The sequence below is a fragment of the Rufibacter soli genome, from assembly GCF_054781795.1.
Genome location: NZ_BAAGTS010000002.1, coordinates 631,528 through 1,092,900 on the forward strand (window position 1 = coordinate 631,528; position 461,373 = coordinate 1,092,900).

The 461,373-nt window shown below is 50.7% G+C and carries 375 protein-coding genes and 2 tRNA genes (2 of these 377 cut by a window edge); 216 read left to right on the forward strand and 161 right to left on the reverse strand.

All coding sequences use genetic code 11. The annotated features are described in order from the left end of the window. A protein-coding gene (locus tag ACYVJQ_RS04635) for a GNAT family N-acetyltransferase (RefSeq protein ID WP_460891891.1) crosses the window boundary here: on the reverse strand, positions 1–127 show its 5' end (the start). 383 nt of this gene lie to the left of the window's left edge; the window shows 127 of its 510 coding nt (coding positions 1–127); its start codon is at positions 125–127; its stop codon lies beyond the left edge, outside the window. 513 nt (positions 128–640) lie between these two features. Between ACYVJQ_RS04635 and ACYVJQ_RS04640 the strand changes: the two genes are divergently transcribed. The 41 genes from ACYVJQ_RS04640 (at position 641) to ACYVJQ_RS04840 (ending at position 45,696) form a co-directional block, all read left to right on the forward strand. After that, positions 641–1,075, forward strand: a complete 435-nt coding sequence (locus tag ACYVJQ_RS04640; RefSeq protein WP_460891892.1) for a sugar 3,4-ketoisomerase — start codon at positions 641–643, stop codon at positions 1,073–1,075. Beyond that, positions 1,060–2,004 carry a GNAT family protein gene (locus tag ACYVJQ_RS04645; RefSeq protein WP_460891893.1) on the forward strand — a complete coding sequence of 315 codons (945 nt, stop codon included), beginning with the start codon at positions 1,060–1,062 and terminating at the stop codon, positions 2,002–2,004. The genes ACYVJQ_RS04640 and ACYVJQ_RS04645 overlap by 16 nt, the downstream gene beginning before the upstream one ends. 160 nt (positions 2,005–2,164) lie before the next feature. Beyond that, positions 2,165–3,091 carry a glycosyltransferase family 2 protein gene (locus ACYVJQ_RS04650; protein WP_460891894.1) on the forward strand — a complete coding sequence of 309 codons (927 nt, stop codon included), beginning with the start codon at positions 2,165–2,167 and terminating at the stop codon, positions 3,089–3,091. Between the two features lie 42 nt (positions 3,092–3,133). Then, positions 3,134–4,936 carry a hypothetical protein gene (locus tag ACYVJQ_RS04655; RefSeq protein ID WP_460891895.1) on the forward strand — a complete coding sequence of 601 codons (1,803 nt, stop codon included), beginning with the start codon at positions 3,134–3,136 and terminating at the stop codon, positions 4,934–4,936. A gap of 329 nt (positions 4,937–5,265) precedes the next feature. Next, positions 5,266–7,173: an asparagine synthase (glutamine-hydrolyzing) gene (gene asnB / locus ACYVJQ_RS04660; RefSeq protein ID WP_460891896.1), complete on the forward strand. Its 1,908-nt coding sequence runs from the start codon at positions 5,266–5,268 to the stop codon at positions 7,171–7,173. Between the two features lie 356 nt (positions 7,174–7,529). Continuing rightward, complete coding sequence (locus ACYVJQ_RS04665; protein ID WP_460891897.1) at positions 7,530–8,705, forward strand: LegC family aminotransferase; 1,176 nt, start codon at positions 7,530–7,532, stop codon at positions 8,703–8,705. A 31-nt stretch (positions 8,706–8,736) separates the two neighbouring features. After that, positions 8,737–9,756: an N-acetylneuraminate synthase gene (neuB, locus tag ACYVJQ_RS04670; RefSeq protein ID WP_460891898.1), complete on the forward strand. Its 1,020-nt coding sequence runs from the start codon at positions 8,737–8,739 to the stop codon at positions 9,754–9,756. Then, complete coding sequence (gene neuC / locus ACYVJQ_RS04675) at positions 9,738–10,853, forward strand: UDP-N-acetylglucosamine 2-epimerase (RefSeq protein WP_460891899.1); 1,116 nt, start codon at positions 9,738–9,740, stop codon at positions 10,851–10,853. Before neuB ends, neuC begins: the two co-directional genes overlap by 19 nt. Next, positions 10,850–11,476, forward strand: coding sequence for an acetyltransferase (locus ACYVJQ_RS04680; protein ID WP_460891900.1), 627 nt, complete (start codon positions 10,850–10,852; stop codon positions 11,474–11,476). Before neuC ends, ACYVJQ_RS04680 begins: the two co-directional genes overlap by 4 nt. Continuing rightward, complete coding sequence (locus tag ACYVJQ_RS04685) at positions 11,473–12,519, forward strand: nucleotidyltransferase family protein (protein ID WP_460891901.1); 1,047 nt, start codon at positions 11,473–11,475, stop codon at positions 12,517–12,519. Before ACYVJQ_RS04680 ends, ACYVJQ_RS04685 begins: the two co-directional genes overlap by 4 nt. 9 nt (positions 12,520–12,528) lie before the next feature. Continuing rightward, complete coding sequence (locus ACYVJQ_RS04690) at positions 12,529–13,230, forward strand: acylneuraminate cytidylyltransferase family protein (RefSeq protein WP_460891902.1); 702 nt, start codon at positions 12,529–12,531, stop codon at positions 13,228–13,230. A gap of 6 nt (positions 13,231–13,236) precedes the next feature. Then, positions 13,237–14,223 (forward strand): NAD-dependent 4,6-dehydratase LegB, encoded by a 987-nt coding sequence (locus tag ACYVJQ_RS04695; RefSeq protein WP_460891903.1) that lies wholly within the window; start codon positions 13,237–13,239, stop codon positions 14,221–14,223. Between the two features lie 68 nt (positions 14,224–14,291). Further along, positions 14,292–15,161, forward strand: coding sequence for an imidazole glycerol phosphate synthase subunit HisF (hisF, locus tag ACYVJQ_RS04700; RefSeq protein WP_460891904.1), 870 nt, complete (start codon positions 14,292–14,294; stop codon positions 15,159–15,161). 2 nt (positions 15,162–15,163) lie between these two features. Next, complete coding sequence (gene hisH, locus ACYVJQ_RS04705) at positions 15,164–15,814, forward strand: imidazole glycerol phosphate synthase subunit HisH (RefSeq protein WP_460891905.1); 651 nt, start codon at positions 15,164–15,166, stop codon at positions 15,812–15,814. 10 nt (positions 15,815–15,824) lie between these two features. Beyond that, positions 15,825–17,051: an N-acetyl sugar amidotransferase gene (locus tag ACYVJQ_RS04710; RefSeq protein WP_460891906.1), complete on the forward strand. Its 1,227-nt coding sequence runs from the start codon at positions 15,825–15,827 to the stop codon at positions 17,049–17,051. A gap of 103 nt (positions 17,052–17,154) precedes the next feature. Continuing rightward, positions 17,155–18,405: a polysialyltransferase family glycosyltransferase gene (locus tag ACYVJQ_RS04715; protein WP_460891907.1), complete on the forward strand. Its 1,251-nt coding sequence runs from the start codon at positions 17,155–17,157 to the stop codon at positions 18,403–18,405. Then, a complete protein-coding gene (locus tag ACYVJQ_RS04720) occupies positions 18,402–19,706 on the forward strand; it encodes a lipopolysaccharide biosynthesis protein (RefSeq protein ID WP_460891908.1) in 1,305 nt (434 codons plus the stop codon). The genes ACYVJQ_RS04715 and ACYVJQ_RS04720 overlap by 4 nt, the downstream gene beginning before the upstream one ends. Beyond that, on the forward strand, positions 19,696–20,196 hold the full coding sequence (locus ACYVJQ_RS04725; protein ID WP_460891909.1) for an acyltransferase: 501 nt from the start codon (positions 19,696–19,698) through the stop codon (positions 20,194–20,196). Before ACYVJQ_RS04720 ends, ACYVJQ_RS04725 begins: the two co-directional genes overlap by 11 nt. Positions 20,197–20,380: 184 nt before the next feature. Continuing rightward, positions 20,381–21,439 carry a glycosyltransferase gene (locus ACYVJQ_RS04730; RefSeq protein WP_460891910.1) on the forward strand — a complete coding sequence of 353 codons (1,059 nt, stop codon included), beginning with the start codon at positions 20,381–20,383 and terminating at the stop codon, positions 21,437–21,439. A 550-nt stretch (positions 21,440–21,989) separates the two neighbouring features. Continuing rightward, entirely contained in the window at positions 21,990–23,342 is a 1,353-nt protein-coding gene (locus ACYVJQ_RS04735) for a UDP-glucose dehydrogenase family protein (RefSeq protein ID WP_460891911.1), read from the forward strand. Positions 23,343–23,346: 4 nt separating this feature from the next. Next, positions 23,347–24,312, forward strand: coding sequence for a UDP-glucuronic acid decarboxylase family protein (locus ACYVJQ_RS04740; RefSeq protein WP_460891912.1), 966 nt, complete (start codon positions 23,347–23,349; stop codon positions 24,310–24,312). Between the two features lie 93 nt (positions 24,313–24,405). Next, complete coding sequence (locus tag ACYVJQ_RS04745; protein WP_460891913.1) at positions 24,406–25,488, forward strand: DegT/DnrJ/EryC1/StrS family aminotransferase; 1,083 nt, start codon at positions 24,406–24,408, stop codon at positions 25,486–25,488. A gap of 2 nt (positions 25,489–25,490) precedes the next feature. Next, entirely contained in the window at positions 25,491–26,201 is a 711-nt protein-coding gene (locus ACYVJQ_RS04750) for a WbqC family protein (protein ID WP_460891914.1), read from the forward strand. Between the two features lie 374 nt (positions 26,202–26,575). Continuing rightward, complete coding sequence (locus ACYVJQ_RS04755; protein ID WP_460891915.1) at positions 26,576–27,286, forward strand: acetyltransferase; 711 nt, start codon at positions 26,576–26,578, stop codon at positions 27,284–27,286. Between the two features lie 2 nt (positions 27,287–27,288). Then, positions 27,289–28,212 (forward strand): glycoside hydrolase family protein, encoded by a 924-nt coding sequence (locus ACYVJQ_RS04760; RefSeq protein ID WP_460891916.1) that lies wholly within the window; start codon positions 27,289–27,291, stop codon positions 28,210–28,212. Positions 28,213–28,232: 20 nt separating this feature from the next. Beyond that, positions 28,233–29,156, forward strand: coding sequence for a glycosyltransferase family 2 protein (locus ACYVJQ_RS04765; protein WP_460891917.1), 924 nt, complete (start codon positions 28,233–28,235; stop codon positions 29,154–29,156). Positions 29,157–29,293: 137 nt separating this feature from the next. Beyond that, positions 29,294–30,718: a lipopolysaccharide biosynthesis protein gene (locus ACYVJQ_RS04770; RefSeq protein ID WP_460891918.1), complete on the forward strand. Its 1,425-nt coding sequence runs from the start codon at positions 29,294–29,296 to the stop codon at positions 30,716–30,718. Between the two features lie 27 nt (positions 30,719–30,745). Continuing rightward, positions 30,746–31,984: a glycosyltransferase family 4 protein gene (locus ACYVJQ_RS04775; protein ID WP_460891919.1), complete on the forward strand. Its 1,239-nt coding sequence runs from the start codon at positions 30,746–30,748 to the stop codon at positions 31,982–31,984. Positions 31,985–31,996: 12 nt separating this feature from the next. Next, positions 31,997–32,929: a glycosyltransferase family 2 protein gene (locus tag ACYVJQ_RS04780; protein WP_460891920.1), complete on the forward strand. Its 933-nt coding sequence runs from the start codon at positions 31,997–31,999 to the stop codon at positions 32,927–32,929. A gap of 38 nt (positions 32,930–32,967) precedes the next feature. Continuing rightward, positions 32,968–34,686, forward strand: coding sequence for an HAD-IIIC family phosphatase (locus tag ACYVJQ_RS04785; protein ID WP_460891921.1), 1,719 nt, complete (start codon positions 32,968–32,970; stop codon positions 34,684–34,686). Between the two features lie 4 nt (positions 34,687–34,690). After that, positions 34,691–34,936, forward strand: a complete 246-nt coding sequence (locus ACYVJQ_RS04790) for an acyl carrier protein (RefSeq protein WP_460891922.1) — start codon at positions 34,691–34,693, stop codon at positions 34,934–34,936. Beyond that, positions 34,936–35,328, forward strand: coding sequence for a MaoC/PaaZ C-terminal domain-containing protein (locus ACYVJQ_RS04795; RefSeq protein WP_460891923.1), 393 nt, complete (start codon positions 34,936–34,938; stop codon positions 35,326–35,328). The genes ACYVJQ_RS04790 and ACYVJQ_RS04795 overlap by 1 nt, the downstream gene beginning before the upstream one ends. After that, positions 35,325–36,044: an SDR family NAD(P)-dependent oxidoreductase gene (locus tag ACYVJQ_RS04800; protein WP_460891924.1), complete on the forward strand. Its 720-nt coding sequence runs from the start codon at positions 35,325–35,327 to the stop codon at positions 36,042–36,044. Before ACYVJQ_RS04795 ends, ACYVJQ_RS04800 begins: the two co-directional genes overlap by 4 nt. A gap of 14 nt (positions 36,045–36,058) precedes the next feature. Then, a complete protein-coding gene (locus ACYVJQ_RS04805) occupies positions 36,059–36,967 on the forward strand; it encodes a hypothetical protein (protein WP_460891925.1) in 909 nt (302 codons plus the stop codon). A gap of 68 nt (positions 36,968–37,035) precedes the next feature. Beyond that, on the forward strand, positions 37,036–38,031 hold the full coding sequence (locus tag ACYVJQ_RS04810) for a polysaccharide deacetylase family protein (RefSeq protein WP_460891926.1): 996 nt from the start codon (positions 37,036–37,038) through the stop codon (positions 38,029–38,031). Positions 38,032–38,033: 2 nt separating this feature from the next. Further along, on the forward strand, positions 38,034–39,029 hold the full coding sequence (locus ACYVJQ_RS04815) for a glycosyltransferase family 2 protein (protein WP_460891927.1): 996 nt from the start codon (positions 38,034–38,036) through the stop codon (positions 39,027–39,029). A gap of 38 nt (positions 39,030–39,067) precedes the next feature. After that, on the forward strand, positions 39,068–40,171 hold the full coding sequence (locus ACYVJQ_RS04820) for a glycosyltransferase family 4 protein (protein ID WP_460891928.1): 1,104 nt from the start codon (positions 39,068–39,070) through the stop codon (positions 40,169–40,171). Positions 40,172–40,203: 32 nt separating this feature from the next. Continuing rightward, positions 40,204–41,274 (forward strand): glycosyltransferase family 4 protein, encoded by a 1,071-nt coding sequence (locus ACYVJQ_RS04825; RefSeq protein ID WP_460891929.1) that lies wholly within the window; start codon positions 40,204–40,206, stop codon positions 41,272–41,274. A gap of 178 nt (positions 41,275–41,452) precedes the next feature. Continuing rightward, positions 41,453–43,303 carry an asparagine synthase (glutamine-hydrolyzing) gene (gene asnB, locus ACYVJQ_RS04830; RefSeq protein ID WP_460891930.1) on the forward strand — a complete coding sequence of 617 codons (1,851 nt, stop codon included), beginning with the start codon at positions 41,453–41,455 and terminating at the stop codon, positions 43,301–43,303. Positions 43,304–43,341: 38 nt separating this feature from the next. Further along, the gene (locus ACYVJQ_RS04835) at positions 43,342–44,526 is read left to right on the forward strand and encodes a glycosyltransferase (RefSeq protein WP_460891931.1); all 1,185 of its coding nucleotides are present in this window, start codon (positions 43,342–43,344) and stop codon (positions 44,524–44,526) included. 105 nt (positions 44,527–44,631) lie between these two features. Continuing rightward, positions 44,632–45,696: a glycosyltransferase family 4 protein gene (locus ACYVJQ_RS04840; protein ID WP_460891932.1), complete on the forward strand. Its 1,065-nt coding sequence runs from the start codon at positions 44,632–44,634 to the stop codon at positions 45,694–45,696. On the opposite strand, the gene ACYVJQ_RS04845 is transcribed toward ACYVJQ_RS04840, so the two are convergent. Together ACYVJQ_RS04845 and ACYVJQ_RS04850 are read right to left on the reverse strand one after the other, a co-directional pair. Next, positions 45,648–46,994 carry a hypothetical protein gene (locus tag ACYVJQ_RS04845; RefSeq protein ID WP_460891933.1) on the reverse strand — a complete coding sequence of 449 codons (1,347 nt, stop codon included), beginning with the start codon at positions 46,992–46,994 and terminating at the stop codon, positions 45,648–45,650. The two genes, ACYVJQ_RS04840 and ACYVJQ_RS04845, sit on opposite strands and share 49 nt — an antisense overlap. A 135-nt stretch (positions 46,995–47,129) precedes the next feature. Beyond that, the gene (locus tag ACYVJQ_RS04850; protein WP_460891934.1) at positions 47,130–48,404 is read right to left on the reverse strand and encodes a tol-pal system protein YbgF; all 1,275 of its coding nucleotides are present in this window, start codon (positions 48,402–48,404) and stop codon (positions 47,130–47,132) included. A 448-nt stretch (positions 48,405–48,852) separates the two neighbouring features. On the opposite strand from ACYVJQ_RS04850, the gene ACYVJQ_RS04855 reads away from it, so the two are divergent. The 10 genes from ACYVJQ_RS04855 to ACYVJQ_RS04900 all read left to right on the forward strand — a co-directional run bounded on the left by ACYVJQ_RS04855 (position 48,853) and on the right by ACYVJQ_RS04900 (position 60,412). After that, positions 48,853–49,767, forward strand: a complete 915-nt coding sequence (locus ACYVJQ_RS04855; protein ID WP_460891935.1) for a M20/M25/M40 family metallo-hydrolase — start codon at positions 48,853–48,855, stop codon at positions 49,765–49,767. A 266-nt stretch (positions 49,768–50,033) separates the two neighbouring features. Continuing rightward, the gene (locus tag ACYVJQ_RS04860; protein WP_460891936.1) at positions 50,034–52,274 is read left to right on the forward strand and encodes a sodium-translocating pyrophosphatase; all 2,241 of its coding nucleotides are present in this window, start codon (positions 50,034–50,036) and stop codon (positions 52,272–52,274) included. A 111-nt stretch (positions 52,275–52,385) separates the two neighbouring features. After that, a complete protein-coding gene (hpt, locus tag ACYVJQ_RS04865; protein ID WP_460891937.1) occupies positions 52,386–52,925 on the forward strand; it encodes a hypoxanthine phosphoribosyltransferase in 540 nt (179 codons plus the stop codon). A 137-nt stretch (positions 52,926–53,062) separates the two neighbouring features. Beyond that, a complete protein-coding gene (locus ACYVJQ_RS04870) occupies positions 53,063–53,644 on the forward strand; it encodes an adenylate kinase (RefSeq protein ID WP_460891938.1) in 582 nt (193 codons plus the stop codon). A gap of 259 nt (positions 53,645–53,903) precedes the next feature. Further along, positions 53,904–54,899 (forward strand): GTPase ObgE, encoded by a 996-nt coding sequence (gene obgE / locus ACYVJQ_RS04875; RefSeq protein WP_460891939.1) that lies wholly within the window; start codon positions 53,904–53,906, stop codon positions 54,897–54,899. A 150-nt stretch (positions 54,900–55,049) separates the two neighbouring features. Continuing rightward, positions 55,050–55,610, forward strand: a complete 561-nt coding sequence (locus ACYVJQ_RS04880; protein ID WP_460891940.1) for a nucleotide exchange factor GrpE — start codon at positions 55,050–55,052, stop codon at positions 55,608–55,610. Positions 55,611–55,617: 7 nt separating this feature from the next. Beyond that, on the forward strand, positions 55,618–56,775 hold the full coding sequence (gene dnaJ, locus ACYVJQ_RS04885; RefSeq protein ID WP_460891941.1) for a molecular chaperone DnaJ: 1,158 nt from the start codon (positions 55,618–55,620) through the stop codon (positions 56,773–56,775). A gap of 442 nt (positions 56,776–57,217) precedes the next feature. Then, positions 57,218–58,135, forward strand: a complete 918-nt coding sequence (locus tag ACYVJQ_RS04890) for an ABC transporter ATP-binding protein (protein WP_460891942.1) — start codon at positions 57,218–57,220, stop codon at positions 58,133–58,135. Further along, on the forward strand, positions 58,128–59,438 hold the full coding sequence (locus ACYVJQ_RS04895; protein WP_460891943.1) for an ABC transporter permease: 1,311 nt from the start codon (positions 58,128–58,130) through the stop codon (positions 59,436–59,438). Before ACYVJQ_RS04890 ends, ACYVJQ_RS04895 begins: the two co-directional genes overlap by 8 nt. A gap of 101 nt (positions 59,439–59,539) precedes the next feature. After that, entirely contained in the window at positions 59,540–60,412 is an 873-nt protein-coding gene (locus ACYVJQ_RS04900) for a ChaN family lipoprotein (RefSeq protein WP_460891944.1), read from the forward strand. A gap of 735 nt (positions 60,413–61,147) precedes the next feature. On the opposite strand, the gene ACYVJQ_RS04905 is transcribed toward ACYVJQ_RS04900, so the two are convergent. Beyond that, on the reverse strand, positions 61,148–61,498 hold the full coding sequence (locus ACYVJQ_RS04905; RefSeq protein WP_460891945.1) for a HesB/IscA family protein: 351 nt from the start codon (positions 61,496–61,498) through the stop codon (positions 61,148–61,150). 216 nt (positions 61,499–61,714) lie between these two features. On the opposite strand from ACYVJQ_RS04905, the gene ACYVJQ_RS04910 reads away from it, so the two are divergent. Next, positions 61,715–62,251 carry a DUF7935 family protein gene (locus ACYVJQ_RS04910; RefSeq protein WP_460891946.1) on the forward strand — a complete coding sequence of 179 codons (537 nt, stop codon included), beginning with the start codon at positions 61,715–61,717 and terminating at the stop codon, positions 62,249–62,251. A gap of 212 nt (positions 62,252–62,463) precedes the next feature. On the opposite strand, the gene dinB is transcribed toward ACYVJQ_RS04910, so the two are convergent. Next, entirely contained in the window at positions 62,464–63,525 is a 1,062-nt protein-coding gene (gene dinB / locus ACYVJQ_RS04915; RefSeq protein WP_460891947.1) for a DNA polymerase IV, read from the reverse strand. 264 nt (positions 63,526–63,789) lie between these two features. Between dinB and ACYVJQ_RS04920 the strand changes: the two genes are divergently transcribed. Next, complete coding sequence (locus tag ACYVJQ_RS04920) at positions 63,790–64,398, forward strand: hypothetical protein (protein WP_460891948.1); 609 nt, start codon at positions 63,790–63,792, stop codon at positions 64,396–64,398. Positions 64,399–64,515: 117 nt separating this feature from the next. On the opposite strand, the gene ACYVJQ_RS04925 is transcribed toward ACYVJQ_RS04920, so the two are convergent. Beyond that, positions 64,516–64,701 carry a hypothetical protein gene (locus tag ACYVJQ_RS04925; RefSeq protein WP_460891949.1) on the reverse strand — a complete coding sequence of 62 codons (186 nt, stop codon included), beginning with the start codon at positions 64,699–64,701 and terminating at the stop codon, positions 64,516–64,518. A gap of 194 nt (positions 64,702–64,895) precedes the next feature. Continuing rightward, on the reverse strand, positions 64,896–65,276 hold the full coding sequence (locus ACYVJQ_RS04930; protein WP_460891950.1) for a hypothetical protein: 381 nt from the start codon (positions 65,274–65,276) through the stop codon (positions 64,896–64,898). Positions 65,277–65,535: 259 nt separating this feature from the next. Between ACYVJQ_RS04930 and ACYVJQ_RS04935 the strand changes: the two genes are divergently transcribed. From ACYVJQ_RS04935 to ACYVJQ_RS04980, 10 genes are all read left to right on the forward strand, one after another. Then, entirely contained in the window at positions 65,536–67,806 is a 2,271-nt protein-coding gene (locus ACYVJQ_RS04935) for a Tex family protein (RefSeq protein WP_460891951.1), read from the forward strand. 295 nt (positions 67,807–68,101) lie between these two features. Continuing rightward, on the forward strand, positions 68,102–68,533 hold the full coding sequence (locus ACYVJQ_RS04940; RefSeq protein ID WP_460891952.1) for a hypothetical protein: 432 nt from the start codon (positions 68,102–68,104) through the stop codon (positions 68,531–68,533). Positions 68,534–68,555: 22 nt separating this feature from the next. Continuing rightward, positions 68,556–68,747, forward strand: coding sequence for a hypothetical protein (locus ACYVJQ_RS04945; RefSeq protein ID WP_460891953.1), 192 nt, complete (start codon positions 68,556–68,558; stop codon positions 68,745–68,747). A 14-nt stretch (positions 68,748–68,761) separates the two neighbouring features. Next, complete coding sequence (locus ACYVJQ_RS04950) at positions 68,762–69,022, forward strand: hypothetical protein (protein ID WP_460891954.1); 261 nt, start codon at positions 68,762–68,764, stop codon at positions 69,020–69,022. Positions 69,023–69,188: 166 nt separating this feature from the next. Continuing rightward, a complete protein-coding gene (locus ACYVJQ_RS04955; protein ID WP_460891955.1) occupies positions 69,189–69,866 on the forward strand; it encodes a response regulator transcription factor in 678 nt (225 codons plus the stop codon). Then, positions 69,863–71,128, forward strand: coding sequence for a sensor histidine kinase (locus tag ACYVJQ_RS04960; protein ID WP_460891956.1), 1,266 nt, complete (start codon positions 69,863–69,865; stop codon positions 71,126–71,128). Before ACYVJQ_RS04955 ends, ACYVJQ_RS04960 begins: the two co-directional genes overlap by 4 nt. Before the next feature lie 120 nt (positions 71,129–71,248). Then, positions 71,249–71,689 (forward strand): PepSY-like domain-containing protein, encoded by a 441-nt coding sequence (locus ACYVJQ_RS04965; RefSeq protein ID WP_460891957.1) that lies wholly within the window; start codon positions 71,249–71,251, stop codon positions 71,687–71,689. Between the two features lie 125 nt (positions 71,690–71,814). Continuing rightward, positions 71,815–72,711, forward strand: coding sequence for an SdiA-regulated domain-containing protein (locus tag ACYVJQ_RS04970; RefSeq protein ID WP_460891958.1), 897 nt, complete (start codon positions 71,815–71,817; stop codon positions 72,709–72,711). Positions 72,712–72,910: 199 nt separating this feature from the next. Beyond that, on the forward strand, positions 72,911–73,762 hold the full coding sequence (locus ACYVJQ_RS04975; protein ID WP_460891959.1) for an SPFH domain-containing protein: 852 nt from the start codon (positions 72,911–72,913) through the stop codon (positions 73,760–73,762). Between the two features lie 3 nt (positions 73,763–73,765). Further along, the gene (locus ACYVJQ_RS04980) at positions 73,766–73,954 is read left to right on the forward strand and encodes a type II toxin-antitoxin system antitoxin (RefSeq protein WP_460891960.1); all 189 of its coding nucleotides are present in this window, start codon (positions 73,766–73,768) and stop codon (positions 73,952–73,954) included. A 292-nt stretch (positions 73,955–74,246) separates the two neighbouring features. Here the strand turns inward: ACYVJQ_RS04980 and ACYVJQ_RS04985 are convergent, their stop codons facing one another. The 6 genes from ACYVJQ_RS04985 to ACYVJQ_RS05010 form a co-directional block, all read right to left on the reverse strand. Continuing rightward, complete coding sequence (locus ACYVJQ_RS04985; protein ID WP_460891961.1) at positions 74,247–75,218, reverse strand: sulfatase-like hydrolase/transferase; 972 nt, start codon at positions 75,216–75,218, stop codon at positions 74,247–74,249. Between the two features lie 12 nt (positions 75,219–75,230). Beyond that, positions 75,231–76,517 carry an exo-beta-N-acetylmuramidase NamZ family protein gene (locus ACYVJQ_RS04990; RefSeq protein WP_460891962.1) on the reverse strand — a complete coding sequence of 429 codons (1,287 nt, stop codon included), beginning with the start codon at positions 76,515–76,517 and terminating at the stop codon, positions 75,231–75,233. A gap of 96 nt (positions 76,518–76,613) precedes the next feature. Further along, entirely contained in the window at positions 76,614–78,419 is a 1,806-nt protein-coding gene (locus ACYVJQ_RS04995; protein ID WP_460891963.1) for a glycoside hydrolase family 3 protein, read from the reverse strand. Positions 78,420–78,596: 177 nt separating this feature from the next. Then, on the reverse strand, positions 78,597–79,343 hold the full coding sequence (locus tag ACYVJQ_RS05000; RefSeq protein WP_460891964.1) for a dienelactone hydrolase family protein: 747 nt from the start codon (positions 79,341–79,343) through the stop codon (positions 78,597–78,599). A 217-nt stretch (positions 79,344–79,560) separates the two neighbouring features. Further along, positions 79,561–80,382: a phosphatase PAP2 family protein gene (locus ACYVJQ_RS05005; RefSeq protein ID WP_460891965.1), complete on the reverse strand. Its 822-nt coding sequence runs from the start codon at positions 80,380–80,382 to the stop codon at positions 79,561–79,563. 243 nt (positions 80,383–80,625) lie between these two features. Then, positions 80,626–81,081 carry a DUF2059 domain-containing protein gene (locus tag ACYVJQ_RS05010; RefSeq protein ID WP_460891966.1) on the reverse strand — a complete coding sequence of 152 codons (456 nt, stop codon included), beginning with the start codon at positions 81,079–81,081 and terminating at the stop codon, positions 80,626–80,628. Positions 81,082–81,244: 163 nt separating this feature from the next. Here ACYVJQ_RS05010 and ACYVJQ_RS05015 point away from each other — a divergent pair, with 163 nt between their 5' ends. The 20 genes from ACYVJQ_RS05015 to ACYVJQ_RS05110 all read left to right on the forward strand — a co-directional run bounded on the left by ACYVJQ_RS05015 (position 81,245) and on the right by ACYVJQ_RS05110 (position 102,646). After that, positions 81,245–81,799, forward strand: coding sequence for an NUDIX domain-containing protein (locus ACYVJQ_RS05015; RefSeq protein WP_460891967.1), 555 nt, complete (start codon positions 81,245–81,247; stop codon positions 81,797–81,799). Between the two features lie 79 nt (positions 81,800–81,878). Next, on the forward strand, positions 81,879–82,403 hold the full coding sequence (locus tag ACYVJQ_RS05020) for a hypothetical protein (RefSeq protein ID WP_460891968.1): 525 nt from the start codon (positions 81,879–81,881) through the stop codon (positions 82,401–82,403). A gap of 305 nt (positions 82,404–82,708) precedes the next feature. Further along, positions 82,709–83,620 (forward strand): glycosyltransferase, encoded by a 912-nt coding sequence (locus tag ACYVJQ_RS05025; protein ID WP_460891969.1) that lies wholly within the window; start codon positions 82,709–82,711, stop codon positions 83,618–83,620. A gap of 91 nt (positions 83,621–83,711) precedes the next feature. Continuing rightward, positions 83,712–84,629, forward strand: a complete 918-nt coding sequence (locus tag ACYVJQ_RS05030; RefSeq protein ID WP_460891970.1) for an ABC transporter permease — start codon at positions 83,712–83,714, stop codon at positions 84,627–84,629. Positions 84,630–84,645: 16 nt separating this feature from the next. Then, positions 84,646–85,923 (forward strand): ABC transporter ATP-binding protein, encoded by a 1,278-nt coding sequence (locus ACYVJQ_RS05035; RefSeq protein ID WP_460891971.1) that lies wholly within the window; start codon positions 84,646–84,648, stop codon positions 85,921–85,923. A gap of 23 nt (positions 85,924–85,946) precedes the next feature. After that, positions 85,947–87,218: a glycosyltransferase family 2 protein gene (locus ACYVJQ_RS05040; protein ID WP_460891972.1), complete on the forward strand. Its 1,272-nt coding sequence runs from the start codon at positions 85,947–85,949 to the stop codon at positions 87,216–87,218. A gap of 1 nt (position 87,219) precedes the next feature. After that, positions 87,220–88,848 (forward strand): glycosyltransferase, encoded by a 1,629-nt coding sequence (locus ACYVJQ_RS05045; RefSeq protein ID WP_460891973.1) that lies wholly within the window; start codon positions 87,220–87,222, stop codon positions 88,846–88,848. Beyond that, on the forward strand, positions 88,845–89,858 hold the full coding sequence (locus ACYVJQ_RS05050; protein WP_460891974.1) for a polysaccharide deacetylase family protein: 1,014 nt from the start codon (positions 88,845–88,847) through the stop codon (positions 89,856–89,858). Before ACYVJQ_RS05045 ends, ACYVJQ_RS05050 begins: the two co-directional genes overlap by 4 nt. 16 nt (positions 89,859–89,874) lie before the next feature. Continuing rightward, a complete protein-coding gene (locus ACYVJQ_RS05055; protein WP_460891975.1) occupies positions 89,875–90,804 on the forward strand; it encodes a glycosyltransferase in 930 nt (309 codons plus the stop codon). A 20-nt stretch (positions 90,805–90,824) separates the two neighbouring features. Next, entirely contained in the window at positions 90,825–91,907 is a 1,083-nt protein-coding gene (locus ACYVJQ_RS05060; RefSeq protein WP_460893583.1) for a glycosyltransferase family 2 protein, read from the forward strand. 15 nt (positions 91,908–91,922) lie between these two features. Then, positions 91,923–92,921 carry a glycosyltransferase family 2 protein gene (locus ACYVJQ_RS05065; protein ID WP_460891976.1) on the forward strand — a complete coding sequence of 333 codons (999 nt, stop codon included), beginning with the start codon at positions 91,923–91,925 and terminating at the stop codon, positions 92,919–92,921. Further along, positions 92,900–93,964, forward strand: coding sequence for a glycosyltransferase (locus ACYVJQ_RS05070; RefSeq protein WP_460891977.1), 1,065 nt, complete (start codon positions 92,900–92,902; stop codon positions 93,962–93,964). Before ACYVJQ_RS05065 ends, ACYVJQ_RS05070 begins: the two co-directional genes overlap by 22 nt. A 242-nt stretch (positions 93,965–94,206) precedes the next feature. After that, on the forward strand, positions 94,207–96,783 hold the full coding sequence (ligD, locus tag ACYVJQ_RS05075) for a DNA ligase D (protein WP_460891978.1): 2,577 nt from the start codon (positions 94,207–94,209) through the stop codon (positions 96,781–96,783). After that, a complete protein-coding gene (locus ACYVJQ_RS05080) occupies positions 96,770–97,789 on the forward strand; it encodes an SDR family NAD(P)-dependent oxidoreductase (protein ID WP_460891979.1) in 1,020 nt (339 codons plus the stop codon). The genes ligD and ACYVJQ_RS05080 overlap by 14 nt, the downstream gene beginning before the upstream one ends. A gap of 189 nt (positions 97,790–97,978) precedes the next feature. Beyond that, positions 97,979–98,365 carry a CZB domain-containing protein gene (locus ACYVJQ_RS05085; RefSeq protein ID WP_460891980.1) on the forward strand — a complete coding sequence of 129 codons (387 nt, stop codon included), beginning with the start codon at positions 97,979–97,981 and terminating at the stop codon, positions 98,363–98,365. Between the two features lie 163 nt (positions 98,366–98,528). After that, positions 98,529–98,750, forward strand: coding sequence for a hypothetical protein (locus tag ACYVJQ_RS05090; protein ID WP_460891981.1), 222 nt, complete (start codon positions 98,529–98,531; stop codon positions 98,748–98,750). Positions 98,751–98,984: 234 nt separating this feature from the next. Next, complete coding sequence (locus ACYVJQ_RS05095) at positions 98,985–99,917, forward strand: M48 family metalloprotease (protein ID WP_460891982.1); 933 nt, start codon at positions 98,985–98,987, stop codon at positions 99,915–99,917. Positions 99,918–100,081: 164 nt separating this feature from the next. Next, positions 100,082–100,990 carry a M20/M25/M40 family metallo-hydrolase gene (locus ACYVJQ_RS05100; protein ID WP_460891983.1) on the forward strand — a complete coding sequence of 303 codons (909 nt, stop codon included), beginning with the start codon at positions 100,082–100,084 and terminating at the stop codon, positions 100,988–100,990. A 258-nt stretch (positions 100,991–101,248) separates the two neighbouring features. Next, positions 101,249–101,734: a hypothetical protein gene (locus tag ACYVJQ_RS05105; RefSeq protein ID WP_460891984.1), complete on the forward strand. Its 486-nt coding sequence runs from the start codon at positions 101,249–101,251 to the stop codon at positions 101,732–101,734. Positions 101,735–101,968: 234 nt separating this feature from the next. Continuing rightward, the gene (locus ACYVJQ_RS05110; RefSeq protein ID WP_460891985.1) at positions 101,969–102,646 is read left to right on the forward strand and encodes a porin family protein; all 678 of its coding nucleotides are present in this window, start codon (positions 101,969–101,971) and stop codon (positions 102,644–102,646) included. Between the two features lie 71 nt (positions 102,647–102,717). Here ACYVJQ_RS05110 and ACYVJQ_RS05115 read toward each other — a convergent pair whose 3' ends face one another. The 6 genes from ACYVJQ_RS05115 to ACYVJQ_RS05140 all read right to left on the reverse strand — a co-directional run bounded on the left by ACYVJQ_RS05115 (position 102,718) and on the right by ACYVJQ_RS05140 (position 114,957). Then, positions 102,718–103,449, reverse strand: coding sequence for a ferritin-like domain-containing protein (locus ACYVJQ_RS05115; protein WP_460891986.1), 732 nt, complete (start codon positions 103,447–103,449; stop codon positions 102,718–102,720). Between the two features lie 171 nt (positions 103,450–103,620). Next, positions 103,621–104,703 carry a patatin-like phospholipase family protein gene (locus tag ACYVJQ_RS05120; protein ID WP_460891987.1) on the reverse strand — a complete coding sequence of 361 codons (1,083 nt, stop codon included), beginning with the start codon at positions 104,701–104,703 and terminating at the stop codon, positions 103,621–103,623. Positions 104,704–104,734: 31 nt separating this feature from the next. Then, positions 104,735–105,286, reverse strand: coding sequence for a hypothetical protein (locus ACYVJQ_RS05125; RefSeq protein WP_460891988.1), 552 nt, complete (start codon positions 105,284–105,286; stop codon positions 104,735–104,737). Between the two features lie 208 nt (positions 105,287–105,494). Further along, positions 105,495–110,231, reverse strand: a complete 4,737-nt coding sequence (locus tag ACYVJQ_RS05130) for a CARDB domain-containing protein (protein WP_460891989.1) — start codon at positions 110,229–110,231, stop codon at positions 105,495–105,497. Positions 110,232–110,664: 433 nt separating this feature from the next. Then, positions 110,665–112,350 carry a M28 family metallopeptidase gene (locus ACYVJQ_RS05135; RefSeq protein WP_460891990.1) on the reverse strand — a complete coding sequence of 562 codons (1,686 nt, stop codon included), beginning with the start codon at positions 112,348–112,350 and terminating at the stop codon, positions 110,665–110,667. Positions 112,351–112,797: 447 nt separating this feature from the next. After that, complete coding sequence (locus ACYVJQ_RS05140) at positions 112,798–114,957, reverse strand: S9 family peptidase (protein ID WP_460891991.1); 2,160 nt, start codon at positions 114,955–114,957, stop codon at positions 112,798–112,800. 201 nt (positions 114,958–115,158) lie between these two features. Between ACYVJQ_RS05140 and ACYVJQ_RS05145 the strand changes: the two genes are divergently transcribed. From ACYVJQ_RS05145 to ACYVJQ_RS05165, 5 genes are all read left to right on the forward strand, one after another. Further along, positions 115,159–115,440, forward strand: a complete 282-nt coding sequence (locus ACYVJQ_RS05145; RefSeq protein ID WP_048919653.1) for an ATP-dependent Clp protease adaptor ClpS — start codon at positions 115,159–115,161, stop codon at positions 115,438–115,440. A gap of 15 nt (positions 115,441–115,455) precedes the next feature. Beyond that, entirely contained in the window at positions 115,456–116,064 is a 609-nt protein-coding gene (gene recR, locus ACYVJQ_RS05150; protein WP_460891992.1) for a recombination mediator RecR, read from the forward strand. Between the two features lie 137 nt (positions 116,065–116,201). After that, positions 116,202–118,109 (forward strand): glycosyltransferase family 2 protein, encoded by a 1,908-nt coding sequence (locus tag ACYVJQ_RS05155; RefSeq protein WP_460891993.1) that lies wholly within the window; start codon positions 116,202–116,204, stop codon positions 118,107–118,109. Between the two features lie 384 nt (positions 118,110–118,493). Continuing rightward, positions 118,494–119,702 carry a pyridoxal phosphate-dependent aminotransferase gene (locus ACYVJQ_RS05160; protein WP_460891994.1) on the forward strand — a complete coding sequence of 403 codons (1,209 nt, stop codon included), beginning with the start codon at positions 118,494–118,496 and terminating at the stop codon, positions 119,700–119,702. Between the two features lie 108 nt (positions 119,703–119,810). After that, entirely contained in the window at positions 119,811–120,845 is a 1,035-nt protein-coding gene (locus tag ACYVJQ_RS05165) for a bifunctional heptose 7-phosphate kinase/heptose 1-phosphate adenyltransferase (protein ID WP_460891995.1), read from the forward strand. A gap of 122 nt (positions 120,846–120,967) precedes the next feature. Here the strand turns inward: ACYVJQ_RS05165 and hemE are convergent, their stop codons facing one another. The 3 genes from hemE to ACYVJQ_RS05180 all read right to left on the reverse strand — a co-directional run bounded on the left by hemE (position 120,968) and on the right by ACYVJQ_RS05180 (position 123,339). Beyond that, positions 120,968–121,999, reverse strand: coding sequence for a uroporphyrinogen decarboxylase (gene hemE / locus ACYVJQ_RS05170; protein ID WP_460891996.1), 1,032 nt, complete (start codon positions 121,997–121,999; stop codon positions 120,968–120,970). Between the two features lie 117 nt (positions 122,000–122,116). Then, a complete protein-coding gene (locus ACYVJQ_RS05175; RefSeq protein ID WP_460891997.1) occupies positions 122,117–122,734 on the reverse strand; it encodes a MarC family protein in 618 nt (205 codons plus the stop codon). Between the two features lie 110 nt (positions 122,735–122,844). Further along, positions 122,845–123,339, reverse strand: a complete 495-nt coding sequence (locus tag ACYVJQ_RS05180) for a hypothetical protein (RefSeq protein WP_460891998.1) — start codon at positions 123,337–123,339, stop codon at positions 122,845–122,847. Positions 123,340–123,607: 268 nt separating this feature from the next. Here ACYVJQ_RS05180 and ACYVJQ_RS05185 point away from each other — a divergent pair, with 268 nt between their 5' ends. The 3 genes from ACYVJQ_RS05185 to ACYVJQ_RS05195 are packed head-to-tail and all read left to right on the forward strand — an operon-like array spanning position 123,608 to position 125,803. Continuing rightward, positions 123,608–124,735, forward strand: coding sequence for a 5-(carboxyamino)imidazole ribonucleotide synthase (locus ACYVJQ_RS05185; RefSeq protein WP_460891999.1), 1,128 nt, complete (start codon positions 123,608–123,610; stop codon positions 124,733–124,735). After that, positions 124,732–125,259: a 5-(carboxyamino)imidazole ribonucleotide mutase gene (gene purE / locus ACYVJQ_RS05190; protein WP_460892000.1), complete on the forward strand. Its 528-nt coding sequence runs from the start codon at positions 124,732–124,734 to the stop codon at positions 125,257–125,259. Before ACYVJQ_RS05185 ends, purE begins: the two co-directional genes overlap by 4 nt. Before the next feature lie 4 nt (positions 125,260–125,263). Beyond that, a complete protein-coding gene (locus ACYVJQ_RS05195) occupies positions 125,264–125,803 on the forward strand; it encodes a GNAT family N-acetyltransferase (protein ID WP_460892001.1) in 540 nt (179 codons plus the stop codon). A 14-nt stretch (positions 125,804–125,817) separates the two neighbouring features. On the opposite strand, the gene ACYVJQ_RS05200 is transcribed toward ACYVJQ_RS05195, so the two are convergent. Then, a complete protein-coding gene (locus tag ACYVJQ_RS05200) occupies positions 125,818–126,915 on the reverse strand; it encodes a BamA/TamA family outer membrane protein (RefSeq protein WP_460892002.1) in 1,098 nt (365 codons plus the stop codon). Positions 126,916–127,074: 159 nt separating this feature from the next. Here ACYVJQ_RS05200 and ACYVJQ_RS05205 point away from each other — a divergent pair, with 159 nt between their 5' ends. The 4 genes from ACYVJQ_RS05205 (at position 127,075) to ACYVJQ_RS05220 (ending at position 130,184) form a co-directional block, all read left to right on the forward strand. Beyond that, positions 127,075–128,508, forward strand: coding sequence for a PQQ-dependent sugar dehydrogenase (locus ACYVJQ_RS05205; protein ID WP_460892003.1), 1,434 nt, complete (start codon positions 127,075–127,077; stop codon positions 128,506–128,508). Further along, entirely contained in the window at positions 128,505–128,906 is a 402-nt protein-coding gene (locus tag ACYVJQ_RS05210) for a c-type cytochrome (protein WP_460892004.1), read from the forward strand. Before ACYVJQ_RS05205 ends, ACYVJQ_RS05210 begins: the two co-directional genes overlap by 4 nt. A gap of 285 nt (positions 128,907–129,191) precedes the next feature. Beyond that, positions 129,192–129,764 (forward strand): histidine phosphatase family protein, encoded by a 573-nt coding sequence (locus ACYVJQ_RS05215; protein WP_460892005.1) that lies wholly within the window; start codon positions 129,192–129,194, stop codon positions 129,762–129,764. Positions 129,765–129,929: 165 nt separating this feature from the next. Further along, positions 129,930–130,184: a hypothetical protein gene (locus tag ACYVJQ_RS05220; RefSeq protein WP_460892006.1), complete on the forward strand. Its 255-nt coding sequence runs from the start codon at positions 129,930–129,932 to the stop codon at positions 130,182–130,184. A gap of 123 nt (positions 130,185–130,307) precedes the next feature. Here ACYVJQ_RS05220 and ACYVJQ_RS05225 read toward each other — a convergent pair whose 3' ends face one another. After that, positions 130,308–132,815: a TonB-dependent receptor gene (locus tag ACYVJQ_RS05225; protein WP_460892007.1), complete on the reverse strand. Its 2,508-nt coding sequence runs from the start codon at positions 132,813–132,815 to the stop codon at positions 130,308–130,310. Positions 132,816–133,082: 267 nt separating this feature from the next. Beyond that, positions 133,083–133,703 (reverse strand): 3'-5' exonuclease, encoded by a 621-nt coding sequence (locus ACYVJQ_RS05230; RefSeq protein ID WP_460892008.1) that lies wholly within the window; start codon positions 133,701–133,703, stop codon positions 133,083–133,085. Between the two features lie 101 nt (positions 133,704–133,804). Between ACYVJQ_RS05230 and ACYVJQ_RS05235 the strand changes: the two genes are divergently transcribed. Beyond that, positions 133,805–134,098, forward strand: coding sequence for a hypothetical protein (locus ACYVJQ_RS05235; protein ID WP_460892009.1), 294 nt, complete (start codon positions 133,805–133,807; stop codon positions 134,096–134,098). 127 nt (positions 134,099–134,225) lie between these two features. Here ACYVJQ_RS05235 and dnaK read toward each other — a convergent pair whose 3' ends face one another. From dnaK to ACYVJQ_RS05265, 6 genes are all read right to left on the reverse strand, one after another. Next, entirely contained in the window at positions 134,226–136,160 is a 1,935-nt protein-coding gene (gene dnaK, locus ACYVJQ_RS05240) for a molecular chaperone DnaK (RefSeq protein WP_460892010.1), read from the reverse strand. 817 nt (positions 136,161–136,977) lie between these two features. Further along, the gene (locus ACYVJQ_RS05245; protein ID WP_460892011.1) at positions 136,978–137,583 is read right to left on the reverse strand and encodes a pseudouridine synthase; all 606 of its coding nucleotides are present in this window, start codon (positions 137,581–137,583) and stop codon (positions 136,978–136,980) included. A gap of 104 nt (positions 137,584–137,687) precedes the next feature. Continuing rightward, a complete protein-coding gene (locus tag ACYVJQ_RS05250) occupies positions 137,688–138,116 on the reverse strand; it encodes a putative signal transducing protein (protein ID WP_460892012.1) in 429 nt (142 codons plus the stop codon). An 18-nt stretch (positions 138,117–138,134) separates the two neighbouring features. Continuing rightward, positions 138,135–140,222, reverse strand: a complete 2,088-nt coding sequence (locus ACYVJQ_RS05255) for a vWA domain-containing protein (protein ID WP_460892013.1) — start codon at positions 140,220–140,222, stop codon at positions 138,135–138,137. Between the two features lie 393 nt (positions 140,223–140,615). Continuing rightward, positions 140,616–141,362 (reverse strand): 3-oxoacyl-[acyl-carrier-protein] reductase, encoded by a 747-nt coding sequence (gene fabG / locus ACYVJQ_RS05260; protein ID WP_460892014.1) that lies wholly within the window; start codon positions 141,360–141,362, stop codon positions 140,616–140,618. A 201-nt stretch (positions 141,363–141,563) separates the two neighbouring features. Further along, complete coding sequence (locus tag ACYVJQ_RS05265; protein ID WP_460892015.1) at positions 141,564–142,295, reverse strand: tetratricopeptide repeat protein; 732 nt, start codon at positions 142,293–142,295, stop codon at positions 141,564–141,566. 196 nt (positions 142,296–142,491) lie between these two features. Here ACYVJQ_RS05265 and ACYVJQ_RS05270 point away from each other — a divergent pair, with 196 nt between their 5' ends. From ACYVJQ_RS05270 to ACYVJQ_RS05295, 6 genes are all read left to right on the forward strand, one after another. Then, positions 142,492–143,070 (forward strand): SixA phosphatase family protein, encoded by a 579-nt coding sequence (locus ACYVJQ_RS05270; protein ID WP_460892016.1) that lies wholly within the window; start codon positions 142,492–142,494, stop codon positions 143,068–143,070. Between the two features lie 208 nt (positions 143,071–143,278). Continuing rightward, a complete protein-coding gene (locus ACYVJQ_RS05275; RefSeq protein ID WP_460892017.1) occupies positions 143,279–143,776 on the forward strand; it encodes a hypothetical protein in 498 nt (165 codons plus the stop codon). Positions 143,777–144,158: 382 nt separating this feature from the next. Beyond that, positions 144,159–146,534, forward strand: coding sequence for a TonB-dependent receptor (locus tag ACYVJQ_RS05280; protein ID WP_460892018.1), 2,376 nt, complete (start codon positions 144,159–144,161; stop codon positions 146,532–146,534). Positions 146,535–147,067: 533 nt separating this feature from the next. Next, positions 147,068–147,955, forward strand: a complete 888-nt coding sequence (locus tag ACYVJQ_RS05285) for a heme/hemin ABC transporter substrate-binding protein (RefSeq protein ID WP_460892019.1) — start codon at positions 147,068–147,070, stop codon at positions 147,953–147,955. Continuing rightward, positions 147,939–148,973 carry a FecCD family ABC transporter permease gene (locus ACYVJQ_RS05290; RefSeq protein WP_460892020.1) on the forward strand — a complete coding sequence of 345 codons (1,035 nt, stop codon included), beginning with the start codon at positions 147,939–147,941 and terminating at the stop codon, positions 148,971–148,973. Before ACYVJQ_RS05285 ends, ACYVJQ_RS05290 begins: the two co-directional genes overlap by 17 nt. Next, complete coding sequence (locus ACYVJQ_RS05295; protein ID WP_460892021.1) at positions 148,973–149,758, forward strand: heme ABC transporter ATP-binding protein; 786 nt, start codon at positions 148,973–148,975, stop codon at positions 149,756–149,758. Before ACYVJQ_RS05290 ends, ACYVJQ_RS05295 begins: the two co-directional genes overlap by 1 nt. Positions 149,759–149,860: 102 nt before the next feature. Here the strand turns inward: ACYVJQ_RS05295 and ACYVJQ_RS05300 are convergent, their stop codons facing one another. The 11 genes from ACYVJQ_RS05300 to ACYVJQ_RS05350 all read right to left on the reverse strand — a co-directional run bounded on the left by ACYVJQ_RS05300 (position 149,861) and on the right by ACYVJQ_RS05350 (position 156,792). After that, entirely contained in the window at positions 149,861–150,454 is a 594-nt protein-coding gene (locus ACYVJQ_RS05300) for a dihydrofolate reductase family protein (protein ID WP_460892022.1), read from the reverse strand. Positions 150,455–150,546: 92 nt separating this feature from the next. Next, entirely contained in the window at positions 150,547–150,918 is a 372-nt protein-coding gene (locus ACYVJQ_RS05305) for a hypothetical protein (protein ID WP_460892023.1), read from the reverse strand. Between the two features lie 145 nt (positions 150,919–151,063). Next, complete coding sequence (locus ACYVJQ_RS05310) at positions 151,064–151,414, reverse strand: nuclear transport factor 2 family protein (RefSeq protein ID WP_460892024.1); 351 nt, start codon at positions 151,412–151,414, stop codon at positions 151,064–151,066. 184 nt (positions 151,415–151,598) lie between these two features. Continuing rightward, complete coding sequence (locus ACYVJQ_RS05315) at positions 151,599–151,898, reverse strand: HigA family addiction module antitoxin (protein ID WP_460892025.1); 300 nt, start codon at positions 151,896–151,898, stop codon at positions 151,599–151,601. A 5-nt stretch (positions 151,899–151,903) separates the two neighbouring features. Then, positions 151,904–152,185 (reverse strand): type II toxin-antitoxin system RelE/ParE family toxin, encoded by a 282-nt coding sequence (locus ACYVJQ_RS05320; RefSeq protein ID WP_460892026.1) that lies wholly within the window; start codon positions 152,183–152,185, stop codon positions 151,904–151,906. Between the two features lie 159 nt (positions 152,186–152,344). Then, on the reverse strand, positions 152,345–152,881 hold the full coding sequence (locus ACYVJQ_RS05325) for a hypothetical protein (RefSeq protein WP_460892027.1): 537 nt from the start codon (positions 152,879–152,881) through the stop codon (positions 152,345–152,347). A gap of 98 nt (positions 152,882–152,979) precedes the next feature. Next, positions 152,980–153,495 (reverse strand): hypothetical protein, encoded by a 516-nt coding sequence (locus ACYVJQ_RS05330; RefSeq protein ID WP_460892028.1) that lies wholly within the window; start codon positions 153,493–153,495, stop codon positions 152,980–152,982. A 90-nt stretch (positions 153,496–153,585) separates the two neighbouring features. Further along, entirely contained in the window at positions 153,586–154,164 is a 579-nt protein-coding gene (locus ACYVJQ_RS05335) for an immunity 53 family protein (RefSeq protein WP_460892029.1), read from the reverse strand. 99 nt (positions 154,165–154,263) lie between these two features. Further along, complete coding sequence (locus ACYVJQ_RS05340) at positions 154,264–154,743, reverse strand: hypothetical protein (RefSeq protein ID WP_460892030.1); 480 nt, start codon at positions 154,741–154,743, stop codon at positions 154,264–154,266. 243 nt (positions 154,744–154,986) lie between these two features. Continuing rightward, positions 154,987–155,268 (reverse strand): hypothetical protein, encoded by a 282-nt coding sequence (locus tag ACYVJQ_RS05345; RefSeq protein ID WP_460892031.1) that lies wholly within the window; start codon positions 155,266–155,268, stop codon positions 154,987–154,989. Positions 155,269–155,430: 162 nt separating this feature from the next. Further along, positions 155,431–156,792, reverse strand: coding sequence for a tyrosine-type recombinase/integrase (locus ACYVJQ_RS05350; RefSeq protein ID WP_460892032.1), 1,362 nt, complete (start codon positions 156,790–156,792; stop codon positions 155,431–155,433). Positions 156,793–156,989: 197 nt separating this feature from the next. Here ACYVJQ_RS05350 and ACYVJQ_RS05355 point away from each other — a divergent pair, with 197 nt between their 5' ends. The 3 genes from ACYVJQ_RS05355 (at position 156,990) to ACYVJQ_RS05365 (ending at position 161,655) form a co-directional block, all read left to right on the forward strand. Further along, positions 156,990–157,382: a hypothetical protein gene (locus ACYVJQ_RS05355; RefSeq protein ID WP_460892033.1), complete on the forward strand. Its 393-nt coding sequence runs from the start codon at positions 156,990–156,992 to the stop codon at positions 157,380–157,382. A gap of 179 nt (positions 157,383–157,561) precedes the next feature. Continuing rightward, on the forward strand, positions 157,562–158,956 hold the full coding sequence (gene lpdA, locus ACYVJQ_RS05360) for a dihydrolipoyl dehydrogenase (protein WP_460892034.1): 1,395 nt from the start codon (positions 157,562–157,564) through the stop codon (positions 158,954–158,956). A gap of 236 nt (positions 158,957–159,192) precedes the next feature. Beyond that, complete coding sequence (locus ACYVJQ_RS05365) at positions 159,193–161,655, forward strand: TonB-dependent receptor domain-containing protein (RefSeq protein ID WP_460892035.1); 2,463 nt, start codon at positions 159,193–159,195, stop codon at positions 161,653–161,655. A gap of 163 nt (positions 161,656–161,818) precedes the next feature. On the opposite strand, the gene ACYVJQ_RS05370 is transcribed toward ACYVJQ_RS05365, so the two are convergent. The 3 genes from ACYVJQ_RS05370 to ACYVJQ_RS05380 form a co-directional block, all read right to left on the reverse strand. After that, positions 161,819–162,124 (reverse strand): YMGG-like glycine zipper-containing protein, encoded by a 306-nt coding sequence (locus ACYVJQ_RS05370; RefSeq protein WP_460892036.1) that lies wholly within the window; start codon positions 162,122–162,124, stop codon positions 161,819–161,821. A gap of 229 nt (positions 162,125–162,353) precedes the next feature. Then, positions 162,354–162,617 carry a hypothetical protein gene (locus tag ACYVJQ_RS05375; protein ID WP_460892037.1) on the reverse strand — a complete coding sequence of 88 codons (264 nt, stop codon included), beginning with the start codon at positions 162,615–162,617 and terminating at the stop codon, positions 162,354–162,356. A gap of 73 nt (positions 162,618–162,690) precedes the next feature. Beyond that, a complete protein-coding gene (locus tag ACYVJQ_RS05380; protein ID WP_460892038.1) occupies positions 162,691–163,587 on the reverse strand; it encodes a DMT family transporter in 897 nt (298 codons plus the stop codon). Positions 163,588–163,746: 159 nt separating this feature from the next. Between ACYVJQ_RS05380 and ACYVJQ_RS05385 the strand changes: the two genes are divergently transcribed. Genes ACYVJQ_RS05385 through ACYVJQ_RS05410 form a run of 6 tightly spaced genes read left to right on the forward strand, consistent with a single transcriptional unit; the run spans position 163,747 to position 171,842 of the window. Next, a complete protein-coding gene (locus ACYVJQ_RS05385) occupies positions 163,747–164,283 on the forward strand; it encodes an NADH-quinone oxidoreductase subunit J family protein (protein WP_460892039.1) in 537 nt (178 codons plus the stop codon). Beyond that, positions 164,283–164,591, forward strand: a complete 309-nt coding sequence (gene nuoK, locus ACYVJQ_RS05390) for an NADH-quinone oxidoreductase subunit NuoK (protein ID WP_460892040.1) — start codon at positions 164,283–164,285, stop codon at positions 164,589–164,591. Before ACYVJQ_RS05385 ends, nuoK begins: the two co-directional genes overlap by 1 nt. A gap of 2 nt (positions 164,592–164,593) precedes the next feature. Continuing rightward, the gene (locus tag ACYVJQ_RS05395; protein WP_460892041.1) at positions 164,594–166,678 is read left to right on the forward strand and encodes an NADH-quinone oxidoreductase subunit 5 family protein; all 2,085 of its coding nucleotides are present in this window, start codon (positions 164,594–164,596) and stop codon (positions 166,676–166,678) included. An 18-nt stretch (positions 166,679–166,696) separates the two neighbouring features. Next, positions 166,697–168,406: a complex I subunit 4 family protein gene (locus tag ACYVJQ_RS05400; RefSeq protein ID WP_460892042.1), complete on the forward strand. Its 1,710-nt coding sequence runs from the start codon at positions 166,697–166,699 to the stop codon at positions 168,404–168,406. Further along, complete coding sequence (locus ACYVJQ_RS05405) at positions 168,403–169,938, forward strand: NADH-quinone oxidoreductase subunit N (RefSeq protein ID WP_460892043.1); 1,536 nt, start codon at positions 168,403–168,405, stop codon at positions 169,936–169,938. The genes ACYVJQ_RS05400 and ACYVJQ_RS05405 overlap by 4 nt, the downstream gene beginning before the upstream one ends. A gap of 11 nt (positions 169,939–169,949) precedes the next feature. Beyond that, positions 169,950–171,842: an amidophosphoribosyltransferase gene (locus ACYVJQ_RS05410; protein ID WP_460892044.1), complete on the forward strand. Its 1,893-nt coding sequence runs from the start codon at positions 169,950–169,952 to the stop codon at positions 171,840–171,842. 113 nt (positions 171,843–171,955) lie between these two features. Here ACYVJQ_RS05410 and ACYVJQ_RS05415 read toward each other — a convergent pair whose 3' ends face one another. Both ACYVJQ_RS05415 and ACYVJQ_RS05420 read right to left on the reverse strand, forming a co-directional pair. After that, positions 171,956–175,492 carry a T9SS type A sorting domain-containing protein gene (locus ACYVJQ_RS05415; protein ID WP_460892045.1) on the reverse strand — a complete coding sequence of 1,179 codons (3,537 nt, stop codon included), beginning with the start codon at positions 175,490–175,492 and terminating at the stop codon, positions 171,956–171,958. A 461-nt stretch (positions 175,493–175,953) separates the two neighbouring features. Next, entirely contained in the window at positions 175,954–176,700 is a 747-nt protein-coding gene (locus ACYVJQ_RS05420; RefSeq protein ID WP_460892046.1) for a thermonuclease family protein, read from the reverse strand. A gap of 360 nt (positions 176,701–177,060) precedes the next feature. Between ACYVJQ_RS05420 and ACYVJQ_RS05425 the strand changes: the two genes are divergently transcribed. Next, positions 177,061–178,368 carry an ammonium transporter gene (locus ACYVJQ_RS05425; protein WP_460892047.1) on the forward strand — a complete coding sequence of 436 codons (1,308 nt, stop codon included), beginning with the start codon at positions 177,061–177,063 and terminating at the stop codon, positions 178,366–178,368. A 163-nt stretch (positions 178,369–178,531) separates the two neighbouring features. Here the strand turns inward: ACYVJQ_RS05425 and ACYVJQ_RS05430 are convergent, their stop codons facing one another. Then, on the reverse strand, positions 178,532–182,200 hold the full coding sequence (locus tag ACYVJQ_RS05430) for an AAA family ATPase (RefSeq protein ID WP_460892048.1): 3,669 nt from the start codon (positions 182,198–182,200) through the stop codon (positions 178,532–178,534). A 539-nt stretch (positions 182,201–182,739) separates the two neighbouring features. On the opposite strand from ACYVJQ_RS05430, the gene ACYVJQ_RS05435 reads away from it, so the two are divergent. Then, positions 182,740–183,306 (forward strand): YMGG-like glycine zipper-containing protein, encoded by a 567-nt coding sequence (locus tag ACYVJQ_RS05435; protein WP_460892049.1) that lies wholly within the window; start codon positions 182,740–182,742, stop codon positions 183,304–183,306. Positions 183,307–183,442: 136 nt separating this feature from the next. Further along, positions 183,443–183,907: a YybH family protein gene (locus ACYVJQ_RS05440; protein ID WP_460892050.1), complete on the forward strand. Its 465-nt coding sequence runs from the start codon at positions 183,443–183,445 to the stop codon at positions 183,905–183,907. 401 nt (positions 183,908–184,308) lie between these two features. Here the strand turns inward: ACYVJQ_RS05440 and ACYVJQ_RS05445 are convergent, their stop codons facing one another. The 4 genes from ACYVJQ_RS05445 to ACYVJQ_RS05460 all read right to left on the reverse strand — a co-directional run bounded on the left by ACYVJQ_RS05445 (position 184,309) and on the right by ACYVJQ_RS05460 (position 186,833). Next, on the reverse strand, positions 184,309–184,635 hold the full coding sequence (locus ACYVJQ_RS05445) for a HesB/IscA family protein (RefSeq protein ID WP_460892051.1): 327 nt from the start codon (positions 184,633–184,635) through the stop codon (positions 184,309–184,311). Positions 184,636–184,658: 23 nt separating this feature from the next. After that, positions 184,659–185,066 carry a hypothetical protein gene (locus ACYVJQ_RS05450; protein WP_460892052.1) on the reverse strand — a complete coding sequence of 136 codons (408 nt, stop codon included), beginning with the start codon at positions 185,064–185,066 and terminating at the stop codon, positions 184,659–184,661. A 16-nt stretch (positions 185,067–185,082) separates the two neighbouring features. Continuing rightward, a complete protein-coding gene (gene iscU / locus ACYVJQ_RS05455; RefSeq protein WP_460892053.1) occupies positions 185,083–185,496 on the reverse strand; it encodes a Fe-S cluster assembly scaffold IscU in 414 nt (137 codons plus the stop codon). Positions 185,497–185,618: 122 nt separating this feature from the next. Continuing rightward, complete coding sequence (locus tag ACYVJQ_RS05460) at positions 185,619–186,833, reverse strand: IscS subfamily cysteine desulfurase (protein ID WP_460892054.1); 1,215 nt, start codon at positions 186,831–186,833, stop codon at positions 185,619–185,621. 120 nt (positions 186,834–186,953) lie between these two features. On the opposite strand from ACYVJQ_RS05460, the gene mce reads away from it, so the two are divergent. Together mce and ACYVJQ_RS05470 are read left to right on the forward strand one after the other, a co-directional pair. Further along, positions 186,954–187,355, forward strand: a complete 402-nt coding sequence (gene mce, locus ACYVJQ_RS05465; protein WP_460892055.1) for a methylmalonyl-CoA epimerase — start codon at positions 186,954–186,956, stop codon at positions 187,353–187,355. A gap of 538 nt (positions 187,356–187,893) precedes the next feature. Continuing rightward, complete coding sequence (locus ACYVJQ_RS05470) at positions 187,894–189,318, forward strand: CCA tRNA nucleotidyltransferase (protein WP_460892056.1); 1,425 nt, start codon at positions 187,894–187,896, stop codon at positions 189,316–189,318. A 95-nt stretch (positions 189,319–189,413) separates the two neighbouring features. Here the strand turns inward: ACYVJQ_RS05470 and ACYVJQ_RS05475 are convergent, their stop codons facing one another. The 3 genes from ACYVJQ_RS05475 to ACYVJQ_RS05485 all read right to left on the reverse strand — a co-directional run bounded on the left by ACYVJQ_RS05475 (position 189,414) and on the right by ACYVJQ_RS05485 (position 193,525). Further along, on the reverse strand, positions 189,414–190,286 hold the full coding sequence (locus ACYVJQ_RS05475) for a hypothetical protein (RefSeq protein ID WP_460892057.1): 873 nt from the start codon (positions 190,284–190,286) through the stop codon (positions 189,414–189,416). A 417-nt stretch (positions 190,287–190,703) separates the two neighbouring features. Further along, positions 190,704–193,184, reverse strand: a complete 2,481-nt coding sequence (locus ACYVJQ_RS05480) for a PspC domain-containing protein (protein WP_460892058.1) — start codon at positions 193,182–193,184, stop codon at positions 190,704–190,706. 2 nt (positions 193,185–193,186) lie between these two features. Further along, positions 193,187–193,525, reverse strand: a complete 339-nt coding sequence (locus ACYVJQ_RS05485) for a PadR family transcriptional regulator (RefSeq protein ID WP_123132124.1) — start codon at positions 193,523–193,525, stop codon at positions 193,187–193,189. Positions 193,526–193,811: 286 nt separating this feature from the next. Here ACYVJQ_RS05485 and ACYVJQ_RS05490 point away from each other — a divergent pair, with 286 nt between their 5' ends. Both ACYVJQ_RS05490 and porU2 read left to right on the forward strand, forming a co-directional pair. Then, on the forward strand, positions 193,812–194,891 hold the full coding sequence (locus ACYVJQ_RS05490; RefSeq protein WP_460892059.1) for a putative type IX sorting system protein PorV2: 1,080 nt from the start codon (positions 193,812–193,814) through the stop codon (positions 194,889–194,891). 22 nt (positions 194,892–194,913) lie between these two features. Beyond that, a complete protein-coding gene (porU2, locus tag ACYVJQ_RS05495; protein ID WP_460892060.1) occupies positions 194,914–199,905 on the forward strand; it encodes a putative type IX secretion system sortase PorU2 in 4,992 nt (1,663 codons plus the stop codon). A 185-nt stretch (positions 199,906–200,090) separates the two neighbouring features. Here porU2 and ACYVJQ_RS05500 read toward each other — a convergent pair whose 3' ends face one another. Genes ACYVJQ_RS05500 through ACYVJQ_RS05510 form a run of 3 tightly spaced genes read right to left on the reverse strand, consistent with a single transcriptional unit; the run spans position 200,091 to position 202,781 of the window. Next, entirely contained in the window at positions 200,091–200,597 is a 507-nt protein-coding gene (locus ACYVJQ_RS05500) for a dihydrofolate reductase (RefSeq protein WP_460892061.1), read from the reverse strand. After that, positions 200,594–201,535, reverse strand: a complete 942-nt coding sequence (gene fmt, locus ACYVJQ_RS05505) for a methionyl-tRNA formyltransferase (protein WP_460892062.1) — start codon at positions 201,533–201,535, stop codon at positions 200,594–200,596. Before fmt ends, ACYVJQ_RS05500 begins: the two co-directional genes overlap by 4 nt. Positions 201,536–201,539: 4 nt before the next feature. Beyond that, the gene (locus ACYVJQ_RS05510) at positions 201,540–202,781 is read right to left on the reverse strand and encodes an exo-beta-N-acetylmuramidase NamZ family protein (protein WP_460892063.1); all 1,242 of its coding nucleotides are present in this window, start codon (positions 202,779–202,781) and stop codon (positions 201,540–201,542) included. A 47-nt stretch (positions 202,782–202,828) separates the two neighbouring features. On the opposite strand from ACYVJQ_RS05510, the gene ACYVJQ_RS05515 reads away from it, so the two are divergent. Further along, entirely contained in the window at positions 202,829–204,043 is a 1,215-nt protein-coding gene (locus tag ACYVJQ_RS05515; RefSeq protein ID WP_460892064.1) for an ABC transporter permease, read from the forward strand. A 281-nt stretch (positions 204,044–204,324) separates the two neighbouring features. On the opposite strand, the gene ACYVJQ_RS05520 is transcribed toward ACYVJQ_RS05515, so the two are convergent. Continuing rightward, on the reverse strand, positions 204,325–205,113 hold the full coding sequence (locus tag ACYVJQ_RS05520; protein ID WP_460892065.1) for a mechanosensitive ion channel family protein: 789 nt from the start codon (positions 205,111–205,113) through the stop codon (positions 204,325–204,327). A 51-nt stretch (positions 205,114–205,164) separates the two neighbouring features. Next, positions 205,165–205,863: a peptidoglycan DD-metalloendopeptidase family protein gene (locus tag ACYVJQ_RS05525; protein ID WP_460892066.1), complete on the reverse strand. Its 699-nt coding sequence runs from the start codon at positions 205,861–205,863 to the stop codon at positions 205,165–205,167. Between the two features lie 172 nt (positions 205,864–206,035). Here ACYVJQ_RS05525 and ACYVJQ_RS05530 point away from each other — a divergent pair, with 172 nt between their 5' ends. Together ACYVJQ_RS05530 and ACYVJQ_RS05535 are read left to right on the forward strand one after the other, a co-directional pair. Continuing rightward, complete coding sequence (locus ACYVJQ_RS05530; RefSeq protein WP_460892067.1) at positions 206,036–207,118, forward strand: 2Fe-2S iron-sulfur cluster-binding protein; 1,083 nt, start codon at positions 206,036–206,038, stop codon at positions 207,116–207,118. Positions 207,119–207,136: 18 nt separating this feature from the next. Beyond that, positions 207,137–208,873: a M3 family oligoendopeptidase gene (locus tag ACYVJQ_RS05535; RefSeq protein ID WP_460892068.1), complete on the forward strand. Its 1,737-nt coding sequence runs from the start codon at positions 207,137–207,139 to the stop codon at positions 208,871–208,873. A gap of 133 nt (positions 208,874–209,006) precedes the next feature. On the opposite strand, the gene ACYVJQ_RS05540 is transcribed toward ACYVJQ_RS05535, so the two are convergent. Next, positions 209,007–209,642 (reverse strand): hypothetical protein, encoded by a 636-nt coding sequence (locus ACYVJQ_RS05540; RefSeq protein ID WP_460892069.1) that lies wholly within the window; start codon positions 209,640–209,642, stop codon positions 209,007–209,009. 227 nt (positions 209,643–209,869) lie between these two features. Further along, positions 209,870–210,451 (reverse strand): TetR/AcrR family transcriptional regulator, encoded by a 582-nt coding sequence (locus tag ACYVJQ_RS05545; protein WP_460892070.1) that lies wholly within the window; start codon positions 210,449–210,451, stop codon positions 209,870–209,872. A 208-nt stretch (positions 210,452–210,659) separates the two neighbouring features. On the opposite strand from ACYVJQ_RS05545, the gene thiL reads away from it, so the two are divergent. Then, a complete protein-coding gene (thiL, locus tag ACYVJQ_RS05550; protein WP_460892071.1) occupies positions 210,660–211,688 on the forward strand; it encodes a thiamine-phosphate kinase in 1,029 nt (342 codons plus the stop codon). 109 nt (positions 211,689–211,797) lie between these two features. Here thiL and ACYVJQ_RS05555 read toward each other — a convergent pair whose 3' ends face one another. The 3 genes from ACYVJQ_RS05555 to rlmD form a co-directional block, all read right to left on the reverse strand. Continuing rightward, complete coding sequence (locus tag ACYVJQ_RS05555) at positions 211,798–212,121, reverse strand: low molecular weight protein tyrosine phosphatase family protein (RefSeq protein ID WP_460892072.1); 324 nt, start codon at positions 212,119–212,121, stop codon at positions 211,798–211,800. Between the two features lie 19 nt (positions 212,122–212,140). Beyond that, the gene (locus ACYVJQ_RS05560; RefSeq protein WP_460892073.1) at positions 212,141–212,509 is read right to left on the reverse strand and encodes a hypothetical protein; all 369 of its coding nucleotides are present in this window, start codon (positions 212,507–212,509) and stop codon (positions 212,141–212,143) included. 101 nt (positions 212,510–212,610) lie between these two features. Further along, positions 212,611–214,065 (reverse strand): 23S rRNA (uracil(1939)-C(5))-methyltransferase RlmD, encoded by a 1,455-nt coding sequence (rlmD, locus tag ACYVJQ_RS05565; protein ID WP_460892074.1) that lies wholly within the window; start codon positions 214,063–214,065, stop codon positions 212,611–212,613. An 894-nt stretch (positions 214,066–214,959) separates the two neighbouring features. Here rlmD and ACYVJQ_RS05570 point away from each other — a divergent pair. Next, positions 214,960–215,766 carry an SDR family oxidoreductase gene (locus tag ACYVJQ_RS05570; protein ID WP_460892075.1) on the forward strand — a complete coding sequence of 269 codons (807 nt, stop codon included), beginning with the start codon at positions 214,960–214,962 and terminating at the stop codon, positions 215,764–215,766. Between the two features lie 50 nt (positions 215,767–215,816). Here ACYVJQ_RS05570 and ACYVJQ_RS05575 read toward each other — a convergent pair whose 3' ends face one another. Beyond that, a complete protein-coding gene (locus ACYVJQ_RS05575) occupies positions 215,817–216,581 on the reverse strand; it encodes an SH3 domain-containing protein (RefSeq protein WP_460892076.1) in 765 nt (254 codons plus the stop codon). Between the two features lie 68 nt (positions 216,582–216,649). On the opposite strand from ACYVJQ_RS05575, the gene ACYVJQ_RS05580 reads away from it, so the two are divergent. The 3 genes from ACYVJQ_RS05580 to ACYVJQ_RS05590 all read left to right on the forward strand — a co-directional run bounded on the left by ACYVJQ_RS05580 (position 216,650) and on the right by ACYVJQ_RS05590 (position 217,828). After that, positions 216,650–216,722 (forward strand) — tRNA-Lys (locus ACYVJQ_RS05580). A gap of 66 nt (positions 216,723–216,788) precedes the next feature. Continuing rightward, positions 216,789–216,861: transfer RNA gene (locus ACYVJQ_RS05585), tRNA-Lys, on the forward strand. Between the two features lie 463 nt (positions 216,862–217,324). Continuing rightward, positions 217,325–217,828: a hypothetical protein gene (locus ACYVJQ_RS05590; protein ID WP_460892077.1), complete on the forward strand. Its 504-nt coding sequence runs from the start codon at positions 217,325–217,327 to the stop codon at positions 217,826–217,828. A gap of 177 nt (positions 217,829–218,005) precedes the next feature. On the opposite strand, the gene ACYVJQ_RS05595 is transcribed toward ACYVJQ_RS05590, so the two are convergent. Then, entirely contained in the window at positions 218,006–218,641 is a 636-nt protein-coding gene (locus ACYVJQ_RS05595; RefSeq protein ID WP_460892078.1) for a hypothetical protein, read from the reverse strand. Between the two features lie 248 nt (positions 218,642–218,889). Between ACYVJQ_RS05595 and ACYVJQ_RS05600 the strand changes: the two genes are divergently transcribed. Then, positions 218,890–219,810 (forward strand): serine hydrolase, encoded by a 921-nt coding sequence (locus ACYVJQ_RS05600; protein ID WP_460892079.1) that lies wholly within the window; start codon positions 218,890–218,892, stop codon positions 219,808–219,810. Next, the gene (locus tag ACYVJQ_RS05605; RefSeq protein ID WP_460892080.1) at positions 219,810–220,820 is read left to right on the forward strand and encodes an N-acetylmuramoyl-L-alanine amidase family protein; all 1,011 of its coding nucleotides are present in this window, start codon (positions 219,810–219,812) and stop codon (positions 220,818–220,820) included. The genes ACYVJQ_RS05600 and ACYVJQ_RS05605 overlap by 1 nt, the downstream gene beginning before the upstream one ends. 212 nt (positions 220,821–221,032) lie before the next feature. On the opposite strand, the gene ACYVJQ_RS05610 is transcribed toward ACYVJQ_RS05605, so the two are convergent. After that, the gene (locus ACYVJQ_RS05610; protein ID WP_460892081.1) at positions 221,033–222,700 is read right to left on the reverse strand and encodes a S41 family peptidase; all 1,668 of its coding nucleotides are present in this window, start codon (positions 222,698–222,700) and stop codon (positions 221,033–221,035) included. Positions 222,701–222,794: 94 nt separating this feature from the next. After that, positions 222,795–222,977, reverse strand: a complete 183-nt coding sequence (locus tag ACYVJQ_RS05615; protein WP_460892082.1) for a hypothetical protein — start codon at positions 222,975–222,977, stop codon at positions 222,795–222,797. Positions 222,978–223,096: 119 nt separating this feature from the next. Here ACYVJQ_RS05615 and ACYVJQ_RS05620 point away from each other — a divergent pair, with 119 nt between their 5' ends. Further along, positions 223,097–226,540, forward strand: coding sequence for a pyruvate carboxylase (locus ACYVJQ_RS05620; RefSeq protein ID WP_460892083.1), 3,444 nt, complete (start codon positions 223,097–223,099; stop codon positions 226,538–226,540). Between the two features lie 224 nt (positions 226,541–226,764). Here ACYVJQ_RS05620 and ACYVJQ_RS05625 read toward each other — a convergent pair whose 3' ends face one another. The 9 genes from ACYVJQ_RS05625 to ACYVJQ_RS05665 form a co-directional block, all read right to left on the reverse strand. Continuing rightward, complete coding sequence (locus ACYVJQ_RS05625) at positions 226,765–227,217, reverse strand: DUF305 domain-containing protein (RefSeq protein ID WP_460892084.1); 453 nt, start codon at positions 227,215–227,217, stop codon at positions 226,765–226,767. A gap of 354 nt (positions 227,218–227,571) precedes the next feature. Continuing rightward, the gene (locus tag ACYVJQ_RS05630; RefSeq protein ID WP_460892085.1) at positions 227,572–228,891 is read right to left on the reverse strand and encodes an ABC1 kinase family protein; all 1,320 of its coding nucleotides are present in this window, start codon (positions 228,889–228,891) and stop codon (positions 227,572–227,574) included. Between the two features lie 6 nt (positions 228,892–228,897). Then, a complete protein-coding gene (locus ACYVJQ_RS05635) occupies positions 228,898–229,563 on the reverse strand; it encodes a TetR/AcrR family transcriptional regulator (protein WP_460892086.1) in 666 nt (221 codons plus the stop codon). 189 nt (positions 229,564–229,752) lie between these two features. Continuing rightward, on the reverse strand, positions 229,753–230,622 hold the full coding sequence (locus tag ACYVJQ_RS05640) for a hypothetical protein (protein ID WP_460892087.1): 870 nt from the start codon (positions 230,620–230,622) through the stop codon (positions 229,753–229,755). 386 nt (positions 230,623–231,008) lie between these two features. Next, positions 231,009–231,527, reverse strand: a complete 519-nt coding sequence (locus ACYVJQ_RS05645) for an SgcJ/EcaC family oxidoreductase (protein ID WP_460892088.1) — start codon at positions 231,525–231,527, stop codon at positions 231,009–231,011. 82 nt (positions 231,528–231,609) lie between these two features. Continuing rightward, complete coding sequence (locus ACYVJQ_RS05650; RefSeq protein WP_460892089.1) at positions 231,610–232,437, reverse strand: helix-turn-helix domain-containing protein; 828 nt, start codon at positions 232,435–232,437, stop codon at positions 231,610–231,612. 119 nt (positions 232,438–232,556) lie between these two features. After that, positions 232,557–233,189, reverse strand: coding sequence for a class I SAM-dependent DNA methyltransferase (locus ACYVJQ_RS05655; RefSeq protein WP_460892090.1), 633 nt, complete (start codon positions 233,187–233,189; stop codon positions 232,557–232,559). Positions 233,190–233,231: 42 nt separating this feature from the next. Beyond that, positions 233,232–234,308, reverse strand: coding sequence for a calcium:cation antiporter (locus tag ACYVJQ_RS05660; RefSeq protein ID WP_460892091.1), 1,077 nt, complete (start codon positions 234,306–234,308; stop codon positions 233,232–233,234). A gap of 215 nt (positions 234,309–234,523) precedes the next feature. After that, a complete protein-coding gene (locus ACYVJQ_RS05665; protein WP_460892092.1) occupies positions 234,524–235,021 on the reverse strand; it encodes a VOC family protein in 498 nt (165 codons plus the stop codon). 459 nt (positions 235,022–235,480) lie between these two features. Here ACYVJQ_RS05665 and ACYVJQ_RS05670 point away from each other — a divergent pair, with 459 nt between their 5' ends. After that, positions 235,481–237,037 carry a glycoside hydrolase family 10 protein gene (locus ACYVJQ_RS05670; RefSeq protein ID WP_460892093.1) on the forward strand — a complete coding sequence of 519 codons (1,557 nt, stop codon included), beginning with the start codon at positions 235,481–235,483 and terminating at the stop codon, positions 237,035–237,037. A 96-nt stretch (positions 237,038–237,133) separates the two neighbouring features. On the opposite strand, the gene arr is transcribed toward ACYVJQ_RS05670, so the two are convergent. Together arr and ACYVJQ_RS05680 are read right to left on the reverse strand one after the other, a co-directional pair. After that, positions 237,134–237,583 carry an NAD(+)--rifampin ADP-ribosyltransferase gene (gene arr / locus ACYVJQ_RS05675; protein WP_460892094.1) on the reverse strand — a complete coding sequence of 150 codons (450 nt, stop codon included), beginning with the start codon at positions 237,581–237,583 and terminating at the stop codon, positions 237,134–237,136. A 123-nt stretch (positions 237,584–237,706) separates the two neighbouring features. Beyond that, complete coding sequence (locus ACYVJQ_RS05680) at positions 237,707–238,114, reverse strand: hypothetical protein (protein WP_460892095.1); 408 nt, start codon at positions 238,112–238,114, stop codon at positions 237,707–237,709. Positions 238,115–238,658: 544 nt separating this feature from the next. Between ACYVJQ_RS05680 and ACYVJQ_RS05685 the strand changes: the two genes are divergently transcribed. The 5 genes from ACYVJQ_RS05685 (at position 238,659) to ACYVJQ_RS05705 (ending at position 245,385) form a co-directional block, all read left to right on the forward strand. Beyond that, positions 238,659–239,906, forward strand: coding sequence for a DEAD/DEAH box helicase (locus ACYVJQ_RS05685; protein ID WP_460892096.1), 1,248 nt, complete (start codon positions 238,659–238,661; stop codon positions 239,904–239,906). Positions 239,907–239,945: 39 nt separating this feature from the next. Next, positions 239,946–240,734, forward strand: a complete 789-nt coding sequence (locus ACYVJQ_RS05690; RefSeq protein WP_460892097.1) for an SDR family NAD(P)-dependent oxidoreductase — start codon at positions 239,946–239,948, stop codon at positions 240,732–240,734. 138 nt (positions 240,735–240,872) lie between these two features. After that, on the forward strand, positions 240,873–241,514 hold the full coding sequence (locus ACYVJQ_RS05695; protein WP_460892098.1) for a DsbA family protein: 642 nt from the start codon (positions 240,873–240,875) through the stop codon (positions 241,512–241,514). A 303-nt stretch (positions 241,515–241,817) separates the two neighbouring features. Further along, positions 241,818–242,726, forward strand: a complete 909-nt coding sequence (locus tag ACYVJQ_RS05700; RefSeq protein ID WP_460892099.1) for a universal stress protein — start codon at positions 241,818–241,820, stop codon at positions 242,724–242,726. A 256-nt stretch (positions 242,727–242,982) separates the two neighbouring features. Beyond that, the gene (locus tag ACYVJQ_RS05705; protein WP_460892100.1) at positions 242,983–245,385 is read left to right on the forward strand and encodes a heavy metal translocating P-type ATPase; all 2,403 of its coding nucleotides are present in this window, start codon (positions 242,983–242,985) and stop codon (positions 245,383–245,385) included. A gap of 960 nt (positions 245,386–246,345) precedes the next feature. Here the strand turns inward: ACYVJQ_RS05705 and ACYVJQ_RS05710 are convergent. Beyond that, complete coding sequence (locus tag ACYVJQ_RS05710; RefSeq protein ID WP_460892101.1) at positions 246,346–246,948, reverse strand: hypothetical protein; 603 nt, start codon at positions 246,946–246,948, stop codon at positions 246,346–246,348. Positions 246,949–247,177: 229 nt separating this feature from the next. On the opposite strand from ACYVJQ_RS05710, the gene ACYVJQ_RS05715 reads away from it, so the two are divergent. Then, positions 247,178–247,654, forward strand: coding sequence for a transporter substrate-binding domain-containing protein (locus tag ACYVJQ_RS05715; RefSeq protein ID WP_460892102.1), 477 nt, complete (start codon positions 247,178–247,180; stop codon positions 247,652–247,654). Next, the gene (locus tag ACYVJQ_RS05720; RefSeq protein ID WP_460892103.1) at positions 247,651–248,613 is read left to right on the forward strand and encodes a cation diffusion facilitator family transporter; all 963 of its coding nucleotides are present in this window, start codon (positions 247,651–247,653) and stop codon (positions 248,611–248,613) included. The genes ACYVJQ_RS05715 and ACYVJQ_RS05720 overlap by 4 nt, the downstream gene beginning before the upstream one ends. Before the next feature lie 167 nt (positions 248,614–248,780). On the opposite strand, the gene ACYVJQ_RS05725 is transcribed toward ACYVJQ_RS05720, so the two are convergent. Next, positions 248,781–249,107 (reverse strand): hypothetical protein, encoded by a 327-nt coding sequence (locus ACYVJQ_RS05725; RefSeq protein WP_460892104.1) that lies wholly within the window; start codon positions 249,105–249,107, stop codon positions 248,781–248,783. Between the two features lie 406 nt (positions 249,108–249,513). Here ACYVJQ_RS05725 and ACYVJQ_RS05730 point away from each other — a divergent pair, with 406 nt between their 5' ends. After that, on the forward strand, positions 249,514–250,056 hold the full coding sequence (locus ACYVJQ_RS05730; RefSeq protein WP_460892105.1) for a glutathione peroxidase: 543 nt from the start codon (positions 249,514–249,516) through the stop codon (positions 250,054–250,056). Between the two features lie 107 nt (positions 250,057–250,163). On the opposite strand, the gene ACYVJQ_RS05735 is transcribed toward ACYVJQ_RS05730, so the two are convergent. From ACYVJQ_RS05735 to ACYVJQ_RS05745, 3 genes are all read right to left on the reverse strand, one after another. Further along, the gene (locus tag ACYVJQ_RS05735) at positions 250,164–250,574 is read right to left on the reverse strand and encodes a DoxX family protein (protein WP_460892106.1); all 411 of its coding nucleotides are present in this window, start codon (positions 250,572–250,574) and stop codon (positions 250,164–250,166) included. Between the two features lie 290 nt (positions 250,575–250,864). Next, on the reverse strand, positions 250,865–251,212 hold the full coding sequence (locus tag ACYVJQ_RS05740; RefSeq protein WP_460892107.1) for a histidine kinase: 348 nt from the start codon (positions 251,210–251,212) through the stop codon (positions 250,865–250,867). Positions 251,213–251,238: 26 nt separating this feature from the next. Further along, positions 251,239–252,516, reverse strand: a complete 1,278-nt coding sequence (locus tag ACYVJQ_RS05745; RefSeq protein WP_460892108.1) for a PAS domain-containing protein — start codon at positions 252,514–252,516, stop codon at positions 251,239–251,241. A 196-nt stretch (positions 252,517–252,712) separates the two neighbouring features. On the opposite strand from ACYVJQ_RS05745, the gene ACYVJQ_RS05750 reads away from it, so the two are divergent. Then, the gene (locus ACYVJQ_RS05750; protein WP_460892109.1) at positions 252,713–252,961 is read left to right on the forward strand and encodes a hypothetical protein; all 249 of its coding nucleotides are present in this window, start codon (positions 252,713–252,715) and stop codon (positions 252,959–252,961) included. Positions 252,962–253,020: 59 nt separating this feature from the next. Here the strand turns inward: ACYVJQ_RS05750 and ACYVJQ_RS05755 are convergent, their stop codons facing one another. From ACYVJQ_RS05755 to ACYVJQ_RS05770, 4 genes are all read right to left on the reverse strand, one after another. Next, on the reverse strand, positions 253,021–253,659 hold the full coding sequence (locus ACYVJQ_RS05755) for a hypothetical protein (protein ID WP_460892110.1): 639 nt from the start codon (positions 253,657–253,659) through the stop codon (positions 253,021–253,023). A gap of 263 nt (positions 253,660–253,922) precedes the next feature. Next, entirely contained in the window at positions 253,923–254,798 is an 876-nt protein-coding gene (locus tag ACYVJQ_RS05760) for an outer membrane protein (RefSeq protein ID WP_460892111.1), read from the reverse strand. A gap of 354 nt (positions 254,799–255,152) precedes the next feature. Continuing rightward, positions 255,153–255,542, reverse strand: a complete 390-nt coding sequence (locus tag ACYVJQ_RS05765) for a YybH family protein (protein ID WP_460892112.1) — start codon at positions 255,540–255,542, stop codon at positions 255,153–255,155. Between the two features lie 447 nt (positions 255,543–255,989). Next, positions 255,990–256,844, reverse strand: a complete 855-nt coding sequence (locus tag ACYVJQ_RS05770) for an SDR family oxidoreductase (RefSeq protein ID WP_460892113.1) — start codon at positions 256,842–256,844, stop codon at positions 255,990–255,992. Between the two features lie 160 nt (positions 256,845–257,004). Between ACYVJQ_RS05770 and ACYVJQ_RS05775 the strand changes: the two genes are divergently transcribed. Together ACYVJQ_RS05775 and ACYVJQ_RS05780 are read left to right on the forward strand one after the other, a co-directional pair. Then, on the forward strand, positions 257,005–258,462 hold the full coding sequence (locus tag ACYVJQ_RS05775) for a potassium/proton antiporter (RefSeq protein ID WP_460892114.1): 1,458 nt from the start codon (positions 257,005–257,007) through the stop codon (positions 258,460–258,462). Positions 258,463–258,761: 299 nt separating this feature from the next. Beyond that, entirely contained in the window at positions 258,762–259,859 is a 1,098-nt protein-coding gene (locus ACYVJQ_RS05780; RefSeq protein WP_460892115.1) for a type I restriction endonuclease, read from the forward strand. 99 nt (positions 259,860–259,958) lie between these two features. On the opposite strand, the gene ACYVJQ_RS05785 is transcribed toward ACYVJQ_RS05780, so the two are convergent. Continuing rightward, positions 259,959–260,669, reverse strand: coding sequence for a DUF2927 domain-containing protein (locus ACYVJQ_RS05785; protein ID WP_460892116.1), 711 nt, complete (start codon positions 260,667–260,669; stop codon positions 259,959–259,961). Between the two features lie 540 nt (positions 260,670–261,209). On the opposite strand from ACYVJQ_RS05785, the gene ccoS reads away from it, so the two are divergent. From ccoS to ACYVJQ_RS05825, 8 genes are all read left to right on the forward strand, one after another. Beyond that, positions 261,210–261,416, forward strand: a complete 207-nt coding sequence (ccoS, locus tag ACYVJQ_RS05790) for a cbb3-type cytochrome oxidase assembly protein CcoS (protein WP_460892117.1) — start codon at positions 261,210–261,212, stop codon at positions 261,414–261,416. Further along, positions 261,406–263,592: a cytochrome-c oxidase, cbb3-type subunit I gene (ccoN, locus tag ACYVJQ_RS05795; RefSeq protein WP_460892118.1), complete on the forward strand. Its 2,187-nt coding sequence runs from the start codon at positions 261,406–261,408 to the stop codon at positions 263,590–263,592. Before ccoS ends, ccoN begins: the two co-directional genes overlap by 11 nt. Positions 263,593–263,657: 65 nt before the next feature. After that, the gene (locus tag ACYVJQ_RS05800) at positions 263,658–263,852 is read left to right on the forward strand and encodes a hypothetical protein (RefSeq protein ID WP_460892119.1); all 195 of its coding nucleotides are present in this window, start codon (positions 263,658–263,660) and stop codon (positions 263,850–263,852) included. After that, positions 263,849–265,066 (forward strand): c-type cytochrome, encoded by a 1,218-nt coding sequence (locus ACYVJQ_RS05805; RefSeq protein ID WP_460892120.1) that lies wholly within the window; start codon positions 263,849–263,851, stop codon positions 265,064–265,066. Before ACYVJQ_RS05800 ends, ACYVJQ_RS05805 begins: the two co-directional genes overlap by 4 nt. A 953-nt stretch (positions 265,067–266,019) precedes the next feature. Then, positions 266,020–267,420, forward strand: a complete 1,401-nt coding sequence (ccoG, locus tag ACYVJQ_RS05810; RefSeq protein ID WP_460892121.1) for a cytochrome c oxidase accessory protein CcoG — start codon at positions 266,020–266,022, stop codon at positions 267,418–267,420. A 94-nt stretch (positions 267,421–267,514) separates the two neighbouring features. Further along, a complete protein-coding gene (locus ACYVJQ_RS05815; protein ID WP_460892122.1) occupies positions 267,515–267,991 on the forward strand; it encodes a FixH family protein in 477 nt (158 codons plus the stop codon). 4 nt (positions 267,992–267,995) lie between these two features. Continuing rightward, positions 267,996–268,700: a sulfite exporter TauE/SafE family protein gene (locus tag ACYVJQ_RS05820; protein ID WP_460892123.1), complete on the forward strand. Its 705-nt coding sequence runs from the start codon at positions 267,996–267,998 to the stop codon at positions 268,698–268,700. A gap of 40 nt (positions 268,701–268,740) precedes the next feature. Beyond that, the gene (locus ACYVJQ_RS05825) at positions 268,741–269,640 is read left to right on the forward strand and encodes a universal stress protein (RefSeq protein ID WP_460892124.1); all 900 of its coding nucleotides are present in this window, start codon (positions 268,741–268,743) and stop codon (positions 269,638–269,640) included. A 286-nt stretch (positions 269,641–269,926) separates the two neighbouring features. Here the strand turns inward: ACYVJQ_RS05825 and ACYVJQ_RS05830 are convergent, their stop codons facing one another. From ACYVJQ_RS05830 to ACYVJQ_RS05840, 3 genes are all read right to left on the reverse strand, one after another. Beyond that, entirely contained in the window at positions 269,927–270,214 is a 288-nt protein-coding gene (locus tag ACYVJQ_RS05830; protein WP_460892125.1) for a DUF1456 family protein, read from the reverse strand. A gap of 183 nt (positions 270,215–270,397) precedes the next feature. After that, positions 270,398–272,905: a TonB-dependent receptor gene (locus ACYVJQ_RS05835; protein ID WP_460892126.1), complete on the reverse strand. Its 2,508-nt coding sequence runs from the start codon at positions 272,903–272,905 to the stop codon at positions 270,398–270,400. 337 nt (positions 272,906–273,242) lie between these two features. Then, positions 273,243–275,087, reverse strand: a complete 1,845-nt coding sequence (locus ACYVJQ_RS05840; RefSeq protein WP_460892127.1) for an outer membrane protein assembly factor BamB family protein — start codon at positions 275,085–275,087, stop codon at positions 273,243–273,245. Between the two features lie 260 nt (positions 275,088–275,347). Here ACYVJQ_RS05840 and ACYVJQ_RS05845 point away from each other — a divergent pair, with 260 nt between their 5' ends. Further along, entirely contained in the window at positions 275,348–275,638 is a 291-nt protein-coding gene (locus tag ACYVJQ_RS05845) for a YciI family protein (protein ID WP_460892128.1), read from the forward strand. 100 nt (positions 275,639–275,738) lie between these two features. On the opposite strand, the gene ACYVJQ_RS05850 is transcribed toward ACYVJQ_RS05845, so the two are convergent. From ACYVJQ_RS05850 to ACYVJQ_RS05885, 8 genes are all read right to left on the reverse strand, one after another. Continuing rightward, positions 275,739–277,112 (reverse strand): mechanosensitive ion channel family protein, encoded by a 1,374-nt coding sequence (locus tag ACYVJQ_RS05850; protein ID WP_460892129.1) that lies wholly within the window; start codon positions 277,110–277,112, stop codon positions 275,739–275,741. A 31-nt stretch (positions 277,113–277,143) separates the two neighbouring features. Continuing rightward, positions 277,144–277,707, reverse strand: coding sequence for an HD domain-containing protein (locus ACYVJQ_RS05855; protein ID WP_460892130.1), 564 nt, complete (start codon positions 277,705–277,707; stop codon positions 277,144–277,146). 118 nt (positions 277,708–277,825) lie between these two features. Next, positions 277,826–279,166, reverse strand: coding sequence for a 4Fe-4S binding protein (locus ACYVJQ_RS05860; protein WP_460892131.1), 1,341 nt, complete (start codon positions 279,164–279,166; stop codon positions 277,826–277,828). 297 nt (positions 279,167–279,463) lie between these two features. Then, the gene (locus ACYVJQ_RS05865) at positions 279,464–279,712 is read right to left on the reverse strand and encodes a hypothetical protein (RefSeq protein WP_460892132.1); all 249 of its coding nucleotides are present in this window, start codon (positions 279,710–279,712) and stop codon (positions 279,464–279,466) included. 26 nt (positions 279,713–279,738) lie between these two features. Then, positions 279,739–281,037, reverse strand: coding sequence for an NAD(P)/FAD-dependent oxidoreductase (locus tag ACYVJQ_RS05870; protein WP_460892133.1), 1,299 nt, complete (start codon positions 281,035–281,037; stop codon positions 279,739–279,741). 214 nt (positions 281,038–281,251) lie between these two features. Next, the gene (locus tag ACYVJQ_RS05875) at positions 281,252–281,641 is read right to left on the reverse strand and encodes a hypothetical protein (RefSeq protein WP_460892134.1); all 390 of its coding nucleotides are present in this window, start codon (positions 281,639–281,641) and stop codon (positions 281,252–281,254) included. Positions 281,642–282,173: 532 nt separating this feature from the next. Next, complete coding sequence (locus tag ACYVJQ_RS05880; RefSeq protein WP_460892135.1) at positions 282,174–283,193, reverse strand: PorP/SprF family type IX secretion system membrane protein; 1,020 nt, start codon at positions 283,191–283,193, stop codon at positions 282,174–282,176. A gap of 6 nt (positions 283,194–283,199) precedes the next feature. Then, complete coding sequence (locus ACYVJQ_RS05885) at positions 283,200–288,377, reverse strand: Ig-like domain-containing protein (RefSeq protein WP_460892136.1); 5,178 nt, start codon at positions 288,375–288,377, stop codon at positions 283,200–283,202. Positions 288,378–289,818: 1,441 nt separating this feature from the next. On the opposite strand from ACYVJQ_RS05885, the gene ACYVJQ_RS05890 reads away from it, so the two are divergent. From ACYVJQ_RS05890 to ACYVJQ_RS05915, 6 genes are all read left to right on the forward strand, one after another. Further along, on the forward strand, positions 289,819–290,451 hold the full coding sequence (locus tag ACYVJQ_RS05890; protein ID WP_460892137.1) for a hypothetical protein: 633 nt from the start codon (positions 289,819–289,821) through the stop codon (positions 290,449–290,451). Between the two features lie 164 nt (positions 290,452–290,615). After that, a complete protein-coding gene (locus ACYVJQ_RS05895) occupies positions 290,616–290,882 on the forward strand; it encodes a hypothetical protein (protein WP_460892138.1) in 267 nt (88 codons plus the stop codon). A 225-nt stretch (positions 290,883–291,107) separates the two neighbouring features. Continuing rightward, positions 291,108–292,106 (forward strand): hypothetical protein, encoded by a 999-nt coding sequence (locus tag ACYVJQ_RS05900; protein ID WP_460892139.1) that lies wholly within the window; start codon positions 291,108–291,110, stop codon positions 292,104–292,106. Positions 292,107–292,324: 218 nt separating this feature from the next. Next, positions 292,325–292,744, forward strand: a complete 420-nt coding sequence (locus tag ACYVJQ_RS05905; RefSeq protein WP_460892140.1) for a hypothetical protein — start codon at positions 292,325–292,327, stop codon at positions 292,742–292,744. Beyond that, the gene (locus ACYVJQ_RS05910; RefSeq protein WP_460892141.1) at positions 292,741–293,388 is read left to right on the forward strand and encodes an SCO family protein; all 648 of its coding nucleotides are present in this window, start codon (positions 292,741–292,743) and stop codon (positions 293,386–293,388) included. The genes ACYVJQ_RS05905 and ACYVJQ_RS05910 overlap by 4 nt, the downstream gene beginning before the upstream one ends. Before the next feature lie 4 nt (positions 293,389–293,392). Continuing rightward, entirely contained in the window at positions 293,393–293,794 is a 402-nt protein-coding gene (locus ACYVJQ_RS05915) for a c-type cytochrome (RefSeq protein WP_460892142.1), read from the forward strand. 102 nt (positions 293,795–293,896) lie between these two features. Here the strand turns inward: ACYVJQ_RS05915 and ACYVJQ_RS05920 are convergent, their stop codons facing one another. Beyond that, positions 293,897–294,313, reverse strand: coding sequence for a hypothetical protein (locus ACYVJQ_RS05920; protein ID WP_460892143.1), 417 nt, complete (start codon positions 294,311–294,313; stop codon positions 293,897–293,899). Positions 294,314–294,610: 297 nt separating this feature from the next. On the opposite strand from ACYVJQ_RS05920, the gene ACYVJQ_RS05925 reads away from it, so the two are divergent. Continuing rightward, entirely contained in the window at positions 294,611–295,717 is a 1,107-nt protein-coding gene (locus ACYVJQ_RS05925; RefSeq protein ID WP_460892144.1) for a PA0069 family radical SAM protein, read from the forward strand. Positions 295,718–296,352: 635 nt separating this feature from the next. Next, on the forward strand, positions 296,353–297,456 hold the full coding sequence (locus ACYVJQ_RS05930; RefSeq protein ID WP_460892145.1) for an endonuclease/exonuclease/phosphatase family protein: 1,104 nt from the start codon (positions 296,353–296,355) through the stop codon (positions 297,454–297,456). 66 nt (positions 297,457–297,522) lie between these two features. On the opposite strand, the gene ACYVJQ_RS05935 is transcribed toward ACYVJQ_RS05930, so the two are convergent. Next, positions 297,523–298,530 carry a cation diffusion facilitator family transporter gene (locus tag ACYVJQ_RS05935; RefSeq protein WP_460892146.1) on the reverse strand — a complete coding sequence of 336 codons (1,008 nt, stop codon included), beginning with the start codon at positions 298,528–298,530 and terminating at the stop codon, positions 297,523–297,525. Positions 298,531–298,955: 425 nt separating this feature from the next. Here ACYVJQ_RS05935 and ACYVJQ_RS05940 point away from each other — a divergent pair, with 425 nt between their 5' ends. Then, positions 298,956–299,150, forward strand: a complete 195-nt coding sequence (locus tag ACYVJQ_RS05940; protein WP_460892147.1) for a hypothetical protein — start codon at positions 298,956–298,958, stop codon at positions 299,148–299,150. A gap of 140 nt (positions 299,151–299,290) precedes the next feature. Here the strand turns inward: ACYVJQ_RS05940 and ACYVJQ_RS05945 are convergent, their stop codons facing one another. Beyond that, a complete protein-coding gene (locus ACYVJQ_RS05945; protein WP_460892148.1) occupies positions 299,291–299,932 on the reverse strand; it encodes a response regulator in 642 nt (213 codons plus the stop codon). A 266-nt stretch (positions 299,933–300,198) separates the two neighbouring features. On the opposite strand from ACYVJQ_RS05945, the gene ACYVJQ_RS05950 reads away from it, so the two are divergent. Both ACYVJQ_RS05950 and ACYVJQ_RS05955 read left to right on the forward strand, forming a co-directional pair. Further along, on the forward strand, positions 300,199–300,543 hold the full coding sequence (locus ACYVJQ_RS05950; protein ID WP_460892149.1) for an STAS domain-containing protein: 345 nt from the start codon (positions 300,199–300,201) through the stop codon (positions 300,541–300,543). Between the two features lie 179 nt (positions 300,544–300,722). Then, complete coding sequence (locus ACYVJQ_RS05955; protein ID WP_460892150.1) at positions 300,723–301,064, forward strand: STAS domain-containing protein; 342 nt, start codon at positions 300,723–300,725, stop codon at positions 301,062–301,064. Positions 301,065–301,683: 619 nt separating this feature from the next. On the opposite strand, the gene ACYVJQ_RS05960 is transcribed toward ACYVJQ_RS05955, so the two are convergent. Then, positions 301,684–304,764: a PAS domain-containing sensor histidine kinase gene (locus tag ACYVJQ_RS05960; protein ID WP_460892151.1), complete on the reverse strand. Its 3,081-nt coding sequence runs from the start codon at positions 304,762–304,764 to the stop codon at positions 301,684–301,686. 218 nt (positions 304,765–304,982) lie between these two features. Then, a complete protein-coding gene (locus ACYVJQ_RS05965) occupies positions 304,983–307,970 on the reverse strand; it encodes a CheR family methyltransferase (RefSeq protein ID WP_460892152.1) in 2,988 nt (995 codons plus the stop codon). A gap of 323 nt (positions 307,971–308,293) precedes the next feature. Here ACYVJQ_RS05965 and ACYVJQ_RS05970 point away from each other — a divergent pair, with 323 nt between their 5' ends. Both ACYVJQ_RS05970 and ACYVJQ_RS05975 read left to right on the forward strand, forming a co-directional pair. After that, positions 308,294–309,343, forward strand: coding sequence for a chemotaxis protein CheB (locus ACYVJQ_RS05970; RefSeq protein WP_460892153.1), 1,050 nt, complete (start codon positions 308,294–308,296; stop codon positions 309,341–309,343). Between the two features lie 278 nt (positions 309,344–309,621). After that, positions 309,622–309,918 carry a hypothetical protein gene (locus ACYVJQ_RS05975; RefSeq protein ID WP_460892154.1) on the forward strand — a complete coding sequence of 99 codons (297 nt, stop codon included), beginning with the start codon at positions 309,622–309,624 and terminating at the stop codon, positions 309,916–309,918. Between the two features lie 97 nt (positions 309,919–310,015). Here the strand turns inward: ACYVJQ_RS05975 and ACYVJQ_RS05980 are convergent, their stop codons facing one another. Together ACYVJQ_RS05980 and ACYVJQ_RS05985 are read right to left on the reverse strand one after the other, a co-directional pair. After that, entirely contained in the window at positions 310,016–310,198 is a 183-nt protein-coding gene (locus ACYVJQ_RS05980; RefSeq protein WP_460892155.1) for a hypothetical protein, read from the reverse strand. Between the two features lie 27 nt (positions 310,199–310,225). After that, positions 310,226–311,164: an isoaspartyl peptidase/L-asparaginase family protein gene (locus ACYVJQ_RS05985; RefSeq protein ID WP_460892156.1), complete on the reverse strand. Its 939-nt coding sequence runs from the start codon at positions 311,162–311,164 to the stop codon at positions 310,226–310,228. Between the two features lie 532 nt (positions 311,165–311,696). On the opposite strand from ACYVJQ_RS05985, the gene ACYVJQ_RS05990 reads away from it, so the two are divergent. Next, positions 311,697–312,041, forward strand: coding sequence for an STAS domain-containing protein (locus tag ACYVJQ_RS05990; protein ID WP_460892157.1), 345 nt, complete (start codon positions 311,697–311,699; stop codon positions 312,039–312,041). A 170-nt stretch (positions 312,042–312,211) separates the two neighbouring features. Here ACYVJQ_RS05990 and ACYVJQ_RS05995 read toward each other — a convergent pair whose 3' ends face one another. Beyond that, entirely contained in the window at positions 312,212–312,694 is a 483-nt protein-coding gene (locus ACYVJQ_RS05995; RefSeq protein ID WP_460892158.1) for a phospholipase D-like domain-containing protein, read from the reverse strand. Between the two features lie 501 nt (positions 312,695–313,195). Between ACYVJQ_RS05995 and ACYVJQ_RS06000 the strand changes: the two genes are divergently transcribed. From ACYVJQ_RS06000 to ACYVJQ_RS06020, 5 genes are all read left to right on the forward strand, one after another. Then, complete coding sequence (locus tag ACYVJQ_RS06000; protein ID WP_460892159.1) at positions 313,196–313,876, forward strand: hypothetical protein; 681 nt, start codon at positions 313,196–313,198, stop codon at positions 313,874–313,876. Between the two features lie 914 nt (positions 313,877–314,790). Continuing rightward, positions 314,791–316,284 (forward strand): peptide MFS transporter, encoded by a 1,494-nt coding sequence (locus ACYVJQ_RS06005; protein ID WP_460892160.1) that lies wholly within the window; start codon positions 314,791–314,793, stop codon positions 316,282–316,284. Positions 316,285–316,381: 97 nt separating this feature from the next. Beyond that, entirely contained in the window at positions 316,382–316,888 is a 507-nt protein-coding gene (locus ACYVJQ_RS06010; RefSeq protein ID WP_460892161.1) for a DinB family protein, read from the forward strand. A gap of 179 nt (positions 316,889–317,067) precedes the next feature. Next, the gene (locus tag ACYVJQ_RS06015; RefSeq protein ID WP_460892162.1) at positions 317,068–317,988 is read left to right on the forward strand and encodes an alpha/beta hydrolase; all 921 of its coding nucleotides are present in this window, start codon (positions 317,068–317,070) and stop codon (positions 317,986–317,988) included. A gap of 234 nt (positions 317,989–318,222) precedes the next feature. Continuing rightward, entirely contained in the window at positions 318,223–319,308 is a 1,086-nt protein-coding gene (locus ACYVJQ_RS06020) for a fatty acid desaturase family protein (protein WP_460892163.1), read from the forward strand. Between the two features lie 186 nt (positions 319,309–319,494). On the opposite strand, the gene ACYVJQ_RS06025 is transcribed toward ACYVJQ_RS06020, so the two are convergent. The 4 genes from ACYVJQ_RS06025 to ACYVJQ_RS06040 all read right to left on the reverse strand — a co-directional run bounded on the left by ACYVJQ_RS06025 (position 319,495) and on the right by ACYVJQ_RS06040 (position 325,292). Further along, positions 319,495–321,675: a S9 family peptidase gene (locus tag ACYVJQ_RS06025; protein WP_460892164.1), complete on the reverse strand. Its 2,181-nt coding sequence runs from the start codon at positions 321,673–321,675 to the stop codon at positions 319,495–319,497. A gap of 579 nt (positions 321,676–322,254) precedes the next feature. Continuing rightward, positions 322,255–322,506 carry a hypothetical protein gene (locus ACYVJQ_RS06030; RefSeq protein ID WP_460892165.1) on the reverse strand — a complete coding sequence of 84 codons (252 nt, stop codon included), beginning with the start codon at positions 322,504–322,506 and terminating at the stop codon, positions 322,255–322,257. Positions 322,507–322,763: 257 nt separating this feature from the next. Beyond that, a complete protein-coding gene (locus ACYVJQ_RS06035) occupies positions 322,764–323,420 on the reverse strand; it encodes a CatA-like O-acetyltransferase (RefSeq protein WP_460892166.1) in 657 nt (218 codons plus the stop codon). 210 nt (positions 323,421–323,630) lie between these two features. Further along, on the reverse strand, positions 323,631–325,292 hold the full coding sequence (locus ACYVJQ_RS06040; protein WP_460892167.1) for a M1 family metallopeptidase: 1,662 nt from the start codon (positions 325,290–325,292) through the stop codon (positions 323,631–323,633). 683 nt (positions 325,293–325,975) lie between these two features. Here ACYVJQ_RS06040 and ACYVJQ_RS06045 point away from each other — a divergent pair. Then, positions 325,976–329,740 (forward strand): DUF7149 domain-containing protein, encoded by a 3,765-nt coding sequence (locus ACYVJQ_RS06045; RefSeq protein ID WP_460892168.1) that lies wholly within the window; start codon positions 325,976–325,978, stop codon positions 329,738–329,740. Positions 329,741–329,978: 238 nt separating this feature from the next. Next, the gene (locus ACYVJQ_RS06050) at positions 329,979–331,568 is read left to right on the forward strand and encodes a M20/M25/M40 family metallo-hydrolase (protein WP_460892169.1); all 1,590 of its coding nucleotides are present in this window, start codon (positions 329,979–329,981) and stop codon (positions 331,566–331,568) included. Positions 331,569–331,654: 86 nt separating this feature from the next. Here ACYVJQ_RS06050 and ACYVJQ_RS06055 read toward each other — a convergent pair whose 3' ends face one another. From ACYVJQ_RS06055 to ACYVJQ_RS06065, 3 genes are all read right to left on the reverse strand, one after another. Continuing rightward, complete coding sequence (locus ACYVJQ_RS06055) at positions 331,655–332,236, reverse strand: hypothetical protein (RefSeq protein ID WP_460892170.1); 582 nt, start codon at positions 332,234–332,236, stop codon at positions 331,655–331,657. Next, positions 332,230–332,742 carry an RNA polymerase sigma factor gene (locus ACYVJQ_RS06060; protein ID WP_460892171.1) on the reverse strand — a complete coding sequence of 171 codons (513 nt, stop codon included), beginning with the start codon at positions 332,740–332,742 and terminating at the stop codon, positions 332,230–332,232. The genes ACYVJQ_RS06055 and ACYVJQ_RS06060 overlap by 7 nt, the downstream gene beginning before the upstream one ends. A gap of 548 nt (positions 332,743–333,290) precedes the next feature. Further along, a complete protein-coding gene (locus ACYVJQ_RS06065; protein WP_460892172.1) occupies positions 333,291–333,713 on the reverse strand; it encodes a hypothetical protein in 423 nt (140 codons plus the stop codon). A 251-nt stretch (positions 333,714–333,964) separates the two neighbouring features. On the opposite strand from ACYVJQ_RS06065, the gene arsC reads away from it, so the two are divergent. After that, on the forward strand, positions 333,965–334,348 hold the full coding sequence (arsC, locus tag ACYVJQ_RS06070; protein ID WP_460892173.1) for an arsenate reductase (glutaredoxin): 384 nt from the start codon (positions 333,965–333,967) through the stop codon (positions 334,346–334,348). Positions 334,349–334,475: 127 nt separating this feature from the next. On the opposite strand, the gene ACYVJQ_RS06075 is transcribed toward arsC, so the two are convergent. From ACYVJQ_RS06075 to ACYVJQ_RS06085, 3 genes are all read right to left on the reverse strand, one after another. Then, a complete protein-coding gene (locus ACYVJQ_RS06075; protein ID WP_460892174.1) occupies positions 334,476–334,673 on the reverse strand; it encodes a CsbD family protein in 198 nt (65 codons plus the stop codon). 183 nt (positions 334,674–334,856) lie between these two features. Further along, positions 334,857–335,915 carry a J domain-containing protein gene (locus ACYVJQ_RS06080; protein ID WP_460892175.1) on the reverse strand — a complete coding sequence of 353 codons (1,059 nt, stop codon included), beginning with the start codon at positions 335,913–335,915 and terminating at the stop codon, positions 334,857–334,859. Positions 335,916–336,794: 879 nt separating this feature from the next. Then, positions 336,795–338,255: an aminoacyl-histidine dipeptidase gene (locus ACYVJQ_RS06085; protein ID WP_460892176.1), complete on the reverse strand. Its 1,461-nt coding sequence runs from the start codon at positions 338,253–338,255 to the stop codon at positions 336,795–336,797. Positions 338,256–338,552: 297 nt separating this feature from the next. On the opposite strand from ACYVJQ_RS06085, the gene ACYVJQ_RS06090 reads away from it, so the two are divergent. Next, positions 338,553–339,491 carry an NADP-dependent oxidoreductase gene (locus ACYVJQ_RS06090; RefSeq protein ID WP_460892177.1) on the forward strand — a complete coding sequence of 313 codons (939 nt, stop codon included), beginning with the start codon at positions 338,553–338,555 and terminating at the stop codon, positions 339,489–339,491. A gap of 267 nt (positions 339,492–339,758) precedes the next feature. Here ACYVJQ_RS06090 and ACYVJQ_RS06095 read toward each other — a convergent pair whose 3' ends face one another. Further along, on the reverse strand, positions 339,759–340,436 hold the full coding sequence (locus ACYVJQ_RS06095) for a type 1 glutamine amidotransferase domain-containing protein (protein WP_460892178.1): 678 nt from the start codon (positions 340,434–340,436) through the stop codon (positions 339,759–339,761). A gap of 382 nt (positions 340,437–340,818) precedes the next feature. Between ACYVJQ_RS06095 and ACYVJQ_RS06100 the strand changes: the two genes are divergently transcribed. From ACYVJQ_RS06100 to ACYVJQ_RS06115, 4 genes are all read left to right on the forward strand, one after another. Continuing rightward, the gene (locus ACYVJQ_RS06100; RefSeq protein ID WP_460892179.1) at positions 340,819–341,670 is read left to right on the forward strand and encodes a dienelactone hydrolase family protein; all 852 of its coding nucleotides are present in this window, start codon (positions 340,819–340,821) and stop codon (positions 341,668–341,670) included. Positions 341,671–341,894: 224 nt separating this feature from the next. Further along, entirely contained in the window at positions 341,895–344,189 is a 2,295-nt protein-coding gene (locus ACYVJQ_RS06105; RefSeq protein WP_460892180.1) for a GH92 family glycosyl hydrolase, read from the forward strand. Positions 344,190–344,221: 32 nt separating this feature from the next. Then, positions 344,222–345,217: an L-glyceraldehyde 3-phosphate reductase gene (gene mgrA / locus ACYVJQ_RS06110; RefSeq protein WP_460892181.1), complete on the forward strand. Its 996-nt coding sequence runs from the start codon at positions 344,222–344,224 to the stop codon at positions 345,215–345,217. Positions 345,218–345,507: 290 nt separating this feature from the next. Next, entirely contained in the window at positions 345,508–346,212 is a 705-nt protein-coding gene (locus ACYVJQ_RS06115; RefSeq protein WP_460892182.1) for an endonuclease/exonuclease/phosphatase family protein, read from the forward strand. 117 nt (positions 346,213–346,329) lie between these two features. Here ACYVJQ_RS06115 and ACYVJQ_RS06120 read toward each other — a convergent pair whose 3' ends face one another. The 7 genes from ACYVJQ_RS06120 to ACYVJQ_RS06150 form a co-directional block, all read right to left on the reverse strand. Next, on the reverse strand, positions 346,330–348,633 hold the full coding sequence (locus ACYVJQ_RS06120; RefSeq protein ID WP_460892183.1) for a GH92 family glycosyl hydrolase: 2,304 nt from the start codon (positions 348,631–348,633) through the stop codon (positions 346,330–346,332). Positions 348,634–349,032: 399 nt separating this feature from the next. Beyond that, positions 349,033–349,281, reverse strand: coding sequence for an acyl carrier protein (locus ACYVJQ_RS06125; RefSeq protein WP_460892184.1), 249 nt, complete (start codon positions 349,279–349,281; stop codon positions 349,033–349,035). A 127-nt stretch (positions 349,282–349,408) separates the two neighbouring features. Then, positions 349,409–352,594, reverse strand: coding sequence for an efflux RND transporter permease subunit (locus tag ACYVJQ_RS06130; RefSeq protein WP_460892185.1), 3,186 nt, complete (start codon positions 352,592–352,594; stop codon positions 349,409–349,411). A gap of 35 nt (positions 352,595–352,629) precedes the next feature. After that, complete coding sequence (locus ACYVJQ_RS06135; RefSeq protein WP_460892186.1) at positions 352,630–353,691, reverse strand: efflux RND transporter periplasmic adaptor subunit; 1,062 nt, start codon at positions 353,689–353,691, stop codon at positions 352,630–352,632. A gap of 27 nt (positions 353,692–353,718) precedes the next feature. Further along, positions 353,719–355,074, reverse strand: a complete 1,356-nt coding sequence (locus ACYVJQ_RS06140; RefSeq protein ID WP_460892187.1) for a TolC family protein — start codon at positions 355,072–355,074, stop codon at positions 353,719–353,721. Positions 355,075–355,146: 72 nt separating this feature from the next. Next, on the reverse strand, positions 355,147–355,614 hold the full coding sequence (locus ACYVJQ_RS06145; protein WP_460892188.1) for a GbsR/MarR family transcriptional regulator: 468 nt from the start codon (positions 355,612–355,614) through the stop codon (positions 355,147–355,149). Between the two features lie 464 nt (positions 355,615–356,078). Further along, entirely contained in the window at positions 356,079–357,719 is a 1,641-nt protein-coding gene (locus ACYVJQ_RS06150; RefSeq protein WP_460892189.1) for a M28 family peptidase, read from the reverse strand. Between the two features lie 1,030 nt (positions 357,720–358,749). Here ACYVJQ_RS06150 and ACYVJQ_RS06155 point away from each other — a divergent pair. Beyond that, positions 358,750–360,069: a DUF6600 domain-containing protein gene (locus tag ACYVJQ_RS06155; protein WP_460892190.1), complete on the forward strand. Its 1,320-nt coding sequence runs from the start codon at positions 358,750–358,752 to the stop codon at positions 360,067–360,069. Between the two features lie 64 nt (positions 360,070–360,133). Here the strand turns inward: ACYVJQ_RS06155 and ACYVJQ_RS06160 are convergent, their stop codons facing one another. From ACYVJQ_RS06160 to ACYVJQ_RS06200, 9 genes are all read right to left on the reverse strand, one after another. Then, positions 360,134–360,988 (reverse strand): alpha/beta fold hydrolase, encoded by an 855-nt coding sequence (locus ACYVJQ_RS06160; RefSeq protein ID WP_460892191.1) that lies wholly within the window; start codon positions 360,986–360,988, stop codon positions 360,134–360,136. Between the two features lie 380 nt (positions 360,989–361,368). Then, positions 361,369–362,823 (reverse strand): glutamate synthase subunit beta, encoded by a 1,455-nt coding sequence (locus ACYVJQ_RS06165; RefSeq protein ID WP_460892192.1) that lies wholly within the window; start codon positions 362,821–362,823, stop codon positions 361,369–361,371. Continuing rightward, entirely contained in the window at positions 362,823–367,328 is a 4,506-nt protein-coding gene (gltB, locus tag ACYVJQ_RS06170; protein ID WP_460892193.1) for a glutamate synthase large subunit, read from the reverse strand. Before gltB ends, ACYVJQ_RS06165 begins: the two co-directional genes overlap by 1 nt. Before the next feature lie 382 nt (positions 367,329–367,710). Next, entirely contained in the window at positions 367,711–368,196 is a 486-nt protein-coding gene (locus tag ACYVJQ_RS06175; RefSeq protein ID WP_460892194.1) for a hypothetical protein, read from the reverse strand. Positions 368,197–368,270: 74 nt separating this feature from the next. Beyond that, on the reverse strand, positions 368,271–371,441 hold the full coding sequence (locus tag ACYVJQ_RS06180; protein ID WP_460892195.1) for an efflux RND transporter permease subunit: 3,171 nt from the start codon (positions 371,439–371,441) through the stop codon (positions 368,271–368,273). 33 nt (positions 371,442–371,474) lie between these two features. Then, on the reverse strand, positions 371,475–372,620 hold the full coding sequence (locus tag ACYVJQ_RS06185; RefSeq protein WP_460892196.1) for an efflux RND transporter periplasmic adaptor subunit: 1,146 nt from the start codon (positions 372,618–372,620) through the stop codon (positions 371,475–371,477). Between the two features lie 16 nt (positions 372,621–372,636). Beyond that, complete coding sequence (locus ACYVJQ_RS06190) at positions 372,637–373,968, reverse strand: TolC family protein (protein WP_460892197.1); 1,332 nt, start codon at positions 373,966–373,968, stop codon at positions 372,637–372,639. Positions 373,969–374,013: 45 nt separating this feature from the next. Further along, positions 374,014–374,583 (reverse strand): TetR/AcrR family transcriptional regulator, encoded by a 570-nt coding sequence (locus ACYVJQ_RS06195; protein ID WP_460892198.1) that lies wholly within the window; start codon positions 374,581–374,583, stop codon positions 374,014–374,016. A gap of 247 nt (positions 374,584–374,830) precedes the next feature. After that, positions 374,831–375,811 carry a YpdA family putative bacillithiol disulfide reductase gene (locus tag ACYVJQ_RS06200; protein ID WP_460892199.1) on the reverse strand — a complete coding sequence of 327 codons (981 nt, stop codon included), beginning with the start codon at positions 375,809–375,811 and terminating at the stop codon, positions 374,831–374,833. A gap of 946 nt (positions 375,812–376,757) precedes the next feature. Here ACYVJQ_RS06200 and ACYVJQ_RS06205 point away from each other — a divergent pair. The 3 genes from ACYVJQ_RS06205 (at position 376,758) to ACYVJQ_RS06215 (ending at position 380,475) form a co-directional block, all read left to right on the forward strand. Next, positions 376,758–378,914: an FUSC family membrane protein gene (locus ACYVJQ_RS06205; RefSeq protein ID WP_460892200.1), complete on the forward strand. Its 2,157-nt coding sequence runs from the start codon at positions 376,758–376,760 to the stop codon at positions 378,912–378,914. Between the two features lie 242 nt (positions 378,915–379,156). Next, on the forward strand, positions 379,157–379,693 hold the full coding sequence (locus ACYVJQ_RS06210) for a YceI family protein (protein ID WP_460892201.1): 537 nt from the start codon (positions 379,157–379,159) through the stop codon (positions 379,691–379,693). A 248-nt stretch (positions 379,694–379,941) separates the two neighbouring features. Further along, positions 379,942–380,475: a GAF domain-containing protein gene (locus ACYVJQ_RS06215; RefSeq protein WP_460892202.1), complete on the forward strand. Its 534-nt coding sequence runs from the start codon at positions 379,942–379,944 to the stop codon at positions 380,473–380,475. 190 nt (positions 380,476–380,665) lie between these two features. Here the strand turns inward: ACYVJQ_RS06215 and ACYVJQ_RS06220 are convergent, their stop codons facing one another. Beyond that, entirely contained in the window at positions 380,666–381,361 is a 696-nt protein-coding gene (locus ACYVJQ_RS06220; protein ID WP_460892203.1) for a hypothetical protein, read from the reverse strand. Positions 381,362–381,646: 285 nt separating this feature from the next. On the opposite strand from ACYVJQ_RS06220, the gene nadA reads away from it, so the two are divergent. Together nadA and nadB are read left to right on the forward strand one after the other, a co-directional pair. Continuing rightward, a complete protein-coding gene (gene nadA, locus ACYVJQ_RS06225) occupies positions 381,647–382,633 on the forward strand; it encodes a quinolinate synthase NadA (RefSeq protein ID WP_460892204.1) in 987 nt (328 codons plus the stop codon). Positions 382,634–382,696: 63 nt separating this feature from the next. After that, a complete protein-coding gene (nadB, locus tag ACYVJQ_RS06230) occupies positions 382,697–384,271 on the forward strand; it encodes an L-aspartate oxidase (protein WP_460892205.1) in 1,575 nt (524 codons plus the stop codon). Between the two features lie 249 nt (positions 384,272–384,520). On the opposite strand, the gene ACYVJQ_RS06235 is transcribed toward nadB, so the two are convergent. From ACYVJQ_RS06235 to ACYVJQ_RS06250, 4 genes are all read right to left on the reverse strand, one after another. Beyond that, on the reverse strand, positions 384,521–384,868 hold the full coding sequence (locus tag ACYVJQ_RS06235; RefSeq protein WP_460892206.1) for a hypothetical protein: 348 nt from the start codon (positions 384,866–384,868) through the stop codon (positions 384,521–384,523). A 215-nt stretch (positions 384,869–385,083) separates the two neighbouring features. Next, positions 385,084–385,530: an SRPBCC family protein gene (locus tag ACYVJQ_RS06240; protein ID WP_460892207.1), complete on the reverse strand. Its 447-nt coding sequence runs from the start codon at positions 385,528–385,530 to the stop codon at positions 385,084–385,086. Between the two features lie 244 nt (positions 385,531–385,774). Next, complete coding sequence (locus ACYVJQ_RS06245; protein WP_460892208.1) at positions 385,775–386,578, reverse strand: hypothetical protein; 804 nt, start codon at positions 386,576–386,578, stop codon at positions 385,775–385,777. Positions 386,579–386,727: 149 nt separating this feature from the next. After that, complete coding sequence (locus ACYVJQ_RS06250) at positions 386,728–388,272, reverse strand: hypothetical protein (RefSeq protein WP_460892209.1); 1,545 nt, start codon at positions 388,270–388,272, stop codon at positions 386,728–386,730. Positions 388,273–388,419: 147 nt separating this feature from the next. On the opposite strand from ACYVJQ_RS06250, the gene ACYVJQ_RS06255 reads away from it, so the two are divergent. The 10 genes from ACYVJQ_RS06255 to ACYVJQ_RS06300 all read left to right on the forward strand — a co-directional run bounded on the left by ACYVJQ_RS06255 (position 388,420) and on the right by ACYVJQ_RS06300 (position 401,140). Next, positions 388,420–389,586, forward strand: a complete 1,167-nt coding sequence (locus tag ACYVJQ_RS06255; protein WP_460892210.1) for a 2-isopropylmalate synthase — start codon at positions 388,420–388,422, stop codon at positions 389,584–389,586. A gap of 126 nt (positions 389,587–389,712) precedes the next feature. Next, positions 389,713–391,110, forward strand: coding sequence for a 3-isopropylmalate dehydratase large subunit (leuC, locus tag ACYVJQ_RS06260; RefSeq protein ID WP_460892211.1), 1,398 nt, complete (start codon positions 389,713–389,715; stop codon positions 391,108–391,110). Further along, the gene (gene leuD, locus ACYVJQ_RS06265; RefSeq protein WP_460892212.1) at positions 391,110–391,706 is read left to right on the forward strand and encodes a 3-isopropylmalate dehydratase small subunit; all 597 of its coding nucleotides are present in this window, start codon (positions 391,110–391,112) and stop codon (positions 391,704–391,706) included. The genes leuC and leuD overlap by 1 nt, the downstream gene beginning before the upstream one ends. Next, the gene (gene leuB / locus ACYVJQ_RS06270) at positions 391,694–392,821 is read left to right on the forward strand and encodes a 3-isopropylmalate dehydrogenase (protein ID WP_460892213.1); all 1,128 of its coding nucleotides are present in this window, start codon (positions 391,694–391,696) and stop codon (positions 392,819–392,821) included. Before leuD ends, leuB begins: the two co-directional genes overlap by 13 nt. Before the next feature lie 255 nt (positions 392,822–393,076). After that, a complete protein-coding gene (gene ilvD, locus ACYVJQ_RS06275; RefSeq protein WP_460892214.1) occupies positions 393,077–394,798 on the forward strand; it encodes a dihydroxy-acid dehydratase in 1,722 nt (573 codons plus the stop codon). 10 nt (positions 394,799–394,808) lie between these two features. After that, positions 394,809–396,494 carry a biosynthetic-type acetolactate synthase large subunit gene (gene ilvB, locus ACYVJQ_RS06280; protein WP_460893584.1) on the forward strand — a complete coding sequence of 562 codons (1,686 nt, stop codon included), beginning with the start codon at positions 394,809–394,811 and terminating at the stop codon, positions 396,492–396,494. A gap of 25 nt (positions 396,495–396,519) precedes the next feature. After that, the gene (gene ilvN, locus ACYVJQ_RS06285) at positions 396,520–397,128 is read left to right on the forward strand and encodes an acetolactate synthase small subunit (RefSeq protein ID WP_460892215.1); all 609 of its coding nucleotides are present in this window, start codon (positions 396,520–396,522) and stop codon (positions 397,126–397,128) included. 283 nt (positions 397,129–397,411) lie between these two features. Beyond that, positions 397,412–398,473: a ketol-acid reductoisomerase gene (ilvC, locus tag ACYVJQ_RS06290; protein ID WP_460892216.1), complete on the forward strand. Its 1,062-nt coding sequence runs from the start codon at positions 397,412–397,414 to the stop codon at positions 398,471–398,473. 159 nt (positions 398,474–398,632) lie between these two features. After that, on the forward strand, positions 398,633–399,904 hold the full coding sequence (gene ilvA, locus ACYVJQ_RS06295) for a threonine ammonia-lyase IlvA (protein ID WP_460892217.1): 1,272 nt from the start codon (positions 398,633–398,635) through the stop codon (positions 399,902–399,904). A gap of 198 nt (positions 399,905–400,102) precedes the next feature. Then, positions 400,103–401,140 carry a glycerophosphodiester phosphodiesterase gene (locus ACYVJQ_RS06300; RefSeq protein ID WP_460892218.1) on the forward strand — a complete coding sequence of 346 codons (1,038 nt, stop codon included), beginning with the start codon at positions 400,103–400,105 and terminating at the stop codon, positions 401,138–401,140. Between the two features lie 142 nt (positions 401,141–401,282). Here ACYVJQ_RS06300 and ACYVJQ_RS06305 read toward each other — a convergent pair whose 3' ends face one another. The 5 genes from ACYVJQ_RS06305 to ACYVJQ_RS06325 all read right to left on the reverse strand — a co-directional run bounded on the left by ACYVJQ_RS06305 (position 401,283) and on the right by ACYVJQ_RS06325 (position 406,103). Further along, the gene (locus ACYVJQ_RS06305) at positions 401,283–402,026 is read right to left on the reverse strand and encodes a hypothetical protein (protein WP_460892219.1); all 744 of its coding nucleotides are present in this window, start codon (positions 402,024–402,026) and stop codon (positions 401,283–401,285) included. A 74-nt stretch (positions 402,027–402,100) separates the two neighbouring features. After that, positions 402,101–402,973 carry a prephenate dehydrogenase gene (locus tag ACYVJQ_RS06310; RefSeq protein WP_460892220.1) on the reverse strand — a complete coding sequence of 291 codons (873 nt, stop codon included), beginning with the start codon at positions 402,971–402,973 and terminating at the stop codon, positions 402,101–402,103. A 180-nt stretch (positions 402,974–403,153) separates the two neighbouring features. Beyond that, positions 403,154–403,441 (reverse strand): GNAT family N-acetyltransferase, encoded by a 288-nt coding sequence (locus ACYVJQ_RS06315; RefSeq protein ID WP_460892221.1) that lies wholly within the window; start codon positions 403,439–403,441, stop codon positions 403,154–403,156. A 205-nt stretch (positions 403,442–403,646) separates the two neighbouring features. Continuing rightward, the gene (locus ACYVJQ_RS06320; RefSeq protein ID WP_460892222.1) at positions 403,647–405,119 is read right to left on the reverse strand and encodes a M48 family metalloprotease; all 1,473 of its coding nucleotides are present in this window, start codon (positions 405,117–405,119) and stop codon (positions 403,647–403,649) included. Positions 405,120–405,332: 213 nt separating this feature from the next. Then, a complete protein-coding gene (locus tag ACYVJQ_RS06325; protein ID WP_460892223.1) occupies positions 405,333–406,103 on the reverse strand; it encodes an EcsC family protein in 771 nt (256 codons plus the stop codon). A 282-nt stretch (positions 406,104–406,385) separates the two neighbouring features. Between ACYVJQ_RS06325 and ACYVJQ_RS06330 the strand changes: the two genes are divergently transcribed. Genes ACYVJQ_RS06330 through ACYVJQ_RS06340 form a run of 3 tightly spaced genes read left to right on the forward strand, consistent with a single transcriptional unit; the run spans position 406,386 to position 411,993 of the window. Beyond that, complete coding sequence (locus ACYVJQ_RS06330) at positions 406,386–407,588, forward strand: anhydro-N-acetylmuramic acid kinase (protein WP_460892224.1); 1,203 nt, start codon at positions 406,386–406,388, stop codon at positions 407,586–407,588. 49 nt (positions 407,589–407,637) lie between these two features. Further along, complete coding sequence (locus tag ACYVJQ_RS06335) at positions 407,638–410,649, forward strand: SusC/RagA family TonB-linked outer membrane protein (protein ID WP_460892225.1); 3,012 nt, start codon at positions 407,638–407,640, stop codon at positions 410,647–410,649. 27 nt (positions 410,650–410,676) lie between these two features. Further along, positions 410,677–411,993 carry a RagB/SusD family nutrient uptake outer membrane protein gene (locus ACYVJQ_RS06340; RefSeq protein WP_460892226.1) on the forward strand — a complete coding sequence of 439 codons (1,317 nt, stop codon included), beginning with the start codon at positions 410,677–410,679 and terminating at the stop codon, positions 411,991–411,993. A 154-nt stretch (positions 411,994–412,147) separates the two neighbouring features. Here the strand turns inward: ACYVJQ_RS06340 and rluF are convergent, their stop codons facing one another. Both rluF and ACYVJQ_RS06350 read right to left on the reverse strand, forming a co-directional pair. Then, a complete protein-coding gene (gene rluF / locus ACYVJQ_RS06345; protein ID WP_460892227.1) occupies positions 412,148–413,341 on the reverse strand; it encodes a 23S rRNA pseudouridine(2604) synthase RluF in 1,194 nt (397 codons plus the stop codon). Between the two features lie 171 nt (positions 413,342–413,512). After that, positions 413,513–413,731: a VF530 family protein gene (locus ACYVJQ_RS06350; RefSeq protein WP_460892228.1), complete on the reverse strand. Its 219-nt coding sequence runs from the start codon at positions 413,729–413,731 to the stop codon at positions 413,513–413,515. Between the two features lie 256 nt (positions 413,732–413,987). Here ACYVJQ_RS06350 and hutU point away from each other — a divergent pair, with 256 nt between their 5' ends. From hutU to hutG, 3 genes are all read left to right on the forward strand, one after another. Further along, on the forward strand, positions 413,988–415,700 hold the full coding sequence (gene hutU, locus ACYVJQ_RS06355) for a urocanate hydratase (RefSeq protein ID WP_460892229.1): 1,713 nt from the start codon (positions 413,988–413,990) through the stop codon (positions 415,698–415,700). Between the two features lie 228 nt (positions 415,701–415,928). Next, the gene (gene hutI, locus ACYVJQ_RS06360) at positions 415,929–417,212 is read left to right on the forward strand and encodes an imidazolonepropionase (RefSeq protein ID WP_460892230.1); all 1,284 of its coding nucleotides are present in this window, start codon (positions 415,929–415,931) and stop codon (positions 417,210–417,212) included. Beyond that, positions 417,193–418,155 (forward strand): formimidoylglutamase, encoded by a 963-nt coding sequence (hutG, locus tag ACYVJQ_RS06365; protein ID WP_460892231.1) that lies wholly within the window; start codon positions 417,193–417,195, stop codon positions 418,153–418,155. Before hutI ends, hutG begins: the two co-directional genes overlap by 20 nt. A gap of 684 nt (positions 418,156–418,839) precedes the next feature. On the opposite strand, the gene ACYVJQ_RS06370 is transcribed toward hutG, so the two are convergent. The 11 genes from ACYVJQ_RS06370 to kduI all read right to left on the reverse strand — a co-directional run bounded on the left by ACYVJQ_RS06370 (position 418,840) and on the right by kduI (position 433,823). Then, positions 418,840–421,416: a phosphoenolpyruvate carboxylase gene (locus ACYVJQ_RS06370; RefSeq protein WP_460892232.1), complete on the reverse strand. Its 2,577-nt coding sequence runs from the start codon at positions 421,414–421,416 to the stop codon at positions 418,840–418,842. A 256-nt stretch (positions 421,417–421,672) separates the two neighbouring features. After that, positions 421,673–422,839: an MFS transporter gene (locus ACYVJQ_RS06375; protein ID WP_460892233.1), complete on the reverse strand. Its 1,167-nt coding sequence runs from the start codon at positions 422,837–422,839 to the stop codon at positions 421,673–421,675. A gap of 459 nt (positions 422,840–423,298) precedes the next feature. Beyond that, positions 423,299–424,486, reverse strand: coding sequence for a mannonate dehydratase (gene uxuA / locus ACYVJQ_RS06380; protein WP_460892234.1), 1,188 nt, complete (start codon positions 424,484–424,486; stop codon positions 423,299–423,301). 416 nt (positions 424,487–424,902) lie between these two features. Further along, the gene (locus ACYVJQ_RS06385; protein WP_460892235.1) at positions 424,903–426,297 is read right to left on the reverse strand and encodes an MFS transporter; all 1,395 of its coding nucleotides are present in this window, start codon (positions 426,295–426,297) and stop codon (positions 424,903–424,905) included. A gap of 14 nt (positions 426,298–426,311) precedes the next feature. After that, complete coding sequence (locus ACYVJQ_RS06390) at positions 426,312–426,971, reverse strand: bifunctional 4-hydroxy-2-oxoglutarate aldolase/2-dehydro-3-deoxy-phosphogluconate aldolase (RefSeq protein WP_460892236.1); 660 nt, start codon at positions 426,969–426,971, stop codon at positions 426,312–426,314. Further along, a complete protein-coding gene (locus ACYVJQ_RS06395; RefSeq protein ID WP_460892237.1) occupies positions 426,961–427,983 on the reverse strand; it encodes a PfkB family carbohydrate kinase in 1,023 nt (340 codons plus the stop codon). Before ACYVJQ_RS06395 ends, ACYVJQ_RS06390 begins: the two co-directional genes overlap by 11 nt. A gap of 11 nt (positions 427,984–427,994) precedes the next feature. Next, positions 427,995–429,392 (reverse strand): glucuronate isomerase, encoded by a 1,398-nt coding sequence (uxaC, locus tag ACYVJQ_RS06400; protein ID WP_460892238.1) that lies wholly within the window; start codon positions 429,390–429,392, stop codon positions 427,995–427,997. Positions 429,393–429,545: 153 nt separating this feature from the next. Continuing rightward, positions 429,546–430,970 (reverse strand): tagaturonate reductase, encoded by a 1,425-nt coding sequence (locus tag ACYVJQ_RS06405; RefSeq protein WP_460892239.1) that lies wholly within the window; start codon positions 430,968–430,970, stop codon positions 429,546–429,548. Positions 430,971–431,054: 84 nt separating this feature from the next. Next, complete coding sequence (locus ACYVJQ_RS06410) at positions 431,055–432,125, reverse strand: LacI family DNA-binding transcriptional regulator (RefSeq protein ID WP_460892240.1); 1,071 nt, start codon at positions 432,123–432,125, stop codon at positions 431,055–431,057. A gap of 62 nt (positions 432,126–432,187) precedes the next feature. Further along, on the reverse strand, positions 432,188–432,976 hold the full coding sequence (locus ACYVJQ_RS06415) for a gluconate 5-dehydrogenase (protein WP_460892241.1): 789 nt from the start codon (positions 432,974–432,976) through the stop codon (positions 432,188–432,190). A 7-nt stretch (positions 432,977–432,983) separates the two neighbouring features. Then, the gene (gene kduI / locus ACYVJQ_RS06420) at positions 432,984–433,823 is read right to left on the reverse strand and encodes a 5-dehydro-4-deoxy-D-glucuronate isomerase (protein ID WP_460892242.1); all 840 of its coding nucleotides are present in this window, start codon (positions 433,821–433,823) and stop codon (positions 432,984–432,986) included. A 311-nt stretch (positions 433,824–434,134) separates the two neighbouring features. On the opposite strand from kduI, the gene ACYVJQ_RS06425 reads away from it, so the two are divergent. From ACYVJQ_RS06425 to ACYVJQ_RS06505, 17 genes are all read left to right on the forward strand, one after another. After that, entirely contained in the window at positions 434,135–437,398 is a 3,264-nt protein-coding gene (locus ACYVJQ_RS06425; RefSeq protein WP_460892243.1) for a SusC/RagA family TonB-linked outer membrane protein, read from the forward strand. An 18-nt stretch (positions 437,399–437,416) separates the two neighbouring features. After that, positions 437,417–439,255 (forward strand): RagB/SusD family nutrient uptake outer membrane protein, encoded by a 1,839-nt coding sequence (locus tag ACYVJQ_RS06430; RefSeq protein WP_460892244.1) that lies wholly within the window; start codon positions 437,417–437,419, stop codon positions 439,253–439,255. 32 nt (positions 439,256–439,287) lie between these two features. Next, on the forward strand, positions 439,288–440,895 hold the full coding sequence (locus ACYVJQ_RS06435) for a DUF5123 domain-containing protein (protein ID WP_460892245.1): 1,608 nt from the start codon (positions 439,288–439,290) through the stop codon (positions 440,893–440,895). A 52-nt stretch (positions 440,896–440,947) separates the two neighbouring features. Further along, positions 440,948–442,435 (forward strand): pectate lyase family protein, encoded by a 1,488-nt coding sequence (locus ACYVJQ_RS06440; protein WP_460892246.1) that lies wholly within the window; start codon positions 440,948–440,950, stop codon positions 442,433–442,435. A gap of 167 nt (positions 442,436–442,602) precedes the next feature. Further along, on the forward strand, positions 442,603–443,892 hold the full coding sequence (locus tag ACYVJQ_RS06445; RefSeq protein ID WP_460892247.1) for a DUF4861 domain-containing protein: 1,290 nt from the start codon (positions 442,603–442,605) through the stop codon (positions 443,890–443,892). A gap of 141 nt (positions 443,893–444,033) precedes the next feature. Further along, the gene (locus ACYVJQ_RS06450; RefSeq protein ID WP_460892248.1) at positions 444,034–445,434 is read left to right on the forward strand and encodes a pectate lyase family protein; all 1,401 of its coding nucleotides are present in this window, start codon (positions 444,034–444,036) and stop codon (positions 445,432–445,434) included. 7 nt (positions 445,435–445,441) lie between these two features. Continuing rightward, entirely contained in the window at positions 445,442–446,386 is a 945-nt protein-coding gene (locus ACYVJQ_RS06455) for a pectinesterase family protein (protein ID WP_460892249.1), read from the forward strand. A gap of 79 nt (positions 446,387–446,465) precedes the next feature. Then, positions 446,466–447,698 (forward strand): glycoside hydrolase family 88/105 protein, encoded by a 1,233-nt coding sequence (locus tag ACYVJQ_RS06460; RefSeq protein WP_460892250.1) that lies wholly within the window; start codon positions 446,466–446,468, stop codon positions 447,696–447,698. Positions 447,699–447,705: 7 nt separating this feature from the next. Next, a complete protein-coding gene (locus ACYVJQ_RS06465; protein WP_460892251.1) occupies positions 447,706–448,695 on the forward strand; it encodes a pectinesterase family protein in 990 nt (329 codons plus the stop codon). Positions 448,696–448,982: 287 nt separating this feature from the next. Further along, the gene (locus ACYVJQ_RS06470) at positions 448,983–450,686 is read left to right on the forward strand and encodes a FlgD immunoglobulin-like domain containing protein (RefSeq protein ID WP_460892252.1); all 1,704 of its coding nucleotides are present in this window, start codon (positions 448,983–448,985) and stop codon (positions 450,684–450,686) included. Between the two features lie 129 nt (positions 450,687–450,815). Next, entirely contained in the window at positions 450,816–452,471 is a 1,656-nt protein-coding gene (locus ACYVJQ_RS06475) for a glycoside hydrolase family 43 protein (RefSeq protein ID WP_460892253.1), read from the forward strand. 130 nt (positions 452,472–452,601) lie between these two features. Further along, complete coding sequence (locus ACYVJQ_RS06480) at positions 452,602–454,362, forward strand: glycoside hydrolase family 28 protein (RefSeq protein ID WP_460892254.1); 1,761 nt, start codon at positions 452,602–452,604, stop codon at positions 454,360–454,362. Positions 454,363–454,423: 61 nt separating this feature from the next. Next, positions 454,424–455,221 carry a rhamnogalacturonan acetylesterase gene (locus ACYVJQ_RS06485; RefSeq protein WP_460892255.1) on the forward strand — a complete coding sequence of 266 codons (798 nt, stop codon included), beginning with the start codon at positions 454,424–454,426 and terminating at the stop codon, positions 455,219–455,221. A gap of 227 nt (positions 455,222–455,448) precedes the next feature. Beyond that, positions 455,449–457,407, forward strand: a complete 1,959-nt coding sequence (locus tag ACYVJQ_RS06490) for an alpha/beta hydrolase family protein (protein ID WP_460892256.1) — start codon at positions 455,449–455,451, stop codon at positions 457,405–457,407. After that, a complete protein-coding gene (locus ACYVJQ_RS06495; protein ID WP_460892257.1) occupies positions 457,382–457,780 on the forward strand; it encodes a VOC family protein in 399 nt (132 codons plus the stop codon). Before ACYVJQ_RS06490 ends, ACYVJQ_RS06495 begins: the two co-directional genes overlap by 26 nt. 106 nt (positions 457,781–457,886) lie before the next feature. Further along, positions 457,887–458,633 (forward strand): rhamnogalacturonan acetylesterase, encoded by a 747-nt coding sequence (locus ACYVJQ_RS06500; RefSeq protein WP_460892258.1) that lies wholly within the window; start codon positions 457,887–457,889, stop codon positions 458,631–458,633. Positions 458,634–458,775: 142 nt separating this feature from the next. Continuing rightward, positions 458,776–459,432, forward strand: coding sequence for a LamG-like jellyroll fold domain-containing protein (locus tag ACYVJQ_RS06505; RefSeq protein ID WP_460892259.1), 657 nt, complete (start codon positions 458,776–458,778; stop codon positions 459,430–459,432). 249 nt (positions 459,433–459,681) lie between these two features. Here the strand turns inward: ACYVJQ_RS06505 and fbp are convergent, their stop codons facing one another. Both fbp and ACYVJQ_RS06515 read right to left on the reverse strand, forming a co-directional pair. Further along, complete coding sequence (gene fbp / locus ACYVJQ_RS06510; protein ID WP_460892260.1) at positions 459,682–460,671, reverse strand: class 1 fructose-bisphosphatase; 990 nt, start codon at positions 460,669–460,671, stop codon at positions 459,682–459,684. A 180-nt stretch (positions 460,672–460,851) separates the two neighbouring features. After that, positions 460,852–461,373, reverse strand: partial view of a UxaA family hydrolase gene (locus ACYVJQ_RS06515; RefSeq protein WP_460892261.1) — the final stretch only. 1,125 nt of this gene lie beyond the right edge of the window; only the last 522 of its 1,647 coding nucleotides appear in the window; its start codon lies beyond the right edge, outside the window; it ends in the stop codon at positions 460,852–460,854.

Sequence of the window (461,373 nt, forward strand, 5' to 3'; positions counted from 1 at the left end):
GCCAAGCCGGCGCGGATGTTTCCAGAGTGGCATTCTTCGTGGCAATTCCCTGCTCATAAATTGACTTTACCTGCGGGTAATGCGAAGGCAAAAAAGGGGCTACCATAACGGAAGAGAGCGTGTCCATAGAAGTTTGATGTAAGATGATAGTGGGCCACAAAAAAAGAGGGATGATAAATTGGTTCTTCTTCATTTACCATACCCTATTTGTACTTTTCCAAATGTATAAAATCTTGGCCTTATAACGTGATTCAGGCCAGGTTATAGGATACTATAGGGGTGCATTATCTCCTTGTAGGAGGATTGTGCTTTCGGTTTGTTCTGGACACTGGGTTACTACAATTAATTTTTTTGCTGGCATGGGGTAAATTCCAAATGTATCAGGGCTTAAAAAAATTTACTTGAAAAGGATGCAAGTATTAGAGTAGGCCTAAATGCCTGAGAATTCTTATGCCTGTATTTCTGGTATTGGTTAATGCTCTGATAACAAGGAGGCACTACAAAGGGCATTAAGCGTCGGTTTTAATAGAATTAATATGCCTTGAGCGTTCCTCAAACCACTGGCCAGATTTCAGCATCACCTTTTTTTGGTACCTTGCTTTCTCTTTGCCAGTAAAGAAGCAAAAGCGAACTCAGCAAAATGACGGTTGGTAACCAAGAGCCTAATGTAGATACTCCCTACCTGATCCAATTCCCTGGCATTGGCGGGCCTGAGGTAGGCTATATTTCAGTGGCGGAGAATAAAAGGCAGGTTCCGTTTGTGGTGAAGAGGGTATTTTGGACCTACGGTACGCCTGAGAGTATAGTAAGGGGCCGCCACGCGCATTTTGCCACCCACCAAATCATTATCGCTGTGACTGGTCGCATTCTGGTCACCACAGAGATGGCCAACGGCGAATTGAAGCTATTTGTGCTGGAAGAACCAAATAAGGGGGTATACATACCACCAAATGTCTGGCATACCATGCAATATTCTGCCTCTGCCGTGCAGTTAGTGTTGGCTTCCACTGAGTACGACGCAACTGACTATATAAGAGACTATACTCAATTCAGAACTACATGGAGCCGGGAATAGAGCAGTTTTTGGCTTGCCGCAAAAACCAGCTTGCCTATTATAGCCCCTTTGGGTTCATGAAGGTGGCAGACCTTTTGGCCCAATTTGAGGCGGTTATTCAACCAAAAACGGCACAATATGGGGCAGAAGAAAATAAATTGAAGCAGGTCATTTCAATTAAGGGGCAAGATTTTGTCTTTCTTTATGAATACCTGCCCTGGGACAGTCAATTCTTTAACAGGAGATGTTACCGATTATTTACGGTTTTATACTCCCAGGAAAATGCTCCTGCGCTAGTTGAGGCAGTTCAGGTTTTTAAAAGCAGTTTGCAAAAGACACCTAATTGCTATTGTACAGCAGAAATACCAGCCGAAGATATTTTTCTGATTCAGTGTCTGAATGAAGCCGGCCTTAGATTAGTAGAAACCAGGGCCCACTACTATAGAGCCGATCTTCAGAATTTTACAGAGAAGAGAGAGTTGGTGCGGACAGCCACTTTAGAAGACATTCCCATTCTTTCAAGGGTGGCTGCTACCTGCCCTAATGCTTATGACCGTTTACATGCAGATTACACATTCGCAGAAAAAGAGGCTGATCAATACCTAGCTACTTATGCTGCTTCCGCAGTGAGAGGTTTCTGTGACCAGGTTTTGGTGCCCAATCAAAAAGACATTCAGGTAGCTTCCTTTATAGCTTTTAATCTTTCTGCCACCGTTTTCCCTAATGAAACAGTAACTTTTGTGAAAATTGCGCTAGCCGCGGTGGGTATTGAAAACAGGGGTTGGCTGGTGAAGCTTCTTTCAGAAGCCGTATGGTTCGCAAAGGAAAATAAGGCTGCCTATGTAATTTACCCTACCCAGATCACAAACAAGGCAGCTATTAGAACATGCGAGAAATTAGGCTTCCGTTATGGACAATCTTATCATCTGCTGGCCTTCAGCTCCAACTAAATGAAACAACCTTTGGTTTTGCCACAATTTCTAAGCGGTAAACTGAAATAAGCACTACCGGGCGATAGAACCCCAAGCAATTGAATTTAACCAGGCTCTACTTTTAGAATTAGGTTTACAGGCTGGGTGGGGGTTATATTGCTAAAAACCTTTTGAAAAAATGCCAACCCTTTCCGTCATAATTCCTTGTTATTATAATGAGCAGAATATTCCTGTAACCGTCAAGGATCTGGTAGCAAATGAAAAATTGTTTTCCCCTGATGTGCAGTTTGAGTATGTATTCGTAGATGATGGCTCCAAAGACAATACCTATCAGGAACTTGTAAAAGCAAAGGAATCATTCCCTGACAAAATAAAAGTGATCAAGCTGGCTGGTAACGTTGGCTCTTACAACGCTATTATTGCAGGGATGGAATATGCCACCGGCGATTGTTCGGTGATTATCTCTGCGGACTTGCAGGACCCCCCTGAGTTGATGGTGAAAATGCTTGGGTACTGGCAACAAGGCTTTAAATTGGTCATTGGTACCAGAAAGGAAAGAGACGAGCCAGTTATGAAAAAGTTTTTTTCTGGGGTCTTCCATACAGTCATGAGAAAAGTAGCCTTTACAAACCTGCCTAAAGGTGGTTTTGACTATGTTCTGTTTGATAGGACCGTGCGGGAAGAAGTTGTGAAACTGAAGGAAGGGAATAGCAATGTCATGTATTTGATGGCTTGGCTAGGTTATGAATTTGTTACCATTCCTTACAGCAGAAGACGAAGAACTATTGGCACCTCTAAATGGACCTTCTGGAAAAATGTAAAGTTGTTCCTTGATTCTGTTTTGTCGTTTTCTTATTTCCCTATAAGATTTATCACTGTTACGGGTTTAATATTAGGAATTGCTGCTTTTTTGTATGGATTGTTTGTCATAGTAGCCAAAATAAGTGGGGCTGTGCCGGTAGAAGGGTGGTCTGCCTTAATGGTAGTGATCCTATTTGTTTCTTCCTTCCAAATGATCGCCTTAGGTGTTATAGGGGAATATGTGTGGCGCGCTCTGGACGTGTCTAGAAAAAGGCCGCTTTATATAGTGGAAGAGGTTATATAAAAGCAAGAGTTAGTGCCTTGCCTTACTAAATAGGTGAATATAATGATGATGATTGCAGTATTGTTTCTTGGTGTTGCCTTATTTGTATTCTTCTATCTGGTTGGATCTTTGTTTTTGCATTTAAAAGTTTCAAAGCAAGCAGGGGTTCTGCAGCATGTGTTAAACTTTTGGGTGGGGTTACTTTTGGTTGTATCTGTGTTTGCCCTTGTCAAGGCCTCCTTTGTATCCATTCTGATCCTGCTTCCATTTATACTCCTCTCGTTTAAAAAATACCTTGTGGTAGATTCTGATAGCGCAGACATTTCAATTGTAAGGTTTTTAAGCTATTCAGTTGGCTTATATGTATTCTTGTTCTTTCTGCAGGTCAATTTCAATTTTGGCTTTCTGCATGATCCTTTTGCTTACATCTCCTATATCCATCCGCCAGAAGATGAAAGATACATATACAGCACTATTATAAGCCTTTTGCATTATAGTGGGGTAGAAACAATTAGCCCAGAATCGGTTTTAAAAGGTTCTTCTGGGGTTTCCCTGTACCATTTTGTGGAGTTTTGGCTAGCAAGTTTATTTAAAACCGTTTACAACGTAAAAAGCGACCTGGTCTTGTTTTACTTTATTTACCCTGTTTTTAAAGTATTTACAGTGCTGGCTGCCTGTTCTGTCTTTGCTTCTTTTTTCAAAAGAGAAACAAGTAAAGCCAAATGGTTTATAATAGGAGGCGTTTTATTCTGCTTTGTGGTGCTTGGAATAAAGTTTGTTTTCCCTCCAGTCTACAAAATGGCTCTAAGGGATATCCTGTTTTTGCCTATGTTGGTGTTGGTTTGCAAAGCAATACAGGGGAAAAGGTATGAACTGGCTATAGCGCTCTTAATGATAGCTTCGGTTGAGAATGTGCTATTTATGCCGGCGCTGGCTCTTTTTTATATAAGCTTCTATTCAACATATAGCCGTAACTCCCTGTTGAAAGGAGTGGGTTTCTTTCTTTTGTATCTGGGATTCTTCTATGTTTTCAAGGAGAAGACGCAAGATAAATATTTCTCATTAGGTTTAAGTGAGGCATTCTTCTCAGTCTTTACGGTAGATAAAGTACGCTTCACTTATAGAGTTTTGTTGCTTGGGGCCTTATCTGTTTCTATGAGGTTATTATTAGGTTACCTATTTGTGAGCAATTACCCAACGCTAAAATTAAAAGGCTTTGTGTTTAGTCTAGGGTATTGGTTTTTGTTGATACTAATAGCCTATCTGTTAGCTTTCGGCTTGATACATGATTTGTCAATTGACGCAAACCAGTTAGAAATTTTAGCCTATATTCTAGTAAACGTATCTTTCTTCTTTTTGCTTTATTATTTTCTAGAGAGGAAGCAAATAGTTGTGTGCATTGTATTGCTTTTGCTATTGAGTGATTATTCATCCCCGTTAGCCAGAGTCAATGTTGCTACCAATTATGACCATGAGCTGCAAAGAAAAATTGAAGAAGTAGGAGAGGGGCGGGTCCTTAGAGGACTGTATGTTGATGAAAGCCTTGTGCTGAAAGACCAATGGTATTTAAAGTTTTACCCTACGTATGTGAATGGATACGCACGGGCAAATGATTATAGAATGTTCTTGTTTAACTATGACGTAACTACTTTTAAAAACTCAATAGCCCAGGTGCCGCTCATATACCAACCTGTTTTAAATAAGATAGTCCAGCCTCTGTTTCCTGTAGATAAACCAATTATTGAAAATATAAAAGAGTATAGAATTTCAATTGTCTGGGTAAAAAAGGATTCAAAGTATTTGAGTGATTTTAAAGATGAAAAGCCAATGCATGAACTGGCCGATTTCTATGTTTATTCTTTTTAGTTGATATTCTGGTGTTAAGGTTCTAAGATTTTTTTGGTTAAGAGACTATCTTATAAAAGCCATTCTATTTCTTCTTACTAATTACAGACGCGTCTTTTAATTTTTAGGAGGGGTCAATCTATGTTTACTTAGTAAGGTTTTATTATGAAACGAATGAAATATTTTCCAATGGAATAGTATAACTATTACTTCTATAGGAAAGAGTAGTAATAGTTATACTATTTAAAATTAATTATTACCAAAATTCAGAATCGAGCTTTACGGCTCCTTACGAGTAGATTTAACCTATTCTAAACCTTATCAGGTATAAATCGTATCTTTGCGGCAATATGTGCGGAATATCAGGAATCTACGCTTTTAGTCAGGAAGGACGAGAGTCTATCCATAACTTACCTAAATCTACAGAGGCTCTTCAGTTACGCGGACCGGATTCAGGAGGACATTTTACCCACGGCTCAGTAGGGCTGGGGCATCGCAGGCTGTCTATTATTGATGTCAGCACTGTAGCCTGCCAGCCCATGCATGATGAGGTGCAGCGATATACTATTGTCTTTAACGGTGAAATCTTTAACTACCAGGAGCTAAAGAAACAGCTGCTGGACAAGGGCTATACCTTTTTCTCTACCTCTGATACAGAGGTTCTGTTAAAGCTTTACATAGAAGAAGGGCCCTCTTTTTTGAAGAAGCTGAACGGGTTCTTTGCGTTTGCTATCTATGATAAAGAAGAAGAGACTCTTTTTGTGGCCCGAGATCGTTTCGGGGTAAAGCCACTACTAGTTTTCCAGGATGAGGATAAACTGGTGTTTGCCTCAGAGATGAAATCCCTATTGGCTTTTGGTATTCCGCGCAAGCTGGATTATGCCTCGCTCTATGAGTATCTGCAACTGAACTACATTCCCGGACCAGCTTCTATTTTTAAAGGCGTAAAGAAATTAATGCCTGGTCATTACCTCTTAATTACAAAAAAAGGGAAAGTAGACAATAAACGCTGGTATAGGATTCCTTATGATGAGAAAAAGGTAAAGCATAATCCTCTTTCTTATGAGGCTCAGCAGAAAAAGCTGGTAGACCTGCTGGATGGGGCCGTGCAGCGCCGCATGATCGCGGATGTGCCGTTAGGGTCTTTCCTGAGTGGCGGTATTGACTCCTCGGCCATTGTGGCCCTGGCCTCGCGACATACGGACCAGCTTAACACCTTCTCCATAGGGTACAAAGACGAGCCCTTCTTTGACGAGACCAAATACGCCAAGCTGGTAGCCGAGAAATACAAGACTAACCACACGGTCTTCTCCCTTACCAACAATGATTTATACGAGCACCTGTTCCGGGCGCTTGACTATATAGACGAACCGTTTGCCGATTCCTCGGCCTTGGCTGTAAACATCCTTAGCCATTACACTCGCCAGAAAGTAACCGTGGCCCTATCAGGCGACGGGGCAGACGAGCTCTTTGCTGGCTACAACAAGCACATGGCTGAGTATAAAGTGAGGCAGGGAGGTTTCGTGGCAGAAACGGTGGCCGCTCTGTTGCCGCTATGGGAGATGATGCCCAAATCGCGTAATTCAGCCCTAGGTAACCGGGTCAGGCAGTTCCAGCGGTTCGGGGAGGGCATGAACCTCTCGGCCAAAGACCGGTACTGGCGCTGGGCCTCCTTCGCTACCGAGGAGGATGCCCGATCCCTGCTAAGCGGAAAATCCAAACGTAATCTTTCCAAAGACGTTTACAAGAAACGCCGTCAGAAAATTCTGAGTCACCTATCACAGAAAGGTGACATCAACGAGGTGCTCCTGACAGACATGCAACTGGTGTTGCCTAATGACATGCTCACCAAAGTGGATCTTATGTCTATGGCGAACAGCCTGGAAGTACGCACCCCGTTCCTGGATTATAAAGTGGTGAACTTCGCCTTCTCTTTACCCCAGTCTTCCAAGATTGACGGCACCATGAAGAAGAAGATCGTGCAGGACGCTTTCCGGGGAATGCTCCCTCCAGAACTTTACAAACGCCCCAAGCATGGCTTCGAGGTCCCGCTCCTGAAGTGGTTCCAGAACGAACTGCAGCCTATGATCATGGATGATTTGCTGTCTGATGCCTTTGTAGAAGCCCAAGGAATATTCAGTGTGAAGGCAATACAGCAGTTAAAAACGCAGTTATTCTCTAAAAATCCCGGCGACGTGCATGCCCGTATCTGGGCGCTAGTGGTTTTCCAGCACTGGTGGAAGAAGTGGATGATGTAATTGGGGATAGCAAGATAACCTTAAAAGCTTAATAAGTGCTTGCCTGCTGCAAACTTCCTAATTGTAGATTTGAAAAACAGGTTGGTATAGGAGTAATAATATTTTTTTTACTGATAATAGCTCTGTAATTCTCTTTTGAATTTTTTGTAATATAATTAATAAAGAGGTGATAATTGCCGTTTAGGTACAACCTCCCTTTAAAAGCTTTGTAATAGGTTTCTAAATTATATTTTGGTTATTAAAGTAGAAGAATGTAAAATAGATACTTGAAATATTATAGGCTTTTAAGTGAGTTGTTTCAATGAGTAAGAGTTAAATTGCTATTTAGTATTTGCTAAAATACAAGTCATTATTTTATGAATCCCCTAACTCCAGAATTAAATAAAAAAGGAATTCTAGATGCCCTTAGAAACAGTTTGAAGATTGATTCTGAATTTGTGGGTTTACATATTCCCACATTTGCAGGAAATGAATGGAAATATGTCAAAGAATGTTTAGATACAGGTTGGGTTTCTTCGGTAGGAAAATTTGTAGACGATTTTGAGGTTAAGCTAACAGAATACACGGGTGTGAAGCATGCTGTTGCTGTTGTGAATGGAACGGCAGCCTTACATATATGCCTTTTGCTTTGTGGTGTGCAGCAAAACGATGAAGTCTTAATGCCTGCCTTAACATTTATAGCTACTGCGAATGCGGTCAGTTATTGTGGTGCCACTCCGCATTTTGTAGATATCGAGGAAAAAACTCTGGGGCTAGATGCTCAAAAATTGGATGATTACTTATCGCAAATTACAGAGCAGCGTAATGGAAATTGTTTTAATAAAAAAACAAACCGTCGCATTAAAGCCGTAGTGCCCATGCATACATTCGGCCATCCGGTGAATCTGGAAAAGCTGGCGAAAGTTTGCGAAAAGTACAATATAGACCTTGTTGAAGATGCGGCAGAATCGCTTGGCTCTTTTTATAAAGGCAAGCACACTGGCAATTACGGGAAAATCGCCGCAGTAAGCTTCAACGGAAATAAAATTATAACTACTGGCGGCGGAGGCGCTATCCTTACCAATAACGAGGAACTAGCTAAAATAGCAAAGCACCTGACCACGCAAGCCAAGGTGCCACATCGGTGGGAGTTCAACCACGATCAAATTGGCTATAATTACCGTTTACCCAACATAAATGCCGCTTTAGGCGTAGCCCAACTTGAGCAATTGCCCAGATTCCGTGAGGAAAAAAGACAATTGGCAAAACGCTATGCAGAATCCTTTGGAGACTTACCTGGTATTAGATTTATGATTGAACCAGAAGATTCTGAAAGCAATTATTGGCTAAATACAATTATCCTAGATGAGGAGTTTGCTTCTGAACGCGATGCACTGTTGGCTCTTACTAACGATAATGGTATTATGACGCGTCCTGCCTGGACTCTGATGAATAAATTGCCAATGTTTATTGATTGTCCTAAAATGGGCCTAAGCGTATCTGAAAGCCTTGAGAGGCGCATGATCAATATTCCGAGCAGCGTAGGAATCTAATTTTACTTGGTGTGTCAGTATTTGTTTTAAAATGAATAAAATTCTAATTATTGCCGAAGCAGGAGTGAACCATAACGGTGACCTTGAGTTGGCTAAAAGAATGATTGATGTTGCCGCCGAAGCAGGAGTGGATGTAGTAAAGTTCCAAACCTTTCAGACCGAGAAACTGGTAAGTAAAAATGCCCAAAAGGCAGATTATCAAGCCAAAAATATTCAGGCCGAAGACACTTCTCAATTTTCGATGCTTAAAAAATTGGAACTAGATGTAGTTTCACACAGAATTCTGATAGACTATTGCCACCAAAAAGGAATTCAATTCAATTCTACCGCTTTCGACCTGGAAAGTATTGAACTGTTGCTGGATCTAGGCGTTTCATTTTTCAAGATTCCTTCAGGAGAAATTACCAACCTGCCATACCTTAAAAAAATTGGTGCTTTAGGTAAAAAAGTAATTCTCTCCACTGGTATGGCTGATCTGGGCGAAATCGAAGATGCTCTAGATATTTTGATGGCTGCAGGCACACCCCGCGAACAGATTATGGTTTTGCATTGCAGTACCGAATACCCAACCCCAATGGAGGATGTAAATCTGAAAGCCATGCAAACCATTGGAGAGGCCCTCAAGGTTGCTGTAGGTTATTCTGATCATACCTTAGGCATAGAAATTCCAATTGCGGCAGCAGCTTTGGGAGCCAAATGTATCGAAAAGCATTTTACGTTGGATCGTAATATGGAAGGACCGGATCATTTGGCTTCGCTGGAACCGTTTGAACTGAAAGCAATGGTAAAAGCAATCCGCAACATAGAAACGGCGCTTGGGAACGGGATTAAAAAGCCTTCCGAAACAGAACTAAAAAATAAAACGGCTGCCCGCAAAAGCATTCACCTAGTAAAAGATATTGCTCCTGGTACAATGTTAAAGGAAGAACACCTGATTATGAAACGACCAGGTGATGGTATTTCGCCGTTAGCTTTAAACGAAATTATTGGCCGTACCACAAAGCAAGCTCTTGAAGCAGATGCGAAACTTAGATGGGAGGATCTTGCGTGAAGGTATTGGTACTAACTAGTTCGCGCGCCGACTATGGCATTTACCTTCCTTTGCTTAAAAAGCTGGTAGATGATCCTTTTTTCGAACTGAAAATTATAGCTTTCGGGACACATCTTTCGCACTTTCACGGCTATACCTTAAAGCAAATCCACCAGGACGGATTCGAAGTTTTTAAAACTATAGAATCTTTGGTGCTCGGAGATTCACCGGAAGCGATCAGTTCTGCAATTGGGTTAACTCAACTGAAGTTTGCAGGCATTTGGGCGGATGAAAAGGATAAACTTGATCTGATCATATCCCTTGGTGACCGATATGAGATGTTTGCAGCGGTAATGGCAGCGGTGCCCTTTAACATTCCCATAGCGCATATCCATGGCGGAGAAACCACGTTAGGAGCTATTGATAATACGTTTCGCCATGCAATCACTTTGGCATCAAAGTTACATTTTACCTCCACAGAAATCCATGCGGCGCGGGTAAAAGAACTTACCGGTCAAACTGAAAAAATTTACAATGTAGGAGCTTTAAGTTTAGATAATATTCATAACATGGAATTGTTTACGATTCCTGAGTTCCAGAAACGATTCGGGATCGATATCAGAATTCCTACCGTATTGGTTACGTTTCACCCAGAAACTGTTTCATTTGAAGCTAACCTTAAGCATACCAATGAATTGATCGCTGCCTTAAAGGAATTGCCTTACCAGATCATCATTACGATGCCAAATGCCGATACTATGGGTTCTGCGGTAAGGGAGAAACTAGTAGCTTTTGCAAAACAGAATCCAAAAGTAAAGAGTATTGAAAGCTTTGGTACACTGGGGTATTTCTCATGTATTCAGCATTGTGCTTTCTTAATTGGTAATACATCAAGCGGAATTATAGAAGCAGCTTCCTTTGGCAAATACGTTGTCAATATTGGAAACCGACAATTAGGCCGTGAGGGAAGCGCTAATGTTTTCCACTGTCCGGTGGAAAAAAACGCAATTCTCTCCGTAATTCATCAGGTTGAAAGCTTGACACCCTATAGAGGCGAAAATATTTATGGATCAGGTAAGGCTGCCGATAAAATCATTGCAGTTTTAAAACAAAAATGAAACTAGAAAGAAGAATCGCTTTGATTGGGTATTCTGGCCATGCTTTTGTAGTGGCTGATATTTTCGCTTCTGCCAAAAAAAAGGTAGCCGCCTATTGCGATTTTTCCGAAAAGTATATTAATCCATATGGCTTAAAGTACTTAGGTTGGGAAGAGAATGAATCAACTATTGAGAAACTGGACAATTTTGATTATTTTATTGCTCTGGGCAATAACTTTTTAAGGGAAAAAGTATATGGCTTTTTGCAATCGCGCATTGGGGAACCAATAAACGCTATTCATTCGTCTGCAATTATTTCAGAATCAGTTTCTCTGGCAAAAGGCATAATGGTGGGCCCGGGGGCAATTATCAATGCACAGACAAAAATTGGGAATGGAGTAATATGTAATTCGGGATCTATCATTGAACATGAATGCGAAATTGGGGATTTCGCCCATGTTGCACCTGGGACAGTTTTGGGGGGGAGTGTTAAAATTGGGAAGAATTCATTTATTGGTGCCGGGGCAGTTATTTTGCCAGGCACAGTTATAGGTGATAATGTAATCGTGGGAGCCGGATGCGTAGTAATCCGAAACCTTCCTGATAACAGTAAAGTAGTAGGTAATCCGCAGCGATTTATATGATTACAACAGAAGAGAATTTGATATCTCCAGAAGCTTCTGGGCGGCAGGCATTAGCTAAACTAGAACTGACAGCCGGCGGAAAAACTTTATTTGTGGTTTCTGGAGATGGGTTTCTTTTAGGTACCCTAACTGATGGCGATATCCGGAGAGGCTTAATCAAAGGCCTGGATATTGATGGCAGCGTTACTACCTTTATGTATCGCGGCTTTAAGTACCTGATAAAAGATGAGTACACAATAAAAGATATTGAGTTTCTTCGGCTTGAAGAAATTGCTTTAGTACCGCTCTTAACGCAAGATAAGCGCTTAATTAAAATAATTGACCTTTCTCACCGTCGATCCTATATTCCATGCGAAGCCGTAATTATGGCCGGGGGAAGGGGTGAACGTTTGAGGCCCATGACCGATTTGGTGCCTAAGCCACTGCTTAAAGTGGGTGGTAGGCCCATTATTGAATATAATATCGACCAACTTATAAATTATGGAGTTGAACATATTCATATTTCAGTGCATTACTTAGGTGACCTGCTTAAAGATTATTTTAAAGACGGCAGTTCTAAAGGGATTAGAATAGATTACATAGATGAAGATAAGCCAATAGGAACCTTTGGCGCCGTTGGTTTAGTACCCGAGTTTAGCAAAGACTATGTTCTGGTTATGAATTCAGATCTGCTCACAAATATAGATTTTGAAGACTTTTTTAGAACGTTTGTGCAATCTGGAGCAGATATGACCTTGGCCTCCATTCCGTACCACGTAAACATTCCATATGCAGTATTAGAACTTGAGAATGAAACTATCCGGTCATTTAAAGAAAAACCAACATACACTTATTATTCCAACGGTGGCATTTATCTTATAAAAAAGGAATTGCTTAAATACATTCCAAAAGAGGAGGTCTTTAATGCTACAGACCTTATGGAATTGCTTATTGCAAAAGGCCGTAAAGTAAGTTCCTACCCACATTTAGGGTATTGGCTTGATATTGGGCAACCGGCAGATTTTGCCAAAGCTCAAGAAGATATTAAGCATATTAAGTTTTAATAAGCCATTATGTTATATTTTAACACCCTTGTGGTAATTCCTGCCCGGGGCGGTTCAAAAGGTATTCCTGGAAAGAATATCAAACCTCTCGCTGGTAAACCACTTATTTGTTATGCCATAGATGCCGCCCGAACCTTGGTACCTGACGCCCAGATTTGTGTTTCCACAGATGATGCGGAAATAATAAAAACGGTGGAAGGTTATGGCTTGAGGGTACCATTTAAAAGGCCAGATAATTTAGCAACTGATACCGCAGGTAGCTATGAAGTTTTGATCCATGCATTAGAATTTTATGAAAAGGCGGACACTCCAATAAATACTATTGTTTTATTACAGCCAACGTCACCTTTCAGAAGGCCCGAACACGTGAAAGAAGCGGTTGCAGCCTTTACCTCGGAAGTTGAAATGGTGGTTTCTGTTAAAGAGTCTCCGGCAAACCCATATTATTCCCTTTTCGAGGAAAATAAGGAAGGATTTTTAATACGCTCTAAAAGCGGTAAATTTACGCGGCGGCAGGATTGCCCTAAAGTATTTGAATACAATGGGGCCGTTTATGTAATTAATACACAAGCCCTAAAAAGTAGAAAGCTGCACGAATTCCAGAAGGTTAAGAAATACGTTATGGATGAGTTGAGTTCCATTGATGTAGACACGCCGCTTGATTGGAAATATTGCGAGTTTCTGTTAAAAGAAGGATTAGTAACCCTATAAGATAGAATGAAAAAAGTATTAGTTACAGGCGCAGATGGTTTTATCGGGAGTCATTTAACCGAATATTTGGTAAAACAAGGCTTCGACGTAAAGGCATTTGTTTATTATAATTCATTTAATTCTTATGGCTGGCTTGACGGGATCGACCCGAAAGTCCAAAAAGAAATTGAATTCTTTTCAGGTGATGTGCGCGATCCGAACGGTGTTCGCGTAGCCATGGAAGGAATTGACACTGTCTACCACCTTGCTGCCCTTATTGCTATTCCATACAGCTATCATTCTCCAGATAGTTATGTAGATACCAATATCAAAGGCACCTTAAATGTACTTCAGGCTGCGCGCTTGCTTAATACGCCACGGGTTTTGGTTACTTCCACTTCAGAAGTTTATGGCACGGCCCAATATATACCTATTGACGAAAAGCATCCTTTCCAAGGGCAATCGCCTTATAGCGCATCCAAAATTGGCGCCGACCGCATGGCAGAATCTTTTTTCCGTTCATTCCAAATGCCGGTTACCATTGTTCGTCCCTTCAATACATTTGGCCCCCGTCAATCAGCCAGGGCGGTTATTCCAACTATTATTACTCAGTTGCTGAATGGTGAAACTGAGATCAAGCTCGGCGACCTCAAACCAACCCGCGATTTATTATTTGTGGAAGATACAGTTCGCGGCTTCGAAACCATTGCCCGCCATGAGAACACAATAGGCGAAGAGATTAATATTGCCACCCAGAGCGAGATTTCGGTAGGAGATCTTGCTCAAAAGCTGATCGATAAGATTAACCCGGCCGCAAAAATAATCCAGGAAGAGCAGCGGCTTCGCCCAGATAGGAGTGAGGTTTGGCAGTTGTATGGCTCAAACCAGAAAATAAAAACGCTGACTGATTGGGAACAAAAAGTAACGTTAGATGAGGGGTTAAGTCGCACCATTGAGTGGTTCAGCGAAAAGCACAACCTGAGAAAATACAAGCACGAGTTTTATAATATCTAATTTCGAGAGGTATCTTTCTCTTTAGAAAGGAGCAAAAAAATAAGTGCAGCATTTAGAATAAGATTAGCATGTCAAACATAAGAATTATTCCCCGACTCGATATAAAAGGACCGAATCTTGTAAAAGGAATTCACTTGGAAGGATTACGGGTTCTAGGCAAGCCGGAAGAATTTGCCAAATATTATTATGAGACTGGCGCTGATGAGTTAATGTATATGGATGTGGTGGCCAGTTTGTATGAACGCAATAGTTTGCATGACATCGTAAGCCGTACGGCAAAGGAAATCTTTATTCCATTAACTGTTGGGGGCGGCATCCGTACCATTGAAGATATCCGAAATGTTTTGCGCGCTGGTGCTGATAAAGTTGCCTTAAATACAGGAGCAATTAAGAACCCCAATATAATTAGGGAGGCATCTTTAAAGTTTGGTTCTTCTACTATTGTGGTAGCAATAGAAGCTATAAAGCAGCCTCATGGCGAGTACCAAGCCTTTGTAGATAATGCCCGTGAGCATACCGGGAAAGAGGTTGTTGCCTGGGCAAAAGAAGTGGAAGAACTAGGCGCAGGTGAATTGGTGATTACTTCTGTAGACCGCGAAGGTACCGGTTCTGGATTCGATATTGAACTAGTAAATAAAATAGCCAATGCGGTTTCTATTCCTGTTATTGCCCACGGTGGGCCCGGCAAATTGTCAGATATTTCAGAAGTAATTACTAAAGGTAATGCCAGCGCCGTGGCAGTAGCTTCTATGCTTCACTATAATTTCGCCCAAAATAACGCCACCTCCGGCGATAAATCAGAGGGCAACACTGAGTTTTTGCGTAGTGGGCGGTCTTTCAATAAAATGAGCTATACCACACTACCAGAAATTAAGGAGTATTTAATAAGTGCAGGTATTCCGTGCCGGCACAATTCAGAAATAAAGACTTTAAGCTGATTATGGCAAAAGTAACTATTATAGATTATGGTCTAGGCAACTTGTTTAGTGTTGAACAGGCGTGTAAGAATGTTGGCCTGGAAACTGAAATAACTAATGATAATACCATGATTGCAAAGGCTGAAGCGCTAATTCTCCCAGGCGTAGGCGCTTTTGGTGATGCTATGGAAAGTTTACATAAGCAGGATTTGGTGCAGCCGATCAAAGATTTTGCCGACAGCGGAAAACCATTCTTTGGCGTTTGCCTGGGTATGCAGTTACTTTTTACGGAAAGTGAAGAGTTCGGCAGCCACAAAGGGTTAGATATCATTCCGGGGGTAATCGCTAAATTTCCGAATGCAACCTCTTCTCACCCCAAAATAAAAGTACCGCAAATTGCCTGGAATCAAATCATGAAACCGGCAGGAAGGGATTGGTTAAGAACACCATACCAAGAACTGAACGATGGTGAATATATGTATTTTGTGCATTCGTACTATGCCCGGCCAGAACAGTCCGAACACTCCCTATCACTTACTACGTACGAAGATATTGAGTATAGCTCCAGTGTATTAAGAAATAATGTCTTTGCCACGCAATTTCATCCGGAAAAAAGTGCAGACTCCGGTCTTTCAATTTATAAAAACTGGGCTAAAACCATACTGAAAAATTAACGACTCCCCAATGAACCAGATACTCGAAACGAAATATGGCCTTCCGTCTGAAGTTACCTTCTGCAAAAGGTGCGTAATGTCCAACCAGCGCCCAGCCTCTACCTCAGAATTTAAACATACTATAAACAGCAAGAAAACAACCCTTGCTATAGACGAGGAAGGAATCTGCGATGCCTGCCGTACTGCTGAGCAGAAAAACAGCATTGACTGGAACAAACGTGAGGAAGAATTATTGCAATTATTGGATAAGCACCGAAGCAAAGATGGTAGCTATGATTGTTTGGTGCCAGGAAGCGGAGGTAAAGACAGCGCTTACCAGGCCCATGTTCTGAAATACAAATACGGTATGAACCCACTTACCGTAACTTGGCCGCCTATATTATATACAGAGTACGGATACAAAAACTTTAAAAATTGGATTGATAGCGGATTCGATAACATGAGCTTTTACCGTAATGGAAAAGTTATGAAGTTGCTTACGAAGCTTTCTATTGAAAACTTGCTGCACCCATTCCAGACCTTCATATTAGGGCAAAAAAATCTTGCACCTAAAATTGCCGCTAAATATGGCATTCCATTGATCTTTTACGGAGAGAATGAAGCGGAATATGGTAATCCGATTGCTGATAACGCCTCTTCTTTGCGTGACAAATCCTACTACAGCATGACCCACATGGATGATATTTATCTAGGCGGGGTTTCCATAGCAGAATTAAAAGAAAAATATAATGTACCCATTGCGGACCTTATGTCCTTCTTGCCGGCCAGTTCCGAGGAGATGGAAAAATCCAAAATAGAAGTCCATTACCTGGGTTATTACCTGAAATGGACGCCACAGGAGGTTTATTATTATGCGGTGGAAAATACAGGTTTTCAGGCGCGGCCATTTCGTACTCAGGGTACATTTAGTAAATATAATAGCATTGATGATAAGATCGATGATCTGCATTATTACACAACGTACATTAAATTTGGAATAGGGCGGGCAACTTATGATGCCTCCCAAGAGATCAGGAATAATCACCTTACCCGAGAGGAAGGCGTTGCTTTAGTAAAAAAATTCGATGGTGAATTCCCAGATCGTTATTTTAATGAGATAGTAGATTACTTAGAGCTCACACCTGAATATTTCATGGAGCTTTGTGATAAATTTCGTTCTCCGCACCTTTGGGGTAAAGACGAACGGGGAAACTGGAAATTGCGCCACAACGTATGGGGTGGTGGGCTGAACGATTAATTTCAGTTTTATTTTTTTATACAAAACTAATGTCTAAAACTAGCCTTAATACTCCCTTTAAGTGAAAATATGGGAGTGTTAAGGCTATGGTGATTTTTAATAAATGGAAAACAAAAGACGATTATTAATAGTTGGTGATTATAATCGGAGAGATTTTGTTGAAGCCTTTGGTAAATGCAAAAATGAATTTGAATTCTATTTTATCGAATATGCATTAAGTTCTGAAATAAAAACCGATTTCCACAAAGAATACGGACAGGCCCTTTTTTGGAAAGATTTTAGCGATGCTTTTAGCCTATTGAAGAAAATAAAGCCCGAAAAGGTTATTTTCTTTTTTATTGAATCCTTTAACCACGTGGCCCTTAATGTTGCCTGTAAAAACCTCCAGATTCCTACATATCATCTGGAGCATGGATTTAGGGAGTATAAATTAGAAACAGCACTGATCAGCAATTATGCTCCCCCCAGTTTAGCCAAAAATAGCCTGAAGGGAATATTGTTGAAAGCCTTAGCCATTAAAGATGCTTTTGCCAAGGTCAAAACAAAACTATTCTTTTTCAGAACAGTATTCAAAACCTCTGGAAAGGAAAAGGAATTTTTGCGATTGTTCTACAATATCAGACAGGCAAACAACGTCTTTCACACGTTCAAAAAAATTAAATCACCATACCGCACCGCCGATATCTATCTTTCCTATAGCCCAGCTATTTTTCAGGCGCATGTGAAAGAAGATCATTTACTGCCCGGGCACCCGGTTAGGTATATTGGGATGAGTGAATTCGATGATTGGATAAATATAAAGCCATCGGAAATAGAGGAAAAGAATATTATCTTTATTCATCAACCCTTATCGGGGCAAGGATTTTTAGGGTGGACCCAAGCATTTGAAAGTACTTTTATTGCTGAATTTACCCGTTTTTGCGAAGAGAATGGTTATAAGCTACTTATTAAAAAGCATCCTTATGACTATTCCTCCATTTGGAACCAAGCCTTGGAAGAAGGAAAAGCAGAACTGATCGCAAGTGAAGATTTTTTAAAAAAGGTAACAAAAACTAAAATTTTTGTTGGCTTTTTTTCCACCATGTTAATTCCAGTTGCTGCCTTACCCCACACGGTATTATTCACTTTTGAAGGCCACCCCCAGAATGATTTACTACCTTCTGAATTTTTAGTGGCTAGTGGGGTTAGCGAACCTTTCTATGATTTTAGAGAATTGGAAGCAAAGCTTAAGGAAATCGCTACTATTGAAAAGGTTCAAAAGGCAAATAAAGCAGGCTTTATTAATAGTTGGATGTATAAGTTTGATGGTGACGCAGGCAAGAGATTACGTAATATTTTGGTAGAGCGGAAATGAATTTAAGTTTACTTCGGTCATTTTCCGCCTATTCTTTCGCTGGCTTTTTTGGGGCTGCCGCAAATTTTTTTGTACTACCAATCCTTTCACATTATTTATCGGTAGAGGATTATGGGATTCTATCAATTTTTAATGCCTATGTGACCATTGCCATTCCTATTGTGGGTTTGGTAGCTGCTGGCGTGATTACGATCGAATATTATAAAATAAAAGATAAAACGGAATTTGCTTCGTTTTTCTCTTCAGTACAGTTAATCCCCGTCATTCCATTTGCTTTGCTTTCAGTTATTGCAGTACTCTTTAGAGGCAGCATAAGCGAATTACTTGAGATACCAACTGAATTTGCACGCTACATTTTCTTAATTCCTTTATTAGCCATTCTCACGATTTACCTGGAAACGTATCTGGCCTATTTAGTGGTGAAAAAGGAGGCAAAACACTATCTGGTTATCAATGTGGCTAAGTCAACATTTGAAATAGGATTAACCTTATTATTTATTATTTATTTTGATATGGGTTGGATGGGGCGAATTCTATCCTGGCTTCTAGTTACTAGTATTTTTACCGTTGTTGCCTTGGTTTATTTTCAGCGGCAAAGACTTCTTACGTTTAACATTAATTTTAAATATTATAAGGCTGGTGTCTTTTTTGGTTTGCCACTGATCTTACATACCATTGGTAAATTTGTTATCAGCCAATCGGACAGGATTTTTATTGCAAAGATGGTAGGTGTGGGTGATGTTGGGGTTTACAATATCGCCAACCAACTTGCCAGCATAATGCTTATTTTTATTACTGCTTTTAGTAATTTATATATTCCTTACCTGTATGAACGTTTATCCAATTTTAACCATAAAGCAGAAACTGAAATATTGCAAATTAGTTATTTTTATGGCTTTGCCCTATTATTAGGTTGTACAGGCATCACCGTGGTAAGCCAGTATCTTTTTGGTTGGTTTATTGATATTAAGTTCATCGGCGCTATTCCTTATATTTTCTGGATCACGCTGAGTTATTTTCTTTGGGGAATTTATATGCTTTTTGCAGCCTATATTTATTATTTCAACAAAAATATATATTTGGCTTATTTGGCGGTTATAAATGTTGTGACAAATTTGGGCTTTAACTATATTTTTATTATTAAATATGGGGCTTTGGGGGCAGCCTATGCAACTTGCTTGTCTTATTTAATTACATTGATTCTGGTAATTATTATTGCTAATAAATTAATTCGTATTTCTTGGTTAAATTTTTCAAAGATTATTAATGCTTTATTTAAAAATAAAACCAATGTTCAATAAGATTTTAGGTTTTATATTTGGTAAATGCCAGGAAGCTTATTATGCTGAACGGTATAAATACTTTAGGTGTCACTATAATATAGATACCAACTTCGGGTTCAATGGTACGGATATTAGGCTTTATGGGGATGGTGAAATCGAATTGGGGCAGAATTCTTATATTGGATCTTATTCCACTATGCAGTTAACAACAGGTTGTATACTTAAAATAGGAGAAAATTGCCAAATAAGCCATAATGTAAGAATGTACACGGGTTCAGCTGATCCTGATCAGGATTTTAGAATACCCAAAGTAAAAGCAGATAAAAGGGGTTCAATTATTATTGGCAATGGGGTATGGATCGGGGCGAACGTTTTTATAAATCCGGGAATTAATATAGGTAGTAATGCCGTGGTGGGGGCTAATAGCGTGGTCGTGAGGGATATTCCTGAAAATGCTATCTTTGGTGGAGTTCCTGCTCGGTTGATTAAATTTAAATCTTTTGATTAATATTCGGTGATTAAACAATAGCCTTATATTTTCATTTTGGAAAAAAAACCTTGTGTGTTGTTTAATAAATTAGAAGTATTAGCAATAAAAATGTTATTAAAATGTTTGAAATGAAATTATTAGTAAAATTTCAATAGGTCGTACTACTTCAAGGCAATTGGCAAAATTTGGTTATTGAAACGTAATGATTAAGAAGAACATCTTACATGTAATAGATAATTTAGCGGTGGGTGGCGCAGAGACATTGCTTGTTAATACGGTGAATTCTCTTAGTGAAAACTATAATAATATAATTGTCTATTTAAATGAGCCTAGTCAATTAAAAGAAAAGATTAATAATGCGAAAATAATTTGTTTAGGGCACACAGGTGTACTTTCTATCCTTCCCTCCATTATAAAATTAAGGAAAATTATTGTTATGCACCAAATTGACATAGTTCATGCTCATTTATTATGGTCCTCTGTCATTAGTCGTTTAGCTTGCCCTCCTAATTTGAGGTTAGTTTTCAGTGTGCACAGTATTTTAAGCGAAGATGCTTTTATTCCTTATCCTAAGAGCCTGTATCTTGAAAAATTTACATACAAAGCTTGGCAGGAAGCAATTTTTGTTTCAGAAGCGGTAAAAGAGGATTATGATGTACATGTAGGCTTAAAGGGTAAAACTTACGTGCTTCATAATTTTATTTCAGATGATTTTTTTAAGAAGGCAAACCATGATGGTAAGAGCTACTCTAAGCCACTTAGGTTAGTTTCTGTAGGAACTTTAAAAGAGGCAAAAAATTATGCTTTCCTTATTTCTGAAATGAGTAAGGTAAATCCTGACGAAGTTACTCTTGATATTTTTGGTAATGGACCCCTGCAGGAGCAATTGCAAAGCTTAATTGGTTCCTATGGTATGAAAAATGTTACTTTGAAAGGTATGGGAGAAAATATTTCTCAGCTTTTGACTAAGTATGATGTTTTTGTTTCCGCCTCTAAGCATGAAGGTTTCGGGCTTGCCCCAATTGAAGGGATGGCAAGTGGCTTGCCATGTTTACTTTCTGATATTCCTGCTTTCCGTGAAGTAGCAAACGGAAATGCACTATTCTTTGACTTAAGCAAAGAGAATGATTTTTTTGTTAAAATTTCAGAATTGTTAAAGTCGCCTATCCTTCTTCAAGAATTAGCTACTAAAGGGGAAAAGCATGCCAAAGGATTTAATAAAGAGAATTATTTAATACAGTTAATGAATATATATGGGTAGGGATATTCTTTTAATAGAAAAGCTTTAAGGTTTGTTTCATGATTTATATTTTTAAAGTTATAATTTTTATCTTCCCCTTCTCTTATTTCTTATAAAACATTCACTTTTTATCTGAGATTAGAATTGTCACGTGTTCGTTTGGATTTGTGTCTATTGGATAAATCTCACCTCAGTCGATTCCCACCGGTTAATTCTTACAAAAGATAGTACCTTTGCTTGCATGAACAAGTGTGTCATTTGATCAAATTCTACAAGGAAGACTAAAAACTTTTGGAAACCTTCTGTTTTTAAAAGTTATATGACCTTTTTTATTAAATTTCTCTATTACAGGCATCTGCCAAAATTTTATGTGTTTGCCTCGCCTGTATTTTTTTACAACTTGGTTTTAGAAAACTTCATCTTAACAATGAGGTAAAAAGTTTAGCTCCTCTTCCCTCAGAATCAATGTTTTCTTTTTTCTAGAAATTTTTTTTATGATGGGCTTCCTGGAGATATTAACGTAAAAATTTATTTAAGATAAATTTATTTTTCATCTAAAATTAAGGAATATATGAAAATTGCTGTAATTGGTACGGGATACGTAGGTCTAGTGACTGGTACTTGCTTTGCAGAAGTTGGGATAGATGTTACTTGTATAGATGTTAATGAAAGGAAGATTCATGATTTAGCGAATGGTATCCTTCCTATTTATGAACCAGGCTTAGAGGAGATGGTACAAAGGAATGCAGAAAAAGGACGGCTTTCCTTTTCTACAGACTTAGGCAGCGTTATCAAAGACTGTGATGTTGCCTTTATTGCAGTAGGTACTCCACCTGAGGAGGACGGAAGTGCTGATCTTAAATATGTGTTAGGAGTAGCTAGAGAGATTGGCAAACAAATGACTGACTATTTAGTAGTTGTTACTAAAAGTACAGTGCCAGTTGGTACAGCCAAAAAGGTGAAGCAAGTAATTAAAACCGAATTGGAAAGCCGGCAATCAGATTTAGCCTTTGACATTGCTTCTAATCCGGAATTTTTAAAGGAGGGGGCTGCCATCGAAGACTTTCTTAAACCAGACCGTATTGTGATAGGCGTGGAGTCTGAGCAGGCGGAGGAGGTAATGCGTAAACTTTACAAGCCCTTCTTGTTGAATGGACACCCCATTATCTTTATGGATGTCCCCTCAGCTGAAATGACCAAATATGCCGCTAATTCTATGTTAGCAACAAAAATTAGCTTTATGAACGATATTGCTAACCTGTGTGAAATCATGGGGGCAGATGTGAATATGGTACGGCGGGGTATAGGAAGTGATACAAGGATAGGTAATAAGTTTATTTACCCAGGAATAGGTTATGGAGGATCCTGTTTTCCTAAAGATGTGAAAGCCTTAATTAAGACAGCAGCTGAACGTGGTTATCAAATGCAGATTTTAAAAGCGGTGGAATCAGTGAACGAGAATCAAAAAGAGGTTCTTTTTAATAAAGCCATGAAGCATTTTGCAGGAGAATTGGCCGGCAAGACGTTTGCCATTTGGGGCCTTTCCTTTAAACCTAAAACTGATGACATGCGGGAAGCCCCATCCTTGGTTATCATAAATCGATTGATTTCCCAGGGGGCAAAGGTGAGAACATATGACCCAGTAGCCATTAAAGAAGCCAGGCAAATGATTGGGGAAAACAACAGTGTATTTTATGCTAAAGATGAATACGAAGCCCTTATAGATTCGGATGCCCTTTTAGTGGTGACAGAATGGCCTGAATTTAGGTCGCCAAATTTTAAGGTAGTAGGAAGATTGCTGAAGAATAAGGTAATAATAGACGGACGTAATATTTATGATGCTAAGGAGTTAGGTGAGTTAGGCTTCACCTATTATGGTATTGGTGTCAAAGAAGTGCTGCCGGTAATTGAAACTACTAACTAAAAGGATGAAAGACAGGAAACGCGTCCTTATTACAGGCGGAGCTGGATTTTTGGGGTCACATCTATGTGACAGATTTATTGAAGAGGGTTACCATGTAATGGCCATGGATAATCTCATCACTGGAGATATAAAAAATATTGAACATCTATTTAAATTGAAGCATTTTGAGTTCTATCACCATGATGTCTCAAAATATGTGCACGTACCAGGGACGTTAGATTATATACTACATTTTGCATCTCCTGCCTCACCCATTGATTACCTGAAAATTCCCATTCAGACACTTAAGGTTGGTTCCTTGGGAACTCATAATCTACTAGGATTAGCAAAAAATAAAAAGGCTAGGATGTTAATAGCTTCTACTTCTGAGGTTTATGGGGATCCGGAAGTTCACCCTCAAGTAGAGGAGTATTGGGGACACGTTAATCCAGTAGGTCCAAGAGGCTGCTATGATGAGGCAAAAAGGTTCCAGGAGGCAATTACTATGGCTTATCACCTGCACCATGGCTTAGAAACACGCATTGCTCGTATTTTTAATACCTATGGTCCTCGTATGCGTCTGAATGATGGAAGAGTATTGCCTGCTTTCATGGGACAAGCCTTAAAAGGAGAAGAGCTATCGTTGTTTGGCGATGGTTCCCAAACAAGGTCTTTTTGTTACGTAGATGATTTAGTTGAAGGAATATATAAATTATTATTAAGCGAATATTCCCTTCCTGTTAATATTGGTAATCCTTCTGAGGTAACAATAAAAGAGTTTGCTGAGGAAATTTGTCAATTAACTGGAGCAGAGTTAAAGTTAAGTTATCAACCCCTGCCTGAAAATGATCCTCAAAAACGAAGACCAGACATTACAAAAGCTAAAGAAATATTAGGATGGGAACCAAAAGTGCCACGGGCAGAAGGGTTGAGGAGAACCTTAGAGTATTTTAAAGTATCTAAAGCAATAAATAGTCATTTCAAAGGCTAATAAGTAATTTCTTTAAAGAAGGACTCTGAATAATAATCTGAGTGTCTTAATAGTGGCAAAAAAAATATTAAGTAAAAAAATATTGCGGTTAATATGATTCCAGTGACAAAAGCTTTTCTGCCTTCGCTAACGGAGTATCAAGGTTATATAGAATCAATATTTAAAAGAGGATGGTTGACAAATAATGGTCCCTTGCTTAATGAATTAGAGCTAAAACTGAAAGAGTATTTAAACGTGCCTTATTTGCTTTATGTAAGCAATGGCACCATAGCATTGCAAATTGCTATTAAAGCTTTAGAATTAAAGGGCGAAATAATTACAACTCCTTTTTCATACGTTGCCACGACTTCTTCAATAGTGTGGGAAAATTGTAAGCCTATTTTTGTGGACATTGATCCAAACACATTTAATATTGATCCTGAAAAAATTGAGGAAGCTATAACATCCCATTCTACTGCTATTTTGGCTACACATGTCTTTGGTAACCCTTGTGATATAGATGCAATTCAAAAAATAGCTGAAAAGCATGGATTAAAAGTTATTTATGATGCAGCCCATTGCTTTGGCACTACCTTTAAGGGCAAGTCAATTTTTGAGTATGGAGATATAAGTACAACCAGCTTTCATGCTACAAAACTATTCCATACAAGTGAAGGAGGAGCCGTTTTTACAACGCAACCTGCATTGTTGAAGAAAATGGCTTTATTACGTAATTTTGGACATGAAACTCCTGTTAAGTTTGATGGGGTTGGCATAAATGCCAAAAATTCAGAATTTCATGCTGCCATGGGGTTGTGTGTATTAAAATATATAGATGAGATTAGGGCTAGGAGGAGGGAGCAGTGGGCTAATTATGAAGTAAAGCTTTCTGGTATGAAGGTGAAAATTCTATCTGTTCCTATATCAAAAGATGAATATAATGCCTCTTATTTTCCAATTGTTTTTGAAGATGAGGAAGGGTTATTGAAATCCATAGAAATATTAAATCTTAATAATATTTTTCCTAGAAGATATTTTTATCCCTCTTTAAATACTCTTAATTATCTTGAGCCTTCTTTTTGTCCTTTATCTGAAAATCTGGCTAAAAGAATACTTTGTTTGCCGCTTTACCATGATTTATCTAGTGAAGAGCAGGATATGATAATTAGGTTGCTGTTGAGGGCCCAAAATAACTAAGTATGAGTACTATTGCAATAATGCAGCCCTATTTTTTGCCTTATTTAGGGTATTTTCAATTAATTAAATCAGTTGATAAATTTATATTTTATGATGATGTAAATTATATTAAACAGGGGTGGATAAATCGCAATAATATCTTAATAAACAATAAGGCGAGTCTATTTACTGTTCCATTAGATAGTCCAAGTTCGTTTAATTTGATTAAAGATACCAAGCTAAATTTTAAAATTTATCCAATTTGGGTGATAAAATTTCTAAAAACTATAGAGCAAAATTATAAAAAGGCGCCTTTTTATATAGAAGTTTCAAGGTTATTAACGGTAATATTTGGCTCTGATAGTAAAACCATAGCCAATCTAAATGTTTACAGTGTTATTTTAATTTCTAAATACTTAGGTTTGGATACAAGATTTGTTGAAAGTTCTTGTGTGTATAATAATTCTTATCTTAAAGGCCAAGAGAGGATAATTAATATTTGTAAACAAGAAGGGGCAAAACATTATGTAAACCCTATAGGAGGGGTGAATTTGTATTCAAAAACAGATTTCTTATTTAATGGCATTGAGTTAAGCTTTATTAAAACTGAGTTTCAATTATACAAGCAGTTTTATGAAGAAGGCTTTGTTCCCGGACTTTCAATCCTAGATGTTCTGATGTTTAATTCTAAGGAGGTGGTTCGTGAAATGTTGGATGACTATATTTTGACTTAATGAAGTAATGATTGTTATTCAATAAAGTTAGAGCCGTTTTTTTTATAAAAGTGCAATACATAATGAAGGTTTCTCTATAGTAGGCTAAATAGCGATTAGAATTTATAGATGGTCAGTTCTTAATAGATGATCATATAAATATAATATAAAAAAGCTTGAAAGAAATTCTAAGGGTTAGTTGAGTTTTAGTTGATCCTAAATTTGTAAGAGAAAAAATAGTTTATTATAGCTTAAATATCTTTTGAAACCATAAATATTAAATGGTTAGTAGAGTAGAAACATTTTCTAGAGGGTGTGACCTTTAGTTGGCTGGTAAAAGGCCAGGTTCAGAAGAGATAGTGGTTTTAGTGTTCAAAATATATGTACACTTTGTTATGAAATTTTACAAAACAGGAATTATGGAGGAAAATAAAATATTGATTTTTGGTGTTAGTCAGCTAGCTAGTCTTGCGCATTTTTATTTAAAGCATGATAGTCCACATACAGTCGTTGCTTTTACTGTTGACAAATCCTATAAAGAGCAAGATGAGTATGAAGGATTGCCAGTTATTCCTTTTGAGGAAATTGAAACCCTTTATCCTCCGAGTGAATACAAAATGTTTTTGCCAATCAGTTTTAAGGAGATGAGTCATCTAAGAAGAAGAAAATATGAGGAGGCAAAGGCAAAGGGTTATACATGTATAAGCTATGTGAGTTCCAAAGCTACAACATGGCCTGATTTGAATATAGGTGAAAACTGTTTCATTTTTGAAGACAATACTATCCAGCCTTATGTTAAAATAGGGAATAATTGCGTGCTTTGGAGTGGAAATCATATTGGGCACCATACTGAAATAAAAGATCATGTGTTTATTACCTCGCAGGTGGTTATATCAGGTTGCTGTGTGATAGAAGACCATTCTTTTTTTGGTGTTAATTCAACTATAAGAGATGAAACTATAATCGGGAAGGAAACTTTGGTTGGAATGGGTGCTATTATTACCAAAGACACCCCAGAGCATAGTATATGGATTGGGGCAAAAACTACCATGAGAGAAGCTAAAAGTAATCAAATAGACAGTATTTCTCACAAAACTAATGGATAGGTATGTGGTCAAAGAGAGGACTGATTTTCAATGCCGATAATAACTATGAATGGATGGTGTCACATGCCTGTGTGCCAACAGCAATAGTAATTCCAGATAGTAAAATACGTATTTATTTTGCCCCGAGAAATAGGAAGGGGCAAAGCATTCCAACTTTTATAGATGTCTCTTCTGAAAATCCATCAGAGGTTCTGTACGTCCATGATAAACCCATTTTAGCCCTAGGCGATTTAGGTACATTTGATGATGGAGGAATTATGCCATGCTCTGTAATTGAAGATAATGGTAAATTATATTTATATTATGTAGGTTGGAATCCAAGTGTTTCAGTGCCATATAGGAATTCAGTAGGTGTGGCAATTAGTAATGATGGCGGCTTCACTTTCGAAAGATTGTTTTCAGGGCCAATTGTTGATAGAAATATGCAAGAACCATATTTTACTGCCTCGCCTTGTGTTTTTAAGGAGGGAAATAAATGGCAAATTTGGTATGCTTCCTCTACTGGATTTAAAATCGCAAATAATAAACCAGAGCCCTTATATCTTATTAAATATGGGTTTTCTTCTGACGGTATTCATTGGACCCGAGATAATGTCACTTGTATATATCCTAAAACCCCTGATGAAGCGAACGCACGCCCTTCGGTCATTAAGGAGAACGGTATTTATAAAATGTGGTTTTGTTATAGAGGGAGTTTCGACTATAGAGATGGGGTAGATAGTTATAAAATTGGCTACGCAGAATCTATTGATGGTGTTTCTTGGCAGCGACTAGACCATTTGGCTGGAATAGAATTGTCATCTGAAGGGTGGGATAATAAAATGCAAACGTATCCATGTGTTATAAAAATTGAAAATAAGAAATACTTGTTCTACAATGGAAATGGTTTTGGTAAAACAGGCATTGGATGGGCTGAGTGGGTATAATTTTATATTAGTTTTTAAATATGGAACCTGAAATTCTAGTTAGTGTATCAATAATTACGTATAACCAAGAAAAATTTATTCGTCAAGCTATTGAAGGCGTAGTAAACCAGAAAGTAGATTTTAATTATGAATTAGTGATTGGTGATGATTGTTCAACGGATGGGACTAAGGGGATAATTCTGGAATATTGTAATAAATATCCAAATATAATTAAACCTATATTCCATCCTGAGCGAAATAAAGGAATACCAGGTAAGCTAAACTTCCTTTCTACTTTGGCTGCTGCAAAAGGAAAATATGTAGCTTTGCTTGATGGAGATGATTACTGGATAGATCCATTTAAACTAAAAAAGCAAGTAGAATTTTTAGAGAATAATACAGATTATGTAATGTGTTTTCATAACACATTAGTTCAATATGATGATCTTAGGGAAAGTCATAATTTGCATCCTGCAGATATGAAAAAAGATTTTAATATTGAAGACATAATAGGGGGGTATTTTCTAGGGCCTCTTAGCGTGGTCTATAAAAATAACCTTATAAAAAATATGCCAGAATGGTATTTTAAATTAGAATATGGTGATGCTCCATTATTTTCAATGATAGCCGCACACGGGAAAATTAAATATTTTGATGATGTAATGGGAGTCTATAGAGTTCACCCTGGTGGAGTTATGCAGACTTTAAAAGACGATAAGTTTAAATTGGCAGCAATTGATTATTATAAAAATATTAATAAACACTTTTTTGGAAAATATAAAAGGATATTATATCCCATGATATCTGATTTGTATTATTTTTTGTCTGAATCAAGTGCACTCAAGGGAGAAAGGAAAATGAGCAAAAATGGTATTGTCAATTCAATTCTTTTTAGATTATTGTCTTTCCAATTTCCTCAGAAAAGGCAGTTATATGTGCTTATGAAGTTGATTGCTAATAATTAGTAGTTGTGGTAAAATGGATGTATACCTAAATTTAAATAGATTCATTTTGCTATTTTTTTATAATAGCTATTTACTAATAGTTATTTGAGATGTGTAGCCTTTAGGAAATGCACTTATCTTTCAAGAATTAAGTAGGTATGTTAAAAGGAGTACTGTGGGACTTAGTGGAGAAGTTTTCCAATCAGGGAGTAAGTTTAGGCATTTCAATTATTTTAGCACGCTTGCTTTCCCCAGAAGAGTTTGGGTTGATAGGCATGGTAATGGTCATCATAGGGATGTCCCAAATGTTCCTGGATATGGGATTTGGGTCTGCGTTAGTTCAACGACAAGATGTAACTAATAAGCACTATTCATCAGTATTTTTTATAAATATTCTTGTAGGGGCATTACTAACTATAGCTTTATATTTTAGTTCTCCACTTATCTCTAGCTTTTATGAAAGGCCTGAGCTAGAAGATATTTGTAAAGCTTTATCGTTTCTTTTCCTTATTGACTCCTTTATAATTGTACAATATACAATTTTTGCCAAAGAATTAAATTTTAAGACTCCAGCGATTGTAAGGGTTACCTCCACACTTCTTTCTGGCATGGTAGGAGTTTACCTTGCATATAATGGTTTTGGCGTATGGAGTCTTGTAATTCAAAGTTTAATTGGTGCGGTGCTTTCTGTTTCCGGAATCTGGATAGGATCTTCATGGAAGCCTATTTTGTTTTTTGATTCCAAAATTATAAGAGAGCTATGGTCTTTTGGTTCAAAAATGTTTGCTTCAGGTGTTATAGATAGTGTTTTTAGCAGGTTAGATGTCTTAATTATTGGAAAGATATTTTCTGCTAATACCTTGGGATTTTATACTAGGGCCCAATCATTTAATAATTTAGTTATCCAATACACTTCCGGAAGCTTGGCAAGGGTCTTCTTTCCTACTATTAGTAATATTCAACATGATCTGAAGGAAGTAAAGGAACTTTATATGAATGTAATTTCAATTGTTTCTTTTTTAGTTTTTGGTTTATTAGGCTTTTTCTATTTATCTGCTGAAGATTTATTTGTTTTCTTATTTACTGATAAATGGCTTCCAGCAGTTAAGTACTTCCAAATATTGATGCTTGGAGGGTATGCATTCCCCTTAAATAACATAATGATTAGTATCCTAAGTGGTCGAGGAAAATCTAACAAATTTCTCAAACTAGAATTGTTCAAGAAAGGTTTATTGTGTCTTGCTTTTGGGTCTGGATTATTGTTTGGAATTTATGGCTTTCTTTATTCCTTAGTAATTGTGTATTTCTTTATGTTGTTGTTGAATATATATTTTGTTAAAAATGAAATTGATTTAACAATGAGCTCCCAATTGCGTGAAATTTTTCAGTATTGTTTGATTTCAATAATAATTGTAGCTCCATTAACGTATTATAGTCATTATTTTTCAGATTATAGGTTAATAGCCTTGATACAAGCGGGCATTAGTTTTTTAGTTTTGTATTTGATCTTAAATCTTTTATTTAAAACGAAAGTTATTGTACTTTTAAAGGTGAGGGTTGAAGGTTTTTTGAGTAAAAGATAAATTTATTTTTGTTAACCATTAATTACATTGAAAATAGTTTTCTATCATACAGAGCATAACGCGGCTAATTTAGAAACCATTTATACTAGAGGTACTTCTGGTACTGTTTCTACCCTGCTCTGGGTTGCAAAAGGATTAGCAGAATTAGGCCATGATGTACATGTTTTAAGTTTTAGTGAAGATATTGTAGTTAATGGTGTTAAATTTGTTTCTGTTAATTCCCAGTCTGGGGCTATCTCCTATTTAGAAAACCTGCCAAATATTGATGCCTTCATTGCTATAGCAGGTGCGGGGCAGATTTTTGAAGAGTATAACTGTAATGCCCGAATAAGAATTTATTGGCTGCATGTCTTAGGCATGTGGAATAACACGTTGTTTCTCAAAGCACTTAAAGAAAGCAGGCTTGATAAAATAGTGTGTGTTAGTGCTTTTCATTTATCTTATCTTCTTTTTGGTCTTGAAAAGCACGCTCTTTACCGGTATAAGATGAGTTTAATAAATAAATTGTCTTATATATATAATCCTATTAATTTAAATTATATATCAAAGTTCAGAAAAGGCGTTGAACGCAATAGAACAGAAGGCCACGGCAGTAAGTTTATTATTTGCTTTGCTGGAATGTTAGCCTCCTATAAGGGGTTTCATCATGTTGTTAGGGTATTCTTCAAGTTTAATAAATTATATCCTAACTCTGAACTTCGTGTTTTTGGCTCTTCTGAGCTTTACGGAATAACGGAAACTGTAGGAAGGTCTGGCTACGTTGAAAAGGAATTTGAAGAGGAATTTCTAAGTCCTTACTTATTTCCTGATGGGAAGAATATTCATCCAGATATTAAGTTTTTTGGTACTTTGGCCAGAAAGGAACTTTATAGCGAGATGGCAGGCAGTAGTGTTTTAGTTACAGGGCTTGACGGTGGGGAGACATTTTGTGTAACAGTAGCAGAGGCTCAGGCTTTAGGTGTTCCGGTGGTGACCCGGCAGCGAGGAGGGCAATCTGAGTTAATTGTTAATTCCAAAAGCGGGTATGTAGTTAAGATGGATGACGAAAAGCTAATTGCCGCCTTGGGGTCATTGTATAGTATGGAAGATGACCGCTTTCGTGAAATGCAAAAGACAGCTGTCAAGAATATTGAGCGATTTGATTATAAGGTCGTATCACAGGAATGGGAACTTTTTATTTTTAGTTTATTGAATAATAAAGGATTTGTTGATTTTAATAAACTAATCGGTTCGCTTTCTGTAAAATTGAAATTAATAAAAGACTAATTTTTTGATTAGATGGAAGGCCCGCTGGTTTCTATAATAATGCCTGCTTATAATTGTGAAAAATTTATTAATAAGGCAATAGATAGCATATTAAACCAATCTTTTAAAAATTTTGAATTGTTGATTGCTGATGATGCTTCTAGAGATAGGACTAGAGAATTAATTGACTCTTACCAAGACCAACGAATTAAAGTAAGTCATAATGAAAGCAATTTAGGAAACTTACAAACATGTAATAAACTGTTTTCATTAGCTAAGGGCGAGTTCATTGCTATCCAGGATGCTGATGATTGGTCTGATAGTTTCCGGTTAGAGAAACAGTTGGATGCCTTTGGTAAAGATCCCTTGTTAAGCGGGTGTTGCACGCAGCGTTATTTAACTAATGTATCAGGTGAGATTGAAGACGTATCCTCATTCCCTTTAGATTATCAGCAGATAAAAAAGGGGTTGCCTGATTCTTTTTATTTTCACTGTACTTCCATTATGATTAAAAAGGAAGTTTACCAGGAAGTTGGCGGGTATAACCTTTATTTCGATAAAAAGGGAGGAGCAGATTGGTATTGGATTTCATTAATAATTGATAAATTCAAAATTATTAATTTGCCTTTGCCATTGTATTATTACAGGAAAAATCCGGAATCAATAACCCAATCTGCCAGTACTTCTAGTAAAACCTATACTGATGAAATGATTAGGTTTTTTATAAATCAGAGAAAGTCTGATGGGTGGGATTATTTAACAGTTAATAATTTGTCTGCTGTTTATGAAGTTGAACAAACATTTAAGAATGATAAAGTTTTTCTTCAAAAAAAATATATTTTTGAACTATTAGCAAGAAGAAAATATTTTCGAGCCTTTTTATCTTTTATGGCTATTATTACTTATAATCCTTTTATAGGTTTTAAATTCTATAAAGATATTTTTTATTATATTTTTCTTAAATAGATCTCAGGATTTATTTTTTGCCCTTTGATTTAGTATTTATGGAGTTTAAAGAATTAAAGAAAAACTTAAAAAAGGATTTTTCAGCGTTCAAACATATTAAAGTTGCCATCTTAGGTGACACAGCCACCCAGTTCTTGAAACATGCCTTAAAGGGATATGGCTATGAGGCGCAACTCAATCTTGAGATTTTTGAAGCTGACTATGACCAAATTGACCGTCAGGTATTTGATCCTTCCTCAGAGTACTATGCTTTCAAAGCAGACTTTACCATTATTTATGCTTCCTCACAGAAATTAGTAAAGAAGTTCTACAAAATACCAGTTGACCAACGACATACATTCGCTGAAATTCTTATTGATAATATCCATAGTCAATATGAAAGCATCCAGCAGATTCAACCCTCAAAGGTTGTTTACTTCAACTTTTCAGAGATCAATGACTCGGTTTATGGGAATTTCGCCAACAAAGTGGCTTCTTCTTTCCTGTATCAGGTACGTAAGCTCAATTATGAACTAATGAATTTAAGCCAGGCTAAGAAGAACCTGTTTATTAATGACTTAGTTGACTTAGAACGCCAGTATGGCGTAAATCAGGTAATCAATAATCAACTCTATATCAATTCTTCCGTAACGTTAAGCATTGATTTTCTGCCTGCCGTGGCTAAGAACATTCTTGATATTCTGCTCCCAATTTTAGGTAGATTTAAAAAGTGTCTGGTATTAGATCTGGACAATACAACATGGGGAGGAATTATTGGCGACGATGGGATGGAGAATATTCAAATAGGCGAATTGGGTATTGGAAAAGCTTTTTCAGACCTGCAATTATGGGCCAAGGAGTTGGAACGGAGGGGAATCATCCTGGCGGTATGCAGTAAAAATGACGAGGCCATTGCTCAGGAACCCTTCCAAAAACACCCAGATATGGTGTTGAGGTTAGAGGACATTGCCATTTTTGTGGCAAATTGGGACAATAAGGTAGACAACATACGCCATATTCAATCCGTCCTGAATATTGGGTTTGACTCTATGGTTTTTCTCGATGATAACCCGTTTGAACGGAACATGGTACGTGAGAACGTGCCTGGGATTGAAGTACCTGAATTACCAGAAGATCCGGCAGATTACATCTCTTACTTGCGTACCTTAAACTTATTTGAAACGGCCTCTTTCTCAGAGAATGATGCAGATCGCACCAGGCAGTATCAGGTAGAAGCCAAACGTGCCATAGTACAGCAGAGCTTTGCCAACGAGGCTGACTTTCTGAAAAATCTGGAAATGGTTTCCGAGGTGACCGGCTTTGACAAATTCAATACCCCTCGCGTATCACAGCTTACGCAAAGATCTAACCAGTTCAATCTGCGTACCATGCGATATACAGATGAAGAGATTGTGGCAATCTCACATTCTGAGGAGTATGCCAACTTTGCCTTCTCCCTGAAAGACAAATTCGGAGATTATGGCCTGATTAGTGTCGTAATCATGAAGAAGAAAACAGATCAAACTTTGTTTATTGACACCTGGATCATGAGTTGCCGGGTTTTAAAGCGTGGCATGGAGTTTTTCGCCTTAGACCAATTGGTGAATTATGCCTCAGAGTATGGTTTTGCGAAAATTGTTGGAGAGTATCTTCCCACTCCCAAAAACGAATTGGTAAAGGACCATTACCAGAAGCTAGGATTCATGCAAGAGAATGGCCTATGGGTGTTGCCGGTAGAAATCTACCAAGCAAAAGATTGTTTTATCACAAAAGCTTAGAAAAATGGAAACCACTGAAATACTGAAAAAAGTAAACGATATCTTCAAGTCAGTACTGGAAGATGACACGCTGGTAATTGAAAAGGAAACCACCGCAGATGATGTAGATGACTGGGATTCCTTGAACCACATTGTTTTGGTGGTAGAAATTGAAAAACAGTTCGGAATCAAATTCACGGCTAATGAGATTGTAAGCTTTAAGAACGTGGGTGAGATGAATGAGGCCATTAAAAAGAAACTGGGTTCCTGATGCAGGTTGGTAATGTATTTACGCATACTTTTCAGGTGACTCAAAGCGTGTATGAGGGTTTCCAGAAAACCTTCAATGATTTCAATCCCTTACATACGTATGAAGACGTTGCCAAGCAGAAAGGCTTTGAAGGAAAAGTAATGCACGGCAATATCCTGAATGGGTTCCTCTCTTATTTTATAGGAGAGGGGTTGCCCATGAAAGATGTCATCATTCATTCTCAAAGCATCTCGTTCCATAAACCAGTGTACCTGAATGATAAACTGCACTTTAGAGCTGAAGTAACTGACTACTCTGAATCAGTAAAAGTGGTTGTTTTTAGCTTCTTTTTTGAAAATGAGGCAGGGAAGAAGGTGGCTAAAGGTAAAATTCAAATTGGTTTGACAGCATGAACATATTGGTAACTGGCGGAGCCTCTGGCCTTGGAGAGGCAATTACCCGTAAACTTGCCCAAAACAGCCAAGATAAAATATTTTTCACCTATTTCAGGTCCCAGGCAAAGGCAGAGCAAATTTGCCAAGAGCTTTCTAACACAGAGGCTATTGCCTGTGATTTTACATCTGCAGAATCACTTCTGCGGATGAAGAATTTTCTGCAAACAATTGATTTGGACGTTGTGGTTAATAATGCTGTGACTGGTCTGGAGAAAAAGCATTTCCATAAAATGGATCCTGAAGTTTTCCTTTCCAGTTTCAAGAACAATGTATTGCCCATCATTCAGATTAATCAAACGGCAATTAATATCTTCCGGAAGAAGAAGTTTGGCAAAATCATTACCATACTTTCTTCATATGTCCTTAATAAGCCCCCCACCGGCTTGTCTGAGTATGTAGCCACTAAAGAATATATACATGCTTTGGCCAAATCATGGGCGGCAGAAAATGCCGCCTTCAATATAACCTCTAACTGTATTTCTCCCTCATTCATGCTTACGCAACTTACCCAAGACACAGATGAGCGGGTGATAGAGGAAATGCAGAAAGCTCACCCCTTAAAAACGTTGCTTAAACCAGAGGAAGTAGCAGTTACGGTACAGTTTTTAGTGTCTGCCTCGCAGCAGATTAACGGGACTAATATAATTATGAATGCCGCTGCTGACATTGTTTAATTTTTTTATTTGGAATGGTTGAAGTACGTAAAGCTTACGCAGACGATTTTGAAGGGATTTTACCTCTTCTTATGAATTTCAATAAAGATGTTTCTATTTGGAGAAACTTATTCATTAATCATTGGAACCATAAGGAGAATTACTTTGGGTTTGTGGTAACAGATGAAGAAAAGATAGTTGGGTTCTTAGGTGGGATTTTCAGTAGCAGAATAATCCGTGGCCAACAGGAGAAATTTTGCAATTTGTCAACCTGGATAATTGATGAAAAGTATAAAAAGCATGGCTTATCTCTTTTCCTACCGGTTCTTGAATTGGATGAATATACCATTACCAATTTTAGTTCAGCTGAAAAAACGTATATAATATCCAAAAAACTTGGTTTTGAAGACATAGAGCCTAATCTGCAATATTTTATACCAACTTTTAGATCCAGAACCTTAAAAGGATTGTCCATTGAATTAGATCCCCTAAAAATCGAGAAAGTTCTGAAAGGCGAGGACCTTAAGATTTTCAAGGACCATCTTAATTTTCAATGCCACCATATTTATATTAACCACGGAGATGAATACAGCTATCTGGTAGTAAAGCAAACGCAGGCCTTTTTAAAACCTGTTTATTATGTGAACCGGTTTTTCCAAAAAATCTTTAAAACGAACTTTATCCAGGAGCACGCATTGCTAGGCCAACTCCATTATGTTAGTAATAAAAGCCTCTTTCAGAGCTCACTGGGAAGTATTAGTTGGGAAATCTGCCGGCGCCTGAAGATAATAGGTTTGGTGGCTAATGCCGCTTGGCTGGGAGAGTGTAAAGGAATAAAGGCGTGGCCCTATAAAACATTTTCTTCTCCTTTGTTTAGATCTACTTCCCTTAAAAAGGAGGACATAGATACTATGTACTCTGAAGTTTTTATCATTAATGCTTAGGTTGGGCATAGTATCAGCAGTTGAATAAGATGGAAGCCCGAAAAATATTAAAAAAGGCCTTAACCCTTATGAATGGGTTCCCTATCAAACAGATTTATGGGGGGCAGGGACATATTCTTATGTTTCATAGTGTTGTGCCACAAGATAACCGGTTAAGGATTTCCAATAATTTTCTTGAAGTCAGTCCAGGGCATTTGGAGAAAGTGATTTTGTTTTTTATCAGGCACGGTTTTGATGTCCTTTCCCTGGATCAAATGCACCATAGACTTAGTAGCCAAAACTCAAATGGTAAATTTGTTGTTTTTACGTTTGATGATGGCTACCTGGATAATTTAGAATATGGTTATCCTGTTTTTAAGAAATATAATGTTCCTTTTGCGATCTATATCACAACCAACTTCCCTGATAAAAAAGCCACAATTTGGTGGTATCCTCTAGAGGATATAATCCGGGATCAGGATCATATCCAGTTTAAATTTAAGAGCGAAGAATATACTTTTCCATGTGAAACTGAGCAAGAGAAGAACAAGGCTTTCATACAAATCCGGGCTCTTATTCAACAGTGTAATGAACAAGATACGCCTCTTTTATTGAAGGCTATTTTTGATCCTTTTCAGATTGACCTCAAAGCCCGTACTGCAGCAATGGTCTTAAGTTGGGATCAGATTATTCAACTAAGCAAAGACCCGTTAGTAACAATAGGTGCCCATACAGTGAGCCACTATAGGTTAGGGGCACTAACCCGCCAAGAAGCTAAAAGAGAAATTCAGGAATCCATAGCCATTATTGAAAATCAAATCAAAAAGAAAGTAGAGCACTTCTCCTTTCCTTTTGGGACCAGGAATGATGTAGGTGAAAGGGAGTTCTCCCTTGCTAAAGAATGTAACCTGAAAACAGCTGCCACCACCAGATCTGCAAATGTTTTCATTGGACATAGCAGAAATTTACATGCCTTGCCCAGAATAAATATTGATATGGCTATGAACGAACAAGAACTTAAAGACTTGACTACGGGTTTTACTCATTTTGTGACAAACCGCGGAAAAAGAGTAGTTACCTCGTGAGTATGAAGGAGGCTAAGCCGCTTGTAAGTATTGTTATGGCAGCTTACAATGAGGAAAAGTATATCAAAGAAGCTATTGATAGCATCTTAAGCCAGACCTACCCGCATTTTGAATTCATTATTGTTAATGATGGGTCTACAGATAAAACAGAAGAGATCATTCTTTCTTACCAAGACCCAAGAATACGATACGTGAAAAATGAGACTAACCTGAGGTTAATCGCAAGTCTCAACAAAGGCTTGTCTTTAGCTGAAGGGAAGTATATAGCCCGTATGGATTCAGATGACATTAGTTTACCGAAAAGGCTTGAGATTCAGGTAGCCTTCATGGAGGCTAATCCTTTAATAGGAATTAGCGGGGCGCAGCTAATTGTTTTTGGTTCAGAGGATTCTACCATGAATTATCCTTTACAACATGAGGACCTGCAATTACGGCTATTGATAACTTCCTGCTTTCCAAACAACTTGGTTGTCTTTAGAAATGAGATAATCAAAAAGCATAGCCTTAATTTTACCGAAGGGTATCACCATGGCGAGGACTATAAATTTTGGACGCAATGGTTACAAATCACTAAAGGAGCCAATCTCCCTGACTACTTAGTTAAGTACAGATTTCACCCTTCTTCCGTTTCGCACAAGTTTAAAGATGTGCAAAGGCAAACCAGGAACAGAATTAGAGAGGAGTATGCCGTAGAACTCTTTCAGCTTCAAGGAGAGGAGCCTTCTTATGCCACTGACCTTTTTGGCTTTGATTACGAGAAAAAGATTGAAGCTGTAAAAGCTATATTGCTTAAAAATAAGGAAATCAAGAAGTTTGATCATGAGAAGCTGACAAATACCCTGTTTTACTTGTGGTATATGGATAGCTTAGAGAGGGTTGCAGATGACAGGCAGGTATTTCTGAAGTTCACTAAAATCTTCTCTATTTCTTTTGTTAAGAATATTAGGTACTGGGAATATATTTTCAAACATACCGTTAAATATTTTATTGGGCGTTGACTTACTATTTAACGTATTGTAGCTTAAATACATAATTTATGATTGACAATAAAGTGAAGGTGGCATTTATTCAAGGAAGGCCTCATGCACACCCAGCCCATACCAAATATGCTCAATCTGTAAATTCAGATTTTTACTACGTAGATTATAAAGTGAGGTACCATGACTTGCCAGGCGCAAGTGCTGGACGCAGGTATTTTAGTTGGTTGTGGAGTGCTATTACTTTCCCAAAGAAAAAATATGATGTGATCTTTTCAGAAGAGCCCTACTTTATGGTTGGTTTAATGAAATGGCTAGGGCTATTGAGAAAGGACCAGAAAATTGTTGCCTTACTAAACACCCATACTCTCTATTTCTTAAATCATGACAGGTTCGCGCCATCTACTAAAAAAGCTAATATAAAATTGCTTAATAGTTATGATGCATTTATTTGCGGGAGTTTATTGCAGAAAGAACTACTTTATAATCTTATAGGACGGGAGAATAACATTCCTGTTTATACTACCATAAATGGGGTGGAGCCTGTACGCATGCAGAAATTAGTGGAGTTAGTGCCAAATCTGAACAGCACTAATATTGTTTTTATAGGTGCTGTTACAAACAGTAACAGAGTCTGGTATAAAGGTTTGGATTTAATGCTGGCTGCATTCAACCAAGTGAAGAAACAAATGCCTCAACTAACCTTTACAGTAATAGGGGGCTATGATGAAAAGCTTAAAGAGGAGTTATTGACGCAATATTGTCCTGAGGTTAGGGAGTTTGTATTTTTTGCAGGTAATGTGGCAGATATAGAAAGCTATTTGAAAAAAGCCGCGCTTTATCTTCATATATCAAGGGGTGAAGCCTGGGGAATTAGTATTATTGAAGCTATGGCTGCGGGGGTAGTACCTATTGTCTCAGATTCTACAGGCTCTATGGAGGCTGTAACAAGAGCAGATAATAGGTTAGTGAGTTCTGGAGCAATAACTGACATAACTCATAAGATTATGTGGTACTTCAATCTTCCATTAGAAGAAAAGACGTTATTGTCGCAAAAGTGTAGAGAGATTGTGGTAAATAATTATACGGAGCAAGATGCTTTCAATACATTTAAAAGCAGGTTCAAGTCTGTCTTAGTTGATTTAGGAATAATTAAGAATTAGGGTTTAAAGCAATACTATTTAACTTATTCTTAATGCATATTCTTCATATTAATGATTCTTTAGAGAGAGGGGGAGCAGAAACATTGTTGGTGAATACTGTGCAGGCTATTGCGCACCTACACCCAGAAATTAAGCAGACCGTAATAACTCTCTATGATAAAGGAGAATTAAAGCAACAAATTATTTCCCTTGCTACCTATAAATCCCTAGATTTCAATCTTTTTAATCCCTTACCGGCTATTAAAAAGCTTAAGAAGATAATAAAAGAGGGGAGGGTAAGCGTGGTTCATAGCCATCTTCTGCATTCTACATTAGTTTCTAGGTTGGCTGTACCCAAAAGTGTAGGTCTAGTAACTACCTACCATAGTGTGTTTTATGAACCTACTATGGTTACCTATGCGCGTAAAGAGCGCTACCTTGATAAGTTAACCTATAGGAAGAGGTACTTCTCGCTATTTGTTTCTGGTGCGGTAAGGGAAAACATCATAAAGGCAGTAGGCATAAAAGACCATGAGCAGGTAATGATGAACTTTGCCTCTACTAGCTTTCAGCCCCTGTATACATTCAACCCTGAGGCTACCTTAAAAATAGTGATGGTTGGGAATCTTCATGAAATAAAAAATCATGCGATTGCTATTAAGGCTCTTGGACAGCTTTCGCATTTACCAATACAATTGGATATTTATGGGGAAGGCAGCCTACGAGGTTATTTGCAGGATTTAATCCAAACAAACGGGGCGTCAGTGACCTTGAAGGGGGCAATGGCTATGACATCAGAAGTTTTAAGTCAGTATGACCTTTACATGATGACTTCATTGCATGAAGGAATGCCCATTTCTTTGCTAGAAGTGATGCAAACCGGATTGCCGTCCTTGCTAAATGATGTTTCAATGTTAAGGGAAACGGCAGGCGACGCCGCTGTTTTTTATGAATATAATTCTTTGTCTGATTTGGTGGTAAAGATTGAAAGTGTTTTCAATAATAAGAGCATTTTACGAGAATTTTCCCGGCAGGCTTTAATTCAGTCAAGGAAATACTCGGCGAATAATTTTATTCAAAGACTTTTAGGAATCTACCAGAAACTTATAACAGAGAATAATTGAGATACCAGCTGGAAATTAATGCGTTTATGTTTAACTGGTAATTTTATGGGAGGATACTTTTAAGAAGTACTACAGGTTGAAACGAGTTACTCTTACGTTCTAACCTGATTATTACTCAATTATTAGCTGTCCTAAAATGCTCAAATTACACTAATATTTATTGTTTTTCTGAATAGCTATGTGCGGTATTGCCGGTTTTATCGATTATACAAAAGCCAGTGTAGAGGCTGATTTACACTTGATTACTGATTGCATTGCCCATAGGGGGCCTGATGCAGCCGGCTATTTTTTTGACGGGACGGTAGGGTTAGGGCATAGAAGGTTGAGTATTCTTGACTTGTCAGAAGCGGCTAACCAACCGATGTATGCACAGAATGAGAATCATGTCATTATCTATAATGGGGAGGTATACAATTTCCAGGAGATAGCAAAGAAGCTGAATGTTCCCTTACAGACTACCTCAGACACTGAGGTAATATTGGAAGCCTTTATAAAATGGGGACCTGATTTCGTGCATGAGTTGAATGGCATGTTTGCTTTTGCCATTTTCGACCGCAAGGCTGAAAAGTTTTACCTCTACCGGGATAGAATGGGTATTAAGCCGGTTTACTATTTCTATGATGGTAATCGCTTTGCTTTTTCCTCTGAGTTGAAGTCTCTTGTCCAGCTACCTTTCTTAAAAGGAAAACTTACCCTTAACCAAGAGGCAATCAGTCAGTTCCTGTACCTAGGCTATATACCACGGCCAAACAGTATTTACAATGAAATTAAAAAGATGGACTCCGGTTCCTTTATGGAAATCACAAAGGAGACTATGTCCATTTCAAAATATTGGGATCTTACCAAAAAAGTAAGCAACGAAGTTCTTTCAGATGAGACATCGGCAAAGAAGCAGCTTAAAGATTTGGTTTGTAGCTCTGTGCAGTACCGGATGATTAGTGATGTACCTTTTGGGACGTTCCTGAGCGGTGGCATAGATTCCAGTTTGGTAACGGCAGTTGCCCAATCAGTTTCTGATAAGCCAGTCAACACATTTTCCATTGGTTTTGAATCTGGGAAGCATAATGAATCCAAATTTGCCGCAGATGTAGCTAAGCATCTGGGGACGGACCACCACGCATTCACGGTGACAGAGAAAGAGGCGTTGAACTGGGTGGATGAGTTAACTAGTATCTACGATGAGCCCTTTGCTGATTCCTCCGCTATCCCTACTATATTAGTTTCAGAGTTGGCCCGTAAGCACGTCACCATGACGTTGTCAGGGGATGGGGGAGATGAGCTCTTCCTGGGGTATGGGATGTACCAGTGGGCAGAACGGCTCAGCAACCCTTTTGTCAAGGCTTTCCGCCATACCATTGCTGCTGGTCTGCCCCTTTTGGGAGAGCGGTATGAAAGGGGTGCCCAAGTGTTTAAATATCCTAGTGAGGAAAAGGTGAAGAGTCACATATTCTCGCAGGAACAATACCTGTTTTCAGAAGCAGAAATCCAGCAATTGCTTACCCCGGAATATTCGGCTAAGCCGATTATTCAGGAAGGATGGGAGAATGGTTCCCGGTCACTAACACCTATGGAGGCACAGGCTTTTTTTGACATGCAGTACTATCTGCAGGATGACTTGTTGGTAAAAGTGGACAGGGCTACCATGCGGCACTCCTTGGAGACCAGGGTTCCTCTTTTGGATTACCGGATAGTAGAGTTTGCCCTGAACCTAAGCCCTGAGCTTAAGGTTAAGAACGGTATCAGTAAATACCTGTTGAAAGAGGTGCTGTATGATTTTGTGCCGAAAGAAATCTTTGACCGGCCTAAGTGGGGTTTTTCTGTTCCACTTGGAACCTGGCTGAAAGGCGATTTGCGGTATCTGTTAGAGGATTATCTGAATGAGTCTGTGGTGACAAATTTTGGCGTGGTCCGGTATAGTGAAGTAGAGCGTCTGAAGAAAAACTTTTTAAACGGGAAGGATTACCTCTATAACCGTATTTGGCTGTTAATTGTGCTCCATAAGTGGTTAGTTGAGTTTATGAAGAAGTAATGGGAGCGAAGTCAGTTTTATTTATTTCATATGATGGAATGACTGACCCCTTGGGGCAGTCCCAAGTCTTGCCCTATTTAGCAGGATTGAGCCAAAAGGGGTACGACATTACCTTATTATCCTGTGAAAAAAGGCAACGGTATGCCCAGACCAAAGGCATTATCGAAAAAATTACAAAAGAGCATAATATAGACTGGAGACCCATTTTCTTTACCGCCTCCCCGCCGGTGCTGGCGAAGTATTATGACCTGTTTCAGCTGAGAAAGAAAGCCGAGGAGCTTCAGAAAGAGAAGTCATTCAGTTTAATCCACTGCCGGAGTTATGTTAGTGCCGCAGTAGGGCTATTCCTGAAGAAGAAGTACCACGTAAAGTTGCTCTTTGACATGCGTGGTTTCTGGGTAGACGAAAGGGTGGATGGGGGAGCCTGGAACCTGAAAAACCCTCTCTTTAAATACGCTTACCAGCAATACAAAAAGAAGGAGGCGGATTACATTGCCAATTCTGATGCCATCATCAGCTTGACAGAGGCAGGGAAAAGAGAAATCCAGACGTGGGAAAGTTACCAGCAGGCCAGGATCCAGGTGATTCCCTGCAGTGCTGATTTCCAGCATTTCGCGCTAGCCACCCCTGCCATAAAAGCTCAATCAAGAAGTGTGTTGGGCCTGCCTGAAGGCGCACTGGTCATTAGTTACTTGGGGTCAGTAGGCGCCTGGTACATGCTGGAAGAAATGCTGGAGCTCCTGGCTCTGATCAAGCGCAGATATTCCCAAGCAGTGTTCCTGTTTGTCACCCCAGAACCTGCCGCCCTTATCTTGCAACATGCTGAAAAGCATGGGCTTTCGGCCGAGGATTTTGTCATTCGATCGGCCTCGCGGGCCGAAGTTCCGTTGTTTACGGCTGCGTCTGATGTCAACCTGTTTTTTATCAAGCAGAGTTATTCCAAAATAGCAAGTTCCCCCACAAAGCTAGGAGAAATACTTGCCATGGGGATTCCTGTCATCTGTAATTCCAAGGTGGGGGATGTAGAGGAGATAGTTCACTCCACAGACTCCGGAATTGTCATTGACACCTTTGACAAAGCGAGCTATGAGCGCGTGGTGGCGGACATTCCGGCCCTTCTAACCAAAGAGCCAGAAACCATAAGGGCCAACGCCTTTGAGTACTATACGTTAGACAATGCCATTGGGAAGTATGCGGGAGTCTACAGCCAATTGCTGGGCTAATACTATACCTTCCTCTTTCCCGGGTAATTGTTATAACGGTGCCATGGATTTACCTTGACCGTTTTTAGGAAAGGCTTTGGTCTGTATGGCTTATTTTTACCTTTTATGAAAATTCTTTTTGTAGTGCCTTATCCTTTTGGGAAGGCTCCTTCCCAGCGGTTCAGGTTTGAGCAATATTTAGGGCTTTTGGAAGAGGCCGGGGGGGAGTATGAATTTGCCCCGTTCCTGGATGAGGCTACCTGGAAAATCCTTTACAAGCCGGGGCATGTGGTTCAGAAAGTGGTAGGTATTCTAAAAGGGTTCCTTAAAAGAATACTCCTGCTCTTCTCAGTGGCCAAGTTTGATTACATTTTTATCCACCGGGAAGCCACCCCCATTGGCCCCCCTTTCTTTGAGTGGATAGTAACCAAAGTACTAGGGAAAAAAGTAATCTATGATTTCGATGACGCCATTTGGGTACCCAATACCTCTGAGTCAAATAAGGTCGTGGCCGGTATCAAATGGCACCACAAGGTAGGGGATATCTGCAAATGGGCATATAAGGTAAGTTGCGGAAACAGTTACCTACAGAGCTATGCCCTCCAGTATAACCCCAATGCCATCGTAAATCCCACAACCATTGATACGGTGCACCTGCACAACCAAATAAAGGATCAGCAGACTTCTGACGTGGTGATTGGGTGGACGGGGACCCATTCTACCATGAAGTACCTGGATCCGGTTATACCGGTCCTTAGAAAGCTGGAGGAGCAATATGCCTTCACGTTTAAGGTTATTTCAAATCAGCCTCCCCAATATGACTTGAAATCTCTGGTGTTTACGCCTTGGCAAAAGGAAACGGAAATACAAGACCTATTGGCGTTTAATGTAGGGCTTATGCCCTTGGAGGATGACCAGTGGGCCAAGGGGAAGTGCGCCTTCAAGGCCTTGCAGTACATGTCTTTGGGTATTCCGGCGGTAGTGTCTCCTGTGGGGATGAACACGGAAGTGGTGGATGATGGCTTAAACGGATACATCTGCCAAACCAGCAACGATTGGTATAACAAGCTGGAAAGCGTGATTCAGGATGCCGGGTTGAGACAAGAAATGGGGAGCCAGGCCCGGAGAAAAATCGAAACCAATTATGCGGTGGTGGCCAATCTTGGCAACTTCTTAGGTCTCTTTAAATAGGCTTGCATGATGAAAAGAGCTGCCAGGTAGAAAGGCATGATTGGAATTTTATAGCGTACCAACGTACCGAAATTTCCACTGTTGGTGCCTACGCCAAAGGCTAGTACCAGGGAAAAGATAATACAGAAGGTTAAAATGGGCTTGGTGCTGATAAACTTGACCATCTTAAAGAAGCCTATCTTGAAGATGAACAGCAACGTGAAGTAAATAAAAATGGAGGCTTCTATCGCGGATAAAAGCATAATCGGGTTTCTTACCTCCCACAGGAAAGGCCTGTATAAGGCTACCACTATCGCCTGTGGTCCCACTGTAAGAAAACTCTGAATACTTCCGTCAAATATCCCAATATCATACGCTGAACCAGTATAAACTTGCTTAGCTAAATATTCACTATTGATCTTGCTTTGTTCGCCTAATTTGTCAAGGTCATATTTTGAGTTTTCTTCTGTAAGCCCCGTTGCACTCAAGAATGCCAAGCCAACTCCTAGCAATAATGCTATTGGCTTAGTTATCATTCTTACTGTAGCATTCTTTATTCTTTTGTTGTTCTCATTGAAAATCCATAAAAGTGCAGGAGGAATAAAAGATAGAAGAATATATATTTTTATTGCGAAAAGCGCATAGGCGGCTATCATAATAACTACTAAGGTCTTTGCAATCTGCTTTTTTTCAATAAACAATTTGTAAAAGCCATAAAACATCCATCCTAGTGCCCCAATAGTAAGGGAGTCTTTCAGTAATCCAGAGCCCCAAAAGAAAACAGAGGGCAAAAAGAAAACAGCGATAGCTAGTTTTTTGTGTAGGGAAGGATATAACTTATAAAAAGTAAGGTACATCTGCCACATTCCGCTAAAGCTAATAACAGCGAAAAATAAAGCTATTACAGAATAAGTATGGAAGCTAATGATAGAGAAAACAGATGCAATCTTGATTATGATAAACTCCGTTGGTGAAGCATACCAAATCATGGGTGCAGTGTAGTTAATAGTAAGAGGGTCATACTCTCCGTTAGAAAACATTAACCTCAACCAAATGCCTGGTGAATCCATGAATGCATCATATAACAGGGAGGTTTGATTGAAATAAAGAAAAGTGTCCCCACTGCCACTAGCACTTCCCTGACCGTAATAAAATTGGTAAATGAACCCTAAGGCTAAAGCACCAATTAATTTAACCGTTAAAGCGGGAATAAAATATTTTTTATTTCTTTTAGAAGTAACTTTTGGTCTGAGCCAATAAGCCATTCCATAAATAAGTAGCAAAAATATTGGTGTTAAAAAAAGGTCTTTTATTCCCATTCTGATATTTAAGTTTGCTCATTATAAGGGATGAACAGCTGATTACAAATTGCTTGCATTATAAATTTCCGGATCAAACTATTGTAATAGGAGAGCAATACCTTTACAACTTAAGGCTATTTAATTGTATACCTTCTACACCCTCTTATTCTTCTTCAAATACGCCTTCGCCTCTTTCTCTGCAGAGGACTTTGATTCTGCCCACTTCACTACCGTCTCATAGTACTGCTTGGCCTGCCGTACATTCTTCTCCTGGTCACTGATTCTGGCTAGGTTTACATTGGCGGAGATAAAATACCCAGATTCCCGCTCCCCCGTATGCTCGGCAAATTTAATGCATTGATGGTAATAGGCTTTGGCTTTCCCCAAATCACGGTTACGGTATTGCTGGATATAGCCTAGGTAAAAGGAGGCGTAACGGCCACTAATGGCTTCAAACCCAGTTTGTTTCTTGTTAATCTTGTCCAGAATGGAAAGGGAGATGTTTTCGGCAATGCCTAATTGCCCTTCGGTGAACGCCATGCGGGCATAGAAGCGCTGGAAATAGGGGTTATTGGGGTACGTGTTCGCCAGATATTGAGACAAGGACATGGCCGCGGCGCCGTTCTTGTTGTCATTGGCGTAAATCTTCATCAGGAAGTACTTAGCCTCAGTGCCGGTGTAGAACCCGTTAAAGGCCACCTGTTGCAGTTGCTGTAGTCCCAAGGGCTTGTTCCCCTTCGGGAAGAACATTAGAATGGGGCGCAGCAGCTTGTAGTTTTCATGAATCCAGACGGAGTAGTAGTTGAATAAGGCCTCCCCGAATAGGAATTCATCACTTAAGCCATTGGCTTTTTTGCTCTTTTGGAGGTAATCCAGGGACTCATTGCTCATAATGGCTGCCTTGCGCCAGTTCTTTCGCTCAGCGTGCAGGCGGGCCCCAAAGCCATTGGCCGCCGATAGGAAAAAGGCGGCCTCCAGGTTCTTGTTGTCCTTGTCATACATTGCTTCGGCCAGCGTGATGGTCGTGTCCATGTAGGCCAGGAAAGGCTCGTCAAAGCTGGGATCCTGGATGTTGGACGGGATCATCTTCCACCAGTTACTAAGCCCGATCAGAAAGTAGGGCATGGGGTGTTTGGGGTAACGGCGGCGTAGTGATTTGAACTGCTTCTCTGCGGTGGCAAAGTTGAAGTTGTACATGTTGTCCACGGCACCGCCCAACTCATTCATGATTTCCTCATTGAGCAGGAGCCAGCCCTTGATATCCAGGGCCTGGGGCATTACGTCCACGGAGTCAAGGTTGACGGTGAGCCGTAGTGAGTCAAGAAATTTCTGGTCTAGCTGCTTGGTAGTGTCTGGAATTACCTGGGCCTGGGCGCCAGTAAACCCTGAAACAAGCAACAGAAACAAGAAGAGAGTTTTACGCATCATAATTAATAAACCGCCTGCAATTCTTAAATTCCTGGGCCGGAGCGGCGTAAAGGCGGTTTCCCCTCAACAAGCATCCGGGCGGGTAGGTTTCAATTCTGTTATATTACTGGCTAGCTGCTGATTCCAGATCATATAGGACCGGTAGAGGTAGCAAAGCGAGCAAAGGTACACTGTTGAAATTAGATACCCTTACCTGCTTTGGTGTTTTAAGCCAGTTTTTTGAAAAGTAAGTCCAAAACGCAAACTATTGTAATTTTTTCCTTCGGCCACAGCCTTCCTGGAGGAGGGGCGGGTAGCTTTGCTGCTAAAGAATAGACTCGAAGCTAATTGATGGAAAACCTGTTTTGAGCCTGTTTTTCCAAAAAAGGCCCTGAAACAGAACAGCCTGCTGTAGGAGCTAAGTAGCGACTTTGACCATTTTCTTTACCTTTGACTAAAACGAAAAACCATGGAATTATTGCATCAGCTTTGCCAGATCCAGGCCCCCTCGGGCAACGAGGTTAAAATGAAGGAATTTCTGCTGGACTATGTACTAACCCAACAGAAAAACTGGGCGGTGCAGCCGCAAATCATCCATGGCAAAGGCTTTCAGGATTGCCTGTTGCTGGTGTTTGGGGAGCCGCGGACGGTCATTTTCGCGCACATGGACTCCATTGGCTTTATGGTGCGGTACGGCAAGCAACTGATCAAAATAGGGGGACCGGTCAAGGAAACAGGTATCAAGCTGGTGGGCGAGGACAGTCAGGGCGAGATTGAGTGCACGCTGCAGGTAGATGAGGAAGACCACAGCCTGAGCTATGACTTCCACCGGGAAATTGAGCGCGGCACCGAGCTGGTGTTCAAGTGTGATTTCCGGGAAGCCGAAGAAACCGTGCAAAGCTGCTACCTGGATAACCGGCTAGGGGTATGGAGTGCCCTGCAGGTGGCCCAAACCTTGGAGCATGGCGTGATTGCCTTCGGAGGCTGGGAAGAGACTGGCGGAGGATCGGTGGCCTACCTGGCCAAGTTCATCCATGAAACCTACGGCGTCACACAGGCGCTCATTTCAGACATCACCTGGGTAACAGAAGGAGTGGAGGCCGGCAAAGGCGTGGCCATCTCGCTGCGCGATTCCCTTATTCCCCGCCGCAACTATGTCCAGCGCATTGTAAGCCTGGCCCGGGAAGCGGGCATTGATTTCCAGATAGAAGTAGAGGATGCCGGTGGCTCAGACGGCAAAGAGCTTCATTACGGCAATATTCCCTGGGACTGGTGTTTCATCGGGGCCCCCGAAGACCATGTGCATTCCCCCAATGAGTTGGTGCATAAGAAAGACATTTACGCCATGGTAGAGCTGTATAAGGTGCTGATGCAGAAATTGTAAAATTCAGAGCATAGAGTATAAGATATATTTGTTTTTTAGGGTAGAAACGCTAGCTTGCGGTACAGTCATTAGCTCAGAGTTTATTTGAAAATCTGTTTGTAGGCAAGTATGGTTGAAAAGCTTCGCGGAGGCATTTTCAATACTTCGTGGCGGTTCTGCGGAGGGTGGGAAAGGCAATTGCAGGCTATTTTGCTGGGGATATTCCCGCATCAAAGAGAAAGTCAAATGCGCTCTTTTATCCAATTTAACCAACAAAAACATTTCTTATGCAGACCATTCTCTACGCTATTCCTGCTTTTGGTTTAGTGGCCTTGTTGTTTACCGCCATCAAATCTGCCTGGGTGACCAAGCAAGACGCCGGCGATGAAAAAATGAGTACCATTGCCCGTTACATTGCCGAGGGGGCCATGGCCTTTCTCAAAGCCGAGTACAAAGTGCTCACCTACTTCGCTATTATTGCTTCTATTTTCCTTTTCTATTTAGGGTATGTTGGTGAAAAGTCTTCTACCATCATTGTGCTTGCTTTCCTGATTGGCGCCGTCTTTTCGGCCATGGCCGGATTTATAGGCATGCGCATTGCTACCAAAGCCAACGTGCGTACCGCTCAGGCCGCTAAAACCAGCCTTTCTAAAGCCCTGGAGGTTTCCTTTACCGGTGGGTCGGTGATGGGCATGGGCGTGGCCGGTCTGGCGGTGTTGGGCTTAGGCTCTTTATTCATTGCTTTCTACTATTGGTTTGTGCACCGGGTAGGCGCCAGCGCTAGCTCTGAGGAAATGGAGATTGCCCTGGAAGTATTGACCGGGTTCTCCCTTGGTGCTGAAAGTATTGCCCTTTTTGCCCGCGTGGGCGGAGGTATCTACACCAAGGCCGCCGACGTGGGGGCTGACTTAGTGGGTAAAGTAGAGGCCGGAATCCCCGAAGATGACCCCCGCAACCCCGCCACCATTGCTGATAACGTAGGTGACAACGTGGGCGACGTGGCCGGTATGGGCGCCGACTTGTTCGGGTCTTACGTGGCTACTATTCTGGCTACTATGGTGCTGGGCCGTGAAATCACCGTCCAGGACAATTTTGGGGGCTTGTCGCCTATCATTCTGCCTATGCTTATTGCGGGATTAGGCATTATCTTCTCTATGATTGGTACCCTGTTCGTGCGGGTGAAAGAAGGCGGCAACGTACAGGCTGCCCTGAACATGGGTAACTGGTCATCGGTGGCCTTAACCGCTATTGCCTCATACTTTGTGATTGACTGGCTGATGCCTGAAACCCTGAGCTTGCGCGGTTTTGAATTCACCTCTATGGGAATTTTCTACGCAGTGATTATTGGCTTAGTGGTAGGGACACTTATTTCCATCATCACAGAATATTATACCGCCATGGGCCGCAAGCCCGTGAATTCTATTGTGCAGCAGTCTTCTACCGGGGCCGCCACCAACATTATTGCCGGTTTAAGCGTGGGCATGATGAGTACCGCCCTGCCTATTCTGGTATTAGCTGCCGGTATTGTGTTCTCTTATGCCGTAGCCGGTATTTACGGGGTAGCCATTGCCGCCGCCGGGATGATGGCCACCACCGCCATGCAGCTGGCCATTGACGCTTTCGGACCTATTGCCGACAACGCCGGTGGTATTGCCGAGATGAGTGAATTGCCCAAGCAGGTACGCGAGCGCACCGATATCCTGGATGCCGTGGGGAACACGACCGCTGCCACCGGGAAAGGCTTTGCTATTGCCTCAGCGGCTTTGACGTCTTTGGCTTTGTTCGCCGCCTTCGTGGGTATTTCTGGTATCAGCACCATTGACTTGTACAAGGCTCCGGTTTTGGCTGGTCTTTTCATTGGCGGTATGATTCCGTTTGTGTTCTCGGCGTTGGCTATTAGTGCAGTAGGCCGGGCCGCCATGGCCATGGTACATGAGGTGCGCCGCCAGTTCAGAGAGATCCCAGGCATCATGGAAGGCACGGGCAAGCCCGAGTATGACAAGTGCGTGGCCATCTCTACCAAAGCCGCCCTGCGCGAGATGATGTTGCCGGGCGCCATTGCCTTAATTGTGCCCTTGATCATTGGTTTCGGGTTGAAAGATGTTTTTGACGAAGTATCCAGCGCCGAGATTCTAGGTGGCGTGCTGGCCGGGGTAACCGTTTCTGGTGTGTTGATGGCTATTTTCCAGTCTAACGCTGGTGGCGCCTGGGACAACGCCAAGAAGTCGTTTGAGAAAGGCGTGATGATTAACGGCGTGATGGAATACAAAGGCTCAGACCCACATAAGGCGTCTGTGACCGGAGACACCGTAGGTGACCCTTTCAAAGATACCTCTGGCCCTTCCATGAACATCCTCATCAAGCTGATGTCCATTGTATCATTAGTGATAGCCCCGCACATCTCAGTGCGAGAGGTGCCAGCCCAAGCTCCGGAGAACCGTATTGAGGGAGTGAGCAGCCAGGTAGAGCCGTCCCCTGAAGTAATAACGGACACGGTCCAGTATCCTTCGGCCGCAGGCCAACAGTAACCTTATCTGTTTCTAAAACCTTGCAGGAGAGCCCTTTTCTACGGAAGAGGGCTTTTCTCTTTTTATTTCAGGCAGTTTTCCGCAATTTTGAAGTTAACTACCCACAGACAGATGAATCACCCGCCGGTAACCCTCCACGACAAGACGTTTAAGATTTATATTCAGGAGCGCAAAATCCTGCACAGCATAGAAGTGGTGGCTGCCCGACTGAGCCATGAGTACCGTGACAAGTGTCCTTTGTTCCTGTCCGTCCTAAACGGGTCGTTCATGTTTGCCTCAGATTTAATGAAAGAGATGAGCATTGACTGTGAGATTTCCTTTATCAGGCTCTCTTCCTACTCAGACATGGGCACCACGGGCCAGGTGAAGGAGATCATGGGACTGAAGGAAAGCATCAAAGACCGGCACGTAGTAGTGGTAGAAGATATTGTGGATACGGGGCATACCATTGCGGCGCTATTGCCTCAACTGCAGAGTCAGGGGCCGGCTTCCGTAGAGATAGCGGCCTTGCTGGTAAAGCCTGAGGCACATGAGCATGAGTTGGATATCAAATACCCGGTCATGGAAATTGGGAACGACTTTGTGGTGGGCTATGGCCTGGATTATAATGGCCTGGGTCGCAACCTTAGAGACATCTATAAAGTAATGTAGTTTTTTATTGCACCGTTTTACGCCTGTTTTTAGGAAAATGCCCCTAAAACGAGAGAGCGTATGTCTGGGTACTGCCTGAAAAGCTGTCATTTCCAAGATATTATTCTTACTTTTGTATACTCACAACCTCCATATTCATGCTGAACATTGTTCTCTTTGGTCCTCCAGGGGCAGGTAAAGGCACGCAGAGCCAGAAACTAATTGAAAAATACGGGCTGATTCACCTCTCCACCGGTGATTTGCTGCGTTCAGAGATATCTCAGGGCACAGAACTGGGCCTCAAGGCCAAAGGCCTGATGGATGCTGGTCTTTTGGTGCCAGATGAAGTAGTGATTGGCATGATTGAGTCTAAAATTGCTGACAACCCAACGGCCGCCGGTTTTATCTTTGACGGTTTCCCGCGCACGGTTCCGCAGGCTGAGGCCCTGGACCAACTGTTGCAGAAATATGACCAAGGCATTAGCTGCATGATTGCCCTGCAGGTAAGCGAAGAAGAGTTGGTGAAGCGCCTGTTGCTGCGTGGCCAGACCTCTGGCCGGCCAGATGACGCTGATGAAACCCTCATTCAGAAACGGGTGCAGGAATATAATACCAAGACCCGCCAGGTGGCAGACTATTATGCCCAGCAAGGCAAGTTCTACGCCGTAGACGGCATTGGGGAGATTGATGAGATCTTCGCCAAAAACTGTGAAATTATTGGAGCCTGCCAAATGGCCTAGCTTCCAGAAGATAGCTAATTCTCTAAAAACCATCTGATAAGCTTCTTGTCAGATGGTTTTTAGTTGATGAGGCATTGTAAAAGCAAAGCATCTGAGCGCATTAAAGAGCAGTTTTACCTTTTGCGCGAAAGTCACTTGGAAAGCGTTAAGGAACGGGAAACCTCTTTTGGGCCCACTTTCTGAAAAACAGGCTCAAAACGCAAATTGGTGCAAGCACCAGCCTTTTATTTTTAATTATTCACCATACAATCTATACGCCGTGTCATCATCCAACTTTATTGACTATGTCAAAATCTGCTGCCGCTCTGGGCACGGAGGGGCCGGTTCAGCGCATTTGCACCGCGACAAAAAGACTGCCCATGGTGGTCCGGATGGCGGCGACGGCGGCCGGGGTGGGCATATTATCCTCAAAGGAAACTCCCAACTCTGGACCCTGCTGCACTTGCAGTACCAAAAACACGTGATCGCGGAGAACGGCGGCAACGGCGGACCCAGTCACTCCAGCGGCGCCTTCGGGAAAGACATTGTCCTGGAAGTGCCCATAGGCACCATTGCCCGGGATGTTGAGACCGGTGAGATTAAGGCTGAGATTACCGAAGACGGCCAAACCGCCATCATCACACCCGGTGGCCGCGGCGGCCTGGGAAACTCCCACTTCAAATCACCTACCAACCAAACGCCTACCTACGCCCAACCGGGCGAGGAGGGACGTGAGGAGTGGACCGTCCTGGAACTGAAATTGCTGGCTGATGTGGGTCTGGTGGGTTTCCCCAACGCAGGCAAGTCCACGCTGCTGTCGGTGGTATCGGCGGCTAAGCCGAAGATTGCCAATTACGCCTTTACCACCTTGGTGCCTAACCTGGGCGTGGTGGCTTACCGCGATTACAAGTCTTTTGTGATGGCCGATATCCCGGGTATTATTGAGGGCGCCTCAGAAGGGAAGGGGCTGGGCATTCGGTTCTTGAAGCACATTGAGCGGAACTCAATCCTACTGTTCATGATTTCAGTAGAGAGCCCGGACATTGCCGCCGAATACGAGATTTTGGTCAATGAACTGCGCACGTACAACCCCGAGCTGTTGCATAAGCAGCGGCTGCTGGCCATCACCAAGGCAGATATGATTGATGATGAACTGGAGGCCGAGATGCGGGAAACCCTGCCCAAGGATCTGCCTACCGTTTTTATCTCCAGCCTGGCCAATAAGAACATCACCCAGCTCAAAGACCTGATCTGGAAAGCGCTGAACACGGCGTAGAAATGGACAGGAGACTGTCAGGCATGTCACCTGCCTTGGGTAGATCATGGCTTAAAAATGCCAGAATGACAGCATAACCGGTTTGGCAAAGAAGTTGCCTTGCCTTTGGCACTCACCAGAAGTAGAATTTAATCTGTAAGGATAAACGATATGAGTACATCAGCTGAACAAAATCCCCAGGAAGAAGAACCAAAATTGCCAGAAGCAAACGAGGAAGAGGATGCGGCCGCGGCTGCAGAACTGCCCCAGGAAGAAGAGGCGCCGGGCACCGAAGAAGGCAAAAACGAGGCTGACGAGCTGCGCGATAAGTACCTGCGCCTGCACGCCGAGTTTGATAACTTTAGACGCCGTACCTCTAAAGAGCGCCTGGAGCTGTTTAAAACCGCTAACCAGGAACTGATGATCGCCCTGATTCCGGTACTAGATGATTTGGAGCGTGCCCAGGTGGCCATGAAAGATGCCCAGGACGTGAATGCCGTTCGGGAAGGCGTGGAGTTGATCTTCAATAAGTTTACAGGGCTTCTGCAGCAAAAAGGGCTCAAACCCATGGAGGCTATTGGCCAGCCGTTTGACGCCGATGTGCACGAAGCCATTACGCAGATTCCGGCCCCTTCTGAGGAGATGAAAGGCAAAGTGATTGACCAAGTAGAGAAAGGATATTACCTCAATGACAAAGTGGTTCGCTTTGCCAAGGTGGTAATTGGAGCATAAGAGCAGCATGGCAACCAAAAGAGATTATTATGAAGTGCTGGGCGTGGCCAAAGGGGCACAGCCGGATGAGATAAAGAAGGCGTACCGCAAGATCGCCATCAAATTCCACCCGGATAAAAACCCTGATGACCCTACCGCCGAGGACAAGTTCAAGGAAGCGGCTGAGGCCTACGAGGTATTGAGCGATGAGCAGAAACGCCAGCGCTATGACCAGTTTGGCCATCAGGGCGTGAACGGCGGCGGTTACGGCGGTGGCGGTGGCATGAACATGGAAGACATCTTCTCCCAGTTCGGTGACATCTTCGGCGGCGGTGGTGGCGGCGGTTTCGAGAGCTTCTTCGGCGGCGGCGGGAACCGCGGCGGACGCCGCGTACGCAAAGGCAGCAACCTGCGCATTAAACTAAAACTCAACCTGGAGGAAGTAGCCAAAGGCGTTGAGAAGAAGATAAAAGTAAAACGCTACGAGTCTTGCCAGGCCTGTGAGGGTAACGGTTCTAAGAACGGAACGGCTTTACAGACCTGCGGTACCTGTCAGGGTTCAGGCCAGACCAAGCGCGTGGTGAACACCATGCTGGGCCAGATGGTATCGGCCAGCACTTGCCCCACCTGCCACGGCGAGGGCAAGATCGTGAGCCAGAAGTGTGATGTTTGCCACGGTGAGGGCCGTCAGCTGCGCGAGGAGGTGATTTCCATTAACGTACCCGCCGGCGTGGCCGATGGCATGCAGCTTTCCATGAGCGGCAAAGGGAACGTGCCCGAAAGGGGGGGCATTCCCGGTGATTTGCTGATCCAGATTGAAGAGGAGCACCACCCAACCCTGCGCCGTGATGGCAACAACATCATGTTTGAGCAGTACGTGAGCTTCGTGGATGCTACCCTGGGTGCTTCTGTGGAGGTGCCTACCATTGAGGGCAAGGTGAAGATCAAGATTGACCCGGGCACGCAGTCTGGCAAAATCCTTCGTCTGCGCGGCAAAGGTATTCCAGACATTAATGGCTACGGCAAAGGTGACCAATTGATCCATATCAACGTCTGGACGCCTAAGAACGTGAACGCTGAGGAGCGCCAGATCCTGGAGCGCCTGCGCGAGTCCCAGAATTTTGCGCCAAACCCCGGCAAGAACGAGAAAGGTTTTTTTGAGAAAATGAAGGAGTATTTTCAGTAGAATGAATTCTACTGGGAGTTCTGAGTCTTGAGTTCAGAGTCCTAAGTCAGGAAAATATAGAAAATGCCCGCTTTCTTTTAAAGAACGCGGGCATTTCTGTTTTAGAGGCGTTTTCAGGAAAACAGGCCCAAAACAGCTATCTCTTCCTCTGCCGCAAGTTTAGCGCTAGCGTAACTTGTGGCTTGCCATGAGAGCCAGTTTTCAACTGGCGTGGTGGTTTATCAGGTAATGCATTTCGCCAGTTGAAAACTGGCTGTCATATATAACTCCAAGTTACCGCTGCGCTCAAACTTGAAGTAGGGAAGAGTTGCGTCTGCCTGCTGCCGGTGTTTTCGTTTTGGGCCTGTTTTCCTGAAAACAGGCTCAAAACGCATTTCTGCTGTTCTTGCAAAGCGTGCCACTTTCGCGTAGCTTTATTCGAACCAAACCAACCCTAATTTCCTTGCCACCCATTCTGCAAATACAAGGCGTAAGTAAGCGCTATGAAGCCCACCAGGCGTTAGACAGAGTTTCATTTGACGTGCCCAAAGGAAGCATCTTCGGGCTGCTGGGTCCTAACGGCGCAGGTAAAACGTCGCTCATCAGAATCATAACCCAGATAACGGGCCCAGACGAAGGGCAGATTCTGTTTGAGGGAGAGCCGCTGCAGCCGCACCACGTGAAACAGATTGGCTACCTGCCCGAGGAACGGGGCCTCTACAAGAAAATGAAGGTAGGGGAGCAGCTCCTTTACCTGGCCCGCCTGCGCGGCTTGACCAGGGAAGAGGCGAAAGTGAAAATAAAGGCCTGGGCTCAGCGCCTGGACCTAACCGCCTGGCTCTCCAAGAACGTAGAAGACCTCTCCAAAGGCATGCAGCAAAAGGTGCAATTCATTGCCACCGTGTTGCATGAGCCCAAGCTGTTGATCCTGGACGAACCTTTCTCGGGCTTTGACCCCATCAATGCCAACATCATCCGGGACGAGATCCTGAAACTGCGGGACGAGGGCTGTACCATCATTTTCTCCACCCACCGCATGGAATCTGTGGAGCAGCTCTGTGATGACATCGTGTTAATCCATAAATCCCAGAAAGTGCTGTCTGGACGCGTGCAGGAAGTGAAAGACCGGTTCAGGACCAACACGTTTCTGGTACAGGGCAAAGGCCAACTGCTGGTCATGTCTCCAGATTTTAAGGTGCTCCAGCAGAGCCAGCAGGGCAACAACTTCACCGCCGAGGTGCAGTTGGAGAACAACACCGGCCCCAATGATTTGCTGCGCTACCTCATTGAGCGGGTAGAAGTGAACCTGTTACAGGAGAAAGTGCCCAGCATCCATGATATTTTCATTAAAACCGTCATGCAGACCCCAACCCATGGATAAGATTTGGTTAGTATTTCAGCGCGAGTACCTGGTGCGGGTGCGCAAGAAGAGTTTTATTGTGATGACCATTCTGGGACCGCTGCTCATGGCAATGGTTATGATTGTTCCGGCCGCCCTTATGTTGATGTCTGATGACGCCAAGGTGATTGAGGTGCTGGATGAGAGTGGCCTTTTTGCGGGCAAGTTTGCCTCTGGGGAGAAATTCACCTATGTCTCAGTGCCCGGTCCCGTTGAGGCAGCCAAGGAAAAGTACCTGAAGACCAAAGACGCGGGCTTACTCTATATCCCCCCGCTGGACATCAACAAGCCGCAGGGCATTCAGCTGTTTTCTCAGAAAAGCCTGAGCCTTACCGTGATTACCTCGCTGGAGCGGCAGGTGAAGCAGGAGCTAGAGGCTTTGAAATTCGCCCGCTCGGGCATAGACCAGAAGGTGCTGGACCAGATCAAGACCAAGGTGAGCATCAACACCATCAACCTGAGCGCCGAAGGGGAGAAAAGCAGCAACGTGGGGGTTACCTCCATGGTGGGTTTCCTGGGTGCGTTCCTAATCTACCTGTTCATTTTCATCTATGGGGCCCAGATCATGCGCGGCGTGATAGAAGAGAAGACCAGCCGAATTCTGGAGGTGATGGTGTCTTCGGTGAAGCCTTTCCAGCTCATGGCCGGTAAAATCATGGGCATTGCCGCCGTGGGGCTCACGCAGTTCCTGCTCTGGATTGTTCTGTCCTCGGCTATTTACCTTGGGCTATCCTCGGCACTGGACCTGGACCGGTTCTCCAAGGCGCAGATCTCGCAGACCATGCAAGGCATGGAAAACGAGCGCGATGCCCTTCAGGCCCAGGAGACGGCCCAGATCATTAGCGCCGTGCAGGACCTGAACGTGCCATTGCTAGTAGGCGGCTTCCTGTTTTATTTCCTGGGTGGTTACTTGCTGTACGGTGCCTTGTTTGGCGCGGTAGGGGCCGCCGTAGACAGCGAAACCGACAGCCAGCAGTTCATGCTTCCCATCACGGTGCCGCTCATTTTGTCCTTTATAGTGGCCCAGACCATTATCATGAAAGACCCCAACGGGCCGGTGGCCTTCTGGATGTCCATGGTGCCCTTCACCTCACCGGTGGTCATGATGCTGCGCCTGCCCTTCGGGGTGCCCGACTGGGAATTGGGCCTATCCATGCTTCTGCTTATAGCCGGTTTCATCGGTACCATTTGGGTCGCCTCGCGTATTTATAGGGTGGGAATCTTGATGTACGGCAAGAAAATCACGTACCGTGAACTGTCTAAATGGCTATTCTATAAAGGGTAATGGTTGGGATGTTAGATGATAGACGCTATACATTAGATTCTAATCCTTTTATCAATCTCTAGCATCTAACATCTATCATCCAGCGTCTAACATAAGGGTTTATGAAAAAGCTGCTTCCGCTTTGTTTGGCTGTTCTCTTCTTAAGTTCTTTCACCATGGATAAGCCTGCCTACCGTCTGTTCTCCGGGAAAGGGAAACCGGTTAAATACAAGAAAGTGCTCCAGGATTTGGCTGCCGCTGATGTGGTCTTTTTTGGGGAGCAGCACAATGACCCCATTGCGCATTGGCTGGAGTTGGAGTTGGCCAAAGACCTCTACCACATCCATGGCAAAAACCTGGTGATAGGGATGGAAATGTGGGAAGCAGATACCCAAAGCGAGGTAGATTCTTTTCTGCTGGGGCAACTGGAAGAAGCCGTTTTCATGGAGAGAGGCCGAGCCTGGCCCAACTATACCACCGATTATCGGCCGGTGCTACTCTTCGCGAAGGAGCACGGCCTGAAAGTAATCGCTACCAACGCCCCACGCCGCTATGCCCGAACCGTGGCCCGTGAAAGTCTCAAATCCTTGGATTCTCTCCCGTCCCAGGAAAAAAATTGGTTGGCCCCCTTGCCCATCATGGTAGACATGGAACTGCCGGGCTATAAACGTATGCGCAGTATGTTCGGGGATACCCACGGCGCTTCAGCCGCAGCATCCCAGATGATAGAGGCGCAGGCCATCAAAGACGCCACAATGGCGCATTTTATCCACCAGAACCTTTCCCCTGGGCAGCACCTGTTGCACCTCAACGGCTCGTATCATTCAGATCATTTTGAAGGCATTATCTGGTACCTCCGCCGCCTTCGCCCGGAAGGCAAGTTGAAGACCATTACCACCGTAGTTCAGCCCAGCCTGGAAGACCTGGCAAAAGAGCATGCGCAACGCGCAGATGTGGTGCTGGTGGTGCCTGAGACTATGACCAAGACGTATTAAGGGGTTGAAATGATAAGTTGATAGGATTGTGGTTTGGGCTTGTTATTAGGAAAGTGGGCTTGAAACAGCCCGCAGCACATAGTTCTAAGTCTTGAGTTCTGAGTTGATTTGCAGGAGTGGTCATCCCCCTACCCCCTTCAAAGGGGGACGGAATGAGTGCCCTCCATTGTAAACACCCCCCTACTCCCCCCTCAAGGGGGGAGTCTACGTTTAGTAAAGGTTATTGGGCATTTTGAGTCAGTGTGTTTAGGGCCTGGTTTTGGAAAAACGTGCCTAAAACACGATAACCTAAAGCACAATTAATAACAGCATTCCGCGCATTGCCCAGTTCCAGTCTTTACCTCGAGCGCCTCGCTTGTGGCCCTGGACAGGCATTAGCTAAGAATGAACTGCAACTCGGCCGCAAGGGCAGTGCGAGGGGGAAAGACGGGGCCCCGCGGCCGTGAGCGCTCGGAGGGAAACCATGAAACAAGAAAGCATAAGGGCTTAAGGCGACGGCGGGCACTGCGCCAGCAACAGGCGGGTATGCGTGCACAAATTTTGTAGCTAGGGGTAAGCGGTTCAAGTCGTTTGCCCCTAGGAACACCAATACCGGTGAAAAAGAAGAAGCAATTACAAGCGCCACGCTAGCAGGAAGAGAAAAAGCTTGTACAAGCTACTAGCCCAATACTACTTCCATAAAAACAAAAAGGCCTGCTAAAAGCAGGCCTTTCAAATTCCATAAACGGCAATTGTCTACGCTGAGAAAGAGCTTCCGCAACCGCAGGTACTTTTGGCAGTAGGGTTGTTAAAGATAAAACCACGGGCGTTCAGGCCATCCTGGAAATCTACTTCCATGCCCATCACATACATACCGTGCTTTTTATCCATCACTAACTGCACGCCGTCCAATTCATATACTTCATCGGCTTCTTTGGCTTTGTCAAACCCAAGCAGGTAAGACATGCCGGAGCAGCCGCCGCCTTGTACCCCAATGCGCAGACCATAGTCGGCGGGTACGTTTTTATCTTTCATAATTTCCTTCACCTCGTGCAAGGCACGCTCAGTGATGGTAATAGGAGCTGTTTTTACTTTCGTGCTTTCCATAGTAGTGGCTTTTGCGCTGTAAAGTTACTAAAAACTAGACTGTTTCTAAAGAACAGCGCTATACTATAAGAAACCGAAAAACCGGGGAAATGATTCAGGAATCTCCGCACGATTTTTTTACCGATATTTACCCGATCATACGCTACCCTGTAAAACCGTAACGAGGGCAGACTTCAAGTAAAAAAACGCCCTAAGCTCCAATTGCCCGTAAAATTTATGACTACAGATACCTCTTCCCTCATTCTTATAGTATTAAGCAGCACGCTTCCGGCTTTATTGGTAGGAGGGGCCATGTACCTGTTAACCCAGAAATTCCTGGAACGCGATTACCGGAAAAAAATCCTGGACATCCGCCTGAAGAACAGTGAGGTGATTTTGCCCATCAGATTGCAGGCCTATGAGCGCATTATCCTTTTCCTGGAACGCATCACGCCCAGCAACATGCTCATCAGGGTGGGGGCTTCTGGATTGAGCGCCGGGGCTTACCAAGCTGAATTACTACAGGAGATTCGGGCCGAATACACGCACAACCTCTCTCAGCAGTTGTACATGAGCGAGGCCGCCTGGCAGCAGGTAAAGAAAGCCAAGGAAGATGTGGTCTCCATGATCAACCAGAACTACCAGAACCTGCAGGACAAAAGCAAAGGCACTGATCTGGCCAAACGCATTTTGGAGAATGTCCTGCACCAGGAGGTAGACCCCACGGCGCAGGCGCTTCAGTTCCTGAAAAGGGAGCTGCACGAGATTTTCTAAGAAATTACTTACGCTTAAACGAGAAGCGTTCCTTTGGAAGGAAAGCTTCTCGTTTAAGTAAAGGATGATTCGTCCCATTTTGGGCCTGCTTTTCTAAAAGCAGGCCCAAAACGGGACATGTTGTTTTCTGGGGCCTTGAAGCTAATTCCATGGTCCACTAACTGTAAAAGGTCTAGTATCTTAAATCTAGCATCCAATTATCCAAAATTTCCCTAAAACGGAAACGACAGTTGCCCGCCTTGGTGGTTGCCGTAGCTGAGGTTGGAGACGGTGATGCCCAGCAACCGGATGGGTTTGGGTGGGAAAGTGGGAGTGTGCAGTAGTTCGGCGGCAATGTCTAAAAGCACGTCTTCGGTGCGCACGTTAGAGAAGAAGGTTTTGCTGCGCGTGTTCAGCGTGAAGTCATGGTACTTGAGCTTGAGCGTGATGGTCTTGCCGGAGGCCTCCAACCGATGCAGGTCATAGGCCACTTCCTCGGCCAGGCGCTGCAGTTCGGGCAGCATTTCTTCCTCGGTTTCCAGGTCTTGGCCAAAGGTGCGCTCTGAGCCTATGCTTTTCCGGATGCGGTTGGGTTCCACGGGCCGGTCATCCTGGGCGCGGGCAATTTGGTAAAAGTAGGAGCCGGACTTACCGAAATGACGCCGCAGATCCACTTCAGACCTGGCCTTTAAATCGGCGCCGGAATGGATGCCCAGTTGCTTCATTTTGGCCGCCGTTACATCGCCAATCCCATAAAACTTCTCAATGGGCAGGGCTTCCACAAAGCTTTCCGCCTCGTGGGGCAGAACCACCGTCAGGCCATCGGGCTTGTTCTTCCCCGAGGCTACCTTGGCCAGAAACTTATTGAAAGACACGCCCGCCGAGGCCGTCAAATGCGTCTCTTTGTATATCTCATTTTTGATCCGCTGCGCGATGAGCATAGCCGACTTAAACCCAGGTTTGTTTTCGGTCACATCCAGATAGGCCTCGTCCAGGGAAAGTGGTTCCACCAGGTCTGTGTAGCGCAGGAAAATGTCACGTATTTGCCGTGACACCTGCTGGTAGACCTCAAAGCGGGTGGGTACCATGATCAGGTGCGGGCATTTGCGCAAGGCCAATTGGGCGGGCATAGCCGAGAAAACGCCATACTGCCGTGCCTCATAGCTGGCCGCCGCCACCACGCCCCGCGCCCGGGTGCCGCCCACGGCCACCGGCTTGCCGCGCAGGGCCGGGTTATCGCGCTGTTCAACAGAAGCGAAGAAGGCGTCCATGTCTATGTGAATGATTTTGCGCACGGGAGCGGTTCTTTTTTAATCTAACGTAGGTGAGGCAGATTATTTTGTTTCGCCTATATTTGACGCCACAGATAGGCAGCCGTATTTTTTATCCCTGATTTTCAGGTAAAAACAATTACACGCTTTTCTTTGTAAAATGAATCTTGAACTTGCGGCGTTAGAGAACGTACTGCGAAGTTAGCGCTTGAAACCCGCATGGACTACGTAAGCACGCCGGTTCTTTTAAATTATGCTTTTACTAAACACCCTTAAACCCCTTTCTCTATGAAAATCAAATCTTTACTGTCTCTTTTAGTTTGCGGTGTGGCCAGCCAGTTCATGGTAGGTTGTAGCTCCAGCCAGTACTTTGACTTCAGCACCCCGGCAACTACCTATCATAAAGCAAGCCCTGCCCCGGCAGCGGTTACGCCAGCCACCCCGGCAGAAACCGCGGCCCCAGAAGCCGCAGCCATAGTGGCCCAGGCAGAGCCAGCTCAGGCAATTGCGCCATTGGCCGCTTCTAAAGCCAAAGCAGCCCCAGCCCTGGAAGCCAATTCCGCTGCGCCCGTAGCTTCCCGTGAAGTGGCCCGTACGGCTCCCTTAACGTCTGCGGCGGTAGCGTCTGCCTTAGAGTCAAACGCAAATGTGAAGGATCTGGCCAGCAACCTTTCTTCAGCGTCCAGCAAGAAAGAAGTGAAAATGGCCACCAAGAAAATCCTGCGGGAGGCCAAAGCCGCCAAGAAAGCCAATGCCCTGAACCAATACGTGAAAATCGGGTTGATTCTGCTGGTAGCCGGTGTGATTCTGGGTATTCTGCCTGGCCTGGGCGTAGTTGGTACACTGGTAGCCATTGTAGGTCTGGTATTTATCTTACTAGGCGTCCTGGAGATGTAGGCCAAGCCCACTATACTTTTATAAAACAGAAAGGCATTCCTCAACGGGAATGCCTTTCTGTTTTAAGGGTGGTTTACGGAAAACAGGCTTGAACCACCAAGCAAGATAATTTCCCCTTTAGTCATCATGCCGGTTTACGTAATACAGGACTAGGCCAAGCAACGTTACCCCAAACCTTAGCGCCCAGGCAATGGCTGTGCCCCAGGTATCCACCCAAAGCAATAAAAGGTGATTTACCCCCAAAGCGGCCATTAACAGAGAAGCGACACCTACTAAGAACAGCAGTAACCCTAAGAATTTCATAGAAAGGAAGATTGGTGAACAGATAGAGACAAGATACAGGAAAGACTATAATTCCATAAAGCCCGTCTTAGAAGCCGCAGTTCACTTCTTGGAAAAGGGGGAAAACAATAAAGGCCTGTTGCGTTTCGGGGCCGTTTTTTGAAAAACGGCCCCGAAACGCAACAGGCCTTTATCTAAAAAGCTTTTAAGCCAGGTTATTGGTTTCCGGACATACTGCCGCCGGTGCCGTCCTGTTGGGGCATTCCCATTTTACGTTCCCGTTGCTGTTGGTACTGCTGGAATTGGGTCACAGATAATACGCTCCGCAGAGACTCAAGACGGGTAGCACTGATCAGGTCCATGGTGGCCTTCAGTTTGCGTGGGTCTTGTTTGTAGTCTTTTTTTGCCTGTTCCAACTGCTTGATGCTTGCCAGGTTAATTTCTGTCACCTTGGTGGCCTGGGCCGCATTCAGCTTGAGAGCCTGGGTCATGGTGGCTGTCATCTTTTGGGCGCGGGCCTCTGGGGTAGGAGCGGTCTGGGCCTGGCTGGTAAGCGTGATAAAGGCCAGGGCCAGGAGTAAGCTAAATTTTCTCATAGTATTCATGTATTCAGGCATTGAAATAAAAACCGGGCAAAAATGGTTCCCAAGGCACAGTGCCGGAGGCCGTTTCCCGGAAGCCAAAAGCCAAAGTTACAAAAACCGGGCCAGCCTGCGCTCAGGATTTTTGCCCCCAATTGACGCCGCAAGGGTAACCGGTTTCACTGAATTTAGCCGTATCTTTGATCTCTAGAATCCTGCTGCCAGAACGCAGAAAAGGTAAAAACAAGTCTATTTCCAGAACGATTATTTTAGCATGCCAGAAAACCATTTCAAGAAGATTGCGGGGGAGCTGCAGGTAAATCAGAAACAAGTAGAAGCCACCGTGGCGCTGCTGGATGAAGGAGCCACCGTGCCCTTTATTGCCCGTTACCGGAAAGAAGTAACCGGAAGCCTGGACGAGGTAGCCATTGCCGCCATCAGGGACCGCGTAGAGCAACTGCGTGACCTGGACAAACGCCGCGAAAGCATTCTCAAGTCTTTGAAAGACCAGGAGAAACTCACGCCCGAGCTGGAAGCCCAAGTGCTGGCCGCCGAGACCATGGCCGTGCTGGAAGACATCTACCTGCCCTTCAAACCCAAGCGCCGCACCAAGGCCACCATCGCCCGCGAAAAAGGCCTGGAGCCTCTGGCCCTGACGCTGTTTGAGCAGGCCAACATAGACGTGGCCGCCGAGGCCGCCGGCTTTGTCTCAGAAGAGAAAGAAGTAAAAACCACTGAGGAAGCCCTGGCTGGCGCCCGAGACATCATCGCTGAATGGGTGAACGAAAACCCTGAGGCCCGCGCCAGCATCCGGCAATTGTTTGAAAAGAAAGGCCAGTTCAAGAGCCGCGTGATACCAGGCAAAGAAGTGGAAGGACAGAAATACAAAGATTATTTTGAGTGGGACGAGCCCATTGAGAAAGCCCCCAGTCACCGCATATTGGCCATGCGCCGCGGCGAAAAGGAAATGGTGCTCATGCTGGATGCCCAACCCGAGGAAGAAGCAGCCCTGGCCGTGTTGGAGCGCCTGTTTGTGAAAGGCCACAACGCCGCTGCTGAGCAGGTGCGCCAAGCCGTGAAAGACAGCTACAAGCGTATGCTACGCCTGAGCATGGAAACCGAGGTGCGTCTGTCCTCCAAGAAGCGCGCCGACGAGGAAGCCATTAGAGTATTTGCCGATAACCTGCGGCCTATGCTTTTATCTGCGCCCCTGGGCCAGAAACGCGTGCTGGCCATTGACCCCGGTTTTAGGACTGGCTGCAAAGTAGTAGCTCTGGATGAGCAAGGCAAGCTGCTGCACTATGAAGCCATCTTCCCGCACAACGGTGCTGGTCAGGCCACCACGGCCGGGCACCAGGTCATGGCCATGTGCGCCAAATATCAGATTGAAGCTATTGCCATTGGTAACGGAACCGCCAGCCGCGAGACCGAAACTTTTGTACAGAAACTAGGCTTGCCGAAGGAGATTGCGGTAGTCATGGTGAATGAAAGCGGTGCCTCCATCTACTCGGCTTCAGACGTGGCCCGCGAGGAGTTCCCGGACCAGGATATCACCGTGCGCGGGGCTGTCTCCATCGGGCGCCGCCTGATGGACCCCTTGGCCGAGTTGGTAAAATTAGATCCTAAATCCATAGGCGTAGGGCAGTACCAACATGACGTGGACCAGAATGCCTTGAAGCACAGCCTGGATGACGTGGTAATGAGCTGTGTGAACGCTGTGGGCGTGGAGGTGAATACCGCCAGCAAACAGCTCTTGACCTACGTTTCCGGTCTGGGGCCGCAGTTGGCGCAGAACATTGTAGACTACCGTAACCAAAATGGTCCGTTCAAAACCCGTAACGAACTACGCAAAGTAGCCCGCCTGGGAGATAAGGCCTATGAACAAGCCGCTGGCTTTTTGCGCATTCGCGGTGGCAAGCACCCGCTGGACTCCAGCGCCGTGCACCCTGAGCGGTACGAACTGGTAGAGCGCATGGCCAAAGACCTAGGCGCTACCGTAGAGGACCTGCTTAAAAACGCCGAGCTCCGCAAGCAAATAGACCTGAAGAAATACGTGTCAGACACCGTAGGTTTACCAACCCTCCAGGACATCCTGAGCGAACTTTCCAAACCCGGCCGTGACCCCCGCGAGAGCTATGAGGCCTTCAGCTTCACTGAGGGCGTGAACGAGATCAAAGACCTGCGCCAGGGCATGAAACTACCGGGCATCATCACCAACATCACTGCCTTTGGGGCCTTTGTAGATATTGGGGTGCACCAAGACGGTTTGGTACACGTGAGCCACCTTTCTGACCGCTTTGTGAGCAACCCGCATGAGGTAGTGAAAGTAGGCCAGAAAGTAGAGGTGACCGTATTGGAAGTTGAGGTAAGCCGCAAGCGCATTGCTCTTTCTATGAAAGCAGATCCACAGGCCGCCGGTAAACCCACCCGAAGCAATGACCGCAAACCGGGCAGTACAAATAACACTGCGAGCAGACGGGACGCGCCCGTTGAGGAAGAAGACATGGCTACCAAACTGAATAAGTTGAAGAACATGTTCCGCTAAACTTTCCAGCGTAAGAAAAGGCCGGCAGGTGTCTCTGTCGGCCTTTTCTATTTCTGCTAATTTTAGCAGCCAATGACCTTTTTTTTAAGGTGAAAATCGGATTTTTCTCCTTGTTTTTGGTAAATAGGGTATAAATAAGCGTCTTACTGCACGTTTTCTATACTTAGTGCAATCTGATTATTATTTCTTTGCAAAACCTATTTTTACCAGAAAGGTTAATACAATGGGTAAGTACGCCACCGTATTTACTACATTGTGCAGAAGTTGGAAGCAGGAGTGCGCTAGGCATTACATTATGGCAAACATAGAATCATTCCTTAGACTGGAGACCGACCGGCCGCATCATCTTTTGGTGCTGCACTGGCAGGACTTTGTGCCTAGTGAAACCTACCGCGAGGGAATGATGGAAGGAATCCAGGTCTCCAGAAGGGAAGGCATGGAGAACTGGATCATGGACATGAAACTCATGAAAGTGATCAGGCAAGCCGACCAGGAATGGACCATTGCCAGTTGGTTTCCGCAGTTCCAGTTGCTGGGCATTAAGCGGCTAGCATTTGTAGTCTCTGATGATATCTTTAACCAGATGGCCGTGAGTAGCATGATTGCCGCCTTACGGCCCAGGTTCCAGGCAGAGGTGGAATATTTCCAGGAGTTGCCGGCGGCCCTGCGCTGGGTCCAGGAAAATGGCGGAAGCAGCAGCGTTTCCAGCCTGTTTTCCGTAAAATAGCCCCAAAACACATTTCCCGTACATGAACAGCAAAAAGAAAGTAAAGGCCCTGCTTCCCTTGGAAGGCGGAAGGTTTGTGGCCCTGGGCGTTTTTGTGAAAGCCGCGGAACAGCAGAATTGGTCTGAGCGCGCCATCCAGGACGTGATTGACGAAGTAGTGGAAGCCACTGAAACCGAGGCCCTGGCCCTATTGCAGTCCCTCACCGAAGCCTGATTCTTTTTATTGCCATGCCGTTAAGCCCTAAACTGGAAGTCAAACTGAGCAAGGTCTACGAGCCAGACAGCCGCATAGATGATGTCTTTGCGGGCAATGACCTTACCTTCATCACAGACAAGCAAGGCCACCCTATCACGCTGTTTATAGGCAAACGGCGCCCAGACGGCGCCATCACCGGAGAACGTTACGTGCGGCGGCTTCAGTTCGGAAAAGACGGCACCACCATCACGGCCAGCCACTGGGAGGCCAAGGGCAAAGTCAGCCGTTCCTAGTGTACTCCTGCTGCCAGAAAAATGGGCTTCACCGGCTCTAAAAATTCACTCGCGCCTAAAAACAGCAGATAGAACCTGGCTTTTTAGTAGAGAAAAGTTTCCTTCTTTTGCGCATTCCCAATTCTTTCCTGCTTTAGGGCCGTATTTGCGGTAGACACGTGTGCCTATGAAAATACTAGTGATAGAAGATGAGCCCCAAATGCTGGAAACCCTGGTGCAATCCCTGCAGCAGGAAAAGTATCTGGTAGAAACCGCCACAGACTATGACAGCGCCCTGGACAAAGTGGGTGTATATGCCTATGACTGCATTCTGCTGGACATCACCTTGCCCGGCGGCAGCGGCCTGGCCATTCTGGAAGAACTTAAAAAACAGCTTAAAACCGATGGGGTAATCATTGTATCTGCCAAGGATTCAGTGGAGGATAGGATAGCGGGCCTAGAGCTGGGCGCCGATGATTACCTGTCCAAGCCGTTTCACATGGCCGAGCTCCACGCCCGCGTAAAATCCGTTTTGCGCCGCCGCAAATTTGAAGGGCAAGCCCTGGTGCAACTCCAGAACCTTACCATAGACCCAGAGAAACACCTGGTGTGGGTAGGGGAGCAGGAAGTAGTGCTCAACCGGAAGGAATTTGACATTCTGCTGTACCTGGTCAGCAACAAAGACCGGCTGGTAAGTAAAACCGCCCTGGCAGAGCATGTGTGGGGAGACTACATAGACCAGGCAGATAACTATGAATTCATCTATTCCCAGATAAAGAACCTCCGCAAGAAATTAAAGGACCACGGCGCGGGCGTAGAGGTGCAGGCCGTCTACGGGATTGGGTATAAACTCACCGCTGTATGAAACTGCTCAACCATGCCACGGCTTATTTTGCGGGCCTGCTACTGCTGGTGATCACGGTGTGGGCCGGGCTCTTCTACTATAATATGCTAGACGAAATCTATGACAGCATGGATGACGGCCTGGAGAACCAGAAAATCCTGGTCATGCAGCAAGCTCTCAAAGACAGCACCGTCTTAGCCCAACAGGAGTTTGAGGCCGGCTATTATAAGGTGCAGGAGATTTCTGCGCGGCAGGCACTGCGGGCCACAGACCTCTACCAGGACACGCTCATGTACATGCAGAACGAGAAGGACTTTGAGCCGGTGCGTATGCTCACCACCGTTTTCCAGCGGCAAGGCAAGTTCTACCAGCTTCGGCTTATTACCTCTATGGTAGAGGAAGATGACCTGATTGAGGATCTGCTCTATTCGCTCCTTTGGCTGTATGTAGGGCTAGTGGCCACGCTGCTTCTGCTCAATAACCTGCTAATGAAACGTATTTGGCGGCCCTTCAATAACCTGGTGCGCCACCTGCGCACCTTTAAACTGGAAGATGCCACCCCCATGCCGCCCCAGAAAACCTCTATTGAGGAATTCCAACTCTTAAACCAGACCGTAGACAAGCTGCTGCAAAAAAACGTGGCCACCTACCAGAGCCAGAAAAGCTTTATTGAGAACGCCGCCCATGAACTGCAGACCCCGCTGGCCATTAGCCTGAACAAGCTGGAACTGCTAGCCGAGACCCCTCCCTTGCAGGAAAACCAACTGCAGCAGATTGGCGCCGTCATAGAAAACCTGGAGCGGCTAACCCGCCTCAATAAATCCCTGCTGCTACTCTCCAAGATTGAGAACCAGCAATTTGTGCAGGAAGAAGCCGTGGCACTGCCCGAGGTGATTAAGAAGGCGGCAGAGGATTTTGAAGACCAGTTAGCCTACAAATCCATCACGCTCCAGACCCAGCTTACCCCTGGCGTCACCGTGCACATGAACCCAGACCTGGCGGCTATTTTGGTCATGAACCTGCTCAAGAACGCCATTGTCCATAATTACCAGGGCGGTACTATTCATTTGGACCTTACCCCGCAGGCCCTCACCCTTAAAAATACCGGGCAAGCCGAGCCCCTGGAATCGGCTAAGATATTTACCCGCTTCTATAAAGACGGCAATTCCACGGCTTCTACCGGTCTGGGGCTGGCCATTGTCCAGGCCATCTGTGACCATTATGGCTTCCAGCTGCAGTACACGTTCCAGCAGGGGCACCAGTTCACCGTTTCCTTCCGGTAGCATCGCCGCTTCCCTTTACCACTTTAAAAAAATCTTTCTGGTGGAGGGTATTCCCAATTGTTTCCTGTTTTGGGTCCGAACTTTGGCACATCAACTTGAATGATGCTAAAGAAAAGACCTATGAAAACCATGTATGTAACCTTATTGGTGGCCGCCAGTACCCTTTGGGGCTGCAGCCAGAAAGTAACTGCTTCCAACCTTCCTTCGTTGGTGAAAAGCTCTTTGCAAACCAAGTTCCCGGCGGCAACCGCCATTGAATGGGAAAAAGAAGGCCAGGCCTATGAGGCTGAATTCCTGCTGGGCCAGGTAGAGTACACCGCCCTCCTAGACTCCACTGGCCAGATCCTGGCCACAAAGCAAGACCTTACGGCCGCAGACCTCCCTGAAACCGTGTCCCAGGCCCTGAAACGCGATTTCCAGGCTTATCTGGTAGAGGACGTAGAGAAAGTGGAGCGCAACGGACAGGTGTTTTACCAGGTGGAACTGGAGAAACAAACCGAGGAACTCAAAAAAGTGTATGACGCCAACGGCACCGCCTCAGAGGTGCCTTACTGGGACTAAAAGCCAACTTCCTGTTTTGGGCCTGTTTTTATAAAAACAGGCCCAAAACAGACTATCCCCTATCTATTACAAAAATACCGGAACGGAAGTAACCTGCCCGGATTTGCCATAAAACCATCAAGACTATGAAACGCATTCAGTATATCCTGTTCAGTCTGGTTTTCTCCTGCTCATTGCTCGGCTGTGAGCAAAAAATGGCCTTCGCGGCCGAAGACGGAAAACCAAAGAAAGAAAAGAAGAATAAAACCGTAGAGCCGGCCTCCAAGGCGGTTCAGATAGTCCAGAAATGGGAGGTGCCGCCCATCCTTCAGGAAGTATCCGGGATTGTGTACCTGGGCAACGGCCAGTTTGCCTGCGTGCAGGATGAGGCAGGGGTAATTTTCGTCTATGATACCAATACCAAGAAAATAGAGCGCCAGATTACCTTTGGGGCCGCTGGTGATTATGAAGGCCTGGCCCTGGTAGGTACCACCGCGTACGTGGTAAGAAGTGACGGGCGGTTATTTGAGGTAACTAATATCCACTCGGCCCAAAACAAGATCACAGAGTATGCCACGCCGCTTACCCTAGAGCACAACGTAGAGGGCCTTACCCATGACCCCAAACATAATCGCCTCTTGCTGGCCATTAAAGGGGAGGAAGCCAACGGCGCAGATTTCAAGGGCGTGTATGCCTTTGACCTGGCTACGAAGAAACTGGCCGGACAACCTGTGTTCAAACTGAACCTGAACGACCAGTTGCTTTCCAAACAGAAAGCCAAAACGCTCGCTAAAAGCTGGCAGCCCTCAGAGATTGCGGTGCACCCGGTCTCTGGCCAAATTTACCTGACAGAGGCGTCCAATCCGCAGCTTTTCATCCTGAACCCAGACGGAAGCATTAAAAACAGGTTCAAGCTGAGTGACGCCGCCTTCTACAAACCAGAGGGTATCGCCTTCAGTCCTCAAGGTGATCTGTATATCTCCAATGAAGGTAAAAAGCAGCCTGCCAACATTCTTCGGGTAAACGTGCAGGAACTGGAATAACAGAAGTAGCGGGCTGCCCCCCAAGCCTCGCTATAAAGGAAGCCTGCCTGTTTTGGGGCCGTATTTGAGAAAACGGCCCCAAAACAGGCAGGCTTTCCTATTGCCCGGGCCGTATCAACTTCTGCTTATAAGGCTTGCTATTCTGTCAGGAATTTTCTACTTTTATTGATATCAAAATGATATCAAAATAAATAAAGTTATGAAAGCAGAACGACCTTATCATCCCGCCTCTGGTTATGCCATCCTGGTCCTGGTGCTGTTAGTCATAGGGGCCGGCGCGGCCTGCGTGTACTATGTGGGGCCAGAAAGCATGGTGCCCTTCTCCATTGCTTTCGTCTTGCTCTGCAAAGGATTTAAGATTGTGAATCCTAATGAGTCCAGGGTGTTGACTTTGTTTGGGGAATACAAGGGCTCTATCAAGCAGAACGGTTTTTTCTGGGTAAACCCTTTTTTCGCTACCAAGGACATTTCCCTGCGCGCCCGCAACCTGGATACCAACCCCATTAAGGTCAATGACAAGCTGGGCAACCCCATCATGATTGGCGTGGTGCTGGTGTGGCGGGTAGAGGAAACGTTCAAGGCCGCCTTTGAGGTAGACAACTATGAGCTTTTTGTAAAGGTACAGAGCGAGTCTGCCATGCGTAAACTGGCCGGTGTCTACCCCTACGATAACTTTGAGGACGAAAGCGAGATTTCCCTGCGCGGCAGCAGCCAGGAAGTGAACGATGAGCTGGAGCGCGAACTCATGGAGCGTCTGGCCATTGCCGGCATTCACGTGTTGGAGGCCCGTATCAGTTACCTGGCCTACGCCCAGGAAATTGCCAGCGCCATGCTTCAGCGCCAGCAGGCCACCGCCATTGTAGCCGCCCGTGCCAAGATTGTGGAAGGCGCCGTGGGCATGGTAGAGATGGCCCTGCACCAACTCAATGACAAACGCCTGGTAGACCTGGACGAGGAGCGGAAAGCTGCCATGGTTAGTAATTTAATGGTGGTGCTGTGCTCAGACCGGGCGGTAAGCCCCATTGTGAACGCCGGAACCTTACATAACTAGCCTATGGCCGATAAAAAATCGTTTGCCCTGCGCATGAACGCCGAAATGCTGAAAGCCGTGGAGAAGTGGGCCGCAGACGAATTCAGAAGCACCAACGGGCAAATAGAATGGATTCTGCAAGAAGCCCTCAAAAAAGCCGGCCGCGCCCCAAAGGCTACGCCAGAGCCGCCTGAGGAAAAGCCGGCTTCTTAAGGAAGCACCTTGGTTGAAGGAAAACATTTCCAGCCTTTAAAGGAAACATGTGGTATCTGTTAAGAAAAAGCGTTGCCAACATTTAGCTCGGTGGCTGCAGCCGGAAACTGTCCTTAGAAAGCCGCAAGGCCCTTGGCGGTAGGTTTGCTTACCCTATTGACCACGAACCAAAGCAGCGGTTTCTACCATTCCCGGATCTTAAGCGAAGGTGTTTATTTCACTATCAGAGCATAAAAGCGTTTCGGGCCTGTTTTCCCAAAAACAGGCCCGAAACGCTTTCTTTATTTCTTTTCTACTGGAACAATTCAGCCATAGGTTCACCGTCCCGCTTGGGCATGGGCACCTGTAATAACTGCGCAATGGTAGCGGTCACGTCTACCTGAGACCTGGATTGGGTAGGTTGCTGCCCGGCTTTCACTTTAGGGCCCAACACCAGCAGACTAATCCTCCGGCAGCCTTCGCAGGAGTCTCCATGACTTTTGAACCGGTTGCCTGTGCCCGTGTGCCGGCCGTGGTCATTGGTAATAAAGAGGGTAGTGGTATTCTTGTAGTGAGGTTGGGTCTGCAGCCACTTCCAGAACTCGGTGACCCGTTTGTCGCTCTGTTGAATGGCGTTTATGTAGCCTTCCCAATTGCCGGCATGGCCCTCTGAGTCTGGTTCCCGGAGGTTAATGAGCACCAGGCGCGGTTGGTGTTTGGTTAACAGCTGTTTGGCCACCCGCAGCGTGGTGGTGTCATCGCGGTAGCCGGTACCCAAGCCCTTCACCCCGCAGTTAACCGCCGGGGCGAAAGCGGCGGCGGCTTCTGTGCTTTTGGTGCGGGCCAGAATCTCCAGTTTGTCTTTGCTGGTAATGATCCAGGCATCGGTGGCGGGGGCGCCGGTGTGCTGGCGGTAATAATGGAAAATAGAAGGAAGCTCCGGAATCTCGGTGCCGTCATTGCTCATGTTCTGATGGTGCCCCGTAGTAAGCGCCACGTGCCCCGGGTTGGTAAGGGTAACGCCCTGGTTGTAAAAAGCCGGATAGAAAGCCCCCTTAGGCCTCAGCTCTTTGGCCATGTTGGGCACATTCTTATGCGAAGGATCTCCCCAGGAATCTGCGTACCGCACCCCGTCAATCACCACCACTACCACGTTCTGGCCGGCCGGAATGGCCGGCGCGGCGGCTGAAGCCTGAACCGCTGGCCCAGAGGAGGACTGGCAGCCTACCAACGCCACCACGGCCAAGACCAACGACCACCAATATTTATAGGGCGTAATTTTCATGGAAAGCAGGGATTACGGGTAAAGCAGGTATTTAGCCCTTACCTTTTTGAAATACGTCAGGTCCTCTGCCCAGGCCGCAATAATGTCTTTAGGGGCATCGCCGGCCTGCAGGCGCTTGCGGGTCACGTCTGTTTTCCAGAGACCATCTAGCCGGGTGTTTTTCCATTCCAATTGGGTAGGGTACAAGGTCTTAAGCGCGTGCATAATGTACACCGTTACCTTAGCCGACTCAAATTTGGTGCGGTCTGTAATGATGACCTGGGCGGCCTGGCAGGTCTGGCCCACAAACTTAGGCGGGTAAATACGTATGCCGTCTACCACACTGTCTGGCTTGAACTGGGCCGCCTTAAACGTAACCCCCGCCAGTTTGTAACTGTTCAGTTGCTTGGCTAGTTTTTCGCCGTCTACCCAGGGGGCACCAATAAACTCAAAGGGTTGCATGGTACCGCGCCCTTCAGAAAGGTTGGTGCCTTCCAGAATGCAGGTGGCCGGGTACAGGGTGGCGGTGGTGAGGTTGATCATGTTGGGCGAAGGCTTCACCCAGGGCAGGCCAGTCTGGTCAAACCATAGGCTGCGGTTATAATGGCGCATAGGCACCACAATCAGTTCGGCTTGGGGCAGTTTTTTAAGGGCGCGCTCGCCATTGAACATGCGGGCCAGTTCCCCTACGGTCATGCCGTGGGTAATGGGCAAATAATTAGGGCCAATAACGGGTTGCCGGGCATTGGTGCCCACGCCGCCGTCCACGTACAGGCCGGTAATGGGGTTAGGACGGTCTAGCACTATGATCTGCTTTTTGTTTTCGGCGGCCGCCTCTATCAAAGACGCCATGGTGGCAATGTAGGTGTAATACCGGGCGCCCACGTCCTGGATATCAAACAGGAGCACGTCTACGTCCTGCAACATTTCAGGGGTAGGCTTGCGCAGTTTCCCGTAGAGCGAGATCACCTTCAGGCCAGTCTTTTTATCCACGTCATCGGCTACGTGCGTGTCTGCCTCGCCGCGTATGCCGTGCTCAGGGCTGAAAAGCTTCACCACCTTCACGTCCTGGCGCTGGTGCAGCAGGTCAACCAGGTGGCCTTTGTCTGGCAACACCCCGGTGTGGTTGGTAAGAATAGCTACCCGCCGGTTCTGGATGAACGGCAGAAACTCTGGGGTAACCAATCGCTCAATGCCTATGATGACGCGGGCCTCGGAAGAAGTGGCTTTTGATTTGTTGGCCTGGGCCTGGGCACTAAGTAAGGGGAGAAAGAAAAGTGCCAGCAGGAAAAAGGACCGGAAAGGGGAGAATGTCTTCATGAAGCCAATATAGTAAAAGAAGTGGCCCCATCGGCAAAGGTGTTCTGCTGTTTTGGGCCCGTTTTCTGAAAAACGGGCCTAAAACAGCAGGAGGTTCTACAGCCCATCGCCGTAGGCGAAATGCTTGTTCACGGTGACCGGTAGCTTGCCCTGAGGCTTCAGGCCGCCGGTCACCAACCTGGCGGCCGCTACCTGCACCGCTGATAGCTGCTGGTAGCCCACCACCAAAGAGGTAGCTTGGTGAATGTCTGGAAACTGGTTCAAGGTGTAGGCGTTGTCAAAAAGCACCACCACGCACCGCTTTTTTCTAATGAGTTCATTCACCAGGGCCCGCTCTTCTGGGGTAAAGCGCAGGTTATTGCTGGGCCTGATGCTGGGGCCGTAAATGCTGATGATGATCAGGTCAAATTTGAGCAGACGCCTTCTCAGTTTCACCAAATCGCGCTTGTCGGTCTTGCGGGGCAGGAAAATGTCAATGGCAGAGAGTTTGGTCTTCAGCTTCTTCTGGAAGGCGGTTTGTTTGGAGGCACCAACGGCCAGGCTGGCCACCTGGCGGCGCCGGCGTTCCTCTACTGGTACTTGATGGTGCTTATTCTGAAGCAGCGTAAGGGAACCCTCGGCCAGGCGCTTGAGCGTCTCATGGGCGTGGGAGGTATGCAGGTCCTGGTACAGGGAGTCTGTCTTGATGGGCTGGTATTTGTTCAAGCCTACCCAGTGCTTGGCGGCCAACACTTTTTTGCAGCGCCGGTCAATCTCTTTCTGGCTCAGACGGCCCTGCCGAATGGCCAATTTAATAGCCGCCAGCGCTTTGGGGACGCTCACGAGACGCTCCAGCACGTCATTGCCCGCTTCCAGAGCCATCACCTCGGCCTCACCTGGGGCAAAATACTTGGTCACGCCTTTCATGACCATGGCATCTGTGAAGATTAGACCACCAAACCTGAGTTCCTTCTTTAAAAGACCCGTCACAATTGGTTTGGAGAGGGAGGCCGGCAGATTGGCCGTAGAATCAAGCTTGGGCATGTGAATGTGGCCCACCATAATGCCGCCCACCCCGCTTTGGATCAGGTGCCGGAAGGGGTACAGTTCCAGGGAGTCCAGGCGCTCCCGGCCATAGGGGATCACGGGCAGGTCATAGTGGGAATCTACGTCGGTGTCGCCGTGGCCGGGGAAGTGCTTGGCGGTAGCAATGATGCCGTTGTCCTGCATACCCATCATCTGGGCCAGGCTCTTGGAGCTTACATCATCTTTGTTTTCGCCGAAGGCCCGGTACGAGATAATGGGGTTAGCCGGGTTGTTGTTGATGTCTACCACTGGCGCGAAGTTCACGTGCATGCCCATCCGCTTGAACTCAAAGGCCATTTCAGAACCCATGCGGTAGATGAGACTGTCATTGTTAATGGCGCCCAGCAACATAGGCAGCGGATATTGCATGGCGCTGTCCATGCGCATGCCAATGCCGTTTTCGGCGTCCATGCCAATCCAGAGGGGTATTTTAGAGGCGGCCTGCAGGCGATTGGTCATCTTGGCCTGCCGCACGGGGCCGCCCTGGAAAAAGATGATGCCGCCAATCTTGTAGCGCTTGATGAGCCTGATGACGTCTGCCTCGTGTTCCGGACCCTGATTAGAGAACACTTCCACCATCATGAGCTGCGTGATGCGCTCATCTGGGGTCATGCGCTTAAAGACAGAATCTACCCACTTGTTTTTGCGGTTAAGCGCGGTTATGAGGGCGTTGGGGTATTTAATGGTGTCTTCGGGTAAGATGGGCTGGGGTTTGAAGACTACCGTATCCTCGGCGTGGGGTTTCTTTTCTTTACAGGATGCAAAGGGAAGGGCCGCCAGCAGCGCCAAGAGGCAATAAATAAGATAGGTATTTTTTTTAACCGAATCAGATAACATGTGAACAGGCAAGAAACGCTTCTTTTTAGCTCCCTCAAAAAAAGCGAGGGTACCGGGTAAGAGCCTTTCCCTTACGCGCGAAATAACGGCAGGGTTAGGTTAATCTATCTGACTAGACTACGCCCTAACCCTGCCGTTATTGCCCTGTTTTTGGGAAAACTGCCTTAAACCAGCTAATTACTTGAAGATCTCAGCAAAGAATGTTTTCATGGCCTCCCAGGAGCGGCGGTCGGCGGCGGCGTTGTAGGCGGCCCCTTTGCTGATGTCATTGCCAGACCCTGGGTTGGTGAAGGAGTGCACGGCGTTGCTATAGGCAATGAACTGATAGTCTACCTTGGCCTCGTTCATTTCCTTGAAGAAAGCGTCTACCTCTTTTTGGGGAACATAGGGGTCAAGGGCGCCGTGGGCCACCAATACCTTCGCTTTCATCTTGCCTGCCTCCACCGGCGTGGCCGTGGCCAGGTTACCATGGAAACTCACCACTCCGGCCAGGTCAGCGCCGCTGCGGGCCAGTTCCAGGGCGGTGTACCCACCAAAACAATAACCAATGGCTGCCACTTTGGCCCCATTCACGGTGGGTTGTTTCTTCAGTTGGGCCAGGGCCAGGTTTACGCGTTGGCGTAACAGGGCCGGATTGTTTTTGTATTTGCCCGCCTCGGTGCCAGATTCCTGCGGCGTCTTAGGTCTTATGCCTTTTCCGTAGATATCAGCGGCGAAGGCCACGTAGCCCATCTTGGCCAGTTGCTCGCACCGTTTTTTGGTGTAGTCATTGATGCCGTTCCATTCGTGCACCACCAGCACGCCCGGGCGCTTGCCTTTGAGCGCGGGGTCATAGGCCAGGTAGCCTTCCAGGGTGGTAGCCCCGTCTTTGTACTCTACCAGTTGGGTCTTGATCTGTTGTTTCTGGGCCGAAAGCTGGTGCATAAAAAGGAAGGAAAGGGTTAAAAGCGCGTAAAAAGTTTTTGCCATGGCAGAAGGAAAATTAGGGTTAGGAATAGGAATGAACTGCAGCCCAGCAAAAATCCAAAGGATAACAGGCCGCATAGAGAACTATAAACTTGTCCTGGCCCCAAAGGTTTTCAATGGTTACTTTCCCCTGATAAACCACTGGTTGTAAAGGAAGGCGCTACCCTTCTGGGCATTAGAACTGCAGGCTAGCCGCTATAGCCGGACTCCCGCTTTGCCAGCCAGGCGTGAGCAATATCCTTTGCTTGGGCAGGTGCCCTTTCAGGTGCTGGTATCCCCAATAGGTGGCCTTCCCGGACAAATACCCCAGCGTGGCACCCGCCAGCACATCTGAGGCCCAGTGCTTGTTATCGTTAATGCGGGACAAACCTACCAACGTAGCAACTCCATAGGCCACGGGCGGTACCCACCGGCTGTCACGGTATACCGAGGAAATAACGGAGGCGGCGGCAAAAGCATTCGAGGTGTGTGACGAAGGCAGAGACGTGTTGATGCCCGCCCCTTCGGCTCCATCAAACAAATGGCTGTCTTGGGTAACGTTGGGCCGGTACCGCTGGAAACTCTTCTTTAATTGGTCTGTGACGGCAGCATTCAGGTAAAAGCTGGCTAGGCCCACCACCGCCGCCTCTTTTAGTTTTGGCTGCCGGGTCAGGGCCCCTGCAGCAAACATGGTGGCAAAGGTGGCGTGTAAGGGCAGGGCGGTACCCATGGGCCTGAGAAGGCGAGCCCCCTCATTGGTGAAGGAGGAACGGTGCCGCTGGGCAAAGTCCATGATGGGCCGGTCATATTGCTGGTAAGACCCTACCAAAAAACCGGTAATTGCAATGGCGCCCGCTGTGCCTGCCAACAAGGTACGGTGTTTCTGTACCCAAGCAGGTTTTGGGGTAACCAAGGTTAGGCTGGTGTCAGATACCGGTGGGGATGGATAAGGAAACAAAACAGAGGCCTGGGTACTCAGGGAAAAGAGTAAGGCGAAGAGCAACGGCTGTAGCCTCATGGTGCTTCCTTAAGAAAGAGTGGATGAAGGGAATAAGTCCAGAAATAGCTTTTTAGTTTCTCTGTCGGTTGGTTTTTTGTCCGGCTGCCCGGTCTGGGTTACTTTTCGGGCCGATGGCCCTTTACGGTGTGCCACTGGTGCGTTTTAAGCCTGTTATTACAAAAACGGCCTTAAAACAGAATACCCAGCCGGAAACGCCTGGGCTTTCTGTTTACTGAAGATCGCATATTTTCAGGAAAAGATTTAATTATCCTGCATTTTTTGTTGGATGGCCTGTTGCAGCTCCATCATGTGCGGTTCCACTTTTGACTGCCCAATCTGGGTGCTCTTGAGGTGGAGGGTTCCTTGTTTCATGGCCAGTTTCTTGCCGGTAGGGGTACGGTAAAACAGGTTCATTTCTTTCAGTTCCTTCTCCGTGAACTCGGCCATGTAGAGTTGGATCATGTCTTTTTTCACCGCCTCCCAGTTCATATACTTAGAGAAGAAGGAGCGTACTTCCATCTCGGCCACTTTCATGGCCGGTACCTGTTCCATTTGCATGGTCAGCATCTGCTGCAGGTTGTCGTCAAGGGTTTTAGGGGTGCCCATGGTCAGGAGCAGGGTTTCGGCAGCCTTGTAATGGCTGCTTTGGGTTTGCGCCGCGGCACTGCCCACTGAAACCAACAGCAGAGCAACCCAAAGGGTAAATAAGTTTTTCATGAGAAAAGAATGGTTGCATTTAAGTACGTAAGCGAAGGGGCAAAAGCCTTATTTATCAGGTAATTATTCAGAATAAGTGCCGGGTTAAACCACCGCGTAGAAGCGCCGTAAGAGCGGGAGGACCATAATGAAGCAGTTTTCCTTTTACGTAAAGAGCAGCCGTATGAAAATCATCAAAAAAGAGACCGCCTACCAGGGCCATTACCGGCTGCAGGTGTACACCCTGCAGGACCAGGGCAAGGAGTTTGAGCGTGAGGTGTTCCAGACCGGGCAGGCCGCCGCGGCGCTGGTGTATGATACCAAACGGCAGAAGTTCATTTTTGCCAAACAGTACCGCCCCGCCATAGAGCAGGACCTGGTGGAAGCCGTGGCCGGCATGCTGGACAGCCCAGACGAAAAACCTGAGGAAGCCATAGCCCGGGAGATTGAGGAGGAGATCGGCTACGCCGTGGATAAACTGGAGCGGATCTGTGAGTTCTACCCCTCGCCGGGCGCTTTCTCTGAGAAAATCTACCTTTTCTACGCGCAGGTAAGTAAAAAGGCCAGCCAGGGCGGCGGTAAGGACGACGAGCATGAAAGCATTGAAACCCTGGAACTGGACGCCCAAGAGCTGGCAGAATATACCTTCATTGACGGGAAAACCCTGCTGGCGGTAGAATGGGCCAAGAATAAGGTGCTGCCTTCCTTGGCAGATACCAAAGCCCGAAAAGGCCATTAAGTCCGTACTTTCAACTCTAAGCGCCCTCTCCCGTAAACAGGTACTCAAGTTTTAACCAAACCTATAACCCGACGATACCATGGAAGAGCAAAATAAAAACCAGGGAGCCGCCAACCAGAGCGGAAATGGCAGCAACAACAACCAGGACAGCAACCGCGGTGACGGTACTTTTGCAGATCATAACTACGGCACCAAGGCAGAGGGCGGCGCCACCGCCAATTATGACGCTGACGGTAACCTGGACAGGGGACAAGCCAAAGACGACAAAAACGGCGGAGGGGATATTCTTGGCCGCCAGGGCGGAGGCACCGGCGAACGCAACATGCACCTGGGCCAGGAGTCTACCCAAGGCAAGAACCAGCCTAAACATGACGCTGAAAGCGATAAAGATACTGGTTACGGAACCCACGCCGGTGGCCTGGGAGACAGCCACAGCGGCTTTAAAGGCAACCACAACGGCAATGACGGTACCGGCGGGGGCCGCAGCAGCGGACACGCAGGCCACGGCGGTGACCCGGCAGACCATAAATACTCCCCTAACAAAGGCGGCAAAGATGAAAACGCTGACCCTAACGTAGCGGGAAGAGGAGCCAGAAAAGACTAACCTCTTATTATAAGGACGGCAAGGCCTGTTTCCAGAAATGGATACAGGCCTTTCTGTTTTAAGCCTATTTTCTGAAAAACAGGCCCAAAACAGAAATGCCTGTATCGTCAGGATCTGAGATTGGTTGCTGGAATTAGCTGCAACGGGTGAACTTCTGGCAGAACATAAAGCGTTAGTTAAATTATAATAGAAAAATCATCTTTTACCTTGAAATTATTATTTAAATACGTAACTTAACTTTCCCCTCTGGTTAATGTGTTGGCTATTCCTGCTTTTCTATGATTTTCAAGAGCCCGTTTTTTAGTGTGGTAATACCACTTTACAATAAGGGGAACCACGTTGCCAGCACGCTGGCTTCGGTGTTGCGGCAAACGTTCAGTGACTTTGAGGTGATTGTGGTGGATGACGGGTCCACAGACCAGGGCCTGGAAGTGGTCAGGTCCTGCACAGACGCCAGAGTAAGCGTATTAACCCAAGAGAATATGGGGGTTTCAGCGGCGCGTAACCATGGCATAAAAAGAGCTAAGAGTGAATATATAGCCTTTCTGGACGCCGATGATCTCTGGGAACCTTCCTATTTGGATCAGATGAGGCAATTGCTGGAGCGTTACCCAGAGGCTGGCATTTACGTGGCTGCCTATAAAATTGCCAAGAAAAATAAAGTATATAACCTGCCTTACACCTTGCCTGAGGGCGTGGTGGACAATTACTTCAAGGCCGAACTGGAGCAAAATATCACCCGCCTTTCAGCCATGGTAGTGCCCCGGGCCATCTGTGAGCAAGTGGGCGGGTTTCCTTTAGGTATGGTTAGTGGGGAAGACAGTTTCTTCTGTGGCAAGATAGCCATCCAACACCAGGTAGTGTTCACGCCTAAGGTATTGGTGGTGTACAACCAGCAGTTTAGTGGGTTAAGAGACCGGTACTTCAGAGGCGATTCCTGTTCAGAGAAGTGGTATGACCTGGTGCAGGTAGGCGATTTTTACCGCAATGAGTTTATCGCCAATAAAGTGATCAATGCTGGCATAAGGAGTGCGCTGGCGTCTCATAAGGAGAAAAGCAAGGAGATTGAGGTATGGGCCTCTTACACTACCCTTTTCAGGAAGAAATGGAAGTATCTGTACTTCTTAAACCGTATGCCGGCCTCTACCATTAATATCTACAGAGAAATTAAGCCCTTTATCAGTTTTCAATTTTTATTCCTTACACTATTTAATTAAATATACGTATAGTACCAAGTTATAGAAGGTGTGCGGTCTTTCCGTGCATAAACCTTATTCTTCTGCAGGCCTATTGGGTGTGAACCTAGAAATGGCTTTTCACTTTGGAGGCAGCCTGCCGCGTAAAGCCCGGGCCAACCATAATTACTTCTCTATGTCTGCCGCTACTACAAAATGGGATTGGGAAATCAATAACAGAACCACCTTCTGGAGCCATAGCGCGCAGGAGTTGTGGGCCTATCGGCATTTGTTGGCGGGATTGGTGAAGCGGTACTTCCTGCTTAACTACAACCAAACCGTGCTAGGCCCCCTCTGGATTCTCTTTCAACCTATCCTTACGTTGGTTACCTACGTGCTGGTGTTCAACAAACTGGTGGGCATTTCCACCGGGGCGCTGCCGCCAGTGGTTTTCTACGCATCGGGTATTGTGCTCTGGAATTTCTTCAGTGACAGTTTTACGGGCACTTCCAATACCTTTCGGGAGAACATCCAGCTTTTCAGCAAAGTCTATTTTCCGCGCATTGTGATGCCGCTTTCGGTGGTAAGCACCCAGTTTCTGCGTTTTCTCCTCCAACTGGTTTTGTTTCTGGTGGTGCTGGTGTATTACAGCGTAGTGGTGGGGTTTGACTTCCGGCTTTCCTGGAACCTGGTGTGGCTGCCTGTGGCCATTGCCCTGATTGGGTTGTTTGGGCTGGGGTTAGGTCTGCTGTTTTCCGTTTTAACGGCTAAGTACCGTGATATCAATAACCTGGTGGCCCTGGGCGTACGGCTGCTTATGTTTGTGACCCCGGTGATTTACCCGGTAGAAACCATTCCTGAAAATCTGCGGTGGATTGTGCAGTTAAACCCGCTTACCTCGCTTTTTGAGCTGTTCAGGTTTTCATTGCTAGGGCAGGGGGTAGTCACGCCCCTGCAATTGGGCTATAGCCTCACGCTTACGGTGCTTCTGTTATTAGGCGCGCTTCTTTTCTTTAACAAGCAAGGGGATAGGTTGATAGATGTAGTATAACACCAGGGAGGGAGCCATGCCGGAGACTGTCATCAAAGTTGAGCACCTATATAAGATGTACCGCCTGGGTACCATTGGTACCGGCACGTTCCGGCGAGACCTGCAACGCTGGTGGACCACGGTGCTGTTGAAAAAGAAAGACCCTTTCAACCCGTTGGCCATCAACGGGGACCTTGGCGCCAACGCCTCCATTCTGGCCCTGCAAGACATCAACTTTGAGGTAAAACACGGCGAAGCCATTGGCATTATAGGCAGCAACGGCTCCGGGAAATCTACTTTGCTCAAAATTATCTCACGCATTGTGCGTCCTACCAAAGGCACCGTGAAAGGCAATGGACGGGTAAGCAGCCTGCTAGAGGTGGGTACGGGCTTTCACCAGGACCTGACTGGTAGGGAGAACATCTACATCAGTGGCTACCTGCTGGGCATGAGCAAGCAGGAAATTAGACGCAAGTTTGATGAGATAGTAGCCTTTTCAGGGGTAGAGCAATTTATTGACACACCGGTAAAACGTTACTCTTCTGGCATGTATGTGCGCCTGGCGTTTGCCGTGGCCGCGCACCTGGAACCTGATATCCTGATTGTGGATGAAGTATTGGCCGTAGGCGATGCCGATTTTCAGAAAAAATGCCTGGGGAAGATGCGGGAGGTATCACAGGCCCAGGGCCGAACCATTTTGTTTGTGAGCCACAGCATGCAAGCCATCAAAAACCTGTGTGACAAAGCCCTTTGGCTAAATAAAGGTCAGTTACAGGCTTTCGGGAACGTGAATGGCGTGGTCAATAAATACCTAAACAATTCCCAGCATACCAACTTCCGGCAGAGCTGGCTAACGCCGCAGGAAGCTCCGGGCAATGAGTGGGTCAAGATAAAATCAGTGGAGTTGGTGCCGCATAAAGAAAACCCAGGAGATCCTCTAGATATCCGGGTGCCGCTCACGGTCAGGTTCCAGTTCTGGAGCATGAAAGAAGACGTGGTACTAAGTGCAGGCCTGCTTCTATTCACTGCCAGCGGCGAGTGCGTGTTTGACGTTCCGTCCCCTACCACCCAAAGCCAGATTGGCATGATGGAGGGGGAGTGCACCATTCCGGGCAATTTCCTGAATGACGGGTCTTATTACATCTCCCTCAATTTTGTGAAAGACACCTCTGTGCCATTGTTTGATTTTGAAGAGTGCCTCTCCTTTGACCTGGAAGATTACCGCGGTAACATACAATGGTACGGGAAATGGTGGGGGGCTGTGAGGCCAAAACTTCCCTTTGAATTGAAGCATTCTGAAATGGTCCTAGAGTAACACCTGGTTTAGCCTTCCTGCCTATGCAAGCGCCTTATCCTTATCAGATTTTGCACGTTCCGTTAGACCACCCTTTGTCTCTGCCTACCCCAGAACAAGAGGAGGAAGGCTTGTACCTGGTGTTCTGGTGGAAATCCATCCCATTGGGGCATCTGTACCTGGAGCCTGGTTTAGGTCTTTCTTTGGCTCAGTACCAGGAAAAGGTAGTAAATGCCATTAAGCCCACCCTTGCCTTTTACGCTGGGCAGGGCACAGAAGAAAACCAGGCATGGCTAGAAATGGGTCTGGGTGAGCATCAAGAAGGGCTTATTTCTTACCTGGAGCGTGTCTTTAAAAATCAGGTTCCAGAGGATTTACCCGCCCGGGTTCCGGTTTCGGTGGTGATCTGCACCTGTAACCGGCCACAGCAGCTACAGCAATGCCTGGCAAGGTTCACGCACCTATTATGTTCGCCCCAGGAGATATTAGTGATTGACAACGCTCCCCGGGATGAGGCCACCAAAGAGGTAGTCCAACAATTTGCAGGGGTCCGGTATATCCGGGAGGCCCTGGTAGGGTTAGACGTGGCCCGGAACACCGGAGCCCGGCAGGCGCGTTATCCGGTGGTGGCCTTTGTAGATGATGACGTGACTATTCATGCCCTGTGGGTTTATCGCGTTTGGGAAACGTTCCAGAACCCCCAGGTAGCAGCCATGACCGGCCTGATTATGGCCGCCGAGCTGCAATCAGAGGCCCAGTGCATCTTTGAAAAACACTGGAGCTTTAACCGCGGCTACCTGGATAAAATGTTTGAGGCAGATTTCTTTCGGGCCACCTTTCAAAAAGGGCCGCCCGTCTGGAAAATTGGGGCCGGCGCCAACATGGCCTTCCGGAAATCTGTGTTTGAGGAGGTGGGTTATTTTGATGAGATGTTAGATGCCGGGGCCGCCGGGTGTAACGGTGATTCAGAAATGTGGTACCGGTTATTGGCCCATGGTAAGGCCATTCACTACAACCCCAGAGCAATTGTCTTCCATACGCACCGGCAAGAAGTGGAGGAGTTAAAAAGGCAGATCTACCATTACATGCGGGGCCACACCGTGGCTGCTCTGCTGCAACGCCAGCAACATCGGGCGGGCTATTTAAAATACCTGCTCAAACTGTTTTTGATTTCTTACAGCCGGTCTGCCATAAAGGGCTTTCCAACCTATACTTTCCAATACAGAACGCTTTGGTCACAGGTGACGGGGGTAGTAGCTGGGTTTTCCTTTTACCTCAGACATAGAAGTAGGCGAAGACAAATTTCCATGAAGTGAGATGGGGCAAGGAACTACTCTTTCTGGGCAACCGCTGGTATCGGTGATTATTCCGTGTTACAACCAGGCGCATTTTTTGGCGAAGGCCATTGAAAGCGTGCTCAGGCAGAGTTACCCCAATATAGAGATAGTGGTCATAAATGACGGATCAACGGATCATACAGAGGGGGTAGCCAAGGCTTACCCAACCGTACGCTATGTGTACCAGAAAAATCAGGGCTTGCCCAGTGCCAGAAACGCCGGCATTGCCCACAGCCAGGGAGCGTTTCTGCTGTTTCTGGACTCAGACGATTGGCTGTATCCAAAAGGGGTGGAAGCCAATGTGCAAGCCCTGTTAGCGCATCCAGAGGTAGCTTTTGTGTCAGGAACATTTGACGCCTTTTACATGCAGGAAAACGCTATAAAGGAAGGAGTAGTGCCGGTGACAGCCAATCATTACTGCCAACTGCTGCAGGGCAATTACATTGGTATGGTGGCCACGGTCATGTTCCGGCGGACGGTTCTGGAGGAGTTTAATTTTGATGCAACTTTAAAGAACTGTGAAGATTATGATCTCTACCTCAGGATAGCCAGAAAATACCCGGTGTACCACCACCTGCAGAAAATAGCGGTCTATCGGTTTCATACGGCCAACATGTCTTCCAATATCCCTACCATGCTGAAAGGGGCATTAGGCACTATTGAGCGGCAGAAACCGGGTCTCAGAACTAACCAGGAACGAAAGGCCTATGCCAAAGGCCGGCTGTCCTGGAAGAAATATTATTGTAAGGAATTATACGAGTCCCTTAAAAAAAGCCGGGCACCCGCTTCTTCTGAGGTTTTCCTTACTTTTTTGAGGCATAGACCCCAATACGCGGTACGTTACTCCATTGACACCAACAAGGCCATGATAAAGTCAAAAGTTAAGAAACTAGTACCTGTCTCTTGGTTAAGATACCTGCACAGAAACAACTGGTATAAGAATTTTGTCCCCCCGGTAGGGCAGGTAAGCCTAGGCGATTTTGCCGGAACCAACCCCTTTAGCAGAGACTTCGGCTATGACAGAGGAGGACCCATTGACCGCTTTTACATTGAGCAGTTTCTGGAGCAGGAGGCAGAGGCTATTGCCGGTAGGGTGTTGGAGATAGGGGATAACGAATATACGCTGCGGTTTGGGAGGGAGCGCGTGACCCAGAGCGATATCCTGCATGTAGATGAATCCAACCCCAAGGCCACCTTCATCGCAGACATCAGCCATGCGCCGCATATCCCAGACAACACCTTTGATTGCCTGCTGCTTACGCAAACCCTTCATTTGGTGTATGATTTTATGGGGGCTCTTAAAACTTGTCACCGCATTCTCAAACCAGGAGGAAGCCTTCTCATGACCGTACCTGGCATCACGCCCATTGACCACGGCGAATGGAAGGATATCTGGTATTGGTCCTTTACAGACAAGGCCATGAAGCGAATGATGGCAGAGACATTCCCGGAAGGGCAGGTCCAGATTTCTACCTATGGAAACGTGTTTGCGGCCAGCGCTTTTCTGTATGGGATGGGCCTACCCGAAGTACCAATAGAGAAATTGGAGGTGGCAGACCCCCAGTTTCAGGTAACCGTGGCCGTGAAAGCGGTGAAGTCGGCCCTATGATTAAAGAACGGCTAAAGAGGGTGGCACATACCCTGCTTGGGGCCAATGCCCAGGTGTTGATGTACCATAGAATTATGGTGCCTGAGCAGGATGTCTGGAACATTCAGGTAAGCCCCCAAGTGTTTGAGGAGCAACTTAAAGTTCTGAAAGACAACTACAGGGTAATCCCATTGGCAGAAATGGTGGAGAACATGCAGCGGAAAGCCCTGAAAAGGAAAAGCATTGCTATTACGTTTGATGATGGTTATGAAGATAATTATTTGGCTGCCAAGCCCCTTTTGGAGAAGTATCATCTGCCGGCCACCTTTTTTGTGACCTCCGGAAATATAGGGACGGAGCAAGAATTCTGGTGGGATTCACTGCAGGAGTTGATTCTGGCGAGCCCGCATTTGCCGTCTCTGTTTTCCCTGCAGATTGGGAAAACCAGGCTGGAAACGGACTTAACCGGGGAAGAATATCTCAGTGCTTCTTTGCAGCAGAAACATGAAACCTGGAAAGCTTATGTCCAACCCCCCGTTTCGGCCAGGTCACAGCTTTTCCTGCAGCTATGGGAGACATTGAGGCCGCTAACTTGGGCAGAACAGCAAGCCCACTTCCAAGATCTGAGGGCCTGGGCCGGGATAGAGAAGCACTGCCGGGAAGGCTACCGGAGTATGAACGCGGCCCAGGTGCAGGAATTGGCCAGGCATCCCTTGTTTGACTTGGGTGGCCACACCGTTTCTCATGCTTTTTTGCCCGCACACCCAAGGGAGCGCCAGCAGAAGGAGCTGGAACAGAACAAGGAATTCCTGCAGCAGGTTAAGGGGAAATCCATTGACGTTTTTTCCTACCCGTATGGCGGGATAAGTGCAGACACGGAGGCCGCGGTAAGGGAAGCCGGGTATCAAGCGGCTTTTACTACCCAAGAAAAGGCCATCGACCCCCACACCAGCCCTTTTCAAATGGGCAGGGTGCAGGTGAAAAACCTGGGAAAGAAGGAATTCAGCTGGTTATTAGAGTATCCAAGGTAAGTAATTTGATTTGGCCATGAACAGCAAGCATTCACCATTGGTCTCAGTTATTATCCCGTTCTATAATGAAGAAACGTTCCTGGCAGAGGCGGTAGAGAGCGTTTTGCAACAGACCTACCCCCATTGGGAATTGTTGTTAGTAGATGACGGCTCTACCAACAGGGCTGTCCAAATAGCCAAAGAATTCTCCCAGCGGTACGCAGGAAAGATATTTTATATAGAGCACGAAGGCCGGGCCAACAAAGGGGCCGCTGCTAGTAGAAATGCGGGACTTCGGCAAGCCAAGGGGGAATTGATTGCCTTTTTAGATGCAGATGATAGGTGGTTACCGGAAAAACTGCAGCACCAGGTTTCCATCTTCCAGGAAAACCCTGGTATTGGCCTGGTGGCAGAGGCATCTTTGTATTGGTACAGCTGGGCAACGCCTTCGGCAGAAAACCGCTTGGTGATGGTAGGGGTACCATCAGAGCAAGTCTACCAACCAATGGAATTGAACACGTTGTTATATCCTTTGCAGCCCCAGCCCTGTGCGTGTCCGTCTGCCTTGATGGTCACCAGAGAAGCGGTGAGCAGGGATGGGGGCTTTGAAGAATCCTTTATCAGGGAGTACGCTATGTATGAAGACCAGGCTTTCCTAAGCAAAATTTACTTACAGGAGAAAGTGTTTATTTCCTCTGCCTGCCACAACCTGTATAGAATCAGGGAAGGCTCGGTAGAGCAAAGCGCCAAGGCGAATGGGCATTACCATCTGGCCCGCCGGTTTTTCCTGCACTGGTTTGAAGAATACCTGCAGCAAAAACAAATACAGGCGGCTGGAATCTCCAAGTTATTGCGCCATGCCCTCATGCCTTACCGTGAGCCGGGTAGGTACTTCCTTACCTGCACGCTGCCAAAAGAAGTTAGAAGAGTAGTAAAAAGGGGCCTCCACAAACTAGCGCTTACCTAATGGCGGCGGTTACGGTCTTAATGCCAGTGTACAATGCTGAAAAATTCCTTTCGCTGGCCATGGAGAGCATTCTTCAGCAGACCTTTACAGACTTTGAGTTTCTGATCATAGATGATGGGTCCACTGACCAAAGCGTGGCCATTGTTACCTCTTATTCCGATCCGCGCATCAGGTTATACCAGAATGAGCAAAACCTGGGCATTAGTGCTACCCTCAACAAAGGCATTGAACTGGCCCGCACAGACCTCATTGCCCGTATGGACGCTGATGATGTGAGTTACCCCGGCCGGCTGCAGAGCCAAGTTGACTACCTTAGGGCAAACCCAAGCTGCGCCATGGTTTCTTCCCTGGTGCGGGTAATTTCTGAAGACGGCAACATGGTGCGGCAGGACAAGTTCAAAAGTGAGCACTTTTATTACAACCTCACTTTTATCTGCTGGCTTTATCACCCCACGGTCATGTACCGCAAACAAGCCGTGCAGGAGGTGGGCATGTATACCGTTACCTATGCAGAGGACTATGAACTTTTCTGGCAGCTTTCCCGCAGGTTTAAGTTTTATAATCTGCCAGAGATACTGCTAGATTACCGGGTCACCGGGCAAAGCCTGCACCAGGTGTTGAAAAAGCAGGAATACCAGCAGGCCCAGCAAGAACAAATACTACGCAACCTCAGGCATTTTGCCGGGGAAAAGTACACCCTACCGGAAAGTTCCATAGAGTGTCTGCAGCACAACTTTGCGCCGCTGGAAAAGGAGTTAAAAGTGAGGGCGATTACTGCCTGCGTCAAAGAACTAGATTTTATTACTTCCTGCATTTTAGCCAAAGAGAACGTGAACCTAAAGCCCCAGGACGTGCAAAAGGCGGCCACCTATAAAAAGCGCTACATCGTTTCTCATTTCCTGCAGAAGCTCCCCTGGTACAAAAGCGCCTATCTTTTACTGCGAACGTTCACGCCCAAAGAACTGCTTCGGTTTTTCAGGACGGCTTTACGTGAGCGCCAGGAAGCCAAGCGGGCGGCTCTTGCGGCAAGCCCTTCTCAGGAAACATCCTTGCCTGAAGTACTCTCCTACGCCCATCCCGAAAACCAAAGCGCTGTTGTCTGATTTTGAACTGGCCCTATGACTAGAATTCCCACCTCGCCACCTGTGATCGCCCCTTTGGCCAATGAAAAGGAGAGGCCGCTTTGGTCGGTGATGATTCCGGTGTACAACTGTGGGCAGTTTTTGCCGGAGACCCTTGAGAGTGTCCTGGTCCAGGCCAGCCCTGAAGAACAGATGCAGATTGAAGTGGTAGATGACGCCAGTACAGACCTGGATGTAAAGGCCCTGGTAGAGAGAATCGGAAGGGGCCGCATTCAGTACTTCCGGCAACCGCAGAACGTAGGTAGCCTCCGTAATTTTGAGACCTGCCTGAACCGCTCACGGGGCCAGTTGGTGCACCTGCTGCACGGCGATGATACCGTGGCCCCTGGCTATTACCGCCACATAGGACAGCTCTTTGAGCAGTTCCCCCAGGCAGGTGCCGCTTTTTGCCGATACCGGTGTATAGATGAAACTGGGCAGAAAGTCTATGATAAAACCTCTGAGCGGAAAGAAGATGGCCTGCTGGCCAACTGGCTCCCTCGCATTGGAGCCCGGCAGCAGATTCAGTACGTGGCCATGACTGTAAAGCGTGAAGTCTATGAAAAGCTAGGCGGTTTTTACGGCATAGACTACGCCGAGGATTGGGAAATGTGGGTGAGAATTGCCCGGCATTATCCCGTGGCCTACACCCCACAGATTTTAGCTTTTTACCGGCAGCACAATGCTTCTATTTCGGGGAGTAAGATTTTAACTGGGGCCTACCTGCAGGACCTGGCCAGCGCCATGGGCATGATTCAGGCGCATCTGCCCCAAGACAAGCAACACCAGATCCTGCAGGATTCAAGACGGTATTATGCTTCGTATGGGTTGCAGATAGCCCGCCGGCTTTGGAACCAAGGCCATGACCCACAGGTGGTAAAGACTCAGATTAAACAGGCCCTTCTCCTCTACAAAAGCCCTTTTTTGTATCTAACCAGTTTGAAATTACAGGCAATCCTTCACTTGCACAGGGTATGGCGCCAGGTATCTCCGTAGTCATCTGCACCTATAACGGGTCGGCCTTGCTCCCCCAAACCCTGCAGCACCTGACCCGGCAACAGGTACGGCCAGACATCTTCTGGGAAGTGGTGGTAGTAGATAACGCTTCCACAGACCAAACCCAGGCCGTGATAGAGAACGAGTGGCCTTCCAACCAGCCGCCGGCCAGGCTTACCGTGGTGTACCAACCAAAACCCGGGTTAACCTATGCCCGTGAAATGGCCCTGGCTACCGCTCAATATGATTTTGTGTTGTTCTGCGACGATGATAACTGGCTGGCCCACGATTACCTCACCCTTGCCTATGACCTGCTGCAGCGGCACCCCCAAGTAGGGGTACTAGGCGGCAAAGGAGAATTGGTGTTTGAAAGCCCGGTAACGCTTTGGGCCAGGGGGCACGGCCTATTTGCCAACGGTGCGCAGGCGCCCAGTTCTGGCCGCGTCAAAAACAATGTAGTGTACGGGGCGGGCAGCATCATCAGGAAAACCGCTATAGAGGCTATTGCACAAACCAATTTCACCCCTCTGCTCACAGATAGGCTAGGGGCAAAACTAAGCGCCGGCGGAGACTATGAACTGTGCTACGCCATTGCCATGGCCGGGTACGAGATTTGGTATGACGACCGCCTTAGGTTCAAGCATTTCATGCCCAACGGACGCCTGCATTGGGACTACACTCTGCGATTGGTGAAAGAAGGGGCCAAAAGCCAGGAGGTGATTGTACCATACCGCATTTTCCTGAACAAAGGCAGCCGCAGCAAGCATGGCTTTTACTTTCATTTACTGCTGATTGCCGCCTCGTATGCCGCTAAGTGGGGAAAAGCCTTTTTGAACCAGCTGGCAAATAGCGGGAACAATGAAGTTGCAGACTTTTACAAAGTGAAAGCCATTTCAGCTAGGTCCAAATTGGCGGCCCTGGCCCAGCCGCAAATCCTCTACCGTAATTTCCTGAAAGTAAAAGAGGTAAGCCGGCAAATGGCGCAAACCGCTGTCCCTCTCATACGTGCCGCCACGCCCACGCCGCTCCACCAAAAAGCCTGACTACGGGTTTAAATACGGTAAATGAGCGCGGCTTTTTCTACAGCAGGCCTGTTTTCGTAAAGGAAGGCAGGCCTTTCCGTTTTAAGCCCGTTTTTAGGAAAACAAGCCTAAAACGCAATTTGGCTAACCATGGCGGCCAAGGGATATTTTTCGTAAAAGGCTGGGGCCAACCTCTACCTTTCTCTCTGCCGCCTGGCAAGACCAAGAAGCCGAAGGAAGGCCATAACCTGACCTACCAAACTATGAGCTTAGAAGAGTATAATCAGAAACGCCATTTCAACCAGACCCCTGAACCAGAAGGCAAAGAGGCCAAAAACAAAGGGGATCTAAAATTTGTGGTGCAACGGCACCAGGCCTCCACCCTGCACTATGATTTCCGGCTGGAACTGGACGGAGTACTTAAAAGCTGGGCGGTACCCAAGGGGCCCTCGCTCAATCCGGCAGACAAACGTCTGGCCATGGAGGTGGAGGACCACCCCTTCAGCTACCGCACCTTTGAGGGAGACATTCCCGAAGGGAATTACGGCGCCGGCCACGTTGACATCTGGGACCAGGGCACCTTTCATGCCGTAGACCATCCTTCACGGGCCGAAGGGGAAAAGCAAATGCTGCAGGAACTGAAAGCCGGAAGCCTGCACTTTGTGCTGGAAGGGAAAAAGCTGAAAGGCGAATTTACGCTGGTAAAAATGAAAGGCCGCCAGAAAAACGCCTGGCTGCTACTCAAAAAGCAAGATGAATTTGCCATCTATGAAGAATTTGACGCTGAGGATCTCAGTGATGCAAAACCGGTTGGCCAGTCCGGCAAAGGTACCCCCAAAAAAGCGATAGCCGCCAAGGAGAAAGCCTCTTCTTCCAAGGCAAAAACAGGTAAAGAGAAGCCTAGTGAAATGCCCCATGACATAGTGCCCATGACCGCCAAGCTCACCGATGGCCCCTTTGATGACCCCAACTGGCTGTTTGAGATGAAATGGGATGGGTATCGGGCCGTGGCCGAGGTGGAGAACGAACAGGTGCATCTTTATTCCCGTAACGGTAAGTCTTTCAATCAGAAGTATGCCCCCGTAGTGAAAGCACTGGCAGGACTCAAGCACCAGGCCATTTTTGACGGTGAACTGGTGGTGCTGGGCCCCCAAGGAAAAGCTGATTTCCAGGCGCTGCAGAATTACCAGAACACACCCTCAGAGCACCTCTACTACTATATTTTTGACCTGATTTACCTGGATGGCCAGGACCTAACCCAGGAACCGCTTCTGCGCCGCAAAGAACTGCTGGCCCAGGTGCTGGAAGGAGCCAAAGAGCCTTTGCGTTACAGTGAACACCGGGTAGGCACTGGGGTGGAGTTCTTCAAAGAAGCTCAAAAGCACCAATGGGAAGGTATTATGGCCAAGGCCGCCAACAGCAAATACCTCCTTGGCAAACGGTCTCAGGAGTGGCTTAAAATCAAAACGCACCTGAGGCAGGAAGCGGTTATAGCCGGTTTTACCCAGCCTCAGGGCAGCCGTATTCATATTGGCGCATTGGTGTTGGGCGTGTATGAAGGCAAGGAACTCAAATACGTGGGCCAGAGCGGCAGCGGATTCAACAAAAAAAGCCTGGAAGATTTAATTGCCCGCTTGGAGCCGCTGGTGCAGGAGAAATCGCCGTTCAAAGAAAAAGTGGGCCTGTCCAGGGAAGTGACCTGGGTAAAGCCAGAACTGGTCTGCGAACTCTCCTTTGCGGAGTGGACCAGTGACGGCCAAATGCGCCAAGCCATCTTTGAGGGGCTGCGGGTAGACAAGAAAGCCAAAGACGTGGTACATGAACGGGCCGTCACCGTTCCGGCGGAAGCCCCTGCCAAGATAGCTTCCTCAAATAAGCCCGAAAAACCAAAAACTGCCCTAAAACAGGAAAACGGCAAAGAAGGCCTGGTATTGCACCTGGACGGCCGGGAAGTGCCCATCAGTAGCCCAGATAAGCTGTATTGGCCTGAGGAAGGCATCACCAAAGAAGACCTGGTGGAATATTACCAAGCCATGGCAGACGTGCTGTTGCCCTACCTCAAAGACCGCCCCGAGAGCCTGCTGCGCCACCCCAACGGCATTACCAAACCAGGTTTCTTCCAGAAAGACGCCGGCGACCATGCCCCAGACTGGGTGCAGACCGAAGACATTACCGCAGAATCTACAGGGAAAGACGTGAGTTACGTGGTCTGCCAGGACAGGGCTACGCTGGCGTACCTCAACAACCTGGGCTGTATTCAGCTTAACCCCTGGAACTCGCGGCTGCAACACCTGGAATACCCAGACTACCTGGTGCTGGACCTAGACCCCGGCGAAAATACCTATGATGAAGTGGTGGAAACGGCCCTGGTGGCTAAACAGGTCCTGGACGAGCTGGAGATTCCGGTGTACCCTAAAACCTCTGGCGCCACGGGTATGCACCTGTACGTGCCACTGGCCGCCAAATTCCCGTTTGAGCAAGTCAAGGAACTGGCCTATGCGCTGGCCCAGCGCGTGCATGAGCGCTTGCCCCACCTTACCAGCCTGGAACGCAGCCCCAAAGAGCGCCGCAACCAGATTTACATAGACTTTCTGCAGAACGCCATCGCGCAGACCATTGCGGCCCCGTATTGCGTGCGGCCCAAAGCCGGTGCCACCGTTTCTACGCCGCTGCAATGGAAAGAAGTCAAAACCGGATTGCACCCTTCGCAGTTTACTATAAAGAACGTGCTGCAACGCGTGAAAAAGCTAGGCGATATCTTCCAGCCCGTGCTGGGCGAAGGCATAGACGTGGCGGCCTACCTCAAAAGACTGAAACAAGAAGACCATGGAAAGAAATAAGAAAAACTCCTTGCTACTGGCTGGTGCCGGGGTAGGGGCCTTGCTGGCCTTACGGGCTTTGCGGCGCAACAAACGCGAGTTCTCCTTTAAAGACCGCACCGTGCTCATTACCGGTGGTACCCGCGGCTTGGGGCTTGTGCTGGCCCGCATGCTGGCCGAGCAGGGCGCCCGGCTGGCCATCTGCTCCCGCACCGACCATCAGTTGGAAGCGGCTCGTGCCGAACTTGCGGCCGGGGGCGCTACCGTGCTGGCCTTTGACTGTGATGTAAGTGACCAACGCCAAGTCAAAAGCATGATCGCTGACATTAAGGAACAGCTGGGACCAGTAGAGGTGCTCATCAATAATGCCGGGGTGATTTCGGCGGGGCCATTAGATAACCTCAACCTGGCAGACTTTGAGGAGGCCATGAAAATTCATTACTGGGCCCCACTCTACACCATGCTGGAGGTAATACCAGACATGAAGGACCGCGGTGAAGGCCGGATTGTGAACATTGCCTCTATTGGCGGGAAAGTAAGCGTGCCTCACCTGTTGCCCTATAGCGGCAGTAAGTTTGCGCTAGTGGGTTTGTCAGAAGGCTTCCGGTCAGAATTGTTGCAGCATGGAGTCTACGTGACCACCATCAACCCGGGGTTAATGCGCACCGGCAGCGCCCGCAACGCGTTTGTGAAAGGGCAGAAAGAGAAGGAATACACTTGGTTTGCCCTGGCAGATGCCAACCCCCTGCTGTCGCTCACGGCAGAGAACGCGGCCCGGCAGATCATTGATGCCTGCCGTTTCGGCGAGGCCGAAGCCACGCTCGGGCTTAACGCCAAGTTTATCAGTGGGCTGCATGGTCTCTTCCCGGGCATGGTCACAGATCTGATGGGACTGGTAAACCAGTTGCTGCCAGGACCGGGCCCCGGCCATGACCGTGTGCGGGGCTATGAGGCAGAGACGCCGCTATCCCAGTCGCCGCTCACGGCCCCGCTGCAGGAAGCAGCCGTTAAAAACAATGAGTTGTAGGCAGGGTAGTAGACTTTGGGCTTTTCTGTTTTAGGGGCGTTTTTAGAAAAACACCCCTAAAACAGAAAAGCTTTCAAGGGAACTTCAGTTTTTATAAAATATCTGCAGTAGATTGTAAACTATTGTTTACAATTTTGCCTTATAAAGTGGGCACCACTTGTACGTGCAGCCTTTGAAAAACAATCTACCTTGAAAGAAAGCAAACTATATTTTGAAAGCATTGGCACCCTGGACTTTGAGCAGGCGCGCATTAAGCACGTGTTGTTTAAATCTAAGCTCAGGGCCATGTTGTATGGGGCCACCATAGACATTGAACCGGTCATCTCCACCACGGAGTGCTCGCTGGGGAAATGGATTTACAATACGGCCCTCCCGCGTATTGGGCACCTGGAAGAAGTGAAGGAACTGGAACAGGTCCACAAAGAGATGCACGTGCTGGCCCGCCGCCTCTGGAAAGAATACCAGGCCGGGCAGCAGGACCAGGCCTTAAAAGGCTTAGCCGAGGTAGACATTATAGCGGCCAAGCTCCTGCACCTGCTGGACGTGATTGAACGCAAGGCTGAATCCTTTACCTAAGAAAAGCCAAGGCCCCTCCCTGGAACCGACTGCTACCTATTGGCAGGCGGTTTTTTTATGCCTGACGCTAGGGAGAAAGAACTTTTTAACCGGGCAGTAGTACAACAGGAAGGACTCAGGAAACCACCTGCGGTCTCTTTTTTTTAACCAAAGACCCAAGCCTATGCCAGATCAAACCAATAAGTCAGCGCAGAATACCAACCAGGGAAATCAGTCTGAGCGGGAGCGGCAGAATGCCAGCGACCAGGACCTGTACAAACGCTCCGTGACCTGGAATGATGCCTCCAAGCAGGATGAGAACTTTACCGGCACAGACAAAACCCCAGGGGCCAGCCTGGACGAGCGGGACACCAATGACGGTGACGCCAACAGCGAAAACAACTAAGTGACAAAAAGACCAATGGCAGTGAAGCCCTTAAATTAATTTTTAAGGGCTTTTCTTCGCCTTGTCTTGAACTAAAAATATATTTTGGGAGCCATGCCCCGCCGGGGGCGTTTCAGGGCCGTTTTTTCAAAACTGGCAGAAAACTTGCTATTAGAATTATACGCAATGATTTTGGCAGGTTTATCGTTGAATTTCAGGGCGTATTCCAGTGTTCTACCTCTACAGGATAATGATATGAAAAAGGTTCTTTTATCAGTACTTGCCGGGTTGCTGCTCACCGGGTTGGTAGCGGAAACGCCGGCCACCGCTGGAGCCAGCAAGGGAACGGCCGCCCCTTACGGGACTTTCGCGCAAGGAGGAGCCCGTGACATTATTGCGGAGATAATTGACGTGGTAGGCCTGAAAGCCCGCTTTGAAGTACGCGCCGCCAACGTGCCCAATGCCGCTGCCGTGATCATGAACGGGCAACGCTACATTCTCTACAATGAGAACTTCGTGAACTCCCTCAACAACGCCGTCCGGACTGACTGGGCGGGGGTAAGCATTCTGGCGCATGAGATTGGGCACCATCTCAACGGCCATACGCTTTCCCAAACGGGCAGCAACCACAGAGACGAGCTGGAGGCAGATGAGTTCTCTGGCTTTGTGCTCCGGAAGATGGGGGCCAGCCTTAGTGAGGCGCAGGTGGCCATTGGGGTCCTGGCAGACGAAGAAGATACCTATACGCACCCTGGCAAAAGCGCCCGTTTAGCGGCCATCAGTAAAGGCTGGCGCCGCGCCGAAAGCCAGATTGTGGCCAGCTCTAAGGCAGGTACGCCCAACCGGTCCGTGGCCTTGCCTAAAGGCGCTGCCTCTGCGATGAGCGCTCCGGCCGTGGCCTCTACCACGTCCTCCAGACGTACCTCGTCCAGAATGCCTGCCCAGCGGGTATTGCGCCAGGTGAAACTGGCCTCTGCCCCTCAGGAACGCATTTTTGTCACCACCGCCTATAAAGTGGTGCGCGAAACCGCAGACGGTTTTCAGGTAATAGGTACGCTGCAGAAAACCAATAACCGCAATTTCCCTTACGTGCTGGAGAGCCCCTTATTCTCCTCGCTGTTTGTAAGCACAGACGGCGTCTTAATGGATGAAGACGGAAGACGTGTGGGTGTTCTTACTACTACTTAATACACTTAACCTTACCTGATACTTTTGGCAAAAGCGCCACCCTCCAAAGCGAGGGTGGCGCTTTTGCTTTCTGTTTTGAGCCTGTTTTTTGAAAAACGGGCTCAAAACGTACTTTCAGGCCTTCAGGCGGTAAACTCTTGCATTTTTTGCCTTATCTTTTGGCTATGAATCGCTTTTTCCGTTGGCCCACATTAGTGCTGGGTTCCTTAGGCCTTTGCGCCCTCAGTTTTACTTCCTGCGCCCAGAAAACCTACACGCCGCAACAGGTTTTAAAAGACGTAGAGATCCTGGCCGCCGATTCTATGGGCGGGAGGCTCCCAAACACGCCCGGCCACGCCAAGGCGCAGCAGTATCTATTGCAACGGTTCAAGATGATTGGCCTAAGCCCCATTCTGCAGCCCTTCCAGTTTACCGCCAGAGCCACCAAGGAACAGGTAACAGGAACGAACATTATAGGGACCATTGCCGGCAAATCTGAGAAGGTGATTGTGATCACGGCGCACTATGACCACGTGGGCACACGTAACCGAAAGATCTTTAACGGCGCCGATGATGATGCTTCCGGCGTTGGTGCTCTGCTGGCCCTGGCCACCTATTTCCAGAAACACCAGCCCCAGCATACGCTCTACTTCGTCGCCTTTGACGCCGAAGAACAAGGCCTTTCCGGTTCCAAGGCCTTTGTGGAGAAGCTTCCTGTAGCCAAAGACAAAATCCTTCTCAATGTGAACATGGACATGGTCAGCATCTCGGCCAAAAATGAGTTGTTCGCCTCAGGTACGTTCCACTATCCTTGGGTGAAGCCTATCCTGGAGAAAGTGGCATTGCCAGAGCAGTTTAAACTCAGTTTCGGGCATGACCGCCCAGAGCAGGGCCATGACGACTGGACCTTTCAATCAGACCACGGCAGTTTCCACAAAGCCAAGATTCCGTATGTCTATTTTGGGGTAGAAGACCACCCGCATTACCACCAGGAAACTGACGAATACAAAAACATCCATCCCTCTTTTTACCTGAAAGCGGTAGAAACCATTCTGCGCGCCGTGCAGGCCCTGGACCAGCAGTTGCCCGCCTAAAGGCAAAATTTTAGCGGCCGGCTGGCTCTAAAGGAAGTTTTTTTAAGTCGCCCTCTATTTTACAGGCCCGCTCCCTGCGCAAAGGGGCGGGCCCTACTCTTTTTTGCCTATTAAGTTTCATGGTGGCCAAGCCAGGGCACTAAGGGCCTGCACGGCCCAAAACTGTTAAAATGTAATTATTCTAACATGAGTAACCCTATAAAATATAAACCGTTTAAGACCTAGTGCCTAACCTGATGTTCCACCAATAACGAAAGCATGGTCAAGAACCAAACGTATGGACTACTTCTACTTATTATTTTCCCATTCCTGAAAGAAATTACAGGATCTACCACGCCCGCCCCAGCCATGCCAACGGCTACGGTGCATAGCCTGGTAATTCCGGCGCCCCCCAAACCGGCAGAAGAGCCCAATCATGTCAACGTAGATGCCTCGGTGTACTTCCCGGAAGAAGACCAGACAGACGCAGATCCCTTAATCACGGCAGATGGCTCCAAAATCAATGAGCGTAACCCACGCAAGCACCGGTGGCTGGCCTTGTCCAGAAACCTGCTGGCCCGCTGGGGGGGCGAGATTGACTATGGAGATTCAGTAAAAGTGGAGGGGATCTCTCCGCAGTTAGACGGGGTGTACGTGGTACGAGACGCCATGCACCGCCGCATCCGTAACCGGGTAGATATTCTGGTAGGGCCCCATGACAAAATCATGGGCTACTGGGAAGACGTAAAGCTCACTAAATTATAAGAACGTACCCTAAAGAAAACAGGAGCGCCCCATCTGGAAACAGGTGGGGCGCTCCTGTTTTAAGCCCAGAAGTAAAATTTTTTTAAATTTTAAAATACTGTAAATAAAATACTTAAAATTTAAATTTCAGCTTTTTAAGTTTTCTGCCACACTTAGGGATTTCAATTTGGCACGGTTTTTCCATTTGGGAAGTCACAGGCCTACACCGGGCCGGGCAGCGAAAATCCAAAGGAAATGAGAAAGATATTACTATTGACAGTGGTGCTGATGGCAGGTCTTCTGCACCAAACCTACGCCCAGGATGGGGGAGTAAAAATTGGGGTGAAAGGTGGCTACAGCGTGTTTGGCTGGCAGGGGGAAACCATGAAAAGCTTTAACAACCTGCTGGAGTATACCAACGGCAACGTGACCACCAGAATGCGCCAGGGTTTTCATGCGGGCGGGTTCCTGAGTATTCCTTTAGGCGGCGGGTTTGAGTTTGAGCCAGGGGTACAGTACTCCCAGAAAGGCATGGTGCTGGAAGGCCGGGTGCCCGGTGATGCCGCTGAATTCGCCAACGCCAAAGTAACGCTTACCAACAAAGGAGAATACATTGATGTGCCCTTGCTGGCCAAAGTATACGTAGCCGATGGCTTCAACCTGTTTGCCGGGCCGCAGGTCTCCTTCCTGCTCTCCAATAAAGTAAACGTGAACGCCGGGGCTTTTGGGTTTTCTGCCTACAACAAGGACTTTGAGTGGCAGGATAGCCAGCGCAAGGTAGACCTGGGGTTCTCAGCGGGCGCCGGTTACCAGTTGCAAAACGGCTTAAACGTAGGGGGCAGTTATGATATGGGCTTAACCACCCTGGACGGCACCTCAGATTATAAAACCTTTAACCATGGCTTTAAAGCCTCTGTAGGGTTCAGGTTCTAAGATATTTTAGTTGTAGTGAATGTGTTATAGGATGAGAAAAAAAGCGGCGGACATTGTCCGCCGCTTTTTTGTTATTGGGTTTTGGTCTTATTTTTTTTCTTCGTCTTATTCTTTTTGGTCTTGGTGGCCATTTGCCCGTTCTCTCCAGATTTACCTTTGGTGAGGTTGGAAATGGAGGAGACTAGCTTATCCGTGGGGATTCTTTTGGAAAGCAGGCCGTAAACTAAGGCGGCCCCAGCGGCGGCACCGGCAGCTATCAAGGCGGTTTTCAGGCTTACATTGCCGCCGCTACCAGAACCGGCAGAAGAGGCAGCCCCACCTGAGGCTTTGCGCGATGGCGCTTTGGTGGCATCCGTAGAACCTTCGCGTAATTGGTGCAAGCGTTGCAACACATCAGCAGAGGCTTCGCGCTGGCGCAAGACCACGCCCCGTACCTCGGCGGGTAGGTCCTGGTCAAGGGCGTCACGGTAGGCTTTCTGGGCCCACTCTTCCCCGTAGATGTTAGAGCCTAAGATGGCTTCCTCATCGCGGCCCGTGAGGGCGGCTTTAAAGTCCATCCACTGGCGGTAAAGTTTTCCTTTGGTGGTGGTGTCCCGCTCCGGGCTTCCGCCGTGGCGTTGTATAATCTGGTTCAGTTCATTGGCGAAGGCCAGGCGCTGCTGGGAGAATTTGCGGTAGATATCCTGGCGCAGCTGGTCTTTGCTTTCCTGGGCGGCGCGCTCGTAACCTTCCAGGCCATCATGTACAAACTCGTTCAGTTCCTTCAGAACTTCCACGACTTTCTTGTTCTCATTTGCTGACATACGTTCGGTTATGGTTTATGAACTTTTATCAACGTGAACCGCCGTGCCAGGGTTAGGAAAAGTAAAATTACACGCTGCCCGGGATAGAACAGAAAGGCTGGTTTCTGTTTTAGGAACGTTTTTGTAAAAACAAGCCTAAAACAGAAACCAGCCCCATACATAAGATGAAGTTTACTCGCAGGCGGCAAAGAACCGCAGCATGCCCGCCTGGCCGCTCTCCAGAAGCTTGGCCTTGTCTTTTTCAGACAGGCGCTTCACCTTAGGGCCAAACCCGGCGGTGCTCACCGAAACGGTACGGTCCCAGTCGGCGGGGGTGAGTTCATGGCGGTTGAGGTTCTCCAGCACAATGCGGTAAAAGGCGTTGAGGTAGGAGGGGAGGTCTTCAATCTGCTGGGGCGCCAGACCGCGCCTTTCGGTGTCATAGGCAATCTGGTCGTCATGGTCCAGCCGTATGCCCAGGGTCTCTGGGTTAATGAACCGGGCCTCGCCAGCCGCCGGTACAGGGGGAGGGACGGAGGCATACCGCTGGTGGTCAAATACCGTAAGCGGAAAGTTAGCCAATAAACCCCCATCTACCATGACTGAGGTAAGCCCCTGGGGCTGGGGTTTTGGGTAGACGCGCCCGTTGGCATCCATGAACACCGCCTGAAAAAACAACGGCACCGACATGGAAATTCGCACCGCGTCTTTCACGCGCATCTGGGGGTAGGTCTCGTGGCTGAACACTTCCAGGCGCTGCCTGGATAAGTTGGTGCCCGTGATGTACAGGTCCCGAAAACCGTTTTTACCGGCCAGCGCGTGCAGCTCGGCAAAGGTAAGGTCTGGGTTGCCGGTTTTCTGGGCCAGAAGTTGGGCCAGCCACTGGGTGAATTTTTCGCCGCGGTACCATCCAAACCGCCGCGCCACGCGGTTAAAGCCCCCAAAGAACAGAAACCTGCCATCTGCGAATTTCTGTAGCGGAGTCTGGAATGTGATGTCCGTAATTTCCTGGGGCGAATACCCCACGGCCAGCAGGCAAGCCTGAATGGCTCCTGCCGAGGTGCCGGCCACGCGTGTTATGGGTTGCAGCATGCCCCGTTTCTCCAGTTCCAGCAGGGCGCCCCCGTAGGCAATACCCCTCACACCGCCCCCTTCAAGGGCCAGGTTGCGGTACACCGGCAAACTGCTTTGGGTTTGGGCCTGGGCCGTGCCCAAGGGGGAAAGCAGGCCCAGCGCCAGCCAGCAGAACAGCATTTGTTTTAGGGCAGATTTCATGAAAACGGGCTCAGAACAGGAGGACAGGATTTTAGTCAACCTCAAATTGCATGGGTAGATTGAAGGGGAGTTGCCGCCGTTTGCTGCGTCCGTTCAGGTCATCCAGAAAGGTGTTGAGCGTGTCCTGGTACTCCAGGTGGTAATCTTCATGAAGGTGCTTTTTGATGAGCATCATGGTGCGCAGCGCCAGCCGGGCCGTGGCCACGTAAAACGTTTTGTACACGCTCTCAAACTGGCCCGTGAAGTTGTCAAAGATAAGCTGCAGCAGGTAAAGATGGAGCTCTACCTCGCCTTTTCGGTCTTTGGTAACGCGGTAGTAACGGGCTATTTCCTGGGTGGCTTTCTTGAGGCCACGGCTCAGGGCCTTGCTCAGGGAGCGGCCTGAGACGGTAAACAGAATATCATGGATGGTTTCTGAGCTGCGGGTGAAAAGGGTCTCCAGGGTAACATCTTCCAGCAGCTCAAAAGACAGCGTGTCATAGGCCTCGCCGTCTTTCCGGACCAGGCGCAGAATGAGGGCTTCCTTCTCTTTCTCACTTAATTTTTTCAACGCCTGCTTGAAGTCAGCGGAGGGTACGGGCATTTTATGGACTTTTTAGAAATTTAGAATCAGGGGCTATAGGCAATAACTCCTTCAGTTTCAGGGGACAAAATTACACCTTTGGATTGGTAAATAAAATGGGACCTGTTTTGGGGCCATTTTGAGAAAAACAGGCCCAAAACAGAAATGGGCAATAAAAAAGGAGCCCCGCTATTAGCAGGGCTCCTTTCATAAAGGAAGGTTTGGAGGGTTATTTTTGTACCATAACCCTTCTAATGGTAAGGGTATCACCTACCTTGATGTACACCAGGTAGAGCCCGTGGTTCAGGGTGGTCACATCCAGAGTGGTGTTAAGATCCCGTTGAAGGATAGGGGCTTTCTTGCTCAATACCTTCTGGCCGGTGGCAGAGTAGACGGTGATATCAGCGGCTTTCTCCCCGTTCCGGAATCCTTTTGCCTCTATGTTCAAGGTATGGGTGGCTGGGTTAGGCCAGAGGCTCAGGTTGTGCTCAGCGGCCAATTCTTTGATACCATTGGGGTCTTTCACCGTGAATTTGAAGCTAGCCACGTTGTTTGCCTCATTTTTCTCAGAAATAAGGACGGCGGCATCAGCTACCATCAAGATATAGTACTCTTTGAAAGGAGTGCCAGCCGGCACCGTTAAGGCTTTTGAAAACGCCGAGGAACCTCCCACCGCCAGGACCGCGAATGGAGTTTCGCCCAAATAGGTGTCTGCATTGTCCCAGATTTCATTTTCAGACAAGTAGTAGGTGATCTTGCTGGCGGCTGATTCCTGTTCTCCCTGGTTAGAGACCGTGCCAGCGGCTTGTATGGTTCCGCCGGGAATGGTGCTGCCAGCAGGTGTACCTGCGGTAGTGGTCACCACCAGGTCTGGGAGGGCGACGGCCTGCGCGGTTAAGGTAAGGATGGCGGCGCTTAGGTTATTATTCTCGTTGCTCTCACTTACCGCCTGGCTTGGATCAGCCATGAAAAGGATATAGTAACTACCAGGGGCAGTACCGGCCGGAATGGTCAGGGAAGCCGTTTTAGCTGACGCTTCACCAGCGCCAAGGGAAGCCCCGGTAGAAGTGCCAAGGGCCACATCTGTGCTCTCAAACGTGCTGTTAGTAGAAAGGTAATACCCCATTACGCTTGAGGCAGCCGCTACGGTACCATTGTTCATAATCACGCTGTTTGCCGTTACCGTAGTGCCCACCACCGCAGAAGCCGGGGACACAGTGGCATTCTGTACCACCAGGTCAATGTAGGGAGTGAGAACAGTAAGCTTCACGTTCTGCACGTTATTGCCTTCATTGCTCTCTAAGATGGTATTGTCCTTGTCAGCCACAAACAGCACAAAGTAGGTGCCGGCTGCGGTCCCCGCCGGGATGGTGAGAGTCTCGCTTTTAGCGGCAGAGGTGGCAGCGGCCAAAGAACCTCCGGTAGAAGAGCCCAGTGCCACGTCTGTGGCCTCATAGGTGTTGTTGGCAGACAGGAAGTAGTGAACGGTGCTGTTGCTGGCAGCTACGGTTCCGGTGTTCTCTATCGTTACGGAAGCCGCAACAGTGTTTCCGGTTAATACGGTAGCAACAGACAAGGCAGGCGTTTTAAGAACCAGGTCAACTGTAGGCTCAATCACCGTCAAAGCTACTGAGGCCACGTTGTTGTCTTCGTCGCTTTCCGTTACGGCTTTGGCCGGGTCAGCCACAAACAGGACATAATAGCTCCCTGCTGCGGTGCCGGTAGGAATGGTGAGCGTGGCCGACTTAGCCGCACTGGCAGTTGCTGCCAAAGAACCACCAGTAGTGGTAGTTAATGCTACATCTGCTGCATCAAATGTGTTATTGGTAGACAGGTAATACCCTAGGGTGCTGGTGCTGGCGTCAAGGCCTCCCTGGTTTTTGAGGGAAGAGTTGGCGGTTACCGAGCTACCCGCTAAGACAGATGAAGAAGAAAGCGTGGGCGTTTGCACCAGAAGATCAATGGAAAGATTGGTCACCGTAAGCTCCAGAGTCATGATGCCATTGGTCTCATTAGATTCAGCCACGTGGTTTTCTGGGTCTGGCACAAACAGGACATAGTAACTGCCGGCTTTGGTAGCGGCAGGAATCTCCAGGGAAGCGGATACCACTTCTGAGTCTCCGGTCGCCAAAGTGCCTACTGTATAGGTGGTCCCTAACAGCACATCTTCCTGGTCCAGGGTGGTATTAGTGGAGAGGTAAAAACCGGCTGCGTTTTTAGGGGCAGCTACGTTTCCGCCGTTCTTAATGGTGGCAGTGGCATTTACTTTTGCACCCACGGTCACCGAAGTAGCAGCTAAGGTTCTAACCGTAATGGTGAGGTCTATGAAATTGGAGGAGTTCACCGTGATAGGCACCGTCCGTACGTTGTTACCTTCATTGGTTTCATCCACCTCATTAGAGGGGTCTGCCACAAACAACAGGTTATAGCTACCTGCCGTCACGGAGCTCGGTAAGGTCATGGAGCCCCTGCGCTCGGCAGATGTTCCGTTGGCCAAGCTGCCCCCGGCGGTGGCACCTAAATACAGGTCAGTTGACTCAAAAGTAGCATTAGCCGAAAGGTAATAGCCCACTGTGCTGATGGCAGAGGTGGTGGTACCCACATTGGCCACGAAGCTGTTGGACGTGAAACTGCTTCCTGGGCTCAGGCTGGTGGAAGACGTATAAGCAGACAGCATTGTTAAATCCACGGAGGGGGTCACGCAGGCAATATCTGCCTCAAAGCCCGCATAGTAACCAGAATAATAGCCGCTGTTGTAGAATCTGAGCGTGAGGGCACCAGAGGAGTTGGAGGCCGTTGTCACGGGTGGGATAGAGGTGCTGTAATATCTGCCAATCAGGGTAGCTGAGGTAGAGGTACCATCATAGATCTCCAGGTAATCATAATAACTCAGGGAGAAGTTGGAGAAGGTAAGCTGTACCTTTTTGCCGCTGGTGCCAGGGTTCAGGGTAAGGGTTCCGTAAGTTGAAGAACCATAGGTATAAGGGCCAGTTCCGCCGTTGTCATATACTTTACCGGAGCAGGTAGTGAAGCTGGTGCTGCCACTCACCGGCACCAGGAAGGTAGTGCCCTGGGCCGTCACGCTTATAAGTGAGCTGCCCGTGTTGTTGTTTTCATTGCTCTCCGTGATGGCATTGAGGTAATCCACCGCCTGGATAAGGTAGTAATTGCCCGGCGTGGTGTTGGAAGGAATGGTAACTGATGTGTTTCTGTAGTTGGAGCCACCGGCGGCAATAGCAGATCCGGTAGAGGACCCCACCAGCACGTCATTGGCATCTAGCGTAGTGTTGGTAGACAAATAGTACCCCATGTGGCTGGAGGCCGCGCTGGAGTTCCCGGAGTTGCGCACGGTGCTCGTGGCCGCAATGACGTTGCCGGCAGAAACTGAGCTGGCACTCACAGCCACAGATTCAAGGGAAAGGTCTACATAAGGCAATAAAACCGATAAAGCCATGGCGGCGATATTGTTGTTTTCATTGCTCTCCGCTACACTTCCCAGGTAGTCTGCCACAAAAAACACGTAATAGTTGCCGGCGGCGGTATTGCTGGGAATAGTAAAGGAAGCAGAGCGGTACCCGTAACTGTTAGCCGCCAGAGTACTGCCGGAAGAAGAGCCAATAAACGCGTCATTCGCGTCAAAGATGTTGTTGGTGGATAGGTAGACCCCCACGTTACTGGAGCTGGCCGCGGTATTACCCGAATTGTAGATGTAGAATTCGCCGTAAAGAGCCGAGCCCGGGGTAGTAGAAGTAGTACTTAAATAAGCGTTCTGTAAATACAGATCTACGTAAGGCGCCACCACGCTGATGCTGCGGCTAGAAACGTTATTGGTCTCATTGGTCTCAGAAACGCCGTTCAGGTAATCCGCCACGTACAAGATGTAGTAACTGCCCGTTGGGGTAGTGGCCGGGATGGTGATATTGGCGCTGCGGTAGTTGGAGTAATTAGCAGAGAGGCTGCCCCCGGTGGAGGACCCCACAAAAGTATCTGCCGCATCCAGGGTGTTGTTGGTAGACAGGTAATACCCCACATTACTGGAAGGGGAAGGTGTGTTCCCCTGGTTATAGATGTAACAGCTGACCGCGGTGGAAGATCCCGGAGACAAGGTGGTGGTAGGGAGGTAAGGCTCCAGGATAACCAAGTCAAGGGAAGGGGCAATCACCGTGAACTGCCGGTAGTTGGTGTTGTTGGACTCATTCCCTTCGGCCACACTGTTGAGGTAGTCGGCCATGAAGATAATGTAGTAAGTGCCCGGAGCGGTGTTGGCCGGAATGGTCAGGGAAGAATAGAAGCTGGTAGAATTGCCAGGTCCAAGGCCATAACCTGTGTAGGAGCCTATAAATACATCAGAGGATTCCAGGGTGGCGTTGGAAGAAAGGTAGAAACCAACATTACTGGAGGAAGACGCCGTGTTCCCTTGGTTGGAGATACTCCCTTCTACCGTAAGGGCAGCGCCTGTCGAAACGGAGGAAGAGTACAGGTAGGTGTAGGGAATAGTGAAATCCACGCTGGCCGGCACCACTGAGATAGAGACGCTGCTCACGTTGTTGTTCTCGTTTGACTCAGAGACCGCGTTCAGGTAATCGGCTACAAACAGGATATAATAGGAACCGGAGGCCGTGCTTGGCGGAATGGTAACGTAGACATACCTGGAAGAAGTGCTGCCCGCATTCAAAGTTCCTCCGGTAGAAGACCCAATAAAGGTATCTGCCGCATCCAGGGTGTTGTTGGTAGACAGGTAATACCCAATGTTAGAGGATGGCCCTGCAGCCGTGCCCAGGTTGTAAATAGAGCCTGTGGCATAAATGGAATTACCGGCGGCTGTGGAGGTAGGGTTCACTGCGGCCCCCTGAATAGCATAATCTGCTTGTGCCTGGCTGGTTTGGGTGGCGCCCAGGAATAATAGAGCTACAACAAAGAGCTTCCACCTGAAGTCTGAGGCGACAGGGAATAATTTTCTTAACATAAAGGGTGTGAGGTAGTAAGCGTAGGGAATAGGTTGTGGGTTACGTCTTATTTAATATAGTACATATTTATTTTACTAAGGTCGGATAACATTCCCTAAATAAAAAAGAATCAAATAATTATATTTTAACATTATGTTTTGAAAGGTGTAAAACAAACAGTTAAAGCCATATTTCTGGTAAAACCCTGCCTTGCTGTTTCATAAGCTGAAAGAATTGTCCTATTAAAAAAGGATGGCAGATAGCAGGCAAAAGGGGGTGACCTAGAAGACGACAGAAAGTGGCTTTTATTTAAGTGGGTAAAGGAAGATTCTGCCCCCGTAGGTCGGAGTAAAAGAAATAAGAGAATCGTAAAAACGGAAAAGGCTGCTTCTTTTTAAAGAGGCAGCCTTTTCCGTTTTAAGCACGTTTTAGCCAAAACCGGCCAAAAGCAGATTATTGGCGGGGCATGTATTTATCCCGCACGGCCTTGAACTCAGAGCCGGCCTTCCACTGCGACCACTCATTAGAGAACGCCAACCGTTTGCCTACCTGGTAGAGTAACTGCAGATCTGCCACGGCACCATCCATTTTGAAGGCGTCGTTCACTTCATCGCTGGGTTTGTGATAAATGTTGGCTGTGAAGTTATCCAGCAGCTTTTTGCCTTCGGCCTTACCGAGTCGGATATGGTCTGTGCCCATGCCGGTGAAGAGAGCGGGCACGCCAGTTTTAGCAAAATTGAAGTGGTCTGAACGGTAATACAGCCCCGCCTCTGGGTGAGGGTCGCGGGCAAGGTAGCGGCCGGCCTTTTTGGCCTCCTCAGCTAAGATGTCTTCCAGCTCAGACTGCCCCATGCCAATAAGCACGATGTCTTTGGTGGCGCCAAAGGGGTTAAGCATGTCCATATTTAAGTTGGCCACGGTTTTCTCTTTGGCAAAGACCGGGTTTTCTGCATAATACGCTGAGCCCAGCAGGCCCTGCTCCTCAGCGGTCACGGAGAGGAAGACCACGGTTCTATCCGGGGCTTTCCCCAAGGCCTTAAACGCCTTGGCTACCGCTAGTAAACCGGCGGTGCCGCTGGCGTTATCTGCCGCGCCGTTATAGATGCTGTCATTTTTTTCATCCTTCTTGCCAATGCCCAGGTGGTCCCAGTGCGCGGAGTAGACAATGGCCTCCTCTGGGCGTTTGCTGCCCGTGATCTTGGCAATGAAGTTATGCGACTTGTCGTATTTGGTTTTGGCCTGCAACGAGGTGCTCACGGTCAAGCCAAGCGGCCCGCCTTTGAACCCCGGTTTGGCGGCGCGGGCCAGTTCGGCTTTATAACTCTTGCCGGCGGCGGCAAACAGTTTTTCAGCCACGGGCGTGGTAATCCAGCCTTCCATGGCATTGCGGTGCACTTCTTTGCCTTTGGGGGCCAGGTAGAATTTAGAGGTGTTCCAGTTGTTCTGCACAATCTTGAAACCATAGCCGGCGGGCTCATCGGCGTGGACAATCAGGCAGCCTTTGGCACCTTGGCGGGCGGCCTCCTCCAGCTTGTAGGTCCAGCGGCCATAGTAGGTCATGGTCTTGCCTTTAAAGAAAGTGGTGTCTTGGGAGTAGAAGCCTGGATCACTTACTATTACCACGGCAATCTTGTCTTTCACGTCCAGGCCAGCATAGTCGTTCCATTTGTACTCAGGGGCCACAATCCCGAAGCCGGCAAACACCAGTTCCGCGTATTTGATGTCTACCTTGGCATCGGTGCGCCTGGCCCAGATCACGTAATCCTCCAGGCCTTTCAGGGTCATGGTCTGCTTGCCCTTCACAGTCATGGTTGGTGCAGCGGTGGAGGTGATCTCTACCATGGGCACCTCCTGCAGAAAACTGTCGCCGTTGCCAGGTTCCAGGCCAAGCGCTTTAGCTTCTTTCTCCAAATAGGCTAGGGTTTTCTTCTCGCCGTTAGTAAAGGGTTTGCGGCCTTCCATGTCATCAGCAGCAATGGCCGTCACGTAGGTCTTGTAACTTTCCAGGGTAACCGAATCGGCGCCGGTAGAAGTGGTAGCAGTTTCAGTGGTAGTTGTTTCTTTCGTGCTATTGGACTGGCAACTGGCCAGAAGCGTAATACTGAGCGGCAAGGCCCAGAGTTGCGTGCGTTTGAACATAGTTGGTTAGTTAGGTGACGGGTAAAATAAGGATAATTCTGTTGGGACAGAAACCGCCAGAAAGGTTTGTTGGTGAGAACACCAACAAAGGCAGCAAGAAAGAGGCTCTACTGAAAAGACAATGCTAAATCCTCTCCCTTGTTGCGTGTTCTCACCAACAAGCGCAGTAGCATTTGTTATAATTGAAGACCCATCTAAATCAATGTTGCAAGGAAAGGAGCAATGCCTACGACGTTATAGTGTAACATCCTTGAAGATGGCGAGAACATGAAGCCTTGTTTAATAGTAATGAGGTGCAATTGCAGGGTCTCTGTTCACTCAACCAATCCAAAAACTAAAATTTAATCCGATGACCTCTCTACCCTAAAACAGAAAGGGCACTTCTACATTAGAAGCGCCCTTTCTGTTATAAGCCCGTTTTGGCCAAAACAGGCTCAAAACGGTTTTCTATTTCAGGTTCTCGTCAAAGTACTGCGTCACCTTTTTGTAGAGGTGCACGCGGTCTTTGCCACCCACATTGTGCGGATGGCCGGGGTACACAAAATAATCTACCAAGATACCTTCATCCACGGCCTTTTTCAGGAAGTTGAGGCTGTGCTGCCATACCACCACATCATCTACGGTGCCATGGATCATAAGTAGTTTGCCTTTAAGGTTTTTCACGTGGTTGAGGAGGTTGGCCTGCTCATAGCCTTGCGGGTTTTCCTGGGGCGTATCCATGTAGCGCTCGGTGTACATGATCTCATACAGGCGCCAGTCAATCACGGGGCCACCGGCCACAGCTACCTTGAACACGTCTGGGTGCTTGAGCATGAGGGACGTAGTCATGAAGCCACCGTAGCTCCAGCCGTGCACGCCCAGGCGGTTGGCATCAACGTAGGGCAGGCTTTTCAGGTATTCCACGCCTTTAAGTTGGTCGCGCATTTCGGCCTCGCCGGCTTGCCGGAAGATGGCCTGCTCAAATTCCCTACCTCTATCGGCGGAGCCGCGGTTGTCCAGGGAGAAGACAATGTAGCCTTTCTGGGCCATGAGCTGCATCCAGAGGTTAGAGCCACCCAGCCAGCTGCTGTTGATCATCTGCAGGTGCGGGCCGCCGTACACATACACCACAACCGGGTACTTTTTCTTCTCGTCAAAGTTGGGCGGCGTGATCATGCGGCAGTACAGGTCGGTGGTGCCGTCTTCAGCCTTGATAGGGAAAAGGCGGGTCTCACCCAGGGCGTAGCCTTCCAGTGGGTTCTTGGCAATAATTAAGGTTCTTCTCACTTTGGCCTCATCAGTGTCCAGAATCCGGATGGTGCGGGGCGTCACGGGGCTACTGTAGTTGTCAATGAAGTACTCGCCGTTAGGGTTGAAGGTGATGTTGTGCACGCCGCTGCCCTGGGTCAATCTTCCGGTACGGCCCGAGCTCAGTTCCACGGCGTAAAGGTGGCGCTCCAGTGGGCTTTCGGCGGTAGAAGTATAGTAGGCCTCCTTGCCGCCTTTGTCAAAGCCTACCAGGGTTTTCACAATCCAGTCGCCTTTGGTCAGTTGCTTGATCAATTGGCCGCTGGTGTTGTAGAGGTACAGGTGGTCATAGCCGTCGCGCTCACTTATCCAGATAAACTGAGAGGGCTTGCCGGGTACAAAGTACATGCCACGCTCGGGCTCAATCCATTTGTCGTTTTTCTCCTCAAACAGGGTTTTGATAAAGGCACCGGTGCTGGCATCATACTGGTTCAGCCACATTTGGTTCTGGGCGCGGTTCACCACGGCCAGGTAAATGGATTTCTCGTCGGGGCTCCAGGTCAGGTTGGTCAGATATTGCTCCGCGGGCTCGCCGGTTTTCAAGAAGACCGTTTTGCCCGAGGCCACGTTATACACGCCCACGGTTACGTGGTGACTTTTGCCGCCGGCCATGGGGTATTTGATGTTGTCAAGTTTGGCCGGTGTCTCGTTGATCTGCACCAGTGGGTAATCCGTGACCATGGTCTGGTCCATGCGGTAAAACGCCAGGTTCTGGCTGCTGGGGCTCCAGAAGGTACCTTTGGTGATGCCAAACTCAGAGCGGTGCGCCGCCTGGCCGTTTACAATGCCGGCATTGGTTTCCTGGGTGATCTGCTTGTTCTCACTGCCCGGTTGCGAAACAAAGAGGTTGTTGCCTTTGGTATAGGCCGCGCGCTGGCCATTGGGCGCAAAGTCGGTGTTCTCGGCGGCTGGGTCCAGCTTGTAGAATAGTTGTCCGGCTTTGGTCTTGAGGTTGTAGCGGTACAGGGTGCCGCGTTGGTTCAGGAACAACTCATTGGTATTGAGCCACTGCAGGCCATTGACGGTAGAAACCTTGCTGGCACCCGCTTTCTCCAGGGCCGCGCTCAGGTCAGGGGCGGTCAAGACCGTTTTGGGGTTGTCTTTCACGCTGCCCCGCAGGAGCTGGTCGGCTTTGTCTGCCACGTAGCTGTAGTCATTGGTGCCCGGCACCCAGGTAAGCTGGCGCAGGTTGGCCGGCGAAAGGGTGGGGTTGATAAAAGCATCTTCCATGGTAAGCAGCTTCTGTTGCGCTTGGGCCGGAAGGGCCAATAACACAGAAAGACACAACCACGTTACATGTACTAGCGGATGATGACGCATGTTTTTAGGTTAATAGGGAAACAAAATAGCAGCCGGAAAAAGGATTTCCGCTGCGGCCCGGGTAAAGGCTCGTTCCCCAAAAATAAGCCAAAAACATTCTATTCTTCCGGAACAAGGGGTGTTTTTTAGCTGTTTTATTTACGCTGAGGCCTACACGGCAGATGGTTTCTTTAACTCGTGCAGATTGCGTAATTTTGTGCCATGGACATTTTAACCGAAATTCTGGAGCAGGAAGATGTGCTGGTGTTGGAAGACACCACCGACATGCGCGAACTGGTGGTGTACAATGATGACGTGAATACGTTTGAGCACGTGATCAACACCTTGGTGCAGGTATGCCGCCACACGCAGGAACAAGCCGAGCAGTGTACCATGCTTATCCATTACAAAGGCAAGTGTACCGTTAAACTGGGCACCTTCACTGAACTGGAGACCATGTGCACCGCCATCCATGACCGGGGTATCTCAGCAGATATACTATAACCCTGACCTAACTGGATGAATTTTCCTTCTAAACTGATTGAAAACGCGGTAGAAGAGTTGGCCAAATTACCGGGTGTGGGCAAGAAAACCGCCCTGCGCCTGGTGTTGCACCTCCTCAAAGCCGAAACCGAAGATACCAAACAACTTTCTGAGGCCCTGGTGCGCATGCGCACTAACATCAGATACTGCAAAACCTGCCATAACATCTCAGACATGGAAGTGTGCAGCATCTGCACCAACCCGCTCAGAGACCGTTCCCTATTGTGCGTGGTTTCTGATATGCGTGACGTGATCGCCATTGAGAATACGGCCCAATTCAAAGGCGTGTACCATGTGCTGGGTGGCGTGATCTCGCCGCTGGAAGGCATTGGCCCCTCAGACCTGCACATTCAGTCTCTGGTAGAGCGTTTGCCGGCCTCTGGGGTGAAGGAGATCATTCTGGCCCTTAGCCCCACCATGGAAGGTGACACCACTGCTTTCTACCTTACCCGCAAGCTCAAGGATTTCCCGGCCCGTATTTCCTCCATTGCGCGGGGTGTGCCGGTGGGTGGCGAACTGGAGTATACAGATGAAATTACATTGGGCCGCAGTATCATTGACCGCACGGCCTATAGCCAGAGTTAGCGTTTTAAGCCTGTTTTTACGAAAACAGGCTTAAAATACCGCAAGAAGCAGGGACAAACGTTCCTGCTTTTTTTATGTTTGTAGTTCTTTCACCTATCTTTCCTATCCCAAATTTGTAGTCCCCAATCTTACCCCGCTTGAAAGACCTTTCCGTCATTATTGTCAATTACAACGTCAGCTATTTTCTGGAGCAGTGCCTGCTTTCTGTCAGAAAGGCGGTGCGTGACATGCAGGTGGAGGTCTTTGTGGTAGACAACAACTCGGTAGACGGGTCTGTGGAGATGGTGCGGCGGCGGTTCCCCGAGGTGATTCTGCTGGCCAACAAAGTGAACCTGGGATTTGCCAAGGCCAATAACCAGGCCATCCGGCAGTCGCAGGGCAAGTATGTACTGCTCTTGAACCCAGACACGGTTGTAGAGGAAGACACCTTCCAGAAATGCCTTAGGTTCATGGAGGAAAATCCCCGGACCGGCGCCCTGGGGGTAAAGATGATGGACGGGGCCGGCAAGTTTCTTCCTGAATCCAAACGCGGGCTGCCCACCCCCTGGGTGGCATTTTCAAAGGTGTTCGGACTGGCCACCCTTTTTCCCACTTCTGGGCTTTTTAACCGCTACCACCTGGGCCACCTTTCCAGTGAAGAGGTACACAAAGTAGATATCCTGGCGGGCGCTTTCATGTTCATGCGCACCGAGGCCCTGGAGAAAGTAGGGCTCCTGGATGAGGATTTCTTCATGTACGGCGAAGACATAGACCTGTCCTTCAGGATAAAAGAGGGCGGCTATGACGTAGTCTATTTCCCGGAGACCCGCATCATACACTATAAGGGCGAGAGCACCCGCAAGACCAGCGTGAACTATGTGTTCATGTTCTACCGCGCCATGATGGTGTTCGCTGAGAAGCATTTCAGTGGGCGGCAGGCCCGCCTATATTCCCTCCTAATCAGGCTGGCGATCTATTTAAGGGCAGGCGTGGCCATAGTGGCCCGGGCCCTGCAAGGTCTGTTCCCCATGTTTCTGGACGGGCTCTGCCTGATGGCCGGGGTGCTGGTAGGGGAGCGGCTGGTGCCAGACCCCTTGTCGTTGGAAGTGTCTACCATGTGGGCTGCCTATTTTGTGGTCTGGCTGGGCGCGGCTTTCTTCAGTGGGGCCTATGATAGACCTACGCGCCTGTACCGCCTGGTAAGGGGCATGCTCTGGGGCAGTATTTTACTGATGGCGCTCTCCAGTATCTCAGGTTTGGTGGGGCAGGTCAATAAAAAGCATCTCCTAGTGGCGGTGTTGGTAGGGCTGGTGGGCATGGCTGCCTGGCGATTGCTGCACCACTATAAAATGTACGGGCATTGGCGATTTGGCGAGCCCAAGGCCAAGCGCATAGCCGTGATTGGCAGCCAGAATGAGGTGAAACGGGCCTCTATGCTGCTTCGGCAGGCTGGCGCGCAGAATCCGTTGGCCCAGTTTGAGCCCCGGCACCACGGCGCAGACCTAGGCCAGATTAAGGAGATCATCGAAATCTATAAAATCAACGAACTCATTTTTTGCGGCAAGGACCTGCCGGTTTCCCAGATCATAGAATGGATGGTGCAGATTCATAAAAGCGCCATTGAATTCAAGATCCTGCCCGAGAACAGCGCCTACATCATCGGTTCCTCCTCTAAAAATACCCGCGGCGATTACTACGCCCTGCACATTGAGGTAAACCTGTTGAATCCTTACCACCGGCGCAACAAAGTTGTGCTCAATTCTTTAGTGAGTGCGGTATTGCTGGCTGTATCTCCGGTATTGATCTGGGGCATGAAAAGCAAAAAGCAGTTCCTGAAGAATTGCCTGGGTAATTTAATAGGGGTCTACCAATGGGTGGGCCTCAAGGCCACGGCCACCCCAGAAACCAAGCCCTCTATTTTGTCTCCGGCAGATAAGCCTTCCGGCCAGAGAATAAGCCAGGCCGCGGCCCGCCAGATGGAGGTGGTGTACGCCAAGGAATACACGCCTTATTCAGACTTGGTTATTATCTCCCGCAACCTTTCACAGTTGGGGCGGCCCGCCTAACTCCATTCTGCAAACAAGCCGTCCAGCCGAAACCCCTGAAAGCAACCGTTAACCTGGTTCTTACAAAAGATTTTCGTTTTGAGGCCGTTTTCTGAAAAACAGGCTCAAAACAGTTTTCATGCTGCCAGGCACGTAAGGCCGAAGCCTGAAATAAACAGGGCCTCCCAATTACTTATTCTGCGTTACAGCGTACAAGCATCAATGCCCGGCCTCCATTACTTTTCATAATAAATCTAGTACATTAGAAGTGATAAGGCGCCTGGAATTCATTGTTTTGATAGCAATGAGGTTAATTCCATGAAATTTTAATTAAATTTTCTTTAAACTACTGTAAAAACGGTAAAAGGCTCTATTTTTGGGTCCGTACCTTTATGTCTGCGTAAGATGATAACCACCCAACAAACACCACTTTCAGACCGAATCACTTCTCTTGCTGAGTCCCAGACCATTGCCATGGCCAAAAAAGCCCGTGAGTTGGCGGCTAAGGGAGTGGACGTTATAAATTTAAGCTTCGGGGAACCCGATTTCCAGACCCCTCAGTACATCAAAGACGCCGCCAAAAAGGCCATTGATGACGGTTATACCTTTTACACCCCCGTGGCCGGTTACCCAGAACTCCGCAGGGCTATAGCCGATAAGCTGAAACGCGACAACGGCCTTACCTACGGCCCTGAGAATATTGTAGTCTCTACGGGCGCCAAGCAGTCTATTGCCAATGCGGTGATGTGTCTGGTAAACCCCGGGGATGAGGTGGTGATTTTCTCGCCGTACTGGGTAAGCTATGAAGAAGTGGTGAAACTGGCCGAGGGGATTCCCGTGCCGGTAATGGGCTCCATTGAGAACGACTATAAAGTAACCGCCCAGCAATTTGAGGACGCCATTACGTCCAACACCAAGCTGGTGATGTATTCTTCGCCTTGCAACCCTACCGGGTCAGTGTTCACAAAGGAAGAGCTGGCCGAGTTTGCCTCTATTCTGGAGCGCCATCCGCAGGTGTACGTGATCGCAGATGAGATCTATGAGTACATCACCTTTACCGGTGAACCGTACAGCCTGGCCCGTTTTGACGCTATCAAAGACCGCGTAGTTACTGTGAACGGATTCTCTAAGGGTTATGCCATGACCGGCTGGCGCGTGGGCTACATTGCCGCCCACAAAGACATCGCTGATGCCTGCGACAAAATGCAGAGCCAGATCACCAGCGGTACCTGTTCCATTGCCCAGAAAGCGGCCCAGGCAGCCCTGGAAGGCGGAAAAGAATCTGCCAAAGAGATGAGCGAGTCGTACCTGCGCCGACGTGACCTGGTGCTGGGCTTGATGAACCAGATACCGGGCTTTAAGACCTATGTGCCGCAAGGCGCGTTTTATATCTTCCCAGACGTAAGCCATTACTTTGGCAAATCTGGCGGGGAGTATCAGATCCAGGATGCCAACGACCTGGCTATGTACCTGCTCAATGACGCGCACGTGTCTTTGGTAGACGGTGCCGCGTTTGGCGCGCCGCAGTGCATCAGGTTCTCTTTTGCGGCCTCAGACGCCAAACTTATTGAAGCCCTGGACCGCATCAAAGCCAGCTTGGCTAAATTGAGCTAAGCCCACCAATTCGTTTTTCTTACTACCTTTGCACCCAGACATTGGATAACACGCCCGGCCTGAAGTGGCGCGTTATCCAATGTTTTGTTTCTAACCAATTTTTTTGGAATGCCCATTCAGCGCACTGTTTCCGCTTTGTTTCACCGCTTTAGTCAGTTGCGGGTTCTGGTTGTAGGTGATGTGATGATTGACGCCTATCTCTGGGGCAAATCCTCGCGCTTGTCGCCAGAGGCGCCGGTGCCCATTGTGAACCGCCTCAAAGCAGAGCAGCGTCTGGGCGGTGCCGCCAACGTGGCCCTGAACGTGCAAAGCCTGGGTGCCACGCCCTTACTTTGTTCCGTAATAGGCGATGACCAGGACGGCGCAGCCCTTTTGAGGCTCTTGCAGGAACAGGGCCAGACCAATGAGGGAATCGTGCTGAGCCCGGAACGGCCCACCACGGTAAAGCAACGCATCATCTCTGGAGGGCAGCAACTCCTGCGCATTGACTCTGAAGTAGAAACAGACTTAACTGAATTTGAGCGCCGGGCGCTGGTGCAACGCTTCTCCTATCTTCTAAAGAAAGCCGATGTGGTCATTTTTGAGGACTATGACAAAGGCGTGCTGAGCGAGGAAGTGATCAAGGAACTGCTGGCGTTGGCCAAAGCGGCCCAGGTGCCCACCGTGGTAGACCCCAAAAAGAAGAACTTCCTTTCTTACAAAGGCAGTACCCTGTTCAAACCCAACCTCAAAGAATTAAAGGAAGGCCTGAAAGTAGACTTCGCGGATGCTAACCTGGAGGCTTTTGAGGCGGCTGTGAACCAGTTGCAGGAGAAAATGGCACTGGAGAATGTACTGGTCACGTTATCTGAGCGCGGCGTTTTCTGCCAAGCCGCCAATGGGGAGAAAACCTACCTGGATGCCCACGTGCGGTCCATCTCAGACGTATCTGGCGCCGGTGACACCGTGGTAAGCATTGCCGCCCTGAGCCTGGCCGCCGGACTGCCCTTGCCCGCCCTAGCAGAACTGGCCAATTTGGGCGGCGGTCTGGTCTGCGAGCACGTTGGCGTGGTACCCATAGACAAAGGGCAACTGCAACAAGAAGCCCAGGCCTCTGCTGTCCTGAAAAATGAATTGGCTGCCTTTGAGTTAAAGGAGGTGTAAGCTATTTGCGTTTTAAGCCTGTTTTTTGAAAAACAGGCTTAAAACAGCCGTAATTGTATAAACAAAAAAGCCTTCCGCAGTTACTGCAGAAGGCTTTTTTGTTGGTGTTCTAACTTGAATGATTACCGTTGGCTGTATTCTTTCACCGTCTGGATAAAGCATTTCACTTTCTCCGGGTCCGTGTCTGGGTACACGCCGTGGCCTAGGTTGGCAATGTGGCGGGTAGGCCCGAAGGCATCCAGCATTTTTTTGGTTTCCTGTTTAATGCCTTCAAAGGAATTGTAGAGCGCACACGGGTCTAAATTGCCTTGCAGGGTTTTGTTAGGTCCTACGGCGGCGCGGGCCTGTTTAATGTCCATGTTCCAGTCAAGTCCAATCACCTGGCAGTCCAGTTGGCCAAACTCCTCCAGAGAGAAGAAAGCGCCCTTGGCGAAGACCGTCACCGGCACCTCAGTAATGGCCTGGCAAATCTCTGAGATGTACCGGTACGAGAACTCACGGTAATGGGCGGGGGGCAGAATACCGGCCCAGGAATCAAAGATCTGGATCAGGTTGGCCCCGGCTTCTACTTGCGCCTTTAAGTAGGCAATGGTGGTGTCTGTGATTTTACGCAACAACTGGTGGGCCAACACAGGCTCGGCGTAGAGCATCTTGCGGGCTTTGGAGAACGTTTTGGAGCCGCTGCCTTCCACCATGTAGGCTAAGATAGTCCAGGGCGCGCCGGCAAAGCCAATAAGGGGCACCCGGCCGTTCAATTCTCGTTTGGTCACTTTAATCGCATCCAACACGTAGCCCAGGTGCTCGTGCGGGTCTGCTACCCGTACCCGCTCCACATCGGCAGCGGTTTTAATGGTATTAGGGAAGATGGGCCCGCGGCTTTCCACCATTTCATAGGTGCAACCCATGGCCTCGGGTACCACCAGGATATCAGAGAAAATAATGGCGGCGTCTACGTCCAGCAAATCTACCGGCTGAATGGTCACTTCGGCGGCCAGGTCAGGGGTTTCCACCAATTCCTTGAACCCGGAAAGACGGCTCCGCACGGCGCGGTATTCCGGTAAAATACGGCCCGCCTGACGCATCAGCCAGACAGGGGTTCTCTCAGTTGGCTGGCCCAGGGCGGCACGCAGCAGCAGGTCGTTCTTTAATTGCATGACGCAAAGATAAAGGAAAAGAGGTTCTGTGAAGAATGATGTATCTATTTAACCATGGTGACGAAAGTCGTTTTGAGCCCGTTTTCAGAAAAACAGGCTTAAAACGCCATTAGGCTTTTACTTGAACAAGGCCAGCAGCGCCGTCACAATAAAGCTTACCCCCAGTGACAGGACTATGAAGCCCATGATTTTAGACAGGGCAGCCAGACCAGCCTTACCCATGAAGATCATCAACTTAGGGGAGAAGAGGAGGATAATATAGCTTACCGCGCCCAGCAGGGCAATGGCCAGAATAGTAAGGCCCATGTCTATGACGGTAAGCGATTTAGTGAAAAGGCTGATCACCACCGCTATGGAGCCGGGCCCTGAGAGCAGGGGCATAGCCAGCGGCGTGAAAGAAATGTCTTCCTTTTCTACCCCTTCGGCCACCACATCTTTAGAAATCTTTTTCCCTTCCTCGGCTTTGGGGTTCAACAGATCAAAACCGGCTCGCATGATCATGATACCGCCCGCAATGCGCAGGTCATGGATGCGAAGGCCAAAAAAATCAAGCACGGCCTGACCGGCCAGAAAGAAGACGGTTAAAATGAGCACCATGTAAATGCAGGCGCGCAAGGCCTGTTCGCCACGCCGGGTGGCGGAGTCATCATGGGTGAGGGTGAGGAACACCGGCATGGCGCCAAAGGGGTTCACCACCGAAAACAGGGCAGAAAATGTAGCAAGCAGAATTTCCATTGAGGCCAAAATACGTATTTTACCAGGAATGTCAACGGGCATACGTAAAACGGCCCAGGGAAGACTAGAATGTCTTCCCTGGGCCGTTTATAGGGATAAGGGTATAGAAATTACGCGAAAAAGCTGAAAAGCATGGTTCTGAACTGCCCCATGAAACTGTGTTTAGGGCGAGAAACCGGGTAAGTACCAGTACTGGATCTGGCTTGTTGCCGTAACTGAATGCGCTTTAAGGAGTCAAACAGTCCTTTCTTGGCTGCTTCGCCGCGTTCCACTACGCCAGATACGCCGGGCTGCCACAAGGCTAAAATATCTTTGCCTTCCAAAGACGGGGTCAGTACAAAATAATGGCACCGTTCCTTCTGTCCCAGAAACTGCTTCAGCAACCGCTGGTCTGGGTTGTACCCCAAGTCTGCGCGACCGCCAAAGACCAGGATCTCCCGGCTGGAGTTACGCGCAGGGCTAATTTGGTTTTGGAATTCGGCATACGTAAACGTCCGGATCTCAATAGGAAGCGTGTAGAGATGCTGTTTGTTTAAGGCCAGATAAAGTGACCCAGCAAAGGCTGCATCATCTTCTATGAGTATCAAGCGATATATATTCTGCATATGCTGACAAATATAGGATAATTATGTTATTTAAATAAAATATGAAGGAAAAAATCAAAAAATATTGTTGGCATAGTCTAACTCCAGAGATTTTAGGCTGCTTGAGGTAATTTGGCACAAATGCGTAGTTTTGTCTCTTGGTACGTTCGCGCTTGCCTGGCTTGTTTGCATCTACAATCCCTAAAATCAGATAAAGGTTCTAAGGGTAGGTAATTTGTTGTAAATGAGCTGGATAAGGCTAGGGCTGTTTTGGTTTTAACCTACTTACATGAATAATACACGACTAGGGATTCTGGGTGGCGGGCAACTGGGCCGCATGCTGTTGCAGGCCGGCCTTGACTTCAACCTGTACACGCTGGTTCTGGACCCAGATGAGTTTGCCCCCTGCCGGCACCTGTGCGAGGAGTTTGTGCACGGAGATTTCAAAGACTATGACACCGTCTACGCTTTTGGCAAGCGTTGCACCCTGCTCACCATAGAAATAGAGCACGTAAACGTAGACGCGCTTTTCCAATTAGAGAAAGAAGGCCTGGCCATTTACCCCAAACCAGCGTCCCTGAAGACCATCCAGGACAAAGGCCTGCAGAAAGAGTTCTTCCAGAAACATGCCATCCCCACCGCCCCCTTCAGGTTACTGGAGGAGGCCTCTGAGTTAGGGGCGCACCAGGACTTTCTGCCCGCCTTCCATAAACTGCGCAAGGGCGGGTATGACGGCAACGGGGTAATGCGCTTAAACAGCTCCGCTGATTTCAATAAGGCGTTTCAGGCCCCTGGGGTGTTGGAGAAACTGGTGGAGTTTGAGCTGGAGATATCAGTAATCTGTGCCCGTAACGTGCAGGGCGAGGTGAAGGCCTACCCAGTGGTGGAGCAGGTCATGCACGCGCAACATAATCTGGTGGATTATCTGCTGGCGCCCTCTCAAATTGCGTATAAGTTACAGCGCATGGCCATTGAGATTGCAACCCACGTAACTACCACCTTAGATATTGTAGGTCTGCTGGCCGTAGAGATGTTTGTGACCAGAGACGGTCAGATTCTGGTGAACGAGGTAGCGCCCCGGCCCCATAACAGTGGCCACCATACCATGAAAGCCAATGCCACTTCGCAGTTTGAGCAGCACCTGAGGGCTATCCTGGGCTTGCCCTTAGGGGATACTGAGCCGCATTGCCCGGCGGTTTTGCTCAACCTGTTGGGGGAGGCGGGTTACTCCGGCGAGGCAGTCTATGAAGGCCTGGCGGAAACCTTGCGGGAGCCTGGCGTTTATATTCACCTTTACGGGAAGAAATTTACCAGGCCGTACCGTAAAATGGGCCACCTGACCGTGCTGGCCCCCACCATTGAAGAAGTAAAAGCGAAAGCTGAAAGCATAAAGAACCGTTTAAGAATTATTGCATGAGCCAAACGCCAGAAAAAGCCGCGCCCGTAGTGGGTATTATTATGGGCAGCCAGTCAGACCTGAAAGTGATGTCTGGTGCCGCCGATGTGTTGGAGCAACTAAAGGTCCCATATGAACTGACCATTGTGTCTGCCCACCGCACGCCCCACCGCATGGTAGAGTACGCAGAAGCCGCCCGTAAAAGGGGCTTGAAAGTAATCATTGCCGGTGCTGGTGGTGCCGCCCACCTGCCTGGTATGGTGGCAGCCCTTACTACTTTACCCGTAATTGGGGTGCCTGTAAAATCCAGCAACTCCATTGACGGCTGGGATTCCATTTTGTCTATCCTGCAGATGCCGGGCGGGGTGCCCGTGGCCACCGTGGCTTTGAACGGCGCCACCAATGCCGGTATTCTGGCGGCCCAGATTTTGGGTACCACCAACGCCGTAGTAGCCGACAACCTGGAGAAACACCGGGTTACCCAACGAGACAAGGTCATGCGTTCCGTGGAACAGTTAAACCGGGGTGAATTTGACGTAGACTAAGGCCTTGCTTACCCTACAACCCATCTTTGATACTGCCACGCCAGCATTTACGCTGGCGTGGCAGTTGTATGAAGAGGCCTTCCCGGCAGAGGAGCGCCGCAACCTAGGGCAACAGGAAGAATTATTGGCTCAGGAACATTACCGCTTTTATGCGGTGCAGAAGGCAGACGAGACGGTAGGGGTAGTGGGCCTTTGGCAGTTTGCCCAATTTGAGTTTTTGGAGCACTTGGCCATGACTCCCGTGCAGCGGGGCCTGGGCTGGGGCAAACAGGTGCTGGATCTTCTCAAAGATAAATCACCGTCACGTGTCATGGTTCTGGAAGTGGAGCCGCCCCATACTACCCTTGCCCAGCGCCGCATTGGGTTTTACGCCCGGTCTGGCTTCCACCTGAATGCTTATCCTTACCAACAGCCGCCGTACGCCCCGGAAAAGCCTTGGGTACCGCTGCAGATCATGTCATACCCCACCGCCTTAGGGGCCGACACTTTCCACACCGTGGTACAGGACTTATACCAAAAGGTGTATCAGGTTCCAGGGAATTAGGAAAGAGCGAAACGTTAGAAGGCTTCGCCAAAAGCCACGTAAAAGCCGGTGCTGTTCTGGCCCACGGCGTAATCCAGCCGCAGGTTTACGTTTTCTTTCCGGTCAATCTTAAAGCGCAACCCACCGCCGTAGCTGGGCTTGAACGCAGCAAGTGAAATGTCCCCCAGGGAAGAGGCTACCTGGCCGGCCCCGGCGAAGGCCACGGCACCCAGGCGCCAGAAAAGCGGTTGCCGCAACTCCACTTGCCCCGCCAGGTACTGCCGGTCTCTGAATCGGCCCCGGTAATAGCCGCGCATATCAGCATCACTCCCCAGCAAAGACAGCATCCTGAACGGTGGTTGCCCGGTATGAAACTGAAAAATGGTTTGGGCGGCTAGCACCTGTTCTGTGTTTTTGGAGAGCGGCCAGTAGCGCCGGGCATCCAGTTCATAGCGCACAAAGAAAAAATCGCTTTGGGTCCCTTTCCCGAAATACAGCTGCGAAACGGACAGATACCCGTGCTGGAGTGGGTTGAGCAGGTTGTCGCGTTTGTCCAGGGTGAGGGTGTAACCCAGCCCGGCGCTGGTGCCCCCGTGCTGCCCGGTAATGGGTTGGGTGGCTAAAAGGCCCTCGGGTTTGGGTTCTATGTGGTCCATATGCTGTAGTTGCACCCGCGGGCCCAAGTACCATTTTCTGCCTATCTGCTTCTGAAACACCAGCTTCGCCTCCAGGCGGCGGCTGTCATACAGCTCCTCCATGTCATTGGTGGTGCGGTTGCCTATGCCGTAGAAGTTCTCCGGGAACTGGTTGTAAGAGAGATCACCGGTGAGAAAATACTGGTCTTGTGGGGTAAAGACGTTCCAACCCAGGGAAAACACCTGTTGCTTGTTCTGGGTGAAAATGGCTTCCACCTTGCCGTTAGAGGTTCGGGTGAGCGTGTCTGCCCCCAAGCGCTTGGTGAACATGGCCACTGCCCCGCCGTACCAGCGCGTTTCCGGGGAGTAGCCGAAGGAAGGAACGGGCAAAATCCGCAGTTTATTGGTCTTCGTGCTGTCTTGCGGGGACAGTAGATTATTTCCAGACACGGAGAGACAGCAGGCGCACAGGAAAAGCTGGAGACACAGAATTTTCATGAAGCTTCAGGAAAACAGGTGATAAGCGCTTCTTCATACTTTAAGGAAGAGAGTAAGGTTTTGTAGTAGACTATAAATGAAACAGTTATTTCTTAAAATAGTATTACAAAGTACCTCACCTAACTCCTTGTACCTATGGTTAAACCTCTACGCGCATTCTTGTATGTTTTGACAGTGCTGTCCTTGTCTGGCTGCTACAAAATAAGGGGCCATTACGGGGGCACCCAAAGTTTCACGCCCCAGGCCCGTACCATCAAAGCCACTGATGTAGCCTTGCCGGCCGGCTATAAAGTGGAGGCCGTCACCACCGGGCTAAATTACCCTACGGGCATCACCTTTGATGAGCAGGGCACCCCTTATGTGACCGAATCTGGCTATGCCTACGGCGAGGTCTGGTTGCCGCCCAAACTGCTGAAGATAAACCCAGACGGTTCCACCACCCAGGTAGCCGCCGGCGAAAAGAACGGCCCCTGGACCGGTGCTGCCTACCATGACGGCTTCTTCTATGTGTCTGAGGGCGGGCAGCTGGAAGGCGGGCGTATTCTTAAAATCTCTAAAGCCGGGCAAATTACCAACCTGGTGGAGAACCTGCCCAGCCTGGGCGACCACCACACAGATGCTCCGGTGGTAGGGTCAGATGGGTATCTCTATTTCGGGCAGGGAACGGCCACTAACGCGGGGGTGGTGGGGCCAGACAACCTGGACTTTGGCTGGCTGAAGCGCAACCCCACCTTCCATGACATTCCGTGCAAAGACATTGTGCTGGTGGGCCAGAACTTCACCTCAGACAACGTCTTAACCGAAGCCAAAGATGACAAAGCCGTAACCGGCGCGTACCTGCCCTTCGGGATGGCCAGTACGCCAAACCAAATCATTAATGGGGCGGTGCCCTGTTCTGGGTCCATTATGCGAGTGCCCCTGCGGGGAGGGCCGGTTGAGTTAGTGGCCTGGGGCCTGCGGAACCCTTTTGGGCTAGCCTTTTCCAATAACCAACTGTACGCTACAGACAATGCCTATGATACCCGCGGTAGCCGGCCGGGCTACGGCACCGGAGACGTGTTGTGGGCTATTCAGCCAGGCCAATGGTATGGCTGGCCAGACTTCTCTGCTGGGCAGCCCATGGCCAATGAAGATTACAAAACCCCTAAAGATGACCCAAAGTTTATCCTGGCCAAGCACCCTAACACGCCTCCCAAACCAGCGGCTATCTTAGGGGTGCATAGTTCTTCTAATGGTCTGGACTTTTCACGCAATGCCGGCTTTGGGCACGTAGGCGAGGCCTTTATTGCGCAGTTTGGCGACATGGCCCCTAACGTGGGGCGCATCTATGGTCCGGTTGGGTTTAAGGTGGTGCGGGTGAACCCCAGTACCGGCGTGATTGAAGATTTTGCCGTAAACAAGAGCAAGACCAACGGGCCCGCCTCAGAAATGAAGACCGGTGGCCTGGAGAGACCCATTGCCGTGAAGTTTGACCCCACAGGAACCGCCTTATACGTGGTGGATTTTGGTATCATGCCCATGACAGAGCAAGGCCCGGCGCCCAAGCAGGAAACCGGCGTGGTCTGGAAAATCACTAAAACCAGCAACAGATGAAAAAGCGTTCCCAGTTGCAAAACTTCCTTTGGCTAACGGTCTGCGGGTTTTCTTTACTGCTAATGTCTAACTGCGGCAGCGCCCGACGCAGCGAACCCATTATGGGTCCATTGGCCGTTTCCTCGCAGCAACTGGAAAATGGGCGGCTGGTATTCATGCAGAACTGCCAGAAATGCCACCCGGCCGGCGAGGCGGGGGAAGGCCCTTCCCTGAATAATGTGCCCGCGCCAGGAGGTGTGTTACGGTTTAGGGTACGTAGCAGGGCTTTTCTCTTAGGCCTGGGCAGAATGCCCTCCTTTAAAGAACATGAGATTTCACCGGAGCAACTGGATGACCTGGTAGTGTATTTGAAAGCGCTTAGAAGGCACAAAGGCACGGAAGCCGTTACCCTTAAATAAACCAGCCATTCCATGTAAGCCACAATGCGTTTTGAGCCTGTTTTTTGGAAAACAGGCTCAAAACGCATTGTGGCTTTACTCTAAAAACAGCATCCCGTTTTAGGGCCATTTTCACAAAAACGGCCCTAAAACGGGATGCTTAATTCAAGTGAGGTGCGCGTGCTTTCCTAAAAGTGGAAGCCCACCAACAGGAAGAGGTGCCTGATCTTGGTACTAACGTTCACGTATTCTGAGAAGCCAAGGCCGGGCACCAAACGTATAACAACGCACAGTCAAAGAATACTTATGTCAGAAAACGCCCCCCATATCTACCTTATTCGGCACGCGCGGCCTATTATTAACCGTTCTGGCTTGTTCAGTAAGGCGGCGGCGGCCCAGTACATTCAGGACTATAATGTGGTAGACGTGGAGAAGATCATTGAGAAAAGCGAGCATCTGCCCCTGGACCGGATTAAGAAAGTTTTCTGCAGCACGCTGCCCCGTGCCAAGGCCACGGCCAAAATGCTGTTTGGCGAAGAGGTAGAATTAATAGAGGATGCTACCTTCCGGGAGTTTGAGAACCGCATCTGGGGGTTGCCGCTGGGCAAGTTTCCTTTGATCTGGTGGCAAGTGACGTCTAGAATCCTTTGGCTGCTGGGGCTTAACCAGAAAGACATTGAAAGCTTTAAGCAGGCCAAGGCCCGGGCTTCCCAGGCGGCCCAGCATTTGGCCACCGAGGCAGATACCCACGGACTGGCAGTATTGGTAGCGCATGGTTTCCTGAATGAATTTGTGAAGCGTGCCCTAAAACGCCAGGGCTGGAAAGTGCTACGCGACGGCGGGCGCGGGTACGTGGGGGTGACGCAACTAGGAAAATAAGCTTACCCGTTCTAAGCCCGTTTTTTCAAAAACAGCCGTAAAACAGAACTAACCTGTAGGGCCTGCCGGGCGGGTGCTGTTTTTTTCCGGTCGTTTGATTTGGCAGAGGAAGGAGAATGGGCCCTATTTTAAAGGCGGAGAAATGTATACCTAACCAGAAAGAACATGGCACACGAACACAGAATCCTGAAAGCAATGTATGCGGTGGTAAAAGACCACGAGACCAAAACCACCTGGCCCATTGACGCAGCGGCCATCTCAGCTGAAACGCCGGGGCTTTCCTTAGGCGAGATAGAGCAGGAAATACGGGACCTGGAAACCAAGAAACTGGTAGTCCTAGACCACGCCCCAGACATGACCCTGTTCTGCCGCCTTACAGACGCTGGCCTACAGCACGCCGAAAAAGCCGCCAGCGATTAAGGCAACCCTCAGTCAGGGACAGAAAAGGAAGGAGCTACCCAGCAGTTCCAACCCTACACAAATGCCCTACCAGCGTAAACCAGTAGAGCATTTATTGTTTCGCATTTGGGCCTTTTTAACGGTTTAGGTCCGGTTCACCTCGTCCAGGGTATTGGTACGGCGTTGCTCCACTTTCTGCCCTTTGCTGAATTTGTAGCGCAAGGTCACGCCCACGTTTCTGGGGTATAGGTACTGGTCAAAGTTGTTGATGTTCTCGCCAATGGTGGTGTTAAAGCGCAGGCGGTAACTCCGGAAGATATCATTCACGTTCACGCTCAGGTCCAGCTTTTTGTCAAGGAAGCTTTTCTTCAAGCCGGCGTGCACCCACCACATGGCCTCAATTTTGTACAAGCCAGATACTCCCGGTCCTCGGCCCACCGCGTTTACCTCCATCTGGAAACCGTACGGCAACAGGATGTTGTGGCTGGACTGCAGCATGTACAAAAACTGAGCATTGGTCACGCGTTGGGTGTTGTTGTTAGAGTTCAGCTCACCATTCACGTTGGTCATCATGGTGTACTCATTGTAAGACAGGGTGAGCGTGTTGTTGGTGTCCCAGTTCTTCATGATTTTAAGCGGCGCAATGGCGGTCATGCTCACGTTCTGCAGGTCGTCTACGTTACCGGTGGTGTAGATGGTGGTGGCGTTCTCCACATCCAGGTAAGGCAACTCAGACATCACATCTTTCACGTATTGGTAGTTAAGGGTGACAATGTAGTCTTTCCTGAACGTCTGGGTAAGGCCAATGGAATGGGTGTACTGCGGGCGCAGTTGCGGGTTTCCGGTGGTGTAAGTGAAGGGATCACGGTAGCTGATGAACGGGTTCAGGTTACCGTAGTTGGGCCGCTGGATGCGGCGGCTATAGTTGTAGCCAATCTGGTAATTCTCGCTTACTTTCTGCTGCACAAACAGGCTGGGGAACAGGTTGAAATAGCTTCGGTCATTGACCTGTTCTGTGGTCACAGATTCCCCGGTAGACTCGGTTTTCTCTCCCCTCAGACCGGCCTGCACCAGGAATTTCTCCCCGAACTTGGTATTGAAGTTCACATAGGCCGCGTATATGTTCTCGTCATAGATAAAGTGGTTGGTTCTTCTAGGGTCCAGCACCAGGCCATTGTTGTTGAAGTAAAACCGGGAGTCATTGTCAGACACCACGCGGCTGGCCTTAGCGCCCAGCTCCAGCTTGCTCACCTTGGTCAAGGGCTTGGCAAAATCAATCTTACCGGAGTAGATGTCAAAGCCGTTATCTGTGTCCGTGAACAGGAAATCCTGGGTGGTGGGGCGGCCCTCAGTGGCTAAATCTGTGTAGAAGTTGTAGAAATTGGAGTGCCCGGCGTTGGAGATTTTTACGAAGTCAAAATCAGCCGACAGGGTGGTGCCCAGGGTGTCTAGCTTGCCGTTGTAGTGTACATTGTTGGTAGAGCTTCTAAACCGGTTCGTCAAAAAGTTGTTGGCATTGATGAACGTGGCAGGGTTCTGACGATTAAGCCCCATGTACGAGTCTGAGATAAAGTCTACCCAGACCGTGTTCTGGTTGAAGCTGGTCATGGCGCCCACGCTGTGCTTGTCAGTGATGCTGTAATCAGTGCCAATCCTGAACGTAGGCGGACCCTGGTTTTTATGTTGGCCGTGGGCCGTCTGGTCAAAATAGATTTTACCGCCCTCGGCGTCATATACGCGCTCAAAGGTGCCTTCACGGTTGCCCACACGCTGCATCTGGTCTATGCTGGCAAAGGAATTCCACTTGCCGCTTTTGTAGTTGACGTTGCCCCCGGTAGAATAGCCACTCTGCTTGAAGTTGGTGTTATAGGTGCCGTACACGCTGCCGTTCAACCCCCGCAGCTCGTTCTTCTTGAGGTTGATGTTCAGGATACCAGACGTGCCTTCGGCATCAAACTTGGCCGATGGGTTGGCGATGATCTCAATATTTTTGATGTTCTCCGCAGACATCCCTTCCAGCATGGTGCGCAAGTCAGAGGCCGAGAGATAGGTCAGCTTGCCGTCCAGCATCACGGTCACCCCGCCCCGGCCATTCAATTGGATGTTACCGTCCTGGTCTACAAACACCCCCGGCGACTTGGCCAGCACATCATAGGCCGTTCTACCCGCCGCCAGCGCCGTGCCCTCTATGCTCACCACTATCTTATCTGCCTCCTGGGTAATGGTAGGCCTGAGGGCCTGTACCGTCACTTCCTTTAACTGGGTAGCAGAGTTGCTTAGTTTAACCGTGCCTATGGCCACTTCGGGTTTCTGCGCTGTTACCGTCACCTGCGGCCGGACCTTGGTGACGTACCCAATAAAACTGAAGGAAAGGGTGTACTCCCCCGGGACTACCCCCGTGAACGCATATTGGCCCTGGGCGTTGGTCACGGTGCCGTTAACGGCCTTTTTGGTACCGGCCTCCAGCAAGGCCACCGTAGCAAACTCAATGGGCTTGCCGGTAAGGGAGTCTGTTAAGGTGCCTGTGATCTTACCGGGGTTTTGCGTCTGGGCAGGAGCAGTTGCCGTAGGCGTTTCCTGGGCCCAACCTACTTTTGGCCCGAAAAGGAAAAGGCAGAGCAGCCCAATTAAAAAGAGGAATCTTGTTTTCATACGAAAATGAAATAGGAGTGAAAGCCAGGGTGGGGGACTGTAGAAGAAAGACACCGCTTTAGGCCAAGGGTTGCACGGTGCCCTCTCTAAAATTCAGGAATTAAAAAGCCCAGACACCTGCAAAGGAAATACTCCTAAAAACTTAGGTAGGAATAAAGCTGAAGTGGTAGTGATAGGGAGGAGGCCATAAACGAAGAAATCCTGTTTTGAGGGCGTTTTACAAAAAACGGGCTCAAAACAGGATTTCCTCGTTCTACCAGAGAATGTCTAAAATGGGAATGCCTTGCGGGGCTTGGGAGCTTTCTTCACCGAAGAAGCCGTGTACCCACCCTCAAACAATCGCCCGAAGTTGATTTTCAGCTTCTCAGGGAAATCTTCCAGGCAATGGCAGGCGGTCTTCTCCAGGGCTCTCAAGGTTAATTCAGCACAGGCGTAGGAGTCTGCGGCGGCGCGGTGGTGCTTGAACTGGATGCCATGCCGGTTACAGAGCGATTTTAGGTCATACTGCGGCAAGCCCTGCCACACCTGCTTGGAGAACTGCACGCTGCAGGCGTACTGTAACTCAGGGAAGGGCAGGCGATACGTATTCAAGGTGGCCCTGAGCACGCTCATGTCAAAGCTGGCGTTATGGGCAATGATTAACTGGTTTTCCAGCAAAGGCTTCAGCTCCTGCCAGACCGTATCAAAGGTGGGGCTGTGCTGCACATCCTGGGGCTTAATACCATGGATGCTGATGTTCATGCCGTTGAAGTAAGGATACGACCTGGGTTTAATCAGCCAGGCCTGGGTGCCCATGATTTGTCCGTTCTGCACAAAGGTCAATCCAATCTCACACGGGCTGTCCCGCTCAGGGGTAGCCGTCTCAAAGTCAAGGGTAATGAAATTCATGATTGAATTTTAAGAATATAGCTGCAAGTTACACACTAGGTAGATTTATTTATCCAGTTACTAAGTAACTTACCTCAAGATGCCTTTTCTCTAAGAGTAATATGATGAGGAAGATTGCCATTACCATAGCTTTTGTCTTTGCGGGTTTTCTGCTGTATCTCTACCTAACCGATAAAGGAGTAGATAACTACCAGAGGTTCAAACGTCTCAAGGTAGGGATGAAAAAGGAACAAGCTTTGCAGGTAATGGGGAATCCAGATTTTATTTTAGAGGATACAAAGCAAAATAGGACAGGCTATTTCTATACTAGACCCAGGTATTATTTATCTGATGACATGAAAGTTATAATTGATAACAAAGCAGACACCGTTATTCATTTGGTAAAACCAGAGTGAGAACCGTTTGCGGATAAACTTGTAGTTAGTAAGTTGTTCAAAAGCAATTATTTGCCCCATTTTTAAAGCCACAAAAAAAGCCCCACCGCAACGCGGTGGGGCTTTTTCAACTAAACCTAAATTTAAATTACTTTACTTCTTCGTAGTCCACATCGGTGACGGTGTCGCTGCCAGAGGTCTGGCCGGCGCTTCCGTCTGCACCAGGCTGCTGCTGTCCACCAAATCCGGCGTCAGCACCAGGTTGTCCGGCGCCGCCGGTGGCGTTGTACATCTCCTGAGAGGCGGCCTGCCAGGCGTTGTTGATGTTGGTCATGGCGCTATCAATAGCAGCTAAGTCTTTAGACTCATGCGCTTTCTTCAGGTCGGCCAGGGCACCTTCAATGGCGGTTTTATTACCGGCAGAAAGTTTGTCACCGTACTCGCTCAATTGTTTCTCCGTCTGGAAAATCATAGAGTCAGCTTGGTTTACTTTTTCTACCTGCTCTTTCGCCGCACGATCCGACTCAGCATTGGCTTCGGCTTCCTTACGCATTCTCTCGATTTCTTCTTCAGACAAACCAGAAGAGGCCTCGATGCGGATTTTCTGCTCTTTGCCGGTGCCTTTGTCTTTAGCAGACACGTGCAGGATACCGTTGGCGTCAATATCAAAGGTTACCTCAATCTGCGGAACGCCGCGTTGGGCTGGTGGCAAGTCTGACAGGTGGAAACGACCGATGGTTCGGTTGTCTCTGGCCATAGGGCGCTCGCCTTGCAACACGTGAATCTCTACGCTTGGCTGGTTGTCAGAAGCGGTGGAGAATACCTCAGATTTCTTGGTTGGAATGGTGGTGTTAGACTCAATCAATTTGGTCATTACGCCGCCCATGGTTTCAATACCCAAAGAAAGCGGAGTCACGTCCAAAAGAAGAACGTCTTTCACCTCACCGGTCAATACACCACCCTGAATAGCAGCACCAATAGCTACTACCTCATCAGGGTTCACCCCTTTAGATGGCTTCTTGCCGAAGAACTTCTCAACTTCCTCCTGGATTCTTGGGATACGGGTTGAACCACCTACCAGAATCACTTCGTCAATGTCAGATGGCTGCAAACCAGCATCCTGCAACGCCTTTTTCACCGGCTCCATTGATCTGCGGATCAAAGAGTCTGCCAACTGCTCAAACTTGGCACGGGTTAATTTACGCACTAAGTGCTTAGGACCAGTTTGGGTAGCGGTGATATATGGTAAGTTGATTTCGGTCTCAGAAGAGGAAGACAACTCAATCTTAGCTTTCTCGGCGGCTTCTTTCAAACGCTGCAGGGCCATTGGATCTGTGCGCAGGTCCATGTTCTCTTCAGACTTGAACTCGTCTGCCAGCCAGGCAATGATCACCTGGTCAAAGTCGTCACCACCAAGGTGCGTGTCACCGTTAGTAGACAATACTTCAAATACACCGTCACCTAGTTCCAGCACGGAGATATCAAAAGTACCACCACCTAAGTCGTATACCGCGATTTTCTGATCCGCATGCTTTTTATCCAGACCGTAGGCCAAAGCGGCGGCGGTTGGCTCATTAATGATACGCTTCACCTCAAGACCGGCAATCTGTCCGGCTTCTTTGGTGGCTTGGCGCTGGGCGTCATTGAAGTAGGCAGGAACCGTGATCACGGCCTCGGTCACAGTAGTGCCCAGGTAGTCTTCGGCGGTCTGCTTCATTTTCTGCAACACCATGGCAGAGATTTCTTGCGGCGTGAACTCACGGTCACCAATCTTCACGCGTACGGTGTTATTGGTACCGGCTACCACGTTGTAAGACACGTGGCTGGTTTCGTCTTTAACTTCAGAGAAACCGCGGCCCATGAAACGCTTGATGGACGCGATGGTATTTTGGGGGTTTGTGATAGCTTGACGCTTGGCAGGGTCACCCACTTTACGCTCACCGTTCCCGTTGTCCAGGAATGCCACGATGGACGGAGTAGTCCGGCGGCCTTCGCTGTTAGGAATTACCACTGGTTCGTTCCCTTCCATTACGGCCACGCAAGAGTTGGTAGTTCCTAAGTCAATGCCTATTATTTTTCCCATTGTCTATAGTTTTATATTGTAGTTTCTGATTTAACTCGTTTGGACTGTTAGTAACAAGACATGTGCCAAGGCCGATTTTCTGGTTTTTTGTGACACAATGTCATTTTAAGGCTGCTTGGTTCTGTAGGCTATACGAACATTCGGCAGGAGGTGTCAGAAGAAGGTGCGCTTTTGGCTTATTTTTGCTTTCGCTGATAATGTGATTTTGTCTTTTCAAGCTTTTTGTTGGTTGCCTTTATTAATGTTTTACGCCGTTGTTAGTGTTTCTAGGGGCCAACGACTCGAATTGCCCACCATTGCCATTTAACTTTTGGTGCACGCCATTCCGCCTGTGGCTGGCGTGGTGTCTGCTGTTGCCTTAAGTCCTTATGCTGTATTGTTTCATGGTTTCCCTCCGAGCGCTCACGGCCGCGGGGCCCCGTCTTTCCCCCTCGCACTGCCCTTGCGGCCGAGTTGCAGTCTGCCCTTAGCGAAGCCCCTGCAGGGCCACAAGCGAGGCGCTCGAGGTAAAGACTGGAATCGGGCAATGCGTGGGGATGATGTTCTTTAATGACCTGTTTAGCGGTAGCGGCGTTTTGGGCACGTTTATCGGAAAACAGCCCCGAAACGCACTACTGCCCGACAATTTCCAGTACCGCTTACTAAGCGCTGACTCCCCCCTTGAGGGGGGCGAAGGGGGTGTTTACACAGGAGAACACGCATATCGTCCCCCTTTGAAGGGGGTAGGGGGATGACCCTCTCTTGCAGATCAATTAAGGACTCAGAATTCAGAACAGCCGTTTCCAGCCCGATTTTCCAAAACAGACCCAAGCGAGAACTACCGCTTTTTATAAGGCCGTTGGAATGTATTGACCGGTTTGGCCAGCCCCTTCAAGACCTTCACCTCCTCTGCCCTCAACTCTCGAAACTCCCCGGGTTGCAAATCGCCAAGAACTAGAGACCCGATGGCCACGCGGACCAGGCGCAAGGTGGGGTACCCTACGGCGGCGGTCATTTTGCGGACCTGACGGTTCATACCCTGGCTTATTTTTACTTCTACCCAACTGGTAGGGAGGTTGGCCCGGAACCGGATGGGCTTGGAGCGTTCCCAGAAGGTTACGTCTTCCAGCAGGCGGGTTTTGGCGGGGGCTGTTTTCTTGCCTTGTAGCAATACGCCGCGTTCCAGTTCATCCAGGGCCTGGTCTGTGGGAACTCCTTCCACTTGTACCCAATACGTTTTCTCTACTTTGAATTTAGGGTCAGACAGACGGTGCTGCAGTTGCTTGTCATCGGTGAGTAAGACCAGGCCTTCTGAGTCATAGTCCAGGCGGCCTACGGGGTACACGCCGGGCACGGTCACATAGTCTTTCAGGGTTTGGCGGCCCGCCTCATCAGTGAACTGGGTTAATACTTCAAAGGGCTTGTTGAGGAGCAGGTAACGCACGGGAAAGAAGGGTTAGTGAAGAGATAGAAGGAAGGACAAATGTAAGGCACTGGTTTTCTGTTTCAGGCCTGTTTTTCCAAAAACAGGCCTGAAACAGAAAACGGTTAGGAGGGCTCTTTCTGAAATTCAAGCCCGCACTGCCCACATTTGTATTTGTCTTTAGCTAAGAGCGGCAGGCTGAAGGTGATCAAGCCCAGCAAAAAGCCGCCAATGTTTTTGAGCTTGCTTCGGGAGTCATAGGCGTATGAGATGTCTTGGGAACCGCAGCGCGGACAAGCCACGGGCACGTCCTGTTCATTGGTGTAGGGCAGGGCGTCTAGGCCATGTAGAATTTCCAGGGCTTTTTCAGCGTCGCTGGACAGGGTTTTCAGTTTAATGCCGCCTATTGAGATGTTATAAAGCGGGTTAAGCGACACCATGTTCTCGTCAAAAAGAAAAGCCAGCACGCCTTCGCTTTCCAGCTTGTTTTTGGCCATGTGCGCATCAATCGAACCAGAATACGTGGCAATGGTGACCAGGGTGTCTTTTGTCATGGGCATAAGGCAAAGAAATTAGAGGCTTCCGTAGAAGCGCCGAAGCGCCCACTCGGCGCAGGCCAGGCCCAGAAGCAGGAAGTAGTACCAGGACTGCTCCAGGAGGTCTTTCTCTTCCTGGTGGCTCCGGAGGATGGTTTTGAAATTAGCGTCCAGCAGAGTCTTTTCCAGTTGGGCCAGTTGGGTGGGGTAGAAGAGACGGGTGTTGGATCGTTCGGCCAGTTGTTGGAGCAGGCTGTGGTCTGCCAGGGCGTTCAAGGATTCCAGGTTCTGTTCCTGCACCAGAAACTCGCCGGTGTCTGTAAAGGTCTGGCCTTCTACGTTGGCCGTGGCGGTGTAGCGGTAAAGGCCCACCGACAGATTGCCTACCTTAAGGCCCTCGCCGCCCTGCTCATGTCTAAAGCGGTGCCGGGTTTGTTTTCCGCCTTCATGGGTAATCGTGACGGCAATCTGCTGCCCGAAGATCTCTTCCTGCACGGCATTGTAGACATCGGCCTGCAGGGCCACCGCCTCTGAAGACTCAAATTGATCTTTAACCGGGAAAACATGCAGGCGTTTCTCATTGCGGCGGTTGGCCAGCAATTGCACCAAATGGGTCATTAAGGCATCATAGATCTGGGCCGAACCATGATCTGAGGCCTCAGTGAGGCGCCACTGCCAACTGCCGTCTGTGAGCAGCACCGCCGCCGGCACGGGCATAGACGACTTGTACAGCAGCAACGGTTTTGAACTGCTCACGGCCCCCACCTGCTGGCGCAGGATCACCTCGGTGCCGGGGGCTACCCGCCAATCTCCGAAGGTGACGGCCGTGGGCGGCCAGGCTTTGATGCGACCCGGCGCCAGAGGCTCTGATGAGAACCGCTGGAAACCAGGGTTGAGGACCGGTTGCACCTCATCAAACTGGACCGACGGATTGTTTAACTGAACTCCGGCCTGTAGTTGGTTAAAGGCAGCAAAATCTGTCTGCGCCCCCAGAATGTAAAAGGTAGGAACCTTAGCTGATCGTAACCGCCGGAGCCAGTCGGTGCCTACGTTGCCGGTGTTCGGGATCTGGTGCAGGATGGCCGCGTCATAGGGCGCTTTAAAAGCCGGACTCTGGAAGGGCCCCAGCACCACCTCTACGTCTAATAAGGGGTTGCTGCGCAAGGCGCTGCGGAGGGCCTTAATATCTGGGTGCGGGGCGGCGGCGGCCAGTAGAATCTTCAGCTTCCCCTTGATCACATCCAGGTACACGTGGCGGCGGTTATTGACCGCTGTGAACTCCTGAGGCAGCGGCTGTACCAGGAGCTCATAATGCTTTTTGCCGGGCTGCGCGGCACTTACCTGAAAAGGGACCTCCACGGTAGATTTACGTGGCAGGGTAATGGTGCGCCGTTGAATGGTCTTGCCGTTTTCCTGCAGCAATACCTGCACCGGTCGGCCACTGAAACCAGCCTGCCGGATGGAGGCCACCAGGGGGAAAGACGTACCGCTGTAATTGATCTTGTTGTACTGCACCTCTTCCAGCACCACATCAGGTTTGGGAATGGTGTCACCTAGGGCTACCGGGTAAATGGGCGCGTCATACAATTGGAAAGTAGGGGTGGGGCCCTGGTTATGGATTCCGTCTGAAAGCAACACCACCGCGGCTAGGTTCTGGTCCCGGTTAGGCGCAATCCCTTTTTCCAGCAGGGCGTGCAGGTTAGAAGATTGGGCAGTAAAAGGAATGCTGCTGAATTGCTGTAACGTAGTGTCTCCTGCCTGAAAAGCAGTCCGTTTCACTTCCAGGCCTTTGGCTGCCAACCTTTGGGCAAGTTGGTCTACGGCCTGTAGCGTGGCGGTGAGCTGGGGCTTAGGCGTAAACATGCCTACCGATTGCGAATTGTCCAGGGCTAGCACCACTTTGGGTTTTATCTCCTCTTGCCGTGTGCGCCGGGTATAAGGCTCCAGTAACAGGAACAACACCAACGTCACCAACAGCGCCCTGAGCGAGGCCAGCAACCACCTAAGCCCGGTAGGCCAGGGACCACCCCGTCGGTACATCAGCCAGGCCACGCCTACGCCCGCGGCCAGACACAACAAGGCAAACCAGGGAGAATGGACAGTGTGGATTTGGAGTGATTGCACAGAAGGTGAGGTTAGACCCAGGTTATCAGGAAGCAAGATAAAGACATGAGCCCCAAGACCCAAGACTTTTATTCTCAACTGACACAATCTATACTTATTGCTTGGCAAACTGTTTCAGGGGTGATTTTTTGAAAACACGGGGAAAGTAGGATTATCAGAACGAGTGGTCATCCCCCTACCCCTTCAAAGGGGGGCGAAATGCGTGAGCGAGGTGGAGGGTAAGATGGGCCTTATGGGGAGTAGGGGCAATCCCTTGTGGTTGCCCTTACGCATGCCAAACGTGCAAGTGCAACCACAAGGGATTGCCCCTACAAATAAAAAAAGCCGATGAGGTTCTACACCCACATCGGCTTTTAAATTCATCCTGAACAATCAGCAATTAACCATCAACAATTAAGTAAGCATACCGCCGTCTACCTGCAGGGTCTGGCCGGTGATGTAGGAAGAAAGGTCTGAGGCCAGGAACACGCAGGCGTTAGCTACGTCTTCGGGGGCACCGCCGCGTTTCAACGGAATAGCTTTGCGCCACTCGGCTACGGTAGCGGCATCCAGCTCGTCGGTCATGTCGGTTTCAATGAAGCCGGGGGCTATGGCGTTGCTTCTGATGTTGCGGGAACCCAGTTCCAGGGCCACTGATTTGGTGAAGCCAATGATACCAGATTTGGAGGCGGCGTAGTTGGCCTGGCCCGCGTTGCCTTTGATCCCTACCACACTAGTCATGTTAATGATAGACCCGCTCTTGGCGCGCATCATGTGTTTGGTGGCGGCTTTGGTGAGGTTGAAGACAGATTTGAGGTTGGTGTTGATCACGGCATCCCACTGCTCCTCAGACATGCGCATCAGCAGACCGTCTTTGGTAATACCGGCGTTATTCACCAGCACATCCAGTTTCCCGAAGTCCTTTACCACATTCTCCACCAGTTCCTCCGCTTGTTTAAAGTCTGAGGCGTCTGAGCGGTAGCCTTTGGCCTGAATGCCGTACTCCGCAAGTTCCTGCTCCAGGGCCTGGCCTTTCTCCACGCTGGAGAGATAGGTGAACGCCACATTGGCGCCCTGCTCGGCGTATTTTTTGGCAATGGCCCGGCCAATCCCCTTGGAGGCGCCGGTTACTAAGGCAATCTTTCCTTCCAATAATTTCATAGTTCTTTCTTATGGGCCGGCGCTACAGACGGCACGCGGCAATGGTCTAGCCTCAAATATACTAATTGCCCGCGGGAGCCAAAGAACTCCCCCGCCACATTTGCACCCCAACCTGCGTTTTAAGGCCGTTTTTTGAAAAACAGGCCTAAAACAGAAGCCTCGCCGCCAAGCGAAGGTGCTAGCGGAAAGAAGGCATTAGGGTTATTTGCAGTAGCGTTTCAAGAGGGCTGCAGCCTGGGTAATGCCTAAGTCAGAGGCCTTTTGCCAGTCTTCACAGGCGCCTTTGCGGCTCTTGCGGGTGTGCTTTAAAACTCCGCGGTTATAGTAGGCCTGGGCCATGTTGGGGTCATAGGAAATGGCCTTGTCATAGTCTTCCATGGCGGGGTTGTACTTTTTCTGGCGCATGTACAGGTTGGCCCGATTCAGGTACGCCACGGCGTAGTCCTCCTGCAGGGTAATGGCCTGGCTGAAATCCTGCAAAGCGCCCTTCAGGTCTTTAAGTTTGGCCCGATTAAGACCCCGGTTATTGTAAGCCTTGGCGTAGTTGGGTTGGTGGGTAATGGCCTGGTTATAGTCTTCAATGGCCTCTCTGTACTGCAACCGGTTCTGCTTGATATCACCCCTGAACTTAAACGACTCCGCGTCATTGGGCACCAGGCTTACGGCTTTGGAGAAATCTGCGAAGGCCCCATCAAAGTCGTCCATCTCATATTTGGCCACGCCGCGCAGGCGGTAAAGACTTCCGTCATCTGGTCGTTTGGCAATGGCGGCGTCATATTCGCGCACGGCCCCGCTGTAGTCATTCTTGCTGGCGCGCTCCATGCCCTCTTTGTAGTGGGTTTTGGCGGTTTTGCAGGCGCTGGCGCCTCCGGTAAGCAATAGCACCATCAAAAGAATTCGGCTGTGCCGAAGAAAAGGGAGATTAAGTAACATATAAAAAGGAGTAATTGAGGCTACATACTTACTTTGGGGGAATATAGTTATACGTCAATATTCCCGGGCGGGTAGAAAAGGAGGGCTTTACAAGAAACTTCCTATAAAAAAACGACCTGCCTTGCTGCTTTAACGCCCGCATTTTTAAAGGATTGCCCAAGATTTGCTACCTTACCCTCTAAACCTTCCTTTACCCATGAAACAGATGCGTACCTTTCTCCTTTTGCTAAGCTGGTGCTGCCTTTCCCTTACGGGGCTCCTGAGCTGTACCCAAAACCAAGGGGCTACCACTACCACCGGGGGCAAGGCCCCAGCCAAAAGCGAAACGGTGGTGTACCTGGTACGGCACGCCGAAAAAGATACTTCTGACCCCAAGAACGAAGACCCCAGTTTGACGCCTGCCGGTCAGGAGCGGGCCCAGGCCCTGAAAGCCCTGTTGGCGAAAGAGCCGGTGGCTGCTTTGTATGCCACCAAATACGTGCGCACCCGGCAAACCCTGCAGCCCCTGGCCCAAAGCAAGTCTCTGCCTATTGCCACCTATGAGGCGCATGATTTCAAGGGGCTGGCCCAAACCATCAAGGAAAAGCACCCGGGCCAAACCGTGCTGGTGGCAGGCCACTCCAATACACTGCTGCCCTTGGTAGAGGCTTTGGGCGGCAAAAAGCCCTTCGCTGAGATTTCTGATGCCCAATATGACTACCTGTTCAAACTAACTCTGCAGGAGGGCCAGGAAACCAAGGTAGAGGTATTACAGGTAGGTGCCCCGTCCCGGTAGGGTAAACAAGAAGTTTCTGTTTCAGGCCTGTTTTTTGAAAAACAGATCTGAAGCAGAAACCCAGGATTGCAGGCGAAGCCCATTTATAAAATTTAGGAGAACCCATCTTTGCCCATTGTAAGTGCAGCCCCTATGTGCGTAATTTGCTTCTACTCCGCGCTTTTTCCTTTATAGCTTTTTGAAACGACTGCTCCCTCTTTTTTTTATCGTGCTTTTCCTTTTCCACAGCGTGGGCAGTTCCTTTCTGGTAGTGGCCCTGCAGGCGCAGGTGCGCCGGGAAGTGAAACGACGCATCAAAGAGGGACTGGCGCCGGAGCAATTGCATCTACTCACCTTCAGCGCTAAGGAGGCGGCCGCCCTGGACTGGAAAGAGCAGGGCCGCGAGTTCAAATACCAGGGCATGTTCTATGATGTGGTGCGCGTACAACAGGTAGGGGGCCAGCTGCTCTACCAGTGCATCACAGACACCCAGGAACGCAACCTGTTTGAAGCATTGGACCAACTGGTACAAGACCATATGGGCCGCTCTGCCAAACAGAAGTCTTTGAAGCTGCTGGTGAAGAACCTGGCCAAGGCCTGCCAAACCAACAAAATACAGTACCCACTTGAATTCCTTTCTACGGTTCCCAAACCGGAATTCCATTATCAGTTCTCCCTTTCCACCAGCATCCAGGACATTCCTGTTCCTCCGCCCAAGCGCGGGTAATTTTCTTTCTGGATAGGAATTTCTTCTTTCTGCCTTCGTCCTGAAAATACCTGCGGGCCTGTTAAAAGGTCTTGGCTACGCGTATGTCTGGCTGCTATCAATAAGGCGGCCCCGCGCTTGTTGTGGAAGGGAAGGAGTTAATCCGGTTTCTTTTGGTAGATAGCTAGACTCTTGTCTAACAAGGTTGGCTACGACTAAACTCATCAGTTTTATTTTACCACAATCCTCCTTGGGAAAACAACCCAGAGGCAGTGAGAGGTACGTTCTGTTTTGAGCCCGTTTTCTGAAAAACAGGCCCAAAACAGCAAGGCTTGTTCTTGTCTTTACCCGGCCGTCTTCTGCCTGATGTGTCTTTCTAAGGTGTTACCATCTTAACTTTCAAATGAAAAAATATATACACCTCCTGGTAGGCGTGTTGCTGTCTGTTACAGCGGCAGGCCAGAGTAGCCAGTTGCGCGGGCGCGTATTTGACGCCTACAGTAAAACGCCGTTGGTAGGTGCCACCGTTCTGGTTTCCACTACCCAAGGCGTCACCACCGATGCCAAAGGCGAATTCACCCTGGACTGCGCGGGTGCTTCTTCCCTTACCGTCAAGTTTGTGGGTTATGAGACTTTTTCTGGCTCCGTTAAATCCTGCGACCAATACCTGCAGATTGGCCTCACGCCCTCCAACACCAACTTAAACGAAGTAGAAGTAAGTGCCGCCGCCTCTGAAACAAACACCGTGCTGCGTCAGCCGCATTCCATTGGCTTGCTCACCCGCCGCGAACTGACCCGCAGCGAGGGCATTTTCCTGGAAAGCTCTTTGAACCTGATACCGGGCGTGCGCATGGAGAAACGCACCATGAACGGCGGGCAGCGCATCTTGATCAGGGGCTACGGCTTACCTGCGGCCAACGGAAACCAGCTTAACTTTAATGGGGCTGGCTACAAAGCCTATCTCAATGGAATTCCGGTAACCGATGCTGAGGGTGTGACCGTGCTGGACGACGTGGATTTCTCCACGCTGGGCAAAGTGGAAGTGATCAAAGGACCAGCCTCCAGCCTGTACGGGACCGGTATTGGCGGGGTAGTGAAGATGTTTACCTTACGGCCCGAGGCGCAGACCACCCGCCTGGTACAGGAAGGCTTGGCAGGCAGCTACGGTCTCTGGAGCACCAACACGCGCCTGGAAAGCGCCAATGAGCGCGCGTCCATCCTGGTGAACTACGGCCACCAAAACTATGACGGTTACCGGGTGCATACCAACTCAAGGAAAGACTTCGCCACGTTTGTGGGAGATTTCCGAACTTCAGAGAAGCAATCCATCACCGCCTACGCCGCCTACAACAACTCCTTTAATGCCATGGCGGGCCAATTAGACAGCGCCTCCTTTTTTAACAAGGAAAACGAGGGTGAGGCCAAATACCTGGAGAACAACGGCCGCGTGCGCTATGAAAGCATTAGAAGCGGTTTGGCCCACACGTACTCGTTTACCCCTTTTCTGAGCAACACCTCCAGCGCCTATTTCAGCAACTACACGCAAGAGCAGGCCTCGGCGGCTGGCCTCAACAGCAACATGGCCTATAATTTGGGCGGCCGCACAGAATTCAATTTTAGCTTTGCTAAGGTGCTGCAAGGCTTAACGGGAACCGTGGGCGGCGAATACCAGAAAACCAACTCGTTCCGGAAAACAAATGCCCTGGGAACCGGCGGAGCCCTGGGCGGCATCACGGCAGACCTGCAGGTGTCGGCTATGCAGTATTCGGCGTTCACGGAGTGGAACCTGCAATTGCCCCTGGACTTTACCTTGGTGGCAGGCCTGAGTGCCAACCGCGTGGAGTACGGCATCACCGACAAACTGACCAATACCGCTAACCCCACCCACGCTGACCAGTCTGGGTATAAGAAGTTTGACGCCGTGGTGACGCCCAGAGTAGCGTTGCAGAAACTGATTACGCCTAGCATGACGGTGTATGCCTCGGTGAGCCAGGGATATTCGCCGCCAAGCGCCACCTCTGTGGTAGTTCCGCAGGCCGGAAGGGTCCTGACTGACCTTAAACCGGAGCAAGGCACGCAAATGGAGGTGGGCAGCAAAGGTAGTCTGCTTGATAAAAAAATGTCTTACCAACTGGCGCTCTTCCACCTGAAGGTGCAGGACAAGATCATGACCCAGGCCTACGCAGACCCGCAGTCCGGCTCCATCTTGTACACCCTCAGCGCCAACGGCGGAAAGCAAACCAACCAGGGCCTGGAAGTGGCGTTAAACTACAGCCTCCTCCAAAACGAGGAAGGCCTGGTGACCTTGGTGAAGCCGTTTGTCAACTACACCTACTCAGATTTCACCTATGATTCCTTCACCCGCGAAAGCATTGTGCGCGTGAACAACGTGAACACCCGGGTAGTGGCAGACTATTCTGGCAAGGCAGTGATTGGTGTTCCCAAGCAGAATTTCAACGCGGGAGTAGACGTAGAACTGAAACCAGGCTTCTACCTGTACACCACCTTCCAGCACGTAGATGACCTGCCCATTACCTATGATGCCAAGCACCGCGCCCCCAGCTACAACCTGCTAAACGCCAAACTGGGCTGGCGGAAAAACCTGGGCAGCCATGTCTCCCTGGATGTCTTCGCTGGCGGCAACAACCTCACCGGTGACCTGTATTACCACATGGTCTTCCTGGATGCCTATTCCTCTTCTAACAACCCCAATATCTACCTGCCGGCGGCCTACAAGCCTACCTACTTTGGAGGCTTGAACTTTGGGTATAAGTTTTAATCCTCGGCCCAACGGAGAGAGTGCTTTTTCCCTAATCTGTTTTGAGCCTGTTTTTTCAAAAACGGGCCCAAAACAGAACTTGATCAATACTTCTTTCCCTCTTCGCTAATTTCTTATTTACTCCTTCCTCCATCCCTGCCATTCTGAAAGGACCTTGTGGGCGAACTGGAAAGACAACTGAAAAGCGCTACTACTGATTGGGTAAATGTGTTGCCTAAGTAAAGAGGTCAACTTTCCTTCTTAGTTAATCTTCTCTCTATTGTCATCCTGAAAGGGTCCTGGTGGCAAACAGTAATGACGCCAGAGTAAGCGCTTTTCTAACCCGCCCAAAAGGTCCTTTCAGGCTGACAAATGTGAGGGATGTCAGAAAGAGAATCCAAACTTAAGCGAAGATATAGTATGAGAAAAGTTGCCGGAAATTGAACAGAGGTTTAAAGAGATAAATGAATCAATAATAAACTGTTCAGGAATTTCTAATCCTGATTAAATAAACACTAACAACCAACAATCACCAACCAGAAACCAACACTGAAATGAAAAAATACCTTATCATGGCTTTCGCCAGCCTGGTGCTAGTCTCTTGCGAGCGCTTCCAGAACAAAGACCAGAAGCAGGAGAATACCGAACGTATTGTGAGCGTCTCCAAGCAACACACTGAGATCATGTATGCGTTGGGCGCGGTCCAAAACCTGGTGGCCGTAGACGTTTCCAGCACGTACCCAGAAGCGGCCAAAAAGCTGCCCACCGTAGGCTATCACCGCGCCTTGAGTTTAGAAGGATTAGTGGCGGCCAAGCCCACCCTGATTATCCATGACGGACCCGCCAGCATTGGCCCTGAGCATGTGGTGCGTCAACTGGAACAACTCAAAATCCCGATGAAGCAGTTCTCCGTGAGCGGCTCTACCCTGGACAGCACCAAACTCCTGTTTCAGGAGATGGGCCAATACTTCCACCGTGAAAAACAAGCCGATTCCCTTTCCCAGAAGTTAGAAAAGGAAATGCAACAGGCCTTGGATAATGCTAAAAGCTATGCCCAGAAACCAAAGGTGCTCATTATCCATTACGGGCAGGCCAACAACGTGTACCTGGTCATGACGGGCAAAAGCACCGCAGCCAAAATGGTAGGTTGGGCGGGCGGCACCATGGCCGTGGAAGGCGACCGCGGCATGAAGCAACTCTCAGCCGAGGTGGTGGCCCAATCAAACCCGGACGTGATTCTACTCACCGACTTCGGCTATGACAAACTGGGCTCTAACCAGAAGATAAGTGAACTGCCAGGCGTCTCCGCGACCAATGCCTTTAAGAACGGCCGCATCTTTAGAGTGGAGGAGCATGACCTGGTGTACCTGGGTCCAAGAACGGGGCAAAATGTACTGTTGCTGCAGAAACTGATTCACCAGAAGAATGGGCAGGTTCAATAAAAAATACCGCCGTCTGTATCTTGGGTTGGGGGTACTGCTGGCAGGGGTGACGGTGCTTTCCATCCGGTTTGGAGCGGTGCAGATCTCCTTGCAGGAAATGAATTCGGCGCTGAGCCAGGTGTTTTCCCAGCCCGAGAGCCTGACCCTGAACGAGCGCATTTTTCTGGAAATACGCCTGCCCCGGGCGCTTTTAACGGTGATAGTAGGGGCTACTTTGGCTGTGGGCGGCGTCTTGATGCAATCCTTGTTCCGGAACCCCATTGTGGAGCCCGGTTTAGTGGGGACGTCCAGTGGCGCGGCCTTTGGGGCGGCCCTGTACTTTGTGCTGGGCGCGGTATTCAACTTCGGGACGGGGGAGTGGACCTTGCCTTTGGCTGCCTGTGCGGGAGGTATTCTGGCTACGGGCTTGGTGTTCACGCTGGCCCAGTCTAAGGAAACGGGCAAAAGTTCTATTGTGGGCCTGCTACTCACGGGCATCGCGATTAACGCCTTGTTTCTGAGTGGGGTGGGCTTTTTGTCTTACATCGCCCGTGACCCGCAGGCCCGGTCCATCACCTTCTGGACCCTGGGCACGCTGTCTGGGGCTAACTGGCATTCTGTTATGATTGTGGGCACGGTGTCTTTGGTGTGTCTGGGGGTGGCCTTGCGCTATACCAAGCATCTAAATGCGCTCATGATAGGCGAGGAGGAGGCGCAGTACCTGGGCATTAACCTGAAGCGGCTAAAATTCACCATTCTGCTCATTAACGTGATCATGGTGGCGGTAGCCACGTCGTTTACAGGCGTAATCAGTTTCATTGGTTTGATCGTACCACATTTGCTGCGGCTGATGCAGGGCTCAGATAACCGTTTTCTGGTCATTGGCAGCGCGCTCATGGGTGGTATTCTGCTGAGTCTGGCCGACCTGGTGGCCCGCCTGTTGTTGGCTCCTGCTGAACTACCTATTGGCATTGTGACCTCGGCGGTAGGGGTGCCGGTCTTTTTGTTGTTGTTGCGTAAGAAAAACGTCTATTTCTAATGTTACAGGCAGAAAACATTACCTATAAAATTGGAAGTAAGACGTTATTGAAAGACGTTTCCACCACCTTTGAGCCCGGCAAACTCAGCCTCATCATCGGCCCGAACGGCGCCGGAAAATCTACCTTGGTCAAGGTCTTATGCAAACAGTTGAAACCCGCGCACGGCGAGGTACTTTTGGAGGGCAAGAACCTAAGGGCGTATTCAGATCTGGAGTTGGGCCAGCGGCGGGCGGTGCTCTCGCAGAATGTGGATTTGGCGTTTCCGCTGACCGTTTGGGAAGTGGTGATGATGGGCCGTTACCCACATTTCTCCGTCAAACCCACCGCCAAAGATGAGCACGCCTGCCTTGAAGCCATGCGCTTTTTTGACGTCTGGGACCTGGCAGAGCGAAACTACCTGACCTTAAGCGGCGGTGAGAAACAGCGCGTGCAGTTTGCCCGGGTCATGACCCAGATTTGGTACCCGGTGCCTGGCCAAAACCGTTACCTCATCATGGACGAACCCCTTTCGTTTCTGGATGTGCACTATCAGTTTCAGTTCATGCACCAGGTCCAGGATCTGTTGCGCCAACAGCCAGATTTAGTGGTGGTGGGCGTAGTGCATGACTTGAACCTGGCCGCCAAGTTCGCAGACAAAATTGTGTTGATCCACCAAGGCGGTCTGCTAGCCGAAGGTACTAAATGGGACGTACTCACTGCGGCTACTATTAAAACCGCCTACCGGCTCACGCCCGTGGTCATGGCAGAAAAAGAGAAGGACCGGCTTTACCTGTTTTTTGAGTAAGAGGCACCTTCTGTTTTAGGCCTGTTTTACCCAAAACAGGCCTAAAACAGAAAATTTACTTATTGCCACTTGGTAGGAAATGACTCTAGATACTTATTATCCTTATTCCCCTACCGTACCTGTTTTGACTTCTCCGGCCCGGATGTAATGCGCCAGAATCACGCCGCTTGGGCTCACAATGCTCTCCGTTAAGGTAAAGGCAGAGGCCATGGCACCCGCGTCAAACAACTTTTTCCCTTCGCCCAGAATCAAGGGGTGGATCATGAGCCAGAGTTCATCTACCAGCGCATGGGAGAGGAGCAATTGAATAAGCTTACTGCTGCCCCAGACCTGCAAATCAGGACCCTCTGAGTTTTTAAGGTTTTCTATTTCGGCCAGACTGCTAAGGAAAACTGAGTTTTTCCAGTCTGATTTCTTCATGGTGGTGGAGAGCACGTATTTGGTGACCTCATTGATGCCTGGCCAGCCCTGTGCATGTGTTGGCCAATAGTTGGCCCATATCTCAAAGGTCTTTCTGCCCAAAAGAAGATCAGAGGGCTGCATGAGTTTTTGCATCACCTTATCAGAAACCTCGTCCCCGTAAGGGGCCACCCAGCCGCCGTACCTGAAGCCTCCAGACGGGTCTTCCTGAGGTCCGCCGGGCGCCTGCATCACGCCGTCTAATGAAAACATGGATAGGACGATGATTTTTCTCATGATAAATGGCCTTTGGTTTTAGGTTATGCAATTCCTGTTGAGTGTGCCTGCTGCGCTTTTGTAAATGACGGGCAAGGCGGGCAATTAAAAGGTTATTTTACTTTTCGTTTTGCCCGAATGTACGACCACCACATAGTCAAAAGTAGTCCGAGAGAGGTGAAAATGGTGGGAGGCGTTCTCTTCTCATCATGTATAGTGGCAATGAAAAATACTGGAATTGCTATAGAAAAGCTTATCAGAAAATAGGGCATCCAGCTTCTTTCATATATTGATTTCTTCTCTTTCTGGGGCGCTTCTTCTTCCTGATACGTTGTTTTCGGTTCTTCTTGTGAAATGAACCTCTTCCGGTTTTCTAATTCATTCCTAGCTGTTTCAACCGCCTCTGGTACATATTTTTGACGGTTGGCAAGAATGCTTTCTAATTCCTTCGTTGATTTCTTGGGGATAGAAACTAAAAATTTCATTTCCAGGAATATGGTCTAAAAGGCTTAGCTCAAAGCGGTTTACTGCTTTTTAGGTGATGTTAGACGTTACTTTTTTAATATGGGTAAGTTCCCTGTTATGGGTAATTGATCCCATTTGGCATGGTACCGTTGGGGGTTTGCATTTTTAGTCAGTCTTGATAACGAAAGCCTTTAATTCAGCCAGCTTACCGTCGCGAAATCGCCAGACGTCACAGTAGGAGTAGTCAGCCATTTCCCCGCCACTGTCTTTTATTTTGATTGTACCAAGGGCTGTGACAAAATCACCTTCAGAGATTAGGTTTTCAACCATAAACTTAGGTGGTTCTATGTACGCCGTGGCCATGTATTGCCTAACAGCTTCCTTCCCTCTTAGGGTCTGGTCGCCTACAAAAGTCCATTCTGTGTCATCGGTGCAGAAAGACAGAAACCCTTCATTGTCACCTTGGGTAATAGCTTCGTTCGCCTTTATCAGTATTGCTTTATTCAACTCTACCATGTGGTTTCCTTTCATTCAGGTAAAAGTTAAGGCAGTAAGAATGATAAAAAGAATTTCTAAGAGATATTACCCGCTCTAATAGAATTATTCTGGTACTCTATTTCAATGATGATATGGGCAGTGGGAACTAAGTGCCTTCTAACCGTTTGGCTAAAATGCGACGGAGGCTGGCGTTTACCTTTTGTTAGGCGGCGTTTTTTTCAAACCTTCTTATGTTTTCCAACTCATGCTTCTTGTTGTTTTTCTCTTCCTCCAAATCATAGTCGTCTTGGAGCCCGAGCCAAAACTTAGGAGAGTTCCCGAAGTAATAACTTAGCCTGAGTGCGGTGTCTGCCGTGATTCTTCTATTTCCCTTCAATATCTCTGATATTCTGGTTTGCGGAATATTGATGTCTTTTGAAAGTCGGTAGGCTGTAATGTTCAGGGGGACGAGGAATTCCTCCTGCAATATTTCTCCTGGGTGTATGTTAGGTAGCTTTTCCATATTGTTTAGTGGTAGTCAATGATTTCTACTTCTGAGGCCTGGCCGTTTTTCCATTGGAAGATGACTCTCCATGGGTTGTTTATCCGGATGCTGTAGAATGCTTTCAAATTACCGGATAGCTTTTCCAGTTGGTTGGAGGGGGGTATCCGCAAGTCCGCGACGGTCTGCGAGTTTTGGAGCATCCTCAACTTTCGCCGACCAATCGTCTGAATTTCCATCGGGAGCTTTGCGACCCTTTCTCCGTTCCAAATCTTTTCCGTGTCTTTTGAGCCAAATGATATTATCATACTCCTGATTTACGGTAGTAACGCCAAAAGTAAGTAAATTGTTTGATTTTTAATTTTTTGGGGAGAGGTTTCTTAAATGGCGGCTAACGGCTAGTATAAACGACGCACTAGGCCGTCGGCCTAAGGGTGACGTTTATGCCTTGTTGGCAGACGTAATTATTATTTCATCCATTCAGCGTTGAAGTTACTGACAAAGAAGGTGTCAACTGAAACCCCATTTTTATCCTCAAAGTGGCAATTGATTTTTATCGACCATTTCTCCTTGAGTTCTTGCTGTGTCACTTTGCGGTTCTTTATTTTCAAACTAAAGTAAGCAGTGTCACCTATTGGTTTTACTTTAAAGCCATTGCTAAAATCAAAAATCCTTTCTTTTTGAGTCGTATCGAGTAAATAAGTTTTAGAGTATGAGAGGTTTTCTTTTTGTGCAAGCCTTTTGAAAACGCTGTCAAGCATCCAAAACTTTACTTTTACTAATTCAAAGTCCCCAGCAGAATCGATTGTTAACGCCCCATAAGGTTTTTCATCCTCCTCAAAAGGTCGGTTATCTGAAGGATAATATTCTGAACTGGGCAACCTTAAGTATTTATTCCCATTATAGGTAAACGTCGGAAATGGCTTCTCTTCGACTTTCCGTTTTGTTTCTTTGCACGAGCTTAGCAACGAAATAGTAAATACAAGTATTAATATCTTCTTCATTTTTATTTATGACTGCCAACGGTTAGTATAAACGGCGGCGGAGGCCGTCGGCCGATGCTGGCGTTTATGCAGTGTTGGTGGTAGTGCTTTTTTTCTTTCTATAGCTTTTCTAAAATGGAAACAGCTTTTTGTGCAATTCTCTGGAAGAACTGTGAATCTTCCTCTATTTCATGAATGCTTTTCCCAACAATTTCCCTTCTGTTCTCAGGTTGGTCAAGCTCAGAGAAGGCGATTATCATTTTTAATCTGCTTCTCTCTCTTGTTGTTAGCTTTTGAAATTCTTTTGCTTTTAATCGGTCTATTAGTTCTTGGCGAAATTCCTTGTCCGCATATTGTTCATTATCACTAAGTCGAATTGCTGCTGCTGAAGCTTCGTCGTCAAATTCTGAATTTAGAGCAATGTCGATTAATTCTGTAGTGGTTGGTTCAGGAAGTCGGATTAGAGTTGTCTGTCCACCACCGTGATATTCTGAATCGGTTTGGTATTTTAGCCATTGTTTCCCGTTTTCATTATCGAGATACTTTGCAGCCCAGCCACCGTCAAGAATTTCCACTAGATTTAGTCTTTGTAGAAAGTCATCTATTAGCTTAGAATCGCTGTAAAGTCTTCTCATTTTTATTCTTAGCCTTACCACCAACGGTTAGTATAAAAAACGTGCTAGGCCGTCGGCCGTAGCATGAATTTTATACAGTGTTAGGGTTTGTTATTCTATTTTTTCTGTCACAACTGGGCCTACTCCTTCAAAGAATGCTTGCAGCTTGCACCTTACTTTGTCACCTTCTTTATATTCCAATTCGCTAAGTTTCTTCGGGTCTATGCTTTGATAATCATCAATATCCAACACTTGTAAATTTTGAAGAGTAGTTTCATCTATTTGAGTGATTTCAAAAACACTTTCATTAATTACCCTTGCTGTTACTTCTTTCCAAACAGGCACTGGACTATTTGGGATAGGGACATAAATGAAATGCGTATAGCTCTGGTCTATTTGTGACGGCAAAACTTCCTCCAAAAATATTCTGAAGATTTCATTAAGCTTGTCTGGGTCACCCGCACCAGTGAACTTCCCATCCTTTACTCCGATAAACAACCAGTCTTCGTCACCATTGTCATATTGCTGGCTAAATTCGGCATTTTCAAGAGCGGTATCCTGTAGCTCTATCTCAACTGACCAGCCAGGATTGTCAACCGTTGTGATTTTGATTCCAAAGCCATGTTCCCAATCCCCATCACAGTTGTTCCTATACCAGTCCTGTATCCGCTCTAGTAGAGATTTGGTCATCTTTTTATTTTAATTAACCCTAACGGCTAAGCTAAACGACGGGCGAGGCCGTCGGCCGAAGTCTGGCGTTTAGGTGTTGTTGTAAGAAGTACTTTTTTACTATGCGTGCGGGAAAGTTCCAGTTGGATAAGTCCGCTTCTTTTTGGTTAGCAAGAACTCCTTTCTTTCAATTCTCCCTGTTTTTAGGTCTTCCAACTGTACAGATAACTTGAGTTCTTTATTTCTATGGATAATGTCGTCCAGGTTTTCAGAATAAAACCAGTAAGAATAATTTTCACTTACCTTCATTAATTCCAAAGTGTCACCCGTGTCGGTGAATTTTATTTTTACTTTTTGAACTGCAACTGCATTATCAGATTTTATTCCGTCTAAAAATGTGTAATAAGGTCTATATGTTACTGGTGTATAAGCACCCACAATGAGAAAGTCCTTACCGTTGATAGTTTCTTTCTTACAGCTCAAAATGTATCCGTCTTGTCTTATGTATTCGCTCTTTTTTTCCTGTTGGTAGGTTACGGCTGTGTGGAAGGAGCAAGAGCTGATTACGAGTGACAAAAGAATTAGGGATATTCTATTCATATGTATTTCTTACAACGGACTAGTATAAAAGACGGCGAGGCCGTCGGCCGATGCTGACTTTTATACAGTGTTGGCAGGAGTTGTTCTTTTTGTACTGCCTCTAATTCAAATTGCTGCTTTCCTGTTTTTGGCCTCTTTTACAAAAAACAGGTCAAAAACGCACTCAAATTAATTCTTAGCAAAAGATTTCTTCAAATCACTTTACCTTCAATCTTAGAAATTTATCCGTTGGACATGCTGATGTCAGTCGGAATTGTGTGGCCTTTTTTTCTTGTTTTCGGAAGTTCCTTGAAAAAAGCTCCTGACACTTCCGAATGGTGAGAGTGAATGGAAAGCTACATAAAAGAAAACTAACCCAACCAGAACAATTAACCAGCCACCAACAACATTCAGGCTTGAGTCCCGATGAAGTCCAATAATTGCTTTGTCCTTGATGATGAAGATTATTCCTTCTATTATCCATAGGATAGAGAAGGCGAACCAGCCAATGGCAGCCCAATTGATTTTATCTTTTTCTTTATTCAATTCAGTTTTTTATTTATCAATTGCTGCCAACTAGTTGCTAAACGTAAACATACGTTTATCTGCACTATATGCGAAGTGCATTTTCCTCTCTTCGCGCAGATTTGGTACTGTTAAGAGTTGAAGAAGCATCGTTGTATATAGTATAGCCAATGTAAGGTATTGCTAGAGGTTATCCAACGGGCTTACAATTTTATCTAGGGCGTGGGTGGTAATATGGGTATAAATCTCGGTGGTTTTGCTGGAACGGTGGCCTAGCAAAACCTGGATGTACCTTAAATCTGTACCCTGCTCTAAGAGGTGCGTAGCAAAGGAATGGCGCAGCGTGTGGGGTGTGGCGGGGGCTTTTACGCCGGCCTTTTCCTTGCTGGCCCTAAAAACATTTCTTATGCTCTCTACCGTGTACTGTCCGCCCGCCTGGCCTTCAAAGAGCCATAGCTTTGGCTTAAATACCTTGTAATAGGCCCGCAGGCTCTCCAGCAGCTTCTGAGACAGCAGGGTGGTACGGTCTTTCTTGCCCTTGGCTCCTCTAATCAGAAGTAGGTTTCTGTCAGACTGCACATCTGTGAGCTTCAGGTTGATTACCTCCCCAATGCGCAGACCACCGGCATACAGGAGTTGCAACATACACCGGTGTTTCAGGTTTTCCGTCACAGAAAGGATCTTTAGCACGTCTTTTTTGCTCAATACCTGGGGCAAACGTTCCGGCTTATCTGGGCGTTCTATCTGGTTCAGCCTAACCTCATGCCGCAGTAATACACGCTGGTAATAAAACTTAACTGCATTAATGGACTGGTTCACCAGGGAGGCCGAGTAGGTACCTGCCTGCACCATGTGGCGGTGGTACTGGTTGATGGCTTCCTCTGAGAAAGCGTTTATAGTCCCCATGTCTTGGTCTTTGTGGGCGTTTAAAAAGCGTAATAAAAGGCTGTGATACGTGCGTAGGGTGCTAAGGCTGTAGTTTAAGAGAAACAGTTTTTCAAGGTAGCCAAGCGGGCAAGGAATATAGCCTGGCCCTTTCTGGTAGGTTTGCTCCCAAAGTTTTGCTTGCAAAGACATATCCTTTACCTGCATGGTCTGGGATAGCCACAGCTGGGCCACGTGGGCCAGCTCGGTCAGCAAGGTGTGCATACTGGTACTTTCAGTAGAGATGACAAAGCAATGCAACTCTGGTACCCAGTTTGCAGCCTTGCTGTTCTTCAGGCACGCATAAATAGCTTTATGAGATTGGTAGCTTATCTGCACAACTGCCTTGCCCTTCAACTCCAGGGGTTGTAGGCGTACCACTGGGCGTACAGGGCCTTTCTCCAGAGGCTCCACCAGGGCTTTGTGCTGTTGTAGAATAACCGCTCCCTTCGCGGGCCTTAGGCGCTGGGGCCTGTGCAAATACCGGGCATCTACCTTGGCCAGGCCTTGAAAGTGCTGGTGCGTCTTTTCAATCGCCTGGTTAGAATGGTGCATCACATAGCACTTGTATGTCTTGCTATACTTCATCCAGGTAGCTTCTTTCAAGTACCTCGATAGCAAAGGATTGGCCTTATGGTAAAGGCGTATAAACGCTTTACCTGCGTGATCCAGCGGGTTTAAGTACAGAACCGGAAGTTGAGTTTGGTAAGACATGACAGTAGCGGGAGTAATTGGACCAAGATAAAACCTTCTGCTCCCTTAGCCGTGTTATTACCCGGGTATAAACGGATATACCCGGGTAATAACACGGCTAACCAATGACACAGGAGAAGGCATGCCAACAGTGCGGCACCACCATTGTAGGTAGGACCGACAAACGCTTCTGCTCTGACCAGTGCCGGTACCTGACTAACAACACTGTTAAGAGACAGAGCCTGGGCGAGGAGCGCATTCGGCAGATCAATGCCGCTCTGCGTAAAAACCGTAGTATTCTGAAGCAACTCAGCCCGCATGGCAAGACTACCATCCCACGCCAGTACCTGGAGCTGGCGGGCTTTGATTTCCGGTACCTCACCCAGCTCTATACCACCCAGAAAGGAAACACCTACCACTTGTGCTATGACTATGGGTATTTACTCTTGCCAGAGGAGAAGGTGCTCATTGTTAACTGGCAACCTTACATGGACCAGAAAGCCAGCGGCAACTCATAAACTTGTCAAAAAATGTTTCTGTAATTGATGGGTGCCTTTTGTGAGGGCTGTGTGAACCATTATATCGTTTTAAGCCCGTTTTTCGCAAAACAGCCCCAAAACGCCTTCTGTCTTATAAACTTGGCAAAAGCGTGTTTATGATGTAGCTTTGCCTGAAGTAAAACCTTACATCCAGATACATGGCATCAACATATGATTTGATAGTGGTGGGCAGCGGCCCAGGGGGCTACGTGGCTGCCATCCGCGCCTCACAATTGGGTATGAAAGTAGGCGTGGTGGAGAAAGCTGAGTTGGGCGGTATCTGCCTCAACTGGGGCTGTATCCCTACCAAGGCGTTGCTTAAAAGCGCGCAGGTATTTGAATACATTCAGCACGCCAAAGACTACGGCATTAACGTAGACAACGCCTCTGCAGATTTTGGTGCCGTGGTGGCCCGTAGCCGGGGCGTGGCCCAGGGCATGAGCAAAGGCATCCAGTTCCTGTTCCGTAAAAACAAGATTGACCACATAGCCGGTTACGGCAAACTCAAAGGCAAAGGCCAGCTTGAAGTGACCACTGAAGGTGGCAAAGCCGAAATCTACGAAGCCAAGCACATCATTCTGGCCACCGGTGCCCGCTCGCGCGAGTTGCCAAACCTGCCTATTGACGGTAAAAAGATCATTGGCTACCGCCAGGCCATGGTGCTTGAAAACCAGCCAAAGCGCATGGTGGTGGTAGGCTCCGGCGCCATTGGCGTAGAGTTCGCCTACTTCTACAAGACCATGGGCACCGAGGTGACCATTGTAGAGTTCCTGCCTACCATTGTGCCCGTTGAGGATGAGGAAATCTCCAAGCAACTGGAGAAATCGTTCAAGAAAGCCGGCATCAACATCATGACTTCTTCTGAGGTACAGTCAGTAGACACCTCGGGGGCCGCTTGCGTGGTGAAAATCAAGACTGCCAAAGGCGAAGAAACAATTGAAGCCGACGTAGTACTTTCTGCCGTGGGTATCCAAACCAACCTGGAGAACCTGGGTCTGGAGGAACTGGGCATTGCCGTAGAGCGTGGCCGCGTGACCACAGATGATTTCTACCGCACCAACGTGGAAGGCATCTACGCCATTGGTGACATTGTGAAAGGTCCTGCTTTGGCCCACGTTGCTTCCGCCGAGGGTATCATTTGCGTGGAGGCCATTGCCGGTCATCATCCAGAGCCGCTTGACTACAAAAACATACCGGGCTGTACCTACTGCGTGCCAGAGATTGCGTCTGTAGGCTACACTGAGAAAGAGTGCAAGGAAATGGGCCGCGAGATCAAAGTGGGCAAGTTCCCGTTCTCTGCCTCTGGTAAAGCCTCTGCCGCCGGAGCCAAAGACGGTTTCGTGAAAGTGATCTTTGACGCCAAGTACGGCGAGTTCCTGGGCGCTCACCTGATTGGCGCCAACGTAACTGAGATGATTGCCGAGGTAGTGGTAGCCCGCAAACTGGAAACCACCGGGCATGAGATCATCAAAGCCGTGCACCCGCACCCAACCATGTCAGAAGCTATTATGGAAGCCGCTGCCGCCGCTTACGGCGAAGTGATCCACTTATAATCTTTACATCTAATACCATTACAAAAGCCCGGGCTGCCAAGCCCGGGCTTTTCTGTTTTAAGCCTGTTTTTCCAAAAACGGCCCTAAAACGGGTCAAACAATCGCTCTCTTTTCAAAACCTTTGACCCTGAGTCCTAGTTGGTTAAAGAGGCGCCCCTGAAACAAGTTGACCAGGAGTATACCCGTTGTGCTGGGTTCAGGCGTTTTGTTTAGAAGTAGCGTACCTATTCTTTTGCATGAAACAGTTCTTTCCCTTCCTTCTTTTCTTCGTTCTGGCTTCCTTTCTAAAGGTGCAGGCCCAGGTACCGGCGTCCGGTAAAATAAGTGGCACTTTGCAGGACGCCTCTTCCAAACAGCCCCTGGGCTTTGCCACGGCCGTGCTGCTGGCCGCCCAGGACTCCAGCATTGTAGCCAGCGCCCTGGTAGAGGCCAACGGCGCGTTCACCCTTCAGCCGGTGGCCCCGGGCCGGTATCACTTAAAATTCACGCTGGTAGGTTACGCCAACCGGTTGGTGCCCAATGTGCACGTGTCTTCCGCTAGCCCAAACGTGAACGTGGGCGTGGTGGCCATGCGGTCGGCGGCTACGCAGTTGGGGGTGGTAGAAGTGGTGGGCCAGCGCGAGGCCGTAGAATATAACCTGGACCGACGGGTGTACAACGTGGGGCAAGACCTTTCCACCGTAGGCGGTACGGCTGTAGACGTCATGCAGAACGTGCCCTCGGTCACCGTAGACCAGGAAGGCACCGTGAGCATGCGGGGCACCTCTAACATCACCATCCTTATTGACGGCAAGCCGTCGGCGCTGAGCGGACTGGGGCTGGACCAGATTCCGGCCAGTACCATTGATAGGGTAGAGGTGATCACCAATCCATCGTCTAAATATGATCCCAGCGGCACGGGCGGCGTCCTGAACATCATCCTGAAAAAAGAAAAGCAGCGCGGCCTGAACGGCATTGTCTCTCTGAATGCCGGCCTGGGCAACCGCTACAATTCGTCCCTCAACCTCAACTACCGCCTGGGCAAGGTGAACCTGTTCACTAACTATGACTTCCGGCAAGACAAACGCAAGGGCACAGGCTCCTCGTTCAGGACCAACCGCCGCGAAGGGGCCAATACGTTTCAGGAGAGTACTTCTAACAGCACCCGTTCCTTTTCCAGCCATAACCTGCGGTTTGGCGCCGACTACCAGCTAACCGAGCGGCAGAGCCTGACAGGATCGGTGCTGTACCGCCTGGGGAGCCGGGAAAACGAGAGCGCCAACTTTTACCGTTTCCTTAACGCCAACCAGGATTTGGACAGCACCTCTACCCGGGCCACCAACGGTTCTGAGGAAAGCAACGTGTGGGAATATTCCTTGAGTTACCGCAAGACCTTCGCGCAGAAAGGCCGTGAGCTGACCGCCGATGCTGTCTACAACCAGGAAAGCGAAGACGGCGGCGATAATTTCTCGCAGCTTTTCTTTACTCCCGAAGGCACGCCCACGCCCAAGGGCCAACGCCTGTTACAGCAAAACTCGGCCCTGGAGAAAGAACGCGAGGCCTCTCTGCAGGTAGACTACGTGCACCCCATTGGCGAGGAAGGCAAATGGGAGGCTGGCTACCGGTCTACGTTTGAGCGCCAGGACGCTGATATTCTGGCCACCGATTTTGACAGCAAAACCAACCAGTTCCTGAACAGCATTGGCCGAACCAACCACTTTGTGTATGATGAGTGGGTGCACGCGCTGTACGGTAACTTTGGCAATGCCCTGGGTAAATTCAGTTACCAGTTGGGTGCCCGCCTGGAGCAGACCAACATCATAGCAGACCAGCGCACGCAGCGCCAGCGCAACAAAAGAGACTACCTCAACCTGTTCCCCAGCCTGTTTCTCACTTATGAGTTCTCTGAAGAGCAGAAGGTGCAGACCAGCTACAGCCGCCGCATAGACCGCCCGGGCACCCGGCAACTGAACCCGTTCCGGGATATCTCAGACATCTTCAACATCCGGCAGGGCAACCCCAACCTCAACCCAGAGTTCATTGATTCTTATGAGGTGAACTACCTGCGCTTCTGGAAAAATACCACCGCTACGGCCGGTGTTTTCTACCGCCAAATGACCGATGTGGTGCAATCCATCAGGACCCTGCAGGAAGACAATAGGACTACCGTCTCTACCTTTGAGAACATTGCCAGCGGCGCGTCTTACGGCCTGGAACTGACTGGCACGTCTACCCTTACGCCGTGGTGGCGCGTGAATGCCAATGCCTCGGCGTTCCAGTACATCATTGACGCTACCAGCGTGGGCCTGGCCAAAAACAGCCGCTTTTCCTGGACAAGCCGCCTGAACAACAACTTCACCCTCCCGCTTAAAACCGAGGTGCAGTTCTCTGTGAATTACCGCTCGCCGGTAGTCACCGTGCAGGGCGAGCGCTCAGCGTTTTTCATGACCGATCTAAGCGCCAGAAAAGAAGTCTTGAAAGGCAAAGGCAACATCACGCTGCGGGTGCAGGACTTGTTCAATACCATGCGTTTCAATTCCACCAGTTTCAGTGGCGATGCCTTGGACGGGTTTGAGGAAACCAGCCGCTACAAGCCGCAAAGCCAGTTGGTGTACGTGGGCTTCAGTTACCGCTTCGGGAACGCCAATGCCCAGAAGCGCGATAAAAACCGCCAGGACAACAACCAGGAAAGGCCTGAGCAGGAAGGCGAGCAGTTCTAAAGTGCCCCTGGCCGCCTTTTCCTGTTTTGAGCCTGTTTTTAGAAAATCAGGCTTAAAACAGGAAACCTGTTAAAGTGCGTTTTGCTGCCTTGAAAGAGTATAAAAGCAGAAAGCCGATGCCTTTTGAGGGGCACCGGCTTTTTGTAACAGGGCAATAAAAGGGTTAGTGGTTATCTTTCCGGGTATAGGTTTCGTGGCGTTTGGGGTCTTTTTTCTTGTCTTTCTTCTTGCCTATGGCCCCGCCCGCTACTGTACCGGCTGCGGCACCAATCACGGCGCCTTTTCCGCCGCCAAGCACGGCTCCTGCGGCAGCCCCGCCGGCCCCGCCAATCACGGCACCTTTGGCTTTCTTACTCCAGCCTTTTTTCTCTTTTTTCTGTACCTCCTGTGCTTTTACCTCCTGGGGCATGCTGGCGCCCAGAACAAAAACGGAGCAAAGCATGAGTAGAGATATCTTTAGATTTTTCATAGTCTTACTTTGTGGTTTGTATTGTATTTTACGAAGTAAGACAGGAGACGTTATGACGCTATGCTAAGAATCTGATAGGAATATAGCGGGAAGCTAAGACTTTAACATTCGCCAGGGTTTTTCCTGACCATGAACAGGGGCACTAGAGGGGTATGTTGGAGTAGGTAGCGCGGGAATTCCGTTTCGGGCCTGTTTTTGCAAAAACAGGCCCGAAACGGGTTGGCTGGGCTTAGACCTTCGCAAATTTTACCTTGATGATAGTGGTGAGGTAGTCATAGATTTCTGTGACTTCTTTGTCATACAGAAAGGTATTGTAGCCATCTGCCTCTACTCTGCTTACCCGACAGCCATTCTCTACCATCTGGAACACTACCTCCCTGATCCGGAGCGGGTGGCCCGCCAGGTTCAACATGCAGGTGGCGTCCTGGGCCTCTACCAGCAGGAAGAGGTGGTGGAGGGTGTCGTGGTCATATGCGGTTGGTTCGTCTACCATGTCAGGGGAAGATTTTGAAGGGAAACACCCAATTAGCCAACCGGGTGCCCTAAGGGGAATACTTTTTTGAAGATTAAGCCGGCAGCACGGGTTTTTTGGGCTTACTCACCAGGTATACTCCTCCAAAAATCATGGCGGCATACAGGGCTTTCTGCCAGGTAAAAGTGTCTTTGCCCAGGCTCACAGCAATTAGAATAGCAATCACAGGCTGCATGTAGATATAAACGCCCACCAAAGACGGGCTAGCGTATTTCATGGCCCACACATTGAGCAAATAGGCCAGAATGGTAACCCCTATCACCACAAACGCAATGGCCGCCCAGATAGAGGCGGGGAAGGAGGAGAAGTCGGCGGACATGACCTGACCCCAGCCAAACGGCACCACGCCCAGGCAGCCCACCAGAAAAACCCGGCTCATGACCGTGATGGCGTTGTACTTCTGCATGAGCGGTTTCACCAGCACCAGAAACACCCCAAAGGAGGCTGCGTTCAAAAGCACCAGTAAATCGCCTAGCACATGGCCTTCCTGGTTATTATTGGCTGAACCTGAGATCAGGAGCATGGCCCCCAGACCCGCCAGCAGAATCCCCAGCATCCTGAACACCTTTATGCGCTCCTTGAGTAGCACCGAAGACATCACCAATACCACCACCGGTGAAATGGTCTGCACTAAGGACGCGTTGATAGGGGAGGTAAGGTTAAGGCCACTGAAAAAGGAAAGCTGGTTAATGGTGATGCCAAAAAGGCCGCACAAGGCTATTCGGCCCCAGTCTTTGCGGCTGGTGACTCTTTCTTTGGTAAACAGAAGCGAAAAAAGGCCGAATACCAGTGTAGCGCTTAGTACTCGTATGGTTATCAGCCCAAAAGGGAGCACGTAGGCGGGCATGACCTCCTTTGCGATGCTGTAGTTGGCCCCGTACAGAAGGGCCACCGTAAACAAGGCGCCGTGCACCTGTACTTGTTTGTTCATAGCCGCAAAGGTAGGCACCCAAAGGCCGCCCGACCTAACCTTGCCCTGTCGTTTTTGCCCTAGTTTCTGGAAAACGGGCTTAGAACGCAAGGCAGGCGGTAAAAGAGCGGTTTGTCTCTTTCCCGGGCATTTACGATCTTAGGCCCTTAATCCCCTGCTATGCTGGCACTGCCTACCCTGCTCTTCTATCTTTTTGCCGCGCTGGCGGTAGGGGCGGGGCTTTGGCTGGTGTTTAGCAAAAACCTGCTGCACATGGCCTTTGCGCTGCTGCTTTGCCTGCTGGCGGTAGCGGCTATCTATGTATTGCTCTTCGCTGATTTTGTGGCCGTGACCCAACTCATGGTCTACGTGGGCGGGGTACTGGTGCTGATTGTATTCGGATTGATGCTTAGTTCTTCAGACGAGCGTGATTTTCTGCTGCAAGGCAACGCCAATACCTTTTGGGGCGCGGCCGTAGTCATAGGCATAGTGGCCGGTCTGGGCGGTTTGCTGTTAAAAACCAGTAGCGCTTTTGCGGGCGGTCCACAGGCCTCTGCTTTACCCCAGAGTACTGGTACCGGTAAGTTTACTACCTTGTTTACCATTGGCCAGGAACTGGTGTTGCGGTACGTGCTGCCCTTTGAGATTGCCTCTGTGTTACTGCTGGTGGCGCTGGTAGGCGCGGCGGCCATTACCAAACAAAACGCCCGACCCTAATGGAAGCGCCCCTGTTGCATGTGCTTTTGCTGGCGGCCATTCTGTTTGGCCTGGGCGTGGCGGTGGTCCTTACCAAGCGGCACGCCATTGCGGTGCTCATGGGAATAGAACTCATCTTCAATGCGGCTAACCTCAATCTGGTGGCCTTTAGCCGCTATGACCCTACCTTGATCCAGGGCCAGGTGTTTGCCCTCTTTGTCATGCTAATTGCCGCCGTAGAGGCCGCCGTGGCGCTGGCCATTGTGTTGCAGGCGTTCAAGTGGTTCAGAACCGCCCGTTTAGAGAACATCAATCAGTTAAAAGGCTAAGCGTGCTTTATCTCCTCCTTTCCCCACTGGCCGTTCAGGTTCCGTCTACGGCGGGAAAGCTGGCGGTCCTGGGAGTGTTGGGATTTCCGCTGCTTTCATTCCTGCTCCTGTTTCTGCTAGGCCGCCGGCTTCCACGCCAGGGCGATTGGCTCTCTGTGGCTGCTATGGCTTTATCGGCGGTCGCCGCTGGGTTTCTCTTTTACCACGTGTGGGGCCAGACGCCCCTGCAGGCCCAGTTAAAGTGGTTTTCGGTGCCTTTGCTGAATGGCGGCGCTTTGGCGTTCAATACCGGTATTTACCTGGACAACCTTACCGTGGCGATGTTGGTGCTGGTGACGTTTGTCTCCTTGCTGGTGCAGGTTTTCTCCATCAGTTACATGCACGGCGAAGTCTTGTATGCCCGTTATTTCTCTTACCTAAGTCTCTTCACGGCCTGTATGCTGGCCCTTTTGCTGGCAGATAACTTGTTGGTGCTGTTCATGTGCTGGGAATTGGTGGGGTTTCTGTCGTATCTGCTCATTGGTTTCTGGTACCACCGGCGGGCAGCAGCCCAGGCCAGTAGCAAAGCCTTTCTAATTAACCGCATTGGTGATGTGGGATTACTGTGGGGTTTGTTGGCGGTGTTCCTGTTGTTCCAGACCTTTGATCTGCAGACTATTCTGGCGGCGGTTGGGGCGGGCGGGCTTCCCCGGGGAATACTGTTGCTGGCGGGCTTTGGCCTGTTGGCCGGGGCTATGGGGAAATCGGCGCAGTTCCCACTGCAGGTTTGGTTACCCGATGCCATGCAAGGGCCCACGCCCGTCTCCGCGCTGATCCATGCGGCAACTATGGTGGCTGCTGGGGTGTACCTGCTGGCGAGGCTGTTCCCGCTGTTTCTGCCCGAGGTGTTGACCGCCATGGCCTTGGTGGGGGCGCTTACCGCTGTGGTGGGTGCACTGGCGGCCACCATGCAGTACGACCTCAAGAAAGTGCTGGCCTTTTCCACTATCTCGCAGCTAGGGTACATGGTGATGGGCATTGGCGTAGGTGCGCCAGATGCTGCCTTGTTTCATTTGTTCACCCACGCTTTTTTCAAAGCGGCCCTTTTCCTGAATGTCGGTGTCATCATCCACGCCGTGAAGCATGCCTGGAGCCACCACAGTCACCGTATTCTCTTTGAGGCTCCCATTGACCCGCAGGACCTCCGCAACATGGGAGGCCTCCGGAAGGTCATGCCGGTGACGTTTGGCTGTTATCTGGTAGCTTCGGCGGCACTGGTGGGATTGCCCTTTTTCTCTGGTTTCCTGTCTAAAGACGCGTTGCTGTTGGCCAGTTGGCAGTGGGCCCGGGCGGAGGGAGAATTCTCTTTTAGGTTGGTGGTTCCCGTGTTGGTTTTTGCCACCGTGCTTTTTACGGCCTACTATATGCTGCGGCAAATCATTTTCGTGTTTCTGGGAAAGGCTAGATTGGGAGTGTCGTTGCGGTATTTCCGGCAGACGGCCCGGCAGGAAGCTCCTTTTCTGATGCTGGGCCCCGTGCTGATTCTGAGTGGCTTGAGCCTGTGGATCTTTTACGCTCCGGTGCCTTGGTCTATAGAAGGTAGCTGGCTGCTGAATGGCTTAAAAGTTTCCATGGAACGCTTTGTCCCTCTCTATGCTAATGGTCATTCTTCCTGGGTAGGGTTGGTGGCCTTGATCTTGGTGGTGGCCGGCGGGAATCTGGCCTGGTTTACCCAGCGCATCATTGTCAAGAAGAAAGAAGGGCGGGAGCAGACTGGGTGGCGTCATCTACTGGCTTGCCAATTTTACCTGGATGAACTGTATACCCGAGGAATCGTTTTCATGACCTTAAAACTGGCTTCCCTGACCCAGGGCACCGACCAGAAAATCAATTACCTCTTGCACGGTTGGGGCAAAGGCACCGTGGCCTTTTCCAAACTCACTGCTTGGAGTGATAGGTGGGTGGTGGACGGGGCGGTGTATGCCGTGGGTTGGCTGTCAAGGGGGCTAGGGTGGGTGGGCAAGAACCTCCACAATGGAAACATTCAATCTTATTATCTATTTTCGCTGCTGGGCCTGCTGCTGTTGTTTCTCTGGCTGTTGCTGTAGCGTGTATTATCCTTCTGCATGAATTACCTGTTAAGCAGTCTCATCTTTGTCCCGTTGGTAGCCGCCCTGGTGCTGCTATGTCTGCCCGCGCGCAGGTACCGGCTGCTGAAAAGCGTGGCGCTGGGGGCTATGGTAGTGGAGTTGCTGCTTAGTTTAGTATTGTTCGCCTCCTTTGACGGAGCTGGTTCCACGCAGATCTTGCAAACCTTCCAGTTCCAGGAAAAACTGCCCTGGATAGCGATGTCGCTGGGCGGGTTGGGAAAGCTTAAAATCTATTATTACCTGGGGGTAGATGGCCTAAACGTGGCGCTGGTGTTGCTGACGGGCATCATTGGGGTCATTGGCCTGGTATCCTCCTGGGGCATCCAGAAACGGGTGAAAGGCTACCTCTGCTTGTACCTGCTGCTGCTGGGGTGCATTGTGGGCTGCTTTGTGGCCCTGGACCTGTTCCTGTTCTACCTTTTCTTTGAGTTCATGCTGCTGCCCATGTATTTCCTGATTGGCATGTGGGGCGGCAAACGGCGCGAATACGCGGCCATCAAATTCTTTCTGTACACGTTGCTGGGATCGGTGCTTATTCTGGTGGCCTTTATTGGGTTGTATGCCTCTGTGATGGACCCGGCAGCCACGGCGGCACAAGTGGGTATGACGGGTCCGGCGGGGTTGCAACAGGTGCAGGCCCTTCTGGCACAGGGGCAACTTTCATCGGGGCAAGTGGTGCACGCCTTCAACCTCCCGGATATGCTGCAGCCGGCCAACTTTATTCCAGGTACGGTGCTACACCTCACTTCAGGCATCACCTTTCTAGGCTACCCGGCCCGGGCAGTGGCATTTCTGCTTTTGTTTGTAGGGTTCCTGATCAAGCTGCCGGGCGTGCCCCTGCATACCTGGCTCCCCGACGCCCACGTGGAAGCTCCCACGCCTATTTCGGTGTTGCTGGCCAGCATTCTGTTGAAGGTGGGTGGGTACGGGCTTTTCCGGATCGCCTTTCCAGTATTTCCGGAACAGGCGGTGGCCTTTTCCTGGTTTATTGGTCTCTTAGGTATCATCTCCATTATTTATGCGGCTTTATGCGCTCTGGCCATGGCCGATCTTAAAAAGCTGATTGCCTATTCCTCGGTCTCCCACATGGGTTTTGTGTTGCTGGGACTTGCCGCCCTCACGCCCGAAGGCTGGAACGGGGCCCTGTACCAGTTATTCAGTCACGGGCTCATCTCTGCTATGCTGTTCCTGATTGCAGGCGTGATCTATGACCGTATGCATGACCGCAACATTGAGCATTTTAGGGGGTTGGCCATGGTGGCGCCGGTCTTCACGGTATTTGTGGTCATGGCCTTTTTTGCCTCTTTGGGATTGCCGGGCTTTTCTGGGTTCATTGCCGAACTGCTGGTACTGCTGGGTGCCTTCGGGTCGCAGGCCGGTGGCGGAAACTTACCTAAATGGATGGCCATGGCGGCCACGGGCGGATTGGTATTAGCGGCCGCCTATTACCTCTGGACCTTGCAGCGGATGTTCTTCGGGCGGTTCTGGGTCACGCCCGGCTTGCCTACTTCTTTCCCGGATCTTACCGCGCGGGAAATCATCATGCTGCTGCCTTTGGCAATGCTGGTACTGGTGTTTGGGTTGTTCCCGGCGCTGTTGCTGGATAATTCCGGCGCCACCGTGGCAGAATATTTAAAGCATATTTTGCCGGGAGCAGGGGCTACAAGCTCAATGGTAGGTCCATGATGCTGCAAGTACTTTCACTCCAACCAACTGCCATCCGGGAATCTATTCTTCAGACGGTAACCGGCCTCCAGGCGCTGGTGCCGGAAATGGTATTGCTGTCGGGTTTTCTGCTGGTCCTTGTCCTTGATTTGCTTCCTTTCCCTAAGTTACGCCGCACTCTCCCTGGTTTTACTTTTGTGTTGTTTTTGGTTTGCTTGGGGTGGCAAATTCTCCAGATCATGGGCCAAGTTCCTTTTGTAAAGGGGTACTTGTTTCAGGACATGCTCTGGCAAGACGGACTGGCCTTAGCGGGTGGTTTTTTGTTCAGTGTGGCAGCTTTGTTTTCGTTGCTGGTGCTCTGGACCAGATCTAACCTTGCTTCAGACCGTAACAATACGGCTTCTGAGTTTTACGCCGTGCTACTGGCGGTAGTGCTGGGCCTGAACCTGCTGGTAAGGTCGGCCAACCTGCTGATGTTGTTTTTGTCATTGGAGCTGGTCTCCGTGGGGTCTTACCTGTTGGTATTCTTGTGGCGGAACAGTGCCCGCAAAACCGAGGCAGGCCTGAAATACATCATGTATGGCATGTTCGCTTCCGGATTGATGTTATACGGTATTTCCTTTTTATACGGTCTCAGCGGCAGCCTTCAGTTCCTGGAGCCGGCTTTCTGGCAGGCATTAAGTCTGAAACCGCCGCTTATTTTGACAGTGGCCTGGGGGCTGGTACTGGCTGGTTTGCTGTTTAAACTGGCTGGCTTCCCGTTTCAATTCTGGGCACCCGACGTCTATGAAGCTGCCCCCACCGGGGTAGTGGCCTTTTTCTCCACAGCCCCTAAAGTGGCGGCGGCATTGGTACTACTAAGAATACTGGCACCGCAGGCTGATACCCTGCTTGTTTCTAATACTACACTCCTGTGGCTTCTGCAATCAATCACGGTAGTTACTTTGGTTTTAGGCACGTTTACGGCGTTATGGCAGAAAAACGTGAAGCGCCTTATGGGTTATTCTTCGGTGGCGCATGCAGGTTTCTTGCTTCTATTGCTTATCTCGGGCCAGCCAGAAGCGGGAAGAAATATGCTGTTTTACGCCACGGCTTTGTTGTTCGGGAATCTGGGTTTCTTTCTGTTGATTCGGGTGCTGGAGAAGGCGGTAGGGTCTGTGCAGCTGGAAGATTGGGGTGGGGTAGGGCGTCAAAGTCCGTGGCTAGGAGTAGTGGCCGCCGTTTTTCTGCTGAGCTTGATCGGCTTGCCTCCTACGATAGGGTTTATGGCCAAACTTTTACTCTTTACCCAACTGTGGCAGGCCTATGAGGCGTCTGGCAATGTGGTATGGATGGTACTTTTACTAGGCGGGTTATTACTGACCGTTGTATCCCTGTTTTACTATGTACGGGTTCTGTTCTTTCTCTTCTTTAAAAGGAATGAAAGCCTGCAGAAATTGGTTTTTCCTGTAGCGGGTTACGTGTTTTTACCCTTACTTTGCGTGCCTGTTCTGCTTTTCTTCTTTAAGGCAGACTGGTTGCAGAGAGCCATTGAACACGTGCTTTCGCTTTAAAACCTTTTACCATGAGTGATGCGATAAAACACGAGTGCGGTATTGCCCTGGTCCGCCTTCGTAAGCCTTTAGAATACTATGCTCAGAAATACGGCACCCCCATGTACGGCGTACAGAAAATGTACCTGCTCATGGAGAAGCAACATAACCGTGGGCAGGACGGTGCCGGTTTTGCCAGCATAAAGATCAACGCCACCCCCGGCACCGAATACATTGCGCGTTACCGATCCGTGAAAACCAAGGCAATTGATGCCATCTTTGGGAGAATAAGCGAGAAATACGGCAAGCTGAAGCGAAAGAACCCAGAGAACGCAAAGAACATTGAATGGCTCAGACAGAATCTCCCTTTTTTGGGCGATGTGTATCTGGGCCATTTGCGTTACGGTACCCACGGCGAGAACAGCGTTGACAATTGCCACCCCATGGTACGCGAAAACAACTGGCGCAATCGCAGCCTGGCCGTGGCCGGTAACTTCAACATGACCAACGTAGACGAGCTGTTCCACGTTCTCACTGAACTGGGCCAGCATCCGCGCCAGAAGATAGATACCGTCACCGTACTGGAGAAAATTGGCCACTTCCTGGATGAGGAAAACCAGCGCCTCTTTGACTACTTCAAACCCGACCATGACAACGAGCAGATTACAGCCCTCATTGAAGAGAACCTGGATCTGAACCGGGTACTTAGGAGGGCCTGCAAGGATTTTGACGGTGGCTACGCCATGGTAGGCCTCACGGGTTACGGTGCCGCCTTTGTCGTGCGTGATCCCTCGGGCATACGCCCTGCCTATTATTACATGGATGACGAGGTGATTGTGGTGGCCTCTGAGAAACCGGCTATCAAAACTGCCTTTGGGATTGAGTATGACCAGATCAAGGAAGTAACCCCTGGCCATGCGCTCATCATCCAGAAAAACGGCGAGGCCTCTGAGGGCGAGGTGATTCCGGCGCTTGAGAAGAAATCCTGCAGCTTTGAGCGCATCTATTTCTCCCGCGGCAATGACCCTGAGATTTACCAGGAGCGCAAGATGATGGGCAAGCTGTTAAGCACCAAGGTGCTGGAAGCAGTTGACTATGATCTGGAGAATACTGTGTTCTCTTACATTCCCAATACCGCTGAAACCAGCTTTATGGGCATGATGGAAGGCGTGGAAGACTACCTGCGTTCTTACCGGCACAAAGCTATTGCAGACGCCAACGGCGACCTAGAGAAACTGGAGAACATTCTCTCGTTTAGGCCCAGAATGGAAAAACTGGTCATTAAAGACGCCAAGCTCCGCACCTTTATCACGGACAATGATTCGCGCGATGACTTGGTAGCGCACGTCTATGATACTACCTATGAAGTGGTGAAAAAAGGCGTGGACACTGTGGTGGTAATTGATGACTCCATTGTGCGCGGCACTACTTTGGAGAAAAGCATTATCAAGATGCTGGACCGGCTGGAGCCTAAAAAAATTATCATTGTTTCCTGTGCTCCGCAGATTCGCTACCCAGATTGCTACGGCATTGACATGTCAAAAATGAAGGAGTTTGTGGCGTTTAGAGCCATGATGGGTTTACTGAAAGATCAGAATAAAGAAGAGTTGGCCCGTGAGGTCTACCAGAAATGCCAGGACGCCCTGGTATCTGGTGCCGCCAAAGAGAAAAACTTTGTGCAGGAACTCTATGATCAGTTCACGCCCGAGGAGGTAAGCAGCAAGGTAGCCCAGATTGTGAAAGCCGCTAATGTACGTGCCGAGGTGCAGGTGATTTTTCAGACCATTGAAGGTTTGCATGAGGCCTGCCCTAACCACACGGGTGACTGGTACTTCACGGGGAACTATCCAACCCCTGGGGGTATGCGGGTAGTGAACCGGGCTTTTGTCAACTTCATGGAAGGAAAAGAAGGCAGGTCATATTAAGTTCTGATGTGTAAACTGACACTGCTTTATAAAAAGGAAGCCGGCTCCCTATTGGGGCCGGCTTCCTTTTTTCTGTTTTGGGCCTGTTTTGCCAAAAACGTGCTCAAAACGGGTTACAGTTTCAAAAACCTGTGTTGCTGAATTCCTTCACTAGATTTCACCTGAAGGAGGTAGTTGCCAGCGGGCAGGTGCTTTATTTCCAGTACTTGAGAATTACCATGAAGGGCAGGGAGAGGCAGGGTCATGCGCTTTCCTTTCATGTCCAGGACCTCCAGGCTAGAGGCTGAATCGGTCTTGAAATTGGTCAGGTACAGATAGTCCTGGGCTGGATTAGGGTAAGCTACCAATTGGGTTTGCAGCCTAGTTCCTGGTTTTACGGCTATCACTTTGCTGTATTCAATCTTTCCGTCCAGATCTACCTGCTTTAAGCGATAGTAAATGGTAGTTGTGGCCTCAGACAAATGTTGGAACTGGTAGCGCTTGATGATGTTGCTATTCCCAGACCCTGGCACCTTGCCTATGGCGCTGAATTGTTTTCCATCTGCAGAGGACTCAATATCAAAACGCTCATTGTTAAGTTCAGTGGCTGTAGACCAATGCAGAGTCACCTCTTGGCCTTTGCGTTCGCCAGTGAAGGAAAGCCAGGAGACCGGAAGCACGGTGACCGGTTCTAGGGTGGCAATACCTAATTGACCGAAAGGCGTGATGAAGTTCCGTTTGGCATAGCCGCCAGCCACCGTTCGGCCTTCTTTATCTGGGGCGTCTAAAGTACCGCCGCCCGTTTGCCAGTCGCTGCCAGAGGTAGAATTGATGGGTCTGGTCAACAAAGCAAATTTATTATCTTCCAGATTGGTGAACCCCTGTAAAGAGGCAATGGCAGTAAACGTGCCGCTTGCCGGTGTGGTGTTCGGCTCAACGTTCCAGACTCCTTCGGTGGCTATGTGGGTGTAGCTGTATCCGCCTTCTATTACGGCCATTTCATCATCCTGGTGATTAGAAAGGGGCTTAAAACCAACTACTAAACTCTGGAAGCCGTTACCACTCAACCCGATGGACATAATCTCCAACTGCCTTTTTCCAGCGGCATTGCCTACCGGAAAGGAATAGGTGCCGCTGGTACCCACGGCCCGCCGTACAGTACCTTGGATATAAAACGAAGGGTCTGCCAGTTGCAGGGCATTAACATCCTGCCTTAAAATGGACAACTCATAGCTATCGGTTTTGAAAGTTCCGCTTTTAAGGGTGAAGACCTCAGCCACGTTCACCGTTTTAGACAAGGTAACGCCCGAGCTTGTCTTGGCTACCAACAGGTTAGCCACCGTGCCAGGCAAACCATCTCCCGACACCATGTCACCATTGCCTATGAAACCGTAACTGGCCTGGGAAGAGAAGTTTCGGGAGCCGCTCACTCTAATGTTTCCGTCCAGAGTGCCGGTGCCAATGGTTTTAATGCCTTGCGGCGAGCCATACAAAAGCATGGCGCCCGGCTCCAGGGAGAAGTTCCCAGTTCCGCCTACAGACCTATTGGAAGCCATCTGCAATACAGCCGGAGCCATTACGGTAAGGGTTCCAGTCACGTCAAAGCTTGCGCTGAGCATGTGGTTCCCAGACTCATTGAGGGTATTGGCTTCTGTGGCCGTTAAGAGCACGTGATGATAGGTCAGTTTCTGGGCATTGGTGCCGTAAGTGCCTCGTATAGACTGAGACTGCCCATTGACCGAACCATAAAATTCAACGGTACCGCCGGTGAGCTGGTAAGGTTTTGCTATGCCGGTCAGTTCGGGCACGCTGGTGGTGGTTTTATTGGTCCTGAACAAGCCTCCGGTCATGGTCAAGCCTCCGTCTCCTTTCAGGGTTTTGTTGCTGATGTCTAAGATAGCATTGGGCAGAATGGTGAGGTTCTGGTTGATGGTGGTTGTGGTGGAAATGGTTTTAGAGTTAACCCCAGGCGTGTTGCTTCCACCAATAATGATAGTAGGATAAATTTTTCCTCTAAGGGTTTGGGCGCCGGTCCCAGTTAGTTCTATCGCTCCACCTGTCAGGTCATAGGCCCCGGTTAGTTGAGGAACAGTGGTGAGCGCAGCAATTTTATAGGTTCCGCCCGTCATCACCAATTTCCCTCCGCCGGTTACATCTGCGGTAGGGGTAGCTATAAATTCCCCCTGCTTTATTTCTAACCTTCCGCCGTCAGGAGATATTGTGGCATTGGTTGAAACGCCAAAGCTGGAAGTGACTGTGACGGAGGTAGGATTGTCAATGATGACTACTTTGCCGCTAGCTACGCTAGGAAAAGCATTGCCAGTTTGCTGAGGTACTTTGCCATTGAATACAAACGTAGCTAGTTGATTGAAGGTGCGCCGGCTGTCTGTGACCACTACGTTGCCGATGGCACCGGTAGCATTTATTCCCTGGGCGCTAGTAATGTATAAGGTTCCGCCTTGGTCTAGTTTAAAATAGCCCTGGCCCTGCACCTGATAGGCATTGTTATTGGCATCAGCACTGAAATCTAGCGTAGCCCCATTTTCTACAGTAAAGGTGCCAACGTTGGTAGAGTTGCTTGGGTTCAGGATAAGGTGCTGCCCCAGTTTGACCATGGCTGCTGGTTTAATTGTCAAGGACACGTGGCTTATAGCTCCAACTGCTTGGAGGGTTTGCCATGTATTACCAATGAACCGCAACCCACTGCCGCTTGTGTTGCTGATGTTATTGATAGCAGAGGTAGCATCTGTAACCAGATTTCCTTTTAGGTCTACCGTAGTGACGGCGGCGCTACTGGAGGTTTGATTGAGCGTGAAGGTGGAGTTTTGAAGGGTTAATTGAACCGGCACCAGTAAGGAAGCTGTACCGCTTGCTTGGTTCTGCAGGAAATAGGTGCCTCCAGTTAAGGTTATGTCCTTGCCCACAGACAGGGAAAGGGAGGGTCCATCCAGAAGTAGCAATGAGGAACTAGCCGGTAGTACCACACTAAATGCATCAGCGGCCAAAGGGGCGGAGCTATCTGTTAATTTCCAGGTGGTGTTGGCTACTGTAGGGGCAAATGAGACCCGGCCAAACCAATATCCATGGGTTTGCAGGCTAAGCTGACCGGCGCTAAATAAAAGACTATTAGGGACGGCAGCTTCTATTCTAAGCTCAGAGGTAGCATCTATGTCTTCGGTACCTGCCCAGAGCAGGTTGGAAGCTTGATAAGAAGGAGACTTAATGGTAAGCTTAGAGGAGGACTGTAATTGCAGGAGACCCTTGTTTTCAACCTCGCCGGTTAAGGCTACTTCCGCGAAGGGGGCTACCGCCAATTTAGTGGCAATGGTAAGTTTAGCGCCTGCCGGAATGGTGAGGATTTGTTGGGTGGAGACTTGTATGGTGCTAAGTTGAAGGTTGCCCGCTAACTGAGTAGCGTGTATAATATACAGCGTACCTGATGACGGTACAGGGTAGGAGGCAGCAACCCACGTGCCTTGGCTGGTGAATTGCTCCAGTAGGGAAGTGCCCTCCTGCTGGCTAATGCTTCCGGAGGAGGCGGTACGGTAATCGCCGGGTTGGTAAGAGGTTTGGGCCTGGAGGGGGCTATACCAGAAAATAGAGAAAGCCCAGACCAGCATCCAGGCCCCAAACCCTTTTTTGCCTTTGCAGGCAATCCAATTATTTCTCATAACCAAAATATGTAATTCGCTCTTTTATAAAATGTTAAATACTGTATTTGAGAGCGTTAACTTTTTTGCTTATGAATAAGTTCTTAGGCCTAAGGCAATTAGGTAGACAGGCGAGTTTGGCCGGTGAATGTGGTTTTTTACCCGATGAATAAAAGCCAAGATTTTCTGTTTTAAGCCTGTTTTCTGAAAAACAGGCTTAAAATGAGGGGGTTAAGGAGATGAGGAAGAGTTGTGGAAATGAATAGGTGAGACCTTGGTCTGGGCATACTGCCCATGCTAAAGGTTGGCCTTTCTTAGAGAAAGGTTGGGGAAAGTGGAAGCCAGCTAATTTCTTCTGATTTCCAATTTAGGGGCCAAGTTGTTGTGGAGAGGCGGGAGATTTGGATAGGAAAAGCTAAAAGAAAAACTGCCTGACTAGGTTTGAAACTAGTCAGGCAGTTATCTGAAAATAAGCGGAAAAGTTATTGGGCGCAGACACTGCAGGGGGTGCGGCCCTGGCGTTTGGCTTGGGCAAGGGTAACCGTTTCTATTCCTTTTTTGCAAGTCTGTAAGCGGTAGCAGTTGGTTCTGATATGATAGGTGGTGGCAGCCTTACTTTGGCAAAGATATACGGGGGTATTTTTATTGGTAATGGTAGCGCCCCCGGTAGAAGCTCTTTTGGCCTGTGTGGAGGCCTTGGCCGGACTGGCGGAATTAGATTTCCGCTGCTTCCGGAAGTCCCAGGGGGCCTGCGGGGAGGGGTCTGCCCAAAGTCCCCATTTATGGGCGCGGGCTTCCTGCTCCAGCCGAGCCAATTCCTGGTCTTTTGAGTAGGCGGTATAATGCCAGGCAAAACCGTATTTCACCAGTTCATAGTTCAGGTTGCGGCCATCTGGCAGAATAATTTCCCCCACGGTACGGCCATAGCGGTCTATGTCACTAACTTTTAACTGCACAAACTTCCCGAAGGCTTGGTCTGAGGTAAACTGCCTTGCTCTCTCCCCAAAAGCCTGTGTCTTTTCAGGGCAATCCACGCCCTGTAACCTTACCCTGAGCGGTTTCCCGTCTTTGAGCAATTCAATGGTGTCGCCGTCTTTAATAGCAATAACCCGGTAATGGCCTTCCTTTTGCTGCTCTACCAGTTGTTCCTGTTTTTTCTTGCAGGCCAGTAAAAATAGAAGGCACAAAAGCCAAAAACCATAAGGCGTACGGGCAGAAAGGAAGCGCATAGGTATAGGAGTCTAGGGTGATAACCGTGTTACGAGAATAAAGCGATTGATGGGGAAGGGAAGGCCATTCTAAAAAGTATTAAAAGCCTATCACAATTTACCTTCTCCATCACGGTACAATTTAAAAGCGATAAATTAGTAATCCTGAAAAATATGTCTGCGTTTTTTGCCAGTATGTTTATTAGGGTTTTATTATAACAATAGGTAATTGCCAAAATATCAAACAAAATTTCTTTTTAATGATTTTGCTATTTGTTTATCTGTAGTATTGTTGAATATTTTATTTTGGAATCATGAAATATTTGTGAAATTGGAAGTTGTAAAGTCTTTTGTGGCCTATCAACAACCAACTTCTGCAGCATGACCCAGCTTTCCAAGATTCCGTTTGTAGTACTGCTCTTTATTGTACTGCTCACCTTTGTTTTCCCTTCTAACCCTACCGGGCAGGTGCAGGGCGACCTGAACGGGGCAGACATGGCCTGGATGCTGACCGCCTCAGCGCTGGTGTTGATCATGACGCCCGGTCTGGCCTTTTTCTATTCTGGTATGGTGAGCCGCAAAAACGTGATCTCCACCATGTTGCAGAGCTTTATCTGTATGGCCATGATCTCGGTCATCTGGGTGGTTTTTGGCTTTGGCCTGGCCTTTGGCGATTCAATTGGCGGAGTTATTGGCAACCCCTCTAAATACTTTATGATGCGTAATGTATTGGACGGAGCACCATGGGAACTGGCGCCCACTATTCCGTTGGCGCTGTTTGCCATGTTCCAATTGAAATTTGCCATCATCACGCCGGCTCTTATCACGGGCGCCTTTGCGGAGCGCATCAGGTTTACCTCTTACACCGTTTTCATACTGCTGTTTTTTGTTTTTATCTATGCCCCCCTGGCGCACGCTACCTGGCACCCACAGGGAGTGCTTTTTCAATTAGGGGTGCTTGATTTTGCGGGCGGAACGGTGGTGCACATGTCGGCGGGGTGGGCTGCGTTGGCCTCTGCCATCTTCCTGAAGAAGCGAAACGAGGTGAGCCATTCACCGGCGTATATCACCTTTGTGCTGCTGGGCACCGGCCTTCTGTGGTTTGGGTGGTTTGGGTTTAACGCAGGTTCGGCTATGGGCGCCAATCCGTTGGCGGTTACGGCCCTGGCCACTACCATGACGGCCTCGGCGGCCGCTGCCCTGGCCTGGATTTTCTTTGATGCCGTGAAAGGCCGTAAACCCTCTGCACTAGGCACCTGCATTGGGGCCGTGGTGGGGTTAGTAGCCATTACGCCGGCAGCCGGTTTTGTTACCTTACCGCATTCCATTGCCATTGGGGTGATTGCAGCCGTTGTCAGTAACCTGCTGGTGGACTGGCGCTCCCGCACCAACGTAGATGATACCTTAGATGTGTTTCCCTGCCACGGTGTAGGCGGCATGGTGGGCATGCTCTTAACGGGCGTTTTTGCCAGCAAGTCCGTGAATCCTGCCGTGGCAGACCAGGGCCTTTTCTATGGCGAAACCAAATTGTTTTTGGTGCAGCTAGGAGCCATGGTGGGGGTTTCAATTTTCGCGTTTGCCGGCTCTTACCTGTTGCTGTTGGTCACTAACCTGATTGCGCCACTACGGGTTTCTTTGGAAGAAGAACAACTGGGCCTGGACCTCTCCCAACACGATGAGAAAATGTAATGACTCTATCTTTAGTCTGCAGCAGAAAGTAAAACAGCCAAGGTCCTCTTACGGAGGGCCTTGGCTGTTTTAAAGGCGTTTTCAGGAAAACAGGCCCAAAACAGAAACCTGGATATGACCCAAGGGATGGTTACTATATGCTACTTCTGAAAACCATCTATACTTAAACTAGTACGGTATTTCCGCTTACCACCCTGATATGGCTTCGGCCACCAGCCTGCTTCTCTACTACTATCTGCGTACTGATGCGTTCTTTCAAAGCTTCAACGTGCGAGATGATACCAATCATTTTGCCGCTGGCCTGCAGGCTTTCCAGGGCGTCCATGGCAATGTCCAGGGTCTCCGCGTCCAGCGTCCCGAAGCCTTCGTCAATAAAGAGCGAATGAATCTGGGCTTTGTGGCTGGCCAAATCTGAGAGGCCCAGTGCCAAGGCCAGACTTACTAGAAAACTTTCTCCGCCGGAGAGTGAGTTCACAGACCGGATGGCATCACCTTGGTAGGAGTCCAGGATCTGCAGTTCCAGTTCCTCTTCCTTGCTTTTCAAGATGCGGTACCGGTCGTTAAGGCGGTGCAGGTGGCGGTTGCCCAATTCTACCAGGCGGGCGAGGGTAAGGCTTTGCGCGTACTTGCTGAACTTCTTCCCGTCGGCAGAGCCGATGAGGCGCGCGAGGCGGTCCCAGCGCTCAGCCTCGCCCTTCTGTAAGTCTAGCTGGGTGGTTAATTGTTGATGCTTCTCGCGCAGGGCGTCATCCTGCTGCAGTTGCACGTCAAGACGTGTGCGTTGGGATAGTTGTTGGTTTTTCTCTTCTTCCAGCGCCTGCATAAGCGGCTGTATTTCCTCCAGGGTGAGTTCAGTAAGATGGCGCTCTTTTTCGGTTTGGTACTCTCTGCGGCACTGCTGTAAACTATGCGACAGTTCTGTGAGCGTTTTCTGGAGCAGGTCCTGTTCGGCCCTTAGCTGCCGCGCCTCTTGCTCTGGCAGCAGCAGGGCCCGCAGTTCTGCCAAAGAGGCGTAGCCTAAGGGCTGAATTTTCTGTAAAAGCGCTGTCTCCAGTTCTTGCTGCGTTTCCTGGCTGGCTTTATACTCGTTTTGCTTTTGGGTTAGTTGGTGATTAAGAAGATTCAGCTGTTCCTGCTCACGCTGCAGGGCACTTTCTGCAGCCTGCAGCGTGAGGGCCGCCTGCTGTAAGGCGTGTTGCAGGCGTTGTTTTTCCGCTTGCGGCTGCACGCCTTCGGGTAACAGGGCAACCCGTTGCCGGCTAAGTTCCTGCAACTGTTGCTGCGCCGTTTGCAAATGGTTTTGCCGCTTGCCAAGCTCCGCCTGTTTGTCTTCCAGGGTGGCCTTTCCGTTGTCGGCGGCGGCTTTGGCTTCTGAGTATTTTACGCGCAACTCTGGTAACAGCGCCTTTTTCTGGGCATGCGTCTGCCGTCTAACCTCTAACTGCGCCAACAGCTCAGGACCGTTGGTGCCCGTGTAAGAAAGGCCGTAGGTGCTGAAGAACCCCTGCAGCGTCTGGGTCACCACTTGGGCCTGTTCCGTTAAATCATCCAGCTCCAGCTGGCCTTGTGCTAGCTGCGCGTCTGCCTGTTTGCGTTTCTGGGTGGTGATCTCCAGGTCATGCCTATGCCGCTGCTGCTCAGAAAGAAGCTGTTGCTCCATGGCCCGGGCCTGGTCAAGTTGGGCGCGTAATCCGCGCAGGCTTTCCAGCGTGGCTGTGGCGTGTTGGAGTTCGGTTTTGCGGGTGGTCCAGTACTGGTCTATGGTGTCTGAAACGGCAATCTCATGGGCCAGGTCCAGGGCGGTGTTCAATTTTGTGAATTGGGTGTGCAGCTGTTGGGTATCCAGACCGATGTGGTGAATCTGCTCCTGCGTGTGCTGCTCGGCGAGTTCCAGGCGGTGCAGGGCGGCGGCCAGTTCACGCTCCAGGGTGTCTAATTGCTGCACCTTGGTTTGTTGCTGTTGTAGGTTCCGCTCGGCCTCAGACAAGGTTTGCGGTTCGTGTGACTCTACGAAAGGGTGGTGCACGGAGCCGCAGAGCGGGCACGGCTGCTGGGGCTGCAATTGGGCCCGGGCATCTTCATATTTCTGAATCTGGCGCTGCAGGTCTATAATCTGTTGCAGGTCCTTGAGTTTATCTACCGCTTTCTCCCGGTCGGCCTGGGTTTGGGTGAACCTAAGGCGGCGCTGATGCAGGTCTTGCGTGGTGGTGGCTAGCTGGGACTGTAATTCTTGCCGCCGGGCTTCCTGCTGCAAATAGGACTTGCTTAGGTCCAGCTGCTTTTCAAGTTGGCTGCATACGGTTGGTAATTGCTGGCAAAGTTGTTCCAGCGCGTCTTGCTCCTGGCCTTGCAGGGTAGAGGCGGCCTGGTTTTGCAGGGTAGAGAGTTGCTGCTGCTGGATTTGCAGTTGGTGCTCAATAACGGCTAATTGCCGTTGCAACGAAGCGGCGTTTTGAGCCTCTTTTTCTGAAATCTGCCTTAAACCAGCTTGTTCTTTCTGCAGCTTAGCTTGCTGTCTCTGCACTTCCTCTAGGTTACGCAGCTCAGACTTACCTTCATGAAGCGTCTGTGCCAACTCCTCATCCAGGGCGTGCTCTTTGAGCCAGTCGTTTAATTGCTTGCCCTCCAGAACCAGTTGTTGCAGGGTGGCCTGCTGTTGCCCCTGTTGTTCTGTAAGCAGCTGTACCTGTTGCTGTGCCTGGGCTTCGGCTTGCTGGTCTATTTTGTATTGGGTTTGCTGGGCGGCCAACTGCGAGTCTAGTTGCAGCACCTGGTCTAACTTGGGCTCAGCGGCAGAAAGGGTTTGCTGCGCCTGGCCGTGTTGGGTACGGGCGGTTTTGGCCCCTTCTGTTTGGGCGGTTACGTTTTGCTCTTGGGCAGGTATTTGTTGCTGCAGCGCCGCTATGGTTTGGGCCACGGTTTCGCCCTGGCGTTGTATCTCTTGCAAGCGCGCCAACTCACTCTGGAAGGGCTGGGCCTTCTCATGCCACTGTAATTTCTGCTGGTTGGGTTGCCATGCCTCTTGCCGGGTTTGTGCCTGCGCTAATTCCTGGCTAAGGGTGGTTTCTTTCTGGGTAAGCTTTTGCAGGTGCTCCAGCCATGTCTGTTGTTCTGCATGCCGCCTTATCTGCTGCTGCGCCAGAAGGATTTCTTCTTTTAGCCGCTGGGCTTCTTCTTTCAGGTGTTGACGGGTGGCTTCTGGCAGTAGCTGGTCCAACTGAAGGCGTTGCTCAATCTCCTGCAGTTTCTGTTTCTCCCCTTTGGCCTTTTCATAAGCCGCCATCGAAATCTGCGAGTAGATGCGGGTATCGGTGAGTTTCTCCAGCAGTTCACTGCGCTCGCTTTCGCTGGCCTTCAGGAACCTGGTAAAATCTCCCTGTGATAGCATCACCGACCGCAGGAACTGCTGGAAGTCCAGGCCGCAAAGGTCAATAATGCGTTGGCGGGTCTCAGAAAGCCTGCTCTCTAATATTTCCTGGGTATTAGCATCCACAAGCTCCATCACGGGGCTTTGCAGTTTTCCGTCTGGTTTACTACGGCTACGCCGAAGGCTCCAGCGGGCGCGGTAGAATTTCCCCTGGGCTTCAAACTCCACCTCAGACCAGCACTCGCCGGTGTGGCGGGTCATTATCTCGGCTACCTCCCGCCCATGGCGCGGCACCTGCCCATATAGGGCCACCGTTATGGCATCTAAGATGGTGGTTTTGCCCGCACCCGTAGGCCCGGTAATAGCAAACAGGCCAGAATCGCTCAGCGGCGGCTCATTGAACTTGATCTGGTGCTCGCCTTGCAGCGAATTGAGGTTAAGAAATCGGACGGCGGCTATCTTCACGGGAATAGGAGAAATTCAGGTTAGTAAAGATAACAGATTCCTGAATTGAACGGGAAGGTAAATAAGCAGAAGTGCCCTGGTAATCTGAAAGCCGCCCAATGAATCTATGTCTTTTTATAAGGTACCTCTTTTTCTGTTTCAGGGCCGTTTTTCTAAAAACAGCCCTGAAACAGAAAAAGAGCGAATTAAAGTAGAGGAGTGAATCTTATGACAAAGGATTTTTGGAGAAAAGCCCGTTTGGGGTGGAACGCTTTGCAGAATGAAGCCTGTAAAATGTGGTTATGAAAAAATACTGTAAACCAATGAGTTATAAGATGTGGTTTTGAAGGAGGTAAGAAAAACCAATAAAACAGGAGTTTTTTTTGCCTTTTTGGGGCAAGTTGGCAAAGTGTTTGTATCCAAATATTGCAGAATGCGTTCAAGCACCTAAATTCTTTGCCAAGCTATAAAGGAGAACGATTCAGATTTTTTTTAAATAGGATAAAAAGATTCTGATTCAAAATTAAAAGTTGGCACGGGACTTGCAAGATGCACAGTACATGAGTAAAAATTTACAAACTCTAAAAAACAGTTTTATGAAAAAGCTAAGTTTAATATTCAGCCTGATTTTCTTAGTGTCTGTTGCTTTCAATAATGCTCAGGCTCAAGATAGAAAGTGGAGCCCTCAAGCTAAAGGTGCGGTAATTGGTGCCGGTACCGGAGCTGCTGCAGGTGCGATCATCCATAAAAGAAACCGCGTAGTAGGTGGTGTGGTAGGTGGAGTTGTTGGTGGAGCCGCCGGTTACGGTGTTGGTAAAATCATTGACAACAAACAGAAAAAAGCCGCCGCTGAACGCGAAGCTGAATTTAACAGAAACGTAGCGGCTAACAGAGCCTATGCTTATAACTCCTCTTCCAGAAAATCTTCTGGTTCAACCAGAAAATCTTCTTCTTCAGCGGCCAAAACTGCTGCGGTAGCCGCTCCGGCCACTATGGCCTACACTGGGTATACCGCTGGTCAGCCGCAGATCATGAGCATGTCTAACCTGTCTTTCTTGCCTAACGAAGACTACGGTGACTACTCAAAACCATACGCTGACTCTGAGTACAGAAGAAAAAGTTGGTAAGCTTTGGGCATACGCCTCAAAATATATGAAAGCCCAAGCCCTGTGCTTGGGCTTTTTTTATCAGAAAAATAAAATATTTGAAACTCCTAATATTCAAAGGGAGTATGTGGTTTAGTTATTCACCAAACTCATTTTTATGAAATCATACCTTTTTGTATTCGTATTTGCTGCCTTGCTCTCTTCCTGTTCTAAAATGGAAGACAAGAAGGAGCCGGTGAACGTGCAGAATTTAAACCAACAATTTGTAGGGGCCTGGAACAGCAGAAACTCAGCCCAATTAGATACACTTTTAGCCGAAGACGTGCACTTTGTACAAGGCGAGGTTCATTACAGCGGCAAATCTGAGGTTTCCCAGAAATGGGTACACGAAACCATGGGTACCATTGAAAACCTGAAAACGTTCCCGGTTAGCTCTGGTGCCGATGAGAACATTGCCTATGAAGGCGGTACGTTTGTGGTAGACGTGATCCCTAATGACCGTAACCTGCCTAGAGGCGAGGGGAAAGGAAACTTTATGCTGCTCTGGAAGAAAAACGACAAAGGCGCCTGGAAACTTTCCTATGCCCAGTTGGAAGACCATCCGGTACAGGTGAGACGTTAGTCAACATTAGTATTAAATAGAAAAGGCCTGGAGGTTTCCCTTCAGGCCTTTTTTTGTTTAATGATGAGCAGAAGTTTAATTATCCTGGTTCTGCTATTCATTTGGTAATGGATTGGATTACCCGGTACTGTTATAGAACCTCTCTTTGGCTGCCACTAAAAAGCTGATTTAGATATTCCAAAGTAGGGGCAATCCCTTGTGGTTGCCCTTTTACGTTTATCCCGCAGAAGGGCAACCACAAGGGATTGCCCCTACTTCTCCGCAATTGAATAGACTATCTAGTAGAGGCCTTAAACAATTTTCCTACCTCCTGGATTTTGCCTGTTTTCTTAAAAACAGGCTTAAAACAGAAAAGGCACCGCATGCGGTGCCTTTTCTGTTTATTTTAAAGCTATAACTTTCTATACAGAGAAGCTATCGCCACAGCCGCAGGTACGGCTGGCGTTGGGGTTGTTGAAGTAGAAACCCTTGCCGTTAAGTCCGTCAGAGAAATCCAACTCGGTGCCGGCCAGGTAGAGGAAGCTTTTCATGTCTACCACCACCTTTACGCCTTTGTCTTCAAACTCCTGGTCCATGGGCTTTACTTCGTCATCAAAGTCAAGCTGGTAGGAGAGGCCAGAGCAGCCGCCGCCGGCCACAGAGGCTCTTAACCGGAAGCTGTCATCCAGGTTGGTGTCCTTTTTCAGCTTCTCTACTTTTTCTTTCGCTTTATCAGAAACGGTAATCATACGCGTGTCCTCCTTTCTTTAATCTAAGAGACGGGATTCAAAACCACACTAAAGACAGTAATGGTATTGATGTCCCGGCCGTAATACAGTTTATCCAAGGCGTCATACATGTTAGTGGCCCGGAAGTACGAGGTGTTCAGTTCGCGTTCGCCTCTGGCCACCCACTGGATAGTGAAGGAGCTTTCCTGGTCCTTACTTTGCCGAACATAGTCCAGCATCTTCCGGAGCGCATCTACCCGATCATACCCCGTCTCTGTATGGAACAGAAACGATTGGTGGTGGCGGGGGTTCACCGTAATCAGATCCAGGCGCATCTTGTCGTCCATGGGCCGGAAGTCAAACAACAGTTGGCTTCCTTCCATGCCCAGATGGTCTTCAATCTGTTTCTGGATCCGGGCGCTCTCCACGTGCACATTGGTGTTTACCTCCATTGCGCTCGTGTAGGTCTTAGTGGTGTGACTTGGCTTCTACCAATGGCTCCAGACCGTTTTTCACGCGGTAGTCATTGATAGCAGATTTGATGGCGTCCTCGGCTAAAACAGAGCAGTGAATTTTCACCGGCGGCAAGGCCAGCTCTTCCACAATCTCCATGTTGTCAATGGCCAAAGCCTCATCTACAGTCTTTCCTTTCAACCACTCAGTGGCCAAAGAAGAAGAAGCAATGGCAGAACCACAGCCGAAGGTTTTGAACTTGGCATCTGTGATCACCTGGTTCTCATCTACCTCAATCTGCAGGCGCATTACGTCACCACACTCAGGGGCACCCACTAAACCAGTACCCACGTTTGTTTTTAATTTGTCCAGCGTGCCTACGTTACGTGGGTTGCTGTAATGATCTATTACTTTATCTGAATAAGCCATGGCTTTGTTTTAATTAACAATTAATAATTATGAATTAAGAATTGGGTTTAAGTAACTAATATATACGCTCTTAGAAAAAGATGGTGTTCTATTAATTATTAATTCCTAATTCTTAATTAATTCTAGTGTTCTGCCCACTCTACAGAGTCAAGGTCAATGCCCTCTTTGAACATTTCCCACAGCGGGCTAAGTTCACGAAGCTTGGTCACCGCCTCTTTCACGTGATTGATGGCAAAATCTACTTCCTCCTGGGTAGTGAAACGGCTTAAGCCGAAACGCAGGGATGAGTGGGCCAGGTCATCGCTCATGCCCATGGCCTTCAATACATAAGAAGGCTCCAGAGAAGCAGAGGTACAGGCAGAACCAGAAGATACGGCAATGTCTTTCACGCCCATCATCAGGCCTTCGCCCTCTACATATTTAAAGGAGATGTTGCTCACGTGCGGCAGACGGTGCTCTTTATTTCCGTTCAGGTAAGACTCTTCCATTTGCAGAAGTTCGGTCTCCAGGTAGTCACGCATGGCTTTAATACGCTTGGTATCAGATTCCATGTCCAGACGGGCTACCTCAGCGGCCTTGCCTAAACCTACAATACCAGGCACGTTCAAGGTACCAGAACGCATGCCACGCTCGTGTCCGCCACCGTCCATCTGGGCAGTTACTTTTACCCGTGGGTTCTTGCGGCGCACGTACAGAGCACCAACGCCTTTAGGTCCGTACATTTTGTGACCGGAGAAGGCCATCAGGTCAATGCCGTCAGTTTCTACGTCAACCGGAATTTTGCCCACGGCCTGGGTAGCGTCTGAGAAGAACAGCACGCCGTGTTTCTTGGCAATTTGGCCAATCTCTCTGATGGGTTGGATCACACCTACCTCGTTGTTGCCATACATGATAGCAATAAGGATGGTCTTGTCCGTGATGGCCGCTTCCAGTTCCTTCAGGTCAATAAGGCCTTCGCTGTTCACCGGCAGGTAGGTTACCTGTCCGCCCAGTTTCTCAATGTGCTTGCAGGTGTCCAACACGGCCTTGTGCTCGGTGGTAGCCGTAATAATATGGTTCCCTTTGGAGGAGTACATCTCAAACACGCCTTTAATGGCAAGGTTGTCAGATTCGGTAGCCCCAGAGGTGAAAATAAGTTCTTTTGGGTTGCAGTTGATCAGGGCCGCAATCTGCTCGCGGGCATAGTCAACGGCTTCTTCGGCGGCCCAGCCAAACGGGTGGTTGCGGGACGCAGCGTTCCCGAAATGGTTGGTGAAATACGGCAACATAGCCTCCAACACACGCGGATCCATGGGCGTGGTGGCATTATTATCTAAATAAATCGGAAATTTCAGCATCTTCGTCAGTAGTTTTCCTTGGTTTCGCTTATCAGAAAAACAGATTTTGGCATCAGTTAGTTTGATATGCGTGCAAAATTACATAAAAATCATCACTTAGAATAAGTTTAAATAAGCAGTATGCAGGTAGAGCACATAGGAATTGCGGTGAAAAATTTTCAGGACGCGAATCAATTGTTTACAAAATTGTTGGGTGCCGAGCCCTATAAAGAAGAAAAAGTGGAAAGCGAGGCGGTAAACACGTCTTTTTTCCATGTGGGCAACACCAAGATTGAGCTTCTGGAGGCCACCGCCGACCACAGCGCCATTGCCAGGTTCATTGAGAAGAAAGGGGAAGGCATTCACCACATTGCCTTTGAGGTGGAAGATATTGTAGCGGAGATGGAACGCCTGAAAGGCGAGGGTTTTCAGCTGCTGAATGAGACGCCCAAGCGCGGCGCCGACAATAAACTGGTCTGTTTTGTACATCCAAAATCTGCCAATGGTGTGCTGGTGGAACTGTGCCAGGAGATTAAGGGATAGCGGATTACGTTTGTTTTAGGCCTGTTTTTCCAAAAACAGGCCTAAAACAGAAATTAGACAGAGTGAGATGATTGGAAGGGCAATAGACACTCGTAGGAGCTGCGCGCACTACGAGGTCGGCCGCGTTTATTGTCCGTCCATGGTAGGCCAAATTGCCTTCCAGGAACCTGCTTCTTGCGCTTTCCTAAAGGATACCTAGTAAAGGTTGGTTCCTTCCAGGAAACTATAGCCTAAGATAATCACGTGTTAAGATACTTGGCCAAAAGACAAGTAGTGCCGCCCGCCACTCAGAAGACCTCGTAGTGTGCGCAGCTCCTACGAGTGTCTCTGGCAAAGTGCTAACGACCTCATTGGTTACCAAGACACTTGAAGCTCAGGATCCCATTTCCGTTTTAAGCCTATTTTCCCAAAAACAGGCCTAAAACGGAAAAAACTGCAAGTTTGTCTAAGGCGGCCTGTTCCCGTACCTTTGCAGACCCAAGGCAGTGGTTCACCTGACAGGTGGGGGCTGCGGAAGGGATAACAATACTTTTTGCCCATGACCACCGATATCACGCTTCCAGATCACCCTATCTTTGCCACCATTGCCCATGCCGCACATGAACTGAAGGTAGAGGCCTACGTGATTGGAGGTTTTGTGCGGGACCTGGTACTAAAGCGTCCCTCCAAAGATATAGACGTGGTCTGTATTGGCAGCGGTATTGATCTGGCGCACGCCGTGTCCAAGAAACTGTCCCATACGCCCAAAGTGGCGGTGTTTAAGAATTTCGGGACGGCCATGTTGCGCACCGAGGATGGGTGGGAAGTGGAGTTTGTAGGCGCCCGCAAGGAGTCTTACAGCAGCCATTCCCGCAAACCCGAGGTAGAGCAGGGAACCCTGGAAGATGACCTGGCCCGCCGCGATTTCACCATCAACGCCTTGGGCATCAGCCTGAATGAGGAAACCTATGGCCAGGTGATTGACCGGTATGAAGGCCTCAAAGATATTCGGCGAAAGAACATCAAAACCCCGCTGGCCCCGGGCATTACTTTCTCAGATGACCCGCTGCGCATGATGCGTGCCATCCGGTTTGCCAGCCAGCTCAATTTTGACATTGACCCAGACACCTTTGACGCCATTGGCGAGAACAAGGAACGCATCAAGATTGTGTCACAGGAGCGAATCACGGATGAACTGAACAAGATCATTCTTTCCAAAACGCCATCGTACGGGTTCAAACTCTTGTTCCAGACTGGTCTGCTGCACCTCATCTTTCCTAAAATGGTGAAGCTGCACGGCGTGGAGACCATCAACAAGAACTCTCACAAAGATAATTTCTACCACACCCTGCAGGTGCTGGACAACGTGGCCGAAGTCTCTGATGACCTCTGGCTGCGTTGGGCCGCCATCCTGCACGACATTGCCAAGCCCGAGACCAAGCGCTACAATGAGAAGGTAGGCTGGACGTTCCATGGCCACGAGGACCGCGGCGCCCGCCAGGTGCCCAAAATCTTCGCTGACCTGCGCCTGCCCCTCAACGAGCACATGAAACAGGTGCAGAAACTGGTAAGGCTGCATTTAAGGCCCATTGCGCTGGTAAAGGAAACCGTCACAGATTCGGCGGTACGGCGACTCTTGTTTGAGGCCGGCGATGACATTGACCTGCTCATGCAGCTGTGCAAGGCAGACATCACCTCCAAGAACCATGATAAGGTAAAGCGGTATCTGCAGAACTTTGAGCGGGTAGAAATGAAACTGAAAGAGGTGGAGGAGAAAGACAGCCTGCGCAACTTCCAGCCGGTCATCACCGGCGACCTTATCATGCAGACCTTCGGAATTGCGCCGTCTAAGGAAGTGGGCGTCCTGAAGAATGCCATCACCGAGGCCATTCTGGAAGGGGTGATCCGGAACGAATACGAGGCTGCTTTCCCGTACCTACTAGAGAAAGGCAAGCAACTAGGGCTTACCCCAGTGGCTTCATAGAACCGGGGAAAAGTAAATTACCGGAACAGTAAATCCCGTTTTGGGCCTGTTTTTCAGAAAACAGGCCCAAAACGGGATTTAGATTTTTAGGGCTGTTACTTGCCTAAGGCACATTTCAAGGCTTCGGCCTGCATGGGAACGTGGTTTCTCCCTACTACGGCAAAGACCTTTTCACCTTTAAGAACTGCCTGCGAAAGAAGACGGTACATGTGGCGGTCCCGGTTTTCGCTGTTTAGGCGGTTAATTTCATTGGTGAACTTCCCGCCGGTTTCTTCACCGTTCCCGCCGGGGGTGAACCACGCGGCCGGGGCTTGCCACCAGTTTGCCGGTGCACTCCAGTATTTCTGATAGGCTACCTGGAGCGCCGCCACATCTGGCACCACATCCTCAAAGCCTTTTATGACGGTATTTACCTTAGCAAGCAGTTGCGCTACGGCATTTTGCAGTTGCTCGTCTTTCAGGCCTTTGCGGTCCCGCAGGCGGCAAGCTTCACGAAGCACAAAAAACAGTTTTATCTGCTCTTTGCTAAATCTACCGGTACTCAGTAATTGGTCTACTTCCTCCTGCGGCGACATTTCCAGAGATTGGGTTTTCAGGCCTTCGGCCAAGGCCAGAAACCGCACGTAGCCAGATTCACCTAGCTGCTGAATGGTTTCTTCTGCCGTGGCGGCCGTGCCTCTGTTAGGGCCCTCAAAGAAAACCAGGGTGGGTTTCTGGGTTTGCCAGGCCTGTTTGAATTGGGCAAACTGCGGATGCGCGGGGTCTGTGGAATGTTGGGCACCCATATAAGTAAGGCTCCCTCCGGCGGGGCCGGATAGGAACAAACTCCATTGGGTGGTAGGAGATTCTTTCCAGTTTTTGTAGGATTTCAGTTTCTGCTCACATCCCTGTGCCTTGCCCCAAAAAGGCAGGAAAGTTAGGGTGAGTAAAAACGGGAAGGAAAACAGGGTATGGAAGAACGGCTTCATAGTGCTTACCAATAATCTGAAGTTACAAGAAGAAAGAAGAAACCAATGTCAGGCTGTGGGCCTGAGGTTTACTGCTATAGGATTGGGGAGAAAATAGCAATTGTGCCCTTCCTGTTTCAGGATAGATGGGAAGGATGATCAGGAAGAGGGGAGGGAAGAAGAGGCTTCTACGCTGGAGAAGATAAAAGAAGTTGTTAGAGGTGGGAAGAAGCCCAAGCCTGACTTGGTGCCCTGGGGCGCTGCCGGCAGACTTGGTACTTCCACAACCACTACAACTAAAAGAGGGGAAAGAAAGGAGGACTTTGCCAGAAGCGCGTCCTCCTTGTACAAAGAGCCTCTTAAGAAATCCAAGAAAGAGGTCCTTTGCTTTCTTTGTTTTGAGCCTGTTTTCAGGAAAATGGCCTTAAAACAGGAAGGCTATTTTTTGCGGCTCACGCGAGACCCACCGGATTGGTCGGTTTCCACCTGCTTTACATCACCAGTGTACTGGATATTGCTGGCGCCGCTGGCTTCGGCTCTAAGGAAGTCCTGCACGTTCACCACGGTTTGGCTGGCGCCGCTCAGGTCTACGGTAGCGCGCTGGGCCACTAACTTGGCAGCCTCTATGTTGCTGGCGCCGCTTCCTTCAATGGAAAGGTCATCTGAATGGCCTTTCAGGATGGTTTTGGCGGCTCCGCTCAGGTCAAGCTCCAGGCGGCCGGTGCTAATGTTAATGGCCACTTCGCTGGCGCCTGATTGTTTCAAGCTAAAGCTTTCGGGCGCAAACCCTATGATTTCGGCTTTAGCCGCCCCGCTGAAGTCTACCAAAGACAGGTCTGGGGTTTCAACCTCAATGAGTACCGGGCGGGTGTTCATTTGCCATAGCTTTAGGAACTCGCTGTCGCGGTTAATCTTAAGCACGCCGTTCTGTACCCGCAGCTGTAGCTTGTCCAGCTCTTTCTCTGAGCCCGTTACCCGTACGTGGGTGCGGTAAGACTGCCTTACCCGTATGTGGTAGGCGCCGCCGGCCTCAATCTCTGTGAAGTCACGCACGTTGTAGATTTTGGAAATGCCTTCGTAGTCATCATCCAGAATAGCCAGGTCGTCATCCATGCTGGCGGCGGCGGCCGTTCTGTTGGCCGAAGTTCTGGCGGTAGAGTCTATCACGCTGCAGGTAAGGCAAACCAGGCGGCCCTCTTTCATCTGCCAGGTGTTGCTGGACAGGTCGTCTGAGTTGTACTCACCGTCGGTAATGTCATCGCTGAAATGGTTTGCAAAGCCTTCTGAAAAACGCAGTTTCTTGCCTTCAGGCACCAAGATTTTCAGGCTCATGTTCTGGTCCCGGAAGATGGCGTCCTGCTTGAAGGTGAAGGCGTCATCAAACCTTAGCACAGAATCCTGCTGTACCATTTTATAGTGGATCATCTGGGCATTCTTGATGGCTTCCTCTTCGTTCAGGCCTTGGGCCGAATAGGTCTGGATTACCTTCAGGTCTGGGCCGTTGTAGCCTTCCATGGTGAGGTTCATGCGGTGGCCGTACTGGTGAGACGTGTCTCTGATGTTAAAGACCAGCGTACCGTAAGTAGCCGCGGGGAACGCCTGTTCTTTTGAGATCTCGCCAGACTCCTGGAAGTTGCGCGAAGTAAGGATGATACCCGTGATAAGCGCTGCCACGGCTAAAAGCCACACGCCCAGCATAGACCAACCCACTGAAGGGCGCAGGTAGAACCTTTTGGCCAGCAAGCCAATGCCCAGCAGGAAAAGGAGCAGAGAAGGAATGAACCCGGCAAAGAAACCGGCCCATACCAGCCACGCAGGCACGGCATTGAAGAAGGCGGCTGCCGGAATATCTCCCATTTGGATATAGTCTGGCTGGTCAAATAAGCCTAAGCCCACCATAGCCATTACCATAAGAGCCACCATAAAACTGCCCGAGATCACCATCATCAGCAGCCCGGCAAATATGCGCACCAGGGTAATGATGCCAGACATAACCGGCTTCAGGACTCTGGACAGGGCTTGTATGATCTGGGCCACCAACCTAACCGGAAACAGAAGGACTTTGGCTAAGGTGCTCTCCTGGCCGTTAGCGTCCTGCATGTTCAGGTTGTTTTTAACAGATTCCTCTATACTGGAGAGCGTGACGGGGTTTCCCTGCATTTGCACCCGCTCTGTAATGGTTTTCGCCTCTGGTACGGCAATCCATAAGACAATGTAGGCAATAAGGCCCACGCCAAAGAAGAACAGGAGCACAAACAGCAACCTGATAATGGCCACGTCTGCTCCAAAGTAGATGGCGATACCGCTGGCTACGCCGCCCAGTTTCTTGTCTACCGGGTCTCTGAACAGCTTGCGTACCGGAATCTCTGGCAAAGCCTCGTTTTTAGGCAAGGCAATCCAGCAGATGGCATATACAATCACGCCAAACAGGGTGAAACCGCCTGTGAAGGGAACGCCCAACACCATTAAGACAAATGCCAGCCGTATCCAGAGCGGGTCAATTTGCAGGTAATTGGCAATGCCGGCAGATACCCCGGCCACCACCTTGCGGTTCACGTCGCGGTAGAGGCGCTTGCGTTCAGTAGGCGCGGGCTCAACGGGAGGGATGGTGCCATACTGGGCTTGTCCCGGCCCGGTTTCAGCCTGTTCGGCTTCTACGGTCTCAAAGTCGGCTATGGTTCCCATTTGAGCGGTGAGGGCCTGCACGTCGTCCAGGGTGATCACTTGCTTACCGGGGTTCAGGCGGGAGAAGAAGATCTCCGCAATTCGGGACTCAATATCTGCCACAATCTCTTCATGCCCCTCATACGAGGAGAAGTAGCCCTTGATGGCGGCAAGGTATTGGCTCAACATCTCGTAGCCGTCTTCCTCTACATGGAAGATCATGCCTTGCAGGTTGACACTTATGTTCTTTTTCATGGCTAGTTGGATTTCTTGCGGTTGATGATGAAGGTGGTGGAGTCTACCAGTTCCTGCCAGGTGAGGCGGAGCTGCTCTAGAAACTCAGTGCCGGTGGCGGTGAGTTTGTAGTATTTGCGCGGCGGCCCTGAGGTGGATTCCACCCAGGAATAGTCTAGGAGTCCGGCGTTCTTCAATCTGGTCAGCAGTGGGTAGAGCGTCCCCTCCACTACTATCATTTTGGCGGCGGTAAGTTCCTCTAACATATCAGAGGCATATACTTCGCCGCGGGCGATGATCTCCAGAATGCAGTACTCCAGAATCCCTTTGCGCATCTGCACTTGTGTGTTTTCTACTTTCATGGTCTGTGAGTCTGAATTATTGATACAAATATATTAGAAGGTACTATGTAAAACAAGGTACTGGTGAAATTTATTTTTTGTTTCAGGTTTAGGGCCTTATTTCGGTTTTAAGGGAAATAAAGGTCACTTGGAGAATTCAAAGGGAGGGATATAAAAGAAATATGGCCTTGAGTGGAACAGAGAAGGCCAATTGGGTGTATTAGGCGTGAGCAGGAATGCGTTATATTATAATTATAGAAAGCTATCTTTGCCTGTTATCCCCAGTTGCAATAATCTTCTGATTTTTATGGTAAAAAAACTATTACCACTTATACCTCTTCTCTTTCTTTTACTAGTGCCTGGTCTCACCCAGGCCCAGGATATCTCTGCGCCCAAGTACAGCAATGAATTCCTGAACATAGGGGTAGGTGCCAGGGCCTTGGGCATGGGAGGCGTGCAGTCTGCCATTGTGCGGGACGCCACCGCCGGCTTCTGGAACCCCGCCGGCTTGGTAGGCTTGCCTAAACGCCATAATGCGGTGTACATGCACTCTGAGTTGTTTGCCGGCATCATCAAAAATGACTACGGTTCCTACGCCACTAACCTGGACTCGGCCAGTGCGCTGGCCTTTTCGGTGATACGGGTGGGGGTAGATGACATAGCAGATACCCGCCGGCTGCAAAATGAGTACGGGGCTATTCAATATGATAGCATTGAATTCTTCTCTGTGGCAGATTACGCCTTCCTGGCTTCTTATGCCCGGCAAAGCAATCTGTTGAAAGGCCTTACCTTGGGCGCCAACGCCAAGATCATCTACCGCAACGTAGGTAAGTTTGCCAACGCCTGGGGGTTTGGCATTGATGCCGGTGCCCAACTGCGCCGCGGCAACTGGCAGTTTGGCGCCATGGCCCGTGACATTACCACCACCTTCACCGCCTGGAAACTGAATCCGGAGGAACTGGAAGATACGTATCTGCAGGACGAGACTTCATTTAATGCCAACAGCATTGAGATTACGTTGCCCCGTTTGATCCTGGGCGCAGGGCGGTCCTTTCAGTTTGCCAACCGCTTCTCTGCCTTAGTGGCCACAGACCTGGACATCACCTTTGACGGCAAGCGCAACACTCTTATCTCAACGGGCCTGGTTTCTGTTGACCCACGGGTAGGATTGGAAGTTGGGTATGCCAACGCAGTATTTTTGCGCGGCGGCTTTAATAACGTGCAAAAGATAGAAGACCTGAACGGGAAGAGCAGCTGGAAAGTACAACCCAACTTTGGAATTGGGGTAGCCACCCACGGCTTGAATCTAGACCTGGCTTTGTCTAAGGTATCTGACAACTCCCAAGTGTCCTCCGTGATTGTTTCTTTAGCCTATAGTTTTGATTGATTTTTGTGTGCGAGGTACTAATATGAAAACACCCTACTATTTTAAAAGCTTTTTCCTGGCACTTGTTGCTTCCATGGCCGTCCTGGCTTCTGTGCAGACCGCTTTTGCGCAGCAGGTAACCTATGGCAATGAGTGGATCAACTACAGCCAGAAATACTACAAAATCAAAGTGCCGGCAACCGGTATCTATAAACTGGACCAGGCTTACCTTCAGGCCGCTGGCATCACAGGCGTAGACCCGCGTAACTTCCAGCTGTTCCGAAGAGGAGAGGAAGTTTCCATCCATATTTCCGGTGAAGCTGATGGCTCATTCGATGCCGGAGATTTTATTGAGTTCTACGGGGAGATGAATGACGGGACGCTTGACCGCGAACTGTACAAAGACCCTAATGCCAACCACATCAACACGTACTATAGTCTATACACAGATACCGCCGCTTATTTCCTGACCTGGTCATCGGTGAGAGGGAAAAGAATGACTACTGCCAACCAAGATGCGACAGGTCTCACCGCTGAGCCCTGGCACTGGCAGGAAAACTTATTGATTGATAACTGGGAGTACGCCAGAGGGAAAAGATACGGCGAGAACTATATGTCTTGGATGGATGCCGGGGAAGGATTCACCGGTGGCCCTTTCACTACCTGGAATTTTAGTCTGCCTGGTATGGCCACTAATATGTTTAGCAGCGGCGGTGCCCCTAAGGTGGAAATTGCTTTTATGGGTGCTAGTGATACTAACCATGATGTGGAGGTCTTTGTTACCCCTCCTGGCGGCACAGAACGATTGGTAGGTACTGTAAAGATGAATGGGTATAGTGCCGCAAAGCAGCAATTTACTCTCGCTACCAGTGACTTTGCTACAAACGGTACCTTAGTATTACGGATAACATCAAAAACGACCGGATCAAGAGTCAGGACTACTTATTTTAAGACTATCTACCCGCAACGTAATACTATTGCCACTGCAGGTGTAAACTTATATTTCCCAACCCCTTCCGCGGCCCCCTTGTACTACCTTTTTGAGGGAGGTGGTGCAGTCAATGCCACCGGGTATGATGTTTCATCACCTGATAATATCAAGCGTTTGGCAGGAAATGTGAGTGGGGCCCAGAAAGGCTTTGTTTTCCCTGCTGGTTTTACCAAAGGTATCTTATGGACGGGGGCAAATCTTGTTCCGCTTGCTGCTAAGGAAGTTAAGTTCAGATCAATGGCCGGCAATAAAGCCTCCTATGTGATTATCTCGCACCAAAGCCTGATGAAGGCCGTAGGTTCTTCCACTAACCCAGTCCGTGATTATGCCGCCTACCGTGCATCGGCTGCCGGAGGCAAATATGATACGCTGGTGATGGAGGTAGGGCAACTGTACGACCAATACTTTTACGGAGATAAATCCTCTGCTGCCATCAGGCGGTTCATGAAGTTTCTCATAGCCAATGGCCAGCCAAAACATTTGTTCTTAATTGGCAAGGCATTGGAGGCGGCAGAGACGGCAGATGTGCGTAAAAATCCTAATACTTTAGGGGTTAAGGATTTGGTGCCTACGGCCGGTTTTCCTGGGTCAGATATTTTATTTACCTCAGATTGGGAAATAGGGGAGTACACACCAAAGGTGGCTACCGGGCGTATTCCGGCAAATACGCCCCAAGAAGTGTTGAACTACTTAAATAAAGTGCGGCTTCATGAGTCACTTCCCCAAAATCTGGATTGGCGGAAAAACGTGCTCCATTTAGGGGGTGGTATAGAGGGGGCAGAACGCAACACCTTGGCTGCTTACTTAAAGAGTTACGAAAGAATTGCCGAAGGGAAATGGTGGGGTGCAAACGTGATTTCAAAGTTTAGAAGTGCTACTGCCGGGCTAGATACCGTCAATGTTTCTAAGGAAGTAAATGCTGGTCTAAGCTTAATTACCTTCTTTGGCCACAGCTCAACTACCACCTCAGACTTAGATATTGGCTTAGTATCTAATGTTCTAACAGGTTATAAGAACCAGGGAAAATACCCAATGATCTTGATGAATGGGTGTAACGTGGGAAACAGCTTTATTCCTGCTAAGTCTTTTGGGGAGGATTGGTTATTAACCCCAGATAAAGGCGCTATTGCTTTTATAGGACAAGACAGCTATGGGTACTCATCCCTGCTGAATATATTTAGTACTTATTTCTATAAGACCTGTTTCAGTGATGAAAATTACTTTGGTAAGCCACTGGGTATCCAACACAAACAGGTAACCAATACGCTTGCTTCCGCCGTGAGCGGAGAAAGTGCCATTGCCATGATTACGCAAATGATTTTGCAATCTGATCCTGCCTTAGTACTGGTTGCTCCTGAAAAAGCAGACTATGCCATTGAGAAAGGTGGGGTTCAGGTAACCGCCCTTGATGGCGGGAAGATCACGGCAAACTCTGAAAGCTTTATGTTGTCAGTAGATGCCAGAAACCTTGGTAAAGTAAATGACTCTCCCTTCTATGTATCTGTCACCAGAACATTGGAGAACGGCACAGAAATTCTGTATGATTCAATTAAGGTGCCGGCCATCTATTACCGAGACACGCTTAAACTGGAGTTAGCCGCCAAAACACCAGATGGGTCAGGGGTGAACAAATTCAGGGTTAAGTTAGACCACACAGACACAATTCCGGAAATTGATGAAACTAATAATGAAGCCACGTTTGAAGTTTTCATCTCTAGAAGTGGGGTAGTGGCTTTAACTCCTTATGAATATGGAATCGTGTCAGGGGATAAAGTAAAACTGGTAGGGCAGTCAACTGACTTGTTATCTTCTGCCAGGGATTACTATTTTGAAATAGATACTACTGCCACCTTTAAAAGTCAATGGAAAAAGACCCGAGTTGTGAATGCAGGGCTTTTACCCACTTGGGAAATGCAACTCCCTACCACCGGAATGCCTAAGGACAGTATGGTGTATTTCTGGCGATTAAGGTACAACACATTCGCAGCAGGCGAAGATACGGTATGGGCGGTAAGCTCGTTCCGGCATATCCCTAAAAGCCCATCTGGTTGGTCACAGGCCCATATAGGGCAGTTGGCTAAAGCAAACCTGCAAAGAGTAGAGCTTAATACAAGCGCCAATAAGGTAGAATTTGCACCCCTTTATAAAACCCTTTTGCTAAAAGGCGGCGGTGGCGGTTTGCCTATGTCCAGAAGTGCCCCTTTTGGGGTGTTTATTGACAACAATGCCTTCTTCTGGGATAACTGCGGGTACACTACTGCTAATATTTTGGCAATTGTGCTTAATGATGTGACGTTAGAACCTTATACCGGCATGCCTACCAATACTGGTTGGCGATGTGGTTTAGAGCAGCAATTTGTTTATCAATTCGGGGATTTGAACTATGCGGCTTATCAGGACAGGCTGGAAGCTTTCTTGAAGGCTGTTCCAGCAGGATACCACGTAGCTATGGTAGGGATCAATGCTATTCCTTATGAGACCTTTAAGCCATCCTTGAAAGATGCTTTTAAAGGAATTGGTTCTTCTATTATTGATGGTCTCAAGAATGGTGATCCATTTGTGATTCTTGGTAAAAAAGGAGCTGCCTCTGGCACCGCGCTGGAATTAGGAGGTAATGATACAGACGCTGCCCCAAGAAACATGCAGGCAGTGCAGGTAGAAAAAGTGCTGCAGGTGAAAGGCGACCAGGGAACGCTTACTTCCTCCCTTATTGGGCCGGCTACTGAATGGACTTCTTTGCATCATCAGGTCCAGCTGGAAAGTTCAGACAGCTATCAGTTAGATGTCATTGGGGTAGACAAAGACGCCAAGGAGACGGTATTGTCTACTAATGTTACTTCCTCGTCATTGAGCCTGACAAACATAAGTGCCAGCACTTACCCTTACCTGAAATTGAAGTTAGCCTTAAAGGATGAGGTAAATCGGACCGCTCCCCAACTGAAACAATGGACCGTTTTATACAAAGGTGTGCCAGAAGGACTTGTGCGCCCAGATTTGGTGGGGGTAGATAAATACAAGAACCTTTCTGAGCAGGCAAATTCAGGCCAGGTGGATTTACGGTTTGCCTTCCATAACATCAGTGATATGAATTTCAGTGATTCTCTTACTGTGGAGGCGAATGTATTTGGGGAGAGTGGGAAAAATACGCTTACCAAATTCAAGGTGAAGCCACTGTTGAAAGGAGATACCGTATACTTCAATCATAAATTTTCTACGGTGAATCTGAAGGGTAACAACCGGTTAAGGGTTACGGTGAACCCTCGCCTGTTACCGGAGCAGTACTACTTCAACAATACTCTTGAAGTTCCATTTACGGTCGGGACTTTAGCTGGAATGCCGCCGGTGTTGGATGTAGTGTTTGACGGAGTAAGGATTCTGGATGGTGACATTGTCTCGCCTAGCCCAGTAATCAGCATGCTGTTAAAAGATAATAACCGCAAGATTCCTATCACGGATCCATCATCCATGAAAGTATACCTGAAAAAACCGGGTGCCGATTTCGTGGAGATTGATGTAGCCAGTAACCCCAATGTGCGTTATTTTGCCGCTGATGACAAAAATGATTTCCGGGTGGAGTACCAGCCAGAAGGATTAGCAGACGGCAAATACACCTTAGAGGTACAAGGGTTTGACGCCCTTGGGCAACGGGCCGGAAATGAGCGGTACAGCATCAATTTTGAGGTGGTGAACGAGGCTTCGGTCTCCAACTTCTACCCGTACCCTAACCCGTTCTCGTCCAAGACCAAGTTCATCTTTACGCTGACCGGCAGCAAGGTGCCAGATAAGATGAAAATCCAAATCATGACCGTGACCGGAAAAGTGATACGTGAGGTGCAGAAAGAGGAACTGGGACCCATCCACATAGGCAACAACGTCTCTGAGTTCGCCTGGGACGGCACCGACGAGTACGGCGACCGCCTGGCCAATGGCGTTTACCTGTACCGGGTAGTCATGGACAACGGTCCCGAGGAGATGAAGCACCGCAGCACCGCCGGCGACAAATCATTTAAGAAAGGCTACGGCAAAATCTACATCCTGCGGTAATACCTGTTTTGGGCCTGTTTTTCGGAAAACAGGCCCAAAACGCCAAACAGCTAAAACAGAAAGGCCACCGGCATTGCCGGTGGCCTTTCTGTTTTAAAATTCAGTGTATGAACCAGTTTCCGTTTTGAGCCCGTTTTGGCCAAAACAGCCTTAAAACAGCCGGCAACACTGGAGGTTGCCCGGCGCTAGTTCTGGCTGAACCCTGCTTTCCGTTGGAAGGTGAAAAAGGTGTAGGGATAGGCGTGTTTCTCGTCGGCAAGATGCTCTTCCTGCGCGGTGACTTCCCAAGCCTCGGTGTCCAGCTCCGGGAAATACACGTCGCCCTCAAAAGACTCATGCACCAGGGTGAGGTACACCACCTCGGCCAGGGGCAGGGCCTGGCGGTAAATCTCGCCGCCACCTACCACCAGCACCTGCTCGTCCAGGGCCAGGCTTTGCTGCAGCGCCTCCTCCAGGGACGAAGCCACTAGGCAGCCTTCAGGGGCTTGGTAATCGGGTTGGCGGGTGACAATGACCGAGGTGCGGCCAGGCAAAGGCTTGCCTATGGCCTCAAAGGTTTTACGGCCCATGATCATGGGGTGGCCCATGGTAAGCTGCTTGAAATGCTTGAGGTCCTGGGGCAGGTGCCAGATCAGTTGGTTGTCTTTGCCGATGACGCGGTTTTCCGCCATGGCTACTACTAGGCCTATCATAAAGTGTGGTGAAAAGTGAAGCCCCGCAAGAATTCTTTGACGGTCATGCGTTTCTTGCCTTCCATCTGCAGCTCCTCCACCGCGTAGCCCGTGTCGTTGCCGCACTGCACGTAGAGGTAATTCTTGCCATCTGTAGTGTAGAGGCCTGGGGAGGAATGCATGGGGAAATCCAGCGGATGGCCCGAGAAGATCTTGAACTGTTTGTCATCCAGCAGGGTCCAGGCCGCCGGGTATGGCGATAAGCCCCTTATGAAATTATGCACCTCCTGGGCCGGGCACTGCCAGTCTATCTGACAGGTCTGCTTGAAAATCTTGGGCGCCATTTTGAGCGGTTCCTGCAGCTTTGGCTGCGGATAGGGCTGCATGCGGTCCTCCACAATGGCCTGCACGGTTTCCAGCAGCAGCTCAGCCCCGGCGTGCTTGAGTTTCTCATACAGGGTGCCGAAGTTGTCTTTGGGGTCTATGGCCACCTTCTTCTGGAGGATGATATCGCCGGTGTCAATCTCGTGCTGTAGGAAGAAGGAGGTGACGCCGGTCTCCTGGTCGCCGTGGATGAGGGCCCAGTTGATGGGCGCCGCGCCACGGTAATGCGGCAGCAGGGAGGCGTGGATGTTCAAAGAGCCCAGCGGCGGCATGTTCCAGACGGCCTCGGGCAGCATCCTGAAGGCCACAATCACCTGCAGGCTGGCCTCGTAGCTCTGGAGCTCCTCCTGGAAGGCGGGGTCTTTGAGATTGGTGGGCTGCAGCACCGGAATATTGAACTGCAGGGCCGCTTCCTTCACCGGCGAGGGCACCAGCTTGAGGCCCCGGCCCGAGGGTTTGTCTGGCGCTGTGATCACGGCCACCACGTTCCAGCCGTTCTCCACCAGGGCCTGGAGGGCGGGCACCGCAAAGTCTGGGGTGCCCATAAAGATAATCCGGAGGTCTTCTTTCCGCATGATGTTATTCAAAGTCTGGGTACAGCAGGTATTGTTTCCTCATTTTCTTATACGCGTCCAGGCCAGGTTTCCAGGAGTCGCGGATCTCTTTTTCGGTCTTGCCGGCCATGACCTGCTTCTGCAGCTCGTCTGTGCCGGCCAGGCTTTTGAAGAAGTTGTTGAAGAACTTCTCCTTCTGGCCAGATTTCTGGTAGAAGTCCAGCAGGTAGCTCAGGGTGAAATTCTCCTTCAGTTTCAGGTTACGCAGGTCTTTGCCGTAGCACACCTGGTTTTTGTAGGGTGGGTCCATGGACATGCCCTGGATAGGCACCGGCGTGAAGGAGAAGGTTTTGTCAGGGTAGTACGGCGCGCCGATCACCTGGAAGGGCATCTGGGTGCCGCGGCCCTGGCTTACCGTGGTTCCCTCAAACAGGCACAGGAACGGGTAGAGTCTGATGGACTGGTCATTGGGTAGGTTAGGCGACGGCTTGATGGGTAGCGAGTAGAACATCTTGTGGTTGTAGTTCTTCACCGGAATGGTTTTGACCTGGGCCTGCACGCCGTTCTTGAGCCATTTCTCGCCGTTGATCATCAGGGCGTACTCGCCCAGCGTGAGGCCGTGGGCAATAGGAATGGTGTTCATGCCCACGAAGGACTTGAACTTGGCGTCCAGCACCGGCCCGTCAATGAGGTAACCAATGGGGTTGGGGCGGTCCAGTAGAAGCATAGGCTTGTTCTGCTCGGCGCAGGCTTCCATCACGTAGTGCATGGTGCTGCTGTAGGTATAGAAACGCACGCCCACGTCCTGGATATCAAAAAGCACAACGTCTACGTCTTTGAGCTGTTCGGCAGAGGGCTTTTTGTTGCTTCCGTAAAGGGACAGGATGGGCAAACCGGTTTTAGAGTCGGTGGTGTTACTGATGTGGGCGCCGGCATCGGCATCACCCCTAAACCCGTGCTCCGGCGCGAAGATGACGCTGATTTTCACGCCCCGGCTCAATAAAGTATCCACCAAGTGGGTTTTACCGATGGTAGAGGTCTGGTTCACCACCATGGCCACGCGCTTGCCCTGCAGGTAGGGCAGGTACAACTCTGTCTGTTGCGCGCCCGTTAGGAGGGAGGTCTGCGGCTTGGCCTTGGGTGCGCTAGCCGCAGAGCCCGCGTTGGCCGAGGTGGACGAGCTGCTGACCGCGGGCACAGAGGCGGTTTGCTGGCAGCTGGCCAGGGTGAGACAGAGGGCCGCGGTGCGGAGGAGGGTAGAAAGCATAGGTTTAAATTAAGAACAGAACTATCTTTAAGCACAAATTAGACGAAGTGAATCTTTCCCGTTACATAGCCAGCCGTTTGGCCGGCGCCCGTTCAGACTCTTTTACCGCATCGGTCACAAAAATAGCAAAGTTCAGCGTAGGGCTGGGCATTGCCATCATGATTGTGTCCTTTGCCATCCTGGAAGGTTTCCGGTATGAGATACAGGCCAAGATCTTCAGTTTTGGCGGGCACCTGCAAATTAGCAAATTTGACACCAACAATTCGTTTGAGGGTTACCCCATGGGCACCTCCACCGGCCTGGGAGACTACAAAAAGATACCCGGGGTGGCGCACCTGCAGCCCTTCGCGCGCAAGACGGCCATCATCAAAACCGAGGACGAGGTGCTGGGCGTGGTGCTCAAAGGGGTGGACTCTACCTATGATTTTAGGGGCATGAAGGCCAACCTGGTGAACGGCAATGTGCTCAAATTTAGTGATACGGCCGCCTCCAACGAGATCATGATGAGCCAGCTCATGGCCAACAAGCTGCACCTGAAGGTAGGCGACAAGGTGCTGTTTTACTTTATTCAGAACCCGCCCCGCATGCGTCGCTTTACGGTGAAAGGCATTTTCAAGACCGACCTGGAGGAGTTTGACAACGTGTACGTGCTGGGCGACCTGCAGCAGATACGCGACCTCAACCAGTGGGCCGATACCCTGGTGGGCGGCTATGAGATTTTGCTCAGCGACTTTACCCAGATAGACACCGTCACCAGCCAAGTCTTTGACAAGATGAACTATGACCTGCAGCTGGAGAAAATCACCGACACCTACGCCCAGCTCTTTGACTGGCTGGAGCTGCTCAAGCGAAACGTCATCATCTTCCTGGTGCTCATTGTGTTCGTGGCCACGTTCAACATGGTCTCTACGCTCTTTATCATGATTCTGGAGCGTACCAACATGATTGGAGCCCTCAAGGCCATGGGAGCCACCAACGGGCAGATACGGGGCATTTTCCTGCACCGGGGCCTGCGCCTTACTATTGCGGGTTTGATAGGCGGCAACGTGCTGGCGCTTCTGTTCTGCGGCGTGCAGGATTATTTCCACCTCATCCCTCTGGACCCCGAGAACTACTACATGGACACCGTGCCCATCCACTGGGACTGGCGCATCTGGGTAGGCATAAACGGGGTGACGTTCCTACTCACCATGGTGTCTGTGATGCTGCCCACCCTGCTTATCTCCCGCATCCACCCGGTCAAAGCCATCAAGTTTGATTAACTAACGTGCACTCCTGTTTTAAGCCTGTTTTCCAGAAAACGGGCCCAAAACAGGAGTCGTCTGATTTTTCTATGGACGGGGCAGGCGATACTCTTTTGGTTAATGTCCAGCACATTTACTGGTGGGCATTATCTCGGCATAATATGGTGTTTTAAGCCCGTTTTTCGGGAAACAGGCTTAAAACGCAAGGTGCTGCTAGCCACTTTTCATGGGTGATTTGGCGGTAAGCCTTCGGGCCTTTTGCCCAGTTGGCGCCAGGGTTTCCCTTCGCCCGGCGAGGCCTACTTGAACTCTATCCCTTCGCGGTCAAAGGCTTCCTTTACTTTCTCGTTCAAGGCTTCAGATACCTCTTGGATGCGGTAATCGCCGCGCTGTACCCATACCTTGAGGGAAAGCGTCATGGTCTGGCCCGCCAGCTTTTCCACCCCCACAGAGAAGGCCGGCTCCTGCAGGATCCTGGGGTCTGAGGCAATGACCCGCTCCAAAATGCTCCGCACCTTGGTCAAGGGCACGCCGGCATCTACGGAGTAGGTGATATCCAGCCTGCGGTGGCTCTCCACGTCATAATTCACCACCACTGAGGAGGCTAGAGGCCCGTTGGGCAGGTAGACGGTCTTATGGTCTTCGGTCCGGATGACGGTGTTGAAGATATTGATGGTGCACACGGTCCCTTTCTGCCCCTGGGCCTCAATGAAATCCCCCACCCGGAAGGGCTTAATAGTAAGGATCAGCACCCCGCCGGCGAAGTTGGCCAGACTACCCTGCAAGGCTAAACCCACGGCCAGACCGGCCGAGCCCAATAGGGCAATGAAAGAAGTAATCTCCAGGCCTACCTGCGCGATCACCATCATGATGAGCAGCACCAGCAGCACTATTTTGAGCAGGTTCCGCAGGAAGGGGCGCAAAGACGGGTCCACGTTCTTGCTCTTCATGAGCCGGTAGGTGAAATCTGTGATGCGCCGGATTATCCAGAGGCCCACCAGCAGCAGGAAAAGCGCGATGAGGATTTTGATGCCGTAGAGAAGGGCGAAGTCCTGGATTTTTTGGAGGGAGGAAGAAAAGTTAAGCATAAAATAGCCAGAGAATCTGGGGAATAAAAAGCTGAATTGGAAAAAGGATACTTACGACAGAACCTTACATTTCAAGATTAAATTAGGGTCCAGGCAGATCTGGCGGTAAAACGCCTCCTCTGCGGGGGCGCACACCCCCGGGAAGTCACCGGACTTGCCCAGCAGATCCGTCATGACCTGGAAGTGCAGGTGCGGGGGCCAATCGCCGTTCTCGGGGTAGGGGCCCATGGTGGCGATCTGCTCACCGGCGGCTACTGGTTTTCCTGCAAAAAGCCCTTCTAAGGAGGTTCGGCTCAGGTGCCCGTAGAGCGTGAAGAATTCCAGGCCTTCCAGTTCATGCCGCATAATGATGGTAGGGCCGTAATCCCCGAAGTTGGCATTGTCCTGGAAACTGTGCACGTGACCGGCCAGTGGGGCGTAGATGGGAAGACCCGCGGGCGCCCAAATGTCTACCCCCAAGTGCAGGGAGCGGGCTTCAGAAGTATTATCAAAATGCGCGCTTCGGCGGTAAATAACCCGGTTTTCAAAATAACCGCCCACACCTATCGTAGCCTGCTTCTCCTCCAGCAGGTGCTGGACCAACTGCTCAAAGGTGGCAGTATCGCGTAAGTCGGCGTGTAGCAGGGCGGGGTTGGCGGCGGTAAAGTCCAGGTGCGCCACGTGGGGACCGTTCAGGTCTTGGTCTAAAAGAGGGGCAAAGGAGACGCGGGGCGCAGATAAAAGGGAAGTCAGTTTGGAAGAGTTATCCATAGAAGGGCTCTGAAACGTAATGGTAAAGATTGAATAGGGCAAGTTACTGGAAAATCCAAACGGACGATCGCTTTTTTTTCTGATTGTTCGGGTGGGAGAATGAAATGTTGTAACTTTCCTCCTTTATTAGTTTAAGCAAACCCAAACCGCTTCCGTTTTTCGTACACAAACTATGAGCAACGCCTATTACACCATGAAAGTGGCGGACATCACGCAGGAAACGTCAGATGCCCTCACCCTTCATTTAGACCACCCAGACCGCAAAAACATCCCCTATACCCCGGGCCAGTTCCTTACTTTAATTCTCACCATTGACGGGAAAAAAGTACGCCGGTCCTACTCCTTATGCAGCACCCCAGATGAGCCTTACTTCTCCGTTACCGTAAAACGCGTGGAAGGCGGCATGGTATCCAATTTCCTGGCAGACCATGTCTTGATTGGAGATGAAATTGAAGTGATGTCACCCCTGGGGAATTTCGCCTTGCAAGCAAACCCAGCGCTAAAAAGACATCTTTTCTTCTTCGGCGGGGGCAGCGGCATCACTCCGCTTATGTCCATGCTCAAGAACACCTTGAAATATGAGCCGCAAAGCCGTGTCACGCTTATCTACGGAAACCGCAACCTGGACTCTGTTATCTTTAAAGACCAGCTGAACCAGCTGGAGCAGCAGAACCCAGACCGGCTCAAGATCGTGCACGTATTCAATGAGTCTATGGCAGATGCCACTGAGTCTCAGGAAAATATAGGCTTGCTAGACCGTAAAATGGTGCTACGCCTGCTGGAGAACCTGCGGGTACCGGGCTATGACCAGGAAAGCTACTACATGTGCGGCCCAGAAGGCATGATGAATGAGGTGCGTGATGCCCTGCAGTTCATGAGTGTACCGGCCAACCAAGTGTTCAAGGAAAGCTTCACCGTGCCCACTACCCAGGAAGACCATGGGGCAGATGTGGCCGCTGCCGCTGAAACAGATGAAATTATTGCCCGCACCGTCACCATCTTGTATGAAGGCAAAGAGTACCAGGTGGAGGTTGAGCCAGATGAAACTATTCTGGAAGCCGGCCTGAAAGCCGATATTGATTTGCCCTACTCTTGCCAGGCCGGTCTTTGCACCGCCTGCATTGGCAAATGCCTGAGCGGCCGCGTGCATTTAGATGAGCGCGAGGGGCTTTCAGATGCCGAAATTGAGAAAGGCTACGTACTCAACTGCGTGGGCCACCCGCTTACCGCCAATGTAGTGATAGAAATTGGCTAATCGTTTTTGACCTGTTTTATGGAAAACTCCCCCAAAACAATTGTATTGCCACAGCCTAAGCCCCGCACGTACCTGCCCCAGGATTTCCAGGTCTCAGATTGGAACTCCCTGGAACCGTACTTTGAGGAACTGAAAACCCGGGCATTACATTCACAGGAAGAGCTGGAGAAGTGGATTGCCGACCGCAGCGAACTGGAAAGCGTGCTTTCTGAGAACCTGGCCTGGCGCTACATCAAAATGACCTGTGACACCCAGGACCAAGCCCTCACGGAGGCCTTCCAGTTCTTCGTGACGGAGATTGAGCCCAAGGCCTCGCCGTATGATGATGCCTTTAACCGCAAGCTGGTGGAATCACCGTACGTGAACGGGTTAGATGAGCAGCGGTTCAGGATTTACCTGCGGGGCGTGCGCCGGGCCATAGAGTTGTTTAGGGAGGAGAATATTCCCCTACAGACCGAGATCAGCACCAAGCAGCAACAGTACGGTGCCATTGCCGGGGCCATGACCGTAACCCTGGACGGCCAGGAGATGACCCTGCAGCGCGCCTCTGACCGCCTCAAGCAAACAGACCGCGCCGTGCGCGAGGAAGCGTATCTGGCTATCCAGAACCGCCGCCAACAAGACAAGGAAAAGCTGGACGACCTTTACACGGAGCTGATCCAGCTCAGGCACCAGGTAGCCCTCAATGCCGGCTTTGACAACTTCCGGGATTACATGTTTGCCGCCCTGGGCCGCTTTGACTACGGGCCCCAGGACACGTTCCTGTTCCACCAGGCCATTAAAGAGCAGGTGGTTCCGGCTACCCGCCAGATAGACCGAGAGCACAAAGAACTCTTAGGAGTTAATCCCCTTCGCCCTTGGGATCTGGACGTAGACCCTAGCCTGAAGCCGCCCTTAGAGCCTTTCAAGACGGGAGAGGAACTACTGGAGAAAACTATTGCCATCTTCTACAAACTGGATTCGTTCCTGGGTGACTGCCTGGTGACCATGCGCGAGATTGGGCACCTGGACCTGGAATCCAGGAAAGGGAAGGCTCCCGGGGGCTACAATTACCCGCTGGATGAGATTGGGGTACCGTTCATCTTCATGAATGCCACCTCCTCGCTGCGCGATGTGGTGACCTTGCTGCACGAAGGAGGCCACGCCGTGCACTCCTTCCTGACCCGTGACTTGCCGCTGAACGCCGCCAAACACCCGCCCTCTGAGGTGGCCGAGTTGGCCTCCATGTCTATGGAGCTGCTTACCATTGACCACTGGGATATTTTCTTTCCTAACCAGGAGGATCTGGTTCGCGCCAAGCGCCAGCACCTGGAAAGCGTGTTAGAGACGTTCCCTTGGGTAGCTACTATTGACAAATTCCAGCATTGGGTGTATGAGAACCCTGCCCACACGGTAGAGGAACGGCACCAGAACTGGGTACGCATTTTTGAGGAGTTCAACCAGCAGGAAGTAGACTGGAGTGGCTTGGATTACCTGAAACCCTATATCTGGCAGAAACAGTTGCACCTCTATGAAGTACCTTTCTACTACATAGAATACGCCATGGCTCAACTGGGCGCCGTAGCCGTCTGGAAACGTTATAAGTCTGACCCAACAGCAGCCCTGGAAGGCTATAAAAAGGCCCTTAGCCTGGGCTACACCGTCACCATTGGCGAGATCTACGAGGCGGCCGGAATCCGGTTTGACTTTTCCAGTGCCTACATCCAGACGCTGGTAGACTTTGTAAAGGAGGAACTAGCCAAACTGGAAAGCTAAGTACCATAGACCCATCAAAAGTGGGGAATCAGTAAAAACAGAGCGGCCGCAGAAATAATCTGCGGCCGCTCTGTTTTGGGGGTGTTTTGGCAAAAACAGGCTCAAAACGCACGTTGGTATTTTAGGTTGTTTCTTATTCCTCCTCGTCCTCCTCAATAGGTTGGGCGTTTTTATCTACCCACTGAAACAGCGGGAACGCCTGCAGCGTGTCATAGGGCTTGCCTAATTTGGGTACTTGCTTGCGGTACCTCCTGAGCAAGGTATTGATTTCCTTGGCGGTTTGGTCATAGCGGCCCCGGTAGAAAACCACCTCGTTCTGGTGGTTGCTGATGCTCTGCTGAAGGGAGTCTACTAATTGCACTCCCGTGGGGCCATTCTCGGGCAGAAACGCCCTTAACGCGCTCCAGATGGAATCATTGGCGGTGTCATAGGCATCTATGCGGTTAGAGTCGCGAACGGTGTTGCGGTCATACCTGATGGTGGAGAGCCGCCGGATGGCGTGTTGCAGGCTGGCGCGTTGGCTGTCTGCCATAGCGGCGGGCGGAATAGCGGCCAGCATCTCTTCCATTTGACGCTGCTTTACGCTGTCACTCTGCATCATCACGTTCCACTTTCCGGTGAGGGTGTCAGTGAGGGTGGTAAGTTCCTGACGCAGTTGGTCATCAGAGATGGGGCGGGCCAGGCGGCCGGTTTTGCCTGAATCCTTGGAACACCCCATCATTCCCACTAGCAACACCAGGGCAATTCCCAGGAAATATTGTTTTTTCATAGATAGGTTGTGTAAACGGGTCAGGCGACGGGTAGGGCTTGTTTTACGGCCGCCCCAACGACCTGACACCCTGCAAACGTAATTGCCATGCTTCCCGTTACAGCGCCCCGGGCCGGGACCCAAAGCAGGGCCTTGCCCGGTGGCAGGAGGGAGGGCCGGCCGGGTCTAATAATATTATAGCAATGCGAGTAAGCGGGAACAGGACGCAAACCTGCTTGGCATTAGGGCTAGAAGTTTCTTAACCCGTTCAAGAGCAGGTTAGACAAGAACTCGGCAATTTCGTCGGGGCTCATCTTGCCTTCGGGTTTGTACCACATGTGCAGCCAGTTAAGGCTGGAGAAAAGGGTCAGTACCACAAACTTCTCATCGGTTACTTTGAACTCGCCGCTGGCAATCCCTTCGCGCACAATCTGGCGCATGCTTTCTTCATATTGGTAGCGCATGTCATGGAACTTGCCCAGCGAGGGCTCACTTAAATGGCGCCACTCGTTCAGGAATACGCCCGCCGCCTGTGGGTTCTTAGTGAGCACCCGTACGTGCGCGGCAATGGCCAGCCTAAGTTTCTCGCTGGCGGGTACGTCCTTGTCTTTCACTTCGTTAAAAGCCGCGTTAAACTCATCGGCCATCTTAAAGCAAACCCGCTGCAGAATGTCTTCCTTAGATTTGATGTGGGAGTAAAGGCTGCCGGCCTCAATGCCTAGTTCCAGGGCCAGGTCCCGCATGGTGGTGGCGGCGAAACCTCTGGATTTGAAGAGCGAAGTGGCTACTTGGTCTATCTGTTCTTTACGCGACAATGGGGTACTGGACATAGAAATACGGTTTATCTTCAAAACTACTCATGTGAACGCGGGCGGGCAACTCAACTTTATCTGGTGCGCCCTGACGGGGCAGATAGAAGGTGCCCTGGAAAAAGCTATCTTTGCGTTTTCAGCATAATTTTCTAAAAATAAGACGAAAACACGTACATCGTTCACTTTTTAGGAATGCTTTTGCAAAAAATCATAAACAGAGCCTCTTATGTCAGAATATACTCCTCTAGAAAGTTTAGGTGAATTTGGGTTGATACGCCGGTTGCAGGAACAATTGGAAGTGCACAATGAATCTACCGTGGTAGGCATAGGCGATGACGCCGCCGTGCTGGAACCCGGCCAGAAGCAGATTGTGGTCTCTACTGATATGCTGGTGGAGAACGTGCATTTTGACCTTACCTTCTGCCCGCTCAGGCACCTGGGCTACAAGGCTGTGGCCGTGAACGTGTCTGACATTGCCGCCATGAACGCCGTGCCCACTCAGATTGTGGTGAGCCTGGCCATTGGCGCGCGCTACACCGTAGAGGCCATTGAAGAGCTCTACGCTGGCATGCGCCTGGCTTGCGAAAACTACAAAGTAGACCTGGTGGGCGGTGATACCACGGCCTCGCGCGGCGGTCTGGTCATTAGCGTGACCGCCCTGGGCGAAGTGGAAAAAGGCAAAGCTGTGCTACGGAGCACCGCCACCGTCAATGACCTTATCTGCGTGACTGGAGATTTAGGTGGAGCTTACCTGGGGCTGCAGCTGCTGGAGCGTGAGAAACAGGCGTTCTTAGCTGACCCTGAGACGCAGCCCGAACTGGAAGGCAAAGACTACGTGGTAGGCCGCCAGTTGAAGCCCGAGGCCCGCATGGATGTGATTCATGAGCTGAAGGAACTGGGCGTGCACCCTACCTCCATGATTGACATCTCAGACGGACTAGGTTCTGAGCTTTTGCACATCTGCTCCCAGAGCCGCGTGGGCGCCGCCATTTACCAGGACAAACTCCCCGCCGACCCGCAGACCCTGGAGACCGCTGAAGAATTCAAACTAGACCCAGTGACCTGTATCCTGAACGGCGGCGAGGACTACGAACTACTCTTCACCGTGAAAATGGCCGATTTTGAAAAGATCAAGAACCACCCGGATATCTCTATCATTGGCAACATCACAGACGCCGGCGAAGGCGTTCGTTTGGTAACGCCCAGCGGAAACGCTTTCCCCATCAAAGCGCAGGGCTGGAACCACTTCGCGTAAATAAGCGCTCTTAAAAACAGAAATCCCCAGCTTCTCAGGTAGAGGCTGGGGGTTTCTGTTTTAGGGATGTTTTTTGAATTTTAAGGCAAAACCAGGTCCTCGGTAAAGGCTATTCTGATAGGTAAGGCGCTACAGATTCCTGCAGGGTTTCTATTAATTCCTCGTCCATAAATTCGTAGTCATCTGGGATGTCAAGCACTTGAATGTCTTTGTCACGGGCGGCGGTTCCAAATCTGGCCATGAGTTGTTGCTTGTGCTTTTTCTCCATCACAAAAATCAAATCAGCCCACTCCAACAGTTTCGCTGAAATCTTGATGCGGGCACTTTCTGAGGTGCCTGCTGAGCGGTAGTGATGGTTCAGGTAACCTTGAAATATCTTTTCTGCGGTGGGGCTGCGCCACTGGTTGCGGCTGCAAATAAAAAGGACGTTCATCTAGTGCTTTAGGCCTTCGTTAATCCTCTGGGTAAGGCACAAACACGAAGTTCATAAAATCGCGGTCTATCACAAAAAGGCAGCAGAACTCGTCAGCATCTTTATAGGCCTGCTGAAATTCCTCAATCTTGTCCTGGCCCACCAGTTGCCGGTTCACAAAGTCCTCCAGGTAAGAGGCATTGATGTGCCATTCCAGTTGGCGCTCCTCGGCGGCAATCAGCAGGCCCCCAATTTTGGTGATCTCGCGGGAGAACACAAAGATGGGGTACTTGGAGATGTCCCGCTGCCTGATGAGGTAAGAGGCTTCTTTAAGCGTGTCAGACACCTGCACGAAATCTTTGGTGATGGTGCCCAGGTATTTTCCGTTCAGTTCTGGATCGTTCTGCATAGTGGTAGCAAGTATCGGTGCTTGGTAGCACGTACGAATTTATAGAGGGAAGGTGTTTTGAGGCCGTTTTTAGAAAAACGGCCTCAAAATAGAAATCAATTCTAAACTTCTTCCTCTTGGGTTGGTAATGGGATAGAAGCATCCCGAAGGGTCAGCCGGGCCACGCTCTCTACGTGGTAGGTCTGCGGGAACATGTCTACCGGCTGAATCTTCACTACGTCATAGAGCTCAGAAAGCGCTTCCAGGTCGCGGGCCTGGGTGGCAGGGTTGCAGCTTACGTAGACAATGCGGTCAGCTTTCACCTCCAGCAGTTTGGTGACCACGTCTGGGTGCATACCGGCGCGGGGCGGATCGGTGATGATCACCTCGGGGCGACCATGGCGGGCGAAGAGCTCGTCGGTGAGCACGTCTTTCATATCACCGGCGTAGAAGTGCGTGTTGGTGATGTCATTGATCTGAGAGTTGATCTTGGCGTCTTCAATGGCACTGGCCACGTACTCCACGCCCACCACCTGCGCCGCCGACCGTGCTACGAAGTTGGCAATGGTGCCAGCGCCCGTATAAAGGTCATAGACGGTCTCGGTGCCTTTCAACAGTGCGAACTCCCGGGTAAGCTTGTACAGGTTGTAGGCCTGCTCAGAATTGGTCTGGTAGAAGGATTTAGGTCCTACCCTGAACCGCAGGCCTTCCATCTGCTCATGAATGTAGGGCTCGCCATGGTAGCACACCACGTCCAGGTCATGGAAGGTCTCGTTTCCCTTGTTGTTGACTACGTAGTGCAAAGACGTGATCTGCGGGAACTGCGCTATCAAATGGTCCAACAGCGGAAGCAACTGCTCGCGGTTTTCCTGGAACACCTGCAGAATCACCATCAGGTCACCCGTGTTGGCGGTTCTGATGATGAGGTTGCGCAGAAAGCCTTCCTGCTTCACCAGGTTGATGAATGCGAGGTCATGGGCCAGCGCGTAGTCCCTTACTGCCAGGCGTATCTCGTTGGAGGGCGAGGGCTGCAGGTAGCAGTGCTTGATGTCCACGATCTTGTCAAAGCGTAGCGGCACGTGGAAGCCCAGGGCCCGGCGTTCAAAGGCCTCACCGCTGTCTATCTGCTCTTTGGTAAGCCAGGCGTTGTCTGAGAAGGTGAACTCCAGCTTGTTGCGGTAATAACTGATGCGGTCTGAGGGCAGGATAGGCAGCATCTGGTGGCCTTTGATCTTACCAATGCGCTCAATGTTGTCATTGACCTGCTTCTGCTTGTAAAACAGCTGCGTGTCATACGAAATATGCTGCCACTTACAGCCGCCGCACACGCCAAAGTGCTCACAGAAAGGCTGTACGCGCAGCTCAGACCGCTCATGGAAATGCACCGGTACGGCCTCCAGATAGTTCTTCCGCTTCTTGGTCACGCGCACATCCACCACATCGCCAGGGGCGACGTCTGAAATGAATACCACCAGGTTTTCATGGCGGGCAATGCACTTACCCTCCGCGGCCATCTCCTCCACGCGCAACTGCGCAATGTTCTCGAACTTATGTTTCTTCTTCTTGAATTTTCTCACGATGCCGCAAAAATACGAAGAAATGTAACGCCGATGGGTTGAAATTGTAAAGTTGGTTAGGGGAGGTTTGGAGGGGAATCACCTTATTAGGTGAAGATGCTGGAAATTGCATTTGGGGCCTATTTTTGGAAAAACGGGCCTAAAACGGAATTATCTGCAAAAGTGTGTCATCCCCCAACCCTCTTCAAAGGGGGACGATATGCGTGGGGTGAGGTCTGGGCCTCAGGGAAGTTGAAAACTTCCCAAATTATGGGTCCAAGTTGAAAACTTGAACCAGGGAAATGTCTGCTGGTGTTGACACCTCTCTTTTGAGCTTTGCTCGCTGCCTCAAACTCTCGTTTGGGCAATCCTCAAGGGGAGAGTCTGCGTTAAGTAAAGGGTATTGGGTATTTTGAGGCAGTAGTGTTTTTCGAGGCTGTTTTTGGAAAAACGTGCCTAAAACGCCAATAACCTCTGCTTACCTTCCCACGCATTTCTAGTTCCAGTCTTTACTTCGAGCGCCTCGCTTGTGGCCCTGCTATACCAAAGCTAAGAGTAGATTAAAACTCGGCCGCAAGGGCAGTGCGAGGGGGAAAGACGGGGCCCCGCGGCCGTGAGCGCTCGGAGGGAAAAGATGCAACAACCAAGCATAAGGGCTTAAGGCGACAGCAGGTACTACGCCAGCCACAGGCGGAAATGCGTGCACAAGTTTTAAGTTAGGGAGGGGCAGCCTTAGTCGTGGGCACCAAGGAACACCAACTCCGACGGGACGATTGTTTGTTATTGAAATCACCAACACCGGCGGATGGCGAAACCAAACAATCAAAACGCGATTATTTCGCTGAATGGCACCGCGGTGGCAACCAAAAACTTCTTGTAGCTTTGTTTACATAAACAGAAGCACCTACAAAACATATGAAAGATAAAGTCATCATCATTACTGGCGGCTCCTCGGGCATTGGACGGGCCTGTGCGCTGGCCTTCGGGAAGGCGGGCGGCAAAGTGGTAATCAGCGCCAGAAACGCTCAGAAACTGCAGGAAGTAGGGCAGGAGTTGGCGGCGGCCGGCATCCAATACCTGGCCGTGCCCGGCGATGTGAGCAAGGAGGAAGACTGCCAACGGCTGGTGGAGGAGACCGTGGCGCGGTTTGGAGGCGTGGATGTGATGCTCAATAACGCGGGCATCAGCATGCGGGCCCTGTTCCAGGACGTGGACCTTCAGGTAATTCGGCAGCTCATGGACATCAACTTCTGGGGAACCGTGTACTGCACTAAATATGCGCTGCCTTATATTCAGCAGCGCAAGGGTTCTGTGATTGGCGTCTCTTCCATTGCCGGTTATCAGGGCTTGCCGGGCCGCACGGGATACTCGGCCTCCAAATTTGCGATGCAGGGCTTTCTGGGCGCGCTCCGCACCGAGGTTAGGCACCAGGGTGTGCACGTAATGGTGGCCTGTCCGGGCTTCACGGCCTCTAACATCAGGAACACCGCGCTGGCCGCCAATGGGCAACAGCAAGGCGAGTCTCCGCGGGATGAAGGCAAGATGATGTCTGCCGAAGAAGTAGCCGATAGAATTCTGGAAGGAACTATCAAACGTCAGCGGGAACTGATCATGACAGGACAGGGCAAACTAACAGTGTTCCTCAGCAGGTGGCTGCCTGGCCTCACCGACAAGCTGGTCTATAACCACATGAAAAAAGAGGCAGATTCTCCCTTTAAGTAATATAGGAGGAAGCTGACTTTACCACAAAGGCAAAAGACAGGGGTTTGCCCTTAAAAAAGCTCCTGGCTTCCTAATGGCTGGGGTAGAAGGAGCAGGTTGTTTTTCCGGATGTAAGCGGTCTGGTCATTCCACTCAATGCGGTACCAGATGTCTTGCTCGCCCAAAACCCGCACCTTATGGCCCATGCCTACGGCAGCCACCAAAGAAGAGCCCGCCGACGGGGCGGTCATGATAGGGGCATTTCCGGCCTGGATGATGCCTTGCCGGCCAAGGGTAAGAAAATTGGCGAAGTAAAAAAGGAATACCAGATAGAGCAGAAACACTACCTTGGCATTGAGAGGCATGGGCCGCTTTTTTACCCAGCGTAGGAAGAGCAAAGTAAGGGCAATCACAGCCACGGCCAGCAGAAGCTCCAGAATGTGGGCGTAATACTTATAGAACTGCGTTTTAAAGAAGTCCCAGTCTGTGTATTGGTACCCGGAGAGGTGCTGCTGCAAACCCACTTCTTCCATCTTGCGCAGCACCGACCGGCTTGGGTGCTTGCTGTAATACAGCTGCAGGTAGTACATAGATTTGGTGTACTGCTGTAGGCCCTCATGGATGTAAGCCATCTTAAGGAGCATTTGGGGGGAATACACCTGACCTTGAGTGAGCAAATTCTCGTAGATACCCAAAGCTTGCGTGTAACGGTGCTGGGTGAACAAAGAATCTGCTTGCGTAAGCCGTTGGCTAGGTGATTGAGCCAGAACAGGTTGGCTGAAAAGCAGGCAGGCGGCACAAAAAAGGTAGTAGAATTTGCGAGAAATGTTTGGCATTTAAGGAAACAGATTTTACTTTTGCATCGCAAATGAGGGTAACGCCCTCCTAAGCAAAGGTAGTAAAAGATTCTGTAGCTCAGCTGGTAGAGCAATACACTTTTAATGTATGGGTCCTGGGTTCGAATCCCAGCGGGATCACTTGATTTCCAAAAGCCTTTCCGGGCCACCCCCGGAAAGGCTTTTTTTACCACCTTCTTATTTTTTGATTCTGTAGCTCAGCTGGTAGAGCAATACACTTTTAATGTATGGGTCCTGGGTTCGAATCCCAGCGGGATCACTTTTAAAAAGCCACCTCCTTTTACAGGACGTGGCTTTTTTGTTTTCTATCTTTTCACAAGCAAGCCTTTCAGCCTAGCTTTTACTCTACTCTTTTTCCTAAACCGAAAGGAGCTTCTATATGCAACGTTCCTTAGCAGCGGGTTTGGTTTGAATTCTAGGTGCCAGCCACTTATCTGAAACAGTACGGTGACGATTCTTTTTGGGCGCTTCGGTTATAAACTCATCCATCCTAATATGCAGGTGATCCAGCCTGAATGAACTGGTTTTAGTAGTGATTTGAAATTTATCTAATAAAAATAGATGCTGTAAATGGTTGTTTGTTAATTAATTGTGGCGTGTATTGGTGAGTTTTGGAGTTGTTATAATTTTCTGGCACGTGCTTTGATTATAGGGAAAAGACTTTGCTTTAAAGGCCTTAGCCAAGTCAATAAAAAGCATTTAAACCCTCCAAAAATACGAAAATGAAAAACTTAGTTGTGATGTTCTCCTTAGGTATGTTAGTGGCTGGAAGTTCCTTTGCCCAGGTAGCACCCAAACAAGATAGAAAAGTGCGCCAGGAGCGCTCCGGACAGGAAATGACCCGCAGAGAAGGCAAGACCCCAGAGGAAAGAGCCGCCAAACGGGTAGAGATGCTCACCAAAAAATATAACCTTACCCAAGACCAGCAAGCCAGACTTCAGGCGGTGCATCTTAAGCACGAAAATGAAATGGCCGCCATGCACGCCCAACGCGGCACCGAGGTAAGCCAGCAGCAGAAAGAGGCCATGAGAGCTAAACACGCCCAATGGGATTCTGAACTGCAAAGTATCTTTACCAAAGAGCAGTACGCCCAATACCAGGCAGATAAAAAAGCCAAAGGTGGCGACATGAAGCACAAAGAAGGAAAAAAAGGTCACAAAGGACCTAAAGGCCAAAAAGGTCAGCACCAAAAAGCTTCTATGCAGAGCAAAGAAGTGAAAAGCTAACCGGTTCACCTTATTACATTCTAAAAAGGAGACCCTGAAAAGGGTCTCCTTTTTTTGTGCCCATGGGTGGCGAAGTTATCTGCTGGGTGCTTTGTATTGGCTGCTTGAATTATGGCAGTTCTGTTTTAAGCCTATTTTTCAGAAAACAGGCTTAAAACAGAACTGCCATCAATTGGGTTAGTGCTTTTTGGTCTCCAGCAATTTCCCTTCAGCATTGTAGACCTTCTCCTTGATAAGGGTGCCTTGGGCGTTGTAGTATTGAAAGGAATTTATGTGCGTCTTTTTCTTCTGGCGCCAGCTGGCAGGGGTGTCAAAATCCTCTACCCAGAACTGTTCAAAAGTCTTATCGCCGGTGGGGGAATATACCCATACGCTTTCCAGGTGCCGCGTCTGGTCTCCTTCCTTAACCTGGCTGGTGCTCCACTCTTCCCGGAGGTAATAAGCGCTCTGTTTGTTTGGTTTCTCATAGACCTTGCGGGTGACAAAATTGCCCAGGCTGTCAAAGGTGGTAACGGCCCTGGTTTTGCCCGTTATCCAGACCTGCGGGTGATATGTGAGCACTTCCACCCAATCCCCTACCTCTATGTACTGGTAATCATCCCCTTTGGCCAGAATCCTGATGGTGCCGTTGATGGTGTCTGTGGGGGAGGTGGCCGAAAATGCCTTGGTTACCTGGCCGGTGGTTTTCAGTTGCTGTAGCTCTGGTGGAGTCAGGAATTTCTCGTCGGCGCGGTAGGGTACCGTTACAATGTTTTTGGAAAGGGTGCAGGATGCCAGCAGCAGGCACGCCAGGTAGAGAAAGGTTGGTTTCATAAGGCCTGTGTAAACGGGGTTGCTCCCTCTACGAAGAAACCGGCCACAGGTGTTGCCGTGCCTCGTGGCTGGCCAAGCCGATTGCAAAAAGGGAAGAGTGTCAAAGCCTGTTTTAAGCCTGTTTTAGCCAAAACGGGCTTAAAACGCAGCGGGGTCTGTTTTTTGTTTGCCGTCTGTTTTTGATTTACCACAGTAACCTCTACATTGGTAATAGGGCAGAAAGGTAAAAACACCAATGGCCCAAACCCATGCATATAAAACGGTACCTGTTTCTACTTTTCTCTTTCCTGGTCATGAGTTTGAACGGAAGGGGGCAATCTGCTCCCAAAGAATTGCTGCGGCAGAAAACGGAGCGGGAAATCCAGGCCATTCTGGAGAAAGCTCCTGGCATAGTGGGGCTGGTAGCCATTGACCTTACCTCTGGTGAGGCGTTTAGGTTTAACCAGGAAGTAGTGTTTCCGCAGGCCAGCGCCATTAAGGTGCCTATTCTGCTGGAAGTCTACAAGCAGGCCCAGGCCGGAAAGTTCAACCTAACAGAGGAGCGCCAGATTGCGCCGGAACAGGTGGTGGGAGGCACTGGAATTATCAAAGACCTGCCAGACAGCACCCGCTTTACCATTCGTAACCTGGCAGTGCTGATGATTGCGTTGAGTGATAATACCGCCACCAATGCGCTGCTTGACCTGGTGGGCATGGCTAACATAAACGCCACCATGCAGGCCACAGGGTTGAAGCAGACCCGGGTCCAGCGCAAAATGATCCAGGCCGCGGCCTCGGGCCGGGGCGAAGAAAACATTTCCACGCCCGCAGAGGCCGCCCGCATTTTGCAGATGCTCTACAAAGGCGAGTTTATAAACAAAGCCACTTCCAAAGAGATCATTTCCCTGCTGCAGGAAACCAACCGCGAAACCAGCCGCCTGGCGCCGGGCCTGCCAGACCACGTGCCTCTTGCGTTCAAGCCCGGCGTCCTGAACGGCGTGTCTACGGAATGGGCCTTGGTGCTGCTGCCCGAACGACCGTATGCGGTGGCCATTATGGAAAACTATAAGCCCATGGGCCAGGCAGGGCACGTGCTGGAAGACGTGTCTGCGGTGCTCTACCAGTATTTCTGGAGAATTGGCAACGCTACCCGGTACGGCACCTATGTAGATCCTAAACTGATAAAGTAATGCTCTCCTTGAAACCCTTTCTGTTTTTTCTCCTGCCTGTTCTGGCCTTGCTGGCTTTAGGATCAAGCGCTTCTGCCCAGCATAAAAAGGGATCTCTGGCCGGAAAAGTGATCTGCCTGGATGCGGGCCACGGCGGCACCGCCCTCACCGACAGCTACCGGGTAGGCCCTACGGGCGAGCGGGAAGAATGGGTGAATTTGCGGGTAGCCTTGCTGCTGCAGAAACTGTTGCAGGAAAAAGGGGCCACTGTGCTGATGACCCGCACCACAGATGACAATATTCCTTTTGATGACCGCATTAAATTGGCTCTGGAGAACAAGGCCCAGGTGTTTCTATCCATCCACCATAATGCCACGGCAGATTCCTCGGTCAATTTTCCTATCATCTATTACCACGGCTATGCTTCAGAGAACAAGGGAAGCGTGGCGCTGGCCCAACGTATTGCCCAGGCCTTGCGCCAGCGACATTACCAGGCCAACGTACCCGTGTCTATTGCCTCAGACCATGCTATTTTCCCCACGGCGGGGGCCAAGGTATTGCGCGGCACCTACGGTATTCCGGCGGTGATTGCAGAGGCCTCCTTTTTTACCAACGCCCCGGAAGAGCAGCGCCTGAAAAACCAGGAGTACAACCGGCAGGAAGCCCTGGCCTATGTGGCGGCCCTGGAAAGTTTCTTTCAAAAACGCGTTCCGGTGATCTTGCCTAAAAACTCTTCCGTCACTGTTCCGCCGTTTCCGGTTTTTCAGGAGGCCGAGCGGATGGGTAAAATTGCTAAGGGCTGGCACCAGGATTACACCCAGGCCCTGCACCTCATGAAGCAAAAGAAGGACACGCTAGCCCTCCGGCAGGCCTATGACCTGTTCACCCGCTCTGCCAAATCTTTCCCAGATTCTTACCTGGCCCGTGAGTGCCACCGGCGGCGGGCCCGCCTGCTGCAGACGCTTGGCAAGCCTAAGGAAGCCAGGGTAGAGGCCACCAGGGCTAAGGAATTGTATGTGCTCTTGAAATGACTAGCCACGTAGAAGAAAATAGCCTCTGGCAGATTCCTTGGAGCAAATGGAAGGAGTATGGGTAAGACCTTATTTCCTCCTAATGAACCATCGCTTCTCTTCTCCAAGCCTTGTCTTAAAGCCATCCTTAAAGAGTCTTCGTTGCCAGGCTTTTGAGTAATAGTTGGACCGAACTGTCCTAAAAGCAGGCGAAGCTGAGAGGAGGGAAGCCGTTATTCCCCGGTTTCAATCAACTGTAAGGCCCGTTCCAGCACCTCGTCTTTGCCCGCCTTTATTCCGGCCACGGTTGGTTTTACTTCCAGGTCTGGTATAATCCCAATCCGTTGGGTTTCCCGCCCATCTGGGAAATAAACACCTAAACCGCTCATGGAAGATTTCAAGCCGCCTGGTAGCGGTAGGTACACAATATTGCCGTCTGCCCCTGCCGTCGGGCTACCCAGCACCGTTACGTTAGGGGCTGTCTTGAAATTCATGGCAGCAAATTCTCCGGCGCTCATAGTGCCCTCGTTTACCAGCACCACTACCTTGCCTTGGTACGGGTTCTTGTTGTTCTTAGCCCCAGACTTCCAGGAGTATTTTGGCCTGAACGCGCCGGGGTACCTCATATCTGGGTAGGTCATGAGGGCATAATGGGTACGGTTGGCTTTCAGGTAGGCGGCTACCGCATGGGCTCCGGGTTTAGGATATTCCCTCAGGTCTATTACCATTCCTTTGGTGTTCAGGGCGGTTTTCATAAACGCTGGCAGTTCTTTGGGCTTAATACGGCTCATGTCAATATAGGCCGTCTGCGGGTTTAAGAGCCGTACCGCGGGCACCGTAACGGAATCTGCCCGGTACCCGAACCGCGCAAAATAGTACCGGGTTATCTTTTTGGTTTCCGATTGGCCGTCCCTTTCCAGGGTTACCTCCAGGTCAGGGGTGTGGCCATTGAATAAGGCCACCTGCGCTTTGCTTTTTTTATAGGCCAAGTTAGACCCTGTAAGGTATTTAAGATGAGGCTCCAGTGCCTCTGGAATAGTCTTGCCGTTTATTCTGGTAATGGCATCGCCTAAGTGAATACCCACCGCCTGAGCCATCTCCGCATTGTAAAAGCCAGTCACCACCGCTTTGTCATCTATAAGGCTAACTTGAAACGGAACATAGTAAGGGCCGAAGTGCTGTCCGGTATATTTTGAATAAAAGAAGGCATGCCCATCGTTGACTGAGGCCGCCAGTTCCAGAATGGCCAGATGGTAGGCCGCAGGGGTGGTGGCGTTCTGGAAAGCGGGAAGCATCTGGGCCAGCACCGCATCCCAACTTTGCCCGATAGCATATTTGTAAGGGAAATAGTAGTTGACCATGTTCCAGTGCCTGAAAAGGGTTAGCAACCGGTACTCCTCAGTGGGCAGGTCCGGTAAATTCTCATAAGGCTTTTCATTGGGGAAATGGACCTGGGTGTCAAACATTGGGTACTTAGAGGCCACATAGTGATTTTTCCCCTGGTACCTGTTCTGGCGCAGGTAATCCAACTGGTTGATAAGGGCAGGGGTAAAGGTGGTAGAATCATAGAGCCAACCGAAGGTCACGTTCCGCAGCAGGCTATCTGGTTGTTGATTGTCACACCCGCCGCACCGCTTCACCTTGCCCAGTTTCTGCAGCCACTGGCTGTATAGGTCGCTTAATTCCTGGCGGTCGCGAGCCTTTTTAACCTCTTCTATTTTCTGGAACAGTTCAGCGTCCCAGTCTATTTTGCCTTTCGCCACGATTGGGTGGTGGTATTTTAGAAAGCCCCAGACCTTGGCCAGACTTTCAAGTTTCTGCCCTTCGGGGAGGGAGGCAAAGGCCGCTGTGCTAATGGCTTGTAATAGCAACAGAAAGGTGAGGGCTTTTTTTAGAGGCATAGCGTGGAGGTTTAAAGGTGCGTGCCAAAATACTGCGTCTGTTATTTCTAATAACACACAGACGCTTACATATAGTATAAGATTAATATAAAAATCAAACAATTTTTTCACCGGTGGTTTCAACGCCTTTTTGAAAAAACAGCCCTGAAATGCGTTTCAGAAAAATAGCTGGTATAAAAGTATTTCGTTTTCTGCCACCACAAGCCAGAAAATCGATTTCCTGAAATTCACCCTCTTTGTTCCCTCCTAAAACTGATAAGGTTTTGATAATGAGCACTGGACATTCTGGTCAGGAATTCGTAACTAACAAGTGTTAGCCAAGCCGGACAGGGGAAATCAGCAGGTAAGAGTAGAGTGGTTTGGCAGTTTTTACGGTTCCAATCCTAATCCTTTTTTATGAACATTCAGAAACTCCTCGTCGCTAACCGGGGCGAAATTGCTATTAGGGTACTGCGGGCTTGCAATGAGTTGGGCATTAAGACGGTGGCCATCTACACCTATGAGGACCGCTACTCCTTGCACCGCTACAAGGCAGATGAAGCGTACCAGGTAGGCAAAGACAACCAGCCTCTGCAGCCTTATCTCAATATTGAAGAGATCATTCAGATTGCCAAGGAAAACCAGGTAGACGCCATTCACCCGGGCTACGGGTTCCTGTCAGAGAACAAAGACTTTTCCCAGGCTTGTTTGGACAACGGCATTCTGTTCATCGGGCCCAAGCCCGAAGCCATGGCCGCGTTAGGTGATAAAATTGCCGCCAAGAAAGTTGCCCAAGCTAACGGCGTGCCGCTCATCCAGAGCAACCAGCAGGAACTCACAGATGTAGGCGTGGCTCTGCAGGAAGCCCACCGCATTGGCTACCCCATCATGCTCAAAGCTGCCGCCGGGGGCGGAGGCCGGGGCATGCGCGTGCTCCGCGACGATGAGCAACTGGAGAAAGGTTTTTTTGAAGCCAGGAATGAGGCCGCCAAAGCGTTCGGGGATGATACCCTGTTCCTGGAGAAGTTTGTGGAGCGGCCCAAGCACATTGAGGTGCAGGTGGTGGCAGACAACCACGGTGATATCACGCACCTGTTTGAGCGCGACTGCTCCGTGCAGCGGCGGTTCCAGAAGGTGGTGGAGGTGGCCCCTGCGTTGGGTTTGTCTGAGCGGGTAAAAGAGGAACTGTATGACTACGCCCTGCGCATCTGCCGGGCCGTGAACTACAACAACGTGGGTACCGTGGAGTTTCTGGTGAACCCAGTCACTGAGGAGATTTTCTTTATTGAGGTGAATCCGCGCATTCAGGTAGAGCATACGGTAACGGAAATGGTGACGGGCATAGACTTGATCAAGACCCAGATTTACATTGCCGCTGGCTATGACCTCTCAGCGCCGGAGATCAATCTGGGTCCTGACCGGAAGATTGTTCCCTCGGGCTTTGCCATCCAATGTCGCGTCACTACAGAAGACCCTGAAAACGATTTCAAACCCGACTACGGCACCATCATTGCCTACCGCAGCGCCGGGGGCTTTGGCATTAGGTTAGACCAGGGAAGCGTGTACCAGGGCGCCAAGGTGAGCCCGTTCTTTGACTCGCTGCTGGTGAAGGTGCTGGCCCATGACAATACCCTGGAAGGGGCGGCCGTAAAGATGCAGCGTACCCTGGATGAGTTCAGGCTGCGCGGCGTGCGGCACAACATGCCGTTCCTGCACAACATTGTAAGCCACCCCGAGTTTATCAAGGGCAATGCTACCGTAGACTTTGTGAAAGACCACCCCGAGCTGTTTTTCTTTCAGAAACGGAAAGACCGGGCCACGCGCTTCCTTAATTTCATTGCCGAAATCATTGTGAACGGCAACCCCGATATCAAAGTCAAGAAGCCGTACCGCCTGCAGGACAAGCCCCGTATTCCGGCCTTCCCTAAGCACGCAGAATATCCCAAAGGCACCAAAGACCTGCTCAGGCAACTGGGCCCCGAGGGCTTCTCGCAATGGCTGCGCCAGGAAAAGCAGATCCATTACACAGACACCACCTTCCGGGATGCACACCAAAGCCTGCTGGCCACCCGCGTGCGCACCTTTGATCTAATGAAAGTGGCCGAGGGTTACGCCAAGATGCACCCGCAGACCTTTAGCATGGAAGTATGGGGCGGCGCCACCTTTGACGTGTGCCTGCGGTTCCTGCATGAAGACCCCTGGGACCGGCTGGCGCAGCTTCGGCAGGCCATGCCCAACCTTCTGCTGCAGATGCTCATAAGAGGCGCCAACGGCGTGGGCTACAAGGCCTATCCAGACAACCTCATTGAGGCGTTTGTAGAAAAGTCCTGGGAGACGGGCGTAGATATTTTTAGAATCTTTGATTCACTCAACTGGATGAAGGGCATGGACTCCTGCATCAACTTCGTGCGCAAAAGGACGGGCGGCCTGGCCGAAGGCTCTATCTGCTACACCGGTGATATTCTGGACCCCGCCAAAACCAAGTACACCCTGGACTACTACCTGCGGCTGGGCAAGCAACTGGAGGACGCAGGCGCCCACATCATCGCTATTAAAGACATGGCCGGGCTGCTCAAACCCTACGCCGCGCAGGTGCTGGTAGAGGCCCTGCGTGATACCGTGAAATTGCCCATTCATCTGCACACCCATGACACGGCCGGCATACAGGCCGCTACGTACCTGAAGGCGGTAGAGGCCGGGGTAGACGTGATTGATGTGTGCCTGGGGTCTATGTCGGGGCTCACGTCACAGCCCAACTTCAATTCTGTGGTGGAGATGCTGCGGTTCCAGGAACGCCACCGGGAGTTTGATATGCACAGCCTGAACGAGTTCTCCAACTATTGGGAAACCGTGCGCGAGTATTATTACCCCTTTGAGAGCGGCCTCAAAGCCAGCACCGCCGAAGTGTATTTACACGAGATTCCGGGCGGACAGTATTCTAACCTTCGGCCGCAGGCCCAGGCACTGGGGCTGGGTGAGAAGTGGGAACTGATCAAGCAGACCTTTACCGAGGTGAACCAGCTGTTTGGGGACGTGATCAAGGTCACGCCCAGCTCAAAGGTAGTAGGCGACATGGCCCTGTACCTGGTGTCCAACAACCTCACCACGGTAGACGTGCTGGAGCGCGGCGAGCAGATTTCATTCCCGGAGAGCGTGCAGAGTTTCTTTAGGGGCGATATTGGCCAGCCCGAAGGCGGTTTCCCGAAGAAGCTGCAGAAGCTGGTGCTCAAGGAAGAGAAGCCCTATACCGATAGGCCCAACGAACACCTGCCGCCCGTTGACCTGGAAGGTGGTTTTAAACAGTTTCAGGAGAAACACGGCGAAAACAGGACCTTCACCGATTTCCTTTCTTACCAGCTGTACCCCAAGGTGTGGGAAGAATACCGCCAGCACCAGATCCAGTTTGGTGATGTGTCTAAAATACCTACCCGTATCTTCTTCTTCGGGATGAGGCCCGGCGAGGAGTACATCATTGACATGGCCAAGGGCAAGTCTATTATTGTGCAGTACATGTCTATGACCGAGCCCGACGAGGAGGGCATGCGCACCGTGTTCTTTAAGCTCAACGGCCAGACCCGCAACATTGAGGTACTTGACAAAAACGTGAAAGTGGAGAAGGTCTCAAACCGCAAAGCCGAGGCCGGCAACGCCAAACAACTGGGCGCCCCTCTGCAGGGAATGCTGTCTAAGGTGCTGGTGAAGCGGGAGCAGGCCGTTAAAAAGAATACGCCGCTTTTCATCATTGAGGCCATGAAAATGGAGACGACCGTCACCGCTCCCCAAGACCTGGTCATCTCTGAGGTGCACTTGCCAGACGGCACCCTGGTGCACGCTGATGATCTGGTGCTGAGTTTGAATTAGAGATTGTTACCTCAAAGAAAAGAAGCCCTTCTTTCTCCTGATTGGGAAGAAGGGCTTCTTTCCGTTTTGGGCCTGATTTTGGAAAAACAGGCCCAAAACGGAAAACTAAGGAGACGCATCAATAGTGCTGGCCTGCTTCCATAGTGACCCAGTGATCAGTGAAGTTTTTACTCCGTTTTATTCAGCAAAAAGAACTGTTTTCTCCCTCTGTAGAACGCAAACTTTTACTTCTGCAAACGGGCCAGGGCGGCTTTCATTTGGGCGATTTCCTCTTTCTGTGATTTAATTATTTGGTCGGCCAATTTCCTTACCTCGGGGTCTTGCAGGTTCGCTTTCTGGCTTACCATAATAGCCGAGGAATGGTGCGGAATCATGGCTTTCATGTATTGCACATCACCTATGAAGATCTGTGACCTAAGCAGGTAAAGGACCACTGCGAAAACAAGTACGCTGCCCGCCAGAATAAGGCTGTTCAGTTTCTTGTCCTGGTACATGTTAGACATCATGAGCAGCATGAAAAAGGCCATGGGTGCTACCATAAGAAGGGTCATGTAAAGGCGCGTGGTGCTCAGGTACACATGCTCCAGCTTGTCTACGTTTAAAAACATAACGGCATACATGATCACAAAGGAGATCAGTAGCATCAGGAAGAACTTTTTGTAATGAGAGCTTTCCATAGTAGTAGGTTTTTAGGTTAGTAAGGGCCTTTCCCATGATGGAAAGGCGCGAAATTTATTCCTCTAGGCGGCAAGGTTCCTTAAGCTTTTGGCAAAGCTCAGGTTCCGTTAACCTGGTGCTACTACTTTATACTCCTTTTTTGTAGCCGGGTAGTAGTTCCTCAGATAACAGGCGGTTGTTTTGAGCCTTTATCCTTGCGTAAACTGCTGCACGCTAATGACCTGGTGCTGAATTGATGCCGGCTTCTGTCTTGGCGGGTTCAAAACTCAGAAAGCGTTTCTGGCCTGTTTTTAGAAAAACAGGCCAGAAACGCTTTCATTAAAACAGAGGCATGGGAGCCAAAGAGCGGCTACCTATTTCAGCCAGTCTGGCTTGGTGGTGTTGATATTGGCCTTGAGTTGGTTCAGTAAACTGTATAGTCCAAAGTAGGTTCTGTTTACGAATAAGCCGTGCCGGGAGCCGCGGGCCTGCCTGGAGTTTTTGACTATTTTATCGCGCGCCAGCCTATCACCTAAGTCATAGATCTGCTTGAAATAAGCGTCATTACCGAAGTCAAAGGTGGGTGCGTGGAACGGTTTGCCCAACAGCGCAATCATTTCCTGGAAAATGCCTTTAAAATAGGCCTGTTCCGCCGGAGAATCCTGGTCACTAATAAAGTCCAGATCGAAAAAGATTTTCGTCATTTCGGCCTCATTGCCCAACGCATCTTTTCTGATCAGGGAAAAATAGCCCTGGTAGAAGTCTTCGGGAATCACTTTCACGCACCCAAAATCAATCACGCCCAGGGTCACGTTTTCCTGCACAATGAAGTTGCCCGGGTGTGGGTCGGCGTGTACTTTCTTTAGGTGATGGACCTGGTGGTGATAGAAATCCCAGAGCGCCTGGCCAATCTGGTTACGGGCTTCTTGTGAAGGGTTGGTCTGGAGCCATTCTTTCAAATGACGGCCTTCCAGCCAGTCCATGGTGATGATGCGCTCACTGCTGAGCTCTGGGTAATACACCGGGAAGTTGAGGTGTGGGATGTGGCTACAGGCCTCCGAAATCTCGGTAGACCGTTTCACTTCCAATTTATAGTCGGTTTCCTCCAGCAGTTTCTCTTCTACTTCCTCCAGGTAGTGGGCCATCTCTTTCTCGTTCATGTTGAGCAAGCGGTAGGCAAACGGCTTCACCATGCGCAGGTCTGAGGTAACACTATCGGCTACGCCGGGGTACTGCACCTTCACCGCATAGGTTTTGCCGTTTTTGGTAGCCTTGTGCACCTGGCCAATAGAGGCGGCATTTACCGCTGAGGTGGTAAAAGTGTCAAACTTGGCTTCGGGTGCCTCGCCGAAGGCTTTCTGGAAGGTTCTTACCACCAGCGGGTAGGAGAGCGGCGGGGCGCTGTATTGCGCCATGGTAAACTTGTCCTGGTAGGCCTGCGGCAAGATGTTCTTGTCCATCGACATCATCTGCGCCATTTTCAGGGCACTGCCTTTGAGTTCGCTCAGCGAGGCATAGATATCCTGGGCGTTGCTGGTGTGCAACTCCTCTTTGCTAAGCGAGGGATTTACTATTTTTTTGGCGTAGTGTTTAATGTAGTTTCCGCCTACTTTGGCCCCGGTCCCTATGAATTTAGAGGCCCGCTGTACCTTGGAGGTGGGAATATGGTTTTGTTCTGGTTGGCTACTGCTCATGAATGGTTATTTAGACTGGTAAAGGAATTTGGCCAGGTCCACAAAAGAGTCTAGCGGGGATCGGCCAATCAGGTCAAACGCCAGCCGCACCGACTTCTCAATGGCCACGTCTGTTTTCTCAAACGAAACGGAGGTGTCTTTGAGCCAGAACTGGAACACAAACAGGGTCTCCAGCCACAGGGCTTCATCATACTTGTCAGAGAGGTACTTGCGGTCGGCAATCTCACTGTTGGCTTTGCCTTCCTGCACAATGCTTTTGGCAAAATCCTTGAATTTAAGGCGGAAGCTCCTTACCTCCTGGGGTGTCACCTTCTTGAAGTCCTGGTGGCTTTCATACTGGGCCAGCAGGTAGCTGCGGTGCCGCTTCAAAACCTCAATCCAGGTATAGTAAAAGGACAGAAGTTTTTCCTGGGCCGAGTATGCGTGATAAACTTCCTGGGCCTGCATCATGGCCATGGTCTCGTCAAAGATGCGGTCCCAGACGGCGGCTTTTATTCCCTGAAACGAGGTGAAGTAGTTGTAAAACTCTTCTTCGGGGAGGTTCAGGCTTTGGGCAAACTTGTACACCGATACCGGCTCTTTACCCGTCTCCAGCACATGTACTATGTAGGCGTTAATGATTCTGTTTCTGGTTTCAGCGGACTGATCTGTGGTGATATCTATGTTTTCCATTTTCTTGCGGTTGTCTAGCAGGATAACAAGCAAAACACAAGAGAGGTTTAAAGTGAAAGCAGGAAAGATGTAAAGCCTGGAGTAGAACCCTTACAACCTGTTTTGGCCCTGTTTTTCCAAAAACAGGCCCAAAACAGAACTGGTACACGAAGTAGTTGACGATTGTATATTCTTAACCCAAGCGCCGTGCTACTCTACCCTTGGTTTCAGGTTTTTGAGCAGCATGTATGATCCTACTATGGCCAGAAGCGCGAAGACCGGAATGATAAAAATGGCTGGTACAATAGTATAGCCCTTAAGGCCCATGTACAGAATCTTGGCCACCAGGGCCGTCATGAGCAAAGCCAGAAAACAATAATAGGTAGGGCCCAGCAGGTAGCCCAAAGGCTTTTTCTTTCTAAGCAGCACCCCGGTTACAAAGGCCAGCGGCAAAAGCAGGCCCAGGTCCAGACCCTGCACTATAAGGGTGGTGTAATGCTCCAGAGCCTTGGGGTAAATGCTTCCGTCCAGTAAAGGTGGCACTACAATGCTCAGCCATAAAAGGCCAATGGCCAGGGAAATTACGTTCATGAAGCCGCCCAGAAGTTTTACCGGTGTGGTTTCTTTAAATAGCGAAGGCAACTGCGCGACCGGGAAAGACAGCAGGGTAACAGCCAGCGCGAAGAAGGAGAGACCCAGCAAAACCGTATAGACCAGAAAATACGCGTTGTACATGGCCATAACCAGGTAAAAGAGGTAGGTCACCAGAAAGTACCCCAGCGTACCGGCCAGCACAAACCGAGCCCGTAAAGAGCCTTTTAAAGCCGCGTAGCAGGAAACCAGCAGCAGCGGCACCGCCAGGAAAAGGGTCACGTAATCCTGCGCTATGCCCTGTATGGCCACCTCCGCGGACATGTGCTGGTACAGGCCCTTGCCGTAAATGGGAATGGTCTCGCCTCTTATGCTTTGATACAGGTACACCCCAGGGCCTTGGTCAGAAAAAATGCCCGTAGTGGTGGCCAGCACAGAAAGGGCGGCTATGCCGATGATTAGAAACGCGAGGGTTTTCCGTTGGTGCATAAGGTTCTGCTATCTTCCCGGGAAGTTACTTTTGGCAATAACGCTGGTGGGGGATAGGGGGACCGGTGCTGCGAGGCAACTTCCGCTTTTTTCAGAGAAATTACAGCATAGGGGCTGGATTATTTTTTGGCTCCAGACCATTTTAGAAGAGGCCATGCCTGACCGGCCTGTTACGCTTTGTTGTCTAACAGGATAACAAGAAAACCAGGGTCGTGGCTTAGAGAAAATGCAGATTAATAAGTTGTGATTTTGCTTCTGAACAAGAAGTCCTGAAAACTATAGAACAGTTGCACCTATCCATCCTTTTCTTTCCTGGAAGGGCATTTAGGAACTTTCTGTTTTGGGGCTGTTTTTCTAAAAACAGCCCCAAAACAGAAAGTTAGTTTTTACTCCTTGCTCATGTACAATACCGGGTTGTTCTTGGCGGCGAAAGGGTCTATGACAATATTATGCCCGGCGGTGATCAGCCATTTACCTTTTTGCTTTACCATAACCAGGGTGGCTAGCTCTTCATCATCGCCCATTTTGTTGTGGCCATTGTCTACGCCGTCTGGCGGGTAGAAAGCGCCCACGCCCCAAAGGAGGTGCACCAGAGCTACATCATCGGTCAGGAACCTGATGTGCGTTTTTGTTTTGGTCTGGGGCGTGTTTTTGAAGAACGTCTTGTGGTAGGCCTCCAGGCCGTGCCGGTTTTCTTTCTGGCCTTTCCACCACATGCCTACAATGTTCACCCAATCAAAATCTGGGGTGGTGTAGGTCTCCATCTTATCAAAGTTGTGCCGGTTCCAGTCGGCAATCATGGCATCAATCTGGGCATTGATGGCGGTTTGGTCTTTCTCTCTGTGCTGGGCAAAACCGGTTAGGCAAAGCAGGCAAACGCACCCTGTGAGCAGCATCTTTTTCATGGCTATTCTCCTTTCTGTTTAGTGAAGTAATACCCCAAAACTAGAGGTTGTCCCTGCCCGGAAATAGTATGAAATAGACATTCTACACCAGAATGTTAGACTGCAGGCGGTAAGGCGTATGCCCCAAATCTTTGGCGATGATACTTGGAGTGACACCCGCAAATTCTTTAAAATCCCTGATGAGGTGCATCTGGTCAAAATACCCCGAGGCGTAGGAAATTTGGGTCCAATTCAGGTCGGGCCGGGTTTCGCGCAGGCGGTAGGCGTTAGAGAATCGAATAAGCCGGGCGAAGACTTTGGGCGGGAGGCCTATTCGCTCGCGGCACTTCCGTTCAAACTGTTTCAGGCTTAAGCACCCCAGGTCAGCTACCTGCTCAATGGGCATATTTCCCGTGGCACCTACCAGTTGCGCCAAAGCCTTGTCAAACGGTAAAGGAGGACCACTTGCTTTCAGTTTCCTCCACAAAAAAGCCTCCACCTGTTTCACCATCTGGTCCTGAGTGGGGGTGTTCCGGAGCTGTTCCAGGAGGTGGGACACGTCAGCGCCTAAGACATCTGTAGCGTCATAGCCCTGGTCTAAAAGCAGATGCATGGGTACCCCTGTAAGTTTGTGTAAGCCACCGGTTTTAAAGCCTACGTGCACCATTAAATGGTCATGGCCCATTTTTATGTTAACGCGGGTCAGTTGAGGCCCTATCAGCAGACAAGCAGGACTAGTAACCAACGTTTCTGACCCGAACACCTGGGTTTGCACCGGGTCCTTGATATAAAAGAACAGGCTGTGCTGGGGCGTAGGAGGGAAGGGGTTAAGGGGCATAGCGCTGCCGCTATCGGACTTCAGGCTGAAGACCATGATAGACTGCACATATTCCCGCAGGCCAGGCGCCGGTAAATAAACCTGTATGTTCAAGGTAAGGAAGGTGGTTCTTTGCGTGTACGGAGGGTATATAAGAAGGTAAGTCCTTTCGCTTTCTTGAATTCTCTTCGTGCTGGCAAACCCTGAACTGCCCCATGCTGGCGATGAGGTTATTAGGAGTTACTTCTTTTGAAAAGCAGGGTGAGTATGCGGGGAACAGTGGTGCGGTCATCTTCATCAAAGTATTCCTGGACCAGCTCCAGGGAGAACCCGTTGTCTGATGCCGCCTGGCAGAAGTCAGAGAAGTGGTGGGTGTAGCAGGTAACCTCCTGGGTTCCGTGGGGCGTGTCAAACCGCGCCTTGGTGCCCATGTATTGTTTGAAAGGATGAAGTTCGCCTAAGTACACCAAGCTGCCGGGGGCAGTCACTGCTTTTACCTTCCGGAAAATACGTGGCAGGTCTTCTATATGCTCCAGCACCAGGCTAAAGGTAACCAACTGGTACACACCCTGGGCAAAGGCCCACTCTTGGGTGATATCGGCGTGGACAAAATGTACTTTCTCTGCCTGGGTTTTCTGGCGGGCCACCGCAAGCATTTTCTCAGAAAAGTCTACGGCGGTTATTTCCTGGGCTATCTCTTGCAGCCAGGCTGTGTTCTTGCCGGTTCCGCACCCAATCTCCAGGCAACGTTCAACCTGTAGGCAGGCCAGCGTTTGCCGCAAGGAAACGGCCTCCAGATCCCTGGTTCGGTTTCTGTTAGAATCATACTGTTCTGCCCACTGGTTGTAGGCCTGCTGTACGTTCATAGGCGCAAGAAATTACCAGGTTAAATGGCTACACGGTTTGGCTTAAGGATAGATCATGAGGAAGATAAAGGCGAACAGGTTCACCAGCAATACCACCCCATACACAATATTGGTTTTTCCGCTGCTTAAAGAAAGCATGACCGTGAATACAGAGAGCCCCAGCAAGATAATGGATTTTATATCAAGGCCTAAAATGATCTTGAAATCAAAAAGGATGCAAACAATAGCCACGCTTGGAATGGTGAGGCCAATACTGGCCAGGGCAGAACCCAGTGACAGGTTCAGACTGGTCTGGAGTCTGTTGTTTCTGGCGGCAATGATGGCGGCCACTCCCTCGGGTAACAGGATGATGGCCGCAATAATCACGCCCACCAGGGTTTTGGGCAGTTGGTAGCCTGTAATGATGCTTTCAATGGTGGGAGAAAGGGTCTTGGCCAGTAAGACCACTATGCCCAGACAAATGATCAGGAAGAGAAGGCTCAGGAAAAACACCTGGTTGCTGATGGGAAGGGGAGTGGTCTCAGCTTCTTCATCATCATCGCCCACGGTTAAGAAATAGCTGCGGTGCCGCTTGGTCTGCACAAACAGGAAGGTGGAGTAAATGACCAGGCAGGCAATGGAAGCGAAAATCAACTGAGGGTTAGAATAATAGGACCCCGATACGCTTTCTGTGAATGTGGGGAACACCAGCGTGAAAACAATAATAGAAATCAGGGAAACCAGCGCAATAGTAACCGACGGTTTGGAGAAGTTCTGTTCATAATGCTTCAGGCTGCCTATCAACAGACAAAGGCCCACTATTCCGTTCAAGATGAGCATGGTAGCCGAATAGACCGTGTCGCGGGCCAGGGAAGCAGCTTCAGCCCCCTCTGCTATCATAAGGGAAATGATGATAGATACCTCTATTACGGTGATGGAGATGGCCAGAATGATGGTACCGTACGGTTCGCCTACCTTCTGGGCAATGATCTCTGAATAGTGCACCGCTGACATAACACTAAGGATAAGCAAGCCACTGGCCACCACCTGAAAGAAACTGCTGTCCTGGACGAGTCCTGAAAAGTAGAGGGCCCATGCCAGAAGGGGAATAATGACCGTCCATTGAAGGAATAACTTCATCTTATTACGGAGGTGAGTTTGCAGTGAATACTTGTTTTTTTGTTGGCCTGGCCATATAAAACCAGCGCCTGCCGCCCAAGGCGACGCAGGCCAATGGTCTGGTTACCTTTTGAGTGACAGTTTTGTTTTGTAGGGTACGGCTTTTTCTGTTTCGGGGCTATTTTTTGAAAAACGGCCCTGAAGCAGCACCCGCTTTCTGGCCCCCAAAAGGCAGGCTAGGCTTCTTCTATCTCTGAAAGTAAGCCTTGCAGATCCAGGGGCCGGGTGTACATGTCTAAGGAACCGTCTGGTTTGGAGGGCCACTGTTCCTTGGGCCGGTCCCAGTACAGCTCTACGCCGTTGCCGTCTGGGTCATTGAGATAGAGCGCCTCAGAAACGCCGTGGTCGCTGGCGCCGGTAAAGGGGTAACGGGCTTTTCTGAGCCGGTCAAAAATGAGGGCCAGGTCTTTTCTGGTGGGGTATAGAATGGCGGTGTGGAACAACCCCACACCTTCCTGCTCGGCGGGAGGAGCATCTTTGCTGTACCAGGTATTCAGGCCAATATGGTGATGGTAGCCGCCCGCCGAAATAAACGCTGCCTGGCTTCCGTACATGGTCGTGACTTCAAAGCCCAGTAGGTCGCGGTAAAAGGCCAGGGACCGGTCCAGGTCGGCTACTTTAAGGTGCACATGCCCAATGCGGGTTTGGGCGGGAAGGGTATAGGATTCTTCCATCTTTTCGGGTTTTAGCTTCTTGGTTAGGGAATTCCCTCTTTCTCTACTGGTTTCAGGAACAGCTGGTTACCTTGGCCAGATGCTCCGCCACCATTTTCTATCTTTCCATTGCCCAAGAGTGGCCAAGGTAGGCTTGAATTTCTTGTTGGTGGGCGGAATGGTTTTGCCGTTGGCCTGGGGCTGTAACTTCGAAGGCAGGATGGTGATTTTAAGAGTTAATTGCCCTGATGTTGACGGAGCGGCCATACGTGATAGCCCATCCTGGAGAACAGAAATCTTCGCCTATATCCAATCGGGTGCCGGAAGCGTTGTCTGCGTTTTAGAGCCGTTTTTTGAAATTTAGCCCTAAAACGCGGGGGGCGAGAAAAGAAAGGTTGCATACCACCAGAATCCCTGTCTAAATTAGCCTCTGTTCCTGCTGGCATGCAGCAACCCAAACTCTCACCAAACCTACACCTCATGCATAGAAATCTACTGTTCTCCCTTGTGAGCCTCTGTTGCCTTGCGTTCCTGCAGGCCTGCTCCCCCGCCAAGCCCGTCGCTCCGCAGGAGCCAGTTACTTCGCAGCAAGCTCCCCCGGCCCCGGGTGCCAAAGCCGAGTCTGAGTTCAGGGCCGCTTGGGTAGCCACCGTGGCCAACATCAACTGGCCCAGCAAACCGGGCCTTAGTACCCAGGAGCAGCAGCGCGAAGCCATTGAACTGTTGGATTTCCTGCAACAGCACCACTACAACGCCGTCATTTTCCAGGTTCGGCCTCAGGCCGATGCCCTCTACAAAAGTGACCTGGAGCCTTGGTCTTACTACCTCACCGGCGAGCAGGGCAAAGCCCCGGACCCGTTCTATGACCCGCTGGAATTCTGGACCGAGGCCGCCCATGACCGCGGCCTGGAGCTGCACGTATGGCTGAACCCGTACCGCGCCCACCACGTGGCTGGTGGCCCCGTGAGCGAGCAGTCCATTGTGAAAAAGCACCCCGAGCTGGTGGTGCAACTGAAAGAAGGCTACTACTGGTTAGACCCCGCCCAAAAGGGCACGCAGGACCACTCCTACAACGTGGTCATGGACCTGGTGAAGCGCTATGACATTGACGGCGTGCACTTTGATGATTACTTCTACCCGTACCCGTCTTACAACGGCGACCAGGACTTCCCGGATGAGGTGAGTTGGGCGGCGTACCAGAAAAGCGGCGGTACCTTGTCCAGAGGAGATTGGCGCCGGCAGGCCGTGAACCAGTTCATTGAGCGCCTCTACGCAGGCATCAAGGCTGAGAAAGCGCACGTGAAATTTGGGTTGAGCCCCTTCGGGATCTGGCGGCCCGGCTACCCGGCCTCGGTGCAGGGCTTTGACCAGCACAACGTCCTCTTCGCCGATGCCCGCCTGTGGCTGAACAAAGGCTGGATTGACTATTTCGCACCGCAGCTGTACTGGAAGATCAACCAGATGAACCAGAGTTTCCCGGTGTTGCTGGGTTGGTGGGCGCAGGAGAACACCATGAAGCGCCACCTGTGGCCCGGCATCAGCGTGGGCCGCGACAGCAGCGCGCTCAACGTGCAGGAAATCATGAGCCAGATTATGGTATCAAGGGGCATGCTGCCAGACAGCAAAGGGGTTATCCACTGGAGCCTTTCCTCGGTGACCAAAAACCCGCCCATGGCCAAAGCCCTGCTGGCCGGCCCCTATAAAAATGACGCGCTGGTGCCCACCAGCCCCTGGCTGGACCAGCAGGCCCCGGCCACTCCCTCAGTGAGCACCGAACTGCAGGGCGACAGCGTGCGCGTGGTGTGGGTGCCCAAAGAGGCCAAAGATGCGTTCAGGACGGTGGTGTACTACCAATATGGCAACGCCTGGAACTACAAAGTCCTGAACCGCAACGACCGCTCCTTCACGCTGCTGCGTTCCTTGCCTAATAAAGCCGGACAAGCGCTTCCGCTGAAGAAGGTAGCCGTTACCTCCGTAGACCGCATGGGCAACGAAAGCGACCGCCAGGAAGCCACCTTGCCGGAAGTCAGTCTCTAACTCAGCTCTGGTAAAAGCATAGAAACGCCACGGCCTGCTTTCTCTTGAGAAGGCAGGCCGTGGCGTTTTGGGAGGGGTTAGCCCATGTTTTTTTAATTATTCATTCAATGAGTTTACCCCTTGTGCTTTTAGTTGTTCAAGGTGTTTTTTCATGGTATTCACTTGTTCTATTGGGTGTCCTTGCCAAACAGCTACCTCTCCAACAACCCTAAAAGGATAAGTGGAGCGATATGATTTTGTAGGGTTACCTGGAAACTTTTTGTCAGTCAAATCTGGGTCATCCTCAATTTCTCCGGTGGGCTCAACTAAATAAATTCTCTGTTTTCCGTCTCCCAAAGCAAGCTCAGCGCCCCAAATGGCTGCGTCTAAGGTGGCTGTCAAAAATATGTATTTTGCGTTTTTCTGTTGCCCGTAGTTTGAGTTGAATCCAACTTCAATCAAGTCGCCGATCTTTACATCTGCTTTTGTTCCGTGAAAATACGTTTGGGCGAAAGGCGTTGCTCCTTGTGTATTAGCTGTCTGTTCCTCTTTGTTCCTCTGTTCCATTCATAAGGGCTTTTAGTCGGTCTGACTTTTAGGGTTGGACTTTTTATAACGGTTAGTATAAACGACGCGCAAGGCCGTCGGCCGAAGGGTGACGTTTATGCATTGTTGGCGGTAGGGCTTTTTCTAGTACTTTATATAATTTACTTTTTCTAAAGTACCAGCGAACTGCATTAGATGCCCTTTACTTTCTAAATTTACAAGTCCACGGATAATAACTTCTTTGCCATTTAGCTTTTCAAGCTCCTTTTCACTTATAAGCCCTTTATCTAATTCTGTCCATAGAGCGTTCTTCGGCTCTTTCCTGTTTGCGTCCGTCCGTGTTTTGTAGATTCCTACATTCTCGAATTCATAGACTAAGATTCCCGATGATTCTATATATTTTCCATCGAATCGGGCAGGGTGTTCAAGAAGCTGTTCAATATCCACGGTGGCATATTTTATTGACTCTTCTTTTGTTGTTGCAAATTCTTTCTGCTCACTACAACTAAGAAAAATCAGCGATAATAAAATTGCTAAGATTCTATTTTTCATTTTTCTATGCCTTACCGCCAACTAGTTGCTAAACGTAAACATACGTTTATCTGCACTATGTGCGGAGGTTTTCATTGCCTAACCTAGGCTTCTTTGAGTTGGTTAGGGTTCTCTTTACAAGATAGCGTTTTTGGCATGTTTTCCAAAAAAACACCTTTAAAACAACTTTGAAGCAAGAAAAAGGGCATAAACAGGCCGAATTTTCCCTTACGAAGCGGTGCAGGCAACAGTGCATTAGAATCTTTGAGTTTAGCCTAGCCGTGTATTACACGGATATACACGGGTATACACGCATAATTTTACCAGCCTTGTGGTATGGCAAGAGGTAGGGAGAGGGAAGCATCAATTTCCAACCCAAAACCGATACCCCTGTTTTAAGCCTGTTTTTCTGAAAGTAGCCCCAAAACGTAAAACCGTCCCCAATGCACCACCTCCCTCTGCAAAACCCGGAAAGAAGTTGCACCTTTGTAAAGGTTTTGGCCAGTACCGCGTACAAGCAAGAACCGTTTGTCACCTCGGCCCCGGCCAGAACACCCGCGCAACCATGAAGTTCGACGATTACCATATCAACCCCGCCATCAAGAAAAGCCTGGAGAAACTGGGCTTCAAGAAACCCACCGATATCCAATTCAAGGCCATTCCGCCCATCTTGAAAGGGGAAGACGTGCTGGCCATTGCGCAGACGGGTACCGGCAAGACGGCCGCCTTTGCCATACCGGTGCTGCACATGCTGCATGAACGCAAGCAGTACGCCCGGCAAGACGGCATCAAATGCCTGGTCATGGTGCCCACCCGCGAACTGGCCATTCAGATCACTGAGGTGTTCCAGACCCTGGGCAAGCATACCCGCGTCAAAACCATGACCGTGTACGGTGGGGTGGAACAAGCCCCCCAAATCACCAAGCTGGAAGACGGCATTGACGTGCTGGTGGCCACGCCGGGCCGTATGTTTGACCTGGTCAGCCAGGGGCACATCCGGCTGGAGCGCGTAGAGGTGCTTATCCTGGACGAGGCCGACCACATGCTGGACCTGGGTTTTATCAAAGACATTAGAGATGTACTGCGCCACCTGCCCCGCAAGCGTCAGACATTGTTCTTCTCGGCTACCATCAATGAAGTGCTCAAAGACCTGGCCTACTCGCTGGTGACCAAGCCCATCCGGATCCAGATCTCGCCCAAAGACCCCGTCTCCAAAAACGTGGACCACAGCGTGGCCTACATTGGCATGGATGACAAGCGTTTCTTCCTGGAGCGCGTGATCAAGGAGAACGAAGGCAGCAAGATACTGGTGTTCGTGCGGACTAAGGTGCGCGCCGAAAGGGTGCACGCCGCCATGGAGCGCGTAGGCATCAAGGCCGACACCCTGCACGGCGACAAGGAGCAGAAAGACCGCCTGGCCGCCCTTACCTGCTTCAAGAAAGGCGAGGTGATGGTGCTCATCGCTACAGACGTGAGTTCCCGGGGCATTGATATACCTGCGGTAGAGTACGTGGTGAACTATGACCTGCCAGACGTGCCGGAGAACTACGTGCACCGCGTGGGCCGTACCGGCCGGGGTACCCACAAAGGAAAGTCGGTGTCGTTCTGCAGCCCTGAGGAGAAGCCTATCCTGGACGAGATTGAAAAGTACCTGGGCAAGCCCATCAAGGTGCTGGACATTGAAAAGCAGGACTACACCGCCACCATTGATTTCTCAGCAGAGGTGAAACCAGATTTGAAGTCTCTCCTGAAAGAGGTAGAAGACTTTGAAAATGCCCCCAAAAGGAAGAAAAGCCCCAAAAAGAAGAAGTAACTCAATAGTCAAAGACCTGCTGAAGGCGTATTGCACCGTATGGCAACTTCTTCTAATTACACTTCTAAGGTAGTACTGGTTACGGGCGGGGCCCAGGGTATTGGCCGAGGCCTGGCCCAGGCCTTCGCGCGGGAGCGAGCCCAGGTGATTATCACAGACCTGGACTGGGACGCCGGCGCAGATGCCATGGCCTGGCTGAAAAAGGAAAACCTGGCCGCAGAGTTTATGCCCTGTGACGTAAGCAAAGAACAGCAGGTGCAGCAGCTCATGAACAAGATACGGCAGCAATACGGCCATCTGGACGTGCTCCTCAACAATGCCGGTATGGCCGCCCCCGCCCGCAAGCCGTTGGCCCAGGTCACGGTAGAAGAGTTTGACCAGGTGCTGTCTGTGAACCTGCGTGGCCCGTTTCTGTGCGCCAAATACGCCCTGCCGCTGCTGGAGAAAGGCACCAACCCCTCCATCTTAAACATTACCTCTACCCGCGCCTTTCTATCTGAACCAGACACCTTTGGCTACACTGCCTCTAAAGGCGGCTTGGAGGCGCTCACCCATTCGCTGGCCATTAGTCTGGCACCCCAGCGCATTCGGGTCAACGCCATCGCCCCAGGCTGGGTGGAAACCGGCCCCTGGCAGCAGGAAGGCCAAAAAACCGAGCCGCACCACAGCACAGAAGACCGGGAGCAGCACCCGGTGGGCCGCGTAGGCACTCCCCAGGACATAGCCGAGGCCGCTCTTTTTCTGTGCTCAGACAAGGCGGGTTTTATCACGGGCCAGAGCCTGACCATAGACGGCGGCATGACCGTGAAAATGATCTACCACGAGTAGCTGTTTCAGGGCTGTTTTTTGAAAAACGTGCCTAAAACAGCTAATCGCGGCTAGGATTTCCCGCCTGGAATTGGCCCTGTATCTAAACCTTTCCTCCCCAGAACTCAGTACATAAGAGAACACTTTTCCAGTACGCCCATGCAGAACATTCCCGGAAGCCCGCACTTATTGTATGTGACAGACCCCATGTGCGCCTGGTGTTACGGTTTTACCCCGGTGGTACGCCGGCTGCGGGCGCTCTGGTACGGGCGGCTGACCGTGCAGGTGATGGTAGGCGGGCTGCGGCCTAACCCCCAGGACGTGCTTTCGCCCCAGGAAAAGGACCAACTGGCCGTGGGCTGGCACCGCGCCCAGCAAAAATCACGGTTGCCCTTTGACTATGGGTTCTTCCTGCAACCCGAGATCACCTTCAACACCGAGCCTGCCTGCCGGGCCTTGCTCACCGTGCGCCACCTGCGACCCAACCTCACCCTGGAAGTGCTGCGTGCCCTGCATTCAGCCTTCTTTGCTGATGGCCTGGACTTGAGCCGACCCCAGGTGCTGGTAGACGTGGTACGGCCCTTCGGGATTGATGAGAACCTGTTTCTGGCCGTTTATGAGACCGAGGAAATCTACCGCCAGACCCAGCAGGAGTTCCAGGAAATAGAGCACCTGGGCGTGTCTACGCTGCCCAGCGTGTACCTGGACCATGCGCAGGGCCCCCGCCTTCTTTCCCGCGGCTACTGTGACCTCTCAGAACTGGAAGAACGCCTGCTGCAGGCCCTTGAAATTCCGCTGTAACCCCCATTCTAAATTCGCCCCCGCGAAAACCTGTTTCGGGCCTGTTTTTCTGAAAATAGCCTTAAAATAGGTGCTGCCCTAAACTTGTAAAAGCCGGGCAAGCAATGGGTGACTGTGTTTTCCTTCTCTGCTTCTTAGCTCCAGGAACAGCTATCAACACTTGTGATTAACACATGCACTTGCCTGTGCCAGGCACGGCCCAGCCCAAAATCTAGGAGCGCCCCAGAAGTCAATTTTGGCCAGCACAACTTTACGGGGCTCTATCAGGTAGAAATACAATAGAAACCCTAGCCCACCATTCACATGAAAACCATTGCTATCCTCACTGATTTTACCCAGGGTTCGCAAAACGCGGTTACCTATGCGGTAGAACTGGCTCGTGCCTTGCAGGCGCAACTGGTGTTGCTGCACGTGCACCTGATGCCCCTGGTCCGGACCGATTTCTCTACTGGCCTTCCTGGGGCGGGCTGGACAGACCCGGTCCTGTATCCGGCAGAATCTTTGATGATAGACCAGGAGATAGAGCCCATCCTCAAAGAGCGGTTGCAGGAACAGGTGCATGCCATACAGGCAACGCAGGGGCAGGACCTCACGGTTTGGGGTGAGTTGCTGGTGGGTAGGGGCATGGAGGCGGCCTCCATCTACGCGGCCCATGAATCTGTGGGCCTCATTGTCATGGGTAGCAAAGGGGCAAATTCTACCCTAGACCGCTGGCTGGGAACCAACGCTGCCGATGTGATGAGCCACGCGCCTTGTCCGGTTTTATCAGTGCCGGCTACCTTGCCGTTCAAAGGCTTTTCGCCTATGGTGTACGCCACAGACCCCGCCCATGAATTTATCTGGCACGCCCACCAACTGCAGGCTATTGGCCAGATGCTGGGGGCAGAAATTACGGTGCTGCACGTGCAGGAAGAAGGAGATAAATCTGATCACCTTTGGAAAACCTTTAGCCAGGAATGGGCCCAGGTGGCGCCAGCACTTACATTTGTGCGGGTCTTCTCCAGCAAAGTGGTGCGCAGCATTGAGGCCTATGTGCAGGAACACCACGCCCAGGTTCTTATTGTGGCCAAACAGCACTATTCGTTCATGGAAGGCCTTTTCCATAGCAGCGCCACAGATCGCCTGACCCAAGACAATGTAATACCCGTGCTTTCTTTTCCAGCTCTGCCGGAAGACGGCAAAGAACCCCGGCGTACCATCTTCTCGGCGTAAAAGATTCAAGCGAAACGCTTACATTAACTTGTAAGGGTCAGAGTGGTCGCAACGGGAGAAGCTCCAGTTTACAATTACGGTTGTGCCAAACCATGGCAGCTGATCTAAGAAAAGCAGTGTACCCGTTTTAACCCTGTTTTTCCAAAAACGGCCTTAAAACAGACGGTTTGGGGCAGAGTCATGCGCAAGAGTGACTTATGTCATCTTCTGTCCGGGGCAGAGGCGGTACTTTTGTGGCAGACTAATTAGACCAGTTATGCTCCAGACCGCACATCTAGAGACCGACGTCCATACCTGCTACCACTGCGGGGGCGAATGCACCAGCACCATTATCCCTTTTGATGACAAGGAATTCTGCTGCGATGGCTGCAAGGTAGTGTATGAACTCCTTTCTGAAAACGACCTCTGCACTTATTATACCCTGGATGAGCGCCCCGGTATCTCCATCAAGGACCCCATTGCCTCGGCGCGGTTCCAGTACCTCAATGACCTTAAAGTCCAGCAGCAGCTCCTGGATTTCCAGAACGATACGGTTAGTAAAATTACGTTCAGTATTCCGCAGATGCACTGCAGTTCCTGTATCTGGCTGCTGGAGAACCTCAACCGCCTGAACGGGGGCGTGACCGATGTGCGCGTGAACTTCCTGCGCAAGGAGGCCGCCGTCACCTTTGAGCACGGCGTGACCACGCTGGCCCAGGTGGTGGAACTCATGGCCCACATCGGCTATGAGCCGCAGATCACCCTGGCAGACATGGAGGCCCCGGCACCAAAGCAGGACCGTTCCATCTACTACAAACTAGGCCTGGCGGGCTTCTGCTTCGGGAACGTAATGCTGCTGAGTTTTCCCGAGTACTTTGGTGGGCTACAGCACTCTTTTGGGCGGTTCTTTGGCTGGCTGAACGTGCTCCTGGCCTTGCCGGTGTTCCTTTACAGCGCGCGCGGTTTCTTTACCAGCGCCTGGCAAGGCTTACAGCAGCGTATCATTAACCTGGATGTACCCATTGCCATTGGGTTGCTGGCTTTGTTCTCGGTTAGTATTTATGATATTTCCACTGGCAAAGGGCCCGGCTTCCTGGACTCGTTCACTGGGCTGGTATTCTTCATGCTAATTGGCAAGTACGTGCAGCGCCGCACCTATGACTCCCTGGCCTTTGACCGCAACTACACCTCGTATTTCCCTATTGCGGTATCGGTGCTGAAAAACGGGCAGGAAACGCCTACCTCCGTCAAAGAGCTGCAGAAGGGCAACCGCATTCTGGTACGTAACCATGAGCTGGTGCCGGCAGATGCCATTCTCATGCGCGGCACGGCCAATATTGACTACAGCTTTGTGACCGGTGAGTCGGTGCCGGTGGCGCGGGTGGCCGGCGAGGTCATCTACGCGGGCGGTCGCCAGTTGGGCGAAGGCATTGAGCTGGAAGTGGTGAAAGAAGTTTCCCAAGGCTACCTGACCCAACTCTGGAACCACGCCAACTTCAAGAAAGACGAAAAGCAGACGGTAGAGAACTACGCCAACGCGGTTGGCAAGTACTTCTTGACCGTGACATTGCTCATCGCCGCCGGCGCGCTCTGGTACTGGGTGCCCCGTGACACCGACATGGCCGTGAAGGCCTTTACTTCGGTGCTGGTGATTGCCTGCCCTTGTGCTTTGTCACTGGCTACGCCCTTCACGCTGGGGGCAACACTGCGGATCTTCGGAAGGCAAAAATTCTACCTCAAGAACAGTGGGGTAGTAGAAGCCATGGCCAAGGCCGATACCGTGGTCTTTGACAAAACCGGTACCCTCACCGAGCCCAGCGCGGCCCAGATCACCTTCATAGGCCACGCGCTCACGCCGCAGGAAGAGCAACTGGTGCGGTCGGTGCTAAAGCATTCTACCCACCCGCTCAGCCAGCGCCTGTACGGAACCCTTAAAGGCAATCCCCAGCCGGTGCTGGAGTTCCTGGAGAAGCCGGGCGCTGGCCTGAAGGGGATTGTAGGCGACACCCTGCTGGAGATTGGCTCTGCTGCCTGGGTGAACGCTGACTTTGCCACAGCTGGTGACGTGCGCCAGACGCGTGTGTATATCTCCTTAGACGGGAAAGTGCGCGGCTACTATGTATTCCAGAACGTGTACCGCAAAGGCCTAAAAGAACTGGTGCAGGAACTGGGCAAGACCAAAAAGCTGGCCGTACTCTCCGGTGACAATGACAGCGAGGAGGCCAGGCTGCGCGAATTCTTTGGTCCGGACGCCGAGATGCGCTTCAACCAGAGCCCCATGCAGAAACTGGAATACATCAACGAACTAAAAGCCCAGGGCCACTCACCCATGATGATTGGCGACGGCCTCAATGACGCCGGTGCCCTTCGCCAAAGCGACGTTGGTCTGGCCCTCACCGATAACGTGACCGGCTTCTCTCCGTCCTGCGATGGGATTTTGGATGCGCACCAACTCACCAAACTGGCCCATTTCATCCAGTTCTCGCAAACCAGCCTGCGCCTGATTCTGGCGGCCTTTGGGGTATCTTTTGTTTACAACATCATTGGTCTCACCATGGCCGTGATGGGGGAATTTACGCCCATTGTCTCTGCCATCCTTATGCCGGTGAGTACCCTGAGCGTGATTTCCTTTGCAGTGCTTTCCGTGAAAATTGCCGGCCGGCGGGCAGGGCTCAGATAGACTTTTTGCTAATGCTTTTTAATTCCGTGGGAGTGGCTGGGTTACCTGGTGCTTTCACGGAATTTTTGCTTTCGCTTTTTGTATTTTCTTTTCTGCTTCTTGCTGGAGTAGTGTATGCAAATGCTTTGACTTACCAGCATTTGTTTGGTGTTCATATAGACCAACGACCGAGACTGCCTTTCCCTTGGTAACTGCTTGGTGCACGCCTTTCTGCCTCCTGCTGGCGTAGTGAGCGCTGTCGTCTTAGCCCTTATGCTTTCTTGTTGCATGGTTTCCCTCCGAGCGCTCACGGCCGCGGGGCCCCGTCTTTCCCCCTCGCACTGCCCTTGCGGCCGAGTTGTAGTCTTCCTTTAGCTTTGGTATTGCAGGGCCACAAGCGAGGCGCTCGAAGTAAAGACTGGAACTGGGAATGCGGGGGGGAGGGTTATGTTCTTCAATGACCGCATTGGGCCGTTGGCGTTTTTGGCACGTTTCCCCAAAAACAGCCTCGAAACGCACTACTGCCTCAAAATACCCCATACCCTTTACTAAGCGCAGACTCCCCCCTTGAGGGGGGCGATGGGGGGTGTTTACACCAGCAGACATCTCCCTGGTTCAAGTTTCCAACTTGGACCCACCATTCGGGAAGTTTCCAACTTCCCTGAGGCCTCTGCCTCACCGCACGCATGCCGTCCCCCTTTGAAGGGGGTAGGGGGATGACCACTCGTTCAGATCCATTCCGTTCTAGGCCCGTTTCTCGAGAAACAGTCCTAAATTCCAAAGACTTTAATTAGATCAAACTCTCCACAGAAGTAAGAAGAAGTAAAAAAGAAGAGCGACAAAGGGCCTGCTCCGCAAGAAAAAGGAAAGCCGTTGGTGCAGACGCTACAAAGGCTATAGCGTCTGCACCAACGGCATAAAATTGAAAGTAAAAAGGCGGTGCAGTCTCTGCATCAGCAGACAGGGTGTTTCCCGGTCCCTTTATTCCGATTTTACCGTCTTCTGGGCGGCCCAGAGGTTATATTCGTCAATGAGCACCTGAAGGTCCTCAAAGGTATAGTCCTTGTTTTTGACCTTTGCTAGTAGCTCCTTGTTATCTGAGATCAGCAGGTTAATCTGCTCTGAGAAGTTCTTGGGACGTACCATCCGGTAGAATTCGCCGTCTTTCTCAACCAGATAGGTTAGCACGGGTTGGCGGGTGGGAAAGGTGGTAGTGGCGTAATGCAGGTAGAGATTGAGCGCCCCAGATTTCACCACCCGCATAAAGTCTTCCTGGAAGTGATCAAAGGAGTTGATGTCAAAGTCTTTTTGCACCGTAAAGCTGTCTTGGCCCAGTACAAAAGCCTGAATGTCTTTAGTGGTGAGGGTAACCGGTTTGGCTTTGTCTGAAGGCTTGAATTCAATCTGATTTACGGGGCCCTGACCCGTCTGAGTACCATATTGGTGCCTGATCAGGCCTTCCGCCCGCTGGCCCTCTTTGGTGTAGTAATATCCCGGTAAAAAGTTTCCGCGCACCTGGTGCACCTGGGCAAACGCCGATGAACCCACTAACAGCAAACCAAATAATACCAACAGCTTTTTCATGGAACGTACCTCTAAAAGATATACAAAGATAGAGAATTAGGCGCTTTCCTTGATATGGTAGCCATAAATTGAAATTTTCCGGGCCTGCGGCCGAAGGCCTGAGAGAACCATTAGGCTTTTGGGCCGTTATAACAGCAATTTTAAGGAAATGTTTACGCTTCCAAAAAAAATAACGGGATAGGCTTATTCAATGGCTTTACCAGGTTTAATCATTTTTGCTGAACCCACCATGACAAAAAAAAATGGTCTATTGCTGCTTCTGCTTTTTGCCTTCTGGGGAACAAGTGGGTGTGATAAAATTCCTAAAGACCCTGAAGATACCTTGCGCCAAGTAACCGGCGGAACCTTGCATGTAGGCTATTCAGAGAACCCGCCCTGGGTGGTAAAAGGCGCTCAGGAGCCCACCGGCCTGGAACCCGAAATGGTCAAGGCCTTCGCTAAAACCATCAATGCCCGCGTACAGTGGCACCAGGACACAGAACAGGAACTGCTGGAAGCCCTGGAGAAAAAGAAACTTCAATTGGTGGTGGCGGGCCTCACAGATGACTCCCCCTGGAAAAGTAAGATATCCTTTACCCGGCCCTACCTTACCCTGGGGAAAAAAAAGCACGTGTTTGGGGTGGTCATGGGCGAGAACGCCTTTGTGATGAAGCTGGAGAAGTTCCTGCACAAGAAAGAAGAAGAACTTAAAAAGCAGCAACCATGAAACCACTGGACAGATTTGAATATCCTCCTGAGCTCAGGGAGCCATTTAGAAAAGCCAAAAAGCTGGAGTGGATTACCATTGGGTACCTTATCTCGGCGGCGCTGGTCATGTTCTTTACCATGGGCAACTCCCAGGCCATGAAAACCGCCTGGTTTGAAGACGTGTTGAGCCTTATCCCGTCTGTCTCGTTTTTGATTGCCTCTAAGGTATTCCATAAAAAGCCCAACAGTAATTTCCCCTACGGGTACCACCGCGTGGTGAGCATTGCCTATTTGTGCAGCGCCATTGCGTTGTTTTCCGTTGGCGCTTTCCTGATCATAGATTCCTGCATGACCCTAATCAAGCAGGAGCACCCCACCATTGGCGTGGCCGTAATTTTTGGGCAGGAGGTTTGGCTGGGCTATGTGATGATGGTGGCACTGGTATATGGGTCCTTGCCGGCCGTTTTTCTGGGGCGCCAGAAACTGCCGCTGGCAAAAAAACTGCACGAGAAAAACCTGTTCACAGACGCAGAGATGAACAAAGCCGACTGGATGACCGGGGCCGCAGCCATTCTTGGTATTATTGGGATTGGGTTGGGGTTTTGGTGGGCAGATGCCGTGGCGGCTATCCTTATTTCTTTTGACATTATCAAAGACGGCTTTACCAACCTCAAACAAGCCGTTTTTGATTTGATGGATGAGCAGCCCAAGAAAGTGGAAGACCAGAAGAAAGACCCGTTGCTGGACCAGGTGCATGCTGTTCTGGAGAAACAGCCCTGGGTCAAAGAACATGCGTTCAGGATGCGCGAAGAAGGCCACGTGTACCTGGGCGAAGGTTATGTGGTGCCCCATACGGATGAAAATCTGGTAAATCGCCTAAACCAGCTGGGAGAAGAGATTGAAGGCTTGAACTGGCGCATACTGGAGTTTGTACTCATGCCCGTCCGGGAGATACCAAAAACCGAGGAAGAGGAATAGGAGAGATAACCTTTCCTCCATTCTGCCTTCGCCTTAGGTTGGCCGCAGCCAACCGCTTAAAAAGGAAAATCCCCGGGCCCCTGCATTTCCTGGTAAAGGAAGGCAGGGCCCGGGGATTTTTATGGGGTTACTACAGGTGACCCCACCAGTCAGAAGCTGGCAGAAGGTTAGTCAATCTTCTCGTCTACTTTATTGATTCCTTTTTTAGTGGTGTTTTTTACGGCTTTACCGGCCTTTTTAGTGCCCTTTACCACGCCGGTGCCTACTTTCTTGGCTCCTTTGCCAGTGGCTTTAGCGCCGCTCACGGCTACGTTTTTAGTGCCTTTGCCTAACTCTTTTGCCCCATGGCCCATCTGGTGCGTACCTGTTTTAGCGCGCTCTTTGTTGGTCTGGTGTTTCAGGGAGTCCTGCACAGCAGGGATAGAAGCCTCTGCAGGAACTGCCTGCAGAAAGGCGACGGCTGATAAGGCCGCTATAAATGCTAGTTTTTTCATTTCATAAGTTGTTTTACACTGTACCAATTGGTTCCTTTTAAAACGGATGCCCCGGTTGATAGTTGCAAAGAGGGTGACACAAAAGCCAGTAAAGTACAATTGGTGATGTTGCGGTAAAAAAGTGGAAGAGGTGTTTTAAAGCCGTTTTTTGTAAAACGGCCCTAAACCATGCTTCGGCTGTTACACAAAACGATCTTCTTAAGGAGGGCGGCTAGACTAAGACTTTGGGCAACCCGGTAATAAAGCAGGCATCTGCATCCGTTTTAAGGCTGATTTAAGAAAAACAGGCTCAAAACAGATTCTTTTATGAATTTGCGTAGCGAAACAAAACTTTGAGCCCCAAATTTGGTTTTACTTGATTATGGATCTGAAAAAACGAATACTTAAAACGCTGTACCCACTTATTATGCGCTTGTCTAAAGCAACCGCAAAGGGCAGGGTGCTAAAAAACGATAAAAAGGTAAGGCCGGCGCAGCCGTTTTACCAGCTCTCCACTGTTCTCAACAACGGTACGCCTCTGGATTTCAGCCAGCTGAAGGGCAAAAAAGTGCTGTTGGTGAATACTGCCTCTAACTGCGGCTATACCGGGCAGTACCAGGAACTGCAGCAACTCCATGAAGAGAAAAAAGACTCTTTGGTGATCATCGGGTTTCCGGCCAATGACTTTAAGGAACAGGAGAAAGACAATGACGCTGACATTTCACAGTTCTGCCAGGTGAACTATGGCGTCACCTTTCCATTGGCTAAAAAAAGCGTGGTGGTGAAAGGCCAAAACCAGAACCATGTGTACAACTGGTTGTCAGATGCGCGCCAAAACGGCTGGAATGAGCATGAGCCAGACTGGAACTTCAGTAAGTACCTGCTGGATGAAAATGGTGTATTGACCCACTACTTCGGCCCGGCCGTTTCCCCGTTGAGCCCCGAGGTGCAGCAAGCCCTTCAAAAATAAGCCACCTCTTTTCAGCGCCTTGAGAAAAAAGGCTCCTACCAACCATGGCCCGTGTGTTTGACCCATGAAAATTGGCATATACACGGGCCATGGTTGGTAGGAAAGGGCTATGGCCGTACCACAGACCGCAGTCTACTGCCTCTGGCGGCGTCTACGCTCCAGATACCTGCTCCCTGTGAGGCAATGTAGAGAAACAGAAAGCAGTAGAGCACCGCTAGTTCTCCCTGGTTCAGGATAGGTGCCCAGCCATTGGGGGCATGGGCCATAAAGTAAGCCACCGCCATCTCACCACTGGCAATAAATGCGGCCCAACTGGCAAACAACCCAATGGCAATCAGGAAACCGGCCACCAACTCAATAATCCCGGCTACGCCCATCATGGAGGCTATTTCAACGGGCGGACTGCCTCCGGGCCAGCCGAACAGCTTTTGGGTGCCGTGCGCCATAAACAAGATACCGGCCACAATGCGTAGCAGGGCATAGAATTGGGGGGCGTAAGTTCCTAAGATTCTGTCCATCTGGTTTTGGTTTAGTTTTGACTGGTGAAGTATTACTTACTTTAAGAGATACGAGCCCTTTTTTAGAGAGTTAGTTGTTAACCTGTTGACCTTCAGGCAGGAAAGGGGTATTTGGGCACTTGCGTTTTGATGCCATTTTCAGGAAAACAGGCCTAAAACGCAAGTGTCTTTTCTTGCCTTTCCAATAACGCCACCCAGGAAAAGAGAACCCACAACACCTACCAGAAAAGCCAAGAAAAAAGGGAACGTGCCAAAAGCGCGTTCCCTTTTTAGAGATAAGTTGGGGGTGACTACCGGAGTCTCTGCTCCATTTTGGAAAGCAAGTCCAAAAATTTCTCTGAGAGGGCCTCTACTTTCTCAAGGCCTTCATGGGCCTCATCTATTTTACCCGCCTGGTAAAGGTCTATGTACTGCCTGGCGGTTCTGTTAAGTTCATTTTGCAAGAGGGAAAGCTGCTGTAACTCTGCCTCGCGGTGGTAGGTGGCTTGCCCTACGTTGGTGAACCACATGTTCACCGGGCCCGAGGCCGAGAAAAACGCGTCATCATACGCCCCGCCGTACAGCGCAGACCGTATTTTTGACTTATATAAGATGTGCTTGATGCGAAGCTGCTGAAAATCTACCTGGGCGGTATTCATGTTCTGGTATAAAGTACCTCGTCGTTTTATTCCTGGCCTGGCGTTGCCTGACCTTGGGTAGATTGTTTTAGCAACATGCTTTCTGTGGTTTCATAGCCGCAGACCAAAATGCCTGTGATCTTTTGCTCTTCGTCATACATGGCTTGGTACACAAAGGAAACGTACAGGTCATGCAAGACACCATCATTGTGCTTGTCAATTTTAATCAGAATGTTGTTAGCCGTAAAGGTCTCACCGGTGTTATAGACGTTGTCCAGCACGGCAATAAGGCCTTGTTCCTCTACCTCTGGTACTACCTCAAGCACGGTTCTGCCCAGCAATTCTTTGTTAGGCAGTAACTGTTGGTATTTCTCATTGACCAGTTCATAGCGGTGGGTGGGGCCACTGAGAATACAGAAGAAAACGGGCGCCTGCATGATAAGGCGTTCTAGGGTAAGGCGCCGGCTTTCGGCCTTTTTATGATTAAACGTCACCTGATCTGCCAATGCCGACATTTGCTCCGCTGACTCCAGGAGCTCCTGCACCATGAGTTTGGTTGAATGCACGTCTGTACAGGAACCCACCAGGGTTTCAATGGCGCTCCCATCTTTGGTGAGCACGGGAACTATGCGGCACAGAAACCAGCGGTAGGCGTCTTCATGGTTTTTGAAGCGGGCTTCCATCTGCAGTTCCTTTTTGTTGGCAATAGTCTCCTCCAACCTGCTTTTAACATCGGGCAGGTCTTGGGGGTGTATTACGTTTTCCCAGTTATAGTCTGCCTGGAGCGCCTGCTGGGCAGTGAAACCGGTGTATTTCTCCCAGCGGCTGTTCACGTACGTAACCTGCAACTGCGGCGTGAAGGTGAACACCAATTGCGGAATGGTATCGGTCATGATGTTGAACTTCTTCTCGCTGGCCTGCTGGGCCTGCTTGGCCAGTTCACGCTCGGTCACGTCTTCGGTTTTCTGCACAATGTACTGCAGGGTACCCTGGTCGTCTAAGATAGGGGTGTGGGAGGCCTCCCAGAAACTTTCATAATATCCGCCGCCTTCCTGGGCAGGGCGCGCAATGTGGTAGCGCACCAGGTCCATGTGGTCTATCTGCCTGGTGGCAACTACCCGGTCCAAGGACAGTTTTACAGGGTTTTCCTCATAAGAATAGTCTTTGTCTGGGTAGGCCTCCAGCAGAAAATGCCGACCTTTAATCTCTTCCAGGGTGCGCAGGGTGGTTTTTAGGTAAGCCTCTGTGGCAGCCAGCACAATGTAATCAGGAGAAAGCACCACATAGTTGTCTGGGGCCTTCTGGAAGATTCTTGAAAAATCCATGAGGGGAGCGTTGGGCAGTTAGGGGTAAATAAACAGTATGAGAGAAACTAACTCCTAAGAACTCAAAAAGTTTTCAAATGGAAGGAATCCCATAAAAAAAAGAAGAAATGGCCTTTCCTGTTTTAAGCCCGTTTTTGAGAAAACAAACCTAAAACACGGCAGGCGTATACCCTATAAACCCTAAGCATTACTTAAAATGGATAAGCCCCTACTGGACGCGGTCACAGAAGCCATGCAGAAAAAGAAGTTCCTGAAGATACAATACGTAACCGATCTGAATGACTACCTGACCGTTACGTCCATGATCAAGAAAATGGAGGACAAGGAGCAAGGGCCGGTGCTGGAACTGGTCACCGGGCAGGAAATTCCCTTTCACCAATTGGTGAAAGTAGGCGACGTGGCCTCTGCCCACTACAACTCCCGCGACTTTACCTGTGACTGCTAAAATCGGTGTTTTTACAGCAACTGGTAAACCCTATCTGTGGCAAAAGCGGCAAGAAGCAGTTATTGGTTCCGCACCTTTACATTGTCGCCTTCAGGGTGCGTAACATGCAGGCAAGGAGTGACGTCTGAGCCATGCAGGGGGCGCCCGGTAGAGGATAAATGGGTACACGCAGATTCATCCTCATAATGCAGCTTATGTCTGCAGGCCACATTCTGGGTAGAGTAGGCAGAGAGGGTCTGTAGGTGTTGGTCTAGGCGGTGGGCCCTTGCTTTACGCGGGTAATGCAACAAGTCTTCCTGGGCGCTGGTGTGCAGGTAATCCAGCATGCTGAGCAGAATGGATTTGTCTTGCAGGTACAGGTACTCGGTGGCATAAATATCAGCGCCAATTTCCATGTCTTGGTTAAGCTGCAGCATGCCGGTGCCTTGCTTGTTCAATTTCTTTTTATTGACGTGGCCTCTTTGCAGGTGTCCGTATTCATGGGCCTGGTGAAAGGCGGTCACAAATGGCCCTACTTGTTGGGCCAACTCTGGATTGAATTCTATCACGTAGGTCTTGAGGCTGTCATGGTAACTGAGTTTGGCAATACTCTGTAACTGGGCATTAGCCACCAGCGGCACCGGAGGAATCCACTTCTGGGCATATACTGAGGACAGCCAGAAAAACAGCAGTAAGGTAAAGAGCGCGCGAGACAACATAACAAGATGGCTTAAAGGATGGAATATGGTATATAGCTTTTCTAATAGCTGAATATAAGCACCTATACCCCACAAAGCCAAATAAGGAAATTCAGAAGAAGCCTGAGTTGATTCTATCCTGCCCGCCGCACCAATCCTTTCCTGTAATGGCAGTAAAAAGCGTTTCGGGCCTGTTTTTTGGAAAACAGGCCCGAAACGCTTTTTGGATTTTTAAAGAGAGATTTCTTAGTCGCTTTCGAAATTCCTGGCCAGGGCAAACCTGCCTACCGCACGCTTTTCTTGGGTAACGTGTATAGCGCCTTTACGGTAAAGCTCACAAACTTATCATTTGACCCCAGATAAGAATTGGTGCCCTGGCGGTTATCCAGGAAATCTGTTGACGGCATGGAAAGGGTAAGGTCGGTGGCTAGGCTGAACTCCTCGCTTAACCTGAACCGCACGCCTCCGCCAATAGGGATGACTAAGGCCATAGCCGGGTATTGCTTGGCTTCAGTACCTTCCGCAACTTCTTCATTGGTGGCCACATCATAGCCTACCAGGCCAACGCCGGCCTTGATGTAGGGCACCATCACCAAGGCTCCCTGAAAAGACCGGTTGTAGAAATTGTTAAGGGTGTTTCGGCTGGCCAGGTGCATAGACACAGAGCCGGTAGCCGTCACAATAGAAGAGTTGAAGTTGAGGTCTTTCTGGTCCAGCGTAAAGGTTTGCTTCCCCTTGACCTGAAAGAAATCTACGTTGGCTAAGGCCGAGAGGTAGGGGGTGACTTGCCGGATAGCGCCCAACCCAGCCGTATACCCAAAGCCGTTGGACTGCAGCAGGTTTTTAGTGCTTCTGTCATCTGCGGCATAATCACTGTTCATGACCACCACACCCGCGCCGCCGGAAAAAGTAAGCTTGTTAGAGACCTTGAAAAGCCGCAGGACGCTATTACTGGTAGTTTGGCGGGTGCGTTGGGCTTGAGAGGCCTGGGGAGCCAGCAGAACTGTCAAAAGCAGGATAGCAATCAGCAGTACCTGAGTAGAACCGCCCCGCTTCCAACTGAAAGGGAGTGAAGCCCCAGGGAATTGGCCTAATTGGGCATTGGTTTGGCCGCCGGCTGGCAGGGGTATAGATACTAAAGAGAGGAACCTGTTCTTCATTTTAAATTGCTAGTATAGAACGCAAACGCGCCGTTCCTTATCATGGCTATATTAGGCGAAGGAGTTGGATAACGGGCCAAATTACGTCATTGAAACCCACAGTACGTGCAAAAGCCAATAACAAGTTAGACAATTTGGCTATGTTTCTGGGCTATTTGAATACATACTACGGTTTTACGGCTACAGCGTAAAACGAAGAAGGCTTTGCTATCTATTTTTGAGAGCGAGATAAATTTTTCTTTCGCCTTAGGGAGGAGCACTGGCCAGGCACGCCACCGCCCTGAACCAACCTTCCTTTTCTGGAGAAAGGCTGATCCAGGGCGGTAGTCCAAGACCGGATCTGGGTAGACTAGACTATGACTGTTGGTTGCTGTTCCAAATGTCTTTCTGCATTTTCCAGTGGCCATTCTCGCGTTTCCAGACGGCCATATACTTTCCTTGGTCAATGGGTTGGCCCCCTTCTCCCTTGAGGGCGAAGGTACCTAGCTCAATGGCGGTAAAGTCTAGTTGTTCCACTTCTACGGTTTCTAAGGAAATATCCTTTACCCCCGTTTCCAGGGCATGTTGCCAGTACTGGCTAATAGCTTCGCGGCCCTTAAGTACATCTTGGCCGGCGGGCATGAGCAAGGCGGTAATAGTATAAAGATCAGCTACCGCGGCAGTGTTGCCTTGGCTGTACAAATGGATAAATTTTGAATTCAGGCTCTTGATTTCTTCAGTAAGGTCAGTGCTAATCGCTTCCATAAGTGATGGAGAAGAGAGAATTAGTGAATAATTGCATGTGAGCGCCAAAATACCAGGAGCCTTGCCGACGGCCTTGTAAGGTTATCTGCGTCGCTCCCCACCGAGTGTCCAATAGGATTCAAACAAATAAGCGTGGTAAAAAATACCTTCGGGTTAGCTGAAGGTAAATGGCAATTGGCCTTACGCCTTGCCCAAAGGCTAGGAAAAACCTGTGTTCTGCTTGCCTTTAGGAAGGTAGCAATAAACAACAGAATTAGAAACCTCATCACTCTTTATTTGCTTTAGTGCGGGAGAAGGCCTGAGTTTATGGCCAATAGCACCAACGGCGTGGCTATTACCTTTCTGTTTTGCCTTTAATGTAAGTCCTCACTGGCAATACCTGTGCGGGTAGAAAAAATGAAAGCCCCGCAGGGCTTTCAAAGGAATACGTGTTGTGACCGGGTTCTTTTAAGCGCTTTTCAATGCCTCAGCCACCGTGTTGGCCATAGGTGTGGTAGGGTGCCCAATAAGGGTGGAAAGCTGGTGGCTGTCATCAAACAAATCTCCTTTAGAGGCAGAAACATCCCAGCTGGCAATAGCCTGGGCCAGCCCCTGCGGCAACCCGAAGCTGGCAAGCGCGGCGGCGTATTCCTCTTCCGGAAGGTTTTTGTAGGGAATCTCTTTGCCCGTCTGGCGCGAGATCTCGGCGGCCAGGTCATGGAGCGTGTACGCTTTATCTCCGGCTAGTTCATAGACTTTGCCCTGTTGTCCCTGGCCCGTTAACACAGCCACGGCGGCATCTGCATAATCAGCACGCGACGCTGAGGAGATTTTGCCATCTCCCGCACTACCAATGAATGCTCCCCCGGCCAGTGCCCCGCCTATAGAACCGGTGTAGTTTTCAGTGTACCAGCCGTTGCGCAGCAAGGTGTACGGTATGCCAGAATCCTTCAGAGCAGCCTCGGTGGCCTTGTGTTCTTCGGCCAGGCTGAGGGAAGATTTGTCGGCGTGCAGGAGACTGGTATAGACAATCCAGTTCACGCCGGCTTTCTTGGCGGCGTCAATCACGTTTTTATGCTGCACGGCGCGTTTGCCTACCTCACTCCCTGAAATCAGAAGCAAGGTATTTACGCCTTCCAGTGCTGGTCCAAGTGTCTCTGGTTTGTCATAATCGGCTTCACGGGCTTCTACGCCCAGGTCTGCGGCCTTCTGTTTAGATCGTACCAGACCTACTAACTGGGCGTCAGGTGATTTATCTTTCAGTTTGGAAATGATAAGGTGGCCCAAATGGCCGGTGGCTCCGGTAATGGCTATTTTGTTCATGGTGTTGGTTTGGTTTACATGGTAGATTTAATGTACGGTTTTAGTTCTAAAGTGAAGGCGGGACGTGCCCGAAAAAGCGCTGAGGCTTTTCTTCATATTTCTGGGGGAACGGCTACTAGGGGCAAGCCGTAAAGAAGGATTCTACATGCAGCCTGTACCTATGACGTTTACCATTGAAGAATTACTGTTGGGGGCTTCGTTGCTGTTGCTCCTGAGTATCTTCCTGAGCAGAAACCTGGGCCGGTTTGGTATACCCGCGCTGGCCCTGTTTCTGGGCGTGGGCATGTTGGCTGGTTCTGAAGGAATTGGCGGCATTTACTTTGATGATTTCGGGAGGGCCCAGTCGTTGGGTACTATAGCCCTGACCATCATCCTTTTTTCGGGCGGGTTGGATACCCGTTGGGAAGCCACCAAGCCCATTTTGTGGCGGGGCATAGCGCTCTCTACCCTGGGCGTGTTCATCACGGCCATACTGGTAGGTTTATATGCCACCTACGTAATGGATTTCTCGCTCATGGAGGGGTTATTGCTGGGGGCCATAGTGTCTTCTACAGATGCTGCCGCGGTGTTCTCTATTCTCAGGTCAAGCAAGATAGCGTTGAAGAACAACCTGGGCCCAACCCTGGAACTGGAGTCTGGTAGTAACGACCCTATGGCCTATTTCCTGACGGTGAGCTTTACGTTTTTGATCACGAGCCAGGGAGCCAGCATCTGGCAACTAGTACCCATGTTTTTTCTTCAGATGAGCATAGGGGCAGTGGCCGGCTTCACCATGGGACGTTTAAAGGGTTGGGTAACCAATAAGATAAAGCTGCAGCAGGAGGGGCTGTATCCGGCGCTTATGCTGGCCATGCTGCTGTTCACGTTTTCCTTTACCAACCTCATTCAGGGCAACGGTTTTCTGGCGGTGTATATTTCTGGTGTGGTGTTGGGCAACAGCAACTTTCTGCACAAGGGCAGCCTCACCCGCTTTTATGACGGTCTGGCCTGGCTCATGCAGATTGTCATGTTCCTCACGCTGGGTTTGCTGGTGTTTCCGTCGCAGATTGTACCCGTGGCCGGAGCTGGGCTTTTAATCTCCTTGTTCCTGATTTTTGTGGCCAGGCCAATAAGTGTTTTTCTGGGTATGTCTTTCTTCAAGACCTCCTTTAGGGATAAGGTGTATGTGTCATGGGTAGGGTTGCGGGGGGCAGTGCCCATTGTGTTTGCCATGTACCCTATACTGGCAGGGGTGCATAACGCAGAGATGATTTTTAACATAGTTTTCTTTATTGTACTCACCTCCATTATGCTACAGGGTACTACCCTTAAAGTGGTGGCAGACTGGCTAAATCTGAGTGAGCAGGACCATTCACTTAAGATGCTGGCCCTTGGCGCCGAAAGAGGCTACGCGTCTAAAAACTCTCTGGTAGAGCTAGAGATGGGCCAGGACTGGCGGGCCATTGGCAAACCCATTGTAGAACTAGGCCTGCCCAAAACCGCCCTTATTGTACTCATTGACCGGGGCGGCTCCTTTGTCACACCCAACGGCTCAACGGTGCTCCAAGCCGATGACAAACTCATGATCATGGTAGAAAATGAGGAGGAATTGGAGCGCGTACGTGTAGCTTTAAAATAAAAGGCTATTACCGTTTCTAGCATCTTTTCCAGAAAACAGGTCCAAACCAAAGTAGCCCTTAAGGTACTCTGTAATTAGAAACATGCCCTACTATTGCCAGGACCTCTAGGTTCTTTCTTTCAAAAGAGTAATTAAGGCATGTTTCTTAAAATCCAAGTTAAGCGGTAACCTGATTATTCTTCTTATGATATAAAGGCGCGAGAATTCGAGAACATAGATTTCTTTGATTCTTTATGGAAAAATGAAAATTATATCTATCTTATGTAATATTTAAGATTTAATAACTAACCTATATAATAATGGATTTTCAAGATGTAATTAAAGCCCTGGGCGAGAAAGTTTCTCGCATGCAAGAATCAATTCAAACCGAGGAAGCCACAAAGATGGCCTTTGTCATGCCCTTTATATCCTCCCTTGGGTATGATGTGTTTAACCCCATGGAAGTGGTGCCTGAATACATCGCTGACCTGGGAATTAAGAAAGGGGAGAAGGTTGACTACTGTATTTTCAAGGATGGTGCCCCTTCCATAATTATTGAATGCAAGCATTGGAAAGAGAAGCTAGACGTACATAATTCTCAGTTACACCGCTACTTCCATGTAACCGCTGCCCGTTTTGGAATATTGACCAATGGCATTGTCTATAGATTCTATACTGACTTAGTGGAAGCCAATAAAATGGATGACAAACCCTTTTGGGAGTTCAACATTACAGAGGTAAGTGAGCAGGTGATATTTGAATTGAAGAAATACCACAAGTCTCAGTTTAGCGTGGAGAATATTTTGAGTTCGGCCACTGAGCTTAAGTATGCTAAGGAAATTAAGAGAATAATGCTGGAGGAAATGGCAAGCCCAACAGACACATTTGTAAAGCATTTCGCAAAGCAGATTGTGTCCGGACCCATGACTTCAAAAGTAATGGAGCAGTTTACCGGGCTGGTTAAAAAGTCTATTAATGGGCTGGTCAGTGAAATGATTAGTGATAGGCTTAAATCAGCACTTGCCTCCGAAGAGGACAGAGGGTTTGTGCAAACCCGGGTAGAAGAAGATACCACAGTGCAGCCAGTGATTAATGAACCGGTAAGTAAAATTCTGACCACTGAAATGGAGAAAGAGGCTTTTTATATCATCCGGTCAATACTCAGAGGAAAAGTAGATGCCAACAGAGTGCATCATAGAGATAATCAGAGTTATTTCGGAATCCTTTTAGACAATAATAACCGTTGTCCTATTTGCCGGCTTTATCTAGAAGGTACAAAGAAAAGTGTCGTCCTATTTGATGAGACGAAGAAAGAGTCCAGACATGAGATTCAAACGTTAGACGACCTATATGCGCATTCAGAACAGTTAATAAATACCGCTTTGAGTTATGATTTAAAGCCAGTCATCCTTAATTGAATTTCAGGAGCTAAGTATTAAGTTAAATAATAATGGCTGTGGCCCTTAGGATATCCTAAGGGCCACAGCCATTATTATTACTGCTTTAGAAAATTCTACTTATTTTTTCTCTTTCAATAAAATGTTTTCCAGTACTGCGCTTACTTCATTCTCATGTAAGCCAATGCGCATGTTAGGATGGTATAAAAGTCTTATCAAATCTTTATCCATTTGAGTAAAGGCTGCATTAGTATGTACCTTGGAGTAAAAAATACTTTCAGGATACAGGGGAGATACTTGCCCTAATCCTATGGCGCCAGTTACCATTCCTCGTGTCCAACTTTTCTGCTGGGCTGCAGTGGCTTGTTGATTATCAATGAAGATAAGGCTTTTATTTATCTCTTGGTTAGCATTCCACCAAACAGAAAATGCCCTTAAGTTCAACCTTGCCACCTCTGCGGAGGCCGGATACAGCGCAGAGAACTGGGCCACACTACCAAAGTATAGGGTAGTGTTTGATTGATTTTTATCAGTCACTACCTCTATAGAGAACCCATTCGTAGATAGGCTATTTATTTCATTTCGTACTTTTTGGAATTCGCTCAGGTTATCAGCAGTTGGGTTTCCCTCAATATAAACTTTGATATCAGTTTCCCATCTTCTGGTAATTTCATCACTGCCCCCATAGAAAAAGCCTAGGGCAATCTCTTGGAAATAGGAGATCACACTATGATCATATTGTGAAAGTTCTGAGGTAACCTCTTCCTCCTCTGTAAGACATCCTGAACATAGAAAAGAGATAAAGGTGAGTAGGAGTAACGTTTTCTTCATAATGATTTGATTGTAAGTAAAAAGAGGGTTAAAAGTGATTATTAAGATTTCTTTAATAAAACATTGAATTGGTTAAAGCCTGGGTGCTAAAGCTTCAATAATAGTTGATTAGCTAACCTATGAAAGCATTTGTGTGATTTTTCGCTTACTAATAAGACTTAAGTCTGTGCAACTTTGAGTTATTTGATCACCTGCCTTTTGTGAAGGAAGTCATCTATCGTAAAAATCAGCTCAATTGACTTTACCATAGGAGGCACCATATCCAACAGATAACAAAAATAAAAGATTTATTATAATTTAACTAATACGGAATAATATTTTATTGCTTATTTTATTGCTTATTGACGGTGCAGGGTAATCATCCTGCACATTCCCACTCTGACATCAATCACCCCTAAAAGTGACCTCCGTCATCTTTTTCGCGCGCCTGTCTTATGACCTTTGTAACGCTGAAAGGACTAGGCAAGCGGTAATAAGAGCACATTCACTACTCTACGCCACTGCTGGTCCAGTTCAGGAAGAGCTAAAACGGGTAGTGCCATGAACATCATTTTTTTACTTATCAGCATCAGCATTCTGGTAGCGGTCCTGTTTCTGGGAGCGTTCCTGTGGGCAGTGCGCTCCGGCCAGTACGAGGATGATTACACACCTTCCGTTCGCATTCTCTTTGATAATGAATTAACCCAAAAACAATCACTTACTTCAATTTCAACCAAACCTATGGAGGACACCGCACATGTTAGCTGAGGTTCTAAAAGCCCCCGGGGAGGCGCTGAAAGGCAGCGTCCGAACGGTAGAAACATTCTATTATGACAACAAGATTGTCAGAGACTTCGCCTACGCCACCCTGTTCTGGGGGGTAGCCGGTATGCTCATTGGGGTACTCATCGCGTTCCAGTTGGCGCGCCCCGAGTTGAACATGGGCACCGAGTACACCACCTTCGGGCGGATCAGGCCCCTGCACACCAACGCGGTTATTTTTGCGTTTGTGGGCAACGGTATTTTTATGGGCGTGTACTACTCGCTGCAACGCCTGTGTAAAGCCCGTATGTATTCAGATGTGCTCAGCAAGATCCACTTCTGGGCCTGGCAGTTAGTGATTCTGTCGGCGGTGATTACCCTCCCGTTAGGCTTCACTTCCTCTAAAGAGTACGCTGAACTGGAGTGGCCAATTGACATTGCCATTACCGTGGTATGGGTAGTGTTTGGCTGGAACATGTTCGGGACCATTATCAAACGCCGCGAGCGCCACATGTACGTGGGTATTTGGTTCTACATTGCCACCTTCTTAACCGTAGCGGTGCTGCACATTGTAAACTCTTATGAGATACCGGTAACGTTCATGAAATCTTACTCTGGCTACGCCGGGGTGCAGGACGCGCTGGTACAATGGTGGTATGGCCACAACGCGGTGGCATTCTTCTTAACCACCCCGTACCTGGGCATGATGTACTACTTCCTGCCAAAGGCCGCCAACAGACCGGTATATTCCTATAGATTATCTATCATCCACTTCTGGTCTTTGATCTTTATCTATATCTGGGCCGGTCCTCACCACTTGCTGTACACCGCCTTGCCAGACTGGGCACAGTCTTTGGGTGTAGTGTTCTCCGTGATGCTGATTGCCCCAAGCTGGGGCGGGATGATCAACGGTCTCTTAACCCTAAGAGGTGCCTGGGATAAAGTGCGCACAGAGCCGGTGCTTAAGTTTATGGTGGTAGCTATTACCGCCTACGGTATGGCCACTTTTGAAGGACCGCTGCTGTCTTTGAAAAACGTAAACGCCATTGCCCACTATACAGACTGGATAGTTGCCCACGTACACGTTGGCGCCCTGGGCTGGAACGGCTTCCTGACCTTCGGTATCCTGTACTGGTTGCTACCCCGCATCTTCAGAACCGAGTTATATTCTAAAAAGCTGGCCAACTGGCACTTCTGGTTAGGCACCATGGGTATCTTGTTCTATGCCGTGCCTATGTACTGGGCTGGGTTTACCCAAGGCTTAATGTGGAAACAGTTCACCAATGAAGGCCTGTTGCAGTACTCTAACTTCTTAGAGACCGTGCTGCAGATTGTGCCTATGTACTACCTGCGTGGTATTGGTGGCTTGCTGTACCTGAGTGGCGTGTTCCTGATGATCTACAACGTCATCAAAACCGTGAAAAGTGGTTCTCTGCTGGCTAATGAAGAAGCCCAGTCGGCCCCGTTAATGCCTGCCGAGGTTATCAAAGGCGAGACCCCGCACGCTGGTGGTCACTGGCACAGATTGATTGAGCGCCGTCCGGTACAAATGGCCGTGTTCGCTACCGTAGCCATCTTGATTGGGGGCGCCGTGGAGATGATCCCAACGTTCCTGGTAGAATCTAACGTGCCTACCATTGACAGTGTGAAACCTTACACCGCGCTGGAATTGCAAGGCCGTGACGTCTACATCAAAGAAGGTTGCGTGAACTGTCACTCCCAGATGGTGCGGCCGTTCCGCTCAGAGACTGAACGCTACGGCGAGTATTCTAAGGCCGGTGAGTTTGTCTATGACCGTCCGTTCCTGTGGGGTTCTAAGCGTACGGGGCCAGACTTGCACCGCGTAGGTGGCAAGTACCCTAACAGCTGGCACTACCACCACATGCTGGACCCTACCTCCATGTCGCCGGGCTCTATCATGCCAAATTACCCATGGCTGTTTGAGAAAGACCTGGATATCTCTACTACAGAGGCCAAGATTGAGACGCTGGCTGGTTTAGGCACCCCTTATGAAGAAGGATACGCCCAGAAAGCCAATGAAGACCTCATGCGTCAGGCCCGCGAAATCTCTGCTGATCTCCGCAAAGAGAACATAGAGGTGAAACCAGAGAAGGAGATTGTGGCTCTTATTGCCTATCTGCAGCGTCTGGGGACAGATATTAAAGTGAAGGAAGCTAAATAATAAGTCCTGCTACCGGTCCTCTGTCTTTATGGGGAGGGCCGGCGGTGGGCACAAAAGGTAAGATCATGTACAAAGAAATATTACAGTCCATAGATGGCATTGCCATATACCCCATCATCTCCTTTCTCATCTTCTTTTTCTTCTTCCTGGGGTTGATCGCCTACGTGGTAGTAGTGAAGAAAGACTACATCCAGAGCATGAAAGAGATGCCGCTGCAGAACGAAAACGGATTTGCCCAACCCCTTGATTTACGGTCATGAAAAGATTGAAACTCTACCTGGCGTCGGCGGTCTTTCTGGCCGGGGCCGCCCTGCAGCCTGCCGCCGCGCAGGACGCCGTAAAGGGCAAGGCCGTATTTGACGGGAACTGCGCCGCCTGCCACAGCATTGAAGAACAAGTGGTGGGCCCCGCCCTCAAAGACGTGCACAAGCGACGCGAGGAGCAATGGATCATCAACTTTGTGAAGAACTCCACCAAAGTGATCCAGTCCGGTGACAAACAGGCCGTGGAAGTCTTTGAGAAGTTCGGCAAGATACCCATGACCAGCTTTGAGGGCTCGCTCTCAGACGGTGATATCAAAGACGTGATTGCCTTTGTGAAGCAGGAAAGCGAAAAACCTGCTGAGGCCGCTGCCCCACCTGTTGCCACTCCCGAAGACGGCAAAAAAGACGGAACCGCTACTGCCCCGGCAGAAACCAGTTTCAGCCTGAAAGACCTGCCCGGCACCACGCTGGTGTTATTCAGTCTGATTGCCTTCTTATTGCTGGTGGTACTGGCCGTAATGGTAGTCACCTTTATGCAGGCCTTGCCCATTTTAGGCGAGTTCTATGACCGTCCGGCCCTGCGCCAGACCAGCATGGCCCGTCTGGTGCGCTTGCTCCGCGGAGATACCTCTACCATTGTAGGTACCCACAAAGACGTGCTCATGGATGACCACACCTATGACGGCATCTTCGAGTTTGACAACGACCTGCCGCCCTGGTGGAAGTACATGTTCTACGCCACTATTGTCTTCGGGGTGGCCTATCTGCTCCATTACCACGTGTTCATGAGCGGTGACCTGCAATTAGCTGAATATGACGCAGAAGTGCAGACAGCAGCTCTCCTTAACCCGGCTGGCTCTGGTGAGGAAAACGCCAATGAGGTAACCACTTTCACGGCCCTCAAAGACGCCCCTAAACTGGAAGCCGGTAAGGCCACTTTCATTCAGAACTGTGCCGCCTGTCACGGCCAGGAAGGACAGGGAACCGTTGGTCCTAACCTTACAGATGAGTTCTGGCTCCACGGCGGTGACGTGAACCAGGTATACAAAACCATCAAATATGGCGTCACCAGCAAAGGCATGGTGGCCTGGCAAAAGAAACTGAGCAACGACCAGATCCTGGAAGTGGCCAGCTATATCCTCAGCATACAGGGCACCAACCCCGCCAACGCCAAAGCCCCGCAAGGTGAAAAGCAGGAAGCGAAAAAATAGTGTTTTAGTGAATTGAGAAAAGTGTTTTGGAAAAACCGGGTGAACGCCTCTTCCTATCTGGGAGAGGCGTTTGCTTTTTAAGGCTGGTAGCTGATTTATGAAGGGCGATTCAAGGGGTATGACTGGGTGGTGGTTAGAAACTCTGGTCCCTGGCAGATGGGAAACCCCCGCTTTAAGCATCTTTTTTAGAAAACAGGCTTAAAACGGGGCTTGTCTCACAATATCCAATTCCGCATACTAAATGTAGACTCCCCCCTTGAGGGGGGCGAGGGGGGGTTACACCAACAGAGATGCACGTTAGAAAAGCCCTTGGCATAGTCACTCGTAGGAGCTGCGCACACTACGAAGTCTTTAGAGCAAGCGCTGTTGCAGGGGAATCACGGTAATAAAGGGTAACTCTTGTTCAGGGCTGTTTCACAACTTTTCAAGCCCTTGGAGAGGGTTCCAGACCCACCAAGACCCAGCAACGCATAAAGACCAGCCTCGCGTCCTTTCACTGCTGTATTACCCGCAACCTTCGTCACGAATCTGGAGACTCGCGCCAGGTCAGAAGTAACCAGTGATTTCCGTTTTGAGCACCTTTTTTAGAAAACAGGCTCAAAACGGGAATTGCCTTGCAAGCTGTTTTGCAAAAAGATGACGAAGATCATTTTCGTGGGTGACGAGGGCAATCCCCTGCGGCAGGGAAGGTGCCTACTTTTGTAAAGTACTTCAACCGGAAGATACTCAGAAAAGGGAACCGCCCTTGTGTCTGCTAGTTGCCCCCCGATGATTGGCCTGGCCCTGAAAGTGCCTGGTCTATCAAACTAGTGAGAATGCGTTTTTGCTGCTTTTACAGCTAAACAAAACTAACCTACAGGCTGCCCCGGCAGCCAGAACAGCAGAGGCAGGAAGCTGCCCCGCAGATTAAATACACCATCGCTCGCTGCCGGGCGCACAACCGGTAAGAGACTATGAGTACAAGCGTTAAAGACCCGCAAGCCTACCGCGACACCATTGCCACGGTAGACAAAGAGGGGAAACGGGTATGGCTTTACCCTAAAAAGCCAAGCGGGAAACTGTACCAGTACCGCAAGTATGTGAGCTATTTGCTCTTATCCTTACTTTTTGCGGGGCCTTTCATTAAAGTGAATGGATTGCCTTTGCTCATGTTCAATATACCGGCTCGCAAATTTGTGATGTTCGGGAGTATTTTCTGGCCACAGGATTTTTTCATCCTTTTGGTGGGGTTCATGGCCTTCCTGGTCTTCATTATCCTGTTTACGGTAGTGTACGGGCGCGTATTCTGCGGATGGGTTTGTCCGCAGACCATTTTCATGGAGATGGTCTTCCGGCGGATTGAGTACTGGATTGAAGGCGATGGCCCCGCCCAAAAGGCCCTGGACCGCGCCCCCTGGACCAAGGAGAAGATCTTCAAGAAGACGGCAAAGCACACGCTCTTTGTTTTAGTGTCATTTATTATTGCCCATACCTTCCTGGCGTATATTATAGGGGTAGACGAGCTGCAGAAGATCGTCACAGACTCGCCAATGAACCATGTGGGTGGCCTGGTTTCCCTGCTGGTGTTCACGGGGGTGTTTTACTGGGTGTTCGCAAAGTTCAGGGAGCAGGTATGTACCATTGTTTGCCCGTATGGCCGCCTGCAGGGCGTTATGCTAGACAAGCAAAGCCTTACCGTAGCCTATGACTATGAGCGCGGCGAACCCAGAGGAAAACTGAGGAAAGGCCAGGAACGCACCGACGGTGACTGCATTGACTGCCACCAGTGTGTGCAGGTGTGCCCCACCGGCATAGACATCAGGAACGGGTCGCAACAGATGGAGTGTATTAACTGCACCGCCTGTATAGACATCTGCAACTCCATTATGGATCTGGTGAACAAGCCGCAAGGCCTCATCAGGATAGCCACCGAAGAAAGCATTGAGGAGAAGAAGCCCTGGAAGTTTACCACGCGCATGCGGGCCTATACCGCCGTGTTAGTGGTGCTGGTTACGGCCTTTGCCATTCTGCTGGCCACCCGCTCCAATATTGAGGCGACCATTCTGCGCACCCCCGGAATGCTTTACCAGCAAACCGAGAAAGGGACCGTGACCAACCTCTACAACATCACCCTTATCAATAAAACCGATGAGGAGATGCCTGTCACCCTCAAGATACTTTCCAGCGAAGGATCTATTAAGGTAGTGCGCAATGAGTTGGTATTGCCCAAGCAGGGCCTGGTAGAAGGCGTGTTCTTCGCTGAGATCCCCAATGCCAGCATCAAATCTGCTTCCTCTAAAATAGAGATAGGCATTTACCACGGGGATGAACTCATAGACACCGAGACCACTAAGTTTCTGGGGCCGGGGCATTGAGAGAATGAGTGATTGAAGAGTGGAGAGATGGAGTGAATAGGAAATTTCCTCTCCCCAAAGATGAGTAACGAATGACCAATAGCGAGCAACTAAGATGTCTGACCATATATCAACTTCAAACCCGGTAGCGCAACGTTCTATGTTGCCCTACATCATTACCGCTGTGTTTTTATTGTTTGGCGGGTACATTGGTTTCATGGTCTACGGGGCCATGCAAAGTGACGTGAACCTGGTGAGCAAAGAATATTATGCTGAGGAGCTGGCCTACGGGCAGCGCATGCAACAGGTGGCCCAGGCCCAGGGACTGGAGAACCCTATCACCATCATCTCGGCAACGGCCGCTGAGCAGTTGGTGATCCAGTTCCCCGCAGAATTGAATGGTGCTACCGGCTCTATTCACCTGTTCCGGCCCTCAGATGCCAAGCTGGATGTGGTACTGCCCTTAAAGCTGACCGCAGAGGGCCTGCAGCACATTAATACCGCGTCTTTGAAAAAAGGATTGTGGCGCGTGCAGCTCACCGGCAAGGCAAACGGAAAAGAATATTATCAGGCCCAGGACGTAACCCTGTAACGCCATGTTGTGGGCAGGATTGGTCATTGGATTTATCAGTAGCTTTCATTGCGTGGGGATGTGCGGCCCCATTGCTATGGCGCTGCCTGTTGGCAGGGGTTCCGGCGCTTCCTTTCTGGGAGGCCGGCTCCTGTACAACCTTGGCCGCGTGGCTACTTATGCTACCTTAGGTTTAGCCGCCGGGCTTCTGGGTCGCACCCTGCACCTGGCCGGCTGGCAACAAACCATCTCTATTGTGTCTGGGCTGCTTATGCTGGCCCTGGTACTGTTACCCAAATTCAAAGCTGGCAGGTTTACTAAATGGTTGGGCACTGACCGGTGGTGGAACGTGCTCAGAAAAGCCATTGGCAAGCAATTCCAGAATCCGTCTGCGGGGTCTATGTTTACCATTGGGGCCTTGAACGGCCTGTTGCCTTGCGGCATGGTGTACTTTGCGCTGGCCGGGGCGGTAAGTGCGCCCGGGGTGGCCGGGGCCGTGGGCTATATGGCCCTATTCGGGCTGGGAACGTTGCCGCTTATGTGGCTGGTGTCTTTGTCTGGTAAGGTGATTAAGCCGCAGTGGCGCTTTTACATGCGCAATGCCGTGCCTTACGTGGCCGCTTGCCTGGCTGTGCTATTCATCCTGCGGGGCCTCAACTTAGGGGTACCCTACCTTAGCCCCAAATTGGTTTCCACTACCCAAGACGCCGCCGTGTGTCATGTTCCTTAATCAGAAAATCCTCCTTTTTATCTATAAAATTTAACCTATCATGAAGCCAACTCCCAGAATTCTGCTGCCTTTCAATTTCACGGAAGGTTGCGTGGCCGCGCTTCAGTACGCCAGCCAGTTTGCCAGTTACCTGAAAGCCGACCTTGTCCTCCTGCACTGCGCCGGCGAAGAGGTGTTGACCCCAACCTTCCAGAGTCACCTCATGACCCGTCTTCGGTCGTTCACAGACCGCTACATGCCTATGGCCTCCCATACCATTACCCGGTTTTGCGTGGTGCGCAACGGGTACCTGCGCGAGAACCTGGCCTCTGTGGTGGAGTACCACAACGTAGACCTGCTTATTTCCAGCCCAGAGGCGTTTCTGGGGTATAAAGCCTCCGGCGATGTGGTTTCCCTGAAGGAGTTTGCCGGTTGTCCCGTTTTGATTGTGCCGCAGGAAGTAACCTTTAAACCGCTCCGTAAAATTGCCTACAGCCTAAATTTTGACGACATAGACACCAGTGTCATCCAAAAGATACAGCACCTGGCCCAGGCCTTCGGGGCGTCTATTATCCTGCTGCACCTGCACCGTAAAATAGAAACGGTGACTTTATGCCAGTTTCAGAAAACGGCGGCCAGCCTAAAAACCCAGTTCCCAGAGGCTCCCATGTCGGTGGTGTTTCAGGAGGAGGAAGACCTGCTGGAAGGGCTCAACGACTTTGCCGAAGTCCATGCCCCGGACCTTTTTGTGATGGCCACCCGTGACACCCACCTGGTGCATGAATATTTCTCTGGGCATTACCGCAAAACCAGGGCTTACCACCTCAATACGCCGTTCCTGAATCTGTACCAGGCCCGTATCACGGCCTGCTCAGGAAGCTGCCTCCATTGCCAGGATGATGCCTTGCCGGTTGAGCAGGAGTATAAGTCCGTGATCTCCCGGAAGGTGCAGGTGGCTTAGGGACTTAACTCACAGAGAAACAGAAAGCAGAAGCCCCGTCATTTGGCGGGGCTTCTGCTTTACTGGCTTTATCGGTTTTTAAGAGACTAAATTTTGGTGACAGGCGCCATCTTTACCCGTTCAGGCGTAAACTGGCGGGCTTTAAACCCGTCTGCAAACGCAGAGAAGCCTACAAGCAAAAGCAGGAGCAGGTTTTTCATGAGAGAGCGATAGAAACGGTAAAAGCCGTTTTAAGGCTGTTTTTAAGAAAACAACGCCAAACGGCTTTTATCTACTTAGTCTTTCTCTATTTTTTGCGGGCCGGGTAGGACTGCGGTTTCCGGGGTGGGGCAGGAGTGGCGGCGGGCTTTTTCTGGTCTTCGGGGCCGCGCATGTGAATAACCAGGCCGTTCAGGAAATTGCGCAGCAACTGGTCGCCGCAGGGCTTGTAGTTGGGGTGGTCCTCCTTCCGGAAAATGGCGCCCAGTTCGCTTTTGGTGATGTTGAACTCCACCAGCTTCAAAATGTCTATAATATCATCGTCGCGGAGTTGGAGCGCCACGCGCAGTTTCTTCATGATATCGTTGTTGGTCATGGGCTTTATCTATAGGCGAAAAACAAAAATACAACCTTCTGCCTCAATTCAACGGCTTTTGGGCAAGAGCGGTTAAATTACGGGGCAGCCCTTATCAAAAATCGGAACCCCTAAAAAGCGTTTCGGGCCTGTTTTTTGAAAAACAGGCCCGAAACGGAAGGTAACTTATAAAATCAAACGGCGCTAATTCGTCTTCGCCGCAGGCTTTTTACCCTGCAGTTTCTCCAGCGCTTTTTCCCGCTTGAACTCCATTTTGCCAAAACGGTAATTGAAGCTTACCCGCACCACGCGGTTATAGACGTTATTGACATTGAAATTGTCTGAGTTGTTATTGTTCACCGTGGTCCTGATGGAGTTATTGCTGAACAGGAAGTTCTCCACGTTCAGGCTCACACCCGCCTTGCGCTTAAAGAATTCCTTGCGCAGGCCCAGGCTGTAGGAGTAGTTGTAGGTGCTTCGGGACTGCAGCGAAATACGCGGCGAGTTGAACGAGGCGGCCACTTGCGCACTGAAATCCTTCTCAAAGCGGTAAGAGGCGTTGGTGCTCATGGTGTACATAAACCCGGCCTTGCTCACGCGGTTCTTGCCTACCATGCTGTTAAGCTCATTGTAGAAGAGGTTCAGGTTCAAGCCTACCTGGGCTTTCTGGGAAAAGCGGGTGGAAGAGGAAAGGCTGGTCCCATAAATGGCGTTTTTGCCCAGGTTAGCGAAGGTAGTGTTAAGCGTGTCATTGTTCTCCTTGATGGGGAACTGGTAATGGGCAATGTCATTGTTGGTCTGGCGCCAGTAGGCAGAGGCGTTCAGGCTGGTGGTTTTAAGCAGCCAGCTAAAGTTCAGCTCTGTGTTATGCGTGAGTTCGGCGTCCAGGTCTGGGTTACCGTACCGAATGTTGAGCTGGTTAGACTCATTGCGGTAGGGGTTGAGTTGACTGATGGCCGGCCGCTGAATACGCGTAGAGTAACTTAACCGCAGGCGCTTGCCGTTCTCAAAGCTGCGCATGAGCATGAGGTTAGGCATGAAATTCTTGAACGGCTTGTCCAGGTGGGTGTCTATGTTGTTGGTGTTGAAATCACCGCCCACATTAGTGTACTCATACCGCCCGCCCGCTCTCAGGGTGTATTTTTTCTGCACCCGCAAGGTGTAAGAGAAGTAAGAAGAATATACGTCCTGATCATAGCTGAACAGGTTAGACCGAATGGGGTCTTGTTTCAAAGGCACATCCGCGGACTTGGAGAACAGGAAATCATAGTCACTGGTGGAATGGCGCAGCTCGGTTTTCAGGCCAACTTCCAGGGTGCTCGTTTTGGAGATGGGGTGGGTGTAGTCCAATTTATAGGTGATTTCACGGCTGGTGCTGTGGTTGTCACTTTCCTCCAGGCGGGTAATCACATCCAGGTTGTTGTCCTCCACCAGGGCATAGTCACTTTTCTGGCTGTTTTTATTGAAGCTGGCCGTCATCTCCAGTTCCTGCCCTTTTTTGGCGAATTTCTTTTTGTAGTTCAGGTTGGTGTCTAAGCCCCTGTTGTGGCCCTCATTGTCAATGTCCCTGAACCGGTAAGAACTGGGTTGCTCCTCGCCCGAAGGCGTGAACTGGCGGGTGGTAAGGGTGCGGTCACTCAGGTTTTCGGCCCCGTTCACCCGCACGCTGGCGCTCAGGCTGTTCTTTTCATTGAACTCATAATCAGTGGCCAGCTGGGTGAAGAGCGAGCGGCCGTCATTCTCAAAGGTGCTGTTCTGCTCAATCTGTTTGGAGGGAGTCCGGATGAGGTTTTCCTCCTTGAAATAGACCTGGTCGGACTCGGCGTCGCCGATGCGGTCATTGAAGTTGCCGCCCACGCTGGCCCTCAGCCCTAGTTTCTTTTTCTTGACGTTGAGGTTGGAATTCAGGCTGTTGGTCATGTTGCCGGTGGTGGCGGTCACCGACCCAGTCATGCCCTCAATACTGCTTCGTTTGGTGATGATATTCACCACGCCCGCGGTGCCTTCAGAATCATACTTCGCCGACGGGTTGGTGATCACCTCCACCGATTTGATCATGTCGGCTGGTATCTGCTGCAGGGCCTCGGCCAGGTTATCAGCCAGCATGGTGCTGGGCTTGCCGTTGATGAGGATTTTGATTTTGGGGCTGCCGCGCATCTCCACGTTGCCGTCTATGTCTACGGCCAGCATGGGCACTTTCTTGAGTACATCGGCGGCAGTGCCCCCAATGTTGGTGATGTCATTCTCGGCATTGTAGACCAGTCCGTCATCAGTTTCCTGGATCAGGTCTTTCTCCCCGGTCACTACTACTTCTTCCAGGGCTTTGCTGTCTGAGGCCAGGCCTATCTGGCCCAGAGCCAGGGGAGACGTACCGGCAGGCACCGAGATGGGGTGCAATTTAGAAACGTAGCCCACAAAACTAATGAGCAAATCATAGTCACCCGGCGAAACGCGCGGGAAGGTGAAGTTTCCGTTTTCATCGGCGGGCACGCCGGTGATGGTTTTGCCGGCTTTGTCATGCAGGGCCACGGTGGCAAAACCCACGGGGGCTTTGGTGGCGCCGTCTACCACGGTGCCAGAAACCGGAACGCCCGTGGTTTGCACCCAGGCATCGGAGGGGGCAGGAGCCGCCACTGCACCGACCGCCGGGGCAAGCGCCAGCAGGGCGAAAAGCAAAAGTCTAAGGTTGCTTTGGAGGTAAAGCTGTTTCATAAATGGCAGGCAAACCAGGTTCTCCTATAGGAAAGCAAAAGGCGGAAATCCTTTTGTTGACCGCAGGCGAGGTGTACAATCAAATAGATAAGAGTCTCTTTGACAGCGAGTCTCTTTAATGGTTTAACAGCCTGCGTAGTAAATTCTTAAATAAATTAGGCTGTGGCGGGCAAACTGTTAACCAGAGGTGGGATCAGGTAAAAATAGGGCAAACAGCAGTTCTGCCCAGGAAGGCCGGACTTTCAAAAAAAGCTGTTTTAAGGCTGTTTTCAGAAAAACAGGCTTAAAACAGCCAGGCACTTTGGTTCTAATAGCCGCTGCCCGATTGGGCAAAAAGCTAATAGGTGAGCAGCTCCACTTTGCCGTCCATAGTGGCAGCAATGAGTTTGCGCTTGGGCAGCACGTTCACGGTGTTCACCATGGAGTTGTCAATCTTGTGGGCCCAGTTCACTTTCTGCGTTTTAGGGTCAATGCTGTACACTACGCCGCTCTTGGTCCCGAAGAACACGGACCCGTCCCTTTCCACCAACATGGACGGCACGTGCTCATACCCAAAGCCGGCGTTCATTTTCCAGGCCAGTTGCGGCGCTGTTTTGTTGGTTCTAAACGCTACTACCTCGTCCTGCATGGTTTTGCCATACACCAATTGCTTGTCCGCGGAGAGGCCGATGGACTCGCGCACGGTGGCTTCCTTGCTGCGCCAGAGGGCTTTGCCGGTGGCGGCCTCAATAGCGGTGATGAACCGGTCCGGGGCCACAATATAGATCACCCCGTCATGGGCCACAGGCGTCACCATGGCCGGGGAGAACATGCGGTTGGCCGACCCGTTGTCCCATTTCCAGGCCAGGGAGCCGTCTTTCTGGTTCAGAGCGTACAAATGCCGGTCCCAGGCCCCAAAAATCACTTTGCCCTCATATAATAAGGGTTTGCTTACCACCGGTCCCTGCAGGCCGGCAAACTGCCAGAGCTGCTTGCCAGTTTTGGCATTCAGAGCCCTGAACATGCCATCGCTTCCGCCAATATACACCACGCCTTTCTCTATGATAGGTGAGCCCAGCACTGAGGCACCGGTCTTGGTAGACCAGGCCAGCTGGCCGGTTTTGGCCTTGAGAGCGTACACGCTCCCGTCACCAGACCCAAAAATGATGTAGTTTTTATACACCTCAGGCGAGGAGAACACGCCGCCGCCCGTCTGGTAGGACCATACTTTCTTGCCGTCTTTCTCAGAAAGGGCCTCTACCTTGCCCACGCTGTTGCCAAACACCACCAGGCCTTTGGTGTAGACCGGCGTAGAGATGACGTTGGCGTCTGAATGGTAGCTCCAGGATTTCTTTACGGTAGGGTAGGTGGTATTGATAGCGTATGAGGGGCGGTCAAACTTCTGGTTCAGGTCATACTGGCGCGGTCCCAGCGCAATGCGGCGCCACACGGGTTTAGTGCCCACGCCCGGCGTGCGCTCCGCGAAAAGCGCTGAGTCTTGCCGTACCTCCACCAGGTTATAGCCGCCTATAGCGTCTTTGGCCCGCAGGTTAGAGCGGCCCATAGTGCCGGGCAGGCCCTCAGAGTCTGCCTTGCGGTTATTGTGGCCGTGGCCACAGATGGAGAACTGCGTGTTGTATTTCTTGAGGCGGTCCAGGGCGTCATACCAGTTGTCCAGGCCGTTGTCCAGGGGGTAATGGTTTGCAAAAATGATAGGCTGCGTCTTGGGGGTAGCCGCCAGCACACTGTCCAGCCAAACGGTGGCATCTCTGGGAATATGCCCGTCTGACATGCGTACGTACGGCCCAGAGGCGCAGCCAATGAACTTATAGCCCTGGTGCTCAAAAACGAACTTGTCGCTGCCAAACTCCCTAATAAAGCTCACCCCACCCGACTCTGACCAGCCCGTGTCATGGTTACCCGGCACTATGTAATAAGGTACCTTTAGCTTACTGATAATACTTTTGGCCTTCTTCAGTTCAAGGTCCGTGCCCATCTCAGTGATGTCGCCGGTGAGGAGAACGAAGTCTATGCCGGGTAGCTGGTTAATGTCTGCGATGGTGCGCTCCAGGTCCTCTTCGGCCCCGCCGTTGGGCGTGCCCACATGAGTATCAGTGACGAATGCGAACTTGAAGGATTGGGCCGCCGCCAGTTGGCATTGCAGGACAGTAAGCAGACAAATAAGCCGAAGAAGGTGCTTCATGGGAAAGAGGATTACATTGGCAGCCTTAAATATTATACATTGAGCCCGGTTAAACAACCCAGGAGCGACAACTTGGTTAACATTTTTAAAAAGTGGCATGCGCCCATTGCCTTTTTGCGTTTTGAGGCCGTTTTTGTAAAAACAGGCCCAAAACAGATTTCTGCTTGGGGCGTTTCTTAATGGGACGAGTAAATACCACGGAGCATTCCTTTCCCCCTGATTTTTTATACCTTTAAACCTTCACCTTAACCCTGAAACCTGTGAAACAATACCTGATAACCGGCCTGGATTCTACCCGCGAAGGCGCCCTGGAGCACCGCATGGCCGTGCGGCCCTCGCATTTTGAGATGGCCAAAAAGCTGAAGGAGCAAGGCAACTTCGTGCTGGGCGGCGCCATCCTCAACGACGAGGAAAAAATGATCGGCTCCTCCATGGTGGTGCAGTTTGAATCTGACGCCGACCTGCAGAAATGGCTGGATGAGGAACCCTATATCCAGCAGAAGGTGTGGGAGACAGTTGACATCAAGCCCTATAAAGTAGCCAACGTGTAACCTGCGCGCCTTCGTTTAAAGAAAGCCCTTACGTTTTGGGCCTGTTTACAGAAAAACAGGCCCAAAACGTAAGGGCTTTTGTCTGGCCCCAGGATTAGGCTTACGGGGTAGGCGGCGGGGGCATGGCCCCGGATTCCACCGGTACCCCGTCTGAGTTGATGAACTGTACCTGCTGCCGAGGGTACACGGGAATGATAATGCCCACGTACTCGGGTTTGTTCAGCTCCAGGGTGGTCCTGATGGTCAGTTCGCTTTTCCATTTGCGGCGCTCCCGGGCCCCTACCAGATAGCGGATGGTAATATTGGTCCAGGAGTCATCTGAGGAGACAAATACCTGCGGCTTCTCTGAGACGTGGTCCGGGATGCCAATGCTTTGCAGCATCTGGGCGTAGGCCCGGGCCGGCTCCACCATATAGTGCGCCAGCAGTTCCTGGGCAATGCGTTCCAGCACCTCCAGCGCCTTCTTCAGGTCAGACTCATTGGCGATGGAAACGGTGAGCTCGTCCCAGACATAGGGGAAATCACCGGTGAGGTTAATGACCGTGCCGGAGAGGATCTCATTGTTGGGGAAGGTGACCATGCGGCCGGTGGGCTGCTCGGCCTGCACAAAACCGGGTTGATACGGGGCGCCGATCTCCCAGACGGTGGTGGTGAGGAAATCAATGCGGTACACATCCCCGAAGACCTCGCCCACTTTCACGCGGTCGCCCACCCGGTAATACCCCTGGAACGAGTTGAGCAGCCAGCCCGTGAAACTCTCAATGGGCGTCTGCAACGACCAGGAAAGCGCCAAACCAATCAGCCCGAAAGACCCTACCAGCGCCCTGATGTCCCCCGCCACGATACTTACCACTATGCCAATGCCCAACAGCCAGATGGCCAGCGAGATAAGCGTGCTAATGGCGCTTCCGCTGTGCCAATGGCCAATGAAGCGCCGCACCAACGCTCTAATAAGGCGGGTCAGGAGCCAGGTGAGCAGTAGCGCCGCCAAGGCAATGAGGAGCTTGGGCAGGTTGTAGTAGAAGCTGTCCCATAGGTTTTGGAGCGCACCAATGGCCTCATCGGTGGCTTCTTTGCTGGATAGGGCCCTGGGGGCAGCGGCGGCAAGGGAGTCTACCGCCGGGGTTTCTTTGTCCTCAAACCCCAGACCGGCCTCTGAGGGCGAAATCAACAGCAGGAAAAACCCAGTGATGGCCACCGCCAGAATGGAAGCCTGCCGAAAATTCTTCAGCCTTTTTTCCGCACCCTTCACGGCAGAGCCCCGCCTGAGCCACCTCTTTCTTTTTCTAGTGGAGGTTGTAGCCAGGGGTTTTACAGCCGACCGCGCGGCGTACGTACCTTTTTGGGCCGGGGCAGCATATAGACGGGAGATCCGTTTGTCTCGGGAAGAAGTAGGCATGGGCGTTTCTAAGGTGAGGTAAGCGGTAGAAGTCAACCTTCTTTCCTGGAAAAGGAGTTGAATTCCTATACGCAAAAAGCCACGAGAACGCTTAGAACACGTTTATTTAGGAAGCTTCCGTAGACACTGGCAATAAATCCAGTTCCTGGGCGTACGGTTGCAGGGCTTGAATGATAAAGGCAATGTGCTCGGCTAGGTCCAAACCCATCAGTTCGGCGCCCAGGCGTACTTCGCCGCGGTCTACAGAGGCCGCAAAGCTGGCCTGCTTTAGTTTCTTGAGCACAGATTTAGCCTCTAAACCCTCCAAACGCTGCGGACGCACCTGTGCGCAGGCTACCACAAAACCCGTGATCTCGTCGCAGCCCAGCAGGCCTTTGTCCAGCAGGCTTTCATGCGGCACGCCCCAGTGGCTGTAGTGGCCCGAGATGGCGTGGGCCATCTCATCCTCTCCGCGTTCGCGTAGGAGTTGGGTGATCACGTGCGGGTGCTGGGTAGGGTGAGCCTCGTAATCGGCGTCATGCAGGAGACCGGTGTTGCCCCAAAGCTCGGGGTCCTGGTGTAGTTTCTGGGCGTAGGCGCGCATCACCAGTTCCACGGTGCGGGCGTGGCGCAGGAGGCTGTCGCCTTTGGTATAGTGCTGTAGGATCTGAACGGCTTCTTCTCTGGTCATAAAGGTGCGGTTTAAACCAGTAAGGTACGCACCGGGCACTAGTTGCGCAAGACCGCGCCGGGGCGGGAAAACCTGTTTTAGGCCTGTTTTCCGGAAAACGGGCCCAAAACGGAATGCCTTATGACAGGATGCGGAGGTTGTCAGGATGGATGAGCTGGGTGGCTTCATAGCGGCCTTCGCGCGGACCGTTTTCCAGCTTGAGCACGCCCCGGGGGCAGACCGTGGCACAGATGCCGCAGCCCACACAGGCTGCCCGGATGATAGGCTGACCCTGTTGGGCGTAATGCCGCACGTCAATGCCCATCTCACAATACGTGGAGCAGTTGCCGCAGGAAATGCACTGGCCGCCGTTGGTGGTGATCCTGAACCTGGAGAAATGCTTTTGCAGCAAGCCCAGGTAGGCGGCCATGGGGCAGCCAAACCGGCACCACACCCGGGAACCCAGCAATGGGTAAAAGCCCACACCAATCACGCCCGCGAATATAGACCCAATCAAAAAGCCATACCACTGCGCAAACGTTCCGGAGATCTGCCCCAGAATAGCGCCTTGCGTGTAGGAGTTCACCCACAGCAAAATAGTGAGCAGGATAATGGCCCCGAAGATGGGGTAGATGAGTTTTACCTCCAGCCGCCAGGCCTTGCGTGACCGGTCGGCTAAATGGCGGTAAGGGTCACCGGCGGTCTCCGCCAGGCCGCCGCAACCGCAGACCCAGCTGCAGTACCAGCGCTTGCCGTAGAAATAGGTCAGAATTGGGGTTGCCACCAGTGACATGACTGCGCTCCAGAACACCAGAAATACGCCCAGGCCAAACGGCTGCTTCAGAAGGTCGGCCACAGTGCCCGGGAACAGGTACTCATATTTAAGCGGCCAAAAGTAGCTGAAGTAGAACTCGGGGCCCTGGAAGAGCACCATCAAATGCGGTAGGATAAAGGCAAACACCAACTGAAAGAACATCACCGACAGCGTCCGGATGACCTGGTAGCGGCTGTGCCGATACTTAAACAGCGCTCGCACGCCCATGAGAAGCACGGCAAACGTGTAAAAGGCGCCATACAGAAACCAGTTGTCGGCGGGGCGGTTCCGCATGAACTGGCTCATTCCGTCAAAGGTCCTGATCAGGCCTTCCAGCACCCAGGGGAACCAGTAGAGCACTACGTAGAAGCCCGTCAGTAACAGGGCTACCACCCAAGCGCTCCAGCCTTTACTGGTTTGACCTTGCCGCCAGACGCCCACGTTGGCCAGGTGCGACTGCTGGGCAAACCTCAATTTGAAATACCACAGACTGCCAGCCGTCAACGAAACCAAGCCTGCCACCAAGGCTCCCCAACCCAGTGCTGGCACCGCCAGCGGCGAAAGCCCCAGGGCCAAACCCGCCAGTACCAGCGCCAACGACGCTTTCTCTGCCCAGGAAAGGGCAGGAAACTCAGAATGGCCTAACGCAAGGGAGGTATCTTTCACAGGGTTTTAAATTAGCGGATGGGTTGATTTGAAGATTTGGGAATGAGAAAATTTGGAGATTCGGGATTGTGAAGATGAGTTTATTTTAATAGACATATGACCTAAGTGCCCGCATGGGCCCGGCTTTTGGGCCTGTTTATAGAAAAATAAGTCCAAAACAGGTCCCAAGCTAAAGCCGAGCAGTGGCTTGCGCTTAGCAAAGCCTATATATAAGGGAATAACAGCTAAACCAGGACTAAACGCCAAATCACCTGAAACTCTCCCGTATTCCCATTCTCTCAATCACTAAATCACTCATTAATGATGATGATGATGATGATGATGATGATGGTGGTGGTCCTCGTCCTCAGGTTTGGCGCGCAGGTTTTGGATGGCGCCGAACACAAACAAGGCACCCCAACAAAGGTAGAGGTAGTTAAAGGACTCTATCTCGCGGCCCCAAAGGTGCAGGAACAGATGCGCCAGCGCAGACATGATCAGCCCCGTCACAGCGACAAACTGAAAGGAGTTCATGGCTTTGGGGTTATATAATTTAAACCATTCCATAGGTCAAAAGGTAAGCGCTTTTCTAATTAGAGACTAGCGCGGGTAGTTAAATACTCCTGATATACGTTGAAAATCTCTTTTTGCGGCAAACGGTGGAATTCGGGGTCAAAGGCGGCCAGTTTCAATTGGGGAATGACGGTTTCCAACGTAGCCTCTTGCTTGATCCAGCGCTCGCAGACTTCCTGCCGGAACCGGATGTTGAGCAGGTTGAAGCCGGTCACGGCCTGGTTTTCTTGCTGGAAGTAGATGCGCAGGCTCTGCCTTTTTTTAGGGTTCTGCCAGAGCAGGGAAGCAATACCTTCGGGGTGGCGGGCCGGCACGGGGCCGTAGCTCTGATATTCCACCTCAAAAAACTTAGCCGAGTTAAACCAAACGCCCCTGGCATACGGGGTGCGCCGGCCGGCCAAGGTCATGCCCACGGTCTCGCCCTGCAGCCGGCCCGTGTACCAGAGCTGCTCTACGGCAACCTGGCCCAGGGGCGGCTCTCTGAACTCGGCGCAGTCGCCGGCGGCGTAAATACCGGGCACGCTGGTCTCCAGAACCTCGTTCACCAAAATACCTCGCGCCGTGTCCAGCCCGGCGGCTTTCGCCAGGTCAATTTGGGGTTTTACGCCAATGGCCATTCCCACAAATTGGCAAATAAGCTCTTCGCCGTTTTGGGTCCGCACCGCCCGCACGTGCCTGTTCCCATCTGCAAGCACTTCAGCTACCTCGGTTTCCAGCCGCACTTGTATTCCCTGGTCCTGTAGATGGCGGGCAATGAGGGTGGCTTCCTCGGGGGGTAGGTTGTTGCCCCAGTAATGCGTTTCGCGCACCAGCATGGTCACCTCAATGCCCCGGCTGCGGAGCATCTCGGCCATCTCCACGCCAATGAGGCCGCCCCCGGCAATTACTGCCTTGGTCACACCTTTGGTGTTTTGCTCCATCAGGTCCAGGTCCTGCCAGCTGTAGAGGCCCTGTACCCCTTTGGCTTCTATGCCAGGCAGGTAAAACCGGTGGTAGGTAGAGCCGGTGGCCAGCAGTAGCTGGTCATAGGTTAATTGGGTGCCATCCTCTAAAATAAGTGATTTCTCCTCCGGCACTAGGCCGGTAACCGTAGCCTGCAGGAGGTCCAGCCGGTTTTCTTGCCAGAACCAGGGTTCATAGAGCTGTAAATGGCGGGGTTGCAACTGGCCCAGGTACACGTACATAAGGGCCGTGCGGGCAATGGGATAGGGAGTTTCTCCTGAAATGATGGTGATGCGCGCCTCCGCCGACTGCCGCCGCAGCGTGAGGGCCGCCGTGATACCGGTAATGCCGTTGCCAATAATCACTGTATGCGACATGTCGTAAAGGTACGGATTAGGGGCCACAACTAAGAACCCATTTAAGGCGAAGCTGTTTCGAGGCCGTTTTTTTCAAAACAGGGGTAAAACAGCCACACATTCTAAAAGTTTTGGAGGGTGCACGCACCAGTAAGCGCCAAGAAAAATCCCCGTAAAAAAGCAAAGGCCTCTATGGGGTAGAGGCCTTTGCTTTTTTACGGGGATTTGCTACAATTTATTTCTTGCGGCTAGGGGAAACTTCCTGCACTAAAGACAAGAAGCTAGCCTCTGGTTTTGTTTTGAAGGCGGCGTACGCATCAACCTGACGGCTTGACAAGATCTTGAACAGTTTGTTCTCAAATTCTTCGTCAATCTCATGAAGTTTGGCGTTCATGTTTTCTGTGTCGTTCTGGAACATTCTGGCCACTTCGGCGGCTTTCGCCAGGCGCTCAGTGTTCAGAGTACGTACCTGAATGTATTCATTCTCATTTAAACCCATGTTCTGGGCCATAAGGCGAGAGATAGAAAGCGAGGTTTTCTCAACCGCTCCGTCAGCAGGGGCTTGGGCAGAGGCGGTGAAAGCACAGGCAACAAAAAGGCAAAGTGAGAGCGTAAAGTTTTTCATGGGTAAAGAGTTTGGGTGGTTTGTAGATGTAGTTGGAGACAGTGAAAATTCTAAAGAATATCTAATTGCTGTATTTGTGGGTTTTTACGCCTTTGCGGGAGTAAGGTTGCATGCGGCTAGATATTAAATTCATTTTATTAAAAAGTTAAAACTGATGCATTTGAATAGTGCAAAAATTTGCCATTTCTTAATATATAATAATTTTAATTTTTAATATATATCAATACATATATAAGTGAATAGTGTCTGGATGGAAGAGACGATTTCTGTTTTCGCCTTCCAATTGGGGCAGAGTTCCTGCTAGCCATATGCCAGAATATGCCCCGCGGTATTTAAGGGGATAAGCGGGAGTAAAAGGGATTAAAAACGGGGTGATCCTCAATGCAAAGGAGTGGGCCAGGATGACCTTATTATGGCAAGAGCGAAAAGTTAGTCTGGCGATTTCTTGTTAAAAGCAGAGGTGCCGTTTTGGGCCTGTTTTTCAAAAAACAGGCCCAAAACGGCACCTCTTAATAAGTAGGAATTTACCCTGTTACCAGAGCCACTCCGGGCAAAGCATGCGGGTTTTGTTCCGTAGTTTCACTCCCACAATTAATTCATGGCTGCCGGCACTGGCGTTGTTCAGGCTGGAAGTAGTCAGGTCATACGAATACCCAAAGTCCAGCACGTGGTTTACGTTCATACCCGCCAGCACCGCTACGGCATCTTTATGCCGGTAAGACACACCCGCCCACATACGGTTGGCATAAGTGGCCTTGAAGTTCACATCTACAGACAACGGACTTGGTTGCGCCAGCTTCATCATCACAGACGGCTCCAAAGACAGATCATAGCGTATCCGAATGCGGTATCCCCCTGTCAAAAAGTAATGGGGCTGCAGTTTCTGCTGTGCCACTTGCAGACCTTCATTCCCCGAGATAGTGTTGGTAAGCAACTGCGCCGCGGAAGCCCCCACGTAAAAGAAGTCTGAGTACACCCAGGTGCCTATCCCCAGGTCAAAATTAGTCTTAGACATGGTGCCCGCCAGCAACGAAGGGTCATTCTGGTTGTTCAACCGAATGGCGTTTCCGTTCAGGCGCGTCTGCACAAAGCCTCCCGCCAACCCCACGGACATGTTCACCTTTCTGGTGATGGGGTGGTGGTAAGCGTAGGTCAGGTTCACATTGGTGGCGCTCAGCGGGCCGGTTTTGTCTACTTGGGCCACGGCGCCAAAACCGTGGTGCGGCCGGGCCTTGTGGTACTTAGCCGAACGCGGGTTTTTAGACGGCAACTTAGGCACAAACCCTTTACCGGTGCCGGGGCCTTGCGGCGAGTTACGGTCATTGAACCCGAAGGACGAATGGCCACTGATGTAATAGGTCACAGGTGCACCGTCTACGCCCACCCACTGGCGGCGGGTCCCCATCCGGACGTCGGTGTAGCTTTCAATGCCAGAAAGGGCAGGGTTCAGCAAAAAGTTGTTGAACAGGTACTGGCTGTACTGGGCTTTCTGTTGGGCCATAGCCGGCGTGAACAGAACAATAAATACGATAAGGTGGGCAAGCTTCTTCATCTGGGCTTACTTAATAAGGGTGACGTTTCCGGTAAGGGGACTCTCTTTATCATCCAGTCGGATGAGGTAATAATAGGTAGCGGCCGGTAGCGGCTGCCCGTTCAGGCGGCCATCCCATGGCTTTTCATACCCTCTGGATTCAAACACCTTATTTCCCCAGCGGTTAAAGATCTCCACCTGGCTGTTAGGGTAGTTGCTGAGGCCTGGCAGGTCCCAGACATCATTGATGCCATCGCCGTTGGGGGTGAACCCGTTGGGCACTTCCACCGGAGGCAATACCGTTATGGTTACCTGGTCTGAGGAAGTACAGCCGTCTGGCGTGGTCACCGTCACCGTGTAGGTGGTAGTGGTGGTAGGCCGGGCCACCGGGTTGGCGATCTTGTCATCACTCAGGCCCAGGCTAGGCGACCAGGAATAAGAGATTCCACCCTTGGCTTCCAGCTCGGCAAACCGTCCGGTAATGATGGTGACATCAGGGCCGGCGTTGGCCGTAGGAGCGGGAATATTCGCTTTCACCGCTACCATCTCGCTGGCGCAGTTCTGCACTACAGCGCGCACATAATAGGTGGTGGTTTCCTTAAGAACCGGCGTAGTGAACAGTTGACCCGAGCCCAGTAATTTCCCGCCTACCGGTTTGTCAAACCATTCAAGCACGGTTGGAACGGTTCCGTTAGGGGCGGCCTGCAAGGTGGCAGGGAAGCCGGCGCAGATAAAAGCCTCAGTTACGGTGGGCGGCTGGGGCACCGTCACGGTTACTTGGACCACGTTGCTCTCGGCAAGGGCGCACCCGCCAGAAAGCACTTTTCTCCTGAACCAGGTGGTGCGGGTTAGGGCCGCCGGGGCGTAATGCTGCTCAGTGGTATTGCCAAAGGCCGTCCCGAACCCTGAAGTGGGGCCAGAGGTGCTGCTTTCCCACACGTAAGTAAAGGAACCGTTTCCGCCTTCAGGCAGAGTGCCGGTCAAAAGCGCGGGAGCAGCGTTCACACAAACCGTCTGGTTCGTGGAAATGCTGTTGCGGGTGATGGCCGTGTAGACCGTAACCTTTACCACGTTAGATTCCAGCGTAATTGTGCCGGAGCTTACTTTTCTCCTGAACCAAGTGGTTTGAGTTAGGGTACCCGGCATATAATCTTTGGTAGCAGGGTTGCCGGTGGCTGTCACAAAACCAGATGTGGCCCCAACCGTGCTCATTTCCCATACATAATGGAAAGTACCATCACCGCCTACGGGCTCAGAGCCTACTAATAATTTGGGCGTGGTGGCGTAGCAGATGCTTTGGTCTTCCAGAATAGTGTTCTGGGACAGGCCTGCGTTCACGGTTACTTTCACTACGTTGCTGTACACATCACAGCCGCCAGAGATCACCTTGCGGCGGAACCAGGTGGTTTGGCTAAGCGTGCCCGAGGCAAACGTCTTGCCTGTGCCGCCGCTGATAGCTGTGAACGAAACTCCGTCCAGGCTACTTTCCCACTGGTACTGGTAATTTCCAGCGCCGCCGGTAGGCGTGGTGCCAGTAAAGGCGGCCGGCTTGCTGTTGATGAAAATGACCTGGTTGTCCTGGATAAAGTTATTGATGATGGAAGAGCTTACCGTCACTTTAATGGCGGCGCTGGTTTGGGCCAGGCATGTTCCTGATTTTACTACTCTTCTATACCATGTGGTTTGGTACAGGGTGCCTGGGGTGTAATCCTGCTCCTGGTTAGTGCCGGCGGCCGTGTAGAAAGCCAGGCCGTCGGTGCTGCTTTGCCATTGGTAGGTGTAGGCATTGGTACCGCCGGTGGGCAAAGAACCTGTAATAGTGCCTGAGTTGGTACCCGCGCATATTTCTTGTACCCCGGTCAGGATATTATTGGCAACCGGAGGCTGCACCGTCACCTGTACCGCCGTTCTAGGACCGGCGCAACCGCCGGCTACCGCCTGTACATAATAAGTAGTGGTCTGGTTAAGGGCGGGGGTAGTAAAGGCCGGACCAGAGAAAAGTGCTGCGCCACCGGTTGGTGCTGCAAACCAGGCGTAGGATAAATCACCAGACGGATTCTTTACCTCTAGGATTGCCTTTTCTGAGTGGCAAACGGTGGCGGCAATCGCCTCTGGAGCCGTAGGCAAGGCAGTAACAGTCACTTTCACTTCGGCTCTGCCTGGCGACACGCAGCCATTGGTGGTCACGGCCTGAGCATAATAGGAAATGTTATTCTGCAGGGTAGCCGTGGTGAAGGTGTTGCCTTCGGCTACCAGGTTTCCACCTACTGGGGCATCAAACCACTGCACTTTATAGGTGGTGGAAGAGGCGGTAGCGGTTAAAGTAGCGGTAGCTCCCTGGCAGATGGCTACGTTTTTGGCAATGGGCGGGGAAGGCAACGCAAGCACGGTGATTTTCACCACTGAGCTAGTCAATTGGCAGTCACCGGAATACGTGATTCTCCTGAACCAGGTGGTAGCCGGCAAAATGCCTGGGGCATACGTGGCATTTTCAAAAGCCCCCGGAGCGGCCGTAAAGCCCGCCGTGGCGCTGGTGATGCTTTTTTCCCACTTATAGGTGTAAGTGCCGTTTCCGCCGGCTGCGGTTGGGGCGTTTATGATAGGGGCCGTAGACTCATCGCAAACCAGCATGTCAGCGGGCATGGTCACTGGAGTCAAAGCTGGCGTCATTTCCATTTTCACCGGGGCGGTATAGTCTACGCAGGTTCCCATGGTCACCTTGCGGCGGAACCAGGTAGGTTGCGTAAGAGCCGCTGGGGCGTAGTTCTGGGTATTATTAGTGCCTGAAGCCGGGTTAAACCTGTTGCCGTCAACGCTGCTTTCCCAGGTATACTGGGGAACACCAGCGCCACCGGTGGGTCTGGAACCCGTGATTACCGCTGGAACAGATCCCTGGCAAACTACCTGGGCCTCTGAAGTGAAGTTGTTGGCAATGGGCGGCTGCACCGTTACGGTTACCTCGGTCCGGACTTTGGCGCAGTTGCCCGGGGCTTTGCTTTGCACGAAGTACGTGGCGTTCACAAACAGGGCAGGGGTTACAAATGTGTCACCAGTGAAGACAGGTGAACCGCCGGTGGCGCTGGTGTACCACTCATAAGGTCCGCCGGGGGCGGTGGCCGTGAGGGAAGCTGAAGATCCGCTGCATATAGTAACGCTGGCTACCGTAGGCGGGAAAGAAATGGCATACACCTGAACCTGCACCGCAGGAGAGGTTTGGGTACACCCGTCAATGGTTACTTTACGCCGGAACCAGGTATTAGCCGTGATGCTGCTGGTTACATAAGATTGCTGGTTAGCTGTGCCAGCGGCGGCTCCAAAACCTTGGGTGGCGCTGGTGGTGCTGGCTTCCCAGGCATAAACAGGCTGTCCGCCATTGCCGCCACCTGGCAGGGTGCCAGAAATAGTAGTGGAAGTGCCGTAGCAAATATTCTCTGCCGGGCCCTGCACGGTATTGTTGATAATGCCCGGAACCACATTTATTTTAACGGCTTCAGATACGTTGGAACAGCTTCCGGAAACCACCAAGCGTCTGAACCAGGTGCTTTGGGTAAGTGCCCCAGGAGCATAGTCTGCAGAAGTGTTGGTGCCCGCTGCTTTGCTGAAGTCTGACCCATTGGTGCTGCTTTCCCAGAGGTAAGTATAGGTGCCAGAACCACCAGACAAGGCCGCGCCGGTAAGGGAAACAGCCGTTTCGCCCAAACAGAACGTCTGGTCACCACTGATTTTGTTACCTGTGATAAGAGGTTGCACCGTTACTTTTACCGCGCTGCGGGTGGCAGAAAAACAACCCTCAGGGGTAAGGGTAGCGGTGTAATAGGTAGTGGTAGCGGTAAGAGCCGGGGTTTTAAACGTGTTACCAGTGGCTAGTGTGTCATAGTCTTCTCCGGTGGCTGAGGCGTACCAATACACTTTGCCGCCGGAAGCAATTGCCTGTAAGGTAGCCGTGCTTCCGTAACAGGTGGAAATAGCGGAGGCGGTAGGGGGACTAGGCAGGGGCGTGACCTTTACCTGCACCGGGGTTCGGGTTAAGCTAGTACAGCCGCCACTCAGGGCAGATTCTACATAGTAGGTGGTAGTAGAAGTGAGAGCAGGGGTGGTGAAGGTGGCGCCCGTAGCCAGTGGCGTGGTAGCAGTGGGCGTGGCGAACCAGTTAAAAACAGATCCTTCGCCAGAGGCTTTTAAGGTAGCAGTGGTACCGGCGCAAATAGCGGCGCCAGTGGCTTGGGGGGCAGAGGGAGCATCCTGCACTACTATTGCCTGACTGATAGAGTCACCGGTACAGGTCGTGCTGGTGCCGGAAGGAGTAACCGCCAGCTGAATCTTGTAAGTGCCTTTGTCCTGGAAAAGAATAGAAGGTTTGGCAGAAGAGGCGTTGGTGCCATTGGTGAAAGCCCAACCGGTGCTAGGTGAAACGGTCCATAACCTGCGGTAGCCGCTGGTGTTACCGCCCACGTTGTTTCCGTTGTAGCCGCTCTTAGTGTCATCTGTGAGAGTAACGGTCTGGTTAGGGCAGAGCGTGTTGCCAGGCAGGATGCTGAAGGCGGCAATTGGCTTGGAGGAAATGACAATCCCGCTTACCTCTGCCTGTTTTGAGATACACCCATAGGCAATGGCAAACATGGTAAACCCTTTAGGCTTACCTTCAGAAGATTTTGTGAAGCTATGGACAATAGAAGACGGGATATTGCTCTGCGTGTAATAGAGCGTGTCTGTGCCGTCATCAAACCAAATGGCGTATTTGGTGGTAGAGGCGTTTCCTTCCGTGCCCGAGATACCGAATTTAAAGGCCGCCGGTGCGCAGTCTGAGGTGTTGGTAGGGCTTTGAATACCAATACCGGGGGTGCTGCCATTGAAAACCGGATACGTACTAGTAGCGGTACAACCATTCTGGCTGACAATGGTGTACTTTAATGTAAAGCTGCCCTGGGTTTTGTAGGTGTGGGAGGCCGAAGCGAAGGAAGCAGGATATTTGTCAGTGGTACCATCACCCCATTCAATAATGGCATCTTTGTTTTTAGAGGAAGTAGTGGAGATGTTGTTTACCTCCAGCTTATAATCCACTGAACCGCCCACAGAACTACATCTGGTGAAGTTCTCTTCATTGGCATCAGAAAGCGAAGCGTCCGGCTTGTCCGGGCAGGTTTGGGCGAAAGTGTAAAGGCTCCAGAAAAACAGGAGAGTGAAAAAAGAGAAGAACTTTTTCATAGGCGCAATAGGGCCGCAGGTGAAATAGGAATTTACACGAATCAAGAAAAGGCAAACGGGAGTAGCCTTTGACGCCTACAGCGGTAAAGGGCCGCTATAGGTGCTAAAGGCTATGCTAGGTTAAAGAGCTAGGGGAGAGGTTTGTCCAACCACCGGCGAAGTGAAGAAAAAGCCGGTTAGGGAAGGATATCTGGCAGCTTCTGTTTTTGGGAGAGTAGCTGCCAGAAAATGAAAACCTGAAACTTGGGATTCTTCTGAGGAGTAATTTTTTTGCATATGTTACTTTATAGGGGATTTGAAATTGATTTATATCTTTATTTTCACTGATTTTTACCTCAGTTTTAGAAATTGAATAGTGATGTTATAAGGGCGTTTCATGGCCAGTAACAGAGGGGTTTGTAACTTTAGTTCAATATCTCCGTAAAAATTCTGCTTTTTTTGGATACTTAATTAAATATAACTATTCTTATAAAACCATATAATTAATGGCGTAGGGAAAAGAGAAGGATAGCTGAACTGTTAATGTTTGCTTTTTTACCTACACTTTAGAAAGAGAATCGTAAAATATAGGACAGAACAGGATAAGAAGAGATGGAGGGGAATTTAGTTGGAAACGGTCTACTTGACTATTAAACGGGTAAATAGGATAGTTGGGCGTTAAATTAAGGGGGTTCACCTAAAACTTGCCGAAGGAGAAAAAAGTACCTCTTACCTTCGTGAAAGTAAAACAGCAGAAACCGTCTGCTGGACAAGATATTGAAAACATAAAGGAGCGGCGGGGCACTCCTGCTTGCAGGAGCGTCAAAGGTTCTGATGCTTATTGGGGGATATGCTACAGATACTAATGACAAATTGCCTCGCTTGCCCCTCCTTTTTCAGTCTCTCTTCCTACTCAGGGAGAGAGACTTTTTTTTACCCTTCGGGCACCGGTTAAGGAAGAGGTAATACTTGAAATTGACCCTTTCAAAATCAGATAAATTGGTTCATCGGGTGAATAGGTGAATTGGTCGGGTTTTTTAGACCGTTTACCTAAAAGTTCTTTTAGAACCACAGAAAGCTGCTACCTTTGACACAGTTAAAACAGCAAAAGAAGTTTACTGTTACAATATAAAGGAGCGGCGGGGCACTCCTGCTTGCAGGAGCGTTACAAGTCTTGATGCTTATTGGGGGATATGCTACAAACGCTTTTAACATTGCCTCGCTTGCCCTTCCTTCTCAACCTCTTCTTCCTTTTCTGGGAGAAGAGGTTTTTTCTTTTAGGGGTTTCACCTTCAAGGTATATTCCAGCCCCAAGCTAGCTTTTTAATTGCCTCTAGTGGTATTCACCCACGGCTGATTGCTTCCTCTATTTTTAGGAAACCAGCGCAGGGCGCGCCTACCACAATTTGCGGCTGATTTTGCGTACCTTTGGTAAAACCCTTACACCACACGTAGAGATTTCATGAACCAGCATATGACAGAAAATGAGCGCGAGGTCATCAAGCTCATCAATTTCTTCAAGAAAAAAGGAGAGCGGCTGGCAGAGGAAGGTTCCCTTACCCAGGAGCACCAAGACCTGAACGCCGCCTGTGAACGCCTAACGGAGAAAATTTACAACCACGCAGATTTCCGGCAGCAGGTGCTGGAAAAGCACGAGACGCTTAAAGGTATTATTGAAGATAACGCCCAGTGCCCCAGCTGCGGTAAGGTAGACAAACTCAAGAAAGTGGGGGTTGCCTCCAATGAACTGGGTTGGAAATCTAACCGCTACAAATGCCGCCGCTGCAACATTGAGTTTACCTGGAACCGCCCCAATAACCCCTGGGACATGATTCCTTTCCTGGAGCTTTGCCTGCAGGAACTAGACACCAACCTCGGCTCTGCCGACATGGAGCATGATTTGCGTGAGCGCGCCCAGGGAGCCCGTGACCACATGGCCGTCAGTCTGGACCAACTGCGGGCTGCCATCACCTCAGCTGATGAGGAAAAAGCCCGCATGGAGGAGCAGGACCGGGAAATGGCCCGCATGCTGCATGAGTTCAAGAAGTACCTGCTCATAGAGAAGATCAAGCTAGAGCCCTTCAGCGAAAACTAGAGAACCCGTCATTTTACAAGCAGAAGCCTGTTTTTGAGGCCGTTTTTCCAAAAACAGCCTCAAAACAGGCTTCTTTATGATTTGGTAATAAACAAAATGTGGCCGGGCCGTACATAGGTGCAAAGGGGCTACAGAAGCCGCCTACCACTTTAAATCACAAAGCCATGCCAATAGAAAACGACAACATCACCAACTCAGACGAAAGCAAACGCCTGCCAGACAGTACGCCCACACCCAATGAAGGCCAGCAGACCGAGGACGAGGAAGTAGGGAAACCAGATATGGGCGGCAGTGCCCTGCAGGCCAAAGAAGTTGATTACTTGGACACAGAGCCCGAAGGATCAGAGATAGAAGGGAACGTGGCCGCCAAAGAAGAAGAGGATACCTCCCGTCTAGACGGTAGTAATGCTAACAATCTGCGTACCAAGTAATTGAAGTTGCCTGTTTGAAATCTGCTTCGGTTTATGGCCTGTTTTTGGAAAACAGGCCATAAACCGAAGCAGATTTCTTGCGTTAAAGAAATGCTGTTATAGCCTGGTTTAATTTTTAAATCCGGAAGGAAAGGCCGGCCCGGAGAAGTGTTCTCTTGGGAGGTTAATCCCTGCGGAAGTCAAATTTTGACCAGGCGGCACGCTACACTCTAAAAGTTTAACGCTATGAATAGAAACCAGCCATTCAATGCCTATGAGCGCCAGGATTGGGAAAAAGACCAGCGCCTGGATGAGAAAATGTACCGGGGTTCTTACCGCCAGGACCTGGACCGCGGAAACAAATACGATGGGTTGAACCAACGCAACAACTTCAATGACCGGGACATCAGTCAGGACTACCGGAGCGCGCAATACCAAGGCTCCAATGAAGACCTGCGCCGCGAAAATAACGGCCAGATTCCCCGCGACTATGGCCAAGACCCCACCCGCCGCGGCGAAACCATTGATAATTTCAACCCCCATGAAGATAACAACGGGCTGGAGGGTGCCTCCCGCAACTTTGGTAATATGGGAAGCTACGGCGGGGCCCAGGGCTGGGGCTCTTCCCGCGGAGGGTCACATAGAGGCAAGGCAGACGGCTCTCAGTGGGCCAGTGGCCATGGCCGCGACGAAGGACGTCAGGTAAACCGCCAGATTTATGGCGCCTACCGGGACCATAACAGTTTTGCGGCAGGGGAACGGGAGCAGTATGACGGAACCAGCCGCTATGGCACCCAGGGAGCCGATACTTCCAGAGGGTTGGAACCCGCAGACCGCACCAGCAACAGGGGCCGTGAACGGGACTTTGAGGCTACTTCCTCCAATTCCCGCCGGGGAGATGACAGCCGGTATGAAATCTATGATGATGCCCAGTCCAATTACACCCGCGGCGAATACGGGAACCAGGTAGGTGGCGGAGCCTACATGGGCAGTGGCTATGACCGCCGTACCCGTGGGGAATATGGCCCCATGATTGACTACAACCAAGCCCCCCGGGAACAATATGCCCAGGAAGGCGAAGGCGCGCGCAGTGAGAACTACGGCAACATGGCGGGTTCACTCAGCTATGGAATTGACTGGGACTACCGCTCCGCCGAAGGCCAGAACCGTCGGTATGACCCCATGAGCGGGCACATTAGGGCGCAGGGTTCCCAGCCTCCTTCACGGGAGGACTTTAACTGGTAAAATCAGCAGATCATCTGCCAACAGAAAAGGCTGCCCTAAGTTGGCAGCCTTTTCTGTTTTGGGAGAGGCCGTCTGTTTTGGGCCTGTTTTTTGAAAAACAGGCCCAAAACGGAAGGCTTTGGCGCTACGGGCCGGGCCTGTATATAATCTAGCCAAAACCCGTGCGTTCTAAGGTTTGGCGTTCTACCTTTGCGCCCGAAGAGAAATTTGAACCACGTATGAAAACTCCTTTGGCTTTTTTACTGACGTTGCTAGTGGCGGCGTGTGCGCCCTCGCCGCAGAAAAAGGTGGAGGTGTTGCAACAGGAAGTGCTGGCGTTGCATGATTCGGCCATGGCCAAAATGGGAACTTTGTACACCGGGCGCAAGCAGCTTACCTATCTCAAAGACTCAGTAGTCACTAAAGATACCGCGGCGCAGCAACAGCTTGCCCAACAGATAAATGCTCTGGTGCAGGCCGATGAGCACATGATGCAATGGATGCGGGCCTACCGTAACCCAGATGGCAAGCAACCTGAGGAGGCGCTTCTTTACCTGCAGACCCAGAAAGCAAAGATAGACCAGGTGCGGAAGGAAATTGAACTCACCCTAAAGGCCTCAGATTCACTGGCGGCACATTATTCAACCCCAAAACCATGAGAAAAACCCTATTCGCTTTCTGTCTGGGGCTAGGCCTTTTCAGCGCCTGTACTTCCTCGTCAGAAAATAAGCCTTTGCCTATTCTGGGGCCCAGAGAGCCCAAAGTAACCATGGTAGATGGCAAACCGCAGGTAGACACCTTGTACCACACCATCCCAGATTTCGCGTTCCTGGACCAGGATAGCCAAATGGTGACGCAGAAAACGGTGGCCGATAAGATCTACGTAGCCGATTTCTTTTTTACCTCGTGCCCCTCTATCTGCCCAAAGATGAAAAGCCAGATGCTGCGGGTGTATGAAAAATACAAAGACAACCCTAGGGTAGCGCTGCTTTCCCATTCCATTGACCCTACCCATGATACGGTGGCCGTGCTGCGCGATTACGCAGATCGCCTGGGCGTAAAGAGCAGTACCTGGCATTTTTTAACGGGTAACCGTGACTCTATCCTGGACCTGGCCCAGAAGCATTATTTCACCAGTGCCATGGTAGACAACGCTATGCCAGGCGGGTTTGAGCACAGCGGGGCTTTTCTGCTGGTAGATAGCCAACGGCGTCTGCGTGGGCACTATGACGGCACCAACGCCCAAGACATAGACCAACTCCTGAAAGACATGGACAAGTTGCTTTCTGAGGAAAAAAAATAACCCTATGAGACTTTCTCTCCCCAAGATTTTGTTCTCCTTAGCTGCAATGGCCTTAGTGGCAGGCTGTTTTACAGAACGTGGCAAAGAGGGCGAATTACTTTACGGACGGCACTGCAGCAGTTGCCACCTGGAGAATGGAGAGGGATTGCGGGGCGTGATTCCGCCATTGGTCAATTCTGACTACTCAGAGAAGAACCGTGATATACTGGCCTGTTTGATCAGGCAGGGGATTAAAGGACCTATTACAGTTAACGGCAAATCCTACAACCAGGCCATGCCCGGCAACCAGCAACTAACCGAAGCAGACCTCACCAACATTATTAATTACCTTTCTACAGAATTTAAATCCCCTAAAGAGCGGGTCTCCTTTGGGGAGGTGCGGGAACAGGTGAAAGCCTGCCCATAGACAGGTTTTTACCTGTTTGTCCAATTTCAAACTCTTACCCAAGAAAAAAAAGAGCAGCCCATAATATGGGCTGCTCTTTTTTTGTTGCCTCTTCCTTGGGTTTTAACGCGGACCAGTGGTGCCGGTGCCGCCGGTAGTGGTGGTTCCTGTCGTTCCGGTAGTGCCCATGGTGGTGCCGGTAGAAGTAGTCCCCGTTGTGGTTCCGGTGGTAGTGGTTCCTGTGGTGCTGGTTGTGGTACCCGTAGTTCCTGCTGTGGTCATTCCGGTGGTTCCAGCTGTTGTACTTGTTGTACCGGTAGTGCCAGTGGTGCCCATGGTAGTTCCGGTTGTGCTGCCGCTCATAGAGGTGTCGGTGGTCATGTCTGAAGCGGTGCTGGTTCCGTCCTCCATGGTGCTATTGTCTACTGAGGTGTTGTCAGTGGTGCTATCGGTCTTCTCCTCTTTTTTAGTACAAGAAGAAAAGGCCATAACCGCTGCCAACGCGAAAGCAGCGGTCCAATTTAATCTGTTCGTTATCATAGGTGAGTGCATGGTTAGGTTGTACATAGGCGTGTATGAATAACCTACGAGATTGTAATTTTTTAAGGCCAGCCAACGGGCATCAGAAATTGAAGCTTCTAAAAAATTGGGTATTTATCCACAGTGCAACTAAGTGTTTTATTCCCCTTAGTAGAGTGGAAATTCCCCTGTCTGTGTTTCATGCGTACCCATTACGTCTGCTATTTTTATCCTTAGCCCAAAATTTCCGGATTAACTAAAATGCTAAAAAAGATAGCTTTACGTTGCAATTGAAGAGAAAAGCTAATAATTTTAGTGATGGAAAATGGAGTAGAAAAAACAGGTGAGACCGGCAAGCCTTTCCAGAATCCGGGCCTCACCAAAGGCCGGGGCGCACAATACAACCCTTCCAATCCCTTCTTAAAACAGGAGTATGTGTTGGAGCACATTGAGGGGCTAGATGAGCCTTGGGAACAGCCGTTGGCCACACAGTTTTTCCAGGAAACGCCCAAGACAATAGTGAATGAGGTGAAGTCTCCGGACCTGGGTTTGATGTATTCCATGAACCCGTACCAGGGCTGCGAGCACGGGTGCGTATACTGTTATGCCCGCAATACTCATGCGTATTGGGGCCTGGGCGCAGGGCTGGATTTTGAGCAGAAGATCATCATAAAGGAGAACGCGGCCCAGGTATTAAGGCAGCAGCTGGAAAACCCCAGATGGGTGGTGCGGCCCATCATGCTGGCGGGTAACACAGACTGCTACCAACCCATTGAAGCTAAAAAGAAAATAACCCGCCAGTTGCTGGAGGTGTTGCTGCAGTACCGTCACCCGGTGAGCATGATCACCAAAAACTCCCTTATCCTGCGGGACCTGGACCTCATTCAGGAACTAAGCAAACACCAACTGGTGCACGTGAACATTTCCATCACCACCCTGGACGAGGCACTACGGTTAAAGCTGGAGCCGCGCACCGCCACCGGAGCCAAAAGGCTGGCGGTGGTTAAGGCTTTGTCTGAGGCCGGCGTGCCGGTGAATGTAATGGCGGCCCCAATTATTCCGGGGTTGAACGACCATGAAGTGCCCGCTATTCTGGAGGCCTCGGCGGCGGCAGGGGCTCTATCTGCGGCCTATACCCTTGTGCGCTTAAACGGGGCCGTAGGCGAAACCTTTGAAGACTGGATTCACAAATCCTACCCAGACAGAGCCAGCAAAGTGCTGAACCAGATCAAAGCCTGCCATGGCGGTACGCTAAATGATAGCCAGTTTGGCCGCCGGATGACAGGGGAGGGGAGATGGGCCGAAACCATTAAAGCCTTATTTAAGATCTCATTGCGGCGCCATTTCCAGGGAAGGGCAATGCCCGCCTACAATCTATCTGCTTTCTCGCCCAGGGCTGGCAAACAACTCTCTATCTTCTCTTAAATTTCTGTCTCAGGGTTTCAGCTGGGCCTCATGCCCCAAAAAGTAGCGTCTTTTCCAGATAGGAAGAGACTATGGTTCCTGCTTAAGTATTAGTTTAAGATGATTATGCTAACTGATTGATAGTTATAAAGACGGAAAACTTGGAGTGACAGCTTGTCAGGTGGAGAAAAGGTAGGGAGCCAATTGGGAGGAGCAATCTACCAAGACAGGGAGCCAAAAGCTGCCGCTAGGAAAGATATAAGGTAGGACTTGTTTAAAGACCTTGCTGTAAGGTAAGCAGTAAGGCAGGGTTTCTAAAAGGGTGATTGGCCTCCCAGGAAGGTGTTCCACAGGTAAAGTAAATGAATAGGTTGATAGCTATAAACAGTTTCGGGCCAATAGAATATAGGTGGTTATATATATTTATGGTTGAACTAGTAGCTAGCTATTTAGGAGGAGGGAAGGATACTTGAGATGTCTTGTCTTACGTCAGTCAGCCAAACAGGGTTTAACCGTATACCGTCTTGGTGAAAACACAGAAAGTTCTTTCTAGGGCAGAACATTTCTAAAACGGGTGGGTCTTTGTATCTTTAGCCGTGGGGAGAGTCCTCTTATCTACAAGCGCCGTGGCCGGGAAGAAAATAAACCGAAGCTTCTTGTTTAAACTGATTGTGGTCCTGAACATAGGGGCCGCGGTTTTGCTAGTGCTTTCTCATGTGGCCTCCTATATCAACCCGGCGGTGCTGTGGGTAGGAAGCCTAGTAGCGCTTACGTTTCCGGTGCTGTTGCTCCTGAACCTGCTGTTCATTCTCTACTGGCTTTTGATTAAAAGCCGGGCGGTATTCATCTCCTTGTTTGCGGTGTTGGTGGGGTTCAATAACCTGCAGACCCAAATCCAACTTAACCTGTTCCCAGCCAAGGTTCCCGCCCATGCCCGACAACTGCGGGTGCTTAGTTTCAATGCCCGGCTTTTTGATTTGTACGCCTGGACCGGCAACCCCCGCACCCGCGACAAGATCTTTAAGATGGTGCAGGATGAGAGCCCAGACATTCTCTGCTTCCAGGAGTTTTACACGTCCTCGCGGCCCGGCCGAAACAACCTGGACACATTGCTTCAGTTGCAGAAGGCCACCAACCAACACGTAGCCTACACAGAGACGCTACGTAAGACCGACCACTGGGGCATTGCCACCTTCAGCACGTTTCCGGTGGTACGCCGGGGGCATATCCTGTTCAATGAGAAAACCAACAACCTCTGTATTTTCACTGACCTTAAGATAGGGGAGGATACGGTGCGGGTATACAACGTGCACTTTCAGTCAAACCGGTTCAAGCGCGAAGATTATGAGTTCCTGGGCAACCCCAACGCCAAGCCCTCTAACGACGAGAAACTGATGGCCTCCCGCAACATCATAAAGCGGCTGCAGGTGGGGGCCACCAAGCGGGCGCACCAGGTGAAAGTGGTGGCAGACCACATTGAGAGTTCCCCTTACCCGGTCATCGTCTGCGGCGACTTCAATGATCCGCCGGCCTCGTTCACGTATAATAAAATTAGCAAAGGGCTTAAAGACGCGTTTGTGGAAAGTGGCTGGGGACTGGGCAATACCTTCAACGGGTTATTCTCCATTCTCCGGATAGACTACCTCCTGCATGATGCCAATATGGTAGGCTCAGGCTACCGTACCATCAGGCAGAACCTCTCAGACCACTACCCCATTGTAACGGATCTTTGGCTGAAAAAGGCCCCGCCGGTAAAATAGGAAATTGGATATTGCCGGGTTGCTGGTTTAGGGCTGTTTTCTGAAAAATGGGCTCAAAACGCCCGGCTATGAAATGGGATGCAGGACGTGTTTCTGGTTTTCAATGACGTTGTCTAGGGTCCATTCCACGCGGCCCACAAAGGCATGCTCCCGCACCTTGCAGTCAGATTTGGTGCAGAGGCGGCAACTGTCTGGGGGCAGGCAGGGGTCCAGGTGCACGAACAGTTCCACCACATCGCCCATCTCCTCGGTGATGATCTCCTGTAAAAGCTCCACTTCCTGATGCGACTCCTGTAAATTAAAGTACCAGGGTAAAGTCAGATGGCAGTCAATGTGCAGCATGCTGCCGTATTTAATCACGCGCATGTTGTGGAGGTCAATCCAGTTTTCGCGGCGGCGTTGGTTAAGTACGGCTATGATACGGTCCAGGAGCTGGTGGTCTGCCTCGTCCATTACCCCTGAGATAGAGTTACGCACAATCCCATACCCGGTATACATAATGAAAGACCCGAAAATAATGGCCACCACAGAGTCTAGCCACACCAACTGGGTGAAGTAGATGCAGCCCAGGCCAACTACCAACCCAAGGCTGGAATAAGCATCTGAGAGCAGGTGCTTGCCATTGGCAATAATGGTGAGGGAGTGGTCACGGGTGCCGCGTTTTACCAGGTACCGTCCCGCCAAGTAGTTGGCCGCGCCGGCCACTGCGGTAAGCAGGATACCCACGTCCATTTTCTGGACAGGCTGCGGGTATAGCAGGTTATAGATAGACTTGACAATGATGGCCGCACCCGCCAGGGTAATAAGAGAACCTTCCAGGCCAGAGGATATGAATTCAATCTTGCCGTGCCCGTACGGGTGGTCCAGGTCACGGGGTTTGGCTGCCAGGTAAACGCTGTACAGGGCCACGCCACCCGCCACAAAGTTAATGATGGACTCCAGGGCATCGGTTAGAATAGCGTTGGAATTGGTAAGGAAAAATGCCCCAAACTTAAGCCCCAGCAACAGAAAGGCCAACAGAAGCATGAGGGCCATTACTTTGATAGGGGAAACCTGGGAAGTGGAAGTGGGCATAGCAGCGGGTTTAATGCAAACCTTTTGCCCTAGAACGAATCATAAGCAAAAGGGGGTGCAAAAGTACAGCCTTTTCTGGTCTGTTCCCGCATTTTTTAGAAATGGAAGGCCGCTGCCTCTTGAGCCATAAGATTGGCTGGGGCATGCGAAGGGGAAGAGTAAAGAGGCTGTTACCCGAAGAGGGCCGTCAACAACCAGGTAACCAGTGAGGCCAGCAGGCCCAAGAAGAAAAATAAGAAGCCCAGGACAGTACGCATAGCCTTACTAAGTTAAATCTAAGTAAAGATACAACTTTCAGGGGAATGTCACAACTAGCTGGAAGGTTTCCTGTAGTAACTATTGCAATTGGTTAACAATCCCCCTAGTTTAGCTGTTTCATCTTGCCAGTAAAGGCAAACTAAAACGTACAACTTTACCCTATACGCATGAATACCCCGGTTAAGAAGGCTGTAGTAGGAAAACCAATTGAAAAACTGCTGAAAGACAATGCGTTGCTAACAGTAGATAATTCTTCTGTGAATGATTCCCTGGCCAGGTTGCAGGCCTTGCGGCAGTCCTATATCCAAGCGCCCGCCGCTGGCAAGAACGTTTTCAGGCTGCCCGGCTTAAGTAATAAGTAGGGATGGGCCAGATGCCGCTGTGATTAGCGGCAGCCTGGAACTAGTAGAAGAGGATTAAAAGGGAGATCCCCGCGTTTTAGAGCCGTTTTTTAAAAAACGGCTCTAAAACGCGGGGATCTCCCTTTTTGCTACTGGTAAGATTAATCGATTAAGCCTTGCTTAATGGCATACTTGATGAGGGTGGCCGTATTGCGGGCCTTGGTTTTCTCAATCAGGTGCTGGCGGTGCGACTCAATCGTTCTTTTACTGGCAAAGATCTTGTCCGCAATCTCGGCGTTGGTATAGCCCTCGGCAATGAGTTTAAGCACTTCCATTTCGCGCTTAGAGATCTCAGGCATGTTGTTGGCCTTAGCTTCCCCGGCCGGGGAGTTAGATTTCTGCAGCAGGTTAAGCGCTACTTCAGAGCAAATAAAGGAATTGTCATTGGCAACGGTCTTAATGGCGTGCACCAGCTCATCTCGGCCGGCGGTTTTCAGGATAAAGCCCATAGCCCCTGAGGCGCGTACCTTCTGCACGTAACTTTCCTGGTCCAGCATTGTCAAGACCAATACCTTAGCCTGGGGGTGGGTCTGCTGTAATTGTTTTAGGGTCTCAAAACCGTCCATTACCGGCATGTTCAGGTCCAGCATGATCACGTCTGGCGTGGTGGTTTCCAGTAATTTCAACAGTTGCTCCCCGTTTTCAGCTTCCCCAATGATCTGAATAGTGCGTTCAGATTTCAAGAGTGATTTAATCCCGTCCCGAATGATGGTATGATCATCAACCAAAATTACTTTTGTCATGCCAACTAGTGTTAGATTTCTTTCTTAATATACTGTATGGTGGTAAAATAAAAACCATTGCGTAATGCAATATACTGCATAAACGTTTTTTAGCCACCATCAACCAAAGTCCAGACCTGATTTTTGATACTTAAACCCAAAATACGTATAAATACTTAAGGCTAAAACTCGTACTTGTTACCTTTTAAACGGCAATAGGATTAGGTATATTTGTTTGGGAGAGAGACAGTTGTGTATTCTCTTTTTAGCGGAGGAGGCGCTGCCCAATGAAGATTTCAACGGAGGAAACAAAGGCCGGGTTCCTGGTTTCCTTAAAAGGGCCCCTGGATGAGGTTTGCGCTGATGTGATAAAACGGGAACTGACCGGAGTGTTCTTGCAGGATAAGAAATATGTGCTCTTGGACTTTTCAGGCGTGACCAAGTTAAGCGCCGTGGGACTACGGTACCTTCTGCCTTATGTGCAGCTCATCCATCATCAGAAAAAGCAGATCATTCTTTTCAACCTGAATGATAGTATCCATGGGTTAATCAAAAACTCTGGGTTTGGTTCTTTGGTAGTGATTAAAAAGACCCTGGCCGAAGCCGTGGCCTACGCGGCAGAAAATTCTTAACGCCTTTGCCGTCCTGTACGCTATTCTACCATGTGCCTGATAGGTCGTTAGAAAAGGTGTGGTCACAGGTCCCGTAAATCTCCATATAAAACATATCCTAAAGGAATTGGACACTAACAGGTTAAGCTCCTTTGTATTTTACTGGTAAATTCATATATTTAGGTATAAAGTTGAAGATCATGAGAATTGCGGTGGAAGAGGACGCCAAGGTGTACCAGATAAAATTGGCAGGGGAGTTGGATGCTTCTACCTGTCTGGAGGTAGACAAGGCGATAGAAAGGGCCTTGGCCGGATCTTTGGAGCAGCTGTGGATTGACTTCTCAGAATTGACTTACATTTCCTCTGCGGGCCTGGGCGTCCTTATTTCGCATTTAGGTACCCTGGAAGGACGCCGCATAAATATGGTACTGTACGGCATGAGCAAGCAAGTACGCAACGTGTTTGAGCTGCTGGGTCTACACACCATTATGGACATAGTGCCTGCCAAAGAAGACGCCGCTCTGCTGAACCAGGAAAGGTAAGCCGCAAGGAGTAGGATTGATAAGAGTAACCTATAGGGCCTCTGTCATTATGATCTGTTTGCTGGTACCGGAAAATCTTCTTCCGTAGTTTTTTGCCCATGGAAAAGTTCGTATTAGAAGGATAAAACCGCACCTAATGGTGGATAGGCTTTCCTTACAGCCTTTCTATTTTCAAGACTCGGTAGTCTGGGGTAATATCCTGTTGCTTTAGGCGTTCCTTATCTGGTAATCTCTCAAGTTAAATGCTAGGCCGTTTCTGGGCCTTTCCAAACCCATTTTTTTACTGCCTAACTGAATTCAAGACTTTTATTTTCTTGGCCATAGCAGGCGTGGGCTGAAGTTCTTTCAGAGCCTTTGCCGTAGGTACTCCTTTTTCAGATGCGGAGCACGCATTATAATTGGTAAACCGCATCGATAGCCCCCTTTATGGCACTTATTGGCTCTTTAAGCTTTGTATTTATACAGCAAGGCCAACGGTGCAAGGGGAAGCAACAGTTGGTATACAGGCGCTATGTTAGGTAGCCTAATGGGGTGCAAGGAAGAAAGGCTTTGTGTTTCGGGCCTGTTTTCTAAAAAACAGGCCCGAAACACAAAGAAGTAAAAGGCAGAAAACCAGAGGCTATTTCTTGAGAATAATGGTCACCACCGTGCCTTCCTGGGGGCCAGACTGAATCTTGAGTTGCCCGTTCAGCAGCTTCACCCCGTTCTGGATAGACCGCAGGCCCATACCTTTAGAGTTTATCTTTTCCAGCGGCGGCATGCCTTGGCCATTATCCTCTACCCGCACCATGAACTGGTGGCCTTTGTCTACTACCTGCACTAAGGCCTCAGAGGCATTGGCATGTTTCATGACGTTGTTGAGCAACTCCTGCACAAACCTGAACAGATGCGTTTCAATGGAATGGTTGGTAGGTTTATCAAAGCCGGTGATAATGCTCTGCACGGTAAAAGTGGGGGTGGTGAGTTTTCCTTCCAGGTCCTTAATGGCGGCCTTGAGGCCCAGGTCTGCCAATACCCTCGGGATCAATTCATGGGCCAGGGTCCGGGTTTCCCTAATGGCCTCCTCCAGAAAGCCTGAAATGCGTTTGAGCGGTGCCTGGGCACCCGGGTCTAATGAAGCTTGCTCCTGTACATCTTCCAGGTTGAGTTTGGCGGCATATAGCAGCTGGGCCAGACTGTTGTGGAGGGCTTCCGCAATACGCCGGCGTTCCTCGGTTTGGGTGGAAAGCACGGCTTCCAGAATAGCTTTCTGTTGGTCTAGCTTTACCTGGGTGTCTGTTTTCTGGCGTTGTTGCTGGTCTGTCACGTCATGCACAATTGCCAGAATGCCACTCACTTCCTGTGAGGCAGTCATAACAGGAGTGAAGGTGATCTCATAAGACCGGTCCTGGGCCAGGAAAGGCAGCTTATAAAGGGTAATCTGTTCACCCAGTAGAACCCTGTTCAGCTTTTGGATAAGCCGTTTCTGGCCTTTCTGGGGCAAAACTTCTACCAGCAGCTTGCCTAGCACCTGCTGCCGGGCAAGAGACGTGATCTCCTCCATTTTCTTGTTCCAGGACCTAATGCGCAGGTCTACATCCAGGGCCACAATGCCATTAATGTGGGTGTCCAACAGGTTCTGGGATAACTCCTTTTCCTGCGTAAGCTGTTCCTGGATCTTTTTCTGCTCTGTGATGTCTATGCCAAAGGCAATGCCCAACTGCCGCTGGGTGTCCAGGAAACCGAAGTTTTGGAAAAAGACTTGCCGGCCTTGGTAAGGAAAGGAAGCAGTAAAGCTTTTCACCTGGCCCTGTAGTACCTCTTGAATGTTGCCTTGCAGAAAGGGAAATACGTGAAAGATGTTTTTCCCTTTCAGTTCATTGTCCTGCAGGCCCACGCTCTGCAGGCCCTTGCCCTTAATTTCAAGGTAGTTGCCCTGCAGGTCAAGCACGGCCAGCACCATAGGTATGTTCTGCAGGATCTGGTCCAGCAGCATGGTGCTGTGCCGCGCCTCCTCCTCGGCTTTCTTTTGTTCGGTCACGTCCAGACAGAACCCAATGAGCTCATGGGAGGCCTCTTCATGGAAAAAGAAGTTTTGTTTATAGACCGGCTGGCCGTTTACGTCTGTTTTGTTTATGAACTGGACCTTTTGCTGCCGGAACCCGGCCTGCAGGTGCTTTAGAACGTCTGGGTTGATCTCCTGGAAAAGCTTTCCCTCCAATTGATCCTGGGCTAGCCCCAAAGCCTTCAGTCCGTTGCCCCTGGCCTCCAGAATCTCCATCTGGGGGCTTATGCGCCAGAGAATAACAGGTAGGTTTTTCAGGATGGCTTCAATGGTCTCGTTTTTCTGGTGCAGATCTTGCTCGGCCCTCAGTTTCTCGGTAACGTCCTGGGCTATGCCCACCAACTGGGTTGGCACCCCAGAGGCTCCCCGCTTAAAGACCGTCTCCCGGAAATGGATGTTGCGCCAGGAGGAGTCCTTGGCCTGCACGCGCACATTGTACTCCAGAAAATCGCCGTCCTTCACGTTGGCAAAGCGATGGGCCCGGTTAAGGATAAGGGAGGCATCCTCAGGGTGGAAGAGCGTATCCAGGAGCTCGCGCGGGTGGCCTTGTATGTCAGTGTCCTTATAGCCCAGAAAGGAAAGGAAATTGCGGTTGTTGTAGACGTTGCGGCCCAGTTGCAGGTCTTCCACGTACAGGAAGTCTGGCATGGCCTCGGCCATTTTTTTTATAAGTAGTTGGCTTTCCTGCAGTTTTTCAGTGGCAACGCGGTGCTGGGTAACGTCCTCAAAGGTGAATACAAAGCCATCCTCCAGTTTAACAGCCACGCAGTTGAGGTAGATCTCGCGGTTTTCTAGGGAGTAATGCGCCGAAAAAGTAGCCGGGTGGCCGGTTTCTACCACCTGCTGGAAAATAGTGAAATGGCCATCCTCCACCACTCGCGGGAATGTTTCCGCCAGGCGGGCCCGGCGTAACTGGTCCTGCGGACGGTTCAGGAACACTTCAGCAGTTTTATTGGCCAGCAACCATTCAAAATCTAAAATCTCCCCCTCTTGATTACGTACGGCCCTGAACACCTGTATGGCGTTCAAAGAGCTATTGATGATGGCCGAAAGCAGGGCTTCCTTATTGTGCAGGGCCACGTGGCTCTGCTTGCGTTCGGTCACGTCCAGAAAAGCGATTCTGACCTGTTGGGAGCCATTATTCTGTTTGAGTAGAATGCCTTCTAACTGGGCGTGCAGTTCCATGCCCGTGGGTGTGGAAAGCTGAAGTTCAACCGTCTGCGTCTTCTCTGCCTGCAGCACCTTCTTGAAGAAACCGTAGAAAGCGTCCAGGCTATTGGAATGCACAGACTGGCTGAAGCGCCGGTTCAGGAGGTGTTCATAGGCGGTATGGAGAATTTGGACGCCTTTGGCATTCACCTCTTCTACCACGCCGTGTTCGTCTAAGGTCACGTACCCAAAGGGGGCGTGCAAGTAAAGATCTCTGTATTTTTCCTGGGCCGCTTCCAGTTCCTGGGTAGCCATTTGCAACTGGTGGTTCTGCATCTCCAATTCAACCTGGTGCGTCTGCAGTTCCTGGATGAGGTGGAATACGTCTTGTTCAGACATGTTTCCAGCCTCTTCGGCACTGATGGGGCGTACCAGTTTTTCTGCCTTTTTCCGTAGCAAAGACAATTCATGGGCCAGGCCAAGCGGGTTTTTCTTATCAGTACTCATGAGCAGCAATTAAAATCCAGTACCCTAAGAAGGGCCACGGGGCATGCGGTTACACTTGTTCTTCGGGCTGGTTACTTCCTCCCGTTTTGCCTGAAATGGGTAAAAGGCGTGTTGCCAAGTTGGTTTGGCGGCATGCCGGGAGATTCTTCTGGCCAGGGCAAGCCTAAAGGCCATTTTCCGGGTACTTTGACCCGGCCGGGGCCGCCTTGTCAGTTACCTTATTTTTCAAACACTTCCAGGGCCAGCAAAATCTTGAAAGGTTTGTTCTCGGTTTGTTCCACCCGCCGGGTGTTAAGCACCATACGGCGGTAGCCCAGCACCGGGAATTCATGTTCCAGTACCTCGTTTTTCATTTCTTTTCCTTCCTGCACTACCTGGTTCATGCGCTCCTTGAGGGCAGGTATATCCCATTGGCCGTTGCCCAAATGAAACAGCCACTGGCCTTTCAGTTGCTCCGGAATCAGCTGGAAGGCCTGCGCGAAGGCGTTGCTGGCACCCTCCACGCGCAGTTCCCCGTCAAGCACCAGCAGGGGCTGTTGGATAATATCAATGATGTTGGCCGCGTACAGGCTGGTGGCCGCCACGCTGGCTTCCAGGTTTTTGTACGCAGTAATGTTGTTAAATGTGACTACCGCCCCACTTATAAAATTGTCTACGGTGCGGTAGGGAAGAATGCGCATGGAGTACCACTGCTGCTCATCTTTGGTTTGCAGGTGCACTTCTTTGCTACGCAGGCGTTCCAGCACTTCCTGCACATCTTCTTCTATAGACTGGTATTTGAGCGAGGTGGCAATATCAGAGATAGACCGACCTACGTCTGCCCGTATCAGGTTGAAGATTTGGGTAGCCTGGGGCGTGAAGTTTTTGATGTTGAGGTTGTTGTCCAGGAAGATAGTGGCAATCTCCGTGCTGTCCAACAGGTTCTTCATGTCATTGTTGGAGTTGGTGAGTTCCTCTGTTTTGGTCTGGTACTGCAGGTTAATGGTCATGAGCTCTTCATTGAGGGATTGCATCTCCTCTTTGTTGGTCATAGACTCCTCATTAGTACTCTGCAGTTCCTCATTGGCACTCTGTAATTCTTCATTGGTAGATTTTAATTCTTCCAGGGAGGAGTTCATCTCTTCAACGGTAGACTGCAGGCGCTGCTTGGTGAACAGCAACTCTTTTTCCAGTTCCTCTATTCTTGAGTTTTCAGGCGAGGCCTGGTCCTGGGCCTGCTTGCGTTGCTTCACCTTGGGGGCGGGCATGTCTTCAAACACCACCAGTAAGTAGCCTTTAAGCGGAGCGGGCTCCTGCAAGGGGTTCACCGACAGTTTAATGTATTGGTCCCCGTTGTCTGTCTGCACGCGCACCTGCTCTGCAGAGGCCGGCTCCTGTAAGGTGTTCACCTTGTTAATAAGGTTGTTGAGCTCAAATTTCAGCCCCTCACGGGCCATTTCAAATACGTTTAGGGTAGCCTGACCCTGGGCGGGCTCCAGGTACCGGCCGGTACGGCCCTGTATGTAGAAAATATCGCCTTTGGGGTTGATGATGAGGGAGGGCGGCGCGAAATGCTGGAGCATGGCCCGCTGAATGAGCGGGCTCAGGTTCAGGTTCTTTTTATCTGGCAATTGATTGGGTTCTGGAAACGGTTTCACGGTTTCAACGGAGGTAAAGGTAAACGGAAAGTCTACCATGCGGCTCAAAGGATAAGTGGTTTCCTGGCGGCGCGAGATTTTCCATTTGGTGTCTAAGGGCATGAACAGGTCTGGGTACCCCGAAAGCGTCTCTGAGGACCCCAGGAATAGCAAGCCATTAGGGTTGAGAGCATAATGGAACACCGGGAACAGCTTTTTCTGCAGGTCTGAAGACAGGTAGATGAGCAGGTTGCGGCAAGTGAGAATGTCCAGCTTGGTAAATGGGGCGTCGCGGTTAAGGTTGTGCACGGCAAAGACCACCATCTCACGCAGCTCCTTTTTCACGCAGTAATGGCCCTCTACCCGGGTAAAGTACTTGGCCAGCCGCTCTGGTGACACGTCTGCGGTGATGTTTTCCTGGTAACAGGCGGCCCGGGCAAAATCAACGGCCGTCTGGTCAATGTCAGAGGCAAACACCTGCACCTTTACATGCGGTGCTCCTTCCATCTGGGCCAGGCACTCCTGGATAAGAATGGCCAGCGAATAGGCTTCCTCACCGGTAGAGCAGCCGGCCACCCACACGCGTACGGGATCACCATCTTGCTTTGACTTTAACAAGGCAGGCAGGTACTTCTCCTTCAGGATCTGGAAGGCCTCTGGGTCCCGGAAGAATTTGGTCACTCCAATGAGTAGTTCCTTGAACAGCAATTCCACTTCCTGCGGGTGCTTCTCCAGAAAGGTAAGGTACTCAGAGAATTTGTGCAGGTGGTGGGTGTTCATGCGCCGCTCAATGCGCCGGTAAATGGTGTTGCGTTTGTAGAGCGAGAAGTCATGCCCGGTCTTGTTTCTGATGAGCGAGAAAACCTTCTGCAGCATCTGAGAAGACTTGTGCGTGTCTACCGCATTCTTGCCCTTGATAGACGGAAGGTGGGTATAGGCCAGCAGCTTTTCAGACATTTCCTCCACGGGTACCACATGGTCCACAAACTCGGTCTTGATGGCGTTGCGGGGCATGCTGTCAAAGCGGGCCGTATGCGGTTCCTGCACTATCACCAAGCCAAAGTTCTCCATGATCATTTTCACGCCCAGCGAGCCGTCTGCGCCCATGCCAGAAAAAATAATGGCTATGGCCTGCTCCCGCCGGTTCATGGCCAGGCTCTGGAAAAAGTAGTCAATGGGCATGCGCTGCCCGTTGGGCCGGTCCGGTTCCTGAAGGTGGAAGGAGTTGCCCTGTATGGAGGTTTCTTTGTTGGGAGGCACCAGGTACACATGCTCGGGCTCCAGCCTCATGCCCTCTGTGATCTGCAGCACAGGCAGCGGGGTGTAGCGCTGAATGATCTCGGTCATCATGCTTTTCTGGCTGGGGTCCAGGTGTGGGACCACCACAAACGCCATTCCGGTGCCGATGGGCAGGTGCTGGAAGAAAGACTCAAACCCCTCCAAGGCCCCTGCTGAGCCACCCAGCGCCACCACCGGAAAATCATGGTCGGGCTTGAGGGGCAACTCCTGTTTCACCGGATCCTTGGATAAAGAAGGGCTGGTGTTACGGGGAGCCTGGGCAGAGGGGATAGTTGCTTCTGGGTTATCCATAACGGAAGGGTAATGTATATAGGGGGCCTTGGTTAGAACCTTGATAACGTATAAACCTTTACTGGGGGAGATAAAGGAAATGAGGCTATAAAAAAACGAATGTAATCCCTGAGTCAGGCAATTTATTCCGGGCCAAACACAGGTAGAGGTGCAAATTACGCCTAATAAAAGATTACCTTAAAATGAATCTGATGGTTACGAATAGATACCCAACAAATACGTAGGTAAAAACGGGTTTATTCTGAATTGGAGGCCGAAATGTCCAAAATACCGGCCGCTTTGGCTTTGCACGCGTAGTACCTGTACCTACAATCTTTACCCGCATGAAACTACCCCACCATGACATTGTGGTAATTGGTACCTCTGCCGGGGGTATGGCCGTGTTATGCCAATTGCTGGAACAGTTACCCAAGGACCTGCCCGCGGCTATCTTTATAGTACAACACCTGGCCCGCGACTCCAATGCCCAGATTCTGGTAGACCGCCTGAACCGCACCAGCGGCCTGCCTTGCCAGGTAGCCACCCATGAACAGGTCATAGAAACTGGCAAAGTTTATTTTGTACCCCAAGATAACCATCTGCTGCTGCAGAAAGGCAGGATGCTGGTAACCAAAGGCCCCCGGGAGAACCTGTTCCGGCCGGCCATTGATCCCTTGTTCCGGTCTGCCGCGGCTGCCTACGGTCCCCGCGTGATTGGCCTTGTGCTAACGGGTATGCTGCAGGACGGCACCGTGGGCATGGAGATGATCAAGCGCAGCGGCGGCATTACCATGGTGCAGGCCCCCGCAGACGCTGAGTACCCAGACATGCCCCAAAGCGTGTTGCATGAGATAGAGGTAGACTATGTGGTACCGGTGGCCGAGATGGGGGCTTTGCTGCAGGAACTGGTGTTTGTGCCCGCCTCTGCCACCGCTGAACCCCCCGAGGACGTGGTGTATGAAGCCTCCATTGCTGAACGCCTTATGCTCAATACAGGCGGCGGCGCCGTGGAAGATACCGAGATTCTGGGCCCCAGGTCCCCTTTTTCCTGCCCCAGTTGCGGCGGCGCCCTCTGGGAAGTTAATTATGGGCACGTAAAACACTTCCGGTGCCACTCAGGGCACGCCTACACCGCAGAGTCTTTTCTGCACGCCAACGTAGAATCTATTGAGGAAACCCTGTGGGTAGCCATGCGCATGCTGGAGGAACGCCGTACCATGCTCAGCGCCATGGCCGAACAAGACAAGAAGAAAGGCCACAACCATTGGGCAGAATCTCAGCAGGAGCGTGCCGATGAGCTTAAGATCCACATTTCGCGCCTACGGCAGTTGCTGCTCACCAATGCCAATGCCAAAAATGCCCAAGACCCGGAAGACACCAAAGAAGCAGGCTGATTTGGGCCTGTTTTCCTAAAAACGGCCTCAAAACGCATGTTCATTTTCTTCCTTACAGAAAGGGCAGAAAAAGTACTATCTCTCCGGTTTCCCATCCCCAAATAAGCGATGCCGGCTGTATCATCGCCTAGCCTGGCTTCCTCTACTTTTGCCGGGATTGACCCTTCGTCTTTACCAAGGTTGCCTCTTTAATTGTATAAATACAGAGAAAAATACCGTATTTATACAACAAAGGAAAAAGGTAATCCGTTGAAGGTGAAGCTAGAAGGAGACAAGGTATGACTGAAGAAGAGAAAGTATTACACGAAATATACAGATTAGTAAAAGGCGATAAATCTGCGGTTCACTTACCGGTTTCACCGGTAACGGTGAGCCAGGGCACAGGCCTTACCGTGGAGCGGGTGCTGGCCTGCTGCAAGACGTTGGTCAACCATGGTTACCTCACCGGTACCGGTAGTACCACCATTCCCCCTTATTTTTATATCACTAAGCCAGGTATGGCTGCGGCCCAGAGCCCCAAGCCAGCGCTCTATTTTTATTCGGCCCCCATGGGTACGCGTAAACGGGCATCTTAGATTTAATAAAGGCCAGTTATAAAAGGGCGGTTGCGTTTCGGGCCTAATTTTAGAAAATCAGGCCCGAAACGCAACCGCCCTTGCCTACTACCAAAACTTACCGCCTGGGGTGTTCTTTGCGCCAGCTTACCACCAACAGCATGATCCAGACCGGGAAGAAAGGGGTAACCATGGCCGTGAAGTACGGGTCTACTACCAAGGGCAGCACAAACAACAGGACTAAGTTCAAAACCAGCCCTATAAGCCCCACCCGGTAGTAATTATTCCATTGTTTAATCATTTGTTGCTCTAATAGCTGGCTCTTTGGCTACCCTTCTTTCTCCCAGGCCACTTCCTCGTCTTTCCAGACGGCCACATAAGAAGGGTTATCTCCTTTCTTGCAGGCCCTGAACATGAGGTTGGTCTCAAAGCTGAATTCCACGTTTCCGTCTTTGTCCATGGCCACAAAATTGCGTTCTCCTTCAATGCGGTCTTTGTAAAGGGTCATGGCGGCCTGGCTGGCTTCTTTCAAGGAAAGGCCTTGGTATTTCATGTGCGCGTAGACCTCATGGGCGGTGTTGGCCCGCATAATGCCCTCGCCGTCGCCGGTGCAGGAGACGGCGCAGACCTCATTGTTGGCGTAGGTGCCCGACCCAATGATAGGAGAGTCGCCAATCCGGCCGGGCAGTTGGTTGACCAGACCGCCCGTAGAGGTGGCGGCCGCCAGGTTGCCGTCTTTGTCCAGGGCCACGGCGCCCACCGTGTCGTGGCCGCCGGCAACGTCTTCCTCTTTTTTGGCCTCCTTTAGTTCCTTTTCTTTTTCCTCGGTTACAAAATAGGTGTAAGGCTTCATTTCCAGTTCGTACTCCCGGGCAAACTCTTCGGCCCCGGTGGCGCAGAGCAGAACGTGCTTGGATTTTTGCATGATGGTTTTGGCCAGAGTAATAGGGTGCTTGACGTGTTTTACGCCGGCCACAGCCCCCGCCTTCATGGTTTTTCCGTCCATAATGGCGGCGTCAAACTCAATGCTTTCATCCTGGGCCAGGGAGCCACCCCGGGCTGCGTTGAAAAGCTTGTTGTTCTCCATGCTTTTTACGGCGGCCTCTACGGCGTCTATAGCGCTACCGCCTTCGTTTAAAATGCGCCAGCCGGCGATAAGGGCATTCTCCAGCCCTTGTTCATAGGCGGCCTGTTTTGCTTCGCTTATATCTTCCTTGGTTTTATTTTCGGCGCCGCCGTGTAGGGCAATTCCCCAGTTCTTATTCATGGCTATTTCTGGTTAAAGTCCTGTTTTTATTGGCTAGCTATGAAAGCCAGAGCGCTTAGTGTACGGTTCTGTGCAAGCCCTGTTTGGCTAAAAAATACGTATTGTCCTGGTTTTTCTACGGTGAATCTGTAAAAGAGGCTTATTCCCAGCTTCTGGTTTATGAATTTAAAAGAGAAGAAACTACTCTAACCTGAAGCTTTTAAATTAAGTGTTTAAGCCTTGTATTTACCGTATTTTTTCCGGCACTTTTCTTAGAGTTAAACGTGTATGTTATCTACGGTTCAAACAAGTTTGCCTCCCCCGCAACTGAACCTTAAGGAGTATTCTCTGCCGCCGCCATCCTGTCACCCTAAACAAACATGCCTATGATCAAGCACCCTAAACTCATGAAAACTTGGCTTAAGCAACCACACACCTCTAAGACCTGGAACCGCAGGTCTGGCACTGGCCTGGAAAGAGAAACCGGTTCCCGGGAAAAGGTGCTCAATCTTTCACTTCCATCTTTGATGACGGCAAATAGGGCGGAGGCGTGATGCAAAAGATTATAACCGAAAAGATAGGCGACAAGGTCATCATTGTCCTGCAAGGCGATGTGGACGCCTCAGACGCAAGGCTTAGTCGCCGCCTAACCAGCCGGCAGGGCAAGCACCTGCAATATGCCATCTGGATTGACTGCTCTGCCATAGAGTGTATCAAAACCCTGGGCTTCTGTCATTTCCTAAACCAATTGTTACTTCTCAAGAAGTTGAACGCCTCGGTTACTTTGCTGGACGTAGCAGAGCGCCCCAGGTCAATGCTGCACCTATTACACCTTGATTCGGTGTTCACCCTTGTCCCTAGTTTTGAGGAGGCCTACCAGTTGGTGCAACCTTATTAGTTGCATCTAAAAGAGAAGTACTGCCTGAGGGCCAGAAAAATCAGCCGCCCGCGTTGGGGTGGCGTTAAGAAAAGTGAATGTGCCTCCCGTTACCGGGAAGAATCTGCGTTTCGGGCCTGTTTTCCTAAAAACAGGCCCGAAACGCTTTTTACCCTTTTCTGTTTCTTAGCTTACCCCAGTGGCTGCATTTCCTGCCATAGCCTGGCAAATTCCTTGCTGTAGGCGGCCACTACGGGTTTGTCTGCGGTGATTAAGACGTTTTCATGGTTGTAGAGGGCGGCACTGCGGGTCCAGTTATAGGAACCGGTGAGCACCCACTGGCTGTCTATTATGGCGAACTTGTGGTGCATGTGGTTTTGGGTGTTATCTACTTTAATGGAGAGACCTGCGCTGGCCAGGGCCCTGATGTCTGAGCCTTTGTCAAACAGTTTTTCATTGTCTGTGAGCAGCTGTATTTTAATGCCTTTTTTGTAGGCTTCCAGAAGGGCAGCGGTGATACGGTCATCTGAAATGGTGAACACGCACAGGTGCAATGAGCGCCTAGCCGATCGGATGCTGTGTAGGATAGCATTCAGGCACTCGTCTCCGGGACTGAAAAAAGCGCCCACTTTTAGGTTGGCGCTACTGGAAAAGAAAGGGAGTTGAAAGGCCATGGGGTCTCTGGATAGGTGAAAGCCTACGTTTACCCCTAAGGTTACGGAAAGTTGTACGCCTGGGCAAACTCCTTAGAAAAAAGAAGGATCTTGTCTCTTGCCGGCAGGTCCAATACACTGGAGAATTACGCGAAGGGACTTTCAGTTTTGAGCCTGTTTTTGACAAATCAGCCTTAAAACAGACAACCTCAGGTAAAAGGATGGGCAGGGGCTAATTCAGCAGAGGGGCCTAGCAAAAACTAAGGGGAGACGTCTACTAGATGACCAAGAGAGCAATGTGTAGGTTTAGTGTAACCTGGCCTAAAATTCTACCTAATCTCACTTTCTACCCGCCACCTACCACCCGTAAACAATGCCAGGAAGGTACCGGTGAGGGGCAATTTATACTTTGTGTGCACTTTGGTCGTTTTTTCAAAACTCTTACTGAATGTCTTTCACAGGATGTAAGAATTGAGTAATTTTAGTGTCACAGGTAAAGTTATTGACCTTAATTCCCCGTTTATGAGAGCTATTGCCCTTTCTCTGTTTCTTAGTATTACCCTTATTCATTGGAGCCAGGCCCAGAATGCGCCGACGGCCAAAGACCGCGCGCACTACAACTTACAGCAGCAGTTTAGCTCTTTAAAGTACCGGTCTTCCTCGCACAGAGAGTTTAACCAAGAATACAAAGTGGTAAAGCTAAGCAGCCTGGACGCGTTTTTTAGAAACGTGCAGGATACCTTAAAAGTAAGGCAGCAAAGCATCAAAAACGCCGGCAAAGAAACCGCCATAGCCCTGGCCAAAACGCAACAAGAGTTAGCCGACCAGAAAGCGCAGGTACAGGCCCTGCAGCAAGTGAACGCCCAGAAAGAGAAGCAGATTCAGCAAGGCGCCCATGATGTGGCCTCTCTTTCTGTGCTGGGTCTGGACATGGACAAGCAAGTATATGTTGTGATAAGCCTATTGATAATAGCCGCGCTGGCCGCCTTAGCGACCATGTTTGCCTTTATGTACAAAAACAGCAACCGCGTTACCCAGGAGAAGATCAGCGCCTATGAGGAAATCAGTGAAGAACTGAAAAACCACAAACAGGCAGCCCGCGAAAAAGAAATCAAACTAAAACGCGACCAACAGTCTGAAGCCAATAAAGTAGAAGAACTCAAACAAGAGATAGCTGACTTGCAGAAACGCCTGGCGGTATAAAGAACCAAACCTAGCCTTCCGGCCGAATCACATTATTTCACTGCTTCCTTGCTGAACACCCGTTAGGGTTAGGCAGGGAAGCATTTTTTATTTTATAAGGTGGGTTAGTTTAAGTTGCTTTTTCAGGGCTTTATAAGTAGTGAGTGGATAGGTGGTAGGATTCCTGATCTGGTTATGGATGAGGGTAATGGTAAGGTGACTGCCTTCGTAGAATGAGTTCTGTGGTATTTCTCTGCAAAGGTGCGTCACCCCCTACCCCCTTCAAGGGGGGACGAAATGCGTAAAGTGAGGCTAGCGCCTCAGGGAAGTTGGAAACTTCCCGAATGGTGGGTCCAAGTTGGAAACTTGAACCAGGAAAATGTCTGTTGGTGTAAACACCCCCCTTCGCCCCCCTCAAGGGGGGAGTCTGCGCTTAGTAATGGGTATATATTATTGTAGGGCAGAAGAACGTTTGGAGCCTGTTTTTTTCAAAAATGTGCCTAAAACGCTAACAGCCCCAATGCGGTCATTAAAGAACATCATCCCCACGCATTCCCTCAGTTCCAGTCTTTACCTCGAGCGCCTCGCTTGTGGCCCTGCAGTAGCGTTACTAAGGGCAGACTGCAACTCGGCCGCAAGGGCAGTGCGAGGGGAAAGACGCGGCCGTGAGCGCTCGGAGGGAAACCATGCAACAACCAAGCATAAGGGCTTAAGGCGACAACGCTTCGCCACGCCAGCAGCAGGCGGAAAGGCGTGCACGGGCAATTCCCAATGGGAAGGCAGTCTTGGTTGTAAGTGAGAACACCAACAACGGCGAAACACCACCACTACCAACAACAACCCAAATAGCCTCGTGGCTAGAAGTGCGGTTATTTTCTAGCAAACCCTTACATTGTGTGGTTAAAAAGAATAACACCGCGCTTTACTACCAAACAATGGATTTAACCGAACCGAAGATTCCAGAGGCCCCAGCGGCTACCGGGCACCCCAGGCAGTTGTACATGCTGTTCTTCACCGAGATGTGGGAACGCTTCTCTTTCTACGGCATGAAGGCCCTGTTGCTGGCCTACATGATTACCCAACTCAAGTTTGATGAACCCAAGGGCTATGCCATTTTGGGCTCATATGCTGCGCTGGTGTATACCATGCCCATGTTTGGGGGAATGATGTCTGACCGGTTTTTGGGTGGGCGGAAGGCCGTCATGTACGGAGGGGTGCTCATGAGCATTGGCCACTTGGTGTTGGCTTTGCCGCAGGACTGGAGCTTCTTTTACGGCATGGCCTTTATCATCTGCGGGAACGGGTTCTTCAAGCCCAATATCTCCAGCCTGGTAGGCACGCTGTACGCAGACAATGACCCGCGCAAAGACAGCGGTTTCTCCATTTTCTACATGGGCATCAACATTGGGGCGGCCCTGGGCGGATTGCTGTGCGGATACGTAGGGCAACAGATCAACTGGCACTATGGCTTCGGGTTGGCTGGTGTGTTTATGGTGCTGGGTTTGGTGGTGTTTGCGCTGGGCAAGAAATCTTTGGGCCAAAACGGGCTTCCGCCTAACCCCCAGGACCTGAAAGCCCCGCTGTTTGCGGGCATAAGCAAGGAGATAGTGATTTACGTGGCCACCCTGGGCCTCATCCCGTTAATAGTGGCGCTTTTCTATCGCTATGAGATCATGGACTTTATCATGTTCGGGTTAGGGGCCATATCTGTGGTGTACATTCTCACATTCGCCTTGAAAATGGGCGGCGAGGTGCGGAATAAGATGTTTGCCGCCCTGGTGCTCACAGTTTCCTCAACGTTGTTCTGGGCTTTCTATGAACAGAATGCAGGGTCTTTAAACCTGTTTGCCATGCGCAATGTAGACATGCACGTGGCGGGGGTAGAGCTTCCGGCACTGGCGGTGAACAATTTCCTGCCGCCGGCTTGGGTAATCCTGCTCAGCTTCTTCTTTTCCTGGCTCTGGCCGGTGCTTAACCGCAAGGGCATAGAACCCAATACGCCTTCTAAGTTTGGGCTTGCTTTTATATTGATGGGGCTGGGCTTTTACGTGTTCTTTTTAAGCACAAGAATGAACGCAGACACCGGCTTAATTCCCTTATACGCGTTCATGGGAGGCTATTTCTTCATTATCTGCGGTGAAATGTGCATCTCGCCTATTGGCCTGTCTATGATCACCAAACTGTCGCCGGCGCGTATTGTGGCGCTTATGATGGGCATCTGGTTTTTTGCCAGCGCGGTAGGGGAATTTCTGGCCAGTAAAATAGGGGCCCTGATGAGCGTTCCGGCCCAGGTGGTGAATGATCCTATCCAGTCGTTGCCGTACTATGCCCAAGTCTTGAGCCAGATTGGCCTGTGGTCGGTGGGGATTGGCGTGGTCATGCTTTTGCTGAATAAACTGATAAGAAGAGGCATGGGAGAGGTGCGGTAGCCTCGGCCGCCGGCCTTCTTTGGAAAGAACGGGAGCAGGGTTATTTCCTGCTCCCGTTCTTTTTTCTAACTTACCGTCACCAACTACACCCACCACTATGGAATTGAATCATAAGCTTCTTCGGCAGTTTGAGCAGGAGGCAGCCAATACCAGAAAAATGCTGGAACGCGTGCCTGCAGAACACTTTGACTGGCGCCCACACGCCAAAAGCATGACCCTGAAAGAACTGGCCGGCCACGTAGCAGAGCTGCCGGGCATCTTCATTGTGCAGACCCTCCAAACCGAAGGATTGGACTTTGCCGTCACCAAGCTTCCCCGGTTCACCGGCACCACCGCCGCAGAGCTGATGGAATTTTTTGAAGAGAATTTCAAGAAGGCCGTAAAGGCCCTCAATGATACCAACGTGGTGGAGATAGGCAAAAGCTGGACCCTGCGCTACGGCGAAAAAGTGTTCTTCACCATGCCCCGCCAGATAGTGATCAGAAACCTGGCCATGAACCACCTTATTCACCACCGGGGGCAGTTGAGCGTGTACCTACGCATGCTGGACGTGCCGGTGCCAGGCATGTACGGGCCTTCAGCCGATGAAGGGTTTGTAGGGTAACCATTTCTCCTGAGGGATAAAGGATTCAGCAACGAGTTTTCAGGCTGGGACCAAACAGAGCCAGCCAGCCGCAGAACCTTTGCCGGTCATTTAGGTGCCACCATATTTCTTTCCGGGCTGTTTTGGGCCTGTTTTCCAGAAAACAGGCCCAAAACAGCTTTCCTTTTCAACTTACCTCTATGTTAAAGGTTTTTACTTTCCTGCTGCTGGCCTGCGTGGCTACTACTGGCTTCGGCCAAACCACCTCCTTGGAGCTTCCGCTGTATACCGGCAAGATTCCCAATGAGGTACCTGGCCCCAATGAGGAAACCCGCGAGGTGCGCCCCAATAAAACCGTGAGCCTATCTAAGGTGCGGCAACCCACGCTCACAGTGTATTTGCCGCCTAAGGGAAAAGGAAACGGCACGGCGGTAATTATCTGTCCGGGGGGAGGCTACTCTAAGCTGGCGGCCAGCCATGAGGGGTCAGACGTGGCGCAGAAATTTGCCGAGCAGGGCGTGGCGGCCTTTGTGCTCAAGTACCGGCTGCCCAGCGCCGCCGTTTCCTCCAAGCCTGAGTTGGCCCCGCTCCAGGATGCCCAACAGGCTCTGTACCTGGTGCGTAAAAAAGCCAAAGAATGGAATATCAATCCAGAACGGGTTGGCATAATGGGTTTCTCGGCGGGCGGACATCTTGCCTCCACAGCGGGTACCCATTTCACTACCTCCCAGATCCCTAACCCCGAGAACATTATTCTGCGCCCAGCTTTCATGCTCCTGATTTATCCCGTGATTAGTAGTGACACCACCGTATGGCACAAAGGCTCCTTTAGCTTGCTTCTGGGTAAGAACGCGCCCACCCAGAAACTGCAGCAATACTCCAATGACCTGCAGGTAACCGCCCAAACACCGCCCACCTTTTTGGTGCATGCCTCAGATGACAAATCTGTGCCGGCGCAAAACAGTATTCTCTTTTACCAGGCGCTGCTGAAGCACCAGGTTCCCGCCGAGCTGCACCTTTACCAACGGGGAGGACACGGGTTTGGGCTCAGCAACAAGACCACCAAAGATGAATGGTTTGACCGTTGCCTAAACTGGCTGGGCAGTAACCAGTTATTGTAGTAGTGCCATAAACAAGCGTTTGGCAGTTTCTTGAAGGGTGAACACTCTTTCTTTTTATCGTGCTACGGAACGAGCAGCCCTTTGCGTATATACTTGAAATAAAGACGCTGTTTTAGCACGGAACTGAATTAATACGTACGCAGAAAGCGTTATCTTTCCAAAATGTTACGGATTTTTGATTGACGATTCCCCGTTGAGATGGCTCCTTAGCTTTGTTCAACTTTTATCGTCACTATGGCCACACCCAAGTTCATTGCCCCTTCTACTTCCTTCTACGCCGAATTAAAAGCTCGCACCAGCGCCTACTTTGAGGAGAAAGGAAGCCAACCCACCGGAAACAAAAACCTTTACATAAAAGCCGCTGTGCTGCTGTCCAGCCTGGTCTTTTTATACGTGCACCTGGTCTTTTTTACGCCGCCTTTCTGGCTGGCCATTATTGAATGTGTGCTGTTGGGTGGCGTGACTGCCGCCATTGGTTTCAACATTATGCATGATGGGGGCCACGGAAGCTTCAGTAAGCGCAAGTGGGTAAATACCATGGCAGGTCTTACGTCTAACATGTTGGGCGCCAATATCCACATGTGGACCACCAAGCACAACATCATCCACCACACCTATACCAACATTGACGGCGTAGATGATGACCTGGACGCCAGACCTTTCCTGCGCCTCTGTGAAAACCAAGAACACCTGAAAATTCATAAGTACCAGCATTTCTATTTCTGGGGTGCCTATTCTATGTTGTTCATCTATTGGGTGTTCATCACGGACTATATCAAATACTTTACCCAGAAAGTGGGTACTATTCCGTTGCAGAAAATGAAGCGCAAGGACCATATTTCGTTTTGGGGCTTTAAAATGATGCACTTCGCCATGTTCGTGATTCTGCCTATTTACACGGTAGGGTTTCTTCCTTGGGTAGTAGGATTCCTGATCTATGGCATGTTTACCGGTCTGGTGATGAGCATTGTGTTCCAGTTGGCCCATACCGTAGAGCACGCGCATTTCCCTATGCCTACCGCGGCTACCAACCGCATTGAAGATGAGTGGGCGCTGCATCAGTTGAAGACTACCGCCAACTTCGCGACCAAGAACAAGATCGTTTCCTGGTTAACCGGCGGTCTGAACTTCCAGATAGAGCACCACCTTTTCCCACGTATCTCTCACGTGCATTACCCGGCCATCAGTAAGATCATCAAGCAAGCCTGCGCCGAATTTGGGGTAACCTACAATGAATATCCTAAAACCAGAACCGCTATCCTGTCGCACATTGCGCATTTAAAGCAACTGGCCTTGCAGCCGGTGATGGTGCAACGGTAGATACTAAAGGATTGACTAAAGAAGGCCCGCTCTCATTTAGATGAGAGCGGGCCTTTCAGTTTTAAGGGTGTTTTTAGGAAAACAGATCCAAAACAGCTTTTTATTATGTAGGGGCAATCCCTTGTGGTTGCCCTTTACATTTTCACCCGCATTAGGGCAACCACAAGGGATTGCCCCTACATTCCTTTACTTCGCCTGTGGGCTCGCCTGCATGTACCGCTCAAAGAACTCATAGGTCCTTAACATCTGGTCAATGCGCTGGCGGTTGTTGCCGGCGCGGGTGATCTCGTGGGTGGCGCCGGGGTGCCGCACGTATTCCACGGGTCGGTTCAAGACTTTCAGGCTTTTGTAGAGCATCTCGCTTTGGATGACGCCGGTGCGCAGGTCATTCTCGCCGTGGAAGATGATGAGCGGGGTGGTGATGTTCTGCACGTAGGTAAGCGGTGATTCGCTCTGGATGATGCCTTTGTGCTCCTGCTCCCAGGGGTAACCCCCGAAGTAATTGGGCACCAGGCGCCAGGCGTTTCCTTCCCCGAAGAAGGTGCTCAGGTCATACACGCCGCGCTGTGAGCAGGCCGCTTTGAAGCGTTTGTCATGGCCCAGAATCCAGGAAACCAGGTAACCGCCGTAAGAGCCGCCGGTAATGGTCAACCGTGAGGTATCGGCCCAGCCTTGGGCCACAGTTTTGTCCAGGGCGGTCAGCACATCGCTGGCCGGGCCGGCGCCCCAGTCTTTGATATTGGCGCGCATGAAGTCCTCACCGTAGCCCCCAGAGCCGCGCGGATTGGCATACACCACGCCGTACCCTCGGCTGGTGAAATACTGGTACTCATGCCACATGCTGTTTTCGCCGGGACCCCACATAGCGGTGGGCCCGCCATGGATTTCCAGGAGCAGCGGGTATTTCTGGCCGGCCACAAAGTTGGTGGGTTTCATGACCCAGTACTCAATGGTTTGGCCTTTGGCGTTGGTGAAGGTGTGTTTTTCGGGTTGGCTCAGTTTCTTCTGGCTTACCCATTCCTGGTTGAAAGAGGTAAGGCGCACCGGTTTTTTGCCATCGGCAGCAGCCGCGTACAGTTCATTGGGGTTGGCAATTTGGGTGATCACGTAGGCCAACTGGTTTTTCTGGAGGTCAAAGGAGCCTACGCCTTGGGTGACGTCTGTGAGCGGCTCTACTTTTCTCTTCTTCACATCGGCCCGGTTCAGCAGCACGCCGCCGTTGGAGGGCGAGGTGAAATAGACGTATTGGTCGTTCTCGCCCCAAACTAGGTTGCTTTTGTTGCGGTCATAGGCAATGGTCACCAGCTCAGCGGCCTGGCCACCCACGGGCATCAAACCCAGCGCCGGAATCCTGACCTCATTGGAGGGGCTGTACTGGAAGGCGATCCATTTGCCGGACGGGGAGATGCTGCTGCCGTTATAGGACATGCCTTTTTTGCCCAGCAACTGTTTGAGGCCGGTGCCGTCTGCGTTCACCAGATAAATGGCGTTGTCCTGAGCGCGGGTAGGGTTCTCGGTTTGGTCCATGTCGCCGTCAAAGATGATTTGGCGGCCGTTAGGCAGGAAGTTGGCGTTGCTGCAGGACGTGAAACCAGGGGTAAGGTCTTTGGGCGTGGCGCCGGGCTGGGCGTCAATGAGAAAGATATGTGACAGGTTAAGGGCAGACGAGGTAGTGGATTCTTCCTGGAACCGCAGCTGGTTGATCACTTTGGCTTTCTGGTCTTTCTCGTTCTGGTCCAGGTAGCCTCTTATCTCCGCTAGGGTGCCGTCTGGGTTAGGCTTGGCGGCGTTCACCTTCAGGTTTTCATTCTGGAAGAAGCCCGGTTTTTCATAAGACCACTTGGGCAGGTCTCTGCTGGGATTAAGGGTAGAATCTGCAAGTAACTCATTCAGGGCAATGCCCGAGGTGAAGAGCAGCTGGCGGCCGTTGGGGCTCCAGCGGGGTTGGCTGGCACCGTACTTGAACTTGGTGAGTTGCATGGGCTCGCCGCCGGCGAAGGAAAGCAGGAAGATCTGGGATTTGCCTTCGGCCACGCGCACGAAGGCCAGTTGCTTGCCGTCTGGGCTCCAGGCGGGCTGGGTAGCGTTGTCTTTGCCGTAGGTCAGCTGCCGGGGCGCCTGGCTTTTGTTCACCGGCTGCAGGAACAGATGGGTACTGTACCTGAAATCGTTCTTCTTGTCGGGGTCTGGCTCTACGCTGGTCACGGTAAAGGCCACCTGCTTACTGTCCGGCGACAGGGCCACGGCGCCCACCTGCTTGATCTTGAGTAAGTCTGTGACCTGCACCAGGTCTTTGCTGGCCTGGGCCTGTACCCAGGTAAGGCTTACCCACCACAAAAGCAGGAAAACCGATAGTTGTTTGTTCATAGTGTACGGCTGAAGGAATAGATACAGGAAACATGGGTTTCCACCTTAAAGCTAAAAATAATTCCCGGCTAAACGCAGCGTTTGTGCGGTTAGCCGGGAAGCAGTTAAGCTAATTTGGGAAAGGCAAGCGCTAGGAGCGTCTGTTGGAGACTGTTGGCAGCGTAAAATAAAAGCGCTATTCCGCTTGCTGGTGAGAACACACAGCAAGGGCAGGGTTCTTTGCGTGGTTTGGGAATTGTGAGAGAAGAAAAGCGATGGTAAAAGGCAGGTAACTCACCCATTAACGCATACTCAACGCAGACTCTCCCCTTGAGGGGAGGTAGAGGGGTGTTTACACAGGAGAGCACGCATTTCAGAACATTACAATACTTGGCTGAACATTATATTGACTAAGTGAAAAGGTAGGAATACCTGGATCAGCAGGTGTAAACACCCCCTTTACCCCCCTCATGGGGGGAGTCTGCGGTGAATGAGCGGTTTTTCGTTTTGAAGCAGTTTGCTTAAAAGAGACTGCCCTTAGTAGACTGCTCCCTATTTTGGGCCTGTTTTCTGAAAAACAGCCTCAAAAGAGATTCAGACTTATGCCTGGTCCCGGGCTTTTGAAATCTGCTCTACTAGGTCTTCATCAGAAGTTTCCTCCAGCCAATTGGCAGGCAGTTGCAAGCGTACGGTTTGGGCGCCGCCGCTAGGAGTGCAGACTACAGTTACGTTGCCATCTGGGGCTTCGGTGAGTTCTGTGGCTTTTTCGGCGGCTTTGGTGTCTAATCCGGCGTAGGCCTGCACGCAGGTCCAGGTGAGGTTGTCTTGGTCAGTTACTTCGCGTTGGGTCATATTGGGGAAATGAGTGAGTGAGTGAGTGAGTGAGTGAGTGAGTGAGTGAGTGAGTGAAAATTAGGAATGATGGAAGGTACGGCGTACAGGAAAAAAGGATGGCAAATTTCTGTTTTAAGGCTCTTTTTCAAAAAACAGGCTCAAAACGCTTTTGCTTTCCTCCAATTCCTCTTATCCAATCCCCCAATAGCATATCAGCACATGACACCATTAGCACATTAAAATTCACTCATTCACACATTCACTCAATAAACCCCTCAATCAAGAAAGTCAAACGCGCTGATGTAGGCGTTCATGTGTTCAAGCAGCAGGTGAATGTGGTAGCCATCGGCGAGGGCGTGGTGCACGGCAATGCTGAGGGGAAGCGTGACCTGGTCTTCGTGCTGCACCAATTTGCCGAAGGCGAACTTAGGGATGCCCGCATCTGCTGGATTAACCGAGAACGCGTGTTCCATGCCTTTGAAGGGAAACCAGGGCAGCGTGGTGATGTGCAGGTTGTCATTGCCCTGGTAGCCATGGAAGAGGCCTTTTTTGTCTTGTACATCAGCAATGATTTCGCGGGCCTGGGTGCAGAAATCAAGGAGGGCGTCTTGGTGAGGCAGGTGCACAAAGGCAATGTTCTGGTCGTTCTTGAGGACGGTAGTGGAAATGTCTAGCCCGGCATATTGTACTACCTGGTTGTCTTCAATGCGGAGTAGAAAGTTTGGCGTGGCGCAGGCAGCCTGGCGCGTGACAAACAGGTAGGCTAGAAAAACCGAGAGGCCTTCGCGTTTGCAATAGTGGTATAGCGGGGTGAGATCCAGTTCTGTGTGCACGTTGAAAAACGGCTGCGTGAACGGCTGAAAGAAACGAAACTGCTCCTCACGGTCCCAGCCTTCCAGCGGAACATTGGTTTTAAGGTATCTGGTGGTCATGCTTTGTTTCAATCCTGGTGTTGGTTTTTTCTTCTGTGCCTTCCTGCCTTCTCCTTTTCCTAAAGGGAAGTGCTTTTTGCGTTTTAGGGCCGTTTTAAGAAAACAAGGCCCAAAATAGACTGGTGTTCTTTAAACACCTTGTGTTATTTTCATACCTGTCGCCAAGCGATAGAAGGTGTGCGCGCTGGCAGAAATAGAGGATGGGTTTCCCTATTCCACAGGCTTACTGGTTACTAAGAAATTAGGGTCTACCTCTAGGTCTGCGGTGCCTTTGGCCACTTTGGTATCCTTCCAGGAGGTGGCTACGGGTTTTAGCCAGTTGGATTTTCCGTTGATCCGTACTTTTACCGGCATAGAGAAAGTGGGTAGGCAGTTGGCCCAGCGGTAAGAGAGCTTGTTGCCGGTGATTTTGTATTCCAGCACGGGTACGTTTACCTCCCGCAGGTATTGGTCAAAGAAGGCGGAAAGCTTTAGTCCGGTTTTCTGGGCCAGGTACTGCTCTATCTGGGCGCCGGTCACGGTTTGGTGGTAAAAGTCTTTGTTAAGGCCGCGCAGGATTTTTCGCCATTTCACGTCATCGTTCACCAATTGCCGCAGGGTGTGCAGCATGTTAGCGCCTTTGTAGTACATGTCTCCCGAACCGGAACTATTGACCCCATATTTACCAACAATGGGGCGGTCGTTTTTAATGGCTTTGCGGGTGCCCAGCACGTAGGCATGACCGGCTTCCTTGCCGTAATAATACTCTACAAACAGGTTTTCTGAGTAGGCTGTGAACGCCTCATGCACCCACATATCGGCTATGTCTTTATAGGTGATATTGTTGGCGAACCACTCATGGCCGCTTTCATGGATGATGATGAAATCAAACTTAAGGCCCCAGCCCGTGCCGCTTAAATCTCGGCCCAGGTAGCCGTTCTGGTACTTGTTGCCATATGTCACCGAGCTTTGGTGCTCCATGCCCAGGTAGGGGACTTCTACCAGCTTATAACTGTCTTCATAGAACGGGTAGGGGCCAAACCAGTGCTCAAACGCTTTGAGCATGCGTGGCACGTCTTTAAACTGGGCTTTGGCTTTCTCCAGGTTATCGCGCAGCACGTAATAGTCGCAGTCCAGGGGGCCTTTCTCACCGGGGTACACTTCTGAGAAGTGCACGTAGTCGCCTATGTTCACGTTCACCCCATAGTTGTTGATGGGATTGGTGACGGCCCAATGGAAGGTGGTGGTATTGTCTGCGTGCTTTTCTATTTGCCGTAGCCTTCCGTTGGAAACTTCTGTCAACGACGAAGGCACGGTCACGCGTATCATCATGCTGTCTGGCTCATCATACATGTGGTCTTTGTTGGGCCAGAAGAGGCTGGCGCCATCGCCCTGCACAGAGGTGGCGATAAAGGGTTTGCCGTGGGCGTCTTTTTTCCAGGTGACGCCGCCGCTCCAGGGTGGGTTTTCGCTTACCTGGGGCTTACCTTTAAAATAGACCTCTACGCTATGCACCGTACTGGCCACCTGTGGCTGGGCCAGTTGAATAAACCAGGCATTGCCGTCTTGCCTAACCACCAGATTCTGGCCGTTCTGCACCACGCGCTCTATTTTCATGGGTGGCTGCAAATCCAGCTGCAGGGTCTGGTGCGGGGTAAGCACTTTGTAGGTGACCTTGTTCATGCCCTGGAAGGTGCTGTCTGCGGGGTTTACCTTAATGGACAGGTCATAGTGGGTAAGATCCCACCAGGCGCGCTCTGGCGTAACGGAACCACGCAACGTATCTTGCCGGGTAAAGGTGGGCGGCGTGGTCTGGGCCTGGGCGGTAAAGGCCAGCAACACCAGCAACAGCACAGGAACAGCGTAAATATTTTTTAGAAAAGAGGTTTGCATACCACTACAGTCATTAAAAGCCAGAGATACTAAGGTACGGGGCAATTTGAAATTTACCCACTAGAATGCTAAGTAGCAACCAGAGAAAGAGCCCTGCCGCCATAGGGCGTTTCCTGAGTAGAAAGAAATTGGGGAAAGGCAGGATGAAAGGCAAGCTAGAAGTACGGACAGGGCTTAACCTGTCCACCCGCGCATTCCCGGTCCCACCCATTTCGTCCTCCTTTGAAGGGGATAGGGGGGATGACTGCTCGTGCTGAGATACCTGTATGTATGATTGATTTTAGGAATTGCTTTTGAGACTGACGCCTCACTGAAGTTGCCAACTTCAGCCCATTATAGGTCCAAGCTGAAACCTTGAACCAGGGAATATTTTAGAAGGTAACGGACCTACCCTCAAGGGGAGAATCTGCGGTAGCAATCGCGATGGGCTTATGGATGAAACAACCAGGAATAGACAATCAGCAACCAACAATCAGCTATCACTTTTCGTTTTGGGCCTGTTTTCTGGAAAACAACCCAAAAACGACAGCAAGTATAGGAACAGCTTACTACCTTATTTACTTCTCGCGTTTACATCTTCGGTGAAACAGGTACTAAAAGAGGGAAACCCTTTGCATTGAAAGACGCCTGCGGTTCCGGCTTTTTCTGTACTTTTAGTACCCATACACCGCCCTACGTACTGCATGAACCTGTCTACTCTCACTATCAAGCAAAGCCTTAACAAAGCCTACCGCCTGCTCAAACCAAAACGCAATGACATTGAGCGGTTTAAGCAGAACCTCATTGGTTTACTGGGCCAGATAGACGAAAAAGAAACCGAGGAGAACGTGAAGATCCACCTCATGGATTTTCTCAAGAACACCTGGTACAGCCCAGACTTTCTGGTAGCCACCAAAGGCAAGACAGATTTTGTGCTGCACACCGGTAAAGACGCCAAAAGCCCCAGCGGCGTGCTGTTTGAGGTAAAACGCCCCAGCAATAAAGGGGACATGGTCACCCAGAAAGACCTCAACAAAAAGGCCTTGCAGGAGCTGGTGCTGTATTACCTGCGCGAACGCCATGATGGCCACAACACCGACCTAAGGCACCTGGTCATCACCAATATCTATGAGTGGTTTGTGTTTGACGCCGCCGAGTTTGAACGGGTGTTTGGCAAGAGCACGCCCCTCAAGAAAAGCTATGAGTCCTGGAAAGCCGGGCAGAAAGTAAGCACTAACACAGACCTGTTCTACAAAGAGATTGCCAAGCCGTTCATAGACCAACTCACCGAGCCCCTCACGTTCACCTACTTTGACATACGCGAGTTTGAGAAGCCCTTGCGCAGCCAAAGCCTGAAGGACGACAACCACCTCATTGGCCTGTTCAAAATCCTGAGCCCCACGCATTTGCTCAAGTTGCCCTTCACCAATGACAGCAACAGCCTGGACCGTGGCTTCTATGCCGAACTCCTGCACCTCATTGGCCTGGAAGAGGTAAAGGAAGGCAACAAGAAACTGATCAGGCGCAAGGCGGCGGGCAAACGGCAACCGGGTTCACTGCTGGAAAACGCCATCATCAACATTGAGTCTGAAGACCTGCTCAGCAACTTGCCCAACCCCGGGCAGTACGGCGCCACGCAAGAAGAACGGCTCTACAACGTGGCCCTGGAACTGTGCATTACCTGGGTCAACCGCGTGCTGTTCTTGAAGCTGCTGGAAGCCCAACTCATCAAATACCACCGGCAAGACCAGCAGTTCAAGTTCCTCAACTACGCCACTATTCCGCAGTATGATGAGCTGAACAAGCTGTTCTTTCAGGTGCTGGCCAAACGGCCCCATGAACGGTCTGGCCCGGTGCAGCAGAAATACAGCCAGGTGCCCTACCTCAACAGTTCTCTGTTTGAAACCACGGAGATGGAGCGCGACATCATCAGGATGAGTTCTTTGGATGACCTGGTCACCCTGGATCTGTACCCCGGCACCGTCTTGCGCAATGCCCAGAACAAACCGCTCACCGGCCACCTGAACGGACTGGAATACCTGCTGCGCTTTCTGGAGGCCTATGACTTTGCCTCTGAGGGCCGCGAAGAAATACAGGAAGAAAGCAAAACCCTCATTAACGCCGCCGTGCTGGGCCTTATCTTTGAGAAGATCAACGGCTACAAAGACGGCTCTATTTACACGCCCGGCTTCATTACTATGTACATGTGCCGGCAGGCCATCAGGCTGGCGGTGGTGCAGAAGTTCAAGGACGCCTACGGCTGGCCCCTGGACAGCTTTGATGACCTCAAGAATTACCTGGCCGACCACAAAGGCACGGCCAAAGTGCTGGAGTTCAACCAGCTGCTCAACGGCCTGCACCTCTGCGACCCCGCCGTGGGTTCGGGGCACTTTTTGGTAAGCGCGCTCAATGAGCTCATTGCCTGCAAGGCTGAACTGGGTTTGCTGGCAGATGCCAAAGGCGTGCGCCTGAGCGATTACCAGGTCACGGTAGAAAACGATGAACTGCTCATTACCCACCGCGCCACCGATGACCTTTTTGAATACACCGTGCAACCGGCCCCGCACGGCAAGGGCTTTAAGATAGACCCCGAAACCCAGCGCGTGCAGCAGACGCTCTTCCATGAAAAGCAGACCATTATTGAGAACTGCCTGTTTGGCGTAGATATCAACCCCAACTCGGTGAAGATTTGCCGGCTGCGGCTCTGGATTGAACTGCTCAAGAATGCCTATTACGCGCCCCTGTCTGCTACCGAAGAGGGGCCGGGAGTGGGGTTTGCCAGCCCCGTGTGCTATGCCCAGGAACCTGGCCTGCGCGAGGGGTTTGCCTCTTCAAATGGGCCGGCCGACCTGCACCTGCAAACCCTGCCCAACATTGACATCAACATTAAGCAGGGCAACTCCTTGATCAGCCGCTATGCATTGGACGCAGATTTAAGCAAGGCGCTCAAAGGCGTGAAGTACAGCGTAGCAGAATACCGCAACTACGTGCAGGCCTACAAAAACACGCACCACAAAGAGCACAAGCGCGAACTGGAGCAGATCATTGGCCGCATTAAGTCAGATTTCAGGACGGAGATTACCAAGACGGACCCCAAACAGCAAAAGCTGAACCGCCTGAACGGCGAACTCATTAACCTCACCACGCAGTTGGGCGTCTTTGAACCCAGCGCCAAAGAAAAGAAGGCCAACAAACTGCAACAGCAGAAACTGGAAACCGAGACGGCCAAACTACGGCAGGAGATTGAGGACATCAAGAGCAACGCCATCTATAGAAATGCCTTTGAATGGCGCTTCGAGTTCCCCGAGGTGCTGGACAACGAAGGCAACTTTGAAGGCTTTGACGTGGTCATTGGCAACCCGCCGTATAAGATGATTCAACCAGGGAATACTTTAATAAGCGAAATTGATGGTTATAAGTCACAATTTGAAATCGCTGATTTTAAAATTGATTTGTTTCATTTGTTCTTCCAAATCGGAACCAAGATTTTAAAATTAGGTGGTTGTTTGGATTACATTGCTCCTAGTTCGCTTTTAATTAATGTGTTTGCAAGTAACTTAAGGGGGTGGCTGCTCGAACGAAATACTATTCTTGAGATAGTGGTTGGAGAGGATAAAGTATTTGATGAAGCTGATGTACATACTGCAATATATCTTTTTAAGAAAATAAAGCCTCGTGGTAATGAAGAAGTGAGATTTACAACATCATTTTCGGAGTCTTCAATTAATAGTATAAATTTTAAAAGTATCAAAATGAATGAGCTTGGGCTCTTACAAAATGGTATTTGGAATTTAAATATTAGTAGTGCTAATTTTCCCATTTTATATAAAATATCTAGTCATCAAAAGCTTGACTCAGTAGCAAATATCAATCGTGGGTTGATTACCGGAGATAGAGCTAAATATTTTTCTAATGAAGGAACATTAGAAAATCATGTACCTATTTTAGCTGGAGGAGATATATTTAAGTATTATTCAAATACACCTAATGAATATGTATTATTTGAACGGCCAAAATCAGCGGGTGGTTGTTGGGATAAAGCCGTTCATTTAGCTGAGCATAAGATTTGTATTAGGCAAATTGGGAAAGAACCTACAGCAACTTTAATTACACAGCCAATAGCTGTAACTGGAAATATATTCACTGTTATAGCTAGTTCTGTAGAATTTGAAAAATATATTTTATCTATAATTAATTCTAAGGTGATAAAATTTTATTGGAGTGTTTTGTTTAATGATTTTAAAACAACATTTCCTCAAGTATCTATAAGTAGCCTTAATTTTATTCCAATTCCCAACGCAACCGAAGAAGAAAAGGAAACCATCACCCACCTCGTCAACCAAATCCTCGCGGCAAAAGCGGAAAACCCGCAGGCAGACACGTCGGTGTGGGAGCGGGAGATAGACCAGCGGGTGTACCAACTCTATGACCTCAGCCCCGAAGAGATTGCCCTGGTAGAGCAAGGCTAGGCTTTCGGCAGGGCCGCCCCTGAGCCGGGGAGGGAATAAAGAAATGCGTTTTAAGGCCGTTTTCTCAAAAACAGGCCTAAAACGCATTTCTCGTTTCAGGGAGGTAGGCAGGGCAGCGGCTATAAACCACCTCTAAGCGCAGGCAGCAGAAGCTTCGGGTTGCCACCAGAAACGCCTTTTCTGCTGGTTTTTAGGGCCCGCGGCTTTCAATTTAGGGGTGCTTTCCTAAATTAGAGGCATGAAAAGTATCTCCACCTTTGTACGCACCCGTTCGGCCCATCACCTTTCGGGTTTTCTAGTAGCTGGTCTCCTGTTGGCCTCCCCGCTGGTTTCGGCCCAAATCAAGAACCCGGTAGTAGACAGCATTATCAAAGAAGCCACCCAAAACTCGCAGCTGGAGCCCATGGCGCATGAGCTGCTAGATGTCATTGGCCCCCGTCTGGTGGGTTCGCCCCAGATGCTGCAGGCCAGCGACTGGGCCATTGAGAAATACAAAGGCTGGGGCATTGCCGCCCGCCGCGAAAATTGGGGCGAGTGGCGTGGCTGGCAACGCGGCGTATCCCACATAGACATGGTGTACCCCCGCGTAAAATCCCTGGAAGGCATGCAACTAGCCTGGAGCCCCGGTACCAAAGGCAAAGGCGTCACCGCCGAAACCATTCTTCTCCCCGATGTCTCTGATTCCATAGCGTTCCAAAAGTGGCTGCCCAGCGTGAAAGGCAAGTTTGTGCTCATTTCTATGCTGCAGCCCACCGGCCGGCCAGACTATAACTGGCAGGAGTTTGCCACGCCAGCCTCTTTTGAGAAAATGAAAACCCAGCGCACCGCCCAGACAGAGGCCTGGCGCCAGCGGCTGGCCAAAACCGGGCACACCGCCCGCACCCTGCCCGTGGCCCTGGAGAAAGCCGGAGCCGCCGGCGTGGTCATGTCTAACTGGTCCTCGGGCTTTGGCGTGAACAAGATCTTTAGTGCCTACACCAAGAAAATACCTACCGTAGATATTTCCCTGGAAGATTATGGCCTGGTGTACCGCCTCACCCAGTCAGGCCACAAACCTAAAATAAGCGTGCGCGCTGAAGCCAAGGAAACCGGCGTAGCCCCGGCTTTTAACACCATTGCAGAGATCAAAGGCTCTGAGAAACCCAATGAATACGTACTGCTCTCGGCGCACTTTGACTCCTGGGATGGCGGCTCTGGCGCCACCGACAACGGCACCGGCACTATTGTCATGATGGAGGCCATGCGCATTCTCAAGAAAGTGTACCCCAACCCCAAACGTACCATTCTGGTGGGTCACTGGGGCAGCGAGGAGCAGGGCTTGAACGGGTCGCGCGCCTTTGTTGAAGACCACCCCCAGATTGTACAGAACCTGCAGGCCCTCTTCAACCAGGACAACGGCACCGGTCGGGTGGCCAACATCTCGGGCCAGGGCTTCTTGAATTCGTATGAGTACATTACCCGCTGGCTGGCGCCGGTACCCAACAACATTAGAGAGCACATCCAAACTACGTTCCCGGGTATGCCGGGCGGCGGAGGTTCAGACCACGCCTCTTTTGTGGCCGCCGGGGCTCCGGCTTTCTCTTTAAGCTCGCTTAGCTGGGCATACGGCACCTATACCTGGCACACCAACCGCGACACCTATGACAAAGTAGTGTTTGATGACGTGCGCAACAACGCCATTCTTACCGCTATTCTGGCCTACATGGCCAGCGAAGACCCCGCCAAAACGCCCCGCGAAAAAATTGTGCTTCCCGTGAACACCACCACCGGCGAGCCCATGAAATGGCCCGAACAACGCAGCCCCACCCGCAAAGGCGGCCTGGACTAACCCCCAGCAGGCGCATGCCGTGCTTTCTTTCTTATGGATTTCTAAAAAGCCAGGGCCTGTCCCTGGCTTTTTTATTGGCCGGCCGCCTATTTCTCCAGAGCCGCCAAAGTCTGGTTCACCTTGTCTAGCTGCGGTTGCAGTTCTTTTTGCACGGCCAGTTTGTTCAGGAAATACACCAGCACATTCATTGCCAGCACAACCGCCCCCGGACCCAAAAGCTGGCGGGCCCCCAGCGGGAAACCGGCAAAGAAAAGGAGCATGCACCCGCTAAACGGCAACAGGTACCAATACAGCACGCCTTTGAGCAGCTGTACCTGGCGCTGCAAATACCCCCGGTACTGCAGCAGAAACTGGTCCAGAGGCAAAGAGGGGTCTTGGGTGCCGTGGCGCCGGGCCTTGCGTAATTTGGACACCACCCAACCGCACCACACCACCACCAGCGCAGCGCCCAGCTTGGTCAAGGCAAACGGAATAAACCAGGCCACCACCCCAAACAAGGGCATCATGACCAGGGCTACGCCTATCTCCAGGCGGTCCCGGATTTTTATTTTCCTGGCCAGGGCGTCTGCCTCCTGGTTTACCTGCTGCAGCAACAGGGTTTGGTTCACGTGAATACTTTCCCGCGAGGGGGAGTTCTGCCAAAGGTTTTTAAGGTCTTGGTCTAGCATAGGGCTGGGCTTAAACAGGTGAAAAGTTTTTCTCTGATGCGTTTCATTTTTACCGCCACGTGGTTTTCAGAAAGGCCGGTCACGCTGGCTATCTCTTTGTAGGGCAAGTCTTCCAGGTACAGCAGCACCAGCGAGCGATCAGACTCATTCAGTTTCTGAATACAGGCGTGTAGCGCCTGCAACCGTTCTTCGGTGTAGGGGTCTGGGGCTTCCTGGGGAAGTTCCAGAAACTGGAGGCTGTCGCCCAGGGATTTGGTGCGTCTCTGGTCTTTCTGGTGGCGCAGCCGGGCTTGCAGGCATACGTTCAAGGTAACGCGGTACACCCACGTCTGCACCTGCGCCTCGCCCCTAAACCCGGGCAACGCCTTCCAGAGCTGCAGCACCGTTTCCTGAAACAGGTCTTGCGCCGCCTGGTGGTCTGGGGCGTAAGACCGGCATATTCTAAACATGCGGTCTTTGTTAGATTGCAGTAACTGCAGAAAAAGGGTTTCCAGGGGCGTTTGCATGGGCGTGGGTAGAGCCGGTTCATCTAGTTAGTGCCTGCTCCCCGCGAAATATGACAAACCTTCCCCATTTTTTTATGCCAGTCGTTTTTTTCCTGCTGTGCACTAGGGTTAGCGGCAGGGTTTGAGGGATAAAAAGCAGTTTTTAGTGGGTACCGGAAAGATCGTACGGTATTTGGTCTGTAGAGTAGCTACCCTGTAACGCCGTGGTGCTACGTAGCAGGATTGTTTCAAATTTCTACTATCTGCGGTGGCAAAGACTGCCTGCTGCTGTGAAGAAAGGCCTGTTTCTAAAGAGGCGTTCCTGTTGCATAGAACCACGGCGTTACGGTGTAACGCCGCTACACCTCAGAAAGCGCCGGTTCCAAAGACCTGGTCGTGCGCGCAGCTCCTACGAGTGTCATATCCGTTTTAAGCCTGTTTTTCAAAAAACGGCCCTGAAACGCATTTCAACCACTCGTACTCTTTGGCAGAACGGCAAGAATCTGCGCCCGCTGCCCCTTATCTTAAGACACCTCGTTTTAGTGCCTCAAGAAATGGTGTTTTGCAGGTTACTGCTTCAAAGCGGAGGTGGGCGCTTGTAGCCAGGAGAGTGCCTCTTGGGGACATTGGAAAAACTGGAGGTCATAGCAGGCGGGGGCCGTCATGAGGCAACATTCCAGGTTGCGGGCGTGCAAAGGGTTTTCTGGCACTATCACCGCCAGCTGCTTAATGGTTTCCTCACAGAGAAAGGGTACCACCTGGTGGGCCAGCCAGACCAGGTCCTGGGGCATGGGGTTGCCGCGGCGGCTATTGTCTGAGTATAATTTTTTGACCTTGTAAATCTGTATGGCTTCCAGCAGGGCAGCCGTTCCTTTCTCGTACTCTGGCGAACTGGGCGGCTGGTGCCACCCTATGCCCAGAATGCCTGCCTGCGGGTAAAGCACAATCTCATAAAATCGGTTGCTTGCCAAGGAAGAAGATATAAGATTCATGGCCGTACAGATAGAGGTAGAATAAACCTTTACATGGAATGTGTGCGCATGGCGAAGGGTGCTGACATAATAAAACCTGAATGACCTATCCTACTTTTAGGCCCAGACAAGGGGCTCTTAAGTACCCGGATATATTTGTCCTTATACTCCTTTTATAGAAAAATGTATACCTTACACGTGTTCAATCAGGCAGAAAGCCAGGCAACTTATTCGGGCTCTTTTCTCAGGAGGCCAATACAAGGTTGCCCTAAATGGCTGCTTCTCCGTACCTTACCGCACTAAACGCTACCCACATGATCACCATCTACCATAATTCCCGGTGCAGCAAAAGCCGACAGGCGCTAGACCTGCTGGAACAGGCCGGGCAACCCTTTCAAGTGGTACCTTACCTGTTGGAAACCCCCACCAAAGAAGAATTACAGGCCGTGCTTGAAAAGCTAAAAATGGGCCCCGAAGACCTAATCAGAAAAGGGGAGAAGCTTTACAAAGAAGTGTATGAAGGGCAGCACCTTACCCAAGACCAATGGCTGCAGGTGTTGGTAGAAAACCCTATTCTCATTGAACGCCCTATTATAGTCAACGGCGACAAGGCCGTGATTGGCCGTCCGCCCGAAAACGTATTGACTATTCTGTAAGCGCACAGAAGGCTTAGCCTTTTTTAGGCGAAGAAGTGCCAAACCCCAAAAGGCTATAAAGCAGAAATCCCCCTCTACCGAACAGGCTGAGCGGGGATTCACTGTAATTGAAATTAACGCTTATCTTCTAGAGGGACCGGAGCCAGGATTTAATCTCAGACTCGGTTTTGCCCAGCTTTTGCTGCAGTTTACCCAGCCATTTGTCTTCCTGTCCTTCTTCGTAGGTCAGATCGTCTTCGGTGAGGTCACCGTAGGCCATCTTCATTTTGCCTTTGACTTCATTCCAGTTGCCGCGGGCTCTATATTCTCCTTCGTGAGTGCTCATCTATGTATATGGTTAGATATAGGTATACCCCGATATACGCACGACTTGGCCCAAGGTTGAAGGAGAAAGGCCCCATTTGCTAAAAAAAACGCTAATTTTTTAGCCCTAACAAAGTAGTCAACTGGCTCTTTTTAGATGGTTGCTGTAAGATGTTGATTATAAGTGTGTTGAAGGATGGTAAGCCTATTTCAGGCCTTTCAGAAAATCGCGCAGCGCCCGCGGGTCTTTAAAATCCTGTAGGGCATATTCAATCTGCCTTATTTCTTCTTTCAACCCTTTCTTGGCACTCCTGAACTTGGCGTCCATTTGCTTGGGCGTGCCGCCGAATCCTCTTAGAAGCTCTGCCTGCGGGCCAATAAAGTAGCTGCTCCGTTTTTCTTCCAGTTCCTGTATCTGCTCCTGAAGTAAGCGCACGTAATAGTGCAACTGTTCTTCGGGCACGGCCTGCAGCACATGCTCCTGTTCGTGCATGAATTCCATCTGCAGCCTGAGCAGCTCAAAGAAATCGTCATGGTGGTAGGCAATGGTCACTTGCTTCATGGCTTCCTCTTTCCAGAGGCGGGCAGTGGGGTCCATTTCCTTGTCTGGGTGAAGCAGTTTGGCCAGGGTGGTATACAACCGCCGGCTAGCCTTGCTGATGCTCTCCAGTTCTACCTTCACCTTGGCCGCCTGACTCTGCTGGGCCTTGGCTTTCTGGCGGTTGGTCCGCTGGGCCTCGCGCTTGTCCTGTTCCTCCTGCATTTGCTGGTCTAGCCTGGCCTGGAACGCGGCCAGGTCAGAAAAATCCTCGGGGTTAAAGTCTACGCCCAGCACGTCCTTTAAAAGCTGTTGGGTTTCTTTCTGGGCTCCTTTGGGCGGGGGAACAGGGATAGGGGTTTCATACCGGTGGAGGACCTCGGCTACTTCCTGGGCCTCATAATGGTGCACCAGGGTTTGGGCCTGGGTTTTGATAAAGGCCGCCAAGCTTTCCTGTTCCAACCTAGACAAATCCTGCTCTTGATAGGCCTGGTCCAGCAGATGCACCAAATCCACCCGCCGGGCTACCATTTCCCGCACCAGCGGCTGCACCTCTTTCTGCACCCGTACCCGCGCCTGCTCCGCTATCTGCTCCTGCTCCGCTACCTGCGCCTTCAAAACATCAATAGTCTGTATACTGGCGTTGAATTGGGCTTGCAGCTGGGAGAGGGTAGATTCTGTCCTCGGGGTGATTTGCGGGACTTGCGGTTTGGGTGGAGTTGACATGAAGGTAAGGGGGTAGGCTAAGTGTATGATTTTTTGCCGAGGGCTTTTTCTTTTGCTGGTGTGAGAATGCAGATTGCTTTAGTGCACGCCTTCCTGCTTCCTGCTGGCGTGGTTCTGTTGTTGCTTCTTTTGCCGTTGTTGGTGTTCTCACCAACGACCAATACTGCCTCTCACCTTGCAACTGCCTTGTGCACGCATTCCCGCCTGCTGCTGGCGTGGTGTTGGCTGTCGCCTTAAGTCCTTATGCTTGGTTGTTTCATCTTCGCCCTCCGAGCGCTCACGGCCGCGGGGCCCCGTCTTTCCCCCTCGCACTGCCCTTGCGGCCGAGTTGCCTTTCTCTCTTAGCCAAGCCCCTGCAGGGCCACAAGCGAGGCGCTCGAAGTAAAGACTGGAATTGAGCAATGCGTATGATAGCGGTATCCCCTCTCCCCATGGGAGAGAGTTAGGGTGAGGGGCCGCGGTTGTTTAAGCGCACAGGTATTTCTAGTTTGAGACATTCCCCCTCATCCTAACCTTCTCCCTCGGGGAGAAGGGACTGCCCTACTGGGTTTTGGGCACGTTTTTCTAAAAACAGCCTCAATACGCATAATCCTTTACTAAGCGCAGACTCCCCCCTTGAGGGGGGCGAAGGGGGGTGTTTACATCAGCAGATAACTCTTCCCCTCCACGCCAATCGGGAGATTGGCTGTCCCTCCAGTGCGTAGAGCGCTGCCGCTAACTCTACGCACAACCCAAAGCATTCGGTGTAGGGACAGGGCTTGACCTGTCCACACGCATTGCCTTCTTCCTCGTCCCCCTTTGAATGGGGTAGGGGGATGACTACTCGGCCAGATCAACTCAGGACTCAGAACTCAAGACTCAGGACTCGGCGAAGCCGACTTACGCCGCTGGAATCTGTTTCAGGGTTTCCAGCAGGAAGCCCCAGTATTTCTGTACGGAGCTGATCTGTACTTTTTCGTCTGGGGAGTGCGCGCCGGTAATAGTGGGCCCGAAGGAGATCATTTCCATATTGGGGTAATGGGTGCCCAGAATACCGCACTCAAGGCCGGCATGGCAAGCATTCACGTGCGGGGCCTCCTGGAACAACTCACGGTAAATGCGGCTCATGGTCTGCACAATGGCTGAATCTGGTTTGGGCGTCCAGCCCGGGTAAGAGCCCTTCTGGGTCACGCCGGCACCAGCCAGCTCAAAGGTGCTCTGGATAGCCTGGGCCAGGTCCATTTTCTCAGAATCTACCGAGGAACGGGTCAGGCACTGAATGGAGTAAGTACCTTCTTTCACCTCTACGCGCGCCAGGTTGTTAGACGTCTGCACCAGTCCCTCAATGGCCGGGCTCATGCGGTGAATGCCGTTGGGGCACGCATACAAGGCCCGCAACAACTGGTTCTGGAAGTCATAGGAAATGGCCTGTGAGGGCAGGTCAATGTTTTCGGCCTGCAGTTGCAGGTTGGGGTCGGTGAGTGCATATTCGGCCTTCAGGATCTCGGCCTCTTTGGCCAGAAACGCCTGGAATATTTCGGCTTTGGCTTCTGGTACCGCAATCTCGGCAAAAGACTCCCGCGGAATGGCGTTGCGCAGGCTGCCGCCATCAATGCTATGCAGGCGCACACTAAACTGCTGGGTAGCCTGAAACAGAATGCGGTTCATGAGCTTGTTGGCGTTGGCCCGGCCCCGGTGAATGTCCATGCCTGAGTGGCCGCCGGTAAGCCCGGTAATGCCTACGCGGTACCCCACAAAATCAAAAGGCACGTTCTCCTGGTTATAAGAACCGGTGGCGGTGACGTCTATGCCGCCGGCGCAACCAATGGTGAGTTCGCGGTCATCTTCGGTGTCCAGGTTGAGCATGATAGTGCCGTTGAGAAGGCCCCCTTTAAGGCCCATGGCGCCGGTCATGCCGGTTTCCTCGTCAATGGTGAAGAGGCATTCCAAAGCCGGGTGCGCAATGTCTTTAGAGACCAGCAAGGCCATCATAGTAGCCACGCCAATACCGTTATCGGCGCCCAGGGTGGTGCCTTTGGCTTTTACCCAGTCACCGTCTACGTACATGTCAATGCCCTTGCTCAGGAAGTCAAAATTGGTGTCGGCGTTTTTCTGGTGCACCATGTCCAGGTGGCTTTGCAGCACCACCGTCTGGCGGTCTTCCATGCCCGGGGTAGCCGGCTTCCGGATGATCACGTTGCCCACATCATCGGTGCGGGTGTCAAAGCCCTGGCTATTGCCGAAGTCCTGGATAAACTTGATAACCCGCTCTTCTTTTTTAGACGGACGTGGTACGGCATTCAGCGCCGCAAAATTTTGCCAGAGGGCCTTGGGTTCTAATGTTTCAATTGGGGTGCTCATACAATCTCCTGCTGTTAAGCCCGGCGCAAGCCTTGGGTGCTGCGCGAAATGGGCGGTTAGGGCTAGTAATGGTGGGGGTAAAGGTACTAAACCAAACGGACTACCAAGGGAGCGGGTTTAGGAAAACCACCTTGGTTTTCTCTTTTCTTTTTACAAGAACGGCCCTCTCACAGCCTGTTTACCGCCGGAATTGGGGTAACAAAATAGATGCCTCTGCGCGAACCTCCTTTACTTAAAAGAGTAAAAAAGGAATTCAAGGTTTGTACATCTAATACAAGAACAACTATGGCAAAACAAATGAAAGCCGCTTTTTACAAGGAGTTTGGTGACACAGATAAGATTATAGTTGGCCAATTGAACGTTCCCGCGGTAGGCGAGGGCGAGGTGTTGGTGCGTATAAAGGCGGCCGCGGTAAACCCCGTTGACAACGCCGTTATGGCCGGGTACCTAAGTCAGTTTCTTCCCAATGGTTTCCCTACCATACCGGGCTGGGATGTGGCTGGAGTGGTAGAGGAGCGGGGCTTTTCGGCGCGCCGGTTCCAGGTAGGCGATGAGGTGTACGCCTATGCCCGCCGGCCCACCGTGCAGTGGGGCACCTTCGCGGAGTACCTGGTTATCCCGGAAAGCTACCTGGCGCACAAACCGAAAAGCCACTCGTTTGAAGAAGCGGCCGGCATTCCCTTGGTGGGCTTGACGGCCTATCAGTCTTTGTTTGACGCGGGAAATTTGCAGGCGGGCCAGACCGTGTTAATCTTGGGTGCCTCGGGTGGGGTGGGTAGCCTGGGTATTCAGTTGGCCAAAGAAAAAGGGGCAACGGTTATTGGCGTGGCCAGCCAGAAAAACCACGGCTTCATGATAGACCTTGGTGCAGACCATACCCTGGATTACAACGGCACCAACATCGGCGAAGCCCTGAAACAACTCTTCCCCCAGGGCGTGGACCTGATCTTTGACTGCGCCAGCGGCGAAACCCTGCGACAAAGCTTGGCCGCGCTGAAGCCAGGTGGCACCCTGGTCTCCATTCTGCACCAGGGTGAAGGCCTGGACAAAAGCATCAACTTTAAATACGTGTTTGTGGAACCCAATGCCCTCCAACTGGAAGAACTGCGGGCCTTAGCCGAAGCCGGAAAACTGAAAGTACACGTAAGCGGCACCTACACCCTAGACCAAACCGCAGAAGCCCTCCAGCAGATTGCCACCCACCACACCACTGGCAAAATAGTGATCAGTGTTTAGTTGTTGGTTGTTAGTGGGGAGAGGGATGAGGTGAGCTTGGCCTTTTTTTATTGAGGAAAAACTGTTTTGGTCCTGTTTTTTGAAAAACGGCCTCAAAACACAGCCTTTAACTTTCCTCTTACTCTGGTTCAAGTATTAAACTTGGAGCTATCCTTGACCTGAAGTTTTCAACTTCAGTGCGGCGTAAGCCGCAAAAGCGTTTTCCTATAAAACAAAGAAGCCTGATCTACCAAAAGACCAGGCTTCTTTATAAAACCGAAATAAAAATTACTTCAGCATTTTGAGCAATTCACGCGCGGCTTCTTCTGAGGAGCCGGGGTTCTGGCCGGTAAGCAATAAGCCGTCTTTCACGGTGTAAGAGCCCCAGTCTGGGCCTTTGGAGTAGTCGCCGCCCAGTTCCTTTAATTTATCTTCCAGCAAGAACGGCACTACGTTGGTAAGTTGCACGGCCTCTTCCTCTGTATTGGTGAAGCCGGTCACTTTCTTGCCTTTCACCAGCGCCTCGCCGTTGGGTCCCTTTGCTTGGGTGAGTACGGCAGGGCCATGGCAAACGGCCGCCACGGGTTTATTTTGTTTGGTAAAAGCCTCAATGAGCGCAATGGAGTCGCGGTCGTTGGTGAGGTCCCATAGTGGGCCGTGGCCGCCGGGGTAGAAGATCGCGTCATAGTCCTCGGCTTTCACGTCGCTTAATTTATGGGTGTTGGCCAGTTTCTCTTGCAGGGCCTTGTCTTCATTAAATCGCTTGGTGGCTTCGGTCTGGGCGTCTGGCTCGGCGCTTTTGGGGTCAATGGGTGGCTGTCCGCCCTTGGGTGAGGCCAGCGTCACGTTTACCCCCGCGTCTGCCATCACGTAATAGGGTGCCGCGAATTCTTCAATCCAGAAGCCGGTTTTCTTGCCGGTATCGCCTAATTGGTCATGGGAGGTTAATACAAATAATACGTTCATAGGGTGTGATGTGTCTGGTAATTAGTTCATTAATGCTTAGTGTAGCCGCAACTGGGCCTTGGCCTTTGGATTACGCCCTAACGGGCAATTTTCTGCAAAGGCTTTCTCCTTATACGGTCTCCGTGGAGATAGAATGAGTCAAGAGGCTTAATAGAAGGCTTACCTAAAGGAAACCACCCATGAGGGAAGATGTACTGTTTTAAGGCTGTTTTTGGAAAAGTAGCCCAAAAACAACTGAAATGAACCTGGTGAAATGAACAATAGCAGCGACTAAAAGCGCTATAGAGACTACTGTTTAATTAATCCGGTGGTTTAGAAATCTGGAAAGACAGAATGGGAATTATGGTTTCGGTTTAGTACTTTGGCTTTATAAAATAAGACAATGGACCAGCGCATCATTAATCTCTTTGACGAATACACCCATGCCCCGCTTACCCGCAAGGAGTTTCTGGGCCGGTTAGCCAAGATCACCGGCAGCCTTACCCTGGCTATGGCCTTGCTGCCCATGCTGGAAAACAACTACGCCCACGCGGCTACCGTGTTCGACAAAGACATCAAGGCCGAAGATGTGACTTACCCCGGGGCAGACAGCGTAACCATGAAGGCGTTCCAGGCGCGGCCCGAGGGCAAGAAGCTAGGCGCGGTGCTGGTCATCCATGAGAACCGCGGCCTCAACCCGCACATCAAAGACGTGGCCCTACGGGTGGCGCAGGCCGGTTTCCTGGCGCTGGCGCCAGACGCATTGTCGCCGTTTGGGGGCACGCCCACCAATGAAGACCAGGCCCGCGAACTATTCTCCAAACTGGACGCCAAGCAAAATCTGCAGAACTTCCTAAATGGTCTGGACTACCTGAAGAACCACAAGAACGGCAACGGCAAGACCGGCTGCGTAGGCTTCTGCTGGGGTGGCGCCTTGGCCAACCAACTGGCCATCCATTCCCCTGACCTGGACGCTGCCGTGGCCTACTACGGCCGGCAGCCAGACGCCACCGACGTACCCAAGATCAAAGCCGAACTTCTCCTGCACTATGGCGGCCTGGACGAGCGCGTGAACGCCGGCATCCCGGCCTTTGAGCAGGCCCTAAAAGCCAGCAACGTCAAGTACCAACTCTACGTCTACGAGGGCGCTAATCACGCCTTCAACAACAATACCTCGCCCACCCGCTATAATGAGGCGGTTGCCAAACTGGCCTGGGACCGCACGCTTGAATTGTTTAATAGGAAGCTGAAGTAGCGAATAATCATTGGCCTTTCTTCTGGCTTATCTACGTTGGAATAAAATATGTTGCCTTCCTTTCCTCCTTTTGGCGCGTTATGCCTGGGAAGAAAGGAAGGCTTCGTTTTAGAGCCGTTTTTCCAAAAACGGCCCTAAAACGCAAACCCCTTTCCGCTTTTGAAATCTCTCTTATCTTTGGGGCTTTAGTTACCTTGATCTTACTTGGCTTGTCTCCCGCGCCCATGAAAAAGCTACTGCTGTCCCTCTTCCTTCTTTGCCACCTTTCCGCCTTCGCGCAGAAACCGCCCTTTGATCTGGTGCGGTGGGTAAACCCGATGATTGGTACGCACAAGATGGGCCATACCTACCCGGGGGCCACGGCGCCGTTTGGCATGGTGCAGCTTAGCCCGGATACCGACACCATTCCCTATGAGATGGGCGGTAAGTACAACAAAGACGTCTACAAGTACTGCGCCGGTTACCAGTATGACGATCCCACCATCGTGGGCTTCAGCCACACGCATTTTTCGGGCACCGGCCACTCAGATCTGGGGGATTTCCTGCTCATGCCCACCACCGGCAAACTGCAGCTGAACCCCGGCACCGAAGACAAGCCCGAGACCGGCTACCGCTCCAAATTCTCTCATAACAATGAGCGCGCCGAGCCCGCCTACTACCGCGTGAAACTGGACGACCATAACATCATGGCGGAGCTCACCGCCACTAACCGCGTGGGCATGCACCAGTACACCTTCCCTAAATCTGACGAGGCACACGTGATTCTGGACCTCATGCACGGCATCTACAATTACGAGGATAAAAACACGTGGACTTTCCTGCGCATTGAGAATGACACGCTCATCACCGGCTACCGTCAGACCAATGGCTGGGCCAGAACTCGCACCGTGTACTTTGCCATGTCGTTTTCCAAACCGTTTACCAGCTACGGCAACAAAGATTACTCTAAGGCGCAGGTCTACAAAGGCTTCTGGCGGAAGTTTGACCAAACCAAGAACTTCCCCGAGATGGCCGGCAAGCAGCTGCGCGCCTACTTTGATTTCAAGACCCAGGAAGGGGAGATGCTCAAGGTGAAATTCGCGCTCTCGCCGGTGAGCACTGCTGGGGCGCTGGCCAACATGCGCGCTGAGATTCCGCACTGGGATTTTGAGAAAGTAAAACAGGAGAGCCAGGCCCAGTGGAACCAGGAGCTGGGCAAGGTACGCGCCGTGCTCCCCACCAAAGACGACTACATCAACTTCTACACCGCCCTCTACCACACCTTTCTGGGCCCTACCACCTACCAGGACGTAGACGGCCAGTACCGTGGCCTGGACCAGAACAACCACCAGGCCAAAGGCTTTACCAACTACACCACCTTCTCGCTCTGGGATACCTACCGCGCCCTGCACCCCTGGTTCAACATCGTGCAGCCCAAACGCAACGCCGATATGGTGGAATCCATGCTGGCGCACTATGACCAGAGCGTGCACAACATGCTGCCCGTGTGGTCTCACCACGCCAATGAGAACTGGTGCATGATTGGTTACCACAGCGTGTCAGTGATAGCAGATGCCATCATCAAGGGCACTTACCAAGGCAATGCCAACCGTGCCCTGGACGCCTGCGTGGCCACCGCCCGGCAGGGCTACTATGACGGCCTGCAGTACTACATGCAACTGGGCTTCGTACCCGAAGACAAGAACGGTTCCTCGGTATCCAAGACGCTGGAATACGCCTATGACGATTGGTGCATTGCCCAGATCGCCCAGAAGCTGAACCGCCAGGACGTGTTCCAGGAATTCAGCCGCCGGGCCCAGAACTGGAAAAATGTGTATGACACCCGCATCGGTTACATGCGTCCCAAGCTCAGCGACGGTACCTTCAAAAAGGAGTTTGACGTGCTCAGCACCCACAACCAGGGCTTCATTGAAGGCAATGCCTGGAACTACAGCCTTTATGTGCCGCACGCCCCGCAGGAGATGATCCAGGCCATGGGCGGAAACCGGAAATTCGTACCCCACCTGGACTCGCTTTTCACCATGCACCTGCCTGACGAGTTCTTCAAAGACACCGAAGACATCACCCGCGAGGGTATCATTGGTAACTACGTGCACGGCAACGAGCCCGCCCACCACGTGGCCTACCTCTACAACTGGACCAACCAGCCCTGGAAAACCCAGGAACGCGTACGCATGATCCTCAAAAAGCAGTACCAACCCACCCCAGACGGCCTGGGAGGCAACGATGACTGCGGCCAGATGAGCGCCTGGTACCTGTTCAGCTCCCTCGGGTTTTACCCCGTGGCCCCGGGTTCTGGTCAGTACGCGTTGGGTAGTCCGGTGGTGAAGGAAGCCACAGTGCAGTTGGAAAACGGCAAAACGTTTACCATTGAGGCCAAAAACCAAAGCGATAAAAACGTGTTTGTGCAGAAAGTGGAGCTCAACGGCAAGACCCTGGCCCAACCCTTCCTGAACCATACAGACCTGGCCAACGGCGGAAAACTCACCTTTTACATGAGCGCCAAACCCCGCAAATAACCTGTAATCCCAAGACTTTTATACTTCAACCTATGCCTTATACTCCTTCGCCCGCGCGCTACAGTGAGATGGAATACCGCCGCTCCGGTAACAGCGGCATAAAATTGCCGGCCCTGTCTCTGGGGCTGTGGCACAATTTCGGGCACGTAGACGTGCTGGAGAATTCGCGCCAGATCCTGCATGATGCCTTTGACGCCGGCGTCACCCACTTTGACCTGGCCAACAACTATGGTCCGCCGCCTGGCTCCGCCGAAGAGAACTTCGGCAAGATCCTGCACCAGGATTTCCGGGGCTACCGCGATGAGCTCATCATCTCCACCAAGGCCGGCTACCGGATGTGGGACGGGCCTTACGGCGAGTGGGGCTCCAAAAAGAACCTGGTCTCCAGCCTGGACCAGAGCCTTAAACGCATGCACCTGGACTACGTGGATATTTTCTACCACCACCGCCCAGACCCCAACACCCCCCTGGAGGAAACCATGACGGCCCTGGACCTGATCGTGCGGCAGGGCAAGGCGCTCTACGTAGGCCTCTCCAACTACGAGGTGCCCGAGGCTACCCGCGCCATTCAAATCCTGAAGGACCTGGGCACGCCCTGCCTTATCCACCAGCCCAAGTACTCTATGTTCGTGCGCGGGGTGGAAGATGGGCTGCTGGACCTGCTGGAGCAGGAGGGCGTAGGCTGCATCCCGTTCTCGCCGCTGGCGCAGGGCCTGCTCACCAACAAGTACCTCAAAGGCATTCCGGAAGGCTCCCGCGCTGCTAAGCCCCACGGTTTCCTGAAAGAAGGGGATATCACGGAAGAGAAGCTGGTCCAAATCACAAAGCTAAATAACCTGGCTGAAGGCCGGGGCCAGAGCCTGGCCCAGATGGCGCTGGCCTGGCTGCTCAAAGACCCCCGCGTGACCTCGGTACTCATTGGCGCCAGCTCCCCCGCGCAGCTGGCAGATTCGCTCAAAGGCATGAAAAACACCAAGTTCAGCGCAGAGGAACTGGCCCAGATTGAAACCATTCTGCAGACTAGCTAAAGGCGTGGCCTTGCACTATTGCCCTGGATGTTAGTTTACATGAAAGCTTCCGTTTCGGGCCTGTTTTCTGGAAAACAGGCCCGAAACGGAAAATAGCTTCCTGGTCTAGCAAAGCCAGAAGTAATTCCCAACAAATCCTTTCCCGTGTCTTTGATATGACCTACCGTTTACCCGTCCCCGTCCTTAGATTTTTTGCCTTTCTTGGCCTTTTGCTCCTAGCCTTTTCCTGCACCCAGCCCGCGCAGACGGGGAGCAAGGGAAGTCAAAAAAAGGAGGTGGCCCTGAAAGTGATGTCCTACAACATCCGGCACGCCAACCCGCCCTCTAAGCCGAAGTTCATTGACCTGGACGCGATAGTGGCCGTGATCAAGGCCCAGAACCCAGACGTGGTGGCCCTGCAGGAAGTAGACGTGCACACCAACCGCTCGGGTGGGGTAGACCAGGCGAAAGTGATTGCCCAGAAACTAGGCATGCACTATTTCTTCGGGAAGGCGCTGGACTATGACGGCGGAGACTACGGGGTGGCCATTCTTTCCAGGTTTCCGCTGGAGGGCGCCGTTGCCGTACCGCTGCCTTCGGTGGCCGGCACCAACGCTGAGCCCCGGGTACTGGCCTACGCCACCATCCAAATCTCTCCTAAGAAAAGCCTGGTCTTTGCCAGCACCCACCTGGACGAAAAAGGAAACCCGCAGAACCGCCTGCTGCAACTAGAGAAGATCGCCCAGGTAAAAGACGGGGTGAAGCTTCCCTTTATCATTGCCGGCGACTTCAACGCGACGCCCGGCTCAGAATCCATCCAGCGCCTGGACGCGCTCTTCACCAGAACCTGCCAGGACTGCGCCTTTACCTTCCCGGTGCTAGAGCCTAACAGAACCCTTGATTTTATTGGCTATTCCCCCGCCGCCAGGTTCAAGGTGGTGAGTCACCAGGTCATCCCGGAAACCTACGCCTCAGACCATCGGCCTATTGTGGCCGAACTCAGGTTTCTGCCCTAAGGCCCCGCGCCGTTTCGGGCCTGTTTTCCGGAAAACGGGCCCAAAACAGAAAAAGGCTTTCCCGCGCCACGGGAAAGCCTTTTTCTGTTTTACAGGGTAGGAGCTGCTTGAGGCAGGCTATTGTTTGGAGAAGGAATAAGGATAGGCGCTGTCCTCGGTTCCCCGCTTTTTATTCGGCTCCGGCCCCATGTCAAACTTCAGGGTGCCGCCCTTTAGTAAATCAAAGTGGTCCACGAAGTTCTTCCCGTAGGCCTTGCCGTTGAACTTGAGCGACTGCACGTAGAGGTTCTGGGCGGAGTTCTTGGGGGCCTCTATCACCAGCTTCTTGCCCTTCTCTAAGGTAATAGTCATTTTGGGGAAGAGGGGCGCACCCAGCACGTACTGGGTGGTACCGGGGCAGACGGGGTAGAAACCCATGGCGCTGAACACGTACCAGGCGCTGGTCTGGCCGTTGTCCTCGTCGCCGCAGTAGCCGTCGGGGGTGGGCTTGTACATGCGGTCCATGGTCTGGCGGGCCCAGTACTGGGTTTTCCAGGGCGCGCCGGCGAAGTTGTAAAGGTAGATCATGTGCTGGATGGGTTGGTTTCCGTGCGCGTACTGACCCATGTTAGCGATCTGCATTTCGCGTATCTCATGGATCACACTGCCGTAGTAGCTCTCGTCGTACACCGGCGGCAGGGTGAACACGGAGTCCAGTTTCTTGACGAAGTTCTCCTTGCCGCCCATCAAATCCACCAGCCCCTGCACGTCATGGAACACGCTCCAGGAGTAGTGCCAGCTGTTGCCCTCGGTAAAGGCGTCGCCCCACTTGAATGGGTTGAAGGGCGACTGGAATTGGCCATTCTGGTTTTTGCCGCGCATCAGACCCGTGGCTGGGTCAAAGAGGTGGCGGTAGTTCTGGCTGCGCTTGGCGTAGAGGTCAACCTCGGCCTGCGGCTTCTTCAGGGCCTTGGCCAGTTGGTAGATAGTGAAATCGTCGTAGGCGTACTCCAAAGTGCGGGCGGCGTTCTCGTTGATCTTCACGTCGTAGGGTACGTAGCCCAGCGTCTTGTAGTACTCAGCGCCCTTGCGGCCGATGGCGGAGATGGGGCCTTCGTTGTTGGCCCCGTGCACCAGCGCCTCATAAAGCTTTTCAATGTCATAGCCGCGTAGGCCTTTCACATAAGCGTCTGCCACCACAGAGGCCGAGTTGTTGCCCACCATGATGTCGGCGTAGCCGGGGCTGGACCACTCGGGCAGCCAGCCGCCTTCCTTGAAATCATTGATCAGGCCTTCCTGCATCTCTTTGTTGATGCTGGGGTACATGAGGTTCAGGAACGGGTAAAGCGCCCGGAACGTGTCCCAGAAGCCGGTGCCGGCGAAGCGGTAGCCGGGCAGGGTCTGGCCGGTGTAGGGGCTGTAGTGCACCACCTGGTCCTGGGCATTGAGCTCGTACATTTTGTGGGGGAAGAAGAGCGTGCGGTACAGGCAGGAATAGAATGTGCGCTGCTGCTCGTCCGTGCCGCCCTCTACTTTAATGCGGCTGAGGGTTTGGTTCCACCGCGCCTTGGCTTTCCGTTTGGTCGCCTCAAAATCATCCTGGGCCAGTTCGCGCTGCAGGTTCAGTTCGGCTTGCTCAAAACTGATGAAAGAAGAGGCCACTTTCAGATGTACTTTCTCGCCTTTGGTGGTCTTGAAGCCAATCACCGCTCCCGTGTGCGCCGCGGTAAGTTCCAGAGAATCCTTCACCAAGGCTTTGCCACGGAAGGTGCGGGCGAGGGAGAATTTCTTGTCTACGTAAATGACAAAGTAGTTCTTAAAGTTTTTGGGGTTGCTGCGGGCGGCCCGGGTGGTGTAGCCGATGATCTTGTTCTCAGAAGGAATCACCTTAATGTAGGAGCCCCGGTCCAGCGCGTCAATCACCAGAAAGGAGCTATCGGCTTTAGGATAGGTGAACCGGAACTGGGCGGCGCGCTCGGTGGGGGTGAGTTCGGTGGTGACGTCATGGTCCGCTAAGTACACGCTGTAGTAATACGGCTTTGCTGTTTCAGACTTATGCGAGAACCAGCTGGCGCGGCCGTCCTGGTCAAAGCGCATCTTGCCCGTGACCGGCATGATCACGAACTGGCCGTAGTCGTTCATCCAGGGGCTGGGTTGGTGGGTTTGCTTAAAGCCTCTTATCTTATCTGCCGCGTAGGTGTAGGCCCAGCCGTGGCCCATGGTGCCAGTCTGCGGGGTCCACAGGTTCATGCCCCAGGGCACGCCCACCGCGGGGTAGGTGTTGCCGTTGGAAAGCTCGGGCTTGGAGTCGGTGCCCATGAGGGGGTTGACCAACTCTTCGGGTTCAAAAGCGGGACGGGTTTTCTTCTGGGCGGTGGCCACGGAGACCTGCAGGAGAACCAAGGCGAAAAACAGGCAGAAGGAGAGGCGTTGGAGGCGCATGCGTTTTGAGGGTGTTTTTTGGAAATCAGCCCTAAAGTAGCAGAATTCTCCTGGAAGCGGTAATAGACCGGGAAGTAAGGAGTGAAGTGGATAAGAAAAGGCACCTAAGTAAAGCAGGGCAGTAGCCTGGGTACGGATACAATTTTTTCTTAAGTCCTGAGTCCTGAGTCTTGAGTCTTGAGTTAGGAATGCGTAAATCATCCCCCTACCCCCTTCAAAGGGGGACGGAATGCGTGTTCCTTTTTGACTCTGGACGTTGGATTCAGGACTCAGAACTCAGAACTCAGGACTAAGGACTCGGCGCAGCCGCCTCCGTTTTCCCGAAACGGAAAAGCAGAAAGCCCGGCCTTGGATTTCTCCGGCCTGGCTTTCTGCTTTAAATGCGTAAAGGTTCTTTTCCTAATTCTTAGAATGGATAGAAACATACTCCACGAAATCACCCACCGTGTTCAGGGGTACTTCGTCTGGGATCACAATCTTAAAGCGCTTCTCCAGTGCCAGGATAATGTCTACCACATCGGCGGTGTCAAAGCCCAATTCTTTGTGCAGTTGAGAATTGACCCGCAGGCGGGTGGGCTGGATGCGTTTAATTCTGCTGATAATATGGACCACCTTCTGCGCGATAGATGGTGCTGTTGCAGTTACCATAAAAATGTTAAGCTGGTAGGTAAAAAGTAAAAAACAGGGTGCTGAACCAATCAGCGGAAAAGGGATAAAAGCGGGCACAAAATGCACCCGCCTTTACACATCATTCATTATTCAGATAGGGCATTGATTATATGACGGCCACATGGCCTAGTTCTTCTTTCCGGGCTTCCAGCTCAGCGGTTTCGCGCTCCAGTTCTTCGGCTGTCTTGTCTACCAGGATGATCTCAGTTTTCTTGTCTAAGCCAAACTTGGCCAGGATGCGGTCAAAACCATAGTAGATGATAGGTACCACAATCAGGGTCAGGAACATGGAGGAGCTCAAGCCCCCAATCAAGGCCCAGGCCAGACCGTTCTTGGTGGCGGCCACTGATCCACCCGCTAAGGCAATCGGTAACATACCAATCACCATGGCCAGGGTAGTCATCAGGATCGGGCGGAAACGGATGCGGACGGCTTCAATAAGTGCGTCCTTCACATGATGTCCTTCTTTCTTCATCTGGTTGGTAAAGTCTACCACCATAATGGCGTTCTTGGCTACCAGACCAATCATCATGATAATACCCAGAATGGAGAAGATGCTCAAACTCTGACCGGCCAGCGCCAGGGCCAACAAGGCCCCAATAATTGCCAGCGGAATAGAGAACAATACCACCAGCGGGTACACATAAGAGTCATACAAGGCCACCATGATCAGGTACACGAAGATGATAGAAGCCAGCAAGGCAATACCTAGCGTACCGAAACCTTCGCTCTGGTTTTTCAGGTCACCGGCGTAGTCAATGGTTACGCCGTTCGGGATTTTAACTTCGGCCATCTTGGTCTGGATGTCGGCTCCAACTGAACCGGACGGACGCCCGATTACCTGTGAGTTCACGTTCAAAGAGGTAACGCGGTTGGTACGCTCCAACTGTGACGGACCGGTAGACTGTTTCACGTCGGCAAACTGCCCTAAGCGCACTACCTTGCCCTGGTTGTTGATGAAGGAAAGGTTGGCAATATCAGTTACGTTGCGGCGGTCAAATTCATCCAGACGGATGTTGATGTCATAGTCCTCGGTACCGGAGCGGAATGAGGCGTCTGTGTTACCGGAGAACGCCATTTGCATCCCGGCGCCCACGCTTTCCAGAGACATGCCTACACTGGCCATCTTGTCGCGGTCCACAATCACCTCAATCTCTGGGTTACCGCCTTCCACAGACACTTCCACGTCTACCGTTCCCGGTACGCTTTCCACCACTTGGGTCACGCGCTTAGAGAAAGCAATAAGGGTGTCAATGTTTGAGCCGGACAACACCACCTGAATAGGCGCCTGTGCGTTACCCACCAGACCTACCGGTACCGGGGAAACCTCTACGTTGGGCAGCTTGCTCTCAATATCGGCTTTAGCCTGACGGCTGAACTGCTGGGTGCTGAAGGAACGCTCTTTCACGTCTACCAGCGCCACGGAAAGTTCGGCCTGATAAGCCGAGGTCTGGCCTGCCTGCGACGAGGCCGTGGTACCCACTGTGGTAAACACCCGCTTCACTTCCGGAATGCCGCGCAGGTATTCCTCTACCTGCTTGGTGGCGAAGTTGGTTTGCTCTACGGTAGAGTTCTTAGGCAACTCCAACTGCAAGCTTACCTCACCGCGGTCACCGGCCGGGATAAACTCAGACCCAATGAAACCATATTTAGGTAGCATGAACGAGCCCACCAATAAAAGCAGGGTAACCCCCAGCGTGATGAACTTGTGGTTAAACGCCCATTTAAGCGTACTGGTGAAGCCCTCAATGATGTTATCTAACTGGCGCTCAAACCACAGGATAAAGCGCCCGAAGATGTTCTTGTTAGACACGTGCTCCAGCTTGGAGAAACGGCTGGCCAGCAGCGGGATCAAGGTAAAGGCCACAAAGAGTGAGATCATGGTGGCAATGGCCACTACCACGGCAAACTGCCGCAAGATGTCAGATACCAGACCGGTAGACAAGGCAATAGGCACGAACACCACCACAATTACCAGGGTAATGGAGGTAACGGTGGCCATGATCTCCTTGATACCGTCATAAGCAGCCTGGGCCGGCGATTTGCCCATCTCCATGTGGCGGTAAATGTTCTCAATCACCACAATGGCATCATCCACCAGAATACCTACCACCAGGGAAAGAGCCAGCAAGGACATCAGGTTCAGGGAGTAGCCCAGCAGGAACATGGCAATAAAGGTAGCCACCAAAGAGGCCGGGATAGATACCATTACAATAATGGCGTTCCGTAGTGAGTGCAGGAACAATAACATTACCACGGCCACCAGAATAACGGCGATGATCAAGTCATGGATCACGGAGTCAGCGGCTTCCAGGGTAAAGTCAGAGCTGTCTGAGGCGATGTTGAATTTAAGGCCCTGGCTGGCATAGGTTTGCTCCAACTTAGCCAGAGCGGCCTTGGTCTGGGCACTCACCTCTACGGCATTAGCATCTGACTGCTTTTGGATAGTGATACCCACCGAGGCCTTAGAGTTAATACGGCTCAACACGTCTACGTCTTTCTGAGTATCCTGCACCTCGGCTAAGTCTGAGAGACGCACCGTTCCGTTCTGGTCAGATTTGATGACCAGGTTACGCAGTTGGTCCAGGTTCTGGTATTTACCCGCCAAACGCAGCTGGGTCTGTCCGTTCTCGTTCTTGATTCTGCCGGTAGGGAAGTCCAGGTTGGAGTTCTTGATCTTCTGCTGCACCTGCAGGATGGAGATGCCATAGGCTTCCAATCTGTCGGCTTTGATGTTCACTTTGATCTCCCGCTCGGCACCACCCAAGATCTTGATCTGGGCCATACCCGGTACGCGGGAAAGTTCAGGCTTGATCTTGTTGTCAATCAGATCGAAGAACTCGGTGGCAGGCATGTTGGCCGTGGCCCCCATCTTGATGATAGGCAAATCGTCAAAGTCAAACTTGTTCAGCGTGGGAGGATCGGCGTCCTCGGGCAGACGGGCCAGAATGGCGTTTATCTTTCGCTGGGCGTCCTGCAGACTTAAATCTACGTTGGTGCCTTGGTTTAATTGGATGGTGATGATGGAGAAACTCTCCAGGGAGGTTCCTTTCATCTCCTTCACATTCTCCAGAGCCGAAAGCGCGTCTTCAATCTCTTTGGTCACTGAGTTCTCCACCTCATTCGGCGAAGCCCCAGGGTAAAGCGTAGTGATAGTGAGTACCGGCGGGCTGAACTTAGGCAACAGCTCATAGTTGAGCGAGTTGTAGGAGACAACACCCAGCAGGGTAAGGACCGTGAAGACCACCACCACCAGGGTTGACCGCTGTATGGATAATTTGGTTATATTCATTTTCTAAACGTCTTCTGTAAATAGAATGGGGATGATTACTTAAGGGCAGTCACCTGAATGCCTTCACGCAAGTTGATCTGACCACTGCGTACCACCTGCTCATTAGGCTGGATGCCGTCCAGGATCTCTACCTGGTCTTGGGTAACAATACCTACTTTCACTTTGCGCAGGCTGGCTTTGTCATTGTTTACTACCCATACGCTTGGGTCCTGGATGCTACCCACAATGGCCTCACGGGGCAAGAGCAGGGCGTCACGCTGGGCATTTACCGGGAAGAAAGCAGTACCGTACATACCCGCACGCAGGTTATTGTTGGCCGTGTTCTTCACTTCAATCTCCACGTCAAATTTCAGGCTGGCATCTGCGGCGGCGCCAATGGCGGTCACGGTGCCTTCATACTCCTGGGCGCCGCCGGCGTTGGCGGTCACTTTCACTTTCTGGCCACGGTTAATAAGCAACACCTCAGCCTCAGAAGCCTTCACGTTCAGTTTCAGGCGGTCTACATTCACAATGTCATACATTTTAGTGCCGGCGTTGGCGTTCAGATAAGAACCTACCTCAATGTACATCTCATTGATCTGTCCATTGATAGGGGAGGTAACGCGGGCATTGGCTTGGTTCTGGCGGGCGGCTACCAACTGGGCGCGGGCGGCGTTCACGTTGATCTGGGCATCTTCTAACTGGCGTTTGGTCACGGCGTCACCGGCCACCAGGTTTTTCATGCGCTCCAGGTCTTTCTGGGCTTTGGCATAGTTGGCCTGGGCGGTAGCCAGATTGGCGCTGGTGGTATTGTCTTCTACCTGTAACAGCAATTCGCCGGCGCGTACCTTGTCCCCTTTGCGTTTGTACACTTTCTGGATCTGTCCGGAGATTTCAGACACCAGGGTAAGGCTTTGCACTGGCTTGAAATTACCCTGGGCCGTGAACGATTTGTCCAGTTTGGCAGACTGTACCTGGGTCAAGGTCACCGGAATAGCCTCGCTTTTGATCTCGGCCACGGCGGCCTTAGCGGTCATCTCTTTTTTGTTCTTGTTCAGCGTGTAGGCCACGGCCCCAATGAGAAGAAGCGCAATTACGATATAAATCAGTTTTTTCATCTTTTTAGTAATGGACAGGTAGGTATGTTATTGGACAAGGGTTTGTAATTCGCCGCGGGCTTTCAGGTAGTTCAGCTGCGAGATTTTGAATTTTAAGCGTTCATTGTTAAGGTTGGTCTGGGCTTCGCGTACGCTCACCTCTGCCTCCAGTAAATCTGTTAGGGGAGAAAGACCCTCTTTGTACAACCGGTTAGTGGTGTTATAGACCTCCTGGGCCAATTGCACGTTGCGTTCCTGGTTCTGGATAGCCAGTTGGCTGGTACCAATCTGCTTAATGGCGTTCTCCAGGCTCAACTGCGTATTCAAGGCCAGGTTCTGCATGGTGAGATCAGTTCTCTTCACGTCCAGCTCGGCGCGCAGGATTTGGTTCCGGCGCTGGAAACCGTCAAAAATAGGGATGTTCATCTGTACCCCTAAAACAAAGGTGTTAAACCAAGGTTTGTTGGTGTCAAAGAAGTTAAACTCCTGGCGCTGGGCATTGTAGTTGAACTGACCAAAACCGGCCAGCGAAGGATATGCCCGGCCTTTGATGTTTTCCACGTTTAACCCGTACAGTTTTTTCTGGGTCTGCAAGGCCTGGTAGTCCGTCCGTTGTGCCAATACCGCATTGGCGTCTGCGGTAAGCGGAAGCTCTGTGTTAGAAAGGGTGGCCTCTTCAGAAAGCTCCAGCGGCTGGTCTGCGGGCAACCCGATGAAAAACTTAAGCACGTTTTTCTGCTGCTCATAGGCCGAGGCCAGGGTCTCACGCTGGTTCTGCAGATTGGTTTTGCTCACCGTGATGCGGTTCACGTCTACCTTCTTGGCAAAATCATTCTTGTATTGCAAGGTCAGGATCTTCTCCAGTTGCACCAGGCGGTTGTAATTGGCCTCAATGGTGTTGAATTGCTCCTTGGTCTGCAGCGCTTGCAAATAAGCTGAGCTTACGTTGTAAATCACGTCTTCCTTGCTCATTTGGGTCATCAGGCGGTACAGGTCGCGGGTGGTAGCCGCAGCTTCCAGCCCCACAAAGTAGGACTTGCTGAAAATCAGTTGGGAAAGCTCCAAACCACCAGAGGCAACGTACTTCTGCCCGAATTTCACCGGCACATACGTTCCCGGCTGGCCAATGATCTCACCAGGCAATAACTGGGTTGGAATGGAAGGATACACACTCAGCTGACCGGTTCCGTTAATCTGGGGCAAGCCAGAGCCTTTGGTTTCCCTTATGCGGTATTCGGCGCCCTTTTCATCTAATTGGGCCTGCTGAATAGAGATATTATTGGTGGAAGCTAAGGTGAGCGCCTCCTGAAGGGTAATCACTTTGCCCTGCGGTTGGGTCTGCGCGTAACTGAATCTGGCCACCAATACCAGCAGAAGACTCAGTAGGAAATGCTTTTTATTCACGGTTTAATCTTGTAATTGGTTTGTGTAGAAATAGTTGGTTCTGAGAAACGAGAACCAAATCGTTAAAAAAAATTATTTTTTTCTGTTCTTCAGCCAGGTTTCCATCAGCTTGGGCACTTCTTGCGAAAGGTATTCCATGAACTCCACCCGGTCTTCCATTAGCTTGTTCATCTCTGGGTTAGAGTTGCCTCTGAGTTCGTTACACTGGCGTACCAGCTTACTGAAAGACAAAACTTGCTCCATTTTGTTTACCACTTCCTGGTGCCAGTTTTCCAGCAGGGCCCCAAAGTACCGCTTGCGGTCGCCGGGGTAGGTAGTGTACTCAATCACGCGCATCTGCAAAAGCATGTTCAAGGCATTGCTGGTGGCACTCTTGCTGATGTTGAGCGTCTCCAGGATTTCCTCAAAGGAGAGGTAAGGCCTGTCTGTGACATAGAGTAAGCCCATGATACGCCCGGTAGCTGGCGGAAAGCCCTGCTGCTCATGGAATATCCCTATCTTTTCAATTAATTTTCGTTGCTCCTCTGATAATTGCGCCACTTGGTTATTCTTTGTTTAGACTAAGAACGCTGCAAAGGTAGAATTAAGTTTCTTTAGTTCATAATTTGCAGAACCAAAATTTATTCTTTTTTAGCGAGTGATTTTCTTGGAGGTGTTGGGGCACTTTAAAGGGGAAGTTGGTAGTTATTGTAACAGAAAAAGGGGACAACAATTAATCCCTGCCTTGGTGGTAATGGGCTGCAAAGCTAACCTAAATCAAAGGCATTTTAAGCGGGGTTTGGGAAGAAACCTGTGCATCGCCTCCAAAACCCGCGTGACGCTGTTTTAAGCCCGGTTTCTAAAAAGTAACCCCAAACCAGAAAGGCTCGGCTGGCTAGTTATTAATCGCCACAACCAAGAGTGTATTTGCCGATATACTATAGAAAAGTAGAAACCCGTTTTAGGCCCGTTTTTAGAAAAACGGGCCTAAAACGGGTTTCAGTCTGAAAGGTGAGCCTGAGAGATTATTTTTTATACCGACCCCCGAAAAAGTCATTGGGGTTCCAGGTGGGGCGCTCCGGGGCGTTCGCCACCTGGTAGCTGATCAGGAAGTTCACCTGCACGTATTTTTTGCCGGCCTCAAAGTCAAAGGAATCATTGAGCTCGTCCTGGGGCTTGTGGTAGAAAGCGGCGCGCCAGACCTCTACCTGCTTGTTGAGGTTGTTCTGGCCGTCTTTGGTTTTATTGCCGTATTTGATGTGCAGCGCCGGAATGCCCTGCATCACAAAGCTGTACTGGTCGCTCCGGATAAAGCGGTTCTGGTCAGGTTCAGGGTCGGCCTCTACGGCAATGCCCAGATAGCCGGCCGCCTGGGCTACGGGTTGGGCCAGAGAGGAGTGCTCGGCGCCTAGCGCCACCGCCGACAGCAACGGGGCAATGATGGTAGGCATGTCTGTGTTGATGTTGGCCACGATCTTTTGCTGGGGCACGGTGGGGTACTTAGCAAAATAGGCCGAGCCCAGCAGGCCCATCTCCTCACCAGTAAGCAGCACAAACAGCACAGAACGTTTCGGCTTTACCTTGAGGTTGCTGTACACGCGGGCAATCTCCAGCACGCTGGCCACCCCAGAAGCGTTGTCATGGGCGCCGTTATAGATAGAGTCGCCTTTCACGGGCGTGCCTACGCCCGTGTGGTCCAGGTGGGCACTGTGCACCACGTATTCGTCACGTAGGGCAGTGTCTGACCCAGTAATCTTGCCCACTACATTATAGGAGTCAAAATCTTGGTAAGAAGAGGAGTAGCGGCTTGCCAGCTTTCCAGGCAACGCCTTTGACACGGGCATACCTTTCTGCAGGCTGGCCTGCACCTGGGCGGTATCCAGCCCGGCGCTTTGCAGCAAATTCTGGGACGTGGCCGCGTTCACGTAGGCGAGCAGTTTGATTTGGTCAGAAACGAAGTTACGGGAGGCCGCAACCTTGCCCTGAGCGTCCATGACGCTGTTCACCCCGCGCGCGAGGTTGGGCACCGTGGCCCGGGGGCTGGGATTGGTGCTGCCTACCACCACGCCCACGGCCCCGTGGTCAGCGGCGTTCTTCAGGATCACCATCAGGTCTGAGCTGGCGGCGGCCACGGTGGAGTGGAAGTTCTTGGGGGCGCCCCGCAGGATCACCACCACCTTGCCTTTCACATCCAGGTTAGCATAGTCATCGTAGCCTACCTCAGGGGCAGTGATGCCATACCCGGCAAACGCCAGCGGGGCCTCCACGTTTACCGAGGGGTTCTGCGGATTGGGATAGATCGCGAAGTCCTTGCCCGGGGCCAGGGCCTTGGTTTCCTGGCCGGTAGTCAGGCTCAGGGTAGCGTCCTGGCCGGTCACAGCTTTCCTGATCCTTACTTTCTGCAGGTACGTACCGTTTTCTCCGGCCGGCTGTATCCCAATGGCTTTGAACTGTTGCACCACGTAGTCTACCGCCATCTGGTAGCCGGGCGTGCCGGGCAGCCTGCCCAGCAGTTTGTCATCTGCCAGGTACTGGATATGGCCCTTGAGGGAGGCGGGCTTTACATGGTCCAGGCGCTGGGCCAGGTCTTTGTTTACTTGCAATTTCTGCGCAGTGACCGGGCCGGCCAGCAACAAAGCGCTCATCAGGTAAGGAAGGAATTTCATCTGTAGAAAGGGGTATACAATCTGCTGGAAGCGGTTAAATTACAAAAATAAGTTGAACCATAGGCCGCAGCAGGCTTCTCCAGACCTGGATATGAAGTCTGTTTTAGGGCTGTTTTCCAAAAAACGGGCTCAAAATAGCCTGGCCTCACTCTGGCAGAAATGGGAACCATGCCTAACAAAAATCCCTGCACCTAAGGGGTGCAGGGATTTCATACAATTAAGTAAAGTGTGTCTAGAGAAGGGCCTCTGCCGCTTAGTTTTTGCGCTGGCGCACAGGAACTGGAATGGGTTGAAGCGTAGGGCCAGTCAAGCTGGAAATCAATTTTTTCAGTAACGAAGCAATTGAGTGTAGGGTGCTATTTTTCATGAGTATAAAATGCAAGTATGCTAAAGTGTTTAGAACAGTTTTGCCCGTTGGTGTCATCCGTAGAATCTGCCCTGCCTGTTATAATTCAACAACGTTGGAAAAGATAATTCATTTTACGGAGACAAAATAATTGAGGACCATAAAACAAGAAATTTTACAATCTTATTGTTCTATGTAGGTACAACAATGGTGCCAGCCTTTTCCGTTCCCTGGGTAGTTGGCAAGTATTTCTCTTTCTTTCAGATTTCGCCCAAAGCAAGCAAAGTATTCCTGTATATGAACCTTGCTCAGGTACCAGCACCAAAGGTTTAAGAATCGCGAATGGGGAATTAATCTTATAATCAGGAAACCAAGCCAATTGTTAATGGCTATCTTTTAAGGTGAGGAAAACGCAACTAACGTATCTTGAAATATAAGCTACTGAGAAGCAGTTTTTCTGAAGTGATTTTTTTGAGAAAAGGAGGCTGTAGTACCTGTAAACAGAGAAAAGAAAGACCGACCTCTCATTGCCTGGCCAGGTATTCTGATTTATATAGGGAATTATAAATTTTAGGCAAGAATTTTGCTTTCGCCTGAACAGGCAGGAAAACTGACGCGTAAGTGCTTAAGGCCTTGGTGCTTGCTTTGGTTCCTCTATTGCTTTGTACCTTAAACAAAACCAAAATGAAATCTTTTCTACAACGCATGGGGGCCCTGGGAGTAGTGGCCTTCTTTTTCTTCGGCCTGCTGGGGGGCGCAGAGGCCCAGGCCCGTCCAGGCGACCGGGTTTCCTTCCGGACGTTCTATGATGAGCTGGAGCCTTACGGCCGTTGGATCAACGATCCCGAGTATGGCTATGTCTGGTCACCTGACGTAGAACGCAATTTCCAGCCCTACGGTACCCGCGGCCACTGGGTCATGACCGATTATGGCAACACGTGGGTCTCTGACTATGACTGGGGCTGGGCGCCGTTTCACTACGGCCGCTGGATGTTTGACGACTACTACGGCTGGCTCTGGATACCCGGAACTGAATGGGGACCGGCTTGGGTGGATTGGCGCCACAGCAACGGCTATTACGGTTGGGCACCCATGGGACCGCGGGTCACTTATATATTGCCTGCTAGCCGTTGGTGCTTTGTGCCGGTGCGCTACATTACCCACCCCCGCATCTATTCTTATTGCGTGCCCAGAACCCAGGTGGTGAATATTTACCACAACACTACCATCATCAACAACTATTATGAGCGCGACAACCGCAAGTATGTCTATGGCCCCAGAAGCCAGGACATTGAGCGCGCCACCAATAGAAAAGTGAACGTGTACCGGGTAGAAAATGACAACCGGGCCGGCCGAACCGCAGTGGCGGAAAACTCCGTACGGATCTACCGCCCAGACATAGACAACAACCGCCGCTCTGAGGCACCCGCCCGCGTAGAAAGCCGCGACAATAGCCTTACCCGCTCGCGGTACGCAGATACCAACACCTCTACCTCCAGAACCGAAAGAAGCAGCGGTTCCATGAATAGCGGCACCGTGCGTAACCATTCAGCGGTGGAAAGCACGCCCGGCAGCACCCGCGGAAGTAGTGAGGTGAATGCGGTAGGCGTAGGCCGAAGCAGAGTAGAGACGTCAAGTGAGCAACGAGCCCCGGACCTGGAGCGCGTGCGCCAGCGGGAAAGCGTACGCAGAATGCCACAGAGTGCCGACTCTGAGGCCCAACCTGAACGCGCCACCCGAGCCGATTATCCAGCCAGAACCCGGGAATCCGAAGTTCGGGAGTCTAGTTCCCGGTCCAGGGTAGAGAGCGCCGCCCCGAGGTCTGAAAGTGGCCCTGTTTACCGCAGTAGCCCTTCTTCTGTGCAAGAGCAACCTCAGTCCCGTAGCCGGCAAATGCCCGCAGCCGCACCAGCCCCCCGGCAGGAGCAGCCCCAAGCGCAGCCAGCGCAACGTTCATCGGGGAGTGAAGGCCCAGCCAGGGACAGACGCCGAACCCGGAATTAACACGTTTTTATTAGAGTAATGAATGATAGGAAAGCCGTGCCTCTTTGGGGTACGGCTTTTTGCTTTACCTCTCCTCTAAAAAGGTCTGAATAGCTTCATTGACCTGGGTGGGTTGTTCGTGGTGCAACCAGTGGGTAGCGCCTTCCAGAAAGACAAGCTGGCCCTTTCTGCAGGTATAAATGCTGGGCTGCGCCATTTCCTCGCCCAGGAACGGGTCTTTCCGGCCCCAAAGCAAAAGGGTAGGCACTTCTATTTTCAATATCTCTCTGTTAGGTGAATAGCGGTAGGCCCGGTACCAGTTAATCATGCTTTCCAGGGCCTTGGGCTGGGCCCAGGCTTCTCTGTAATGAGTCAGTTGCTGGGCGGTAAAAGTGCCAGGCACCGCCGAACCCGCCAGGGACTTCTCCAGGAGTTTGAAATGAAAGGCGCCGGAAAAGAATTCGGGTAGCCAGGGCAACTGGAAAAAGGCAGTGTACCAACTCTTGCGCATTTGCCGGACGTTACTGGAAAAGTGTTTGTTTAAGACCTGCGGGTGGGGCATGTTCAGGATAACCAGTTTCTCCAAGAGGTGAGGGTATTTCTTTGCCAGATTCCAGGCCACGCCACCACCCCAGTCATGCCCCACCAACACCACTTTCCCTTTACTTATTTGCGGAATCAACTCCGCGATGTCTTTGGTAAGTTGGGCCATGGCATAGGCCGCTACGCCTTCTGGTTTGCTACTCAGGTTATATCCCCGCTGGTCAGGGGCTACCGCATGCCAGCCTCTTTCGGCAAAGAATGGAAGCTGCTTCTCCCAGGCATACCAAAACTCCGGAAACCCATGCAGAAACAAGATGGTCCTGGCCTCTGGGTCTCCCGCCTCTAGGGTATGTAATTGGATGCTATTGGAAGAGTAATATGTTTCCTTTATGGCCATGCTTTCGGTAAAGGGTTTTACCGGTTGTACGTGTACAAAGATGACTTTTACTGTTTTGAGCTTGTTTTCTGAAAAACGGCCCCAAAACAGTAACAGCGCAGTTCCTTCTCCCCGAGGGAGAAGGGTAGGATGAGGGGGTATGGTCCCAACTGGAAATACCATTTATATAGAACCACCGCTGCCCCTCACCCTAACCCTCTCCCTGAGGGAGAGGGGATTCGGGCTTTTCGTTTTGAGCCTGTTTTTCAGAAAAGAGGCTTAAAACGGAAACTCCTATTACTCAACAAAAAAAGCCTCAGCCTCACCAACAGGCAAGACCGGGGCCTTTTCAAAAACTCAAGGGAAAATCATGCTACGTGATACATACTACCTGATACGCTTTAAAATAACTGATACTTGGATATCTCCTTAGAAGGCAACTCAGAGTCCCCCATCAAATAGACGTCTATGGCGCGGGCAGCTTCGCGGCCGTCTGAGATGGCCCAGACCACCAGCGATTGCCCGCGGCAGGCATCACCCGCCGAGAAAATACCCGGCACGTTGGTTTGCCAGTCACGAAGTTTAAAGTTGCCGCGGCGGTCGTACTCAAACTGGAAGTTCGCGGAGAAGGCGTCATGCTCCGGGCGCTCATAGCCAATGGCAATAAGGGCTAGGTCACAGGGCAGAATGCGTTCGCTGTTAGGTTTCTCAGTGTACTCACTTTGGTTTTTCCATTCCAGCTCCACCACGCGGAGGCCTTTCACGTTACCGTTTTCGTCCGCGATGAATTCCTTGTTCAGCCAACCGTAGCTCCGCTCGCAGCCTTCTTCATGTGACGAAGAAGAAGAGAACGTCACCGGCAATTCAGGCCAGGGGTTAGAAGGGTGGCGCTCAGAGCTGGGCATGTAGCGGTACTGCAACTGGGTAATTGTTTTGGCAAAATGGCGGTTAGCGGTGCCCACGCAGTCAGAGCCGGTATCGCCGCCGCCAATGACCAGCACGTGCTTGCCTTCGGCATGGATGTCATTTTCCGGGGCAATGGCTACCCCGTCTACCCGGCGGTTGTGCAAGGCCAGGTAATCCATGGCAAAGTGAATACCTTTTAAATGGTTGCCCGGAATAGCGATGGACCTTGGCTTGGAAGACCCGATGGCGAGCAGCACCGCGTCATATTTGCGGTACAGTTTCTTGAGAGTGGTCTCATGGCCAATGCGGCGGTTGTATTTGAACCGGATGCCCTCGGCCTCCAGAATGGCTAACCGGCGGTCAATGGTCCATTTCTCCAGCTTGAAGTCTGGGATGCCGTAGCGTAACAAGCCGCCGGCCTTCTCGTCTTTCTCGTACACGGTCACCTTGTGGCCCGCCTGATTTAACTGGGCGGCGGCAGCCAGCCCGGCCGGGCCAGAGCCCACAATGGCTACTTTCTTGCCGGTGCGGTATTGGGGCGGGTTAGGTTTCACCAAGCCTAGCTCAAACGACTTCTCAGCAATAGACTTCTCTATGTGCTCAATGGCCACGGCCGGTTTGTTGATGGCCAGCACGCAGCTGCTCTCACAGGGGGCAGGGCAGATGCGGCCCGTGAACTCCGGGAAGTTGTTGGTACTGTACATCACGCGCACGGCCCGCTCCCAATCGCCCTCAGAGACCGCATCATTGAAATCCGGGATCAAGTTACCCAGCGGGCAGCCATTGTGGCAGAAAGGAATGCCGCAGTCCATGCAGCGGGTGGCCTGTACTTTGGTTTTCTCTTCCGGGAACGGAAGGTAAATCTCGTTGGAGTCGTTGATGCGGGTTTTAGGGTCGCGGGTGCCAGGCAGCTCGCGGTTGAATTTCAGGAATCCGTCTGCTTTTCCCATTATACCAGTGCGTTTACGGTTTCAGTTTCTTTTACTTGCTGCAGCGCTTTTTTAAGGTCATCCGGCATTACTTTCAGGAAGTGTTGGCAGTGCTGCTCCCAATTGGCCAGGAACTCCTCTGCCAGCACGCTGCCGGTATAAGCCACATGTTCCTGCAACTTCTGCACAATCCAGAGCAGGTCATCGGTGTCTGGTGCCTCCAGGCCAATCATGTCCAGGTTGCACTGCTCCACATGCGCAGGGTCTGGGGCATAGAGGTAGGCCACGCCGCCGCTCATGCCCGCCCCAAAGTTCTTCCCGATCTCACCCAGTACCAATACCTTACCGCCGGTCATATACTCACAGCCATGGTCGCCAATGCCTTCCACCACGGCCTCAGCACCCGAGTTGCGCACGCAGAAGCGCTCTCCGGCCAAGCCGTTAATGTAGACTTTGCCGGCCGTGGCGCCGTAAAGGGCCACATTGCCAATAAGGATATGCTCATGCGGCAGGTACTGGGTGTCTTTGAAGGGCTGCAAAATCAGTTTGCCCCCGGAAAGGCCTTTGCCTAAATAATCATTGGCCTCGCCGTGCAGCCTGAACGTGATGCCCGGCGCCAGAAAGGCCCCGAAGCTTTGGCCCGCCGAGCCGTAGAAGGTGGTTTTGAAGCTGTCTTCGGGTAGGCCGTGCTTCCCGAAGGTTTTGGAAATCTCATACGAGAGCATGGTGCCTACCGCGCGGTCCACGTTAATGATGTGGTACTCCACCTCAGTATTGCCTTTCTTGAGGTCCCTAATCAGTTTCTTGTCCAGCACTTTGCTGATTTCATGGTCCTGCTCAATCTGCTTGTAGGTACCCACATTGCGCGGCACGTACTCCTGGTGCAGGATAGGGGAGAGATCCAGGTTTTTGAGTTTCCAGTGGTTTAAATCGGTCCTGATTCTAAGGATCTGCGACTGACCCACCATTTCATTGATAGTTCTAAAGCCAAGGGAGGCCATAATCTGACGCAGTTCCAGGGCCAGGAAGGTGAACAGGTTTACCACATGGTCTGGGTCGCCGGTGAAAAGCTTACGCAGTTCAGGGTCCTGGGTGGCTACGCCTACTGGGCAGGTGTTGAGGTGGCATTTGCGCATCATTACGCAGCCTTCCACAATGAGGGCGGCGGTGGCTACGCCGTATTCCTCGGCGCCTAACAGGGTGGCCACGGCCAGGTCATAGCCGGTCAGGATCTTGCCGTCGGTCTGCAGGACCACGCGGCTGCGCAGGTTGTTTTTGATAAGCGTCTGGTGCGCCTCGGCAAGGCCGATTTCCCAAGGCAGACCCGTGTGCCGGATGGAGCTCAGCGGACTGGCCCCGGTACCGCCGTCGGCGCCGGAAATCATGATGGCGTCGGCCTTGGCTTTGGCCACGCCCGAGGCGATGGTGCCCACGCCGGCCTCTGCTACCAATTTCACGTTGATGCGCGCCTTGGGGTTGGCGTTCTTCACGTCAAAGATGAGCTGCTTGAGGTCTTCAATGGAGTAGATGTCATGGTGCGGCGGCGGCGAAATCAAACCAACGCCGGGGGTAGAGCAGCGCACGCGGGCAATCCAGTGGTCTACCTTGTGGCCGGGCAACTGACCGCCCTCGCCGGGTTTGGCGCCTTGGGCAATCTTGATCTGGATCTCATCGGCGTTGGCTAGGTAATGGCTGGTCACGCCAAATCTACCGGAGGCCACCTGCTTTACGCGGGAGCGCTCCGAGTCCCCGTTCGCATGCTTGATGTAGCGGGCCTCATCTTCGCCGCCCTCGCCGCTGTTGCTTTTGCCTCCAATGCGGTTCATGGCAATGGCCAGCGTGCTGTGCGCCTCATAGGAGATAGACCCGAAGGACATGGCGCCCGTAGCAAATCGTTTCAGGATAGCAGAAACTGGCTCCACCTCTTCCAGCGGCACCGACTGCCTTTTTCTAAATTCAAACAGGTTACGCAGCGTGATGGTGGACTGCTGGTGCTCGCGTATGGCCTTGGAATACTCTTTATATAGCAAGAAGTCATTGAGGCGGGTTGATTTCTGCAGCAAGTGAATCACCTTGGGCGTGAGCAGGTGCTCCTCGCCATCACGGCGCCACTGGTAGAAACCGCCAGACTCCAGCAGGTTTTCCAGGTCTGGGTACGCACTTTGGTGTTTGGTGAGCGTCTCGCGTTCCAGGTCCTCAAAGTTGAGGCCTTCCAGGCGGTTTACGGTGCCCTTAAAGCATTTCTCAATCACCTCCTGGCCCAGGCCCAGAATCTCAAAAATCTGGGAGCTCTGATACGACTGCAGCGTACTGATGCCCATCTTGGACAGGATTTTCAGCAAGCCGTTATCTACCGCGTAGATGAAGTTCTGGAAATAGTGCGTGTACGGCTGCGCGTTGTCCAGCTTCTGCTGGTCATGCAGGCTCTTGATGGTGTCATAGATAAGGAAGGGGTACACCGCACTGGCGCCGTAGCCAATGATGGTGGCGAAGTGGTGGGTTTCCCAGGCATCGCCGGCCTCGGCTACCAGACCTGCCTTGGTGCGCAGGCGCTTCTCAATTAAATGGTGGTGCACCGCGCCCACCGCCAGCAAGGACGGAATAGCCGCCCGGTCATTCTGAATCTTGCGGTTAGAGATAATCAGTATTTTCTTGCCCGCGCGTACGGCGGCCTCGGCTTCGGCGCAGATGCGGTCAATCTCGCGCTGCAGGTTGCCGGGCTCGCGGGTAGAGAAGGTGGCATCCAGGAGCTCGTGCTCAAAGCCTTCTTCTTTCAAGAAGACCAGTTTCTGGAACTCCACGGGGTCCAGCACGGGCTGAGAGATATGAATCTGGCGGACGTGCAGCTCGCTCTCGTCCAGAATGTTCAAAGATTCGCCCACGCGGGTGAACAGTGACATGACCAACCGCTCTCTTATGGAGTCAATAGGTGGGTTGCTCACCTGCGCGAAGAACTGTTTGAAGTAATTAGATACGTGCTGGCTCTGGCGCGACAAGACCGCCAGCGGCGTATCTGAACCCATACTGCCCACTGGTTCATAGCCCGTGGCGGCCATAGGTTCCACCAGCATTTTCAGGTCTTCGCGGGTGTAGCCGTAGGCCTTCTGGCGCTGCCTTAATTCTTCTGGCGAACAAGGCTGCAACAATACCCGGGGCTCGGGGCGCAGCCGTAGTTTGATGCGGTTTTTCTGGATCCAGTCATAGTAGGGCTTGTCATTGCAGACCAGCGCCTTCACTTCTTCATCCTCAAAGATTCTGCCCTGTGAGATATCTGCCAGTAACATTTTGCCCGGTTGCAAACGGCCGCGCTTGATTACGTCTTTAGGGTCTACGCATAGGGCACCGGCCTCTGAGGCCATGACCAGGCGGCCCTGGCGGGTGAGGCAGTAGCGCACGGGACGCAGGCCGTTGCGGTCCAGGGTGGCGCCAATCTGGGTGCCATCGGTGAAGAAGAGGGCGGCAGGACCATCCCAGGGCTCCATCATGGACGCATGGTACTTGTAGAACGCCTTTTTATAAGGGTCCATGTGCGGGTTGTTCTGCCAGGCCTCAGGCACCAGCATCATCATGACGTGCGGCAACGGGCGGCCAGATAAAGTCAGCAATTCTACCAGGGCATCTAGGTTGGCAGAGTCAGAATCCTCGGGGTTAGTGATAGGAATGAGCCACTGCATTTCCTCTGGCGTGAACAGCGCCGAGGACATGAGCGCCTCCTTGGATTTCATCTTGTTCACGTTCCCCCGGATGGTGTTTATCTCGCCGTTGTGGGCAATGAAGCGGAACGGCTGGGCCAGGCGCCAGTTAGGGAAGGTGTTGGTAGAGAAGCGGGAGTGCACCACAGCTATCGCCGATTTCAACTCAGGGTGGCGCAGGTCATGGTAATAGCGCTCCAGCTGGTCGGTTTTGAGCTGGCCTTTGTAGATGATGGTGCGGGAAGAGAAGGAGGCAATGTAAAAGGTGCCGTTCTCACCGCGCACGCTTTTGCGGGTTTCATTGCTGATAAGGTTGCGCAGCACAAACAGCTTGCGCTCCAGGTCCTCGCCTTTGATAGAGGGGTCAATGGGCTGCACAAACACCTGCTCAATGTAGGGCTCCACGGCCTTGGCGCCGTGGCCGGGTACCTGGCTGTTGACCGGCACCAGGCGGTAACCTATCAGGTTCAGGCGAAGCTTGCGCAGGCAGTTGTTGAGGATCTTGCGGGACTTCTCCCGCACTTCATACACGGCCGGGAAAAAGACCATGCCCACGCCGTAGCTGCCTTCGGGGGGAAGCGTAATGGCAAACTCGGCTAATTCTTTTCTGAAAAACTCATGGGGCAATTGGAGTAGAATACCCGCCCCGTCGCCGGTCTCTGGGTCACTGCCGGTGGCGCCGCGGTGCTCCATGTTCTTGAGCATGGTAAGCGCGTCCTTGACGGTGGCATGGGTCTTCTGCCCATCTAAGTTGACCACACACCCAACGCCGCAAGCGTCATGCTCTAATTCAGGGGTGTACAACCCTTTTTTGTTCTCATCAGCCTGATTCATCTACTTTATGGTAATGGTGGTAGTAGGTTGAATCAGTAATTTGGGTAAATATTGCTAAAGAAACAAGTTAAATATTGTAAAAAATGTAGCGAACAAGCGTTAGGGTTGTTAAAATATTAAAAATAAAACGGTAGAATTTTGAGATTTTCAGTTTGGATTAAAAATTAGGAAAGCATAATATGAAAATGAAAATCTGTCCTTCTTATTTTTTTGGTTGGGTGGAGGCTTGGTAATCTCCTTTAGAAAAGGTGCTTGTTAAATCCTTTTCAGGCAATCCTGTTAGGAAAGGAGACAGGCTGGTTTAGGGCAGTTTTTGGAAAAACGGCTTTAAAACGGAAAATGCTCCGGTAACCTCTATGGCCAGCCTATTTAAGAACTTCCTTTAATTCTGTTGGTCTTTTGCGCGTTCCAACAGGTAAATGAGCACCAGCGCCACCAGGTTCACAGATACAAAGGAGGCCCCTGGCACGTTACCCAAACTGAAATGGAAAGACGACACGGAAAACTGAGCCTTGAACACCCATTCCGCCAGGAAAAACAGACCAACCCCTGCCTTCAGGCCCGCCACGTAACTATAGGCAAATCCTGCCATGCCAATGCTGAAAACCTGCAGCACTTGGTTAGCCAAAGAGAGGTTATAAGCAGCCTTTGTCTTATTTAAGAGCGAGAAACCGCAATAAAGGGAAAAACTGTAGAGCAGGGCGGCTAAGCCCATACCAACCCAGGTGGAAGTGGAAGGACTTTGTAATTGCGGAGCTATTTTGAACAGGAGCCCCAGGCCCACTATTCCTCCGGCCAGTTGGTAAATACCCAACACCTTAGCCAAAGGAGAAGCTGAGTGGGTTTTTGGTTGGTTCTTTTGAGACATAAACGAAATAAAAAGGTAGTAAAAAGCCCCGGCTCAAAGGGCCAGGGCTTTTATAAAGGAAATTTTACAGATGGCTATTCATGGTCATAGTCCACGCCTTTGTAGCGGTCGCGTAACTCGGCTAGGCCTTTCTTGCCATACGCCAAACGGGTGATCACCACAAACAGCACCGGCACAATAAAGATGGCCAGGAACGTAGCGGCCAACATACCGCCAATCACCACCCAGCCAATAGTCTGCCTTGACACGGCACCCGCTCCGGAAGCCAGCACCAAAGGCACTACCCCCAGAATAAAGGCCAGGGATGTCATGATAATAGGGCGCAGGCGCAGCCGTACCGCGTCTATGGTGGCCTCTATCAGTTCCATGCCATGGTCTACCCGCTCTTTGGCAAACTCCACAATCAAAATGGCGTTTTTAGCGGCCAGACCAATCAAGGTGATCATCCCAATTTGGGCATACACGTTGTTATCTAGTTTAGGCAGGAAAGTGAGCGCCAGAATAGCTCCAAACATGCCCAACGGAATGGCAAACAGAATAGAGAACGGTACGCTCCAGCTTTCATACAAGGCTGCTAGCAAGAGCAGCACCAGCACAATAGACAAGGCAAAGATATAGATGGTGCTATTGCCGGCGGCTAGCTCCTCGCGGCTCAGACCTGAGAAGTCATAGCCGTAACCGGCCGGCAGCGTCTGGGCCGCCACTTCCTCCAGGGCCTTCAGGGCTTGCCCACTGCTATAACCCGGGGCAGCGCTTCCAGAAATATCAATGGACCGGAATAGGTTGTAATGCGAGATTACGGCGGGATTCTCTACAACCTTGGTACTCACCACTGCGCTCAACGGTACCGGTTCTCCCTGGCGGTTCAGTACATAGAACTGGCCTAGAGATTTGATATCCATTCTGTAGGCAGTATCTGCCTGGGCCACTACCCTAAAGTTACGGCCGTAGCGGGTAAAGTCATTGATGTACCGGCTACCCATATACGATGACATGGTAGAGAAAACATCAGTCAGGTTGAGGCCCAGTTTCTTCACTTTCTCGCGGTCCACATCTACCTGGTAGCCCGGCGTACGCGTGTTGAAGAAGCTGTAGGCCATGGCAATCTCGGGACGCTGGTTGGCGGCTCCTAAAAACTGGCCCATCACCTTTTCCATCTCCTTGATATCTCCGGCGGTGCGTTGCTGCAAGACAAAACTAAAACCACCCGACTGACCAAGGCCCGGAATAGCCGGCGGGGCCACCACAATGATGTTCGCTTCCTTGATAACGGCAAACCGCTGGTTCAGCTCGGCTATCACGCCCTGCAGCTTCATGGATTCCTCCTTCCGGTCATCCCAGGGGTGCATCTGCACAAAGAAGGTACCGCTGTTAGACTTAAAAGAGAAGTTGATGGCGTTCAATCCAGAGATGGAAGTGGCATTCTTGATGGCTTTCACTTCGCCAATGATACCCGCCATCTGCTCCAAAATGGCCTGCGTTCTGTTACCTGATGACCCCTCTGGTAATTCCACTGAAATAAACAGGCGCCCTTCGTCCTCAGTAGGAATAAAGCCAGTTGGTTTAGTGGCGAAAAGACCCACGGTGCCCACGTAAATACAGGCCAGCAAGATCAAGGCCAAGGGGGCGGCCTTAATGCTTTTTCGTACCCCAGTTGTGTAGGAAGAGGTGGTGCGGGCAAACCAATTGTTGAACCGGTAGAAGAACTTGTTCAGGCCCCTGGATTCCTGGTTCACGTTCATGGGTCGCAGCATTATGGAGCACAGCGCCGGCGTCAAGGTCAAGGCCACAAACGCCGAGATCAATACCGAGATGGCAATGGTAATGGCAAACTGCTGGTACAGCCGGCCCACAATACCCGGTATAAAGCCCACCGGAATAAATACCGCCGCCAGAATCAAGGCAATGGCAATTACCGGAGCCGTGATGTCCTTCATGGCCTTGCGGGTGGCCTCCTTCGCCGAGAGGCGCTCATGGTCAATGTAATGCTGCACAGCCTCCACTACCACAATGGCATCATCTACCACAATACCAATGGCCAGCACAAACCCGAACAGAGTTAAGGTGTTAATGGTAAAGCCCAGCGGGATAAAGAAGATGAACGTACCAATAATGGAAACCGGTATGGCTAACACCGGCACCAGCGTGGCCCGCCAGCTTTGCAGAAACAGGAAAACCACAATAATCACCAGCACCAAGGCCTCCAGCAAGGTGGTCACCACCTCTTTAATGGAAACCTCTACCACCGTCACAGACTCAAAAGAGACAATGTAGTCCACATCGGCGGGGAAGGTTTTCTTCATCTCGGCTAATGCCTCATAGATTCCTTCTGCCGTGTCTACGGCGTTAGAGCCCGGGGCCTGGTAAATGAGCATCATGGCGGCCGGCTTGCCGTTAATGGTAGCCTGCCGGCCGTAGTCAAACTGCCCGAACTCCACGCGGGCAACATCTTTCAAATACACCAAAGAACCATCCGCAGGGTTGGTCCTGATGATCACATTCTCAAACTGCTCTTTGGAAGACAAGCGGCCGCTCACGGTAATAGGGTACTGAAACGCCTGCGTGTTGTACTGCGGCCTGGCGCCTACGGTACCGGCGGCTACCTGCATGTTCTGTTCCTGAATGGCCGCCACCACCTGGTTGGCGTTCATGTTGTACTGGGCCAGTTGGTCTGGCTTCAGCCACAGACGCATACTGAAGTCCTGGCCAATGGCGGTCACGTCACCCACACCCTTCACCCGCAGCAAGGCATCCTTTACATAGATGTTGGTGTAGTTGTCCAGGTACTGGATGTCATGGGTTTTCTTAGGGGAGTAAATGCCTACCACCATTAAAATACTGGGGTTCCGCTTGCGTACGGTCACGCCAAGGCGGCGAACCTCTTCGGGCAGGCTGGGCTCTGCCACGCTGGCACGGTTCTGCACGTCCAGGGTGGCAATGTTAATGTCCGTGCCTACTTCAAAGGTCACGGTCATGTTCATCTGGCCGGTACTGGTATTGGTAGAGGTCAGATAAGCCATGCCCGGCGTACCGTTGATCTGGGTTTCAATGGGCGTGGCCACCGTCTGCTCCACCGTCTGGGCATCGGCGCCGGTATAGTTAGCCGATACAGATACAGTGGGCGGTGAGATGTCTGGGTACTGGGTGACGGGCAAGCTTAACATGGCCAGCGTACCTACCAACACAATCACTATGGAAATGACAATGGAGGTAACGGGCCTTCTTATAAATACTTCTGATATCATACTCTTCCTGAAAAAGCTCTTTTAAGAATGAATTTAGCGGGCACCGGCGGCCGGGGCGTTTCCTGCGGCTGGGGCACCCACCTGCACTTTTGCTCCCTGGCGCAGTTTCTGAATTCCTTCCACTACAATCACCTGACCGGGGTTTAACCCCTTGCGGGCCACAATCTTGTCCTGGAACCTGGTGCCCAGCTTGATGTTCTGCTGTTGCACCGAGTCTCCCTGCACCACATAGACAAAGTATTCGCCTAGCTGCTCCGTCACGGCTTTGTAAGGCAGCGTCACTTGCTGGCCTATGTCCTGGTTGAGCACATTCACGCTTACGGTCATGCCAGACACCAACTGGCGGTCAGGGTTGGGGAAACTCACGCGCACGGTAATGGTACCCGTCTGGTTGCCAATGGCCCGGTCAATAGCGCTCAACTTGCCAACGTGCTGGTATTTAGAGCCATCTGAAAAGGTTAGCGTGAAAAGGGAATCTGGCTGGGGGCCTTTCTGCAGGCGCGTAAAACGGGGCAGTTCAGCCTCATTGATCACAAAATCTACGGCGGTGGGGCCATCTGAGGAGATGGTATTCAGCAGCGTCTGGCCCGGGCTCACCTGTGACCCTATGCGCACCTGCGAGATGCCAATGGTGCCAGAGAAGGGCGCGTTGATGATGGAATACCCCAGGTCTGTAGAGGCGCTGGCCACCTGGGAGCGGGCTACGGCTACCTGGGCACGGGCAGTCTCCACATCGGCGCGGGCGTAGTCTACGCGCTGGCGGGCAATGGCGTCTTGCTTGGCCAGGTTCTCATAGCGTTCCAGGTCTTTCTGCACCCGGTTTAAATTGGCCTGGGCGCTGCGCACCTGCGCCTGGGCCTGGTTATAGGCGGCCTGGTACTTGGTGCGGTCAATCTCATACAGCTTCTGGCCTTTGGTCACGCGTTGGCCGTCTTTCACAAATATCTGGGTAATGTAGCCACTTACCTGCGGGCGAAGTTCCACCTCGCTTAAGGGCACCACCGTGCCGGGGTAGGTGTCAGTGCCCACCACGTGCTCCTGGGTCACGGTGTACGTATTCACAGGCACGGGGCCCGCCGCCATGGGGTTAGGACCGCCAGCCTCCTTCTTTCCGCAGGAAGAAAAGAGCAGGGCAGAGGCGAAGAAGGCAAAGGCCAGGGGAGAAAGATTTTTTTTCATATGGGTGGGTTTCGGCTTATTCATTGACAGCAATAGTGCCTAGGGCACGTTGAACATCTAGTTTACTGGCCAGCACGTTGTACAGGGCGTTGTAATAATTGAGTTGCGCGGTGCGCAGATCGGTCTCCGCAATAATCAGGTCCAGATAGGTTTTAATGCCTTCGTTGTACTGCAGCTTAAGGATGTTATAGACTTCCTCGGCTAATTTTACATTTTCCTGCAAGGTGAGCCAGTCCTGGAAATCACTCTTGTAGTTGGCCAGGGCACGCTGGTATTCGGTATTGATGCGGCGTTGCACACCCAGTAATTCCACGTCAAGGCTTTGTTCCTGCAGCTGGGAGATGCGCACGTTCTGCAGCCTTCTGCCACCCTGGAAAAGCGGGATGCCTACCTGCAGGCCCACCGCCGAGGTAGGGTAGGATTGGCGGTAGAGGTCTGAAAAGCTGGAGCTGAAGAAGGTAGGGTTGTAGTTGGCAAACACCGAGGCGGTGGGCAGGAAGGCCCAACGGTAGTAGCGCGTATTCAGGCCCTGGATCTGGCGCTGGTTCTGGATCTGCTGGTACTCTACCCTGTTGGCAAAGGTGACCTGCTGCGTAGTGTCCAGGTAAATGTTCTGCTGCATCTGCTGGTAGTCATAGGCGAGGGTGAGAGGCTGGCCCAGAGGTAAACCCATCAGTTCCTGCAGCACGGCGGTGCTGGCCTTGATGGCCTCCTGGGTTCTCTTGCGGTCAGCTTTAATGCTGTTTAGGGTGATAGAGGCGCGTTGGTAGTCGGTTTTATCTACCAGGCCCTGCTCATATTGGGCCCTGGCGTCTTTGTACTGTTTTTCCTGGCGCTGAATGTTCTCCTGCAGAATGCGCAACTGTTCCTGGCTGAGCAGAATGTTGTAAAACGCCTTGCTCACCTCTACCACGGTATTTATTTTGGTGGCCTGGGTGCTTTGGTCCAAAGCGAGGCGGGTGAAGCGGGCGGCCCTGGAGGCCAGCAATAGGTCATTGCTGTACAAGGTTTGGTTGGCCTGAAAGTTAATGTTAGAGGTATATTTCTGCCCCAGGGTCACTACCTGGTCCCCAAACACGCTCTGCTGCCGCTTGATGTTATGCGACAAGGCGTAATTAGCAGATACCTGCGGCAACCAGCCAGCCAGCTGCGCCTTAATCTGGCTTTCGCCGATTTCCTCCTGCAATTGCGCCTGCTGCACCTCTGCCTGGTTTTTGAGGGCATACTCTACGCATTCCTGCAACGTTAGCCGCTGTGCGGTACTGTCTTGAGTCACCTGGGCCTTTCCTGCCAGCGGAGCCAAGAGGCAGCTCAGCAGCAAAGTCTTCAGATAAGTAGTTTTTTTCATATGTACGGGGAAAGGGTAAGCAATAAGTGTTTGGCCGGGAGATGGTTAGAGTTTACGGACGCTGTCCCAAATCATCTGTGCCAATTGCGTAAATTCTTTGTCTGTGAGGTGCGCTTTTCCGGTGAGGTGCACCTTGGCTGCCGTCATGATGCTGCTATGGATCATAATGGAAAGTAGTTGGGGTGAGACGTCTCTGAGGATGCCGAATTGGTTGCCCTTCTCAATGAACTCCTGAATCTCGTTCTGGAACTGCTCATTTTGCTGGGTGCAGCGCGGGTAGTAAGGCGAATTCACAAACTGCTCCAGAAAGAACAACACCGCCGGGTGGGCTATGTAAAACTGGCAGCGGTTGGTCCAGCGCCGGAAAAAGCTCTCCTTAAAATCAAGTTCGGTTTTAAGGTCTTGCTGCAGGGTTTTCTGCATCTGGCGCTGCACATAGGCATACAGCTCCAGCATGAGCGTGTCTTTGCTGTCAAAGTAATGGTAAATGGTACCGGCCGCCACGCCTGCCTCCTTGGCCACCATGCTCATGGGCGTGCCATGAAACCCGTTCTCTTTAATCAGTTTGAGGGTACTCTCCAGAATCGCTTTTTTCTTCTCCGCTAAATTCTCCACCAGCTTTTTTGGTTCTATTGAACGTTCATTCGGGAGGCAAAGTAAGGGCTAAAAATCAGGACAGGCCAGTTGAAAATGCCTTTAAAAGAAGGGAGAAAATCCCTGGCACCAAAAATAAGGTATGCAAGCGGCTGGCATTTAGGTGATTGCAAAAGGAGGGAGCGGGGTGGTTTCTTTTGGGAAACCCATTGAAAAGCCCGCGCCGTTTCAGGGGTGTTTTTGTAAAAACACCCCTGAAACGGAATTCTTACCTCGACCTCTGGGCCAGAATATGCTGGATGATTTTAGGGGCATGGTCTCGGGAATTCTCAATGAACCACAAATGCGTATCCATTCCGCCGCAGACCACGCCAGCCAGGTAGAGGCCAGGTTGATTGGTTTCCATGGTGGCGGGGTTGTGCTGGGGGTACAGCTTGTCATCTGCAGACAGTTGTACGCCAAACCTGCGCAGCAACTCAAAATTGGGCTTGTACCCGGTGAGCGCCAGCACAAAATCATTGGCCAGGGTGATTGGCCCTTCAGGGGTCTGAATGTCTACCTCGCCGGGCCTGACGGCCGTGAGGCTGGAATTGAAGTAGGCCTGAATGCTGCCTTCTTTGATGCGGTTCTCAATGTCAGGGCGCACCCAGTACTTTACTCGCCTGCCAATTTCCGGGCCCCGCACCACCATGGTCACCTGGGCGCCTTTGCGGTACGTCTCCAGCGCGGCGTCTACAGATGAATTGCTGGCACCCACCACTACTACTTTTTGCAGGGCGTAATAATGCGGGTCCTGGTAATAATGCGTCACCTGAGGCAATTCTTCGCCGGGGATGTCCATGAGCGCGGGTAGGTCATAGAAACCGGTAGAGACAATGACGTTTTTGGCCTGGTAAGTACCTTTGGAGGTCTGCACTAAAAATTTCTCCTCCAGCTTTTCTACGTGTTGTACCTCCTCAAACAGCTGCACGTTCAGGTTGAATTTAAGGGTGACACGCCGGTAATATTCAAGGGCCTCGGCGCGGCGCGGTTTGGGATTATCTGAGATAAAGGGTACGCCGCCAATTTCCAACTTCTCTGAGGTAGAGAAGAAGGTCATGGTCTGCGGATAGTTGTAGAGCGAGTTCACCAGGCAGCCTTTCTCTAGGATCACATACGTCAATCCTGCCTGCTGCGCCTCAATACCACAGGCCAAGCCGATGGGCCCGGCCCCAATGATCACTATATCTACTCCTTCACTGCTACTCATACCGCAAATCTACGAAAGCTACTGGTGGAAGGTAAGGAAGTGGGTGGTTTTGCTTTCGCTTATAATGTGATTTGCTTTTTCCTGACGCCGTTGGTGTTCCTAGGGGCCAACGGCCAAGATCGCCTTCCCGCCGTTGTTGGTGTCCTCACCGACAACTAAGACTCCCTCTCTCTTGCTATAAACTTGTGCACGCCTTCCCGCTTCCTGCTGGCGTGGTGAGCGCTGTCGCCTTAAGTCCTTATGCTTGATTGTTTCATGGTTTCCCTCCGAGCGCTCACGGCCGTGGGGCCCCGTCTTTCCCCCTCGCACTGCCCTTGCGGCCGGGTTGCAGTTCTCTCTTAGTTAAGCCATTGCAGGGCAACAAGCGAGGCGCTCGAAGTAAAGACTGGAACTGGGAAATGCGTGGATATACTGTTATTCATTGTCAGCTTTAGGTTGTCGCGTTTTAGGCACGTTTTTCCAAAAACAGGCTCAAAACGCAATTCTGCCCAACAATTCTATATACCGGTTACTAAAGCGCAGACTCCCCCCTTGAGGGGGGCGAAGGGGGGTGTTTACACAGGAGAAAACATCCCATATTTCAAGTTCCCAACTTCCCTTAGGCAAAAGTATCACCCAAATATTGTACCCTGTTGAAGGAGTATGACTGGGGCAGCGGTTGTATGAGGGAGCCTCTTCTACCTGGCAACTTTTTCCCCTTAACCCCTTGCCTTCTTTGGCAGGGAGCAGGCAATTGTCCTTTGTGTTTTGAGGGTGTTTTTTAGAAAACAGGCTCAAAGAGAGGTTGGGTTCTATCTTTGTGGTATCGGGTGTTAAGGCCGGGGCGTCGTTCAAATTGATAATCAGGGTAGGGTTTTTGGCGTTCTAAGCTGTTTTGAGCCTGTTTTTCTAAAAACAGGCCTAAAACGGATTAAGCCTATCTTCAAATTTTTCGTACAGCAGGGGCATGAACAATAAGGCAAGAGAGCTTCGGTCTTTCTTCTACAGTCAGAATTTTTATGACGGCATCCGGACAACCATTGGGGTCCTGATTCCTTCTTTGGGGATGGCCTACTTGGGGCATCTACCTTGGGGAATTGCTATGTCATTGGGGGCCATTGGGGCCAGCTTGGCAGATTCGCCGGGGCCGGTGGTGCACAAACGGAACGGCATGCTGGCTTGTATTGCCCTCTGTACCGTGGTAGCGGTACTAACGGGGTTTGCGCGCATGAACGCGGTTACGCTGGGCCTGGAAATTCTGGTATTGAGTTTCTGCTGCTCCATGTTGCAGGTGTATGGCATGCGGGCCTCGCTTATCGGGTTGGCGGCCCTTCTGGTCCTTATCCTGACCATGGACCATGAAATGGCCCCAGACCAGGTGTTTGGCTACGGGTTACTAATCATGGTGGGCGGGGTATGGTACCTGCTGCTCAGTCTGCTATCATTCCAAATGATGCCCTACCGGCCCGCCCAGCAAGCTTTGGGGGAATGTATACGGGAAGTGGCCAGGTTTCTCAGCATCAAGGCATCGTTTTACCGCCCGCAGGCCAACCTGGAAGACGAATACCGGCGGCTGGTAACGCAGCAGATAGTGGTGAGCGAAAAGCAGGATGCCGTTCGGGAGCTACTGTTCAAGAGCCGGCAGATTGTGCGTGAATCTACAGATACTGGTCGGGGCCTGGTGATGACTTTTGTAGACCTGGTGGATTTATACGAGCAGATCACCGCCATTCACTATGATTATACCACCATCCGGGAAAAGTTTGGGCCTACCGGCGTCCTGGACAGGATTTCTGGGGTCATTGACCTGCTGGCCCAAGAACTGGATAACATGGGGCTTGCCATTCAGGGCAACCTGCGGCCCACCTCCCAGGTGCACCTCACCCAGCAACTGGAAGAACTCAAAACCTACCTGGACGCGGTGGCCCGGCAAGAGCCCGGGGAAAGCACGCTGGTGCTTAAGAAGATTTATATCAACCTACGGGTCATCGCGCAGCGGCTAGCCGATATTCTGTCTTACGCCCACGCCAAAGACGCGCAGAAGATAAGCAAGGAGCGGGGGCTTGAGTTTGGGCTGTTTGTGACCCGGCAAAAGCTGGACCCTGGTATTTTCCTGAACAACCTCACGCTCAACTCCTCTATCTTCCGGTTTTCAGTAAGGGTGGCGCTGGTGGCTTTGTTTGCTTACACGCTCACTAAATTGGTGCCATACGGGCAGCACAGTTATTGGGTGCTGCTCACGGTGGTCTTTATTCTCAAGCCGGCCTTCAGCCTAACCAAGCAACGCAATTACCAGCGCGTCATAGGCACATTGGTGGGCGGAGTGCTAGGGTTGGCGGTGCTGTATCTAGTGAAGAATGACACGGTGTTGTTCCTTTTCCTGCTGGTGTTCATGACCGGATTTTACAGTGTGCAGCGGGTCAATTACGTGCTGAGCGTAGTGCTCATGACTCCCTTCATGCTTATCCTTTTCAAGTTTCTGGGCGGTGGCGGCTTTGCCCTGCTGGAAGAGCGGGTAGTAGACACGGTAGTGGGCTGCGGAATCGCGTTTGCGGCCACCTATCTTATTTTCCCTAACTGGGAGTCTGAGCACCTGGGCAAGTTTCAGGTGGGGGTACTCAAGGCCAACCTGAAGTACCTGCAGGTGCTGGCAGACGGCCTGGCCGGGAAAACCGTCACCGAGCTGCAGTATAAACTGGCTCGCAAAGAGGTGTATGTACAGGCAGCCAACCTGTCGGCGGCCTTCCAGCGCATGGTGGGGGAGCCCAAAAGCAAGCAGTTGAACAGCAAGCTGGTGTATGAGTTCGTGGTCCTGAACCATGTGCTGTCCTCTTATATTGCCACCATTGCCTCAGACAAAAAGAAATTAACCCCAGTGCTGCAGCCCCGGGTGTTTTTAAAGTCAGTGCGCCGGGCCATTCACTCGCTGGTAGAGGCCATCCGGCAACTGGACCCGGCGTTTGAGTATTCAGTGCAGGAAACAGCGCCTCAACCAGAAACCACTGTACCGACTCCGTTGTCAAAAGAGGAGCAGCTGCTGGCCGAGCAATTGGAATTCATACGGAAAGTATGCGCAGATATTCTGAAGCTGAACCCCACCGGGCCCATCACCCTTAAGGAGTAAAAAATGGCATGTTAGTACAAGCAAATCCGTTTCCTGTGCCAGGGGATATTTACTGCAGGTTGGCGGAAGGGCACTTCGGGAAAGAGAAGCGGATTGTAATGTAGTGAGTTTTGAAAATTGTGGGTTATACTTTTATTATGTAGGTACATTAAATTGGCTGCCGCAGCCTGAACTAGCCCAAGAGGCCTGCGTATAAAAGCTAGCTTCAGGGCGAAGTAACCTTAATCCCAAATCTCAAAACTATGGCAAATGTAAAATGGGCAGTAGACCCCACCCACAGTGAAGTTCAGTTCAAGGTAAAGCACTTGATGATCACTACCGTAACGGGTTATTTCAAGAAATTCAACCTGGAGGTGGAAACAGAAAATGATGATTTCTCCACGGCCTCCCGCATTCTGTTCACCGCCGACGTGGATTCTATTGATACCAACAATGAACAACGGGACACGCACCTGAAATCGGCAGATTTCTTTGATTCTGACAACCATGGGGAGATTAAGTTTGAGGGAAAACGCTACGAGAAGACCGGACAAGAGTCTGCCAAACTACACGGTGACCTTACCATTAGAGGCACTACCAAACCTGTTACCGTTGATGTGGAGTTTGGCGGCATTGTGGTAGACCCTTATGGTCAGACCAAGGCCGGCTTTACTGTGTCAGGCAAGATTAGCCGCAAAGAATTTGGCCTCACCTGGAACGCCGTAACTGAGGCCGGCAGCGTGGTGGTAAGTGATGATATCCGGCTCCTGGCCGAGATCCAATTGGTGAAACAGGCTTAACCACCTTTTTGCTCCATAACAAAAGCCCGGCACCTTTTTTGGTGTTGGGCTTTCTTATTTTTAAGATCTAAGAAGCCTCTTTTAAGAATTGTACGGTAATTTGTATTAATCTATGAAAACATTGGTATTGTGTTTATTTGATAAAATCCTTAACCTTGGGATACTATATGCGTAATGATACAGTTTAGTGTGTGAGATAGTATTTTAAGAGGCAGAAAGTTCAACAGAGTAAGCGTGGTTTCCCCTATATGAATAATTCTTTTGGTATAGACATTATCCCTGATAATGAAACAGATAGATTAAATAAGTTATACAATTACCAGATTATAGAGTCAGAGACAGAAGGTACCTTCAAGCATATTGCTGCCCTGGCCGCCCATATTTTCAAAGTTCCTATTGCCCTGGTCTCTTTTGTAGACAGCGGTAAAGTCTGGTTTAAAGGAAATGTGGGCATGGAAGGCATAAAAGGGGTAGACCGGGGCGTTAGTCTATGTTCACTTTCCATCCTTAATGATGATGCCACCGTTTTCAGGAATGCATTGGAGGAAAAGTGCCTGTTGGCCAATCCTTTAGTGGCCGGTGAGTTCGGGCTTAGGTTTTACGCCGCGGTTCCGCTGCGCACCCATGATGGATTTAACCTGGGTTCTGTCTGCCTGGTAGACAAAGTAGCCCGTGAATTTACCCCAGAAGACCAGATTACCCTGGAATACATGGCCAAATTGGTGATGGATGAACTGGAACTCTGGAAATGTAAGCTATACCTGGAAAATAAAACCAATTAAGTACCCAACGTAAGGCTGGGTTGAGTGAGAAGCAAACCGGTTTTTGGGAGACAGGCTTTGCCTAATAGCGGAAATAAAAAAGAGGTGGGGTGACCAGGCCTAGATGCGTTTTGGGCCTGTTTTCCTGAAAACAGCTTTAAAACAGGAGGAGTTTTACCGGGTATTATGGGAAGAAGTTTACGGTTGGGGATTATTGAAACGGAAGCCCAAACTTTACGCCCAAAGAGATATGGGGCCGCCAAAAGGTACCTTCTTGTCTATCAATGGGCGGGAAACTGATATCTGTAGGTTCATCATAGATACCCTCTACTTCACCTGTGGTTTGGCGGTGCCTGATGGACATGTACCTCACGCCAATGCCTATGAATTTGTCTATCACTACTTTTCTGTACCTGGTCTCTTTCCCGTATTTGAGGCTGGCTACCCACACCTTTCTGTTAATGTAGGAATACGCATACATATAAGAGGCAGATTCTTTGTGAATCCAATCGTTCTCCTTGCTGTACTCCTGCGGGAAATACATGCCTTCCACAGAAAGGTAGGGGAACACCCGGGACAAAGTAGCCTGGTTTTGTCTGCCCAGAAAATACTTAATCTCAACCTTGGTTTTGGAGTAGCGTTGGTTTTGCCGCTCGTTTTCCCGTTCCATGAGTTTCTTCACGGCAAAAGACTTAAACCCATGATCAAGGGATAAAGAAAAGCGATCACTTAACTGCTTCTGAGCACCCACCTGCAGTACTGCCGTAACAGGGTCAAAGAAATTCAAAGGTGCCAGGTGCACTCTCATCCTTTCTACCGCCGGCTCCTGGAGATGGTCCTGGCTGAATACCCTGTTAGGTACAAACAGCAGCAGAGCCAGCATAAATGTCAAACCAGTCCTTTTCATAGTCTTGTGGTATCAGTACCAGTAAGATAACTAATATCCTCACAAATCATCCGCAGGTTTTCTATGGTTCTGGCAGATCTGGTTCAGGGCAAGTGCGTTTTTGGGCCGTTTTTTAAAAAACAGGCCCAAAACGGTTTCCTGGCTTTTGGTTATGGTAGCGGCGTCATATACGGGAATGATATTTATCATATTTCTTCTCCGGCAGAAAGTTTCTCTTTGTAGCGTCAGACCTTTTCCTTTTTAGGAAGAAAAGGACCGGCGTATCTCTTATTAGGACCCCACATCATGACCATAACTGAATTACAGGAAAAATATAAAAGAACGTTACCCGTCACCAACCTCACTGACCAGGAACTCAAAGAAGAGATTCTTCGGCTTAAAAAAGAGAAAAACGCCGTTATCCTGGCGCATTATTACCAGGAATGGAAGATTCAGGAGATAGCAGACTTTGTGGGTGATAGCCTGGGCCTCTCGCAGCAGGCGGCTCAGACCCAAGCCGACGTGATTGTGTTTGCCGGGGTGCATTTCATGGCCGAAACCGCCAAAATCCTGTCTCCGCAGAAAAAGGTGTTGCTCCCAGACCTTGATGCGGGCTGCTCCTTAGCAGATTCTTGCCCCGAAGACGCTTTTCGCAAGTTCAAGGAGGCGCACCCGGGCCACGTGGTGGTGAGTTACGTGAACTGCACGGCCCAGATCAAAGCCCTTAGTGACATCATCTGTACTTCCTCCAACGCCAAAAAGATCATTGACTCAATTCCGCTGGAAACGCCCATCATCTTTGCGCCAGACGTGAACCTGGGCCGCTACCTCAAGAAAGTGACCGGCCGTGATCTGGTGCTCTGGGACGGCGCCTGCATTGTGCATGATTCCTTCTCCCTTGACAAAATCAAAGCCTTGCAGCAAGAGCACCCACAGGCCAAAATCCTGGCCCACCCAGAGTGCAGCCATGCCATTCTGGAAATAGCAGACTACGTAGACTCTACAGCCAAGATGCTGGACTTCAGTCAGAAAGACGAGTCCTCTACCTACATTGTGGTCACCGAGGAAGGCATTCTGCACCAAATGCGCAAGGCCTCGCCAGAAAAGCTGTTCCTGCCGGCCCCTTTGGTTACCTATACTGAATGTGCCTGCGGCGAATGCCCTTACATGCGCCTGAACACCCTGGAGAAACTATACCTGTGCTTATTGAATGAATCGCCGGCCATTGAACTAAGTGAAGACCTGCGCCTGAAAGCCCTGGCCCCTATTCAGCGCATGCTGGAGCTTTCCTGAAAAGAACAGAAAGACCTGTAGAAACCGCAGAATAGCCAGACAAATCTTAAAAGGTTGTAAGAGATGAAAGAAGTAGATGTATTGGTGATTGGGTCTGGAATAGCCGGTTTAAGTTATGCCATAAAAGTAGCAGACCAACTGCCAGACAGAAAGATTCTGGTGGCCGCCAAGGCTGGGTTGCTGGAGACGAATACCAGCTTCGCCCAGGGGGGCATTGCCGCCGTACTGGATCTGGCCACCGATTCTTTCCAGAAACACATACAAGATACCATGGAGGCGGGGGCCTGGCTTTGTGACCCTACCGTGGTAGACCTGGTGGTAAAAGAAGCCCCAGACCGCATTGCGGACCTTGTGGCCTGGGGCGTGACCTTTGACCTCAACGCCGGCGGCGATTTCCACCTGTGTAAAGAGGGAGGGCACTCCGAAAACCGCATCCTGCATTGCAAGGACCAAACCGGCGTGTCCCTGGAAAAGGCCCTGAGCCAGCAAATAAAGCAGCGGCCCAACATAGAGGTACTTACCCACCATTTCGCCATTGACCTGATCACAGATGGCACAGAAGCCAGCGGGGGCACCTGCCGGGGCGCCTTGCTATTAGACCTAAAGGCCCAGCAATTATTGAAAGTAACCGCCCGGGTAACGTTATTGGCTACCGGAGGTGCCGGCCAGGTGTACCATGCCACTACCAATCCCGTTATTGCCACCGGCGATGGCGTGGCCATGGCCAGCAGGGCAGGGGCTGCCATTGAGAACATGGAATTTGTGCAGTTCCACCCCACGGCCCTGTTTAACCCCGGCCAGAAACCCTCTTTCCTGGTGTCTGAGGCGGTGCGGGGGTACGGCGGCATACTCAGAAACACGGCCGGTCGGGCTTTCATGGAAGACTATGACCCGCGCGGTTCGCTGGCCTCCAGGGATATTGTGGCCCGCGCCATTGAGGCCGAAATGAAGAAAGAAGCCGCCCACAGCATGTTCCTTGACGTGACCCACCTGGACCCCGAGGGCTTTCAGGCGCATTTCCCGTTCATTACCCAAAAGTGTAAAAGCATAGGCCTTGACCCGGCGCATGATCTGGTGCCCGTGGTGCCCGCGGCGCACTATTTCTGTGGCGGCATAAAAGTAGATGCCCAGGCCAGAACCACCATTGAGAACCTGTATGCCTGCGGCGAATGTGCTTCAACCGGCTTGCACGGTGCCAACCGCCTGGCCTCTAACTCCTTGCTAGAGGCTTTAGTGTTTGCCCACCGGGCCTGCGAAGACACGCTGCAGAAGTTAGCCGGCATTGATCTGGTTGATGTTGTGCCGGTTTGGGTAGCCCTGCCGGTGCGCCCCCCAGAAAACCCGGCCCAACTAGACTGGCTGCGTGAAGAAGTGCAGACGCTCATGAGTAGCCATGCCGGAATTTTTAGGTCGGGCCAGGAGTTACTAACCCTGCGTAGCCGGCTTCAGGAGTTAAAAGATGAAGTGGAGATGTTGGTGGGCTTGTCTCCTTTGTCTCTGCAGCTCTGTGAGCTGGATAACCTGCTCACGGTGGCGCTGTTGGTGGTAGAGGGTGCCCTCAACAGAAAAGAGTCTGTAGGTCTGCACTATCTGGCCCCCGATTCTGAGGTAAGTGCTCCTTTGCTGGAAACGGCCTAACGAACAATACCGTTTAGTCATAAGGGACTCCTTAAAACGGCAGAACCCCGGTTTCTCTGGTCAAAGAGAGACCGGGGTTCTGACGTTTTAAGCCTGATTTTGCAAAAACAGGCTTAAAGCAGGAATAGACTTAGCTTTGAGGAAGGTTCTCTAACGGTCTCGTGTAAACAACGTGCTAGGCCGTCGGCCGTGGCATGATGTTTATACCTTGTTAGCCCTAGTTTTTCTTTAGGTAATTCTAAATTCATTTTACTTTTCATAAACAATCCAATCATCAATTATCTCCCCGTCTTCGGCACTGTCGAGTTGGTAGTAACCTACGGGCTCTAAGTCCATGAAATGAATTTTGTCGGGGTCATTAATGTAAATTCCGATCCTGGTTCTAATGTGTGGAGTCGGTCTTAAATTGTGGTTGAATACAAATACTTGCTCAATCAGTCGAAAAATTAGATTATTCAATCCGAACTCATTCCACTCACTTTGGCTATCCGTTGTTTTTTCCTCTAAAAGCCTTTTACAATGCTCTTCGGCTATGTTTGCCAAGTCAAATACTCTTGAGTGTTCTTTTAGTAAAGTATTTATATCTGTCAGTTTCATTAAAATAAGGGCTAACTAGTTGCTAAAAGTAACCATACGTTTATCTGCACTATATGCGAAGTTTGTTTACTGGTATTCTGGCACCTCTACTATCTAAATGAGGCAGGAGTAAATGGTCCATATGTTCAGCCCAAAGTAAGGTTTTACTAAGGCTCAAAGCAGGAATCTATACTTTGGTAACGCCAAGGCAGCTTAACCAAAGAAAAGTATCAATTTTACCCCAGCGCAGGCGGGGCATTTTCCAGATAGGCTGGCAAAGACACGCCTATAATGTGCTTCCAGCCGGCTTCAAAGTTCTTTCTGGCAAAATCAGGGTTAGACGCCGGAAACGTCTCCAGGCCGGCGTGGGTCAGGATTACCCTGGTTTGATGTTCTGTGACCGGGACGAGTTCAAATGTGACCAGTGTGTCGCCTTCGTAGCCGTCATAGCGCCAGGTATGGGCCAGTTTCTGGTTTACTTTCACCTCTGTAATCTCGCATAGGTGAAGGTATTGGTTTTCCTCGGTGCCACCCATAAACTGGAAGGTAAAACCTACCTCGGGCCTGAACTCAGCCAGGTCAAAATACCATTGTTTCATCTGTTCTTTCTGGGTGAGAGCTTGCCAAACTATATTTATGGGCGCCTTCACCGTTTGCACTACCTGAACTGGATCTTGAGTCATGGCTTGAGGGGTATTATGGGTTTACTTTGGTTTGTAACAAGAATGAGAAAATCACCTGCTTGAACTTTACTATAGGCCAAACAATGAAAGAAGGCGCGTCTTACACTCAAAAATACTTATGGCTGATGCCCAATTTATAGAAGGCAATTCAATCAATTATTAAGTGCAATCTGAGTAAAAGACAGCGCGATCTTTCTGATAGGTTTCCGCCGGGTTGTCAAAGGAAAAAGGAGGGTCTCTCGGTTTAGCTTTCCTGCCCCGGAAGCTTAGTAAGCGTGACTTGGCCGTCCTGCCCCCTAACCATTTCTGGAGTAGCATGGTTGTTTTTCGCATTCTCCACATCCATCTTGTCATATGACCTGCCCTGACGACCGGGTTTGCCGGGTTTTCCGGGCCTGCCGCCGCCGTTCAAAAGCAAAATATGGTGATTGGCCTTGGTGTGATTAAAGTTGATGATAAAATCTGAGGAGCCGTAGGTGAGGGCAATGTCGCCCCCTTTGCCTGCTTTCCCTCCGGCTGTACCCGCAGTGGCCGGTATGGCCGGCACCCCGGGTTCCACGCTGAGGGTAACGATTGGTTTGCCCTGGGCGTTGGTGGAAACGTTTCGGGTTACTCTTTCTGGAATGCCGTCTTTCCCGTTTCTACCGTCTTTGCCGTAGGTGCCGTTGCCGCCCCTGGTATCAATGGTGAGGTTGGCCAAGGCAGAGAAATGCATGGTGATAGCCAGACTGCCCCCATTTTGCCCATCAAAAGAAGTGCTGCCGGAGGTGCGACCGTGTGCCCCTGATTTTCCAGCGGCGTTGATGAGACAGTTCTTCCCAATGATAACAGTCTTAACCACCAGAATTCCTTGGGCCTCAGGTAGAAAGCGCAGGGAGGAGTTATCGGCCATGATGAGGGTGTCAAGGAGCAGCGCATTGGTAGGACCCACTTCATAGATTTGGTTTTTCTGGAGGACCAAAGTCTTCGCGACTTGCTGGCTTAGCCCTGGGGTGGTCCAAAGCCAGGCTACCAGGCAAAGACCAAAACCGAGAATCCGTTTTTGCATTTTCTAATATAGGCATTTCCAGGTATACCCCACTCTGGGTAAGAAGGAAATGAGAGTTGCCCTCCGCCTGAATACTTTTAATTTACCCCGGCCAGGTAGAACGCTGAAAACAAGCCGTTTTTCCAAAAACAGACTTAAAACGCAATGGACTATTTTAGCTGTTTGGCTTTGCGCTGCATGATTTCCTGCACGGGCACGTTTTCAATCTTACTTTCCAACCAGGAAATAATATCCAGGTACATAAAGGGCCGGCGCTCATAGGGGTTTTCTGAGATGGCCATCAGTTTTTCCTTGAGCGTGATAAAGGCGTCTTTGAGCTGCGAGGGAGCCATGTTGCCCAGGCTGCGCAGAAACCTGAAAATCTCTACCTGCATCTGCTGCTGGTTGTCCATCTTGCCCAGGAAATGGTACACAGATTTGATCTGGTATTCCAGGGCGTCATCGTCGCCGGCCTCATAGTGGGCAATGAGGTTTAAGATGCGGGCAAAGCATTGCAGGTCTTCGCGCAGGCTGGTGTTGCGGTGATGGATCACCTTGTTCAGGTACTCAATGGCTTTCCGGAAATTGCCACTACCAAAGTACAAACTGGCGATTTTGTAGTAGAACACCAGCATGCGGTGCGGGTCTAACTGCGCCTGAAAGCCCTGCAGGTTTTTCAGCACATCTGGTATCACCTGCAGCCCCTCGGTGAACCGGCCCTCTAAAAAATAGGCATTGATCTGGTTGGTAGAAATGTACAGGAACAGCAGCGTATCAATGTTGGGGTTCACGCGCCGCTTGGGGTCCTGGGCGAAGTCTTCCAACTGCTGCAGTACTTCCTTGAATTTGCTGTAATACATCAAATTGTATAGGGCGTTGAGCAGGTTGTGCATGCCCTTAATGTAGAGCACAGACCGCCGCTCCTTCATGTGCGGGTACTCCTCAAACAGATCTACCCATTTCTGCGCGTACTTGTAGCAGGCCTTAAAGTCCTGGGTAATGAGGTAATACCAAACGTGCGCCTGGTAATAATACAGCTTCTCGTAAAAGCCCGCTCGGCGGATGTCTAACTGCGGAAGGCTCTCCCTGAAGAATGTGGTAATGGACTGGTGGTCTTCCTGGTTGCGGGCCAGTCCCACCTTTAAGTATAAGCCATACAGCCGAAGCGCCACATTAGACAGCGCGTGCATCTGTGACAAGTGCGTAGACACCGCCGTAGCTTCTTGCGACAAATCTTCGGCTCGGCCGCTCAAACTCCGGGTAATGTACTGGCTCTCTATCTGTTTCTCAAAATCAATGGCCGTGAGGGCAATGTGGGGCAGCTCATATTCCAAGGCCGCCACCTTCACCTTGTCCAGCATTTTCAGGCTCTGCTGGTAAAAGCCCTTGTTGTAGAGCACCCGCGCATAGTCCAGCTGCTCATGCAACTGTATGTCCAGGTTCTGAGGCGTGTGGAACGTGCGCAGGCTGGAGAGCAGGTGCTTGTAGAGGTTGTTCTTGAGGTTGGCCAGCTGGGCCTTTTTAATGGTGGGCACCTGCTTCAACACCTGTGCCTCGTCCAGGGTCTCCTGCTGCTCCAGGGCATCAAATAACTGCAGGAACTTCAGGTCCTCGCTGGAGCCGCTGCGATTGGTGAACAACCTGAAGTGCCGCTTTTCTGAGGGGGTAAGCGATTTTATCAGCTGAAAAATAGGATCAATATTTTGGTTAGGCATTGTAAATAGAAAGTTGTTAAAATATTGATTTCCAGTAATTTAAAGTTTTAAAAAGGCCGGTTAGAAATAGTAAACACGGCCAAAAAAGTTTTTGCCCTCCGTAAAAGTACCTACTTCTTTGTAAAAGACTTAGAGGCCAAATAAACGATGTCAGCTCAGAAGATACAAATATTTGATACAACGCTCCGCGATGGCGAACAAGTGCCCGGCTGCAAATTGAACATGGAAGAGAAGTTGGTAATTGCCCGGCAACTGGAGCTTTTGGGCGTTGATGTCATTGAGGCAGGTTTTGCCGTATCAAGCCCCGGCGACTTTGCCGCTATTCAGGCCATAGCCGCCCAAACCAGGGAAGCCACGGTGTGCGGCCTCTCCCGCGCCGTAGAGAATGATATCAAAACAGCCGCCGAAGCCCTGAAACCAGCCCGTTATCCCAGAATACACACGGGCATTGGCACCTCAGAATCACACATCAAGTTCAAGCTGCGCACCACCCAGGCAGACGTGATTGAGCGCGCCGTGGCTGCCGTGAAATACGCCAAAAGCTTTGTGGAGGACGTGGAGTTCTACGCCGAAGACGCCGGCCGCACCGACAATGAATTTCTGGCCCGTGTGTGCGAGGCCGTGATCAAGGCCGGGGCCACCGTGCTCAATATCCCGGACACCACCGGTTATTGCCTGCCGGCAGAATACGGCGAAAAGATCAAGTACCTGTATGAGAATGTGCGGGGCGTGCAGAACGTGACCCTTTCCACGCATTGCCACAATGACCTGGGGCTGGCCACCGCTAACTCCATCTCGGGGGTAGTGAACGGGGCCCGGCAGATTGAGTGCACCATTAACGGGGTAGGGGAGCGTGCTGGTAACACGGCTCTGGAGGAAGTCGTCATGATCCTGCGCCAGCACCCGTATTTGAACCTGATCACCGGCATTAACACCAGACTACTCACTGAAACCTCGCACCTGGTCTCCCACATGATGCGCATGCACGTGCAGCCCAACAAGGCCATTGTAGGCGCCAACGCCTTCGCGCACAGCAGCGGCATTCACCAGGACGGCGTGATCAAACACCGCGAGACCTATGAGATTATTGACCCCAAAGAAGTGGGCGCCGAAGATTCTTCCATTGTCTTAACCGCCCGCTCCGGCCGCGCGGCCCTGGCCTACCGCCTGCAGAAGATTGGCTACGCCTTTGACAAATTCACCCTTGATAAAGCCTACGCCTCCTTCCTGGAAGTAGCCGACAAGAAAAAAGAAATAGTAGACGCCGACCTTCACTTACTGGTAGAGCAAGACAACCTGGTTTCGGCCTCTTAATCTGTCTGTTCATCTTTCTCTTAAATTTTTTTGTCATCCTGAAAGGACCTTGTGGGCGAACGGTAGCAGCAAAAAGAAATAGTGAGGACGCTTGCCTTTACAGGCTAAAAAAGAATCAACAATCCAATGGCACAAACCTTATTAGATAAAATTTGGAACGCACACGTGGTCAACTCCATAGAAGGGGCTGGCTTAGACGTGTTTTATATTGACAAACACCTCATTCATGAAGTAACCAGCCCCCAGGCTTTTGATGAACTGGAGGCCCGCGGCCTGCCCTTGTACCGCAAGGACCAAATAGTGGCTACCGCCGATCATAACGTACCCACCAAAAACCAACATCTGCCCATAGAGGAGCCGCTATCCCGGTCCCAGGTAGACACCCTTACCCAGAACTGCGCCAAACACAACATTGAACTCTACGGCCTGGGCCATAAAAATCAGGGCATTGTGCACGTGATTGGGCCAGAGCTTGGCCTTACCCAACCTGGCATGACCATAGTTTGCGGCGACAGCCACACCTCCACGCACGGGGCCTTCGGGGCTATTGCCTTTGGTATAGGCACCAGCCAGGTGGCGCAGGTGATGGCCTCGCAGTGTTTGCTGCTGAGCAAGCCTAAGAGCATGCGGATTACGGTAGAAGGAACGGTACGGCCTGGCGTAAGCGCCAAAGACCTCATCCTGTACGTGATTTCCAAACTGGGCACCGGCGGGGCCACCGGATACTTTGTAGAATACGCCGGAAGCGCCTTCCAGGCCCTGAGCATGGAAGGCCGCATGACCGTCTGCAACATGAGCATTGAGATGGGTGCCCGCGGCGGGATGATCGCTCCAGACCAGACTACTTATGATTATCTGAAAGGCCGTCCGTTTGCCCCGCAGGGCGAGAAATGGGAACAGGCCGTGGCCTACTGGTCTACCCTGTTCACCGATGAAGGTGCCACCTTTGACCAGGAACTCTACTTTGACGCCCAGGACATTGCGCCCATGATCACCTTCGGGACCAACCCCGGCATGGGCATGGCCCTTGATGCGCTTATTCCTACCGATGTGCCGGCCAGTGAGCAGGCCAGTTACCAGAAATCCCTGCAGTACATGGGCTTCGCCCCCGGCGAGTCTTTGTTGGGCAAGCAGATAGACTTCGTGTTTATTGGCTCCTGCACCAATTCCCGCATTGAAGACCTGCGGGAGGTGGCCCAGTACGTGAGGGGCAAGCAGAAGGCCCCGCACGTGGAGGCCATTATTGTACCGGGCTCTAAACTGGTGGAAAAGCAGGCGTTGGAAGAAGGGCTGGACCAGGTGCTGGCCGCCGCTGGCTTTGAGCTGCGTGAGCCCGGCTGCAGTGCCTGCCTGGCCATGAACGAAGACAAGATTCCGGCCGGCGCCTACTGCGTCTCTACCTCTAACCGAAACTTTGAAGGCCGCCAGGGCCCCGGCTCACGCACCTTGTTGGCCAGCCCGCTGGTAGCCGCCATCGCCGCCGTAGAGGGCAAGATTGTAGACATCACCCAATACCTGAATTAATGGAAAAGTTTGAGATACTTCAATCAACGGCGGTTCCGCTGCCCATTGAAAATATAGATACCGACCAGATCATCCCGGCCCGCTTTCTAAAGGCTACTTCCCGCCAGGGCTTTGGCGAAAATCTTTTCCGTGATTGGCGCTTTTACGGCAACGGGCAGCCTAAAGAAGACTTCGTGCTGAACAATGGCAAATACAGCGGGCAGATTCTGGTGGCGGGCAAAAACTTTGGGTGCGGCTCTAGCCGTGAGCACGCCGCCTGGGCTATTTATGACGCCGGTTTCAAGGTGGTGGTCTCCAGCTTTTTTGCTGATATCTTCAAAGGCAATGCGCTTAACAACGGCCTCTTGCCGCTTCAGGTCTCTGATTCCGTGCTGGCCCGGTTACTGGCCCAGCTAGAAGCAGACCCGCAGACCAGGCTGGTGGTGAACCTGGTAAACCAGGAGTTGGAGGTACCAGTGTGGGAAGAGAAAATTTCCTTTGCCATTGATGCCTACAAGAAAGAATGCATGATCAATGGCTATGATGACATTGACTTTTTAGTAAACCAGAAAACTGCCATAGAGCAATACGAAAGCAACCGACCATGGGCGTATTAACCAAAAGAATAGCCGTTTTACCCGGCGACGGAATAGGGCCGGAGGTATGTGCCGAGGCCGTGAAAGTGTTAGAGGCCGTGTCTGAGCGTTTTGGGCATTTCTTTGAACTGAACATCCAACTCATGGGTGCCTGCGCCATTGACGCCACCGGTGACCCGCTGCCCGAAGCCACCCTGGAAGCCTGCTACGGCACCGAAGCCATTTTGCTGGGGGCCATAGGCGACCCCAAATATGACAATGACCCCAGCGCCAAAGTACGCCCCGAGCAAGGCCTGCTGCGCCTCCGCAAATCGTTGGGCCTGTTCGCCAACATCCGGCCCGTGACCGCCTATGACGTGCTGCTGGAGCACTCGCCCCTCAAAGCTGACCGCATCTCGGGCGTGGACATGCTCATCTACCGGGAACTGACCGGCGGCATCTACTTCGGGGAGAAAGGCCGCACCCAGGACGGTGCCTATGACAACTGCTTTTACTCCCGCGCGGAGATTGAGCGGGTGTCGCACCTGGCCTTTGCTTCGGCGGCCACGCGCCGCAACAAGCTCACGCTGGTAGACAAGGCCAACGTGCTGGAAACCTCCCGGCTTTGGCGCGAAGTGGTGCAGCAGATGGCCCCGCAGTACCCCACCGTAGCGGTGGACTACCTATTCGTAGACAACGCCGCCATGCAAATGATCTTAAACCCCAAGCAGTTTGACGTGATTCTCACCGAAAACATGTTTGGCGATATTATCTCAGATGAGGCCTCCGTGATTGCCGGTTCACTGGGCTTGCTGCCCTCTGCCTCGGTAGGGGAGACTGCCGCCTTGTTTGAGCCCATCCATGGGTCGTACCCGCAGGCCAAGGGGCTGGGCATTGCCAACCCAATCGCCACCATTTTATCGGTGGCCATGATGCTGGAACACTTCGGGATGCAAGAGGAAGCCGCGCTGGTCAAAGAGGCCGTGGATTACACCCTGGAGAAGAACGTGCTCACCCCCGAACTGAACGCTGATACTCCCTTCACCACCGAGCAGGTAGGTTCCTTCATTGCCCATTACGTGCAGCAAGGGGGCGAGTGCTTCCGGCACCTGAAGACCGAGGAACACAAAGAACACAGCCTGAGCACCATTATATAAAATCCGTTTTGGGCCTGTTTTTCGGAAAACAGGCCCAAAACGGAAGGCCGCTACTGGCGCTAGTCTTACCCCTCTTCTGCTTCCTCGGTCTGTCCCCTGACAGACCGAAAGAATTCCAAAAGCCAATGCATTACCCCGGTCTGTCAGGGGACAGACCGAGGATTCGTCTAATAAAGAAAAGCCGTTTTAAGCCCGTTTTTGCCAAAACAAGCTCAAAACAGAAATCACCCATCAAGTTTAAAAAGGAAGTACACCATGTGTTTAAATAAATTCAGCGGCATCTACACCAAAGACGACAGCCTTCCGGCCTCGCAGGCCATGCTCATTGGCTCGGGTTTGTCTGAGGCCGATCTGCGCAAACCGTTTGTGGGCATTGTCTCCACCGGCTTTGACGGCAATACCTGCAACATGCACCTTAACGACTTAGCCGATGTGGTGAAGGAAGGCGTGCAGGAGCAGGACTTGGTGGGCCTGCGGTTCAACACCATTGGCGTGAGCGACGGCATTACCAACGGCAATGCCGGCATGCGCTTCTCATTGATCTCAAGAGAAATCATTGCTGATTCTATTGAAGCCATGGCAGGCGCCCATTACTATGACGCCATTGCCTGCGTAGTGGGCTGCGACAAGAACATGCCGGGCTCACTGATGGCCCTGGCCCGCCTCAACCGCCCCGGTATGATGGTCTACGGCGGCACCATTAAAGGCGGAAACTTCAAGGGTCAGAAGCTCAACATTGTCTCTTGCTTTGAAGCCTACGGCCAGAAACTGAATGGCAACATCTCAGACGAAGATTACCGCGGCATCATCCGCAACGCCTGTCCGGGTCCGGGGGCCTGCGGCGGCATGTACACGGCCAACACCATGGCTTCGGCCGCCGAGGCCTTGGGCATGTCTCTGCCGTATTCTTCCTCCTCGGTGGCGGTAAGCCAGGAGAAGCAGGATGAGTGCCGCAACACTGGTAAGTACCTGCGTAACCTACTGGAACTGGACCTGAAACCAAGAGATATCTTAACCCGCGAAGCTTTTGAGAACGCCATGGTCCTGATCACGGTACTGGGCGGCTCTACCAACGCGGTTATTCACCTCATTGCCATTGCCCACGCGGCCGGCGTGCACCTCACCCTGGATGATTTCCAGGCCGTGAGCGACCGGGTGCCGTTCCGGGCAGACTTGAAACCCAGCGGTAAATACCTCATGGAAGACCTTTCCGCCATTGGCGGGGTACCGGCCGTCATGAAAACCCTTTTGAACGAAGGCCTGCTGAATGGCGATCTGCTCACCGTGACCGGCAAAACCATCGCTGAGAACCTGAAAGATGTGCAGCCCCTGGGCGAGGAGCAGGATCTGTTGAGACCGCTTTCCAACCCCATGAAACCAGACGGCCACATACAGGTGCTCTACGGCAACCTAGCCACCAAAGGCGCGGTGGCCAAGATCACCGGCAAAGAAGGCACCCGCTTTGAAGGCCCCGCCGTGGTCTTTAACTCAGAGGAAGAACTGAACCAAGGCATCACCCAGGGCAAAATACAGCCCGGTAACGTGGTGGTCATCCGTTACGTGGGCCCCAAAGGCGGTCCGGGCATGCCCGAGATGCTCAAACCTACCTCGGCCATCATCGGCGCTGGATTAGGGGATAAAGTGGCCCTGATCACCGACGGGCGTTTCTCCGGAGGCACCCACGGCTTTGTGATCGGGCACGTCTGCCCCGAGGCCTATGACGGCGGCACCATTGCTCTGGTGGAAGATGGCGACTGGATTGTATTGGACGCCGCCAACAACACCATGGACGTGCAAGTCAGCGAGGCTGAACTAAGCCTGAGAAGAGACAACTGGAAAAGACCAAAGCCCAATGTGACGCAAGGCGTGTTGCTGAAATATTTAAGAACCGTGAGTGATGCCAGTCACGGCTGTATCACTGATTTACAAGAAGAAGCCTATGTTAACGCAAGAGAAACAAGCCCCAGCCTTGCCTGAAACAGCTACCATGCTTAGCGGCGGACAGGCCCTCCTGCACGCGCTAACGGTAGAAGGCGTAGATACCATTTTCGGGTACCCGGGTGGCGCTATCATGCCCATCTATGATGCCCTTTTTGACTTTGGAGGCGGCATACAACACGTACTGGTGCGCCATGAACAAGGCGGTATTCATGCAGGTCAGGGCTACGCCCGATCCTCTGGAAAAGTAGGTGTGGTATTCGCGACCAGCGGTCCGGGTGCCACCAACCTGGTAACGGGCTTAGCTGATGCCCAGATTGACTCCACGCCTCTGGTATGCATCACCGGCCAGGTATTCGCGCACCTGCTAGGCACCGACGCCTTCCAGGAAGCCGATGTGATTGGCATTACCACCCCCGTGACCAAATGGAACTACCAGATTACAGATGCCACCGAGATACCGGAAGTCATGGCCAAGGCGTTCCACATCGCGCGCAGCGGCCGGCCCGGCCCGGTATTGATTGACATCACCAAAAACGCGCAGCTGCAGAAGTTTGACTTTAAAGGCTACACGCCTTGTGACCACATACGCAGCTATCGTCCCAAGCCCATCGTGCGCCATGAGTACATCCGTGCCGCGGCTGAGTTGATCAACAAAGCCCGGAAACCTTTTGTGCTCTGGGGCCAGGGCGTCATGCTCGGCTCGGCCGAAGAAGAGTTCAGGGCCTTTCTGGAGAAAACCGGCATACCGGCGGCCTGGACCATTATGGGTGCCGGCGCCTTGCCCAGTGACCACCCCCAGAACGTGGGCATGCTGGGCATGCACGGCAACTACGGGCCCAACGTGATGACCAATGAGTGTGACGTGCTCATTGCCATAGGCATGCGCTTTGATGACCGCGTGACCGGCCGCCTGGACAAATACGCCAAGCAGGCCAAGGTCATTCACCTGGACATTGATCCCGCCGAGATTGACAAGAACGTGAAGACAGCCGTGCCTGTTTGGGGCGACTGCAAAGAGACGCTTCCGCTGCTCACCCAGATGGTGGAAACCAAGCAGCACGCTGCCTGGTTGGCCCAATTCAGGGAGTTTGAGCAGAAAGAGATTGACGCCGTGATCCGCGAGGAACTCTTCCCTGCCAGCGGCGAGATGACCATGGGCGAGGTGATTCAGCAACTGAATGAACTCACCAAAGGCGAGGCCATTATTGTGACCGACGTGGGCCAGCACCAGATGGTGGCCTGCCGCTACGCCAAACTCAACCACACCCGCAGCAACATTACCAGCGGCGGCCTGGGTACCATGGGCTTTGCCCTTCCGGCGGCTATTGGCGCCAAGTTTGGGGCTCTGGACAGAACTGTGGTGGCCGTGATCGGTGACGGGGGCATCCAGATGACCATTCAGGAACTGGGCACCATCATGCAGAGCGGCATTGACGTGAAAATCCTCATCCTCAACAACCAGTTCCTGGGCATGGTGCGCCAGTGGCAGGAGTTGTTCCATGAGCGGCGCTATTCGTTTGTGGACATCACCAGCCCAGACTACGTGATGGTGGCCAAAGGCTACGGCATCGCCGGCAAAAGTATCAACCAGCGCCAGGACCTGACGGCCGCCCTCCAGGAGATGCTGCAGCACCCCGGCTCTTTCCTGCTGGAGGTGATGGTGACCAAGGAGAATAACGTGTTCCCCATGGTGCCGCAGGGCTGCAGCGTAAGCGAAATCAGATTGAAATAACGGGGCTTAACCCAGACAGAACAGCATGAGTGAACACGCACACATAGAACGGGAAGAATACAACATTACGGTCTACACCGAGAACCACGTGGGGTTGCTCAACCGCATTGCCATGATCTTCTCGCGCCGCAAGATGAACATCCTGAGTCTGAACACCTCGCCCTCAGAGATTGAAGGCATCCATCGGTTCAACATCGTGATCCAGGAGACCGAAGACGTGGTAAGCAAGATCTGCCGCCAGATTGAAAAGCAGGTAGAGGTGCTCAAGGTCTACTTCCACACCAATGAAGACGTGATCTGGCAGGAGATGGCCCTCTACAAAGTGCCTACTGACGTGATTGCCGAGAAGGTGAAAGTAGAAAGGCTGCTGCGCGAAAACGGCGCCCGCGCCGTGGTAATCCGGAAGGACTACACCGTGTTTGAGACCACCGGCCACCGCGAGGAAACCGACAACCTGCTCAAGATCCTTCAGCCCTACGGCCTCATTGAGTTCGTGCGTAGCGCCCGTATTGCCATCATCAAAGACAGCGACGGCTTCAACCGCAAACTGCGCGAGTTTGAGCGCGCCGAGCCCAGCCACGAAATGGTGGAAAACGAGTACCTCAACAGCCGGGAAAAGGTGTTCAGCATGTAAAGCCGTTTTAGGGCTGTTTTCGCAAAAACAGGCTTAAAACACTAATTCAGACTCGCGCCAGTTTACAACCTCGTATCCTCGGTCTGTCCCCTGACAGACCGAAAGAGCAGCAGTTAGAATTGAAAAGTGTCGGTCTGTCAGGGGACAGACCGAGGAGAGGAAAAGAAGCGTTTTTAAGCCGTTTTTTCCAAAACTGCCTTAAAACAGAACAACACAAACCCCTGGCCCAAGGCCTGAACCAGAAACAGATAATAAACTTATCACCTTATAACAAACAGTAAAAATGGCAACTATCAATTTTGGCGGCGTAGACGAAACCGTAGTCACCCGCGACGAATACCCTTTAGAAAAAGCGCTTGAATTCCTTAAAGACGAAACCATTGCCGTGATTGGCTATGGCGTGCAAGGTCCGGGCCAGGCGCTGAACATGCGCGACAACGGCTTTAACGTGATCGTGGGCCAGCGCCAGGATTCCCCGTCGTGGGAAAGAGCCAAAAAAGACGGCTTCGTGGAAGGCGAGACGCTTTTCTCCATAGAGGAAGCCGCTGACCGCGGAACCATCATCTGCAACCTATTGTCAGATGCCGGCCAGATCGCCGTGTGGCCCACCCTTAAAGAAAGACTGACTGCCGGTAAGACCCTATACTTCTCCCACGGCTTCGGCATAACCTTCAAAGAGCAGACCCAGATTGTGCCCCCCGCGGATGTGGACGTGATCTTGGTGGCCCCCAAAGGCAGCGGCACCAGCTTGCGCCGTCTGTTCCAGGCCGGCGGCGGCTTGAACTCCTCGTTTGCCGTGTTCCAGGATGCCACCGGCCAGGCCTATGAGAAAGCCGTGGCTATGGGCATTGGCGTAGGCTCGGGCTACCTGTTTGAGACCGATTTCAAGAAAGAAGTATACTCAGATTTAACCGGGGAGCGTGGCGTATTAATGGGAGCCTTAGCGGGTATCATTGAAGCCCAGTACCAGGTGCTTCGCCAGCGCGGACACTCGCCCTCTGAGGCCTTCAACGAGACCGTGGAAGAACTGACCCAAAGCCTGGTGCCTTTAGTAGGCGAGAACGGTATGGACTGGATGTTCAGCAACTGCTCCGTAACCGCACAGCGCGGCGCCCTTGACTGGAAAGGCAAATTCCGCGAAGCCACCCTTCCGGTATTGAATGAACTCTACGACAGCGTGGCCTCCGGCAAAGAAGCCGAGCGCACCATCCAGCGCGGCTCCACCCCCGGCTACCGCCAGGAACTGGAAGCCGAACTGAAAGAAGTGCGCGAGTCCGAGTTATGGCAAACCGGCGCGGTGGTAAGACAACTGCGTAGCAAAGCCGCCGTGGCCGAGGAGGTATAGATTAGAAGAAAACGCTCCTCTAAAGGGGAGAGCATACCAACTATATAGCTTTAGATGGAGGCCCTGAAAAGGTCGCTATCTAAAAACTAAATTCCATTTCCTGTTTTGGGGCAGTTTTTAGAAAAACAGCCCCAAAACAGCTTTTTCAACCCAACCAAGATGCAGAAAGAGACAGCGCCGGTAGAAACGGTGGTCATGCTAGACAAGGTAGAGAAGGCAGCCAAGAACCTGAAGGGGGTGATCTACAAAACGCCCCTCATGAAGAACCTGTGGCTGTCGCAGTCCTACGGTGCAGAGGTGTACCTGAAGCGCGAGGACCTGCAGATTGTCCGTTCCTACAAGATTAGGGGCGCCTACCACAAAATGTCTACCCTGTCTAAAGAGGAAAGCGATAGGGAGGTAGTCTGCTCCAGCGCCGGCAACCATGCGCAGGGCGTAGCCTACGCCTGCCAACTGCTGGGGGTGAAAGGCTACATTTTCATGCCCGCCCAAACCCCGGCCCAAAAGGTGAACAAAGTGCGCCTGTTCGGGAAGGAATGGGTAGAGGTGGTGCTTACTGGTGCTACCTATGATGATACCTTTAAAGCCGCCAAAGACTTCTGCGATGAACGGGGCAGCACCTTTATTCCGCCGTTTGATGACCTAGCCATTGTAGAAGGGCAGGCCACCGTGGGGCTGGAGATTTTCAAAGACGCAGATTTTGCCATTGATTACCTGTTCATGCCCATTGGCGGCGGCGGGTTGGCGTCTGGCGTGTCCAGCGTGTTCAAGCAACTGAGCCCCAGTACTAAACTCATTGGGGTGCAGCCGTTGGGGGCACCGTCTATGTACAACTCCATCAATGCAAATGAGCGGCAGACGCTGCAAAGCATAGACTCCTTTGTAGACGGTGCCGCCGTGAAATGCCCCGGTCAACTCACCTTTGAGATTTGCCGCGAGCTGCTGGATGATGTGGTGCTGGTGCCCGAAGGCCAGGTCTGCGAAGACATTCTCAAGATGTACAACGAGGAAGGCGTGGTGCTGGAACCGGCTGGTACGCTCACCATCTCGGCACTTAAATCTTATGCCCAGGAAATAGAAGGCAAGAACGTGGTCTGCGTGATTAGTGGAAGTAACAATGATATCACCCGCATGGAAGATATCAAGGAGCGCGCCCTGCGCCACCAAGGCCTCAAGCACTATTTCATGGTCACCTTCAACCAGCAACCTGGCGCCCTACGCACCTTCGTGAACCGCGTTTTACACCCCCAGGATGACATCATCCATTTCCAGTACATCAAGAAAAACAACAAGGAGAAAGGCCCCGTGTTCATTGGCGTGGAGGTGAAGCACCCCCAGGACGTGGAGACCATAAAAGCAAGGATGCAGGAAGAGGGCTTTGCCTATGAGTACCTAAACGGCAGGCAGGATTTCCTGAACCTGTTCGTGTAAGTGTAGTTTGTTTAATAGTTAGTTCGTTTTAGTGTGTGTTGTTTGTTTTGCAATGCCCTGCCTCTCTCAAAAGTTGCAGGGCATTTGCTTGTCTATCAACACCTTAACTTTATGCCCTTTCAGAAGAAAGTGGGTGGTAGCTTATTTTATTGGCCCCGCATTGTATCTTCCCCAACTTGTAAACCTGGCCCCCAACCTATGCTTCGTATTCTTGCCGCCCTGTTTGTGTTTCTGTTTTGTGCCAGTGGCCATAAAGCCGAGGCGCAATACCGAATTGCCTTAACCAACTACTCTTTTTCAGAAACCAACCTGGAAGTAGGTAAAGTCCATTTCCTGCCCACCAACCATCACGCAAAACTGGTGCGGTTAAGCAAGGAAAGTAAAAAGCATTTTACGTTTGGCAAGGATCTGGTGCTGCGGGTAAGAAAAAAATTGGCGGCGCTGCCTGTCAAGTGGCTGGACCTGGTGGTGGAGGTAGACGGACAGAAATTCCCCTTCCGGATTGTCAAAGATGCGTTTCTGAAAAACCAGGTCATAGCCCACCGAGGCGCCTGGAAAAATACGGGTGCGCCTGAGAATTCGCTTGCCGCCTTGCAGCACGCCATTGCTCTAGGTTGCCGGGGTAGTGAGTTTGACGTGCACATGTCCTCAGATTCTGTCCTGTTTGTGCACCATGACCTTGACGTAAAAGGGGTAGTCATAGAGCTAACGCCCGCCGCGGATCTTTCCCTTATGAAGTTGCCGAACGGCGAGGCCTTACCCACCCTGGCTTCCTACCTGACCACCGGCTTGCAACAGAACCAAACCAAGCTGATTCTGGAAATAAAACCCTCTGGCGTAAGTAAAGCCCGAAGCCTGGCGTTGGCCCAGCAAGTGGTGGCCTTGGTCCAGCAGCACAAGGCCCAGGGCTGGGTGGAGTACATCAGCTTTGACTATGATATCCTGTTGCAGGTGCGTAAACTAGAGCCCTTCGCCCGGGTGGCCTACCTCAACGGAAATACATCTCCGGCAGACCTGGCCAAAGACGGCATGTACGGGTTTGACTATAACCAAAGCGTACTGAAAAATAAACCGCACTGGATGGAAGAGGCCCAGCGCCACCGGCTGACCACCAATGTCTGGACTGTCAACGCCTCTGAGGAAATGGATTGGTTTCTGGAGCGAGGCATTGATTTTATCACCACCAATGAACCAGAACTACTCATGAAGAAAGTAAGGAATCAGGTAGGGAAGTAAAGAAGCGGATATCTTACACTGATTTTCAAAATCACCTCGGTTGCTATGGAAGCAGCTATACCCAAAGAAGCGTTTCGGGCCTGTTTTTCTGAAAACAGGCCCGAAATGCTTCTTACCTAATAATGCTCAAAAAGCGCTATAGTTACTTCTTCGTCTCCTCCAAGTGCACAAAGTATTTGGTGATCTTATCCCACTGCAGATCCTGAAAACCGGCCCAGCCTCCTTCTGAGATGAGGGTGTTCAGCACCTTCCGGTCACCAGCCTCTGGGCCTTTGTTATTGATCACTTCGTCCTTGCCAATCTCAAAACCCAGGAGCTTGTTGCCGTCGCGCAAGACCCGGAACGTGCTGCTGGCCTCTGGCGAGAAAAAATGCTTGACTTCTTTTTCCTGGGGGTCTGCCACTTTATCAGGGGTTTGGCTGGGTTTCACCACAAATTGCGCCACGTCTTCTTCGTCCAGCACCTCGGTCACGGTTACCCAGTTTTCTACCGGCGTGCCCGGTAAGATAATTTCTATGAAATCGCCTATGGCAGGCTGACGAGCCTCGGATTTTTGGCCGGCTGCGTCAAATAACTGAAAGGTAGAGGTAATGCCCGGCAGGTGCGACCAGGCGTTCACGTCAAAGAGTTTTTGCTTAGCACGGGCAAATTCGCGTTGGGCGGTGGCCTCATCTGCAAACGTGTTCTCGTTCATGAACAGCTTGTCTTTGGAGTCCTGGCCCTTTAACACCTCCCACTCTTTCTTTATTTTCTGTACGATATCTGAAATGCCCATGCTGGTTTCCTTTGGCTTGAAAATGAAATTATGCTGTAAGGAAGTACGGTGCCAGAAACGGGAGGTTCTGGGGCATGAGAAGGTGGCTTTCCGTTTTGGGCTCGTTTTCATGAAAACAGGCCCAAAACGGAAGGCTTAGCAAAATATTGAAGTCAGGAAACAGGGGAGGCCTAAAAAGCAGAAAGTTACTTGGCAGGCGGCGTCTGCGTGATGCCGTCAAGCACGGGTCTGATCTGGTTGGCCTGGGTCATCATCTGGTAAAGCTCCTCGGTCTGGCCGTGTTGCAGGTGGTATTGGAATTGCTGCAGGTGCTTGATGTATTCGCCCAGGGCGTGGCTCAGGAAATGGGCGTTCTGCTCAAAGATAGGCGCCCACATGTCTGGCGAGCTTTTGGCCAAACGCACCGTGGAGGCAAAACCGGAGCCGGCCAACGTGAAGATGTTCTTTTCGTCTTTCTCCACATCCAGCACGGTAAGACCCAGCAGAAACGAGCTCACGTGCGAAAGGTGCGAAATGTAGGCCACGTGCTTGTCATGCTCCTGGGGCTGCATGAATATGGTCTTCAACCCCAGGGTATTGAATAACTCAAGAGCCGTGGCCAGCGCACTTTCTGAGGACCGTTCCTTCTCACAGATAATGTTCATTTTGCCCTGGTATAGCCCCAGTAGCGCGGCCAGGGGGCCGGAATTCTCGGTACCCGCAATGGGGTGGGCGGCCACAAACTGCGCGCGCTTGGGGTGGTCTTGCACGGCCTGACATAGCAGGGTTTTGGTAGAGCCCAGGTCAATAACCACCGTGTGAGCAGGCACCAGGTCCAGTAAAGAAGGCAGCAGTTTCTGGATAGCCGTTACGGGAATGGCCACCAGAATTATATCTGATAAGGCCGCAGCTTCTTCCAGCGGAAGCACTTGGTCCACGATGCCCCGTTCTACCGCTTTGGCAGCATTCTCGGGGTTCTGCTCTACCCCAATAAAATGGGCGGCAAAACCAGCTTTTCTAAGATCAAGGGCAGCAGAACCCCCAATAAGTCCGGGGCCAATAACGGTGATGGTTTTCATGAAGCGAACGCAAGCGCGGGTAAAAAGACGAAGGTACTAAGAATGTGGGCTCATGGTACCAACGCCACCCTGTCAAGCCGGTTCTTTTACCCCAGGGAAAGAAAAAACGCCTTGCGTTTCGGGCCTGTTTTTGAGAAAACAGGCCCGAAACGCAAGGCGGCATTTAAAGGGAAAGCGTTGTTAAATATCCACCATGAGGGCAGCGTATTCAGGGTGCCGTTTTACGTAGGCTTCCACCACCGGACAGGAGGCAATGAACTTAAGTTGCTTGGTTTTTACGTATTCCAGCGCAGTTTTCACCAGCTGGTCGGCTAGGCCCTGGTTGCGGTATTTTTCAGGAACGAAGGTGTAATCCAGATCCAGTTCCTGCTGGTCGGTGAGGGAATAGGTAAGTTCGGCCTCCTCGTCATCCAAGGGCAGGTAGAACCGAAGGTCCTGGGTATCATGTATGATTTCTTTGTTTTCCATGGTATTTAGATGTTTTCAGGAAAGCCTGTATACGGCCAAACCTGTTACTTGCTCATCTAATTTCTGGCCATACGGATTGGTGAACTTGTTAGAAGCGCCGTAAACGGATATAGTTCTGCGGCCGCCTCTGGAAATTCCACTTGGCTACATAAAAAAAGGAAGCCGTTCCTCATGTAGAAACGGCTTCCTTTTTTGCGGCGGGCTTTTACTTTTCTACCACCTTGAATAACATTCCGGCAGGTAGTTTGTCGGTGAGTTGCATGCCGTTCAGAATCGCCATTTCCTCCAGGCGGTTATCTGGGGTGTTGTAGGATTTCAGGGCCTGAGAAAGGGTGGTAGCTGACTTGGTAGTTTTGATGCGCACTACCTCGGGCTTCCGGTTGATTTTCTCCTGGTCAGTGAGTTGTTTGAAATTCTGCGCCACGCTGCTAAACGTCTGGAAATAGGAGTTGAAGTCCTGGGCCGTGGTAACCCCGGTGATATTGTAGATGTTGCCTCCGTATTGAATGAGGTAGGTGAGGAGCTGAATGGGCTGCTGTTGCTGTTGTTGGGCCTGCTGCTGTTGCTGTTGTTGTGGGGCCGGTTGGGAGATAATGGCCAAGGCCGGAAGCCCGTTCACCGTCACCGATTTGGACTCTACGGCCTGCAACTGGTTTTGCTGCAGCATCTGCTGCCCGGCCGCCTCCAAAGAGGTACCCTGGGCCAGACGCAGGAACATCAATGCCTTGCCGTCTTTGGGGGCCATCTGTACCTGTTGTGGAGTGTTCTGCACGTTCCAGCCGGCCGGCGTAGGGAATTGGAACTTGAGCTCTGGATGGTAGAAGGTGTTATTCTCTACAAAGCCTTGTTTGGGGTCCTCGCCGTAAATGATGCCGTCAATCAGTCTCAGGTAGCTGTCACGGCCCTCTTTTAAATTAGTGGCGCCGGTTTTCTGCTGCCATTGGCTGGCCAGTTGGTGTACGGTGTTGTAGCGGTCGCCGGGGTTGGGGTGACTGGAAAGGAAGGTAGGCAGCTCTTCCTGTCCGCTTTGGGCGCTCTGGCGCTGGAGGGTCTGGAAGAAATCAGCCATGTGGTTGGCGTCATAGCCAATCTTGGTGGAGTATTCTACTCCTAACTCATCTGACTGGCGCTCATCATCCCTCCCGAATTTCAGGAACATCAGGCCAGCCCCTTGAGACAGGACGTCGCCGTACTGCGCCAGGGTAGGCGAGGCAATCATTCCACCTATCATGGCCACCTGTGCCAGGGTAGCTTTACTTTGTTGTTGCGCTGAGTGCCGTGCCGCAATATGGCCAATCTCATGGCCCAACACCCCGGCAAACTGGGCCTCGCTGTTAAAGTGCGCCATGATGCCCCTTGTGAAATACACGTATCCGCCGGGTACGGCAAAGGCGTTAAGCACCGGTGAGTCTACAATTCTGAAGGTGTATTTAAGGTTGCTGCGGTGCGAGATGGCCGCCATCTGCTGGCCTTTTTCCTGAATGAAGTTCTGCAGCTTGGGATCCTGGTACAGGCCAAACTGGGCTACAATCTCGGGGTCGGCCTGCATGCCCATGGCCACTTCCTGGTCTTCAGAAACAAAGTTGATGTCTTTTTTACCAGTAACCGGGTTAGTGGCGCAAGAGTTGAAGAGCAGCAGCGCCGCCGTTACAAGAGATAATGGGAGGTATTTTTTCATAGTGGTCGCGTTAGAGAGTATGGTAAGTCCAGCAGGACACAGCCTTGCTTTTAATACATTTTCTGCAACGTTTGAAACCTGTATTGGTTGCAACCCCTTCTTTTACATGCCCTGGAGGCTGATTTAGGTGTTTTGAAACGTGGCAACAGGAAAGCTGTTTTTGCACTGTTTTTCAAAAAGCAGGCTTAAAACGCCTACCTCAAATACCAGGCATTACGGAAGGAGCGGAGTGGGCTCAGCTAAAGGCAAAGCGTTGAGTCCACCCTGTTCTTTCCAGCGCATGCGGTAGGCGTTCATGGCTGTGGTGCCCAGCTTCTGCAGTAAACGGTAATTGACCACCGCTCCCACGGGCGCCCCAATGACTGGAATCATCTGGGCCATCTTAGGGATATCAATATAGTCACGGTATTCCTGCTGCAGGTTGCGCCAGTCAAACTCATGGATGTCTTCGGGCAGGAGGTCTTTCTTGGTTTCCCAGTCCACCATCTGCAGGTAGACTTCGCGCCGGTGTTGCTGCCCGCTAAAGGCCAGTTGGAAGATGTGCAGCAGGTACACCCGTTCTTTGTAATCATCGGCTGCATACCCGTACAGGGCGGCAATGTCAAAGAGCATCTTCAGTTTGATGCTCAGCAGCAGCGGGAAATCAGTGAGGCCCAACAGAAAACCAGCTGCCCCGGTAAGCCCCCCTTCGGCCGCGGCCGTTTTCTTGTAGATCTCAATCCGTTGCCGAACGGCAGTTTCCTGCTCTTCCAGGGTGGCGGGCCGGGCTGGTTTGCCGGTGGTGAATTTTGCGCCAAACAACACCGCCCTGATCATCTGTTTGATGGTGGCAGTAATGGCCTGGTGTACCTTCTCTGGAATGTAGCTGTTTACTTTCTGCTGCAGCCCCCGGGTTAGGTGGTTGAAAAGCGAGGGAGACTGGAGCATCTGGTCCTGCCAGGTGCGCAATTCTTCAAGCACCTGTGTTTCATATGCGGTGGGCATGGCGGTAGAATAATCTAAATGTGGCTCTAGTTACTCAAATCAGGTGACTGTGCACCTACTTTTTTAAAAAGTGAGAAATGGTAGAGCTAAAGAGGTTTTAACTCGGCCTACCTACTTTTAGGGATAAAGGCCCTACTTGCATTATTTGAATAGCCGTTAAGTTTCCTAAGTTTTAAGGATAGGAACGCTATAAATAAATTCAGTTTAGGAGTTGAGTATTTCTGTTTTTTGGCCTACTATTAACCTTACTTACCGTAATTTTTACCTGAGGTTTACCTGAAAATGAATAAGAATTTAACTGGGCTCTACTCCATTGTCACCAAAGAAAAAAGGAGGATCATTGGGCTTATGTCTGGCACCTCCCTGGACGGGCTGGACGTGGCGCTTTGTGAATTCCAGGGCCATGGGCTGCAAACCCGCCTAACGCTCCAGGAATTTGAGACCATGCCCTACAGTAGTGACTTTAAAGAGAACGTAAAGGCTGTTTTCTCCAAGCGGCAGGTAGACCTGGAGACCGTTTGCCTGCTCAACGCTTTTATAGGAAGTTACCACGGTCAACTGATTCTGGATTGCCTGCAGAAATGGAACCTGACCCCAGCAGACGTGGATATCATTGCCAGCCACGGCCAGACCATTTACCATGCCCCGGCGGCCCAGCATAAAAAGGACGGCATGCCCAACGCCACCTTGCAGATAGGCGACGGCGACCACATAGCCGTGACAACCGGCATCATCACGCTTAGTGATTTCAGGCAAAAACACATAGCCGCCGGCGGCGAAGGAGCGCCCTTAGCGGTATACGGAGATTACCTGTTGTTCTCCAAACAAGGGCAGGACCGTATCATGCTTAACATTGGCGGCATTGCCAACTTCACCTTCTTGCCCGGCGACCTGGACACCCAGCGCATTTTCTCTACGGATGTAGGACCGGGTAATACCCTAATGGATGCCTATATACAGATGCATTTCCCAGGCACCTATTTTGACGCCGACTCTGAGGTAGCCCTGCGCGGGACCTACAGCCAACCGCTGTTAGATGCTTTAATGGACCATCCATTCTTCGGCCTGGGTTTCCCCAAAACCACCGGCCCCGAGTTGTTTAACCTGGCCTACCTAGAGAAAGCCCAGGCAGCCTCCGGGACCCAAGGGCTGGCAGTGGAAGATGTCATGGCCACCCTCAACCGGTTTTCTGCCCTGGGCATCTGTGAGGCCATCCAGAAAGGGACCGGCCAAAATAAAGGGTTTGAGATTTTCGTGAGCGGGGGCGGCATGCATAACCCTTTGCTGCTGTCTACCATTAAAAGCCTGTTAGGGGATACCATCATCAAAGACACCGCAGAACTGGGCATTTCTCCAGATGCTAAAGAGGCGGTTTTGTTTGCGACCCTGGCCAATGAAACGCTGGTAGGGGATGATATTTACTTTGGCTCCAGTGAACGGCTGGTGCCTTCGGTGCACATGGGTAAGATCAGTTTCCCTGCCTAAGAAGTTGAGTTTTTAGTTTAAATAGATTGTACCACCAAAAAGAAGGATTATGAGAAACACTTACATTAAGAGTGTGGCCTATTTAAAGGCCGCGCTTCTGTGCGTAATGCTGCTGGCCCTTTTACCGGGGCTCTCCTTTGGGCAAGCGGCCACCTACACCGTCACCGGTACGGTGGTGGACGCCCGTACCAAGGCCCCCCTAATTGGGGTGGTGGTAAAACTAGAGAACAGCAACTCTGCGGCGGCCACAGACGTGACAGGAAAATACCGCCTTGCCTTGAACGTGCCCGCTGGAACCTACCGGCTTGGTTTTTCCTATCTGGGCTACCAGCCTTTCACCAAGCCCTTGGTGCTGGGGTCTGACTTAACCGTGAATGAAGACGCCGCCCTGAGGGAGGACATTGTAGGGCTGGATGAAGTGGTGGTGACCGGTACCTCAGTGGCTACCAGTAAAAAGCAATTGGGCAATGCCATTTCTACCGTTACAGGGGCCGTGCTTGAAAACAGCGCGGCTACGTCTATAGACCAGGCTCTGGCCGGGAAAGTGTCTGGGGCCCAAATCACCCAGAACTCAGGTAACCCGGCAGGGGGCATAAGCGTGCGCCTTAGGGGAACCAGTACCGTGGTTGGCTCCGGTGACCCGCTGTACATTGTAGATGGGGTGATTATCAACAACTCTTCCTCTGAACTGATTGACCTGGGAGGCTACGCCCAGAACCGCTTGGTAGATATCAACCCCAATGACATTGAGCGCATGGAAATCATCAAAGGGGCGGCTGCGGCGGCTATTTATGGTTCCCGGGCCAGCAACGGGGTAGTCCAGATCTTTACCAAGCGCGGCAAAGAGGGGAAACCCAAAGTAACCGTCTCCAGCCAGTTTAGGGTAAACGAAGTGAGAAAGACCCTGGACTACAATGACTATCCTTTCCGGTTTGTCAATACCATTGCCACAGACTTAAACCAGGAACCCGTACAGCGCTATGATTACCAGGACAAGATTTTCCGGACGGCCTACGGTACCGAGAACAATGTGAACGTGTCTGGCGGAACCGCCAATACGCAGTATTTCCTGAGCGGAAACTACCTGAGTAATCAAGGTATTATTGACAACACCGACTTTAAAAGGGGAGGGACCCGCCTCCGGATTGACCAAACCCTGAATGACTGGATCTCTGTTTCGTTGGGCGCCAATTATACCCTTAGCACCAGTGCCGAGATTCCCAACGGGGGCTTGAGCGAAGCCTATGGGGCCTTGACCGGGTTTATCTTCAGCAATAACTTTATCAACCCAGACCCGGTGAACGGGGTGTACCCTTCTACCGCGCCAACGGCCGTTTTGCGTAGAACCAATCCCCTGGAAGCCATTAACCGCTTTGATTTCAGGCAGCGAACCAACCGTTTCATTGGGGACTTTCAATTGAAACTTACCCCAATCAAGAACCTGAACGTCAACTACACGCTGGGCTATGACAACGCCACCCAGATTGCCACGGGCTTTATTCCGGTTGGCAACACCACACCTTCTTATGATGCCGGGTATTCCCGCCGCGCGGACCGCACCTCTTACTTTCTCAACAATGACCTGAATGTCTCTTACCAAACCAAGTTGACGGACTGGTTAGAATCTACCACCGGGGTAGGGGCCACGGCTCAGTTAGAGAAGAACTTCACCACCGGTATTACCGGCACGCAGCTGGGGCCAATTGCCCAAATCTCTACGGGTGGGGCCACCGTGATCTCAGGCGAAGAAAGAAATGACATCAACATCCTGGGCTTTTTTGCCCAGCAGACCTTTGGGTTTAAAGACCGCCTGTTCTTGACCGGAGCTGGCCGGTATGACGTTTCCTCTGTGTTTGGGCCAGAAGACAGATGGCAGTTTTACCCTAAGGTGAGTGGCTCTTACGTGATTTCCAATGAGAGTTTCTGGGAAGGCTTTAAAACAATGGTGCCTATTCTTAAACTGCGGGCGTCTTACGGGGAGGCCGGTAATTTAACGGCTATTGGACCTAACAGCCGCTATACCAATTATTCTCCGGTGGCCTTGCCGGGTTTGCCAGGGGTGATTTCTTCCACCCTTTTAGGGAACCAGAGTATCAAACCAGAAAGACAGGTGGAAACCGAGTTTGGGGCAGATGCCAGTTTCCTGAATGGCAGACTGGGCTTTGAGTTCTCTGTGTATAAGAAAGACGTGAAGGACCTGCTGTTATTTATTGGGTTGGCGCCTTCCAGCGGATTTGTGAACCAGTACGCCAACATTGGTACCATGACCAACAAAGGGTTTGAGCTGATGCTTACCGGAGCACCCATCCAAACGGAGAATACAAAATGGACTTCCACGCTGATCTACTCTAAAAACAAAAATAAAATCAATGACATTCCGGGTGGGGTATTGCCCTTTGCCGGAGGATTTGGGCAAGTGGCCGCGGTGAACGGGTACCCTATTGGGGCCTTCTACGCTACCTACTTCGCCCGCAAAGAGGACGGGTCCCTTCTGCTCACGCCCGCGGGTTTACCCCAGGCCGAACGCATTGGCCGTAATCCTGCCACCGGTCAACCTACCGGGGCTACCAAACCCAAGGTGATTGGAGACCCTAACCCAGACTGGACCGGTTCCTGGGTGAATGATGTGACGGTAGGAAAAGGCTTCTCCTTCCGGGCCCAGGTAGATGCCTCTTACGGGTTTGACGTGTTCAACTTTACCCGTCGGGTAGGGGAACGCGACCTGTACGGTGGCCTGGCTGGGTATGAGCCAGAGTTAAGGGGCGAAGTGCCCAAGGGGACCTCTGCCGCCTTGTTCGGGATCTTTGAGAATTACATTGAAGACGGCTCTTTTATCAAACTGCGGGAATTGTCTGTTTCCTATGACCTGCAGCCGGCCTTTTTGGGCAGCGCCCGGGTACGGTTGAGCTTAGCTGGCCGTAACCTCTTCTCAATTGATGATTACAGCGGGTATGACCCAGAGATAAACGCCGCCGGGCAAACCAATGCGGTGCGTGGGTTTGACTTTGTGGAGGTGCCCATCCCCAGAACCTATGCCTTTGGTGTTAGCGTCTCCTTTTAATCTGTTTTACTTCAAATGATCATTCATATGAGACATATATCTTCCTTTTTTAAAATAGGCGCGTTATCAGCTGGTTTGCTGATGACCAGCGGTTGCGAACTGGATATTCCTAACCCAAACGCCGCCAATGACCTGGAAGTGCTCAACACCAGGGAAGGAATCATTGCCTTAAGCGTAGGCCTAAGGCAATTCTATTCTACCTCTGGGGTAGAGGCGGCCTACTTGTACCCGGGGGTGACCGGCCGTGAAATGAAAGGTGTAGCTACCTTTACCAACGTGCTGGAGCTGGAGGCCGGCGGAACGGCGTTGCCTACCTTCAATGGTAACATTCTGGGACTCTGGTCCCGGATGCAGCGCACCATGAGCATGAGTGAGCAGATTCTGGCAAACGCCCCTAATATCCCCACGTTAACCGGGGGTACCCTCAGCGGGATAATGGCGCAGGCCCATCTGTTCAACGCCATGGCCTTAGGTACGCTGGCTATGGCCTTTGAACAGGCAAACACCCAAACCAGCGTAACCAGCAAAGTTACTTTTAAGCCCAGGGCCGAGGTGCTGGCTGCTGCTATTTCGCATTTAGACCAAGGCATTGCCTTATTGAACGCCAATCCAGCGTCGCCGGAGTTTGTTTCTTTGGTAGGAGGGCCCAGCCTGAATCTGAAAAACGTGTTATACGCCATGAACGCGCGCTATAACCTGTATGCTGGTAACTATGCAGCCGCCATCACTAACGCTGACCTGGTGAATCTGACCCTGAAATCTGAGTACGTCTACAGCACCCTGAGCGTGAACCCTATCCACAACACGGTATTCATCTTAGGCTACTTCCGGCCCCGCGACAATTTTGGGTTGCCAGCGGGGTTATTTGAACCTGGAGACGCGCGCTACGGCTTCTACCTGGGCGACCCAAGCGCGGTGGTAAACGGAGACCCGGTTAAGACCCTCAAAGGATTCTTTAACAACCAAACAGTGCCTATTCCCATCTTTCTCACAGATGAGATCAAACTCATCAAAGCCGAGGCCCTGCTCCGGAGCAATGGTTCCCTCACGGATGCGCTGGCTTTGATCAACCAGGTAAGAACCCAAACCTCAGGTGACCCTTTTGGGGTAAATGCCGCCCTGCCAGCGTATGCAGGCGCTGTCACCAGAGATGCCCTGTTGCTGGAGGTGTATAAGCAACGATCGGCGGAGTTGTTCTTGAGTGGCCAGAAATGGGAAGATAGCCGCCGGTTTAACCGCCCGGGCCCACCGGGTACGTTAACAGAGCGTAACCGGAACTTCTATCCGTATCCAGACCAGGAACGACTCAACAACCCCAATACGCCACCTGATCCGGCCATCTAAAAGCAAAAGCGGCAGCCTAACCCAGGCTGCCGCTTTTATATTGGCATGCAAAGAATACGGACATAAGTACTATGTTGCAAAAATGCGTTTCGGGCCTGTTTTTCAAAAAAAAGGCCCGAAACGCGTTTAAGGGAAAAATGCCAACCAGTGGGTTTTACTTTCTGCCTTTGCCCCTTGTTCCGGCGGTGCGTTTTGGTTTATTGTCAGCGGTCGGCCGGGAAGTTCTTCCGCCGGCGGCGGGTTTGGCTGGCCGGGTCCCGGTGCTTTTGGCGGTTCTGCCTGCCGGTGCGGCGCCTTTGGGCGTTCTGTCGGTTTTATTGGAGGTGTGCTCAGATTTGGTCTTGAGGTTCTTGCCGGCCGAGGGTTTGCTCTTACGCGTGGGTCTGTTGGTTACCGCCCCAAACTCTACTGATTCTTCTTTAGGGCTTCTCTCTGATTTTGCCTTGGCGTTGCGGGGGGCTGAGTTACCACGCGGTCCGGAGGAAACGCTGCGCGGAGGCGCGCTTTTCACCTGGTGCACCTTTACCCCAAACTCTTCCTCAGACAGCAGGTTCTCATACTCCTCCTCGGCGGTTTTTTTATCGGCCTTGGCGGTTTTACGGCCTACAGAGGCATCTGCGGTTTTAGAGGACCCGGCTACTAACTGGTTAATAGATTTGATTTCCTCCAGCGTTAAATAGCGCCAGTGGCCCGCCGGTAAATCGCCTAGCTTCACGGTCATGATACGCACGCGTTTCAGCTTCTCTACTTTGTAGCCCAGGGCTTCGCACATACGCCTGATCTGGCGGTTCAACCCCTGGGTAAGAATGATCTTGAAAACCTTGTGGCCCTGCTGCTGCACAAAACACTCTTTGGTCATGCCCTCAAACAAGGGAACGCCGCTGCCCATTTTCTTGATGAATTCCTCCGTGATCGGCTTGTCTACCATCACCACGTATTCTTTCTCGTGGTTGTTGTCGGCGCGCAGGATTTTGTTGACAATATCACCGTCGTTAGTCAGGAAGATAAGACCCTCAGAGGAGTTGTCCAGACGCCCAATGGGGAAGATGCGTTTAGGATAGCCAATAAAGTCAATAATGTTCTTCTTGTCTTTTGTGTCTGTGGTGGTAGTGATGCCAGTGGGCTTGTTAAAGGCAATGTAAATGGCGCGGTCAGTGGCTTTTTTAGCCTTTACCTGCTCACCGTCCACGGCCACTTTGTCGCCGGCCTTTACGGTGGCGCCTTTTTTGGCGTCTTTCCCGTTTATGGTCACGCGGCCCTCTTCTATGTATTGGTCGGCCTCGCGGCGCGAGCAGAAGCCCGAGTCACTGATGAATTTATTGAGGCGTATGTTGGTGTCTGTTGACATGGATGCAATAGGTGAATGAATGATGGAGTAATGGATGGAAGGAGAGAAGAATGGTAAGCTACTGCCTCTCCCTTAATAGCTGGTTCACTTGCTTTATTTACGGCTCTTGACTGGGAAAGGTAAACGGCAGCACCCAAAGGCAAGGAAGGGAAGTGCGTTCCGGTAAAGGGCTTATCTGTAGAAGGTCCTGAGGTAAAGGTCTTCTACCTTTTTGCGGGCCCAGTCAGTCTTGCGCAGAAAGGTGAGGCTGGATTTGATGCTGGGGTTAGAATTGAAACTGTTAATGTTAATGCGGGTCCCCAGGCCTTCCCAGCCGAAGTGGTCCACCAACTGTACCAGAATACTTTCCAGCGTTTTACCGTGCAACGGGTTGTTTTTCTGTTCTTCCATAGTTACGGTGCAAAGTTAGTCTTTCTGCACGAGTTTTACGCAGCCCAGGTTTTCTGGTGAAAACAGGTTGCACCCTCTGGCCTGGTTTAGCCCTCTTTTTCAAAAAACGGCCTCAAAACCCAACCCCTTTCCTGTGTTTGGCGGGCGGCAGAAAAATAAATTTTAGTAACTTCCAGAAGTTTTAGCCCAGGATGGTTGAAGGCGCCATGTGCATGGCCAGGGAGGGGAAGGGCAGAAGAGACGTTAATTTCTGAATATGGAGAAAACCTTTCACCCCCAGGCCATGCTGCATGCCAACCTTTCAATAGAAGATTTTCTGCAGACCTACGCCACGCACCCGGTGTACAATCCGCCCCGCGGCCCCCAGCTCCACGCCAAAAACTGGCAGTCTGAAGCTGCCCTGCGCATGTTCCTCAATAACCTCACCGCCGAGGTAGCCGAAGACCCCGAACGTCTGGTGGTGTATGGCGGCATTGGCCAAGCCGCCCGCACGCCCCAGGACGCCCGCAAGATCGTGGAACTGCTCCTCACCCTGGAAGAAGACGAAAGCCTATTAATTCAGTCTGGCAAACCGGTGGGCAAGATACGCTCGCATTCAGAGGCGCCGCGGGTCCTCATTGCCAACAGCAACCTGGTGCCCCACTGGGCCACCTGGGAGCATTTCAACCAACTGCGCGAGCGGGGCCTGATGATGTACGGCCAGATGACGGCCGGCTCCTGGATCTACATTGGCACCCAGGGCATCCTGCAGGGCACCTATGAGACCTTCGCGGCCTGTGGCCGATTGCACTTTGGCGGCGACCTGCGCTACCGGCTATTAGTGACCGGCGGACTGGGCGGCATGGGCGGGGCGCAACCCCTGGCGGCCACCATGGCCGGCGCCACTTTCCTGGGCGTAGACATTGACCCTGAGCGCATCCAGAAACGCCTGGATACCCGCTACCTGGATAAGATGACTTATGACTACGAGGAGGCCAAACGGTGGGTGCTGGAAGCCCAGCAAAGCGGCCAGGCCTTGTCTGTAGGGCTGGTAGGCGACATTGGCGATGTACTGGAACGCCTGCTGCAGGATAACATCACCCCAGATATTTTAACGGACCAGACCTCGGCCCATGACCCCATCAACGGTTACGTGCCCAACGGCCTCACCCTGGAAGAGGCCAAGGCTCTACGCCAAGCCAACCCCGACGAATACAAAGCCCGCTCCTTAAAAAGCATGGCCCGCCACGTGCATTTCATGCTGGAACTGCAGCGCCGCGGCAGCCGCACTTTTGACTACGGCAACAACCTGCGCGAATTCGCGAAACAGGGCGGCGAGCCAAATGCATTTAACATTCCCGGGTTCGTGCCCGAATACATGCGCCCATTGTTCTGCGAAGGCAAAGGCCCGTTTAGATGGGCAGCCCTCTCCGGCGACCCAGAAGATATTAGGGTCACGGATGAGGCTCTGAAAACACTCTTCCCCGAGAACACGCACATGATCAACTGGCTGGAGCAGGCGCAAGAGAAAGTAGCGTTCCAAGGTTTACCGTGCCGCATCTGCTGGCTGGGCATGGGCGAGCGCGAAAAGGCTGGTCTCCTGTTCAACCAGCTGGTGCGGGAAGGCAAGGTAAAAGCCCCCATTGTGATTGGCCGTGACCACCTGGACTGCGGCTCAGTGGCCTCACCGTATCGCGAGACTGAAGGCATGCTGGACGGCTCGGACGCCGTCTCTGATTGGCCGCTGCTTAACCTCATGGCCAACACTAGCGGGGGCGCCACCTGGGTCTCCTTCCACCACGGCGGCGGCGTGGGTATTGGCTACTCGCAGCACGCGGGCATGGTAATCCTGGCAGACGGCACAGACCGTGCCGACCGCTGCCTGCGCCGCGTCCTCTACAATGATCCCGCCCTGGGCATCTACCGCCACGCCGATGCCGGCTATGAAACGGCCCAGCAGAACGCAGAGAAGTTCGGACTGAAGGTGTAAGAAGTGAGTGAGTTTCTCCCTCTTTGTCATCCTGAAAGGATCTTGGTGGCGAACGGTATTAACCTTAATCATACGCAACTGCCGTCCGCCCACAAGGTTCTTTCAGGATGACAAAATGGAAAAAGCATCGAAAAGACTGATGCTTGAAGATTTTAGCCAACGCTTGCACCAAAAATTGAAAGGAAGGAACGTCCATCAGTTTACAGAAGTAAAAACAGTTAAAGCAAAATGCCAACGCTCATAGGTCCCTTTTCGCAGATTCTCACCATGGCCAACCTGCCGGTAGCCGGGCCGTTGGCTGATGCCCAATTGGAGGTGCTAGAACAGGCGGGTATTTTGGTGGAGGGCGAGCACATTTTTCAAGTAGGTTCCTATGAAAAACTCCTAATAGAAGCGAAGGCAAACCAATACGATCATTGTGAAATAAAGGAACCTCTGGTGCTCATGCCTGGCTTGGTAGATGCGCACACACATATCTGTTTCGCGGGTTCCCGGGCCAATGATTATGCCTTACGGGTTGCGGGCAAAAGCTACCTTGAAATTGCCCGAAGCGGGGGTGGTATCCTGGACTCAGTAAGGAAAACCAGGGCTGCTTCACTAGAGGAGCTAACCAGATTACTGCACCAAAGGGCGGGCCGGCACCTAACCGAAGGCGTGACAACCTGCGAGGTGAAAAGCGGCTACGGCTTAACGGTGCCAGACGAACTGAAAATGCTGGAGGCCATTCAGCAAGTAGACCAACAACAGCCCCTTGACCTGATTCCCACGTGCCTGGCCGCCCATATGCGTCCGCCTGAATTCACCGAAGCAAAAGAATACCTAGAAACTATTTTAAATGAGTTGCTGCCCCAGGTGAAAACGCGCAACCTGGCCCACCGGGTAGATATCTTCATTGAAGACACAGCCTTTTCAGAAGCGGAGTCCCTGAAGTACTTAAAAGCGGCCCAAGCTTTGGGGTTTGAAGTAACAGTACACGCTGACCAGTTCTCAACTGGCGGAAGTAGGATCGCCGCAGCTGTAAAAGCCGCCAGCGCCGACCATCTGGAGGCAAGTGGCCCAGAGGAGATTGCTTTGCTACGAGAGGCTGGGGTAGTAGCCACGGTTTTGCCCGGTGCCTCTATGGGTTTAGGCATGGACTTCGCGCCCGCGCGGCAGATGCTGGACGGCGGCCTTTGCGTGGCCATCGCCACAGACTGGAACCCCGGCTCAGCCCCCATGGGCGATCTGCTGCTGCAGGCGGCGGTACTGGGCGCGGCACAGAAACTAACTACCGCCGAAACCCTGGCCGGCATTACTTTTCGGGGAGCGCATGCTCTTCGACTGGCAGACAGGGGTACGCTGGAAAAGGGGCTTTTAGCTGATATGATCGCCTTCCCTGTCCACAACTACCAGGAAATTCTCTACCACCAAGGAAAACTCAAACCCACCCATATCTGGAAGCGGGGCATACTTCTTTCCCGAGCAGACCAATTATCTTTTACCCAAAACGCCCATGTACAAACCATCAGATAAAACCACCTGGAAGGGAAGAACAGACATGCAGGATGGGGTCTTAGGGCTCAGGTGGCACCAAGTGGTTCACTTCCTGGATTTGTCAAGGGAGGTGGAAGAGGGCCACGGCAACTTCGTATTTTTAGGTTTCCAGTGTGATGAAGGCATCCGGCGGAACCAGGGCAGGTCTGGAGCTGCGGCGGGTCCAACGGCTTTGCGGCTGGCCATGTCTTCCTTCGCCGATCATTTACCCGAAGATGTGGTGCTATATGCCGGGGGCGATATTATCTGCCACAACCAAATGATGGAGCCCGCTCAGATTCAACTGGGCAAAAAAGTGGAAATGCTCCTCAAGAAAGGCTATAAACCGTTAGTGCTGGGCGGCGGACATGAAACGGCCTATGGGCATTACCTGGGCATCAAAAAAGTCTTGAAGACCGAGGAAAAACTAGGCATTATTAATTTTGATGCCCACTTTGACCTGCGTTCCTATGCCACCCATCCGCACTCCGGGAGTCCTTTCCTGCAGATAGCTGATGACCTGCACGTCAATGACAAAGAATTCCATTACCTCTGCCTGGGTATTCAGGAAAGCAGCAATACGCGTATGCTTTTCCAGACGGCCCAGGAATTGGAAGCGGACTATGTATTGGCCGAAGACCTGCAAGTAGGTCCCAGCGAGACCGTGCGGGCGCAGGTAGAAACTTTCCTTGCCCAGGTAGACAAGGTCTATGTAACGATTGACCTGGATGTGTTCGCTGCTGCCTACGCCCCTGGGGTAAGCGCCCCCTCTGCCTTAGGCATCACGCCGCAAATAGCACTTCCGCTTCTTCAGCAAATCATCGCCTCGGGCAAGTTGTTGACCCTTGATGTGGTAGAGTTGAATCCCTCCCTGGACCAGGATAGTAGAACCGCCAAACTTGCGGCAGGGTTGCTGTATCAAGTAGTGAAGTGGTGGAAGTAAGAAGGTAGTTTGTTCCCGCTGAGCGGTATGTTCTTTGTTTCGTTGTTGGTGTATAAGCCTCTTCCCGCTGCTAATCCTGCCGTTTTGGGTTTTCTTAGGGCCAACGACTAGAACTGCTTATCCCTAGCTATAAACTTGTGCGCGCATTCCCGCCTGCTGCTGCCGTGGTGTCTGCTGTAGCCTTAAGCCCTTATGCTTTCTTGTTTCATGGTTTCTCTCCGAGCGCTCACGGCCGCGGGGCCTCGTCTTTCCTACTCGCACTGCCCATGCGGCCGTATTGCTTTCTGCCCTTAGCCAAGCCCCTGCAGGGCCACAAGCGAGGCGCTCGAAGTAAAGACTGGAACTGGGCAATGCGTGGAAGGTATTTGGTGAAATGTGTTTTGGGCTGCTGGCGTTTTAGGCACGTTTTTGGAAAAACAGGCTCAAAACAGAATACCCTTTACTAAGCGCAGACTCCCCCCTTGAGGGGGGCGAAGGGGGGTGTTTACAAAGAAGAGCACATTTTGCGGATTTATCGCATTGCCCTCTTCCTTGTCCCCCTTTGAAGGGGTAGGGGGATGATTTCTCCTGCCGATCATCTCAGAACTCAAGACTCAGAACTCAGCGCAGCTGCATTGTTTCCAGCCCATTTTTTCAAAAATAGGCTCAAAACCCAATATTCCCACTAGCAAACCATTGCCAACGTTAAGCAGAATTTCGCTCCGCATTAATGATCCCGAAGGAGCAGCGCATGACCAGTTTCTCATAGGTGGCTTTGTTTTTGGTGGCGGTTTCCTGTTCCTCCATTTCGCGTATTTTAGTAAGGGCGAACTGCTGGATAGTGAGCAGGGGTAGTTCAATGCGTTGGCGCATCTGGATGGAGAGCAGGTTCACGGGTTTGTCTTCCATTAGCTGGCTGTTACCGGTGAGCCGCAGCACATATTTCTTGGTGCATTCAAATTCCTTGTAGATCATGTTCCAGAGCGGACCGTACTGCGGGTGGTTGGCCAGGAAGGCCGTGAGCGGGAAGAAGCACTTGGTCATAGCCATCTCGCAGTTGCCTAGCAAGGTCCTAAAGAATAGTGAGCGGTGGTAGAGTTGCTGAATGGCTTCCCAATGACCCTCGGCTTCCAGTTTTTCCATGGCTGAACCCACGCCGTAGTACCCGGGTAGATTTTGCTTGAGCTGGCTCCAGGAGCCCACGTACGGCACCGCCCGAAGGTCGTTCAGGTTCAATTTGCCGGGCTTGCGTTTAGAGGGACGGCTGCCAATGTTGGCCTCGGCGTAGTAGCGCAGAGGGCTGGCGTAGTTCAGGTATTCCAGGAAGTTTGGGTTGTTCTTGAGCGTGTTGTAGGCCTGGTAGCTGGCATCGGCTAGCTGTTGCATAAGTTGTTCCTCTTCTGGGGTGAAGGTGGCCTCCTTGGCCGTGAACAACGCGTTTCTAATGCCTGCGTGCAACAATTGCTCCATGTTATACTGTGCCGCATCAATAGTCCCGAAGTTGGAGCTGATAGTCTGGCCCTGAATGGTAAGCTGGATTTCTTTGCTAGCGATTTTAGGGCCCATAGAGGCGTAAAACTGATGGGTCCTTCCGCCGCCGCGGGCAGGAGGGCCACCCCGGCCGTCAAAGAAGACTACCTGCAGGTCATGCTGCTGGGCCAGGGCACTCAGTTCTTCCTTGGCTTTGTAGATGCTCCAGTTAGACATGAGGTAACCGCCGTCTTTGGTGCCGTCTGAGAAACCCAGCATGATGGTCTGGATGTTGCCGCGCCGTTTCAGGTGCTGGCGGTACACGCCGTTGGCGTACAGGGCCTGCATCACGTCATGCGCATTTCTCAGGTCATCAATGGTCTCAAACAGCGGAACAATGTCTACGGAGAGTTCTTCTGGTTTCCAGCCGCTGAGCAGGAACAGGCCGTAGGCTTCCATCACGTCCAGGGCGCTGGTGCTGTGACTGATGATGTAGCGATGGCTGCCTTCCTCGCCGTTGATGGCCTGAATGGTTTTCATTGCCTGCATTGACTGCAGCGTGTCCCGGTGCAATTCATTTTCCAGGGCGGCGGGGTCTACGGTAGAAGTGCCAGCAAGCAAGGCATTAATTTTCTCTTCAGGGGTCAGGGAAGTGTAGTTGTCAGGCAGGGCCTGGGTAGAGGCGGCAATGGCCTCCAGCACCTCGGCGTGCGCCGAACTGTCTTGGCGTACATCCAGTGAAGCGAAGAAAAGCCCGAACAGCTCCACTTTCCTGATCAGGTTCTCGGCCAGGTTCAGGAAAAGGCTGTTGTGATCTTTGATGAGGGTTTCCTTGATTTGCCGCAGAGGGGCCAGAATGTCTTCCTTGATGATATCGGCTTTGTAGCCGGGCAGGAAAAGGTTGTTGTAGAGTTTCTGTTCCAGCGTGACCAGTTCGCTGAGGACCCCTTTAAACGTGAGGCGGCGCTTGAGTTTGCGCACGTCCCGGTAATAAGATTTGATGATGCTGCCGCGAAGGGCCTCGGCCACTTTTAAGGTAATTTCTGCCGTTACAAAGGGATTCCCGTCCCGGTCGCCGCCCGGCCAGAAACCCAACCTGATGAGGGGGTGCTGCTCTGGAACGGCACTGGGGAACTGGCTTTTAAGGTAGGTCATGATCTGACCGGCGGCCTGGTAAAAGACGTTCTCCAGGTACCAGATCAGGCTCACGGCCTCATCATACGGCGATGGTTTCTCATTTTTGAAAAACGGGGTTTTGCCCAATTGCCGCAGGTAGCTGTTGACTTGCGCGGTGTTATCATTTAATAGCGCCTTTGAAAGGTCATTGATGATGCCCAGGACCTCGCTGGGGTAGAATTGGGTGGGGTGGGCGGTAAGCACCAACCGAACCGAGTAATCCTTCAGCTTTTCTTTCAGTTGGGGTTGGGTCTGGGTTTGCTCCACCTCGGCCTGCAGATGTTTTAAGGTACCGGCACCCGCCATGTCATGGATCTCCCGGAAAGAGGCGTCCTCTAAGGCATCAAACAGCACCACCTGCCGCTCAGCGTACTGCACAAACCGGAACAGCAGATCGGTCTGTTCCTGCAGGCTACGGTAAGGCGTGTATTGGCTAAAGAATGTCTGGATGATTTCGGCTGGGCTCTGGCCTTTCTCATACCCCTCTTCACAATGCAGCAAAAAGATGGAAAGCAACACCCCCGTTTTCTCTACCCTATGAAAAGGCAACGACGTGAAAAGGCTGTTATACAACTGAAATTTAAGGCCTACGTGTTTGTCATAGGTTTGTAGGGCGCTGTTGGCAGAACCATCCATACGGGTGCGGGTTTGTTAGAGGAGAAGCATCCCATTAACGCAGGAATTCTTCAGTAGGTTGATTGGCTGTCCGCTAAAATAAAATAAGAAAGCAGACTGTCAAATATAATAGAAAATAGGTTTAAGCTATTAATATTCGCAATAAAATTATAGTGTTGTGATGATATTTATATAGAAAAGTGTTTTTGCTTCTATTTCTCTCAAACGTTCGTTTTAAGCCTGTTTTTACAAAAACGGGCTTAAAACACCCCAGTGCCTACAAAGCTGTAAGTCCAGAGGAAGTAGAAGAAGTGTGGCGGCGTTTGGCTAGGGTAGCCAAAAGGGAAATCATGAGGCCGGCAACGGCCACCAGGGCAAACGAGGCTCTCAGACTCAGTAACTCGGCTATGAAGCCAATGAGCGGCGGGCCCAACAGAAACCCGAAATACCCGATGGTGGAGACCGTGGCCAGGGAGATACCCGGGGAAAGCGCTGGATTTTTGCCCACCTGGGCATAGGTAAGCGGAATCACAGAAGATGTGCCCGCCCCCACCAGCACAAAACCCAAAATAGCGGTGATGAGATGCGGGAAGAGTACCGCCAGCAGCAATCCAGAGAAAATAAGGACGCCGCTGGTCTGAATGACGGCCGTACTCCCGAAGCGGTTAGTGAAACGGTCTGACACTAAACGGCCCAGGGCCATGGTGCCCATATAGGCAATAAATCCTGCCGTCACCAGCCCGGCTTCTACCTGCACCACCTGCTTAAAGTAGATGCCGGCCCAGTCATAGATACAGCCTTCGCACAGAAGCCCGCAAAAAGCAATGAGGCCTAACTGAAGCAGTTCCGGCTCCGGTTTCTTGAGCACGAATTTCCGGCTTCCGGCCTGCTGCTCCCGTGACAAATGCTTAAAGCTTAGCAGCCCAAAGACCATGACGGTGCCCATTACCAACAGAAAGTGGTATAGCATCTCTACCTTCAGCCCAATCAGCACGGCCCCAAGGCCCGCCCCACAGAACCCAGCGAGGCTCCAGAGGCCATGAAACGAGGAGATAATGGTCTTGCCGTAGTTCTTCTGCACTGCCAGGGCTTGCGCATTGATAGAGATGTTGGTGAGGTTAGCTGAAAGGCCGAAAAGCAGGATAGCGACCGCCAGCCACCAAACCGTAGGGGAGAGGCCCAGCAAAACCAGGCTCACGCTAAACGCCATAATACCCACCACCGAGGAATAATGGCTGCCATATTTATCTACTACCCAACCGGCGAAGGGCAACCCAATAAAAGCCCCCAGCGGCCTGATCAAAAGCAAAGAACCCAACTCACTGTCTGAGAAAGCAAACGCCGCCTTAATGTCTGGGATTCGGGCCGCCCAGGTAGAAAAGCACAGCCCACTCTGAAAAAAAAGAATACTTATGGCAATGCGCTGCTTTACGTTGGCTTCCATTCAATTACTAAGGTTCCGGTTTTGAAGCAAAGGTAACGGTGCCTTCCCCAGTCTTCTAAGCTGCTTATGCAAAAAAAACATTGACCTGTCCTGTGCCAAAAAGCCTACCTGCTACCAATGGCAGGTTTCTGTAAACTGTCCCTGGTGGTGATTAGGCTTAAGCCGTATACCCGCCCGTTATAATTGGCCTATTCTGTAACCAAGTTCTTGGCGAGCATTTTTTAGGCTGAATCAAGGGCCGCGTCATGTAGGAAATGCTAATGATAAGGCAAGCTCCAAAGGGGAAAAAGAGGTGATAAAGGCAGAGGCTTAGCGTTTTGAGCCCATTTTTGTAAAAACAGCCCCAAAACGCAAAGCCTCTGCCTTTATCTACTGCCAATAGCTGTTCGCAAGCTACTGTCTAGTACACTTAGGTGAAAATGAAAAAAAAGACTAAACCCTTTTTAAGAAAGACGCTGGTTACTTTGCCATAAATCGTTCAATGCCCAATTGCAAGCCTCTTAATTCAGCTAAGCCCCGTAACCGACCAATGGCCGAGTAACCGGGATTGGTCTTTTTCTTAAGGTCATCCAACATTTTGTGGCCGTGGTCTGGCCGGAAAGGCATGCGCAGGTCTTTGCGGCCGCTTTCCTGTCTGGATTTTTGTTCTTCCAGCAGCGCTTTCATCACCGCAAACATGTCTACATCGCCATTCAAGTGGTCGGCTTCGTAGAAATTACCTTCCGCGTCACGGGTGGTGGCACGAAGGTGCACAAAATGGATACGGTCACCTAACCGCTGCACCATGCCGGCCAGGTCATTATCGGGACGTACGCCAAAAGAACCGGTGCAGAAGGTAAGGCCGTTGTTAGGGCTCTCCACCGCGTTGTAGAGCTCATGGATATCTTCCTCGGTGCTCACTACGCGGGGCAGGCCCAGGATTGGGTAAGGCGGGTCATCTGGGTGAATGGCCATGACCACACCCGCTTCCTCGGCCGCCGGAATCACCTGTGACAGGAAGTAATACAGGTTTTCCTTTAACACCTTAGGACCTACCTTGTCATAGGTGGCCAGCGTCTGCAGGAATTCCTCTATGGTGTAGCCTTCCTCAGAGCCCGGCAAACCGGCAATAATGTTTTTGATAAGCAGGGTTTTTGCCTCTTCAGAAAGGGTATCTAAATACGCCTTGGCTTTTTGCTGCTGCGCAGGAGAGTAAGTGGTTTCTGCGCCCGGTCTTTTCAGGAGGTACAGTTCAAAAGCGGCGAAGGCAGTGGCATCAAACCTCAGGGCCGTGGAACCGTCTGGCATGGGGTAATCCAGGTCGGTGCGGGTCCAGTCCAGGATGGGCATGAAGTTGTAGCACACTATGTCAATACCGCAGGCGCCTAGGTTGCGCAGGCTTTGCTGGTAGTTTTCAATGTAGCGGGCGAAGTTGCCGGTGCGCTTTTTAATGTCTTCGTGCACGGGCACGCTCTCCACCACACTCCACGTAAGCCCGGCGTCTTCCACCAGTTGCTTGCGGGCTAGAATTTCCTCTGTGGTCCAGACTTCCCCGTTAGGGATGTGGTGGAGTGCGGTGACCACGCCGGTAGCCCCGGCTTGGCATATATCAGCAAGCGATACGGGGTCTTTGGGGCCGTACCATCTCCAGGTTTGTTCTAAGCTCATATCTTTTGTTTCGGTTATTAGTCTTTAAAATTAAGAATACGTCTTGGGTTACACCCCGCTAAAAGCACTGAAACCACTGTCTATAGGAATGACTACGCCGGTCACTAACCTACACCCATCCCCAAAGCCAAAGTAAAGTACCCAACAAATCTTCGGGCGTTCCCAAGCGCTCTATGAGGTATTCGGAATGTTGGTATTGCGGTACGACGGAATTTTATTGACCATGCAGAATGCATGATGTTTGCCTGCGCAACCCACCATAACACGCACGACATTTGGGTAGGAAGCAGCTAATTATTACGTCGTTTTGTGTTTTTGGCCTGTTTTTCAAAAAATGGGCCCAAAACACAAAACGGCCTCTAAGTACCAATGCTTAGAGGCCGTTTCTAGGGTAGGGTCATTATGGTAAACGAGAATTAAACGTTTACGGGTTTCATTTTAGGTACTAGGCTCTTCATCACGGCCCAGGCCAGCAGATACGCCAGCGCGCAGAACGTAAACATGATGGTGTACCCGGTCTCCACGTGGCCCAGCTTCTCATAATAGTCAAACAGGTAACCGCCCACCTTAGTCACGACCACACCGCCTAAACCGCCGGCCATGCCGCCAATACCGGTCACCGAGGCCACCGATTTTTTAGGGAACATATCAGAAACGGTAGTGAAGATGTTAGCGCTCCAGGCCTGGTGCGCCGATGCTCCTATACCGATGAGGATTACGGGGAACCAGAAGCTGATGTGACCCAGCGGTTGCGCGGCCAGTACCAGCAGCGGGAACAGGGCAATCACAAACATGGCCCGCATGCGTCCCTCATAGGGGTTATAGCCTTTGTTTATGAAATACATGGGGAACCAGCCCCCAAAGATACTCCCGAACATGGTCATGCTGTAGAGAACTCCCAAAGGAAGCATGACGTCAGTGCCGGTGAGGCCGTATTGGGCTTTCAGGTAGGCAGGAAGCCAGAACAGGAAGAACCACCACACCCCGTCGGTCATGAATTTACCGAAGGCGAAAGCCCAGGTTTGTTTAAAGCTTAGCAGGGTGAACCAAGAAACCTTTTCGGCGGCAGCCGGAGAATCCTGCTCCAAAACGGGCTCACTGTCACTGCTGATGTAAGCTCTTTCAGCCTCTGACATTCTGCGTTGCTTGTCTGGGGCATCATAGTAGATAAACCAGAAGAACAGCCATAAAAACCCGATGGCCCCTATGATGAAGAAGGTATATTCCCAGCCCAGGTGAGAGGCAATCCAGGGAACAGTAAGGGGAGCCAGAATGGCGCCCACATTTGAGCCCGAGTTGAAGATACCCGTAGCCAGGGAGCGCTCCTTTTTAGGGAAATACTCGGCTGTGGCCTTGATGGCCGCCGGAAAGTTACCAGACTCACCAAAACCCAGGAAAGCCCGGGCCACCATGAAACCCAGCACCGAAGCCGGTATGGCAAACCCGATGGCGGTGAATAACGGAGTGACCATGCGGCCCAGAGGCTCGGCGTAGGCGTGCAGAATAGCCGCCAATGACCAGATGATAAGTGCCCAGGCATAGCCTTTCTTGGTGCCTAGCTTGTCAATGATTCGGCCGGCAAAGAGCATGGAAATGGCGTAGGTAAACTGAAACACCGCCGCAATGTTGGCGTAGTCCGTGTTGGACCAATTGAATTTCTCCGCCAGCAGCGGCTGTAACAGACTCAGTACCTGACGGTCAAGGTAGTTGACGGTGGTAGCGAAGAAAAGGAGGGCGCAGATGGTCCAGCGGTAGCTACCCACCTTTTCCTGAATCTGTGGTCTTGGGGTTGTTTGTTGTGTTTGGGACATAAGGAGCGCGATTTTTAGTTTCTACAGGTCTTGGCCAGGAGTAACGCCTGGGCGGTAAGCTCACGTAATTTGTCATACTGCTGGTTGGCCAGCACTTCCTTGCTGATGAGCTTACTGCCCATCCCTACGGCACATACCCCGGCTTTGAACCAGGTCCTGAAATTGGTTTCCTCCAGTTCCACGCCCCCGGTGGGAATGAACAACTGCCCCTGGAACAACTCCTTGATAGAAGACAGGAACTCAGGCCCCAGAATGTTGGCCGGAAAAAGCTTAATCAAAGCCGCCTTGGCCTGTTGAGCCACATGAATCTCTGTAGGGGAAAAGCAGCCCGGAATCCAGAGCAATCCTGCTTCATGCGCCAGATTGCCTACTGCCGGGTCTACAATGGGCGCCACAATGTAATCTGCGCCGGCTTTGATAAAATCCTGGGCCTGCTGCACGGTTTTAATGGTGCCTATGCCCAGGTGAAGGTCTTCATAACCTTTCAGCTCTGCTTTCAGAAACTTAAAGTTTTCCAAGGCGGCCGCCCCCCGGTTGGTGTACTCCAGGGTTCGCACGCCCGCCTCATACAGGGTCTTGATGATCTCAAGGCTTACCTGAGGGTTCTCATAGAAGAAAAGCGGCAGCAGGCCCTGGTCTGTAATGGCCTTAAGGGCAGTTTCTTTAGTTGGCATAGGCTTGGATGGTTTCCTCAATCTCGGCTACCGTGCTGGTGGTGGCGTCTGATAAGATGAATAGTTTTTTAAAGGCGGCTGCCGTGGCAAATTCCAGGGTCTGCTTAGGTGAGTGACCGTGGTAGAAGCCATAGATCAGGCCGGCCATAAAGCAATCGCCGCTACCCACTTTGTCCAGAATCTCGTCTACCACATATTCCTGTGACACCAGTAGCTCGCCGTTGGTGTACAGCGTGGTGAAATACTTGATGCCTTTGGCGCCATGGTCAAACCGGAAGGTGTTCGCCACCGTCTTGCATTTCGGGAAAGTTTTCAGGATTTCCTCTGAGGTCAATTGCGCGTGTTGCAACAGCTTCTCTTTCTCAATATCCTGTACCAGTTCCTCTTGCAGAGGCATGCCCAGCATTTTGTTGGCAGCCCACACGTTGCCCATGATCAGATCACAGGATTCGGCCAGGGCTGGCATGACGTCTACCGGGTCTTTGCCGTATTTCCAGAGCTTGGCGCGGTAGTTCAAGTCCAGGGAAATCTGGATGCCTTTGGCAGACGCTACTTTCAGAGCCTCAGCGCAGACATCGGCTACGTTCTGGTTAATAGCAGGGCAGATGGCGCTGAAATGGAACCAGTCTACGCCGTCAAAAACGCTGTCCCAGTCAATGGAACTAGTCTGCAGACCTGCGAAGGATGAACCGGTCCGGTCATAGATCACGCCGGCGTTCTTCACATCCTGGCCCTTGGGTAGGTAGTACAATCCAATGCGGTCGCCCTGTATGGGAATAGATTCGGTGCCAATGCCCAGCTCCCGCAGGTAGCCCATTAGTTGTTTAGACAGCAGGTTGTCTGGCAAAGCAGTAAAGTAGCTGGTAGGCACGCCCCACAGAGCCAGGGCCGAAGCTACGTTCAGCTCAGCCCCGCCCACAAAGAAGGGCAGGCTGTTTTCCTGCAGCCATTGGCCTTCTGTGTCTGGCACAATCCTTAAAAGCAACTCCCCGAAGGATAAAACTTTTCCCATGCCTTTCTGGCTTAGAAGTTAAAGTAAGACTTGGCGTTGTTGTAGCAGATGTTCTCTACCATCTGACCCAACCAGGCCATTTCAGAGGCCGGTAACTCGCCATTCTCCACGTCATTGCCCAGCATGTTGCACAGAATTCTTCTGAAGTACTCATGGCGTGGGTAGGACAGGAACGAGCGGGAATCGGTGAGCATACCCACAAAGCGGCTCAGTAAACCCATGTTAGACAAGGCGTTCATCTGGCGCTCCATGCCGTCTTTCTGATCCAGGAACCACCACGCCGATCCGTACTGAACCTTGCCCGGGGTGCTGCCATCATTGAAGTTTCCTATCATGGTGGCATACAGCTCGTTCTGGCTCGGGTTCAGGTTATAGAGGATGGTCTTGGCCAATTGGTTGGAGTTGTCCAGTTTGTCCATGAATTTTGACAGCGGGCGGGCCACGTCAAAGTCCCCGATGGAGTCAAAACCAGTATCAGCGCCCAACTCGCGCAGCATACGCTTGTTGTTGTTACGGAGCGCGCCCAAGTGGAACTGCTGGGTCCAGCCTTTGGCGTGGTCCAGCAGGGCCAGTTCAACCAGCATGGCAGACTTGAACTTGGTCACCTCTTCCAGAGACAAGGCCTGCTTCTTCAGGGCTTTCTCAAAGATCTGGTTGATCTCCTGTACAGTGTATTCCTCGGCGTACATGGTTTCCAAGCCGTGGTCAGAAAGGCGTCCGCCCTGGGCGTGGAAGAAGTCATGGCGCTGTTTCAAGGCCTCCAGCAGGTCCTGGTATTTAGAAATAGAAACGCCTGAGGCCGCCTCCAGTTTCTCCAGATATCCCAAATAACCACCGTCTTCAATGGCCATGGCCTTATCCGGACGGAACGTAGGCAACACTTTGATCCCGAAGTTATCTTGGGCTATTTTCTGGTGGTGCTCCAGGCTGTCAATCGGGTCATCGGTGGTGCAGATAGTCACCACATTCATTTGCTTTAAGATGCCGCGTACGCTATACTCTGGGGTCTGCAACTTGGCAGTAGCCTCCTCATAAATAGACTTCGCCGATTCAGGTTTCAGGATTTGCTCAATACCGAACGGACGTTTGAGTTCCATGTGGGTCCAATGGTACAAGGGGTTCCGCATGGTGTACGGCACGGTCTGGGCCCATTTCTCAAACTTTTCAAAGTCTGGGGCGTCGCCGGTGCAGTAGCGCTCTGGAATGCCGTTGGTGCGCATGGCCCGCCATTTGTAGTGGTCACCTTCCAGCCAGATCTGGGTCAGGTTCTGGAACTGGCGGTCCTTGGCAATATCCTCGGGGTTTAGGTGGCAATGGTAATCAATGATGGGCATGTCTTTGGCATGCTCATGGTATAGCCGCTGGGCGGTTTTGGTCTGGAGAAGAAAGTTATCGTCTAAGAAGGACATGTACAAAAGGGTAATAAGGTGATGGACAGGTACCTGGTATTTAAATTGCTTTGAACCTGTTTTGAGGGTGTTTTTCTAAAAATAGGCCTAAAACAGACGCTTACCAAAAAATAAGCGTCTGTTTTACAATTACCTCTAATTGGGACTACTGCTTTAGGCAATAGTTGAATTTGAAACGGCCTGAAGCTGGGTTACTGCTTGAGAAACAGTATCTTCCAAACCTTTAATAGTGGTGAGGTTCTGGCCCCAGAAGTCCTCATTGGATAGCACAGCGTGCACGGTCTCTGCCACCGAGTGTTTCTGCCAGGCAGCCTTAAAGAACTCTAATACCTCTGGGGTATCGTTCAAAGGAATTTCCTCTCCATTGTACTCTCCTTTATAGAACAGGATAAGCGCGGCCAAAGAAGTAAGCAAACGCTGCGGCAACTGGCCTTTCCGGTTCACATACTCCAGCACTGATGGCAACACCCGCACCTTGTATTTAGACACCGAGTTCAAGGCGATAGACAGCAACTCATGCCGAATGAATGGGTTCTGAAAGCGCTCTATCACATCTTTCGCAAACTGATTCAGTTCCTCGGCCGGCAGGTCAAGCGTAGGGATAATCTCTTCAAAAATAGTCTCCTGAATGAATTTTCCAGCGGTTTCGTCTTCCACGGCTTCTCTTACCGTGCGCAACCCTTGCAGGTAGGCCACGGGTACCAAAGCGGTGTGGGCGCCGTTCAGGATGCGCACTTTACGGGTACGGTAAGGAGTAAGGTCTTTCACAAATTTTACCTGCAATCCGGCCTGCTGTGTAGGGAACGCCTTCGCCACCGATTCCGGGGCTTCAATCACCCACAGGTGGAAGGGTTCTGCCTTCACCACCAGGTTGTCTGAGAAGCCTAGGCTTTCCTGAATCTCAGAGATGGTGTCTTTCGGGAATCCGGGTACAATCCGGTCTACCAGCGTGTTGCAGAATAAGGTGTCGTTCTCAATCCAGGCGGTAAACGCTGCAGGCAGGTTCCAGTGCTGGGCAAACTGCAGCACGGTGGTGCGTAAATTCTCGCCGTTCTTCTCAATCAGTTCACACGGGATAATGGTCAATGCCTTGCCCTTGGCGCCATTGAAATGGGTGAACCGGCGGTATAAAAGCGCGGTGAGCTTGCCTGGGAAGGAGTTAGGCGTGGTCTCAAAGCCCTTGTCTGAAGGCTCAAAAGAGATACCGGCCTCGGTGGTGTTGGAGATTATGAATTCCAGGTCTGGGTTCTCGCCTAATTGCAGGTACGCCTGGTAGTCTGCGTAAGGACTCATCGAGTGATTGATACAAGTGATCAATCTGGTTTCCTGGGTAGGCTGGCCGTTCTGGATTCCTTCAAGTAATACATGGTACAAGCCATCCTGTTGGTTCAATAACTGGTAGATGCCTTTGTCCAGGGGTTGCACAATTTCAACGTTTCCGTTGAAGTCGGTTTTCTCGTTGAGGATATCAATCATCCAATCTACGAAGCCGCGGAGGAAATTGCCTTCTCCAAACTGTACTACCTTGGTGGGTCTTTGCTGGGTAACCTGCGCGGTGCTTCTGTTCAATGGTTGCATGTGTAATGGATTTGCGTTTTGGGCCTGTTTTTCGGAAAATGGCCTCAAAACAGAATATTATAGTTAGTTGCTTTTATAAGTAGTCTACACTTCGGCAGACTGTTCTTTCACATTGATCCCAGCATCTACCGGCCGCCGGAGCGTAGAGCTCCGGATGATCAACTCCGGTTTTAGGACGGTTTTCTGAGGTACTATCTTTTTCTCGCCGGTTTTAAAGTTCTCAAAGAACAGCTCTGCTGTGATGCGGCCCATGGTTAAACTGAACTGATCCACGGTAGTAAGGGCCGGGTCTGAGAAGGAGGTAAAGGGCTCGTTTCCGAAACCCGCCAAGCCAATCTCTTCCGGTATCCTGATTTTAAGTTCCTTTAGCACCTGCATAGCGCCCATGGCCCCGTAGTCTGACGCCGAGAACACAGCATCTGGCCGCTCTTTCAGGGCAAGAAGCTGCTCCATGCTGGCGCGGCCATCTTCTAACTGCAGGTTGCTTTTAATGACCAACTCTTCCCGAAAAGGAATCTCGTAATCCCGGAGGGCATCCATGTACCCGCGAAGACGCTCCTTGAACACGCTTACTTTCAAGGGACTGGTGAAGTGGGCAATACGGCGGTAACCTTGCTGAATAAGGTGCTCGGTCATTTTGTAGGCGCCGCGGTAGTCATCAATCATGACCTGGCTTACTTCCAGTTCATCAGTGGTACGGTCAAACAGCACCAGGGGAATGCCTTTCTCCTGTGGTCTTTTATAGTGGTCTAGGTTGGTGGAGTTCTTGCCAATAGAGGCAATGATGCCATCTACCCGCGCGCTTAGCAGCGCATCTACCGTCTGTACCTCTTTCTCATAATTGTCATAAGACTGGCAGATGATCACCTTGTAGTTGAGCTTGTTGGCAATCTCTTCAATCCCGCGTATCACCGACCCAAAGAAGGCCCGGTCAACGGTAGGCACAATAATGCCAATGATGTGGCTCTTGCCGTTGCGAAGGGCAGCCGCAATGTTGTTGGGCTGGTAATTCAGCTGCTTGGCCGCCTTCAGCACTGCTTTCTTGGTGATCTCACTGATCCTGGGGTTGTCATTCAGCGCCCTGGAAACGGTAGAGGCCGTAATGTTCAGTTTCTCAGCTATGTGGTGAATAGTCACCTTTGGTTTGCTTCCCATAGGATTAGCCGCCATGTATGTACAATCAAATGCAATAACAAATTTCTCTTTGCAGCCTTAAACTACTGTTCATTGCTGGGTTTTCCGATGGTGGCCAGGATGCCGCCGTCCACGTAGAGGATCTGCCCGTTCACAAAGTCACTGGCCTTGCTGGCCAGGAAGATGGTGGCGCCGGCCAGGTCCTCGGGATCACCCCAGCGCCCGGCCGGGGTCCTGTGGAGGATAAACTCGTTGAAAGGGTGGCCGTCTACCCTGATGGGGGCCGTCTGGTCGGTGGCGAAGTAGCCCGGGCCGATGCCGTTGACCTGCACGTTATGGCGGGCCCACTCGGTGGCCAGGTTCCTGGTCAGCATCTTGAGGCCTCCCTTGGCGGCGGCGTAGGCACTCACGGTGTCCCTTCCCAGCTCGCTCATCATGGAGCAGATGTTGATGACCTTGCCCTGCCTTCTCTCCACCATGTATTTGCCTACGGTTTTGGACATGATGAACGGGCCGGTCAGATCCACATCCAGCACCCTGCGGAAATCGGCCACGGCCATCTCCAGGGCGGGCGTGCGCTGGATCATGCCCGCGTTGTTGACCAGGATAGCAACAGGGCCTACCTCGGACTCGATCCGGGCCACGTTTTCCATCGCCATTTCCTCGTCGGTCACGTCGAACAGGTAGCCTTTGGCGTCGATGCCGGCCTCCCGGTACAGCAGGAGCGCCTTCTCCATTTTCCCGGGCGTGTTGCCGTTCACCACCAGAGTGGCGCCGGCCTGCGCCAGGGCTTTGGCCATGGCCATACCCAGGCCGTGGGTGGCGCCGGTCACCAGGGCTACCTTGCCGGTTAAGTCAAATAGGTTCATCATGCGCGGATTACTTAAGGTCGGTGATGGGAAATTTGTCCATGTCGTTGTAGTCCAGGTTCTCACCGGCCATTCCCCAGATAAAGGTATAGTTAGAGGTGCCGGCCCCGCTATGGATAGACCATGGTGGAGAGAGAACCGCTTCATTGTTTTTTACCCAGATGTGGCGCGTCTCCTGGGGCTCGCCCAGGAAATGGCTCACCACCTGGTCCTCGGGCAGCTCGAAGTAAAAGTAGGCCTCCATGCGGCGGTCATGGGTATGGGCGGGCATGGTGTTCCAGACGCTGCCGGGCTTCAGTTCAGTGAGGCCCATTTGCAACTGGCAGGTTTCCACCACTGAGTTAATCAATACCTTCCGGATGGTGCGGTGGTTGGAGTTCTCCAAAGCGCCCATTTCCACCGTCTCGGCCTCGCTCAACTGGACTTTCTTGGTAGGGTAGGTGTGATGCGCGGGGGCGGAGTTGAAATAGAACCGGGCACCCCCCTGCGGGGCCGGGTGGAAGGTGACCTCCTTCACGCCTTTGCCTATATACAATGCCTCTTTGCTCTTGAGTTCTATCACTTGGCCCTCCACGGTCACGGTGCTATCCGCGCCCACATTGATGATGCCAATTTCCCGGCGGTCCAGGAAGTTTTCTGAGCGCAGGGTGGGGAAGGTCTCTAGTTGCACGGGCCCGGTCACCGGTTGCACGCCCCCCACGATAAAACGGTCATATAAAGTGTACACCAATTGCACCGAGTCTGGCAGGAAAAGGTCCCCGATCAGGAAGTGCTCGCGCAGCTTTGCCGTGTCATACCCCTTGAAGTCCTGGGGGTGGATGGCATGTCTGGTGGTATGGTAAACGCTCATGGTATATTTTAGGTGGAAGGTGTAATCGTTTGCGCAAATTACAAATTTATCAATAAGGAAAGCTAAATGGGAAACACAAAATATTTTCGCCAGCCCTTTGTTTAATCTGTAACCCGATGCTAACATAATTAAAAAATGTTAATTAATGGCCTCAGCTACGCGGTTTTTTAGGAATGTCTTAAAAAAGTGTGCGTTTTTTTTGTGAAAGAATGTAAATAGTAGTAAATATGCAATCGGTTGCGCAGAATACTTGATTCCCCTTTCCTGTTGCTCCCATTCCTCGTCCATTATCAAAACCTTAATTGTTACCTATGCAACACGCATTACTTAAAAAGAGCCGGTATCTGTTGGTGTTGGCTTTTTTCTTCGCAGCCCTCACAGGTGCCTTCGCGCAGACTGTCACCATATCTGGAAAAGTGACGGATGACAGAAAGGAAGGCCTGCCTGGTGTGACCGTGCTCTTGAAGGGTACCACCACCGCCAACGCCACTGATATTGAGGGAAACTACTCGCTGAAGGTGCCCGCTGCTACCGGTACTTTGGTGTTTTCTTACATAGGTTTCCAGACGCAGGAGGTAGCGATCAATGGCCGGACTAGCGTTAACGTGACGTTGGTGACGGACGCCAAAGCTTTAGAGGAGGTAGTGGTAGTAGGGTATGGAACCGTGCCCAGAAAAGAGTTGACGGGTTCTGTCGCCTCCGTAACAGCAAAAGACATTCAGGATATTCCGGTAAGTACCGCCGCAGAAGCCTTAGCCGGTAGATTGGCGGGGGTACAGGTAACTACTACAGAAGGTAGACCAGGGGCAGACATACAAGTAAGGGTGCGCGGTGGCGGATCTCTTACCCAGGATAACTCTCCCTTATATATAGTAGATGGTATTCAGATGGAAAATGCCCTTTCTATTATTTCTCCGCAGGAAATTGAGTCAGTAGATATCTTAAAAGATGCGGCTTCTACTTCTATTTATGGGGCTAGAGGAGCAAACGGGGTTGTAATTATCACCACCAAAGGAGGAAGAGAGCAGAAAACGCAGGTGACCTACAACGGCTACGCCGGGGTAAGAAGCATTGTGAACAAGCTGGACGTCATGAACCCCTATGACTACGCCCTGTACCAGTATGAGTCTTATAATCTGTTCACCAACACCAATGAGGAAAGCCGTACCTCTTTCAGAGACCGGTATGGAAGATGGGAGGACTTGGAGATCTATAAGAACATGCCAATGACCGATTGGCAGGAGAAAGTATTTGGCCGCGACGCCTTTAGCCAGACCCACGTGTTGGGGGTTACCGGCGGATCTAAAGAAACTTCTTTCAACTTTACCTTGAACCATGCCGAAGAGGAAGGAATCATGATCAATTCTGGTTATGAAAGAACCCTGGCGTCTTTCAAATTTGACCATAAAGTAAACGACCGTTTCAAGGTTGGCTTAACCACCCGGTATAGCCGCCAGCGCGTGGACGGGGTAGGAACCTCCAGCACTGGTTCACAAAGCAATAACAGGTTAAGAAATGCCGTGCGTTACAGACCATTTGTGGCGCCAGGTTTTGAAAGCCAGGTAGATGAATTTGATGTAGAGTATGCCAGCAGCACGCAGTTGACCAGCCCTGTGCTGTTAGCCAACAGTGAAACCAGACGCGATTACCGCAATGACATTATCGTGAACGGCTGGTTCAGCTATGACATCATCAAGAACCTTACTTTTAGAACAGTGGTAGGGGTAAACGCCTTAGACAGAAAAACCAATGCCTATAGCGGCCCTGTAACCAGTGTAGCCAGACAGAACAACGACCAGCCCGTGGTAGACATGAATTCTGGCGAGGCTTTTTCTTTAACCAATACCAATACTTTAACCTACAAAAAGAAAGTAGGCGAAGACCATAACCTTGATTTCTTATTGGGCCATGAATTAGTGGAGTGGAACAGCAAAGCCAAAGGAATCCGTACCAAATGGTTACCTGTTGACATTACCCCAGATCAGGCCTTTGCCGGAATCCAGAAAGCGACTGCGCCCGCAGGCCTGATTCAGGAGAGCCCTTCTACCGGTGAATCCAGCACCAGACTTCTCTCTTTCTTTGGTAGAGTAGGGTATAACTACAAAGGCAAATACTTTGCGAACTTCAACTTAAGACGTGACGGCTCTTCTCTCTTTGCAGAAAGCAACCGCTACGGTACATTCCCTTCAGCGTCTTTGATGTGGCGTGCGGCAGATGAGCCCTTCATGGAATCTGCCCAGGATTGGTTGAGTGACCTGAAAGTGCGTTTAAGCGTTGGTACAGTAGGAAATAACCGAATTGGGGTTGACTTGTTCAGAACCATGTACACAGCCGGTACCAATGACGGGTATGCCTTCAGTGAGGCCATTACCCCGGGGTATGTGGCTCCTACGTTAGCCAACCCATTCCTGGTGTGGGAGTCTACGCTCTCTAAAAACCTGGGGGTTGACTTTGCCTTCTTCAAAAACCGCTTAACTGGTTCAGTAGATGTGTACCAGAACAAAACAAAAGACCTGCTCTTAGAAGCCACCATTCCGCAGACCAGCGGCTATACTACCCAGCTCCAAAACATTGGCGAAACCGAAAACAGAGGGATTGAGCTTCAGTTGGGCGGCGTAGTGGTAGATAAAGGTGATTTCAGATGGAATGCCAATTTCAACATCGCAAAAAACCAGAATAAGATTGTGAGTTTGGGTCTGGATCCTTCCGGGCAGCCTAAACAGTCTTATCTGGTACAGTCCGGTTGGGTGAACTCCCTGGAAGACTTCAAAGTAGAGGTAGGGCAGCCCGTAGGCCAGTTCTATGGCTATGTAACAGACGGCTACTATACAGTTGATGACTTCAACGCCACTTTCAACGCCTCTACCAATACCTGGACCTATGTATTGAAAGAAGGGATTGCCAATACCTCAAGCGTAGCCTTGGGTAACAGACAACCCCAGCCAGGTGACTTAAAATTGAAGGACCTCACAGATGATAACAACTCCCTGATCTCCACTTCTGACCGTACCGTTCTGGGCAACGCCCAACCTAAGTTCACCGGTGGTTTTAACCAGCAGTTTGCTTACAAGGGTTTTGACCTGAGCTTATTCTTGGTGTTCTCTTACGGCAATAAAGTGTACAACGCCAACAAGCTGGAGTTTACTACTCAATACACCACCAGAGACAACAACATGCTGGCCCTGATGAATGACCGCTTTAAGTTGTATGATGACAAAGGACAAAGAGTGTCAAACCCTGATGAGCTGAAAGCCCTGAACGCTAACGCGAAATACTGGAGACCCTCTTTAGGAAACTACTTCATGCACTCTTTTGCCATTGAAGACGGCTCTTTCCTAAGAATCAGTAACCTGACCTTGGGGTACAGCATTCCTGAGGCGCTGGTGAAAAGAACCAGAGTTATCTCCAAACTTAGAGTCTATGCCACGGTGAACAACCTGCACACCTTCACCAAATACACCGGGTATGATCCAGAGGCCAACACCAGAAGAAATTCACCTCTCACCCCAAGTGTTGACTACGCCGCTTACCCGCGCAGCAGGTTCATCTTAGGTGGTATTAACGTTACTTTGTAATTTTTTGAAAGAGCAACAATGAAAAGAAATATCTTAAAAAGCTTTATCATTCCGCTTAGTCTTAGTGGTTTGGTGGCCATAAGCTCCTGCGAAAACTACCTGGAAGTTGAAAATCCTTCTACGCTGTCACAGGATGCCATCTTCAATAGTGTTGGCTATACAGAATCTGCCATTACCGGTATCTACAACATGCTGCCCGGCGATGACGGATACGGAAGCCGAATCTCCACGCTTTTCCCCAACGGGTCTGATGACTTTAAACTGGGCGGAGATTTTGACCCCATCTCTAGAAGTGGTATTGCCCACTTTGAGGTAGGTGCCGGTTACACTGACCTGCAAAATCCTTTCCTGCAGTTGTACAAAGGCATAGAGCGGGCCAATATCTGTATCAAATACATTCCGCTTTCTTCACTCTACACTAATGGAACTCCTGCCCAGCAGACCACCATGCGCCGGTATCTGGGAGAAGCCCTTACGCTAAGAGCCCAGTTCTACCATGAACTGATCAGAAACTGGGGTGATGTGCCGGCCCAGTTTGAGCCTTCGGCAGATATGCCTGACCTGTACCTTCCAAAAACAAACCAGGATGAAATCTATGACCGGCTATTAGCTGATTTAGCTACCGCTGCTGATTTAATTCCCTGGAGAGGAGAATCTGGTTCACCTACTACCAGAGTAACCAAAGGAGCGGTGAAAGCACTCCGGGCCAGAATTGCGCTGGCAAGAGGTGGTTATGCCTTGAGAAGAGACAGCAAAGTGGTAGAGCGCAGAGCCAACTATAAAGACTTCTACAAGATTGCCAGAGATGAGACCTGGGCGGTGATGCAAAGTAAACAGCATGCTTTGAATCCCAGCTATGAGAATGTGTTCAGAAGTCTGCACGGGAATGGGGTAACAGACCCAACCAATGAGCACGTGTGGCAAGTAGGCGCCTTTGGCGGAAATGCCAGAACAGATACGAAATTGGGTTACGGTAACGGTCCAAGAATTGCCGAGGCAAGTACCTATGGTCGGGCCAACGGTTTGGTGGAAGCGGTGCCTACCTATTTCTATGAGTTTGACTCTATTGGAGACTCCAGAAGAGACGTAACGCTTGCCTACTTCCAGGTAGATACCAAAGCCAACAATGACAATAAATTACTGACCACCCCTCTGCTGATGAGAGAAGGTAAATTCAGGAAATACTGGACCAACATTGCCGGTACCAACCAGACCCTGGGTATCAACTGGCCGCTGATCAGATATGCAGATGTGCTACTCATGTTCGCTGAAGCCGAGAATGAACTGAACGGACCTACCGCTGCGGCCAAAGCGGCCCTGGAGGAAGTTAGGAAAAGAGCTTTCCTTGATGAGTGGGAAAACAGAATGCCTGCCACCCCAACGTCTAAAGATGAGTTCTTCAAAGCCATTGTACAGGAACGCTATTTAGAGTTCGGCGGCGAGGGCGTCCGGAAGTATGACTTAATCCGTTGGAACCTGCTGGAAGCCAGAATTCTGGAAGTGCGCGCAGACCTACGGTCCATGATGACCAGCACCGGCCGTTATGCCAATGTGCCGCAGTACGTGTACTATAAACCTACTCCGTTATTAGGCCCTAACGCTAGCGCGCGGCAAGAAATGCTGGACTTCAACTTGCTGGGAGGGAATGTGAACAAAGTGATGTATGAGCCGGCTACTGCCACCACTGCAGATGGGTATACCAAAGTAAGCTGGGCACAGTCTATCACTGAGGCGCACATCACCGGACCTACCAGAGGGTTTGCCAGTCAGTTTAAGAAGAACCATTCTGAGTTGTTCCCCATCTTTAATGGGATTATAAGCCAGAATTACAGACTTACACAAGACTACGGGTATTAATAGAAGCTTTTGACTTAAAATCAGATATAGAAATGAAGACATTACGTTCAAAATTCTTCCAGTTAATATACCCGGCGTGCCTGCTGCTGGTAATAGGAGTGGCCTCCTGTAAAGAGGATGAAGAAAACCTGGCGCCTATGCGCATGTTCCAGCCGGCAGGCGTGATTGCCTCCACCAGCGGGGAATCCAACGTGAAGTTGACCTGGAAAACCCCACCCAACACGGTTGCCGGAAGCGTGACTTATGCTGTGGAAGTAGCCAAAGACACGTTGTTTGCCACCCCGGTGGTGTTCAAAGGTACTACTGATACTACTGGTATTACTATTACAGATGACCAGATCACGCCCAAGCAAATGTATTTCGCCCGGGTGAAGACCATTTCAAAAAACAGTTCAGGAGAGGAATCAAAATGGCTGGTAAGCAACCGATTCTCTATTAGAGGAGCGCAGTTGTTCCTGGATAACCCGGTGAAAAGCTCAGACGTGTCTGACCGCGCCGTACGGTTACGCTTCACCTCCAGAACTGAGCTGACCAAGATAGTGCTGACTAGTGAAACAGGAGCAACCAGAGAAGTTTTGCTTACCCAGGCTGACCTGACTTCAGGGACTGTGTTGGTAGATAACCTGGCCGGTAAAACCACCTATACCGCTGAACTGTTTGCCGGCACTAAGGGCAGGGGAACCACTTCTTTCAGAACCAGCGAGCCTCTTGCCGGTAACCTGATTGATTTAAGAGGGATTACTAACCGTCCAGGCGTGTTGCAGGACACTCTTCCTCAGATACCCAACGGCAGCACCGTAATCCTGAAGCGTGGCCTTACCTATAACATCACCTCTGCTATCAACCTGGATAAATCTGTGACCATTACCAGCGGATCTGATTTGACGGTGCAGAACCTGGCTTCTATCTATATGCCAAGTAACTTCAACATCACCGCTGGAAGCAACATCGACTACCTGGTATTCAAAGACGTGAACATGTCAAGTGATAATGCCACCTCCAGATACGTGTTCAACATCAGCAATGCTTCAACCATTAAAGCCATGACTTTTGATAACGTAAGGGCCAGCATGTTTAGAGGTATTGTAAGATTGCAGACAGCACCAACTACTATTACAGATTTTACTGTGAATAATAGCGTGTTGGATAGCCTTGGCAGCTACGGCGTGATCAATGTAGACGTGGCTACTTCCAAAGTGGAGAACATAGTAATCAAAAACTCAACTATCTACAAAGCAGAGAAAATAGTCACTAGCAAAAACAACTCTACCTCCGTGCTGATTGAGAATGTAACAGTGAATGAATCACCTTTAGCAGGTAACTATCTGGTAGACTATGCTACTTCACCTACCAACAATGTGACAAATGGAATAAAGATCAAAAATTCTATTCTGGGAATTGGGAAAGCAGGTAGCCAAGCCATTAGAGGAGTAAGAGCTAATGCTGCTACTTTGGTAGAGGCTACAGGAACATATACCACCGCAGATTATGTGACTTCTTCCAACGCTATTCCTGGCGTGACGCCTTATTCTGCTACTTCGCTCAACCTGTGGCAAGATCCTAAAAACGGAAACTTCCGCTTTAAGGATGCCGCCTTCCCGGGCAAAGCCACGGCTGGTGACCCAAGATGGAGAAATTAAGTTGATCACCAGGTGCAGCCTTAAAGGGCTGCACCTGGTTTACTTTTCTAAGATGCACACCTCCCCCCTAAAAGTCAGTACGCTTATCCTTTTCCTAGGCCTTTCTGCCAGCTTAGGTTTAACCAACTGTAAAGGTTCCCAGCCAGACCCTAGCCCAGTACAGGAGGAAGTTGGGCCCACGCCGGTGCAGGAAACCGCCCTGGCGTTCCCGGGGGCCGAAGGATTCGGGAAAGAAGCGACCGGAGGCAGGGGAGGAGTAGTCATCTATGTGACCAATTTAAATGATGCAGGCGCCGGCAGCTTACGCGAAGCCGTGAACAAGACCGGGGCCAGAATCATTCTCTTTAAAGTATCAGGTACCATCGCCCTGAAGTCAAACCTGACCATTAATAACGGCAACGTGACCCTGGCCGGCCAAACCGCGCCCGGCGACGGCATTACGGTCAAAAACTACCCGGTTTCGGTGAACGCAGATAACGTGATCATCCGGTTCATGCGGTTCAGGATGGGAGACGAGGGAGATCAGGAGGCAGACGCCCTGGGCGGACGGTTCCATAAAAACATTATCGTGGATCACTGCTCCATGAGTTGGTCAACGGATGAGTGTGTGTCTTTCTACAACAATGAGAATTTCACCATGCAGTGGTCCATTATTGCCGAGAGCCTCCGGAATTCAGTGCATGATAAGGGAGCCCACGGGTACGGCGGCATCTGGGGCGGCAAAAACGCCTCTTTCCACCATAACCTGATGGCCCACCATGATAGCCGCGACCCGCGGTACGGCGAAGAGGCCGGAAAGGCATTTGCCTTGACGGATTTAGTAGATGTGCGCAACAACGTCTTCTACAACTGGGGCCCAACCAACAATGCCTATGGCGGCGAGGCCATGAACATCAACATCGTTAACAACTACTACAAGCCTGGCCCGGCTTCTACTAAACTGGACCGTATTTTCTCCCCTGATAAAAACAAGATTGCCGGCACCGAAGTCTATGACATTTGGGGCAAATTCTTCATTGACGGCAACGTGGTGGAAGGCAGAACCAACCCAACCAATGACAACTGGACCTACGGCGTGTACAACCAATTCCATGGCAGCTACGGCACCGTCTCAGAGGCAGACAAAACGGCCATGCGCCGGGCAACCCCACACCCCATCAACAACAACGTTTCTACCCACACCGCACTGGATGCTTACAATAAAGTACTGGCCTGGGCCGGGGCTTCTCTGAAACGGGACGCGGTAGACCTTAGGATTTTGGATAACGTGCAGAAAAAGAGTTTTTCCTTTCCGGGGTCAAAAGGCAGCACCAATGGCATTATTGACTCGCAGGCTGATGTAGGCGGCTGGCCCGAACTCCAGTCAACTACGGCGCCGGTGGACACTGATAATGACGGCATGCCCGATGCCTGGGAAACAGCCATGAAACTGGACCCTGCTAAATCACAGGCCAACGGCAAAAATCTGAGTACTGGTTATGACAATGTAGAGGTGTACCTCAATAGCCTGGTCAAACAGATCATGGACGGGCAGAAATAGAATTCTGTTTTGAGCCCGTTTTTCTGAAAACAGGCTCAAAACTGGAAAGGCTATTATGTCCCTGTTATAAGTAAAGGGCCTCAAATTCCTGGCTAACACCAACGCGGTTTCTGTTGTGAGCTTACTCAAAGCGGCAGATGCTTGAAACTTGAATTACCATTAAAATTATGAATAGAAAGTACCCTTCCTGGTTATCGCTTGTGTTAGGTTTGTCCCTTCTCTTTCACTTCGGTTGCGCCTCTACCCAGAGTTCTTCTTCTGCTGAGTTTCCTGAGTCCTTCACGGTGCAAGTAACCAACCCGCTCAAGCGCCAGCGTGAAAGTGTGTTGGTGCTCATCAAGGAAAGCGATCTGCCCAAGCAGGGAGCCGGCTTTAACCAGAACGCCTTTATTGTCACCGATGGGGCCACTGAGGTTCCCAGCCAGTACAACGCCAAAGATACCTTCAACAAGGGCATTGCCCTAGTGCTGGACAACATGAAACCGGGGGAGACCCGCCAGCTGACGGTACGGTATAATAAGACGGGCACCAACAAACGCACCTACACCAAGCGCACCCAGGCCGAGCTTTCCAAAAAAGTAGGCGGCAAGTTTGAGAACCGCAAATACATTGGCGGCACCTTCCAGAACATTGACTCGCTGCGCGTGCCTGATGAGGTAACCGACCATTCTTTCTTTTTGCGCTATGAAGGCCCGGGCTGGGAATCAGACAAGGTCGCCTACCGCTTTTACCTGGACTGGCGCAATGGCGTGGACGTGTTCGGGAAAAAGACCAACAACATGGTGCTGCAACAAGTGGGCCTGGACGGCTATGATTCTTACCACAACCCGCAGCCCTGGGGCATGGACATCCTCAAGGTAGGTAAAGCCCTGGGCGTAGGATCGCTAGCCATCTTTGACAAGGACAAAGCGGTGCGCGTGGAGAAAACCGATAGTACCTATAGTAAGATCACGCAGAACGGCGACGTCTATTCCTCTATTCTCACAGACTACTACGGCTGGCAAGTGGCGGGCCAAAAACTGAACGTGCATTCCCAACTCAGCATCCACGCGGGTACCCGGCTTACGCACCACCAGATGCGCATTGAAAACGGGCAGCCACAGAACATCAGCACGGGCTTGATCAAAGACAAAGCCGCCAAACTAGTTACTTCCAAAGGCGAAGCCGGCAAGAGCTACGGCTACATTGCCACTTATGGCGCCCAGACGCTCAATACGCCGCCAGATAAGGTGGGTATTGCTGTGCTCTTCAAACCCCAGGATCTTATTTCCATCACTGAAGATCCATTGAACCACGTGGTGCAACTCAAGCCGGCTAACGGACAAGCCGAATATTACTTCCTCGCAGCCTGGGAACTGGAGCCCAACGGCATTACCACCGAGGCTCAGTTTCACCAATACCTGGCCCAGGTAGCCGAAGAACTGGCCAATCCGGTGCTGGTAAAAGTAAGCAAATAGAAGGCTGGTAACTGTCAAAGCGTTTTGAGCACGTTTTTGCCAAAACAGGCCTAAAACAGCGCCTTGTAAATAAATAAGAAATAAGCCTTGGTTCTCCTTTCTTAAAAGAGCCAGCAGGTCCATTAATAGTTAAAATTGCCCATGAACACGCACCGCACCTTTTCCAAAATCGCCCTATTAGGCGTTGCTTTCCAATGTTTAAGCCTGACCGGTTGCGCCCAGAAAACCACCCCGGTGGCGGCGCAGCCAGCCCCCAAGGCCGCTTCTACATCAGAGGCAGGCAAAGCCCTGGCGTTTCCGGGGGCCGAAGGTTTCGGAAAGTACACGACCGGCGGCCGCGGCGGACAGGTAGTGGTGGTTACCAATTTGAATGACAACGGACCCGGCAGCCTCCGCGAAGCCATCCGGAAAAAAGGACCGCGTATTATTGTGTTTGCCGTGTCTGGGTACATTTCTCTGGAGTCCCCGCTGGACATCAACAACGGTGACCTCACCATTGCCGGCCAATCCGCCCCCGGCGATGGAATTGGCCTTAAAAACTTCCAGGTGAGCATTAAAGCCGACAACGTGATTGTGCGCTACCTGCGGTTCAGGCTAGGCGAGGAGAAAGCCCAGCAAGCCGATGCGTTTGGGGCCAACAAGGGTACCCGTAACATCATCATTGACCATTGCTCCATGAGTTGGGCCACCGATGAGGGTGCCTCTTTTTACCGGAACCAGGACTTCACCTTACAGTGGTCCATTATTTCAGAAGCGCTCACCGCCTCCGTCCATGCCAAAGGCGAACATGGGTACGGCGGAATCTGGGGAGGGCACGGTGCTTCTTTCCATCATAACCTTATTGCCAGCAATGACAGCCGGAACCCCCGGTTCAGTGGGTCCAGTACTACTCCCAACTCACCGGAGGAGCTAGTGGATTTTACCAACAATGTCATTTACAACTGGGGCCAGAACAACATTTACGGGGGAGAAAAGGGCCGCTATAACATGGTCAATAACTACTTCAAGGCCGGTCCAGCAACGCCGGCTTCTAAAAAGAACCGGTTAGTGAATCCCTCGCAGCCGTATGGCAAATTCTTTGTACAGGGCAACTTCATTGAAGGCTTTCCGGCCATTTCAGAGAACAACTGGGCGGGGGGCGTGCAATGTGACCACCCAGACTCTGTGAAAGTAACCAGCCAATTCCCGGTAACCGCCATTGCTGTGCAAAACCCTAAAGAGGCGTTTGAGGCGGTGCTGGCCAAAGCCGGGGCAAGCTTCAAAAGAGACGCGGTAGATGCCCGGGTGGTGGCAGAGGTAAGAACCGGGAAATCAACCGCCGGAAAGCGGAAGAACGGGCTCATTGACTCCCCCACAGACGTAGGCGGCTACCCCGAACTGAAATCAACCCCTGCCCCGGAAGACAAAGACCAAGACGGCATGCCCGATGCCTGGGAACTGAAGCAGAAACTGGATCCCACCAAAGCCACAGACGCGGCGGCGTTCACCCTGGACAAGCAATACTCTAACATTGAGGTGTATCTCAACAGCCTGGTAAAGTAAAAAAAGCATGAAGAAGTGGACCGCGGTTATTTTTTTGGTTCTGGTAGGTTTCCTGGCCCAGGCACAGCAGAAAAAGCTGGTGGTGGCCCAGGACGGAAGCGGTGACTACACCACCATCCAGACGGCCCTGGACGCCATTCCCGCGTTCCCCGAGGAGCGCCTGGAGATCCATATCAAGAACGGGGTCTACAAAGAAAAGCTGGTCATCTCCTCCTGGAAAACCAGAATCTCCTTCATCGGCGAGGACCGCGACAAGACCATTATTGTTTGGGATGACTATTCCGGCAAGGGTGCCATTAACACCTTTACCTCTTACACCGTGCTGGTGCAGGGCAATGAGTTCAGGGCGGAGAATCTCACGTTTGAGAACAGCGCCGGTCCGGTAGGGCAGGCCGTGGCCCTGCACGTAGAGGCTGACCGCTGTGTGTTCAAAAACTGCCGCATTCTGGGCAACCAGGATACCATTTACGCCGGCGTAGATAATAGCCGCCAGTATTACGTGAACTGCTACATTGAAGGCACCACCGACTTTATCTTCGGGCCGGCCACGGCGGTCTTTGAGAACTGCACTATCCATACCAAGAAGAACTCCTACATCACCGCCGCCTCTACCCCCCAGGGCCAACCGCACGGGTTCGTGTTCCTCAACTGCAAATTAACAGCCTCCCCAGAAGCCACTAAAGTCTACCTGGGCCGTCCTTGGCGACCTTACGCGCAGACGGTTTTCCTGAACACCCAGATGGGTGCCTTCATCAGGCCTGAAGGTTGGCACAACTGGAAAAAGCCCGAGGCCGAGAAAACCACCTTCTACGCCGAGTACAAATCAAAAGGCCCGGGTGCCGCGCCAGAAAAAAGGGAACCCTGGTCTAAGCAACTGACTAAAAAAGAAGCGAAGAAACTGATGCCCGAAGTCATCCTGGCGGGCCAGGACAAGTGGAACCCCAACAAATAACAGTGATTCCGTTTTGAGGGCGTTTTTGCCAAAACAGGTACAAACCAGCCTTCACCAGAAATGAATTGATTTTGTGATTATGAAAAAGCTTACCTCTTATACCCTCTTATTGATTGTCTTGCTGAGCGTGGCCTGCCGGTCTGGGCAGACCGCGGCAGAAGGCCAGGCGGCGGCCAATTCCTCTGGCAAGCCTTGGTCTGTCTGGATGGCAGATTCAGAGATGAAGCGCAGTCCCCAGGGCTGGATGATTGACTTCCGGCCAGAGCCGAAGTGGGATTACACCCAGGGCCTGTTCGCCAGCGCCCTGGAACGCGTCTGGAAACGCACCGGTGACCGCAAGTACCTTACCTACATCAAGGCCTTCGCAGATACCATGATCACCGCCGATGGCAAAATCAAAACCTATAAGAAAACCGATTACAACATTGACCGCGTGAACCCAGGTAAGTTCCTGATTGCGCTGCACAAAGAAACGGGCCAGCAGAAATACAAGATTGCCCTAGATGAGCTGCGTGACCAGATGCGCACCCATCCGCGCACGTCTGAAGGCGGCTTCTGGCATAAGAAAATCTATCCGCACCAAATGTGGCTGGACGGGCTCTACATGGCCTCCCCGTTCCTGGCCCAGTACGGTGCTACCTACAATGAACCCGCTGTGTTTGATGACGTGGCCAACCAGATCATTCTGGTAGATAAGCACACCTATGTCAAGGAGAAGAACCTGTTCTACCACGGCTGGGACGAGAAACGCGAACAGCCCTGGGCTGATAAAAAAACCGGTCTTTCGCCCAACGTGTGGGGCCGCGCCATGGGCTGGTACGCCATGGCCCTAGTAGACGTGCTGGATTTCATGCCTAAGAACCACCCCAAGCGGGACGAGATCCTGAAGATTACCCAGAAAATGGCCACCGCCATCACGCAGTACCAGGATTCTAAAACCGGTCTTTGGTGGCAGGTGGTGGACCAGGGTGGCCGCGAAGGCAACTACCTGGAAGCCTCGGCCTCCAGCATGTTCACCTATTTCCTGATTAAAGCCTCTAAACAGGGCTACATTGACCAGAAGTACCGCCAGGTGGCTCAGAAAGGCTACAACGGCATCTTGAACAACCTCATCAAAAAGAACGCCGATGGCACTATCAGCATAACGCAAGTGTGCGCCGTGGCAGGGTTGGGCGGTACGCCGTACCGCTCAGGTACCTATGAGTACTACATCAACGAAGAGAAGCGCGACAATGACCCCAAGGCGGTGTCGCCGTTCATCATGGCCTCTCTGGAGTTTGAAGAAACAGGCAAGGCATCGGCTTCAAACTAAGGCAGACATGGAGTTTAGAAAAGTAGCGGTCCTGTTCACCTTGCTTTCCCTGCTTTGGGGACAGGCCCAGGCGCAGGCCTATGATTTTGTTGTGGCCAAAGATGGCAGCGGCCAATTTAAAACCGTGCAGGAGGCCATCAACGCTGTACCAGATTTCCGGAAGAACACCACCACTATCTTCATCAAGAAGGGCGTCTACAAAGAGAAGCTCACCTTGCCCTCTACCAAGACCGCGGTGAAGTTGGTAGGTGAGGATGTGCAGAAAACCGTCCTGACTTACGATGACTTCGCCAGCAAGAAAAACCGCTTTGGTGAGGAGATGGGTACCACCGGCTCTACCAGTTTCTTTGTGTACGGCGATGACTTCACCGCCGAGAACCTCACCTTTGAGAACTCATCGGGACCGGTAGGGCAGGCGGTGGCGGTGCGGGTAGACGGGGATAAAGTACACTTCAAGAACTGCCGCTTTCTGGGTTTCCAGGATACCCTATACCCGCATGGCGAGAAAAGCCGCCAGTATTACCAGAACTGCTACATTGAAGGCACCACCGATTTTATCTTCGGGTGGTCTACGGCTGTGTTTGAGAACTGCGAGATCTTCGCCAAGAAAGGCGGTAACTACGTGACGGCCGCCTCTACCATTGAAGGGCAGCCCTACGGCTTCGTGTTCCTCAACTGCCGCCTGACCGGCGATGCCCCCGAGAAATCCTATTACCTGGGCCGCCCTTGGAGACCCTTCGCCAAAACCGTGTTCATCAACAGCTACCTGGGCAAACACATTAACCCATTGGGCTGGCATAACTGGAACAAACCTGAAGCTGAGAAGCAGGTGCTGTACGCCGAGTATAATTCCACCGGCCCCGGCGCCTCTAAAACCGAGCGCGTGAAATGGTCCAAACAACTGACCACGGAGCAAGCCAAAGATTACACCCTGGAAAAGATCTTCGGGGACTGGAACCCATTGGCCGTGAAGACCGCCCCGCAGGCCGGGAAATAGAAAAAAGACATGCTTTCTGTTTTAGGCCCGTTTTCAGAAAAACAGGCCTAAAACAGAAAGCAGAACTCAAGTGATAATCGGCCGCAAGGCTACAGATAGTATTCTTTTTGAAGGGGAAGGGCGCTGAGAGAATGTAGCTACGGCTATCCGGCAAAACGCATTTGAATAACAAATACGGAACCCGTTTTGCAGGCTTGACTAGCGCTCCCTCCCCTTTAAAAGGAAATCTCAGATTGGGTTTCGTCTAAACCCAGAAACCTTACGCCAACCCCTAACCCCTGAAGGAAATGAGTACACAGCTACAAAAAATGATTCCCCTGGCCATGGCGCTGTTGCTGGCTTGCGCCGGAATAGGGCAGGCGCAGCAGCTGGCTTTCCCGGGGGCCGAGGGCTTTGGGCGGTTCACTACCGGTGGCCGCGGCGGGACTGTGCTGGAGGTTACCAATCTCAATGACGCAGGTACGGGCAGTTTCAGGGCGGCGGTATTGGCTACAGGTCCCCGCACCATTGTGTTCCGGGTGAGCGGCACCATTAAACTGTTAACCTCTCTGACCATTAAAAGCGGTGACCTGACCATTGCCGGACAAACCGCGCCCGGTGACGGCATCTGCATCAGCAACCAGACCGTGATGATAGACGCCGACAATATCATTATCCGGTATATGCGGTTCAGGTTAGGTGATGGAGCCCAGGTAGACAATGACGCCATTTGGGGCCGCAACCGCCAGAATATTATATTAGACCATTGCACCATGAGTTGGTCGGTAGACGAGACGGCCAGTTTTTACCTCAACAAGAATTTCACCATGCAATGGTGCCTGCTCAGCGAAAGCCTATTCCGGTCGGTGCATGACAAAGGGGACCACGGCTATGGCGGAATCTGGGGCGGCGACCATGCAACCTTTCACCATAATCTGTTGGCGCACCACACCAGCCGGAACCCCCGGTTCAACGGCGGCGGCCGCTCCGGTATCAATGGCGGTACCTACCCAAATGAACACGTAGATTTCCGGAACAATGTGATCTACAACTGGGGCGGCAACAGTGCCTACGGCGGCGAGAACGGCAATTATAACATGGTCAACAATTACTACAAATATGGGCCTGCCACGTCTAGCGGAGTACGGTCGCGTATTGTGCAGGTGTCGTTTGAGTCTTTACCCACCTGGGGGCCGGGCTATGGCAAATTCTACATCACGGGCAACTACGTGCACAATAACGCTACGGTCACGGCAGATAACTGGAACGGCGGCGTGAATTATGACTCCAGCCTTCCTACAGACCAAAGGCCCAATGTCAGGCTGCAAGCGCCCATTGAGTACCACATGGCTACAGACCACACCGCCGTACAAGCCTATGAGTCGGTACTTGAGCAAGTGGGGGCCAGCCTGAAGCGCGATGCGGTAGATACCAGAATCATTAATGAAGTACGCAACGGCACGGCTACCTTCGGGGGAGCTTATGGGGCCGCCAAAGGCATCATTGACACCCAGGCAACCGTAGGCGGCTGGCCAGCATTGGCCACTTTGCCGGCCCCAACTGACACTGACAAAGACGGCATGCCAGATGCCTGGGAAACCACCAATGGCCTGAACCCCAATGACGCCGCAGACCGTAACGCAGACGCCAATGGCAACGGGTACACCAACCTGGAAGAATACCTCAACAGCCTGGTGGCCAGTTCCAACCTCACCGGCCTTGAAGAAGAAAAAGACGCCTTGGCTACCGCGGTGTATCCCAATCCTTTCTCCGGGGGTACCACCTTCACCTTCCAGGCCGCGCAAAAAGGACAGGCCACGGTAACGGTGTCAGACCTGGCCGGCAGAAAAATAAGCACGCTGTTAAATCAGCAGATAGCCCCCGGCGCCCAGGAAGTGAAATGGAACGGCACCGACGCCAAAGGCAGAAAAGTAGCCCCTGGCCTGTACCTGATCACCTTGCAACTGGGCCAGCACCGGGTAGTGAAGCGGGTGGCGTTGGTGCGGGAATAAGCAGAAATACGTTTTAGGCCCGTTTTTTAGAAAACAGGCTTAAAACAGGAAAGCAGAAATGGCAGGAAGATTGGAAGCAAAGCTGAAGGGCCTTTCTCCAGATCTAAGTTCTTAACCAAAAAAGTAATCATGCAAACCAGGTATTACCTTGTCGGGCTTAGTTTTTTGTTCGCTTGCCAGACTGAAAAAACATCTTTAAACCCGTCTGCGTCTCTGGCGGCCCCCACCGACGAAACGTCTAAAGTGTGGGTGTCTGACCTGGGCAACAGCACGTTCCAAAACCCGGTTATTGACGCCGACTATTCAGACCCTGATGTGTGCCGCGTGGGAGATGACTTTTACATGACCTCCTCCAGTTTCAACTCCATTCCGGGTTTGCAGATTCTGCACTCCAAAGACTTGGTGAACTGGAAGATTATTGGCTATGCCCTTGACCGCTTACCGCCGTATGACCACTTCAGCAAACCGCAGCATGGCAACGGCGTGTGGGCTCCTTCCATTCGGTACCACAAAGGCGAGTTCTATATTTACTGGGGAGACCCGGACTTCGGGATTTACATGGTCAAGACCAAAAATCCGGCCGGCCGTTGGGAAGCCCCGGTGCTGGTGATGGAAGGCAAGGGTTTGATTGACTCTTGCCCGTTCTGGGATGAGGACGGCCAGGCTTACCTGGTACACGGCTGGGCCGGAAGCCGGGCGGGTATCAAAAGCATTCTTTCCCTTAACCGCATGAACCCCGAAGGCACCAAGGTGCTGGATGAAGGCGTGATGATTTTTGACGGGCACGACGCGCATCCCACCGTAGAAGGCCCCAAGTTCTACAAGCGCAATGGCTATTACTACATCTTCGCGCCGGCGGGCGGTGTGGCTACGGGTTGGCAACTGGTACTGCGGTCTAAGAATATTTATGGGCCCTATGAAGAGAAAATAGTGATGGATCAGGGCAAAACGCCTATCAACGGTCCGCACCAAGGTGCCTGGGTAGACACCAAAAGTGGTGAAGACTGGTTCCTGCATTTCCAGGATAAGGAAGCCTATGGCCGCGTCATGCACCTGCAACCCATGAAATGGGTAAAGGACTGGCCCGTGATCGGGGAGGACCCAGACGGTGACGGCAAAGGCCAACCGGTCTTGACCTACAAGAAACCGAACGTAGGCAAAACCTACCCCGTTGTGACGCCCCAGGAATCTGATGAATTCACAAACCCCACGCTGGGCATGCAGTGGCAATGGCACGCCAACCCCAAAGCCACCTGGGCCTTTACCACCAACAAAGGCTTTTTACGCCTCTTCACCGACCAGATGCCCCAGGGCGGCAAAAACCTCTGGGACGTACCCAACCTGCTATTGCAGAAGTTTCCGGCCGGGGCGTTTACCGCCACCACTAAAGTCAAATTCACCCCTAACCCCAAGCTCCAGAACGAGCGCGTAGGGCTGGTGGTGATGGGCATGGACTACGGGTACGTGTCGGTGGTGAACCGAAAAGACGGCCTGTACCTGACCTATAACACCGCCAAGAAAGTAGAGAAAGGCACCGCAGAAACCGAGCAGGTGCTAGGCAAATTGACCGGCTCTGAAGTGCATTTCCGGGTGCAGGTAAGCAAGGGTGCCCAGTGCCAGTTCAGCTATTCAGAAGACGGCCAGACGTTCAAGAATGCCGGCAGCCCCTTCACCGCCGTGCCAGGCAAATGGATCGGCGCCAAAGTAGGCCTTTTCGCCCTACGCGAAGACAAAACCAATGACTCCGGCTACGCCGATTTTGACTGGTTCAGAATCACGAAATAACAATTTTCCGTTTTAGGGCCGTTTTCCCAAAAACAGGCTTAGAACGGAAAACAGAAAAAGGGGAGGGCGTGAGGCGCTTCCAGGTTAACCAAACAGTAACAAACCGCATTACCGCTTAAAGAGTATCTATATGAAAAATGTATTAAAAAGCAGCCTGTTGTTGACGTTGGGAGTAGCCAGCCTGCTACAATTTTCCTGCCAACGCCAGCCGTCGGGTGGTGGGGTGAGCACGGCTGCCGGCGCTACGGCTACCACGGCCGGGCGTAATTTTTCTAACGCCAGCGTAGAGGCTTCCATTTATGAGGGCATAGAGTTCGCCATGCCCAAAGTGAAGGAAACCAAGTTCCCGGACTATAGCGTGGCCATTACCAAATACGGAGCGGTGGGCGACGGCATCACCAAAAACACCAAAGCGTTTGAGCAGGCCATTAATGACGTGGCGGCCAAGGGCGGGGGAACGGTGGTGATTCCGCGCGGCCTTTGGCTAACCGGGCCCATTGTGCTCAAAAGCAACATTAACCTGCACGCAGACGCCGGCTCCATGGTGATCTTCAGCCGTGATTTCAATGATTACCCGGTAGTAGAAACCAGCTTTGAGGGCTTGAACACTTATCGGTGCCAGTCACCGATCTCCGGCCGGGACCTTACCAATATTGCTATTACCGGTTCAGGTACCTTTGACGGGAACGGTGACGCCTGGCGCCCGGTGAAGAAAAGTAAATTGACCAGTGCCCAGTGGAAAGAGCTTACCAAAACCGGTGTGCTCAACGCCAAAGGCGATATGTGGTACCCTACCCAAAATGCCTTGAAAGGAGACACCCAGGGCAGCAACTTCAACGTGCCAGACCTGAAGACCCGCGCCGAGTTTGAGGCCATCAAAGACTATCTTCGTCCGGTGCTGCTTAGCCTGGTGAACTGCAAGACCGTGTTGCTGGACGGCCCCACCTTCCAGAATTCCCCGGCCTGGAACCTGCACCCACTCATGTGCCAGGACATCATCTTGCGTAACCTGAACGTGCGCAATCCCTGGTACTCCCAAAACGGCGACGGCCTGGATTTGGAGTCCTGCAAAAACGCGCTGGTCTACAACAACACCTTTGACGTAGGCGATGACGCCATCTGCTTCAAGTCCGGCAAAGACAAAGATGGCCGTGACCGCGGCGTGCCCACAGAGAACGTGATCGTGAAAAACAACGTGGTGTACCACGGCCACGGCGGGTTTGTGGTGGGTAGCGAGATGTCTGGTGGCGTGAAAAACGTGCACGTGTCTAACTGTACCTTCATGGGCACGGATATTGGGCTTCGGTTTAAGAGTACGCGTGGCCGGGGCGGCGTGGTAGAGAACATCTGGATCTCCAACATTGACATGATCAACATCCCTACCCAGGCCATTAGCTTTAACTTGTTTTACGGCGGCAACAGCCCGGTGCTGGAAGAAGACCAGCGCGCCGGTGACGAGGCCCGGGTAGAAAAGCTGGTACCGGTCACGGAAGAAACGCCTTCGTTCAAAAACATCTGGATGAAGAACATCACCGTGTCTGGTGCGGAAGAGGCCGTGGCCCTGCAAGGCTTACCGGAAATGAACCTGCAGAACGTGAACATTGAAAACTCTTTCCTGAAAGCCAAAAGAGGAATCAGCGCGGTAGATGCCACCGGTATTACCTTGACCAATGTGCAGGTGATCACCGAGAAAGGCCCCGCCCTAACCATTTACAATAGCAAGGACGTGCAGGTGCAGGGCCTAACCGGTAACCAAACCAAAGAGCCCATGGTGAAAGTACTGGGGCCCTTAACCAAGAACGTGCGCCTGGCCAGCAAAGACTTTTCTAATGCCGCCACCCAGGTTTCGAAAGGAAAGGACCTGGGCAAAACGGCCGTCACGTTAAAATAATGAAAACCGGGGTGGGGCTATGCACCGGTTCCACCCCTTCGTTTTTTCAAATTTGAAAACTATGAACAAGCAATCTTTTTCGGTTTTGCTGCTGGTGTTATGTCTTGTGGCCATGTCCTTTGCGCCCTCTAAAAAGAAAATAACGCACGTGTACCTGGTAGGTGACTCCACGGTAGCCGATTATTCTGATTATGACGGCGAAGAGTACCTCAACAAACGCTACCCGGTGATGGGGTGGGGGCAGGTGTTCCAGCCTTTCCTTCGGCCAGACAGCCTGGCCAAACTCAGGTTCCTGATCAAGGCAGACAGCGCCGTGGTGCTGGACAAGGCCCGTGGAGGCCGCAGCACCCGCACCTTCTTTGAGGAAGGCCGTTGGGCGCAGGTATACCAAAACCTGCAGAAGAATGATGTGGTCATGATTCAGTTCGGGCATAATGACGCGGCAGTTGACAAGCCGGAGCGTTACGTGAACATTCAGGGCTACAAAGAGTACCTGCGCCTGTACGTCAACCAGACCCGGCAGAAAGGCGCTACGCCCATTCTGCTCACGCCCGTTACCCGCAACTACCCCTGGAAAGACGGCAAGATTGGCAACGTGCACGGCGAGTACCCACAGGCGGTGAAAGACGTGGCCAAGGAACTGAACGTGCTGCTTATTGACTTGCAACAGCTATCCATTGATTCCTTCTCGGCCAAAGGCCAGGAGTTTGTCTCTGCCAATTACTTTATGAACCTGCCCGCCGGAAAGTTTAAGAACTACCCCGATGGCCAGAAAGACAACACCCACTTCCAACCTGATGGTGCCCGCGAAGTGGCCCGCCTGGTATTTGAAGGCATGAAGGGTTTGAAGGCCAGATAAACGGTTGAAGTCTGAAAAGAGGTGTTCTGGCGGGGGATTATTTTTTCCTGTAAAACGCAATCGATTGCGCATTTAGGAAGGCCGAAAACCTAAAATTCTGTATAATAGCGGAGCTCTGCCGAAAGAATGCTGGTGATGACAGGTGTTTATTTTAAATTGGAAGCATGAAGTGGTTGACCAGAAAGCTGTCCTTTCTTTTAGGTGTTTGGGTGTGTTGGATAGGAGCTATGCCCTTAGTCCAGGCCCAGTTCCTGCCTTTCAAGGGGCAAACCGCATATAACGCCTATCTGGTGCGGCAGCTCCACCAAGTGTATGATGCGCGCCGCGAAAAAATCGCCAAAGCCCTGGCCTCTCCCGAAGGGGTGAAATCCTACCAGGCCGAAGTGAAAAAAGAATTCCTGCGCGTTTTAGGCCCATTTCCGGAAAAACAGGCTCTAAACGCAAAAGTCACCAAGGTCATAAAACAGAAAGGCGTTCGGGTGGAGAACCTGATTTACGAAAGTCGGCCTAACCACCACGTCACGGCCAACCTGTACGTGCCAGAAGGCAAAGGCCCTTTCCCGGCGGTGCTGCTCATGAACGGCCACGAGATGACCTCCAAAGCCACTGAGTCTTACCAGAAAACCGCCCGCCTGTTTGCCGCCCACGGCTTTGTGGTGCTGTCCGTAGACCCCTACTCACAGGGGGAGCGGGTACAGCTCACCGATAAAGCCGGCAAAAGCCTGACCCGCGGTTCCACTACGGAGCATACCTTGCTCAATGCGGGGGCCATCTTGGTAGGCAGCAGCCTGGCCGCCTATATGGTCTGGGACAACGTGCGGGCCCTGGATTACCTGGAAACCCGCCCCGAGGTGGATAAAACCAGATTTGGTGCCATTGGCAATTCGGGTGGCGGAACCCAGACGGCCTACTTGGTCGCCTATGATGACCGCATCAAGGTGTCGGCGCCCTGCAGTTGGTTTAGCCAGCGGGAACGGGCCATGGAACTGGCCGGTGCCCAGGACGGGTGCCAGTTCCTTCCCGGGGAAGGCCAACTGGAAATGACCGATTTCCTGCTTTTGGCTGCTCCTAAACCAGTGCTTATCCTGGCCGGGGAGAACGACTTCGTGGATTACCGCGGCACCCAAAAAGGATTCGAGGAACTTAAAAGCCTGTACACCACCATGCAGCAGCCCGACAAGGTGAAACTCTTCACCTGGCCTGACGGGCACGGCATCACCCAACCCAAGCGCGAGGCCGCCGTGACCTGGTTCCGGCAATGGCTGTACCAGGATCCGAAGCCCGTGCAGGAAGGGAATATTGGCACTCTCCCCGAAAAAGAGCTTTTTGCCACCGCTACCGGCCAGGTGAATACTGCCTTTACGCAGGAACTAACCGTCCCAGAATTAAACCAGCAATTGTATCAGCAGTTAGCCCCGCAGCGCCAGGCTTTTTTATCCCAATCCAATGAAAGTGTTTTAAAAGCCAAGGTGCGGCAAGTGATTGGCTTGACGCCGAACCAAAACCCGGTATTCACGCAGATAGAAGGGCAAACCACCACCAAGTTGTATACCCTGGAGAAAACGGTGCTCATGCGCCAGGGTGAACTGCCTTTCCCGGCGCTCGTGTATACCCCAGCCGGGCCAAGCAAACCCAGGAAAATCGTCATCCGGTTAACCGATCAGGGAAAAGGCAAAGACGCGCTGGCCAAGAACGATAGCCTGATCCATAGGGAAATGCAAGCCGGGCACGTGCTAGTACTAGCCGACCTGCGGGGCGTGGGCGAAACCCAGGATGACCCCAAACTTAATGACCCCAAATACTGGAGCTCAGAATACCGCAACGCCATTCTAAGTCTGCACCTCCAGCGCCCCTTGCTGGGGCAGCGGGTACAGGACCTGGTTTCCCTGCTGGATTATCTCCAGAACAAGCCCGACTGGAAAAAGCTGCCGGTGGCTATAGAGGCAGAGGGCGTATACGGCCCGGTGGTTACCCATGCGGTGTTCCTGGATGAGCGCATTTCCAAGGCCACCGTTTCCCGTTCCCTCACCACTTTTACGGGCTTCCTGTCGCAGCCAATCCAGAAAGACATGTTCTCCCACGTGGTGCAGGGCATTTTACAGTACTATGATTTACCAGACCTTGCCCAGAAATGCGGCAACCGGTTAACCCAGATTCCTGATGAAACTAGAGCACTTCGCCCTTAACGTAGAAAACCCCGTGGCCATGGCCGATTGGTACACCCAGCACCTGGGCCTGCGGGTGGTCCGGCAAATGCCCGAAGCGCCGTTTACCACCTTCCTGGCCGATGACAGCGGCCGTATTCTGGTGGAAATTTACCTGAACCCCGCCCATGAGGTGCCGCCTTACCGGACCATGAACCCACTGCTGGTGCACCTGGCCTTTGTGTCTGAAGACCCCACCGCCGACCAGGAGCGGCTCTGCGCCGCCGGAGCCTCCCTGGTTTCTGACCAGCACCTGCCAGACGGTTCCCACCTAATCATGCTGCGTGACCCCTGGGGATTGGCCCTGCAACTCTGCAAACGCGGCACGCCCATGCTGGCGGCCCGCGAAGCGTAATTTCTGTTTTAGGGCCGTTTTGGCAAAAACAGCCCCGAAACAGAAAAGGAACTCCGCCGCCTGGCGCAGGCGGAAGTTAATTGTTTTATATTAGCTGAAATCTACCATGAAATTTACCTTTCTCTCTTTGGTGCTGGCCGTTTCTGGGCTGGCCCTTATGTCTTTCCTTACGGTAAAAAAGAAACCCATCACGGTGTATTTGGTAGGGGATTCCACCATGTCTACCAAAGAACCCAAGGCCTTCCCGGAGACGGGCTGGGGCGTGCCGTTCGCTACGTTCTTTGACCAAACCGTGGCCGTTGACAACCACGCCAAAAACGGCCGAAGCACCAAAACCTTTCTCTCTGAAAAGCGGTGGCAAACGGTTGAGGCCGCACTCAAGAAAGGCGATTACGTGTTCATCCAGTTCGGGCATAATGATGAGGTAAAGACCAAGGCCAGTTACGCCACTGAAGAAGAGTTCACCCAGAACCTGACCCGCTTTGTGTCTGAAACCAGAAAGAAGAAGGCTATTCCCATCCTGATCACCCCTGCCGCCCGGCGTAAGTTTGATGCCAAAGGTAAAATAGAGTCCACGCATGAGGTGTATTCAGGGCTGGTGCGCGCCGTGGCCAAAAAAGAGAAGGTTTGCCTCATTGACCTGGACCAGAAAAGCCAGGCCCTGCTGCAGTCCTACGGCCCCGAAGAATCAAGACAGTTGTTCCTGCACCTTCAACCCGGTCAGCACCCTAACTATCCCACCGGCAAAGCAGATGATACCCATTTCAATGAGCGCGGCGCCCTGGAAATGGCGCAGATAGTTTTGGCAGAGGTTAAGGCCATGAAACTGGATTTGGCTAAAAGGATAAAATAAACTTATCACTGGTTTAGCCACTGCCTTCAGGTTTCCTGTTTTGGACCCGTTTTTCTTAAAACAGCCCCAAAACAGGAAACAACTTTTACACCTTGCTAAGGATGACAGCAAGCCCTTACTGGAAAGGGACGGACCTTAAAACATGAAAAACCTTTATCTTCTGCCACTTCTGTTGGGTATGCTCTTAGGCAGTGCTTCCTGTACTTCCGTGCGGCCAGTCACCTGGGGTCTGAAATCTGTAACTAACATTGCCGGGCAAAAGGTCACCGTACAAGGTAATCCGCAGGAAATAAAGGAATCTCAGCCGGCCATTGCCTTTGACGGCGTTGACGACGGATTGCTGGTGCACGCCAACCCTATAGCCGGAGCCGAGGAATTCACCATAGAGGTGCAGTTCAAGCCAAATGCCGCTTGGCCCGGCAACGTAGAGCAGCGGTTCTTGCACATAGAAGACTTGGCGCTGGGGCAACGGCGGTTGTTGCTGGAACTTCGGCTGAACAACCGCAACCAGTGGTACGCTGACTTTTTTATGCGCACAGAGAGCGCTGCCCTCACCTTGGTTGACTCTACCCAAACGCACCCGGTGGGAGAGTGGGTTACCATGACGATGGTCTACAAAGACAAAAAGCTGCAAGGGTTCGTGAACGGGCGGCTTGAACTATCCGGGGATATAGAGTACCTACCCATCCCTGCCACGGCCAAAACGTCTATTGGCACCCGCATGGACCAGCGGTCCTGGTTCAATGGGGAAATCAGAAGTATTAAGTTCTGGCCCAAGGCGATCACGCCTAAGCCATAAGCAAGGGTAATTGCAGGAAACTAACTAATTGCAGTGACCACCCTATTTTATATTCTTTTCTCTTCTCTATTTTTTTGTCATCCTGAAAGGATCTTTTGGGCGAACTAGAAAAGTGCTTAATCAGGCGTCCTTACCGGTAGCTGTCAACGTCCTTCCAGGATGACAAAAGAAGTAGAGCCACTTGAGGTTGACCAAATCAGGAATTGAAACAGCCCCAAAACGGGGATTAATGTATCAAGCAGCTTTGTGTTACAGCGTCATGTACTTGCGCACCTTCTCAATCATCTCCGTGGAGCCAATCACTAGCGGGCAGCGCTCGTGCAGGGCAGTGGGTTGTTTGTCCAGAATGCGTTCCACCCCATCGGTGGCCTGGCCGCCTGCCTGCTCGGCAATGAAAGCCAAAGGGTTGCATTCATATAGCAGGCGCAGTTTGCCGGCTGTGTTTTTAGAGGAACCGGGGTAGAAATAGATTCCACCCTTCAAGAGGTTTCGGTGGAAGTCTGCCACCAAGGAGCCAATGTAGCGGGAAGAGTATTTCTGCTCTTTACAGAAGGCAATGTAGTTCTGGATGCCCAGCGGGAAATGGCCCATGTTGGCTTCGTTGCAGCTGTACTGCTGGCCGTTGGCTGGTATCTTGATGTCTGGGTGCGAGAGGAAGAACTCGCCCAATGATGGCTCATAGGTAAAGCCGTTCACGCCGCGGCCTGTGGTGTACACCAGCATGGTTGAGGCCCCGTACAAGATATAGCCGGCTGCGGCCTGCTGCGTGCCTTTCTGCAGGCAGTCTTCCAGGGTTCCGTCCTGGCCGCCCTCAGACAACCGCCGGTAAATCCCGAAGATAGTACCAATGGGAATGTTCACGTCTACGTTGGAAGAGCCGTCCAGCGGGTCCATAGCCACAATGTACTTGGCGTTCTGGTTACCGGTATGGATAATGTCCTCGTCTTCCTCAGAGACAATGGCGCAGACCTCGCCGCCGTTGCGCAGCGCCCTGATGAACCGGATGTTGGCAATCACATCCAGCTTCTGCTGCTCTTCGCCCTGCACGTTGGTTTTGCCATACTTGCCGCTGGTGTCTGGGTCTACCCGGCTTATCTCACGGCTTACAATCTTGGCCGCCAGGGCCATGTCACGTAGCAACTGAGACAACTCACCGGTGGCATACGGAAAGTCTTCCTGCTTTCTCATGATAAACCGGTCCAGGGTGGTGCCTACGGGCAGCGCTAATGCATCATTCATACGGTAACTATTAAGGGGATAATCTGCTGGCTGAACTTATGAAAACTTGCCGGAAAGAAATAAAAAGGCCCTGCCCCTCCAACCCCGGCTGCTAGGCAAACCCGAAGTATGTTGAAGGACAGGGCCCTGGTTTATTTTATGTTCACCCACCGCAAGGCAGGTCATTCTTCCAGGGAATCCTTACAAAGATACACCGCGTTTCCACGGAATGAAATCATCTTGCTGCAGGAATTTCTCTTTGGTCTGGATGTTGCCGCTGGCTACCTCAATAATGAAGTCCAACACGTCTTCGCCCATTTCCTCAATGGTTTTCTCGCCAGAGATCACCGCGCCGGTATCAATGTCAATGATATCTGGCATGCGCTGGGCAAGTTTGGTGTTGGAGGAGATTTTGATCACCGGGGCAATAGGGTTACCGGTAGGAGTGCCCAGACCAGTGGTGAACAAGACAATGTTAGTACCCGAACCCACCAGCGCCGTGGTGCATTCTACGTCATTGCCGGGGGTGCACAGCAGGTTAAGGCCGGGCTTGGTCACATATTCTGGGTAGTCCAATACGTCCACAATAGGGGAGTTACCGCCCTTCTTGGCCGCACCGGCAGATTTAATAGCATCTGTAATCAAGCCGTCTCTAATGTTGCCCGGGCTGGGGTTCATGTCAAAACCGGACCCAACGGCCTCGGCAGATTTGGCATAGGCGCG

What these genes read in the sequence shown, in the direction of transcription:
- ACYVJQ_RS06320 (WP_460892222.1), bottom strand. Translation starts at nt 405,119, where the DNA reads ATGAAAAAATACCTCCCATTATCTCTTGTAACGGCGGCGCTGCTGCTC.
- ACYVJQ_RS05180 (WP_460891998.1), bottom strand. Translation starts at nt 123,339, where the DNA reads ATGCAGAATATATATCGCTTGATACTCATAGAAGATGATGCAGCCTTT.
- ACYVJQ_RS04920 (WP_460891948.1), top strand. Translation starts at nt 63,790, where the DNA reads ATGAAAATCAAATCTTTACTGTCTCTTTTAGTTTGCGGTGTGGCCAGC.
- ACYVJQ_RS04870 (WP_460891938.1), top strand. Translation starts at nt 53,063, where the DNA reads ATGCTGAACATTGTTCTCTTTGGTCCTCCAGGGGCAGGTAAAGGCACG.
- ACYVJQ_RS05610 (WP_460892081.1), bottom strand. Translation starts at nt 222,700, where the DNA reads ATGCCTCTAAAAAAAGCCCTCACCTTTCTGTTGCTATTACAAGCCATT.
- arr (WP_460892094.1), bottom strand. Translation starts at nt 237,583, where the DNA reads ATGGAACAGAGGAACAAAGAGGAACAGACAGCTAATACACAAGGAGCA.
- ACYVJQ_RS05975 (WP_460892154.1), top strand. Translation starts at nt 309,622, where the DNA reads ATGACTGAAGAAGAGAAAGTATTACACGAAATATACAGATTAGTAAAA.
- ACYVJQ_RS05865 (WP_460892132.1), bottom strand. Translation starts at nt 279,712, where the DNA reads ATGGAATGGTTTAAATTATATAACCCCAAAGCCATGAACTCCTTTCAG.
- ACYVJQ_RS06255 (WP_460892210.1), top strand. Translation starts at nt 388,420, where the DNA reads ATGTCAGCTCAGAAGATACAAATATTTGATACAACGCTCCGCGATGGC.
- ACYVJQ_RS05575 (WP_460892076.1), bottom strand. Translation starts at nt 216,581, where the DNA reads ATGCCAAACATTTCTCGCAAATTCTACTACCTTTTTTGTGCCGCCTGC.
- ACYVJQ_RS05210 (WP_460892004.1), top strand. Translation starts at nt 128,505, where the DNA reads ATGAAAAAGCGTTCCCAGTTGCAAAACTTCCTTTGGCTAACGGTCTGC.
- ACYVJQ_RS05490 (WP_460892059.1), top strand. Translation starts at nt 193,812, where the DNA reads ATGGTAAAAAAACTATTACCACTTATACCTCTTCTCTTTCTTTTACTA.
- ACYVJQ_RS05890 (WP_460892137.1), top strand. Translation starts at nt 289,819, where the DNA reads ATGAACCAGCATATGACAGAAAATGAGCGCGAGGTCATCAAGCTCATC.
- ACYVJQ_RS05705 (WP_460892100.1), top strand. Translation starts at nt 242,983, where the DNA reads ATGCTCCAGACCGCACATCTAGAGACCGACGTCCATACCTGCTACCAC.
- neuB (WP_460891898.1), top strand. Translation starts at nt 8,737, where the DNA reads ATGAATAAAATTCTAATTATTGCCGAAGCAGGAGTGAACCATAACGGT.
- ACYVJQ_RS06350 (WP_460892228.1), bottom strand. Translation starts at nt 413,731, where the DNA reads ATGGAAGAACAGAAAAACAACCCGTTGCACGGTAAAACGCTGGAAAGT.
- porU2 (WP_460892060.1), top strand. Translation starts at nt 194,914, where the DNA reads ATGAAAACACCCTACTATTTTAAAAGCTTTTTCCTGGCACTTGTTGCT.
- ACYVJQ_RS04850 (WP_460891934.1), bottom strand. Translation starts at nt 48,404, where the DNA reads ATGATGCGTAAAACTCTCTTCTTGTTTCTGTTGCTTGTTTCAGGGTTT.
- ACYVJQ_RS06190 (WP_460892197.1), bottom strand. Translation starts at nt 373,968, where the DNA reads ATGAAAAAAACTACTTATCTGAAGACTTTGCTGCTGAGCTGCCTCTTG.
- ACYVJQ_RS05480 (WP_460892058.1), bottom strand. Translation starts at nt 193,184, where the DNA reads ATGAAAAAGAACATAAGTGTCAACCTGCAAGGCATGATCTTCCATGTA.
- ilvC (WP_460892216.1), top strand. Translation starts at nt 397,412, where the DNA reads ATGGCAACTATCAATTTTGGCGGCGTAGACGAAACCGTAGTCACCCGC.
- ACYVJQ_RS06440 (WP_460892246.1), top strand. Translation starts at nt 440,948, where the DNA reads ATGCACACCTCCCCCCTAAAAGTCAGTACGCTTATCCTTTTCCTAGGC.
- ACYVJQ_RS06480 (WP_460892254.1), top strand. Translation starts at nt 452,602, where the DNA reads ATGAAAAATGTATTAAAAAGCAGCCTGTTGTTGACGTTGGGAGTAGCC.
- ACYVJQ_RS06340 (WP_460892226.1), top strand. Translation starts at nt 410,677, where the DNA reads ATGAGACATATATCTTCCTTTTTTAAAATAGGCGCGTTATCAGCTGGT.
- ACYVJQ_RS06155 (WP_460892190.1), top strand. Translation starts at nt 358,750, where the DNA reads ATGAAATCTTTTCTACAACGCATGGGGGCCCTGGGAGTAGTGGCCTTC.
- ACYVJQ_RS05500 (WP_460892061.1), bottom strand. Translation starts at nt 200,597, where the DNA reads ATGATAGGCCTAGTAGTAGCCATGGCGGAAAACCGCGTCATCGGCAAA.
- ACYVJQ_RS05090 (WP_460891981.1), top strand. Translation starts at nt 98,529, where the DNA reads ATGCCAGATCAAACCAATAAGTCAGCGCAGAATACCAACCAGGGAAAT.
- ACYVJQ_RS05270 (WP_460892016.1), top strand. Translation starts at nt 142,492, where the DNA reads ATGAAACAGATGCGTACCTTTCTCCTTTTGCTAAGCTGGTGCTGCCTT.
- ACYVJQ_RS05535 (WP_460892068.1), top strand. Translation starts at nt 207,137, where the DNA reads ATGGAAAACTCCCCCAAAACAATTGTATTGCCACAGCCTAAGCCCCGC.
- ACYVJQ_RS05130 (WP_460891989.1), bottom strand. Translation starts at nt 110,231, where the DNA reads ATGTTAAGAAAATTATTCCCTGTCGCCTCAGACTTCAGGTGGAAGCTC.
- ACYVJQ_RS05015 (WP_460891967.1), top strand. Translation starts at nt 81,245, where the DNA reads ATGAAAATCATCAAAAAAGAGACCGCCTACCAGGGCCATTACCGGCTG.
- ACYVJQ_RS06010 (WP_460892161.1), top strand. Translation starts at nt 316,382, where the DNA reads ATGGAATTGAATCATAAGCTTCTTCGGCAGTTTGAGCAGGAGGCAGCC.
- ACYVJQ_RS04720 (WP_460891908.1), top strand. Translation starts at nt 18,402, where the DNA reads ATGAATTTAAGTTTACTTCGGTCATTTTCCGCCTATTCTTTCGCTGGC.
- uxuA (WP_460892234.1), bottom strand. Translation starts at nt 424,486, where the DNA reads ATGAGCTTAGAACAAACCTGGAGATGGTACGGCCCCAAAGACCCCGTA.
- ACYVJQ_RS05760 (WP_460892111.1), bottom strand. Translation starts at nt 254,798, where the DNA reads ATGAAGAACAGGTTCCTCTCTTTAGTATCTATACCCCTGCCAGCCGGC.
- ACYVJQ_RS05400 (WP_460892042.1), top strand. Translation starts at nt 166,697, where the DNA reads ATGAATTACCTGTTAAGCAGTCTCATCTTTGTCCCGTTGGTAGCCGCC.
- ACYVJQ_RS06470 (WP_460892252.1), top strand. Translation starts at nt 448,983, where the DNA reads ATGAGTACACAGCTACAAAAAATGATTCCCCTGGCCATGGCGCTGTTG.
- ACYVJQ_RS06075 (WP_460892174.1), bottom strand. Translation starts at nt 334,673, where the DNA reads ATGAGCACTCACGAAGGAGAATATAGAGCCCGCGGCAACTGGAATGAA.
- ACYVJQ_RS05800 (WP_460892119.1), top strand. Translation starts at nt 263,658, where the DNA reads ATGTACAAAGAAATATTACAGTCCATAGATGGCATTGCCATATACCCC.
- fmt (WP_460892062.1), bottom strand. Translation starts at nt 201,535, where the DNA reads ATGCGGAAAGAAGACCTCCGGATTATCTTTATGGGCACCCCAGACTTT.
- ACYVJQ_RS05355 (WP_460892033.1), top strand. Translation starts at nt 156,990, where the DNA reads ATGACACAGGAGAAGGCATGCCAACAGTGCGGCACCACCATTGTAGGT.
- ACYVJQ_RS04990 (WP_460891962.1), bottom strand. Translation starts at nt 76,517, where the DNA reads ATGAAGACATTCTCCCCTTTCCGGTCCTTTTTCCTGCTGGCACTTTTC.
- nadB (WP_460892205.1), top strand. Translation starts at nt 382,697, where the DNA reads ATGAAAGAAGTAGATGTATTGGTGATTGGGTCTGGAATAGCCGGTTTA.
- ACYVJQ_RS05955 (WP_460892150.1), top strand. Translation starts at nt 300,723, where the DNA reads ATGAGAATTGCGGTGGAAGAGGACGCCAAGGTGTACCAGATAAAATTG.
- ACYVJQ_RS05320 (WP_460892026.1), bottom strand. Translation starts at nt 152,185, where the DNA reads ATGATAATATCATTTGGCTCAAAAGACACGGAAAAGATTTGGAACGGA.
- ACYVJQ_RS04985 (WP_460891961.1), bottom strand. Translation starts at nt 75,218, where the DNA reads ATGAAAATTACGCCCTATAAATATTGGTGGTCGTTGGTCTTGGCCGTG.
- hutI (WP_460892230.1), top strand. Translation starts at nt 415,929, where the DNA reads ATGCCAACGCTCATAGGTCCCTTTTCGCAGATTCTCACCATGGCCAAC.
- ACYVJQ_RS04945 (WP_460891953.1), top strand. Translation starts at nt 68,556, where the DNA reads ATGAACAGCAAAAAGAAAGTAAAGGCCCTGCTTCCCTTGGAAGGCGGA.
- ACYVJQ_RS04740 (WP_460891912.1), top strand. Translation starts at nt 23,347, where the DNA reads ATGAAAGACAGGAAACGCGTCCTTATTACAGGCGGAGCTGGATTTTTG.
- ACYVJQ_RS05715 (WP_460892102.1), top strand. Translation starts at nt 247,178, where the DNA reads ATGACAAAAAAAAATGGTCTATTGCTGCTTCTGCTTTTTGCCTTCTGG.
- ACYVJQ_RS06005 (WP_460892160.1), top strand. Translation starts at nt 314,791, where the DNA reads ATGGATTTAACCGAACCGAAGATTCCAGAGGCCCCAGCGGCTACCGGG.
- ACYVJQ_RS05775 (WP_460892114.1), top strand. Translation starts at nt 257,005, where the DNA reads ATGACGTTTACCATTGAAGAATTACTGTTGGGGGCTTCGTTGCTGTTG.
- ACYVJQ_RS06315 (WP_460892221.1), bottom strand. Translation starts at nt 403,441, where the DNA reads ATGGAAAACAAAGAAATCATACATGATACCCAGGACCTTCGGTTCTAC.
- ACYVJQ_RS05040 (WP_460891972.1), top strand. Translation starts at nt 85,947, where the DNA reads ATGCAAGCGCCTTATCCTTATCAGATTTTGCACGTTCCGTTAGACCAC.
- ACYVJQ_RS05115 (WP_460891986.1), bottom strand. Translation starts at nt 103,449, where the DNA reads ATGTCAGCAAATGAGAACAAGAAAGTCGTGGAAGTTCTGAAGGAACTG.
- ACYVJQ_RS05620 (WP_460892083.1), top strand. Translation starts at nt 223,097, where the DNA reads ATGAACATTCAGAAACTCCTCGTCGCTAACCGGGGCGAAATTGCTATT.
- ACYVJQ_RS05415 (WP_460892045.1), bottom strand. Translation starts at nt 175,492, where the DNA reads ATGAGAAATAATTGGATTGCCTGCAAAGGCAAAAAAGGGTTTGGGGCC.
- ACYVJQ_RS05755 (WP_460892110.1), bottom strand. Translation starts at nt 253,659, where the DNA reads ATGTTGTCTCGCGCGCTCTTTACCTTACTGCTGTTTTTCTGGCTGTCC.
- ACYVJQ_RS05450 (WP_460892052.1), bottom strand. Translation starts at nt 185,066, where the DNA reads ATGGAGGTAAACACCAATGTGCACGTGGAGAGCGCCCGGATCCAGAAA.
- ACYVJQ_RS06125 (WP_460892184.1), bottom strand. Translation starts at nt 349,281, where the DNA reads ATGGTAACTGCAACAGCACCATCTATCGCGCAGAAGGTGGTCCATATT.
- ACYVJQ_RS04960 (WP_460891956.1), top strand. Translation starts at nt 69,863, where the DNA reads ATGAAACTGCTCAACCATGCCACGGCTTATTTTGCGGGCCTGCTACTG.
- ACYVJQ_RS05005 (WP_460891965.1), bottom strand. Translation starts at nt 80,382, where the DNA reads ATGAGGCTACAGCCGTTGCTCTTCGCCTTACTCTTTTCCCTGAGTACC.
- ACYVJQ_RS05095 (WP_460891982.1), top strand. Translation starts at nt 98,985, where the DNA reads ATGAAAAAGGTTCTTTTATCAGTACTTGCCGGGTTGCTGCTCACCGGG.
- arsC (WP_460892173.1), top strand. Translation starts at nt 333,965, where the DNA reads ATGGCTGCTTCTCCGTACCTTACCGCACTAAACGCTACCCACATGATC.
- ccoS (WP_460892117.1), top strand. Translation starts at nt 261,210, where the DNA reads ATGAACATCATTTTTTTACTTATCAGCATCAGCATTCTGGTAGCGGTC.
- ACYVJQ_RS05885 (WP_460892136.1), bottom strand. Translation starts at nt 288,377, where the DNA reads ATGAAAAAGTTCTTCTCTTTTTTCACTCTCCTGTTTTTCTGGAGCCTT.
- ACYVJQ_RS05370 (WP_460892036.1), bottom strand. Translation starts at nt 162,124, where the DNA reads ATGAAAAATCTAAAGATATCTCTACTCATGCTTTGCTCCGTTTTTGTT.
- ACYVJQ_RS05545 (WP_460892070.1), bottom strand. Translation starts at nt 210,451, where the DNA reads ATGTCCAGTACCCCATTGTCGCGTAAAGAACAGATAGACCAAGTAGCC.
- ACYVJQ_RS05750 (WP_460892109.1), top strand. Translation starts at nt 252,713, where the DNA reads ATGGATAAGCCCCTACTGGACGCGGTCACAGAAGCCATGCAGAAAAAG.
- ACYVJQ_RS06085 (WP_460892176.1), bottom strand. Translation starts at nt 338,255, where the DNA reads ATGAGCACCCCAATTGAAACATTAGAACCCAAGGCCCTCTGGCAAAAT.
- ACYVJQ_RS04860 (WP_460891936.1), top strand. Translation starts at nt 50,034, where the DNA reads ATGCAGACCATTCTCTACGCTATTCCTGCTTTTGGTTTAGTGGCCTTG.
- ACYVJQ_RS06330 (WP_460892224.1), top strand. Translation starts at nt 406,386, where the DNA reads ATGAATAAGAATTTAACTGGGCTCTACTCCATTGTCACCAAAGAAAAA.
- ACYVJQ_RS04780 (WP_460891920.1), top strand. Translation starts at nt 31,997, where the DNA reads ATGGAAGGCCCGCTGGTTTCTATAATAATGCCTGCTTATAATTGTGAA.
- ACYVJQ_RS05340 (WP_460892030.1), bottom strand. Translation starts at nt 154,743, where the DNA reads ATGAATAGAATATCCCTAATTCTTTTGTCACTCGTAATCAGCTCTTGC.
- ACYVJQ_RS06160 (WP_460892191.1), bottom strand. Translation starts at nt 360,988, where the DNA reads ATGGCCATAAAGGAAACATATTACTCTTCCAATAGCATCCAATTACAT.
- ACYVJQ_RS05220 (WP_460892006.1), top strand. Translation starts at nt 129,930, where the DNA reads ATGGCACACGAACACAGAATCCTGAAAGCAATGTATGCGGTGGTAAAA.
- ACYVJQ_RS06505 (WP_460892259.1), top strand. Translation starts at nt 458,776, where the DNA reads ATGAAAAACCTTTATCTTCTGCCACTTCTGTTGGGTATGCTCTTAGGC.
- ACYVJQ_RS06045 (WP_460892168.1), top strand. Translation starts at nt 325,976, where the DNA reads ATGAACCTGTCTACTCTCACTATCAAGCAAAGCCTTAACAAAGCCTAC.
- ACYVJQ_RS05405 (WP_460892043.1), top strand. Translation starts at nt 168,403, where the DNA reads ATGATGCTGCAAGTACTTTCACTCCAACCAACTGCCATCCGGGAATCT.
- ACYVJQ_RS06375 (WP_460892233.1), bottom strand. Translation starts at nt 422,839, where the DNA reads ATGGAAGCCAACGTAAAGCAGCGCATTGCCATAAGTATTCTTTTTTTT.
- ACYVJQ_RS04795 (WP_460891923.1), top strand. Translation starts at nt 34,936, where the DNA reads ATGCAGGTTGGTAATGTATTTACGCATACTTTTCAGGTGACTCAAAGC.
- ACYVJQ_RS06015 (WP_460892162.1), top strand. Translation starts at nt 317,068, where the DNA reads ATGTTAAAGGTTTTTACTTTCCTGCTGCTGGCCTGCGTGGCTACTACT.
- ACYVJQ_RS06175 (WP_460892194.1), bottom strand. Translation starts at nt 368,196, where the DNA reads ATGTCTCAAAAGAACCAACCAAAAACCCACTCAGCTTCTCCTTTGGCT.
- leuC (WP_460892211.1), top strand. Translation starts at nt 389,713, where the DNA reads ATGGCACAAACCTTATTAGATAAAATTTGGAACGCACACGTGGTCAAC.
- ACYVJQ_RS05660 (WP_460892091.1), bottom strand. Translation starts at nt 234,308, where the DNA reads ATGAAGTTATTCCTTCAATGGACGGTCATTATTCCCCTTCTGGCATGG.
- ACYVJQ_RS04855 (WP_460891935.1), top strand. Translation starts at nt 48,853, where the DNA reads ATGGAATTATTGCATCAGCTTTGCCAGATCCAGGCCCCCTCGGGCAAC.
- ACYVJQ_RS05570 (WP_460892075.1), top strand. Translation starts at nt 214,960, where the DNA reads ATGAAAGATAAAGTCATCATCATTACTGGCGGCTCCTCGGGCATTGGA.
- ACYVJQ_RS05700 (WP_460892099.1), top strand. Translation starts at nt 241,818, where the DNA reads ATGAAAACCATTGCTATCCTCACTGATTTTACCCAGGGTTCGCAAAAC.
- ACYVJQ_RS04800 (WP_460891924.1), top strand. Translation starts at nt 35,325, where the DNA reads ATGAACATATTGGTAACTGGCGGAGCCTCTGGCCTTGGAGAGGCAATT.
- ACYVJQ_RS05895 (WP_460892138.1), top strand. Translation starts at nt 290,616, where the DNA reads ATGCCAATAGAAAACGACAACATCACCAACTCAGACGAAAGCAAACGC.
- ACYVJQ_RS05065 (WP_460891976.1), top strand. Translation starts at nt 91,923, where the DNA reads ATGACTAGAATTCCCACCTCGCCACCTGTGATCGCCCCTTTGGCCAAT.
- ACYVJQ_RS04750 (WP_460891914.1), top strand. Translation starts at nt 25,491, where the DNA reads ATGAGTACTATTGCAATAATGCAGCCCTATTTTTTGCCTTATTTAGGG.
- ACYVJQ_RS05910 (WP_460892141.1), top strand. Translation starts at nt 292,741, where the DNA reads ATGAGAAAAACCCTATTCGCTTTCTGTCTGGGGCTAGGCCTTTTCAGC.
- ACYVJQ_RS05435 (WP_460892049.1), top strand. Translation starts at nt 182,740, where the DNA reads ATGAGTAAAAATTTACAAACTCTAAAAAACAGTTTTATGAAAAAGCTA.
- ACYVJQ_RS06500 (WP_460892258.1), top strand. Translation starts at nt 457,887, where the DNA reads ATGAAATTTACCTTTCTCTCTTTGGTGCTGGCCGTTTCTGGGCTGGCC.
- ACYVJQ_RS05945 (WP_460892148.1), bottom strand. Translation starts at nt 299,932, where the DNA reads ATGACAAAAGTAATTTTGGTTGATGATCATACCATCATTCGGGACGGG.
- ACYVJQ_RS05140 (WP_460891991.1), bottom strand. Translation starts at nt 114,957, where the DNA reads ATGCGTCATCATCCGCTAGTACATGTAACGTGGTTGTGTCTTTCTGTG.
- mgrA (WP_460892181.1), top strand. Translation starts at nt 344,222, where the DNA reads ATGCCTTATACTCCTTCGCCCGCGCGCTACAGTGAGATGGAATACCGC.
- ACYVJQ_RS04950 (WP_460891954.1), top strand. Translation starts at nt 68,762, where the DNA reads ATGCCGTTAAGCCCTAAACTGGAAGTCAAACTGAGCAAGGTCTACGAG.
- ACYVJQ_RS06180 (WP_460892195.1), bottom strand. Translation starts at nt 371,441, where the DNA reads ATGATATCAGAAGTATTTATAAGAAGGCCCGTTACCTCCATTGTCATT.
- ACYVJQ_RS04940 (WP_460891952.1), top strand. Translation starts at nt 68,102, where the DNA reads ATGGCAAACATAGAATCATTCCTTAGACTGGAGACCGACCGGCCGCAT.
- ACYVJQ_RS06390 (WP_460892236.1), bottom strand. Translation starts at nt 426,971, where the DNA reads ATGCCAACTAAAGAAACTGCCCTTAAGGCCATTACAGACCAGGGCCTG.
- ACYVJQ_RS06325 (WP_460892223.1), bottom strand. Translation starts at nt 406,103, where the DNA reads ATGCCCACCGCATATGAAACACAGGTGCTTGAAGAATTGCGCACCTGG.
- ACYVJQ_RS05100 (WP_460891983.1), top strand. Translation starts at nt 100,082, where the DNA reads ATGAATCGCTTTTTCCGTTGGCCCACATTAGTGCTGGGTTCCTTAGGC.
- ACYVJQ_RS05925 (WP_460892144.1), top strand. Translation starts at nt 294,611, where the DNA reads ATGGAAAATGGAGTAGAAAAAACAGGTGAGACCGGCAAGCCTTTCCAG.
- thiL (WP_460892071.1), top strand. Translation starts at nt 210,660, where the DNA reads ATGTCAGAATATACTCCTCTAGAAAGTTTAGGTGAATTTGGGTTGATA.
- ACYVJQ_RS05055 (WP_460891975.1), top strand. Translation starts at nt 89,875, where the DNA reads ATGAACAGCAAGCATTCACCATTGGTCTCAGTTATTATCCCGTTCTAT.
- ACYVJQ_RS05475 (WP_460892057.1), bottom strand. Translation starts at nt 190,286, where the DNA reads ATGAAGCCGTTCTTCCATACCCTGTTTTCCTTCCCGTTTTTACTCACC.
- ACYVJQ_RS05230 (WP_460892008.1), bottom strand. Translation starts at nt 133,703, where the DNA reads ATGAATTTCATTACCCTTGACTTTGAGACGGCTACCCCTGAGCGGGAC.
- ACYVJQ_RS04965 (WP_460891957.1), top strand. Translation starts at nt 71,249, where the DNA reads ATGAAAACCATGTATGTAACCTTATTGGTGGCCGCCAGTACCCTTTGG.
- ACYVJQ_RS06240 (WP_460892207.1), bottom strand. Translation starts at nt 385,530, where the DNA reads ATGACTCAAGATCCAGTTCAGGTAGTGCAAACGGTGAAGGCGCCCATA.
- ACYVJQ_RS06205 (WP_460892200.1), top strand. Translation starts at nt 376,758, where the DNA reads ATGAACAATAAGGCAAGAGAGCTTCGGTCTTTCTTCTACAGTCAGAAT.
- ACYVJQ_RS04715 (WP_460891907.1), top strand. Translation starts at nt 17,155, where the DNA reads ATGGAAAACAAAAGACGATTATTAATAGTTGGTGATTATAATCGGAGA.
- ACYVJQ_RS04650 (WP_460891894.1), top strand. Translation starts at nt 2,165, where the DNA reads ATGCCAACCCTTTCCGTCATAATTCCTTGTTATTATAATGAGCAGAAT.
- ACYVJQ_RS04680 (WP_460891900.1), top strand. Translation starts at nt 10,850, where the DNA reads ATGAAACTAGAAAGAAGAATCGCTTTGATTGGGTATTCTGGCCATGCT.
- ACYVJQ_RS05695 (WP_460892098.1), top strand. Translation starts at nt 240,873, where the DNA reads ATGCAGAACATTCCCGGAAGCCCGCACTTATTGTATGTGACAGACCCC.
- ACYVJQ_RS05365 (WP_460892035.1), top strand. Translation starts at nt 159,193, where the DNA reads ATGAAACAGTTCTTTCCCTTCCTTCTTTTCTTCGTTCTGGCTTCCTTT.
- ccoN (WP_460892118.1), top strand. Translation starts at nt 261,406, where the DNA reads ATGTTAGCTGAGGTTCTAAAAGCCCCCGGGGAGGCGCTGAAAGGCAGC.
- ACYVJQ_RS05815 (WP_460892122.1), top strand. Translation starts at nt 267,515, where the DNA reads ATGTCTGACCATATATCAACTTCAAACCCGGTAGCGCAACGTTCTATG.
- ACYVJQ_RS05990 (WP_460892157.1), top strand. Translation starts at nt 311,697, where the DNA reads ATGCAAAAGATTATAACCGAAAAGATAGGCGACAAGGTCATCATTGTC.
- dnaJ (WP_460891941.1), top strand. Translation starts at nt 55,618, where the DNA reads ATGGCAACCAAAAGAGATTATTATGAAGTGCTGGGCGTGGCCAAAGGG.
- ACYVJQ_RS05310 (WP_460892024.1), bottom strand. Translation starts at nt 151,414, where the DNA reads ATGGTAGAGTTGAATAAAGCAATACTGATAAAGGCGAACGAAGCTATT.
- ACYVJQ_RS06485 (WP_460892255.1), top strand. Translation starts at nt 454,424, where the DNA reads ATGAACAAGCAATCTTTTTCGGTTTTGCTGCTGGTGTTATGTCTTGTG.
- ACYVJQ_RS05690 (WP_460892097.1), top strand. Translation starts at nt 239,946, where the DNA reads ATGGCAACTTCTTCTAATTACACTTCTAAGGTAGTACTGGTTACGGGC.
- ACYVJQ_RS05875 (WP_460892134.1), bottom strand. Translation starts at nt 281,641, where the DNA reads ATGAAAAACTTTACGCTCTCACTTTGCCTTTTTGTTGCCTGTGCTTTC.
- ACYVJQ_RS05980 (WP_460892155.1), bottom strand. Translation starts at nt 310,198, where the DNA reads ATGATTAAACAATGGAATAATTACTACCGGGTGGGGCTTATAGGGCTG.
- ilvN (WP_460892215.1), top strand. Translation starts at nt 396,520, where the DNA reads ATGAGTGAACACGCACACATAGAACGGGAAGAATACAACATTACGGTC.
- ACYVJQ_RS04995 (WP_460891963.1), bottom strand. Translation starts at nt 78,419, where the DNA reads ATGTTATCTGATTCGGTTAAAAAAAATACCTATCTTATTTATTGCCTC.
- ACYVJQ_RS05595 (WP_460892078.1), bottom strand. Translation starts at nt 218,641, where the DNA reads ATGAAACCAACCTTTCTCTACCTGGCGTGCCTGCTGCTGGCATCCTGC.
- rluF (WP_460892227.1), bottom strand. Translation starts at nt 413,341, where the DNA reads ATGTCAACAGACACCAACATACGCCTCAATAAATTCATCAGTGACTCG.
- ACYVJQ_RS05305 (WP_460892023.1), bottom strand. Translation starts at nt 150,918, where the DNA reads ATGAAATTTTTAGTTTCTATCCCCAAGAAATCAACGAAGGAATTAGAA.
- ACYVJQ_RS04820 (WP_460891928.1), top strand. Translation starts at nt 39,068, where the DNA reads ATGATTGACAATAAAGTGAAGGTGGCATTTATTCAAGGAAGGCCTCAT.
- ACYVJQ_RS05060 (WP_460893583.1), top strand. Translation starts at nt 90,825, where the DNA reads ATGCCAGTGTACAATGCTGAAAAATTCCTTTCGCTGGCCATGGAGAGC.
- ACYVJQ_RS04655 (WP_460891895.1), top strand. Translation starts at nt 3,134, where the DNA reads ATGATGATGATTGCAGTATTGTTTCTTGGTGTTGCCTTATTTGTATTC.
- ACYVJQ_RS05035 (WP_460891971.1), top strand. Translation starts at nt 84,646, where the DNA reads ATGCCGGAGACTGTCATCAAAGTTGAGCACCTATATAAGATGTACCGC.
- ACYVJQ_RS05770 (WP_460892113.1), bottom strand. Translation starts at nt 256,844, where the DNA reads ATGAACAAAATAGCCATTACCGGAGCCACCGGCCATTTGGGCCACCTT.
- lpdA (WP_460892034.1), top strand. Translation starts at nt 157,562, where the DNA reads ATGGCATCAACATATGATTTGATAGTGGTGGGCAGCGGCCCAGGGGGC.
- ACYVJQ_RS05530 (WP_460892067.1), top strand. Translation starts at nt 206,036, where the DNA reads ATGAGCAACGCCTATTACACCATGAAAGTGGCGGACATCACGCAGGAA.
- ACYVJQ_RS05680 (WP_460892095.1), bottom strand. Translation starts at nt 238,114, where the DNA reads ATGAAAAATAGAATCTTAGCAATTTTATTATCGCTGATTTTTCTTAGT.
- ACYVJQ_RS06415 (WP_460892241.1), bottom strand. Translation starts at nt 432,976, where the DNA reads ATGATGAACCTATTTGACTTAACCGGCAAGGTAGCCCTGGTGACCGGC.
- ccoG (WP_460892121.1), top strand. Translation starts at nt 266,020, where the DNA reads ATGAGTACAAGCGTTAAAGACCCGCAAGCCTACCGCGACACCATTGCC.
- ACYVJQ_RS06395 (WP_460892237.1), bottom strand. Translation starts at nt 427,983, where the DNA reads ATGGGAAAAGTTTTATCCTTCGGGGAGTTGCTTTTAAGGATTGTGCCA.
- ACYVJQ_RS04880 (WP_460891940.1), top strand. Translation starts at nt 55,050, where the DNA reads ATGAGTACATCAGCTGAACAAAATCCCCAGGAAGAAGAACCAAAATTG.
- ACYVJQ_RS06410 (WP_460892240.1), bottom strand. Translation starts at nt 432,125, where the DNA reads ATGGGAAGCAAACCAAAGGTGACTATTCACCACATAGCTGAGAAACTG.
- uxaC (WP_460892238.1), bottom strand. Translation starts at nt 429,392, where the DNA reads ATGTCCTTCTTAGACGATAACTTTCTTCTCCAGACCAAAACCGCCCAG.
- ACYVJQ_RS06135 (WP_460892186.1), bottom strand. Translation starts at nt 353,691, where the DNA reads ATGAAAAAACTGATTTATATCGTAATTGCGCTTCTTCTCATTGGGGCC.
- ACYVJQ_RS06425 (WP_460892243.1), top strand. Translation starts at nt 434,135, where the DNA reads ATGCAACACGCATTACTTAAAAAGAGCCGGTATCTGTTGGTGTTGGCT.
- ACYVJQ_RS04695 (WP_460891903.1), top strand. Translation starts at nt 13,237, where the DNA reads ATGAAAAAAGTATTAGTTACAGGCGCAGATGGTTTTATCGGGAGTCAT.
- ACYVJQ_RS05950 (WP_460892149.1), top strand. Translation starts at nt 300,199, where the DNA reads ATGAAGATTTCAACGGAGGAAACAAAGGCCGGGTTCCTGGTTTCCTTA.
- ACYVJQ_RS06100 (WP_460892179.1), top strand. Translation starts at nt 340,819, where the DNA reads ATGGACCAGCGCATCATTAATCTCTTTGACGAATACACCCATGCCCCG.
- ACYVJQ_RS06080 (WP_460892175.1), bottom strand. Translation starts at nt 335,915, where the DNA reads ATGTCAACTCCACCCAAACCGCAAGTCCCGCAAATCACCCCGAGGACA.
- ACYVJQ_RS05970 (WP_460892153.1), top strand. Translation starts at nt 308,294, where the DNA reads ATGAAACTACCCCACCATGACATTGTGGTAATTGGTACCTCTGCCGGG.
- leuB (WP_460892213.1), top strand. Translation starts at nt 391,694, where the DNA reads ATGGGCGTATTAACCAAAAGAATAGCCGTTTTACCCGGCGACGGAATA.
- ACYVJQ_RS05900 (WP_460892139.1), top strand. Translation starts at nt 291,108, where the DNA reads ATGAATAGAAACCAGCCATTCAATGCCTATGAGCGCCAGGATTGGGAA.
- ACYVJQ_RS05000 (WP_460891964.1), bottom strand. Translation starts at nt 79,343, where the DNA reads ATGCACCAGCTTTCGGCCCAGAAACAACAGATCAAGACCCAACTGGTA.
- kduI (WP_460892242.1), bottom strand. Translation starts at nt 433,823, where the DNA reads ATGAGCGTTTACCATACCACCAGACATGCCATCCACCCCCAGGACTTC.
- ACYVJQ_RS05960 (WP_460892151.1), bottom strand. Translation starts at nt 304,764, where the DNA reads ATGAGTACTGATAAGAAAAACCCGCTTGGCCTGGCCCATGAATTGTCT.
- ACYVJQ_RS04765 (WP_460891917.1), top strand. Translation starts at nt 28,233, where the DNA reads ATGGAACCTGAAATTCTAGTTAGTGTATCAATAATTACGTATAACCAA.
- ACYVJQ_RS04970 (WP_460891958.1), top strand. Translation starts at nt 71,815, where the DNA reads ATGAAACGCATTCAGTATATCCTGTTCAGTCTGGTTTTCTCCTGCTCA.
- ACYVJQ_RS05420 (WP_460892046.1), bottom strand. Translation starts at nt 176,700, where the DNA reads ATGCGCTTCCTTTCTGCCCGTACGCCTTATGGTTTTTGGCTTTTGTGC.
- ACYVJQ_RS05175 (WP_460891997.1), bottom strand. Translation starts at nt 122,734, where the DNA reads ATGGAAATTCTGCTTGCTACATTTTCTGCCCTGTTTTCGGTGGTGAAC.
- ACYVJQ_RS05640 (WP_460892087.1), bottom strand. Translation starts at nt 230,622, where the DNA reads ATGCACCAACGGAAAACCCTCGCGTTTCTAATCATCGGCATAGCCGCC.
- ACYVJQ_RS05605 (WP_460892080.1), top strand. Translation starts at nt 219,810, where the DNA reads ATGCTCTCCTTGAAACCCTTTCTGTTTTTTCTCCTGCCTGTTCTGGCC.
- ACYVJQ_RS05905 (WP_460892140.1), top strand. Translation starts at nt 292,325, where the DNA reads ATGAAAACTCCTTTGGCTTTTTTACTGACGTTGCTAGTGGCGGCGTGT.
- ACYVJQ_RS05200 (WP_460892002.1), bottom strand. Translation starts at nt 126,915, where the DNA reads ATGAAAATTCTGTGTCTCCAGCTTTTCCTGTGCGCCTGCTGTCTCTCC.
- ACYVJQ_RS05470 (WP_460892056.1), top strand. Translation starts at nt 187,894, where the DNA reads ATGACCACCGATATCACGCTTCCAGATCACCCTATCTTTGCCACCATT.
- ACYVJQ_RS05735 (WP_460892106.1), bottom strand. Translation starts at nt 250,574, where the DNA reads ATGGACAGAATCTTAGGAACTTACGCCCCCCAATTCTATGCCCTGCTA.
- ACYVJQ_RS06335 (WP_460892225.1), top strand. Translation starts at nt 407,638, where the DNA reads ATGAGAAACACTTACATTAAGAGTGTGGCCTATTTAAAGGCCGCGCTT.
- nadA (WP_460892204.1), top strand. Translation starts at nt 381,647, where the DNA reads ATGACCATAACTGAATTACAGGAAAAATATAAAAGAACGTTACCCGTC.
- ACYVJQ_RS04760 (WP_460891916.1), top strand. Translation starts at nt 27,289, where the DNA reads ATGTGGTCAAAGAGAGGACTGATTTTCAATGCCGATAATAACTATGAA.
- ACYVJQ_RS06405 (WP_460892239.1), bottom strand. Translation starts at nt 430,970, where the DNA reads ATGCAACCATTGAACAGAAGCACCGCGCAGGTTACCCAGCAAAGACCC.
- ACYVJQ_RS05425 (WP_460892047.1), top strand. Translation starts at nt 177,061, where the DNA reads ATGACCCAGCTTTCCAAGATTCCGTTTGTAGTACTGCTCTTTATTGTA.
- ACYVJQ_RS05555 (WP_460892072.1), bottom strand. Translation starts at nt 212,121, where the DNA reads ATGAACGTCCTTTTTATTTGCAGCCGCAACCAGTGGCGCAGCCCCACC.
- ACYVJQ_RS06460 (WP_460892250.1), top strand. Translation starts at nt 446,466, where the DNA reads ATGAAAAAGCTTACCTCTTATACCCTCTTATTGATTGTCTTGCTGAGC.
- ACYVJQ_RS05825 (WP_460892124.1), top strand. Translation starts at nt 268,741, where the DNA reads ATGAAGCCAACTCCCAGAATTCTGCTGCCTTTCAATTTCACGGAAGGT.
- ACYVJQ_RS06475 (WP_460892253.1), top strand. Translation starts at nt 450,816, where the DNA reads ATGCAAACCAGGTATTACCTTGTCGGGCTTAGTTTTTTGTTCGCTTGC.
- nuoK (WP_460892040.1), top strand. Translation starts at nt 164,283, where the DNA reads ATGGAAGCGCCCCTGTTGCATGTGCTTTTGCTGGCGGCCATTCTGTTT.
- ACYVJQ_RS05645 (WP_460892088.1), bottom strand. Translation starts at nt 231,527, where the DNA reads ATGAAAAAGATGCTGCTCACAGGGTGCGTTTGCCTGCTTTGCCTAACC.
- ACYVJQ_RS04975 (WP_460891959.1), top strand. Translation starts at nt 72,911, where the DNA reads ATGAAAGCAGAACGACCTTATCATCCCGCCTCTGGTTATGCCATCCTG.
- ACYVJQ_RS06050 (WP_460892169.1), top strand. Translation starts at nt 329,979, where the DNA reads ATGAAAAGTATCTCCACCTTTGTACGCACCCGTTCGGCCCATCACCTT.
- ACYVJQ_RS05820 (WP_460892123.1), top strand. Translation starts at nt 267,996, where the DNA reads ATGTTGTGGGCAGGATTGGTCATTGGATTTATCAGTAGCTTTCATTGC.
- ACYVJQ_RS04825 (WP_460891929.1), top strand. Translation starts at nt 40,204, where the DNA reads ATGCATATTCTTCATATTAATGATTCTTTAGAGAGAGGGGGAGCAGAA.
- ACYVJQ_RS04905 (WP_460891945.1), bottom strand. Translation starts at nt 61,498, where the DNA reads ATGGAAAGCACGAAAGTAAAAACAGCTCCTATTACCATCACTGAGCGT.
- ACYVJQ_RS05295 (WP_460892021.1), top strand. Translation starts at nt 148,973, where the DNA reads ATGTTACAGGCAGAAAACATTACCTATAAAATTGGAAGTAAGACGTTA.
- ACYVJQ_RS05720 (WP_460892103.1), top strand. Translation starts at nt 247,651, where the DNA reads ATGAAACCACTGGACAGATTTGAATATCCTCCTGAGCTCAGGGAGCCA.
- ACYVJQ_RS05740 (WP_460892107.1), bottom strand. Translation starts at nt 251,212, where the DNA reads ATGAATACCGCCCAGGTAGATTTTCAGCAGCTTCGCATCAAGCACATC.
- gltB (WP_460892193.1), bottom strand. Translation starts at nt 367,328, where the DNA reads ATGAATCAGGCTGATGAGAACAAAAAAGGGTTGTACACCCCTGAATTA.
- ACYVJQ_RS06095 (WP_460892178.1), bottom strand. Translation starts at nt 340,436, where the DNA reads ATGAACGTATTATTTGTATTAACCTCCCATGACCAATTAGGCGATACC.
- ACYVJQ_RS06060 (WP_460892171.1), bottom strand. Translation starts at nt 332,742, where the DNA reads ATGCAAACGCCCCTGGAAACCCTTTTTCTGCAGTTACTGCAATCTAAC.
- ACYVJQ_RS05080 (WP_460891979.1), top strand. Translation starts at nt 96,770, where the DNA reads ATGGAAAGAAATAAGAAAAACTCCTTGCTACTGGCTGGTGCCGGGGTA.
- ACYVJQ_RS05870 (WP_460892133.1), bottom strand. Translation starts at nt 281,037, where the DNA reads ATGTCGCATACAGTGATTATTGGCAACGGCATTACCGGTATCACGGCG.
- ACYVJQ_RS05445 (WP_460892051.1), bottom strand. Translation starts at nt 184,635, where the DNA reads ATGATTACCGTTTCTGATAAAGCGAAAGAAAAAGTAGAGAAGCTGAAA.
- ACYVJQ_RS04770 (WP_460891918.1), top strand. Translation starts at nt 29,294, where the DNA reads ATGTTAAAAGGAGTACTGTGGGACTTAGTGGAGAAGTTTTCCAATCAG.
- ACYVJQ_RS06120 (WP_460892183.1), bottom strand. Translation starts at nt 348,633, where the DNA reads ATGCGCCTCCAACGCCTCTCCTTCTGCCTGTTTTTCGCCTTGGTTCTC.
- ACYVJQ_RS05935 (WP_460892146.1), bottom strand. Translation starts at nt 298,530, where the DNA reads ATGCCCACTTCCACTTCCCAGGTTTCCCCTATCAAAGTAATGGCCCTC.
- ACYVJQ_RS05785 (WP_460892116.1), bottom strand. Translation starts at nt 260,669, where the DNA reads ATGAAGAAAACGTTACTCCTACTCACCTTTATCTCTTTTCTATGTTCA.
- ACYVJQ_RS06465 (WP_460892251.1), top strand. Translation starts at nt 447,706, where the DNA reads ATGGAGTTTAGAAAAGTAGCGGTCCTGTTCACCTTGCTTTCCCTGCTT.
- ACYVJQ_RS05290 (WP_460892020.1), top strand. Translation starts at nt 147,939, where the DNA reads ATGGGCAGGTTCAATAAAAAATACCGCCGTCTGTATCTTGGGTTGGGG.
- ACYVJQ_RS05830 (WP_460892125.1), bottom strand. Translation starts at nt 270,214, where the DNA reads ATGACCAACAACGATATCATGAAGAAACTGCGCGTGGCGCTCCAACTC.
- ilvD (WP_460892214.1), top strand. Translation starts at nt 393,077, where the DNA reads ATGTGTTTAAATAAATTCAGCGGCATCTACACCAAAGACGACAGCCTT.
- asnB (WP_460891930.1), top strand. Translation starts at nt 41,453, where the DNA reads ATGTGCGGTATTGCCGGTTTTATCGATTATACAAAAGCCAGTGTAGAG.
- asnB (WP_460891896.1), top strand. Translation starts at nt 5,266, where the DNA reads ATGTGCGGAATATCAGGAATCTACGCTTTTAGTCAGGAAGGACGAGAG.
- ACYVJQ_RS04815 (WP_460891927.1), top strand. Translation starts at nt 38,034, where the DNA reads ATGAAGGAGGCTAAGCCGCTTGTAAGTATTGTTATGGCAGCTTACAAT.
- ACYVJQ_RS05330 (WP_460892028.1), bottom strand. Translation starts at nt 153,495, where the DNA reads ATGAGAAGACTTTACAGCGATTCTAAGCTAATAGATGACTTTCTACAA.
- ACYVJQ_RS05135 (WP_460891990.1), bottom strand. Translation starts at nt 112,350, where the DNA reads ATGTTCAAACGCACGCAACTCTGGGCCTTGCCGCTCAGTATTACGCTT.
- ACYVJQ_RS06370 (WP_460892232.1), bottom strand. Translation starts at nt 421,416, where the DNA reads ATGGATGGTTCTGCCAACAGCGCCCTACAAACCTATGACAAACACGTA.
- hisF (WP_460891904.1), top strand. Translation starts at nt 14,292, where the DNA reads ATGTCAAACATAAGAATTATTCCCCGACTCGATATAAAAGGACCGAAT.
- ACYVJQ_RS05325 (WP_460892027.1), bottom strand. Translation starts at nt 152,881, where the DNA reads ATGAAGAAGATATTAATACTTGTATTTACTATTTCGTTGCTAAGCTCG.
- ACYVJQ_RS04710 (WP_460891906.1), top strand. Translation starts at nt 15,825, where the DNA reads ATGAACCAGATACTCGAAACGAAATATGGCCTTCCGTCTGAAGTTACC.
- leuD (WP_460892212.1), top strand. Translation starts at nt 391,110, where the DNA reads ATGGAAAAGTTTGAGATACTTCAATCAACGGCGGTTCCGCTGCCCATT.
- ACYVJQ_RS05070 (WP_460891977.1), top strand. Translation starts at nt 92,900, where the DNA reads ATGGCGCCAGGTATCTCCGTAGTCATCTGCACCTATAACGGGTCGGCC.
- ACYVJQ_RS06455 (WP_460892249.1), top strand. Translation starts at nt 445,442, where the DNA reads ATGAAGAAGTGGACCGCGGTTATTTTTTTGGTTCTGGTAGGTTTCCTG.
- ACYVJQ_RS05110 (WP_460891985.1), top strand. Translation starts at nt 101,969, where the DNA reads ATGAGAAAGATATTACTATTGACAGTGGTGCTGATGGCAGGTCTTCTG.
- ACYVJQ_RS05780 (WP_460892115.1), top strand. Translation starts at nt 258,762, where the DNA reads ATGGATTTTCAAGATGTAATTAAAGCCCTGGGCGAGAAAGTTTCTCGC.
- ACYVJQ_RS05985 (WP_460892156.1), bottom strand. Translation starts at nt 311,164, where the DNA reads ATGAATAAGAACTGGGGAATTGCCCTACACGGCGGCGCCGAAAATAAA.
- ACYVJQ_RS05250 (WP_460892012.1), bottom strand. Translation starts at nt 138,116, where the DNA reads ATGACAAAAGACACCCTGGTCACCATTGCCACGTATTCTGGTTCGATT.
- ACYVJQ_RS05235 (WP_460892009.1), top strand. Translation starts at nt 133,805, where the DNA reads ATGATGAGGAAGATTGCCATTACCATAGCTTTTGTCTTTGCGGGTTTT.
- ACYVJQ_RS05995 (WP_460892158.1), bottom strand. Translation starts at nt 312,694, where the DNA reads ATGGCCTTTCAACTCCCTTTCTTTTCCAGTAGCGCCAACCTAAAAGTG.
- ACYVJQ_RS04725 (WP_460891909.1), top strand. Translation starts at nt 19,696, where the DNA reads ATGTTCAATAAGATTTTAGGTTTTATATTTGGTAAATGCCAGGAAGCT.
- ACYVJQ_RS04845 (WP_460891933.1), bottom strand. Translation starts at nt 46,994, where the DNA reads ATGGGAATAAAAGACCTTTTTTTAACACCAATATTTTTGCTACTTATT.
- ACYVJQ_RS05375 (WP_460892037.1), bottom strand. Translation starts at nt 162,617, where the DNA reads ATGGTAGACGAACCAACCGCATATGACCACGACACCCTCCACCACCTC.
- ACYVJQ_RS06305 (WP_460892219.1), bottom strand. Translation starts at nt 402,026, where the DNA reads ATGAAAACGAGCCCAAAACGGAAAGCCACCTTCTCATGCCCCAGAACC.
- ACYVJQ_RS05920 (WP_460892143.1), bottom strand. Translation starts at nt 294,313, where the DNA reads ATGATAACGAACAGATTAAATTGGACCGCTGCTTTCGCGTTGGCAGCG.
- ACYVJQ_RS05020 (WP_460891968.1), top strand. Translation starts at nt 81,879, where the DNA reads ATGGAAGAGCAAAATAAAAACCAGGGAGCCGCCAACCAGAGCGGAAAT.
- ACYVJQ_RS05460 (WP_460892054.1), bottom strand. Translation starts at nt 186,833, where the DNA reads ATGCTGAAATTTCCGATTTATTTAGATAATAATGCCACCACGCCCATG.
- ACYVJQ_RS06210 (WP_460892201.1), top strand. Translation starts at nt 379,157, where the DNA reads ATGGCAAATGTAAAATGGGCAGTAGACCCCACCCACAGTGAAGTTCAG.
- ACYVJQ_RS06310 (WP_460892220.1), bottom strand. Translation starts at nt 402,973, where the DNA reads ATGAAAACCATCACCGTTATTGGCCCCGGACTTATTGGGGGTTCTGCT.
- ACYVJQ_RS05560 (WP_460892073.1), bottom strand. Translation starts at nt 212,509, where the DNA reads ATGCAGAACGATCCAGAACTGAACGGAAAATACCTGGGCACCATCACC.
- ACYVJQ_RS04955 (WP_460891955.1), top strand. Translation starts at nt 69,189, where the DNA reads ATGAAAATACTAGTGATAGAAGATGAGCCCCAAATGCTGGAAACCCTG.
- ACYVJQ_RS05440 (WP_460892050.1), top strand. Translation starts at nt 183,443, where the DNA reads ATGAAATCATACCTTTTTGTATTCGTATTTGCTGCCTTGCTCTCTTCC.
- ilvB (WP_460893584.1), top strand. Translation starts at nt 394,809, where the DNA reads ATGCTTAGCGGCGGACAGGCCCTCCTGCACGCGCTAACGGTAGAAGGC.
- ACYVJQ_RS06030 (WP_460892165.1), bottom strand. Translation starts at nt 322,506, where the DNA reads ATGACCCAACGCGAAGTAACTGACCAAGACAACCTCACCTGGACCTGC.
- ACYVJQ_RS05380 (WP_460892038.1), bottom strand. Translation starts at nt 163,587, where the DNA reads ATGAACAAACAAGTACAGGTGCACGGCGCCTTGTTTACGGTGGCCCTT.
- ACYVJQ_RS05280 (WP_460892018.1), top strand. Translation starts at nt 144,159, where the DNA reads ATGAAAAAATATATACACCTCCTGGTAGGCGTGTTGCTGTCTGTTACA.
- ACYVJQ_RS05045 (WP_460891973.1), top strand. Translation starts at nt 87,220, where the DNA reads ATGGGGCAAGGAACTACTCTTTCTGGGCAACCGCTGGTATCGGTGATT.
- ACYVJQ_RS05805 (WP_460892120.1), top strand. Translation starts at nt 263,849, where the DNA reads ATGAAAAGATTGAAACTCTACCTGGCGTCGGCGGTCTTTCTGGCCGGG.
- ACYVJQ_RS04690 (WP_460891902.1), top strand. Translation starts at nt 12,529, where the DNA reads ATGTTATATTTTAACACCCTTGTGGTAATTCCTGCCCGGGGCGGTTCA.
- ACYVJQ_RS05300 (WP_460892022.1), bottom strand. Translation starts at nt 150,454, where the DNA reads ATGAGAAAAATCATCGTCCTATCCATGTTTTCATTAGACGGCGTGATG.
- ACYVJQ_RS06165 (WP_460892192.1), bottom strand. Translation starts at nt 362,823, where the DNA reads ATGGGAAAAGCAGACGGATTCCTGAAATTCAACCGCGAGCTGCCTGGC.
- ACYVJQ_RS05540 (WP_460892069.1), bottom strand. Translation starts at nt 209,642, where the DNA reads ATGAAAAAACAATATTTCCTGGGAATTGCCCTGGTGTTGCTAGTGGGA.
- ACYVJQ_RS06445 (WP_460892247.1), top strand. Translation starts at nt 442,603, where the DNA reads ATGAATAGAAAGTACCCTTCCTGGTTATCGCTTGTGTTAGGTTTGTCC.
- ACYVJQ_RS06220 (WP_460892203.1), bottom strand. Translation starts at nt 381,361, where the DNA reads ATGAAAAGGACTGGTTTGACATTTATGCTGGCTCTGCTGCTGTTTGTA.
- ACYVJQ_RS05225 (WP_460892007.1), bottom strand. Translation starts at nt 132,815, where the DNA reads ATGAAAACAAGATTCCTCTTTTTAATTGGGCTGCTCTGCCTTTTCCTT.
- ACYVJQ_RS05940 (WP_460892147.1), top strand. Translation starts at nt 298,956, where the DNA reads ATGAATACCCCGGTTAAGAAGGCTGTAGTAGGAAAACCAATTGAAAAA.
- ACYVJQ_RS04925 (WP_460891949.1), bottom strand. Translation starts at nt 64,701, where the DNA reads ATGAAATTCTTAGGGTTACTGCTGTTCTTAGTAGGTGTCGCTTCTCTG.
- hemE (WP_460891996.1), bottom strand. Translation starts at nt 121,999, where the DNA reads ATGCAATTAAAGAACGACCTGCTGCTGCGTGCCGCCCTGGGCCAGCCA.
- ACYVJQ_RS05630 (WP_460892085.1), bottom strand. Translation starts at nt 228,891, where the DNA reads ATGAGCAGTAGCCAACCAGAACAAAACCATATTCCCACCTCCAAGGTA.
- ACYVJQ_RS05105 (WP_460891984.1), top strand. Translation starts at nt 101,249, where the DNA reads ATGGTCAAGAACCAAACGTATGGACTACTTCTACTTATTATTTTCCCA.
- ACYVJQ_RS05665 (WP_460892092.1), bottom strand. Translation starts at nt 235,021, where the DNA reads ATGGAAGAATCCTATACCCTTCCCGCCCAAACCCGCATTGGGCATGTG.
- hisH (WP_460891905.1), top strand. Translation starts at nt 15,164, where the DNA reads ATGGCAAAAGTAACTATTATAGATTATGGTCTAGGCAACTTGTTTAGT.
- ACYVJQ_RS05485 (WP_123132124.1), bottom strand. Translation starts at nt 193,525, where the DNA reads ATGAAAGTAGAAAACACACAAGTGCAGATGCGCAAAGGGATTCTGGAG.
- ACYVJQ_RS04785 (WP_460891921.1), top strand. Translation starts at nt 32,968, where the DNA reads ATGGAGTTTAAAGAATTAAAGAAAAACTTAAAAAAGGATTTTTCAGCG.
- ACYVJQ_RS05625 (WP_460892084.1), bottom strand. Translation starts at nt 227,217, where the DNA reads ATGGAAAGCTCTCATTACAAAAAGTTCTTCCTGATGCTACTGATCTCC.
- ACYVJQ_RS06185 (WP_460892196.1), bottom strand. Translation starts at nt 372,620, where the DNA reads ATGAAAAAAAATCTTTCTCCCCTGGCCTTTGCCTTCTTCGCCTCTGCC.
- ACYVJQ_RS05525 (WP_460892066.1), bottom strand. Translation starts at nt 205,863, where the DNA reads ATGGATAACTCTTCCAAACTGACTTCCCTTTTATCTGCGCCCCGCGTC.
- ACYVJQ_RS05010 (WP_460891966.1), bottom strand. Translation starts at nt 81,081, where the DNA reads ATGAAAAACTTATTTACCCTTTGGGTTGCTCTGCTGTTGGTTTCAGTG.
- ACYVJQ_RS05915 (WP_460892142.1), top strand. Translation starts at nt 293,393, where the DNA reads ATGAGACTTTCTCTCCCCAAGATTTTGTTCTCCTTAGCTGCAATGGCC.
- fabG (WP_460892014.1), bottom strand. Translation starts at nt 141,362, where the DNA reads ATGAAATTATTGGAAGGAAAGATTGCCTTAGTAACCGGCGCCTCCAAG.
- ACYVJQ_RS04935 (WP_460891951.1), top strand. Translation starts at nt 65,536, where the DNA reads ATGCCAGAAAACCATTTCAAGAAGATTGCGGGGGAGCTGCAGGTAAAT.
- ACYVJQ_RS05685 (WP_460892096.1), top strand. Translation starts at nt 238,659, where the DNA reads ATGAAGTTCGACGATTACCATATCAACCCCGCCATCAAGAAAAGCCTG.
- mce (WP_460892055.1), top strand. Translation starts at nt 186,954, where the DNA reads ATGCAGGTAGAGCACATAGGAATTGCGGTGAAAAATTTTCAGGACGCG.
- ilvA (WP_460892217.1), top strand. Translation starts at nt 398,633, where the DNA reads ATGCAGAAAGAGACAGCGCCGGTAGAAACGGTGGTCATGCTAGACAAG.
- ACYVJQ_RS05635 (WP_460892086.1), bottom strand. Translation starts at nt 229,563, where the DNA reads ATGGAAAACATAGATATCACCACAGATCAGTCCGCTGAAACCAGAAAC.
- dnaK (WP_460892010.1), bottom strand. Translation starts at nt 136,160, where the DNA reads ATGGGAAAAATAATAGGCATTGACTTAGGAACTACCAACTCTTGCGTG.
- ACYVJQ_RS05265 (WP_460892015.1), bottom strand. Translation starts at nt 142,295, where the DNA reads ATGTTACTTAATCTCCCTTTTCTTCGGCACAGCCGAATTCTTTTGATG.
- ACYVJQ_RS06250 (WP_460892209.1), bottom strand. Translation starts at nt 388,272, where the DNA reads ATGCCTAACCAAAATATTGATCCTATTTTTCAGCTGATAAAATCGCTT.
- ACYVJQ_RS05600 (WP_460892079.1), top strand. Translation starts at nt 218,890, where the DNA reads ATGCATATAAAACGGTACCTGTTTCTACTTTTCTCTTTCCTGGTCATG.
- ACYVJQ_RS06025 (WP_460892164.1), bottom strand. Translation starts at nt 321,675, where the DNA reads ATGAACAAACAACTATCGGTTTTCCTGCTTTTGTGGTGGGTAAGCCTT.
- ACYVJQ_RS04730 (WP_460891910.1), top strand. Translation starts at nt 20,381, where the DNA reads ATGATTAAGAAGAACATCTTACATGTAATAGATAATTTAGCGGTGGGT.
- ACYVJQ_RS06385 (WP_460892235.1), bottom strand. Translation starts at nt 426,297, where the DNA reads ATGTCCCAAACACAACAAACAACCCCAAGACCACAGATTCAGGAAAAG.
- ACYVJQ_RS04685 (WP_460891901.1), top strand. Translation starts at nt 11,473, where the DNA reads ATGATTACAACAGAAGAGAATTTGATATCTCCAGAAGCTTCTGGGCGG.
- ACYVJQ_RS05410 (WP_460892044.1), top strand. Translation starts at nt 169,950, where the DNA reads ATGAGTGATGCGATAAAACACGAGTGCGGTATTGCCCTGGTCCGCCTT.
- ACYVJQ_RS05710 (WP_460892101.1), bottom strand. Translation starts at nt 246,948, where the DNA reads ATGAAAAAGCTGTTGGTATTATTTGGTTTGCTGTTAGTGGGTTCATCG.
- ACYVJQ_RS05215 (WP_460892005.1), top strand. Translation starts at nt 129,192, where the DNA reads ATGTCAGAAAACGCCCCCCATATCTACCTTATTCGGCACGCGCGGCCT.
- ACYVJQ_RS06200 (WP_460892199.1), bottom strand. Translation starts at nt 375,811, where the DNA reads ATGAGTAGCAGTGAAGGAGTAGATATAGTGATCATTGGGGCCGGGCCC.
- ACYVJQ_RS05965 (WP_460892152.1), bottom strand. Translation starts at nt 307,970, where the DNA reads ATGGATAACCCAGAAGCAACTATCCCCTCTGCCCAGGCTCCCCGTAAC.
- ACYVJQ_RS05120 (WP_460891987.1), bottom strand. Translation starts at nt 104,703, where the DNA reads ATGAAATCTGCCCTAAAACAAATGCTGTTCTGCTGGCTGGCGCTGGGC.
- ACYVJQ_RS06065 (WP_460892172.1), bottom strand. Translation starts at nt 333,713, where the DNA reads ATGAATCTTATATCTTCTTCCTTGGCAAGCAACCGATTTTATGAGATT.
- ACYVJQ_RS04735 (WP_460891911.1), top strand. Translation starts at nt 21,990, where the DNA reads ATGAAAATTGCTGTAATTGGTACGGGATACGTAGGTCTAGTGACTGGT.
- ACYVJQ_RS06090 (WP_460892177.1), top strand. Translation starts at nt 338,553, where the DNA reads ATGAAAGCCGCTTTTTACAAGGAGTTTGGTGACACAGATAAGATTATA.
- ACYVJQ_RS04895 (WP_460891943.1), top strand. Translation starts at nt 58,128, where the DNA reads ATGGATAAGATTTGGTTAGTATTTCAGCGCGAGTACCTGGTGCGGGTG.
- ACYVJQ_RS05030 (WP_460891970.1), top strand. Translation starts at nt 83,712, where the DNA reads ATGGCTTTTCACTTTGGAGGCAGCCTGCCGCGTAAAGCCCGGGCCAAC.
- neuC (WP_460891899.1), top strand. Translation starts at nt 9,738, where the DNA reads ATGGGAGGATCTTGCGTGAAGGTATTGGTACTAACTAGTTCGCGCGCC.
- ACYVJQ_RS05590 (WP_460892077.1), top strand. Translation starts at nt 217,325, where the DNA reads ATGAAAAACTTAGTTGTGATGTTCTCCTTAGGTATGTTAGTGGCTGGA.
- ACYVJQ_RS06495 (WP_460892257.1), top strand. Translation starts at nt 457,382, where the DNA reads ATGAAACTAGAGCACTTCGCCCTTAACGTAGAAAACCCCGTGGCCATG.
- ACYVJQ_RS04840 (WP_460891932.1), top strand. Translation starts at nt 44,632, where the DNA reads ATGAAAATTCTTTTTGTAGTGCCTTATCCTTTTGGGAAGGCTCCTTCC.
- recR (WP_460891992.1), top strand. Translation starts at nt 115,456, where the DNA reads ATGAATTTTCCTTCTAAACTGATTGAAAACGCGGTAGAAGAGTTGGCC.
- ACYVJQ_RS04805 (WP_460891925.1), top strand. Translation starts at nt 36,059, where the DNA reads ATGGTTGAAGTACGTAAAGCTTACGCAGACGATTTTGAAGGGATTTTA.
- ACYVJQ_RS05160 (WP_460891994.1), top strand. Translation starts at nt 118,494, where the DNA reads ATGATAACCACCCAACAAACACCACTTTCAGACCGAATCACTTCTCTT.
- ACYVJQ_RS05520 (WP_460892065.1), bottom strand. Translation starts at nt 205,113, where the DNA reads ATGCTTAACTTTTCTTCCTCCCTCCAAAAAATCCAGGACTTCGCCCTT.
- iscU (WP_460892053.1), bottom strand. Translation starts at nt 185,496, where the DNA reads ATGGCTTATTCAGATAAAGTAATAGATCATTACAGCAACCCACGTAAC.
- ACYVJQ_RS06245 (WP_460892208.1), bottom strand. Translation starts at nt 386,578, where the DNA reads ATGCAAAAACGGATTCTCGGTTTTGGTCTTTGCCTGGTAGCCTGGCTT.
- ACYVJQ_RS06450 (WP_460892248.1), top strand. Translation starts at nt 444,034, where the DNA reads ATGAACACGCACCGCACCTTTTCCAAAATCGCCCTATTAGGCGTTGCT.
- ACYVJQ_RS06115 (WP_460892182.1), top strand. Translation starts at nt 345,508, where the DNA reads ATGTCCTACAACATCCGGCACGCCAACCCGCCCTCTAAGCCGAAGTTC.
- ACYVJQ_RS05745 (WP_460892108.1), bottom strand. Translation starts at nt 252,516, where the DNA reads ATGGATTTTTCAAGAATCTTCCAGAAGGCCCCAGACAACTATGTGGTG.
- ACYVJQ_RS05145 (WP_048919653.1), top strand. Translation starts at nt 115,159, where the DNA reads ATGGACATTTTAACCGAAATTCTGGAGCAGGAAGATGTGCTGGTGTTG.
- ACYVJQ_RS06040 (WP_460892167.1), bottom strand. Translation starts at nt 325,292, where the DNA reads ATGCAAACCTCTTTTCTAAAAAATATTTACGCTGTTCCTGTGCTGTTG.
- ACYVJQ_RS06235 (WP_460892206.1), bottom strand. Translation starts at nt 384,868, where the DNA reads ATGAAACTGACAGATATAAATACTTTACTAAAAGAACACTCAAGAGTA.
- ACYVJQ_RS06430 (WP_460892244.1), top strand. Translation starts at nt 437,417, where the DNA reads ATGAAAAGAAATATCTTAAAAAGCTTTATCATTCCGCTTAGTCTTAGT.
- ACYVJQ_RS05125 (WP_460891988.1), bottom strand. Translation starts at nt 105,286, where the DNA reads ATGCCCGTACCCTCCGCTGACTTCAAGCAGGCGTTGAAAAAATTAAGT.
- ACYVJQ_RS04835 (WP_460891931.1), top strand. Translation starts at nt 43,342, where the DNA reads ATGACTGACCCCTTGGGGCAGTCCCAAGTCTTGCCCTATTTAGCAGGA.
- ACYVJQ_RS04755 (WP_460891915.1), top strand. Translation starts at nt 26,576, where the DNA reads ATGAAATTTTACAAAACAGGAATTATGGAGGAAAATAAAATATTGATT.
- ACYVJQ_RS06215 (WP_460892202.1), top strand. Translation starts at nt 379,942, where the DNA reads ATGAATAATTCTTTTGGTATAGACATTATCCCTGATAATGAAACAGAT.
- ACYVJQ_RS05840 (WP_460892127.1), bottom strand. Translation starts at nt 275,087, where the DNA reads ATGAAGCACCTTCTTCGGCTTATTTGTCTGCTTACTGTCCTGCAATGC.
- ACYVJQ_RS05050 (WP_460891974.1), top strand. Translation starts at nt 88,845, where the DNA reads ATGATTAAAGAACGGCTAAAGAGGGTGGCACATACCCTGCTTGGGGCC.
- ACYVJQ_RS05285 (WP_460892019.1), top strand. Translation starts at nt 147,068, where the DNA reads ATGAAAAAATACCTTATCATGGCTTTCGCCAGCCTGGTGCTAGTCTCT.
- ACYVJQ_RS06055 (WP_460892170.1), bottom strand. Translation starts at nt 332,236, where the DNA reads ATGCTAGACCAAGACCTTAAAAACCTTTGGCAGAACTCCCCCTCGCGG.
- ACYVJQ_RS06150 (WP_460892189.1), bottom strand. Translation starts at nt 357,719, where the DNA reads ATGAAATTCCTTCCTTACCTGATGAGCGCTTTGTTGCTGGCCGGCCCG.
- ACYVJQ_RS05165 (WP_460891995.1), top strand. Translation starts at nt 119,811, where the DNA reads ATGCCCATTCAGCGCACTGTTTCCGCTTTGTTTCACCGCTTTAGTCAG.
- ACYVJQ_RS05185 (WP_460891999.1), top strand. Translation starts at nt 123,608, where the DNA reads ATGAATAATACACGACTAGGGATTCTGGGTGGCGGGCAACTGGGCCGC.
- ACYVJQ_RS05670 (WP_460892093.1), top strand. Translation starts at nt 235,481, where the DNA reads ATGCATAGAAATCTACTGTTCTCCCTTGTGAGCCTCTGTTGCCTTGCG.
- hpt (WP_460891937.1), top strand. Translation starts at nt 52,386, where the DNA reads ATGAATCACCCGCCGGTAACCCTCCACGACAAGACGTTTAAGATTTAT.
- ACYVJQ_RS04665 (WP_460891897.1), top strand. Translation starts at nt 7,530, where the DNA reads ATGAATCCCCTAACTCCAGAATTAAATAAAAAAGGAATTCTAGATGCC.
- ACYVJQ_RS05855 (WP_460892130.1), bottom strand. Translation starts at nt 277,707, where the DNA reads ATGACCAGAGAAGAAGCCGTTCAGATCCTACAGCACTATACCAAAGGC.
- ACYVJQ_RS05335 (WP_460892029.1), bottom strand. Translation starts at nt 154,164, where the DNA reads ATGACCAAATCTCTACTAGAGCGGATACAGGACTGGTATAGGAACAAC.
- ACYVJQ_RS04930 (WP_460891950.1), bottom strand. Translation starts at nt 65,276, where the DNA reads ATGAGAAAATTTAGCTTACTCCTGGCCCTGGCCTTTATCACGCTTACC.
- ACYVJQ_RS06000 (WP_460892159.1), top strand. Translation starts at nt 313,196, where the DNA reads ATGAGAGCTATTGCCCTTTCTCTGTTTCTTAGTATTACCCTTATTCAT.
- ligD (WP_460891978.1), top strand. Translation starts at nt 94,207, where the DNA reads ATGAGCTTAGAAGAGTATAATCAGAAACGCCATTTCAACCAGACCCCT.
- ACYVJQ_RS06130 (WP_460892185.1), bottom strand. Translation starts at nt 352,594, where the DNA reads ATGAATATAACCAAATTATCCATACAGCGGTCAACCCTGGTGGTGGTG.
- ACYVJQ_RS04745 (WP_460891913.1), top strand. Translation starts at nt 24,406, where the DNA reads ATGATTCCAGTGACAAAAGCTTTTCTGCCTTCGCTAACGGAGTATCAA.
- ACYVJQ_RS06035 (WP_460892166.1), bottom strand. Translation starts at nt 323,420, where the DNA reads ATGACCACCAGATACCTTAAAACCAATGTTCCGCTGGAAGGCTGGGAC.
- ACYVJQ_RS06105 (WP_460892180.1), top strand. Translation starts at nt 341,895, where the DNA reads ATGAAAAAGCTACTGCTGTCCCTCTTCCTTCTTTGCCACCTTTCCGCC.
- ACYVJQ_RS05510 (WP_460892063.1), bottom strand. Translation starts at nt 202,781, where the DNA reads ATGCTTTCTACCCTCCTCCGCACCGCGGCCCTCTGTCTCACCCTGGCC.
- ACYVJQ_RS04640 (WP_460891892.1), top strand. Translation starts at nt 641, where the DNA reads ATGACGGTTGGTAACCAAGAGCCTAATGTAGATACTCCCTACCTGATC.
- hutG (WP_460892231.1), top strand. Translation starts at nt 417,193, where the DNA reads ATGTACAAACCATCAGATAAAACCACCTGGAAGGGAAGAACAGACATG.
- ACYVJQ_RS04910 (WP_460891946.1), top strand. Translation starts at nt 61,715, where the DNA reads ATGACTACAGATACCTCTTCCCTCATTCTTATAGTATTAAGCAGCACG.
- ACYVJQ_RS05880 (WP_460892135.1), bottom strand. Translation starts at nt 283,193, where the DNA reads ATGAAGAAGCTTGCCCACCTTATCGTATTTATTGTTCTGTTCACGCCG.
- ACYVJQ_RS05385 (WP_460892039.1), top strand. Translation starts at nt 163,747, where the DNA reads ATGCTGGCACTGCCTACCCTGCTCTTCTATCTTTTTGCCGCGCTGGCG.
- ACYVJQ_RS04810 (WP_460891926.1), top strand. Translation starts at nt 37,036, where the DNA reads ATGAATGGGTTCCCTATCAAACAGATTTATGGGGGGCAGGGACATATT.
- ACYVJQ_RS04790 (WP_460891922.1), top strand. Translation starts at nt 34,691, where the DNA reads ATGGAAACCACTGAAATACTGAAAAAAGTAAACGATATCTTCAAGTCA.
- ACYVJQ_RS05835 (WP_460892126.1), bottom strand. Translation starts at nt 272,905, where the DNA reads ATGAAACAGCTTTACCTCCAAAGCAACCTTAGACTTTTGCTTTTCGCC.
- hutU (WP_460892229.1), top strand. Translation starts at nt 413,988, where the DNA reads ATGGAGAAAACCTTTCACCCCCAGGCCATGCTGCATGCCAACCTTTCA.
- ACYVJQ_RS06020 (WP_460892163.1), top strand. Translation starts at nt 318,223, where the DNA reads ATGGCCACACCCAAGTTCATTGCCCCTTCTACTTCCTTCTACGCCGAA.
- ACYVJQ_RS05655 (WP_460892090.1), bottom strand. Translation starts at nt 233,189, where the DNA reads ATGAACGTACAGCAGGCCTACAACCAGTGGGCAGAACAGTATGATTCT.
- ACYVJQ_RS04645 (WP_460891893.1), top strand. Translation starts at nt 1,060, where the DNA reads ATGGAGCCGGGAATAGAGCAGTTTTTGGCTTGCCGCAAAAACCAGCTT.
- ACYVJQ_RS05730 (WP_460892105.1), top strand. Translation starts at nt 249,514, where the DNA reads ATGCGCTTGTCTAAAGCAACCGCAAAGGGCAGGGTGCTAAAAAACGAT.
- ACYVJQ_RS05725 (WP_460892104.1), bottom strand. Translation starts at nt 249,107, where the DNA reads ATGAAAAAACTAGCATTTATAGCGGCCTTATCAGCCGTCGCCTTTCTG.
- ACYVJQ_RS06300 (WP_460892218.1), top strand. Translation starts at nt 400,103, where the DNA reads ATGCTTCGTATTCTTGCCGCCCTGTTTGTGTTTCTGTTTTGTGCCAGT.
- ACYVJQ_RS04900 (WP_460891944.1), top strand. Translation starts at nt 59,540, where the DNA reads ATGAAAAAGCTGCTTCCGCTTTGTTTGGCTGTTCTCTTCTTAAGTTCT.
- ACYVJQ_RS05315 (WP_460892025.1), bottom strand. Translation starts at nt 151,898, where the DNA reads ATGGAAAAGCTACCTAACATACACCCAGGAGAAATATTGCAGGAGGAA.
- ACYVJQ_RS04980 (WP_460891960.1), top strand. Translation starts at nt 73,766, where the DNA reads ATGGCCGATAAAAAATCGTTTGCCCTGCGCATGAACGCCGAAATGCTG.
- ACYVJQ_RS06490 (WP_460892256.1), top strand. Translation starts at nt 455,449, where the DNA reads ATGCCCTTAGTCCAGGCCCAGTTCCTGCCTTTCAAGGGGCAAACCGCA.
- ACYVJQ_RS05765 (WP_460892112.1), bottom strand. Translation starts at nt 255,542, where the DNA reads ATGGAAGCGATTAGCACTGACCTTACTGAAGAAATCAAGAGCCTGAAT.
- purE (WP_460892000.1), top strand. Translation starts at nt 124,732, where the DNA reads ATGAGCCAAACGCCAGAAAAAGCCGCGCCCGTAGTGGGTATTATTATG.
- fbp (WP_460892260.1), bottom strand. Translation starts at nt 460,671, where the DNA reads ATGAATGATGCATTAGCGCTGCCCGTAGGCACCACCCTGGACCGGTTT.
- ACYVJQ_RS06435 (WP_460892245.1), top strand. Translation starts at nt 439,288, where the DNA reads ATGAAGACATTACGTTCAAAATTCTTCCAGTTAATATACCCGGCGTGC.